The sequence below is a fragment of the Nitrospira sp. genome, from assembly GCA_015709715.1.
Lineage (GTDB): Bacteria > Nitrospirota > Nitrospiria > Nitrospirales > Nitrospiraceae > Nitrospira_A.
Map to the genome: position 1 here is coordinate 1,199,311 of CP054184.1, position 461,373 is coordinate 1,660,683.

Genomic DNA, 461,373 nt, shown 5'->3' on the forward strand with positions numbered 1-461,373 from the left:
GTAAGTCCCAGTAGAAATCGCAGGAAGAGAAAGGCGAGCGGAGGGATTTGTTCAAGGGCGGCCTTCGTCGCTGGAAACGTGGCCCCCCACACGACGGTGGTGAGGAGCAGCGCAAGTTGAGGCATGGTCGAACAGGATTCGGTCAGTGTGGCACGGCCAGCGACCGTTCCGGCATCACCGTCGGCGCAGGGCGTTGATCACCGCCTACGGTTTGCAGAGCACGCACTTTCGCTGGTCGGTGGTGCCGGCCTGTTCCATCGCCGCCAAGGCCCGTTCCTTGTCGGGGTAATCGAACCATCCGCCCTCCCAAAAATCGCTGCTCGACACGATGGAGGGCACTTCCGCGCAGCGATCTCGATGGAGCGTCACTCGATCGATCCCCCGTGCGATATGAATCCAATAGCTCATGATTCCTGTCCCGTTCCCCGTTGCACCCTTTCGTGGGCACCCTACCACGCGGCGCGACGAAAGGGCAATGCACGCACGCGCCGACGCCTGCGGCAGTCCCGCAATAATCACCGTTCAGTTGTGGGATGAAATCAGAGAATTGCGCTAAGGCAGGAGCTGCCACTCATCCTTCTCGATCACGGTCTTGACACCGGTCTCGAGCTTCTTGACATCGTCCTTGTCGAACAGGCGCATATACCGCTCGATGCGATCCGGGTCATCGATGCGCTCTTCTTGCATGATCCCGCCGGAAGCCTTGTACCGCCGAATTAACATTGGCATCTCAATCCATCCTCCAATTGTGACTCGCGTTTCCACGCCAAGATTCGGTACAATAGTGCAAAGTCACTCGCAGGGTCAAGCGCTTCCACCGTAGAAGTCCTGGGTCTTTCAAGGAGTCGGCCATGCCGGTTTACGAATATCGCTGCGACCATTGTTCACACCAGTTCGAGGCCACTCAATCCATGCATGCGCGGCCGGAGGACACGGTCTGCCCGCAGTGTACCGGCATGGGCGCGACACGTATGCTCTCGTCCTTTGCCTCCCAGGTCAAAGGTTCTCACAAGACCGGGTACGAGGAACAGAAGGCCTACAGCATGTTGAACGAGCGCATGCATCGGTTTTCCAAGCTGCCGCCGGCCATGGGGAAACGGGTGCCCGTGACGCCTGAGATGATGTCGGGAGCCGATGCGGCTCCCCCCCCCGGAAACAACGAATCGTGATCACCGCCGGCACGGATCCCGGACGGTGAGCCCATTCACTCACCCTTCCACGCAGGGACCTGAACCGACGCGGCGAAGGAGCGACAGGGAGTCTCGTCGAGCATGGATAGTCGAATCAGCCTGTATGTCGGTCTGCTGCTGTTATGCCTGGTGAACGGACCGGCCTGGGCTGAAGTCGCAGGCTCGTTGGTGATTGCCGGCAACGGTCCCGAGCAGACGGTGATTGAGTCCCTCGCCCGCGCATTTGAAAAGGCCAACCCCCGGGCCTATGTCGATATCCTGTGGGACGACAACTCCAAGCCAGTCGAGATGGTCAAGGGCAAACAGGCCCAGATTGCCGTGACCGGCACCCCGGAAGAGGGCCTGCGCGCCTTGCAAATCGGATGGGACGGCATCGCCATCATGGTGCACCGCTCGAACTTCACCAAGGAAGTCACCTCGCAGGAAGTCGGCGAATTGTTCTCCGGCAAATTCAAGTTTTGGGCGGACTTGGGCGGGCCTGACACAAAAATCCTCCTGATCGACCGGCCGCGGAATCAAAACAACCGCGACGCCTTCGAGCAGCAACTAGGCATCACCGGCAAGATTCCGGAAGGCACAAAGGTCATCCCGAAAGACGAGAAGGTCATCAAAACCATCGCCGGGACCCTTCCGCCCCTCTCCGCCGTGGCCTATCTGTCGCTCGGTCAGGCCTTGGAAGCCGTCGCCTCCGGCGTGCCGGTTCGCCTCTTGCCCGTCGATAAGGCGGAGCCGGAAACCCCGACCGTGAAAGACGGACGGTATCCGCTCCGGCGACCGGTGCTGCTCCTCTCGAGCATGGAGCCGAACCAGTTGGTCGAAGCATTTGCACAGTTTGCGCTGACGGACGAGGGCCAGAAGATCATCGGCGAATCCTATACTCCGCTCCCAAAGCCATCATCTCCATAAAAGGAGGCATTCATGCGCGCCATTCTTACGGCGGTCCTTGGCACCGCAATGCTTAGTGGAAGCATCCTGTCACTTTCCATCTTGGCCCATGCCCAGGAAGGGGCAATGGTCGAGGGAGCCGGATTTACCATGTTCGGCACCGAATCGATCAAGGGCTCGGACGCGTCCAAATTGGAGAAGGATCCGGTTTGCGACCGCACGAAACGCCCCTCGATCGCCAAGGTGGAGCCGGATGAGGCGAAGCCCGGCGAGAAGGTCACGATCAAAGGGGAAAATTTCGGCACCAAGGAATGTTTCCACGGCGTCACCTTCAGCGCCGCCTCCAGGGAAAAGATCGACTATCAGTTCGTGAACGACAGCACCATCGAAGCGGTGGTGCCGGAAGCTAAGGCCGGCATGTCCTTCATCATTGTCGTGGCGGGCGGAGGTAGCGCCCAGTCCAAACCCCTCCTCATTAAGGAAAAATAGGGCCGTTCCGGCAGGAGGCCGCGGCCTTCTGCCGGGTTCCACCAGCCTGCGGTTTTCCCCTTCCCTCGTCTCGACAACTCTCTTGATCCTGTGCTAGGTTACGCGATCTTTTTGGAGGCGAATCAGAGGTGAGCTACGGCTCCGCCCCTCGCTCGATCCCGTCATGTTCCGGAAGATTCTCGTTGCCAATCGTGGCGAAATCGCCATGCGCATCATTCGCGGGTGTCGCGAACTCAACATCGCGACGGCGGCGATCTATTCCGAAGCGGACTCCTCCGGCATCTACGTCAAGAAGGCCGATGAGTCCTACCTCGTAGGGCCCGGCCCCGTCAAAGGCTTCCTTGACGGGAAGCAGATCGTGGAGATCGCCAAGCGCATCGGCGCGGACGCGATTCATCCCGGCTACGGCTTCCTGTCGGAAAACGCCAAATTCGCCCAGCTCTGCCAAGCGTCTGGCATCACCTTTATCGGACCGTCCCCTGAGGCCATCAACCTCATGGGCAGCAAGGTCAAGGCGCGCGAGATCGCTCGGCAGGCCGGCGTTCCGATCGTGCCCGGCACCGAAGGCGGCATCACGGATATCGAGGAAGCCCTCGCCTTTGCGCACCAGACCAATTACCCGGTCATGATCAAGGCCAGCGCCGGCGGGGGAGGCCGCGGGCTCCGCGTCGTGCGATCCGATCAAGAATTGCGCGACAACATGGCGGTGGCCTCGCGCGAGGCGCAGGCAGCCTTCGGCGACGGCAGCGTCTTTCTCGAAAAATACATCGAGCGCCCCCATCACATCGAGTTCCAAATTCTAGGCGACAAACACGGCAACATCATCCATCTGGGTGAGCGCGATTGCTCCATCCAACGACGCCATCAAAAATTGATCGAAATCGCCCCCTCACTGGTCCTGACGCCAAAACTCCGGGCTGAGATGGGTGAAGCGGCCATCGCCATCGCCAAGGCCGTTCAATACGACAATGCCGGCACGGTCGAGTTCCTGCTGGACCACGAAGGCCAGTTCTACTTCATCGAAATGAACCCTCGGCTGCAAGTCGAGCATACGGTCACCGAGCAGATCACGGCCATCGACATCGTGCGCAATCAAATTTCCATCGCAGCCGGCAAGCCCCTGGAAATTCGCCAGAAGGATGTCACCTTGCAGGGCCATGCCATCCAATGCCGGATCAACGCCGAGGATCCCCGGAACAATTTCATGCCCTGCACCGGCACCGTGACGGCCTATCTGTCACCCGGCGGCATCGGCGTTCGGATCGACGGGGCGGTTTACCGCGATTACACGATTCCTCCCTATTACGACGCGCTGCTGGCAAAATTGACCGTTCGCGGGCGCACCTGGGAGGAAACCGTCAGCCGCATGCGCCGTTCGTTGGAAGAATACGTCCTGCGCGGCGTGAAGACGACGATTCCGTTCATGAAGAACATCATGGTGGAACAGGATTTTCAGGCCGGCCGATTCGACACGTCCTACTTGGACACCCATCCGGACCTGTATCAATACGAAGAATCCGAGGAGCCCGAGGACCTGGTGCTGGCGATCTCCGCTGCGATCGCCGCCTACGAAGGGCTCTAGGCTCCGACTGCCGGACAGCAACCCCTCAACCCTCAGACAGAAGCGGATCCGCCGCCAGAGGCCGTCAGTATGGCAACGAAGAAGACGAAGAAAGTCGCCCCCAAGAAAACGCAATCCAAAAAAACTCCCGCGTCCGGTTCACGAGCGGCCGCGCGTCCCGTCGTAAAGGCACAGACGGCCGCGTCCGAGCTGCACCTGAAACCGGCACCGGGCAAGAAACTCCTGCTGACGGAAGTGGCGTTGCGCGATGGGCACCAATGCCTCCTCGCCACCCGCATGCGCACCGAGGACATGCTGCCGATTGCGCAGAAGCTCGACAGCGTCGGCTTCTGGTCGCTGGAAGTCTGGGGCGGCGCCACCTTCGACACCTGCCTCCGCTTCTTGAAAGAAGATCCCTGGGAGCGACTCCGCGCCCTGCGCCAGGCCATGCCGAATACGAAGCTCCAGATGCTGTTGCGTGGTCAAAACCTCGTCGGCTACCGACATTACGCCGACGACGTGCTGGACAAGTTCATCGAACGATCGGCGGCCAACGGCATCGATGTCTTTCGCATTTTCGACGCGCTCAACGACGTACGCAACCTGGAGCGCGCCATCCGTGAGGTGAAGGCCTGTGAGAAACATGTGGAGGCCGCCATCTCCTACACCACCAGTCCCGTCCACCATCTGGATGGGTTCGTCAAGATGGGGAAACGGCTGGAGGACCTCGGCACCGACACCATCTGTATCAAGGATATGGCCGGCCTGTTGGCTCCGATGGACGCCTACCTACTGGTCAAGAAGTTGAAAGCGGCCGTGCGCGTTCCGATCCATCTCCATTCGCACTACACCTCGGGCATGGGAACCATGTCCGCGCTGATGGCAGTCATGGGCGGCGTGGACATGCTCGATACCTCCATCTCCCCCCTCGCAGGCGGCGCCTCGCATCCTCCGACGGAGTCGATCATCTCGGCCCTCCGGGGGACCCCGTACGACACGCAGCTCGACCTGCGCGACCTGCAACCCATCGCCGAACACTTCCGCAACGTTCGACGGAAATACCGGCAGTTCGAAAGCGACTTCACCGGCGTGGATGCAGAAATCCTCACGTCGCAGATTCCCGGCGGCATGTTGTCAAACCTGGCGGCTCAGTTGGCCGAACAGAATGCACTCGACCGCATGAAAGAGGTGATGGACGAAATTCCCCGCGTCCGCAAAGACATGGGATACCCTCCGCTGGTCACGCCGACCAGCCAAATCGTCGGCACCCAGGCGACGCTGAACGTGCTGACCGGCGAGCAGGGCGAGCGCTACAAAGTCATCACCACCGAAACGAAGAATTACTTCCTGGGCCTCTACGGTCGCGCACCAGGACCGGTCGACAAGGAAATCATGGCGCGGGCCATCGGAGATGAGGAACCGGTCAAGGGCCGGCCGGCCGATCGGTTGGAGCCGGAGTTCGAGAAACTTCGGCAGGAAATGCCGGAAACGGCGCGGACGCCCGAGGATCAGTTGTCGTTCGCCCTCTTCCCGGCCATCGCGAGGGATTTCTTCGAGGCGCGGGAGCGCGGCGAACTGCAACCTGAGCCATTGGAACCGACCGACACCAAAGGACCGGCAGTCGCGCACGACCTCCGACTCGCACCGGCCGAGTTCAACATCACAGTGCACGGCGAAACCTACCATGTGGTGGTCTCCGGCTCAGGCCGCAAGACCGATGGTCGGAAACCCTACTACATCCGCGTAAACGACCGGCTGCAGGAAGTGTCGTTGGAGCCACTCCAAGAAGTGCTCACCGGAGTGCCGGAAACGCCTGAACCAGGGAGCACGGCCAAACCCAAACGTCCACGGCCGACGAAGCCGGGCGACGTGGCGCCGCCCATGCCCGGCCGTGTCGTAAAGGTGCTCATTTCCGAGGGCAGCCAGGTCAAAACCGGCGATCCGCTCCTGATCATCGAAGCGATGAAGATGGAAAGTCAGGTGCCCGCCCCGATGGACGGACGAGTGACCGCCATCCTGGTCGCGGAAGGCGACAACGTTAAGACCGACGAAACCGTCATTCAACTGGAGTAACCGGTGCGGCTCGCGGTGCCGCTTGCTCGTCTCTCGGGCACCATCCTCGGCTGCCTGCTCATCTGGTGCCTCACAGGGATCCTGATGACCGGCTGTGCAGCAGCTCCCGATATCCCCCCCTGGTTCGACGCCATCCACCGTCTACCGGTTAAGACCGCCACGGTCGGCGGCCACCGCCTTGCCTACCTCGATCACGGCGATGGCCCCCCGCTCATACTCCTGCACGGATACGGCGGGTCCATGTGGCAATGGGAATACCAGCAGGGCCCGCTGGCCGAACGATTCCGCATCATCACCCCAGACCTGCTCGGATCGGGCTTTTCAGACAAGCCTGAGCTGGACTATCGCCCCGATGTCCTGATCGAGTCCGTCCGTGGACTGATGGATGCCCTCGGCCTTCGACAGGCTACGCTGATCGGCAACTCGATGGGCGGCGGCGTCGCCATCGGCATGGCCCTCACGCATCCCGAGCATGTCGACCGGCTGATCCTGATCGACGGTCTACCCGACCGTGTGCGCGAACGCCTCTCCAGCCCGCTGATGAAGCGGGCCGTGAACACACGTATGCCCCTATGGCTCGCTCGTCTGGGCACCACCCTGTTCGGCAGCCGCACGGTGGATGCCGTGCTGAAGGAAATCGTCTACAACCAGAACTTGCTGACGCAAACCGTCCTGGACCGATCCAACCGAAATCGGCAACGGGGTAACGTCCTCGGCCCGCTGTTTTCACTGCGGGACCAACTGCCCCTGTGGGAGAACCAGTTCGCTCGGCGGCTCGGCGACATCCGACAGCCGACCCTCGTCCTCTGGGGCGAACAGGACCGATTGTTCCCACCGCAGGTGGGACGCGATCTGCAGGCGGCCATCCCGAATGCCCGGTTCGTCCTCATTCCCAACGCCGGGCACATCCCACAATGGGAACAACCGCAGGCGGTCAATCGAGAGATCACCGAATTCCTGCAACCTTGACAGAGTATCCGCTCGGCCATAGAGTGACAGAGCGGCTCAGTACCTTTTCTCATCCTGATAGAGAGGCCCCATGATGTCGACGACCATTCCTTCATTTCGTATTGCGATACAGGCGGGTCTTGTGATGGTGCTCACCCTCGGGCTCAGCGCTTGCGGCAACGTTCCGCTTCCCGGCCACCGAGACTTTTCCTACAAAGAGTTGCCGGTCGCCGACGGGAGCGCCAAGGCCGGCGAAGGCCACAATATCCTGTTCCAGGGTAAGCCGTTGATGCTCTCCGGCATGGGCGTCCAGGTCGGAGACCAGGTACGAGACGTGAAACTGGTCCAGACCGACCTCTCCCTGCTCAACATCAACGAAACCAAGGGCAAGGGCAAGGTCCGTATCATCAGCGTCGTCCCGTCCCTCGACACCAAGGTCTGCGAGCAGCAGACCCATTATCTCAGCGAAAAGAACAAGGGCCTCGACCGCATGGTGGAACTCATCACCGTCAGCATCGACACCCCCTTCGCCCAAAAGCGATTTGCGGAGGAGGCCAAGATCGGCAACGTGACGTTCCTCTCGGATTTTCGCGGAGCCGATTTCGGCAAGGCCCATGGGCTCTTGCTCAAGGATCTGCACATCCTCAGTCGGGCCATTCTGGTGGTGGACAAGGACAACAAGGTCCGGTATCTCCAAATCACCCCGGAGTTGGGGCAACTGCCTGACATGGAGGAAGCCTTTCGGTTTGCGCGCTCGCTGGTGACGGCGAGCTGAGGCGGCATGGCGCACTTCGATCTCCTGGTCATCGGTACGGGTCCTGCCGGTCAGAAGGCCGCCATCCAAGCGGCCAAGCTGGGCAAGCGAGTCGGCATCGTCGAACGGAAACAGGTCGTCGGCGGCGTCTGCACCAATACCGGCACCATTCCCAGCAAATCCCTCCGCGAAGCCGTACTCTACCTCTCCGGCTTCCACCAACGCGGCCTGTACGGCGCCAGCTATCGCGTCAAGCAGGACATCACGATGGAAGACCTCACCTTCCGGGCCAACCACGTGATCCGCCGAGAAATCGAAATCATTCAGAATCAAATGGCTCGCAACAACGTCGAGATGTTTTTCGGCGAAGCGAGCTTCGTGGATCCACACCGGCTCCGCATCACCATGCCGGACGACCGCGTCGAACACACGGCTGACTTCATCGTCGTCGCCTGCGGCACCATCCCCGCCCGTCCCGACCACATCGTGTTCGACGACCGCACGATCATCGACACCGACGGCATGCTCGGGCTCACGCAGTTGCCCAAGTCCATCACGATCATCGGCGGCGGCGTGATCGGAACGGAATATGCCTCCATCCTCGCCACCATGGGGATCCACGTCACCCTCATCGAACGCCGGCCTCGCCTGCTGGAGTTCGTCGACCAGGAGATCATCGAAGCGCTGCAATACCACATGCGCGGCATCGGCGTGACCCTGCGATTCAACGAAGAGGTGGTGTCGGTTGAAACCCAACCGTCAGGACAGGTCATCGTACGGCTGAAGAGCGGAAAGGAGATCGGCGCCACAACCGTGCTCTACTCGGTCGGTCGAATCGGGGCCAGCGCCACGCTCAACCTCGAAGCCGTGGGGTTGACGGCGGATGCCCGCGGACGGCTGGGCGTCAACGAGCACTATCAAACCGCCGTGCCGCATATTTACGCGGCGGGCGACATTATTGGCTTTCCTGCGTTGGCCTCCACCTCCATGCAGCAGGGTCGCCACGCCGCCTGCCATGCGTTCGGCATACCCTTTTCGACACAATCGGAATTGATGCCCTACGGTATTTATTCCATCCCGGAAATCTCCATGGTGGGTCGGAACGAGGATGAGTTGACTAAGAACGGCATCCCCTATGCCGTCGGCATCGCTCGGTATCGCGAAATCGCACGCGGCCAACTCATCGGCGACGAGATCGGCATGCTGAAACTGCTGTTCCATAACAAAACGCGGGAGTTGCTCGGCGTCCACGCCATCGGCGACGGCGCGACCGAACTCATTCACATCGGCCAGACCGTCATGGCCTACCACGGCCAGATCGATTACTTCGTGGACACCGTCTTCAACTATCCCACCCTCGCGGAATGTTATCGCGTGGCCGCGCTGGACGGCATCAATCAACTGCCGCGTCCCTGGGCGCCGAGGGCGTGACGCGTCGCACGCATGAAGGAGGACAGGCATGTCGTTTTCGAATCATCTTCGAAAGTTGGCTCAACCCGTGTGGGACGCCCAGCTGACGCACCCCTTCGTCGTGGCCTTGGGGAAGGGCACCCTGCCCGAACGCAAATTCCGCTACTACATTCTGCAAGACGCTCGTTTCCTCGGTGACCTCGCCAAGGTCTTCGCTGCCGGGGCATTGCGCGCACCGGACTCCGAATCGGCCCTCCGTTTCGCCAAGCTGGCCGAAGAAACCATTACCGTCGAACGCAGCCTGCACGAAAATTACGGCAAGCGCTGGAACCTGTCCGCCCAGGCCATGCTCAACGAGCCGATGGCCCCCACCAACTACGCTTACACCCGCCACATGCTCGCCGTGGCCCAAGGGGGCACCGCCACCGAAATCGCGGTGGTCGCCCTGCCCTGTGCCTGGATCTATTGCGTGGTCGGCAAACACCTGCTCCAAGACGGTCCACCCTCGACCAAACATCCCTACCGCGCCTGGCTGCTACTCTACGCTTCTCCGGAATTCGAAGCCGTGCAGGAATGGATGCGCGCCAAGGTGGACGCCTGGGCCCGCGTGGCGGGCTATGAGGAAAAGAAAAGGATGGAACAGGCCTTCATCGTCAGCTCGAAATACGAGTGGATGTTTTGGGAGATGGCCTGGAATGAGGAGAAGTGGCCGGTGTAAGGGGCAAGAAAACAGGTGGCAGGCCTGCCCCCTTGCTCGCGCAACGCGCGGCCTCGGAAGGCCCTCGTTGAACGCGGGTAGTATGGTTCCTCCCTGCTCACAGCAATCTATCTATAGCCCATCACGCAGGAAGTGGGAACACTTAACTCGCTTTCGGATAGCGGTACGGTTCCTCGTAGGGTTCGGGCTCCTGTTCAGGCGCCGACTCGTCCATCATCGTCGTAATTTCGTCCTCCTCCACCACCGTCGCCCAAACTGCGATCACGAGTACGAGAATTGTTAAGCCGAGAAGAAAGAAAACAGGCATGGTGACCTCCTGTGTTCCTGGTGGTCCTCCTTTCATGCTAGTCCCGGTGGAGACTCGCCGACTACCCGGTAGATCCCTAGGTGGAGCCTGGCCATTTCCATGACCGACCGTGCCTCATCAGCCACCGTCCTGACGCCACGTGAAGTCGGCCTGCATCTCGGCGGCTTACTGCTGGTGATGGGACTCCTGGCGCTCTGGTACTGGCTTTCGACCGGTGCGCGCGCCGTCCCAAGCCTCATTGAAATGCTCGGCGATGACGATCCGTCGACAAGGGTGGCGGCGGCAGAGCAACTGGGCCACATCGGCCAGGCAGCCCAGGCCGCTGCGCCGGCGCTGTCGGCTCAAGCCACCAGAGACGTGAACCAACATGCCAACACGACGGCGGCCGCCGCCCTGAAGTCCATCGACCTAACCACGGCGCGACACGTCATGACTCATTTCAGTTCCAGGTTGCAGGATCAGGATGCTCAGCAGCGCCGGACCGCCGCGGCAGTGCTCGGCAGCCTCGGGCCGGTCGCACAGCCGGCCGTACCCGCCCTGTTGACGGCGGCGCACGATCCCGATGACCTTGTTCGGCGGAACGCGCTGGCGGCCCTCGGAAGCATCGGCATTCCCGCCCCTCTCATCACGGCGGCCTTAGTGGAAGGCCTGCACGATGCCTCCTCCATCGTGCGGCATGGAGCCGTCTCCCAGTTTGCCTTTATGGTTCCGGTGCCGGAGGAGGCAGCATCCGCTCTGACGGCAGTGCTCACTAGCGGCGATCCCACATTAGCGACCCTTGCCGGTCGAGCCATCGAACGGTCCAAACAGGACCCCTCTCCAGCGCGAGCCCTCGCCATGATGATTCAGTATCGAACGGCGCGCGAGTACGCGCTGCACCAGCTCGCGCAACTCGGCCCGGCGGCCCATGAGGCCCTCTCGGCCGTGCTTCCGTTGCTTGAGGACGACCAGCCGTTCATTCGATACCTGGCAGCCCAGACGATCCATGCAATGGGACCTGCCGCGCAGTCCGCCACCACCGTTCTGCAGCGGCATCGCGAAGACCGTGACCCAGTGGTGCAGGCGAGCATCGCAGAGGCCTTGGCGGCGATCGATCCGTCACCAACCTCTCCAGGACAGGCAGCACAGGGACTCAGCCGATGACCACCACGCCCCCAATTTCACCCTGGCTGGCCCGTCTGACCCGTACAGGCTTTTGGGCTGCCGTGCTCGGCGGACTTCTTCTCCCCTGGGGCATCATGCTAGGTGTGGACTATCTGGTGCGCGGGGTACCCTGGCTTCAGTCCTGGTACACCTTCACGCTGCACCTGTTCGCACCGGGCTACAATCTGTTTCTAGTCGGCCTGCTGACGGCCGTCCCCTTTATCGCACTCGCCCTGACGATCCTGTTGCACCTGGGCAAGGCCCCGATTGTACCGGCGCATATTCCTCGACAACGGGCCTATGGGATCGCCTGTGCGAGCGTGGTTATGGTGGCCCTAGCCACCTGGACCCATATCGAAGTCCTCGTCCATCCGGATGCGCAGGGGGCCCTGGCGTATTTCTTCCTCCCCGTCTGGCTCCTGTGTGCCCTCCCGGTCGGCTATGCGTTGGGGCGACTGGCCGCACGATGGCTGGTGCCAGGGAGCGCTGAGTGACCTCCGTCACCGCTGCCCAGGCCCAGGCTGGACAGCATCGGCGACGTGGGTATAATGTGACGCTGATGCGTCTCGCCAAGAGCCCGTACCAATGACACGCCTGTTCTGGTTGATCGCACTCCTGTCCTACTGCGACGTATCCGCCTGGGCCGCCTCCAAGTATGAGGACAGCCTCAAGGAGTTGGCGGAAGGAGTGGCGGCCGAAGCCATCAAACTCAAGAAAGATCGCCTCGCGGTGCTGGATTTCGTCGATGAGAAGGGTGCGGTCACGCCGATCGGCCGGTTTTTGGCGGAGGAATTGGCAACGCATTTGCTCGTCGCCGGAGAGTTGAAGATCGTCGACCATAACCTCCTGCTCGCGACCATGCACAAACACGCGCTGACCGCATTGGAGGCATCGCAGGCCAAGGCGGCCAAGAAAGTGGCCAAGGCGCTGCGTGCCGATCTGTTTGTCACCGGCAGTTACCGCGAGTTGCCCGAGGGGATGCAAGTGACCACCAAGCTGATCGGGCCCTATACCGTAGCCCCAGTCGGGGCGGCCAGAGCCACCGTCCCCAAGGCTGGCCCGCTGTCGGCCCTCCTGAAGCAGGCGGCCCAACCGCCGGATCCCGCCACGCAGCCGAAACCGATCATTCCCACGATTCCGGTGTTGCGGGCGAGCAAAAACGAGATCTATTCGATCAACATCATCGACATCACCCAGCGGGACGGTTCCATCGCACTCGATCTGGTATTTGAAAACCGCTCCGCTCGTCCTGTAAAAATCCTCTGTCAGCTTCAAGACACCTATTTGCAGGACGAACAGGGGACACAGTGGATGCTGGACGTTGCCCATCAACGTGAAGGACTCTGTACCAGAGGGATGGAAATCCTCCCTCGGCAGCAACAGCGCGCGAACTTGGTCTTTCCCATGCAAGACAAATCCGTCCAGGGGACCGTCTCGCTGCATTATCGGGAAGCCTCACCTCGGCAGGACCGCATCCTCACCTTGGACGGCCTGACCGTCACAGTCGCGCCTGCCTCAGAACCGGAGCCGACGGCCACGCAGGACCCCACGCCCCCCGCACCCTAAATTCATCGCTTCGGAACCATTTGCACAGGGAACAGCCAATGATCAAACAAGTCTTGACGATAGCGGGCTCAGATTCGGGCGGCGGAGCAGGGATTCAAGCCGACATCAAGGCCCTGTCGGCCAACGGCGTGTACGCCATGTCCGTGATCACAGCTCTCACGGCTCAAAACACGGAAGAAGTGATTGATGTCTTCGAAGTTCCTCCCGCGAGTGTGGCGGCGCAGCTGGATGCGATTTTCGATGATTTTGACGTGGCGGCGGTCAAAACTGGAATGTTGTCGTCGGCCGAGATCATTCGCACGGTGGTACGGCTGCTCAAACCGCAGCAGGTCACCAACCTCGTGGTAGACCCGGTGATGGTCGCCAAGGGCGGGCAGGCCCTGCTGAAGCCCGAGGCCGTCGATGTCATGAAGAAGGACCTGTTCCCACTGGCCCTGCTGGTCACACCGAATATCCACGAGGCCCAGCAGCTCTCCGGTATCGAAATTACGTCCCTGGCCGACGCCCGACGTGCCGCCAAAGTGATTCATCAATTCGGCTGCGCCCATGTGCTCATCAAGGGCGGGCACTTACCGACCGATCGCGCCACCGACCTCCTCTATGACGGCCGCTTCTTCAATGTCTTCAAGGGGGAGTTCATCGACACCCCGCATACCCATGGCACCGGCTGCACCTACGCGTCGGCGATTGCAGCCCATCTGGCGCGCGGGAAGACCATAGCCGATGCGGTCCAAACCGCCAAGACGTACCTGACCGAGGCCATCAGACATAGTCTGGCCATCGGACATGGGAAAGGACCAACCAACCATTTCTTTTTTCTGAATCAGGGTTAGTCGCCTATGGCTCGCATCCTTGGATCACCGCTTTCACTTCTTCTGGCCGGATGGATCTGGCTGCTCTTATCGACCTTACTGGGCTGGGCCACCTTTCTCGGCATCGTGCGCGGGGCTCCGCTGCCCTATGGGTTTCGCCTGTTGCACGTGCACGGCGCGCTGGTCGGGGGTCTGCTGCAGCTGCTCCTGGGGTTGGCTCTGACGGTGGTCGAGTTGTCCGGCCCCGATTCGAAACGACCCAAACAACCCGGACTGTTCCTGGGCTTGAACCTCGCCGTCCTGGCCTTGGCCGTCGGGACGTGGCTGCGCCAACCGAACCTGACCCTGCCGGCCGGCCTCGGGCTTCTATTCCTGTTCGCACCCGTCACCCGGCGGTTGTTTCTCGCCCTCGCCACACGTCCGGACCGTACTCCACTGGTCACCTTCTTTTTCGGATTTGCATGTGCGGGCCTGTTCGGCAGTCTGGTCTTAGGAGAATTGCTCGCCGGGGGCTGGGTTCCCATTGAACATGGCAGACTCCGTTTAGGTCATATCCATGGGAGCTTGCTGATCTTTTTCACACTCGCGGTCGTCGGCTCCCTGCAATTGGCGCTGCCCGCCTTATTGCATCAGCCGCTCTACAGTGCGCGCCTGGGCCAGGTGGCACTCCTCCTCTTACCGGCTTGTGTGGCAGGACTGCTCACGGGGTTTCTGCTGTCCTCCATCCCCATCCAGCTGGTGGCCGGCGGCTTTCTCGTGGCCACCTTGGCCCTCTATGCGGCGAACCTGTTCCTCACCTGGAAACAAGCCGGTCAGCCGGGCTCGGCCGGAAGTGATCACCTCATGACGGCAGTCTTCTTCCTCCTCCTTTTCACGATCCTGGGCATCGCCGTGGGGATCAATTCGCTGTGGACGCCACCGGCCATGCCCTATGGCACACTCCATCTGGTCGCCTATACGCACAGCGGATTCTTGGGCCTGTTCGTCCAAGCGATGGTCGGTGCGCTCTCTTATGCCTTGCCCGCCCTGCTGGCCGCGCAGCGGGTAGTTAGCCACAAGAAGCGGTCGGTCTACCACGAACGCCTGGCTCACACCATGGATCGCTGGCGGGCCGTGCAGGTCGCCGGCCTGAGCTTCGGCACTTTGGGGTTGGTGCTGGTGGCGTCGGTCATTTGGAATGTCCCTCTCTCATCGCCCTGGGTTCAAAGCCTCACCTGGATCAGCTTGAGCCTGTTATTGGGCCACATAACGTTGGTCACGATGAAAATCGTCCAGGTGGTGGGAACCTATCCGACGAGCGAACGAGACCACAAGGGTGCCTGACGATGGAACAGCTCCTTTCATTTCAAGACCGGCTCGGCCACCGCATCGCCGCGGTGCTCGCCACACCGGATCGACCGACGGATCGCGTCGCCCTGCTCTGCCATGGATTTCTGTCCCATAAGAATAGCAGCAGCAATCTCGCCCTCACTCAGCGTCTCACGAGCCGCGGGGTTGCAACGTTTCGATTCGACTGTTTCGGTCACGGGGACAGCGAAGGCCCCTTCGCGAAACTGACCACCACGACAGGAGTCGGGCAAACAGGCTCCGCGTTGGACTATCTGGTCAACCGCGGGTACCGGCGGCTGGCCCTCGTCGGCTCCAGTTTCGGCGGCCTTCTATCGATTCTCGCGACCGCCGAATGGATGACCAGACATCGCTCGCAGCCGGACTCTGTTCCTCCGCTCGCCTGCCTTGCGCTGAAGTGTCCGGTCGTCGATTTCGGCGAAGAACTGCTGCTGGAGTTGGGCGAGCAGGGGCTTCAGCAATGGAAAGCCACCAACAGCATTCCCGACCTCCATGGAGGCCCCCGGCGTATTCCGCTCGACTTTGCCTTTTATGAAGACTGCCTGCAACGCATCGCCTATGAACCGGCCCGCACCATCACCACGCCGACCCTGATCGCCCAAGGGGACGCGGATGAATATGTCCCGCTCCATCAAAGCCGTCGACTCCTCGATGCCCTCGCGGGCATCAAACGATTGGAGATCTTGCCCGGTGCCGATCATCGGTTTACACGAGAGACCGACTTCGAACGCATGTTGACCCTGCTGACCGACTGGGTCATTCACCATTCCTCCTCCTAACCGCAGGGTTCTTCCTGCACCCCGCGCCCCAAGTTGTGCACTCAGTGCCAGAATGAACGCAGCCGGCTATCCCTGATGAGTTGAAATAGCCGTCTCACGCGGGTTTCTGTCGCTCATTGCTCACATGCGATCTGGCATACCGGTTGCTCTCCTCCTTGCCTGCGTTTTTTCTGGAGGAAGTACCATGAAAACTCCTACAAGCTTGTTCATGTTCAGCATTGCTGGTTGTATCAGTATCACGCTGACGCCGATCGGCATGGTCTCTTCTGCCCATGCCGCTGATGCCACAACCACCAGTCTGAGCCTGTTGCAACAGCCGGCGCTCGCCGATGCCGTGGCCAAAGCCACCGCCGCCGGCACCACCGCCGTCCTTCCGACTCCGGCTGCTTTGGCCCTTGTGGCGCAAAAGGGTCAGACCGCCGTTGGAACCATCACCCTGCACAAGGGCGGCACCGACCGGCACACCTACTACCTCAGTACCAATCAATCCTGGGTCTGGATGAATCCGCCCTACGGCAGCACCCAGACCATCACGACCGAAGTCGATCAATTGGTCATCACGGCCCAGACGGCCAACCTTCCCATCGGGACCCATAGTGCCGTCGTCTACGTCGTCGACTCCGGACCGAACAACTTTACGAACATGCTGCGCGTCCCGGTCACCCTGACGGTCACCGCCGCCCAGCAGGCCACAGCGCCGCCCCCGCCGCCGGCTTCGCCGCCCCCTGCGCCCGTGACTCCGCCCCCGGCTCCCGTGGTTCCCCAGCCGACCCCGGTGGCCGTGACACCCCCGCCGCCGACCCCGGTGGCCCCGCCGCCGGCACCTCCGATCACTTCGACGGGAATTGCGTCAAACCCGATGGCCTTGGCCTTGACGGCCCCCAAAGGCCAAACCGCCATGGGCACTCTGACATTACGCAAGGGCGGAACGGCGCAGCATTCCTATTACTTGAGCACCAATCAATCCTGGGTCTGGATGAATCCGCCCTACGGCAGCACCCAGACCATCACGACCGAAGTCGATCAATTGGTCATCACGGCCCAGACGGCCAACCTTCCCATCGGGACCCATAGTGCCGTCGTCTATATCGTTGAATCGGGGCCGAACAACTTTTCAAACATGCTGCGCGTCCCGGTCACCCTGACGGTCACCGCCGCCCAGCAGGCCGCAGCGCCGCCCCCGCCGCCGGCTTCACCGCCTCCTGCGCCCGTGACTCCGCCCCCGGCTCCCGTGGTTCCCCAGCCGACCCCGGTGGCCGTGACACCCCCGCCGCCGACCCCGGTGGCCCCGCCACCGGCACCGCCGGCACCTCAACCCAGCGTGTCGTCGCCGATCCAGGCCACCCCGACCGCGCTCGCCCTGACCAGCGCCAAAAATGTCGGGACCATCTCGCTGAAGAAGTCCGGGACGGCTCAGCATTCCTACCTGATCAGCGCCAGCCAGTCATGGATTTGGATGAATCCCCCCTATGGCAGCACCCAAACCATCACAACCGAAACGGACAGCATCACCGTCACGGCCTATACGGCAAGCCTTCCGGCTGGGACCCATTCCGGTGTCATCTACATCGTGGAATCGGGGCCGAACGGATTCACCAACACCCTGCGCATCCCTGTCACCGTCACGGTAAGCTCCACTCAGACAGCGGATAACAACCCGACGGCACCCAGCCAACCAACGGCTACGACTCCCCCGCCGCCACCGCCAAGCCCAACGGCGCCTCCTCCGGTCGCCAACGCCCCGGGGACGACGACTCCGCGGACAGCTACGGCCACGGTGAGTTGGAACGCCAACAGCGAGCAGGACTTGGCCGGGTATCGTGTCTATGTCGGGACACGATCCGGCAGCTATAACTTCGCCGGTCCCTTCGAAGTCACAAAGGGGACGAGCTTCACGGTGCCGAACCTGCCGGTAGGGACGACCTACTTCTTCGCCGTCTCGGCATTCGACAAATCGGGTAATGAAAGCGCGAAATCCGTCGAGGTCAGTAAGAGCCTGTTCTAAGCCGCAACCTGCGACGGGATGATCGAGAGGCCGTAAGCCGGTGCGCCCCTGGCGCCGGCTTACGGTAAAGCGGACGGAGAGACCGACCTCGCACAGCGAAACCCCGTATAACTGTTCCGAGTGTCCGGTGGAAGTTTAAACCGGCCATAGGTGAGCAAGTACTTCGGCAGATCCGACCACGACCCGCCACGCAAGACCCGAAAGGATCCCGCCTCCGGCCCGGTTGGATTGTTGGAAGGGCTGACTTCATAGTAGTTCACGCCATACCAGTCCGCCACCCATTCGGCGACATTCCCCGCCATGTGCGAGAGCCCATAGGGGCTGAGCCCTTCGGCGAGTCGCTGCACCGAGACCAACACCTGGTTGTAGCTGAACCTGGCGCCGAGCCCAAAATTGGCCAGCTCCGCCGTCGGCATACGGTTCCCCCAGGGAAACAGGCGGCCATCGGTCCCGCGCGCAGCCTTCTCCCACTCCGCTTCCGTCGGGAGACGAGCCCCGCGCCAACGGCAGTATGCCTCCGCATCAAACCAGGTCACACCGACCACCGGGCGATCTCCATGCGTAGCAAGATCCACCTCCTGCCATTGCCAAGGGGCCGGACGTCTCTCTGCCGACAGGAATGTCGCATAGTGCGCCGTCGTTACTTCATCACGATCGATGGCGTACCGGTCCAGCCAGACTCGATGCTGCGGTCGTTCATCCTCCAACGATTCCGTTCCGCTGCTTCCCATCAGAAATTCCCCCTCTGGAACCATGACCATAGGAGTGTCCCGGCGGAGCAGCACCTCGGGGGTTCCGTGCGGTTTCCGAAGTTGCCCCAGCTGTGCATGCACGGGCTCGTTTGTCGAGGGCCAACGCAGAGGGAGCAGCAGGAACAGGCCGACCAACAGCATCGCGCGTTTGGCGATCACGGGATGATGCCACCCACGACCCAATGTCGGTCATCCGGCACGTCGATGAGCAGCCGGGACAGGTTCATGTGCGCCAACTGGCCGGCGACTTCATCTTCGGTAAACGCGGCCAGCAGCGAGTGGTAAAAATCGCGCTGCAGGATGGGGTCTTCATCGGCGGTATATTGCTGGACGATGGCCCGAGCCGCCTCGGGGGATTCCGGACGTAACAGATCCATGACCAGGATACAGGCTCCGGGTTTGGCCAATTGCCTGAGACGCACCCAGAACTGCAACGGATTCGGAAGGTGATGGAGCAGGCTGTTGGAGAGGAGCACATCCGCCGCCTCCGGCAGCTGCAAAGTTTGGAGCCGCTCGCAACAGAGCGCGATACGATGGGTCAAACCTGCCTCCGCCACCGCTCTCGCCGCGAGGTCCAGCATGGGCCGGCTGGCATCCACCGCCGTCACCCGCGCGTCGGGAAAGGCGCGGGCAAAGCGTATCGGAATGTCGGCCGGCCCACAGCCCAAGTCCACGGCATGGCCGCCGCTCCAGTCTGGAAAGTATTCTCGAAACCGGTTGACAAACCCTTGATTCTCTTCCGCGAAATCGGCCTGGGCGTAGGCGCGGGCCTGGTCCGCATCATCCATCAATTCCGCTTCAAGTTCTCGCTTCATCTCCGGCCTCACCATCATGTCGCCTATTCACGCGTACCCGGTCACCAGTCTGAACCACTCTTTCGGTCGACACCCGCGCATAAAGCCGACTCCAGCCCGGATACCCTTCCTGTGCTATGCGAGCATACATTCCGTCGCGAAACCATCGGGCATTCAACGGCACGGTCCCGCCCTCCATGGTATTTTCGATTTCGCTGCCGATCATCCCGGAGCCCGTCGACCGTAATCACCGCAGAGGCCACGGCCTGCTTCGGCACGCCTCCGTTCGAGATGCTGGTTTGATACAGGTAGGGAATCGGCGACTGAGTCGACCCGGCCCTCAAGAGCAGAATCCCCCTTCGCAGCCTTCCATGGCAACCGCTTCCAGCGCGACCCATCCGTCCCGCTCGCGAGCCCCTTTGACGTACACGCCGAAAGCCGCGTAAGCGGATTCGATCTCGTTGCGCTGCTCACTCAGCAACCCGGACAGCAGGAGCCTCGCCCCCCCGGTCGCCAAGCCGCACAATGGCCCGCGGCAATCCAACAGGGTTTGGCGATCCAAGTTGGCCAAAACGAGCGTGGGTTCGAGCGCCGAAGCGGCGGCGTCCGACCCTACATCGCCCACCGACAGCGTGAGCCGTCCGTCGAACCCGTTGACCTCGGCATACTCACGCGCACAGTCGATCGCCGTCGGATCATTGTCCACGCCCACCGCCTGCGCCGCCCCTAGACGCAGAGCCACCATCGCCAAGATCCCGCTGCCGGTTCCCATATCCAAAACGCGATCGTGGGGCCTGACTACCTCCTGCAGCCAGGCAATCAGCAGCTGCGTCGTCGCATGGTGCCCAGTCCCGAAGGCCTGTTTGGGATCGATGGTCAAGGTCACGTCATCATCTTGAGGCAGCACGGATTTCCAGCTCGGTCTGATGACCACACGCCCGATCCTGACCGGCTCCACCAGCCGCGCCCATTGCTCGTTCCAATCCCGGTCTGCCAGTCGTCCGATGCGGATGGCCTTCTCCGCATGATCATGCCCCAGCTGCGCCAACGCCTGTCGGAGCCGCATCCACGTCTCCGGCCCGCAGGATGCCGCTGGCCAATAGAGATGGACAACCTCGCCCTCTTGCCAGGCCCCGGTGACGGCCGGGTCATTCAACAGGCCGAGCACTTCTCCGGCATCCATCGACGTCCGCACGTCGACTTGCACCCACTCGGTTTCGGACACTGTCTCGCCTCGCTTGGTGGTTGACCTCATCTCAGACTCCCAGTATCGTCAGCGGTACCATGTCCAGCCTCGACCACACACGCACCCGCGCGCGGGAGAACAGCTTGCAACGAGTCGTCCGCCGCGCGGAGCGAATGGAACTCCGGGGCCGCCGCACCAGCGAACGGTTCACCTTTTGGCGTCTCACGATCGTTGCCGTCGGCCTGTTCCTGCCGATCCTGCTCCACAAACTGGGCTGGACCGTCACCGGCAACGCCATGCTGGGGTTCTTCTTCTCTGGGTTCCTCGTTGTGGCCTGGTATCATAACAGGCTCGAAGAACGCTTGCATCGGTTAGGGCGCTGGATGGCGCTGAAGCGCACACACCTCGCGCGTATGCAACTGGCCTGGTCCGCCATTCCCCTTCCGGTCTCGGTGCCGGATCGACATGGTTATGCCCGAGACCTCGATTTGGCCGGCCCCCATTCCCTTCTCCATTTGATCGACCAAACCATCTCGTCCCAGGGCCGCGAACGGCTGGCCTCATGGCTGTTCGACCAGCCTTCGACCGTTGCCGGATGGACTGCACGCCGGCAGCTCATCCGCGACCTCACCCCTCTCATCCTATTGCGGGATCGATTGTCGGTGGAAGCCCAAACGATCGATGAAGCCGATATCGACGGGCGCCGTTTGCTTTCCATTCTCAAGACCGAAGTGGGCCATCCCAGCTTGCTGCCGCTCTTGCTGACTGAAGCCACGTTGGCCCTTGCGACGGCGGGGTTGCTGCTTGCCGATCTCCTGTTCGGCATCGGTGACTACTGGTTGCTGTCGTTCATTCTGTACGCCATCGTATTTCTGAGCGTCCGGGGTCGTTCCGAGGAAATATTCGACCACGCGCAGGCTCTTCATCGGCAACTGGAGCGGCTCAGCGCCGTGCTGGGGTCTCTTGAACGGCGCGCGTGGCGACCGGCTTCGCGATTGGCCGAACTCTGTGCGCCGCTGGTCCAACAACGGACCAGCCCCTCGCGCTCGCTGAAGCAGGCGGCTTCGATCATGAACCGACTGAGCGCGCGCGCCCATCCCCTGGTGCACTATCTCATCAACGCCGTCGGCCCCTGGGACCTGTACCACACCTATCGGCTCCATCAATTACAAGACCGTATCGCCGCCGTCGCGCCCCTGTGGTTCGAAACGCTGGCCGAATTGGACGCCGCCGCCTCGTTGGCCGCCTTTGCTTGGCTCCATCCTGACTATCCTTGGCCCACCCTGCACGGCCCTGAAGCCGCAGCCAACGGCGATGCACCGATGTTAAAGGCTCAAGGGCTGGCCCATCCCCTCATCCCCTCCGGGGTGCGTGTCGCGAACGACCTGCACCTCCAGGGCCGCGGGCGGATTCTCTTGGTGACGGGCTCCAACATGTCCGGCAAGAGCACCTTTCTCCGCACCATCGGCATCAACACCTGTCTGGCGCAGACCGGCGCGCCGGTCTGCGCCCGCGACTTCCATTGGTCGTTGGTCCGCCTCGGCAGCTGCATCCGCGTGGACGATTCTCTGGATGGCGGCTTGTCGTTCTTTTACGCCGAGGTGAAGCGACTCAAGACCATCTTGAACAGCGCGCAAGACCGGCAGGGCCCGCCCGTGCTGTGGCTGATCGACGAGGTCTTCAAGGGGACGAACAACCGCGAGCGGCTCATCGGGGGACGCGCCCTCATCACCGCGCTGGCTGGAAGCAACGGCTTCGGTCTGGTCACCACGCATGACTTGGAGTTGGCCGAACTGGATCAGCGGCTCGCGACAGTGACCAACGTGCACTTCCAAGAGACCATCGCCGAACAGACCCTGCAATTCGACTACCGCCTCCGTCCTGGCCCTTGCCCCACGACGAATGCTCTGCGCATCATGGCGTTGGAAGGCCTGCCGGTCGAATCCCCTGCTCCGCCGACGCCGCGCAACAGGTGAGGAAACATTGCATCGTTTCGTCTCTTTCGGCAGACTGAGGCGTCGTCCCCTCTAACCCGGGAGTCGCCCATCGAGCCGCATTTCGCATCTCCACCGAACACCCGATTTCCGCTCCGCGGGCTCTTGATTGCGCAGTTCTGCGGGGCCTTCAACGACAACGCATGGAAGTTCATGGTCGCGCTGCTGGGCATTCGCGCCGTCGCCTCCCAGCTGGCTCCCGGACCGGAACTCGAGACCGCTTCGCAGGCCCAAACCACACTCGCGATGGTGGTCTTCACCTTACCGCTCATCCTGACTTCTCTCATCGCCGGCCTGTTCGCCGACCGCCTCAGCAAACGCACCGTCATCCTCACGATGAAGGTGATGGAGGTGCTCCTCATGGTCGGAGCCACCTTCGCCCTGTTGACCCACCCGACTGGAGGATTCTGGGCGCTCGCGGTCCTCGCCGGCATGGGCGTGCACAGCGCCATCTTCAGCCCGGCCAAGTACGGCATCCTCCCGGAGTTGCTTCCCCACGAACGGCTGGCGCAGGGGAACAGTGTCCTCGAGCTCTGGACGTTCCTGGCGATCCTCACTGGCACGACGGCCGGCGGGTTTCTGCTGGCTGGAGCCGGGGACCGGCCCTGGATCGCGCCTGCTGTGCTGGGGCTGCTGGCCACGGTCGGACTGGCGGCAGCGTTGTCGATCCCGACGGTTCCTCCCGCCCGCGCGGCCGGTGGCCTCTTCGATACCTTGCGAGGCGCCTGGTCGTCGTTACGTGCGGATCGTCTGCTGCGACTGGCCATCATCGGGGCCGTCTTCTTCTGGACCATCGCCAGTCTCGTCGTGCAAAACGTGCTGGTCTATGCGAAGGCCGTGCTCGGCCTCTCCGACGCCCTGGCCACCGTTCCCTCCGCCCTGATCTCCGTCGGGATCGGTCTGGGTGCCCTGGTGGTCGGTCGCCTCTCGCGCGCGAGGGTGGAATACGGCTTGGTCCCCCTGGGAGCCGCCGGGGTGGCGTTCTTCCTGCTGGTGCTCGGATGGTGGCGGCCGCCCTTCAGCGGCACGCTCGCGGTGATGATCCTGCTGGGCATGGCCAGCGCATTGATCTTCATCCCGATCAATGCCCTCGTCCAATGGCTGGCTCCGCACGACCGGCGCGGCTCGGTCATCGCTCTGGAGAATATCTGTGTGTTCACGGGCATTCTCCTGGGCTCGTTGAGCGGCGGCATGCTGGCCCACGCCGGTCTCTCCACCAGCGGCATCTTCCTGGCTACGGCTTTCGGCACGACGGTCGGCACCTTCTGGGCGCTCTGGCTCATGCCGGAAACCTTCCTTCGGCTCGTGTTGGTACTGTTCACCAATACGCTTTATCGCCTGCGCATCATCGGACACGAACACGTCCCGATGACGGGCGGTGCGCTCCTGGTCCCCAACCACATTTCCTTTATCGACGGTTTTCTGCTGATCGCCAGTCTGGACCGCCCCATCCGGTTCATCGTCGACGCCCAGTACGTCGAGCATCCCTTCTTCAAACCCTTCATGCGGGCCCTGCAGGTTATTCCGATCTCGTCGCATGGCGGCCCGCGCGTTATCCTCAAGGCCCTGCGCGAAGCGGGGAACGCGTTGGATGCGGGGGAACTGGTCTGCATCTTCCCCGAAGGCCAAATCACCCGCACCGGCAATCTGTTGCCCTTTCGCCGCGGCTTCGAGCGGATCGTCAAGGGACGGACCGTACCGATCGTCCCGGTTCACCTGGACCGTGTCTGGGGCAGCATCTTCAGCTTTGTGGGCGGCCGCTTCTTGACCAAATGGCCGGAGCGGATTCCCTACCCCGTCACCGTGTCGTTCGGTACGCCGATTCCCGCCGAGACGCCGGCCCACGAACTTCGCCGCCTCGTGCTGGAACTCGGCGAAAGGGCCTGGCACGTGCGGAAGCCGGACCGGCGTCCCTTGCACCGCGCGTTCATCCACAGTATGCGCCGACACCCCTTCCGTCTGGTGATGGCCGATGCCACGAAGCCACGCGTGACCTGCCTGCAGGCCTTGATCGGTGCCATCGCCCTCGCGCGTGTCTTGAAAACCCATTGGGAGAACCAGGCGAACGTCGGCTTGCTGCTGCCTCCCACGGTGGCAGGCGGATTGGTCAACGTCGCCGCGACGCTGGCGGGCCGGACCAGCGTGAACCTCAACTACACCGTCGGGAAGGCCGGCTTGGAATCGGCGGTCCGGCAGGCGCAACTCCAAACGATCGTCACCAGTCGCAAATTCGTCGAGAAGGCCAAGCTGGACCTCCCCGAGGGCCCCACAATGCTCTGGTTGGAAGACCTCGCCGCCACCATCGGCGGGCCGCAGAAGGCCCTGGCCGCGCTGCTCACCCTATTGGCGCCGGTTCGTCTGATCGAATCGGCTTGCGGGCAACAGCGCCGCGTGACGATGGATGACCTCGCCACCATCATTTTCAGCAGCGGCAGCACCGGGGAGCCGAAGGGCGTCATGCTGTCGCACTACAGTCTCGACGCGAATGTGCAGGGGGTCTCACAGGTGTTGCCGCTCGACGCGCAAGACCGCATTCTCGGCATCCTGCCGCTGTTTCATTCCTTCGGCTACCTGGTGTTTTGGTATGTAGTGCTGAACGGCGCCGCCATCGTGTTCCATCCGTCGCCGCTCGACGTGGCGGCCATCGGCGAACTCTGCGCCACCCATCGCCTCACGTTCCTCGTCAGCACGCCGACGTTCCTGCAACTCTACCAACGCCGCTGCACGCCGGAGCAATTCAGCACGCTGCGTGTGGTGCTCACCGGGGCAGAGAAACTCCCGCTCCGCCTCAGTCAATCCTTCGAGGATCGTTTCGGCATCAGGCCCATCGAAGGGTACGGCGTCACGGAATGCGCCCCGGTCATCGCGGTCAACTGTCCCGACTTCCGCGCCTCCGGCTTCTACCAGCCGGCTTCCCGCCGAGGAACCGTGGGGCGGCCGCTGCCGGGCGTCTCCGTCCGCATCGTCGATCCCGACAGCTTCGCCGTCCTGCCGCCCGGCACAGCCGGCATGTTGCTCGTGAAGGGGCCGAACGTCATGGATGGGTATCTGGGCCGCGCAGATCTCACGGCACAGGCCATCCACGACGGCTGGTACATTACCGGCGACATTGCAATGCTCGACGAAGACGGCTTCCTCACCATCACTGATCGCCTCTCGCGGTTCTCGAAGATCGGCGGCGAGATGGTCCCGCACCGACGCGTGGAAGAGGCCCTTCAACATGCCTCGGGCGAGGAGTTGCAGATCTGTGCCGTGACGGGCGTACCCGACGAGAGAAAAGGGGAGCAGCTGGCCGTGCTCCATACCCTTTCCGACGAAGTGATTCCGCACCTCCTAGCCAAGGCGGCCGCTGACGGACTGCCCAATCTCTTCCTCCCCGCACGCAGCCACTGCATCAAGGTGGAGGCGCTGCCGGTGCTGGGCACGGGCAAACTCGATTTGCGAGCGCTGAAACGTATCGCAATGGAACGGTTGGGGCTCACGCCATGAGGAGCCTATGATCGGTGACGCCCCGTCGCCCGCTCCGCTGATCGACTGCCACGTACACCTGGCGGCCCTGCCGGAAGGCGACAACGGGTGCTTCATTTCGCCGAAGCTCCTGAACAGTCCGCTCTTTCGATTTCTCCTGTGGAAACACGACCTCTCGCCGGCCCATCCCCGTGAAGCCAACCTGACCTACGTCGAACACCTGGTCGCCGAGCTGCGGGCCTCCCGCCATGTGCAGAAGGCCGTCCTCCTCGGCATGGACGGTTTCTACGACCAGGCCGGCCTGCTCAATCGGCAACAGACCGAGTTTCTCATCAGCAACGAGTATGTCTTCAAAACCGTGCAGGCCCATCCCGACCTGTTTCTCGCCGGCCCCTCCATCAACCCACAACGGGAGGATGCCGTCGACGAGGTCCATCGTTGCGCCGACGCCGGCGGGGTGCTCGTCAAGGTCTTGCCCAATGCCCAACACTTCAATCCCGCCGACGCGAAATATACGCCCTTCTATCGCGCGCTGGCCGAACGGCGATTACCGCTCCTGAGCCATGTCGGGTTTGAGTTCAGCTTGATCGGGAAGGATCAATCGGTCGGTGAGCCGGATCGCCTCCGTACCGCCCTCGACGAAGGCGTCACGGTGATCGCCGCCCATGCCTGCAGCTACGGCCTCATGCTCTATGAAAAGTTTCTCCCCACCTTTCAAGATCTCGCGCGCCGCTACCCCAACTTCTACGCGGATATCTCAGCCCTGACCCTGCCCAACCGGATGCGCATGTTGCTCTACCTACGCCGCCACCCCGAACTGCAGGCGCGGCTCCTGTTCGGCACCGACTACCCCCTCTCGGTCCTGCACCTGGCAGCTTGGGGCCGCGTGGGGATTCGCGCATTGACCAAGATGATCCGCACCAAGAACCGGTTCGACCGCCAAGTCGAAGTCTGCCGCGGGCTCGGTGTGAGGTTTCAGTCTCTGGGTGAGGTGGTAAGACTGCCGTAAAACTGGGCTCTCCCCCAGGCTGAATCCCTGTTCGACTATGGTATAGTTCGCGCGTACGTTACCCGCTCACTCCGAAAGGAGCTTCACCATGGCCAGGCCTCCGCGTCGCACCATTGTCATCCTGAGTGGATTCTCCGGCTTCCTGCTGCTCTCGGCCTGCACCCTCAAGGGCACGACGCAGCAAATCACCGATACGACCGGCAATATCACGGCGTCCACATCCGGACGCACTTGGTGGAACGAAGACGGTCTGTTGAAGCAAGAGCACAAGATCGCCGCCTTCACGACCTACAACGCGCAGAACCTGGAACAGGATGCCGCCCGCGGACAGGGAGAGTATCTCGCCTCGCTCGACAGCCTCATGGGGAGACCCGCCGATCCCGCACTCGGACGGCTGGCCCAAGACTCGTTCACGCAGTGGAGCCGGTCTGGCAGCGCCTCGACCGACGACCTCGTCCGTCGGGTGCAGGCCGCGCGCCACTAGCCGCAACAGAACCACAGAGGAGTCCAGGCTCGACATGACCGCCGCCGACCAGGCCGCAACAATCCAGCGTATCTTTCATCCCACGGATTTTTCCGAGGACAGCCACGTTGCGTTTGCCCATGCGCTGAAACTCGCGTTGATTCACCGCGCCGAGTTGACGATCATGCACGTCGATCCGACGGTCGCGCCGGAGGGGTTCGAAGACTTTCCGCGCGTCCGTCCGACGCTGACGCAGTGGGGCGTGCTGCCGGAAAACAGCTCGAAAGCCGACGTGGCAAATCTGGGGCTCGGCATCAGAAAGATTCGCGCGCTGGCGGCCGATGCCAAACAGGCCATCGTTCACCACCTCACCGCTTCGCCGACCGACCTCATGGTGCTGGCCACTCACCAGCACGAAGGATTCGCCCGCTGGCTGCACCATCCGGTGGCGGAACCGGTCTCACGCGAAATGCAGGTGGCCACGCTGTTCGTCCCCTCCCACGTCGGAGGGTTTGTCGACCGGGCGACAGGCAAGACCTCCCTCCACCGCATGCTGCTGCCCATCTCCACCGATCCGCCTTCACAGCCGGCGGTCGATGCGGCCGGCAAGCTGGCCACACAGCTGGGGACGCCACCGATCACGTTGACGCTGGTCCATGCCGGAGAAGAAGACATCGATGGGCTGCACCTGCCGCAGAACGATAGCTGGACCTGGACTCAACTGTTCGGCAAGGGAGACCCGGTCGAGTGGATCCTGGCCGCGGGAGCGGAGTTTGACGTGGACGTGATCGTGATGGTGACGAAGGGGCAGGACAGCGTGTTGGACCTGTTGCGTGGCAGCACGACCGAACGGATCTTGCGGGGAGCGCGCGCTCCGGTGTTGGCCATTCCGGCTCCGCAGGTCTGACGCGACGCTCGTCCGTCTACGATTCCAACCGATCGAGCCTAGCCACCTTCGCCTCCTGGCGGACCGTCCCCTCCCGCCCGATCAGCGTGCGCAGGACCACGCCGTCTTGATAGACGAGAAAGTTCGTCGGCACCGCCGGCACGCGCGGCCCCGGCAGGATCACGCCAGCCAGATTCAGCGGATCGGCGGCGGACAACTTGATCTCCTGTTGCGCCCCGACTCCGCCCCGTTTCTTCAGCGCGCGAAGCGATTCGAGCGCCTCCGGGAGCGCAAACTGCTCGCCCGTAAAACCGCTGACGAACCGACCTCCCCTCACCTCGCCCGTAAGTTCGAGCCGTCGGTAACAGACCAACAGATCGCGCCAGGAGGACAGGATCGACTCGCGCGCCAGCAGGTCGCGAAAAACCACGCCGTACCGTTGTAGGAGGCGGCGGGCCAGCACCTCCGTGGCGGCCCGTGCTGCCTCCGGCGCATCACGCCCCGTGCGTAACAGCGACCATCGCCCTCCGACATGCCGCGGGCGGCGGCTCCGATCGCGCCCTTCGGCACGGCGCCGCTTGGGGTCGATCAGCGAGCGCAGGTTGTCGAATCCATCGGCAGTCACCAGACCGGCCGCCACCAATTCCCAGACTCCATCTTCCACTTCGGCGGGCAGCAGCCGCGTGCTGTGGAGCAATTCGCTGAAGAAGCTGGCCCCGCGCTCCTGGAGACAACGGCGAACGGCCTGCGCCGTCGGGCTCAGCCGAGCAGCCAGGTCCAACCGCTCCATGCCGTCTCCGGCGGCAACCAGAAACACCGGCGCATCCTCGCGAGCAAAGAGGCTGACCGGCGCCACCCTCGTCGGGATGACCCGCCGCCCTGAAATGGGACTCAATTCCTGCACCAATCGCGGATGGGGCGTCAATCGCCCCCACATCACCGCGCCGCCCAGACAAAGCCGATCCAACCATTCCGGTTCATACTTCGACAGGCGTAACCGAAGGATCTGCGATTCCCAAGCTGACGCGGCCGCCTCGAACCCTCCGAGTTGCTTTACCACTTCCAACAACCCCGCCTCGCCATGCAAACGCGAACCAGGCGCGACATGCTGCCATTGGAAGAGAAAACGCATGAATTCCGCCGCGGAAACCGGTTCGATTTCCTTTCGCAACCGCCCGATGGTCAACCGATGGATTCTGGCCAGCACGCGCCGGTGGCACCACTCGGGCGATCCCCCTTCGGCCTGCCCGGGCTTGAACCGGCCTCGCAGCACATGGCCCTGAGCCTCCAGCCGCAAGAAGGCTCCCTCCACATCGTCTTGGGACAGGTGCAGGACACGAGACAATTCCAGCGCCGTCGTCGGACCGATGCTCTCCATCCAACCTAACACCACCCGGTCGAGTACCTCCTCTCGCTCCAATGTCGCTGGGGAAGGCGGCGATCCCCGTCCGGATTCCAGCCTGGCATCGGGAAACAACAGGCCGGCATACGAGGCCGATTCAGCCGCCAACCATCCCAGGCGCTGTTTGTCACGCCATAATGTGACCACCCGGCCGGCAGCCGCAAGTTCCGGCACCCAGTGCTCCCCCTCAGGCACACGCGCGCAGGGCAACCACCCCAACGACAACAGCGCATCGTGGAATTCCTCGGCGTCCCGCACCACCGGCCAGGATTCCTCGACCACCTGATCGATCGCCGATTGATCCAATGCCCCCATCTGCCCGGCCAACTCCGGCGGCAAGGTGCGTCGCATCTCCACCGCGCGCGCCCGTCGCTCTTCCAACGGCGCGTCATCGAGAAAGGCATAGGGGTTGGCGTTCAGAATCTCATGACAGAAAGCCGAGGGCATCGGCGTATCGACGGCCAGGCAGGTGATCGCGCCCGATTCGATCCGTTCGAGCACCGCCGCGAGCCCGTCCAGATCCATCGCTTCGGTCAGGCAATCTCGGATGGTCTCTTGCGCGAGCGGATGGTCGGGAATCTGCCTCACGGTCCGCTCACCCTGAAAATTGTCCTGGCAGGCGATGGCGTCGGGAAAGACGGCGGACAGGAGATCCTCCGCCCGCATCCGTTGGATCTGCGGCGGCACCCGTTTGCCGCTCACGAACCGCAGCAATGCCAAGGCCCGCGTGGCATTCCACCGCCACCGGGTCATGAACATCGGCGCCTGGAGCACAGCCTGGGTCAAGACCTCGCGCAGGGTCTTGGGATTCAGGAACGCAAAGACCGTGTCGAGGGGGAAGCTGTGTTTTTCGCCCAAGGAGAGCACGATACCTTCGTCGGTCGCCGCCGCCTGCAGTTCGAAATCGAAGGTCACGCAGAAGCGTTTGCGCAGGGCCAGGCCCCAGGCGCGATTCACCCGCCCGCCGAATGGGGCATGGAGGACCAGTTGCATACCGCCGCTCTCATCGAAAAACCGCTCCGCCACGATGGTCTGCTGGGTCGGCACGGCGCCGAGGACGCTCTTGCCCGCCAGAATGTATTCCACGGCCTGCTGCGCGCCGCGCTGGTCCAGGCCGCATTCCTGCATGAGCCAATGGACCGGCAAGGCGGAAGGGGCTTGACTCGTCTGGGCGACAACCAGCCGGTGGTCAATGTCCGCCCTGAGGCGAGCCACCTCGCTGGAAAGATCCGCCGTTCGCGCCGGTGCCTCGCCCCGCCAAAAGGGAATGGTCGGCGGCGCGCCCTGCGCATCCTCCACTCGCATTTTCCCGCTCTCGACCCCGCGGATCCGCCAGGAGGTATTGCCGAGCAGGATGATGTCGCCCGCCAAGCTCTCGACGGCAAAGTCTTCATCGACCGACCCCACCACGGTTCCCTCCGGCTCGGCAATGACGGCATAGTTGGCCGTGTCGGGAATCGCCCCGCCGGACGTGATGGCGGTGAGCCGAGCCCCGCGGCGCCCGCGGATACGACGGTTGATGCGGTCATGGTGAAGAAACGCACGGCTGCGGCCGCGGCTGGTCGCGAAACCTTCGGCCAACATGGTGAGCACCGCGTCGAAGGCGTGGCGCGTGAGGGACCGGTAAGGCATCGCTCGACGACAGAGGTTGAACAGCTCGTCTTCGTCCCAGGGTTGGGTGGCGGCCGCCGCGACGATCTGTTGAGCCAACACGTCCAACGGAGCCGGCGGCACCTCGATCCGATCCAATACCCCGGCCCGGATGGCTCGGATCAAGGCCGCACATTCCAGCAGCTCATCCCGCGTCGTGACGAACAGGCGCCCCTTCGGCACGGCGTGGATCCAATGGCCCGCCCGTCCGATCCGCTGCAGCCCGGTGGCGATCGAGCGGGGGGAGCCGATCTGACAGACCAGATCGACCGTCCCCACGTCGATGCCCAGTTCCAGCGACGCCGTAGCGACCACCACTCGAAGCGCCCCCTTCTTCAGCCGGTCTTCCGCCGAGAGGCGGATCTCCCGCGAGAGACTGCCATGGTGCGCCGCCACCACGCCTTCCCCCAGGTGGCGCAGCCGCTCTTCTAAATAATGGGAGACCCGCTCCGCCAAGCGGCGCGTGTTCACGAACACCAGCGTGGACCGATGGCCCTCGACGAGCGCGGCCAAGCGGTCGTAGACATCGCTCCAGATCGCATTCGTCGCCACGGCGCCGAGTTCGTCCTTCGGCACTTCGACCGCCACGTCCATGTCGCGTCGATGCCCCACGTCGATGATCGCCCCCCCTTGCGGCGTAACCGGAAGGGGGCGCGGCTCGCTCTCCGCCGAAGACGGCGACCGTTCGCCCACCAGAAATTGCGCCACCAGGCCGATCGGCCGTTGCGTGGCTGAAAGCCCAATACGCTGTACCGGCGCCACGGTCAGCGCCGCCACCCGTTCCAAAGACAGGGCCAGGTGGGCCCCGCGCTTATTGGGAGCGACGGCATGGATTTCGTCCACGATGACTGTCCGTACCGTCTTGAGCATGGCGCGGCTCTTGTCGGCCGTGAGGAGGATGAAGAGCGACTCCGGCGTGGTGATCAGGATATGCGGTGGACGTCGCAACATCTGCTGCCGCTCCGCCATTGGCGTATCCCCGGTGCGCACCATGACCCGCAACTCGGGCATCAACAACCCGGCCGCGAGGGCCGCCTGTCCGATTTCATTGAGCGGCTGCTGCAGATTTTTTTGGACGTCGTTGCTGAGGGCCTTCAGCGGGGACACGTAGAGGATATGCGTCTCGTCCCGCAGCTCACGGGCCACCGCCTGGCGGAACAGGCGATCGATGCAGGCGAGAAAAGCCGCAAGGGTCTTCCCTGAACCGGTCGGCGCGGCCAGCAAGACCTCTCGCCCCGATTGGATGACGGGCCAGGCTTGCAGCTGCACCTCGGTCGCACGAACGAATCGCCGTGTGAACCAGTCGACGATGAGGGGATGGAATGGGAGCGCGGACATCGTGGCTCATCGTAGCACAGGCGATGAGGGCCGCGTGGCGCTCAATGACCGTAGGCTTTGAGGATGTCGTACGACACCTGGCACTCGCTGCAATAGTTGCTCGCAAACCGGACCTTGGATGCGGGCACGACGTGTTGCGCTAGGTAACTGGGCAAGTCCACCCATCGCCCTATACCGCTCGCTGAGGCTCCGTCGTCGCGAACCCGCCGGCACAATCCACACATCGGTACGACCCGCACCATCGTCAGTCTCCTCTTGCGCGAAGCCCCCCTCGAGAAGCCTGTTATTGCCCCCGTTCACGCTGAATCTGGTCCCACAGAGATTCCGGACAACAGACCCGCTCCCCGCCCAATACACGGCCGAGATAATGGCCTAGATCCACCGTGAGTTGCTTCACGAGGTACCCTTTGGCACCCACGTCGAAGGCCGCATGGGCATAGGCGAAATCTTCATGGGAGGTAAAGAACACCACCTTGCAGTCCGGCCGGGCCTCCTGCAATCGGCGGGCGATCGCCAAGCCATCGAGAAAGGAGAGAGAAAAGTCCAGCACGACCAGGTCCGGAGCCTGTTCCTTCGCGACAGCCACCAGCCCTTCCCCATCGGTCAGTGCCCCAACCACGTCGAATTGGGACTCCAGGAGAATCTCCCAAAAGGCCAACATGGCCTTGGACGAGTCACCGACCAACACACGGGGAACGGGCATGAATCCTTCCTCTTGTCCTACGCGTTAGCGCTTAGAATGGGCGCCGTATGGTAGGCAAGTGAAGGATAAACCACACGCGTACATTTTACAGCCAAAACAGGAAAACTTTACCAGCTCAAAGACTAGCAAGATGACGGCCGACCAGGAGGTCAGACCTCCGCCTGCCGGATCAGGTCTGACCGGTCAGGCCCTGCGCCAGCGCGTACTTCACCAACTCAACGGTGGTATGAAGATTCAGCTGCTCCATGATCTGGCCCTTGTGAAACTCCACAGTTCGCGGGGAAATCTTCAGCCTCGCCGCAATGTCCTTGACGGTGTGGCCTTCGGCCAGGAGCTGTAACACCTCACGCTGACGAGTGGTCAGTTCGGGTCCTGTAGGAGTGGCGCCTTCGATGCCCCGCAGCATGCCTTCCACCACTTCCTTCGTCACCAGGGGAGTGACATAGAAATTACCGCTTTGCACGGCCCGTAACGCCTGCCCCAACTCTTCCCCCACGCAACGCTTGAGTAAGTAGGCCGAGGCGCCGGCTTCAAAGGCCGCCCGGACGTAGGCCGGGTCGGCATGCATCGTAATGAAGAGGATCTTCACCTGAGGATATTTCACCTTGAGGACACGGGCGGCATCGATCCCGTTGAGCACCGGCATCGAGATGTCGAGGGTCACGATATCGGGCTTCAATTGCGGCACCGCTTCGAGCAACGAACGGCCGTCTCCCACGGTTCCTACCAACTCGCATTCATCGTCCAGCAAGCGGCGAAACCCTTCCAACACCAGCGTGTGATCATCGGCCAGCAGCACACGGGGGCGGGTCATGTCGCCACCCGCATCAAAGGAACATGCATGGTCACCGTCGTCCCCTTTCCTTGCGCGGACGCTACCTCACAGGAGCCCTGTACGGCCAGCAGCCGTTCGCGCATGTTCAACAATCCCAACCCGCCCTCGGCCTGCTCGACGACGGCAGGATCGAACCCCTTGCCGTCGTCCCGCACGACCAGAACGAGACCGTCATCTTCAATCGTGACCTCCACCTCAACCCTGGTCGCCCTGGCATGGCGCGCGATGTTGGACAGACATTCCTGCGCCACGCGGTAGAGCGCCGTCTCCGCGGTCTTGTCGAGCGGCTGATCCAACGGTTGATGGACGAATAACGCCTTGACGCCGGTACGACTGGAAAAATCGTCCAAGAGGCGCTGCAGCGCAGCCTTGAGGCCCAGGTCATCGAGAATGGAGGGATGAAACCGATAGGCCATGTACCGCACGTCGTCCGACAACGCCTCGACGCTTCTCAGCACCGACCGGACGCCCTCCTGCGTCTCCATGGAGAGCGGCGCGACCTGACGTTCGATCGCTTGCAGATCCATCATGAGCAAGGCCAGCCGCTGATTGACATCGTCGTGCAGGTCCCGCGCGATCCGCCGCCGTTCCTCCTCCTGCGCCGTCAAGATCCGCCCGGTCAAGGTATGCAATTGCTCCTCGCTGCGTTTCAGCGCTTGACGACTGGCATCCAGATCCGCGGTCCGTTCTTCCACCCGCTGCTCAAGCCGCTCGTTGACCTCTTTCAGTAGGCCTTCGCTCCGACGATGTTGATAAACAAAAGCCACCGGTGCCCAAATACCGAACAGGCTGAACAGGTGGTTGCCCCACTCAAACCACATGGGAACTCCCTGCACGCGCGGGCTGAAGGGCACGACGACGAGTGTGAGGGCTGAACAGGCGCTCGCCGTGAGAACCGGCAACCACCGGTACCGGGTGAGGGCGGACAACAACACCACCACGCTGTAGAGGATGCCGTTCGCGACGCCGAGGGGCATGAACAGGTCCAGCGCGAAGAACCCCGCAGCCAAGAAGCCTGCGACCGCTATCACGAATGCCTGCCGCCCGGAGAGCGGTGTCTCAGCCGATGCCGCATACTCCCTGCCTGCCTCGCTCCCCTGTCGATCGAGAGACGCCATTGGGCCGCGATTCTAGCATGGGGCTCTCGCCGGAGACCAGAACCGGCAGCGCGTGGGGATCCGCAAACCACAACCGATTCAGGTATGATGCCCGATCATGGCGTCTCACCCCCTCATCATCCTCGGGTTCGGCTATACGGCACAGTGGATCTATCGCTTCGCTCTGGAACAATCCCTGACAGTCTTCGCAACCAGCCGCCTGCCTGACCTGCACCTCTCTCAAGTCGAGCCGACGGCACGTCTGCGGTTCGATTTGTCGGATGAGGCGACTTGGGGAAATCTCCCTCTGGAGGCCGATTGGATTTGGACCTTCCCGGCCGCCCCGCTGAAACTGGTACAGGCCTTTGCCCGACATTGCTGCCATCCCTCGCAGCGCCTCGTGGTCCTTGGCAGCACGTCTGCCTACGACCTCGACCGTGACCGCACAGCCTGGCCTCCTCCCTGGCTCGATGAAACTGCGCCCATCAACCGGACATTGCCTCGGGTGCAAGGGGAAGAGTATCTCCGGAACGAACATGGCGCGACCATCCTGCGCGTCGCGGGCATCTACGGACCGGGGCGCAATCCTGTGGACTGGATCGAGCAGGGACGCGTCGGCCCGACGAAGAAATTCGTCAACCTGATCCATGTCGAAGACCTGGCCAAGCTATCTCTGCTGAGCCTGCGCGAAGGTCTGCAGGGAGACACCTACAATGTCAGTGATGGGCAGCCTCGTCAGTGGTCGGACATCTGCGCAGAGGTGGCGCGCCGATGGCGGATCGTCAGCCCGCGTGACCGCCGGGAGGACGAAGCCGGCAAACGGATCAGCCACGAGAAGGTCCTGGCCCGCTTCCGCTATCGGCTGCAATATCCCGACCTGCTCGCAGCGTTAGAGGGGCTGCAACGGTCGTCCGTCTCCGTTCGAGAGCCGGTGCCCCGACACATTCCGACCCACACCGGCTGATGCCGCCATGGCCGACAATCGTCGTGAAAGCGCGACACCCGCCACCCGTTGACCTTCCGCCGTCCAGTGGGTGTCGTCCGGGATGTAGGTCAAGACGCCCGCCGCGGCAGCCTCCCGAAGCCCCGGCGTCAGATCCAGGAATTCGATCTCCGGCGAAACCTGCCGCACCATGGCGCGCAACTCATCCGGCAGGTCGTTCAGCGGCCACTGCTGCATTTCGGGAGTGAGAGGAGAAAAATTAGGCAGGTCACGATGCACTCGGTAGCTGACCGGAGCAAACGTCACCACGAACCGGATCCCCTTTTCTCGGCAGAGTTGATAGGCCTCGGCGAGAATGGCCCGCAACCGATTGAGGCGGAGACGATCCGTGGGTTTGAGCGGAGCAGGCTTCTCCCAGAAAAACAATTCGGTCGGCTGACCTTGTACCGGCTGAAAGGACCCGCGGTACCGCTCGTACGTCCGGTGCGGCACGCACCCACGCACGACGGTCCTCGACAGCAGCAGGAGATTGCGCGTCAACGAACGCATCCAATAGTTCTCATGCGCGACCCAGCCCTCCCCCGGAAGAAGGTCCGCAGCCTCCTCGTCCTCCTCCGGAGCCAACTGCAGCAGGTCGTTGCCCTCGAAATAGACCCATACAATGGTGTGCGGCTGCATCGGTAACGCATAACGTTTCAGCACGATCAATTCCTGCTCCGGCCCATACCCGCTCATCCCCAGGTTTGCAATGGGGCGCTGAAGATCCTGCTCCAGCCTGGTCGTCAGGAGGGCCGATGTCGGCAGCATGGGGGACTCGACATACGAATCCCCGATGACCACCACATCGGCACGGTCAAGATCCTCCTCGTTGCGAAACCCGCGGTGGTCGTAACGCAGATCGAACGCTTGCGACGGATGGGGCGGAAGGCAGAGCGCCTCGCCGATGTTGCCGCGCACGAACAACCCCTCCTCGCGATAGTGCGGTTGGCGGCGGTACGTCAGCTCAGGATCGCGAATGAAACCCGGCCGCTCGAACCAAGCGCGCCCCGTCGTCCCCAAGAGGGCTTGATAGTCGACCAGCCCCATCACACCCCCTAGCTCGGCGACAGCCAGCATGGTCACCCCCACGCCGGTCATCAAGACGAAACGGCCCCTGATCTCCTGACGCGGCAGATCCGACAATAACGCATACAGGCCCCAGGCCAGCAAATAGCCGCCGACCACGTTATCGAGGAGGTGCCCAAGGCTGGTGATGCCAGTCCACCAGAGCAGCAGATAACCGGCGGCGAAGATGGCCGCCGTGACGATCGCCGCCTTGTCTTTCATCACGATCTTACTCACGATGTGTCCAGTAATACTGGACAAGCGAGGTGATGTCAATCGACCTGCTTGCGCCCCAGCATCGTGGCTCCTTGAGACTCTGTTCCCAAAATGGTACATAGGCATCGGAGGCCCTCATGCCGAAGAAGGTCGCCAAATCGGCCGCGCAGTCCCACGACCGACAGGGAATCCATGTCGGGGTCATCCTCCGACGGCTCCGGAAAAGCCGGCAGCTGTCGGTGCGCACATTGGCCGACAAATGCGGCTTCTCTCCGAGCTTTATTTCGCAGGTGGAACTCCGACAAGCCTCTCCGTCCATCGCGTCGACCGAACGGATCGCCGCGGCCCTCGGTGTCACCCTGGGAGAGTTTTTTCAGACCGCCACCCCGTCATTGCCGGACGTGATTCGAGCGGACGCCAGGCCGGTCGTCCAGAGCGAGTGGTCTCGGGCGAAGATCGAGGCCCTCGGTCCGATCAGCGACAGCAGTCAACTCGAACCGATGATGATTACGTTGCAGCCCGGGGGAGCCAGCGGGTCACGCCCCTACAGCCGGGAGGCGGAACAGTTGGCGGTCATGATTCAAGGGAGCCTCGAATTGACCTGCGAGGATCAGGTGCATGCATTGAAACGGGGAGACGCCGCGCACATTCCCGCCGGGAGCCGTCATTGCTGGCGCAACCGTCACCGAACCCCTGCCCAAATTCTCATCGTCACCGTGCGACCACGCCGTTAAGGCTCAGGGTCGCAACAGGGTCAACAGGCTGAGACAGACGAGCAGGTTGTTGACGGCATGCCCCAGGATGCCCGGCCAGAGGCTTCCGGTCCGTTCATAAGCCCAGGCCCAAACCAGCCCGCTCCACAGCACACTGAGGAACCCGATCAGGCCATAGCCGTGGGCCACGGCGAACAACAGCGCGCTCATGGCAGCGGCGGACCACCAGACAAAGCGGCGGCGCAGGACGGCGAACAAGAGTCCGCGAAAGGCCAGTTCTTCGAACAGCGGGGCAAACAGCACGTATTCCGACAGACTGACGAGCAACGTCGAGGGCGCGCCCCAGGCCAGATCGGCATCGAACCATTCCGTCCAATGACCGACCAGCTGGAACGGTTCAGCGATCCTCCCCAGCACCCACTCCCCGACCAACCCAGCGGCGGCCACGACCATCAGCACGAGTCCTACGTGAGGCAGCCGGCGGGCCTGGAGTCGGAGACCCAATCCGGAGGCGAAGGTTTGACGTTGAGGCCGAAACAGGTGGACATAGGCCAACGCCAGCAAGGGCAGGTTCGATAGCGGAACGGCCAACACCCGTAGCGAAGCGATATCCCCGGCAGTGAAGAGAACGGTCAAGGTGATGAGCGCCCCGATGGCGCCGCCGCGCAGCAAGACGGCCATTCCAAGCCCACCGGCCCAGAGCGGCGGGAGGGTGGCCGCCCCCACGCGAAAACGGTCCGCCGGCCTCCCCCGTCGCAGCCACTGGAGAAAGAGGCCCAGGCCCGTCACCATCAAGCCCACCTCAGCCCAGGCCAACAGCCGCGAGCGAGTGACCAACCTCGCCACCCGTTTCTGCGCCGCTCCCTCGATGGTCGCAAGTAACGGCCCATCCCCGGCGCGCTGGGCGAGCCGGCCGGCGAGCCGAGCGTAGAACCATCCCGAGATGGGCCATTCCGCCATGTGTGCCTGGAGTTCCAGCGCCGTCGATCGCCCCCCCGGCCCACCCCAATAGGCCGCTTCCAGACATTGCGCGAACAACCTGTAGGGATCTCCCTGTCTCTGCCATCGGCCGGCCTTCAATCGGACCTCCTGTAGAGAGCCAGACTCCGCTTCCAAAACCGCCAAGTGGAGGTCGACGAAGGGATCGGGGGACTCGTCCGCCAGTTCGCGATACCATTCGATGGCCTGCTCGCGGTCGTGGGCCCCGCTGCCCATCACGAGCGCATACAATCCCTGCTCCCAGGGAGGAAGGGCCTTGATCCCCGCCTCCACCTCCATGAGCCGACCGACCATCAGTTGGAGTGCCCGCTCGGCCTGCGGGACTCGATCGAGCCGCGGAATCGTGACCGACAGCCAGGCCAACAGGGCCAGTGAGGCACAGAGAATGGCTCCTGACAGCCACGTCACGCCCCTGTAAAATCCTGGATCGTAGGGATACGGAGGTGGTGGGGTACCGACAGAGGAGGGCGGGGTGACCGCAGCCTCGACAGGCGACAGGGTCGGCGTCTTAGTTTCCATGGAACGTTCGGGCCCTCACGAGCGCTGGAGTATACCATCGGCATACCGGCGGCGAAATTGCGCTCCGTCACGCACGGCCGCAATCCGGCCACAGCAGACCCATGGCTGAAACCCCGGTTGTTTCGCTATACTACGGCTCCCGAACGAGGCCCGTGACGTTCGCCACTGATGATGACTCCCGGCACCCATTACGAAGATTTCACGCCCCCGTCGCGCCTCCTGCTGGGCCCTGGCCCGAGCCTGGTACACCAGCGTGTCCTGACCGCCCTGTCTCAACCGCTGATCGGCCATTTGGATCCCCTGTTCCTGAAGATGATGAACGAGGTTCAGACGCTGCTCCGCGACACATTTCGCACCAAGAATGAGTTCACCGTCGCCCTGTCAGGCACGGGCTCGTCCGGAATGGAGGCGGTCGTCGCCAACCTGATCGAACCGGGTGATCGCGCGCTGGTCGGGCTGAACGGCCTATTCGGTTCCCGCTTGGCCGCCATGGTCGAACGGGCCGGCGGCACACCTGTGCCCATCGAAGCCCCGTGGGGGACGCCCATTTCCGTCGACCGTCTGGCAGAACACCTCAGTCGTTCGGCGCCCGTGAAGGCGGTCTTGCTCGTCCATGCCGAAACCTCCACCGGTGCCTGGCAGCCTCTCGATGGGGTGGCGGCCCTCTGTCGCAGCCACGACGCGTTGCTGATCGTCGATGCGGTGACCTCGCTCGGCGGGGTGCCGGTCGAAGTGGATGCCTGGGGGGTCGATGCCTGCTACAGCGGCACGCAGAAGTGCCTGAGCTGTCCTCCCGGCTTGGCTCCGCTCACACTCAGTCCGCGCGCGGTCGCGGCGCTCCGTGCCCGGCGCACTCCCTGCCGGAGTTGGTATCTGGATCTCTCTTTGATCGCCGACTATTGGGCCGACGAGCGGCGCACCTATCACCATACCGCGCCTATATCGATGCTCTACGCACTCCGTGAGGCGTTACGGATCGTGCATGAGGAGGGACTTCCGAAACGGTTTGCTCGTCACCAACAGGCGAGCCATGCCTTGCTGGCAGGCCTGGAGACCTTGGGGCTCCACCCCCTTCCCCCGGCCGACCATCGACTCCCCATGCTCAATTGCGTGACGCTGCCCGATCACGTCGAGGATGCGGTCGTACGAACCCAGCTGCTCACGGACTACGGCATTGAAATCGGCGGAGGCTTGGGGCCCCTGCGCGGGCGGGTCTGGCGAATCGGGCTCATGGGCGAATCGTGCCGGCAAGCCCATGTGTTGACCCTGTTGCGCGCACTGGAAGAGATTTTCGTAGGCCGCGGATGGCTGTCCCGTCCAGGCCAAGCCGTGCAGGCAGCCCTTAACATTTACAGTCGTTCCTAGAGGTCGGCGAGGAGGCAGGTATGAGTCGAGGCGGTTTATGGATCGTGGCAGCGGGAGTGGCCGGCTTTTGCGCTGCCGTCACCTATTGGGTCATTGCGCTGGCCCTGGCCGAATCACGCAAAGCGGATATGGTGTCTCCGGAACGCGTCACGACCTTCATCCATGCCGTGTTGGAGGCCAACCGGGCCAACTACACTCAGAACGTCGTCGACAAGTTACATGACCAAGGCGTGGTGGAGGCCTTGGAGCATTGGAAAGAGGAGAAGGGGCTGCCGCTCCCAGCCCAGTTTTTGTTGGAGTCCGGCCGCTTAGTCGCACAGAAGGGGATGAAGCTGAGCTTCCGTCTGGCCAGCCTCACCCCCATCTACGTCTGGAACGGACCGAACAGCGAATTCGAGCGGCGCGGGCTTGAAGCAGTCATGAATGCCCCGGGAAAACCCTTCACGGGGTTTTTTCAACAGGCCGGCGTGCGTTATTTCCAGGGGATCTATGCCGACCGCGCGGTTTCCGAAAGTTGCGTCTCTTGTCACAACGGCCACGTCAACAGCCCTCGGCGCGACTATAAGCTGAACGACATCATGGGGGGCGTGATTATCACTATACCCATCAGCGAGGCGCCATGACGATCGCCATTCGCCGGCTCCGGATTCTTGACGGCCTCGGTCACCGCCTCGAACGAGGGACCCTGGTGATCGAGGGATCGCATCTTGTCGCGGTCGGACCGGACCGGGAGGTGCGTCTGCCACGCGGAACGACACGGATCGACGGCGGCGGACTCACCGTCCTGCCGGGGCTCATCGATTGCCATGTGCATTTTTGCCTGGGAGCGGAAGCGGATGTCGTCGCCGCAGTGGAACGCGAATCCTCGGCTCTTACCCTGCTCAAGGCTGCCGACCTGGCGCGCCGGACGCTGCAGGCAGGCTTCACGACAGTCCGGGACGTCGGGTTTCGCGACCACGCGGTCTTCGCGCTCAAACAGGCCATCGGCTCCGGCATGACTCCGGGCCCCAGGATCCTGGCCGCCGGCTTGGCGATCTGCATGCCTGGCGGGCATGCTCGATTCATCGGCCGGGAGGCCGCCGGGATCGAGGCCGTTCGTGCTGCGGTGCAGGATCAGCTGGCCGCAGGGGCCGAGGTCATCAAGCTGATCGCTTCAGGGGGGGTACTGACGCCGGGCACGTCCCCCGATGAGGCCCAAATGACCGTCGAGGAACTGACGGCGGCCGTGGAAATCGCCGTGGCCCATGGACGCCACGTGGCAGCCCACGCCCATGGGGCGAGCGGAATGAAGAATGCCCTCCGCGCCGGGGTCCATTCCATCGAACATGCGACCCTCATGGACGACGAGGCCGCAGCCTTGATGATGCAACGCGGGGTCTTCATGGTCCCCACCCTGTCCGCTTTGGCCACGACCGCGGCCTGTCCGGCCGGTTGCGGCATTCCGGACAGCGCCCGCGCCAAGGCCAAGAACATGGTTCGCCGGCACGAGAAGAGTTTTCGCGCCGCCGCCTCGCGAGGAGTGCCCATCGCCCTTGGCACGGACGCGGGGACGCCCTTCAATTACCATGGAGACAACGCCCAGGAACTGGAACGCATGGTCGCGTTGAGCATGACGCCCATGGAGGCGATCACGGCTGCGACCTCGGCAGCCGCTCGACTACTGAGGCTGGACCGGGAAATCGGAACCATTGCGGCGGGCATGCAGGCGGATCTACTGTTCGTCGAGGGAAACCCGCTCAGGCAGATCGGCTTGTTGAGGAGGAAAGACCGCATCGCGGGCGTGATGCAGCAAGGGACGTTCGTGTTTGGTCCGCTGGCAGCCGCCGCGCCTTATCGACGTTCGTAGAGGAGCTCGGCCGCCGCCGTAAACCCCTTCAACCGTCCTTTGCGGAAGGCTTCGTCGAGCCGTCCCCGGAGCGTCCGCAGGCCGCCTTCATCACCGCGCGCCACCACCGACTGCGCCGCCATCATCTGCAGAGCCACTTCGAGCAACCGCTGCTTGCGCTGCTCCATCTCGGGCGTCACGAACTCCTCGATGATTTCCGAGGCTCGCTCCTCGATGATCGGGACCTTGAAAGAATCGTAGCCCTGCTGCGCCACCGTCCGCTCCCGAATCACCGCCAACTCAGCCCTGATCCGCGGCAACATCGTCATCAGGACGGCGAAGACTTCTTTCCGCCCCTCGTCGAACAGCTTCTTCTCCATTTCATCGAGGATGGCGGCCGGATCGACCGTCTCGCTCCGCGGCTCGTCTCCCCAATGCAAGCGGTCGTAGGTGCGTCGACGTTCCGGATCGCCGAGCACCTCATAGGCGGAGTTGATCTCGCGGATCTTGTCTTGAGCCTTCTGATCGTCGGGGTTCCGATCCGGGTGGTGCTGGAACACCAGCTTGCGGTAGGCTTTTTTGATCTCATCGTCGGAGACGTCGCGGGACAGGCCGAGGACGCGGTAGTAATCGACTCGCGGCATAGTGGCGGCGACTATACCACGTCCGCCGACGGCCCTTCACCTTGACATGAATGCCGCCGCGCCGTAGCCTGGCGCGGCATGGTGAGGCCAGATGGGAGGAGCAACGCATGACGTGGACGGCAGGCATCACCCGCTACCAATGGCTGGTGTTGTTTGTCGCCTGGCTCGGTTGGGTGTTCGATGCCATGGACGCCACGATCTACGCCATCGTCCTTCATCCGGCGCTACAAGACCTCTTGCAAGCGGGCGCGACCGGCAGCCCGGTCAGCGACGAACAGATCGGGTGGTACGGCGGCATCGTCTTTTCGATCTTCCTGGTGGGCTGGGCAATCGGCGGAATCGGATTCGGCCTCGCGGCCGATTACTTCGGCCGGACCACCACTCTGGTCGCCACGATCTTGATGTACGCCGTCTTCACCGGGATGGCGGCGTTGTCCCAGGAGTGGTGGCACCTCGCGCTCTCCCGATTCTTGACCGCCCTCGGCATCGGCGGCGAATGGGCGGCAGGTGCGGCCATCGTGGCCGAAACCTGGCCTGAGGACGCCCGAGCGAAGGCCGCCGGCATTCTGCAATCGGCCTGGGGCGGAGGCTTTTTCCTCGCCGCCGCCCTCAATTTGTGGATGAAGGACTCCGGCTGGCGGGCCTTGTTTCTCGTCGGCGTGCTCCCGGCCTTCGTCGCCCTCTTCGTCCGTTGGTGGGTAAAGGAGCCGGATCGCTGGATCCAAGCTCATGACCGTGAGTCGCGTTCAGCCCAGACGGCCTTCAGGCACCTGAAAGAATTGTTTCAGCCTGCGCTCCGACGGGGCACCCTGGTCGGCTCGACCCTCGCCTTCGTCGCGGTGTTCGGTTTGTGGGGAGCGACCAACTGGGCCCCCACCTTGGTCCGTGCCATGCCCGACCTCCAAGGACAGGACCGGGCCGAGATGACCACGAGCGTGAGTTATGCCATCATGGCGCTGAATCTTGGAGCCATGGCCGGGTATCTGGGATTCGGTCCGCTGGCAGAGCGGCTCGGCCGGCGTCTCGTGTTCGCCCTGATGTGTGTGGGCAGCCTGGTCATGTTGCCGGCCACCTATTTTGTGCCGCACAGTTTTCCGGAAGTGCTGCTGCTCCTCCCGGTCCTGGGATTTTTCAACAACGGCATCTTCAGCGGTTTTCCGATTTATCTCCCTGAACTATACCCGACACGGCTGCGGGCGACCGGCGCGGGCTTCTGTTTCAACGTCGGACGGGTCCTGGCGTCGGCCGCTCCCTTCGTGACCGGCTGGCTCGTCACCACACTGGGCTCCTTCAACCGGGCCGCCGGCACGATCGCCTTGATCTACGTACTGGGGTTGCTCGTGCTGCCCTTCGCGCCGGAGACCAGAGGTAAACCGTTGCCGGAGTGAGCTGCGGCAACCCCGAACCCGAGCACCATGACCGATTCGCCGCCTGACGATCTGCCCCGCTTTCTGCCGCTCGGTGACCAGGCCCTCACGGTCGAATTCGGCCGGACCCTCGACCGTCGCACGAATGAGCTGGTCCTGGCCTTCGTTGCCGCAGCGGAAAAGGCGTGTCTCCCCGGTGTCATCGAAATCGTGCCGACCGCTCGTTCCGCGACCCTCTACTTCAATCCGCTTGTGGCCGATGTGGACCGTCTGCAGGAATACCTTCGCCGGTTGGTCGAGCAGTCTCAGGCCCGTCCACGGCGATCACCCCGCCGTCACACTATTCCCGTGTGGTACGGCGATGAGGCTGGACCGGACCTGCTCGACCTGGCGCAATCCGTCGACCTGACAGCCGACGCCGTCATCGCCTTGCACGCCTCGGTGACCTATCGAGTCTTCATGTTGGGCTTCAGCCCTGGATTTCCCTATTTGGGCAGGGTCCCGGACCGCATCGCCGTTCCTCGACTGGCGACGCCTCGCACCCGCGTCGAAGCCGGCTCCGTGGGCATTGCCGGCCCTCAAACGGGGATCTATCCGCAAAGCAGCCCGGGCGGCTGGCGCATCATCGGCCGCACACCGGTTCGGCTCTTTGCGCTGGACAGGCCTCACCCCTTTCTCTTGGCCCCAGGAGATCGGGTCCGCTTCGTACCCATCGGGAAGGAGGAGTTCACCAGCCTGAACGGTCCCACGCCATGACGACGCACCGAACCATCGATGTGAATTGTGACTTGGGAGAGGGGCGCACGCCGGGCGAGCGACACCTGGAAACGCAGCTCATGGATATCGTCACCTCAGTGAACGTGGCCTGCGGAGTCCATGCGGGGTCGGCAGCGGTGATGCGGCAAACCGTACGGCTGGCCCATGCGCGCGGCCTGGCGATCGGAGCCCATCCGGGATTGGCGGACCGCGAACACAAAGGCCGGCGGGAACAGGCGCTTTCTCCCGACTTCGCACGCGAACTGGTCGCCGCGCAGGTGAGCGATCTCTTGGCCATTTGTCGCACGGAGGGGGCTCGACTCACCCACGTCAAACCACACGGCGCCCTGTACAACATGGCCGCCGGAGATCCTGCGCTCGCCGACGCAGTGGCCGCGGGCATCGCCCAGATCGGCCCGCAGCTGGTCTTGATCGGCTTGGCAGGGTCCCAACTGTTACGGGCAGGACGAGCTGCGGGAGTGACGGTAGCAGCCGAAGGGTTCGCCGATCGAGCCTACCGACCGGATGGGCAGCTCGTTGCACGGCACCTTGCCGGCGCCCTGATCGAGGAGGAAACGGCGGTCGTCTCCCGCGCCCGCTCTCTCATCCTCCATGGGACCATCCAGGCGATCGACGGCTCGTTGTTGCAGATGCACATCGACACGCTCTGTCTACACAGTGACACCGCCGGCGCCGTCAGACTGGCCTTCGCCCTGCGCAAGATGCTGAAACAGGAAGGCATCACGGTACAGCGACTCCCCCATGCCGGCTAACAACCCCATCATCCACGTCCTACGCCCGGGCCTGTTGACCACGGTCCAAGACCTTGGCCGATTCGGCTACCAACGGTTCGGCGTGTCGGTGAGCGGCGCGATGGACCGTTGGGCCCTGGCCGTGGGCAATCGGCTGGTCGGCAACCCCGATCACACCGCAGGCCTGGAAATCACCCTGCAAGGCCCGGAGCTGCTCTTCGAGCAGACGCTCGCCATCGCCATCACCGGAGCAGATCTCTCTCCCACCTGCGACGGCCATCCCCTCCCCCTGTGGACCCGGCTCACCCTGCCGGCTGGAAGCCGCCTGCAATTTGGGCGGCGGCGTCACGGCGCGCGCGCGTACCTGACGGTGAGAGGCGGCATTGAAAGTCCGCTCATGTTGGGCAGCCGGTCGACCCATCTGCGGAGTGGTCTCGGCGGTCCGGCCGGCCGCGCCCTACAGAAATGGGACCGGCTGATGGTGGGGAAGGCAGGAAAGCGACTCGGTTCACTCGAAGGGCAATCGCTGCCGGACTTCCTTCGCCCGTCGTACTCCACCGCCCCGACCCTGCGGGTCATCCCAGGCCCGCAGGCTGAGTGTTTTCCGCCGGAAACCTTTCGGTTGCTGGCCGAGCAGCCCTATCGAATCACCGCTGACTCCGATCGCATGGGGTATCGCTTGCAGGGACAGGCCTTGCCCCCTCGCGACCCCACGGATATCGTCTCCGACGCGGTCACCTGTGGGGCGATCCAGGTTCCGGCCGATCAGCAACCGATTTTGCTCATGGCGGACTGCCAACCGACCGGCGGATACGCAAAGCTGGCCACGCTGGCCGGCATCGACCGCTCGCTCGCCGCACAAGTCCTTCCCGGCGATCATCTCTCCTTTGTTGTCATCCGGGCCCACGAAGCCATCGTCCTTGCGCGCGCGGCCCATGCGAAGCTGGACCGACTGCTTCCCGCTCACAACACACCGGGCGGCCTCGCATGGTTCTAAGTGAGAAAGCGACAGGTTTGAGGCCAAGTCCTTGACATGGTCGCGAAGAGACTTATGATGAAACCATGAGCACAACAAGCGCCCCACGACAGATGACCTACGATGAAAAAAAGGCGGCCGAAGCCGCCTTCACGGGCCGTCCGTTCAACCCGCAATGGTCGGATGCGGCCCGACTTGTCTATGATGGCATTGTCGCTGCGATGGACAGGCAGGCTCGAGTCGCCGATCATACGAACGACTTCGAGCCGGTAGGACCAGCGGCGTAACCGGGCCGGTTGCAGTCAGTTCCCCGAAGAGGGCGGATCTTCCGTCGGAGGCCCTTCTGCCCGGCCTCTGAAAGAAGCGCCCTCATCCCCCTCTGCCCTTCGTCTTCCGCTCAGCGAGGAACCGCTTGACCCAGTTGCGTTCCTCCTCCTCATTCGAGACCTCGCCATCCAGCTTCGCATCGGTCAGTCGAGCCAGGATGGTCCGATACTCCGGTCCCGGCTTGAGTCCCAAAACCTTCAACTCCTTGCCTCCGAGCGTGGGCTTCACCAGGCGATAGGCCGTGAGATAGGACGCGATCCGACGCCTGGCCCATTCCGCCTTATTCTTCCCCATCAAGAACAGAAGGGTTTCATCGGACAATCCCTCCAGCAATCGAACCGTGCCCGATGGACGAAGCGGGGCGCGCCGGTTCAGCTGCCGACTGATCTGTTGAGTGGAAAACCGCGCCGAAGTAAGAGCCGCTCGCTCTCCTTCCGTAAAGGGGAACCGCTCCAAGACCTCCCGCACCGCCTGATCGGGCAACATTTCGACCAACGCCATCGCATAGACCAGCCACCGGTCGATCGGCCGATCCAGACAGGAAAACCGGTGCCAGTCCAACGCCGATTCAATGTCGGCGAGGCGGCGATCCAAGCGGCCGGACCATTCGAGTTTCGGATGGACGAATCGGAGCAATTCCAAGTCCGCAAGGCGGCGAACCGCATGTCGCGGCGTCCGTTCCGAAAAGAGCAGACGCAGCTCGTCCAAGAGCCGCTGTCCGGACAGTCGATGGAACAACTCCATTTTCACCGCGCCTTTGATCAACGCGAGCGTTTCCTTGCTCAGGTGAAATCCGAAGCGCAGTTCGAATCGAATCGCCCGAAAGACTCGCGTGGGATCCTCGACAAAACTCAAACTGTGCAGGACACGGATGATGCGTTCCTTCAAATCACGCTGGCCGCCGTAGAAGTCGATGAGCTGGCCGAATGCTTTCGGGTTGAGGCGCATCGCCAACGTGTTGATCGTAAAATCACGACGGTACAGGTCTTTCTTGATGGAACTTTGCTCGACCGTCGGCAAGGCCGTCGGGTACTCGTAATACTCCGTGCGGGCGGTCGCAATATCGAGCTTGAAGCGGTCCGGGAATACCACCACTGCCGTGCCGAACCGCTCGTGCACCCGCACGCGACCGTTGCGTTCCGTCGCCAGGGCACGGGCGAAAGCAATGCCGTCACCTTCCACCACCAAATCGATGTCGAGATTGTCGATCCCCAGCAAGAGGTCGCGCACGAACCCGCCCACCGCATAGGCTGTGCAGCCGAGGCGGTCGGCCAATTCCCCGGCCTCCTGCAGCAGATGCAACACGTGGTGCGGGATCCGTTCCCGCAACAATCCGGCCACATCGCGCCGCCGCACACCGCTCAGCGACTCGAGGGCCATCAGCGACTTGGGTTTGCTGCGCGCGGAGGCAAGCACATCCTCGTGCAGACTCCGGAGTAAATCGGTCCGCGTAATCACTCCGACCGCCTTCCCACCCGACAACACGGGAACGAATCGTTGGTTGAATTCGATCATGCGACCTTCGATTTCGTGGAAGGGCGTGTCCGGCTGGGCGCAATACTGATCGCCCCGCGCGAGGTCTTCGAGCCGTTGTTCCCCTAGGCGATGGAACAGCGCCTTCTGGACGATCTCGCGCGAGATGAGGCCGGCATATCGATCCTTGGCGTCGAGGACCGGCAAGACGTTGACACCATACTTGGTCATTCGCCGTTCCGCCTCGACCACCGACGCGTCCACGGAAATCGAAATCACCGGCTTCGTCATCACATCGGCCGCCACCATCGTGGGACGATAGCGTTGCGTGAGCAGCGCCGTCAGTTGCTGCTGCACCTCGACCAACGTCCGTCCCTTGATACTCGCCGCGGCAGCCGCGGCATGTCCGCCCCCGCCGAATTCCCGCGCAATCCAGGCGACGTCGATTTCCGGACGCCGACTCCGTCCGATGACCTGCACCTTATCGTCCATCGCAATGGCGACGATGACGGCGTCCAACCCTTGCAATTCCGCGAGCCGTTGCGCCGCTTCCGCCAGATCTCCTTGGTATCGATCATAGGCGCTGATCGCGACCAGAATTTTCCTTCCTTCCAGGTAATAGATTTCCCCCGACTGCAGCAAATCATTCAGGAGAGCGATTAGATCAGGATCCAAAGGGTGACGGAGGGTTTCCGCCACGACCGTGAGGTCGGCTCCGGCTCGCAGGACAAACGCTGCGGCCTCAAGATCGCGCGGCGTCGTCGAGGGGTAAGCCAGCGACCCCGTTTCTTCGTAGAGTCCAAGCGCCAGCACCGTGGCCTCGAAGGAGGTCAGGGCCACCTGATCCGCTTTCAGCCGTTCGACGAGGATGGTCGTGGTCGCACCGACGGCCTGGAGCTGCCGATGCACCGTCCCTCGCCACAGCGAGGATGTCGAGCCATCGCTCTCGTCCGTCCCGTGGTGGTCGTAGATGATGACTTCCAGGTCCACTCGTGACGCCAGCTCGCGAAAGGGCCCGAGCCGTTCCGGTTCCTGCACATCCACCAGAATCAGCCGTCGGATCTGATCCGGGGCCACGTCCCTGAGCTTGGTCATGCCCAGGTCGTGGCTGGCGAGAAAGTGTCGCACCGCTTCCTGCGCGCCGCCGGGCAACACCAATAACGCGCCTGGATACAGCTTGCGCGCGCCGACCATGGAGGCAAGGCCGTCGAAATCTGCATTCAGGTGGGTCGTGATGACGTCCATGCCGCATTCTAACAGCATTGTCCGGACGATTCAGGGCGGCTGCCGAGCGATTCTGCCGTCTACACAACCATGCCGCCTCCCGGTCCCGGAAGACGGCATGTGATGGCTGGTGTTGGCCGGACCAGATGTTATCGCTGCTGCCGGTCGTGCTTTTGTCGGGCAATGTGGCGTGATGCCCGATCTTGCGCATGGTTGAGTTTCGTCCGCTCCCGTCTCGTCATGACGCCGTCCGACTTGGCTCGATCCTCCATTCGATTGATGTGCTCCTGCTGAGCATTCAGACGCCTGGCTTCGCGTTCGTTCAACTGTCCGCCGGCAATTCCCTGGTCGATGCGCTGCTCTTGATTGGCCTGCCGCTGATCGATGCCGGGCGTATTTGCTTGCGCGAATACCGATGAGGCAAGACACATCGACAACCCAACGACTCCCCAGATCACCTGCTTCATACATCCTCCTGTGGGTGGGTGGAAGGCACGACCGTTGTTGGCTTTCACAACGTACAGGGGAGGATGGTGGTTGACAACGAAACGGCAGGTTTCGGACGCCTCTCTCGTCAACTCGACTAGGGGGCTGGTTTCGCTGCCTGCAGAAAGACGATGTCGCCGTAATAGGCCACGGCCCGCTCCTGCGTGTTGTCCGTGTCCGTCATAATGGCGATACCGTTGATGGCCGGAGGATCTTCTCCGAATGCCAGCCGGTAGTCTTCATACACGTTGCGTTCTTCTTCGACCCATGCTCCGACTTTCGTGCTGCCGCTTTCGACCACGATCATCTTCGCGAAGTCGGTAAAGGCATTGTCCACCAGCGTACCCACGGGACTCTTTCCATCCCAAATGTAGTTGAGCGCCGCGATGGGAATGGCGCCGAATAGGGCTTGCCCGGCCAGATACTTCAGTTTCTTTCCCAGACTAACCCGATCAGGCTCATAGGCAAACGTCACATAGAGTCTGGCAGGATAATCGTCCCCGGCTTTCCGCCGCACATCACCCTTCTCCAGCACGTTGCCGACCCGCCACCGCCACCGCAGGATCGGATAGGCGCGCGGATCGATCGTCACTTCCCTGATCAACCCTGAAGCAGACGACTCGCTGACCGCCTTGACCACCGAAATGCCGTCATCCTTGACCAGCGAATAAACCGTGTGCCGTGCGATCTTGTTGAAAGTGAGCGGCTTCCACCCATCCGGCACCACCGTGCCTGCACCGGCAGCGGAAAAGCGTCCCACTTCCAGCACAGTCGGCTCTTCCGCCGACGCGACAGATGCGCTGACCAGGCAGAAGCAGAGCGACCGCAGCAGAAGGTTCATCGTTTGTCAGCGCCTCATCCACGCAAACAGCTTGATCAGGCGAGCCTTCGTCTGCGGCGTGAAATGTGCTTTTCGCCAGAGATTCACGACCTTTTTGTTCACGTCCGCCTGTGTGGGATAGGGGTGGATGGTAGCCGCAATCGTCTTGACCCCGACCCCGGCCTTCATCAACACCGAAAATTCGTTAATAAGGTCTCCCGCATGCGCGGCGACGATCGTCGCGCCGAGAATCTTGTCGGTGCCCTTTTGAATGTGGATCCGCGCGAAGCCATCCTCTTGACCGTCCAAAATGGCGCGGTCTACTTCGCCAAGCTGATACGTATAGGTCTCCACTTCCAGCCCCTGCCGCTTCGCATCCGCCTCATACAGACCCACGTGCGCAACTTCCGGACTCGTGTAGGTACACCAGGGCATGATCAAGGAATCGGCCGACGCATAACCCAGTCCCAGCGGGTGGGGAAACAGCGCATTTTGGATCACGATCTGCGCCATGGCATCCGCGGCATGGGTGAATTTAAAGCGCGAGCAGACATCCCCTGCGGCATAAATCGTGGGATTCGTAGTCTGTAATCGACTGTTGACCGTCACGCCGGCGCCATCGAACTCGACCCCGACCGTATCCAGTCCCAGTCCTTCAACGTTTGGCCTGCGGCCCACCCCGACGAAAATGTTGTCCACCGTCACATCATAGCGTTGATCGTGTGACTCCAGCCTAAGTCTTGTACCTGCGCCCCCCTTCTCAACCGTGAGGCCCTTGCCGCAACACAGGATCCGAACGCCGTCCCGCGCCAAGACTTGCTGAACGACCTCGGCCGCATCCCGATCCTCATTGGGCATGATGCCGTGCATCGCTTCAACCAGGGTGACCTGGCTGCCGAAGCGCGCAAAGGCCTGGGCCAATTCGCACCCGATCGGGCCGGCCCCGATGATGCCGATGCGCGAAGGCAATTCGGTGAGCGAAAAGACCGTGTCATTGGTCAGATATCCGGTCTGGTGCAGGCCTGGTATGTCAGGGACGGACGCACGCGCCCCTGTGCAGATCGCCGCCTTCGTAAAAGACAGTACCCGATTTCCCGAAGGTCCCTCCACTTGAACGGTCCGTTCGCCGCTGAACCGTGCGTTGCCGAAATACACATCCACCCCGAGCGAGCGATATCGATGTGCCGAATCGGTATGGCTGATCCTGGCGCGTATTTGCCGCATGCGAGCCATGGCCGCGCCGAAGTCATACCGCACACCTGCTGGCACGTGAACCCCGAAATGAGCCGCATCCCGCACCGCAGCCCAGGCGTTGGCCGCTCGAATGAGCCCCTTGGACGGCACGCAACCGACGTTCAAACAGTCTCCGCCCATCAGGTGCCGTTCGATGAGCGCGACCTTAGCGCCGAGACCGGCCGCCACCACCGCCGTCACCAGCCCGGCGGTTCCGGCTCCGATCACGACGATGTTGTAGCGCTCGTTCGGCTCAGGGTTCTGCCAATCGGGGGGATGAACGTTCTCCTCCAGCTTGCGGTTGTGCTCGTCGTTCGGGAGCAGACGTGACTCAGGTTCTCGATTCATGGCAGGCATCACTTTCTAGGTCAGCGTGCTCACACCGAAGGCCTGACATACTGCTTGTAGAGTACCGGAACCAACGCCAGCGCCCCCAACAACGTGAACGCCGTCAAGACATTCGGGGAGGCAATTTCCCGCAACGAGTTGATGGTGCCTAGTTGGCGCCCCGCGTAGGCGAACACGAAACTTCCAGGGATGATTCCCAAAGAAGTGGCCGCCATGTAGGTGCCAATGGAAACGCGTGTCAGTCCCGACACCATATTCACGAGGAAAAAGGGAAATAGGGGAATCAACCGTAAGGTCATCAAGTAGTTAAACGCATTTTTGGCGAACCCCTCTTGAATGGGCGCCAGTCGGACGCCGAATTTACGCTCGACCCAATCTCGCAACAGATAGCGGGCTGCAAGAAACGCGAGCGTCGCCCCGAGCGTCGCCCCGACATTCACATAGAGCGTTCCCAGCAGACTGCCGAATAGAAACCCTCCCGCCAGCGTCATGATCGTCCCGCCGGGAAGGGACAAGCCGACGACGGCGCAATAGGCCACCACAAACAACGCGACCGCGCCCACATAATTCGCCTCCGTAAAGGCGAGCAGGCGATCCCGGTTGGCCTTCAGTCCCTCCAGCGACAGGTACTGGCCGAGATCCAGGTACAAGAACGCGGCGATACCGAGTGCCACTGCGCCGGCCAACACAAATTTGCCAAATCCATGACGCTTCAACCCATCATGCTTCACAGTGGCGGGAGATTCGAGGGTCGTAGCCATGGCGCGTGCGCGTATCATGGTGACTCCTTGTCCCTCTGTCAATCCAGGCCGTTCACACCGGCCGGGGACTGGATGGAACAGACGAGAGCCCGGAGACGAGGCTCAAGGAGGAATGTCGTCCCGCCGAAAGTTCTATTGCCGTGACGGCCCCAATGGAAGTATTGTCGGACTTCTCAACCACCGATCGAATGGCTGGGTGCTTCCATGACGACCACTCCGAACCAGCGACATCCCGTACCGCCCGGCGAGGCAAAGAGGCTTCCTGTGTGGATGCGCCCCTGCCCACATTGTTTCTCGATCCTTCGGAAAGAATCGCCCGAAGAAACATGGCGTTGCGGCTGCGGCTGGCAAATTGATTGAAGTGCTAGAATAAGGCGTAGGGGGGTGAGATAATGGGACCTCTCTCGGTGCACGATATGAAAGGCGGATTTTTTCTCATTGCCAGTTTCCTCCTCCTGGCGACGATCTGCGCGGTGGCCGCATTAGGCACGTTGATGCGTCCCCAGCGTTGGTGTGAACGCGAGACCAGGCTGCACGTCTGATCGCGCCACACAACGCTCCCGGGAAGGCCGTGACGATGAGGCGAGCCTCCACCGCCGGACGTCCCGCGCACTTCCACGGTTCCTCTCCGTTCTCATGCGCTCTCACCTGTGTCGCCCCACAGCCGGATGGACTTTCCCTGTTGCGGCAGGACCTTGTCATCGAAGGGGCTCTTCGCCTACTCTGTCGTATCGGAGGTCCGCGATGGAACGAAACGACCGTCTCGTGAGAAGCAAGGAAAACCGGGCGAAAGCTCGACGTGGTGGCGAGGAGCGTGAAGTGTTCTATGAGGGAGACTGCCGCCTCCCTCCAGGACAACACCTCGTTGAAAACTGGCCCGTCCTGGACCTTGGCTACAAACCGGATATTTCCCTCTCCGACTGGACGCTGACGATCAGCGGCGCGGTCGCCAATCCTATCATCTGGGCTTGGGCTGACTTTCTGGCCCAGCCGCAATTCCGGGATACGTCGGACTTCCACTGCGTCACATCCTGGAGCCGTTATGACAACGAATGGGAAGGTGTCAGTTTCAAGCAGGTCATGGAGGTCGTCAGGCCCCACCCGGTCGCCCGATTCGTGCTCTTCAAGTCCTATGACGACTACACCACTAACCTTCCGCTAGAGGCTTGTGACGACGACGACGTGTTGCTGACATACAAATGGAACGGCAAGCCTCTCACTAGGGACCACGGGGGGCCGGTGCGCATGATCGTCCCCAAACGGTATGCGTGGAAAGGTGCCAAGTGGATTAAAGAGATCACTTTCGCCGAGCGGGATGAAAAAGGCTTTTGGGAAGTACGAGGCTATTCCAACAGCGCCCTCCCCTGGGACAACGATCGCTATGGATGATCAGGTGTCCGCGTGACCCCTCGCGGTGACGCCCACAGGGTCCGACAGGTCGACATCTGGCCGTTGGATGTCCCCATCACAGATCCCTTCGCCGTGGCGACGGGAACGCGGTCGATGGCCGAGAACGTCATCGTCCGGATCACCTTACGAGACGGCACCCAGGGATTCGGGGAAGCCGCGCCGTTTCCCGAAGTCGGAGACGAGAACCGTGATTCCTGTCTCACGGCCATTCGGAAAGTAGCCCCGTTGCTGCTCGGCGAACCGGTCGCTTCCTTTCAGCGCCTGTCAGACCGGTTCCGCGAACAGACCCTCGCCCATCCTGCCGCCCGTTGCGCACTAGAGACGGCCCTCCTCGACGCTCATTGCCGCTCACACGGGATTCCTCTCTGGGAACTCTGGGGCGGGGCCGATGTCCGGCCTCGGGAAACCGACATCACGATTCCCATCTGCAGCCTGGAGAAGACCCTGCACCTCGCGCGAGGCTGGTATGCGAAGGGTTTCCGCCTGCTGAAGATGAAGGTCGGGCAGGACGTGGATCAAGATATCCGGCGGCTGGAAGCCGTGCACCAAGCCCTCCCCGGCCTCGCGTTCATCGGCGATGGGAATCAAGGGTTCTCTCGGGAAGAATGTCTGTCGTTCGTCGCTGGCGTGAAACAATTCGGCGGGCGCCTCGTCCTCCTGGAACAACCGGTCGTACGCGACGACCTTGAAGGCTTGCACGCAATCCGGCACCTGACGGGAATTCCCGTGGCCGCCGACGAGTCCGTGCGCTCGCTTGCCGAGGCCCAACGTGTGGCGGACGCCCAGGCAGCCGACTATATCAACATCAAAATCATGAAAACCGGGGTTTTGGAGGCCTGCCGTATCGCCCGATTCTCCCGATCCGTCGGGTTGCAACTCATGGTGGGGGGCATGGTCGAAACCCGTCTGGCCATGGCCTGCTCCTTCAGCTTGGTCCTCGGTCTGGGTGGATTCGATGTCCTCGACCTAGACACACCACTGCTCCTCTCCATGGATCCGGTGGTCGGAGGGTACCGCTATCAAGGGCCCACCCTTCAGCCCTGGCACGACCCAGGGCTGGGAATGCAGCTCTTCCCTCCCGAACCTTGCATTACCATCACCTCATGAACTGACTCGTTCTGCCTCATCGGTCGCTGCACGTTTCCGAAAATCTTTTGCCGTTTCCCTCCTTTTCTGAAAAATTGATCTCAAACAGGTTGGCTCCACTTGTGAGGGATTCCATGAAATCGATGCCCCCATCACCGCGTCCCGCGACCATGTGTGCACGCACCATTCGCCGGGCAACCATCGGATGCCTGGTCGGCGGCACCGCATTGATCCTCAGTGCATGTGTCTCTCAGCACACCTACAGCCAAGTCAAACAACAGGCGAACGCGCAGGCTGACGAGCTGACGGAGGCGCAAACGGCGATTCAGGAGCTTGAGCGCGAACGGGACCGCCTCCATGCGACCAACCGGCGAGAGGAGTTGGCGCTGGCGAAGCTCAAACAGGAAATCAAGGAAGTCCAGGTTTCGTACGAGGACATCCACAAGGCCAATCAAGCCAAGCTGGAAACCCTACGGCTCAACATCGCAAACCTGAGAGCCCGATACCAGACGATGCTGAGGGAAATCAACCAGACCAAGCAGCTCGAGCGCCGCCTGGAAGCCGTGACAGCCCGCTACGAGCAAGAAATGGCCAAACAGCCTGCCGCGCAGGCAGTCATCCCGACTTCCGGGACAGAGGGACACCAGGATCTCGACCTGGTTGCCGTCATCACGCCACAACCGTCGCAGATACAGCTCTCAACCTCCGCCGCCGGCTCAACCAGTCAAGCCGGAGAGGCGGCCGAAGCTCCGGGGAATTCCTCGCCAGGGCCAGCCCTGGCACCTCAACTCCAGCCTCCGACAGCCTCCGCTACCTCGCCGGCAACCGCAGCCGCGAAACCGCCGCTCGCCGCGGCCGGACCCAAGCCGGTATCCCCTGCAGCAGCCCACGCTCCGGCGCAGGAAGAATCGTGGTTCTCCAACTTCACCGGTTGGCTCACCTCACTGCTCGATTGGCTCTGGGTCTGAGAGAAGATCGTTCCCTCTCGTAAGTCTCGCGGTTTCCTCCTGGCTCTCCAGGCAGTCAAGAGGGAACCACCGACCTACCCCTGCCCCTCCCCCTCGCACTTCTTGCAGTTCAAATAGGTACCGAGAAAGGATCGCCGCCCCTCCTCCGTCAACACCCACGGACGACTCGTCATCGGCGGCTGATGGCGCACGTGTTGACCGTGACCACATTGAAGATCGGCCACCCAATGGCCCTCGTCATCCTGATGATAGCCCACAATGGCTTGTTGCATGACGGCCCCTTGCCTTCTGAAATGATCGTCGAAGCCCGTGCCGAAGCATGGACAGGCTGTGCAGACCATGCTTGAACATTGACACTCGGCGGTTTTCCGGCCTCCCGAGGACTATGTTACACTCCGACCCCACGAGAGCGTAACATGTTCGGCAGGAGGACGAGAATGGCGAAGGCGGACTATCGAATCGGGATTGTCGGCGTGGGCCGAATGGGGGCCAACATGGCTCGGCGACTCCACGACCTCCATTACAACGTCGTGGCTCTTTACGACGTGCTGGCACAGCAGGCGACCACGTTGGCAGAGGAGCTCGGCTGCGAGGCGGTTCCGACGCCGGCGCGCGTGGTAGAACTCGCCAACACGGTCCTCACCGTCGTTTCCGACGACAGGGCGATGCAGAACATCTATGCACCAGCACAACCGGACAGCCTGTTGCTCCACGCCGGCAATCGACTATTCATCAACTGCGCGACCTTGTCTCCCACCCTCCACCTCGAGGTCCAGCGTCTCGTGGAACAACAGGGAGGGCAAAGCCTCGAAACCTGCATGGCCGGCAGCGTCACCCAAGCCCGCCAAGGCACGTTGTACCTGATGTGCGGCGGGCGGGCAGATGTCTTCGAACGGGCCCAGCCGCTGCTGCAGGACCTCAGCGCCCAACTACGGTATATCGGACCAGCCGGGGAAGCGGCCAAGGTGAAGGCCCTCGTCAATATGGTCATGAACGCCAATACCGCCGCCCTCGCTGAGGGGCTGGGCCTGGGATCGGCGCTGGGATTGGACCTGACGATGCTGCGCGAAGTGTTTTCGCAAACCGGCGCCAACTCCCGGGTGCTTGAGACCGACGGCGAGGACATGCAGAGCCGAAGTCATGACTGCTATTTCTCCGCCGCCCATGCGGCCAAAGACTCCGGGATCGCCCTGTCCCTGGCGCATGAGGTCGGATTGGAGCTCCCCCTCGCCAAGGCCGCCTATCACCAATACGCGCGGCTGGTGAGCCTCGGAAAGGGGGAATTGGACAAATCCGCCGTGGCCGAGCTGACGTTCAAGGAACGACTCAGCGGATAGACCAGGCATCGAAGGCGCTCCTCAGCGTATATCGAAGGGCCGCTCTGCGCGAGCGGAAGCCGGCAGATACCGCCATCGCTTTTCATGATCGACATCGAACGAGCCCAAGAACGTCGCGCCTGGCTCCAACGATCGAAACTCCACCAAGCGAATCACGCAGGCTTCGGACTCGATCACCCTCGCATCGTACTGGCCAAGCACGAGCAGACTACCGGAGGGATGGTGATAGAGATTCCTCCTCCCGACATACCCGGTATCGGGAAACAGTTCCACCGTGGCCGGACAGCCGGATGGTCGTTCGATGTGAAGGATCAGCCGAAAGCGGGCAAGAAAGGGATGGGTGGCCAGACGGGTGACAGTCAGCCGATAGCCGGCCGCGGGCAGATCGACCACGGCGGGCTCGGGCTTGTCACTATTGCAGCCCGTAAGGAGTAGAGCCAGACCGATCACCAGCCGCCCCGGCTCCCTCACCCCCCTCACTTGGCGCCGGGAACCTTCGAAGCGGCGCCGATCGCGTCAAGTCCGGCTTCGGCGCACGCATCGTCCAGATGCGCACCCGGCGCACCTCCCACTCCGATCGCGCCGACCGTTTCACCGGCAATTTCGATCGGCAAGCCGCCGCCGACCATCAAGATGCTCTCGTTCATCTCGCGCAAGGCCTGTAAGGCCGGTTGTTTGGCGATCATCTCCGCCAGATCCGTGGTCGGGCGGCGGAGACTGGCAGCGGTGTAGGCTTTCTTTCGACTACTGTCGACCGTATGCGGGCCGGCTCCGTCCGCGCGCAGCATAGCGCGCAGCACCCCGGCGCGATCGACCACAGATGCGCTCACGCGGTATCCATCCTTCTTGCAAAAGTCGACGGCCGCCTGCGCGGCCTTGCCGGCTAACACCACAGGGAGCACGGATTCCTTCGGCAAATCCTCAGCCGCGCCTGCCACGCCTTGCGCCACGCCGGCCATCAACAAGAACCCGACTCCCATCTGAATGCCCTTGTGCATCACATCCTCCCTTGCGTGAAACGATTGTGAATAGTGCCCACGCCCCGTTCGATGCATGGCAAACGGCGAGCCTACGGCGACAGGAGTGTTCTGTCAATGCTTGACCCGGAGATTTGCAACCAGGCAGTTTGGGCAGAGAGCAAGACGAAACAAGAGCGAGGGTGAGAAACGCGCCGAGATGATGTGGGTTAGTACGTGGAAATCGGATGAATGGCGGGGCTCATTGGACCGGGACGTTGCAGCTCTTCGATCCACACCTTGGCCTGGGCGACGTAGAATGTGTAGTCCGTCTCCGGGTACCCAGCTACGACGGAATACAGGAGTTGCTCCGCCTCTTGTTCGCGCCCGGCAATGACGCTGGTGCGCGCCGCCTGCAGGGTACAGGAGGCAGCCATGGCCTTGGGATCCACAGTGGTTCGAACCGGCTGGCGCATCACGAACCGATCGAGCGACTTCAGTAGATCGGAAGAAGGGTTGAGGGAAACATCAGCCGACTGCCGTAACTGCTTGGCGGCAGAGAGGACCGTCTCGACATCCGGACTGGTCTGACAGTGCCGATAGAGTTCCCACAAGGACATGACGGAAGCCGAGCGTGTTCCGACCCCCTTCTCGGCTGGTGCGAGCACCTGGCATCCCGCCATAAGGAGCGCACAGGCTACCACGCCCGCCTTCCATGGCATCAGGCGAATGATCATGCCTATCCTTACCCAAACGCTTCCGCCACTGTCAAGATTCCGAACCGGCGATCAGAGGAAAATCTCGACCGGAGTCGTCATTGCTTAGCGCGCGATATCTTCGATGAGTGCGCGCAACGGTTCTGCCACCGACCAGGCCTGTGCGAAACAACCGCGAGGGAGATGAGGGGCTTGGCCATCGAAGATTTCCGATACCTGGCCGATGCAAGCTTCGTCCAGATGCGCCTCCAAGCCCGCGAGAAATTCGCGCGCCTCCCGCCGCGCCGCCGGCTCGCCGCCATGCTTCCTGACCCAGGCCGTCACGAAGGGACCCAGCAGAAACGGCCAGACCGTTCCTTGATGGTACGCTCCGTCCCGTTCCGCGACGGTTCCCACATAGACGGGACAGAACCGAATATCCTCCGGCGCAAGCGTACGAAGCCCCACCGGGGTCAGGAGGCGTTCCTTTAAGACTTGCAACACCTGCAGCGCCTGTGAGCCGGGCACCAACTCATCATCCAGCGCCAGGGCGTAGACCTGGTTCGGGCGGAGCGAGGCATCGTCACCGGTCGGTCCATCCACGACATCAAACAGGTATCGCCCCGCCGGATACCAGAAGCGCGCACGGAACGACTCGACCGCTCGCCGGCGATCTTGTCGACAGCGCTCCGCATAGGCCGGCTCACCGCACTGGTCCGCCCACGACGCCGCAATGGCCAGGGCTCGCACCCACAGAGCCTGAACCTCGACCGGCTTTCCGTGCCTCGGCGTCACGACCCACTCGCCCACCTTGACATCCATCCACGTCAATTGGACGCCGTCGATGCCGCCGGTCACCAGCCCATCGTCATCGACGCGAATACCGTATCGAGTTCCGCACCGATACCCCTCGACAATCTGCTTGATCGCAGGCCAAGCCACCTTGCGAATCCCGTCGAAGTCACGACTGTAGTGCAGGTACCGATCCACCGCATGGACGAACCAGAGCGACGCATCGATGCTGTTATAGTCCGGCGCGCCGCCCTCCGTGAACCGATTCGGCACCATGCCCTGCGACAGCTCCGACGCGAAGGCCTCGATAACCTGCCGAGCAATGTCATATCGCCCCGTAACCAGGCAGAGGCCCGGCAAGGCAATGCACGCATCGCGCCCCCAATCGGCAAACCAGGGATATCCCGCCATCACGGTATGCCCCGTCCCACGCCGGCTTAGGAACGCTTCCGTCGCTTCCCACAATCTCCGCACCAGGGGATCTTCCGTCGGTCTGGAACGGGCGCGGCCTTCCCGACGACGACCCTCTGCGGTCAAGCTCAGAGCGACATCCACCGCAGCATTCGCCTCGGTCGTCAACACCAGCTCAGCCGATTTTCCAAGTCCGAGCGTAAATTGCCATTCACCCGGCGACCACCAATCCTCGACATGATCGAGTCCCCGCTCCCGCTCGATCGGATACTCCACCTGGCGATACCAATAGGGCTCGTGACGATACGTACCGTTGTGGAGGGCTTGCACGGCCGGCAGGGTTCGATAGGGCTGCCAGGTCACCCGCCCTTCGCTCATTTCGGCCGCCGGGCGCAGGTGGACGTTTTCCTGGTGCAAGGCGTGAAAATCGCGGCCTGAGAGCATCGGCCGCACGCGCAGCACGATCGCAGCCGTGGACGGCGCGTCCAGACTCCATCGCACGATGACCAGATCCCGTCCCGGAAGACAACAGATCTCGCGCCGCAGAGTGATCCCCGCGACGTGATACCGCCAGGTCGGCCAGGGAACGGGCGAAAACGCGTCACAATACCGAAACCCTTCCGGATCAACGGCGCCGCGATACAGATTCGTCGAGAGGGCTATGGACTGTCCGTCCAGATCGACCCGTTCTTCAAGGTGATTCACCAAGACCACGCGATCGAGCGGCGGATTCCTGGCCACCAACAGCAGGGCGTGGTACCTCCGGCTGTTCGCCCCGGCGACGGTCCCGCTGGCGTACCCACCCAGCCCGTTGGTCTCCAACCATTCGAGACTCACGGCACGATCGAGGTCTTGGCAGGTTCTGGTGTCGACCGTCACGGTCATTCCCCCGACTGTTGAATGAGCTTGGCGACGAGTCCCGTCCAGCCGGTTTGATGCGAGGCTCCGATGCCCGCCCCGTTGTCGCCATGGAAATATTCGTAAAACAGAATCACGTCTCGCCAATGCGGATCGCGTTGGAACCGCTCCGTTCCGCCGTAGACCGGCCGCCGCCCGTCCGGTCCGCGAAGAAAGATGTGCGTCAGGCGACGCGACAGTTCTGCGGCCACTTGCGCGAGATTCAGCTTGCGCCCCGAACCGGTCGGATATTCGACGAGGAAAGCATCCCCCAGAAAATAGTGGAACTTCTGCAGGGACTCGATGAGGAGATAGTTCACGGGAAACCACACGGGCCCGCGCCAATTGGAATTGCCGCCGAACAGCCCGTTCGTCGATTCCGCCGGCTGGTACTCGACGCGATGGTGAAACCCCATCGCCGAAAAGACATAGGGATGGTCGTGGTGGTGGCGGGACAGAGCCCGCACGCCATAGGGCGACAGGAACTCCTGCTCGTTCAGCAGGTAGTGCAGCACGCGCATCAGCCGATGGCGGTTGACAAGCGATAGGAAGCGGCGCACCTCGCCGTCCTGCGACTGGGTCTCGATATGTTGACCGAAATCCTGACGGTTCTCGATGAACCATTGCATCCGATGCTTGAACCGCGGCAGCCGGTCGATCAATTCGGAGTTGAGGGTCTCCACCGCAAAGAGCGGAATGAGCCCGACCATCGATCGAAGTTTCATGGGAAACGTTTTGCCATCCGGCAGGTGCAACACATCGTAAAAGAATCCGTCTTCTTTGTTCCAGAGTTCGATCTTCTCGCCGCCGATATTGTTCATCGCCCGACAGATGTAGACGAAATGCTCGAAGAACTTGCTCGCGACATCTTCGTAGGCGCGATCCTCACGCGCCAATTCCAGCGCAATCGTCAACATGTTGAGACAGTACATCCCCATCCAACTGGTGGCATCCGACTGTTCGATGTGGCCTCCGGTCGGAAGCGGTTTGCTCCGATCGAACACGCCGATATTGTCCAGCCCTAAAAATCCGCCTTGGAAGATATTCTTCCCCTCGGCATCCTTACGGTTCACCCACCAGGTGAAGTTGAGCAGGAGCTTGTGGAACACCCGTTCCAGAAAGATACGATCTCCCACGCCCTTCCGCTTCTTTTCGATTTTGTAGACCCGCCACGTCGCCCAGGCATGCACCGGCGGGTTCACGTCTCCCAACGCCCATTCATAGGCGGGAATTTGGCCGTTGGGATGCATGTACCACTCCCGCAACATCAGGACGAGCTGATCCTTGGCAAATCGGGAATCGACCAGCGCAAGGGGCAGGCAATGAAAGGCCAGATCCCAAGCCGCATACCAGGGATACTCCCATTTATCCGGCATGGAAATGACGTCGGCGTTATAGAGATGCATCCACTCGCTGTTTCGGCCACGTAGGCGTTCCGGCGGCGGCTCCGGTCCGGCCGGGTCCCCCTTAAGCCAGCGATCGACTTCATAGTGATAAAACTGTTTGGTCCAGAGCAACCCGGCAAAGGCCTGGCGCTGCACCAGTCGCGCGTCATCCGAGACATTCGGAGCAGCGAGGCCCGCATAAAATTCATCCGCCTCGCGCATACGGCTCGCAAAGACTTCTTCGAAGGGCCCGAGATCCGGCGCCGCCTCGCCGGTTTCGTTGGTGAACCGTAGTCGAAGCGTCACCGCCTGGCCTGGTTCCACCATCAGCCGATAGAGGGCTGCCGCCTTCGATCCGACCTGCTCGGGATTGACCGCGCGCTGGTCGCCATGGACGATATAGTCGTTGATGCCGTCCTTCACATACGAAGCCCCGTCGGCATCGCCGTAGAGGCGGCGAGTGTTCGTCTCGTTTTCGGTAAATAACAACGGCGGAGCCCCATCGCACAACAGCCGCCGCCGGCCGTAATAGTCATGATCGAACTCGACGGTGCTGACGGAGGCGGTAGACGGCCCCTGTCGCATTCGCGGGCGTCGGACATCCAGCCCCCAGGACCAGGTGTTGCGAAACCAGAGTGTCGGGAGCACCGTCAAATCGGCTGGGTCCGGACCACGGTTAGCGATCGTGATCCGCCAGAGCAGGTCTTCCGGCGTCGCCTTGGCATATTCCACGAACACATCGAAATATCGGTCCCCCTCGAACACCCCCGTGTCGAGCAGTTCGAACTCCGAATCGGTCCGACCGCGCCGTTGATTTTCCGCGACCAACCGACTGTAGGGAAATGCCGCTTGAGGATATTTGTAGAGACACTTCATGTAGGAATGCGTCGGCGTGGAGTCGAGGTAGAAATAGTACTCCTTGACATCCTCCCCATGATTGCCTTCATTGCCGGTCAGACCGAACAGCCGTTCCTTCAGGATGGGGTCGCGTCCATTCCAAAGCGCTAACGCCAGACAGATGAATTGATGGCGATCGCAGAGGCCGGCCAATCCATCCTCGTTCCATCGATAGGCCTTGGATCGAGCATGGTCGTGCGGCACGGCCTCCCACGCTGTCCCGAAGGGGCTGTAGTCTTCACGAACCGTTCCCCAGGCCCGTTCGCTGAGATAGGGCCCCCACCGCTTCCAGTGTCGCTTGCGTTGGTCATCCTCGGCCAGCCGCCGTTGCTCGGCCGGCTGGTCCATCTGTGCCTCGTCCTTCGTTTCTCCCGACATCACGCAGGGCCCTCTCATGCCAAGATGCATCGTCCGAGCATGCGCAGCATGCTCCGGGCACGGGAAAGATGCAACTGCAATCCCCGTCGGAAGCTGGAGGTCGGTAGAGTCTATTCGGTCAGAGGACGGTCACGAGGACCGGGAGTATTGAGGGGCTACGGGAGGGAAGTGGAGAGCCGTGGCCTAGGACCACACGACGCTCTCCTGATTCATCAGGTAGTCGATGACTTCGATGCTGTCACGCAACTGGAGTTGGGCTCGCTCGGACATCGGCAGGATCGCGCCGACGAGCTTGCCCGATTCCACCTCGGACAGGTTGGGAATTCCGTCATTGCTTCGCTTTTCGAGTTCGGATCGATAACTGGCCACTTGGTGCCTCCAATCTCTTGTCGGCTGCGTTAAAGCAATTCTTAAGCCAGGACGAGTATCCGTGAGATCCTGCGTAGGGAAAAGCATAGCACAGGCCTCGTAGGGAACTGGGAAAGCGAGGTAACCGCTCAATTTGTGACTGGTTTCACGAGATCGCTAGTGGGATTCCGCGAGGGGCGGAAGGGCGCCGAGATAGGAAAACCCGCCGATCTTCACTAGCGTCGTGTCAGGACGCAGTCGAAAGTCGTCGCGGGCAACGTCAACGAACCGTGGATCCACCGTCAAATCGGAATCGGGCTTGAGTTCGGGGGCCGCTTGGTGCGGCGTTCCGGGACGGAGATAGTCGGATTCCTTGTTCTGCATCGCATTGTAGGACAGGGTCACCCGGCTTGCGGGCCCCACCACGAAACCGTAGGTGTTGTAACTGACGATGTTTCCCGAAGCCTCGTTTTGAGAGGTCCCCAGGAAGGCGGCGCCGCCGCCGTTCTTCACGAGGGTATTGCCGACCAAGACCGCCCGGGACAGGTCGTTCACGATCACGGCCTCGAAGAGGCTCCGCGTGATGACATTGCGTTCCAATCGCACGGCAGACTTTCCCGCTATGCTGACCCCATGGTCGTTGTCGTGGATCAGATTTCCCCGCAACAGGGCCTGCGAATTCGCGAATTGTACCCCCGTAGTCTCGCTGCCGCCGATGACACAATCTTCGATGCGCACCTCCTCGACCTGTTGGGTGAACAACATGCCCTTCACCCGCACATGATGGAGAAAGATCCCGCGCCCATTGAAGATCCCCATGGCATGACCACCGTGCTCGTTGATGGTCATCCCGGCAATCTCGACGTCGGTGGCGCCGTAAGGCCACTTGCCGACATGAAAGACCCCCACGCGTTCGCGCCCCACGATCGTGACCTGATCCATTCCGGCCCCGATCAGTCGAATCTGTTCCTTGCTATGGATGGTCACGTCCTCGGCATAGGCACCGGGCTTGACGAGAATCGTGTCGCCCTTCTTCGCAGCATCCACCGCCTCCTGAATGGATCGATACTGCCCTGACCCGTCCAAGGCGACCACCAACTCTCGCGACTCCGCCGGAAGCGCAGTCTCCGCCCACAGGGCGGCTGGTCCGGCCAGGCCGATGGCAAGGCAGAAGGCGACGAGTGTGAGGAGGCTTCGCATGATGCTGATGGTCATACAGCCGGATGCGGCGAGAAGTCAATCAGCCGAGATTGCGGCCTCCTGTGCTCCATGGTATCGTCGCGCCCCATGATCCTCGTGGGCCTCACCGGCGGCGTCGCAACGGGCAAGAGCACTGTGGCCAAGATGTTTGCACGCTGCGGGGCCCGGACCATTGATGCGGACGCCTTGGCACGGCTCGTCGTGGAACCGGGCAAACCGGCTTGGCGCGCCATCCTCGCCGCCTTCGGCCGGCAAGTGCTCAACGACGATCGCACGCTCGACCGCGCAGCCCTCGGCGAGATCGTGTTTCGTAACCGAGTCAAACTGCGCCGTCTGGAACGCATCATTCACCCCCGCGTCGCCCGCGCGCAGGCGCAGCTCACCGCCGCCATCGCACGCGCGACCCCCAATGCGGTCATCGTGTACGAAGTCCCGCTCCTGTTCGAAGCAGGCGTCGACCGACGAGTCGACCGCACCGTCGTCGTCACGGCGGACCGCGAGACTCAGATCGTCCGACTCAAGCGCCGCAACGGCTTTACGCGCGCGGAAGCCCTGCGCCGGATCAGAAGCCAACTGCCGATGCGGCAGAAGATTGCCGCCGCCGACTATGTGTTGGACGGCACCACGCCTCGTTCCCGCCTATTTACGCAAGTGAAACGGCTGTATCGCGAATTGCAGCGGCTCGCGTGATCGCCGCTTTTCCCTCGCGGCTGCGGTGTGTTAGCATCCGCCCATGCGACAGGTCGTCATCATCGGGTCCGGCCCGGCCGGACTCACCGCCGCCATCTACAGTGCCCGGGCCAATCTGTCCCCTCTGCTCATCGAGGGCTGGCAGTCCGGCGGCCAATTGACGACCACGACCGAGGTCGAGAATTATCCCGGTTTCTCCAAGGGCATCATGGGTCCCGAGCTGATGAAGGAGATGCGGGCCCAGGCTGAGCGGTTCGGCACGGAGTTCTTGACGGGCGATGTGTCGCGAGTCGACCTCTCGCAACGCCCATTCCATTTGGTCGTGGACGAGGAACAGCGGATCGACACCGAGACCTTGATCGTCGCCACCGGGGCCTCGGCCATTCGCTTGGGACTGCCGAATGAGTCCCGCTTGACCGGGTATGGGGTCTCCACCTGTGCCACCTGCGACGGATATTTCTTTCGTAACAAGGACGTCGTGGTCGTCGGCGGCGGCGACAGCGCCTTGGAGGAAGCGCTCTTCCTCACTAAGTTCGCCAGGACCGTGACGGTGGTTCATCGGCGCGATAAGTTACGGGCCTCCAAAATCATGCAAGAGCGGGCCATGGGCCATGAGAAGATCACCTTCGCATGGAACTCGGTGGTCGAAGACATTCTCGGCCAGGATCATGTCACCGGGGTCCGCCTGAAGAACGTGGTCACCGGCGCCTCGTCCGACCTCGCCGGTTCCGCCCTCTTCGTTGCCATCGGCCACCGTCCCAATACCGACCTCTTCAAGGACCAGCTCGACATGGACGAGAAGGGCTACCTGCGAACCATAGCAGGAACCGCCACGAGCCGTCCGGGCGTCTTTGCCGCAGGCGACGTTCAGGACAGAACATACCGCCAGGCCATCACGGCGGCGGGCACGGGCTGCATGGCGGCGATCGATGCCGAGCGGTTCCTGGAATCACTGCCGCATCACGGCTAAATCCTCCTGAGGATGCTCAAACCGATCGTCCGACAGGCCGGATAACATCATGTATTGCGCGATCGTCCACTACCACGAACTGGCCCTCAAGGGGCGCAACCGTGACTTTTTCGAGCAACGGCTGGTCCGCAATCTGCGCTTGGCCCTTCGAGATCTGACGCTCCGACAGATCCAAGCCATGCAAGGCCGCATCCGCATCACGATTCCCAAGGACGTCGATCCAGCTCAGGTCGCCGATCGGTTACGCAGAGTCTGCGGCCTGTCGAACTTCCTCCTGACGGAATCAGTCCCACTCGATTTGGCCTCTCCGAACCTCACCCCGCTGAAGGAGGCGGCGGTCAGGCAACTGGCCCAGGAGACGTTTCAGTCGTTTCGAGTCACGGCCAAACGAGCCGACAAACGCCTTCCCCTGACCTCGATGGACGTTGAACGCGAGATCGGCGCCCACGTCTGCGCGGTAACGGGAAAACCCGTCAAACTCAAACAGCCGGACCTCACCCTGCATGTCGAACTGTTGACCAGGGAGGCGCACGTCGGCGCCCGAAAGATCAACGGACCAGGCGGCATGCCGGTGGGAACGAGCGGGAAGGTCGCCTGCCTGATTTCAGGCGGAATCGATTCACCGGTTGCGGCCTACCGGATGATCAAGCGGGGCTGCAAGGCCGTCTTCGTCCACTTTTCGGGCCGCCCGTTGGTCAGCCGCGCGTCGGAGGAGAAGGTGCAGGAACTGGTGCAATTGCTGACGACCTATCAGTACCATGCGCGCCTCTTCGTAGTGCCGTTCGGCGAAATCCAACGCGAGATCGTCGCCCAGGCGCCCTCCCCGTTTCGCGTCGTGCTCTATCGGCGGCTCATGGTGCGGATTACGGAAGAGCTGGCCAGGCGGGAAGGCTGTTGGGCCCTGGTCACCGGTGACAGCCTCGGCCAGGTCGCCTCGCAGACCTCGGAAAACCTGTCCGTCATCGAGGCCGCCGCGGAATTGCCGATCTTGCGGCCCCTCATCGGCATGGACAAAATCGAAATCACCGAGCAAGCCCAGCAGCTCGGCACCTTCACCACGTCGATCGAACCGGATCAGGATTGCTGCAAACTCTTCGTGCCGCTCCACCCCAGCACCAGGACCAGGCTGGATGATGTGTTGCGCATCGAACGAGGATTGGAGATCGGTACGTTGGTCAAGCAGGGGATCGAGCGGGCAGAGCAGTCCGAGTTCACTTTTCCTGCATGAGGCGGTCCAACGCCCGTTGCCGCACCAGGCGAAAATGGGCGTTCAGCTCGCGCTCCATCGCGACGGCGACCACCCAATCGGGCACGATGGTCTGGACCTCGACGAGCAACTCGAAATCGGCCCTCGTCTGGGTTCCATCGCCGGCCCCCTCCAACTTCCACTTCCGATGGTAGCGCTTGAAATCGCCGCCCTTCAGGTCCGTCACCAGCCCACCCCCGGGCAGGGGGTGCGACTCGCACAGCAATCGATGCTCGCCCGGCAACAGCGCATGGGAGATGTAGAGGTCGGTGAGCACTCGCCCGTCTTTTTCTTCCAGGTGGGCCAACCGCATCTGGGTCTCGAAGAGCTCAGGCCACTTGCGGTACTCCGCCAGGATGGAATGGATGACCGCGGGACTCCCCGGGAAAAGGAGGGTGGCCTTGGCTCGAACGCCGCCCTGAGGATCAGGCTGCACCACGAGCGCCCTGAGCAAATGCTCAGACCCGATTTCTCCGGCCAAGGCCGAACCGCCCGACAACGACAGGGCCGCAGCCAGGCCGAGGCAGAGAACTGTATGGACAGAAACCAGACGCCACATGGGAAATGGGTACGTATCCGTCACGCGAGTGGACCCTTAAATTATACTGATCACGGCGCCCTAGTGCGAGGCTGGAAATCAGCCGACGCGCCGGACTGCCGGGACGGGAACGATCGCGCGGCGCGCCCCATCACGCCGGTTCGCGACCGTCGGTGGGACTGTGTTACCATGCCCGACCACCGGAGGAGAGCCGATCCATGCACCGATTTCAACTGAGGCGAGTTCCCGTTCTGCTGATCACCGCCCTGATCGCTTGCACCATTCCCGCGCTTGCCTTGGCGCAAGCCCCGACCGATTCGTCCGCCACCACGGAACAGTCCTGTAGCTTCGGTATGGCCAAGGGTGAGCCCACCCAGCGCTGCCTCGTGCCGATCCCTGACGGCTGCGTAATCGCAAAATTCCCGGGAACCAACAAGCCTTGGACGACCGTATCGAAAGCGGGCCGCACGTACTGCAAATTCGACGAGAAGGCCACGGACTGGAAAACGCGGATCACCGGCCAATGCGGCAAATGCGATTCTCCCCACTGCACCGGACAATTCATGGTGCGCTTCGACTGCTCCAAACCATAATGGCCGCAGACGCCCTGACGGAACACATCAAACAGGCGGCCCTCGACCTCGGGTTCTCCGTCGTCGGCATCAGCACCTTCCTCTCCGGCCATTCAACGCAAGACTCTGCGCCAAACCGGGAACTCCTTCCGGACCAGCTGGGCGCTCGCCTGCGTGAATGGCTTCGACGCGGATACCAGGCCACCATGGCCTGGATGGCCAGGGATCCCGACCGTCGGACGAATCCCAGCCATGTGCTGCCGGGCTGCCGTTCGATCATCTCCGTCGGCATGAACTACTACACGGCCCGCCAGGCCGACGAACGTCCGGGAAACGGACGCATCGCGCGGTACGCCTGGGGCAGGGACTATCACCGTATCCTGGGCGACCGGTTGGATCGGTTCGTCGAACACATCGACCGACTCGCCCCGGGAAGCCGTCATCGCGCCTACGTGGATACCGGCCCGGTGATGGAAAAGGCCTGGGCTCAGCAAGCGGGCTTGGGCTGGATCGGGAAACACTCGAACCTCGTCTCGCCTCGATTCGGGTCGTGGCTTCTCCTCGGTGAAATCCTCACGACGCTGGAACTCACGCCGGATGAGCCCGGCACGGACCTCTGCGGCACCTGCACCCTCTGTATCCAAGCCTGCCCCACCGGGGCGATCACGGAACCCTATGTCGTGGATGCGGGCCGCTGCATTTCTTACCTCACAATCGAATTGCGCGGGAGCGATCCCCCCTTGCCGGACGACCTCCGTCGTGGCATCGGCAACAAAATTTTCGGCTGCGACGACTGCCTGGATGTCTGCCCCTATAACCTTCAAGCAGACCCGACGCAGGAACCCGGCTTTCAACCCAGCCCCTTGACTGCCGCCCCGTCGCTGGAAGCCCTGGCGCAGTTGGACGAACCGGCCTTCGCCGCCGCGTTTAGAGAAAGCCCCATCCGCCGAGCCAAGCACATCGGGTTTCAACGGAACCTGGCTTGGGCCATGGCCAATCAACAGCGGCGATCCGAGTCCGTCGCCTCCGACGACAGGCCCTGACCACCCCACTGTTCCTCTCGCGGGGTTAGTGATAGGCTACGGACCACGGCACCATGCAGGCACCCACCCTTCTGATCGTCGAAGATGAAGAACGGATGCGTCGGCTGTTCGAGCTGGTGCTGAAGCCGGCCGGCTACAACCTCCTCTTCGCCTCATCCGGCGGCGAAGCGATTCACCTCATTCAAGAGCAGGGCACCATCGACCTGATCATCACGGACCTCCAACTCGGCGGATTGTCCGGCATGGATGTGTTGGAGGCGGCACGCCAACACCTGCCGGACGTGCCGGTCCTCATCGTCACCGGCTATGGGACCGTGAAGTCGGCGGTCGAGGCCATGCAGAAGGGCGCCTACGACTACATCTCCAAACCAGTGGATAACGATGAGCTGAAGATCCTCATCGCACGGGCGCTCCAAGTCCGCCGCCTCTCCCGCGACAACCGGACCCTGCGGGCCGGCCTGCAGGAACAGTTCGGGTTCGACCGCATCGTCGGCGTCTCCAAAGAAATGGAACTCGTCAAACGCCTGGCCCAGGAGGTCGCGCAGACCGATGCGACCGTCCTCATCACCGGCGAAAGCGGTACGGGCAAGGACCTGCTCGCGCGCGCCATTCATCTCGCCGGCCCGCGCGCCCAAGGGCCGATGGTGGCGGTCAACTGCGCCGGGATTCCCGAACACCTGATGGAATCGGAACTGTTCGGGTACGAAAAGGGCGCCTTCACCGACGCGAAGAAATCCAAGCCGGGCCGTTTTCAACTCGCCGACCACGGGACGCTCTTCCTAGATGAAATCGGAGAAATGAGTCTGACGGCACAGGCCAAACTCCTCCGTGTGCTGGAACAGCATGTCGTGGAGCCGCTCGGAGCCGTGCGAAGCCAGGCCGTGAACATCCGGGTCATTGCCGCCACCAACCAGGAACTGCCGGAACTCATCAAGGCTGGGCGATTCCGCCTGGATCTCTACTATCGGCTAAACGTGTACCAGCTCAGAATCCCCGCCTTGCGGGAACGGCCGGAGGACATCGAGCCGATCCTGACCCAATTCCTGGAGCGGGCCCGAAAGGAACGCGGCTGCCGCATCAAGGGGGTCACGCCGGAGGCACTCACCCGGCTGAAACAGTATCCCTGGCCCGGCAACGTCCGCGAACTCCACAATGTCGTGGAATGGCTGACCATCACCTGCAAAGAGGGATCGGTGACGATGGACCACCTGCCGGTCTCGTTGAACAAGCCCCAGCCTTATCAGGCCGCTCAGACGGCCGAACCGCCCTCTCTACTCGCGCTGGGCCTGTCGGTGGAAGAGGTCGAGAAGGCCATGTTGGTCGAGGCCCTGGAAAAAACGGGCGGGAACATCTCTGAAGCCAGCCGCCTGCTGAAGATCACCCGCAACACGCTGCGCTACCGCATGGCGAAGTACAACCTTTCACAGCCCTAGGCTGATGCGCCGGATAGGACGAACCGGAGGGCTCCAACGAAAATTTCTCCTCGCGCTGCTGATCGTCGGCCTCATCCCCGGCATCGTCGCGCTGGTCGCCACCTACCGATCCAGTACCGCCAGTCTCAAACAGGCGATCGGCGAGGGCTTTCAGGAAATCGCGCGCTCGACCGCCATCCGCCTTGCCTCGGCGGTGGATACGGAAATCGACCGCGTCGTCCGCTTGGCGCTGGCCCCGCTGCCGGTGCAACGATCGGTCATGCTGGCCGACCAGCGGACCGCCCCACTCCCAGAGGCCGCCGAGAGCGTTCGTTATCTCCGTGAATGGGCCCGGGAATCGAAGCACCTCCTACGGGTGACCCTCACCGATCGCCTGGGCCGAGTTGTAGCCTCGACAGACCCACACCTCACCCCAAACCAGGCCTCCCAGACTTGGTGGCAGGAAACCATGCAGGCATCACGGGGGCAGGCCTTCGTCGGCACCCTTGCCTTCGATGCCGACGCGAACGACATGGTCTTCGAGGTCGCCGTGCCCATCCTTGCGGACGCCCAGGAGAATCCCATCGGCGCGATCGGTCTGGTCGTCAGGCGCACCCTCCTCACCGAGATGATCCTGCCGATCCACATCGGCGACAGCGGTCACGGCATGTTGCTCGACACACAAGGCACCCCCTTGATCTGCCCGGTCCTCCCCCCGACCGCCCACTTGATTCCGCCGGCCTTGATGAACCGCCTCACCACTGACCGTCCGTCGTGGTTGGTCGCAGAGGACGACGGGCATGGAGGCCACCAGGCCATCGTGGGCGCCGCCCCGGTGCAGTTCACTCACCAGCTGACTGCCGGCAGCCTCGGCGGCGGACGCTGGTTCGCGTTCATCAGGCAGGCGCCGGAGGAAACCTATGCGCCGGTCTATTCGCTGCTGCTCACCGTGGGCCTGATCGGATTCGGGCTGGTGGTCGGCCTGTCCGCGTTAGGGTTCGTGGTCAGCGCCCGCATCGTCAAGCCGATCACCGCCCTCCAGCGCGAGGCGGAAACGCTCCGACAGACCCTGACCCTGCCGGCTCCCTCGGACGAACCGCGGGGCCACGGCCTCCCCACATTAGCAATGGAGTTTCGCACCGGAGACGAGCTGGAAGATCTGGCGGAAAGTTTCATCGCCATGCGGCAGAGGCTAGAAGCGAATCTGGAGACGATCAAAACTCAGCAGCACGAACTCATCCGCCAGGAGAAGCTGGCCTCCGTCGGACAACTCTTGGCTGCCTTGGCCCACGATCTCAGAAATCCCCTCGGCATCATCCGCAGCAGCGCCCAGGTGGTGCTCGATAGGCCGCAGGAGGAGGCCATTCGTCAGGAAATGGTGCGCTACATCATCGATGAAGTCGACAAGCTCTCCCAACGGCTGCACGACTTCCTGCGTTATGCCAGGCAAAAGCCGCCCGACCTGCGACTGTGCCGGCCCGACGAAGTGATGCGCGACGCGTTACGCCAGTGGGACGCGCTGGGTGGCCATGGGCGGATCACGGTGGAACGCCGGTTCGAGAGGTCCCTCCCGTCGATTCAAGTCGATCCCGAACAGATCAAAGAAGCCGTGGTCAATCTCCTGATCAATGCAGGGGAGGCGATGCCGGATGGGGGCACGCTGACCATCACGACGGGCCTGGTCGAAGGCGGTATGGTCGAGCTGCAGGTGGCGGACAACGGAGGCGGGATCGCGCCCGAGCACCTGACCCGCATTTTCGAGCCCTTCTTCACGACGAAGGACTACGGCACGGGACTAGGGCTGACGAACGTGAAGCGATTGGTCGAAGACAACGGGGGGACCTTGGAGATCACCAGCACCCTAGGTCAGGGAACGGCCTGCAGGCTTCGCTTTCGCCCCGCCGCTGCCCAAACCCCCGCTTGAGGAGATTACACTCGCTTGGTCATGCGGGCGAATCGCTCCTGCAGCACCAGCCCGGTGGCGGCCAGGCGTTTGTTGCGAATCGTCTCTCGCACGGCCTCGATCCGCGCCGAAAAGTTGGGATGGGTCTTGAAGAAGGCTTGGTCGTCGCCCTTGAGATCCCGCAGGCGAGATAACAGGCCGATGTACGCCTCCGCGTCATACCCGACCCTGGTCGCGAAGACCTCTCCGACCCGATCGGCATCTGTCTCCTTGTCCTGGTCCAGGCCCTCATCGAGGAGTTTCTTGACTGCGCCGTCGATCACGCCCTTGAACGCGGCGGGATTATTCGTCGCATAGGCCAGCCCCGCTTCGGTGACGCCGGCGAGTCGTTTGCTGCGCTGGATCACATCGAGAATGTGTTTCTCGCTCACGTGGGCAATCTCATGGCCCAAAACCGCGGCGAGTTCCGCTTCATCACGAATCTGGCGCAGGAGCCCCCGCGTCACGAAGATATACCCGGCCGGCGCAGCGAACGCGTTGATCGAATCATGGTTGAGAATGGCGACCCGATAGGGGATGTCGGGCCGGTCCGACGTGTTGGCCACCGCCCTCGCTACGAGGTTGACGTACCGGACCAGTTCCGGTTGGTCGACCACGCCGCCGTACCGCGCGACCACCTGCAGTGCCATTGCCTGCCCGATGGACGACTCCTCTTCATACCCGATCGGCAGGAGACTCCCGACGACGTTGCCCGCCCCGTGGATGACCCCGGCCAGCCGCGGATTGCCTGATTGGCGCGCGACATCTTCCGCTGCACGCTGCACCTCCGCGCAACTGCCGAGCGTGACGGCCAGGACGAGCAGCCCTGCCAGCAGACTCCTGTCACTTCGCATATTCACCGAGCCCTCCCTCCCGCATGAAGTCTTCAACCTCTTGGTCCGACAGGTGATAGGCCGTCATCCGGTCCACGGCTTCCCGATCCTTGGCGGAAATCCCGGCTCGATCCGCATAACTCTCCGAGGCCTTATCCAGCCCCCGCACGCCGGCGGAAGCGGTCGTCTGCGACGCCTCCCCGCCCCTCATGCTCTGACCGAGCTTGGCCAAGGTGTCGCTCTTGCCGGCGGGTTTCACGGCCCCGGTCTTGTTGGCGAAGATCCAACCACGTGTGCCTGACGAGGTCTTCACGTCCAGCCAGGTCCCGTCGCGTCCGACGACCTCCAAAGCCTCGCCGAACTTCACCGTGCCCACGACCGCATCCAGAGAGGTTTTTCCTGCCCGGAGTTGCACGGTCTTGGCCTGCACATAGACCGTTTCCGCGAAGGCCTCGGGACCCCACAGGAATAGGCCGATTCCTAAGACCACCCCCAACCAGCGCAGCGACCGTCCTCTGTTCACCATGGCCTCCCGTTGCCCTTCACTTCGATGTCAGTTCGTAGACCCCGTCCCAATCTGAAGGCGGGGGTGTCTCCCGGTAATGGGTCGCCCGTTCCAGATAAACTCGCGACGGCCCATCCGCCTCGTCAAGAGCGAGAGCCTCGGCAAACCTGGCGCAAGCAGTCGAGAACTCGCGTGCCTTGTAGACCGCCAACCCCTGCCGGTAGAACTCGACGACGCGAGCCCTGTGCTGATCCAACTGCCCCTTCCTCGCAAGCAGTTCGAACACCACCACCGGCTCGTGCTTGCCCTTCACTCGTAACAGATCGATCTCGCGCACTTCAACGTCGTTCTTGGCCAGTTCCGCCGTCCGTTGCCCGATGAGGATCCGGACCCCATAAAACTTGCCCGCCCCTTCCAGACGAGATGCCAAATTCACGGCATCGCCGGTCACGGTATATTCCATCCGCTCCTGGGAGCCCATGTTGCCGACGATGCAGGGTCCGGAATTGATGCCGATGCGGGCGGCGATCGCCGGAAGCCCCTCCTGTGCCCACTGCTCTCGCAGACGAGTCAGTTCGGCCTGGCAATCGAGTGCCGCAAAACAGGCCAGCGAGGCATGGCGCGGGTCCGTCAAGGGCGCGCCGAAGAGGGCCATGATGCCGTCGCCTAGGTACTTGTTCACGTTTCCGCGATGGCCGTTCTTGATGATGGTCGTCATCGCCGAAAGGTAGCGATTGAGCAGCGCCACGAGCTCTTCGGGCGACAGCTGCTCAGAGATGGTGGTGAAGCCCACGATGTCGGAGAAGAAGATCGAGATCTCCTTCTGTTCACCGCCGAGCTTGATGGCCTCGGGATGGCGCATGATCTCTTCCACCACCTCGGCGGACATGTACTTGTCGAAGGCGGCGCGCATAAGCCGACGTTGCCTCCCCTCGGTGACATATTCCACCGTCGCCGCCGCGCCGAACGTGACCGCCAAGGCCACTTCGGGAAATACCAGATCCAGCCAGCGTCCATGGCCGGCGAACGCATGGACGGCCAGGCCATAATAGGCCAGGGCCAGCGCCAGCGTGACGCCGAATTTCACCGGATAGGACCGCGGCAGCATGAAGGCTCCGGCGGAGGTGACACAGAGGACGAGCAACGTGAGGAACGAGAACCACGCAGGGGCCGAACTGAGCGCCCGGCCATGCAGCAGATTGTCCAGGGCCGCCATATGGATCAACACGCCGGGCGTGGCGGACGAGAAGGGCGTCACGCGCAGGTCGTACAGACCGGCCGCCGTGCCCGCGATGAAGATCACCTTATCCTTGAACAGGGTCGGATCGAGCGACGGTCGTTCACCCCGCTGCTGTTGTGCAAAGGCCTGGAGGACCCGGCCGACCGAATACTTCCCCACGTGATAGGTCTGCTCTAAAGGGCCGTGCCAGTCGAGCAGCATCGTGCCGTCCGGCTCCAGCGGGACGCTCCGCGGGCCGATCTGCAGGCGGTCCTCTTCAAGCACCACTTGCTCCGTGCCCAGCAGATGCCGCGCGACCGCCAAGGACAAATGCGGCATCGCCTTGCCGTTCACCAACCCCAACAGGGGAATGCGCCTGGTCGGACCGTCCGCATCGGCGGAGAGGTTGATCACCCCTAAGCCGCGGGCCTGTTGCGCCAGAAGGGGAATCGGCGTCTTCACCCCTGCCTCATGGGGAACGGCCGCCCCCTCTCGGTCTCCCCTCCTCGCGACCGGCACTGTCACCCGGCTCAGCAGATCCGGCGGCAGAGAAGACGGCTCCGCTTGAAAGAGCATCGGCAGGAAGACGTTGCCGGCGGCCGCGAGGTCATCGGCGAAACTGTGGTCGTATTCCTCGGCATTCTCGTCGGGTTCGAAGAACATCACGTCGAACACCACGGCCTTGGCGCCGGCTTCTTTCAGGTACCGCACGACGAAGCCGTGCCGATCGCGAGGCCAGGGCCATCGTCCGAAGGCTTCGAGACTCGACTCATCGATGGCCAGCAACAGGAGGCTGGAATCCGCCTTGGCAGGATCGGCGTACCGCCGCACGAGATGGTCCAACGCCTTGTGTTCCGCCACTTCGAGCCACCGCGTCAGGCGCAGCCCGCCCATCAGGACGAAGACCGCCACCCCCACCGCGAGGGCCGACAGGATTTTCTTGTTGCGAGGGGAGAGGGCCATTCGGGCCGTATGGTACTGGAGAAGAGCAAGGAGAAAAAGGGGGAGCCTGGGACCTGTCTGGTTACGGTCCGTCCGTGGCGCAGCGGAACCCGAGCGTCGGCCCCCAGTAAGTCATTTCATCCCAACCGCGGTGACTCACCCGGAGTTCGAGCGGACGCTCCATCCAACTGCCGCCTCGTAACACGCGGAAACTCCCACGTAGGGGCCCCTGGGGATCGCGCGAGGGCGAGGTGCGGTAAAAGTCTTCCGCATACCAGTCCTTCACCCATTCGGACACCAGCCCGACCATCCCGGCGGCGCCGTAGGGTGAGATGGCCGTCGAGGCGGGCTGGGCGGCCCCGTTGGCCACTATTTTCGGCTCGGCCAATTTGACCCGATGCATCTGGATGACCTCGTCGCTGTTCCCCCAGGGATACCGTCGCCCATCCGTGCCGCGTGCAGCCTTCTCCCATTCCGCCTCGGTGGGCAGTCGTTTGCCCACCCACTGGCAGTACGTCCAGGCCTGAGTCCAAGTGACGTTGGTGACAGGATGGTAGCCCAGCTGCGGATCGTCGAATGCATCACGCACTTTCGGTGGCTGGCAGCCCCCCTTGTCCACACAATGACGATACTCGCCGTTCGTGAGGCCATGGGCATCGATCCAAAAGGCGCTCAGAAACAGGCGGTGCAGCGGGCGGGCATCGGGAGGGCCCTCCTCCGACCCCATCAGGAACTCGCCCGCGGGAATCAGGACCATGCCGGCCGGGATAGTCGCACCTTGCTCTTGCAGCCGTGCCAGTTCCGCCTGTTGCGCTGCCTGCAGTTGGGCAGTCACTCGCGCGATCGCCTCCTCGGTTTGGACGGGCTGGGACTCCGGTGGGCGCGTCGGCAAGACCGGCGCGTGGGTCACGGTCGGCAGGCCACTGCGTGGGCTCTCTTGCGACGGCGGGGGCGGGGGCGCGACCGCCCCTTCCGACATCCGCACCGTTTCGATGCGCACGGAAACCCGCGCCAACTCGGTGACCAAGTCCGAGGAATCGCGTCGCTTGCGCTTAGCGCGTCCGATGGAGGAAAAATCGAAGTCCGGAATGTTGGCCAACAGCGGCGTGGCGTAACTGATCGGCACCGCGAAGGCCATTCCCTCGGGGACGATCCCCGACGGATGGGTAAATTTCGTGGTCAGGATCCCCACCACCTCCCCTCGCCGGTTGAACAGCGGGCCCCCACTGTTGCCGGGATTCACCGCCGCATCCACCTGGAACACCCGCTGCACCCCCTTCGTGCGCACGGCGGCGACATGGCCGCGCGTGACGGTGATCTCGCGCAACCCGAACTGGAAGCCGACCGCAATCACGTCCTGGTCCAGCTTGACCCCGCCGGCATACCCCAGCAGCGCTTCCGAGAGGCCCACCGTCTCCACTTTCAAGAGGGCAAGATCATGTTCCACATCGACGCTCACCACCAAGGCCGGTGCGCGAAACTCGCCGGATGTGACGACGGTGATCCGTTTCGCGTGGGCGATGACATGGTGCGCCGTCAGGACATACCCGTCATGGTGGACGATCACGCCGCTTCCGGCCGGTTTCTCGGCGTGGAAGGGTTGGCGTTCCGTGGCTCCGACCGCTCCGGCGGTCGCGCAGAGAAGCGTCACCAGCAACAAGACGACGGTCATGGCACCACCGGTAAGACCACACTGATCGCCCCAGCATTCTGCCCCAATACCAGGCCTTCACGAGGATAGCCTGTACGATCGCGCTCGCCTTTCGGCTGTCCGTGGCAATCCAGACAATGCCTGGTCGCATAGAGCGGGAACATCAACCGTAGCGCCGCGCCGGCGGCGGCGATCTCGCTGATCACCTGTTCCCGTGGGTAGGCCGCATCGGCAAAGGCCTCCAAGGCCACCTGTTCGTACGCATCAGGACGATTGGCAGGATTTCGCGGAACCAGCGCCGTCTGTTTCAGCCGTACCCCGGTCTTGGCCGTGAACCGGGCCGCCACCCGCTCCCCGAATACCGCGGGGATGAATCCCTTATAACCGGCCCCGCTCCGATTGAGGTTCGCCTGGGCGTCTTCGACGACCTGCTTGCTCACGGCGACCAGTTCCTTGAGCAAACGCCGGCTTCGGGGCGAGAGGGTGCCGGTCTCGACCTCACGCAGATCAACCCCGCTACGGCCCCGGAACATGTCGATCAATTGGCGCTCGAACACGTCCGACGTGAACCCCTTGTCACCCTTGGCGGGATCGTCCAAGAGGGTCTGATTGTCGTTCACGACCGCCCGGCCGGAATCGAGCAAAATCGCCAGCAGCCGGGCCGTCCGTTCCAACTCTAGGATGGTTTGAAAAGGGAGCGATGCGCGAGAAGCGGGCGGGGGATCGGTCGCTCGGGTCGGGAGCACCACGAGCAATCCCATTCCCGCGGCAAGACCAGCTAGCATCCACGGTAGAGCACGTCGCATGGGCCGCCCCCACTGCGTCGGCCTTAGGCCCCGGCGCCGCGCGCCGCGTCGTCCTTCGACGTGCACGGCGCGCCCGGGAAAATGGTAGGACGCCCCTCCGGTGAAGTCAAGCGCTCGACAGCCGTTACCGATGGGACTGGATGTCGATCATCACATTGTCCCCATCCAACTCCAGCGTGACCGGCATGCCTTCTTGAAAGACCGACAACTTGCTCCCCGCCAAGGCATCGATCTCGAACCGCTCCGGTCCATCCGGTGTCGAAATGAGGATTTCTCCCCAGAACGGATCGGCATAGGCGATGCACCCGGCCACGACCTTATGGTGCTCAAACTGCTCGCCCCCAGGCTTGGCCGCATCCAGCAGTACGTTGCCGGAATCGACCAGCAGCCAGACCGCATCACCGATATGGGCATCATGCAGACCGACCCGATCGGCCTTGTTCGGGCTGATCGTACGAGGCTGCAAGCCATAAGGTGTTTTCACGAACAGGACGCCGCTTTCGATCTTCGTGATGTGGCCGCTGAGCGCCGACCGCGTCCCGATCATGGGATTGTCGGAAAAGTCCGCCCACGCCGCAGACAGGGGCCACAGCAATCCCAGCGTCCCCACGAGCATACATGCATTCCACTTCATGGTCACCTCCTTGCGCGCCGATCTCGGCAAGACCTGCCGGCCGCTCAATACCCCGCCTCGCTCCCTGCCCCTGTGGCCGGAGGCACGTTGATGCCGTACTCTTGGATCGGCGTGACCATCAAGGCGAAGTTGAACAGTTCATCGGCCGCGACATCATGGATGCCCTGGTCCCGCGTGCGGAGCATGCGAAACCACGCGCCCATCTCTTTCTTGACCGTCTTATTGTCTCCTCGTCCCAGCGCGGCCCTGACCGTGTCGAGCCGCTGACTATAGGCGTCCCAATGGGCGCCGGGATAATTGGTTTTGTAGAAATTAAGAGAACTATCAATCTCATCGACCCACGTCGCCTGCGCCGATGAGAGCCCGGCCGAGAAGCCGAGCGCGAGGCAGAGACCGAAACCCGCAACCCAATATCTAGCGAACCCTGTGTGCCTTGTCATGATGCGCCTCCTTGACGGCGGACCGACCGGCGCGGGCTCAGAAGGACATCGCTGACTGGCGGTCCGACTCCCGAGCGTTCTCCGCATCCGTCGCATCCGGCGTCTTCAACAGCATGGTGCCATCCGAAGATGAGCCGGTACCCGATTCCGGCGCCATCATCGGACGATCGAGCCCCTTCTCAAGATCAGCGATCGCCGGTTCGTTGGTGGTCACGCCGCCCTCAGGAATCGCCCCCATGGGGGTATCCGGCAAGCCGATCAACTGATCCGGATGAATCACTTGAGCCTCCGCGAGCGACCCCATGGCCACCGCCACGACGAATGCGCCGGCCAACACAACCATCAATCCTTTCTTCACATCGTTGTACATGACTGCCTCCTCTTCTCGAGGTGGTCCGCGTTACCACGTTCCTGCGCAGGAACGATTCACCGTACCGGAGAAAGTCGGATGGGACCATTGCCTGCCGGGTGGATTTTGACTCACCCCTTCGGGTGAGGAAGAAGGGAAGGCACGCGAGGGGTCAACCGTGTCCCAGGTAAGTGAGCACGGCCTCGACGCGCCCGCTCACGTTCAACTTTTGATAGATGTGGTGCAGGTGGGTTTTCACCGTGTCGAGCGACACGCAGAGCTGATCGGCAATGTCTTTGTTGCTGCGACCGGCCGCCGCACAGGCCAGAATTTCCTGTTCTCGATCGGTCAACAGCACCAGAGCGCTCGCGCCCGGCGCCTCCTGCCGGCCGGCCAGCGCCACGGCCTTCTTGGCAAACCCGTCCGGCATGAAGGCCGATCGGACCGGCTCACCCCTGTGGGTCGCGCGGATGATGCGGAGAAATTCCTGATGGTCGGCGTCCTTCAAGATGTAGCCGCAGGCTCTCGCCTGCACGGCCGCCACGATGCGCGCATCGTCGTCATGCACCGACAACATCAGCACCTTGCTCTCCGGCACACAACTGCCGATCAACTTGGTCGCGGTGATGCCGTCCAGCCGTGGCATGTCGACGTCCATCAGCACAATGTTCGGACGATGCGCCACCGCCAGGTCGAAGGCCTGTCGGCCGTCCATCGCCTCGGCCACGACGCTCAGATCCCGTTCGCGCTCCAAGAGCAGGCGCAAACTCTGCCGAAACAGCCGCTGGTCTTCGGCAATCAGGATCGTGATAGGCATGGCTGCTCCTGGGTCACCGGCAGTGTCACTGTAAAGATCGCTCCACCCTCTGGGCGGTTACTCGCCCGGATGAGCCCACCGTGGGCCTCGACCACCAAACGGCAGAAATGCAGGCCGAGACCTCGTCCGATGCGATAGTCCTGTCCATCCTTCTTCCGGAAGAACAGTTCGAACAGATGCGACAAGTCCTCGGGAGCGATCCCCGGCCCATCGTCTTCCACGGAGAACGTCACCATCGAGGCGCGACCGCCCTCATGGTCGAGCCCGCCGACTCCGGAAGGGGCATTCTGTCGGAGCGTGATCGTGATCGTGCCCTGGGGAGGCGAGTACTTCAACGCGTTGTGGATCACATTGATCAACACCCGCTGCAGCCTGCGCCCGTCGCCCACGATGCGCACCTCTTCCGCAGGCATCTGAACGGAGAACCGCACTTGTTGCGCCTCGGCCTCGGGGCGGAACAGATGGGTCACGTCTTTGAGCACGCGACTCAGGGAGACGGAGGACGTGCTGAGCGGCAGGCCGGCATAACTTTCCTGGTACACGTCCAACATGTCGTTGATCATCCCTAGCAGCAGATCGGTGGTGAACCGCAAATCCTCCAGGCAACGTCGGGGCAGGTCCTGGGCCATCTCGGGTCGGCCTCCGAGCCACTCCAAGGTTTTCTTGATCCCCGCCAATGGATTCCGGATGTCATGGGCGAACATCGAGGCGAACTGGCTCAACGACGCCAAGCGTTCGGATCGCACCAGCTGGCGCTCGAGCTGCTGCTGCTCCGTGAGATCGCTGAGCTGCACCATGATCGAATCGATACGGCCGGCCTTCATCAGCGGCACGACGTCCACTTCCATCGTCAACTCACCGGCAGGCGTCGGCACCCGCATGGTACCGGCCGGCACCTCGTCACCCGTCTTGCGGACCCGTTCCAGCGCTGCCGACAGGCGAAGCCGATCGGGATCGGTCACCAGCTCGGTGAGCGGATGCTCCATCACAGCCGCCCGAGGCTGCCCCAGCGTCAGTTCGCCTCGGCGGTTCATATCGCGAATGTGTCCGTGAGGGTCGAGGAGGATCTTCGTATCGACCGAGTGATTCCACAAGAGACGATACAGTTCTTCGGAGGCGGCCAAATCCACATTGGCCTGCTCCAACCGACGGACATACTGTGCCTCGGCCTGGGACGCAAACGCGAGCCGTCGGGCCAAATCGTCGAAGCTCGCGGCCAACGCGTCGATCTCCACGATTCCCGATGGCGAGGTACCTGCGTCGACGGGGAGCGAGGAGGGCGTTCGCCCGGCTCCCAGCGAATCCATGCGCCTGATCAGCGCCGTGACCGGCCGAACGATACGCCTGGCGAGTCCCCAGCGAAGCCAGGCAATGAAGCCGATCGTTCCGATCCAGAACAGCGTCAGTTTCTCAACCAGCCCGCGAAGCGGGGCAAAGGTTTCCTCCGGATCCTGTTGCATCAAGACGTACCACGCCTGGGCCTGGGCCACGGACTTGGGCAAGGTGATAGGGGCCACTCCGATGATGCCTTCCCCTCCTCCGTGAGAATCCTCGCGCACGGGCAGCCAGCGTGGTCCTGCCGACGCGCCCTTCTGCATGGTTATCGCCGGAACCGCTTGGTGTCGCGTGGGTGGGAGGAGCGAACAGGCCAGCACCCTGCCCTCCTCGTCCACCACCATCATGTGACCGGTTTGCCCGATGCGGGTCGAGAGGATGGAGGAGAGGATGCGGTCCGTGCCGATGATGACCTTCAAGGCGCCCCTGACTGGTTCACCCGGCCTGCCGATCGGAACGGCAACCTCCCAATGCCCATGGCCCTCTCCATCGATCGTGAGGGGACCGGCCCAGGCCCGGGCCTCGGCGAAGAGGATCGGCCACCACGGCTGGTGCCGATAATGGTTGCGCGTCTGCTCGGTATCTTGGCCGCCGACAAGTTGTCCGTCCGCCCGCACGAGGGCGAACGAGTGAAAGTAGGGGTGGCGACCGTCTCGCCACTGCTCGAAGGGCAAGAACCCTTGAGTCCGTCCTATGCCCGCAAGCGACGCATGCAGCTCGGGCAGGACGCTAAAGCGCTCGATCCACTCAACTTCCTTCCCGAGCCACAGGGAGGTTTTTTCCGCGCTTTGCCTAGCCAGTTCCTGAAAGGTCAGCCCCACGCTGGATCGCAGCGACTGGGTCGCATGCCAATAGGCCGCCGCAAGACCGATCGTGCCGGAGACGATTCCGACGGAGAGGATGGAAAAGGTAAGTACCCGGGGAAGGCTGACCCGCTGACTCATGACGGCACCGCCGTGGAAGGAACAGCGAGGCGTTACCTCAGTAGCATACAAAGAAATGGGGGAAGGAACCTAGGGGGTGATCCGAAGCCACATTCGATGGCGCTCCGCCGAGCAATGCAACATATCGTTGTGGCGCGGATGGATCAGTGCAATATTTGGCCGAGCGCATCAGAAAACAGCCTGGCGGCCGTTCATCGCAGCTCCACCACGGTGACTCCGTCACCGCCTTCGGTTCGGTCACCGGACCGGAAGGTCACGATGTACGGCGAGGTCTTCAAGTACTCGCGCAAGGCGGCCTTCAGCCGTCCCGTCCCGTGGCCATGGATGATGCGCACCAGAGGGCATCCTGCCAAGACGGCCCGGTCCAACCCAGCCACGACGACATCCAACGCATCGTCAGCCGGCAGCCCCCGCACATCGAACGATTCCTGCGGCTCGTCGGACGAGAGGGCCTGGCCACGCCGGGACGGGGCCGCCCCACCCGTGCCCGACGCCTGACGGACGGTGGTCGGCCGCTGTGCCAAGCCCGACAGGCTCGCCACATTGGCCAGGATCTCCCCCTCGCCGACCTTCACACGCACGCGTTTTTTTCCTTGTGGGCTTTCCAGCAGACTGCCCGTCACGCCTAACCCCATGACCTCCACTGCATCTCCCACGGTCAACTCGGACAGCGGCACGGGGGACTCTTCCGTACCCGCGTCGCGCCGAACTTCTTGCTCCAACTCGGTTAGCCGAGCCTTGGTTTCCTTGGCTTTTAGCAACTTCTGTTCGCGCTTCAGCTCGTCGATGGTGGCCTGCACGGTCGCCCGCGCGCGCTGAAACTCCTGCGAGAGCTTTTTCTTGAGCCCCTGCCGCTCGTCCCGTTCCGACTCCTGCAGGAGAGCCAGGCGCTCCTTCGCTTCGCGCTCCGCCTGTTTTGCCGCTTGCCTGGCCGCTGCCGCTGCGGCCAGGTCTTCATGTAGTCGCCGTTGCTTGTCCTGCAAGTCGTTCAGCAGCGTCTCCAAGACGCGACTATCTCCCTGGAGGCGCGCGCGGGCATCCTGCAACAGTGCCTGGTCCATCCCGAGCCGTCCGGCGATTTCGATGGCCGCCGATCCGCCCGGCTGGCCGGAAATCAGCCGGTAGGTCGGCGCCAAACTGTCCAAATTGAACTCCACGCTGGCATTGGCGAATCCGGGCTGTTCCTGCGCCAGCCCCTTCAAGAGGCTGTAGTGGGTCGTGGCTACCACCTTCACCCCTGCGGCGGCGAGGCGACACAAGAGAGCGCTGGCCAAGGCTGCCCCTTCCGCCGGATCGGTCGAGGTGACCGGTTCGTCGAGGAGCACTAGGGCCCGGCTCGGAGGCTCGCCCTCGGTGCCAGGTGCGACGGCGGTTCCTCCGGACACCTCTGCCAACAGCTGCACCATTTGCGTGATGTGGGCCGAGAAACTGGACAGGTCCCGCGACAGGTCCTGGGCATCCCCGATGTCGGCATAGACCGAGGGAAAGATCGCCATCTCGGAATCCGCCGCGCAGGGCAAGTGCAGCCCGCATCGCGCCATAAGGGCGAACAATCCCAACAGCTTCAACACCACGGTTTTGCCGCCGGTGTTGGGACCAGAGATGATCAGCACGCGCACCGTCTCGTCGAGGACCACATCATTGGGAACGACCTGTTCCTTGGTCAAGGCCAGCAGCGGATGCCGCGCCTGCTTGAGGACAACCCGCCCCTCGTCGTTGAGGCGAGACGCCGTGGCGTTCAGGTGATGCCCCAGGGCCGCTTTGGCGGCGATGGCATCCAGACGACCCAGCAGGGTCACGCAGTCAGTCAGACCTTCCTCGTGCGGGGCGACCAAGGCGGACAGTTCGCGCAGGATCCTCCGAACCTCCCGTTCGACATCCAAGTCCACCACCTTGATGGAGTTGTTCAACTCGACGAGTTCGCGAGGTTCCACAAACACGGTCGCACCGCTGGAGGACACATCGTGCACGATGCCGGGGACCTTGCCCTGCATCTCAGCCTTGATCGGGACCACGTACCGCCCTTCGCGCTGCGCAAAATATCGTTCCTGCAGCACTTCCTCGTAGCGCCGGGAGTGCAGGATTTGGTCGAGCCGGTGGCGCATGTGCTGTTTGAGTTCATTGGCCCGCTGCAGGAATCGGTGCAGCTCGGGGCTCGCCGACTCCCGCATCGATCCGTCCGGATCGATGGCCGCATGGAGCGCAGTCCTGAGCGCGCGATACTGTCCGGCCGGACCGAATCCGTCGACCAGGGCACCGATGGCAGGCGCATCGGCCTGGTGGCGCAACAGATAACGCTGCACCTCGTCCATCAGATCCAGCACCAGGCCGATGTCACGCAGTTCCAGAACCTCTAGGCAGGCTCCCTTCGCTGCCCGATGCACCAGCCCGATCACGTTGGGAAACCTCAGGGCGGGAAACGGATCGAGTCCGGCACGCAACCGCACCATGTCGGAGGTTTCTTGCCCTCGGGCGACCGCCTCGCCCAGGCTCTGCTCCAACAGCAGGGTTCGGCAATGCTCCATCCCGACCGTCGAATGTGCATGGGAGGCCAAGAGGTCGAGAAGCTTGCCCCATTCCAGCAGCTTCGCCGCTTCCCGTTGCAGTGATTCAGATTGCATGCAAGCCTGACTCTACCCGACCGTTTGGCGCGCAAACAAGCGGCCCTCAGCGCCCGGAACTACCCCACCATTCAGCCACCGTACGCGCCGCGGCCTTCTTTTTGTGTGCTTGACACGCCGAGAGACGGTCAGTACTATCGCCGCAGATTTGCTCTGTTCAACCCGTTCATTTTTGAGGATTTCGCCCCATGACCACACGTATCGGCATCAATGGATTCGGACGCATCGGTCGGAACGTGCTTCGTGCTTCCCTGGGAGATCCCAGCCTCGAATTTGTCGCCATCAACGACCTCACCGATGCCAAAACACTCGCCTATTTGCTGAAGTACGATTCGGTCCATGGGACGCTGCAGGCCACCGTCGAGGCCAAGGACGATCAATTGATCATCGATGGCCGCGCCATCAAAGTCTTGGCCGTCAAGGATCCGAAAGAACTTCCCTGGAAGGCCTTGGGGGTCGACATCGTCGTAGAATCGACCGGTCGCTTCACCGATCGAGAAGGCGCGGGAAAACACCTCTCGGCCGGCGCCAAGACCGTGATCATTTCAGCTCCGGCGAAAGATCCGGACGCGACAGTGGTCTTGGGGGTGAACGAACAGGTGTATGACGCCAAGACCCATCACATCGTCTCCAACGCCTCGTGCACCACTAATTGCTTGGCCCCGGTGGCCAAGGTGCTCCTGGAGAATTTCGGCATCAAGCACGGGGTGATGACCACGATCCATTCGTATACCAACGACCAGCAGCTCCTCGACCTTCCTCACAAGGACCTTCGCCGTGCACGCGCCGCCGGCATGTCCATGATCCCGACGAGCACCGGCGCTGCCAAGGCACTGCATTTGGTGATTCCTCAACTGAAGGGGAAGCTGGACGGGTTGGCAATTCGTGTTCCGACCCCGAACGTCTCGTTGGTCGACCTCACGGTAGAAACCGAGAAAGATTGCGATGTCGTGGGCGTGAATGCCGCGTTCAGGAAGGCTGCCGAAGGCCCCATGAAGGATATTCTGGCCTATTCGGAAGCCCCTATCGTTTCCATCGACCAGAAGGGGGACCCCCACTCGGCCACGGTGGATGCCCCCTTGACCGCCGTCATCGACAAGCGTCTCGTGAAAGTGACCGCCTGGTATGACAATGAGTGGGGCTACTCCTGCCGCGTACGGGACTTGATCAAATTCATCGTCGCCAAGACATCGTAACCCACCCCGCCACGCACGCCGCTAGGCACTGGGGGCGCAGCGGTGTGCCTGGATCATCACCATTGTAGAGGATCTGCCATGAACCTTCGAAAGCAAATCATCGAGGATGTTCAGCTTCGCGGCAAGCGCGTCATCATCCGTGCCGACTACAACGTCCCGCTCGATGATTCGTTGCAGATCACGGATGACACCAGGATCCGCTCGACCTTGCCGACGATCAATCGCGCCGTCGATGAAGGGGCGCGGGTGATACTCTGTTCGCATCTCGGCAGGCCCAAGGGAAAATTCGACCCCAAGTACAGCTTGGCACCGGTCGCGAAACGGTTGCAGCGGCTCCTAGGCAAGGAAGTGATCTTTGCGCCGGATTGCATCGGTTCGGTCGTAGAAAGCCTGGTGGCAAGGATGAAACCCGGCGATGTGATGTTGCTGGAGAACCTCCGTTTCCATGCGGAGGAAGAAAAGAACGACGACGCGTTTTCCAAAGCGCTTGCCTCCCTCGCCGACGTGTACATCAATGACGCCTTCGGAGCGGCGCACCGCGCCCATGCGTCGACGGTCGGCATCACGAAGTTCATTCCCGAGGCGGCTGCCGGTTATCTGTTGCGGAAAGAGATCGAATACCTTGAGGGCGCCGTCGAAAACCCGGTTCGCCCCTTCGTCGCGATTCTCGGCGGCGCCAAAGTCTCAGGCAAAATCGGGGTCATCGAGAATCTCGGGAAAAAGGTCGACAAGGTCATCATCGGCGGCGGCATGGCCTTCACCTTTCTGAAGGCGATGGGGCTCGAAATCGGTCTGTCGCTCGTGGAAAACGACATGCTCGATTTTGCCAAGGGCGTCCAGGATCACGCCTTCTCCAGCGGAGTGAAGTTTTACCTGCCCGTCGACTGTGTCGTCGCAGCCGGTCGGGAGCCTGGAGCCGAGACGAAGATCGTCCCCGTACAGGAGATTCCGAAAGGTTGGTACGGGTTGGACATCGGCCCCGCATCGGTCAAATTGTTCTCCGAGGCGGTCCAGGACGCTAAAACCATTCTGTGGAACGGGCCGATGGGCATGTTTGAAGTCGATGCGTTTGCCAGGGGAACACTGGCCATGGCCCACGCAGTCGCGAATGCCTATGCCTTGACCATCGTCGGCGGAGGAGAAACCGCCCTCGCCGTGCACCGCGCCGGGGAATCAGAAAGCATCTCCTTCATTTCGACCGGCGGCGGAGCGGCGTTGGAATTGTTGGAAGGCAAGACGCTCCCCGGTCTCGCAGCCCTCCCCAATCGCCAGCCCTAACCGAACTATCGGAGCCCGTCCAGCCGATCCGAGGATTTGTGAGAACACGTTTCATCGTCGGTAATTGGAAGATGCATAAGACCGCCTCCGAGGCGAAGGTCTTTATCGGCCAACTGGCCCAAGCGATTCCCCCCTTGGGCAACCTGCAAATCGGGCTCGCGCCGCCGTTCACGGCTCTTCAGGCCGTTCGTGAGGCCTTGGGGAGTTCGCCGCAATTTCTGCTCGGCGCACAGAATCTTCATTGGGAAGACAAGGGCGCTTTTACGGGAGAGGTTTCGGGAGCGATGCTCGCCGATCTCGATTGCCGATTCGTTCTCATCGGTCATTCTGAGCGGCGTCAATACTTCGGAGAGTCGGACGGCTGGATCAACAAAAAGGTTCTCGCCGCGCTCCGGCACGGCATCATGCCGATTCTCTGTGTGGGTGAAACACTCCAGGAGCGCGATTCCGGCCAGACCGATGCGATCATCCAGCGGCAACTTCGAGCCGCACTGAACGGTGTCGAGGACAGCGCCGTTGCCTCCCTCACGATTGCATACGAACCGGTGTGGGCTATTGGCACGGGCCGCGCCGCCTCCCCGGACCAAGCCGCTCCCGTCCATCGCCTCATTCGGCGCACACTCAACGACCTGAGTCGCTCGAACGCGGGAGAACGGGTCCGGGTTCTCTACGGTGGCAGCGTCACCCCCGACAATATCGCCGAGTTTCTTGCTTCGGAAGAAATCGATGGCGGGTTAGTCGGCGGGGCTTGTCTGGACCCTGTCCGATTTGCTACACTCCTGACCGTCGCTCTCGGGTATAAGCCCACTGCGAACTGAATCAAACACCATGTACACATTACTCGTCATCGTTCATGTCATCGTGTGTTTGCTGATGATCGGAGCCATTCTGCTACAGTCCGGCAAGGGCGCTGAAATCGGCGCCGCCTTCGGCGGCTCGAGCCAGACGGTGTTTGGCAGCCGGGGTCCGGCCAACTTCCTGAGCAAGTTCACGGTCATCACAGCTTTCGTGTTCATGTTTACCTCCCTTACCTTGGCCATCCTCGCGAAAGACCGTACTTTTTCTTCTACGGTCATCGACCTCAATAAGAAGCCCGCGGAAACGGCTCCCGCCCCCACTACCTCCGGGGATGCCGCTAAACCGTCACCTGGGGAATCCCACCCCGGCGGAGAAGGCTCGCACTAGGTTCGCCTCCCCACATTCAGCTCACGGTGATATCCAGGGCTTGGCCTGATGGATTTGTCTATGGGTTGAGGGGAAACACTCGGCTGGAATAATCAGCGTAATCGGGAAAGTTGCGGCCTGTTAGACGGAAGTCAGCCAATGACGGTGGGTGGCATCTTCCCCGTGAACGATCGCAAAAAAATCCTTTTGAAGAGCCTGTGTGATAGGTCCAGGCTTTCCGTTTCCGATCCGTCGACGATCAATTTCGGTCACAGGGGTCAGTTCCGCGGCTGTTCCGGTCACAAACACTTCGTCCGCCACATACATTTCGTCCCGGGTAAACCGCTCTTCAACGACCGGAATATTGCGCTCCTTCGCCAGCTGCAAAATCGAGTTTCGAGTAATCCCTTCCAGGATCGAGGTCAGCGGAGTGGTCTTCAACATACCGCGCCGAACGATAAACACGTTTTCCCCGGTCCCCTCGGCTACGTATCCTTCAGGGTCCAACATGATGGCCTCGTCGTACCCGTCAGCCTTCACCTCACGCTTGGCCAGAATCGAATTGACATAGTAGCCGGAGATTTTCCCTCGGGTCATCGAGACGTTAACATGGTGGCGTGTGAAGGAAGACACCCTCGCGCGAATGCCCTTGGAGAGGGCCTCGTCTCCCAAATAAGTGCCCCATTTCCATGCGGCAATGCTCACCTTGATGGGATTCTCCCCAGGATAAAGCCCCATCGCACCGTATCCGATATACACGAGAGGCCTGATATAGCAGGCCTCCAGACGATTCACTCGCACCGTTTCGACGATGGCCTCGGTGATCTGCTTGCGATCATAAGGCATCTCCATCAAGCCGATATGCGCGGACTCAAAGAGGCGATCCACATGTTCGGGAAGCCGGAAAATAGCGGATCCGTTCTTCCCCTTGTAGCATCGGATCCCCTCAAACGCCGCGAGGCCGTAATGGAGCGAGTGAGTGAGCACATGGACCTGCGCATCGGCCCACGCGACAAACTGTCCGTCCATCCATATTTTTTCACTGGTTTGCAACATGCGCGGGATAATAGCAGCGCCCTACAACGACCGTCAAGGCAGCGGCGCGCACGGACCTACGCACCCCGAGCCTTGACACTCTCTTCGCGGCTATGATACAGACTCACGTTCTGCTGACGAGGAGAAAGAGACACATGTACGCTATTATCGAGACCGGTGGAAAACAGTATCGGGTGGAAGCGGGGACGGTGTTGCAGGTAGAGTCGCTTCCCGGTGAAGTCGGACATACCGTACAGATCGACAAGGTACGGTTGCTCAATGGTGAAAACGGATTGGTCGTCGGCCATCCGCTCGTCGCCGGTGCCAGCATCACCGCGGAGATCATCCGCCAGGGGCGGACACGATCCATCACCATCTTCAAAAAGAAACGTCGCAAAAATTATCGCCGCACCAGAGGCCACCGGCAAGGGTTCACGCAGCTGCGGGTCACTGAAATCGCCGCGAAGTAACGGCGCAAAGGAGAATTCGCCATGGCAACAAACAAAGGCGGCGGATCCACTAGGAACGGCCGCGACAGTAACCCACAATACCTTGGCGTCAAGGCCTACGGCGGAGAGACTGTCAAGGCAGGCTCTATCATCGTCCGGCAGCGCGGCACCAAGTTCTTTCCCGGTTTTAATGTGGGATTGGGACGCGATCACACGCTGTTTGCCTGCGTGAACGGCGTCGTGAAATTCGAAGGCGGACGTGGTCGCCAAAAAGTGAGCGTCTACCCCTCGACAACCAAGTCCTGACCTGCCCTCGGCAGACCTCGTCGCCATCACGGGCTTGTCCCCCTCCTTTCCCTAACCTCCCCAAGGATCGGCGGATAGGATATACTGCTGCGTCCAAGGCACCCTGCCGGCAGGGTGAGGGTTTGCATGTCTACATTCGTCGACCAGGCACATATCTTCGTCAAAGGCGGTCAAGGCGGCAATGGCGTCTGTAGCTTTCGTCGGGAGAAGTACGTCCCACGTGGGGGCCCTGACGGTGGAGACGGCGGTAATGGCGGGCGGGTGATTGCGAAAGCCACAACCCGCCTCAGCACCCTGCTTGACCTGAGGTACCAGAAACACTACACCGCTGAAAACGGCCAACCAGGCGGCGGCAGCCGCTGCCATGGCCGAACGGGCGACGATGTGGTCATTCTCGTGCCGGTTGGGACCATGATCTTCGACGACGACACGCAGGAACTTCTCGCCGACCTGACCAGCGACGGTGAAACCTGCGTCATCGCACAAGGGGGTCTCGGTGGACGAGGCAATTCCCACTTTGCCACTTCCACAAACCGCGTGCCGATCCATTTTGAACCGGGCACTCCCGGCGAGGAACGGTCGCTTCGGCTCGAACTGAAATTGCTGGCCGACGTCGGACTGGTCGGGTATCCCAATGCCGGCAAGTCGACCCTGATCGCAGCTGTGTCGTCGGCGCGGCCCAAGATCGCCGATTATCCCTTCACCACCTTGACGCCCAATCTGGCGGTCGTGCGATGGAACGAGGAGCAGAGCTTCGTCATTGCAGATATTCCAGGCATCATCGAGGGAGCGCATGAAGGCAAGGGCTTGGGCTTTCAGTTTCTTCGCCATGTCGAACGCACCAGCCTGTTGGTGCATGTCATCGACATTTCCGAATGGACTCCTGACGATCCGGTAACCAGTTTGGACATCATGCGGCATGAACTCACCGCCTACAATGACACTCTCGCCGCCAGACCGTTTGCCGTCGTGGGAACGAAACTCGACATCGCCGGCACAGGCGAACGACTGAAACGATTGCGGGCGCATTGTCGGCGTCGCGCGATCCCCTTTTTCTCCATTTCGGCTGCTACCCGAGAGGGACTCGACAAATTTGTTCAGTACCTGGGCCAGCAAGTGGAGCGCCTGCGGAACACCCCGTGCGAGACGAACTCCTAAGGCAAGCCAGACGCATTGTCATCAAGATCGGGAGCAGCCTGGTCGCCTCGCGCGAACAGGGGCTCAGCGCGGAACGCATCGAGCGCTTGGCCGGTGAGATCGCCGAGGTACGGGCTCAAGGCCGGGAAGTATTGGTCGTCTCATCCGGCGCGGTCGTCTCAGGTATCAAGAAGCTCGCGCTTCGTGAATATCCCAAGAGTTTGCCGATCAAACAGGCCGCCGCCGCCGTCGGACAGAGCCACCTGATGTGGGCGTATGAGAAGGCCTTCGAGCGGTTGCATCTCGGCGTCGCCCAAATCCTGCTCACCCATGGAGACTTGGCCGATCGGCGGCGATTCCTCAACGCCCGGCACACCCTCACCACCCTGATCAAGTTCGGCGTCGTTCCCATCATCAACGAAAACGACACCGTGGCCGTGGAGGAAATCCGAGTGGGAGATAACGATACCCTGGCGGCCCAAGTGGCGCATTTAGTCGATGCCGATTTGCTCGTCATCCTCTCGGACGTCGACGGCCTGTTCACCGCCGATCCCAGAAAAGACCCGACCGCCACGTTGATTCCGCTGATTCCGGAGATCACCCCGGAGATCGAGCAGCGGGCCGGTCTGTCCTCAACCTTCGAAGGGACCGGCGGAATGGCCACAAAGGTGCGGGCAGCGAAGAAGGTCGGTGAATATGGCGTCGCGACGCTCATCTTGAACGGCACACAGCCGCGCCTATTCCCGAAGGTGTTCGCCGGTGAGCCAGGCGGGAGCCTGTTCGTGGCCCGCGAACGACGGATGAACAGCCGCAAACATTGGATCGCCTTTACCCTCCGGCCACGGGGTCAGGTTCAACTCGACCGGGGCGCAGTGGAAGCATTGTCCCGGAAGGGCAAAAGCCTCCTGGCGTCGGGCATCAGGGATATCGTGGGACAGTTTGAGGCAGGAGATCCCGTCACCTGCCTGACGCCGGACGGGAAGGAATTCGCCAAGGGCCTGGTCAATTTTTCGTCGGCCATCCTCGCCCGCATTAAGGGGCTCAAAACTGCGGACATTCAGAAAATCCCGGGCCTCCAAGAATACGAAGAGGTCATTCATCGGGATAACCTGGTTGTGCTCTAACGCCGTCTGACACACATGCGTCTGGGACTCTTGGGCGGTAGCTTCAATCCAATCCATTGGTGTCACCTTTCCATTGCGCAAGCCACCCGAGAGGTGCTCGACCTGGACCAGATCCTCTTCATCCCCGCCGGTGCCCCCCCGCACAAGCAACCCGGTTCTCTTGCCCCCGCCGCCCACCGGTACGAAATGGTCCGTTTGGCCATTCAGGACGTTCCCCATTTTGGACTGAGTGATCTCGAAATCCGGCGCGAAGGCAAATCCTACTCGATCGATACCATTCGAGCCATCCAGCGCCACTATGGAGCCGATACCGCGCTGTTTTTCATCATCGGACTCGATGCCTTCTTGGATCTGCCCTCGTGGAAAGAAGCTCAGACGCTGCTCGAAACCTGTCACTTTGTAGTCATCTCACGCCCCTCCACCGCCTTTTGCAGCTTAGCCGCTATCCCGCTGTTTCGGAGCATCCCGGAAGCGCTGCTACGCGACCTCGACGCCGGCATCCGAGACCGGGCCGACGTCCCCATTCCCGATGGGCACACGCTCACCTTTCTCCGCCTCCCTCCCTGCGACATCTCCGCGTCCGAGATCAGACGACGCCTACAAGCGGGAGAGTCGCTGGCAAATTTGTTGCCCACCCCTGTCGAATCCTATATACTTCGCGAGGGTTTATACAGGGAGGCCGGCGATCGCACTCGAAGCAAAGGCTAAGGCTCTCGCAATCGCGAGCGCCATCTTGGACAAGAAAGCCACCGATGTTCTCATCCTGCATATCGCCAAACTGACCTCTGTCGCCGACTACTTGGTCATCGGGTCCGGAGAGTCAGAACGTCAAGCTCGGGCTATCGCCGACCACGTGAGCGACCTGTTGACCGAGCAAGGCGAGGCCCCCCTCAGTGTGGAAGGCGCATCACGAGCCCAATGGATCGTGATGGACTTCGGTGACGTCGTGGTACATGTCTTTCAAAAGGACATTCGTGAACATTACGCCCTCGAACGGCTATGGGGCGATGCCGGACAGGTCCGATTGCCGGAGGAGCGCGTCGTAAAGCCTCCCCGCGCCCGGCGGACTGCCACTCGTCCGGCTCGTACCAGGAAACGGGTCTAGAATGTTCCGCCTGCTCTCGACCATCTTCCTCGTCAGCCTCGGCATCTTTCTCTACAGTTACTTCCGTGAGCTCAATCCTGGAACCGTGGCCATTCGAACCAGCCCGGACGCGCTGTTTGAATTGAGCCCCGTGACGTTGGTGCTCCTCTCCATAGCGCTGGGTGCCGTCCTGGTCACGCTGATTGTGACGATCAAGGAAACCTCCCACGTTTTCATGAACTGGAGGACGAACCGGCTGGTCCGGCGCAAAGAGAAAGTCGACGCGCTGCACCGAGACGGGACCCACGCCTTTATGTCGAAACGCACAGCCGATGCCGTACGCTTATTCGAACGAGCGCTGGTCATCGATCCCAACCGGACAGACTCCCTTTTGTGGCTTGGCAACATCTATCGCTCGGAGAGCAACTTTACCGAGGCCATCCGCCTGCACCAGCAGGCCCATCGCATCGAGGAACGAAACGTCGAAATCTTGCTCGAATTGGCCAAAGATTTGGAAGGGGCGCGACGGTATGAGGACGCACTGCAAACCCTCCAGGACATCCTGCGCCTCGAACCCGATAACCTCATGGCCCTGATCAGGAAACGTGACCTCTACATTCGACTCGAGAAATGGAGCGATGCCCTGGAGATTCAGCACCGCCTGGCCAAAGCCCATCTCCCGGAAAGTGAACGGCGGACGGAGGCCAACCTCCTGCTGGGATGCACGTATGAGGTCGGGCGGCAGCTCTTGGAACGGGGGCATCCCGACAAGGCCCGTCGCTATTTTCGTGGCGCCATCAAAAAAGATCGCACGTTTTTGCCGGCGTACATCGGACTGGGAGAAATTCTCGTCCGGGAAGGCAAAACCAAGAACGCCGTCGAGATCCTGAAGAAGATCTACGCCAAGACCCGCAGTGTCATCATCCTCCACCGGCTGGAGGAATTGTTCCTTGAACTCGGAGAGCCGGATGAGATCATTCGGGTCTACCAAGAGGCTCTGCAGCAGGACCCCCATAACACCGTCATTCAGTTTTATCTTGGTAAGCTATATTACCGCCTGGAAATGGTGGATGAGGCCTACGACATTCTGTCCACGCTCGACAGCACCCACGAACAACTGGTGGACTACCACAAGATCATGGCGAACCTGTACCTGCGCAAGCAGCACATGGATGAAGCCGTAGGTGAACTCAAGAAGGCCTTGGGCTTCCGAAAACGCGTCGTGGTTCCCTATCTCTGCACTCAATGCCATCATGAAATCGCCGAGTGGTCCGGACGTTGCCGACGCTGTGGACGCTGGAACACCTATGTAGCCTTGCCCTGGCTCGACGCCAACAAGCCCGAAGCTGAACGAGACGGGTCAACCGCTAGAATCCGTGCCGTGCCTTATCAGGGCATTGCATCTCCTTTTGAAACCGTGTAGGGTTTTCCCGCCGTTTTTATCTATCGCCAAGCTCGCATGCTGCCCTTCGCCGTACCAGATGGGAGCAGTCGTTTGTCTTTTTGAGGAGTTGCGTGCATGACTGATTTCAAGATCTTAGCCGACAAAGCGTTGCGTGACGAAGCTCTCAGCCGGGAGGAAAGCCTTTCCGTCCTCCAAGCTCCGGATTCGCGGTTACTGGAACTCCTCCAGGCTGCCTTCCAGGTCCGCGAGCGCTATTTCGGCAAGACCGTCCGACTGCAAATGCTGCTCAATGCCAAAAGCGGCGCCTGTCAGGAGGACTGCCACTATTGTTCCCAGTCTGCCGTCTCGACGGCCCCGATTGAACGATATGGCTTACTCCCCCTGGAAAACATGCTGACGGGCGCGCGCCGGGCAGCCGCGGCCAAGGCTCAACGCTACTGCATCGTCATCAGCGGACGCAGCCCGCTCGATCGCGAAGTGGCCGACATCGCCACCGCTGTCCGTACCATCAAACAGCAGGTTCCCATTCAGATTTGCTGCTCTCTCGGCCTGCTGAACGAACGCCAAGCGAAGGATTTAAAGGCTGCCGGTGTCGACCGGATCAATCACAATTTGAACACCAGCGAAGCGTATCACCCCTCCATCTGTACGACCCACACCTTCCAGGATCGACTGGCCACCCTCCAGCATGCGCGGACGGCCGGACTGGAAATCTGCTCCGGCGGCATCGTCGGTATGGGGGAGCGCGACGAGGATCTCGTCGACTTGGCCCTAGCGCTGCGAGCCGTGAAGCCGGAATCCATCCCGCTCAACACCTTGCACCCTGCGTCAGGGACGCCGTTGGAGCACTGTGATACCCTCACTCCGCAGCGCTGCCTGAAAGCCCTCTGTCTCTTCCGTTTCCTCAACCCACGGACGGAAATCCGCATTGCCGGTGGCCGCGAGCGTAATCTGCGCAGCCTCCAGCCCCTCGCGCTGTACCCGGCGGACTCGGTCTTCGTTGATGGGTACCTCACGACACCGGGCCAGCCGGCTGCTGAGGTCTGGCGGATGATCGAGGATCTCGGATTCGAAATTGAGGCAGACCATCAGCCGGCCGCTCCCTCCTCGGTGGAGGCTCCGCAGCCTGCGGTTCAGCTTCATTCGTAACGCAAGCCGTCGATGAGCGGCTGCCTGGCCGCCCAGCGTGCCGGCCACAGCCCCGCCACGAGGGCTGCGGCCAAGGCCATGAGGGCTATCTCTGCGGTCAGCCCGAACGGCCACGAGAGCTGAATCGTCCAACCAAACGACTGCCGATTGATCACACGGATCAGGATCCACGCCAGGGCGAACCCTCCAACGAGCCCCATCGCGGTCCCCAACAAACCCAAATAGCCGGCCTCCCACAAAATCAACGCGGTAACCTGCCCTGGACTGCCGCCGATAGCCTGCAGCGTCGCCAGCTCTCGACGTCGCTCTACCACCGAGGTTACGAGGGTGTTGACAATGCCAAGCATGGCGATAATCACCGCTATCGCCTCTAAGACATAGGTGAGGGCGAAGGTCCGATCGAAAATCCGTAGGATCTCGCGGCGCAGTTCGGCATTGCTGAGCACGATCGGAGCAAACGCCGAGTGGGGGACACGGGCCAAGGTCTCCTCAAGGGCGCCCCGAGCTTGTTCCAGATCCGAACCGGGGTTGGTATAGACAGGAAACACTGTCACCGCCGTATCCTTCCACCATCGATGGTAGAGCGCCCTGTCCATGACGATCTTACCCCCATCGGTTGCATAGTCGAAAAATACTCCTAAGACCGTCACCATCTGTTCCCCAGCCGGAGTCATGACGGACAGGCGGTCTTCCGTGGTCACCCTCAAGGCATTGGCCAGCACCTCTGAGACAATGACCCCATCACCGGCTGCGGCACGACGCAAAATCGTCGAGGGGTCGCCGTCTATAAAGAGATATCTGCTTCGTGCGGCGTGGAGGGCCAGATCCCTTGACACCAGGGCGATCGAACGTCCCTGAATTTCAATCCGAACGTCTCGGTAGGTGTCCACGGCGGACACATGCTCCGTCTCGGCGAGCCGCGCCTGCCACGCAAAAGGTAGGGTGGTCCCCTCTGCCCCCTCCTGCCCCACATGGGGCCAGCCGGCCGGCGCCACGATGAAATCAGCCATGACTGTCTGATTGATCCAGATTTCCACGGTTGCGCGAAAGCTCCGAATCATCACCATCACACCGACCATGATCGCCACCCCCACCAGAAAGGCGGAGACGGTCACCGCATTGCGCCCGATTCCCCTCACGGTTTGCTCACGGGCGATATGGCGAATGGCTCCTCCCAGATTGGGAGCAGCATCCCCACCCCCCAGTCGGCGAGTCCGACACACTTGCTGGATCAATACCGGTACCAGACAAGACAAGCCCGCCAAGATACAGAATGTTGCCAGGTATCCGAACACCGGAACGCCGCCGATCGGTTCCAGGAATAGGGAGCCGGCTGCGATCAGGAGAAGCAGCAACCCTGCCTTCGTCATCGCGGTAACGCGCACATGTTGCGCCACGTCATAGGCACCCTGGGCCAGGGCGGCCACGACGACCGTCCGACCGGCATCCAGGCTGGGGCCAAGCGCCCCGCACAGAGACACAACACTGCCGATCAACAACGCTTCCTGTAACAGCGAAGCAGCTGCGGCCAACCCTTGCCACACCTGGGGCACAGTCCCCAGCGGAACGTAAAGGTCCTGAATGGTCCTCCCAACCAACCCCACGAGCACATGGCCCAGAGCCAAACCTAACCCACCACCGATCGCGCCTCCTGCCAATCCGAGCAGGCCCGCTTCAGCCAGGAAGAGTCCCGCGACCATGGCTTCAGACATCCCGATTGCTCGCAAAATCCCTACCTCGCGGCGCCGTTGCGCCACGGCAAAGGCGATCGTGTTGTATATCAGGAAGGTGCCCACTAACAGCCCCACCATGCTGAGCACCGACAGGTTCATTTGAAACGCCCGAACCATGGCCTCGACCTGCCGGCTGCGCTGAATCGGGCGACGAACAGTGACTGCCGGCGGGGCAACCTGCCTCACTGCCTCGGCAACCGCTTCGACAGAGACCGCTTTATCCGTGATCACATCGATCCGGTCTAAACGACCGATCAGGTCGAAAGTTCGCTGAGCGACTGCAATGTCCATCACGGCGATCCGATCCCACGCGGACAGAGCCCCGACGGGCCTGTTCATGATCGCCGCTACGGACAGGGTCAGCTCACGGTTCCCGTGGTCGACAAGGATCTGCTGGCCCACCTTCACCCCCAGCTCCAGGGCAAGAGCGTGCCCCAGCAGCAGCCCCTCGGGAGCGAAGAGCTCCCCCAGCCCATCCGTTTCGTCATCTATGCTCGATAGCGTCGCGGGAATGCGGCCCTGCCTCGTCCCTAGTTCCTCCAGTAGATCCAGTCCAAGCACGGTCAAGGATCGGATGCGGCCATCCGACTGCACCGTACGCACACTCACCTCCAAGACCGGCCGCGTCGACTCGACTCCGGCAACTTCTCGGACTCGTCGGATGAAGCGCTCATCCATCCCCCCTGCCCCGCCCGATACTTGAAGCGTGACGGGACCCGCCACGGTCAGGACCGACTCCTCGAACGAACGCAGCACGTTCACATTGGCGGTCTGAACGGCAACCGTCGCGGCGACCCCCAACCCAACTCCAAGGATCGTAAGCAGGGTCCGACCACGATGGGTAGTGACATGGATCCATCCGAGACGAAAGAACACAAAGATCCAAGTAACTGGTACACTTCTCATGAGACAGCTAGCTGACCGAGTGGTGTAGTAATTGTTTTTACAGATTTACCCAGGTATGCTAGGATTACTAACAGTAGAATTTGGGACACAATCTCATGGCAACACGCAAACGAGTTCGGTCCAAGAAAGTTAGCGGATCCCGAAAGTCCCTCTCCCCGACCAAGCCCGCACGCACCGCGCAACCAGCCCGGACGACGAAGCCGAGCGGAAAACGGTCAGATGGGTTAACCCCCCGTCAGAAGGAAATTCTGAAACTGGTTTCGCAGGGTTACACGAACCGCGACATTGCAGGCCGGCTGGAGATCAGCGTGCGCACAGTGGAAGTGCACCGCTTCAATTTGATGCGGCGGTTGAAGGTTCGAAATGTAGCCCAGTTGCTCCGCCAGGCATTGCAACACGGCTTTCTCCCGAAAAACTTCGCATTCAAGTAACGGGTCCCAGAGTGGGGAACTCGTCGACTCAGAGTTCTCTGAGTTTTCCCCGACAGGCCTCAAGCGACACGAACTCTCTGCTCGTCAGTTCGTGAACCAGCTCTTTTTCCAATCGGTCGAACACAGCCACGCCTTCTTCAACCAACGCGGTTCCGACTTGAACCGCTGAGGCCCCACAGAGCACATGTTCGAAGGCATCGACGCCCCGAACCACGCCACCGGTCCCAATGATGGGAATCCGCCCGTCCAGTAGTTTCCAGAAAGCCCTTACATTGGCCAATGCGACAGGTTTGATCATAGCCCCACCCAAGCCGCCGAAGCCGCCTTTTGGCTTGATCACCGGTGTTTGTCGTTGCGGGTCGATGACCAATCCGTTCCCGACTGAGTTGATGAGGTTCAAGTAATCCACGCCGCAGCGCCGAATCACATCCGCCATCACCGCATGGTGGGCGGGGTCGAAGTACGGAGGCAGCTTCACCCCCATGGGCACTGAAATCAAGGGGCGAACGCGCCGGAGCAGCCGCTCGGAGTCGACCGGATCATAGGCAATCTGTGGTTTTCCGGGAATATTCGGGCAGGAGAGGTTGACTTCAATCAGGTCCGGTCTCGCCTGATCAATGGCGCGCGCCATGGTCAGGAAATCATCTTCACACAGTCCCGCAATACTGGCAATCACCGGCTTCCCGAACCGAGCCAATTCGGGGATGAGGTCTGCGTAGGCGCGATAGCCAAGATTGGGCAACCCCATGGAGTTGATGGACCCGCCGGGAAACCCATAATACCGCGGTTCGGGATTGCCCCCACGCGGTTCCAGCGTCATGGACTTCGTCACGATCGCCCCTGCCTGCGAGCGGCCGAGGGCCAAGAGTTCTTCGCGCGTGACGCATAGCGCGCCGGAGGCATTCATGAAACAGGTCGGAAATTTCACTCCCGCAATCGTGACGCTGAGATCCATTCTGCTCCTTTCGGTCTGACATCCGGTGTGGTGCGGTTCACCAGTCGGCCGTCCCGCATGTGCCAGATATAATCCGCAGCAGCCGCCGCGGCTTCGCTATGGGTCACCAGGAGAACCGACTGTCCGAATCGCTCAGGCAGGGCACGAAAGAGTGCCACAATCTCGGCGCCCTGAGTTGAGTCGAGATTGCCGGTCGGTTCATCCGCTAGGATCAGTCGGGGACGATGCACGATTGCGCGCGCGATGGCCACACGCTGCTGCTCCCCTCCCGACAGTTCGCTGGGCCGGTGTCGACGGCGGGTCTCCATCCCCACACTCTGCAGCACCTCGTCTACACGGGACATCACGTGCCTTCCCTGATCGCCGTTCAGCAGCAGCGGAAGGCTCACATTCTCCTCAACCGTCAAGCCTGGGATAAGATGAAACGCCTGAAACACGATCCCGATGAATTCACGCCGAAGACGAGTCCACTCGGCTGCTCCGGCCTGGGTCATCGGCCGGTCTCCAATCGCAATGGTACCGGCAGTCGGATGATCCAATCCCCCAATGAGATTGAGCAACGTGCTTTTTCCACATCCGCTCGGCCCGACGAAGGCACAGAACTCCCCTTCGCCGATATCCAACGTCACATTGTGCAGCGCTCGCACCACCGAGGAGCCATGGCGATATTCCTTCGTCAGGTTTTGGACGCGCGCCACCCGTTGCGGAGAATCGTGCATGACGGCGTATAACACAGCCACGGCTCCCCTACAACCTTGACAGATCAGGGGGGTTTTCCGTACAAGACGAAGGGCATCGTTAACGGAGGGTCCGCATCGTGGCCTTGATGTTCGATCTCATTCGACGGGCTTCCCGCTTGCTCCTCCCCTCGGATTGCACGACCTGTGGACAGGCGCTTTCGAGCGACCCTACGCCGTTCTTCTGTCGAGACTGTTGGGCCCACATTCGGCCGATTCAGGGTCCTGGTTGCTCCCGATGCCGGCGCCCATTTGCATCCGAAGTCGCGACGGTATTTAGCCCAACCCACGAATGCCATGACTGCCGAACCCGACTCCCTCGCTATACCCGGGTGTGGGCCCCCTATGCCTACCGATCGCCATTACGGGAGGCCATCGCTCTGTTCAAATATCATCGAAAAGTTGCCTTGGCCCGCTCACTCGGCATACTCCTGATCCAAGCCCTGCCGGCACAGCTGGAGACCGATCTGATTATGCCGATCCCGCTCCATCCGAACAGGCTGCGTGAAAGAGAATTCAACCAATCCCTTCTCCTCGCGGATTACGTCAGCCCCATCCTGCAACGACCGGTATCCTATCGAAACTTGGTGCGGGTCGTCGATACCAATCCGCAGACTACCCTTTCCCGCTCCGCTCGACTCCGCAACCTCCGGAAGGCCTTCGCCCTCAAGAATCCCGGTGAAGTGCGTGGGCGCATTATTTTACTCGTTGATGACGTGTTCACCACAGGAACCACCGCCGACGAATGCGCGAGCGTCTTGCTCAATGCGCAGGCACGCGAAGTCAAAGTCCTCACCTTGGCACGGTCGATCGATGGCGATCTCTTTCAGGACGCGAACCCTCTGCCGATGATTCCCACTGCCCACCTGGAAGGAAGAGCCTAACCATGCCGATCTACGAGTATCGCTGTCGGCAATGCAAGCGACGCACAACACGTCTCGTGTTGAGTCTCAGCAATCCACCGCAACTTTCCTGCGACTACTGTCACAGCCCCGCCTTGGAACGAATCATGTCTCGTTTCGCCTCCCCCAAATCCGAAGAAGCTCGACTCGAAGCCCTTGCCGATCCCGGCAATCTGGCGGGGCTGGACGAGAGCGACCCGCAAAGCATGGCGCGCTTCATGAAAAAAATGGGGAAAGAAATGGGAGAAGACCTGGGCGACGACTTTGAAGGGGCACTGGAAGGGGAAGAGCTCCCTCCATCAACAATGGACAGTGGTGACATCGATTGACAAGCAATGTCATGAATATTCACTTGACAGGATTGCCTTGGTCTCCTACCATCGCTCCGAGAATGGATAGGCAGCAGGTTTCTATGGCTCCGTTTTTTTCACAGCTGTGTGCCCATGACCACCGACCACAAGAACGAGCTGCTCACGGTGGCGGAAACCTGCCGTTATCTGAAGATCAGCCCCCGTACGCTCTATCGCTATATTCAGGAGCGCCAACTCCCCGGTTTCAAGCTGGGAAAGGAGTGGCGGTTCGCACGGACCGATTTGGAGCGATGGCTCCGCGAACGGATGGGGCCGCCCTCGCAGCCATGATCGGAGAACGACGCTGATGTTCGCAGGGGAATATCTCTGCAAAGTTGATGAGAAGGGACGATTTTCGATTCCCTCGCCGCTTCGTGAGCACCTCGAGGCGGAGGGCAACCAGGTGATGTTCCTGAGAAATGCCGAACAGTCACTCTGGCTCTATTCCGCCAAGGAATGGCAAAAGGTCTTGGAACGAACCAAAACGACTCTAGATGAGGATCAGAGCCGCCTCTTCATGCATTTCGTGGTGTCAGAAGCCGGCATGTCGGAAATCGACAAAGCGGGCCGTGTCCTCATCCCCGGCAAACTCCGCAAACTGGTGCCGGTCGACGATGATCAAGAAATCATCCTGGTTGGGTTGTATCACCGCCTGGAGGTTTGGAATCCAGCTGAATGGCGACGGTACATCTCCAAGACGGAAGACCGTTACGAACAGAACATGGCGAAGATTCTTAATCTTCTCTGACGGGCCACCTTGCGCCGCCTACCTCTCTCTCGACGGGGTCCCCTTCCGATTCGCGCCACTTCTTTCCGAACAGCGTCTGGCAAGCCGGTTGGGGTGCCCAAGACTTCCGTGTCACCTAGGTCCGTTGTTCCCCCTGAGGTCTCGCCCCCCTCGTATCCGACCAATAGGACGGATGGCTCGCAGGTCACGGCGGACGCCATCCGGTTGATTCTCCCCATTCCACCCAGCGTGAACCATCAATACGCCACCGTTAATGGTCGCCGGCTCCTCTCGGCAAAAGGACGGGCGTTCAAAGCACTGGTTGGACAACAAACTCTCGTTACACTTGCCCAATCGGCCCATCGTGCTACGCTAACGCGTGCCCTCCACCACGCCGATCTGGCGCTGTCGATTCACTTCTTTTTTGCGTCTCCGCTCCGCCGCGACACGGATGGAGGACTCAAGATCGCACAAGACGCCCTTTGTGAAGCATTGGGAGTGAACGACAACCGGGTGGTGGAAACCCATCTCTACAAACATCAGGATCGCGACCAGCCGCGCATGGAGATACGCTTGTCTGTCATCTCCTCTGATTCACAGCAAATGCAACATACCGGCAACCTGGTCAGGATCCTCTCTGGTGATCCCGCAGGCTCGGAGCAGGCCTCGCGCCGTTGAGCGGGACTCCACGGGCGAACCCGCGTCTTCGCAACACGAGAGAGCATGGCGAACCGACCGATTACCATCGATCAACTCCAGACAGGTATGTTCGTCGTCAAACTGGACGTAGCTTGGTTCCGCTCGCCATTCTTTCGGCATTCCTTCTTGATTCGGACGACCGAGCAAATCGACAAATTACGACGGGCAGGCGTCAAGCGATTGCAGATCGACCCGGCACGGGGCCTGGACCTCTCGGACCGCCCAGCGGCACCTTTGCCGCCTCCGCCGGGATCACTCGCCCACCTCGCAAAGACTCCCACCGAGGGTCGGACGGAGGTACGGTCGCTCGCGATGATGGCCGAGGAGCTGCAAGCCGCCCGGGCCGCCCGCGATCAACTCCAACGCTCGGTGCAATCGACGTTTTCACGGATTGCGGAAACCGGCGCCGTGGACTCGGAAGATGCCAAGCATCGGGTCCACGAGATCAGCGCGGTCGCTCAAACCCTGACCACACACGCCCTCTTCATCGCCCTCAGCCAGGGTCGGAACGAACATGAACCGCTCAGTCAACATGCCCTGGCTACCTGCAGTTTTTCGATGATCCTGGCCCATGCGGCGGCGTACGATCTCCTGTCCATATTGGATTTAGCCACAGGAGCCTTGCTGCACGACATCGGTCTCTTGCAGACGCCGGCGGCGATTCTTCGGCGGGTCGCCGCCACCTCCGCCATCCTGTCCGAACAAGAACAAAAAACTTACGAAGGGCACGCGCGTGCGGGGGCCATTATGCTGGAGCGCCAAGGAGGGTTTACACCGGTCGTCGAACAGATCGTGGCGGAGCACCATGCCTATTTGAACGGAACCGGATTTCCCGCCGAAACCCGCGGCGCCTTCACCTCCCCGATGACCCGCATCGTCATGGTGGCGGATCGCTACGATGAATTGCTCGCCGGTTTCGGGGGCGCCTCTCCCTTGACGCCTCACCAATCCCTTCAGCGGCTTTACCAGGAGGGGCAGGATGGGCGATACGACGTATCCTTGATCTCCCTCTTCGTCAAGACGATGGGAATCTATCCCGTCTATAGCTTCGTCGAACTGACCACCGGTGAGCGGGCCATCGTCAGTGTCATCAACACGAAGAAATTGCACCAGCCCATCATCACCGTCACGCATGATCCGGTAGGCGAACCCTATGTCGTCCCGCTGGTGCTCGACCTTGCCAATCAGGATGCGCAGGCACCGGCCCGAGGCATTCGATCCGTCCTCGGAACCGTCCCCGAAGGATTCGAGCGCGCGGCTCCATAGCCCGCGCCCTCTCCTCACGGGTCATGTCTTCCCCGTCCGATTACTCGTACCGCAAGGCATCGATGGGGTTCAGGCGGGCAGCTTTATTGGCAGGATACAGTCCGAAAAAGAGACCGACGACCAGCGAAAAAAAGCAGGCCCCGGCAATCACATCCAACGAGATGATCGTGGGCCAGCCGGCAATCGCCGTTGTCAGGGAGGCTCCGACGACCCCGACGATTACCCCGAGCAGCCCCCCGAGCAGACTCAACGTGACTGCTTCAATTAAGAATTGCGCCACGATGTGCCCCCGCTTAGCGCCCACCGCCATCCGCACACCGATTTCCTTGGTCCGCTCCGTCACCGACACCAGCAAAATGTTCATGATGCCGATTCCGCCGACCACCAGCGACACCGAGGCGATCGCGAACAGCATGGCCGTGAGCGTCCGGCTCGTTCCTTCCTGGACCTTCCCGATGTCGACCTGCGTACGGATCGTGAAATCGTCCCCCTGATCAGGTTGCAGCCGATGCCGTGCCCGCAGAATCTCACGAATGTGTTCGACGGCCTCGGGTAGGTCGGTGTTGTATTCCGTAGCGGCAAACAGCGCACCCACCGATCCCAAGAACTGACTGCCGAAGACCTTCCGTTCCGCAGTGGTGAAGGGAATGAAGATCACGTCGTCTTGGTCGGCCCCCTGCGCCGATTGCCCCTTAGGCGCCAACACCCCGATGACTTGGAACGGCACGTTCCTGATGCGGACGGTGGCGCCGATTACCTCCTCTCCAGGATCAAAGAGATTCTCCAAGGTGGTTTGGCCGATCAACGCCACCCGAGCCGCGCTATCCAAATCCGCCTGTGCAAAGGGTCCGCCGCTGGTGAACGTCCAGTCCCGAATCGTGAGATAACTGGGCGAGATGCCGTTCACAGGACCGTTCCAATTGCGGTTCCCATTGACGATCTGCATGACATCTCGCTTGGCCCATCCGGTGTCGGATAAGAGCGGGCTCCGTTTCTTCAAATCCAGTGCATCACTCACCGTCAGCGTGACCGCACCTCCTTGTCCGCCCCGCACCCCTCCGACGGTCGTGGCCCCGGGCATGACGATGATGACATTCGTTCCCATGCTGGCGACCTGCGCTTGAACGGCCGCCCGGGCTCCCTGTCCGATGCTCACCATGGCAATGACCGCACCCACGCCGATCACGATGCCCAGCATGGTCAGACCGGCGCGCAATCGGTTGCGGCTGACAATCCGCAACGCCGTAAGGATGGTCAACCACAAGAAAGCGGCCATCGGAGGTCCTAGGAAGTGACGGATAGGTGAGGCATACGCTGCACATCCTGCACGATCTGCCCGTCTTTCATGACGAGTTCTCGGGACGCGTATGCGGCGATATCCGATTCGTGCGTCACCAGGATGATGGTAATCCCATCTTCGCAATTCAATCGTTCGAGAATACCCATGATTTCCCGGCTGGAGGACGTATCCAAATTCCCGGTGGGTTCGTCGGCAAAGAGGATCGACGGGGATCCGACCAGCGCCCGAGCAATGGCCACGCGCTGCTGTTGTCCGCCCGACAGCTGGGTGGGATAGTGCTGCTCGCGGCCGGCCAAGCCCACTCGTTCGAGGGCGGCGGCCGCCTGTCGACGCTGCTCCCTGATGGGCAGGCCCCGATAGAAAAGAGGCAGCTGCGCGTTTTCCAATGCACTGGTTCGCGGAATGAGGTTGAAGTTCTGAAAGACGAAGCCGATCCGCCGATTCCTCAGTTCCGCCAATAGATCGGGCTTGGCCGTGGCGACATCCAACCCGTCCAGCCGATACCGGCCTCGTGTGGGTTGATCCAGGCATCCCAGAATGTTCATGAGGGTCGACTTCCCCGATCCGGAGGTCCCCATGATGGCGACAAACTCTCTTCGATCAATAGCCAGATTCACCCCTTGCAGGGCCCGCACCTCGACATCGCCGACCCGATAAATCTTCCACAGATCCTCACACAGGATCAGTGGAGTGGAACCATTGCCGCCGCTGGTCAGGCCCGCCCGAGAATCACCGGAACCGTGGGTCACGCCATCCGCCTCCACTTAGAGTCCCCGATCCCGTCGCGATCCCCGTTGTCCGCCTCCGAATCCCGGCGGTAGTTCGGCTCCCTTCCGCTCACCGCGCTGGGCATCGAGCCCAATCACCACCGCATCCCCCTCATTGAGATCGGGAGTGACCACCTCCGCGTAGGCTCCGTCCGAAATCCCCACCTCCACCGTGACCGCCTCCAATTCCTGATCGACGCCCTGCCTCCAGAGCACGCGCCGGCGCCCCATCGAGGCCGGAGGTGTGTTCCCGCCGCTCTTCGCCTGGGTGGGAGGCGTGAACCGCAGAGCGGCCGTCGGCACCTTGAGCGCCTGATCCCGTTTCGCGACCACAATCGATACATTGGCCGTCATGCCCGGCTTGAGTCGAAACCCGGGATTCTCGCATTCCACCACCACGTCGTATGTCACCACGTTCTGCACGTTGATCGGCGCATTCCGCACTTGGCGCACGCGGCCATGAAAGACTTCGCCAGGATAGGCATCCACCGTAAAGGACGCGTCCTTTCCTTCAGCCACGCCACCGATGTCGGCTTCACTGACGTTGGTATCCACCTGCATCTTGGTAACCTTCTCGGCGATCAGAAACAAGGTGGGGATGGAAAAGCTCGCCGAAATTCGTTGGCCGACCTCCACCTGTCGAGAAATCACCACCCCATCGACGGGAGAGCGGATGACGGTATATTTCAAATCCAGTTCGGCGGCCTGGAGCATCGCCTCCGCTTGTTTGACCGCCGCTTGAGTTACCTTCACTTGGGCCACGGCGCCTTCATAAGCGGTCAGGGCGACGTCAACCTCGTTTTGGGAAACGAACTGCTGTCCGATCAGCGCCTTGGCGCGATCAAGTTCTCGCCGCTTCTGAGCCTGTTCGATCTGAGCCTTGTCGAACGCCGCTTTGGTGTTGGCCAAACTCGCCGCAGCCTGGTCACGTCTAGCTTGGTAGGGGAAGGGATCAATGCGAGCCACGACCTGACCGGCCTTGACGCTCGAATTGAAGTCGGCGTGAAGACTCTCGATCATACCGGACACCTGGCTGCCGACCTGAATCGTGGTAATGGGATTGATCGTCCCGGTGGCCGTCACAAGCGAGATCAGGGTTCCCCGCTCCACCGGCACGGTGCGGTATCGAACCGGCGGCTTTCGCTCACCGTTGAAAAATACGTAGCCGGCGATGGCCAGACCAATGGCCAGCACTCCGACGATCACAGTCACTCGTCGTACCATGCGGCGATGTTCCCTTGGGCAATGCCGGCATTCTAGCAGGAAAAGAGAGGACGATTCAGCCGACAGGACCAGGCCCCGAGCGAGACGCGCGGTAAACGACGAAGGCCGTTTGCCTGTCCAGGCAAACGGCCTTCTGATCCACAGATCTCGGTGATACAGGTGTCAGCGTCTATGGACTGACGGTAATGCGATCCTTAATTTCGTCGAACAGATCCTTTGTCACCACGTTCTTGGCAACCAGTTCGCCTTTGACCTTATAGGGACGATTGCCCACGATCCGCTCCGCCACATCCTGGGTAATCCCCAGGGACAGCACCAGGTCGGCCGAAGACACCTTATTGATATTCAGCAACGACGTCCTGGCCGCATCGGCAGGCGGCTGAGGCGAGACGCCCACCAAGCCGGAGGCCCCGGATGCCGACGACGATGGCGCGACGGCCGGCGACAGCGAACGGGCGCGCTCTTTCATCTCTTTTTGATAGCGGGCCACCAACGACTTCAACTGTTCATTGTGGCGTCGGGCTTCTTCATATTCCTGCTTGACGCTCCGATTCTGCGCCGTCAACTGCTTGACCTTGTCTTCCAGTTCCTTGGTGCGCAACTCAATGGTGTCGCGCTCTTTGTCACGACCATGTTCGATCCGCTGCAATTCATCGCGCGCGATCTGGCTTTCCGACCCGATCTTCGCGTTGAGGTCTTTGAGCGTCTTGACCTGCTGTTCCAATGCATTCTTCTGAGCGCGGGCACGTTCGAGCTCGCTTTTAGCCGCATCGGCATCGGCCAGCGCCTCATGATATTTCCTTTCGGACACACACCCGCTGACGGCCACCGCACTGAGAAGCGCGACCCCCGCCATCCACACCTGCCTCATGCGATCCTCCCCCTGTTCGGCCACAACCGACTAGAAGTCTGTTCTGTTGTTGTGTGTATGCCAACCTCCCCGCTTTGTCAACAAGTTTGCCGATTGGACGGTGAAGGGCGCCGCCCGCGCCGCGAACGCACGAACAGGCCCTCCGCTTGACTGCCGAAGGACAGTTTGGGAATATGCAGGCACACGTCCGCGCGACTACGCAACCAACCACGACGCCACCTGCAGCCTACTATCCACCTATGATGAACTGGGGCCCGGAGCTCGCCGTCATTCTCGGCATCATCGAGGGACTCACCGAGTTCCTCCCCGTCTCTTCGACCGGACATCTGATCCTAGTCGGGCACGCCCTCGGATTCACGGGAGACATCGCGTCGAACGTGGAGATCTCGATCCAGCTCGGCTCGATTCTGGCCATCATTGCCTATGAACGCACCAAACTCGGCGCCCTCGTCGCAAATACAATACGGGAGCAACGGGATTTCCGCTCGCTCGTAACAAGCGGCGGCAGCTCCTGGCAATCGGTGCTGCAGAAATCGCTGCAGAGTCACCCCAACCTGTGGTTCGTCATCGGCTTGGGTCTGGCCTTTTTGCCCGCCGCCCTCGTCGGTTTTCTGGCCCACAAAACCATCAAGGCCTACCTGTTCACACCGACCACCGTCGCCGCGTCGCTGATTCTTGGTGGCCTCATCATCTTGGCGGTCGAACGGTTGCAAGATCGCGCCCATACCAAGGAACTCCTTCAGGTCACCCCGCGGTCGGCGCTCTGGATCGGAATCGCCCAATGCGCCTCCTTGATTCCCGGCATGTCCCGCTCCGGTTCGACCATCGTCGGCGGCCTCCTTGCGGGCCTGGATCGACGCGTCGCGACCGAATACTCCTTTTTCTTGGCGCTCCCGACCATGATCATCGCGACGATCTATCAAATGCTGAAATCCCAAACCGTCTTTTCACAGGCTGATTATGTGGCGCTGGCCCTCGGCTTGATCGTGTCGTTTGTGGTCGCCTGGGCCGTCATCGCCGCCTTTCTGACCTTCGTTCAGCGGCACAGCCTGCGCGTGTTCGCGTATTACCGGATGGTGCTGGGCGTTGTCGTTCTCCTGGTGGTGCACTGATCGATTATCGGAAGGAGTCCGTCTCATGGGAAATGCGCTGGACACTGTCCACGTGTACGACACGTGGGTCACTGGCAGAAAAGGCAAGATCCATTTCGATGTCATGACCACCAGCCAGGAGCTGGCCCTGACGCTCGCGAAGCAGCACTTGGTCGAGATCGGGGAGCCGGATGCCCCCATCACCGTGAAGCAATGCCGCTTCTGTCACAGCGAACCCTTGGCGATGTTTAGCCAGGCTCAGCAGAAGCAGTTTCGTGAGAAGGGAGGGTTCATCCTGCCTTTGCCGGCCTAGGTTCGGAGGCCGGAGAATCAGGAGGAGGGAGGATGCTCCGTCAACACCGGCGCCTCCTCAGGGTGTTTCTCCAATGCAAAGTGGAGGATCAGAAAGACCACCCCGACGGTGATGGCCGAGTCGGCCACATTAAAGGCGGGCCAGTGATACCCGTTGATATAGAAGTCCAGAAAGTCGATCACCTCGCCGTAGCGTAGTCGATCCATCAGGTTGCCGATCGCGCCCCCCAGAATCCCCGCGACGCTGAGTTGTCCCATCCAATCGTCTTTCGGCATCCGCGCCAGGATCGTTCCCAGAAGCCCCAGCGCGAACACCGAGGTCACCCCGAAGAAGACGAACCGAAACGAACTGCTGCTGGACGACAGAAATCCGAAGGCGGCGCCGGGATTTCGAATGTAGGTGATGTTGAAGAAATTCTGGATGACGGGAATGGACTCATGGAGACGCATATTCTCCATGACGGACACCTTCGTGACTTGATCCACCACCACGATGATGAGACTCAAGAGACCCAGCAGAAAGTATCGCACGGATGGGCTCAACGTACCGCCTCCACACAACGATCGCACAGGGTCGGATGGTCGGCAAAGCTCCCCACTGCAGGCCGATAGTTCCAGCAACGTTCGCACTTTTCCCCGGTCGCCTTCTCCACCCTGATGCTGAAATCAGGGGAGAGCGGAGGATGATGAACGGACCGCAATTCGACATCCGACACGATAAAGACCGATGAGAGATCCTGCTGGTACTGCTTCAGAAACTCATATCGCTCGGAATTCGCCTCGATCACCACCCGCGCTTCCAGCGGAGCCCCGATCACTTTGTCGCGGCGTTTCACTTCCAGGGCCGCCTGGACTGCCGTTCGCACATCCAAGAGGCGCTCCCACCTCTCAGCCAACACTGAGTCGCTCCAGCGGGCATCGGCCTCGGGGAATAGAGCTAGATGCACACTATCCGCCTTCGATTCCGCACGCACCACCTCCGGCAACATTCGCCAGATTTCATCGGCGGTAAAACTCAAGACCGGTGCCATGAGCTTCGTCAGCGCGACGAGAATATCGAACAATACCGTTTGCGAGGCGCGCCGCATGGGGGAATCTTTGCGGAAGGTGTAGAGCCGATCTTTCAGGATATCGAGGTACACGGCACTCAGGTCCACCGAGCAGAAATTGTTCAATGCGTGGAAGATCGCGTGGAACTCGAACTCGTCGTAACTCTTCCGCACGCGCGGGATCAGCTCGCCGAGGCGCATGAGGGCCCACCGGTCCAGTTCAGGCAACTCCTCGAACGGCACCCGGTGCTGCCCCGGATCGAAATCGTACAGATTGCTCAAGAGAAACCGGCAGGTATTGCGGATCTTGCGATAGGCTTCGATCAAGTGGTTCAGGATCTCTTGGGAGATCCGCAGATCTTCGCGATAATCTTGCGCCGACACCCAGAGACGGAGGATCTCGGCGCCCGATTGCTTGATCACATCCTGCGGCGCCACGACGTTGCCCGCCGACTTCGACATCTTGCGCCCGGCTCCGTCCAGCACGAACCCATGCGTGAGCACCGCCTCGTAGGGGGCTCGGTGATCGGTGATCACACCTGCCAGTAACGCGCTGTGAAACCAGCCGCGATGCTGGTCGGAGCCTTCGAGATACAGGTTGGCCGGCCACCATTGCCGCGATTTGAGAACGGCGGCATAACTCACGCCGGATTCGAACCACACGTCCAGAATGTCTCGCTCCTTCTCGAATTCCGTTCCGCCGCATGCATCGCAGCTGGTCCCAACGGGGAGTAAGGAGTCGGCTCGATTGGCGAACCAGTAGTCAGTCCCGTGCTGTTCGATCAGGTCCGCCACATGGTCGATCACCCCGGGATCGGCCATGACCTTGCCGCACTTCACGCAGGTGAACCCAGGGATCGGCGTGCCCCAGACTCGTTGGCGCGACAGGCACCAATCGGGCCGGTTCTCGATCATCCCCTTGATCCGGTCGCGGCCGTAGGCCGGGATCCAGCGGACCCGCTCAATCTCCGCCAGCGCCTCTTTCCGCAACTCGTTGGTCTCCATCGACACGAACCACTGTTCGGTCGCGCGGAAGATCACCGGCTGCTTGCAACGCCAGCAGTGCGGATAGGAATGCTTCAGCGTCCCATGGCCCAGCAACCGGCCGTTCTCTTTCAGGCGCTCGACGATCTTCGGATTGGCCTTGAACACATGCTGGCCGGCAAAGTCCGGAACAGCCGCGGTGAATTTCCCGCCGTCGTCCACCGGAGCCAGAATCTCCAACCGTTCTCCGACGCTGGCCTTGGCATTGTGGTCCAACACCAGGAGATAGTCTTCCATCCCGTGCCCCGGCGCGATATGGACACAGCCCGTGCCTTGGTCCAAGGTTACAAAGTCGCCCAGTAGAATCGGCGAGAGGCCGGTGGTGAGCGGGCGCTGGGTTTCCAGCCCCTCGAACCCTTCGCCTCCTTTTTTGACCGCCACGACCTGGTAGCCGGAAAGATCACAGGCCTTGGCGACGGACTCCACCAGCTTCTCGGCCATGATCAGCAACTCATGCCCAAGCTGTACGAAGGCATAGTCGATGTCGGCATGGAGACAGACCGCTTGGTTGGCCGGTAATGTCCAGGGCGTCGTGGTCCAAATCAGGACCGCAACGGTCTGCACATCGTTCGGAAACGAGGGACCGCCGAATCGCTTACTCAAGATGGTCGGGGGGCTCGCGAGGGGAAACTTCACATACACCGACGGCGAGGTATGGTCGTCGTACTCGACCTCCGCCTCGGCCAAGGCCGTCTGGTCGTGCGTGCACCAAAGAACCGGCTTGAGTCCCTTGTAGACCCCGCCTCGCTCCACGAAACGGCCGAACTCCCGGAGAATCGTCGCCTCATACCGAGGATTAAGCGTGAGATACGGCTGCTGCCAGTCCCCCAACACGCCCAACCGCTGAAACTCTTCTCGTTGGATCGCCACGTACTTCTCGGCATATTCTTTACAGAGTTTGCGAATCGCCAAGGCATCCAAGTCCCGCTTCTTGTCACCAAGCTCCTTTAAGACCTGGTGTTCGATGGGCAGGCCATGGCAATCCCAACCCGGCACGTAGGGGACCTGATACCCCGACATCGTCTTCGATTTGACGATGATGTCTTTCAGAATTTTGTTCAATGCGTGGCCGATGTGAATGCGCCCGTTCGCATAGGGCGGCCCATCATGCAAGATGTAGGGCTCACACCCCCGGCGCGCTTCCTGAATCCGCTCGTATAGCCGTTCCGCCGCCCAGCGGGCGAGCATCTCCGGCTCCCGCTGCGGGAGGTTGGCCTTCATGGGAAAGTCGGTTTTGGGTAAATTCAGGGTCGCTTTATAGTCCATGGTTTTCTATCGACGCGAGGCGTCACATGCTCCGGAAGTAGGCGTAAAGAGAGGACTATACCGAATCGAGGCGAGAGGAACCAGTGCTTTGTTTGTCCCTAACTGAGCGCCATCATGCGGTCCAACGCCACCTTCGCCCACCGCTTCTCATCGTCCGGGACCACGATGTGATTCACCACATGGCCTTCGGCGAGATTCTCCATGGCCCAACATAAATGCGGCGCATCGATGCGAAACATGGTGGCGCATTGGCAGACGGTCGAGGAGAGAAAGAACACCTTCCTATCGGTCAATTCATGCTTCAGACGGTTCACCAGATTCAGTTCCGTGCCCACCGCCCAGGCAGTGCCGGGAGGGGCTGCGGTGACGGTGCGGATGATGAATTCGGTCGAGCCGACCAAGTCGGCCTTGTTGACCACGTCTTCGTGGCACTCCGGATGGACGATGACCGTAATCCCAGGGTGTTGCTTACGGAAGTACTCGACGTGCGAGGGCTGGAACATTTGATGGACACTGCAGTGCCCCTTCCACAGGATGAGTTTCGCCCGCTTGATCGCCTCGACGGAATTGCCGCCGCGCGGCATATACGGATCCCACACGATCATCTGGTCGCGAGGGATGCCCATCTTATTGGCGGTATTCCGCCCCAGATGTTCGTCGGGGAAAAACAGGATCTTCTCGCGCCGCGCCCAGCACCACTCGATCACCGCCCGCGCGTTCGACGAGGTACAGGTAATGCCGCCATGTTCGCCGCAAAAGGCCTTCAAGACCGCGGCAGAATTCACGTACACCGCAGGCATCACCTGCTCTTCAACCGGAATCACCCGCCCCAACGTATCCCAGCAGGCCTCCACCTGTTCGATCGCCGCCATGTCGGCCATGGAACAGCCGGCGGCCATGTCGGGCAGAATCACGGTTTGGTTCGAGCGACTCAAGATGTCGGCGGTCTCCGCCATGAAATGGACCCCGCAAAACACGACATAGGGCCGGTCGGACCGCTGCTCCGCCAGTTGCGCCAGCTTCAACGAGTCGCCGCGGAATTCGGCATGTTGAATCACCTCATCCCGCTGGTAATTGTGCCCGAGAATCATCACGCGGTCGCCCAGCGTCCGTTTCGCCGCGCGAGTTCGCTCACATAGATCTTCCGCGGGCAGCGATTGATACTCGGTGACAGGGCGAGGAAGCGTGGCGACCGTTTTCACCTGAAGCCTTTCGGTTGGATGTAAAACACTATACCAGAAGCGAACTTATGTAGCCTAATTCTACGACAGCCCTTCTCGCACAATCAATGAACGAAGCCCGGAGCAAAGGGCCCAGGCACGAAGCCCTTGTGGACCGCCGCCTGATTCGCCCTGGGTCTTCCGACAGATTGACTTCGCCTCCTGGGCTCGGTACCATCACCCCCGACAGCTAGGGGTGCCATCCGGCTGAGAGTCCGACCCTGTCGGACGACCCTCAGAACCTGACCTGGGTAATACCAGCGTAGGGAAGCGACCGATCGACTGGCTTCGTGATCGCTTCAAGCCGCACCCAAGCTGGATGCGGCTTTTTTTATTTGCCGTCAGGCCCTCACCCCCGACGTGATGAAAGGATTGCTGCCATGAGCGACACCCATACACCCAACGGCTCGAGCAACGGTCACGGTTCCAAGCCTTCGACCGCACACCTCACCACCACTCCATTCGCCGCCTCGCGCAAGGTCTATGTGACCGGTTCGCTGCCCGGGGTGCGGGTGCCGATGCGCGAAATCAGCCTGACCGCCACACGCCAGGCCAACGGGGGCGACCAAGTCGCCAACCAGCCGGTGACGGTTTATGACACATCCGGCCCCTATACCGACCCGAACATTCGTATCGACGTGCGCACCGGGCTGCCGCCCGTGCGACGGACCTGGATCGAGAGCCGTCAGGATACCGAAGAACTCCCGCAGGTCACCTCGCTCTTCGGCCGTCAACGCGCGGCCGATCCCTCGTTGGCCGGCCTGCGCTTCGGTCACATCCGGAAGCCGTTGCGCGCCAAACCAGGCCGAAACGTCAGCCAGATGCACTATGCGAAGCAGGGCATCATCACGCCGGAAATGGAATTCATCGCCATCCGAGAAAATCAGTCTCGCGAGCAAGCCCGGGAGATCATGACGGCCAAGAACGGCTACGGCGGCGGCGTGGTTCAGCATCCCGGACAGGCCTGGGGCGCCGGCATTCCCCACACCATTACCCCCGAATTCGTGCGCGACGAGGTGGCCCGCGGGCGCGCCATCATCCCTGCGAACATCAACCATCCAGAAAGCGAACCGATGATCATCGGTCGCAATTTCCTGGTGAAGATCAACAGCAATATCGGCAACAGCGCCGTGGCTTCTTCGATCGAAGAAGAGGTGGAGAAGATGATCTGGTCGATCCGCTGGGGCGCGGATACGGTCATGGATCTCTCGACGGGCAAGAACATCCACGAGACGCGGGAATGGATCATCCGCAACTCGCCCGTGCCCATCGGCACCGTGCCGATTTACCAGGCGCTGGAAAAGGTGGGCGGCAAGGCCGAGGACCTCACGTGGGACATCTTCCGCGACACCTTGATCGAGCAGGCTGAACAGGGCGTGGACTACTTCACCATCCACGCCGGTGTGCTCCTGCGCTACGTGCCGTTGACGGCAAAACGCATGACCGGCATCGTCTCACGCGGCGGTTCGATCCATGCGAAATGGTGCCTGGCGCACCATGAGGAAAACTTCGCCTATACGCACTTCGAAGAGATCTGCGAGATCATGAAGGCCTACGACGTATCCTTCAGCCTGGGGGACGGGCTACGTCCCGGCTCGATCGCGGACGCCAACGATGAAGCCCAGTTCGCCGAGTTGGAGACGTTGGGAGAACTCACCAAGATCGCCTGGCGGCACGACGTGCAGGTGATGATCGAAGGGCCTGGTCACGTGCCCATGCACCTGATTCAGGAGAACATGGAAAAGCAGTTGAAGGAATGCCAAGAGGCCCCCTTTTATACGCTGGGGCCGCTGACCACGGACATTGCGCCGGGCTACGACCACATCACCTCCGGCATCGGGGCTGCCATGATCGGCTGGTATGGCTGCGCCATGCTCTGTTACGTGACGCCGAAGGAACATCTGGGCTTGCCGACCAAGGAGGACGTCAAGGTCGGCGTGGTGACCTACAAAATCGCCGCCCATGCCGCCGACCTGGCCAAGGGCCATCCGGGAGCCCAAGTCCGTGATAACGCCCTCTCAAAAGCGCGCTTCGAGTTTCGCTGGGAGGATCAATTCAACCTCTCGCTCGACCCGGAAACCGCCCGCTCCTTCCACGATGCCACGTTGCCGGACAATGCCGCGAAGGTCGCTCATTTCTGCAGCATGTGCGGACCGCACTTCTGTTCGATGAAGATCACCCAGGATGTGCGCGACTACGCCGTCCAGAAGCAGCTGGAGGAGCAACAGGCCATCCAGATCGGCATGAAGGAAAAGTCCGAAGAGTTCAAGAATGCCGGTTCCGAGATTTATCTGTAAGCAGCCTCCGAAGGGGAAGAGAGCATGGGGAAACCAAGACCGGCACCGTTACGGGAGCGTGACATCACCCGCCATATCGCGCGGGAATACTATAAAGAATTCGATCAACTCATTGAGAGCGACGTCATCATCGTCGGCGCCGGCCCGTCCGGGTTGATCTGTGCCCACGATTTGGGCCGAATGGGATTTCGTACGCTGGTGCTGGAACAAAGTTTGGCGCTCGGCGGTGGGTTCTGGTCCGGCGGCTACCTGATGAACAAGGCCACCATTTGCGCCCCGGCCCATAAAATCCTGAAAGAGATCGGCGTGCCTTGCAAGCAGATCAAGGAATGTCCCGGCATGTACATGGTGGATCCCCCGCATGCTACCGGAGCCCTGATTGCCGCCGCCTATGACGCCGGAGCCAAGATCATGAACCTGACGCGGGTGGTCGACTTGATCTTGCGCCGGGAAGGGGTCCTCGAAGGCGTGGTCGTCAACAGCACCACGGCGGAGATGGCCGGCCACGATATCATCCATGTCGATCCGATCGCGCTGGAGAGTAAAATCGTGGTCGACGCGACGGGCCATGACGCCATCGTCGTCAACCTGCTCCACAAGCGCGGCCTGTACCAGCAGGTGCCGGGCAACGGAGCCATGTGGGTGGCCCGCTCGGAAGAAGAAATCATGGATCGCACCGGTGAAGTTTCGCCGAATTGCTTCGTCATCGGACTGGCCGTCGCCGCCGTCTTCGGCACGCCCCGCATGGGCCCGGCCTTCGGCTCCATGCTCCTATCGGGGCGCTACGGCGCCGAGTTGATTCACAAGAAATTACGGCAGAAGTAGCGCACATGGATGTTCAAGATTTTTTAGTGCAGGGCGAAGGCAGCGACGAAGACAAGCGCGAAGCCTGGCAACTGTTCCAGCAGGCCTACGAACAGCAGATGAAGGGACAGTTGGAGGAGGCTGTCGCACTGTACAAACAGTCGCTGGAACGGCACCAAACCGCCGAAGCCTATACCTTCCTCGGCTGGACCTACAGTTTCATGGGCAAGCTGGATGAGGCGATCGAGGAGTGCCATAAGGCCATTTCCTGCGACCCGGATTTTGGAAACCCCTACAACGACATCGGGGCCTACCTGATCGAGAAGGGCGACCTGGATGAAGCCATTCCCTGGTTTCAAAAGGCCATGCAAGCTAGGCGATACGAAAGCCCCGCGTTCCCCCATCTGAACCTGGGCCGCGTGTATGAGCGTCAGGGCAAATGGACCGAGGCTATCGACTGTTACAAACAGGCCCTCGTGCTGAATCCGGAGTACAGCCTAGCCAAGAAGGCCCTGGGACGACTGATCAGTTCACTCAATTGACCCGGAGCAACAGGCACACATGAGCGGGACCGTCCTCGTCGCCGTAACCGACATTTTCTTCTACACCAAGGTGCGGGACGCCCTGCGGCCGCAGGGATACACCTTGGAGCGGATCCGAAGCCAGGAGCAGGTGGCCGAAACACTCGCCTCTACGCAGCCGGACGCCATGATCTTGAACATGAACGACCTTGTCATCGACGCCTTTGCGGCGCTGCACACCGTGAGAACCTCGTCTCTCACGCCGGGACTTCCCGTCCTCGCCTTCGCCAACCATGAGGAAGTGGACACCTGGAACCGTGCCAAGGAGTTGGGGGTCACCAAGATCGTCTCGCGCAATGAGTTTTCAGCTCGCACGAAGGAACTCGTCGAAGAAATCACGAGGATCGCATCATGAAGCAATCGCGCCTTCATCCCATTCATGCACAGCTCGGCGCCACATTCGAAGCAATCGCAGGCTGGGAGATCCCGGCACATTATGGAGATTGGCGCACGGAATATCAGGCGGTCCGCACCGCCGTCGGCCTGGCGGACCTCTCCCCTCGTGGGAAGGTGCGCGTGACCGGCGAGGATCGCGTGAAATGGCTGCAAGGGATCATCAGCAACGATATTCTCCCGCTGCAGCCTGGCCAAGGCCGCTATTCGAGCTTCCTGACACACAAGGGGAAAATGATCACCTACTTCCGCTGCTATCTCCAGACGGACGCGGTGTGGCTGGAAGACGTCGGCGAAATCGGCGACCACACCTTCACCGCCCTGCGTAAGTTTCTTCTGTACGGCACCAAGGCCAAGATGGAAAACTGCGGAGAGAGCTGGGGGTTGCTGTTGGTCAGCGGTCCCAACGCGGCGCGCACCGTACAAGCCGCCTTCGGTGTAGACTGTCGCGATCTCCTGCCGCTTCATTTTGTCGCCGCGCAGATCGGGGGACAACCTGCACTGGTCATCCGAACAGAGGAAACCGGTGAAGTCGACCTGGAACTGTTGCTCCCGTCCGAGGGGCTGCTGGCGGCATGGAATGCCCTCATGGAAGCAGGAGCTGCCTTTGGGATCAAACCCACCGGCGGTCAAGCGAGAGAAGCCCTCCGCATGGAAGCCGGCCTTCCGAAGGCCGGGCCGGATCTCAACGAGGAAATCGTTCCGCCGGAAGCCAATCTGGAAGGCAAGGCTTTCAGCTTGAACAAGGGTTGCTACCCCGGACAAGAGGTGGTGGCCCGCATGGACACCTACGGCAATGTGCGCCGGCATCTCGTCGGGCTGCTCCTCCACGATGCCACCGTCCCGACAAGAGGAGCCAAGCTCTTCAGCGGCGACCGCGAAGTGGGTTGGGTCAGCAGCGCGACCTTCTCACCGCATCAGAACGCCGTTCTGGCATTCGGCTTCCCTCTGCGGGATTTCTCCGCGCCGGACACGGCGCTTACGGTGGAGATCGACGGCAAGAAGCACGACGCGACGGTGAAGGCGCTGCCCCTCTACCGCCGCGCGTAACAAGGGTGGGACGTTATTTTTCAGGGTTTCTGACCGCCGTCACGGCCGCCGCAAAGCCTAGCAAGCTAGCCCGTTCATCGTCATCCAACGCCAACAGAAGATGCGTCTCTTCCGCATGCATGAGGCGCAGGCTCAGGAACGGCTCCTCGCGACGCTTCTCGCGGTTGTCCCACATGGCATCGATCAGCTGCACCTTGTCCAACTGCCCCACTGAGACGATGTCGTAGCGAAAATAGCTGTCGCCGATGACCATGTCGAATAACACGTTGCCGGCGGTCAACAGCAGCAGATTGAACCGCCCCTGATCTTCGTACCCCTCCGGCAAAAATTTGTTGATATGGCAACGGGCCACCTTCCGATCACCCAATGCCGCCCGGATCTTGAGCTGAAGCGCGTCGTAATCGATTTGGAGCGCCCGCTCGTCCGGACTCGTCGCCGCCACCGCCGCATCCTTCGTCCGCTCGAATATGTCATCCGCCGATAACAACCCTGCCATGATGCTTTCTCCTTCGTTACAACAACGGCCCGTTCGCTTGCTCAGGGGGCGCGTCTGGCCCGTAGCGCCCGAACCACCCCGACCACCCCGATCCCAGCCCATACGAATTCCAGCAGGACGAATCCCACCCGGCGATCTTCGATCGCCACAATCCCCAATAACAGCGATCCCACGATGTTCAGCGCCAAGTAGCCCGCATCCAACTCGCGCCACACACCGGCTTGAATGAGCGCGTAGGCCGCCAAGACCATGACGGCTCCCACTACCGATATGACCTGCATCAGCATGCTGGTGATCGACGCGCTCCGGACAGAGGCCGCCAAGGAACGCGGTACCGTACCCGGCCCATCCTCATGATTGCAAGCGGAATTTCCCCCGACGGACAGGCGGATGCAGGGTTCTGCGCGCGATCGGAAGGGAAGTGCCTACGCGGGCCGTCCATTGCATTTACGGCCTCGGCTCCGGCATACTTTGCCCCATTACAGAGGGAGGATGAGTATGAGCGGTCAGGGTTGTTTGATTGGCGGGTGTCAGGGAAAGGTCTACGCTCCCGCGGGTACGCAGTCGATTTGTAAGGACCACTTTCTCAATTTCCTGACCTGGCGTCGACGCCGTGGACCGCAGATGTTCCGCAAGTACGCCGCCATGACCATGGAAGAACGGGACCAGGTCGCAGCGGAGTGGCAACAGACCTTGAACACCAAAGAGTTGCCGACTCCCCTCTCGGCACTCTAGTTGCGGCGCGCCCCTAGTGTTTGCCGTCGTGAGCTTCCAGAATCCTCCCCTCCAACGCCACCTTCAGAAGCTGCGCCGTATTCGAAACCCGTAGTTTCTTCATCATGTTGGACCGATGGGCTTCCGCCGTCTTGATGCTGATGCTCAAGTGTTGGGCAATGCTTCGATTGGTGTGTCCGCCCCAGATCAGCTGCAGAATTTCCCGTTCACGCGGTGTGAGATCTTCCGGTCGACGCCTGACCGACAACGTGCCCCGCACCTCCACCTCTTGACCCTGTCGCTTCGCCGCGGCGGTCGAGTTCGTTCCTCGCCGTCCCGTCGAACTCCTCCCGCCTCTCTTGTCTGCCACCATGCCGTCTCTCCTTCATGCATGCCCAGTTTCACGCCTCGCCCTGTCCAATGGAGCCGCGCATGCGCCCGACTCCCCACTGTCCTCCGGCAAACTCCCCAGGGGGTTCGCCCTACGAGGCCAACTATTCAAACTTCAGGCCTTATCGCCGTATAGGACGGTGGCCTACAAGATCAATCAGTTATCACCTCACAGGGAAAAGAGACGAATGGAAAAACCTGTGTCAGGAGCAGGATGAGTTGTGCCAACCCTGTGCCATGACACAGTAAGATGGCGCAGGACGATGTTACGGGTGCCTACTCCGAACAGGCACGGACGGTGAGAGGACGTAGCGATGTAAGGAAGGTTGTTGGGATAGCGGGTGAATCCCTTTGGGCGCCCAGCTCAGCCTTAGGCGCGCGCGACAAGGACGACTTCAGCCCATCACAGGGCTACCGTGGTGATGGATCATCAGCCACTCGTCGCCGATGCGTTCGAACAGATTGGTCGCCAAAACCCGGCTCTCCACGGGCTTGTCTCCCTGGCGACTGGTGAGATTTTCGGTGCAGATCACCCACCCGAGATCGCCCGCGACCTGCACCTGCACGTCGGTCAGCTCAAACTTCATGGAGAAGGTGTTGTTGAAGATCAACACCCAGGAATCACGCACGGCCGGCCAATCACTCCGCAGACTCCAGCCAGGATGGATACAGGTGACGTATTCGAGGTGTGCCCACACCTTATCCATCTGAAGCATGTCCAGACTTTCAAAGGCGGCATAAAAGGCGAGATTCGCACGGGTAATTTCTTCGATTCGTTGCTCGATCACCATCGCCTCCGATGGTGCGGCATTGTACTGCAAACACCATCGTCGGCGCGAGTGCGATTTACAGAACGGCGGGGGTGGATCCGCGGGGAGCTGCGAGGCGGCGGGAGTGCACACTCCCGCCTGATGCAGGTCGCCGCGAATCCCGTCAGCTCGCATGGGTGGCGAGCAACCCCTCTTCCAGCGCCGTCTTCAACAACTGGGCGATATTGGAGACGCGCAGCTTCTTCATCATATTGGCACGATGCGCCTCGGCCGTCTTGATGCTGATCTGCAGCCGTTCCGCGATGACGCGGTTCGTCATGCCGGCCCACACCATCTGGAGGATCTCGCGCTCGCGCGGAGTCAGCTCCTCCGGCCGCCGCTTGACGGCGACCGGCTTCACCTGCACTTGGCTCAGGCTCACGGATAATCCCGGCTGGCTCGCCGCGCGATTGCGAAAACCCTGCTCATTGTCCTCGTTCCACATCATGCCCGCACTCCTTACCTCTGATGAATCCCGCCTCACCGCTCGGGGTTCGGCAGCGCGGGGGTCATGCTCCGGAGGTCTTGCAGATATCCCAACACCGCTTCGATGGCGCGGGCCCGTTCCCGCCAAGTGCCTTGCGACAATCCCGCAAGATCCACCCAATATCCATCCACCTTTTCCCTGACCACCAATCGATCATACGGTCCATGGGCCGAGGGCTGGATGCTCAGAAGAAATTCCCGATCGGTCCCATTCGATAACAGGAACCCTTTGACGTCCATGCTACGCCTCCTGCCGACGGTATCCAACGCCGATCTCGGTCACCCCGTCTTCACACGCTCACGCCCCTTGGTGATATCAAAGATCGTGCCATTCGATCGGGAAGCGAGACGATGTTTGAAAATCAAGGCAGTTGGCGATCGCACGGCGCAAACCACGGGGACTCGTCGTCAAACTCATGGCAGGAAGTGTTGTGTCACACCTGTGCCATCGTTTCCCCCCTGTCACGATCGGCACAGGCGATGGAGAGAACCGTAAGCGAGAACCCGTCTCGGTCAGGTTAGGGGCTCGAGTGGTTGGTCGCTGATCGAATCGGCCGGGTCGAAGATGTCGTACTCGGCCAACCGCCGATAGAAAGTCCGGCGGCTCATGCCCAGCAATCGGGCGGCTTCGGACCGGTTTCCGCCCGTTTGTCGAAGCGCCCCCATCATGCGAGTTCGTTCATCTTGTCGCTGCAGTGGAATAAACGCGGTCCCGGTCGCAGGGTTGCGAATCTCCGCCGGCAAATCCTCGACCATCAGGACCGAGCCTTTGCAATGGATCATGGCCGATTCCACCGCACTCTTGAGTTCACGGACATTGCCGGGCCAGGCGTAGGTCACCAACACCTGCAACGCCTCCTGGCTGACCTGATGGACCGGCTTCTCCATCACCGACCGGAATTGCCCCAGGAATGCATGCACCAAATAAGGAATGTCGTCCGGTCGCTCCCGTAGGGGCGTGAGGTGCAGGCGGGCCACCTTGATGCGATACAGCAGATCCTTCCGGAAGGTTCCCTGCTCCATATCCTCCAGCAGATTGTGGTGGGTGGCGGCCAGCACCCGTACATCGACCTTCCGCGGCCTCGACTCCCCTAAGCGTGTCACCTCTCGCTCCTGCAACACCCGAAGCAGGCTGGTTTGGACCGCGAAGGAAATATCGCCGATTTCATCCAGAAAGATGGTCCCGCCCTCGGCTGCCTCGAAGACCCCTTGCTGGTTGTCGATCGCCCCCGTAAAGGCGCCCTTCTTGTGGCCGAAGAGTTGGCTGCCGAGGATCGAGTCAGTAAATCCCGCACAGTTCACGGCCAGGAAGGGCTGGGACGCTCGTCGACTGGAGAGGTGAATCGCCCGTGCCACCAGTTCCTTGCCGGTGCCCGTCTCCCCCTCGATCAACACCGTGGCATCCACTGCCGCAACCCTCTGAATGTCTGCATAGAGGGCCATCATCGCCTGACTCCGGCCGATCAAGTCGTGGAACTTACCCTGATCAGCCAGTTGAGACTGCAGGACCTGCGCGTGGTCCTCCGCGGCAAACCGACGCCGAACGTTTTCGACCCACTGTTCGGCGATCGTCAGCCGCAACTTCAGAAACTCGATTCCGACCGGCTTGACCAAGTAGTCGTTGACGCCGGCCTGGAGTGCCGCGCGCAGGGACTCCGGTGAATCGTGCGCGGTGATCATCACGATGACGCAACGTTCGCCGCCGGAGCTGGACCGTATGTTCTGGCACAATTGGAGACCGTCGATATGGCTGCCGCGCAATTCCCAGTCGAGCAGCACCAGTTCATGGGGCCGATGGGCGAAGGCCTCCCATGCCGAATCGCCGTCGGCGCAGGCCGTCACGTCATGGCCGCGCGCCTGGATCACCTGCTCGAACAGCCGGCGGATATCGATATGGTCTTCCACCAGAAGCACGCGCATATGACGCTCACCGCACTAGATAAACACGACCTGCAGCCGGTCCAGATAACGAGTCAAGGAGTCGATCGTCGCCTGGATTTCAGCCCCGTTCCCATGCAACGCCGCGGCCTCCAACGTATGCCCAAAGACGCTGATGGCCATCAAGCCGTAGGTCCCTCCCGCTCCCTTGATACCGTGACCGATGGCACGGATCTGCTCGAAGTCTTGAACGGCCAACGCCTCCGCGAGTTGCGAGAGGTCTTGCCGTCGATGCGCGAGAAATCCCGGCATGAGACTTTCAAACTCCGCGCTGACCTGTAAGACCACCGGTTCGGCATGGAACTCTGCGTTGAATCGGCCTGCCAGAGAGGCCGTCTGCGCATAGAGCTGAATCGCTTCCAACAGCCGCGCCTTGCGGATCGGCTTCGTCAAGTGCGCCGTGCAGCCGGCGGACAGGCTCCGCTGAATCTCCCCCTGCAAGGCATTGGCCGTCAACGCGAGAATCGGAACCGGAGGACGACCCTGCGCACGTTCCCAAGCCCTAATGGCCTTGGTGGCGCTGTACCCATCCAGGACCGGCATTTGGATATCCATGAGCACCAGATCATAGGCCCCCCGTGTGAACATCTCAACCGCCACCTGGCCGTTCGGCGCCGTGTCCACCCGATGGGGCGTGGATCGGAAATAAAACTCGATCATACGGCGGTTGTCGACGAAGTCTTCGGCCAACAGGAGGCGTAACCCGCCCGCACCGTTCGCGGAAGCCCCGGTCTGCGGCGACCGCGACTCCGCCTCATACTCCGGGGCCTTGCCGATCGCCGCCATCATCCCGTTGAAGAGATCGGAACGCCGGAACGGCTTCGTGAGATACCGCACGATTCCACTCTCGCGGGCCCGCATCTGATCGCCCGCCCGCCGCTCCGAAGTCAACATGATGATCGCCGGGGCCGCGAATCCTGGTGTCCGGGCGATGGTATCGGCCACCTGCCATCCGCTCATCTTCGGCATCCGCACGTCCAAAATCACCAGCCGGTAGGGCATGCCCGCCTGAGCGGCCCGCGACAGCTCCATCAACGCCTCCTCGCCGCCGGGCGCTTCCGCGGCGGGAATTCCCCAGCCCATCAGGGTCTCGCGAACGATCAGGCGATTCGTCGCGTTGTCGTCGACGATCAAGGTGCGCAACCCCGCGAGCTGTTCCCATTGCGCGGGCGGAGTCGAGCCGGACGGTTGGGCCGGAACCGCGAACTTGGCGGTCAGCCGAAAGGTGCTTCCCTTGCTCACCTCGCTCGCGACCTCGATCTTGCCGCCCATCCGTTCGATCAGTCGCCGGGAAATCGTCAAGCCGAGACCCGTCCCGCTGTATTGTCGCGTGATCGACGAATCGACTTGGGTGAAGCGCTCGAAAATGGCGTGCAATTTCTCCGGCGGAATCCCGATGCCCGTATCCCGAATAGTGAAGAGGAGATGGCCCGGCCCGTCGTCGTCGGGATTGCGCTCCACCCGCAACACGACTTCGCCTTCTTCCGTGAACTTCACGGCATTGCCCAACAGATTGAGCAGAACCTGCCGTAAGCGGTTGGGGTCGCCTATCAGCGAGGTCGGCACATCCGGCTGAATCTGGTAGGCCAACTCCAGATCCTTTTCCATGGCGCGCACGGCGACCAGCTCGGCGGCCCGCTGGACCAGATCGTTCAGATCGAATTCGACGAGGTCCAAATCGAGATGCCCGGCCTCGATTTTCGACAGGTCGAGCACATCGTTGATCAAGCTCAGCAGGTTGCTGCCGGCATCGCGGAAGATCTCGACATATTCCCGTTGATCCTCGCTGAGCGGCGTCTCCAGCAGCAGGTCGGCCATGCCGACGATGGCGTTCATCGGCGTGCGAATCTCGTGGCTCATCGTCGCCAGAAAATCGCTTTTGGCCCGATTGGCGGCTTCGGCCGCTTCTTTGGCCATCGTCAAGGCGGCTTCGGCTTCTTGACGCTGTTTCGCTTCGTAGGCCAGGGTCACCAGGTTGCCTATCGAGGTGGCAAATTGTGTTTCTTCGGGACTCCATTCCCGCGCGTCCCCGCCCCGCTCGTGGCAGACGACGCCCGCCAGTTGACCGCCGAAAAAGATGGGCACATCCAGGAGCGAAGTGATTTCCAACTCCCGCAAGTACGGCAGGAGCAGTTCGCGGGTTCTCGGATCGCGCACGGCATCGTGCGCATCGACGACCTGCTCCTGCAGCAGTTCCGCCAGATATCGCGGATACTGCGCCACGTAGAGGCGCTGCCCTGTGGAGTGCCGCCCAGGCCCGCGTTCATATAACTCGGCGCAGTCCAACGTCTCCCCACTCCGATCCAACAGCCAGACGCTGGCCCGATCCGCCGCCAAAACCTTGGCCGAGGTTTCCATCAATTCTTCCAAGGCCGCCTGCCAGTCTCCGGACCCGATGTGCTCGCTCTTCGTGAGGCGCATCAAGGCGTCCTGGTGCGCCTGCAATACCGCCTGGCTACGCGACAGGGCCGCCTCCGCTTCCTTGCGGCGTGTAATGTCCAGCACCAGCGTCAGCAGACAATCCTCATGTCGTAGAGAGACGGGTTCGACGTTGAATAGTCCGTGCCGGACCTCGCCGCTTTTGGTGCGGAATTCTTTTTCCAGGTTGCGCAGGAAGCCGTCGCGCCGAAGCAGATCCGCCAACTGCCGGCGATCCTCGGGATTCACCCAAATCCCGACATCCAATGAAGACAACCCGACCAGTTCTTCGCGCTGGAAGCCCGAGATACGCATGAAGGCTTCATTCACATCCAGCACACGTCCGTCTTCCAACCGGCTGATCGCCATTCCCGCCGGACTGGCATGAAACGCTTTGGAGAACTGCTCTTCGCTTTCCTGCAGCGCCAGTTCCACCTGTTTCCGTTCCGTGGTGTCGCGGGCCACCACCTGAAACCCGGTGACCTTCTCCCCCTCCAGCAACAGTTGCGCATGTTGCCCCAGCCAGACCTCGCGCCCATCCTTGGTCACGACCGGCACCTCGTACACCGAACGAGGTTTGCGCCGTACGAACTGCCGGCCATAGAAACGTTCGGCCCGTGACCGCCAGTGCGGCTGCACGATCTCGAGATAGTGCCGCCCCAGCAATTCCTCGGGCAGATACCCCAAGACCCGCAGGGATGTGGGGTTGCAGTAGACGAACCGTCCGTCGGCATCGGTGCGATAGATGATATCGCCCACATGCTCCACCAACCGACGGTACCGCTCCTCGCTGTCTCGCAACGCTTCTTCTGCCTGTTTTCGCGCCGTCACATCTAAATGGATGCCGCTCATCCGCGCCATGCGCCCCTGCTCATCGCGCACGCCGCCACCGAAGGCGGCGATCCAGCGATAGGACCCATCAGCATGGAGGAGACGGTGGTCGAGGCGATATTGTTTGCTCTGTCCGTCCCGATGGAGGGCTACGGCAGCCAATGCCCGCGCCCGATCATCCGGATGAAGACGAGACGCCCAGGCGGCAATGGTCGGCTCGATCTCGTGAGCGGCACAGCCGAGTTGGCCTTTCCAACGAGGAGAATAAAAGGCAGCCCCCGTCGTGAGCTCCCACTCCCAGACTCCGACATGCGCCCCTTCCGCCGCCAGTTCGAATCGTTCCTGGCTTTCGCGCAAGGCCGTTTCCACCCGTTTCTGTTCGGACAACTGCAAAGTCAGTCGCTCGTTGGCCGCAATCAGGCTCCTCGTCTGCTCGGAGACCTGCTCTTCCAAGCGGCTATTCGCCACCCGCAAGGCAACCTCCGTCTTCTGCTGTCGAGAGAGCAGGCCGGTGGCCCCCCACACCATCGCCACGCCAAGGAGACGGTTGACGAGGGCCACTCCAGGCTCGACGCCCTGAGGAGACCCGAGAAACCCGACCGCCATCAACAGGGTCACCGACGATGCATACCCCACCAGAACCTTGGGCTTAGCCTGTAACGCCGTCATCCAGAGCGGCAGGAGGTAGAGGAGCCAGACAGCATGGCCTAAGGGCGTCGCCCAATCCAGTGCAAAGACCACCGTGGTCACTAACAGGATCGCAGTACACCACATCGACTTGCGTCCTTCCTTTCTCGCCCGCCAAGCGATCCGACTGGATTCCCGACACGCTGCCGACAGAATAGGCCCGCGCCGAAAACCGGTAAAGTAGGCCAATCGGCCCTAGGCGGCTCTAGCGCCAGCCTCGTTCCTGTCCGTCCTACGGGCAGAAACCTGGGTCTGCTCAGATGAAATGAGGAAAATAGGAGGATCGAGAGAACTTTTCAACCATGGAGCCAAAGAACGATGGGAAGCCGGACCTAGACTATCCTTTGGAGGTTCCAGCTATGATCGACAAACATGCCCTTCCCGCGCCATCCTTCGTGAGGATACATTCTGCCGGTTCCATAATAATCTCCGTCCAGCACTTGGAGTTCAGCCGCATACTGGACCCAATCCTGCGTCAGCGTATGACTCTCTATCGCCACATGCAGGAAATATCGCCCTCCACACAGCGGCAGGTGAGGTACGTGGAAGTCCACGTATCCGCGGCCTTCAAGCGTGAGGGGCGCACGATCGACGAGATCGGTAGAGAGAATACAGACCGTACGCTCATCCCGATTCACCACTACCATCACGCGCATATCATTGAAAGTCTTCTGAACGTGGCAAGCATAGTGCACCCGCACCACGAGATGTTGGCCCGAGAACGCAGGCTGGACCGGCTCTAATTTCTCATTATGAAATGTAATCGCTTGGACCATCAGTTCGTGATGGGTATAACGGTCCTTCCGGTCGGCCAGCGACACCTCGCTTCCAGCGAATGCCTCGCTCATGTACTGCTCAATCACCTGCTGCGGAGGCCCGTCTCCGACAATGGCCCCCTGCCGCAGGAGCAGCGCCCGCTGACACAAGTTGGCCACAACCGGCAAATCGTGACTGACCAGGATGACAGTGCGCCCATCCCGCCGCGCCTCGTCCATCTTGCCGAGGCATTTCTTTTGAAATGCGCCGTCGCCGACCGACAACACTTCGTCTACGATCAAAATTTCCGGATCGAGATGGGCGGCCACGGAAAATGCCAACCGTACGTACATGCCGCTCGAGTATCGCTTCACCGGCGTATCGATAAACTGCTGCGTCCCAGAAAACTCCACGATCGCTTCGAGCCGGCGATCGGTCTCGCTCTTCCGCATCCCCAACATCGCGGCGTTCAGGTAGATGTTCTCACGTCCGGTAAGTTCCGCATGAAAGCCAGTCCCTACTTCCAATAGAGAGGTCACGCGCCCATAAATGTCCACTTCGCCGGCCGTCGGTTCCGTAATCCGCGAGAGAACCTTCAACAACGTGCTCTTGCCCGCTCCATTGTGGCCGATAATACCCAGAACTTCCCCTTCAGCCACCTCAAACGAGACGTCGTGCAGCGCCTGGAAGGTACGGTGGCCGGTTGGTTCCCTTCTGGTTGCCCCCGCCAGAGAACGGCAGAGATGCACGAGCTGATCTCGCAAGGTATCGTGGCGGACGCCAGCGATGGCATATTGCTTCGTCAACCCACGCACCGAAATCGCCACGTCACCCATCAGATCACATCCGCGAAGGTTCGTTCCATCCGCTTGAAGTAGACCACACCGCTTACAAAGAGCACTACCACGATGCCGATGCTGGGTAGAATGGTCGCCAAGTCAGGAGGGCGTTGCCCCAGGAGCGTCCATCGGAACCCCTCCACGATACCCACTACAGGATTTAAGCTGTACCACACCCGCCACCGGTCAGGGATCAAACTCACTGGGTAGACCACCGGCGAGGCGAACATCCAGAACTGCACAAAGAACGGAATGATATGCCCCACGTCGCGGAACTTCACGTGCAACGCTGAGAACCAGAGGCTGACCGCCAATGTGGCGAGCAACGCAATGAGCACAAAAAGGGGAAACAGAACGATCTGCCACCCTGGCATCACCCCGAACCAGAGCATCAGCGGAACCATCAGGACCAGTGCGCACAGCAGATCGACCGCCGGTGTCGCGGCGGCGGCCAACGGGATGATCAGCCGAGGGAAATAGACCTTGCTGATGAGATGCGACTCTCCGACCAAGCTCGTCCCGCTACGGCTCGTCGCCTGGGCAATGAAGTTCCAGGGGAGCAACCCGGCATAGGCAAATAACGGATACGGCACCCCTTCCGAGGGCAACTTGGCGAGGTAACTGAAAATGGCCGTAAATAGAAGCATCGAAATGAGCGGCTGAAACACTGCCCATCCAGCCCCGATGACCGCCTGCTTGTAACGCACCTTGGTATCCCGCCAAATCAGAAACACCAGCAACTCCCGATACTGCCAGATGGCTTGAAGATCCAAATGGAACAACCCTCGACTCGGACGGATGCGAACCGTCGGCGTGCGAGGTTCCTTGTGGAGCTCGCCCATCGGCACGAGGCGGCTGCCTGCTGCTGCAGGTTCTAAACGATTCATGGACATGTCATGATTTTAAGAGATAAGGTTCCCAAAACCCGCGATCATACCTCGGCCAGGCATGACACCCGAAAGGGAGGCGCTGTTGATTCAACGTGAAACAGGCCCGTGGCGCAACCTCGAAAGCGAACCTCAGCCCCACGTCGAAAGGCGCGACCCTGAAGTCCGGGTAGTACCGCACGGCCTCGTCAGCCCAGAAATGGTCCTCATTCCTGGTTCCGTCCGGACGAAGATGCCATTGCCGCACCTCTCGCGAAACTCCATTGAAGTGCTTGATGTGCTTGAACCACTTCCTCGGGAGATGCCACCATTGCGCGTATACGGGCTTTCCCGCCGTGATTCGTTGCCAATAGATCTCGGGGTCGATCCAGTACCGATCGGAGGATAACACCTTGAGAAAACTCGACACCTTCCTGAGCGAGAACCCGCCGTTTCCGACACGCTGAGTGCCCACCCAAGGACTGTCGTCACACTGCATCCAGGGAGCGCCGATGTAATCGAGGTCGGTTGCACACCACTCCGCCAGTTGATCTGAGAAGACCAAAGCATCGAGCTGATAGATCAACAGGTACCGGTATGCCCGGAAGGTTTCATAGAACATCGGCGAGAGCATCAGTTTGGCATTGGCGATGGCGCTCCCGAAATACGTATCGGCAAATCGCTGGATGTGGAAACCAGGCCGCGCGATCCTCAGACTCTGGGGAACCACAAGGAACTTGTCGTACGCTCCAAGAAAATGCTCCACGTGACGGAAAGAAATCTCCTCGTCCGCCGTGAACTCGGCCCGGCTATAGCCCGGAACCACGACCGCCACGGAAGGTCGGCCCTGAAGAGATTCGGTTTTCATGCGTTCCACCTTCAAGCCCTTACCGCCGACTTCTTGAACCAAAAGGTGCGTCTGGGAGCGCCGGAAGCAAGCAACTCCGGAACAGTCACAAATCGATATCGCCCACTCAACCGGTCTAACACGGTCTCCAATGCCTGGAGCATCGCACGGCGATCGGGCCAGGCCCGATGCTCTGGATCGGTCTCATGCGCAGCCACGCCCTTGTCAAACAAGGTGTCATGCAACAACACGATGGCTCCCGGCTCGACCATTTCCAACAGATAGCGACTCAGCACGGCGGGGTCCGACTCGTGCCAATCTCCGCTGTTCACGCTCCACCCAACGACTTCATAGCCCATCAACCCCGCCTCTATGCGAGCGAGTACCGTCTGCTCGCCGTAAGGAGGCCGAAAGAGCCTGGTCTGCATGGGCCGAAGCGCATGCGCAGCATCCCGCAGTTGCCGACGCCGCTCTCGACTCGAGAGCCCGGGCAAGGCCCGATGATCCCATGAGTGACTACCAATCGCATGACCGGCAGCCACGATCCGGTGGACTAGATCGGGATGGGACGCCGCGGCCTGCCCGACCAAAAAAAACGTCCCTCGTGCCTTGTACTTTTCGAGGAGGGCCAGGACCAAGGGCGTCTGCTCAGGATCAGGGCCATCATCGAACGTGAGGGCAGCAACGGATTCATGGGTCACCACGTGGGTGACGCTCCCCAATACTTTCCTCACGGCTGCGGAGATCACCGTTCGGGGATTCATGCGACCTGCCTTCCTCTACTCAGCCATGACGGGAGGCGCCCCGAAGCGAATGCTCCCCTTGAGCAAGCCCATCAGCCGCCCCACCCGCCACGCCAGCAAGGTCTTCCCCTCGGCGGTGCGCATCAATTCCGGGATTCGTCTCATGACGCATCGCCAAGACTGTAGGTAAGCGCGCCACCGCCACAATTCCCACGCCGGCGGAGCACCGTACTTTTTGTACAAATACACTTCATATTCTGCATACCGAGATGCTTGGGTATACACTCCGCCTGAAGTAGCTCGCAGACGACAATGGAGCACGGCACTGGGCACGAACTCCAACGGCTTCGCCTGTTGCTGAAGCCGCATACAGTAATCGATGTCTTCGCACACGAGGATGGACTCGTCAAATCCCCCGATCGCATGATGGAGTGACCGTTTGACCCCGAGCGTTCCCGCGCCGGCGTGCGGGAATGGCAAGAAGCTGAACCGCTGCAGTCCGTCAACTTGTGTCCGGTCCCTGGCAGCTCGAGCCGAGAGAGAATTGAGCCTCTCAAAATCGAGGCGGGATGCGACGAAATCATGATCTCGCAAGGCGGATTCCATCGCCACAGCCCACCCCTGGGCCGGAAGGTCATCGGCATCACAAAAAAGAAGGCTTTCCCCGGCGGCGGCATAAGCACCGACGTTTCTCGCATGGGAAGCACCACGACGCGCCGCCGCTTGAACGACTTTCAAACAAGGGATGCGCCCTCGGTAACGCTCAATTCGTTTGAGCGTCTCATCGGTCGACCCATTGTCGGCCAGGATGATTTCCCATTCGCCGGGCCAGACCTGCTCGCACAGCGCCTGCAAGAGATCCTCGATCGTCTGCGCAGCATTCAAACAGGGGACGATCACGCTCAGTTTCATACGAGGCCTGCTTCCAACACGTTCCGCCTGTCGCGAATCAGCGAGCACTCTTGGAGACGGCTTGCTCCGTTTCTCTGATATCCGGCGGCAAGAGCGCCAGCCGACAGGCCTGAGCGAAACGCCCGCGTCGCACCCAGCGGCTGGGGTCGTACAATAGCGCGCTCAACGCCACCACCTTGGCCATCCGTGGTGAGCCACCCCGAAGGCTCACAGCCGTCGCGATCAACAAATCTCCCAAGAGCCGCCGCATACGAAATCCCAGCGCCCACGTTTTTCCAGAGAGTTCTCGTGCAATCTCTCTCCAGAACATCCTGACAGCGGCGACTGGATGGGGAGATGCAGCCGCGAGCGCCCCAGACACCCGATTCAACCATTCGATGACAGCCGGCTCTTCCAGCAGCCACGGAGCCTCCCGGAGAGATCGGAGCAGATGGTCATGGGTGGGTTTCAATCCTCCACCGGACCACCATCGCTGATGGGCGATGCTGGCACAGACCGCAGCACGCGCCTTTCGCCTTACCCGATTCGCCTCGGCCGTATCGGGGAGTTTTTTAAGAGCCTTCTCGACAATCGCCGGCAACTGCTGCTCATTGGTGCCATCGGCAATCGTGCTGTACCATAAACCTTGCTGGGAATACCTTCCTCGAGCCACCGGTCCCCCTGACAGGAACATCCAAGGAGTCAGCGCGGCAATTCGGAGCGCCATGTCATAGTGCTCCATGCCGGCCTTTGTCTCATCAAAAAAACCCGCGCGCTCAAATAGGTCCCGTCGAACCAACCAAGTGGGCGGATGCAGGAAATCATCCGTTCTCGTCACGAATTCTTCGAACACCTGCCCGGAAGGTCCCCACTCGGGCCACAATAGCAGCGGAACCTCGCCACCCGTTACGACACTTTGCCCATATACCACACCGATTTCAGGGTGCGCTTCCAAGATTGGCACCTGTATCATCAACTTGTGCGTGAGGAACTCATCATCGTCGTCCAGCAACGCCACATATTTTCCCCGCGCGCGCCTGATCCCGGCGTTGCGGGCGCCCGAGGCTCCGCTGTTTTTTGCCAGGCGGATGTACTGCACCTGAGGAAACTCCGCTACCACGAGCGCCGTGTCATCTGGAGAGCAGTCGTCCACGACGATGATTTCCACATCGAACCACTCGCCGGCCTTTTCCTGCGCCAATGCCGAGCGAATGGCGTTCCTGAGGAGCGATGCGCGCTTGTACGTAGGTATGACGATGCTTACCAGCGGGCGGGCCGGAATGGCGTCGGCCATCGCCCCATCGGGTTCGACCTCTGTCACTCGCTCACGCATACCATGCTCCACGCAGTACCCTCCTCTCAATCCCGCCAATACCCAAGCGGTCGGTTTTCATTGTTTGCGGAAGAAGGCTGAGACACCGTCGGCAGGGAATCACTCCCCAGTTGAATCCACCCTGGGCGGTAGGACGCTTGCAGCACGGCCGTCAACGCTCGTTGGACGGCAAGGCCATCATAAAAAGAGGCATCCACGTGAGGGTTAAGTTTGCCTCGGATACAGGCATCCACGAAGCTGTGCATCATGACGGGAAGGCAATGCGGTTTGCCGTCCGATGCAGGGTCCGGCAACGACAAGTTTTTCCACTCTGTCTGACCGGGAGTCGACACTTTCAGCGTATCCACCGATCCTCTACTCAGTGAGGCCCTCAGTGCACCCTCCCGTCCAATCACTTCGATAAACGCTTTGTCTCCGAGAGTGGGTGTGGCGCGGCTGGCAAACCATTGCCCACGCAGAGCGTTCTCGCAGATGAACCACCCACCGGCGATATCATCTGTCTCAACATCTGTGAGTCGTCCTGTCAGGCGGTCGACTCCCTCACGCGGGATCAAGGTCGTGAACCCCGTCACCGCTTCAATGGGGTCCAACACGAAATTAACTAAGTCGAACAAGTGAGATCCGACGTCGTAAAGCACTCCGGCTCCCGCCCAACTCAGCTTCTCTCGAAAACCGATCAGAGAATCCGGATGAAGACCTTGCCACGAATCGAACTCGATGCGCACGTAATGCGGCTGCCCAACATCACCCTGGCGGAGTCGACGTCGCAGCTCTTGAACGCCGTAGAGATAGCGGAATGTAAACGCAACCTGGTGGACCCTCTCAGTCGCCTCGGCCGCACGAACCATATCGAGGGCTTCCCCGACACTGATGCCCAGCGGCTTTTCACACAGCACATGTTTTCCGGCAGCGAGCGCAGCCTTCGCTTGACGTGCATGAAACACGTTGGGAGTCGCGATAGTCACGGCATCGATATCGGCTCGCGCGCACAACATCTCATAATCTGTGGTGGTCTCAGGCACGTTCAGTCGGCCGGCCATGGCCTGCGTGCGGTCATGATCGCGCCCGCAGAGCATCACCACCTCTGCTTGCGGATGAGATTGCAAGCCGGGGACGTGACAGGTTTCGGCAAACGCTCCGGTTCCGATCACGCCGATACGTAGTTTCTTCATGTAGGACGACGGATGCGATTCGACCCTTGCGTATGCCAGCCGGCCCGCCATGGAGCGATGCCCCTGCACGGACAGGCCTATCTCTCATCACTGACGGGAGCTGTCGAATGTGGAACGCCTTGGAGGATCGCACGTGATCCCGTGAGGGGAAAATAAGGAATACCCTGAGAAGTCGCTCAATCACACCTGAGGAAGTCGGGAGGGGCAGAGGATGGGGGCGAAACGGATAAACATCACAACAGCATGTAATAACTCATGAATCTGTCCGCACGAGTCCGGTTCTGATCGCCAGGCGAACCAGGCCCGGGACGTCGTGGATCTCCAGTCGCTCCATCAACTGTGCCCGGTGGGTCTCAACCGTCTTGACGCTCAGGTCGAGGCGTTGCGCAATCTGCTTAGTTGACCAGCCCTCCGCGATGAGTTGGAGTATCTCGCGCTGGCGCCCAGTCAGACGACCCAGGGGCCCGAGTTGTGAATCGTCCTGCCGGCGATACGCATCCAAGGTAAATTTGACGACAGAGGGGGTCAAATAGGTCTCGCCTCGGCAGACTGTCTTGATGGCCAGTTCAAGTTCGGCACGATCGGCATCTTTAAGCAGGTACCCTGCGGCGCCGGCACGAAGCGCTTCTTTGAGATATTCTTCGTTCGTGTACATCGACAGCATCAGCACCCGCGTTTGCGGGCACTCCTGCCGCATCCGGATCGTGGCCTCAAGCCCGTTCATCTCCGGCATGGCGATATCCATCAGCACCACCTCCGGTTCGCGTTCCTTTGCGATTCTCAAGGCGTCACGCCCATTGCTGACTTCATCGATCACCTGGATACCGTCCAACTTTTCCAACAAGGCGCGGAACCCGGCCCGTACCAGGGTATGATCGTCCGCCAGCAGCACCCTCACTTTTTTCATGTTGGAGCATTCTCCCCGAGCCGTGGTTCTGGTTTGGTCGGGAACAGGGCTCGGATTTCAGTCCCCTCACCTGGTGTGGAGTGGACTGCAAACTCCCCTCCGGCAAGACGGACCCGTTCTTCCATACCGGATAACCCGATGCTGGTTCCCGCATGCGCCCTATTGCGAATGTCTTGTAGGTCGAACCCAATTCCTCCGTCACGTATCACCAGCACCACCTCACGGGTCCCGAATTCCAGGCGCACCTCTACCCATTCGGCCCGGGAATGACGAGCCACATTGGTCAGTGCCTCTTGAGCCAATCGAAAGCAAGCGATTTCGATCTCAGGGGAGGGCCTGGTCACCGCACCCTCGGCGCTGAATCGCAGTTCCCAACCGGCCCGCTCGGCCTGTCTTCCGGCGTACCACCGGAGTGCGGGAACCAGCCCCAACTCATCCAATAAGGACGGCCGCAGATCCAAGGCCAGGCTTCGAACCCTTTGCAGCACTTGGGCAAGGATTTCCAGGCTGTCCGCAATTTGTTCCTCAACGTGCTCACAATTCGGTAGGGTACGCAGTTCGCGCAAATTCAACTTCATGGCCGTTAGCGCCTGACCGATTTCATCGTGTAGATCTCTGGCGATCGCGCGCCGTTCTGACTCTTGAATTTCCATCAACCGACGGGAGAGGACACGCAACCGTTCATTCGCCTCACTGAGCGCAGCGGTCCGTTCGTCCACGCGACGTTCGAGTTCCTCATGCGCCACCTTCAGCGCCTCCTGCGCCCGTTTCTGTTCCGTAATGTCCGTATTTAGTTCCAAGCTGCCGGTGGGTCGCCCCTGCGAATCCCGAAGCAAGGTCCAGCGGCTTGACACCGTAATCGTCCGGCCATCGCGCGTGGTATGGATGAGTTCCCCGGTCCAGAACCCGCCCTCGAGAAACAGCTGTTTGATCTCCTCCAACGGGCGCGGAAATCGAGTCCGCAGAAAGTGATGGATATAGGCCCCCAGCGCCGCCTCCGCTGTCCATCCATAGAGCCGGACGGCTCCATCGTTCCAATAGGTAATGGTATCGCGATCCAGATCCCGCACGAGAATCGCATCGTTGGCCAAGTGAAGAAGTTCGGCTTGGTGCCGTAGCAATTCTTCCGCACCCACCTGTTTGTCTTTGTCCCGCACGACGAGGCAATAGCCGATCACATTTCCCGATGTATCCGGCACCGGACACACCGTGAGGAGCACGGGACGTCGATGACCATCACGGTGTACGTAGATCCACTCTTCCTGAGAGACCTGACCGATCCTCGCTCTTGCCACAATGGCGTCAAACCGATCCGCAATCAGGGCCTCGGCCTGAAGAACGCCCGCGTCCATACGCCCCGCCAATTCGGCAGGATCATGAAACAAGGTAGGCGTCAGTTGACCGATCACGGCATCCGCCGCGATGTCCAACAATCTCTCGGCGGCGGGATTGAGACTTGTGATCACACCATCCGGCGCGGTCGTAATCACGGCTGGTTGGGTATCTTCGACACCGCTCAGCTCGACCACTTCAGCCTCCGCTCGCAACTCTACTTTCCGGCCCGTTCTTACCCAGAGTGGCAGGATAATTGGATGATACTACAGCCATCTCAACGAAGCGATGAGACGACCAGGAGTGGCGATGGCCGGAGAGAGCCCTTGTGTGCTTTAGACGAGACATCGGCTGCCGTAGGTGCTACTCCGCCTGTTGCAGGCGACTCGATTGCCGGCCGACCAGCCAGACGCCGGCCAATATCAACACGATACCGGCGATTTCCCGCAGGCCGATCGCCTCGCCGAGCACGAGGGCCGACAGCAGCAGCGCTGAGACTGGAATGAGGTTCACGAAAATGCCCGCTCGAGAGGGGCCGACCCCCTTCACCCCATACAACCAGGCCTGCTGGCCCAGCGCCGTCGCAAACACGATCAGGTAGAGCAGGGCCAGCCAACCGGAGAGCGGCACGGAGTCGGCTCCGCTGACCGACAGTTTCTGATCCGTCCATAACAGCGGAATCTGCAAGAGGAGAGACACCAGCAGGGTCGTCCAGTTCACCGTCAGCGGAGAAAGCCGCTCCATGACTTCGCGCCCGCCGATGGAATAGAGGGCCCAGCTGACCAGTCCCAGCAGCACCAGCGTGCCACCGAGCCAGGGATTGGCTCCGGCCGGAAGGTTTCCCCCCAGACCGGAGACCAGGGCAACACCGGCAAAAGACACCGTACAGCCGGCCGCTACGGTCCTGAAGGGGATGTCGCGCACCAACAGCGAGGAAAGTAGGGCCGTGATCGCCGGACTCGCGCCGATAATGACACCGGCCGTCGAGGCGCCGATATATCGCAGACCGAACAACGTGCAGAGGTGGTTGCCCAGCACGCCCAGGCCCAGAAGGGACAAGAGTTTCACATCACGAACAGTCAGTCGGGCGCGATGCCCCTCGGTCAGCCACCAGAGGGGAATCAAAATCGCCAAGGCACCCGCGCCCCGCAGCACGGAGGTCTCCACCGCCGAAAAGGCCCCCAGCGCCATTTTCTGGCCCACGATGGAACCGCCCCAGACTAAGGCCGATGTAGTGAGCGCGGCATAGGCGGCAGCCGCCGTCGGCTTCTCCATGGACTCGATCCTTCGTCGATCGTTCCGCAAAGGACTTGCCGCGACCGTCACGGCGCCGCCTGAGGCGGCGGTTTCGGCGTGATGACCCAGAGGCCATCCCGAATCGTCGCCATCACGGCGGTAACCCCTGCATCCTCTCTGACAACACGATTCAATTCCTGGATCGCGGCGGTTCGGTCGTCGGGCGGCGGATCGAGCAACACGTCCCCTCCCCACAAGACATTGTCGATGAGAATGAGGCCACGCGGCGACAGCAGTTCCCTCGCAAGGCGGTAATAGTTCACATAGTTCACCTTATCCGCGTCGATAAAGATCAGGTCACACGGCCCGTCCAACGCTGCCATGGTCTCAAGGGCCGGCCCCATACGCACCTCGATCTTCTGTCCGTGGGGCGATTGCGCAAAGTAGCGCCGCGCGACCGCCGCCGCTTCCTGATCGATCTCGCACGTCACCACGCGCCCATCGTCGGCCAATGCCTCGGCGAAACACAGGGCGCTGTAGCCGGTGAACATTCCGATCTCCAACACCCGTCTCGCCTGTACCACGCGCGTCATCATATGGAGAAAGGCCCCTTCCAGCGGCCCTACGAGCATGCGGGCATACTCCATAGTACGCTCGGTCTCTTCGCGCAGGGCCCGGCGCGCCGGGGATTCCGGCAAGGAATGGGCGGCAGCATAAGCGTCGATCTTCTCGGCAATGAGATCAGTCATCGGTTTCACTCGGCGTGAGAGTTGTGCGACAATCCGCAAGACCGCGCGATCATACCATGGACACATCAGCAGAAGGAGCAAGAAGGTGCAGACACTGGCGGCGCTGGAACCACTGACGACCCGATTGTTGGAAATCCGACGCATTCAAAGCGCCGCGTCCGTACTGTCGTGGGACCAGGAAACCTATATGCCCGCAGGAGGGGGAGCCGCTCGTGCCGAGCAGATCGCGGTGCTGGAAGGCCTTGCCCATCGCCAGCTCGTGTCACCGGACACCCACGCCTTGCTCGCGCAATGGGTCGATCCCGCCACCGGCGAGGCCGGTGATACGTGGGATGAGCCCTCCCGCGCCCTGTTGCGTGAGGCCTGGCGCGATGTCAGTCGGGCGAGGAAACTCCCGTCCGAGTTCGTCATGAGATTGAGCCGAGCCTCGTCTCTCGCCCAACAGGCCTGGATCACAGCCCGCGCGGAGAATCGCTTCGCGCACTTTCTCCCTCATCTCATCTCCCTTGTCGGCCTCAAACGGGAAGAAGCGGAGTATCTGGGGTACCGCGCGTCGCCCTACGACGCCCTGCTCGACCTCTACGAGCCCGGCGCCACCATCGCGCAGATCACGCCTCTGTTTGCGCAACTGCGGGCCAAGCTCGTTCCGCTCCTCCAGCGCATCCAAGGCAGCGGGGTCACGATCGACGAGGGCTGTCTGCACCAAAGCTTCGACCCGGCACGGCAATTGGAATTCGGTCGGCTGGTGCTGGTGGCCATGGGGTACGATTTCGAGCGCGGCCGCCTCGATCAGTCGGCGCACCCCTTCACGACGTCACTCCACCCAACCGATGTGCGCGTCACGACACGGGTCTTCGAGAAGGATCTCCCCTCCTGCCTGTTCAGCTGCATTCACGAGGGGGGGCATGGTTTGTACGACCAAGGGCTGGATCCGCGCTATTACGGGACACCGCTGGGTGAATCGGTGTCGTTGGGATTTCACGAGAGCCAGTCGCGCCTGTGGGAAAATTGCGTCGGCCGCTCACGCCCGTTCTGGCGTTGCTTCTATCCCCTGCTTCAACAGACGTTTCCTCAGCAGCTCTCGAATGTCTCTCCGGATCGGTTTTACGCGGCGATCAATCGTGTCACGCCGTCGTTGATCCGCGTTGAAGCCGATGAACTGACCTACAACCTGCACATTATGCTACGGGTGGAGATCGAGCAACCCTTGATCGAAGGGAAGGTGCAGGCCGAAGACTTGCCGGAACTGTGGCGGGAGAAAATGCGAGACTACCTGGGCGTGGTGCCGGAACGCGACGCCGAGGGGGTCCTGCAGGACGTCCACTGGTCGATGGGGGCCTTCGGCTATTTTCCGACCTATACGTTGGGCAATCTCTACTCGGTACAATTTTACGAACAGGCCAAACAGGAGATCCCTCAACTGGAGGAGGACGTGGCGGCCGGCCATCTCCTCCCGCTCCGCCGGTGGCTCGAACAGAAAATTCACCGCTGGGGACGGATGTTCACGCCGGACCACCTCGCACGACGGGTGACTGGCAGCAGCGTGACGCCGGAACCGTTCCTGCGCTACCTGGAAACCAAATACGGCGAGATCTATCGCCTCTGAACCGCCCCTCCCCTCGGGAGGTTTCCCTTCTTCGGCCTTCCGGCTCTCGATGGCCCAGCCCAGCAACTAGGGCCACACCAGGTCTTTTCAGCTCTATGGCCGCGAGCAGCACTCGTGATACTTCTCACTAGGGAACGTCTGATTAATTCGCGTTTCCACGAAGCAATCTGTTTCTCGGTGGATCAAGACGGGCCATCAGCTGGGAACCCGCTGGTCCGAGAGCGCCTTTCTCGGATTCCTCCGCCGTCAGGCGGCCCGCGCCCCGTTCGCACCCCCGTCCGCTAGGCTGCCGCCAGCAAGTGCCGGCGTGCTACATACAGATTCGCCAAGCCGCAACTGATAGACAACCAGTGCGCATTCTTCGCGAGCCCCCGGTACCGCACTTTGGCCCACCCGAAGATCCGCTTGATCACCAAGAACACATGCTCGACTTTGGCACGAACCTTCGACTTCGTCCGATTGCGGGCCCGCTCCGTCTCGCTCAAGGGCCGATGGCGATGGGCTTTCGTCTGGACGAAGCTCTTGGCATGGGGAGCATGGTGCTGAATCATGTCGCGTTGCCCGCTATAGGCGGCATCGCCCCATACTCGTGTCTCCTGTCCATGCAGCAACTCCGGCAACACCTGGCTGTCATGGACATTCGCCGCCGTGGCCGCCACTGAGTGAACCAGCTTCGTCCGGCTGTCCACTCCAATATGCGCCTTCATGCCGAAATACCACTGGTTCCCCTTCTTGGTCTGATGCATCTCCGGATCTCGCTCTTTCTGGCGATTCTTCGTCGAACTGGGCGCATTGATGATCGTGGCATCCACGATCGTGCCCCGGCTGACCTTCAGCCCGTGGGCAGCCAGATACGCGCCGATCCGCGCAAAGAGCTGTGCGCCCAAGTGGTGGGCTTCCAGCAGATGCCGAAACTTACAGATGGTGGTTTCATCCGGTACGGGCTCGCGGCCCAGATCAATCCCCACGAACTGCCGCATGGCGTGTGAGTCGTACAGCGCTTCCTCCACCGCCGGGTCCGACAGGTTAAACCACTGTTGCAGACAATGGAGGCGCAACATGCGTTCGACACCCACGGGCGGACGCCCTGGGCCCTCGGCCTTGGGGTAGACCGGCTCGATCGCCGCTACCAATTCCGCCCATGGAACAACCTGGTTCATCTCGTTGAGAAACTGCTCCCGGCGGGTGGGCTTGCGATACTGTTCAAACGAGACTTCGGCAAACGTCTGTTGCTGCATGGGGCACGCCTCCAGTTCAGTGCTGCGCTACCCTTAGCACATCATGCAAAGAGAATAAATCAGACCTTCCCTAGGATGAAAATAGGAGTTTCGTCGTAGTTTCTTATCCGGGAATGAGAGCTGGAGGCGCACCGACGGGGGAACGTGCCAAACAAGCGTCGCATGCGCCACGCGGCATGAGGAGATGTGCGAATATGGATGCATTCTCGGAGAGTGCTCCCGAACAAGCCGACCTGCGGATCCTGTTGGTGGACGATCATGCCCTGCTCCGCCGAGGGCTGCAGGAGTTCCTGCGAGAGTTCTTGGTCGAACAGGGGTTGACGCCCTTCATCGCAGAAACCAGCACGGCCCACGACGCTCTTGACCTGGTGCGCCAAGCCCCATGGGAACTCGTCGTCCTTGACCTGAACCTTCCCGATATGCCCGGACTGGAAATCGTGCGCATCATCAAATCGGTCCAACCAACCCTACCCGTGCTGGTCTTGAGCATTTATGCGGAAGAACATTACGCCGCCCGAGCCATGCGAGCCGGGGCGCTGGGGTACCTCACAAAGGATACGGGGCCCGATCAGCTACGCGCAGCGGTCGCGCGCATCCTGAAAGGAGAACCTCAGAGCGCTCCCCAACCGATGACCTACCCCGCCCGTCAGGCCCCGGCCCGAACCTCGGTCTGTACGCTCACACTTCCGACGGCGCTTTCGGATCGGGAATTGGAGATCCTGCAGTGGATCGCCCAGGGGCAACGCCTCACCCACATCGCAGACCAGCTCAACCTGAGTATCAAGACCGTCAGCACGTATCGCACCAGATTACTGACCAAATTAGGGATGAGAACCACCGCGGACTTGATACGGTATGCGCTCGATCAGCACCTGGTATGACACACCAACCCCTGGAGAGGCACGGCACCGCCGATTCCACACCATTGCTCGACAGCCCGACCAAGAGCCGCCCGTCGGAGAATCATGGCTAACGTCTTAGTCATCAATGCCGACTCGAATTTGAAGCGACTCGTAAAACTCGCCTTACCCGGCATAGAACACTTTATTCGACACAGCACCTCCTTGCAGACGGCACAGCCCCACGCTCAGGCCTCTCCGCCGGAACTCGTCATCGCCCGCTACCAGGCTTCCGATGATCAGGGACCGGAAGGGCTGGAAGATCTGCGCCACAGTTTCCCGACTGCGCGCATAATCATCACCGCGGCATTGCACGACCCGACGCTGGAAGGGGAAAAATTCCAGCGCGTCGTGCGCGACCTGCGCATTGAGTATTGCTTGATAGAACCCCTGAAAACCGGATCGATCGTACAAACGATACAAGCGGCGCTCGCCCTCCCGCGGCGCTCCTGACACCACTGCTTCCGCCAACATGGTCGAACCATCGGGCCGACAGCACCTCCGGCAGCGCTCCTGCTTCCACCAGGACACAAGCACGATATAATACGTCCTCGCCGAATTATGCCATGTCACGGCTTCCAATGGTGCAGACCTTGAGTCCCATCCTCACAGCCTTACAGCTGCCGGCCTCACTTTGCCGACAATGGCGCCAGGGGCTGCCTATCATCTTGACGGTGGGGACGGCGATGCTTGAGCGGGTGGTCGTGCCCGAATGGTGGTCCCCTACTTTCTACCTGATTCCGCTCGGGCTCAGTTTCCGGAATCGGGACCGGCGGATCGCCCTGGCCTGCGCCACACTGGTATCCGGAACTCCCTTGCTCGACTTCTGGGGTTCTGCAGCCGAGCAGGACACAACCCTCAACACTCACCATGCCGGAGTTGTCCTTGCCGCATGGGTCCTCGCGCTGGGTACGCCCTCTCGTCGGCGGGACCGGCCACCTCACCCCATCGAGCCACGGCTCGACGAATCGGGAACAGACTGCCCCGCTACGGATGTTGAATCTCCGCGAGGCCGACAGCTCGAACAGGAATTGCAACTTGCAAGGGAGCGGCTCCGCGCCCTCTCTCATCAGCTCATCGACATACAGGAGGCCGAACGCCGGGAGTTGGCGCACAACCTCCACGACGAGTTCGGACAGATCTTAACCGCCCTTAAAATGGATTTGAACGGGATCCGGAAAAAACTGGCCGGGGCCCCAACGGACCCCCTCTCTCCCGCATTGGCGCCGAGAGTCCATTCCGCCATACGCCTGACGGAGCAAGCCATCGACACCTGCCGCAAGACCGCCATGGGCCTGCGTCCCAGTCTGTTGGACGACTTGGGCTTGGTCGCTGCCATTCGATGGCTTGCCTATGATCTGGAAGAGCGTAGCGAGATCGTGTGCGAAGTCGAAGCCGAACCGGAATCTGAGACCTGGCTGTTCGATGAACGGATTGCCATCGGACTGTACCGCATTGTGCAAGAACTCCTCACCAACGTGGCCCGTCATGCCCACGCCTCCCATGTGCGCGTGAAGATTGTGCGCAGTCAAGACGCGGTCACCTTGCGAGTGGAAGACAATGGGGTCGGCATCCCCGATGATTCGGTGCAAAAGGGACGCGGCTTCGGGCTCCGTGGCCTCCAGGAGCGCACCGCCCTGCTCAACGGCTCGCTGATCGTTCGAGCCGAAGCCGGCGGCGGAACGCTCGCCATGGTCCGCATCCCCCTGCCCGCGACGGCTCAGACCGCGCCCTGTACCACGGGCACGAACCGAAAGCTGAGTGTATGAACATTCTGTTGGTAGACGACCATGCCGTGGTCCGCAAAGGACTTCGGCAGGTCTTGGCCGAGGAGCTGTCGGGCCCGTCCTTCGGTGAAGTCGGGTCGGCGGCCGGCCTTCAGCAAGCCCTGCACGGTCGCACGTGGGACCTGGTGATCCTCGATCTAAACCTGCCGGACCGACATGGCCTCGAAGTTCTGAAGGACCTCAAGACTCGACACCCGGCGCTTCCCGTCCTGGTCTTCAGTCTCTACCCCGAGGCCCATTACGCCACCCGTGCCATCAAGGCCGGTGCTGCCGGCTACCTCTCGAAAGACAGTGCCCCGGAAGACTTGGCCGCCGCCGTCGAAAAGGTGCTGTCCGGAGGGAAATTCGTGACTTCTGCGCTTGGCGAGCAGTTGGCACACGAGCTGGGCCGTCCAGCCTCGACCGCTTCCTTTAAGCCGTCGGATCGAGAATTGCAGATCCTTCGCCTGATTGCCGAAGGGCATACGCTGGCCGAGATTGCCGACCGGCTGGCCCTCAGCGCCAAGACGGTCAGCACCTACCGGAGCCGACTCCTCGACAAACTGCGGTTGCGCACCACGGCCGACTTGATCCGATATGCCATCGAGAGCCGCCTCATCGGGTGATTCGCATCCGGACCGAAGGATTCATCATTCAGGTCGTTTCTGTACGAATAAGGATGACGCCAGAACGCGCTTTTCCCCGATAGGACCAACCCACGCCAATTGATATAACGATAGGCTGAATCAAGACCGGCAGATCCCACATCGTGATCTGCCACAGTGATCATTCTTTCATCACCTTAACCACGAATGCCTATGTCCAAGCCTCCTCGTCGACTCAAATCAGCACCTCGAAAGGTGCTCGCGGCTCCCCTGGTGCCCACGCAGCGGCCGATCGAGCTGACCAAACGCGAACAAACCATTCTCAACCACGTCTGGCTGGGGGCGCAGAACCAAACCATCGCCGGCGAGTTGCATATCAGCGTGCGCACGGTGGAAGCACACCGGGCCATGATCATGCGGAAATTCGGCGTGACGAACGTCGCGCAGCTGCTCCGATCGGCCTTACTGGGAGGGTTCCTGCAATTGCGCTAGCGTGCGGCGAGCCGGCCGATCGGGGCCATCTCAATAGCCCATCGCTCGATTGAGCTTCGTGAGGACAGGCGCGGGCAGGGTGAACTCCGCCGCGACCTCGATTCTGGCCGGCACCAGCAAGGTCGTGTGAAACACGATGTCGCGGATAGGGATCTTCAATTCCGGCTGTTGCGGCGTACTGAGTTCGACCGATTCGACGGACTGCGTGATGGTTGTCACGTCCTGCGGTCCGTAGGTCGTCACGACTGCCTGCACGAGATCTCGCACCTTTTCGTTGGTCTCATTCCCGTCAATCGCCCTTGTCAAGAGCGGTAAGACCTCTTCGCGAGCCTGATCGGACAACGTAAAGTTCTCAATCCGCTCTCGGCGGCGGAGCGACGTGAGATCGTTATCGAGATCCTTGCTGAACGTGCCGTAGGCGAAACGGAAAAATTCGAAGTGAAACCCCTTCAGCCCCTTCCCGAACAGTTGGAGTTCGCACAGGAAGCAGAGCTGTTGCAGCTTGACATCGCTCAAGAGTCCGAACGGCTCGGTAAGCGACAGCACATAGAGCAGCAGCGCACGATCCACAGCGATTTCATGAGGCTTCCGCACAACGTTTCCTCCGCGCCCCGACGCAAACCGTTGGACTATAGCCAGGCCCCTTTCCATTCGTCAATCGACCACCGGATGTTTTTGACCAGACTGCCCTCTTGACCCTCGACAGCGCTTTCGTTTTTAATGTCGGCTTCTTCGGCATATCGAACGTCATGAATAAAGCGACGAAAGAAATGGAGGTGCTTCGGCAGCACCTGGCGAAGCATCAGCTCAAGTTGACGCGCCAGCGTGAGCTCATTCTCACGGCGTTTCTCCGGCAAGAACACGTCACGGCGGAGGCCATGTACCATCAGTTGGCCAAAAAAGATCCCCACCTCGGGCTCGCCACGATTTACCGCACGTTGAACTTGTTTTGCGACGCCGGCATCGCTCAGGCCCGCCATTTCGGTTCGCAGACGCAGTACGACAATATCTCCCATAAGGGGCATCACGACCATCTGATCTGTACCGGTTGCGGCACCATCGTGGAGTTTGAGAACTGCGAGATCGAGCGATTGCAGGAGGAGGTCGCTACGAAAAACGGCTTCGTCATCCAGACCCATCGCCTCGAGCTGTACGGCCTCTGCTCGCGTTGCCGCCATTGACGGGCCGCGCCCGTTCCAGTTATCATTCATCAATCTTGAGACGGCTTATCAATTTCAACGAGGACGCCGTGCCGGCCGTCCTTTAACCTGGAGGCACGCCGCATGGCTTCATGTCCCCGCATCGCCCTCGCTTCGCTCCTGTCATTCGGCATCCTGCTCGCCTCATTCTTCCCGATCCCATCCGTGGGCGCGGCCGAGAAGCTGGTGGTCTATTCCGGGCGGGCTGAACGGCTGATCAAGCCCGTGCTGGACGAATTCCAGGCCAAGAGCGGCATCCAGGTGGAATTGCTGTCATCGGGAACGACTGAACTGGTCAATCGGCTCCAGGCTGAAGGCGACAATACGCCGGCCGATGTCTTCCTCACGAACGATGCAGGCAGCCTGGAACATGCGCGGGAACTCAAATTGCTCCGGCCGATGAACATGCGGGAAGTCGAACGCGCCATCCCTCCTCAGTTCCGAGCTCCGGACAACAGTTGGATCGGCCTCTCGGGACGATTTTGGGTCGTGGTCTACAACACGAATCTCGTCAAGCCATCGCAGGTGACTTCACTCCTCGATTTGGCCCAGCCTCAGTGGAAGGACAAGATTGCCATCCCGAATTCCGGCAGTGAATATCTGCAGGCGGGGGTCTCCGTCATCAAGGCCACATTCGGCGACGAACGAACCAAACAGTTCCTTCAGGGCCTCAAGACGAACGCCGGTGGACAGGTCTACCAGAAGAGTTCGCAGATCGTCGACGCGGTGGCCAAGGGCCAAGTGGCGATGGGCATTGTGAACCACTACTATATCTACCGGCACCTCACGACGCAGCCTGGCGCCCCGATCGCCGCGCTCATGACGGACCAGCAGGAAGGCGGGATGGGTGCCATCATGAATGTGGCGGGAATCGGCGTGACCCGCGCGTCAAAGCGTGTCGACGGCGCCAAACTCCTCATTGAGTTCTTGGTCGCCCAGGCCGGACAAAAACTGTTCGCCGACCTCGACAAGGAATACCCACTGCACCCGGAGGTGAAAGCCGATCCCGCGCTGGTTGACCGACACAGCTTCCGCGCAGCCATGGTACCCCTCGCCCGGCTGGCCGAACTGCGGGAGCCCACCCTTACCCTGATCGAACAAGTCGGCCTCCGCTGACCGATCGTGTTGGCACCATGGCGGCCACCAGGCTTCAGATCCCAGCGCCGTTGCAGTGGGTCACCGTGCTCACCGCCGCATTCCTGGTGCTGCCTACGTTCTACATCGTTTACGTCGCACTGACGGCGGCACCGACGGTATGGAGCAGACTCTGGTCCACTCGCATCCCTGAACTCCTTTGGAACACGCTGTCGCTCGCCTCCGCGGTGGCGGCTCTCACGTTTATCCTGGGCGTATCCCTGGCTTGGATCATGGTCCGTTGCGAGTTCCCTGGCCGAGCCTTTTGGGAATGGGCCCTCGTGCTCCCGCTCGCCATGCCGACCTATGTGTTGGCCTATGTCTATGCGCACCTCCTGGGCATGGGAGGGCCGGCGGAACAATGGTGGCAAACCCTCTTGGGACCGGACGCCCGGCTCCTGTCGCCACAAAGTTTCACCGGGGTGACCCTCATCATGACGCTGGATACCTTTCCCTTCGTGTACCTCCTAGCGAGAGGCGCCCTGCTGAACCTCAACGTCTCCTTCGAGGAAGTGGCCCGTGCGTGCGGCGTGTCTCCCTGGGTGACGCTGCGCCGGGTGACGCTGCCGCTGATCCGTCCGGCCATCGCAGCAGGGCTGGCGCTCGTCATTCTGTATGTCATCTCGGATTTCGGCGCCGTCTCGCTGCTTCGATATCAAACCTTGACCTATGCCGTCTATCAACAAATGACCGGCCGTTATGACCACACCGCCGCCAGCATTCTCAGCTTGCTGCTCCTTGTGATGGCCATCCTGTTCCTCGTTACCGAGCGATGGTTCCGCCGACGAAGCCGCTTCTACCAAACCTCCGGTCGATTTCGGAACCCGACCCGGAGCCGCGGAGGGTTCCTCCGAACGACCGCGATCGTCGCCTATGTCACCCTGGTCTTCGGCGCCTCCTTCGGAGTTCCGGCTTACATGCTGATCCAGTGGAGCATCACGGCAATTGCTCAAGGGGCTCTCGACGCGCGCTTCATGGGATTCATCTGGAACAGCAGTCTTCTCTCGGCATTGGCCGCGGCAGGCGCCGTCGTGATCGGGCTCCCCCTGGCCTACCTGGCCAGCCGGCGCCCTTCCCCGCTGAATATCGCGTGCCTGCAAGCCGCCTATGCGGGATATGCCCTTCCAGGACCCGTTGCTGCACTGGCGGTCTTGATCCTCTTCACACACTTTGTCCCGGCCCTCTATGGATCGGTGGTCGTCCTGCTCGTCGCCTACGTCCTACACTTCCTTCCCGTCGGCCTGCAATCCATGGAGCCGGCCCTGCAACAGGTGACGCCCAACGTGGAGGAAGTCGCGCGCACGCTGGGGTGCACAACACGCCGAACCATCCGGCGAGTCACCCTTCCTCTCGTGCAAAACGGATTTATCGCCGCCTGGGTGCTGATGTTCTTGCAAACGATGAAGGAACTGCCCGCAACCCTGCTGTTACGGCCGGTTGGATTTGATACACTGGCAATTCGTGTCTGGCTTGAAGCCAGCGAGGAATACTATCAATTGGCCGCCCCGTCCGCCCTGTTGATCGTACTCCTGAGTTTGCCGGCACTGATGCTGCTGGTTTCCCGGGATTGGCGAGGACAACGACGGGAGAGCGCCACGTGACCCCTGTGCACGAATTGCAACCGAACAGGCCTCAATCGGCGATCATCTCCGCGCCTGCAGATGGTATGAACTCGGAACCGGGCCGATCACCCGTCCTGGAGCTGCGCGACGTTGCCTGCGCCTACGAACCGGGTAAGCCTGCGGTCGAACATATCTCCTTCTCGGCTGAGCAAGGGGAAATTGTCTGCCTTTTAGGCCCTTCCGGCTGTGGGAAAACGACCATTCTGCGCGCCATCGCCGGATTTGAACCGATCATGGCCGGCAACATTATACTCTCCGGACGGATCGTCTCCACGCGAGAGTCCCTGCTTCCTACCGAGCAGCGGCAGATCGGCATGGTGTTCCAAGAGTACGCACTGTTTCCGCACCTACGCGTCGACAAGAATATCGCGTTCGGTCTGAGCCACTTGCCACGAGACCAACAACAGGCGATCGTGCAGGAGCTGCTTCAATTGGTTGGGTTGCGCGGACTGGAGCACCGATACCCACATGAACTGTCGGGCGGCCAACAGCAACGGGTCGCGTTGGCTCGGGCACTGGCTCCACGCCCTGTCCTCTTGCTGCTCGACGAACCCTTCAGCAATCTGGACCCCGACATGGCTGGGCGCATGCGCCGGGATCTCCACGAGCTGCTCCGCACTACCAAGACAACGGCTGTTCTGGTGACCCACGACCATGAAGAAGCCTTTGCCATGGCCAATCGCGTGGCGGTGCTCAATCGCGGAAAGTTGGAACAGTTCGATACGCCTGAGGCGGTGTACCACACGCCGACCAGCGCGTTCGTCGCCGATTTTGTCGGCCAAGCCGACTTTATTCCCGGCCTCGTGCGGCAGGAGGCAGTTGAAACCGAGATCGGCGAATTCCCCAATACTCAGCACCTGCCGACCGGCACCAAGGTGGTGGTGATGATTCGTCCGGATGACCTGCACATCGTTCCGACCAAGGGCGCCGATGCCCATATCCTGTCTCGGCAGTTCAAAGGGTCGGAGAACCTCTACACCATTCAGCTCCGCTCAGGGCAGATCGTCCACAGCAGCGAATCCTCCTTGAGCGTGTTTCAAGTCGGTACTGCAGTCGCGTTGCGCATGGTCGCCACCCATACGGTGCTCTTCGTACAGGATCCGTAAGCCGACGAGCAGCCGTTGTTTTCAGGAGGCGTGGCGTACAGAACAGGCGGTTGGGTTGGCCCGACGAATCGACAGGAGGCTCAACAGTGGAGCGGTGGAGGAGCGAGGTATGGATGTACTAAAAAATGCAGTTGAATATGGAATCATCGGCCTGCTGATCTCACTCAGCATCTGGTCGGTGGCGGTGGCGATCGAACGATGGCTTTATTACCGTCGTGTCGACTTGTCTCAATTCACAGATGTGCAGACCTTTGAGATGGCTCTAACCAAGCGGTTGGTGATCATCGGCACCGTGGCGGCCAATGCTCCCTATATCGGCTTGCTGGGAACCGTCCTCGGGATTATGATGACCTTTCATACGATGGGCACATCAGGCACCATGGCCGTCAACACGATCATGATCGGCCTGAGTCTCGCGCTGAAGGCAACGGCGGTCGGTCTTTTGGTGGCCATCCCCTGCGTGGTGATGAACAACGTGCTGCGCCGCCGCGTGGCGGAACTGCTCACGACGTACAGGACGCGACATGGAGCGTGAAGTCAACCAAATCAACGTGATCCCGCTGGTGGACGTCATGCTGGTCCTGCTCGTCATCGTCCTCACGACCGCCACGTTCATCAGCACCGGCCAAATCCCGGTGAATTTGGCCAAGGCCAAGGAAGCGGGCGACCACAAGGACGTTCCCATCGTGGTCACGCTGACCTCGAACGGGGACCTGTTTCTAAATGATAAACCTGTCCCTGCCGAGGGGCTGAAGCCGCTTCTCCTTCCACATCCACGGGAATCGCCGGTCGTCGTCCGAGCGGACAAAGTTACTTTGCTGGAGCGGTTCGTCTCGATCGTGGATGAAATCCGAGGGCTCGGTTTTCAATCGGTCAGCTTGGAGGTCGTACGATCGTGATCGCCCGCCAGGGCACCCTCTTCTCCCCTGGCACCCGTTTTCAGGTGAGCGGGTGGATCGCCTCGCTCTGCCTCCACAGCGCAGTGCTGTTTCTCGCGGGCCTCCTTGCAGCCAGGATGAGCCTGGCCCCACCGGCATCGGATTTTCGCTGGGACGTGTCAGTCCGGGAAGCGCAGAGCCGGCCCTTACCATCCCCCCAACCTTCATCTGCAGTCCCATCTACAGTTCATTCACGAGCAGCTGTTCCGCCTGCCCACAGGGAAAAGACTCCTGTTGCTCCAGCCACTCCTGCCCCGTCTCCGCCTCAGGCAGCAACGCTGACGCCTGAGGCGGCACCGGTGGATTTCCGTGCAATCGTGCCCAGCCTGCAAGACCCGGAGCCTGAAGCCTCCCGGCAGTTGGCCGAACCGCTCACCCCTCTGCCGCCGACCGAGATCTCAACGCAGACAACGGAACCAGACGTCAGGCTCCTCTTGGAGCAGGCTCCCACAACACTGCCTGTCGAGCAAGCGCCTCCCCTCTCCGAATCGATTCAGACAGAGCGTGTGCCCGCACCCAACCCGCTTTCCGACGATACTGCGACTCCTGATGCGGACTCGAAGCAAGAACCAGAGCCTACGCAGGTGGCCTTAGCTCCCACTTCACCATCGCCAAACTCCGTTGTGACGAAACCGGATCTCTCCTGGCTGCAAGATACCCTCATGCGTCGGATTGAGAGCTTTATCCAATACCCTGCCGAGGCCCGCTTGAATCATATGGAGGGGCGGGTACTCGTACGACTGGTAATCGAAGGGACCGGGCACATCGTTTCAGTAGCTATCGCCAAGAGTTCCGGCTACCCCGTTCTGGACCAGGCGGCGCTGGACACGCTTCGACGGGCATCGCCGATTCTGTTGTCTCAGCCGCTCCCCAAATCTTCCGTGACGATTCAAATCCCACTCAGATATCGACTCGACCGCTGACTCCGGGGCGTCACCCTCGACAGGAGCGTTGCTGCCAATCGCGCAGTACGCCCTGTTTGTCGAACGTCAAGACATAGGAGCGACACATGCCGCCGTGGGCCTGCCCGCTGAACCCGGCGGTTCCACTACCCCGCTCAAAATAGGTCCAGATTTCCCCGCCATCAGGTGCGGGCTCCACCTTGTGTGGGCTTCCGTGGCGCTTGCCGACCATGTCGCGTGTGGCCTCATTGACGCTCCGCTGAAAATATTTGGAGTCCGGTGCGCAGGCAGACAACCCCATTACGCCGGATAAGAATAGACCGAGCCAGACTCCGCACCAAAGGCTCTCGCGCCGGCTCTTCCACCCAAACTCCGCACGTGCCGGCCCACGTCCACTGTCATTCGCGTTGCTCATTGATTCTGACCTTTCCTCGGAGAGCGGAAGACACCCACACCGTCCCCTCTCGATCCACAATGACGGCCCCAACTCCCGGTAGCCGATCGACGATCTCCAATCCCTTCCTCGGTCCCAGGACAAAAATTCCGGTATCCAATCCATCTGCCATCGTTCCGTCGTGCGCCACGACCGTAACGCTTTGACAGTCCCGGGCAGGCTGTAACGTCGAGGGGTCCAAAATATGGTGGTACCGCACCCCATCCCGCTCAAAATAGCGCTCATAATCACCCGCAGTGGAAATAGCCTCATCCGCGAGGTCGACATAGGCCAGCACCTCTCCTTCGCGACGAGGATGCCTGATGGCAAAAGGGAAGGCCGCGCCGCCGGGAAGCCGACCGAACGTCTTCATGTCACCGGAGAGCGCGACCACTCCCGCGGTAGCTCCGACTCGCTGCATGGCGATGACCGCCCTATCCGCCGCAAACCCTTTGCCGATTCCGCCTACATCTACCTGCATACCGGTCCGAGCCAGAAACACCGTCCCACGATCCCGATCCAGGTGCAAAGCCGCCAGATCCGTGAGCGGGCGAATCACCGACAGCTCCGAATCAGTCGGAATCTGCTGACGATCCAGCACACTCCACGCCTGTACGGCAGGTCCGACCACAATATTGAACCGCCCCTCGGTCAGCCGCGCGATTTCCAGCGATGCAGCCAGTACGTCCATTGTCTCGGGGGCGACCGTCACCGACGCATGTCCCGCAGCCTCATTGACGCGCGACAGCTCACTCGTGGGAATCCAGGTGCTGAGCAATTGCTCCAGGCGATGGATCTCCTGAAATCCTGCCGTGGCCGCATCGTAGGCCGTTTGCCGATCGGCTGCCACCGAGGTGATCGTCACCAGCGTACCCATGTGCATCTGCGTACGTTTGATCAACACGGGCTGTCCCAGGGGGCCGCCCCCTATGCAGCCGGTGACCCCGAACAGCATGACCATCATCCACCCCGCAACTGCTGCACCATACGCTCTGGACATGGCCTGCCTCCTACCATAGATGGCGTTGAAAATACTTCGGGTATCGTGGATAGGGCAATACCTCGTAGAGACGAGTTTCCACTTCGCCAGGGACCGGAACGGTTGTCGAGACGGCGGCCCCCACGAATGCCGGATATCGTGCTTCAATGTGACGCATTGCTTCAGCTCTTCCCTCATTCTCGACCACCATTGAGATGAGGACTTTTCGGCCATACCGAGGAGACTCCACCCCAAATCGCCACCTGCCGACATACAACACGGTCTCCTCCCCTATGGTAAAGAGGGAGCCGACTTGCGCGATGGACAGAAACGGTCCTTCACTGATCTGCACCCTCGTCACCTCATAGGTCCCTGGAGGAAGAAACCATGCAAAGTCTTTGGCTTGAGCTTCGACTTCAAGCCGATACCGTGCGCCGGCTTGCTGATGTTGCAGCTCGAGCCAGCGAATCTCCGGTTCGAATTTTCGAGCCCGCTCTCCCGTGATGGCAACTACCGCCTCTCCGACCACCAGAACCATCCGTTCGCCGTCGACCTGGGGCGCTATCGTCAGGTCTGTGGCACAGCCTCCAAGGGTAAGAAGGGGGAGCAGTATGATGAGGCCCCCTAAAGCAATGAGACCATGGCACGTCTTCCGCCTGTCCGGACAGGGATAAGGGCTAGGCGCTGGGTTTTAGCCATAGATCAAAAAATGAGGTGCCTCGGGCTTGACATTTTCTCCTCCAACGAGATACTAATAATCGTTCTCAAAATCATCCACGAAAGTGACCGCCCCTTACGATGTCCACCAATACGTCAGCGTTTTCTCCCTGCCAGAACAGCGAGACCCGCTGCGAATGCGGGCAGTTGATCGCCAAAGTCCGTGGCCAGGGATTGGAACTGAAATGCAAGCGCTGCAAACGCATCGTCATCATTCCCTTCACCTCAATCGAAGGCTGGGGCACCGTGGCCCTATGACGTACCGTATGAAAGGAGGCTTCATCACCACCAACAACCCTGGGCAGCAATCTTACACCGTCGTTTTCCTCACAGACCAGAGACCTTTGAGTCCCGAGTCCAATGTCAACCTTTACTCGTGGATGGAGGATCCCCATGAAGTTGCGGGCAATCCTCGGGGCTCTCGTCTTGGCCAGCCTGCCGACACTGCCGGCGCTGGCGGAAAACATGACCCCGGAGGAAATTAAAAAGTTGGTCGATGAAGCCGTTGAGAAACGCTTGAAAGAACACGAGCAGCGTGAAGGTGGGGTGCCGACCGGACCGGAAAGCGCCGCCGGATCCCCCCAATATCCGGTGGCCACCGGCCCGATTACTGACATTCGGGTCGAACGGCAGGGCGAAGAGAAGATTCCGTTGGGGTTCGGCTCAACGGGATCAGGCAAACTCATTTATGCCAAGCCCTTCCTAAGCGCCCCGAAAGCCACCGTCGGGGGATACGCCGACGTCATGTACAACTCTTTGTCGCGCCAGAATCTCGACAATCCGAGTCGCAATTCATTCGGCCAGCAACGACTGGTGCCGTTCATCTACGCCGACATTACGGATCACATCAAATTCGCGACTGAAATCGAGATTGAACGCGGTGGCTCAAACGCTCCGCAGAGCGGCGATGGGTCCATGCAAATCGAATTCGCTCAATTGGACTATTTGATCGACGAAGCGATCAACCTTCGGGCCGGTATCCTGCTCATGCCGGTCGGCAAGTTCAACTTGCTCCATGATTCCCCTCTGAACGACTTGGTCGATCGCCCCATGGTGTCTCGTATCGTTATCCCCAGCACCTGGTTCGAGGCCGGCGCGGGCATCTATGGAACGCTCTATCCTTCTTCACGCTCCAAGTTGGACTATGAAGTCTATGCCGTCAACGGCATGAGCCAGACTGCGGGAGGCATCACGGATGCGGGCGTGCGGAGCGCCCGCGGCAGCGTCTCCCGAGATCGAGACGACAGTAAAGCCGTCGTCGGGCGCGTAGCGTTCAGCCCGATTCTCGGCATCGAAGTCGCGGGATCTGGCTACCACGGCCAGTACAAACCGGCTGCCGGGGCGGTGGGAGCCGGCTACATCGATGTGTTCGCCGTCGACTGGACCTTGCAACGTGGCCCGTTTGAATTAATCGGTGAGTCAGCCTGGACGCGCATCAGCAACAACAACGCCACCGGGGTCGCAGGGAGCGGCATCGGACCGGCTGGCATGCACGGTTATTATGTGCAGGGGAACTATCACTTCATGCCGGAGTTTCTGAAGAAGTGGGCTCCAAGCCACTTCACAGACGCATCGACTTTTACGGCGGTCGTGCGGTGGGAGCATGTCGACACCGATACCGACGACCGTACGCGAACCGCCGTCAACACGGTGGGGAACCGCCGCGAACTGGAGCGGCTGACGCTCGGGTTGAACTTCCGGCCGATCGAAGACACCGTCTTCAAGTTCGACTGGCAGTTTAACACGCAAAAGGGTGCTCAGGGCCTCGTCAATGCGGGAGATCTGGGCACGGCCAATAGTCCGATGAACGGCAACGGGTTCCTGATTCAAGCAGCAACCTATTTCTAGGCACCACCTGTCCGCCTCTCCCAGCATGAAGAGGGGCGGACAGGGCACACATGACGATATGACACACTTCCTGCGACGCTTCAGTTTGCTCCTCGTTCCCGGCCTGCTGGCGGGCTGCACGACGTTCGGCGATGTTCAAGAACGATTCGCCGTCTGCAGTTACGACCATGCCTGGGATGCGGCTCTGGATGCCGTGAAAGATCGTGCCGTGACCAAAAAGGACAAAGAGGATGGCCTGATCGAAACCGGCTGGCTCGAGATTCCCATGCCCGGCCGCACCTTTGGCGCACTTCAACGAGAGATGGGCGAAAGCAAAGACCGGTCTAGACTCATCATGACCGTCAAACGTCTCGATGATGTCGCAAAAGTCAGCTTCTCCGAAGAACGTCAGCGCTGGGCCTTCCGGGGTGGCTCCCGGCTGTTTGGTTGGACTGCCACGAACTCCTCCGACGAGGTATTGGCCGAGGTGAATTCACGGTTGAGCAAGAAACTGAAGGAACACGGATGCGTACTTACATCAACATAATGGCGCTGGCGACTCTCGGGTGGATCTGTGCGTTGGGCAACAGTTTCGCGGCTGAGCGCGTTTGGGATAGCGAGCTGCGACGCTACATTACCGACGACGACTTTAAGTATGAAGAATTCATGACGGAAGACGAAGCGGTCAAGCGCATTCTTCCCAAGTCCCAACGCATCCGCAAAGAAACTATCCGGTTGCCGCAAGACAAGAAAAGCCTCATCGAACAACGCATCGGGTGGAAGTTTCCGGAGGAATCCTTTGATCTCTACATCGGGGAGACCGGAGACAGGGTGGACGGCTATGCCATGGTGCACAACACGATCGGCAAGTACAAGCCGATGACCTACATGGTCGGGGTCGACCCTTTGGGTTCGTGCACCGATGTCGAGCTACTGATCTTCCGCGATGCCAAGGGGAGTGAAGTCGGCAAGAAACGCTTCAATTCGCAGTATGAGGGAAAGGCCGTGACGGATCCTATCCGGATCAACAAAGACATCATCAACATCAGCGGCGCCACGATGTCGGTCCGGTCGATGAATGCCGGAGTGAAGCGTGTTCTGGTATTGGTCGATGAGTTTTATCTGAAACCGGCAGGACTCGGAAGCGAGACGGTCACGGCGCGCAAAGAAGGGAAAGGCTTTTTCGGTTCTTGGTTCGGGAATTAAGGCGAACACGGCATAGGCATGAGAAACTTCAATGCCCGATTTCGCCTCCGCGATTCGGATCGCCACATCAGGCTTCTCTACACGCAGTTCCTGTTTTTGATGCTGGTGGGGTTTCTCTTTTCATTTTTCTGGGCGCATAGCATGACCGGCCTCAGCCCTCAAGGCATTGCCGACCACTACCGCGGATCCGATGCCACATTTGGCGAGCCGATGTCCTTCCGGGAATTGGCGGAAGTGACACATTTTCATCTTTTCACGATGCCGGTCGTGTTCATGATCCTTGTCCACGTTCTCTACCTGACCAGTGCCAGCCACGCCACGCAAGTATGGCTGACTTGGCTGTCGTTCGGCGGAGTCGCATTAGATCTCCTGTCGCCCTGGCTCATCAGCTACGTCTCCCCGGTCTTTGTTCTCACGATGCTCGCCGGCGACACCCTGATGATGCTGAGTTTTCTTGCCATGATGGCGATCCCCCTCTACGAAATGTGGATCTTGAAACAGCCCCTCATGGCCGGCAAACGCAAAGAGGATTCGTAAGCCAGGTTGCATGTTCCAGCCTCCAGCACAGGCCCGTCCGTTCAAAAAGAGAACGGACGGGCCTGTGCCGAGAGGTGTTTCCCACAATCACAGCGTCAGCCGTTGATTTGCTCCGACAAGTAGGCAGGCGCCCCCACTTGCTTGATCGTGCGCAGCTGCGTTTCAAACCAATCGATATGCTCTTCGGTATCGATCACCATATGCTCAAGCAAGTGACGCGTCGTAAAGTCACCCACCTTCGTACAGTGTGTAATCGCCTCTCGCAACAATTCGGCGTCTTCCATTTCAAACCGCAGATCCGCCTCCAACAATTCAGCCACAGTCTTTCCGGCCGCAATCGCCTCCACAGTATCAACTTTAGGCGTCCCTTCCAGATAGAGTATATGGTCGATCAGGCCTGAAGAGTGCCCCACCTCTTCTTGTGCGAGATGCTGAAAATGTTCGTGGAGCCGGTGATACCCCCAGTTCTTGCACAATGCCGCATGGAGCAAATACTGATGTACCGCCGTGAGTTCCGCAATGAGCACCTTCTCCAGGTACCCCAGCACACCCTGTTTGGCTTTCATGGTCTCTCCGTCCCTCAGATGAAATGATCAGCGGGTTATTAGCTTTCCTTTTTGATTTGCTCAGCCAAGTAGTTCTCCAGCCCCACCTGCTTGATGGTTTCCATCTGGGTTTCAATCCAGTCGATATGCTGATCCACGTCCTTGACCATATCTTCCAGCATATGGCGAGTCGTAAAGTCCCCCACCTTAGTGCAATGCACCACGCCGTCGCTCAAGAGCGAGAGCATCTCCTGTTCGGCCTTCAGATCCGCCTTGAGCTGTTCCGGTACCGTCTCGCCGACATGCACGGTATTCATGCGTTGTAGGTTCGGCACGCCTTCGAGATAGAGGATGTGTTCGACCAATTCCTCGGCATCCTTCATCTCGTCAAAGGAGCGCTGTCTGACGTGATGATGTAACCGGTCATACCCCCAATTCGCACACATCTTCGCATGGACGAAATATTGATTAATGGCGGTAAGATCCGCCGTCAGAATTTTGTTCAAAATCTCGATGACACCCTGCTTGGCCTTCATGACCCCCTCCTTTCGAATAGCATGTACTCACCACTGTATGTGTATGAGGATTGCTCCGCTCTTGTCAAGCCATAAAATACGTATATTTGACTACCATTCTCAAATTCGCTGAGAACGGATCTCATTGTCGCCTCTGCAATAGGCGCACGGGCCGGAGTGGTGCATCGGGCATCAGAGGATCAGGCGGCTGAACGGGCCGACAGAACAGCGGGACGAAGAAAGAAACCGAGACCAACGGCATCACCCGGCTTCGCGATACCCACAGTCTTCATTGCGGCACTGCACGCTACGCCCGGCTTGCTTGCTGATTTTTTCTATAAGGAATGGCGCCTGACAAGCGGGACAAGGTTTGTTGATCGGCCGATCCCACAGAGCATATTCACACTGAGGATACCGGCTGCAAGAATAGAAATTTCGCCCCTTCTTCGTACGCTTCTGGACGAGATCTCCGTCGCATCCCGGCTGAGGACATTTGACCCCCAACGCGATGGGCTTTGTCGTTTTACACTCCGGATAGGCGGAACACGCGAGAAACTTGCCGAACCGCCCCGTTTTCACCACCATGGGGCTGGAGCATTTTTCACATTTCTCGTCTGTTGTTTCTTCCAGCTTCGGAACAATCTTGATCGTTCCGTCGGCAAGCCGTTCAAAATTCTGAGTATTCTTACAGGGCGGGTCGTCCTTGTAGCCCGGGCAGGCCAGGAATTTTCCGTTTCGGCCCCACTTGATCTCCAACATGCGACCGCACTTTTCACAAGGAATATTGGTCGGCGGCTCTACCGCATCTTTGGGACCGGGAATGTTTTGGGCCAATTCCATATCTTTAGTGAAGGGGGCATAAAACTCCCGCACCGCCGCAACCCACGGCTTGGTTCCTTCCTCCACCTCATCCAACTGCTCTTCCATGTGGGAAGTGAATTCCGTATCCAGCAGATCCGGAAAACCCTTCAGCAAGAAATCATTGACGGTCCGTCCGGTTTCGGTGGGCAGGAATCGGCCCTCCACCTTCTCGACGTACTTTCTATCCTGGATGGTGGAAATGATCGAGGCATAAGTCGATGGCCGCCCGATCCCTTTCTCTTCCAACTCTCGGACGAGCAATGCTTCGTTATATCGCGGGGGCGGCTGGGTGAAGTGCTGCTTTGACATCAACCCGGCCACGGTCTGCCCTTCCTGCATCACCAACCGCACCCCCTCCCCCTCGTTGAGTACCGGGAGACGTCGTTCGGAATCATCCTCGGTCTCTTGATCACTCTTAGGCTTTTGCGAGGGGGCTTCTTTGTCGGTACCCTCCAGGTAGACAGCCGTGTGCCCGGCGAACTTGACGACCGTCCCGGTGGCACGAAACACATATCGTTCAGCGGTATTGAGCGGCGTCGAATCTACCCGCGTCACATCGAGAATCGCCGGCACCATCTGAGAGGCGATGAACCGATTCCAAATAAGTTTGTACAGCTGGTATTGATCGTGATCCAGAAATTGCCTGATCGACTCAGGCTCGCGCCCCGCTGAAGTCGGCCGAATGGCTTCGTGTGCTTCTTGAGCCGCCTTTTGGGTCTTGTACACATTGGGAGTGGCGGGAAGATACTCTGCCCCAAACCGTTCCCGGATGACAGTTCGGGCGTCTTCCATTGCTTCCTGGGAAATACGCGGAGAGTCCGTTCTCATATACGTAATCAAACCCGTCGGGCCTTCAGCCCCGACCTCCACGCCCTCATATAACTGCTGCGCGAGGGTCATGGTTTTCTTCGGGGTATAATGCAATTTGCGGGCGGCTTCCTGTTGGAGCCGACTGGTGATAAACGGAGCGACGGGGTTTCTTTTTTTCTCCTTGCGTTCGACTGACTGCACGACGAAGGATTTGCCTTGGATTTCGTTAAGAACTCGCTGCGCCTGTTCTCCCGTCGAAATTTCCGCGTCCCGCCCATCAATGGAATGTAGTTTCGCCTCGAACGGGGGAGGGCTGTTCCCCGCGAGCAGTGCCGTGACCGACCAGTATTCTTCCGTTCGGAACGCTTCGCGTTCCTTTTCACGGTCACAGATCAATCGCACGGCCACGGACTGCACACGTCCCATGCTGAGGCCTCGACGAACTTTCTTCCACAGCAACTGGCTGCCCTGATACCCCACGATACGATCAAGCACCCGGCGAGCCTGCTGGGCCTGGACCAGCTTCATATCGATGTCGCCCGGGGATTGCAAGGCGCGTTTGACGGCCGATTCAGTAATCTCGTTAAACAGCACACGAAAGACCTTGCCGTCCTTTCTCTTCCCCTTTCCATGCAGTTCCTGCGCGATATGCCACGCGATCGCTTCGCCCTCACGATCAGGGTCAGGAGCCAAGAATACCCTGTCGACCTCTTGCGCCTTCTTTTTGATATCCGCCAGAACTTTTGACTTTCCCTTGATCGTCACGTACTGCGGCTCGAAATCGTGTTCAAGGTCCACGCCCAGCTTGCTCGTCGGGAGATCTTTGACGTGCCCCACCGAGGCCATGACCGAATAACCTCGCCCAAGATACTTGGTAATCGTTCGCGCCTTGGTCGGAGACTCCACGATGATCAGCGATTTAGCCATGACCCTCCATATCGGTTCCCATCTCCGGTCCTATCCACACTCGCATCGACCCACTATAACAAATATCCGTTCTCTGTCAGCATCAGTCTCCATGGCGAGGCCCACCGAGACGAATGTATTCATTACCCGGTAGCTGGCGAAGGCAGTGCCTCAACTCCAACGATAACAATACCGCCGCCACCTGCGCGGCATCGAGCCCGCTCCGTCGGATCACCTCGTCCACGGAGCAGGGCAAATCGCTGAGGGCATCATACACCAGCCTCTCTTCGTTTCCCAAATGAAACGCCGCCTGTGCCGCCTCGATACTCGTCCGTTCCTCGAGCCGCCGGCGAAACGCGGCATCCAGTTGGGGCAACAACTCGTCCACCACGTCTTGCGCACATTCGATCAATCGCGCACCATCACGGATGAGGCGGTTCGAACCACGGCAATTCTCCGCCTTCACAAACCCCGGCACTGCGAAGACTTCTCGCCCCTGTTCCGCCGCAAGCCTCGCCGTGATCAAGGAACCGCTTTCGAGACTCGCTTCCGTAACGATCACACCGAATGCCAACCCACTGATAATGCGATTGCGGCGGGGAAAATGATGTGCTTGCGGCGCGGCGCCGAGCGGAAGCTCGGAGATCACGGCCCCCTGCTGCTCGATCGCCGCGCGGAGGCGCCGATGCTCTGTCGGATAGGTCCGGTCCAATCCACAGCCCATCACCGCGAGGGTCCGGCCCTTTGCGGCAAGCGCACCTCGATGAGCCGCGCCGTCCACGCCGCGGGCCAAGCCGCTCACGATCGTAAACCCCATTGCAGCCAAATCGTGCGCCAGTTCCTCGGCCACCACCCGTCCGACGGCACTCACCGTTCTGCTTCCAACGATCGCGATCGCGTGCTGGTCGCCGTCCGTCAGCGCCCCTTGCACATAGAGGAGCGGCGGCGGATCGGGGATGGTCCGCAATCGTGAGGGGTATTCGGGATCGCAATACGTGAGCACTCGCACACGACCGGCCTGCAACTGCATCAATTCGTCATCGATGTCGTGCAACACCGACGATTCAACCCCTCGTCGAATGGCCTCAATAAGAGGCGGGCGGCATCCGAGTTCTTCAAGGTCTGGAGGCGAGGCCCGAAGGACCGCCTCAGGTGTACCACATGCCTGGACCAGCTTGAGCAGGAGCGTATCTCCCACACCGGGAACGGCGCGCAGCAGCAGCCACGGACGAAGAGGGTGATCAGCCACCATTGCCTTACCTCATCCCAGTCGTTCAGGCGACGACGTCGGCGTTGTCGGGGGACTGTCTCTCGCGGCGAGGAGAACCCGGCCGACCCAACCGGTCGACGGGTTTGACCGTACTACATCACAACCAAGTCAAATTGTTCCAAATGCAATCGATCATCCGCGGTGACCAGGATTTTGGCCCCGTAGCGATGCTCCAGTTCATCGAGCCCAGCCTGTTCCTGTTCCTGCATGAGCTGCGCCACCGTAGGATGGGCTCCCACCACGACGCGTTGCTGCTCGATTTCTTGTCCCAGCCGACGCACCTCGCGAAAAATCTCATAGGCCACCGTCATCGGCGACTTGGTATACCCACGCCCGTCGCAATAGTGACAGGGTTCGGACAGCGAGCGAAGCAGGTCCTCGCGGACACGTTCACGGGAAATTTCGATCAAGCCGAGATCGGACACGCGCGAGATTCTGGTTCGTGCCTTATCGGCGGACATGGCATCGACCAGCGCATGGTACACTTTGTCCCGGTTCTTCTCCCGCTCCATGTCGATGAAGTCCACGATGATGATGCCGCCGATACCGCGCAACTTCACCTGGTACGCAATTTCGCGCGCCGCTTCCAGATTATTGCGAAGGATTGTTTCTTCCTGGTCGCGTTTTCCGACAAATCGACCCGTATTGACGTCGATGACCGTCATCGCCTCGGTATGATCGATCACCAGATATCCGCCTGACTTCAGCCAGACTTTCCTGCTCATCGCGCGCGCGATTTCCTGCTCTACCCCGAGGTGATCGAACAGACTCTCTTCTTTGTCGTAGAAATGAATCCGGGAGGTCTGCTCCGGAGAAAACCGTTGCACAAAATTCTTGATGGCGTTGTATTCTTCCCGCGAATCGATCAGCAGCCGATCCACTCGCCGGCTGAAGAGATCGCGCACGACACGAAAGCTCAGACTCAAATCACTGTGCAAGAGGCTCGGAGCCGGCTGCTGGTCACGCTTGGTCAGGATGTCCTGCCAGAGGACATGAAGGAATTCGACATCGGAGCGTAACTCCTCTTCTTTCACGCCCTCGCTGACCGTCCTGACGATGTAGCCGAAGCCGGGACGCCGCGCCCGCTTCATGATCTCTTTCAACCGCGCCCGCTCCTCGTCACGTGGGATGCGTCGGGATACGCCGATGTGTTCCACCGTCGGCATGAATACCAAATACCGTCCCGGCAGTGAGACATAGGTCGTCACGCGCGAACCTTTGGTGCCGATCGGCCCTTTGGAGATTTGCACCATCACTTCCTGGCCTTCCGAGAGCAGTTCTTCGATGGGCTTGGACGACTGGCGTTTCGGCTTAGGAACTTCGGACTCCTTGCCGTCCTCATCATCCCCTTCCACGAGAGTGTCCCCGGTCTCCAGATCCAACGAAAGGTCCGACACATGCATGAACGCGGCCTTTTCGAGCCCGATGTCGATGAAGGCTGCCTGCATGCCGGGCAATACCTTTGCAACGCGTCCTTTGTAAATGTTTCCGACAAAATCCTGATCTTTGGCACGATCCCCATACAGATCGGTCACTACACCGTTATCAAGAACCGCGACACGGGTTTCTTCCCGCGCGATACTGATAGCTATTTCAACACCCATACAAACTCCTTTGCACTCAGTTCAATCGGATGGAGACACACGCGGATCGAATATCCGGGTCTTTCTAATCTTCTCCTGCTCCGTGGTTGATCCGATTTGATTGGTTATTCCACATCCTCTTGATGCCTGTCCAGGCACCGCCTAATAGAAGAGGCTGAGCCGTCGCCGCTTGACGTTCAACAAGAGGCCCAAAGATGCCATGGTCATGATCGTCGCGCTCCCCCCATAACTTACCAACGGAAGCGGAATGCCGACGATGGGAAACATCCCCGCGGTCATTCCAATATTGACCACCATGCAGAAGCACAACATCGCGATGATCCCTGCCGCCAACAGAGCCCCAAGCGTGTCCTTCGCACGCGCGGCAATTTCCAGAGAGACCCAGATCAACGCCACAAAGAGCGCCAGGAGCACCAAGACGCCGAGAAACCCCCACTCTTCGGCATAGACGGCAAAGACAAAATCCGTATGACCTTCCGGAAGAAATTTCAGCTGACTTTGCGTGCCACCGTAGAGTCCCTTGCCGGACAACTCCCCCGAGCCGATGGCAATGCGAGACTGCAACGCATGGTAGCCCTTTCCACCCGGATCATAATCAGGATCGACGAAGGCCATGACACGTTGTCGTTGGTAGTCATGCAATGACGCCCACACCATTTCCCAGACGAACGGGAACAACATGACCGACAACAGCAGAATGATGCCCAGCGCTTTCGAGCGCACGCCGACCATCAACAACATGGCGGCATAGACCGCCAGGAAGCTCAACCCGCTGCCCAAATCCGGCTGTTTGAGGATGAGGAGCAATCCCGGCAGCACAATGAGGCCCGGCAAAACCACCCGCTGCATCCACCCCACCCGAGGCACCCGGGAGTAATAATTGGCCAGAACCAACACCAACACCAGTTTAGCGAACTCGGAAGGCTGGAAGGCAAACGGCCCGATCGGAATCCAGCGCTGGGCGCCTCGGCTGGACTTCCCCATCACCAAGACCACCGCCAACAAGATCAGAATCACCGCATAGGTCGGATAGGCTAGGCGGGCGATCTTGTGATAATCCGACAAATACATCACCAGAAACGCCACAGTCCCGAGGAGAATCCACACGAGTTGCTTGAGATAGAAGGGAAAGGCGGTGTCCTGGGAATGGGTCACACTGTAGATCGAAACCACCCCAACCGACAGGATGACGACAATCAGCCCGATGAAACGGAGGTCGAAACTATCTAACCCACGACTGTCTATCATCCGATCGATCATCACGTCCTTGATCGCCCACCGGCTCCTGAAGTCGACGCCTTCGGAGCATGACCGCTCACCGATTGCTTCAGGAGTTCGGGATACGCCTTCACGTACGCTTCGATCACGTCCTTGGCCAGAGGCGCCGCTGCCGACCCGCCATGGCCCATGTGTTCAGCCAGCACGGCCACGGCAATCCGAGGGGCGTCCACGGGAGCGAAGGCTACGAACCAGGCATGGTCTCGGAGTTTTTTCGGGATATCCTTCTCCGGTCCCGTCCGCAATGCCGCCGTCTGCGCCGTTCCCGTCTTGCCGGCGATGGTTACCAAGGGCGATTTGGCCCGCGTGGCGGTTCCCTTCGCCACCACGTCCGCCAAGGCATCCTTGATCAAGGCCAGAGTAGCGGGTTTCACCGCAACTTTTCCGCGCACGGTGGGAGCAAACTCCTCGCGTTCGCCGGTTGCTCGGTTCATCACCGCCTGCACCAGACGCGGCCGGACCGAGACTCCGTCGTTCGCGACCGTGCCGATGACGCTAGCCATTTGCAGAGGTGTCACGGTGACATATCCCTGGCCGATCGCCGCGGAAATGGTCTCGCCGGGATACCAGGGCTGATTTCTCGCCTTCTGCTTCCAGGCCGTCGAGGGAACGATTCCAACCCGCTCGGACGGTAACTCCACCCCCGTTTCCTGCCCAAGGCCAAACTGCTTCGCATATTCGGCGATGGTGTCGATCCCCATGCGCTGGCCGACTGTATAAAAATACACGTCGCAAGAGTGGATGAGCGCCTCATTCATATCGACCGCACCGTGGCCGCCGGCCTTCCAGTCACGAAACAGGCGATTCCCGAATTGATACCCGCCGTTGCAGCGGACCGTGGTCGACGGAGTGACGGTGTTGGTTTCAAGCGCCGCCGCGGCCATGACCACCTTGAAGGTCGAACCCGGCGGATATTGCCCCTGCGTCGCGCGATTGTTCAACGGACGCCCTTCATTCTGCACGATTTCAACCCACTGTTTGTTGGACAGTTCCTTCGACAGGACATTCGGATCAAACCCCGGCCGGCTCGCCATCGCCAAAATATCGCCGTTCGTAGGATCCAGCGCGACGATGGCACCGGATTCCTCTCCAAGAAGGTCTTCGGCAATTTTTTGCAGGCGGATATCCAGCGTCAGATACAGGTCATCGCCGGCGATCGGTTTCTCCGAAACCACCGCGCGTTTTTCATGGCCCAATGCGTCTACCTCGACACTTTTCTGCCCCGATCGCCCTCGTACCCGGCGATCGAAGGCCTTTTCGACGCCGTATTGCCCAACGATGCTTCCTTGGTGCAGATCCGAGAAGTCCGGCTTCTCAAGCTGATCCGCAGACACTTCTCCGACGTACCCCAGCACATGCGAAGCCACCGCCCCTCCGGGGTAATTCCGCTGGGACTCGACCTGGATCATGACACCGGGTAAATCCAGACGGTGAGATTCGATCAACGTCGCCTCCCTCAGCGTCAATCGATCCTTGATCTTACGAGGTTGCAGCTTCCCCCCCTTGCCGGTCGACAGCTTTTTCTGAATCAGCTCCGAGTCTAAATTCAGGAGGGAGGCTAACTGAGCCACCAACCCTGGACGGTCTTTGACGTCCTCCAACGTGACGTATAACGCAAAGCTCGGCACGTTGTTGGCCAACAGCACGCCGTTACGGTCGAAAATTAATCCGCGGGCCGGTTCCAATACCACCGATCGGGTTCGGTTGTTTTCTGAGAGGTCTCGATAATAGGGCCCCTCGCGGATCTGCAGATGCCAGAGACGGAGGGCGAGCAGGGCCATGACCAGCAACAGCCCCACGCGGAGGATGACCAGCCGACGTTGAAGGTCTAGGAGATCGGAATCGTTGAATCCTATCGATGCCATATCCTCAGTTCACGCCCCGGTAGGCGGTGTTCCGTGATCAGAGCGCTCCATCCGTGACCATGCGATCATCCGACCACTGCTGCCGGAACAGGAGATACAAAAGAACACCGATTCCCGCATCGAACGCGGCCTGCAGCACGATCGTCGACCGCACTCCGATCCAGAGTTCCTCCGGGCTGGAAGGTGCTAGGGAAGAGAGAAACACAGCGCTGGAGAGACAGGAGAGCACCGCCAATCCCACGGCCAAGACCGCAGGAGTCAAATGGGCCATGTGACGCCCGGCCAGACCGGCGAGAAAACCTGCGCCCCCCTTCGTCACGACGTTGACCCAAAGGTCCCCAGCCGAAAACATGTCTTGCGAATAGCCCAAGAGCAACCCGAGCAGCAGCCCGTCAAGCTCTCCACCGAGAAAGCCGACGAGGCAGGCCGCCACCAACCCGAGATCGGGGCGGACGCCGAAGAAGCTCACGTAATGCAGCAGCGTTGCCTGGATCGGCGCAATGACCACCACGAGCCCCGCATACAAGAAAAGCTTCACGACTTTTTGCGGTCTCCTTGAATCTCCTGCAGAAGTTTTTGCGCAGCCTCGGCATTCTCATAAGGTGCGGTAATGATGAGCACCTCTTCCACTTTTGACAGGTCAACCTCGGGCTCCAATTCGGCTGTTTGGAACAGATCTCCTTCCGACTTTTCCACCTGCATCAGCGTCCCAACCATCAACCCTCGTGGAAACACGCCGGTCAGCCCCGACGTCACCACGTGATCACCGGCCTGGACTCTCGACAAGAGCGGAATGTACTTCAGCCGCGCGCGTCCATGGCTGGTCCCTTCGACGATGCCTTCATCGCGTGTCCGCTGCACCAGCCCGGCGACGGCATTGTTGGGATCGGTGACAAGGAGAACGACCGATGACCTCGCGTTGGTCTTGACGATCCGTCCCACGACTCCGGCTGGGGTCACCACCCCCATCTCCGGGCGTATCCCGTCACTCTCTCCCTTGTCGAGAATCATCCCTCGGTACCAGTTGGTCGCATCCCGCCCAATCACTCGGGCGGCTACCGTCTGCGAGGACAATTGCTGTTTGAAGGCCAGTAACGTCTCATACCGTTGGGTAGCCGATAGAGATTCCCGCAATTGAGTGTTCTGCCCCTTGAGTAATTCGACCTCCCGGCGAAGTTGCCGATTTTCCTCACGCATGCCCTGGAGGGCGACATACCCATCCCAGGTTTCGGACAGGCCGTGATCGACGGAAGAGAAAATGGACAAAGGGAAAGTCAATACCTGGCCGAGCGGCCCACCCACGTATTGCAGCACTCGTTGACTTTGGCTAGGAAGGAGAAGCAGCGTCGCGAGCAAGACGGCGAACAAAACGATGGCAAGACGTCTGGTGCCGTATGTTGAGCGTGATAGTGCCATCCCCACTCAGGGTGGAACTCATCGAGCCGTGCTGCACTGCGACATGACCGACACCTTGCGAAGGAGGTCCAACTCGTCCAGAATCTTTCCGACCCCCAACACGACCGACGTCAACGGGTCGTCGACCGTAATGATCGGAAGATTCGTTTCCTCACGGAACCGAGTATCCATCCCTTTCAACAAAGACCCGCCGCCTGTCAGCACAATTCCGCGATCGATGATGTCTCCAGCCAATTCAGGGGGCGTATTTTCCAACGCCACCTTGATGGCATTCACGATCGTTCCGATAGGTTCCTGCAGCGCTTCCCTGACCTCAGCATCGTCCACCACCAAGGTGCGAGGAATGCCAGAGATCAGATCGCGCCCTTTGATCATCATCGTCTTCCGCTCCTCGAAGGGATAGGCCGATCCGATCTCGAACTTGATTCGCTCAGCCATATGTTCGCCGATGAGGAGGTTATATTTCTTCTTGATGTAGTTCATGATGGCATCGTCCATGCGATCACCGGCCACCTTGACCGATTCGCTGTATACGATGCCGCCGAGCGAGATGACGGCAATATCCGTCGTGCCGCCGCCGATATCCACCACCATGTTCCCGGACGGTTCCGTGATCGGTAGACCGGCACCGATGGCAGCCGCCACCGGCTCCTCAATAAGGTAGACCTCCCGCGCACCGGCCAGTTCAGCCGAATCACGCACCGCACGCTGTTCGACTTGCGTAATACGCGAGGGGACCCCGATGATGATCCGGGGTCGCACGAACGCCGTCCGATTGTGCGCCTTCTGAATGAAGTGACTCAGCATGGCCTCCGCCTTCTCGAAATCGGCAATAACGCCTTCCTTCATCGGGCGTACGGCCACAATGTTGCCGGGTGTCCGGCCGAGCATCCGTTTCGCGTCTGTGCCGACCGCCATGACGCGCTCGGTTTTTTTCTCGACAGCCACGACAGAGGGCTCGTTCAGCACGATCCCTTTTCCATGGACATACACGAGGGTTGTCGCCGTCCCCAAGTCGATCGCCAGATCGTTGGAGAACCACCCGAACATGTCGCTCATGAAGCTCACTAGGACTCTCCCTTCAGGCGTTGTACGCAGGTATCCACGTCCCGCATCCCTCAGTCCCAAACTTCCAATTGCCCGCTTTCGAGCACCTGGGTTTTCGCGATCTCGTCGCCCAGTCGCAGTCCCCGCTCGTTGCCGATCACCAGAAGCGCCTCAAGTGTGAGAACCGCTCCCCATCCGATCCAGCCGATATAAGGAATCTCCAGTACCAATTGGGCAAGTCCACAAGGTAGGTTGCGGATGATCGACTCTCGAAATCCGGCCGGATCGCGTGTGCGTGGCACGATGGTCTGCAGCCCGATCAGCCGCTTGCCGACGCTCCGGCCGCCTCCGAATCCATCGGCTAACAACAGATACGCAAGACCAGCAAGAACACCAATGGGCGGGACCAATCGACTCGCCGCAGCGACAATCAAAAAGTCTATTCCCTTGGCAATGACTCGGTTCAGCACCTGGGCCTTCGGATAGATGCCCAGTTCCATCGGGCTGCGCCTGGCTTCCTCCGCCGCCAATGGAGTCTCCCCAATTGATCGTCACTATAACAAATCTGTCCGGCGCGCACAAACAAAGTCGTAATCTGTTCGGCCTTGTCCGCAACAAACGTTCGCCCCTTGCCTTTGTCGTCATCGCCTGAGTAGAATCCGCGAAACCGGGCCGACAAGAGGCAAGATCCAGATGATTAAACTGCTCCGTGAGGCTGCTCACGACTATCCGTGGTTCCTTAAATCCATCATGGGCGTGCTCGCGCTTGCCTTCATCATCACCATGGGGTGGTGGGGATTCGGAGAGCAGGGGGGCAACGTCATCGCCTCCGTCGGAGACCAGACGATCCCGCTGGATGAGTTTCGCCGTGCCTACGAGAATACCTACCGGTTCTACAAGGATAGAGGACAAAACGAGATCAAGGACGAGCAGCTCAAGCAGTTCGTTTTGGATCAACTCATCGAAAACCGCATGTGGCTGCAGGTGGCAAAAGAGATGGGCCTGACGGTCTCCGATGAGGACTTGCGGAAAGCGATCATGCAGCGCACCGAGTTTCAGCGCAACGGGAGTTTCGACCCCGATGCCTATCGCAGGCTGCTGGCCGCAAACCGGTTGACGCCCTCCTCGTTCGAGGCAATGGAAGCCAAGGACATTCTCACGAACAAAGCCCGCCTAGTCATCATGGATGCAGTGGCCCTGACACCCGCCGAGGCCTCGGAAGCGCAAGCCCTGGTGGCGCGAGAAGCCGCCACCGATCCTGCCAAGACCGAGGCCGCCAAGGAACGCATTTTCCAGAGCTTCCTCTTCCAAAAGCAACAGCGCGCCCTGATGGCCTATGCGGAATCGCTTAAGACCAAGGTGCCCATCAAGGTCCACAAAGAGTTGATGTAGTGTCGGCCCATCCCGTCCCGATCAACATCGCATCTCCATAACTATAGAACCGGTACCGTTGCGAGACCGCCTCGGCATAGGCGGCACGCAACCGTTCCACGCCGACGAACGCCGACACCAACATCAACAGCGTGGTGCGAGGCAGATGAAAGTTCGTCACCAGCGCATCGACGACCCGAAATTCGTAGCCGGGCGTGATGAACAATTCGGCCGCCCCTTGAAACGCCTCCAGCCCCCGCTCGCCCAGAGCCGCCGTTTCCAGGGCGCGGACCACCGTGGTACCCACGGCCACCACACGATTCCCCCGTTCGCGCGCGAGCCTGATTTGCTCCACGGTGCGAATCGGCACATCCACCCGCTCAGCGAGCATGCGATGCTCTTCAATGCGCTCGCTCTGGACACCTCGAAAGGTACCAGGCCCGACATGTAGGGTCACCTGCGCCAGTTCGATTCCCTGTCCCCTCAACGTTTGTACCAACTCGCGAGTGAAATGGAGCCCGGCCGTTGGAGCTGCTATTGCCCCTTCATTGCGGGCAAAGACGGTCTGATACCACTGGAGGTCGTCCTGAGTCGGCATACGCTTGATATAAGGCGGCAGCGGCATGGTTCCGATGGCCTGCATAAGGTCGTAAGCACGGGCCCCTTCGTTCAGCCGCAACGTGGTTCTCGCATGGCTCCGTTCCACGATCGTCCCGCAATCACTATTGGAAAACGTGAGTACGGTGCCTGGTTTCCAACGGCCTTTAATCAGAATCTCCCACAGCCCTCCCCCTAGATCCGCCACGAACAGCAGGTCGCAGAACTTGCCGTTCGCACCTGCCCGAACCGGCACTCGTGCCTGCATCACTTTTGTGTCGTTCACTACGAGAAGATCGCCCCGTCGCAGCAACAGCGAAAGATCCGCGACATGTCGGTGCAGACGTGCACCCGTGCTCCGCTCCATCACCAACAACCGCGCTCGATCGCGCGGCGTGACGGGATGGTCGGCGACCAAGGTGGGATCGAAGGGAAAGTCGAACTCGCTCAGCAACATCACGGAGCCGGAAGCGTCGGCGGAGCCAGCACCTGCGTGGATGCGACCTGGTGCAGTTCCGTACCGGGATAATAATACTGCAAGATGCTGTCGTACGAATACCCAAGTTCGGCGAGTTCTTTCGCCCCCCATTGGCAGAGACCCACCGCATGCCCGGCGCCGTAGCCGGTAAAGACCACCTCGGCGCCCATCGACTCGACTTCAAACTGAGTGCTGGGAATGACCGTATAGCCGACCGCCTTGCGCAAATCTTCCCCACGCAGCACTGTCTCTCCATTCGAGTGCAGAATCCTCAAACGAGCCACTCGCCCGGCCCGGCTATACAGAATGGGCGTGATGGTCGCAACCGTGCCGATGGAAAATCCCTGACGACGGAGGCTCTGTTCAAGCTGCTCAACCTTGACGTTGGCTTTCCATTGGTAGTAGGGCGAGTCGAGATCGAAGGGGCACTCCACCCCCTTGAGATAGGGCAAATCCTTGTTAGCCCAGACGTTCACGGCATCTTCGGTCGGCCCGGCAGCCGTCGATGAAAAGGCGGCATAGATAGGTGCCCGTTGGTAGGTGACAACGATGCCTCGAGTGGATTCCACGGCTTCTTCGACACGGCGGTCCACGCCGGAACGCCCACGGTAGACCTGGTCTTGCGTCGTCGCGACGACATCGTACTCCCGTCCGCCGCTCAGCATCTTGTTATAGAGGGCATAGGTTCTGGCCGCGACCGCCTGCACCTTTAACATCTCCGGATGCCAGGCCGAGTTCACCTCGGAAGGCACCACTCCCTTCACATACTCTTCCAAATCGAGCTGGTTGACGACGGACAACAGCCGCCCCTTATGCAGAATGCGCAGGGCTCCGCTGACCGACAGCTCGGCCCCTTGTGCCGAACCGGTGAAGCCGCCGTTTCCGCTCCGCTGCCCTTCTTCCTTACTCATCTTCAACGAGAGCTGGCTCATGACGGGTCGGATAAGAATGTATCCGCCCGACAGGTGGCGCCCGTTGACCTCCAATCCTTCCTTACGCGCCGACACCTGCAGGGGCGGGTGCAGCACTTTCGTGTCTCCGGTTTCGGTGATCACAGCCACATCGCCCTCTGAGCGCACCGTCAAGAGCGCGACATCCTGTCCTACCAGAACACGAATGGATTCGGCGCGGGCGGGATCGGCAGCAGCGACAACCCCGAGCACCAAGGCAGAGCCAGCCAACACACCTGTCATGACGGATCGAATCAGCGCCGAAACAGCCATGAGAGGATGGAAAACAGAAAACTCAACAAGATACTGAGTATGAGACTGGTTGCAAGTGGAATGTAGACGCTGAATTGGTCCCGTTTGAACGAGAGATCACCGGGCAACTTCCCGAACCAACCGAGCAACGAACCGAGGCCCACCCACTTATCCGCAAGGGTGAGCAACACCCCGACGGCTGCCAAGGCCAAGCCCAAGACCACGAACCATCGGCCGACATCGCTCCACATGGACATGGTTCATTGTATCAAACATTCGGCGATCTGAATCGCGTTCAGAGCGGCGCCCTTCCGAAGGTTGTCGCTGACCACCCACAGGTTCAACCCGTTGGTGATCGACTCGTCTTCCCGCACACGGCCGACGTATACCTCATCTTTGCCTGACACGTCGAAGGGCATGGGGTACAACTTCTTCAGCGGATCATCGTACACGATGACACCTGGCATCTCCGCCAAGGCGGCTCGCGCATCGTTCGCTTTGAGCGGCCGCTCCAGTTCGACGTTAATCGCCTCGGAATGACATCGGAGCACCGGCACACGCACGGTGGTCGCCGTCACCCTCAAGGAGGGCAGGTCCAAGATTTTTCTGGTCTCGCGGACGATCTTGACCTCTTCAGAACAGTCGCCCCCCTCACCGAATGAGCCGATTTGAGGCAGCAGGTTGAAGGCGATCTGATAGGGATAGACCTGAACCTTGACGTCTTGAAAGGAGATCAGAGCCTTCGTCTGATCGATCAGTTCGTCCATGGCCGCCGCTCCGGTACCGGAGACGGACTGAAAGGTCGTGACGACCACGCGCTTGAGTCCTGCCGCATCCGCCAACGGCTTGAGCGCCATGACCAGCGGAGTCGTCGTGCAGTTGGGAATCGCAACAATCCCCCGTTTCATGGTACCTAACGCCGCCGCGTTCACCTCGGGCACCACCAAGGGCACATCGGGATCCATGCGGAAGACCCCGCTGTCGTCGATCACCGCAATGCCGGCCGCTCCCAGCCGAACTCCATACTCCCGGCTGATTGCATCGGTTGCAGAGATGAACGCGATGTCCACTCCGTCGAACGACGAAGACTCCGTCAATTCCTCAACCTTGTACTCCTTCTCTTGGCACGTCAGCACTTCCCCCGCCGAGCGCTTCGACGCGAAGAGTCGCAGTCCTTCGATGGGGAACTTGCGTTCTTCCAGGATCTCAAGGCTTTCTTTCCCCACTGCCCCGGTTGCGCCGAGCACGGCCACCGTATAGGCCTTTTTCTTCTTCAACATGATACCGTCCTCACTCGGTTGGGCTCAGGACCCTGATGCGGTGATTGAAGGTGTCCGCAATATATACAGTCCCCCGCTCGTCCACCGCCACTCCGAATGGATAACTCAGACTGCCGGCGAGAGCATCCCCTCCATCACCACCGTACTGTGCGGCCCCGGCTCCAGTCAGACGAATGATGGTCTTAGTCCCAGAGTCCCACCGGCGGATCAAATGGCTGTCGGAGTCCGTAATATACAAAGCGCCATCACGACCGGCGGCAATCCCCGCGGGTCTGGACAGGCTGGCAGAAATCGGCTCATCCGGTCCTTGATATCGATAGATGCCGCCGTCGCCGGCCACGGTTGCAATCCGACCGGTCGAGGGATCGATGGATCGAATGCGGCTATTGAACGTATCAGCCACATACAACATGCCGTCCACGCCCACTGCCAACCCACTCGGCCCGGCCAGACTGGCCTGCACCGCCGCAATCTCGTCTCCATTGTATCCAGCCACGCCGTCGCCGGCGATGGTGCTGATGAAACCGGTCGCCAACTCCACCTTGCGCACTCGATTGTTGCTCTGATCGGCAATGTACAGGGCTCCGCCTTCCACCGCGACGCCGGTCGGCTCATTGAGGGCCGCCTGCACCGCCAGCCCACCGTCCCCCGAAAAGCGAGCCTGTCCGGTACCCGCCACTGTAGCAATGAGACCGCTTGACGCATCAACCTTCCGGACGCGATGGTGCATCGTGTCCGCGATGTATAGATTCCCCACCTCATCCACGGCGACCGCACTGGGAAAATTCAACTTTGCGCACACCGCCGGCCCACCGTCGCCCAACTCTTGCTCGACGGCCAACCGTCCGCCGGTCACATATCGCACGGTCCCGCTGAGATCAGTCACCTGCGTATACGCCTTGGTGGAATCGCCTGAGGGTTCGGCAAACGGGTCGTCGTCTGCGGAGTCCACAAGCTCCTCAGCATGTAGGGACCGGGACACCAAGGCCTTCTCCGACGAAGCACGCCCTGCGACCGTCGTGATGGTTCCCGTAATCCGATCGACTCGACGCACCAGGTGATTTTCGGAATCGGCGATGTAGAGGTTGCCGAAGCGATCGAGACAGAGGCCCTTGGGTTCATTCAACGAAGCCGAGCGGGCCGTCCCTCCGTCCCCGGCATACCCGGGTTCGCCGTTGCCGGCCACCGTCTCAATCGTCAGAGGGTGCACTGCATGAGTCATGGCGGTCTAGGACTCGAGACTACGCACGATGGCATCACCCATCTCGGCAGTGCTCACTAACTTCATGCCGTCCGCATGGATGTCCTTCGTCCGAATTCCCTGATCCAAGGTCTTGACGATCGCCTGCTCGATGGCTTCGGCTTCTTTCTCCAACTGGAACGCATAGGACAGCATCATCGCCGCGGAGGCGATGGTGGCGATCGGATTGGCGATATTTTTCCCGGCAATGTCCGGCGCGCTTCCGTGAATCGGCTCGAAGAGGCCGACCTTCGCCCCCAGACTGGCGGAGGGTAACATACCGATGGAGCCCGTGAGCATCGCCGCTTCGTCACTGAGGATGTCGCCGAAGATGTTATTACACAACAATACGTCGAACTGCTTCGGGTTACGGACGAGCTGCATGGCACAGTTGTCGACATAAATGTGACTCAAGGCCACGTCAGTATAGTCTTTCTGCACCTCGGTCACGACTTTCCGCCAGAGTTCGGAGGACTCGAGCACGTTGGCCTTGTCGACCGATGTCACTTTCTTCCGCCGCTTGCGCGCCGCTTCGAAGGCCACTACCGCGATCCGCCGGATCTCATCCGTCGTATACACCTCGGTGTTGAACCCGCGCTCTCCGCCGTTCGGCAGTTTTTCGATTCCCTTGGGTTTGCCGAAGTAAATGCCGCCCGTCAATTCACGGATCACGAGCATGTCGATCCCCTCGATGACCTCGCGGCGCAACGTGGAGGCATCGGCCAGCATCGGATACAACTTGGCAGGCCGCAAGTTGGCATAGAGTCCCAGTTGCTCGCGGAGCCCCAGAAGGGCCCGTTCCGGACGCAGGCTGTATTCCAAGCCTTCCCATTTCGGTCCACCCACGGCGCCCAACAACACGGCGTCACTTTGCTTGGCCAACGACAAGGTGTCCTGCGGCAACGGAACACCGACCTTATCGATGGCATGGCCACCGACATCCCCGGAGGCAAATTCGAAGTGATGCCCGAATCGTTCCGCCACGGCCTTCAATACCTTGACGGCTTCCGGCACAATCTCCCGGCCGACCCCGTCGCCCGCCAAGACTGCAATTCTCGCTTTCACCTGTATAGCTCCTCTCGACTAATCGACGATCGTCTCACAGTCCGGCGTCCAAGCCGGATCCACGAGACACAAGAATTCAATCGGGCCCGTGCCGGTGTTGACCAGTGACTGGTTTGCCCCAGGCGGCACATAGACCACCGAGCCCGGCTCTACCGCGGTCTGCTCTCCATCGATCTTCATCACCCCACGGCCAGCAATGACGTAATACACCTCCGAAAACTCCAGCCGATGTCGGAGCGACTGCCGCCCAGGATCCAGACACCCGTGGGCCATGCTATAGCCCAGCTTGAGGGGCGCCTTGTTCGGATGCAACAACTCCCGCAGCCGCGTATGGTCGCCAGCCAGGAATTCCGGACATTCTCGAAGATGGGTATGGAACATCTGTCTTCACCGCACCAGAGCAGAGGACTGTACCCCGCAGGTCAGGATCAAATCAAGCCGACCTTCTGCTCCCCTTCAGCCTGCTTCGCGGCCAAATAGGCCAACTTGTTCAGGGCATTGAGATAGGCCCGCGTAGCCGCCGTGATGATATCCGTGTCGGCGCCATGTCCGGACACCGTCCGCCCGTCTTCCTCCAGGCGCACGGAGACCTCTCCCTGTGCGTCGGTTCCGCCAGTGATGGCATTGACGCCAAACATCAGCAGCTTGCTCCTGGTTTGGGTCATGGCTGCAATCGTCCGATAGACGGCATCCACAGGACCGTCACCGGTCCCGCTTTGGGTCACCTGCTTGCCGTCGATCTCCAGTTCGACCGTGGCTTTAGGCACCATATTGGTGCCGCTTTCAACGTGGAACGACTTCAACAGCACACGCTCCGACATCTTGGCCACTTCTTCCGAGACGATCACCTCCAGGTCTTCCTCATAGATCTCTTTCTTCTGATCTGCCAACCGCTTGAAACGCTCGAAGGCATGGTTCATCTCTTCTTCGGTCAGCTTATAGCCCAATTCTTCCAACCGCTGACGGAACGCATGGCGCCCCGACAACTTGCCCATGACCAACTTGTTCTGTTCGAGCCCGATCGATTCCGGACGCATGATCTCGTAGGTGGTTTTATCCTTGAGCAACCCGTCTTGGTGAATGCCCGACGTGTGGGCGAAGGCGTTCGCGCCGACGATAGCCTTGTTCGGCTGAATGACCATGCCGGTAATCTTACTGACGAGGCGGCTGGTCTTCGAAATCTCTTCGGTGACGACCCGCGTATCGGCGCCATACCAATCCTTGCGCGTCCGCAGCCCCATCACGATCTCTTCCAGCGACGTATTGCCCGCCCGTTCGCCGATGCCGTTGATCGTGCATTCCACTTGACCGGCTCCGGCCATCACCGCCGCCAGGCTGTTGGCGACAGCAACTCCCAAGTCGTTATGGCAATGAACCGAGATGACCGCTTGGTGACTGTTCGACACGCGGTCCTTGATCCGTTTGATCAGCGCGCCGAATTCCTGCGGCACCGCATACCCCACGGTGTCGGGAATATTGACCGTCTCGGCCCCCGCAGCGATGACCGCCTCGATGACTTCACAGAGATACGTCGGATCCGATCGGCTGGCGTCCATGGGTGAGAACTCCACGTCCTCGACATAACTCCGAGCCAACTCCACCATTTCCACCGCCCGTTTCTTGGCCTCCTCACGGGTCATGCGAAACTGGTGTTTGAGATGGATATCCGACGTAGACAGGAAGGTGTGGATACGCACTTTCGGCGCCCCCTTCAGCGCCTCGTAGGCCCGGGTAATGTCTTCCGGCCTGGCTCGCGCCAGGCTACAGACCACCGGACCTTCCACTTCCTGGGCAATCCGGCGTACCGCCTCGAAATCTCCGGGTGAACTGTACGCGAATCCCGCCTCGATGATATCCACGCCGAGGCGTGCCAGTTGCTTGGCGATCATGAGTTTCTCCTCGACGTTCATACTCGCCCCCGGCGATTGTTCCCCGTCCCGCAACGTCGTATCGAATATTCTGATCATCCTGGTCATGGCTCACCTCCTCTGTCCTGCAGGTTACTCGAACAGGTTCTCCAACACGGCCTCAGACGGAAAAAACACCGGATCCTGCCAATAAAAAAGCCTCCGCCCCGAGACAGGGACGAAGGCCTTTCGGAACTTCGTGGTACCACCCTGATTCAGCAGTCGATGAAAGCGCGCTTCCATCCGACCGCCCTTGATTCTGTCCGTCACGTGGACGACTCGGAACCCACTACAACCTCTGCAGGTTTCGCAGGTCCAGCTCGGAGGCGAGTTCAGCGAATGACCGGCTGGTTCACACCACCCACCAGCTCTCTCGATTCGGTCACGATCGCCTACTACTCCTCGTCAGTGCTGTTGTCACTCTTTGGAATCCAACACGGGTACATCGGGCTTGGCCCCCTGCTTGCTGGCCCCCTTCATCACCACCGCCCATAAACGCGCGGCTGGCCCAGACAGGGCGTACCCCGCAAAGATGACGAACACCATCACCTGCGGCCAGGCGGCGATCATCATCAACGCCAGGATGCCCCACACCAGGTAGGTGAAGTGGTCGCCGCGCCGGAACTTCAGGTCTTTGAAGCTGCGGTACTTGATCGTGCTCACCATAAGGAAGGCCAGCGCGAACGTGATCACCAGAATCAGGAGCGGCTTGACCTCTGCTCCCATTTGCGTGATGTGGAGATCGAATATGACCAACGAGGCGATCACCCCTGCCGCCGCAGGGATGGCGAGACCAGTAAAATATTTACTGTCGGCCGTGCTCACGGTGGCGTTGAATCGGGCCAATCGTACAGCCCCCATGGCGACGTAAGCGAACATCACCGCGACGCCGAACATCCCCTGCCCGCTGAGCGCATAGGAATAGATCAACACCCCCGGTGCGACTCCAAACGACACCACATCCGACAGCGAATCGTACTCGATGCCGAACTGGCCCGTGCTGTTGGTCAATCGGGCCAATTTGCCGTCCAGCATGTCGAAGACCATGCCGCCCAAAATCGCAATGGCGGCGGCCAAATGCTGGCCGTTGAACACCGACAGGATCGCGAACACGCCGCAAAACAGGTTGCCCGTCGTGCATAAATTGGGGATAAGGTACATCGCCTGACGCCGTCGGTTTCCCTTGGCAAACGAGGCTCGCACGCCCGATGCTTTCATCGAAGTTCTCCCAGAATGGATTCTCCGCCCTTAACCCGATCCCCCACTGCGACTCGGATGCTCGACCCCAGCGGCAAAAACGTATCCATCCTCGACCCAAACCGGATCAACCCGTAGCGCTCACCCCGCTCCACACGATCACCCTCTCCCACCCAACACACGATGCGACGGGCGATCAACCCGGCAACCTGCACACACAAGACCTTGGCTCCGGATTCCGCCTTCAACATGACGGCATTCTGTTCATTGTGCAAAGTCGCCTCGGGCTTACTCGCCACGAGAAACTGCCCGGGCTGGTAGCTGACGCCTTCCACAATGCCCGCACAGGGCATCCGGTTCACATGGACGTCGAACACATTCAGAAACACCGTAACCCGAATGCTCTTTTCCTTCAAGTAGCGAGGCTCAAACTCCTCCTCGATTGCGATCACCTTGCCGTCTCCAGGCGACACCACCATGTTGGGCTGCTGCGGAATCGTCCGGCTGGGATTCCGAAAAAACCACGCCGTAAACAGCGTGAACCCACCGGCCACCAACGCCGGGATGGGCCAGCCGACTCCTCCGAAAAGCAACGCCAAACCGCCCAGTCCTCCGACAAACGGCCAGCCTTCCTTAACGATCGGAATCCCTACCGCATGATCAGCCATACCACTCCGCGCCCACGACAAACCCTCTATATGCGGTGTTGCCCTTGGGTGTCAGTTCTTGTTCTTGTCGACGAGCTGATCCTTCTTCAACCATGGCATCATCGCACGCAATCTGGAGCCAACCTCCTCGATCGGATGCCCCTCACCCCTTTTGAGCAACGCATTGTAGACAGGGCGGTTGGCTTGATTCTCCAACACCCATTCTTTGGCGAATTGGCCGCTCTGGATCTCCCCAAGAATCTTCTTCATTTCTTGCTTGGTCTGCTCGGTCACCACACGAGGGCCGCGGGTGATGTCGCCGTACTTCGCCGTCGTGCTGATGGAATAACGCATGTTGGCGATGCCGCCCTGGTAGATTAGGTCCACGATTAACTTCACTTCGTGCAAACATTCAAAATAGGCCATCTCCGGGGAATAGCCCGCTTCGACCAGGGTTTCGAACCCGGCTTGGATCAGGGATGTCAGGCCTCCGCACAATACCGCTTGCTCACCGAATAGATCGGTTTCCGTCTCTTCCCTGAAATTGGTCTCAATCACTCCGGCACGCCCGCCGCCGACCGCACTCGCGTAAGCCAACCCGACCTGGCGCGTGTCTCCGCTGGGATCTTGATGGACGGCGAGCAGACACGGGACGCCGCTGCCTTTCGTATACTCGGATCGAACCAAATGACCGGGACCTTTCGGCGCCACCATGAACACATTGACGTTCGCCGGCGGCACGATCTGCCCAAAGTGGATGTTGAACCCATGGCCGAATGCCAAATAGGAGCCGGGCTTCAAGTTCGGAGCGATCTCCTGTCGGTAGATCGCCGCCTGCGCCTCATCCGGCGCCAGGATCATGATCACGTCGGAGGCCTTCACCGCGTCGTCGACCGGCATGACCTTCAACCCGCTGGCTTCCGCCTTTTTCCAGGAGTTCCCTTCCCGCAGGCCGACGACGACGCTGGCGCCGCTCTCTTTGAGATTCAGCGAGTGGGCATGGCCTTGGCTGCCATACCCAATCACAGCCACCTTCTTGCCCCGAATGAGTTGCAGATCCGCATCCTTGTCGTAATAAATCTTCATACATTACTCCTGAAAGTTCGTGGTGCCCATGGATGGAACGCGACGGTCGTGAACAGAGGTGTGCGCGCTACTCGCGAGCGACTTTTTTCGGTTGGCTGGCCGCCGGCCTGATGGCCTCGCGCGCAATCGCCACACGACCCGTCCGAATCAATTCCTTGATGCCGAGCGGTTGCAGCAAATTGATGATGGCCTCGATTTTCTTCGGGTCCCCCGTCACCTCGATGGTGTAGGTCGACGGCGTCGAGTCGATCACGTTGGCCCGGAAAATGTCGGCGATCCTGAGCGCCTCCGCCCGGTCTTCCGACTTGGTATGAACCTTGATCAAGGCCGTCTCCCGAGAGACGAACTCACTTTCATTGAGGTCCACGACCTTGATGACATCGATCAACTTGTTCAGCTGCTTGACGATCTGTTCCACAATGCGATCGTCACCGGACGTCACGATCGTCATCTGGGACATCGAGGGATCGAGAGTCGGCGCCACGGAAAGGCTTTCGATGTTGAACCCGCGCCCGCTGAACAATCCCGCCACGCGGGACAATACCCCGAATTTATTCTCGACTGTGACTGAAATAATGTGTTCCATCGACCTCGACGAACTGGGTCCTCTCAGCACGTCCAATGCACTGCAGAGGCTCAGCCCTCTCTCCCTATGCTGTCAGAATCGTGTCCTTGTCTTCATTGCTGCCGGTGCCGACCGCCCCGGCCTGCTTCTTCTTGAGTTCCGGCGGATCTTCCAGGATCATTTCGTGATTGCACCCACCGGCCGGAATCATCGGATAACAATTCTCGTAGGGATAGGTCGGCACATCCACGACGACCGGCTTGTCGCTCTCGATCGCCGCCTTGAGGACACCATCCAAGTCGTTCAGGGAATTGGCGCGTAACCCCACCGCGCCATAGGCCTCGGCCAGCTTCACAAAGTCCGGCGTCGTATCGAGATAACTGGAGGCGTACCGACCTTCATAGAACAGGTCCTGCCACTGCCGAACCATGCCGTGGAAACGGTTGTTCAGGATAACGATTTTGACCGGCAGCTTCGAGACCATGGCCGTCGCCATTTCCTGCATGTTCATTTGCACGCTCCCGTCGCCGGCCACGCACAACACCAACCGGTTCCGAAAGGCCGCCTGGGCTCCCATCGCGGCGGGAAACCCGAACCCCATCGTGCCGAGACCACCGGACGTGAGCCAGCGATTCGGCTTCGCCAGCTTGAAGTACTGGGCCGTCCACATCTGATGTTGCCCCACATCCGTCGACACGATCGGATCCCGATCCTTCGTCAGCTCGTACAACCGCTTGATCACATGTTGCGGCTTGATGGCCCCCTCCGGCTCTTGGTGATAGCTGAGGGGGTGCGCCTGCTGCCATTCTCGGATTTGGTCCCACCAGGGTTTCCGAAGCCCGCTCTGATCACCGTTCACGGTTGCTTTCAAAATCTGATTCAAGTCCCGCAATACGGCCTTACAGTCACCCACGATCGGAATATCGACGTGGATATTCTTGCGGATCGACGTCGGGTCGATATCGATATGGATGACCTTGGCGTGTGGACAGAATTCAGAGACCTTGCCGGTCACGCGATCATCGAATCGCGCCCCCACGGCGATCACGAGGTCGGAATAGTGCATCGCCATGTTGGCGCTGTAGGTTCCGTGCATGCCCAACATGCCCAGCGACAGCGGATGTTCGCCGGGGAATGCGCCTAAGCCCATCAGCGTCATGTCGACGGGGATCTGCGTCATCTCCGCCAGTTCAAGCAATTCCTTGGAGGCGCCTGAAAACACCACTCCTCCCCCCACGTAGAGGATCGGCTTCTTCGCCTTGACAATGGCTTCCGCAGCTTGCTTGATCTGCCATTTATTACCCTCATACGTCGGATTGTATCCACGGATGGACACGGAGTTGGGATAGGTAAACTCCGTCTTGGCCATGGACACATCCTTGGGAATATCCACCAAGACCGGCCCAGGACGGCCGGTGGTGGCGATATAGAAGGCTTCCTTGATCGTGGTGGCAAGATCGTTCACGTCCTTCACGAGGAAGTTGTACTTCGTACAGGGCCGGCTGAGGCCGATGTTGTCCGCCTCCTGGAACGCATCGTTGCCGATCAGACTGGTCGACACCTGTCCGCTGAAGCAGACCAGAGGAACGGAGTCCATATAGGCATCGGCCAGCGCGGTGATCACGTTCGTCATGCCTGGTCCCGAGGTCACCAAACAGACCCCGGCTTTCCCGGTTGCCTTGGCATAGCCCTCGGCCATGTGACCGGCACCCTGCTCATGCCTGGTCAGAATAACTTCGATCTCATTCTGCTGATGGAGCATGTCAAAGATCTTCAGCACGACGCCGCCCGGCAAGGCGAAGATCGTCTTCACACCCTCCCGCTTCAGGCATTCGATAAAGATTTCCGACCCTGTCAACTTCATATCACCCTCCCCTCCACCTCGGTTGGCGAAGGACATGATGCCTCACCGGAGAATAATCTTCTCTTCCTGCCTCGTCTCCGAGACACAGGTTGATACGATCTTACTGAAAAAACAATGGGTAAGATGGCGGATGGTATCACCAGATCTCAAGAGAGGTCAATAGAGCACACCAGAGAGCCTGGATCTCACCTAGTAGCCAACGACCGAGGCATGGTAAGAAGGGCGCCATGGCTCAGACACGCGTCACGATCCTCTCCCGCCGAGAATGCCATCTCTGCCGAGTAGCACACCGGATCGCCCGACAACTGCAGGAGGACCTCTCCTTCGACCTGAAGGAGGTGAATGTGGACGATGATCCGCAGTTAGTCTCGCGCTATGGGAACCGAGTGCCGGTACTGCTCATCGATGACCGGGAGGCCCTTGCGGGAAGGTTGACGGGCGGCGAGTTGCGCGCCGCCATCAAAAGGGCGCGTTGGAGGAACCCTATAAGCCGGATTCTGTCCCGTGTGAAACTTGCGCTCGCACGGGGGTGATCATTTCTCTGGGACTCGAGTTGCCCCGAGCCTCAAGCAACCTACCCGGGAACCTCGGCCGGGCCGGCCTTTCTGCTGAGCCCTGACGGGCGCCGCAGGCGTCCCCCTATTTGGTCTTGCTCCGGACGACGCTTACCGTGCCGTTGATGTCGCCATCACCGCGGTAGGCTCTTACCCCACCGTTTCACCCTTACCTGAGCCGGCAGGAGGACCAAGGTCGCTCGCGCCGGCCATCGGCGGTCTGTTCTCTGTGGTGCTGGTGTCGGATCACTCCGCCTGGACGTTATCCAGCGTCCTTGCCCTTGGAGTCCGGACTTTCCTCCCATCGAGCAGACTCGACGAGCGACCACCCGTGCTCCCCCAGCGCGCCTTCACAGTATAGAGTTCATAAGCCGCGCGATTCAAGCCACGGGCCCCGACGCAGGATGAGCGACGTCGCACAGTCTGCACGGAGCACAACCGCACCTCTCTCCCTGTCGCTCCGAGCCGGCTAGCACATGCTCGGAATATCCCGCGCCAATTACATCCCATAGCCGCCTCGTTAGTCATTCGGCTCAGCCTGGTTCTTGCACAGCCCGCCATGATTCGTCCACACGCCGTCTGTGCCTCCAGGCACCCGGCTGACCAACAGAGAGGAGGACTGGCACCCACAAACCCGTTCCCCGACGACCTTCAGGCCAGAGACCATCCAGAGTCCCGAGTCATTCCATTCACATCTTGAGAGCAGGAGAATGATGATGCGGACTCTGATCTTACTCTGGATATTTTTGCTAAGCTCCACAATCGTGCCGAGCGCCTTCGCAGACGATGGCAGCGTCGAAACACGCATGCGAAAATTGGAGCAACGGTTACAGGAACTCGAACAGCATAATCGCCAGCTTCAGCGATCTCACTCGCCGGAAGCCGAGGCACCCGAGCCGGCCCCTTCGCCGGATTCCTCCGGTCCGCCGACTGGAACGATCCTTCCGGACATCGCACGAGACTCGCGGCAGAAAAAACAAGCACCGCTTTCCTTCAGCACGGCCGGTTCCGGCACCATGATCTACGCCAAACCGTTCGTTACCGCCCCCAAAGCCTTCGTCGGCGGATACTTCGATCTTCAATACCGCAATCACCGAAAAGACGTGATCGACAACGGCGCCGGGTCTCCCGGCAGCAATCCCGGTATCGGCGCCACGAACAGTTCGTTCGACCAGCAACGCTTCGTTCCCTTCATCTATGCGGATATCACCGAGCATGTGAAATTCGCGTCCGAACTTGAAATCGAGCACGGCATACGTGAAGGAACCGAAACGGAGGTCAGCCTGGAGTTCGCCCACGTCGACTATCTGTTTCAGGAGCCGATCAACCTGCGCGCGGGCATCATTCTCTTACCCGTCGGCAAGTTCAACCTCCTGCACGATTCCCCGCTGAACGACCTGACTGATCGCCCGCTGGTCAACCAATTCATCATCCCGACGACCATGTCCGAGGCCGGCGCCGGCTTCTACGGCACGGTGTATCCAGGCCGCTATTCCAAGATGGATTATGAGTTCTATGTCACTCAAGGGCCGAATGGGTACCAACCGGACGGATCGTCCAGGATCGGAGAGGCCAGTGGACTGAAGAACTCCCGGCAGCGCAAATCCTTGACGGATGACGGGTTCGACAACAACCGCGGCAAGGCTGTGGTCGGGCGAGTCGCCTACAGTCCGATGTTAGGGGTCGAAATCGCAGGGTCCGGATACCACGGCACCTACGATCCGGAGAGCAAGCGGTCGCTGTCGATCTTCGTACTCGATTGGACGCTGCAACGAGGCCCCTTTGAACTGATCGGCGAAGCCGCGTGGGCCTATGCGAAGAACAACTCCCGGAATCTGGACGGCACTCCGGCCGTCGATCCCGACACAGGACGCCTGCGGCCGCAGCGGATGAATGGGTACTACATCCAGGGGAATTATCATTTTATGCCGGAGATGTTGCGGCGGATGTTGCCGCAACGTTTTTCGGAGGGATCGACCCTGACGGCGGTAGTCCGGTGGGACAAGATCAACACCAACCGGGATGCCATCGGCGGATTCGGCGACCTTGAACAACTGAGCCTTGGACTGAACTTCCGCCCGATCGAGGATACGGTGTTCAAGGTGTCATATCAATTCGGCATGCGAGCCTTCAACCCCAATACCAGCCAGCGGGTCCACGACAATGCGCTGGTGTTATCGGCTGCGACCTACTTCTAGGTTGATCGGGGCCTCCGCCGAGGCGCAGGCCCCGGTTCCCCATGGAGCCACACAGACCTGCCGTCCCTCGTTGCGAAGGCTGAGGAGTCAGCGCAGCTGCGGCAACTCGCTGTTCGGCGCCGGCGGTTTGGATTGGTAGATCGGAAGGGCTTCGGCCATCCACTCTTCGAGTTGCTGAATTCTCGTGTCGTGACTGGGATGCGTTGAGAGGAATTCCGAGGTGCCTTTTCCTCCCGAGAGTTCACCCATACGCGTCCAGAGCTGAATCGACTCCCTGGGATCATACCCTGCCTCTGCCGCCAGCAGTACCCCGACGTAATCAGCTTCCGACTCATGCTTACGGCTGAACGGCAGCAGCACCCCGACTTGCGCACCGACCCCGAGCGCAGCCATGGCGCCTTGCGTCAGAACCGGGTTAGTCCCACTCACCCCGAGCGCGATGCCGATCGCTTGAAGCGTGGTCTGCGCCAAAGTGTTCTGACTCATGCGTTCGCCTCCGTGCCGAGCCAAGGCATGCACGACCTCATGGCCCATCACGGCCGCCAAGCCCGCTTCCGTTTTCGCCACAGGGAAAATCCCCGTGTAGACGGCGATCTTCCCTCCCGGCAGCGCAAAGGCGTTCATGGTCTTATCATCCTTGATGACGGTCACTTCCCACTCGAATTGGTTGGCCATCTCACTGTATTTGGATCGCTTCGCCGCCTCGATCACTCGCGCCGCAACCCGCCTCACCGGTTCGATTTCACGGGGATCGGTCGACTGCTTCATCTTGGGATCGCTCTTCACCTGCGCATACGCTTGCGCCCCCATTTGCGTTTCCTGCGACATCGGCATCATCATCAGCTGCCAACGTCCGGTGTAGGGATTGGTTTGACAACCGGTCGTCGTGAGCAGGACGGCCCCCCCCATCATCAGCCAGAAGACGGACGAACGCTTCACTGTCGCCCCCTGCGTCACACGCTCCCCGTGGTACGTCATGCCATGCACCTCCGCAAATTGACCGCCCTTGCGGGCTTTGCTAGATTACCGCGCCACCTTTCTGGTTTCCACATGGGAGTTTCACCGAGTGCCCGCCGCTCCAGACCTGTCCGCTCTCAACCGCATCGGAATCGACGAATCCGGCAAGGGCGATTATTTCGGTCCATTGGTCATCGCCGCCGTCTTCGTGACAGGCGACACCCGTCGAGACCTCGCGCTCATGCAGGTCCGCGACAGCAAGAAGATCTCCGATGGCCGGATTCTGGAGATGGCACCCGACATTCGGTTACTCTGCCCGCACAGCATCGTGGCCATCGGCCCCCAGCGCTACAATGAACTCTATGCCAAGATTCGGAATTTGAATCGCCTGTTGGCCTGGGGCCACGCCCGCGCGCTCGAAAACCTCCTTCAACAGGTGCAATGCGACCTGGCCATTGCCGACCAATTCGGCGACGAGCGCCTGATCCTGAACGCCCTTCAGGAGAAAGGGAAGCAGATACGCTTGGTGCAGCAGCCGAAGGCCGAAGCCGACATCGCCGTTGCGGCTGCTTCGGTTTTGGCCCGAGCAGAATTCCTTCTTCGCCTGCAGCGCCTTTCACAAGAGTTGAACACGACCCTGCCCAAGGGCGCGTCCCCCGCAGTGGAACTTGCCGGGAAAATGGTAGTGAAGAAGTATGGGCAGGAGCGACTCGGAACCGTGGCGAAATTACACTTTAAGACGACCAGACAAGTGCTGGGAGAGACTTAGACCGATTCGCCGACTTCGAAGTTCTGCGCCTGCTCCCGTTCCGCAGGAGCCTTGACTTCAGCCATGGGCTCGCCGTCCCAATAGAGCATACGATAACAATAAGGGCAGGCATAGGCATCTTCGGCACGTTTGACTTGAGAGACGAGTTGCGGCGGCAAGTGCAAGCGGCAGCCCTGACAAATGCCGTCCTTGAGTTGGGCCAGCGCCTGATCCTTCCTCGTGGCCTTCAACTTGTCGTATCTGGCCAGCAAGGCCTTGTCGACCTTCCCGGACAACTCCTGCTGCTGAGCTTCCAGCGAAGCCAATTCGGCCGCAAGCGTACGGTCCAGTTCGTCGAGTGCGGCCTTCTCCTTTGCAAAAGCCCCTTCGGCCTGGCCCAACTGAGACTTGGCCTCGGCACTCACCTTTTGAGCCTGCTCGACCTGCTCCATTACCAGAAGAATCCGCTCCTCGATTTCGCCTTTCTTCTTATTTGCCAATTCGACTTCGAACAGGTGGGCCTGATACTCCTGGTTCGTCTTCAACTGAGCGGCCCGGTCCCTCATCTTGGCGATCCGGTCCTCATGGGCTTCGAGATCCTTCTCCTGACTACGGCGCTCTTTGGTCAGGCTGTCGATAGACGCGGAGGCCTCTTGCAGCAACCGCCTCGCGTCGCGGACCGGAGCTTCGACGCTGTCGAGCCGCCCGGGAATCTTCCGTCGTCGCTCCTTGAGATCGGCGATACGGAGATCGAGTTTCTGCAGCTCAATGAGAGGAAGCAGCTGTGGATTCAACGGTACTCCTTGTACGATGCGTCAGGACCTCGTCGCGCGACAGGTCTCGCCCTGATCGCCCGGCCCAGGTTGGTGGGCCCACTAGGACTTGAACCTAGGACCAGCTGATTATGAGTCAGCCGCTCTAACCACCTGAGCTATGGGCCCGGTCCCATGACCTGAGCAAATTCTAGGCCCTCGGCCGCGGCAGAGTCAAACCGCGGTAAAACGAAATCTGTTACAAACTCTCCACGAAGCTGCGCAGCTTCTTGCTTCGACTCGGATGTCGGAGCTTGCGCAACGCCTTGGCTTCGATCTGCCGGATCCGCTCGCGGGTCACTTCGAAATCCTGGCCGACCTCTTCCAACGTGTGGTCCGTCGCCTCTCCGATGCCGAAGCGTTTGCGCAGCACCTTCTCTTCGCGAGGGGTCAGGGTTTCGAGCGCCCCGTTGATTTGACGCTGCAAGTCGTACCGGATGGCTGCCTCCAGCGGCGACACCGCCTTCTTGTCTTCGATGAAGTCGCCCAGGTGGCTGTCTTCCTCCTCGCCGATGGGCGTCTCGAGCGAAATCGGCTCACGCGCAATCTTCAGGATCTTTCGAACCTTGTCCAGCGGCAAATCCATCCGCTCGGCAATCTCCTCCGGCGTCGGTTCGCGCCCGAGCTTCTGCACCAGATGGCGCGAGGTCCGGATGAGCTTATTGATCGTCTCGATCATATGCACGGGAATTCGGATGGTACGCGCCTGGTCGGCGATGGCCCGGGTAATGGCCTGCCTGATCCACCAGGTCGCGTAGGTGCTGAACTTGTAGCCGCGCTTATATTCGAATTTGTCCACCGCCTTCATCAGGCCGATGTTGCCCTCTTGGATCAGGTCCAGGAATTGGAGCCCGCGGTTCGTGTATTTTTTCGCAATGCTCACCACCAATCGCAGATTCGCCTCGACCAGCTCGGCCTTGCCGCGCTTGACCTTCTCTTCCGCCACATCGAGATGCTTGACCGCATCCTTGATTTCGTCCGCGGAGATCAGCGCCTCTTCGGTCTCCAGTTGGCGGATCCGCCCCTTGGCAGACTGATAATGCTTCTTGATGTCCTGCAAGACCTCTTCCGACAGGCCGGTTCTCCGCTTGACGGCCAGAAAGTCCTTGTGCGTACGGCACAACCGTCGCAACAATTCGGCCCCCGCCTCGCCCCCGACGCCCAAACGACGCTGACAACTCGTCACTTCCCGCTCGGCGGTCCGAAACTGCAGATTGAGATCGCGAACCCGCTGCGTCATCCGATCTTTCAGGACCCCATGGAGATTTACCGACTCCATCTTGTCGACGACCTGTCCGCGCACCGTATCGATCTGCTTGCGCAGTTTCTTCTGCTTCTCAGGATCCCCCCCGACCTGGCGAGCCTTGTCGTAGAGGTCCTTGAGCGTAGCCGAAACCTTGCGGACGGCATTCAAGGAGTCCAGGGTCTTGAGTCGCAGTTCTTCGTAATCTTTCTCGACGGCTTCTTCTTCGAAGTCTTCTTCGGTCTCCACTACCGGCACGATTTCCCGCACATCGATCTTGCCGTTCTTCAGCTGGTCTCGGAGGTTCAGGACAAACTCCAGCGTCATCGGTAGCCCATACACGACGGTGGCGATGTCCTTTTTACCCTCTTCGATGCGCTTGGCGATTTCGATCTCCCCCTCGCGGCTGAGGAGCGCCACACTACCCATCTCCTTCAAGTAGAGCCTGACCGGATCATCGGTCCGGCTGAGCGCGCCGGGGGTGAGGTCGATCTCTTTTTCGTTCTCCTCGAGCGCTTCGCCCTCTTCGCTTTCTTCAATGACGTCTTCTCCGTCGGCGGCCTTCGGTGCACGCTCCGTGTCCGCAGACTCCACGATCTCAATGTCCATTTCTCCGAACATCGTCATGATCGTGCTGAATTGGTCCGACGACACAACATCCGCCGGCAACGTACTGTTGAGATCGTCGTACGTGAGAAAGCCCTTCTCTTTGCCAAGATTGATGAGCTTCTTCACCTCGCCGAGCAACTCTTGTTTCGGCATACTCACTCCTTCACCGCAGACATCAGCACAGCCGGCGGGGCGCCGGCTTTCTGCATCCGCATCTCGTTGATCTGTTGATTCAGGCGTCGCACATCGTCCTCACGCCGTTCGCGTTCAGCCGCCTTCAATTCTTGAATCAAGACGCCGAGAGCCCGTTCGCGCCCCCGGCGTTCCAAAGTATCCAAGCAGCCGGCAATGTGGGCCGGCACGTCGTCATAGTGTTGTTCGAGCATCGAGAGTTCCGTCGCCAGAGGCGCGCAATCCGCATCTTCGAGCACGTCGTCGAGGAACGCTCGCACCGACAGTCGACCATCACGCTCGAGATGGCGAAACGCACATTCCACGAGTCGACGATAGGCCGGAACGGAAAAGGCATCCGGGGACAACTTGCGGAGGTCCGCAGGGGTGAGGCACCCCTGAATCAGCAGATGTACCAAATCCCGCTCCTCGGGCTGTCCTTTGGGTTTCGAGGGGAGCGCCGGCGCGGGCCCAGAGCCCCGCACTGCCCCTCCGCGCGGTTCCAAGGCGGCCAGCGTCGGGTAGCGATCGATCAGGCGTTGCTGGTTCAACCCCAATCGCTCGGCGACCAGTCGAATGCGTTCCTCTCGTTCGATGGGATGCGCGCTCTTGTGAAGGATGCGCAACACCGCATCCACGGCCCGGATCCGATCTTCGACCGTGCCGGACTCAGCCGACCGGAGACTGTGCTCGACGGCAAAGTCCAAGAGACTGGGCGCCGTCCGATGTAACGCGGCAAAGCCCTCGGCGCCGAATCGCCGGACATACGTATCGGGATCGTCCCCTTCGGGCAATGAGACCACTTTCACAGCCATACCGCTATTGACGAAAAGGTCCAACGTCCGCAACGCGGCCCGCACCCCCGCTTGATCCGGGTCGAACAGCAGCACCACATTCGAGGCAAATCGCCGAATCACGGCGATGTGGTCCGCCGTCAACGCAGTGCCCAAGGTCGCCGCCACATGGCGGATTCCGGCCTGGTGCAGCGCGATGGCATCAAAATAGCCTTCGACTACCACGAGGGCCTGCTCGCGCGCCGCTGCTTCACGCGCGGCATCCAACGCAAACAGCGTATGGCCTTTTTTAAACAGCGGCGTCTCGGGAGAATTCAAATACTTGGGCATTCCCTCTCCCAGGATTCGCCCCCCGAATGCCACCACCCGCTTCCGCAGATCGACGATCGGAAACATCACCCGAGAGCGAAACCGATCGTATTGCCCGGAGACCGATCGCTTTGGATCCCTCCCTTGATCCCGGGGCACCGCCAACCCCGCAGCAATAAGGTCGCCCGGTGAAAATCCTTCCTTGAGCATGGACTTCGTGAGCCCATCCCAATCGGCCGGGGCGTACCCAAGGTGAAACTGCTCGACCGTCTCGGGCCGGATACCTCGTTTATCCAGATAGGCTCTGGCTTGAGCACCTCCCGGACCGTCCGCCAGCATGCGCCGGTACCAGTCCGCAGCTGCACTGTTCAAACGTTCTAACCGCCCCAGTTGGGAGCGCTCTTGGGGAGAGGGACCGCCGCTGGACTCCGGCACCTCCACCCCTGCCTTCCGGCCGAGATCCCGTACGACTTCCGGAAATCCTGCCCCGGTCAATTTCATCAGAAACGTAAACACGTTGCCCCCAGCGCCGCACCCGAAGCAATGGAAGATCTGTCTCGAAGAACTGACCGTAAAGGAGGGTGATTTTTCTTGGTGAAATGGACACAACCCTTTGAGGTTTTGACCGGTCCTGGTGAGTGCCACATGCTGCCTTACGATCTCGGCGATGTCGATACGCTCTTTGATCCGACTGATGACATCGTCCGAAATGAGGCCTCGGCCCACGGTGGTCCTCCCGACGACCCACAGGAACCCACCCCGCGGGTGGCGCAGGTGGCATACATACGCGCAAAATGAAAATTGACCGTTTAGCCTACCAAACGGCTCTCAGAAGTGTCAATCAATGCAGTCCGGCTTCGGTTCAACCAGGAGGCCAGGCCATATTGCGCCCGCCCAGCACGTGCAGGTGCAAGTGAAAGACCGTTTGGCCGGCATTGGCTCCGGTATTCGTAACGATGCGATACCCGGATTCGGCAAGCCCCTTCATGCGCGCGACCTTGACACAGGCTAACAACAGTTGACCCAGCAGGGTCTGATCCGAATCCTGGCAGTCCTGAACGGCCGCCACATGACGTTTGGGGATCACCAGTGTGTGGACCGGAGCTTGGGGATTGATATCTTCAAAGGCCAGCGCCACTTCGTCTTGGAACAAAATTTTCGCCGGGATGCTCCCTTCGACGATGCAGCAGAAAATGCAACTATTCACCCCCTCCTCCTTCCGGTGAAGGTCGTAACCCGGTTTTGCCGAAACGCGCTCCCAATTCACGGTAGACGTCGCTCAGCGTCACATCGTGATATCCGAGGACCAGCAGAGTGTGAAACAGGAGGTCGGCCGTCTCGTAAATGATTTCCTCCCGCTTCTGATTCTTGGCGGCAATGATGACCTCACCCGCCTCCTCCGCGACCTTTTTCAGAATCCGGTCCGGGCCGCCCGCCAATAATTTCGACACATACGATCCTGGCTGAGGCGACGATTTGCGCGCCAGGATGGTTTGATAGATGCGCTCAAGAATCCCTCCCGCCGCGTCCTGCGTCTTTTCGCCTCCGGCCTTCCCCGCGTCGGTCATGCGTACGAAGAAACAGGCGCGTTCTCCGGTATGACAGGTGGGACCGACCGGCTCCGCCTTGATCAGCACGGTATCACGATCACAATCCACGAACAGATCCTTCACCCGCAGAAAATGCCCGGAGGTTTCTCCCTTTTCCCACAATTTTCCCCGGGAGCGACTCCAAAAGTGGACGGACTTGGTGGCCAGCGTCTTCGCGATGGCTTCGTGATTCATGTACCCAAGCATCAAGACGGTGCCATCGAGCCAGTCCTGAACCACCGCCGGCACCAACCCCTGGGCATCCAACTTCATGTCGTGCTCGTCGTTCGTCATGCCTGTTGCTCCGCCGGCACCGGCGCCAACCGCACCGGCACGCCGCGTTTATGCAGATAGGCTTTTGCTTGCTGAATCGTGTAGGTTCGGTAATGGAAAATCGACGCTGCCAGCACGGCGTCGGCCTTACCCTGCACCAGCCCTTCGTACAAATGCTCCAATGTCCCCACCCCGCCGGAAGCGATCACCGGAATGGACAGTCGCTCCGATGCCGCCGCCGTCAAGGCCAGGTCATACCCATTTTGGCGACCGTCCTGGTCCATGCTGGTCAGCAGAATTTCTCCGGCGCCGTACGTCTCCATTCGCTGTGCCCACTCCACCGCATCCAAACCGGTGGCCTTGCGTCCTCCATGAGTGAACACCTCCCAATGGTCGCCCCGTTCGGATCGTTTTGCATCGATGGCCACCACGATGCACTGGGTGCCGAACCGGCGCGCCGCTTCCTGAACGAATTCCGGCTGTTGCACTGCGGTCGTATTGATGCTGACCTTATCGGCCCCGGCATTGAGTAGGGCTCGAATGTCGTCCGGTGTCCGCACCCCGCCCCCCACGGTCAGCGGCATGAAGACCTTCGCGGCGGTTTGCTCCACCACTTCCAGGATCGTCTTGCGATTCTCGTGGGAAGCGGTGATGTCCAAAAAGCACAATTCGTCGGCCCCTTCGCGATCATAGATCGTCGCTACCTCGACAGGATCGCCGGCATCCCGCAGGTTGACGAAACTCACCCCCTTGACGACCCGGCCGTCTTTCACATCCAAACAAGGAATGATGCGCTTTGTCAGCATTGGTGGCGGGACTCTTTCCTTCCGGCCTCAACTCCGGCGCAACGACGCCAGCGCCTCGCGGTAGTCCAGTTTGCCGTCATAGAGGGCCTTGCCGACGATGGCGCCTTCCACCCGAGGCCCGAGCGCCCGTACGGCTTGCAGATCCTCTACCCGCGTAATCCCGCCGGAGGCGATCACCGGAAATGCCGAAAGTTCGACCACCTGTCGGAGAGCAGGCAGGTTGGGTCCGCTCAACATGCCGTCCCGAGCGATGTCGGTGTAGATGACGGCGCCCAACTCGTGGTCGGCCAGCTCTTTGAGCAAATCGACCGCCTGGGTTTGAGAGACGCTGGTCCATCCCTTGACGGCGACCAAGCCATCACGCGCATCAAGGCCCAGCACAATCCGCCGGGGAAACTCGCGGCAGGCTTGCGCCAGGAACGCGGGGTCCGTCAGCGCAGCCGTCCCGAGCACCACCCGCGCCACTCCAGCCTGCAGGTACCGACGCACGGTGTCGAGGGTCCGAATGCCGCCGCCGACTTGCACCTTCACGTTCACCGTTTGCAATACCGCTTCGATTTGAGGCAAATTTTTCGGCCGGCCGTCCACCGCGCCGTTCAAATCCACCACGTGTATTAAATCGGCACCCTGGTGCTGCCACCGTTGTGCAACTGACGGCACGTCGTCCGAGTAGACGGTCTCGGCGGCCATATCGCCCTGTCTGAGCCGCACACATCGACCATCTTTTAAATCAATCGCTGGAATTACCCGCATGAACCCACCCCTATTGCCATGAACCCCCGCATGTCAGTCGACCCGGCCAAAGGGAAACGCCTCCGCCAATTCACTGGCTCCATATGCCGCCAGTTCGTCTGCGGTCACGAACATGCCGTACCGCTGAACGAATCCTCGAAAATCCTCAGTCATCGGACGCTGCTTTTCGTAATAGTTCCCTTCCCACAATACCAGCCCATCGGGAGCCACCAGTTTGACCTCGAATCCGACGGCAGCCGGGGGATCGGCACCCAGTCGGCTGCCGACCCGCTCCTGATACAGGAGAACTTTTCCGATCAAGGCTGCGTCCGCCGTCAAACGTTGCGCGATCTTCTGGGGAGACGGCGGTTCCCCTCCCCCTTCTTTGGCCAACTCGCGAGCCGCACCCACGGCCTCAGAGGGAGACAGGAATTGAAGCTCGGATCGGCTCTTGAGTTTGCGCCACATAAGTTCCGTGACCTTCTCTCCGGCCGACGGTGGCACCAAGTGAGTCGGGCGCTCGACGGCCTGATCGGTCGGCAGCGGCACCGCCACAGACATATGAGTTCGCCGCCCACCGGCAGGAATGGGAAAGGAGGGCCCCACGGATTCCACCACCTGCGGAGTCGCCAGGGTTTCGAAGGGCACCATCGCGATGGTGCGGACCTGATACCGGTTCAGCTGTGACGAGGTTTTGGTCGTCACCTTCGCCCCGCTGCACCCCGACAAGACCAGACAGGCCAACGAAAGAAACCCGACACGAGCCCACCACGCGCTCACGTCCAGGCTCCGAAATTTTTCACGAGCTGAAGACCGACCGCCTGACTCTTTTCCGGGTGAAACTGGCAGGCCACGACATTATCCTTCCACACGGCGGAGGCGAAGGGCCGCCCATAGTCAGTCAGCGCCGCCACCACAGCGGAATCGGTCGGCTCAACATAGTAGGAGTGGACGAAATAACAATGGCTTCCGGACGCCACCCCCTCGAAGATCGGCGCAGGCCGCAGGAAGCGGACTTCGTTCCAGCCCATATGCGGCACTTTCAACGCCGGATCCAGGGCAAACCGCTTCACGCGGCCGGGGATGATATCCAACCCCTTATGAATGCCGAATTCCTCACTTTCCGTGAACAACAGCTGTAACCCCAGGCAGATGCCCAAGAAGGGTTTGCCGGACCGGACGGCGGCCTGGATCGGTCCGATCAAGTCGTACCGGTCGAGATTCGCCATGCAATCGCCGAATGCCCCGACCCCCGGCAACACCACGTGATCGGCATCGGCAATTACTCGCGCCTCGCGCGTCACAACCGCCTGATGGCCGACGGCCTCGAACGCCTTCTGGACGCTGCGCAAGTTTCCCATTCCGTAGTCGATGATTGCGATCATGATTGCGTTGGAAGCCGGCCTGGAGAATCTCGGAGCCGTCGTCGAGGTTGAAGACCGTTTCCCTTACGAGCAAGGGCTGTGGTCAGAGACTTCCCTTCGTCGAGAGCACCGCGCCGGATAGCCGTTCCTCAACCATAGTGGCCTGATCCAGAGCCTTGGCCAGCGCCTTGAAGATGGCCTCCATGATGTGGTGGGGATTGCGTCCGTATTGGAGATTGACGTGGAGATTCAGGCCGCCGTGCGTCACGAAGGCTTGAAAAAAATCTTCGAACAGGCCGAGATCGAAGGACTTGATCTTTCGATCGGGCAAGCTGACGTTATACACGAGATAGGGCCGCCCGCTGAGGTCGACCGTCACGTGCGCCAAGGTCTCATCCAATGGGACGGATGCGAACCCAAACCGCTTGATCCCGGCTTTTTCTCCCAACGCCTGATGCAGCGCCTGCCCCATGACGATCCCGACGTCCTCAACCGTATGGTGTTCATCGATATCCACGTCGCCTGTGGCCTTCACCGAGAGATCGAAAAAGCCGTGTTTCGCCAACAGATCCAGCATGTGATCGAAAAACCGGATCGAGGTATCAACCTTCCCCTGCCCGCTGCCGTCCAGCGCCCATTCGACCCGGACATCCGTCTCCTTGGTGGCCCTATGGAGAGTTGCTCTGCGCGCTGCTGTCCCTGATGATTTCATACGAACCTGCTCTGCGCCGACTTGGCATGCGCATCGAACCCTTCGATATGTGCCAGCCGGACAATATGATCTTTGGCTTTGGTCAGCTCTTCCTTCGTATAATGCACGATGTTGCTTACCTTGACATAGTCCCCGACGGAGAGCGGCGAGAAAAATCGTGCGGTGGCGCCGGTCGGCAACACATGGTTCGGGCCGGCGACATAGTCGGCCACGGCTGGCGGCGTATATCGACCGAGGAACAGGGCCCCCGCATGGCGCACGCGCTCCAGATAGTCGAAAGGCCGGTCGACGGACAGCGTCAAATGCTCGGGAGCGATGGCATTGGCAACGTCGATCGCCTCGTCCATGGTCGGCACGACGAACGCCACGAAATGTCGCGCGATCGATTTCGCAGCGATTTTTTCGCGTTGCAACCCCTTTAATTGGGTGTGAAGCAGCCGCACCACCTCGCGAGCCAGCTCGGCGGACGTGGTCACGAGATAGACCTGCGCCTCTTCGTCATGTTCCGCCTCGCAGAGCAAATCCGCCGCCACGTGGGCCGGTTTGGCACCCCCATCAGCCACCACCAGCAGCTCGCTGGGCCCTGCGACCATATCGATGCCAACCGTGCCGTAAAGGAGGCGTTTCGCGCTGGCAACGTACATGTTGCCGGGACCGACGATCTTATCCACCTTCGCGATGGTCTTCGTGCCGAACGCCATCGCCCCAATCGCTTGCACGCCCCCGACCCGATAGATTTCGTCGACACCGGCGATATCCGCAGCGACCAGTAGGTAGGGATTGATGGCTCCCTTCGGCGTGGGCGTACACATGACGATGCGCCGCACCCCCGCAACCTTCGCGGGAATGGCGCACATCAGGACCGACGAGGGATAGACCGCCTTGCCGCCCGGAACGTACACGCCCACGGCGTCCAGCGGAGTGACCAGCTGCCCCAGCGTGGCGGTGCGCTCCTGGTACATCCAGGTCTTGGTTCGTTGCCGTTCATGAAATTGCCGCACACGCTCGGCGGCATAGCGGAGGGCGTCACCTTCGTCCTTGCGGATGTGGTAATAGGCCTCCTTGACCTCCTCAGCCGGCACACGCAGCTGATCGAGCGTGAGCGTGAGACGATCAAACTTCTTGGTATACCGCAGCACCGCTCGGTCGCCGCCGCGCTCGACGGCTTGGAGAATCGTCCGGACGTTCTTCTCGACCGTGCCGTGCTGGGATCGCGACCGGGTCACGATCTTCTGCAGCGCTTTGGCAAAACCTCGATCTGTGCTGGCGATAATAGCCATGGCTTCATACCGCTTCCCGAACCACTGCCTCGATGGCGAGCCGTACGGCCCTCGGGGGATCAGCTCCTCGTTCCCGATTCGGACTTTTCCGCGTTCGCCACCGCTTCCCGCAACTGCGCAATCAACGCCGTCAACGGCTCATGTTTCAACTTCATGCTGGCCCGATTCACGATCAGGCGGGCGGTAGACTGCGTAATCACCTCGATCTCCGCCAGATCATGCGCCCGCAGGGTACTGCCTGTTTCGACGAGGTCGACGATGCGATCGGCTAGCCCGACGATCGGCGCCAGTTCAATCGACCCATACAACTTCACGATCTCAACCGGTACGCCGCGCTGGTTGAAGTATCGTTCGGTCACTCGGGGATACTTCGTGGCGACTCGAATCTTGGAGGACCATCGATCCGGCGACGCCTGCCCCTGCAAAGCGGCGACGGAGATTCTACACGCTCCGACCTTCAAATCCAACGGCTCATAGACGTCGCTGTCCTGCTCCAGGAGCACGTCTTTTCCGACGACGCCGACATCGGCGGCCCCGTGTTCGACGTAGGTCGGCACATCGGTCGGGCGGACGATCAGGAACGTCGCCGGCCGAGTCGAGCAGGCAAATACCAGCTTGCGACTGTCACTCGACAGCCCATCACAGCCATACCCGGCCCGCTTCATGAGCTGGAGCACCGGCCCCAGCAATTTCCCCTTGGACAACGCGATCGTCAGCCCTTGCGCCGGCTCCTGCCGCACTGCCTTCCGTTTCACCGCGTCACTTCCCCTTTCTCCGTTCCACGCTGGCCCCAAGGGCACACAACTTCTCTTCGAGCCGCTCATAGCCCCGATCGAGATGGTAGACGCGCGAGACCTCGGTGGTCCCTCGGGCCGCCAACCCAGCGACGATGAGCCCCGCGCTGGCCCGAAGGTCAGAGGCCATCACCGGAGCACCCGTTAACCACTCCTTTCCCGTGATCACCGCTCGGTTTCCCTCGACGCGAATGTCGGCTCCCATTCGGCGCAGTTCCTCCACATGCATAAAGCGACTTTCGAAAATGGTTTCCGTGACCACGCTGGTTCCCTCGGCCACCGCCATGAGCGCCACAAACTGCGCCTGCATGTCTGTGGGAAAACCCGGGTGCGGGCAGGTCCGAACATTGGTCCCCTTGAGACGGCCGGTCACCTTGAGACGCACTAGATCCTGCTCTTCGGTCAACTCGACACCGCTCTCTCGCAGCTTGATCAGGAGCGGTTCCATGTGATCTGGACGACAGCGTTCCACCACGATCTCACCGCCGGTGATCGCGCCGGCCACAAGATAGGTCCCCGCTTCGATCCGATCGGGAATCACCGCATGCTCGGCGCCGTGCAACTCAGACACGCCTTCGATCGTAATCATGTCGGTGCCTGCTCCGGCGATACGCGCCCCGCGCTTGATCAGAAACGTGGCCAAGTCGGCGATCTCGGGTTCTTTGGCGGCATTCTCCAACACCGTCGTGCCGTCGGCCAACACTGCTGCCATCATCAAATTTTCCGTCCCGGTCACGCTGGGAGTGTCGAAGTAGATTCGGCTGCCTCGTAATCGCCGCGCGGTGGCCTTGATGTACCCATGCTCGATTTCGACCGTCGCCCCCATTTTCTCCAGACCGGCCAAGTGGAAATTCACCGGTCGAGACCCAATGGCGCATCCGCCGGGCAGGGAAACCTTGGCCTCTCCCAGACGGGCAACCAGCGGTCCCAACACCAGGACCGATGCGCGCATGGTCCGAACCAGATCGTAAGGTGCTTCCGTGGAGGCCGGGGCTTGAGCCGACACGACAGTCTGGCCGTCTTCATGGGTCACGGTAACACCCAGCATTCCCAACAGTTTCCCCATCGTCAGCACATCGACGACCTGCGGCATGTTCGACAGGACGCACTCGCCCCCGCCCAAGATCGTCGAAGCCAGTATCGGGAGGGCCGCGTTCTTCGCCCCACTGGTGCGCACCGTTCCTCGCAGAGGCGTGCCGCCTTGAATGATGATTTGGTCCATCGACGTTAACTCAGAGTCCCCGCACGCGAGACGGGCCATCGTCTCTCAGTGCAAAACACACGACTCGCTCAATCCCCGCGTCATCCCGCAAACAGTCGTACAGCCGGAAGGATCCCAGCTCTTCGGCTTCTCGACTGATTGCGGGAGCCTGCCCCAGGCCGATCTCCATCAACAGCAGCCCTCCGGGTTTCAGGCAAGCCGGAGCCTCCCGCAGCAATCGACGGTGGACCTCCATCCCATCAGGCCCCCCAGCCAACGCCAGACGCGGTTCGAATTGACGGACTTCCGGCTGAAGCGTTGCCCAGTCGGTTTCGGCGATGTATGGAGGGTTCGAGAGGATCACATCGACCTGCAGCTCAGGCCCTCGTTCTTGTAGTGGCCCGAGCAGATCCCCGCAGAGGCATTCGATGTGCGCCTCGACCCCATGGTGCGCCATGTTATGTCGCGCCACCGCCAACGCCTCGGGCGACAGGTCGATCGCCAGGACTCGGGCTCCAGGCAATGCCGCAGCAACCGACACCGCCAGACACCCGGAACCGGTCCCTACATCCACGATAGTCGCCGTAGGGTTGTCGCAGCATCGTCGAACGGCTTCCTCCACCAGCAGCGCACTTTCCGGACGAGGGATCAGGACGGATGGGCCGACAAAAAATTCTCGCCCACAGAACTCCTGCGTCCCCAAGAGGTATTGCAACGGCTCGCGTTCCGCGCGCCTCGTGACCAGCCTCCCTACTGCCTCCCAGTCCGACGGCGTCACGTCACGTTCCGGCTCAAGTCTGGCCACGAGCGGAGAGAGACGGAGCACCTCCCGAAGCAGCCACCCGGCTTCCAACGAAGGCTGTTCGATTCCTGCGCCTTTCAAACGATGTTCGCTTTCGGTGAGCAACCGTCCAACGGTGCGAAGATCCGACATCGCGTCGTCCTGCTGCACAGCGGCGTTCATGACTCCATGGTCGCCAAGTGTTCGTAGTGTGCGCGCAACGCTTGGACGATTTCCTCGAGGTCGCCCGCCAAGACTTGGTCGAGCTTGTGCACCGTCAAGCCGATGCGATGGTCGGTGACGCGGTTTTGCGGGAAATTGTAGGTGCGGATCTTCTCGCTGCGGTCCCCGGTTCCGACCTGGGCTTTGCGATTTTGCGCGATCTCGGCCTCTTGTTTCTCTCGTTCGGCTTCCACGATCCGTGCCCGCAAGGTCCGCATGGCTTTCGTCCGGTTTTTGAGCTGCGACCGTTCATCCTGGCAGCTGACGACCACGCCGGTCGGGATGTGTGTGATGCGCACTGCGGAGTAGGTCGTATTCACGCTCTGCCCACCGGCTCCGGAGGAACAGAAAGTATCGATGCGTAGATCCTTGGGGTCGATGTGCACGTCAACCTCGTCCACCTCCGGCATCACCGCCACGGTGACGGTGGAGGTGTGGATCCTGCCGCTGGCCTCCGTGGCGGGCACACGTTGCACTCGATGGACGCCGCTCTCATAGCGCAGGCGCCCATAGGCGCCCTTCCCCTCCAGCAGCGCAATCACCTCCCGATACCCACCGATACCGGTTTCAGAAGCATCCACCACCTCGAGGCGCAACCGATGCCGTTCCGCATACTTGAGGTACATACGAAACAGATCTCCGGCGAAGAGCGCCGCTTCATCGCCGCCCGTTCCAGCCCGGATCTCCAGAAAGACGTTCTTCTCATCCCTCGGATCTTTCGGAGTCAGAAATTCCTTGGCACGCGCCTCGAGATCCTGCACTTGCTGCTTGAGCTGCTCGCTTTCCTCGGCGAACAATTGCTTCATGTCTGCTCCCGCCGTAACATCTTGGAGCATGGCCGAGACTTCATCGAGCTGCTTCTTAGCCTCGCAGTAGGCCGTGAATTGCAGGGCGGGTTCCTCGAGTTCCGTCCGTTCCTTGTTCAACTTGTGCAACATTGTCGGTTGATTGAGGATGGACGGATCCATCAGCTGATCGGTCAATTCCCGATACCGGGCAGCCATCCCTTCCCACTTTTTTACCAGCAGCTCTTCCATCCCTACCCGCTCCGCGACATCACCGCGAGTCAAAAAACAAAAGACCCTGCCCCAAAACGAAGCAGGGTCTCCATGTTGCTCTGGCCTGAAGCCTACTTGTCTTTCTTGGCGTACTTCTTCTTGAACCGCTCAACCCGTCCTTCGGTATCGACAATCTTTTGAGTGCCGGTGAAGAAAGGATGACAGGCTGCACAGATGTCAACTTTGATATCTCCGATCGTCGATCTCGTCTTGAACGAATTGCCACAGGCACAATGCACGGTCGCTTCACGATACACCGGATGAATTCCCTTTTGCATACGCACTCCTTCGCGCCCTTGAGTCAGTGATTCGCGCCTTCGCCCAGTCAGGGTGCCCGACTTTACACCGGACCGCCCCGGGCTGGCAAGCCGAGGGTTACCGATTCATGGATTGCAGAAACTCCTGATTGGTCTTGGTGCCGCTGATCTTGTCCATGAGGAATTCCATAGCCTCCATGGTCCCCAAGGGGCTCAACACCTTGCGCAGGATCCACATTTTGTTCAAGCGATCGCGATCGACCAGCAACTCCTCCTTGCGGGTGCCGGATTGGCTGATGTCGATGGCCGGGAAGATTCGCTTGTCGGCCAAACGACGGTCCAGATGAACTTCCATGTTACCGGTTCCCTTGAATTCCTCGAAGATGACGTCGTCCATTCGGCTTCCCGTATCGATCAAGGCCGTGGCCATGATGGTCAGGCTTCCGCCGTTTTCGATATTACGCGCCGCACCGAAAAACCGTTTTGGCCGTTGCAACGCGTTGGAGTCCAACCCGCCCGACAGGACCTTTCCGCTCGGGGGTGCGATGGTATTGTAGGCCCGAGCCAAGCGGGTGATGCTGTCGAGCAGGATCACGACGTCTTTCTTATGTTCCACGAGGCGCTTGGCCTTCTCCAAAACCATTTCCGCGACTTGCGCATGTCGCTGGGCCGGCTCGTCGAAGGTGGAGCTGATGACCTCGGCCTTGACCTGGCGCTGCCAATCCGTCACTTCTTCAGGACGCTCGTCGATAAGCAGCACGATCAGGGTGACTTCCTTGTGATTCTTCAGGATCGCGCGGGCGATGGCTTGCAAGAGCATGGTTTTACCGGTACGTGGAGCCGCCACGATCAGGCCCCGCTGGCCCTTACCGATCGGCGTCGTGAGATCCATGACCCGGGTGCAATATTCCTCTCGGTCGAACTCGAGGTTCAGCCGCTCCTCGGGATAGAGAGGGGTCAGGTTGTCGAACAGGATCTTGTCTCTGGCGACCTCGGGATCTTCGTAGTTGACCTTCTCGACCTTCAGTAAGGCGAAATACCGCTCACTCTCCTTCGGCGGCCGGATCTGCCCCGAGACGATGTCGCCCGTCCGTAAATTGAACCGACGGATCTGAGAGGGTGAAATGTAAATATCGTCGGGGCCAGGCAGATAGTTGGAGTCCGGTGCGCGGAGGAACCCAAAGCCGTCCGGCAGCGTTTCCAGCACTCCCTCGCCGAAGACCACACCATTTTTCTCGGTCTGCGCCTGGAGGATGGCAAAGATGAGCTCCTGCTTCCGCAGGTTCGCCGCTCCTTCAATTTTAAGATCTCGCGCGACCTCGTTCAGATCAGCGATGGTCTTCTGCTTGAGCTCCGCCAGATGCATAACTTCCCCTTTAACCTGTGCCATACCTCTCCTATCGGGCTTTCAACCCGATAGCTCCCCGTGAGAAAGCTGATTTAGTGCTCATGAACGAATCCACAGAAGTGATATCTAGTACTCAACCTGCTGGATATTGATGGCAGGATAATTCGATGTAGGCGTTGTCGATTTAGTTTACGCGGAAATAACGATGAGCCACTGTTGCACGACCGATGCTGAAACTACCCGGATTTTTTATTGAGATGGGTCTCGGAAGCTGGCACTAAAGAAGATGAAACGTTTCCAGAATTGCGAAGTTGTTGTGATCATAGCGTCTGCCCCTGAATAATGTCAACAGATTTAGCCGACGGAACCGACCTTCTCTTCATTCGCATGATCGATGGGGGCCGGAGGTTGCAGGCCAGGGATCGATATGCTACACATCGGCCCGCAGTTTTTGAACGATGGCAAAACCCGACCACGACGCACCGGATCGAATTTTCACCTTGGCGGAAGCCAATGAACTGCTTCCTCAGCTCGTCGACCGCTTCGCCGTCATTCGCCGCGCCAAAACAGTCATCACATCCACCAAGGATGAGATTGGGAAAGCCAGTGCTCGAGCGGCTTTCGGCGGAGGCAGTCTCGCCGGACCTTCTTATATCAGGGCCCTCCATGAAATCAGCGGAAGCCTGCAGACCATCCACGAATTGGGCGTGGTGATCAAGGATGTCGACTTGGGCCTCTGCGATTTTCCGGCCATGCTGGGAGGGCGCATGGTCTACCTCTGCTGGAAACTGGGCGAAGACCACATCGAATGGTGGCATGAAGTTTCCTCAGGCTTCAAGGATCGCCGCCCACTGGATGACACCACTCCTTAATCATCTCCATTTTCAGACACACGCCGATGAAATTTGTGATACTGGGTTTTGACGGGCCGGATGGCCAAGCAAAGCGCAAGATCCATCGCCCAGCCCACCTGGCCGGCTTGGAATCCCTCCGTCAAGCCGGAAAACTCCACTTGGCCGGCCCCTTCATCGACCAGATCGGCAGCCTGGTGATCATCGAAGCGGATTCTTTTGGTGAGGCCAAACAGATAGCAGATGCCGATCCCTATACCATTCATGGCGTTTTCGAGCGGGTGGAAATTCATCCCTTCCAACAAGTCCTACCGCCCACCGGATCTTCGTAACTGAACGGATCCCGTCGCCCTTCAGCCCAACGCTTTTTACTTGCCGCACACAGACGGATCCCGCTCGCAACTCGGATTGACAACACGAAAGATTGCCACCTATAATGCGCACTTACGAGATTTTGATTGGGTCGGACCACTCTAGTTCAAAAGGCCTAACCGCCTTTTCCTCTGCTGGCCCTAAATTTCCTCACGGTGGGCCTTCTGCCAAGTTGCAGGGGGGTATTGAAAAAGCATAGAGTAGCCGAGCCTTGCGTTAACAAAGGACATATTTTTTTGAACGCCATAACCCCCAAACAAGAGAGTATGTTGGAATGACTCAGTATCGCGTGTTACCAGGTCCGGAGCATTTCCTCCCGCCGGCTGCGGCTTCCATGGGAGTCTACCTACCCAACCCCGGCGAGGCCCATATCAACGGCGTCATCGTTCCTGAGGAAAAAGCCTACGAAGAGGCGGCTCGCCAATTTCTCATGGCCAAAGTCCCCACCATCTTCCCTGGTCCGCTGGTACTCTGGGCCTGGAATGAAAAGGCAGCCAAGAAAGCCGCGGCGATCAGGAAGCTCTACGAAACGCTGAAAGAATGCGTGCAGCCGGGGCAAAAACCGATGCTGATTCCCATGCCCGACTATCGCCCCAAGTACCCCAAGATCAATCCCGAGATCGAAATCAATCCCAACCATCCCAACCTGACCATCTGGCACAACAAGATCGATTGCTGCATGTTCATCGGAGTGCACTGTCACCAAGCGAACTTGTCGCTCAAGATCATCCGCGGTGGAACCTCCTGTTACACGATCGCTATGTGTGCCCAGGCGGGGCATGAGGACGCGATGCTCTCGTTCAGAGATACCTCCGTAGAGAAAATCATGACGCTGGCCGATTGGGTGCGAAAGCTCAAAGGCACGGTGCAACCACGGCTGACAGCAGCCAAGACCGGCGCTTCGAACTGACCTTCGAAGCCCAGATAACGCTAGAAAGGAGGCCGAGGCCATGGCGGAAACAAAATCCTACATCGGGACCCAAAATAAAAAAGGCCAGACGTATACAGACCCCTGGGTGATGATGAACGATGCGCCGCGTAAGCCGTCGTTCTATACGGGCAGCGAGGTCATCAAGGAAGCCATCCGTCGGGCAAGTTGCGACGTGATGATTGCCTATCCCATCACGCCGCAGAGCGAAGCCGCCGCCTTGATCGGCGAATTGTTTGCCGAAGGCTACATCGGAGACTATTTCAGGGGTGAAAGCGAATTCGCCGTCATGTCCCAATGCGCGGGTGCGGCATTCGGTGGAGCGCGCGTGTTTACAACGACCGCCGGTCCCGGCACTATGCGCGCCATGGAAAACTTTCCCATGTGGGCAGGCGCTCGGCTTCCCATTCAAATGATCGTCACCTGCCGCGGCATCAATTCCCCGTTGTCGATTCAACCCGATACACTGGAGATTGCTTATCTCCTGAACACCGGCATGCTGGTCTGGCATGCGGAAACGGCCCAAGACTTCTTCGATTGGATCCTGAAGGGCTACATGGTCTCCGAAGAGCCTGATGTTCACCTCCCGCTGGCGCTCTGTTGCGACGGCTTCTTCGTGACCCACACAAAGGACGTGGTGAACCTCACCCCGACCGAAATGTGCTTACCGCCCTACGATCCCTATCGTTCACCGGTACCCTGTATGGATATGGAATGCCCGCCCGTCCGTATGATGCGGGATCCGTTCGTCATGAAAAGCAACTATATCAGCTATGCCACCCACGCCAGCTGGCAGCAGGAGGTGTGGGCCGCCGTGGAGCGTTCGCGCAAGCACACGATCCATTGGCTGAATGGGCTAATCGACGTTGAAAATGCCGACGCCGAGATCATGATTGTGGCGTCCGGCACCGCTGTGTCGCAGGGACGCGAAGCCATTCGCCTTCTGGAGGATGAGGGCGTCCGTTGCGGCTTGGTGAAGGTCAAGACCCTGCGGCCATGGCCGGGCGAGGAAATCCGCGAAGCCACCAAGAACGCGAAGCACATCTTCGTACCGGAGTTCAACGTCACCGGATGGTTGGCCAAGGAGATCAAAGCCACAATTCCCAACAGCGATCGTATTCACGCCGGACCGCATGTCTGCGGCGGCATGACGATGCCACCGGAAATTATCGTGTCCGAGATCAAGACCGCCTTGGGCATGCGTTCGGAATCGCTGGCCGGACGAGGCAGCTGAGACCAGCAGTGAACCGACGTCACCCATTTATCTGACAGACGAGCCGCGAGGAGGCGTATATGAGCAAAGAGCGAATCAAGATTTCGCCGGACCTATATGACATCATGCCATCCGACTATCAGGACCTGGTCCAGAGCGCCACGTACGGCAAAGAGGATCGAGGCTGGAAGGATATCGGAACCGCCAAGGAATTGATCGAGCAGCATTCTCTCTGCGCCGGCTGCCCTGAGTCGATGGCTTTCCGCTATATCTTGGCCTCCCTGCCGAATCCGGAAGATACCGTGATGGTGGGGTCAACCGGCTGCACCAGCCTCGTATTTCCGATGGTGGCCGTGCATAACATCCACTCACTGTTCGGCAATCAGAACGCCATTGCTTCAGGGTTGAAGCGGGCCCTGTCGGTCCGATTCCCCGATCGCGTCAAGGACGTCGTGGTGTTGGCCGGTGACGGCGCTACGGTGGATATCGGGCTTGATATGACTTTGCAGGCCTGGTTCCGCCAGGAGAAGTTCACCACGATTTGCTTCGATAACGAACTGTATGCCAATACCGGCGGCCAGGAAAGCGGCCTCATGCAGAAGGGTTTCGTCGCCAAGATGGCCCCGGTCGGCAAGCTCTTCGACAAGGTTCGGCTCCCTGAAATCGCCCGCGAGTCAGGCTGTCACTATGTGGTTAATTGCACGGTGAGCAAGCCCTCCCTCGTGGAGAAGGTGATTCGAAACTCGGTGCTGATTGCCCGAGAAATCGGACCAACCTACATTCAGCTCTACACGCCCTGCATTTTGGAGATCGGCAAAAACAGCATGGAAGGTCTCCAGGAAATGCGCGACTCCGAAAAGCCGACTGAACGGTTCGCCTATAAAGAGTATGTCAGCGAACCGGCCAAGCAGTTCCTGGCCGAGTTGGCCGCAAAAGACAAAGAACGAAAAGCGGCGGCCAAGCAGTTGGCCGGCAAAGCGTAACGAATCGGAGGTCGTTCATGATCAAGAAAAGACTCAACATCCGCATGTCCGGATTGGGCGGACAGGGTGCCGTCACTGCAGCGCACGTCATGGCGATGGCCGCAAACCGGGACGGGAAGTTTTCCATCTCCAACCCGTTCTTCGGCGCTGAAAAGCGTATGGCTCCTGCCGAGAGCTACTGCCGTATCGGCATCGAGCGCATCTACGATCGCGGCGAGTTGGTGTTCCCGGACGTCATCGAAGTCTTCCATCCCCAGGTCATTACCATGGGGAAGAGCTACACCATGCCGTTCTATTCAGGCATTAAGGAGGGCGGCGTGGTCATCATCAATTCCGCCCAGAACCTCCTGTCCGATGAGGACATCGAGCGTCTGAAAGATTTGAATGTCGCCGTGTTCTACATTGCCGGAACAGAATTGGCGATCGAAATCGCCGGGACGGAACTCTCGACCAATATGACGATGATCGGCTCCGTAGCCGGTATTACCAAATGCGTCTCGATGGAAGCCCTCGACGGTGCGTTACAAGAACGCTTCGGCAAGAAGTTCGTGGCTTCCGGAGGTACGGCCTCCCTGGACGAGGCCATCAAGAAAAAATTCGCCAAGAAAGAAATGCTGTTGCAAAAGAATTTGGCAACGGTCAAGCGGGCCTATGAAATCGCCGGGGAATGGGCGGACAAGAATAACGTTGAGTTGAGAGTGGGCAACCCCGCGGTTGCAGCATAAGGGCAAGAAAAGGAAGTCAGCCACATGTATAACGTTGCGCAAGTCATCGACGAGAAATGCACCGCGAAGAAGGGGTGCCGCCTCTGCATCATGTATTGTCCGGAGGCCAACTGTTTGGATCTCAATACAACCAAGATGGTCGCGCAGGTCAACATTGACCGATGCAAAGGCTGCGAGCTCTGCGTCGTGGTCTGCAACGCCGCAAAACATGAGGCCATCGTCATGCAGGCCGTGAGTGCGACCGGTGAATTGATCAATCGGAAAGGCGAATCTGCCGCTTTGGGGCAAGCCTACCAAGGATAGACCGAGCCAGTCAGGTCCTTCAGAAAACCCCATGGCAATCTCGCCGTGGGGTTTTTTGTTGGAGACCCGCTGGAGGAGGGATCACGTGGAACAGGAAGATAATTTACTTGATGAACTGCTTCGAGAAATCGCGGGGCTCCTCAACGAATATCCGAAAGTCATCGAACGGCGCGCAGCGACTATTCACACCGAAGGCAAGGACCCGGAATTGGCGCAGAAACTGTTCAAGGCTGCGGACACCATGCGCGACAGCGGGAATCTCTACCTCACATGGGCCAAGCATTTCGCCGCGCTGGCAGACGGGAGCACCGACGCCTCATCGGATGAGGACGAGACCGAGGACTTTGACGTCTAAAAAATCTTTCCTCTTCGCGCTTCGGTTTTGTTACAATGCGGCGTTTCACAAATGCCCCATCATTCCCCGGTAGCTCAGTTGGTAGAGCAGCCGGCTGTTAACCGGCTGGTCGCAGGTTCGAGTCCTGCCCGGGGAGCCAATCTAGACCAAAACTGGGCACTCCACTCTCTGGGGTGCCCTTTTTAGTTTCTCCGACCATCTTAGCAAGCGCCGCATAGCTCCCCCTCATCACAAGCTGCTTATCGAGACACCGGATCTCCTCGACGAGAAGCTTGAGATACTTCTTGCTGAAGCCCCGATCCTTTTCAATCAATCGCTTCCGTAGAATCTTGGTGAAGGCCTGCACCCTCTTCTCTCCCAAGGCATCCAGTGGCATTTGCTTGAGCCTTCGAAGCCCGGCTATTTCAGTCAAAAGTGCCTGCCGTTGCGCCTGCAGTTTATTCGCTCGGTCGGTCAACGTCGAATCCATTGGGAGGAAACCCTTCTCAACCGCTTCATAGAGCTGATTGCTGCTCTGCTGAACGCGCTCTAGCTCTTTGGTAAGCAGCTTGACCTTGCCATCCTGGTCGGTTTGCGATTGACGCAGACGTTTTCTCAGTCCTTCCAACATTGTATGGACGCGTGAGGGAGTAAAGACCCGATCCGCCAAGGATGACAGGACCATCCGATCAACCAACTCTGTGGGGAGGTTTTCGCTCGTGCAGGTGTCCTTTCCTTTGAGAATCCGGCTTGAACACTTGTAATAGCGATACTTCCCACCTTTGCCCGTTGCGAGCGTCATCCCGGCCCCACAAGCCCCACATTTGAGCAGCCCCGTGAGAAGCGTAGGGCAATTGACGACCCGCGGCGGAACCTTCTCAGGGGAGCGCGATTCCAACTTCTCCTTCACAGCCAAGAATAGCTCCTGGCTCACAATGGGATCGACCTTGACCGGTACCCATTCCTGCCGAGGCTTCATCCGCCGAACAGCGCCGCCCCGCTTTTCGTATTTATTGAAATAGTGTTCCCCGATATAGGCGCGATTGGTCAACACCTCATAGATGCGCCCCTTCGTCCACTGACGGCCTCGAATGAGGATGCCCTGCGCATTCAATCGGGAAGCTATTCCGTAGAGACCAAGCTCTTGACCTCGCTCCCCATGCAGATACCAGCGGAAAATTTGATTGACCGCGACTGACTCGCTCTCTTCCACGACCAACTGCCGTTTCCTGCCCTTATTGCCAGGAAGTTGTACTTCCACCGTTCGATAGCCGACCGGAGGACGCGAGCCGTTGAAGAACCCCTGCCTGGCGTTCTCGCGCATAGCCCGCAGGGTATGTTTCCCGTTCTCCTTACTCTGGTACTCGTCGAACACGCTGAAGATCCGCCGAATCATCTCGCCGGAAGGATCATCGCTGGTCTGCTGCGTAATCGACAGCACCCGAACCTCATACCGTTTCAACTTGCGTTCATAGAGACCAAATTCGAGGGAATCCCGAAAGAATCGGGAGAGGCTATGTACGACAATAGCTTCAAAAGGAGAAGGAGAGACGCAGGCGTCGGTGATCATTCGCTGGAACACCGGTCGCCTGTCATCCGTGGCGGAGGCTCCCGATTCGACATATTCGGCGCCAACCGTATGGCCGCCAGCCTGGCACCAGGCCCGCATCTGGCCAAGTTGGTCCGGAATCGACAGATCCTTGTCCGCCTGCCTGGTCGTCGAGACCCGCGCGTATAACGCCACAATCATGGCCTCACTCCTCTTCCTCTTGGTTCAATACCATCGCTTGGATTAGTTCACCGAGAGACGCTTCAATCAATGCGAGCTCGGCATCGGTCACAGCGGTCAATTCAAGGTCAAAACGGACTGTTACCTGATTTCGTTGAATCTCATGGGACACGCATGGGCCACCACCTTCCGTGCATCATGTATTCCGGCCCAATCCATTCCGTTCCTCAGCCCCTATTTGACACTCTAAACGTTCCAACTCCCCTTCCAACCCATTCCGTCCGAATTCATTCAGCACCACCGTCCGAAACGCCTGAAACTGGCTTGACGGTAATGAGGCCTGAGCCACCAGCAGCACGTGCGTCACATGGCCGTGTACCAGTTTGAGGACCTCCGCCTTTCTCACCATTCCCCCAATTCAATCGCCTTCATGCGCTTGCGCACATCGGCCTTCCAGCTCAGTGGATCAAAGAGACGATGCAGCCGCTCGCCAAGAAGCTGATAGGCATCTTCTTCCGTCATCATTTCCTGTTCTTGTTTCACACAGGAGACCGCCGCCATCCGCTTCAGGTAGCCATAGATGCTAATCGTGAGCCGCATGAGCCGTTCATCGAGTACCAGCTCCTTGCCGTCAAGGTGCTTGGTTTCCAGCAGATGTAGAGCCGCAATCCGCTGCTGGAGATCAATCCACAGAGGATGCAGAGGCCACCTCGACCGATTACTGTCCTCCGTCCGAATCCTCAACGTATCGTGGCTTTCCGCTAAAAAGTGCAGCAACGCCCCTTGCCGCTCCAGCAAATCCACAAATGTTCGAATCGAGAACCCTTTCAGCAGTGCCTTCCTGACCTGCCATTCGATCCGCCACACATGCTCATCTTGGCCCCACAACTCGTGAAACCACACCTTGGCGCTTTGTTGCCGGATTTCCGCGATCTTGTCGTAGACTCGGAGCACCACATCTCCCTTGCCCAAGGTGAAGGTCTGCACGCTCCCATTTTCCCGATGCTGGCTGTCTTTATCCGACAGGCTCACGAAAGAATCTGCGTCAAAGTCTCGCGCCGCCAGCGAGTAGTCGAAGCAGAAATCCACCCGCGAAAGGCTTTCAGGCTGCTGCATCTCACAGCCTACCGATGTGGCCCAGGCCAAAAACTTATCGTGGAGGGTTGCAGCCGATTGTCGCCACAAGGCTTGGCTTCGATAGGTCACAAAACAGGAGGGATTGTTAAACTCGCCTAGTTCAATTTTGAAGTCTTCGTTAGACAGCACAAAGGGATATCCAGAACTGCTGCCGTAGGGGTAAATGAAAAAATCGGTATCCCCAAGCGTCACGGCCCGAGGCTCACGGCTCTTGCCCATCCGCAGCTGTTCCTTGACGACCGCAAGTGTCCTGAAATCGAGGTGCTTAGGGGAGGGTGGCGACAGATAGTAGGCACACTGCACCGTATCGATGCCGTGCAGTAGCAGTTTATATGTCCCTTGTTCCGTGATCATGGATCTTCAGGATTCGGCAAGGGCTCAAGGCGAAGCTCTTGCTCCTCTACTCTCACCGTGATTCCTTTTGTTTTATCCAACGTCAGTCCAAGAGGGCCGTTCAATGCCATAACTTTATCCATGAGCGGAACCAGGTTGACCGTGATAAAGAGATCCCCTCCCATGGACTCAACGTGGGCAATACGAACGAAATAAATCGCCGCATTTTTGCGTTCGATGGAGGTATAGCCGACATCTTTTTCGAGGTCGCTGTGTACCCAGTAGGGCTGGCGATAGATCCAGGAGGGAAGAGCTTGATAGAACCACCACTGTATGGCTCCTCCTTCAAAGACCTCGTTCGGGTTCGCTTTCTTCACGCCTCGCAGCCGCGCAATATCGATCCCTACGTCCCGAAGGCGTTTATAGAAGGCAAGGTTCCAAATGTCGAACATGGAGAAGAGCCGCCATTTTCCGAAGCGTTCGTCTCCTCGGCCTGATCCCAGCCCCTGATAAAGCTGATCCAAGATGCCCCCCCGGTCCCAATCCAACAGCACCTTTCGCGAGACCCCGATGCAGGCCTCAACATCGCCTGACGTATAGCGTCGCTGGCGGAGATACTCCATGAGAATGTCCCAATTGCGCGGGAGGCCGACGATATCGGGCATCTCCAGCTGGGGAAGCGATGGCTCGCGAACCTTTCGTTTATTCATGGCCATATCGTTACCATTACGTTACGTTTAAAGTCAAGCAGGAGCGCCGAGGGGTAGATCAGGAACCTAATCGATTGAATAGAAATAGAACGGGGGGAGTCTTACGACACCCCCCTACCCCAAGATGCGCCCGCGTGGCCGCCGGCAGAGAACTACAAACGAGCGTGTGACTCGGGGAAAATGGGTACAATGTTTGGTTACCTGCGAGACCAAGCGGACGGTGGTTGCTGACAATCGAAGAGCCTAGCCCATGTCGGTTAGATGGTGTATAAGGCAGTGGAAGAGCATGAGGATGACGCTTGCTACATAGGCATAGAGTTACCACCGAGGTCCTCAATTGTGCATAAGCTCTACTATTTTAGACTCATTTCACCCCTAAGCTAGCTACCACAAATGCCACTTCTTGAGATTCGATTCGTGTCTCGCAATGGATTCAAGCTTCGTGAGGCAGCCACCATTTTGGCTGATGCCTCAGTGAAAGTAATCCCTCTTGAGATCAGACTTGATGAACTGCAAACCGAGGATACTAAGCAACTCGTCAAAGACAAAACGATGAAAGCCTTTAAGCAAGTTGGAAGGCCGTTGTTTGTTGAACACACAGGCCTTTACCTCAATCATCTTAATGGCCTACCAGGCGGCTTAACCCAGGTATTCTGGGACACCTTGAAGGCTGACAGATTTGCCGAATTATTCGGGACCTCCCCAGAGCGCGGGGTGACTGCTAAAACAATAATAGGCTACACAAATGCCAAACAGTTTTTTATGTTTGAAGGGGAAGTAAGCGGGCATATTTCGGAAACGCCGAAGGGGTCTAGGGATTTTCAGTGGGACTGCATTTTTGTACCTAAAGGATTCACTGAAACCTTTGCCGAAATGGGCGAAAGAAAAAACGAGATCTCCATGCGCCGAATAGCCATGGATAAGTTCGCCAAATTCTTGAAGGACCTTGGCCATACATGATATCCGAACTCGCTCAAGCAATAAGAGAGCAGAAAGTAATCTTATTCGTAGGTGCGGGAATATCTCAAAACCTCGGATTACCATCCTTTTCCGAACTCGTCGAACATCTGGCCCAGGAACTAGGATATGACCCTGAGATTTTCTCCACGCATGGGGATTACCTAGCGCTGACCGAATACTACAAACTAGAAAAAGGAACGATAGGGCCACTCAGGAGCTGGATTGATAGAACATGGAATACAGGTATTGATATAAGAAAGTCCGAAATACATAAATTGATAGTAGATCTGGGATTTCCCATCATTTATACGACTAACTACGACACCTGGTTGGAGCAGGCATATACTCTGTATGAAAAAGAGTTCGTTAAAATTGTAAATGTCGGCGATTTACCCAAGATCAAAGCTCAGGTTACCCAAATCATAAAATTTCACGGAGACCCCGAGGACGATCCTTCCATTGTTCTCACAGAATCGAATTATTTTAGTCGCTTAGATTTTGAATCTCCGCTCGATTTGAAACTGCGGTGCGATATCCTCGGGAAATCAATACTCTTCATCGGATACAGTCTCTCTGATATCAACATCCGATACATGCTCTACAAACTCAATCAGCAATGGCAACGATTTGTAGGCTATACGGATATTCGACCAAAATCTTTCGTCTTTCTCACTCGTCCCAATCCGGTTCAGGAAAGAGTGCTTTGCAGTCGAGGAATTCACGCCATAGTTTCTGATGTCGATGACCCTAGGACCGGCCTGACCGATTTCCTTCAGAGACTTTTACATGTATCTCTCGGGAGGAATGTTTAGTGGCCAGCTCCCCTTACTCTCCCGAAGAAAAATTTATGCGTCTTGCTATTGCAGAAGCGCTGGCTGCCCAAAAAGGTGGTGACTATGCGATTGGTGCTGTAGTTGTCCTAAATGGATCAGTTCTCGCATCATCAGGGAACAGAATTAAAATTGAATGTGATCCTACTCAGCACGCTGAAGTGGCTGCAATCCGTTTAGCCTGCGCCTCATTGCGCACTAGACATCTCGAGGGCGCTATCCTCTACACGACCGCAGAACCATGCCCAATGTGTGCTTCGGCCGCAATTTGGGCACGAATGTCGGGCATCATCTCTGGAAGTACCATTTCGGACATGGCTGAGTTCAGGGAAAAGTTCGGGACTACTGAATGGACATGGCGCACCGTCGATCTTGCCGCACGGGCTATATTGGACCAAGGCGATCCGAAACTCTTTTTAGTAGAAGGCTTCCTGCGGAATGAATGCAGATCCTTGTTTCATGACTAAGTTTTGATCTTATGTGGTTTAACTAAACAAGCCGAATCTTGCGAGAACAGAACATGTCTTTGCCCTTAAAGGAGTCTAGGGCCGTCCGTGAGCTAGCTGAATCGCTCTACGATTTTCTTCCCGGCTCTGGTAGTGCGGCATGGAGAGGGCATGTGTCATTTAGGAGTGTGGCAGAGAAGGTAGGTGTCGGCGACTTTTGGCAGTCTGGGAGCAAACTGCCCATGTTGATTGCACTATTTGAAAGGACTCTTGAGTTTCGGAGAGGGCATTTTGAACCTCTGGTTATTGAAATTGTTCGAGCTGGCTTGACCTATCGACAGAAGAACGACAAGCCGCTGACTCCCGAGGATATTCAAAAACTCAACGGACTAATACTAGAAGTGGGGTTCAAGTTCCCCGACTTGTGGGATCAAGGCTTCTTAGAATCACTCCGTGCCAATGGCACTACCCGAGCAACGGAACACATCCAGCGCGAGCAAAGTTTCGAAAAATTGCGTGAGAATCAGAGAAATCGGCGAAGCATCGAACTCGAGAACTTGAAAAGTGAGTTTCTAAAGCTGCACAAAAGTGAATATCGCCAGCAAGCCGGACTTCAGCTGGAGAGAGTGCTGAACAGACTTTTTGCCTGCCATGATCTCGCACCAAGGGAACCATTCAGAGTTGTTGGAGAACAAATCGACGGCTCATTCGAACTCGATCACGAAATATATCTCTTAGAGGCCAAGTGGCAGCAAAGCCCAAGCCCAGCAGCTGATCTGTACGTCTTCCGTGAAAAGGTTGAAGGCAAGTCGAAGTTTACGCGTGGTCTATTCTTATCAGTTAATGGTGTAAGCAAAGAAGCCCAAGACGCAATCACAAGGGGGAAGCAACCCAATTTCTTCATTACTGACGGATACGATGTAATGATGCTACTCCAAGATAACATGGAACTTTCATCATTCCTGCGGAAACGGCATCGGTTGCTAGCTGAAGAAGGACGAGTGTGCGTTCAATTCCATGAATTGTCTAGGTAGATTGTAATCTGACTACGCTTAGAATATTCCTCATGACTGTGGATTCGGGTTATGCATTATGAGAATTTTCAGGCATTTCCTTTTGCCCAGATTCAGGCACAAGGGTGTCTCCCTAGCTGACGCCCTCTCAGGTATTCATAGCCCCCCGTGTTACTGAGACGGGGGCTGTTCCGCCCGTCCGGCTCTCGCCGGATCGGGCGGCTTCACCCGAGTCAGAGTTAACGTGAGCTTCAAATCATCTTTTAACCCTAACTCCCCTATCAGCTCTGCAGTATTCCACTCCCTAAATCGAGACTACAATCCTTCTCACATAGCAAAAGAAGCAATATTGACAAGTCAGGGTTGCTTTGTAAAAATGCCGCGCTTTCCTAAGATAAGCGATTAAGCGTATGCGCCCTTACCTGAGAGACTAATAAATTACCCTCTTCTAATCGAGAAATTGATTCGGGGACAAAGAACACCGAAGAGCCAACTTATTATCAACCTGAGAGAAGACAGACATGAATTCTCACTCCAAACGCCAGGGAATGACACTACTTAGAAGCTGCCAATCTAGTCACAAGGCCTCCATAATTATCATTTCGGCGCTTCTCATTTCGGTCGCTGGCTGCAGTGGACTATACACTCAGCCGAAACCCATTTCGTCGGGAGAAGCAGTTTCTGGTTATACCTATGTCCCAATAGATCCCACGAAAGTCGGCATTGATCCAGGTGACTGTAGTATGACCCTTCGTGATATAGAAACTAAGGCGGACAACTCCGCACCTAAAAAGCTGAAGTTGCTCGACTTGTTGCCCGACAATGCAGTCCGGTTAAGCATGGAAATGTCCGATGCGAAAGGTAATGTGACGTACGGCGTCTCGAAGGTGGGATCAACCGGAGCGGCATATAAATTAACTGCAGACTATGTAAATTCTGACACTGTGAATCAAAGTGTTTGGGTTCGCCGAACAGTATTAGTTAATTCCAAAAACGTTCATTACGACGACAAGGGAAAGATCGAAAAACAAGTAGAGGAAACCAGCCGCAGGCCCATATCAGTTTCACAGGGTGGGGCAAAGATGTTGAGTTTAAACGGAAGCAGTGAAGAGCGTGTAATTGAAGGCTCGGAAGGCTTTGAGGTAAAGAGCTTCTTGAATCCACCGAATAGAGAGGAACGCAAAGGCTTGGAATTGGATAAATACGAAGAGTTCAACGTTCCCATCTATGTTGGAATAGGGCTCAGAATAGTCGCAGAAGGTATCTCACTGTCAGGGGATGCAAACATCTCTGGCATAGGCGTGGTCGGCGCTGAAGCTCAGGCTAATCGGTTACTGGGCTCACTTACCGTGCAAACGTTGGGTGTGAACAGTCAAGCAGTAGCCTCTGCGCTTCCTGTTCATAGCGAACTGAGCAGAACCACGGCTGAGAACGCTTTTGTCGCTATCGGATCAATTAAGGCGTTACTGCACCAACAAGAGACGATTAAAACTCCTAGAGTAGTGGGCCTTTACCTTCCATTTCCAGGCGGCAAACCACTCGTCAATGCGTTAATCTCCGAACTATCCAGAAATCCGGTGAAATGGTGCCCAAGTGGTTTCGCTTTGGCAAATGCGGCACACCACTAACATCCGTCTGACAGTCATACAGCAAAGGTGACCCGACATATCCATTGCCCAGTTTCACTAGAAGCGGGGAGCCAACCTTTACGCTCTTGCGAACTCGTTCCCACCTCGGCAAGTTCAAAGATATTAAAGACAAGCTTGTCGGGGTGGACGATGATATCCCGCACCAAACACCGCAACACTTCCATCTTCTCCTTCGGAAGCAAAGCCCCGAAGATCTTCTGAAAATTCTGCAGGTTGCGCAGCACAACCTCTGAATCATATTCCCTGGCCGTATGCTCCTGGATCTGCCGTTGCACGGCCTGATACTGAGTTTCTAGGCTGTGCTGTTCTTGCTGCTGCCGGCGCATCTCGTCTTCAAGGCGCTGCACGGACACAGTCCCCTGCCCTACCCCTCGAACTAATCGATCTATTTCGCGTTCCAGCCGGTTCAGGCTCGCCTTCAGTCGAATGGCCTCCCGTTCCAACGGTCGCACTTGCTCCTTTTGGTCCCGATTCAGCTCCTCGACCGTCACTTTTACCCACTCCGCTTGCTGACTCAAGGTTGATAGATATTCAACCACCTGATTTTCTACCGCGTCGGCATTCAGAGCCTTGATGGTGCAGAGGCCGTTATTGTGCTGCATGGTCTTCGTGCAGCGATAGTAGGCAATCCGGTTAATCGATTGATCCTTGCGGCGCTTCTGCGTGTAATGAGGGCTCATAAACGACTGGCAGACACTGCATCTGAGCAATCCCTTGAGGAGAAATGTCCGTTGGATCTTGGTCACCGCTCGGCCATGATCGCGAGGGAGCGATTGAACCTTGTGATATAGCCCCTCCTCAATCAACGCTTCGTGTTCCCCCTGGAATAGTTGGTCGTTAAACTGCGTCCGCCCGCAATACACGGGATTCGCCAGGATATAGGCCAGCGTCATCTTTCCCCACTGCTTCCCGCTCCTCGAAAGCCAGCCTCTGCGATGGAGTTCGGCCCGAAGTCGGGTCAGTGATGGGTCTTGGGCAAACTGCTGAAACATGAATTGCACGCAGGCGGCTTCCTCGGGATGCCTGACGAGGCGCTTATCTTCGTTGCGATAGCCAAACGGAACGATTCCACCATTCCACAGGCCTTTCGTGGCCCGTTGCTGCATCTTGTCTCGGGTACGATCCGCCGTCATTTCCCGCTCAAATTGGGCAAAGTCGAGGAGAATGTTTCTGAGCAGTCGTCCCATCGGATGGTGCGTATCAAGACTTTGGGTAATCGACACGAACTTCGCGCCGTGGCGGTCGAATAAATCCATCAGGACATGGAAATCTTTCACGGATCTGGTTAATCGATCAATTTTGTACGCCAGCACGCAGGATATCCGTCCAGTGCGAATATCTTGCAGCATCTCTTTCAGCGCCGGTCGATTCATCGTGTCTGCCGAGAAACCAGCGTCTTCATAGACTCGATGAATGACGTATTGATCCTGGCTCTTGCAGTAGGCCTCAAGCTTTTCGCGCTGAGTTTCGAGGGAACTGTATTCGGTATCGGCCTGATTTCGCGTCGAGACGCGCGTATAGAGCCCGCAAATGGTCGGGACGGGGGTAGCTGCCATTATGCCGTTCCTTTCTCTTGTAGGGCCAAGCAGGCGCGTTCCATCCAGTTCGCCAGGCGGATGCGCTGGTGATACCACGCCACATAGCCAATCACACGCAGGGCGCGCCAAGCCATTTCTCGATTATTGAGCACATACAGAAAGACTTCTCGTTCAAGTCGCTCCTTCGGTAAGGACCCCATCAGCCAGACAAGGGCGAAGGCATCAGCCTCGATGTCTCGGTGATCATTCGGAGTGAGCACGGCTGATTCGTCCGTATCTTTCATGTCGGGAAGATGCAAATGGACATGCCCCAATTCGTGGGCAATGACAAATTGTCGATTCAGAGGACTGAGGCCACGGCGAGTCACAATGATGACTTGGCCATCGTCTCTGGTCGTTATACCTTCAATCTTGGGGCTGAACGTGGTTTCAAGCAACTCGACGCCCTGTTGGGCCGCAGCATCTTCTTGATTGTGGAAAGGGAGAGTGTGGCAGTGGGGATAGATAGCTTGGAGTTTCTGAATAAAGCGTTCCGGTCGTCGCAACCATTGGATGAATGAGTGGAGCAGACCGGATACCGTCTTCATCGCCGAAATCTCCTCTTTCGTTGCTGGACAATCACCGCTTTTAACTGCTTCATCGCCTCCTTCAGTTCTGCGGTCGACACGGCTTGGTGAGCGCTCAAGAGGGCCGGAAGCAACAAATCCGGCACCCGCTTCGCCTCCACAAGCAGCCGTTCCGGCGGATCGATGCGCAGGACCTCGGCCAGTCTCAGAATCATCTCATCGTCTGGCGGGAGTCCCCGTTCGCCAGATAACAAACGAGAGAGATATGCCGGGGAAATCCCCGTTTCGGCGGCCACAGTCCGGAGACTGAGATTGACCTCTTCCATTCGCTTTTTGACCAGCAGGCGAAAACCTTGCGGGGCTTGGGGATTCTCTCGATTGAGCTCTGGAGTATTCATAGGGGCAGTCTATAGCTGAATTGTTGCTATACAGTCAACACAAAATCTTCCTAGCATCTTGACCATTAGGCAACGAGCCCCTATAGTGCGCTTCACGGAGGCTGCACATGATTAAAAATCACCTGAAAGAATGGCGGGCGCGACAAGCGCAGCGCGGCATTTCCAAGGCTACCCTGGCACGTAGGATACGCGTCAACCGTTCCTACGTGACCAAACTGGAGCAGGGCAAGGCGGTCCCGAGTCTGCAGGTCGCCTTGCAACTCGCCGAGTACTTCGGCTGCACCGTCGATCAACTGTTCGAGTTACACGATGAAACGACGCTCGAGCTTACCCATGACGATATGTTGCCCAATGGGCATTCTGATGAAGATTGAAGTCCATTTCATCCCACTCAATTCACACGCACGCGAAGAGCGCAGTGAGATGGCTCCGCTTCTTTGGACAGAATCTTTCAGTTCATAAGTGGTGCCGGGCGGTGTACGCCTACGCGGCCGTAGGCCGTGCAGGCACGCTCTCCCAGTACACGCGATCGGGCGTGCGTCCGTCAAGCGCGCGATGCGGCCTGAGCTGATTATAGAAGGTCAGATACCGTACCATCCCGTCCTGGGCGTCTCGGACGGTCTCGTACGCGTGCAGATAGACCTCTTCGTATTTGAGGCTCCGCCACAGCCGTTCGACAAACACATTGTCCCGCCACCGTCCCGTCCCATCCATACTGATCTGGATACCCTGGTCTTTGAGAAACCCGGTGAATTCCTGGCTGGTGAACTGGCAGCCTTGATCCGTGTTGAAGATCTCGGGTGTGCCATACCGGGTGACTGCCTCCCGTACCGCCTCCACGCAGAAGTCTGTGGTCAACGTGTTGGACAGCCGCCACGCCAACACCCGGCGACTGGCCCAATCGAGAATCGCGCATAAATACACGAAGCCACGCCGCATCGGAATGTACGTGATATCAGACGCCCACACATGATTCGGCCGCGTGATCGTCAGCTGACGCAGCAGATAGGGATAAATCCGATGGGCAGGATGCCGCTGGCTGGTCCTCGGCTTCCGATAGATCGCCGCGATGCCCATCCGTCGCATCAGCGTCGCGACCTGTCGTCTCCCAATGGCATGGCCCTCCTGCCGTAACAAATCCCGCAGCATGCGAGCGCCAGCAAACGGATACTGCAGATGGAGCTCGTCGATCCGGCGCATGAGTGCCAGCGTCGCGGCGGAGACAGGCTTCGATTGGTAGTACGCGGTCGACCGGGCCAGCTGCAGCACCTGGCATTGTCGCCCGATCGGTAATGGATGGGTGCGATCACTCATCGCTTTGCGCTCAGCAAGCCCGCCTTGGTGAGCGCGCCTTCTAAAAAATCATTCTCGAGGGTCAGTTGCCCGATCTTGGCATGCAGGGTCTTGAGATCCGGCGCCTCCGACGGCGGTTTTGAGCCGCCAAACACATCCGCCGCCCGAGCCAGCAGCTGTTGCTTCCATTCGGTGATCTGGGTGGGATGGACCCTGAACTGCTCGGCCAACTCGGCCACCGTCTTGTCACCTTTGACTGCGGCCAAGGCCACCTGGGCCTTAAAGGTCGCTCCGTGGTTCCGTCTCGTCCTCTTCATTACCTCGCTCCTTTGTGTCGCCACCTCGCGGTGGCTTTGCTGAAGCCAGGCTACCACTGATCACACTGTCCGAATTTCCGGAGCCCCCTCTCAGCTCACGCCTGCAGGCGCTTCTGCTCCAGGGTGCGCGACGACTCACGACCTTACCTGCAGGTACTTCTACGATTCCCAAGGATTCGGCTCTCCCGACTCTCGCTCTACCTTCAGTATCTCAGGAGACCTTTCATGGCTGAGGCCTATTCATCCAGATTTGAATCAGCCCCTCAAGACCCTCAATCAGGCGGGCGTCCTATCAGAGCGGAATGGTCACGCAAACAAAAGCGTGGGTATCAGCGAGTTCGTTCGCTGTTGTGGTTTTGGGAGGCCCATCACTTTCAGGTGTTATGGGTCACCCTGTCTACCGCAGAAGGCGGTCAAGCCGACAAGTTGACCTATCACCACAAGCAACTGCGCCAGCGGATCGAGCGACAGCTCGGCTTTCGGGGCTTGGAGTATTACCAAGTACGCACGGAAGAAGGTCACGGGGTGCTGCATATCTTTTGGGCTTGGCGAGTCCCCGATGGTGAACGCGCCCGCCGCTTCTGGATCTCGCAAGAATGGCTGTCTGCGCAATGGCAAAGCCTCCACGGGGCTCCGGTGGTCTGGATCAAGGCCTACCAGCCAGGGCATCGCTCCAGGAACCGTCTGAGTCGATATGTCATCAGCCAATATGTTCAGGATCAATCGGGCTACGTGAACATGTGCTGGTCGTGGAAACGGTCGCTTGGTTTCCCTATGAGCACCCTGTGGGAAGACATGCGCAATCAATGGTCGAGCAGGAATGCCTTTCGCCGAATTCGAGGAGAAATCGAAATTCCTCGCGTGGTGCTCTTCAAAACCTGGGAGGACCTGCTCGCAGGGCATGCCATCTGGTTCGACGGATTCATTCTGCAACTCGTTTTGGGGAAAGGCCTCACCTTTTCTAAAGCATGACTGCTCATGGCTGTGCTCGGAAAGTTGATTCCCTGTTTGGGCCTACCTGCTGTGGACGCCCTGGCCTCATCTATGATCGCGCCAGAAAGGGCTGGCTCTGTGCGGCACACAGCCACGAACGCTTGTGCGAGTTCTGTCAGTCTGAACTGGTGTGGGGGCGCATCTGTTACCAGGGTGACGGCGTGGCCAGAGAAATCCTACTGTGCTACGCCTGCGCTGGCCTCACTTTTCGCAATTCCCGCCACTAAACACCCCTACCCTTCAGTCTCACCCAATAGGCCCTTTCACGCCCTGAGTCTTCCAGGGGGTGATAGGGCCTCGATTGAACGGCAGCTATCCAATGATGACGGCAATGCGTCAGCTTGGCCGTCCCCTTGGGGAGTCTTCTAAAAGCGCCATGACCGAGATAAGGACTTACGGAACCACGGGGATTATTCGAAGAAGAACACGGCCAACGAGGCCGCCCGGCCGTTCCGGACCAATGGACCGGACGGCCGGGGGGATCGGGGGCGCAGCCCCCGCTTCACTTGATCTATATGGTCATAGTAGGACAGACGCTACGAAGATGTTCTATGCGCGGGATAGGGATATCGCTACCCAAAGAGGAGTGCTTCTATTTGAGTTAGTAACGGAGAATTGCAGATCTGTCGATTTATTTTGCCCATTGGCGTATCTTTCTCTACCGCCAGCATAAGGCACAACTTTATAACATGGGTCGGGATGTTTTGAGTCAAAAAATGTAGCCTAAGGTTTTACTTAGGCAAGGGAGTATTGGAACCATGCCGCGTCCCTTCTTTAGTTACTCCTACCAACAACTTGAAGATCTCTATAAAAAAGAGACTTCAAATATCGAAGTACTAACTCTTCTCAAGGAAGAACTTACCTTTCGAAGCACCGCCAAGGCAAAAAGACTTTTTGAAACTGTAGAATGCAAACTCAGGGCTTTAATCCACCCTACGCCTTCAACAGAACCCACCTTCATCCCATCGGTTGAAAGTCAGTCAAGTCTCTCCGATGATCTCAATAGACCCGGGAACGAGGCTCACTCCGACGGGTCGGAGCAAAGTTGGCCAATTCCTGAACATGAGATAAACACACAGGCAGAAAACCTTAGAATTCCCGATGATCTCGAGCGCCCAAAAGTGTTTAGCAAAATTCGTCCTCCTGGGACACAGGGATTACCGGATGCTTATGAGAGAAAGAAATCACAAGATATTAGCCTAGATCTTCCGAAAGATGCGGACCTCGTTGACATATATAGAGCTGCCCTTAGCGCACTCATCCTAGAAATCAAGAAGTCTGGCTCGGGCCAAAAACGCTATGAGCTCGAAAATGGGGTGAGAGTAGAAGCTGTTAATCATGAGACTCTTTATGCGTTTCCCTTCGTTGATGAGGCTGAGATATTTGAAGACGCTCAGGTTTCAATTGAAATACAAGGGCAGAGAATTGAGGGATGCATTGTTTCCTTAGAGGCAGGCGCTATTCGTCTATCAATCTGCGGAGACTTTGGCAGTCAAATTAAACGTGCCGTGCTGTTAATTGATGCAACAGCGTTATTAGAAGCATTAAAGGAAAAGCTCGAGAAGGTTAAAAACGGACAAATAAATATTAACAGAAATCTCTCCAATGCAGCCGTAGGCTTCGGTCAACCTCCTCAGAATCCTCCTGTAATTCCACCTCACCTGCTCTCAAACCAACTTAAACTCAAAGAAAAACAATTTGCGTCCTACCTTCAAGCTTTAACTGACTCGGTAACACGCATTTGGGGACCGCCAGGAAGCGGAAAGACCACTACCCTTGGTTCTATCGTGCACGCTGTTTTTAAAGCAGGGAAACGAGTGCTCATCTGCTCCAACACAAACAAAGCAGTAGACCAAGTGTTACGCCGAGTCTGCCAAGAATTGGAATCAGATCACGCGGCGCTTGATGAAGGACGTGTCGTCCGCGTCGGTCGGATTGCAGATGAGGAACTCAAAAAACAATACGCAGATAAAATAACGGTGGAAGGTATTGTTGGTCGACGATCCATTCAACTGGGACAGCGCAAAACAGAAATAGAAGCTTCCATCAGAAGGATTGATGCGCGCACGGAAAACGCGCGGCGCATACTAGAACTCTTTGCAAAGCTTGATGCTGCACGAATTAACGCCGAAGATCTGCAGGGGAAGAATAATAAAGCAAATAAAGACCTGCAGGACATTGAAGATAGTCTTAGTCGTCGTGACGAGTTGATTAGTAAGTTATTTGAAGAAAGAGAGAAGCGAAAACGGTCACGCTTTGTGATTTTTCAGCGAAGCTTAGAGGCGATTGGTCACGATATCGCTATTGGAGAGCTTGAACGAGACAGACTTTTCGAAAGGATTAAAGAGAACAGGACTTCTGCTGAAGCAATAAATCAAAATTTAATAATTGCTCAACGGGAACTCGGTCATTGTATATCCGCCGTCATGGGCTACGACCGGAACCTGGTTCAGCGAGAGATTTCTGAAGCGGATAAACTCCGCGATCCACTGGTTCAGGAATTAGGAGAAATCGAAACTAAGATAGCTAATATCCGTGCCTCCGTCATAAAGGATGCAAAAATCTTAGGTGCGACCTGTACTAAGGCGAGCCTTTCGTCAAAGGAACTCGGTCAGTTCGACTTAGTTTTAATAGATGAAGTATCGATGATCATGCCGCCGATGATTTATTTCGTAGCAGGACTTTCACAAGAGCGGGTAATTGTATGTGGGGATCCCAGACAAATTCCTCCAATCGTACCAACACAACAACAAGCGATCTTCGATGTGCTCGGACATGATGTGTTAGAAGGCCGAGAAAAGGATGCTGAAACAGCGAAGCTGAATATTCAGTACAGAATGGATAGGGTTATATGTGACTTAATCTCCGGACAAATGTACAACGATATGGGAGGCTTGAGAACGGGCGATGAGCCCCCTGCTTACTCTTCCTTAGCTCCTCCTTACCCTTTCGATAATGCTCTTACTATCATCGATACGTCAGAACTCTGGCCTTTCGAAAGCGTTACAGCTTTTCGTTCCCGTTTTAACTTAATGCATGCCCTTCTTGCGAGGAACTTGGTATGGCATCTGAATAAATCTGGATGTATAGACGAGCAAAAGAAGTGCATTGGAGTCTGTACGCCGTATGCGGCCCAAGCTAAATTGATCCAAAAACTTCTCGACGGAGAACATTTAGGCAACACAATCACGGCTGGCACGGTACACCGCTACCAAGGCGATGAAGCTCCTTTAATGGTTTTAGACGTACCAGAGAGCCATGGTGGAGCGTGGAACTTAGGTCAATTTGTTCAAGGAGTGGCACCTTACCAGATTGGTGCCAGACTTCTTAACGTCGCGGTCACTCGAGCTAAGTCGCATCTTGTTGTGATTGCAAATCTGACATATTTAGATAAGCACCTGCCCAGTTCTTCGCTCCTGAGATCCATATTGTACGATATGCAAAGAAATGGAAGGGTAGTGGCTGGTCGTATATTACTCGAATTGCGTCCAATACACAGTGACCTAGAGGGTCTTATCGGAAATATCCCTCTTGACCTACAAGCCGAAACTCTTGGCCTGTTTGATGAAAAGACTTTCGATCCGGCCGTAAAAGTCGACTTTATGGCAGCGAAGAACTCAATTGTGATTTTTTCGGGTTTCGTAACTCCACGAAGAGTGGCCGAATATGGGGACTTATTCCGGTTAAAGACCGCAGCGGGCGTGAAAATTCGATGCGTCACCCGTCCACCTCATTTGAATGGCAGTATATTCCCTGCAGCAGGTAAAGAGGCGCTAGATACTTTGGAAGGTGTTGGATGTATTGTCGATTGCCGGTCAAGGATTCACCAAAAAGTCATTTTAATAGACGACAGTATTGTTTGGCACGGTTCGCTAAACGCTCTTAGCCATGCACATTCCACAGAAGAAAGTATGACTCGATGCGTTAATACAGGTCTTGCAAAGGCTCTCAGTGCCTCAATGGCAAAAGTACGCTGTTCTGACGACAAGGCTGCAAGGTCAGTCTCACAGGCGGAAAATCCTCGATGTAAGATTTGCGGATCGCGGACTGTTTATGCTGAAGGACGGTATGGACCGTACTTTTACTGCGAAAATCGACGGGAAGGGGATGGATGCGACTGGTCTGTTAATGTAACCGCCTTTCAGAGGGACAGAACTTCCCCTTCAGGCGGTGAGAAGTCAGGAAACACGCGATCCCAGAAAGGTCCACCTTGCCCCAAATGTGGTGGGCAAACTTTTTTGAGGTCAGGAAGTTGGGGCACATTCTATGGGTGTGAGCACTTCCCTGTTTGTGACGGGCTAGTTAAGGAGAAAAAATCGCCTAAGAAGACTAAAAGAGCTAGGAAGAACTGATTGTCCCACCTTGATACTCTCTGGTTGAGATCGCTGCTTCTGGTGCTATGCCAAAAGGGAATTACCCTTGAATCAGTGCAACAATCTGCTTTTGCTCCAATGATAATCGGGCCCGCAGCTTAACAGGAAACAATTCTAGACATATGGAATTGAAGCGTGCGACTAGAATAAGGGCCGTGGAGCCAATCTAGACCAAAACTGGGCACTCCGCTCTCTGGGGTGCCCTTTTTAGTTTCTCCAACCATCTTGGCAAGCGCTGCATAGCTCCCTTTCATCACAAGCTGTTTATCGAGACACCGGATCTCATCGACGAGAAGCTTGAGATAGTGCTTACTGAAGGAGCGGTCTTTCTCGATTAACCGTTCGCGCAAGACCGTGATAAAGGCCTGCACCTTCTTCTCTCCAAGGGCATCCACAGGCATTTGCTTCAGCCGTCGAAGCCCCGCTATTTCGAGCAATAAGGCCTGCCGCTGAGCCTGTATTTTGTTGGCCCGAGCGGTCAACGTCTCGTCCATCGGTAACAAACCTTTCTCTACCGCCTCGTAGAGCTGATTACTTCTGTACTGCAGGCTTTCGACTTCCTTGGTCAACTGCTTCAGTTTTCCCTCATAATCGGTTTGGGACCGCCTCAAACGCTTCCCAAGCCCTTCCAACACGGCTTGGACTCGTGAGGGCGTAAAGACCTTGTCTGCCAGTGAGGTCAGGACAAGCCGATCAACCAGCTCAGTGGGGAGGTTTTCACTTGCGCAGGTGTCTTTCCCCTTGAGAATGCGACTTGAACACTTGTAATAGCGATACTTCCCGCCTTTGCCGGTTGCCAGCGTCATCCCGGCCCCACAAACCCCGCATTTCAGTAACCCAGTAAGAAGCGTAGGGCAATTGACGACCCGTGGCGGAACCTTCTCAGGGGATCGGGATTCCAACTTCTCTTTCACGGCCAAGAACAGCTCCTGGTTCACAATGGGTTCGACTTTGACCGGCACCCATTCCTCCCGTGGCTTCATCCGCCGAACATCCCTGCCTCGCTTTTCGTATTTATTGAAATAGTGCTCACCGATATAGGCTCGGTTGGTCAAAACCTCATAGATACGGCCCTTGGTCCATTGCCGCCCCCGAATCAGCACACCCTGCTCATTCAAACGCGCCGCCACCCCATACAACCCAAGCTCCCGGCCTCGATCTCCGTGCAGGTACCAGTGAAAGATCCGGTTCACCACGAGCGCTTCACTTTCCTCGACTTCTAATCGCTTTTTCTTTCCCTTGTTGCCGGGAAGTTCTACCTCGACCGTGTGGTAGCCCACCGGTGGACGCGAACCATTGAAGAAACCCTGCCTGGCGTTCTCACGCATAGCCCGCAGCGTATGCTTGCCATTTTCTCTACTCGCATATTGATCGAACACACTAATCATCTGGCGCATCATCTCCCCGGATGGGTCGTCGCTGGTCTGCTGCGTGATGGACTGCACGGATACCCCATATTTTTTCAGCTTCCGTTCATACATCCCAAAGTCGATTGCATCCCTGAAGAAGCGAGAGAAGCTGTGCACCACAATGGCCTCAAAAGGGGAAGGTTTTACACACACTTCACCAATCATGCGCTGAAAGACCGGGCGCCGGTCGTCTGTGGCCGACGCGCCAGGCTCCACATATTCCGCACCCACCGTATGGCCGCCAGTCTGGCACCAAGCCCGCATCTGATTGAGTTGGTCTGGAATAGAGAGATCTTTCTCCGCCTGTTTACTCGTCGAAACCCGTGCATAGAGCGCGACAATCATGGCCTTACCCTTCTTCCTCTTGGTTCGCTAACAGTGCAGGAATCAGCTCGCCAAGGGACGCTTCAATCAGCTCCACCTCGGCATCGGTCACGTCGATCAAATCCACGTCGAAACGTACCGTAATGTTGTTCGGTTTAACCTCATGGGACACGCATGGGCCACCGCCTTTCGTGCATCATGTATTCCGGCCCATTCCGTTCCGTTCCTCAGCCCCTAGTTGATACTCCAACCGCTCCAACTCCCCTTCCAACCCATTCCGTCCGAATTCATTGAGCACCACCGTCCGAAAGGCTTGAAACTGGCTTGACGGCAACGAGGCTTGGGCCACAAGCAACACATGCGTCACATGACCGTGAACCAGCTTGAGGACCTCCGCCTTTCTCACCATTCCCCCAACTCGATGGCCTTCATGCGCTTGCGCACATCGGCCTTCCAGCTCAGTGGATCAAACAGACGATGCAACCGCTCTCCAAGAAGCTCATAGGCCTCTTCTTCCGTCATCATTTCCTGTTCTTGTTTCACACAGGAAACTGCCGCCATCCGCTTCAGGTAACCATAGATGCTGATCGTGAGCCTCATGAGCCGTTCATCGAGGACCAGCTCTTTGCCGTCAAGGTGTTTAGTTTCCAGCATGTGCAAGGCAGCAATCCGCTGCTGGAGATCAATCCACAGAGGATGCAACGGCCACCTGGACCGATTGCTGTCCTCCGTCCGAATTCTCAACGTATCGTGGCTTTCAGCTAAAAAGTGCAGCAAGGCCCCTTGCCGCTCCTGCAGATCCACAAACGTTCGAATCGAGAACCCTTTCAGCAGCGCTTTCCTGACCTGCCATTCGATCCGCCAAACATGCTCATCCTGGCCCCACAACTCATGAAACCAGACCTTGGCGCTTTGCTGCCGGATTTCCGCAATCTTGTCATAGACCCGGAGCACCACATCGCCTTTGCCTAACGTGAAGGTCTGAACGGTCCCGTTCTCCCGATGCTGGCTGTCCTTATCGGACAGGCTCACGAACGAATCCGCGTCAAAGTCCCGCTCGGCCAAGGAATAGTCAAAGCAGAAATCCACCCGAGAAAGGCTTTCGGGCTGCTGCATTTCACAACCAACCGACGTAGTCCAAGCCACAAACTTGTCATGGAGGGTTGAAGCCGATTGCCGCCACAGGGCTTGGCTTCGATAGGTCACGAAACAGGAGGGATTGTTGAACTCTCCCAGTTCTATCTTGAAATCCTCATTCGAGAGCACGAATGGAAAACCTGAGCTGCTGCCATACGGATGGATGAAAAACTCGGTATCTCCAAGCATCACGGCCCGAGGTTCCCGGCTCTTATTCATCCGAAGCTGTTCCTTGATCACAGCGAGTGCTCGGAAATCGAGGAATTGCGGGAGCGGCGGCGTAAGATAATAGGCGCATTGCACCGTATCGATGCCATGCAGGAGAAGTGTATATGCCCCCTGTTCCGAGATCATGACTTCTCAGGCTTCGGCAAAGGCTCTAGACGAAGCTCATGCGCCTCTACTCGCACCGTGATTCCTTTTATTTTGTCCAGCGTCAGTCGAAGAGGGCCGTTCAATGCCATGACCTTATCCATGAGCGGAACCAGGTTCACCGTAATAAAGAGATCCCCTCCCATCGACTCGACGTGGGCAATGCGAACGAAATAAATCGCAGCGGTTTTTCGTTCGATCGAGGTATAGCTGACATCCTTTTCGAGGTCGCTATATACCCAATACGGCTGGCGATAGATCCAAGAAGGCAGGGCCTGATAAAACCACCACTGAATAATGCCCCCTTCGAACACCTCATTTGGGTTTGCCTTCTTCACCCCGCGCAACCGTGCAATATCAATCCCCACATCTCTGAGTCGTTTATAGAAGGCCAGGTTCCAAATATCGAAAATGGAGAAGAGCCGCCACTTGCCGAACCGTTCATCCCCTCGGCCTGAACCGAGGCCCTGATAGAGCTGGTCCATAATGCCTGCCCCATCCCAATCCTTGAGGACCTTGCGAGACACCCCGATGCAGGTCTCGACATCGCCGGACGTGTACCGTCGCTGGCGAAGATACTCGATGAGGATGTCCCAGTTGCGTGGTAAGCCGACGATATCGGGCATTTCCAGTTGTGGAATCGAAGAGTCATGAGCATTTCGTTTATTCATGGTCATATCGTTACCATGAAGTTACATAATGAGTCAAGCAGCGCTGGTGGGGATGGTTCGGATAGGAGGCTCATTAATTGGCTGGAAAAAGAATGGGGGGAGTCTGGCGACACCCCCCTGCCCCCAAGATGCGCCCGCGTGACCGCCGGCGTGAATCAAGAGATACAACTATATCCGAGAATCACCTATTCGGCTCTGCGTGTCTGAGTCCCAATTCTTTCTCAACCGCTTCCATATCGTGAATGTAGTATGCCAGGTCGGCGCACTGGCTGTTAAACCTCGAAACCGTTGCATTCATCTTCTCTACCTTCGTGTTTACGCGAGCAAGAGCCTCCGGTATTGTCGCGTTATATTCTGCCAAAGCTGAATTATATTGCCGGACAAGTTTGTTATGGGATTCGACAGATTCCTGTCTGTATGCGTCAACGGCAGCATCACTTTCTGCAACTTCCTTTGCCAAGACCTCCAGCTCGTTGGTCGCTGTATTAAGAGGAAGAGATTCTTGATCAATAACACGTGACATCACGTTGATGTCATTCTCATGTATCAAGCACTGGCGTAACTGCTCACGCGTTAGCACAGGACCAGAATATGGCACTCCCTGCCGCAAGCCTCGACCACGGAAGCGTCCACGAGCTTTTACCCAATACCGACCATCCTCCTGAGCATAAGATAGCCCAAATTTCGCACCCATTTTTGCTTCAGCCTTTAACACAGCCATGAGAGCTGCTAATAGGAAAGAAGAAAAAAGGACTGTGCACAGATACAAAGAAGGCCTCGACTGAGAACCCATGGTATCCTCAAAATTAGACTATTTACACTCAATCGCAAGAGTGTGTTGCGGGGCAGCCAATATTCCACCTCTTGTTGGAACAGCAACGGTACCTGAGGCACGGTCGATAATGTTGTACCCGCTATTACAAACTTCTCCAGCCTTCTTATAACAATCGTCCAACGTACGGCCCAGTCCACTACACTTCATTGAGTAAGCAGGTTTCCCATTCGGGCCTCTGAATTCTTGCGGGTTAACGGATGCACACGATGCCATCAGTAAAATCAACCCAATGAACAGAATTCTCATCGCAGGCCTCCCACATGAGTGAAAAATCTCGACCGCGCTTCTAGCATTAGGATGACTGAATCAGTTTTACGATTAGCTCATAGAAAGGCACCATCCCCTAATTGCCACCCTGATCATGTCGCCTAGTTCGGAAAACGATAACAGTATTTCTGGCTTCAATGGGTGATCCAACAAGGACTGCGTCAAGTTCCCATGTACGACCGTCACGCTTCAGCCGATTGAGGCAATTGTCTGCTTCCGCCTCGATCCTTTCCACATCGTGATTGCCCACGATATCTTCGATTGTGATTTCCCTGTAGCTATAATCATAGGTCTTTTTCTTCGCGGCCCAAACTGTGGGTTCAACATACAAACTTTTCGGAATTTTCATGGCACCTCATTGTGTTCAGGTCCGCTTGCTGACAAACGCCGTACATTAATATTGAGCCCTGTACCTTAGCAATCGTAAAGCTTCCACACTCTAGACGTACTCACTTGAGGTACAAATCCCAATGTTCACGATTGCACAATGATCGTGCCAAGCAATATGCTGTGGGGGAAATACTATATCCTCGCAAAGGCTCCTCAGAATTGGGTGATATTAAGGCTAATTTTCTCCTCAGTATCTATAGCCCCCCGTGTTACTGAGACGGGGGCCATTCCGCCCGTCCGGCTGTCGCCGGATCGGGCGGCTACGCCAAGGTACATTGCACGGATCTCAACGCCTGTAAGGCCTATACGACACGGGAGAATCCATGGAAGATGATCCACCCATCGCAATGTTTAAGCTTGGAGAAAAAGAGCACATGGCCCAGCTTCTGAATGAGGGGCATGTGTTCATGAGGCCACTGCTTGACTTCAGAGCCGTCGAAAATAGCCTGCCACGATTGGACCCTAACGAGGGATTGGGCTATTCCATGGCTTCAGAGGGAGCCACTCTCAGCATGCAGCACGAAGGGGAATGGCGCACGATAGGTAGACTAACTGGCCCAATTCGGGCAGATGATCGAAAACTTGAAAAAGCCAATGTCTACTGTCTCCATACGCCACGACCAACCGACTATGGAAGGTTATTAGGACTCGACCGCTTAGGCTTCGGAGATTCTTACGTCCTGTTCTGGGACGCGAATGAATTTCTTCGACGACTGACCCAGGCAATAATCAAGGTTGGTCTTCAGCCACATTATGCAGTCGTGAAGTATGTCGATAAAAACAGCTATGCAGGTCCAATGGGGGCATTCAGGAAATTCTCTCATTACTCGACTCAAAAGGAACTACGAGTCGTGGCACTGCCTGGAACAGGACTTCCACTGTCTTTATATCTTGGCAATCTTGCTGATATTGCGATAATGGGCCTGGCTAACGAGCGCCTTATGTTGGATACAAACGCGCCTACCACTGAGTCAGCTTAACCCAGTCTCGTTGACCAGGCCAAGCGATCGAAAACATGAATCGATGGGAGTCATTTCTTGACCGTCACACGAACAAGACAGCTCCATTGCTCATGTTTGTCGTGTTCGGGGAGCCAATCCCTCCTTGCACACTTCCCTTGTTTGATTTCCTCTAGGTTTCTCGCTCCCGCCTCAGTTATGCTGACCGCATGACCGACATGCCGCCCTTCACCGCACCATGGTGGTTGCGAAATGCGCACGGCATGACCATTCTCCCGAAATTCTGGCCTCGCACCCGCGTCGATCCCTTCAGACCCGTCGAACGACGCCTCTTCACCGTGGCACCCGGAACGCAAATCCTCGGATACTGCCACTGGCAATCCGATCGCGTCGCCGCACCGACGATGGTGCTCTTGCACGGGCTGGAAGGCTCCAGCGAATCCCATTACATGCTGGGTCTGACCGATAAGGGCTGGGCTGCGGGGCTGAACATCGTCCGGCTCAATCAGCGAACTTGCGGCGGGTCGGAAGCGCTCTCTCCCACCCTCTACAACAGCGGGCTCAGTCACGATTTCCGCGCCGCTCTTGAGGAACTGAGCAAGCAAGATGGCCTGGACCAACTCTGGTTTGTCGGCTATTCCATGGGAGGGAATCTGGCACTCAAAATGGCCGGTGAAGCGGGCAGCGCACTTCCCTCGCTTTGCGGCCTCATTGCCGTCAGCCCCAATATCGATCCCACGGTCTGCGTGCAAGCCCTCGAACAGCCGGCCAACCGCCTCTACCACGAGTATTTCGTTCGAGGGCTGAAGGCCCGCCTTGCGCGAAAAGCCGCGCTTTCGCCCGGTCGCTGGGATATCTCCGCCCTCGCCGGAATTCGGACGATACGTGCCTTTGATGACCTATACACCGCGCCGGATGGCGGCTACGAAGGCGTAGCGGATTATTATGACCGCTCGGGGGCCCGCCACGTGCTCGACGGCATCCATGTCCCCACCACGATTTTCTCGGCCATGGATGATCCCTTCATCCCCATCTCCATGTTCGAAGCGGCATCGATCCGCCACAACCCTTGGATAAGGCTGTGCCTCACAAACCATGGCGGCCACTGCGGATTTCTTCAGCGGGATCGGGTCGGAGAGGATCGTTTTTGGGTGGAAAACCGAATCGTGGAGTTGATCGTGAATGGCTCCGCGACGCGCTAGTGGGAAGAGCCCTTGATGACGGGTGAGGACTGCCCGAATTGGTCCTCCAATCCAATCTGCGGCCTGGCCAGAAATGCCCCCGCCAGTTTCCTGCCGTCATCGTAGACCGGCGCTGCGGTCCGCCACTCCGCCACAGGCGGATTCACAGGGAGGCTGACCAGGAACTTGGTTCCGTGACCGACCTCGCTGGTCACTTCAAAATACCCGCCGTGCTCCTGGACGATTTGATGGGCGATGGTCAGGCCCAGCCCCGTGCCTTCCCGTTCACCGCTTTCATGCTTGGTGGTGTAGAACGGATCGAAAATGTGCTCCAAGTCTCGAGGTTCGATGCCCGGTCCGCTGTCCTCCACTTCGATTTGCACCCACGGCTCGTTGGTCGGTTTGGCCAATCGACGCGTGCGCACGGACAGCGTACCGCCATGGCCTACACCGATCGCCTCGACGGCATTGATGAAAAGATTCAACAATACTTGTTTGATCTGCTGCCGATCCAACTTCACATAGGGAAGATCAGGGACGAGATCCTTGGTGATCGTAATGGCTTTGCTGCTCGCCTTGACTTCGATGAAGTACAGGCAGGAGGAGACCACATCGTTGAGATTTTCTTGGGTAAACTTCGGGGTCATGTAGCGGGCATAGTCCAAAATTTCATGCACCAGCCGCTCGATCCGCTCCACGTCCTCACACACCACCTGGCTGAACTGTTCCATGAATTCCACGTCGTCCCGCCGATCGGGAGCCAACTGCACGAACGTCTTGATCGAGGTCAGCGGGTTGCGAATCTCGTGCGCAAATCCTCCGGCCATGGTTTCCAGGGATCGTAAGCGGTCCGTGCGCCGCATCAACAGCTGGGATCGGCGCAGGTCTTCATACAGCAACGCATTGTCGATCGCGATCGACGCGTGTTGGGCCAACGTTTTGAGCAGGCCCAATTCCTCCGTGGAGTACATGCTGTGGTTGGACCGTCGGCCGAGATTGCAGAACCCCACCAAGCGCTCCTTACTCACCAGCGGAATACAGACCTCGGATTCGAGGCCTTTCAACGTATCCAGTAATCGAAGATGCTCGGGAGCCGTCCTATCGTATTCGATTTCCTCACGCACCAACGCCGTCTCCGTCCGCAACAAAGTCTTCGGAAACTCGCCGTCCATCTTGATGGACGGGATCGCGGATTCGCGGCTCATGAATCCGTATGACGCGGCCAAACTGTACAGTCCCTGCTCCTTGTCAAGCACGTAGACCGACGCCGTCTTGATGTTCATCACGCGCGCCAGAGTCTGCACGATCTCCTTGGTGAGCGACTTGAGTTCGAGGATCGCCACCAGCGACTTCGAGAACTGCACCAACGTGTCGTAGGCATCGTACCGCTCACGGAACAGCGTCTGTCCGATTGCTCGCTCGACCCCCTTCTGCAAGTTCGCCAAGCCGCTCGAGACAATCACGAATAATGCAAACAACACCCCGGCCAAGAGGTAATGGAAGGTTCCGGTAAAGAAGCGGATGACGAGCAGAATCACCAGGTAAGCGGGAATCAACCCCATGAGCTTGATGGAGAGCACGACCTTGGGTCGGCTCGGCACGAACGACACATCCATCAATTCGTATTTGGCGATCGCGTAGGCCACCACCGTGACCGACAGCCCGGCCAATAAGTAGCCCAGCGGGTACCAGCCTATGCCGTAACTCTGCAAAAAATCGAGCGATGCCGTGACCCCCAGCAGAAAGGCCGCAAAGGTGTACTTGAGCTGCGCGCCCAGAAGAGGCGAAGAGCCGGCATGGAGGCGATACCCTTGATACAGGCGGTAGAGCGTGCCGCAGCCTCCGGCCAACGCATACATCACCAGCAGCGGGTGCAGCACCCCCGCCTTCGGATATCGTCCCCAGTAGTAGACATACTGACCGTCGAACACATACGAGGTGAACAGCAGCCCGAAGAAGAGACCACCGACGGCATAGTTCCACCCGATCAGTCGGTCATGAGCGGCCACGCCGACCAGGTTTTGCGCAAAGTGATACGTCAACGGGGGCAAGCAGACGACACCGGCATAGATCACCCGCATCCACAAGAGCGCCTCGTCCTCGCGGGAGGCGGAGAACAACATGAAGCAACCGAACAGCCACAGGCAGCCGGCCGCGCCGATCCCGCTGAAGATGACATTCGACATCGAACGCGGATTATTGCTGAGCACCCACAACCCGCAGATGAGGAACAGGGTCCCCGCCAATAAGGGTGGGGTCGAGTGGGCCGTTGCCCGATTGCTGAGCACCGCGCCGATGGAAGTCGCCACGACGATGATGGCCAAGACGATGGCATACCCCAACCCCTTGTTCAGCACTACGCTGATGTTCATCAACCGGTATCGGACGATCGTATAGGCCATCAAGGCCGTATACACGGTGATGAGCACCGTGCCGTAGGGCAAGAGATGAATGTCGTACCAGAGTGGAAAGTTGGTGGCCCCTCCCACGTACCCGATGATGCTCGCAGCGAGCATGTAGGCATACTGGTGCCGCCTGATCCCAATGGCATCCCGCAACGCGACGCCGACGAGGGAGGTGGCATAGATGACGTACCAAGCGAAATACAGGAGGAAGGGATGGAAGAAGGGCCCGGGAATGGGCCAAAACGCAAACGCCATGGCGGGGCGAACGCCGGCCACGAACCAGGGCGTCACATCAGTCAGCAACAGGCCCGCCGCGATGGCATACCCAACCCGCAGGGTTTTGGCGTGGCGTCCCGCGATGTCAAGGAAGGTGACCGTATGGTGGAAATACAAAACCGGGATGAGGATGGCGCCGGCCATCGCCAGGCGAAGGAGCGTGACGGCTGACTCTCTCGACTCGCTGAGCTGCCACCCGCAATAGAACACGCTCCAGATGGCGATGCTGAGGCAATAGAGGCCGTAGATGCGATTGCGCGGCGCGGAGGGATCCCGGAAGAACACGAACAGCCCGAGGCCCATGGCGGCCAGCGCATTGACCAATGCGCTTAGCGCAAGGATCTTCATGGCATCCACTCCGGCATGGCACCCTCCATCGGATCAGGCCGCAAGCGGCATACTCGCCAGGTCTTTTTCCGCCACGGCGAGCAACGCCTGATTCCCGAACGTCGAATAGACGCGGGGATGAGCGACGCCCGCGGCGCGCAGCAGTCCTTCCAATTCGGCCTGGTGGAGGAAATGAAACACGCCTTCCCCCTCGCGCGCCTTGATCTTACCAGAATTGTCGAGGAGTCGACGACCTTCCTCCACTTGATCCGCCGTCCGAGCCGTCTCCACGAAGTTGCGATAGATGGCCGACAAATCGGCATAGGGCTTCAGGTTGGAGATGACCAGACGGCCGTTCGGAGCCAGGACACGTAGGTATTCGCGCAAGGTGAACAGGGGGTCGCGCACGTACCCGATCACCAGATTGCAGATGACCCGATCAAAGGAATGATCGGGGAACGGCAACGGCGACTCCAGATCGGCACGGCAGACCTGCATCGACATCGGGACAAAGGTCCGGAACCGTGTCCGGAATTGCTCCTGCAAGGCCTCCTGTACCTGCGCGAAATTCTTCGTCGCCTGCGACAGTGCGGCCGGAACAAAGTCCAGCCCCACGTAATCCGGGACCTGCGCATCCTTGCGCGCGGCGTAGCGTTGCCGAAACGCCTGGTTGAGTTGCAGGAACACGCCGAAGTTGCCGTTACCGCACCCGGCATCCAAGATTCGCTCACCCTGCCGGCAGTCACCCATCAAACGATACACCTGGTCCATCAGGCTCCAGAAATCCGCCACGTTGGGAATCGTGTGGAAGTTGTTCAAGTAGTCTCTCCAGAACTCCACATGTTCCGACTTGGCAATCGGGCGACGGCTCTTTCCACGTTCACGTTCAACCCGGTTCTGCAAGCTGATTTCCCGATGCGAGGGTTCGACTACCGCCGCCTCGTCGTGGTTCGGCCACAATTCCTGCCGGCAGCTCTCGGCGATCTGCCGATATACCGCCCGTGCCTTGCGGGGACTTTCCTGAATTCGATGGAGCGCGCCCGGGACAACATACGAATGACGCAGCTGGGGCCCGATCGCTTGCTCCACCGCTTGGATAGAAGCTGGATCGACCCAGGCATCGTGCTCCGCATGGAAGAGCACAACGGGAACGCCCACACGAGCCCCGTCGGTTTGCGTCGTGGCCAAATCGGCATACTGCCCTTCGACGGCCTGCGCCAACCAACGATCTGCATCGATCGTCAGCCCGAGGATGTTCACCACGCCTTTCCGGACACCCGCGAGATGCTCCCCGATCAAGTCCTCCTGATGAACAGCCTGCAACGTATGACGCACGTCCATAATGCCGTTGATCAACAGCAACAACTTGACGCGTGACGATCGCCCCGTCACTTTCAACGCCACTCGCCCGGCCAAACTCGTGGCCACCAGGCCGATCGGACGGCCCGGCCATCGGGTCGCCACGTGATGCAACACGGTCTCCAAGTCGATTTCCATATCCTGGAGGCGGAACTGTGTGACGACGCCGTCGCTTTCGCCCACATGATTCACGTTGTCGTACCGCACGACCTCGAACCCGTTGCCCGCCAGATAGTACGCGAGGGGCACGTAATCCCGCTTGCTCTCGCCATACCCCGGCGCCAGCACCACAATGGGCGCTGCCGTATCGTCAGACAGACGGGAGCGATCATGGCACAAGGCGATTCGTTCTCCTGTCTGGCGCGTGCATTCTCCGAACACCGTGATGACCGAGGGGGCATCGGATTTTATCGGCGTTGCCCCGTCGAGCGTCTGGACACAGAGTTGCTGGAGCAGGGCTTCGGTCTCCCGCTCTACCGACAAAAACCGCACCCCGGCCAACATCGTCCGTCCCCGGCTGCCCATCGTCGTGGAGCCGGACGCCTGAGATTCCGGACGCGCCCACACCACTTGCCCCTCCACGGTACAGGTCCCGCCGCGGATCGGAACGACCGACCTGCGTTCGTTCGTCGCACCGGGCCGCTGCCAACGCAACAAGACCTTGGTCCCCATCAAATCGTCCTCGCTCGGCACCAGCACACAGGCTCCGGTCGGTGTCACATCTTTCACTGAGATGCCGGAGATACTCCGCCTGTCCTCCCCATCCCGGAACGTCATCTCTCCACCCACGTCCAACCGCACCCGCCGATGCCGTCTCCGCTCGATTCGAGCAGGCGCCGTCTCGGCCTCGGATACAGGCCCGCGCACCGCCACGACGCGATGCGCCGACTCCACCAGGACCTCTTCATTGTCTTGCGCCACCAAGGCGGCGAGGAGGCGCAGTTCCTTCGAGCGCACGCGACCTTCGCTCAGAAATCCTCCCAGAACCTCCTCGTCCGACGGACTCATGCGCACGAATCGGATGGCCAGTGTAGTCCCGGCCTTCTCGAGTGGCGACCCAGACCGACCAGTCCGAATCCCGCAGACCACGCCCAGACTCTCAAGCCGAACGGCGTCCGACTGAAAGCTCAGCCGGACCTGCTGATTCAGTTCGGCCGGCACATCTTGTGTCACCACGAGAGACAGTCCGCCGCGGCTGATGCTCTTGGTCACGCCTTTCCAGGCCAAGTCTTGAAATCTCAGCGTGGTGGAGAGCTGAACGTCCAATCGAGGCGATGCCCGTCGCTCATCAAGAGAACAGGACCACGCATCTCCGCTTTTTTTCCGCTCAGGCGCCGCCTGCTGCTGAATGACCGCCTCCGCACCCGGTTTAACTGAAGAGATGCGCCCGCTGATGGCTAGGATATCGCTCGACATAGATTCCCTCCCACAGGCTTGAGTGCTGCCGTGTCCACAACGTATGTCGGATCTCGATGTTGCGGCGTGATCCCCGCCGGCTCCATCCGGGAGCCGCACGCGAGGCTGCGCTCTTGCAAGGCACAAACTGTTCCGGTTGGGATGAGGAGAACTTGAGTGGTCGCAGGGGAAGGGGCAGGGCACACACGGCCTCAAGCGAGAGCCCACTGCAGACTGTCCGATATCTACAAAATCCGAAGCTAATTCTATGGAATACTGCGTAATTGTCAACTCAAACGTATAAGATTTGGCATCTTACTTAAAAAAACACCCTTAGAAGATTTCTGCAGCACATCCCGCCCTTCTGATCAAGGCCATTCGGCCCTTCCGTTGGTCCGATCCGAGTCAGAACGATGACGGTCGTCATCATCATGACGACAACGGATACCTATAAATGTCGACTCCTCGCGTGATCTCCATTCCCCACTCACCCTTAAGACGTTTAACCTCGGAGAAGATCCTACAGCGTTTCCACATGCCGCCTAGCGCCGATTGCTTTGCCCTGCACATTGTGATACCCAGGGGCATCCGATAAGACGTTCCCCATACCCTTTCATGCAATTGGCAGATCTTCGCTTCCGAGAGACGCTCCCAATCTTCGTCGCAGCGGGACTGATCCTTGGCTGTCAGAGCGCGCCGCCCGTGACGGAAGGATACCCTCATCAACTGTCCCTGCAGGAAAAGACAAGAGCGGAGGTCTTGGCCTGCGCAGGCCCCCCGCTCCAAGAACGGCAAGAGGGCGGAGCGACAGTGCTCCGGTATTACCGAGAAGCCCCGCTGCTCGAAGAGTCTATGGTCTCCTCCAAGACCAGTCGCCCCACTGTCCACCATGGCTGTTGGGCGACCGTCGTATTGCGAGAGGAACGCGTGGAAGGGGTTCACTATCGATTTGTCCCCTCGTCGGTCGACGCCTCCAATGACTGCGAAGCCATCTTCGCCCGTTGTCCGGAATGATCACGCACAGCCGGCCAGGCCGATCCATGCTCCTCCGGCTCCTGTGCCTCGGTTGCCTGTCTTGCGCATCCCTGTGGCCCGAGGCAGCCTTCGCGCTGGAAAAGTACGGACGGCCTCTGCCTTCCATGCAGGAAACAGATTATGACAACCATGAAGCCCGCGAGGAGGAGGAAACCCTGTTCGGCGGCTACCTCCTGACGGGTGCCTTCGTCAAAAATCCCACCTTTGCGGCCCGGCCGGACAACAGCGGCTTGGTCGGCATGCGCCACATGTTGCACCTCGAAACCGACCTGTATAAACAGTACCTGACCTTTTACACCGATCAGAATTTCTTCTCCGACCGCACCAACGGCTGGATCACCCTCTCGGAATGGGATGCCACCTTCGCCCTGACCGGCGTGCTCGATCGGTTCAATTGGCGCATCCAGTATGAGCGGGACGCGCCCCTGGATCGCAGCGGACTCATACAGGCCTACGCGGATGCGTTGGTGACCGCTCGATTTCAAGCGACACAGGATGCCGCCTGGTGGCGGCGCCTGTTTCCCGGACAAAATCTCACGGCCTATGCCGGCGGCGGCTGGCTATTCCACAACAGCAGCTACTTCGCACGCCCCAACAATACGGGCCGCGCTCTCTTTCGCTATGTCGCGCATGCCGATGTGGATCTGTACAAGAACCGCATCGTCCTCTACGGCGACATGAATTTCTTTACCGACCGCGAGGCGAGCAATACTCTCAACCCCACCGAGCTGGACTGGATCGTCGGGGTCGCGCTCCGATGGGAGGATACCGAACTGGCGGTGTACCGAGAAGAAGATCGGCCGTTGGATCGATCGGGCCTGGTGCAGAAATACTATGCCGTGCAATTACGGTTCGCGTTCGATGTGCCGAAACGCGCGCTGGAGCGGATGGGGTTCAAACGGTAGGGAAGGCCTATCGGCTCGAGAGGTGACTGCGGACTTCCTGAACGTACGTCTTGAAGGGATCGGCCATGAAAAACGGCTCTGCGCCGCGCAGCTTGAAATTGGACCAATTGATCATATAGTCGAAGGACAACCGATCCTCCGGATCAGCACTTTCATCCAAGCCCGCACCCCGAGGCTCCGACGCCAGCAGGTGCCGCACCAACTCGCCACGACCGAATGCCCGGGTGTTGCGCGGGGGGTGGTCTTGGGCCAAGTCCACGACCTTGTCGGTCGTCAAGCGAAGGCTCCGTCCCTCCGCCTCCAACCCGTAACACAACCCCCGCTCCGGATGCAGGTTGTGATACTCCAGATCCAAGCTCTTCAGCATCGAATCGTCCCATCCCACCTGCTCAGCCTCGCGATAGGTCTCGAGCAGCCACAGTTTAGAGGCCCAGTCGATCCGGCCGACCAGCGCCGCGTAGTCGCCGCGGAGATCATGGAGCACGGCTTCCCATTGTTCCAGCACCCAGTCGGTCTCTTCATCCTGTCCCTGGCAGTGCCGTTGCGCCGCCGCCAAAAACTGCTCCTGAATATCCAGCGCGGAGATCGACTGCCCCGATTCCAACCGCACCATCCATCGGCGATCGAGGTCTCGCGAAATCTCCTGCAAGGTCTCCACCGGCTCGTCCAGCCCCAAACCGCGCGGTGCTTCTCCGGCCTCGATCAACTGCAGCACCAGGCCGGTGGTCCCCATTTTGAGCGCCGTCGCGTACTCGGCCATATTGGAATCGCCGCAGAGCAGGTGGATACGACGAAACTGATTGGGGTCCGCCAAGGGTTCGTCTCGGGTATTGACGATGGCCCGGTTGTGCTGCACCCACTCGAAAAAATCGTTCACGATGTGATCCGCCCGCTGCGAAATCTGGAAGGGGACGAAGGACCGATCCGGCGCGTCCCGCAGTCCGGGGCGATGCAAGATGAGTCCGCCGACTTGGACCCATTCGTTGGGGTCACTCGCGCAGCCGATGCGACCGGCCCCCGTGAAGATCTGACGTGTCACCAAAAAGGTCACCAGCGGGGCGAGCCCACGCCGAGAAAACGGAAAGCGGCGCGAGACCAGATAGTTCTCGTGCGAGCCGAAGGTCGCGTCGGTTTCATGATCGATGTTGTTCTTGATGATGGAGACGGTTTCGTCCAACCCCAGCGCCGACACGGCATGTTGAATGATACGGTCGCCGGCGCGATCCGCCGCCACCAAATCCGTCAGGGTGGTGCATTCCGGGGACGCATACTCGAGATGTCCCATGTCGAGGTACAGACGTCCGGCATTCGTCAGGAACCCCCCGTTGCCGGGCGGTTCATCATGCCCGCGATGGTGTAGGTCGACCACCCCTCGGCGCTCGCCGTAGAAAATATGGTCGCGAATGCGCTGCGCCACCCAGGAGGGCGAATGGTCCGGTCGATCCTGGTTGACCAACAGCCCGTACTCGGTTTCGAGGCCGAAGATTCGGTTCAGCATCTCAAGCCGGGGTGGTGCTTGTGAGTTCCGACGGGAGTAGCCCCGTCAATTCATCGGGACGAAGCGTGCGATAGGTGGAGGAACCCGGAGCGCCGCGCTCCAGGACCACACACTCAAGGGAACGGCCGGCCAAGGTCTTCCGAAGGTGGGCAACCAACGCAGCCCGGTCCGGCTCCGCCTCGGACTCGGCTTGGCCCGTCGAGTCCACAGCGCTCGGACCTTGGTCCGTCGAGGGGTCGGCTGCGACCTGCGCCAGGGCCCCGACTGCCCACGTACACAGCGCCGTCTCCAGCGCTTGGGACAAGCCGACCTGCTCGCGATGCCGCCCCTGCAGGTACCGCCCCATCTTACCCAGCACGGCTTGGTTGGCCGCCAACAGGGCCCATCGGCGACTCTCCTCGAAGGTGCCGTCGTAATTGATCGTCAAAAACGCATCCCGCTCCGGCTTGAGGCCGAGTTCGGCGAGCAGAATCTTCACGATGAAGGGCGCCTTATAGATTTCTTCGAAGGCCTGCTTGATCGCCGGCGCCAGGCCGTACTTCATCAACCGCGCGCCCGTAACATCGGACGGAGAACGGTTGAACCCTTCCACATGCGCCATCTCCAGCAGCGAGAATCGCAACTTCTCCAAATCGGCGGGGTGTCCCATACCGCCGAGCGCGATGCGGTCGTAAATTTCGTAGAGCTTCGGCGTGCCCTTGCTCACGGTCGTCAGCAGGATGCCGCCCTCATACGCGAGGGCCACCACGGGACTGCCCTGCTTGAACTGTTCATCGAGATAGGTACGCCGGTTGCCGACGGCCTCCACCCAGCGATAGGGTTCCTCATACATGGTGCGGTTTCCTCACGAGCCTCACAAGATGATCCATTGTCGGCCGGACACTCAACGCTACACCCGGCGAGACACTTCCGCTTCGTACAATCGCTTCAAGTCCGTCCCGGGCACGGTCCGGACGCCGGCGGCTGTAATCGTCTTCACCACCGGATACAGATCCAACTCGCGATTCACTCCCCCGGTCGCCGAGTCGAATTCCGCCGCGCTGGCTAACAGTCGCAACGCCTGGACCGTCGCTTCTTCTTCCGGCAGCGCCCCCAGCGGCCGTGGCCCCCAGGTGTTGATGTAGTGCAAAATCCCACGGATCGTCGGCGAGCCGGAGCCGGACACGGCATACTCCACGCCCTCGAACTCCGCCCCGAGGATGTCGTAAAAGTAAATCTTTGCCGCCCCCTGGTCATGGTCATAGCCGGCAAACACCGGCACCACGGCTCCCGTTCCCGCGAGGGCCGCGGCGACATTCTCCTTGAGCAATTTGGAGACGGCGCGCAGCTTCCCCTCGAAACTCAGTTCCTGCAGCTGTGTCCGGCGGTAGTACTTGAACGAATGTTCCAGTACCCGCACCATTTCGTAGGCCGTCGCCGGGACTCCCGCAATGGCCATCACACTATAGCGATCGATCTCCAACACCTTGTCGGTGCGGTCGTACATGACCATATTGCCGGCCGTCGCGCGACGATCTCCCGCCACCAAGACCCCGTCCCGATACTTGAACGCCAGGATCGTGGTGGCGGTGGGGATATCCAGGCCGCTTGCGGCCGCGGCGGGATTCCCGAACTGATAGCCTTGCTCCCTCAGCAGCTGATAAAAATCTCCTTGCATCCCCATGTTACTCTCCGGTCCGTTGTCGATACCGTTCCGCCTGCTTCGGATCGACCTTGCGCATCCGCTTCAACAAATTGTCCTTCTCCGGCGAACCAGTCTCCGGCCGCCTGGGTCCGCCGCCTTCCTCAGACGGCCCTAACGGCCTGGGCATAGGATCGCCAGGACCTTCGCGACGTTCCGGCATCTGTATCGTATTCATGATGACGTATCCTTTCATCTCTTCCATGCATCCAGGGCCTGGGCCGGCGTGGCGGCTGTTTCCAGCAGCCTGGCGCAGGCCTGCACCGCGTCCGGCTCGAACAAATCACCCATGTCCAGCTGACGTCCCCGCATCCCGCCGGCAAACCGCACCGACTCCCATTGCATGCCCGTGATCTGATCGGAAAATCGCCTCACGCAAATCCCTCGCAGACCGCCGCGCGTATCCGCAGGCCCTGCGCTCAAGGCGTCGACGACGTCACGTTCGGTGGTCATGCGCCACACCTTGCCATCCGCCTCGAGCCCCAGAAAGAGCCCCCGTTCCGGATTCATGTTGTGATATTCCAAATCCAAGCTGGCGAGCCAGGGGTCGCCCCACCCGATCCGCTCCTCCTGCATGAAAGTGTCGAGCAACCACTGTTTCGTGACCCAATCCAGTTTTCCCACCAATTGAGCGCGATCCTCTGTCAGCAGCCGAAGGCACTGCTGCCATTCGCGCAAGACCCAGGCGGCATCCGGGTCGGCGCCGTCGTCGAACCGGCTGGCCGCGTTCCAATACTCCGCCAGGATCTCCAGCCCCGAGAGGGACCGGCCGTCTTTACACCGTACGGTGGCCTTCAAGTCCGGATCGCGGGACAGCTGTTTGATGGCCACGACCGGCTGTTCCAATTCCAACTCCGGCTCATGACCGCGTTGCAGCAGGTCCAAGACCAGCCTGGTCGTCCCGACCTTCAGCGCGGTGGCATACTCGCAGAGGTTGGCGTCGCCCAGGATCAGATGCAGGCGCCGATACTTCGTCCGATCGGCATGGGGTTCGTCGCGGGTATTCAAGATGGGCCGGTCGTGCATGGTATCCACGCCCAGCTCTGCTTCCATGAAATCCGCCCGCTGGGAAATCTGGAACGGGCCAGGCACGAACCCCGCTTCTTGCGCTTCCGTCCCGACCTTCCCCGACCCCGCCAGCAACTGACGGCTGACCAGAAACGGAAGCAGGCCGCTCACCAAGCGAGGGAACGGCAGTGCCCGCGGCACGAGGTAATTGTCATGACACCCGTAACTATGGCCATGAAAGTCGGTGTTGTTCTTATAGAGCTGGACGTAGGCCCCGCCGAGCATACGGTTGCGACGTTCGGCCGCCCGCTGCACCAGCCGTTCTCCTGCCCGGTCTTGCGCCAGCAAATCCTTGAGGGTGCGGCATTCGGGCGTGGCATATTCCGGATGGGTGTGGTCGTTGTAAAAGCGCGCCCCGTTGGGCAGGACAAGATCGCTCTTCATCTCGTGAAAGGAAAAGGGGCGGTGCGCGTCGACCTTGGCGAACTCGTCTTCCTCCTTGTCCTGCTGCAGACCCGAGACGCGAAACCCGCGAGCATCCTCGTGGGGATCTTCCCCGGCATAGTCCCATCGACGCTCGAACCGCCCGGTCAGATGCGCCCGGACCAGTTCCATCGATTCCTCGACCGGATCCACCGCATCGAGATCCTCGCGCGTAATGCCGTATTCGGTTTCAAGCCCGAACAGATGCATGGGGATTCGCATCAAATGATCTGATTGACCAACCGTTCTTCGCTCTGCCGCCCACGCCGGAACGAGGAGACCCCGACGACCTGATCCGGATGATGATCGAGGAGCTTCAGCCATTCCTCGGCCGCGTCGTCCGGCGGCAACATCTCGCCCTGGCGGTATTCCTCCTGCACCGCATCCAAGAGATCCTGGAGCCGCAGGCCGTCGTGTTCGGCGTTGCCGGGTTGCGCCACCGCCCGTTCGATGGCCTGTTCCTTGGCCCGCTGCACGATGGAGGACAGGATGGCGCCGCTGACCAGATCGCCGCGATAGAGCACCCTGTTCTGGCCGTTTCGCAGGCGAATCGCCAAGACACGGTTTTGATCCGTCCGCGCAAAGAGACTGTCCACGACTTGTTCGATCACCACCTGCCGCGCAGCCTCAGGATCGTCACCGTGACGATTCACCAGCGCCCGTTCAAGCGGCAGGGTAGACGTCAGGTAGACGCGCAGAATCTCCCTGGCCGCCTCGCGGGTCGGGCGGGCGACCTTGATCTTCCGGTCGATGCGACCGGGCCTGAGGATCGCCGGATCGATCAGATCCGGACGATTGGACGCCAGAATGATCACCACGTCTTGCAGGGACTCGATCCCATCCATCTCGGCGCAGAACATCGGCACGAGCGTATTGTTGATGTTGAAGGAGCGCATTGCGCGCCTGGTGCCCAGCACGGACTCCGCTTCATCGATAAAAATGAAGGGCAGCGCCCCTTCTTTGCGCCGGGCCCGCGCTTTGGCGAAGAGGTCGCGCACGATCCGCTCGGACTCTCCCAACCACATGTTCAGAATTTCCGGTCCCTTGATGTGCAGGAAGGCGCCACTGGTGACGGGCGGATTCGTTCCCGTTGCTCCGCCGGCCGGCTGGTCCTTCAAGTCCCGCATGAGTTGCGACAGGCTGGACGCAGCCGCCTGACCGATCAAGGTCTTCCCGCAGCCGGGCGGGCCGTAGAGTAAAAATCCTTTGGGTTGGGAAAATTGATACTTCTTGAAGGTCTCGGTGTGGAGCAGCGGATATTCGATGGCTTTCCTGATCGCCTCGATCGCCTCCTCCTGCCCACCGATCTGCGCCCAGGTCACGGTCGGCACCTCATCGAGGAGGTGGGCCTTGGCCTGACGGTTTTCGAACTTTTCGATGGCGATGCGGTGGGTCGGATCGATGCGCACGTCGTCGCCGGGCTTCAGTTCCGCACCCTGCAGATCGGTCGATCGCTGCAGAATGAGCGCTTGACGCCCCATGTCCTGCTCGAAGCGAATACGTCCGTCCGGCAAGACCTCCGCCACCTTCAACACCGGCCCATTACGGTCGTAGCCGAGGGTTTTGATGACCGCATAGGCTTCGTTCACCAAAATCTGGGTGCCGATTTTCAGGTCATCCGCTGCCACACGGGGGTCGATGTTGGCGTAATACTCGGCCCCTCCGACCACGATGCGGGCCAAGCCTTCCGCCGGCACTTCCACCAACAGACCCACTCGGTTGGCCGGGGCGGTCAGTTTCGCGACCACTTCGGTCAGTTTCTTGAATTCCGTCTCACGCCGGTCCTGCGCGACCGACTGGGCCAACACCACATGCCGGAGCTTGTAAAGAAGTTTCTGCCGCGGATCGCCGTCGGGAAAGGCGGCCAAACAGGCGTCGATCAGTTCGATCGGGTCGGTCGAGGCCGACTCGGCCCGGCCTGCCGATGGAGCGCCCCCTGCTTGTGAATCGTTGGTGGGTCGATGGTCGCTCATAACGCTTCCTCCGGATGGACCGACTTCGGTCATCCTAACATAGAGTCCACCGGCTACGCCGCCATCGGAATCTCCGGCTGACTCAATTCACCGCCTGCAACGTCACAGGCACTTGCTGCCGTCGATTGCCGCGCTGATATTCCAGCATGACCTGATCGCCGACCTTGTGTTGCTCCATGATGTCCATGAGATCGTCGACGGTCTCGACCGGCTTTCCGTCCACGGCGACGATGATATCCCCCAGTTCGATGCGACCGCCAAAGGTTTCGCGCGCCCCGCGGAGTCCGATCCGCTCGGCCACGCTGCCTCGTCCGATCTTCCCGATGATGACCCCCTTCACGCCCCAGCGCCGCGCCATGGCATCGGGTACCAGAGAAACGCCCAACCCAGGCCGGATGAGTTTCCCGTGCTTGATCAATTCGGGCACGATGCGAATGACCGTGTCCACCGGCACTGCGAACCCGATCCCGGCGAATGCGCCGCTCGGACTCATGATTTGGGTATTCACGCCGATCAGCCGCCCCGCGCTGTCCAACAGCGGCCCGCCGGAATTACCGGGATTGATCGCGGCATCGGTTTGAATGACGCCCTCGATCGTCCGATTGCTCATCGACTTGATCGTCCGGCCCAGCGCGCTGACCACGCCGGTGGTCAAGGTATGGTCCAGACCGAAGGGATTACCGATCGCCAAGACCTTCTGGCCGACCCGCAGGCTGTGCGAACTTCCGATGGTCACCGGCTGCAAGGCCGATTCAGGCGCCTGAATTTGCAGCACGGCCAAGTCATGGTCCGGATCGGCACCGACGACTTTGGCCTTGAGGTCGGTCCGATCGGCCAGGGTCACGGTCACGGAGTCCGCTCCGTAGATGACATGGTAATTGGTGACGATGTGCCCCTGCTTGCTCCACACGAACCCCGTCCCGGACCCCTGCGGCACTTCGAACAGATTGAACGACCAGGGATCCCGCTGGATCGCGGTGTTGGCGATGAACACGACCGACTTCGTCGCGCGATCGAAGACGGCGATCGTCGCCTGCTCCTCCTGGCTCAATTCGGTCGCCAGAAAAACCGGCGGCGCCATAGCGCCCTGCGCTCCGTCATAGGCGCCGAGCGGCGAAGCGGACACAACCCCCGCGGCGAGCATCGCCGTCACTCCCCAACCCAGCCATTGTCGGGGCCCCCTTGTCCTCACAGAGCTGCCCGGCATAGGTCACTCACCGATCGCCTGCAGGACGAGGTCTCTCGTCCGCGGCCTGGTATCGAAATCCAACAGTACGAGTTGCTGCCAGGTCCCCAGCGTCATGGCGCCGTCGTTGAACGGAATCGTGAGGGAATGGCCTTGCAGTTGGCCTCGAAGGTGGCTATGGCCGTTATCTTCCCCGGCGTTGAGGCGATTGTGCTGCCACTGCGGATCGGCAGGAACCAGCCGCTCCCACAGCGTCTTCATATCGGCCCGAATGCCGGGCTCGTCCTCGATGATCAACACGCTCGCCGTCGTGTGTTTGACGAAGAGCGTCAGGATGCCGGCCCGCAGCCCGGTTTGATCGAGGGCATCCTGCACCAGTCCGGTGATGTTTTCCACTCGACTCTCGCCCTGCATCGACACCCGCAGGGGCACGCTCCTAACCGCCATGAGATTGCTCCCGTCCGACCCCTCGCAAGAGTGACCGGTCTCGCCTGGAAAGGCGCCGGCCCTGAGCCTGCTCCAGCACTCGATCGAACGCGCCTCCAGCCGCAAGCGATCGAAGCGCGTCGAGCACCGCAACGCTCACCACACCCTCCCGCTGCAACGACGCGAGGTAGTCGAACGCCTCCATGAGACTTTCACGTGACCGCACATAATAGTCGCGCCCGCGCCGCCGGTTGCTATAGGCCTCGAACTGCTCGCAGGCCACGAGGATCTCCGCCAATTGCCGCACCCAGGGCTTGGCGCCCTCCAGCTTCTCAGGGTAGTAGTAGTACAACATGATGCGGCCCATCCAGGGTTCCCACGCAACCCCGAGATCCTGAAGCCGCGGCTTCACGTTCCGTAAGCGTCTGGTCAACCGCCGCGCATACCCAAGCCGCATCTCAACCTGCTCGCAGGCCCAGTCGTCGACGAGCACGCCTGCCGCCTCCAAGGAGCCTCGATACCGCGACAAGAACGCCTCTGTCTCACGGCCGTACTTGGTCTCGGGATACCGCGCCCGCCATTCTCGCGGCCTGGTGGGGATCGATTGTGCGCGGGCCCACGACCAAATCCGGCTGAAGAGGGCTCGATCCAACCCGGCGCGCCCCAGATCGTGCAGCACACAGGCGATTTGATACTGCCTGACGCGCTCGACCGGATGGCCCAACCGCTCGGCCACGGCCGCGCACATGCGGGCAGTGCGGACCGCGTGCGGACCGTCGTACCCCTTGATGATACGATCGGGGCGGCGGGGATCGGGATAGTCATACAGCCGCAGCAGGGCCGAAGTCAGGGGGCGGGACAACAGCAGTGGCGCATCGCGCTGGCGTCTGGTGGACATGCAAGGTTGACGAACCGCAACCGATGGGCGATCGGCGCGCAGAATATCGTCCAGGAAAAGAGGGTGTCAAGCGGCGGAGGCCCCGCAAAGGATTTCCTCGCGCGGACCGTCCGGCTTTGTTATTCTGGCGAGGCGTGCGAACCGGAACGTAGGAGGTAGACATGGACGTGACTGGCTGCGTGCAGCGACTGGCGACGGCAGGTCTATGCCTGGTGCTGGCAAGCCTGCAGACGCCTGCACCCGCCGTCGCGGCGGATACCCTGTCCGACCTCACCGGCAAGGTCTCCCCTGTCGTGACCCTCCGCTCCCGTGACAACTTTTCCAGCGAATATCGGTACGACGTGACGGTCCGCAACAACTCCGCCGATCTGTTCGTGGCCGATTCGCTGATCGTCGTCCTCGATCGCATCACCAACATCGCAGGCGAGGATCATGAGAACCTGACCAATGAATCGTTGCTGAGCCGAATGGAAATCCTGGGCCAAGACGGCACGACCGACGACGGCAAGCCGTTCTTCCGCATTCCATCCGGTTCCGGGCCGGATCTGGTGCCGCATAGCGAGAGCCTGCCCGCCAGTGTCCGCATCCGTAATCGAGATTACGTCGCCGTCTTCACGCCGTCCTTTCGCGTCATGGGGGTCAAACGCGAACCGCCGAAGCCGAAAAACGCCGCCGGCTCCGCAGCCGCCGCGCAACCGCCCGGCAGCGCCACCCTCGACAAACTCATCCAGCTGTTGATCAAGAAGGGCACCATCACGCCGGAAGAAGGCCGCGCACTCCAGCGACCATGACGACCATTCCATGCAAGGCCTGCGCAGGCACCTGGCCCCAAACCGACCACTTCATCGCAGAGGCCGGACTGACGAGGGCCTACCTCCACGACGATCAGTTCTTTCGCGGCTGGACCGTGCTGGTGCTGAAACGCCACGCCACAGAACTCTTTCACCTGTCGCAAGGAGAACGGACGGGATTGATGGAAGAGGTGGCGCGGGCGGCCGAAACCTTGGCCCGCGAGCTCGGAGCGATCAAGATCAACTATGAACTGCTCGGCAACCAGCTGCCCCATATCCACTGGCACCTGATACCCCGCCTGGCCCAGGACCCCGCACCGCTGGAACCGGTGTGGCGAGTGGTGCATGAGCCGGTCTCGCTGCCATCGGACCAGCTCGCCGCCCTGTGCGGGCGGCTCCGTCGGGTGTGGCCCCCCTCCTGATCGCATCGCACCGTGACTGTCTCCTCTCCATCGGCTCTGTCCTCACCTCCGCCCCGCACGTTCGTTCGCACGCTCATGAGAACCCTGCCGTTCTATATTTGCATGTCATTGGCCTGCGTCGGCGGAGCGGGGCTCTACTACGCGACTCAGACCTCCGGCCATGGAACGTGGCTACAGGTGGGAAGTTGGGGGCTCGCGGCGGCATGCCTGCTCCTCGCGTTAGGCGGAGGCGTCCTCGCTGGAATGGTACGCACCGCCGAGCTGACCGTCGAACAGATCGAGCAGAGCCTGCGCGGCTGGCTACACAACCTTCCGGAAATCAGGAATTCGCCCGGCTCCGGTGGACGCACCCTCGCCGCAACCAGGGAAGAGTACGAGGCCCTCCTCCATCGCCTCATTTCTCAGACCGGCGAACGCTTCCGTCTCCCTCGTTGGCTCGAACGGCTGCTGCGCTCCATTCTGCAAGGGGTCGTGGTCGATCGCTTCATGACCTCCTGCCAGCAGCGTGGATTGACCCAGGTGCCGCCGCAAGAGTTTCGCAACTGGCTGTTGGCCGAAGGGGTCGGTCTTGGATTTCTGCTGCTGCAAGACCAACTGTCCTGGTGGCGCTATGTGGTCATCGGCCTGTTGTTGTTGCTTGCGGCCCTGCCGTTGACCCTTGCCCTGTTCACGACCTGACTCAGCCCTCGTGGAATTTTTCCTCGCTCCCCGTGTATATATGTCAGTCTTTCACTCTGGAGGTTCGTCAGCGCCTATGTCTCCGCAACCCCTTGTCCTGGCAGGATGGCTCCCGCTCATACTCGCCGCGGTCCTGTTCCAGCCCGCACCGGTCACAGCGCAGGAATCCACCGTGCCGGCCCCTTCGACCGAGGCTGCGAGCCAAGCCCCTTCGGCCCCCGAAGAATCTCCCGCTGCGGCAGAGAGCCCAACACCTCCCCCTCCGCCGCCGTCTCCTACCCAGACCGAGGAGGCAGAAGCCGTCCGCGTCGAACCGTTGCCGGCAGAATCGGCAAGCCCACCACCTCCTCCGCCGCCACCAGCGTTGACCCTGCTGGAAACCCTGAGCCAAACCCGCAAGACGGTCCATACCGAACCCGATGCCCAAGAACCGCGTCTGGCCTTGGGCCGAACCCTGTTTCAACTGGGTGATACCGATGCGGCGATCGACGAGTTTCGCACGGCCCTCCGGTTCCATCCCTCGGTCGCCCAGGCCCACATGGATTTGGGAACGGCCCTCATGGCCAAGCAGGACTGGCGCAACGCCATGACGGAATTCCAGGAGGCCGTCCGCCTGGATGCGACCCTCGTGCAGGCCCACTACAGCATGGGCACCATCCACTACACGCGCGGCAATGTCGCCCAAGCCATCAAGGCCTATCAGGAGGCGCTGAAGCTCAAGCCGGACTTTGCCGAAGCGCATTATCGTCTGGGCTTGGTGCTCAAAATGGCGGGCAAGGAGAAAGAGGCGGCCCAGGAGTTGGAAACCGCTGCACTGGCCGGGATCGCCAAGGCACAGTATTTTCTCGGCAACGCCTATCGTTCCGGACAGGGCGCGGACAAGAATCTGACCATGGCCGTCACCTGGTGGTCGCGCGCCTTCGATCAGGGCTTGCCGGAAGCGGCGCAGGCCCTCACGCAACTCCGCCGCATCGCCGTGGTAAAGGGCAACCTGCAGACGAAACAGTCCAAGGCGGCGGCGGAAGCGTTCAAGGAATATTGCGATCAAATTTGGCTGGACTTTCCCGATCTCGATCGAGCCCAGACGCCGGAGACCGTCGGCACCACCCTCCTGCGGCAGGGACGCACCGCCGAAGCCCTACCCGTGCTGCTGCGGGAAGCCTACGCGTTGAACGACAGTGCGCACGCGACGCTTGTCCGCCTGTACGAACAGGGGCTCGACGACCAGCTCCCACCCCATGGGCAATGGATCATGAGTTATCTGGAATCCACGGCGGCCGATGGTTCGGTCGCATCCCGCACGGCCCTGGCCCGCATCTATGCCAAGGGCCTTGGGCTGGCGGCGGACCTCGCGAAGGCCAAGAGCTACCTGAAGGGCCTTCCGCGAGATGAGGTGAAACGCATTCTGGACGAGGCCGCGCCGGACGCTCCCAAACCGTAATCTCGGAGCCCATGCCTATTGCCGCTCGCCTGTTCGTCAGGACCGTTTGGCTGCAAGCCGCGGTCATGGCCTTCGCCTCGAGCGGGCTCGCGGGGCTTCTCTGGTCGTTCGCTCCCCTCACCTACACGGCCCTGGAATGGGGTCCCTACGATACCTGGTTGCAGGTTCGCCGTCAGCCGGCTGCCGGTCCGGATGTGCTCCTCGTGGTGCGCGACGCGGCGAGCGACCGCCAATTGGGCGGCGGTGTCTGGGACCGGAGCCTGTCCGCGCGACTGATCATCGCGCTCCATGATGCCGGCGCCTCGGCCATCGGCCTCGACATTCCTCTCAATCTTCCGAGCCCGCCCCACCAGGGTGGCGCAGTGAGCGATGCGCTCCTGATCGAAGCGGTCAAGACCGCCGGGATGGTCGCCTATCCGGCCTTGCAGATCCCCATGCCGGATCAGGACCCCAGCCTAACACCCGACCCCACCAGCCTCGTGATTCCAGGCAAGAGCATCATCACCCCCTCGGCCGATCCGGATCACGTCGTGCGACGGGCTCGGCTCCTCTACCGTGAGGAAGGCGGCGACCTGCCGGCCCTGGGCCTCAGGCTGGCCGCCTTGCGGAATCCAACGGCATTCACGCGCCCGGAGGAGAAGCTTCCGTTGGATGGACAGGGTCGCCTGCTCATCGACTTTGTCGGACCGCACCCCACCACAGCCTTCCATACCGTCGCCGTTCACGACCTCCTTCGTTTGGTCGAACAGAAGGATGCGGAAGGGCTGGCCGCGTTGGCGAACGGAAAGGTGATCTTTCTGTTCACCCAACCGCGCTCGCAGGCGGACTCCCTCACCCCGTCCGGCGACATGGTCTCCGACCTGCTGCTCCAGGCGCACCTCTTCCACACCCTCATCTCCGAGAAGTGGATCAGGGAGCTGTCGCCGCTTCAACGGTGGGTGATCACGCTCTTCCTGAGCGGCTGCATCGCCTGGCTGGTCCTGCGCCGGCCCGATTGGCGGGGCTTGCTGTCGGGGGCTGCCGCCCTCTGGATGTATCTGACGTCCAGCCTGGCCCTGCTGGCCGGCAGCCACTGGGTGTTTCCGTTCATCATACCCGTCACGGCAGCGGTGCTCGTCCTCGTTGCGGCGAACCTACTCGCGCAGGTGATGGCCGGCCGCCGTGTGGCGCTGCTGGAACAGGATATGTTGCAGATTCAACAGGACCTGATCTCCGTCAGGGAGGCCCTTGTGTATCGCGAGACGGCCGTGGAAACGCTGGAGGAAGATTTGGAGACGGCCCAGGCCAGTATCTCCCAGTCGGTCTCCAAGGAAGCCGAGTCGGCCAAGTGTGCCGCCGAATTGCAGGCAAAAGTCGCCGAAGCCCAGACGCAGGAGGCCGCCACACGCCGGCGGATGGAGGAACTCCAACGACAGCTGCAGAATCTGCAGGCCGCCACGCTCACCTCCGCGCCGCTGGGTAATGCCGAGCAGGAATCCCTGCGCCGAGAATGTGCCCAGCTGGGCATCATCACCGGCACGCCGGCCCTGCTGGCGATGTTTCGCGACCTGAAGAAAGGCGCGCGCTCCACCGTCACCATGCTCATCACCGGCGAGCCCGGAACGGGCAAGGAGTTGTTCGCCCGCGCCGTCCACCGCCTCAGCCCTCGCTCCGCCAAGCCCTTCGTCGCAGTCAACATGGCGGCTATCTCGCCCGAACTTTTCGAAAGTGAACTGTTCGGCCACGTACGCGGGAGCTTCACCGGCGCCTTGACGGATCGGAAGGGGTATTTCGAACTGGCACATCAAGGCACGATCTTCCTGGACGAAATCGGCGACTTGCGGCTCGATCATCAAAGCAAGCTGCTGCGTGTGCTCCAAGAGCGCACCTTCTATCGAGTCGGCGCGACCACCCCCACCACGGTCGATGTGCGCATCGTGGCCGCAACGAACAAAGACCTGCAGCTCGGCGTATCCGAAGGTTGGTTCCGTGAAGATCTCTATTTCCGGTTGAAGGGCCTGGTCCTCCATCTGCCGCCGCTCCGCGAGCGGCCCGACGACATCGCCGCTCTGGCCGGCGCCTGTCTGCAGGAAGCGAAGGCCCAGGGCGCCCCGGCCACACTGTCTCTTTCCGGCGAAGCCGTGGAGGCCTTGAGGCAGCATCCCTGGCAGGGGAACGTGCGTGAATTACGCCACTGTTTGGAACAGGCGGTGGCCTTGCGGGAAGGTCCCGTGCTCGGGGTGGGTGACCTCCGATTGGACGTCGGCACAACGCGGCTGCAACCAGGCCCCGTGCTACCCGATCCGGCAGGCGATCTCGCCGTGTTACAGCAGCTGCGACAGCAACGATTCGACATGCAGGCGACGGCCAAGGCTTTGGGGTGGGATCGCAGCACGGTGACGCAGCGCCTCAAGGGGCTCTGTTTCCAGGCGCTCGTGGAGGCAGGAGGCGATCAAGCCAAGGCTGCCTCAGCCCTGGCCGGTGATCCTTCGCTCCAACGCGCCGTCGAACTCAAACTGATGGACTACCATGGGCACCTCCTGAACACCATCGCCCCATTCACCACCGTCGAGGACGCCCTCCGCGATTGCCGACGACGGTTCAAAAACCTTCCCGAGCGGCACTTCAAATTCGTGGAGGTGCTGGTGCGGGGGGAATTCCATATGCGGGGCTGGCCCCGCATGCCCCGCTGATCCCCGCATGAGCAGCCATCCCCGCGCAACGCCTCATTTCTCCTAACTCGTTGTCTCCCTTAGCGTTTGCTCCGTCCTGCCGCCGCGCCATGCCTGGTCTTTGGCTTGCTCTACGCACCGCCCGACTGCGGCACGGCCAGAAAGGAGGTGAGCGTACGCCGCCGGCCCAGTCGCGCATGACGCAAGAGCAGGAGACATCATGAACCACTGGGCCGGTGATCCGGCCCCGTCACACAAGGAGCAGAGACCATGCACAAGACCCCGACAGCCACCGTCAGCGCCGGCCCCGTCTCGCCCAAGATCATGGGACCGGATCGAGACCTTCGCGAAACCTATATCCTGAGCGGTTTGGTGTTATTCGTCGCCCTCGTCGTTGCCGGATTCTGGTACTACTCCCAGACGGACGAAGCCGCCCATAATTCCCACCAAGCCGACCAGCTGGAAAGCAGCCAGGTCTCCGAAGCCCTCAAGAGCTCCGGAACCGCCATCCCAGTCGCGGCAGCAATGCCCGCCACCCCCGTCGAAGCGGCGCCGCTGGCGACCCGCAGCCTCGATATCCTGCACGACGACATCACCTTCGAGGTCGGTCGAAAGGGACTGACCGACGATGCCAAGGCCACCCTTCAACGCCATGCAGAGTTCCTGAAAAACGAGCCTGATTGGGGTGTCTTGCTCCAGGGCTATACGGATCTGCAGGGGTCGCGGGCCTTCAACCAGATCCTCGGCATGAAACGGGCGGAGACGGTCAAGCAACAGTTGATCGCCTTGGGCGTGTCGGAGCACGCCATCCGCACCGTGAGTCTGGGAGAGGAGGGTGCCTTATGCATCGACGGCAGCGACCTCTGCCGGCGGATGAATCGCCGAGTGCACCTTGAGATGAGGAACGTGGGGCGGGAGCACCTCGCGGTCGCGCCCATCGCAGCTGTGCCGGTTGTGGAGGCTGCCCAAGACGACTCCACGGAGACGAGCAGGCCGGAGGATGGGTCTGTGATGGAAACCGGTTCGTCAACGGACAGCGCCGAATAACGGAGCCGACGAGCCCGCGCGGAGCAACTCTCCGCGCGGGTCCCGCCGCGCAACCTCCCCAACATCGAACCAACGAGGTCCCATGTTCAGACGAACCGGCGCCGCGCTCTTCTTTCTATTACCCATGGTTCTTTCCAGTGCCTGGTCCATGGCTCAGGCTTACGGGGGAACGCTCCTGTACCGTTCCGCTGAAGCGGGGCGCTTTACGCCGAGCCCCTCCGTCCAGACCGAGGTCCACATCAACGTCACCGGGATCGTCGCCCGCACGTCGGTCAGGCAAAAGTTCGTGAACCCCAGCGACAAGCAAGGCGACTGGACCGAGGCCACCTATGTCTTTCCGCTCCCCGACGGCGCAGCCGTCGACCACCTCCGCATGGTCGTCGGTGAGCGCGTGATCGAGGGCCAGATCAAGGAACGGGGCGAAGCCAAAACTTTCTACCAGCAGGCCAAGCAACAGGGACAACGCGCGAGCTTGCTGGAACAGGAGCGCTCCAACATCTTCACAACCAGCGTAGCGAACATCGGTCCCGGCGAACGGATCACGGTCGAGATCCAATATCAGGAGACGCTGCGGTTCGACGGCGGCCGCTTTCAATTGCGCTTCCCCATGGTTGTCGGCCCTCGATATATTCCCGGCGTTCCCGTCACCGTAGAGGGCCAAGGACGTCAGGGCACCGGCACCTCGGCCGATACCGATCGCGTGCCGGATGCCTCGCGCCTCACGCCGCCGGTCCTGCCGCCGAAGCAGGGCTTGATCAACCCCGTGAGCCTGTCGATCACCCTGCTACCGGGTTTTCCGCTCGGGGCGGTCGCATCGCCTTCCCATGAGATCATCGATCTTGCCGACGGGGACGGGCGGCACCACATTGCGCTGAAAGAAGGAACTGCGCCGGCAGACCGCGATTTCCTACTCATCTGGCGTCCCGCGGAGGGCGCAACCCCGACGGCAACGATCCTGAGCGAACAGCGGGACGGCGAGACCTATGCCCTGATGCTGGTGATGCCGCCCGCGCAGCCCCAGAGCGGCGCGCCTCTGCCGCGCGATGTGACCTTCGTCATCGACACGTCCGGGTCGATGGCCGGCACCTCCATCGAGCAGGCGAAGGTCGCCCTCGCGCAGGCCCCACGCCGCCTCTTCACGATCGGCATCGGGTCCGCCCCCAACAGCCACTTGATGCGAAAGGCCGCCCAGTTCGGCTACGGGACCTTCACTGCAATCGTCAGCCTCACAGAGGGCAAGGAGCGGCTCGACGATCTGTTCAGGAAATTGGAACGTCCGCTCTGGACGCACTTGTCGCTGGATCACTCCGGCTGGGAGGAGCAGGAGTCCTACCCGCCCCGCCTTCCGGACTTGTATGACGGAGAACCGCTGATGCTTGCCGTCAAGGCACGGACCATTCCGACGCAACTGAGCCTGCAGGGACGGATGGGCGAGCGACGCTGGTCTCTCCCGGTCACCACTGCGCGCGCCGAGCCGACGTCCGGCTTGTCGGTCCTCTGGGCCAGGGAGAAGATCGCCTCGTTGATGGATGACAAGGTCATGGGAACCCCGGAGGAGGACATTCGCCGGGCTGTGCTGGCAGTGCCCTCGCCCACCACCTCGTGAGCGCCTACAGCAGTCTGGTTGCGGTGGACGTGACGCCTGCAAAGCCGATCGACACCACGCTCACCTCCCGTATCTTGGCTACCAACTTGCCTGACGGGCAGGAGTATCGCGCCATCTTCGGCCTCCCCAGCACTGCCACCGACGGACGGCTCCGCCTCCTGATCGGATGCTCGAGCCTGGCCCTCGCTTGTCTCGGCTGGATGCTCCTGCGACGTTGCACGACATGAGCCCCTTCCATTCGAGACGGACGCTCTGCCGAGCATTACTGATCTGCCCGCTGGCGATGGGGCTCTGGCAGGGGTCGCAAGGCCTGTGGATCCATGCGAAGGCGTGGCTCGCCCAGATCCTCCTGGAGCGGGCCTGGTCGCGCACGTTGGCGGGAGAAGAACGGCCACAACCATGGCCTTGGGCCGACACCTGGCCGGTCGGACGGTTGCTCATGCCAGCACATGCTGTCGATCTCATCGTCCTCGCCGAGGCGTCGGGCCGGACCCTGGCCTTCGGGCCGGGGCACGTGAGTTCGACAGCGTCACCCGGCGCGCCCGGCACCATGCTGCTGACCGGCCACCGGGACACGCACTTTCGTTTCTTACAGGAGGTGACCGTGGGCGAACGACTGGAGGTGGTGGGGCGAGACGGGCGGCGTGATTACTATAGGGTCACGGACCGCCGCTGATGGATGCGCGGCATGACGCCATTCGACTGGAGCACGATCGCCGGGAACTGGTGCTAGTCACCTGTTTTCCGTTCGACGCGACCAGACCGGGCGGGCCCTTGCAGTATGTGGTGAGGGCGGAAGCGCTGCCCTGACAAGACGGGAGCGGGCGACGGTGATTATCCTGCCGCCCGTTGATCGTAGGAATCGTCCGGTTCGGCCAGATGCATCCGTCGATTATCGCGCCGGGCCGACTCCTCACTCATTGAGGGAACCAGGTGCAGTCGGCGGACATCGGCCACCAGCCACCGTGCAGCGGCCAACAACGCCCAGAGGAGCAACGCACCGGCGAGATAATGAGAGAGCAACAGCTTCTGCCAAACCCCCACCGACGCACCCTCCGCCCAAGGAAAGATGACGGGCGGCGACGCCAGGAGTATGGCCAGCCCCACCAGGGTGGGCCAAGGGCCAGCCTGCGGCATGGGCAAGCGGTTACCCACGTACAGTGAGAGCGGCAACAGCAGGAGCAGGTAATAGTGTGTCCAGGAGATGGGGCTGATGATCAAGGCCAGGCACAGGACCATCGACAGGTCCACATACATCGTCTCACGTGGACGGACCCCAGGATGGCGCAGGAACAGCACGGCGGAAACAGCCAGCAACAGCAGCGTGGCGGCGCGGCCGATCGTCTTGATGTCCGACGAAACCGGCACGACTTTCCAATCATAGAGGGCGGCGCCGTCCTGCAGACGCAACAACAGGCCCTCCACGGATTGAACGTTGAAGGCCGTCAGCCCCTGCTTGGAAAAAGGTTGGATCACTTCACGATACCAGTCGGCATGACTGGCCCAGCCCGCATACCCCAATGAGGCGCACGATAGGGCCGCAACCGTGGCCCCATACCCCCACACCACCTGCCAGCGGCGCGTTCCGAAAAAATATACGCCGAAGAGCAGCAACGGCAGTTTGATGACGGCCGCCAACGCAAACCACAGGCCTGCGCTTCGCTCCCAGCCTCGATCCAGACAGACCACGCCGGCAACCAACAGCAACAGCGCACAGTGCGTCAGGTTGCCTTCCTTCAGACTGTAAATGAGCGGTCCGTTCAGCGCGAACAACGAGAGGATCGCCCAGCGCCGCGCCCTGGTGCGTTCCGCAATCGACCAGAGCAAGCCCAGACTGAGAACCAGACAGGTCAGGGAGAAGCCGAGGAACAGCCATTGCGCATGGCGCAGGGTCAAGATCGAAAAGGGGGTGAAGAGGAACGCCACGATCGGGATGTTGACGAAGCCACAGACCGGCGTATCCCAGCAGCGCTGAAAGAGACGCGGCAGGTCCTCCAACACCAAGCGACCGGCCGGATAGTAGGCGACCGTGAAATCGGAGAAGGGCACCGTCGGTTCGGACGACCTCCACATCCACAGGGCGAGCGCACCGATTCCGGCCCCCACGACGAAACGGAGCGTGGGACGAGCGTCGCCTTGTCGGAAGGCATACCTCCACAGCAGGCCCAGCATGGCGGCAGTCGCATAGAATGTGAGGTAGTAGAGCACAGCCGTTCGACGTTATCGGCAACCAGCCCGAGAAACCTAACCAACACGCACCAGCACGACGCCCCTTCTCCCGCTTCAGTCCGAAGCCGGATCATCCGATCACGCGTGCACCATGGTCTTCGACGGCAATACCGCACGGCCCCTTCCTCTTCCGGAGCCGGATGACTCGGTCGACCTGCGCGAGCCGCTAGAATCGCCGGCGCCGGCCCCCCCGCCGGACCCTGCATCCCTGACGGCAGCCGACTGGCTCATCTCGGCCATCTTGGTACTCGCCGTCGGCACCGCCTCAGCCGCCCTTGCCGGGACGATGCCCTCGTTTCTCCTCCACTCGATGGATTTCTGGTTCGAAGCCGATACGATCCGCGAAGTGTCCAATATGATCTCCCGCACCGACGACCACTCCCGCACGTCGGTGCATCCCCTGTTTTCGCTCCTGACCTTCACACCCGTGTTCCTCATTCGGCAGGCGCTGGCCCTCCCGCCGCTGCAGGCAGCCCTGTACGTAACGGGGGTGATCGGCGGCGCCTGGAGCGCAACCCTCTATCTGCTGTTACGGCTCCTGGGCTGCCCTCGGCTCGATGCCGGCCTCTTCACCTTGCTCGGGCTCTCCAGCGCATCGGCTTTCTTCTGGCTCCCCGTGCCCAACTCCTGTACGTGGGGATCCTGGTCGATCATGATTGCCCTGACCGTGCTGCTCCTCGCCGAGCAGCGTCGAGTCGGAGCCTCCCTCTATGTCGCAGCGAGCGCCTTGAGCCTCAGCATCACCGTCACCAACTGGGCGAGCGGCCTCCTGTCGACCGTGGCGCGCTGGCCGCTGAAGCAGGCGATCCAACTCTCCATCAACGCCTTCTGCCTGGTCGTGCTGCTCTGGGGCGCGCAGAAGTTGTTCTTTCCCTCGGCGGAGTTTTTCATCGGGAGCCGCAAAGAGGCCAACTGGATCAACCATCCGCAGTCGGGACAGATGCACCACATCGCGTCGTCGTTCGCTTTCCACACGGTGGTCGCGCCGGCCGTGCGACTGATGGATGACGATGGGTACATCCAATACGGCGACGATTCGTTCCGTCTGTCGCAGCGCCTTGCCTTTCAGTTTTCCACGCCGGGGTCCGGGGGTCCGCTCGGCTTGGCGGCGGTCGGCCTCTGGTCCGCGCTGCTCCTCACCGGCCTGTGGGGGCTCGTCACATGGAACCATCACCTCCGCTTCCGACTGGTACTGACGGCCATGTTGCTATTCGAACTTGCCCTCCATATGGTCTATGGCGAAGAGACCTTTACGTACAGCATGAATTTCCTTCCGTTGCTCCTCTCCCTGACCGCCCTCGGGGCGTTCGGGCGCCGACGCCCCTGGGTCCTCGCGGTTGCCGGGCTGCTGATTCTTTGCGGAGGCATCAACAACTGGCAGCAGTTCCGTCAGTCGGTCGCCATGGCCTCGCAGTTCACGCCGCAACGCGAAGCCATGCTCGACCGGATGCAGAAGGACCCCGACCGCCCGTGGCCGCGGTCCGTGGGACATATCCTCTTGGCCGTCCCAGGGTCTCCTGAAGCCGAGCACGCCTATCATGAGCCGGGCGGAGACTTCAGTCCGCAGGCGCCCAGCTTCGGGGTCTCGTTGTGGCTCTGCGATGCCGAAGATCGCCCGGTGGTCACCAGCCAGACGCTGCCGATGAGCAAGATTCAACAAACGTTCGAGCCTTCCGACCAGTCCCCTGTCCCCGCCATCAGGACGTACACCCCCTATTACGACGCCACCTGGTCGCGTCTCGACGCCACACATTGGGAACTCCGCCTGAAACACCACAGTCCCTATAAGCCCGCGATCCTCCTGCGGAGCGTGGGCCCGGCCGGCGGACCGGTCACCGCGCTCAGCCGCGACGGTGACGAGGTGACCATCAACCGCCGCTGGGTCGTGCGCGTGACGCCGTCTCCTACCGGCATCAGCCTGGGTGAGGAGAATGACGCCGGCGGCCTGACCGCCCGCTCTTCCGCCGCTGCTTGGAGCGGAGACTCCGGCTGGGGCTATGCCCGCTTGACGTTGGCGCCCACTGCCGACACACCGGACCAGGAATATCGACTGCTGCTGACGGACCTTCGGATCCCCATCGACATGCGCCGATACTACAAACCGTCGTCTCCCTCGCTGCAGGTCGAGGTTCCAGATCCGCGCTTTCGCGCGTCCATGGAAGCACAACGATTCCATCTCATGATGGGGTTGGTCGGCGGAGAGACCAGGCCCGGCGATCCGACCTTCTTCGTACGCGCTTGGCAGCGAGAGGGTTCGTACATTACGGCCGCCCTTGCGCGAGTCGGCGATCCCAACGTCGGCTGGGTGCTTTCCCGCTTCCTGGCCATCCATGACTTCGCCGGAGGTGCGGGACCAGAAGCCGACGCGCCGGGACTGGCCATTTGGGCGTTGACCACAGCCGCCGCCTATCTGGGTGATACGCAGCACGACCGGTGGCTCTGGCCGCACATTCAGCGGAAAGCCTCGCACATCGAAGCCATGAGGACCGCCACCCATCCGATCCTGGAGCCCTTCACCGTGCCTTCACCCTACGATCTGCAACACGGTCAGCAGGCGAGAACGGCTATGCTCGCGCAGCCTTCGCGCGACGGCGTCATCGTCGGCCGGGTGGGAATGGATTGGCCGACGCAGTATGTCAATGCCGTGAGTCATCATGGTTTGACCGCGGCCGCCGACTTTGCGGCCCGCCTCGGTAAGCGACGGGAGGCGGCACGCTGGCGGGCGGAGGCGAGGGCACTGCAGGAGAGCTGGATGAGTCACTTGTCGACAATCCACCCACGAACCGTCCTGGCCCCGATCAGCCGGCCGCTCTCCCTCTATCCGCTCGCGGCCTATCGCCCCACCCTTGCGGACTCCGGACCGGCTGCGACCTTGGCCCAGGCGCATCGCCTCCTACGATCGGGCCGACCGGATGCGGTATGGTCATTACTGGATCACCTGTGGCAACAGCAGGCGTCGCCGGGACTGTACACGTGGGACAGGTCACGACCGGCGACACCCGACGTGGCGGATGGATGGCAATATCTGCGCGGCTGGCACAGGCAGGATGTTGTCTCGCCGGATTATGAAACGGCCGCGCTGCTCCTGTTGCTGCAACAGGACATGCTGGCCTCTGTCGATGACAGTGCCGAAGACGCCCCGGTCGTCATCGGCGCAGGGGTGCCTGCAGCCTGGCTGCGTCATCCGCTGTCCGTATCGGGACTGGCGCTGCCGGGCGGGTCGGCCGACTGGCGGTGGGACGGCAAGACGATGACCGTCACCCTCCATGGACCGGCGCGCAAGGTCGCATTGGGCGCTGCTTTTCCCCCCCGCACGGCGCTCACCATCATCCAGACTGCTTCCGTCGAGTGATCGCTCCTTTCCCGCTCGTTCTCCCGTCGCCATACCTATTCGCCTCGAATGAGCCTGGCTCAACTCACTCCGTTTCTGCTATGGTCACGGAAGACTCCGGCATCTCCTCCATTACGCGGACGCTCCATGGCCTACCACCCCATCGAGGATTACGGCATCATCGGCAACATGCGCACGACGGCGTTGGTGGGGCGCCACGGCAGCATTGATTGGTTGTGTTTTCCGCATTTCGATTCCCCGAGCGTGTTTGCCGCGATCCTCGACGACAAGAAGGGCGGCCGCTTCAGCATCACCCCCGTGGGCAATGAGATCACCACCAAGCAGTTCTATTGGCCCGACAGCAATGTCTTGATCACGCGGTTTCTGTCGAGCGAAGGCGTGGGCGAGATCGAGGACTTCATGCCGGTCGGCGGAACCGGGCCGGACCTCTTTCATCAACTGATCAGACGCATCAAGGTGGTGCGCGGCCGCATGACCTTCCGGTTGGAGTGTCATCCGGCCTTTGATTACGCGCGCAGGTCGCACGAGACCCATCTGCACTCGGAGGGAGCCGTCTTTTCGACCCCTCCCCTCACATTGGGACTTGCGACCACCTTGCCGCTGAAACAGGACGAACGGGGCGTCTTCTGTGAGTTCACGCTTCGCCGCGGAGAACATGCCGTCTGCGTGCTCCGGGAGATCGAACAGGGAGCACGCTGCGGAGCCACGCTGCCCGACGATCACGCGCAGCGCGCCTTCGAAACCACCGTGCAGTTCTGGCATGACTGGATCTCCCACAGCCGCTACACGGGCCGCTGGCGGGAGATGATCGCCCGCTCCGCGCTTGCGCTCAAGCTCATGACGTTCGAGCCCACCGGCGCCATCATCGCCTCCCCGACCTGCAGCCTGCCGGAAGAAATCGGTGGGGTGCGCAACTGGGACTATCGGTATACGTGGATCCGGGATTCGGCCTTCACGCTCTACGGGCTCATTCGCATCGGCTTTACGCGCGAGGCGACGGCGTTCATGGAATGGTTGGATGCGCGCGCCAGAAACGATCGGCCCGAGCCGGGCCCGCTGCAGATCGTCTATGGCATCGACGGGCGAACCGACCTGACCGAATACAGGCTCGACCATTTGGACGGCTACAAAGGGTCACGGCCGGTTCGAATCGGCAACGGCGCCCATCAACACCTACAGTTGGACATTTACGGAGAGCTGCTGGACTCCGTCTACCTTTACAATAAGTACGTCAATCCGATCTCGTACCACCACTGGTCCCACATCCGGCACTCGCTCGATTGGTTGTGCGAGAACTGGACCCGCGAGGACGAGGGCATTTGGGAGGTGCGCGGCGGACGCCGGCACTTCGTCTATTCCAAACTCATGTGCTGGGTCGCCTTCGACCGCGGACTGCGGCTCGCGCAGAAACGATCCTTCCCGGCCGACCACCTGAAGTGGCTGACCATGCGCGACCGAGTGTACGAAGAGATCATGACCAAGGGATGGGACGAGTCACGCGGCACCTTCGTGCAATCGTACGGCAGCGATTCGCTGGATGCCTCCAACCTGATCATGCCGCTGGTCCATTTTCTCTCCCCGTCCGATCCGAGAATGCGCCGCATGTTGGATGCGATCAACCGGCCGCCCGACGAAGGTGGTTTGGTCTCCGACGGGTTAGTGCACCGGTATGACGCCGCAACCGGAGCCGACGGGCTGGACGGCACAGAGGGGACCTTCAACATGTGCAGCTTTTGGCTCGTGGAAGCGTTGACGCGCCTCGGACGGACGGATCGGCGGAAGTTGGATGAGGCACAACTCCTGTTCGAACGGATGCTCGGATACGCCAACCACCTGGGCCTCTATGCGGAAGAAACGGGCAACAGCGGCGAGGCCTTGGGCAATTTCCCGCAAGCCTTTACCCATCTCGCGCTGATCAGCGCCGCCTTCAATCTTGACCGGGCGCTGGACGGGGCCTAGCCGGCTGGCCGACATCCCCCCGGCTGCACCCGTTCCTGTCCGCGGTGCAGCAATTGATACAACACGGGCAATACGAAGAGAATCAGCACCGCGGAGGTCAACATACCGCCCACCACCACCCTGGCCAACGGCTGCTGCGATTGCGCACCGATCCCGCCGACGACCGCCGCGGGCAGGAGTCCGATCGCAGCGGCGAGTGACGTCATCAGGACCGGACGCATGCGGACTTCCGCGCTCTTCATGATCGCCTGATGCAGTTCATAGCCTTCCTCCCGCATGCTCTGCATGCGGCTGACGAGGATCAAGGCGCCTTGTACTGCCACCCCAAACAGCGAGATGAACCCCACCGCCGCAGAAATGCTGAAGTTCGTTCCCGTGGCCAAGAGGGCCCACACGCCACCGACTAACGAAAACGGCACGGCAGCCAGCACCAACAGCGCATTGCGCACATTGTTCAGGACGAGGTACACCAAGAACAGGATGATCGCAAGGGTCATCGGCACGATTTTGGACAGCCGCGCCTTCTCCTCCTGCAATTGATCGAACTCACCGTGCCATTCGATCCGATACCCCTGGGGAAATGTGACCTGCTGCGCGATACGCTCCTGCGCCTCTCGCACCGTACTCTCCAAGTCGCGCCCGCGAACGCTGAACTTGATGGGGATGTACCGTTCGTTGTTCTCGCGGTAGACGATGAACGCGCCGGTCTGTTCCGTGATGGAGGCCAACTGCTTGAGCGGAATCCTCGCGCCCTCCTGTGTGCTGACCACGATATTGCCGATCGACTCCAGATCACGGCGAAACTCGGGCAGAAACCGCACGACCAAATCGAACCAGCGTTCTCCCTCGTAGACTTGTGTGACGGCCTGGCCCCCGATCGCCGCCTGCACCACCGCGTTGACGTCGCCGACCTTCAGTCCGTACCGCGCACACTCATCCCGATTGACCTCGATGACGAGATTCGGCTGCCCCAAGAGATGCAGCACCCCTAGGTCTTTGACCCCGCGAACCTCCTGCATGACCTGCTCGATCCGCTTGGCCAGTTGCTCCAGGGTTTGAAGGTCGCTTCCGTATAACTTCACGGCATTCTCCCCCTTCACCCCCGACATGGCCTCCTGCACGTTATCCTGGATAGCCTGCGAAAAATTGAAGGTGACGCCGGGGATGCCCGCCAGCCGTCGTTCGATCTGGTCGATCAGCGTTTTCTTGTTTGGCACCTCGGAACGCCATTGCTTGAACGGTTTCAACGTGACGAGAAATTCCGCATTGAAGAAACTCGTGGGGTCCGTCCCATCATCCGGACGCCCCAACTGCGAAGCCGCACTGATGACCTCCGGAAACTGACGGAAGACCGCTCGGATATCCGTCACCAGATGCGCGGCCTCTTCGAAGGAAATATCGACAGGGAACGTCGTGCGCATCCAGATATTGCCTTCTTCCAGCGCCGGCATGAATTCACCGCCGATGAGGGGCACCGCCGCGATCGCCGAGAGGAGGAATAGGAGCGCGATGCCGATCACGAGCCATTCATGACGCAATCCCCACCCCAGCAGCGCAAGATACCGGCGCTTGATCCACTCCACCACGGCGGTGTCGCGTTCGCTGATCGGGCCCGTCAGTAGCAAGGAGCACAGCACCGGCGCCAGGGTGAACGCCATCAACAGTGCGCCGCTCAGGGCGAATCCATAGGTCAGCGACATCGGCGCGAACACCTTCCCCGGCACCCCGGTCATCGTGAACAGCGGCAGGAAAGCCACGACGATGATCGTCGTGGCGAAAAAGATCGGTCGCCCCACCTCCCGCGCCGCCCGCATGATCTGCAGCGATACCATGTTCTCCTGACGCGTCCCATGTGCGAGGTGGTAGAAGATGCTTTCCACCATGATCAGGGTGGAGTCGACGATGATGCCGAAATCGACCGCGCCGAGCGAAATCAAGTTCGCCGACTGTCCGCCGAGCACCATCATGCCGAATGTGAAGAGCAAGGCCACCGGCACAGTCAAGGCCACAATGAGCGCAGTCCTGAAATGGCCTAAAAACAGGTAGAGAATGACCGACACGAGCAGCACGCCTGCGATCAAGATATCGACGACCGTTTCGATGGTCGTGTGGATCAGCACCGTTCGATCGTAGAACGTTTTCACCGCGACCCCAGGCGTGAGTTTGCGAGCATTGAGTTCCTCAACCTTGGCATGGACCTTGTCGAGCACCTCAAGCGCCTTGGCCCCCCGCTGCAATAACACGACGCCCTCCACAACATCGTCCCGGTCGTCGATGCCGACCTTGCCCAACCGAACCCTCGACCCGATGCTGGTCTTCCCAAGATTGCGGATGAACACCGGCGTGCCTTCCTTCTCGGTCACCACCGTGCTGGAAATATCATTGAGCGTCTTAATCAGCCCCATGCCGCGGATGTTGAAACTTTGCGCTCCCATCGTCAGATAGTTGCCTCCGACATCCGTATTGCTCTTCGCCAAGCTATCCATCACCTGGTCGAGCGTCACGTTGTAGCTCATGAGCTGTCCAGGGTCTAACTCGACGTGGTATTCCTTGGTCGTGCCGCCGTAGGTGCTTACGTCGATCACGCCGGGCACGCGTTTGAATTCCCGACGAAGTTGCCAGTCTTGAATCGTCTTCAGGTCCGTGAGGGACGTCTGGGGTCCCGTCAGTTCATACCGATAGATTTCCGCGATGGCGGACCAGGGCGAGATGGTGGGTTGGACGTTCTGGGGCAGAGTGGTGAGCTGCAGGCGGTTTAGGATCTCCTGACGATCCTTGAAGTAGTCGGTGCCGAATTCGAAATAGACCTTGATGTCGCTCAATCCGAAAATCGACAGGGAACGAATCTCCGCCAGGCCCGGCATGCCTTGCAGCGCAATTTCGATGGGCAGCGTGATTGCCCGCTCCATCTGTTCGCCGGACCAACCGGGATACTGCGTGATCACTTCGATCATGGGCGGCGAAGGATCCGGATAGGCGACGACATCCAGAATGTGGAAGGCATACAATCCGCCGAACAGCATCGCCAATCCGGCCAGACAGACGATCAGCCGCTGCGCCAGCGCCAAACGCACCAACCGTTCAATCATAAGAACCCTTCCTGTGGCCTCACGAATAACCACGCATGAAACGGCATCCGACCGCAGCGCTGCTCCGCCTTCGTAAGAAGGACGAGCAACAGCGGAATCAAGGACTGAAAGGAAGGATCTTAAATTCGAAGGATGGAAAGTTTGGCCAACAACCGATCGGTCAGCGGAACCGCAGCGTTGGTCTGGAAGGGGTGCGCAGCGACGCACGAAAGCTGGAACGCAGCCATCGGGTCAAGGGTGTCGGACTCAAGGCGCGGAGCGCAAGGATCGTCCCGCAGTTCATCAAGGTCCGGCTCGATGGCCTGTTGCAAATCGGCCAACGGGCTGAGCATGTCGTCCTGCAGGTCGAGCAGGTCGGCCCATGAAAGACCGACCACCACTACCCACGCCAGGACCAGCATGAAGACTTTAGATCCGAAGCGGCAACAGAGACGAAACGGATGCTGGTTCATGATGGAGCCGAAGCCTCGCCCAACCTTGACCGACTACACGCCGCCAGGGTAGCACAGCCCGGCGGCACCAACAAGAAGGGCAAGCCTCCCTGTGCGGGCGACATGCGTGCGCCGCGTGCGAAACCGCTCAACGAACGGATCTTTGTGCCTATGCTCACCGCCCCCACCGCGAACGAGTATGCCGCACAGCCCTTGTTCTTTCATGAGATTCGTCGGAAGAATTTGAGGCCATCAGCCCTTGTTCGCTCGGCATTCATCTTGCGGTACGTTTGGGCAGGCACGCATCGCAGAAATATGAAGGAGGTTGGCAGTGAACATCACGGTGATTACCATGGTCATAACGATGCTTCTATTGCCGACCGTGAGTGAGGCACGATGCCGAACGGTGGGGGAGAGCGCCAGCCTCGGAAGCGAATACGGAACCTTCCCGCTCTACCCGGCGGAACGGATGGTGGAGGCGGGCCAAAAACGGGACAGCGTCCTCCTTCAGTGGGCTGGATACGGGATCGGGATTCCGCTCTTCGTCGTGGCCATGCCGTTCGCCATGGTGGGAGCCGGCGTCGGAGCCCTGTCCCATCCTTGGACGAAATGTCTGGAGAGCGAGGGCCGACTGCCGATGACCGACACGCGGTAGGAGACATTTTGGTCGAGAAGAATGGGCAGGCGGTCAGGCACGCGGAATCACTTTCTCTTCGTCGATCACATCGTTGTTGGTCAGTTCGGGATACGCCTCAATGATCCCAGCCATGGTATAGCCACCGGCCACCATGCCGAGAATGTTCTTCACCATAATGCGGGTGCCTCGAATCGTGGGCTTTCCGCCGCAGATTTGGGGGTCGATAATGATGCGGTCATCCATCGGGCAAATTCCTGAGTAACCGGCTAGTCGGCCTAGGCTAGGAGGTTCCGAATATCCTGTCAAGATAGGCCGCTCAGTCCAAGTAATAGGAACCAAAAGCGGGACGTCGGTAAGCGGGAGGGCGATTGCCACTCGCCGAGCAAAGATACTTTCGACAAAAAAACCAGACGGTTACACTGGCAGAATTGAGGGGTGAGAGCAGCGGTGTCGCAAACCGCCAACAGGTTGATTCGTCGGAGAAATTTGTGGAGCCGGCGAGTGGAATCGAACCACCGACCTGCGGTTTACGAAACAGGCCAGGACAATTTCTGAAACGCTCGGTGTATCAAATGGTTTCCCCGTTTTAACTGTGAAAACAGGTGTTTGCGTTCATTCTACTGATTCGATGGATTCGAGGGGTATAGGTGGGTTTTGAAACTTTTTAGCACAAATTTAGCACAGCAACCCTGCTTCCTTCCTGAACATCCTCAGGCAGCAACCAGGCCCCGATGCGGCAAAGATTAAAATTTAGATAAGCCGTTTAGGGGTTGCTGTTACTGCGAAGAAACCTTGGCAGCGTTTTTGGCACGGACTTCTTGCAGCTCCTTCTTCTCCAGGGCAGCACTTTCAATAAGCATGTCTCTGGCTATGCGAAGAATCGCCTTTTGCTCCCTTTCATCATCGATACCGGAGAGATCGGCCGTTACAATTTGCCGATGGGGAAATCCCAAAGAGATTTCGCGAAAGCGCTTCACACTAACTCGTTGGTTCACTGGATGCGTTTCATCAACCTGGAAATTTATGGGACGTTCAGTGACAATTAGAGCCAGGCTTTCCTGCCAATTGTCTAATTCATCGCAAAACTCTCTTAGCCAAGCCTGATTAAGCGGAATTGGCTCCAATGAATAATTTGAAATTGTTTCATAGATGACCGATGCCTCTATTCCATCGATGTCTTCGACCGGCAAATAGACGAGGCTACAATCACGTGTTTTATATTCACCATGATTCGATCCATAGCCAACAGCTCCAAAAATTTCCTTAAGAAGAACTTCAGCACGCGACCAAAATGCAGCCTTCATTGCCGCTTGTCGTGACTCATATTGTAAGGCCGTAAGGATCGAATGCCACCCGCTATCAATCGAGTCACGACAATCTGCATACAAGAGCCCGCGCACCTCTGGAGGCAAATTTGCGTCATCGATTACTATAGGGATAACTCGACAAAAGCCCTTTATCATACGGTCGGTAGCAAGGTTTAGCTCATAAGCAAGCCATCTGGAACTGATTGAGGATGCTGACACAATGACGAGTACGACACGCGCTTCTTCGAGTGCTCTACTGATGCTTTGAGTCAAGGGATCACCTACAATTAGTGCCCGCTCATCCAGCCAAACTTGAAATCCGTTCGCTTCAATTCGATCAGCCAGTGACCTGACGAAAGGTTTATCTGCAGCAGTATGTGAGATGAACACTTTCCCGAGACCTTGACTCATTATTGGCTCCAGAAGTCTAACGTGATATGCCGATTGACCTAATTCATCGCCTGGAAGTTTCGGCTGGGATCTCCGAGTCGATGCACTAAAATAAGCCTTTACTGACTCATTGAACAGTAATTCCTTCTCGTCTTTGCAAGGGCTTTCGCTAGGTTTGCTTGTTGCAAGACGTCGCCATAGGTTTGGCCATGCTGAGGATACATAGCGATGCCAATTGATACTGTCATATTTTCGCTATTTCCCTGCACTTGAAAAGAAGTTCTTTCAAATGCCGAGCGCAGCTTTTCTGCAAAATTATTGGCTTCATCTCTGTCAACATTAGGCAGTATCACGAGAAATTCTTCTCCGCCATGCCTATACGCTCCACCACGATGATGAGATAACTGCATGATGAGCTTCATGGCACCCGGAAGAAGAGTTTCATCTACACGAGTTTCTGTGTACTTAGTGTTAAATTGCTTAAAGTGATCAATGTCAATAAAAAGGACCGCGACTTTTGCATCAGCGCCCAAATCAGTGACCCACAATTCAAAATCCACTTTTGCCTGTGCCGCACTCAAAAGTATTTTAAATTTCTGCTCAAGTTCCTTGAGCGGACCAGTCACCGCGATCTGAGTTCTTGCTTTATCTGATATCAAATCAATTTGAAGGTTTACTTTGCTGATAGCAATGGCGCGTTTTTGAAAGAGATCTCCTTCATATTGAGCCCTTTGTTCATTGGGGAGAGAACCATACTGATCAATTTCTTGCTTGCACCAGCTGTCTGTCACCCAAGATCGGACCAATTCTTTCAAATCGTCGCTTAAGGTCTCAGCAAACGGCAGCCCGTGACCGCTCGCAAGAAGTTGGTTTATGGATTCTAATGCCTGTTCAATTCGTCTGGACATAGTGAACATGGCCCGTTCGTGATGAAGCGAGATTGTAGCCTGAGGTGTCACAAATCCCCTTCTTGCCAAATCCGCACTGCGCTTAGAAAATTGCGAGCGTGCTTCCAGTGCAATTTCTTCCTTTTTAATGTTCATCATTTGCGAGAATCGATCTGTGAACGAGACAGGGAGCATGTCTACCTCGCTTCGGTGATTAGTGCTGGAATTTGTACTTTTTGTATTCCGTGAAGAGCACCTAACTACTGCCGCGTTCGATGCAGCTCCACAAACATTATTCTAGCGGATCAAATGGCGACATTTTGGTTGGAAATGAGAAGTCTGAAAGCTGAAGGGAATAATCAGCGATTAAATCCCAACACGAGACTCATTGATTAGGAGAACGACGCCAAACAGAACGCTCAAATGGTGGATGGGAGGCCTTGAAGTGGCGATTGCAGTAAGTGCTGTCCTTCGTGAAGAAGAGCATCCGAGCCATGAGGTATGGTCACCAGACAAAGGGACGCTCATTCCGGTTTGGATACTCCAAACGCCTCGTATGCACTGTTCCTGAGGTCATTGTCGCATGCGGCATATTCGTCCAAAATCTCTATAATTCGATCTACTTGCTTTGCGGAATGTTTAGGTAACTGCAGGACTTCCTGCAATTCAGCTGGGGTCAAATGGTCGTCCAAGTAGAGATATGGGTCAAGCCCTCTTGACAGAACCTGGCGCATCATTTCCCGCCAGAAACAATGCGAATCTATTGCGTTCACGAATGTGATATATCGACGGTATTCGCGTAGATCCTCTTCACGGTTTTTTGCGATGGTATCACGGAACCATTCCTGGAATTTTGCGGTTCGCATCGCGTAGTCTTCAAACAACGACCGAATGTCGATGCCATTAGGATGAGCCTTAATATATTCCCTAGCTGGAGAGGTCCATCTTTTGGATTCCAGAAGTTTAGCCGCGTCAAGGCGAAACTCCGTACGTACTGGTTGGTCGCGTGCCCACTTTCTGTTCCAGTTAACAGGGGCAACCTTGCCGTGATTCGTATAATCACGCAGGTTCACTATAAATATGTGCTCATTAGCCTGAAAGGTTTCAGCCAGTTTGTTCCCATATTGAGCTGCAATATTGCATTCTTCGCGGATGATCTGCGAAAGATCGATTAAGGCTTTGGCCGCGCTCGCAGCTGTATAGAGCTCCTTTTCCACCTTAAGCACGAGCTCATCAAACTTCTTCCTCTCTGGCCTCCCAAACAGTTCACCTGCATCCGCCTCTTGTTTGAATTTCTCAATAGAATTAAATAGGTCTTGTACGGAAGTTTTGAAAATGCCAAAGGATTTTTCGAGGCTGGATATCCATTTATGCACGGCATAGCCTGGATGTTCGTTAATTGCCTCTCGGACGGACGTGAAGCTCTTAAAGTATTCCCTCCTGATAAGCTCATTACTCCAAGGAAGTGGTCCAAGTCGGTATGATTTTATTTCGTTGGACTGCTCTTTGGGCAATAGATAGGGACGGATCGTGTGAATTATTTCGATAACGGTGCGTGCATCCACTATGATCTGAGGATGAAGAATCATGGGAGAGCATTCATTCAGAGAATGAGCGTAAGCGATTGCAATCTGTCCGATGCTCTCCTGCGCCTCGCATAACGCCAGGACCTGACCAAACTCTCGCCTTGCGGTGGCTGTATTGATTTGCAATTGAAGCTCATTGTAACGATCCGCGTTACGGGAACTGATAACAAAAGGTGGGATGTAGGGAGGAACCCTATGCGCTAATGCATCCCGGAAGTTCTTCGCGTAGGTTTTGTGCCAGCCAGCGATTGCTTCAGAGTTCACATAATTGCGGACTTCATCAGGAAGTGCCTTTTTTGTTTCCTGCTTGAAAAGTCCTACATGATCAGCCTTAAGTCCTAGTTTATTCTCCAACGCATAAACCCACGCAAGGTTGTCCGGTATACCGTGAGTATGTATCAAGAAAGCATGAAGATTTATTGCAAGGTCACTTTGTTCGTCGTGGCTGAGTAGCTCAGTCCTGTCTACTGGATGGAGCGAGAAAATATTCTCCATGCTCCTTTGAATGATCCCAAGTCGCCGGCAAACTCCTTGCGTTAGATATTCCTGGGCCTTTTCCACTTTGAGAATGGGCGCCAGATTTGCTGGTAGATCGACCACCAAGTCTTGCAGATTGCTCTGAACTTCTGCATAGGCTCTTCGTATCTCTGCCACCTTATCTGCCGAGTATTTCATCAGGCTCCAACCAAAAAGCGTTTAGGCAACACTCATTCACTAGTGATGCCGTTTGGATACAAGACAAGGATGTTATCGTCGATAGTCTGCACGGTCAACGGAACATTGCCCCTACAACGGGTTATTCACCACCTAGGATCTAACATGCAAGCTTTCCACCTGGCGGTCCACCACCTTATTCAGACTCGCGTCTACTAGATCCCTCAACTGTCTTGTCGTCCGTCGATGCTATTCTAACTAGCTGCAGCGTGGACGGCCATTAGATCCCTTCATGTTAGTTGATAAAATATTTTTTACTCTCGTCCCCAAACGAGTCATGTTGGCAACTTCACGATCAAGTGCAATTCCTCCCCGGAGCGAATTGCCGCTCTGAGCGCACGAAAGCGCTCATACGCCTCCATATGCCTACTTCCCTTCTTGTTGTCACTGTCCGAGAATCTGTCCTCTGCTGTCCCCTCGTGACCTCTAGTGACCTCTTCCGGGGCCTTGGCTTTGTTCCGGGAATTCGCCTAGGGTGAGACGAACTAGAGCAGGGCTCACATGGAGGGAATGATGTCCAAGTCGGAGCGCGTCACACAGCAACACCGTCATCCGTGGCCTGGAGGCGAAGCCGGTCCGCGCTGCATGCCGACAGGCTGCGGGGCGGAGCGGAATGGCCCCCGTCTTGGTAACACGGGGGCGCTACCTACAGCGCTCATTACAGGAGTTCGATAGGTTCCATGGATTCTAGCTTCACCCTCACCATCGACTGGCTGGCGTTTACGGTCCTGGCCAGCAATCCCCAAGAGACTATGAAGGTGCTTGGCGGGGACTGGAGTAAGGCCAAGGGCGGCTTCCGAGGCTATCCCTTGTCCTGGATGCGGGTGGACGGGCTGCGCGGCGTCGGCAAACTGGGCACGAATGCGCCTCGGCGTCCGAATGAAATCCATGTGGATCTGTCGGGCGGCCTCGCGTCCGCCCTGACACGGGATCAGATCCGAACTCTGTTGCAATGGGTACATAAGCAGCAAGGGCACGTCACGCGCATTGATTGCGCGCTCGATGACCGAGCGGGCACGGTCTCGGTCAGCACGATTCGAGAGGCCGTTGCTGCCGGGCAATGTGTGACTCGTGCCGCTCAGATGCGGCATATCGTCTCGAACCTGACGCATGGGACCGGAGCGACGACCGGGGAGACAATGTACTTCGGCAGTCCGCAGAGTCAGACCCTGTTGCGCATCTATGACAAACGGCTCGAACTCCAAAGCAAGGGGCAGGACAACTACCAGGACTATGGGACACGGTGGGAACTAGAGCTCAAGAAAGATCGGGCCGAACAGTGTGCCCGAGCATTGGCCACGTTAGACGAAGCCGATTGGAAGGAGTTGGTCATCGGCTTACTGCGATCATATGTGGACTTCCGGCAGATCCCGAAGGATGCCGAGGATGAAGAACGCTACCGCGCTCCAGTCTTGGAGTGGTACGCCCTCCTGACAGAGGGATTTCAGAAAGGGCGATTGGCCCAGGAGAAGCAGGTGCAGACCCTGCAGAACGTAAAACGATGGGTGAGTGACACCCTGACGCCGATGTTGGCGGTCATTTGTGCCACCCCTGGAGGGGAAGAATGGCTACTAAACGAAATTGTCAGGGGCATTGCTCGGTGGAAAGACCGACACCGCAATTTGCTCAAGCAATCACCCAATCGGTTTCACCGGTCTGCCGGCGGTCACGCGGGCAGCCCATGTTAGGGGGACTGGGGGTGTCGCGAGACTCCCCCGGTGTATCTGCACATGCTCACCGTCAAAGAACTCTCCGCTTGGCTCAACATCAAAGAATCCACGCTCTACCTCTGGGTTTCAAAGAATAAAATCCCTTGCCGTCGCATTCATGGCCTCGTCCGCTTCGAACCTGAGGCGATCCAGACCTGGCTGGACAGCTTTTCCCACGCCTCCCCCCAAAAGCCTCCTCGGTCTTCCCGGCAGAGCTCTGAGGACGTAGACCACCTGATTGCGGCCGCCAAACATGCCGCCTATACTTCCCGCCACGGGGAAACCATCACACCGAGCCCACGCACGAAGGAGGAGCAGCATGGGGCTCGTTAAACGGAACAATATTTGGTGGATGTCATTTACGTATGAAGGGCGGCAAGTGCGGCGATCGACCGAAACCTCGGATAAGAAGCTGGCCGAAGCCATCCTGAGCAAGATCCGAGTGCAGATTGTCGAGGGGAAATATTTCGAAAAGCCGAAAGAAGATCCCTACACCTTTTCCCAGTTAATGGACCGGTATCTGAAGGATCATGCGAGTCGGCGGGCCCACTACCGGCGCTATGTGAACATGGTGACGAATGTGAAAGCCTTCTTCGGCAATCCGAAACTTTCGCTGATTACGCCGAAGACCATCGTGGCCTTCAAAGCCAAGCGCTATGCCGATGGAGTCATGCCGGCCACCATTAATCGAGAGCTCGCCATGCTGAAAAAGGCCTTCAATCTGGCCTGCCGCGAATGGGAATGGGCCAAGGACAATCCGGTCTGCCGGGTGTCGATGGAGAAAGAGCAAAACTCCCGGGACCGCTGGCTGACCGAACAAGAGGAAGCACGGCTGCTGATGGCTGCGCCTGCATGGATTCGAGAAGTCGTCACCTTCGCCGTCAATACCGGCATGCGCCGGGGAGAAATTCTGGCTCTTACATGGGCGGGAGTAGACTTTTCCCGACGAACCGTGACGGTGTTCAAGTCCAAGAACGGGGAACGGCGGACGATTCCCGTCAACCAAACCGTACTGGAACTGCTCTCTCACAAATATGAGCAGAGCCGTGGGCTACGGGGAATTGAAACCCGGGTTGTGTTCTGCAGCGAAGCCAGTACCGAGTTGGATGGCAGCAACCTTCGACGAGGTTTTACGGCGGCCTTGAAGGCGGCACAGATTGAGGATCTTCATTTCCACGATCTGCGCCATACCTTTGCCACACGGCTGGTCCAAGCCGGGGTCGACTTGTACAAAGTCCAGCGGCTGCTCGGGCACAAATCTCCGAGCATGACCCAACGCTATGCGCATCACTATCCGGAAAGTTTGCGGGATGGGGTGGAGATTTTGGACCGGGGAAAGACGTTTAGCACAAATTTAGCACAGCGACCATTTGCGCCAACGGCGGCAATGTAAGTGCTTGATAAATGGAGCCGGCGAGTGGAATCGAACCACCGACCTGCGGTTTACGAAACCGCTGCTCTGCCAACTGAGCTACGCCGGCTTGCGGATCAGATGAAGGTCGACTGCGGAGCGCAATCTTACTCAGGGGACCGAAGCACTGTCAACGATGGAATCGGTCTTGTCACGATCCAGATCGAAAACGCGCATGAGACCGCAAGTGCTCAAATAGAATCTGAGCCTTGACCTCCTCCCCTTCCGGGAATAGGTGGCAATTGTCCTGAAACCATTCGTCCCGAAACCGCTCCTGCGGAGGGATGATGAAAGGCACCGCATGTCTCTCGGCGATGTCCTGCATTACGCGATAGTTCTTCGCAAGACCCTCCACGAGGGCGTCTTCGTACCCTCGAAACGCCGCCGCCCTCGTGCTCAGATATTGTTTTCGCGCCTGTAAGAATCCGAAGAGCACCACATCAGAACCGGCAGCCTTGCTGGCGGCGACCAGCATATCCAGGTTTCTCTGAAACCCTTCCGGTGCCTGCGTCCGGACACGCCGAAGCGCCGTCTGGGGATCCACATCCCAAAAGGGTTCTGTGACAACTACGGACCCGACCGGCTCCAGCCAGCGCGCGTATAGGTACTTGGCCGTGTTGCTCCAAGCGAGAAGCGTCCTTTCGCCCGGCCGAGGCACAGTTCCCGCCCCGTGCTGACGGAAATGGGAGTATTCGGGCGTGTAATCCGAAAAAAACAGCGGCATGACGTCGTTGCCACCGCCATGATAGAGCACGATGTCTGGTTGGAGAAAGCGGTGGCGGAACATGTAGCCGGCCAACGCTTCCGCGCTCGTGCCGTAGTTGAGTCCGGCATTCACGACCTGAACCTTTCGGCTCGTCATGGCCTGGAGCTTGGCTTCCAGGCGAGCCACCCAGGTGTCGGCAGGGTTCTTGATGAACGGCCACATGAACGTGGTCGATCCGCCCAACACGAGAATTCGGACGGTATTAGGCGGCTTGTCGACCGTAAATTCTTCGTTCCGATACCCGAGCGAGTTGGTCTGCACGTAACCGTCAGCCGCCAGATTGGGTGTATGGGTATAGAGCAGGTAGGGATGCGGCAGGAGTGAAGCGGCCTCGTTGCCTACGGCAGTCGATCCGGCCGCGGCAGGGCGCTCCAAATAGAGATCGATCGTCCGTTTTCCATTGGCAAATGGGAGCCGCTCATACAGATAACCTGTGATCCCCTCGAGCAATACGAGCGAGAGACCGCTGCTCACGAAAAGAAGCAGGACCGGGAACACCACCCGGTTCCGACCAGTCTGCCCCGCTCGGCCTGACCGCATCACCATCCTCCGACAGTCTGGAGAACCGGATACGTGTTCGTCCGCCCACTTGTGATTTCGATGGCCTCTTCAGCGCTCCCGCACCTTACTCAGGGGAAGGCTGTGCAGAAGGGAGTCCTGACCGTTGGTCGGCAGGCAAAGGACGGATTGGGCATTGCCGGACTGGGCCTTCGTCACCGCACCGACCTGTCCTTGCACATAGTCGCAGAGCTCTCCCGTCGAGACCGTCCCGTTCTTGTCCCGGTCAGCAGGCCCTCGAAGCCCCTTCAGCAGGAAATAGGTAAACACTCCATGCTGTCCCGGCTGATAGGCCTGCGCCTCCTGCAACGCGCCATTGCCCACCATGACCATGCTCCCTTGGTGGTCGCCAGCCCCCTCTTGCTGGGGCCAGCGAGGGACCGGTGGTTTGGAAGGGTCGGCGCCTCGGGAGGGTTCGAGCGAGAGATCGAGCATCAGAACGGCCTGTTTGACCGGCGCACGGGCCAAGCCCCGCTGAAGACGCGCTAACGAAAAGGCTCGAGCCGACGAGCCGGCGGTGCCGTCATAGGTCAATACCGAAACGATGCCTGTCTCTTGCTCTACCACGGCCCGCCCCGAGACGTATACATAGGCCGTCTGGTGCGCGCCGCCCTGTTTGGGCAACCACTGCTCGAAGAGTTCGGCGAGATCGTCCTTGAGCCCCTGCTCGTCCGTGACGACCTTTACCTTGGTGGCGGGAATGCCCAGCAGGGTTCGAAAATAGCCTCCCATCACTTCGGCATCGTGCGCCGCAAATTTCACCGGCGGAACCGTGCTGTCTCTGAAGGCACCGATGCCGATGGCAATCCCGACAGCCGACGGGTGCAAGGATTTCCCATTCGACTTCGGCAGCTGATCCACATCGACCGAGAGGACTTCCGCCGCGTCGCTTCGATCGGGACGGACGGCAATGAAAAATTTCTTGGCCGAGGGTAACTCGACATTGGCTGAGGCACGCAAGGTACAGATCAATTCCGCCTGCTCCGGTTCGGACACGGCTCCGACCTTGCCGTCGACGGCCACCCGGCGAATCTCGCCGGGCTGCAGCGGCCCCACGACGATCGGCGCCTTGATTCCGCCGGTGATGGCCGCATGGCCGGCGAGATCGATTTCCACCCCCTCGGCCACGGCTGATCCCTCGTTCTTCACTTCGAATTCGACCGTGAACGGCTCCTGCTGCTCCAGGATATGGTTCTGGTTGTCGTCCCGAAGAATCGTCCGGAACGAGAGTTTGGTCGAAACCGCCGCCGCAGCAGGCGTCTCGTTCGCAGTGGCGGCAGGAGGTGCGACAATGGCGGGCGGCGTGTTCCTCACCGGTTCCGATAAAGGCACTGCTGCAGGCTCGCTGGTCGCGGCGGCCCCCTCGGCCGTCGATTTGGCACTATAGGGGCGCCCGGCTTTCTTCATCTCGGCCTGCTCGCGGATCCTGGTCGATGTGCCGAGTTGTTGGGCCATCCCCTCCACGAGAATACGTATCGTGTCTTCTGCCACTCGATCGAGCCCCGTCAGGTCGCAACTGTCGGCATGGGCCTCTACTTCGCCCGCCGATGAACTTTGGAGCTTTTTACGGTGGAGTACCGTACCGTGAGTTTCCGTGTAGGAGAAGTCGAGTCCCAGGGTGAGCGTCGCAGGGTAGGTCTTGTTGGCTTTTCGGGGGACAAAGAGATTCGTCTCGCGCAACCCCAAGACAGCCTCCACCACCCCGTCCGGCGGCCCACCTTCGGCTCCTTCGAACGATACACGCTCGAACACCTGGCTCATCCGTTTCCGGATTTCCCGCTCCAATGGTTCGGCGATGGGAAGTGCGACCGGTCGCCCGCAGGCATTGCGGTACTCGACTGCGGCCTGCCTAATCGTGTCATCCAACCGGACGTGGACGGTCAAGGGGAGGTTGTAGGCAGTCGAGACCCCGCTTCGCTGTCCGAAGAACTGACAACCTCCCGTGGTCGCCAGCAGCACGAGCACAGCCGACCATAACCAAGTGGCGTTGCGGAGCATAGTCCCCTTATACCCAATCTGTTTGCGACATAACAACCGACAGGGCCCCTGCCGTTGACACCCAAGGCTTGCTTCGTTATGGTCCCGGCGTGACCGTGCACGAATCCGCACCTGATCGCCCATCCCCATCTTGGTCCTGGTCCGCCGTCGCCGACCTGATCCGCCTCCGCAATCAATCGGGGACCTGGTTGCTGATGCTGCCAAGTTTATGGGCGCTATTCTTAGCGAATCACGGCTTCCCCCCACCGTTCCTGTTGATCGTCTTCGCGCTCGGCTCATTCACGATGCGCAGCCTGGGCGTCGTGTTCAACGATCTGGCCGATCGGCGATTCGATCGACAGGTTGCCCGCACGAGGACGCGCCCCTTGGCCGCAGGACGGCTCACCCCACGTCAGGCTCTGTTTGTCGCCGTCGGACTCACGCTGATCGCCGCAGGCCTCGTGATGTTGCTTCCTGTCTTGACGATTCTGCTCAGCCCGATCGCCCTGTTTCTCGCCGCAACCTATCCCTTCAGCAAACGCTGGATTCACACCCCTCAAGCCGTGCTCGGCATCGCGTTCGGCTGGGGAGCCATCATGGCCTGGAGCGCCTCCCGCGAGACGATCGAGGCGCCGGCTTGGTGGCTGTTCGCCGCCACCATCTGTTGGGCGGTGGCCTATGACACCATTTATGCCTTACAGGATATCGAGGATGACCGCCGGATCGGAGTGAAATCCTCGGCGATTTTCTTCGGGCAAGCCGTCCCCTTAGCGGTCGGCCTGTGCTTCGTGGGGATGGTGAGTTGCTTGATCATGGCCGGCGCCACGGCCGGCCTGGGGGCGGGATACTATGTGACCCTAAGCGTGGTCACGGCATTTTTTGTGTGGCAGGTCTTGGAGTTGCGAGGCGCTCCAATTCCGCAGAGAGCCTTCGCCTTGTTCCAACAACATGTCTATGCCGGCGCGATCATTCTGCTCGGCATCTGGATCGGTGCCTGAGTCCTTGCCGATCGCGCTTAATCGCCGACCTTGTCCAAGGGCTTCTCCGGCTTGGGCGCCTTCAACGTCTTCAGATACATCACGACGGCCTTGGCATCGGTATCGTTCAAGCCTAGGCTAGGCATCCGCGTATCGGACTTCATAGCTTGCGGGTTGCGGAGCCATCGATAGACCCACGTGGGGTTGAGACGGACACCGGCTCGATCGAGTGCCGGCCCCACCTTGCCACCTTCGTCGGCGATCTTGTGGCAGCCGTTACAGCCGTATTTCGTCACATAGAGCTGCTTGCCCACCTCGGCCAACTTCGCCGCGGCATCCGGCTTCATGGTGAGATCGGGTCGAGCGATATTCACCCCCTTGCCGGGTCTGGTGGTGAAGTTTGCCAGCGCAGCCGTCGCCTGGTCCAACTCCTTCTTGGCCTGCCCCATCGCCTGCATCTCTTTGGCGTAGGCATTGTCATCGACATCCACGCCCTTCTTATCCGCCTCATCGCTGGCTTTCTTTTCGGCTTCCTGGGCGACGCGCTCGGCTTCTTTGAAATTTTGCTCCGCGGTTTGAGCCGCCGCCTGCAATTCCTTCTTGCGCCCTTCGACGTTGAATTCCAACTTCCTCCCGTGCAGCGACCGCACGTAGCCGACGATGCTCCAGATTTCTTCTTCGGAAAGGGTGTACTTGAACGTCGGCATGGTCGGTACGGCGAACTCATCATCGCCGATCTTGTCTCCGTTCGGCGCGGTATCCTTCATATCGCGGGAGATGGTGTTGAAGATTTCTTCGTCCTTGAACGTCCCCATTTCATCTTTATTGGAGAGGTCTTTGGGCTTGGGATCGGACATGGAGGACCAGTTGAAGCCTTCGTTCTGCTTCCCATGTTCCCCATGGCAATGCATGCAGTAGTGCGCATAGAGCTTTTGGCCCTTGGCAGATTGCTCGTTCTGGAACATAGAGCAACCACCCGCTCCGACCAGGCCCAGGAGCCCGGCGATCCCTGCCACCGTTCCAATGACGCGTATGCTTCGCCACGCCCTCATGCTCACGACCCTTTCTTTAAACGTCTCACGAGCGCCATCTCGAATCCCAGCGCGATGCCCACCGCGAGTACTGCGTACATGTATGGCGAATAGTCCGGTGGTGCGTCTGCCCGGAAGTACCACCAGGACGAAATTGCTTTTTCGGAGCCCTTTTCCTTCGGCTGTCCGCTTTCGAGCTTCTTGCCGTCCCATACGGCAAAGGCGATGCTCGTGAAGTCACCCGGCTTGATCTGCGTGTCCTCCGCGGCGAATTCCGTCTGGAGCGGCCTGGAGAAGACGACCTTCCAGGTTCCCCCCTGGTAGACCCCCTTGGCCGTCACAGCCTGGTGGCTGTGGGGCTTCAACGTGCCGAAACCCTTGGCACCCATCTCGACGCCCTTGCCATCCTTGTTCTTCCAGTACCAAATGTTGACCGGGCCGCCTTCGACCTGGAACATCGGCTGGCCATGGGCAAAGTGCGCCTTGGTGTCGCCGACCATGAATTCGAGGGCCGCTGCGTCATCGGGGTCTTCCGTGGGGTCTTGGTATTCCACCATGATCGCGACGTTGTTGCCGTCATGCAGCCCACGGACCTTGACCGACTTGGCCGTCACCTCAGTGATGCGGACCGGCCAATGGACTTGAGGGGACAGGGGGAATTCCGCCGCAGGCGCGGTTGCCCACGCCGCAGCCGTGGGGTCATCTGCCGGGAGGGTGCCCTTCACCAGCGCAGCCCGCACCGCCACACTCTGTTGGCTAAAGGCTGTCGGCAGCTCGACGGTCAGGCATAACCCGACCACGCTCACCGCCGCCACCCACCACTTTGTTCCTGGTCTCCTCACTCGTGCCATACGTTCCCCTTAATTGCTCGACAGTCTCGGATGGGAGGAATTACTCCGACTCGTCCCACGTGCGCGGCTTCTGGCCGGCCCCGTCGTATTCGCCCATGATGACCTTCCAGATGTCTTCATCGGACATCTCAAGTTCCCAACGCGGCATGGCCGACTTCCAGGGCATGCCTTCGACAGGCAACCCGATACCACCCTTCTTGATCCGCCAGAACAGATAACTTTCCTGCAACATGGCAATGGTGGTTGGGTCTTTGAAGTTCGCCGGAGGAGGCGTAAAGGCGGCAGCGGCAAATCCCTTTCCGTCGAAGTTCCCATGGCAGGGAGCGCAACGTGAGGCATAGAGCCCCTTGCCGTACATGATGTTCTCGGGGGTCTTCGGCACGGGATTCGAGAGGCCGGTGTATTCGCCGGGAGGCGCCGGGTGAATGGTGCGGTTTTCAGCCGGCGGCGCATCGCTGGAGGCGGTGCTGCCGTAGGTCTGCCAGCCGACCAACAGAGGAAAGAGGGCCAAGACGAGATAACGGGCGCCGCTCAGGGCCCCGCCGCCTTCCCCGGTCAGGAAACCCAGGATCGGTTGGAAGAAGGCATCCTTCGATTCTCCGCTCAACGTGGCGAAAATCACGATGCCCGATACCACCAACATCAGATAGAGGAAGATCAAGCTCGCCGGCAACGGCGCGCTATGGGGTAAGATCGGAACGATGAACTTCAGAAACAGATAAATGCAGACCGTGAGTATGATCGGTCTGACGAATACGCCTCCCATACCTTCCTCCTCTGCTACACCGACAATAACTTATCGCGCCTGTGCCACGGCAACGGTTCCGGCATCGGCTGCCTTCACGGGCGCCGGGGTGGCACGGGGAAGATCCAATTCCGACGGACTCACGCTGATCGGTTCGCCGCTCATCTGCTGCAAGAAGGCGATCACGGAGAGGATCTCATTCTTGGAGAGGCCGATCGGGTTTTTGTTGATATAGGGCATCCGCGCCGGATACTCCTTAGGAACCCCTTCATGACGATAGTCTAGGTACAGGTAGGCCTGCGGCTCGGTCAGGCTTTCGTATATGAACTCCTTGGAGAGCTTGGCGCCGATCCCCTTGAGATCCGGGCAACGTGCCGATTCGCTCGGCCCGATGGAGTGACAGAGCGCACATTGGCCCTTGCTGAAGAAGATTTTCTGCCCGATCGAGGCCATGTCGGTCGGTGTCTTGATGTCCGCGATGTTGATGCTTTCTTCCGCCGGCGGCAATGAGGCCATTTGCGGAACCGCCAAGGCAACCAGCGCGAAGAGACCAAGCACAATCGCGACAAAACCGATGACGCGTAGGAACTGTGCCTTGATGAACAGCAGGATCACCGTTCCCAGGCCGACCACGCAGAGACCGATTAGCTGCAGTTTGACAACTTCACTCATAAGTCCTCAATAAAGGCTATTGATCAGCAATGACTTCAGTGCACGGTGCACATACGCTTTCTTACGCCGGCCGCTTCGGTTCAGTGGCTTCGCTCGTCGCTGCATCCAGCGCCTGGGATCCGCCGGCCATCACAGGAATACCACCGGGTTCAGCCTGAGTCTTCGCGCCGGCTGCGGCCTTGGCCTTATCGCCCATTGTGGCCACCCAGAAGATGAACGCCACCAACAGACAGAAGAGGAACGTGTTGAGCGCCATCAGGGCAGCGGCATACCCAAGCGCCGGTGAAAACGCATATTGCGACGAATCGCGCATCACGCCATACACATGCCAGTGCACCCGCGAAGAAGAACGGGCATATCCCATCAAGGTCATCAGCAAGATGACCATGACCGCGTTCAAGACCAGCGAATACCCGGCTCGCGGCGGCATCCGTCCCCAGACCATTTCGGTCGTCGTTTTTGCGCTCTTCAACAACAGGGCTGTGAGTGGAGTAATGGTCAGCATCACGAAGATCACGATGCCCACTTGAGATGTCGAGAAGTAGTTGATTCGAATGATGGCCGGGACAAAGTACCCCCAGACACCAAGGACAATGACCGCGAGTCCAGCAAGCACGAGGACGGCTCCCATCACCGACTTGGCGACCTTGGCCCATCCGGCCGTATCTTCCTTGCCGGCGCGCCAGTACATGATGAAACTCATGAACGTGACGAGGACCATGAGGTTCGACACCGTCATCTTGGCCGACATGACGCCGAACACGCCGAGGAGCGGATGGTGCGTCCCGCCCATCTTTTGCGCCTCTTCGAGGCTGGCCACGAGGGAGTGTGGCGTCATCCACACGGCAAGACACAAGAGCAGGATAATCAACATGGCCATGATCGGCTTACGGTACTGGCCTTCCGATCCCGGTATGCGATGGGTGATGCCCATCCAGAAATAGTAGTTCGACCCCAGGAAAAGCACACCGATCAACATGGCCTGAAGAATGAACAACCACGACAGGAAGCCGCCCATGAGCGTGATGCCCATCTGCTGGTTGTACTGATAGATTTCGCGCATGAGCCAGTAGCCCGCAAAAGGCAGCGGCAGCAGGCCGAAGACGCCGATGAAGTTGCCGACGTACCCCATCCAGTCGTAATGATAGCGTTCTTCCTGCCCCTTAGCCGACAGGTACCGGATGCCGGCGTAGGCGCCGCAGATGTACCCGCCCAACACCACGTTGGCGATCAATCGGTGGATGTTCACCGGCCACCATGTGGGGTTCCAGGTTGCAGCCCAGGCCCGCTCAAAGTCGGTGCCCTCGGCGATCACGACCGGGCTTGCCTGGAAGGTCGCCCAGGAGTTGGGCACGATCATGATGAAGAATGCGAAGACGTTCAGGAGGAAGCCGAGGAAAATATGAAACTTCTTCCCGTTCCCCTCGGCCATGGCATCCCAGCCGTACCAATAGAGGTAGAGAGTCGCGGTTTCCACGAGAAAGAGGGCGCAATAGACCAGGAACGAAGGGAAAAAGATGTCCGTCAAGTAGGCCATCAACTTCGGATAGAAGCCGATGAGCAAGAACAGGAGGATGCCGCCGAACAAGGCAGTGGTGGCATAGGAGGATGTCAGGAGTTTCGTGAACTCCTTTGCCAATTTGTCATAGCGCTTGTCGCCTGATTTCCAGCCCACCACTTCGCAGAGCCAGGCAAAAATCGGTACGCCGAGCACGAACCCGGCCAATAACAGGTGAAGCTGCGCAATGATCCAGACGAGGTTGCGGCTACCGATATACGGAAGATCGCGATAGGCCGTCGGCGCCTGCACCCCGGATTCTTGCGCAAAGAGCAGATCAGGAATCCCGGCGAGCCCCAGGAAAGCCGCACAACCGGCCAGTACGGCTAATTGCCCCGCAACCCGGCCCCCCACGTGCGTGCCCGTCCGACTCTGGTGCCTCATTGTTTCCACCTCGTAATTCGCCATGATGTCACTTGCCCCCACCCGCTGATTTCCCTGCACCTGCCGCCGCAGGTTTCGCCTCAGTCTTAGGAGCCCCTTCCTTGACACCGGCTTTGTCTTTTCCACCCTTCCCCTGATCTTTCGGTTCTTCCGCGGCTTTTTGCTCCAACGCCGCAATCTTCAGTTCCGCATCTTTCAGGGACTTCTCGCCCTTCGAGAGAGACTTGTGCGCGTCGAATGGCGCAGCGGCTTTCACTTCGGCCGGCTTACAGCACTCGTGCGGATGGGGCGTCGAAACCGGCAGCACCGCCCAGAACAGCATGCTCAAGACGGCACCGGCGCCGGTAAAGGCGGTGAGCATGAGACTTTGATCGGCGGGTACCCGAATCATGTCCCACCGAGAAATCAGACCTTGATAATTTTCGCTCGCCGGTTGTGCGTCACGAGCCCGGCCCTCGACGAGTTTCCCGAGGATGGTAAAGCCGATGTACATCAAAACCAGCAGCGTCACGAGCGACACGCTGCCCCACGCGGTAAATTCCAGCCCGATACGTTCAGCCACAGGAAGGTGCTTCAGCAGCTCAATGTCCAAAATCGACTGGGTTACTGAGCGGGCCACATCCGTCACACCTCCCTGGATCAGCCAGAGAAGCGGGAGATACAGTGCCCCCGCGACGACGAAACGCACCCAGAGGGACACACCGAGTGAGCCAGGCGGTTCCAAGCGCAGTTGCTCAAGGAACACCGTCCTGGCGACCAATCCCAGCGACCAGATATCGACGGGAATCGACAATACGAACAGCAGCGGCAGGCCAACCCCTTCGCCGAAGTGGAAACCAAGCCCACCCGAAATGATGAAAAAGGCCAGAAAGCTGACCGGGCTCATGAGGAAAATCAAGAACGTGATGCCGAGCTTGTTTTCCAGATGAATGGACCCCATCGCCATCAACAACATGGCAAAGGCCATTTTGATTGGCAGGGCCGTCCAGGCAGCCGACCAAAGAACGCTGAGCCCTAACTTGAATGGCGCCATCGATGCTCGAGCAGTCATGTACCCAACAGCCTCCGCCTATTCGAGAAACTCGCGGTTGATGATTGCCGCTACCGTGAAAATCAGCATCGTAGCCATCACCACGATCCAGCTGATCAACGCGATCGGTCGCTTGAAGATATTCCGCTCAGGGTCGCGATCGATGAACGGCAGTGCCGCCAACAACGCCATGAACGCCCCCGGCAGGGCGATGGCGCCGAGGAACTGCCCGAATTCACCTGCGAACACCTTCAGACGCAGCAGCTGGAAAAGGAACAGGAAGTACCATTCCGGCTCGGGATGGTAGTCGCCAGGATCGGGAGTCGCTTCTTCGAGCAGGACGATCGGCTCCCAGAAGGCCAGACTACAGATGGTGAGAAACACCACCACCATGCCGACGATGTCCTTCCAAATTTGACGTGGAAAAAAGTAGTCCGTCTTGGCCTTGATCTCTTCCACACTTCCACGGAAGGGACCCGCCGGTCCCGCCTTGCGGAACAGGAATAAGTGAAGGCCTGCCAACCCCATGAGAGCTGCAGGCAACACCATGACGTGGATGACAAAGAATCGGCTGAGTGTCATCTGTCCAGGGGTCGGACCGCCTTTGAGGAAGCGAGCCATGAAATCACCCAGGACCGGCGTCTTGTCCATGATTTCGACGCCGACGGTCGTCGCCCAATAGGCGCGCTGGTCCCATGGCAAGAGATAGCCGGTGAAGCCGAAGCCCATCACGATGCCGAAGAGCGCCAGACCGACCAACCAGATGAGTTCCCGTGGCTTCTTATAGGCGCCCCACAGAAAGACCTGCGACATGTGGGCGAACACGCAGACCACCATCGCGGTCGAGCCCCAGAAATGGTAGCTCAAGAGGAACCAGCCATAATCCACGTTGTGGATGATGTATTGCGTACTGGCATAGGCGTGGTCGGCCGTCGGCACGTAATAGAACATCAGCAAGATGCCGGTGATAGCCTGCATGATGAAAATAAAGAGCAGGACAGAGCCAAAGACATAGGCCCAACGCGACCCGCCGGGGACGGGTTCGTTGAGCATCTTGGCCTGCAAGGTCTTCAGCCCGACACGTTCGTCAACGAAGTCGAAGACCTTTTCAATCACTGAGGGCTGCGTGGTTGTCGGCTGCGTAGTCGTTTCCATTAGACAATCCGAACCTGGGCCTTCGTGCCCGCCTTAAATTCCATGTCGATGATTGCAATGTCGCCGGTTGCGGTAACTTTGATCGGCAGGGGGTCTAATGCACGGGGCGCCGGCCCATCCAACACTTTGCCGGCTGCGTCATAAATACTGAGGTGGCAGGGACAGAGGAACACCTGACCGAGCGTCTTGTGTGTTCGCCACTTGAAGCCACATCCGAGGTGCGGACACTTACCGGAATAGGCAACGTACGGGACATCTTTCTTGTTGGTCCAGACGTGCTTCCCGTCGGCGTCACGAAACTCCATGTCCTTGCCTTGATAGACGCTTTCCAAGACCTTCGGAGTCGCCTTCAACACCCAAATGTTTTTATCGATTTCCTGTTCGGGCATATAGGCTTCTTTGACCTTGCGCTTATACTTGTACTGGACACCCACGTCCTCTTGCTTGATCTTGGACGCGTTCCCGATCGTCAGCCACCCGTTATCGAAGGGGGCATACATGGGCTTCATGAGGTAGCGCAAGACGGGAAAAGCCAGCGGAAAGCCGATGAGGAACCCGATCGCATGCGTAAAATTGGCAAAGAAGGTGCGCCGCTTGACGCTCCGCTCCAGCTCGGGAAACGGCACCAGGACTTCGCCCGGCGTGACGTGGATACGCTCTTCGAGATGCGCGATTTCCACCTCATGCGTTGTGACATAGTCTTCGCGCTTGAAGGCCGGCAGGGCCGCGTATTCGGCCCCGGTGCAGCGAAGCGTCACGAGATCTTCGGTCACGCTCTGCACCTGCCCGATCGGAACCTGGCGCTCGATCACGCCCACCCCATCCCCGCCGACGACAATATGGCTGACCTCGTGGGAGAGCGGGTCCATAATGACCCGTCGCACCTCCCCGACGTCACTATCCGCGCTACGAACCTTGGATTTAAGTTTCGGCTGCATGGTGCTCACTTCATCTTGATCGGCTTCGGCGTGTTCACCGAAGTGTTCTTGTAGCCGCCCAGCCACGTCGCCAACGCCTGCACGTCGGACGGCTCCATCAGGTCCTTATACTTGTCCGGCATCTTGCCCTTCTCGTACTCCTGATCGAAACCTTCGGCCTTATAGCTCTTAGGGTCGAGGATCTTTCGGGCGATTTCTTCGACCGACATTAAATTGCCGATATTATCCAATTCAGGCCCGCGCTTCTTGCCGCCTTCGCCATTGAGCTTGTGGCAGTTGTAACACTCCTGGAGCTGCCACTGCTCCTCACCCAGCTTGGCAATATCACCGGAGGCCGCAGCCGTCGTGGCCGTTGGGGCACTGCCCCCACCTGCCTTTTGGTCGGCCGGAGCCTGCGCGGCACCAAGCGCTTGCAGACGAGCGGTCAACTCCTTCGCCTTCTCATCCAGCGCCTTGGCCCGTTGCAACAATACGTCGACCTTGCCGGCCTCATATTGCTCACGCTTCGGCTTCAGGATCTTATCGATCTTGCCCTTTTCATCTTCGGGATCGTACTGCGGCCACATCGACCCGCCGGCGATATAGGCCACGGAGAGAATCGCGTAAAACACCAACAATGCTCCGACGGCCTTCCCGCCGCTGAACGGTTTCAGGCTCGGAAGGTCCAGAATAATGAAGACGATGGCGCCGAGCATGGCATAACCGAAAAACAGCGCTTGAAAGACAAACGGAAAACCCAACGCGTTGGTGGCGCCGAACAGGATGCCGCCGACCACGAGTCCGACTATCGACTTTTTAATCACGTTTCCCATGAGTGCCCTCGTTTAACTCCCGTCCAGTGAGTGACCGATCTACTTGGCCCCTGCCGGAACAGGGCTCGTCTCGTGCGCATGGCCCTTCGAATCCGACGGGCGCAACGTTACGATGATGGCGAAACTGACCACCGCGTAAAACACGATCGTAATGCCGGTAATCCACCAGGCCGAATAGGACAGAGTCGGCGTGAAGGATTCGGCCGTGAAGTCCGGGAGCAGGTTGTACGTGTGGAAGTACTTCCGCAACAGGGACCGCACCGCGCCCATCAACCCCATGGTCCAGATGGCGCTGAACGCCAGGAAGACCAGGACGAACTGAGAGGCGAAGTCGATCTTGCCCCACACGATCGTCCCTTGGGACACCGCGCGGTTATAGATGACGTAGTTCACGACCGTCACGAACACCAACGTAAAGGCCGCGGAGTTTTTGGCCGGCATCAATGCGAGAAAGTTCCAATCGGACGGCAATTCCAACTCGGCCACCAACTTCGCGCCGGTCGGCACGAATCCGTGCGGCGTCATCCAAATGGCATTTCCCACGACCACCATCAAGAACCCGATCTTGATGACCGTGCTCGATGAGACCGTCACGGGGATGAATCGCCCCAAGATCACCGGCGCCAATAACAGAGGCAACAGGAAGGCCAGAGAAGTCGGGTCCGGCACGGGGTAATCCGTGAGTACCTTCGTCATCACGATGGGCAGCAGCACCATCACCAGAGGAGCGATGATCGTCATCCGAACCTTTTCGACGCCCTCGATCCGCTTCATGCTCAGCCAGATATAGTAATTGCTGGCCAAGAAAATGAGGCCGATCATGGCGCCCTGCATTTCGAAGAACATCGAAAGCTGGTCGGCCATCATGTAGGGACAGATGGAAGCGTCGTAGTCACACAACTCATAGGCGAGGAGATAGCCCATGAACGGCAGGAACAAGAGGGCGCCGACACCGATCATATTGCCGACAAACCCCATCCAGTCGTAATAGGCACGTTCCTCATCCTTCTTCGCTCCCATAAACATGTAGGCGGCGATGAGACCGGCCACAAACCCGCCGAACGTCACGTTCCCGACCAACCGGTGCAGGTTGAGCGGCATCCAGCTATAGTTGAATACTTTATCGAGAAGGGACGCGCTCGCCAAAAATTCGGCTGGAGAAATCCCCTCGGCCTTCACCGGCGTATTCATAAAGGAGGTCGGGGCGTCGATGACAAACAGCGTGATCGACCCGATGAGATTCAGCAGCACGCCGAGCGCGATGTGCCGCGCCTTCTTCTCACCCTTCCACGCATCCCACGTGTAAAAGTACATGTAGAGAACGATGGTTTCGCCGATGAACAACAGCGGATACACCACGGCAAAAATCAAAAAGAAATGATTGATCAGCCAGGTCGTAAACTGCGGATAGGTAGCCAACAGCACGAAAATAAACAATCCGCCCGTCAGCGCGGTCATACTATAGAGGATGACCGTGACCTTCGTGACCTCCTTCGCGAGGCGGTCGTAGCGGGGATCCTGCTTGCGATACCCCAACCACTCTGAGATCACCACGAAAATCGGAGCCCCCAGGATGAATCCCGCAAAGAGGATATGGAGCTGAGCGACGATCCATACCGCCGTGCGATTCCCGGTGTACGGGAATTCCACGGGTGGCGCACTGGGAGCCTGCGCATAGGCCACGCCTCCCCATACCGCCACAAGCGCGAACAGAACGAACAAACAGCGCTGCCAGATTTTCATGATGTCTCGCCGCTCCTCCTCATTCCAGCCGATTGACCCGCCACTGGCCCAGAGCCCAACATGAACTACTTCACCTGATCAGCGGCAACCCACTCTTTCTTGTTGGGATCCCAACCCTTACCCGACAACCCGAAGGTCCGCTCAAAGGCCAGAATCTTCCAACGGTCTTCCTCGGACAACTTGCTCTTCCAGGGCTTCATCTTCGTGTTGGGCACGCCTTCCGAGATCCGCCAGAACCAGACTGAGTCCGAGTACATTTTCATCCGATCGGCGTTACGGAAGTCGCGAGCACCGGCCTTGACGGGCTTGCCGTCCTTGCCGTGGCAGCTGGCACAGTTCACGTCGGGATTCTTCCCGCCGATATACAGCTCGCGCCCCTCTTCGACGATCTTCGGATCGGTCCACCAACCGGCAGGCATGTGCTTGTCTGCATATTCAGCCGGTGCAGGCGGCGGCGGAACAATCGGGCCTTCACCACCCCCTTCACCTCCACCGCATGCAGCGGCAGCCAGACTCAGTCCCATAATGCCGAATGCAAACGCCCATCTCTTCATGCCTACCTGTTTCATAGACGATCCCCCACTCCTTTCTTCCTATCGAAACCTGAGAGGCTTCGACACCGATTGCCTTCGACAGAAAAAAACGCTTTCCTGAAGCCCCAAAAACAGCCTCAGTGAAAGCGTCAAGACTCAGAACACAACGAGGTCACGATTGGACTTCCCCGCCTACGTCAATGATTCGATCCGGCGAGGAACAATGCCCCACGGACCGTGCCCTATTTCTGCCGCTTCCCCTGCCCCTTCCTTCGCCGTTGCTCTTCGCGCATCCGCTTGCGTGAGATCTTTAGCCCAATCAATCCCAGAATAGCAACAGCCGCAGCGCCCAGTCCGTAGAACAACCACCGCGGAGGACCGAGATCGCTCTCGCACCCACTTCCGAAATCGACGCGAAGCTTCCGTTCGGACTCCAAGTCGTTTGGGTCGAACTGGATCTTAAAGTTTTGTTGCTCTCCGCCGGCTTCGACTAACAGCGGATCGCCAAGGTTATCGTTGTGCAAATGCAGGGTGACTTTGTAGTACCCGTCGTCGTCCGTTGTCACGGTCTGACCAACCGTCACACGCGTATCCTTGACGAGCACTTCGGTCTTCGTGCTTGGCCTGCCGTCCTTGCCGCACACAAACCCTTCGACCATAAATCGATGGTCGGCGGCATGGCTCGCGAACAATAGGGACGGAAACAACGCCGCCCCGATCAGGCTCCACCGACCAACTTGGCGCCATGCGGAGCGACTCACCATCGCCTCTTGCCCCACATACGCCGGCTCTCCGTCCGTATCAGCTGCGGCCTCACTCCCACCCTGCTGAAGACCATGCTCTGAGAGGCCTCACCAACACGAACTGCACCCAAATTTGAGGCCGATCCTTCTAGCACAGCCCCCCCTCTTTGTCAACAAAAGGATAGGGTCAAACGGCTGGAGGCTGGGGGCTGAAGACCGCATGAATCAAGGCAGTGGAGGCGCACATGAACGTGGCGCCGCGAGGAGAACAGAGGGGAATGATCGAAGAGACGGCAAAACAGAATCGCCGTACTACAAATGCCCGCGCGCACGCGCTTCCGCCGCCACACGATCGGCCTCGCGTCGGCGTTCAGAATCTTTCTTGGCCACCCAGATCTCCCAAGATTTTCCGTTCGCCGTATCCGCGCCGGTAAACGCGATGGCCGCCACCTCGGAATAGGGGATCGTCATCGTGCCGCTGCTCGTAGCCGGGAACAATTCGATCGACGGTTGCGGACCGGTGGCCGTGCGGTTGTACAGGTAGCCGGTGACGCGGTCGCCGCTCCTCAACTCCACGGTGACATCGCCCCGATAATCGAAGGCCAACTCCACGGCCTCCTTGAGTTCCTCGAGCGATGCAGGGCGAAACACGCGGCCTTCCAAACTTCCCGGCTCAGGCGCATGGTACTTGGCGTCAGTCATAGGCGACTCTTGTATGGTAGTGGTGGTGATGGCCGATGAGCGGCTCGACCGTCCTTCCGGTCGAGCCGCACGGTTGCGGGGGTTGGGGCCGTCGCCCCTCGTCATCGTGCATTCGGCAGCAGCGTGATTTTCACCGTTTTGGTGAATCCCGACAGCGAGCCGAAGGTATCCTCGACGGCCGACGCTTCATAACCGCAATGCACCATGCAGTCGGCGCATTTTTCGTGGCGCCCGGTGCCGTACGCGTCCCAATCCGTCGTCTCCATCAATTCATGAAAACTGGAGGCATACCCTTCCTGCAACAGATAACAGGGCCGCTGCCAACCGAACACGTTGTAGGTCGGGTTCCCCCAAGGGGTGCACTGATATTCCCGCTTCCCCATCAGGAACTCCAAGAACAACGGCGACTGATTGAATTGCCAGCCGCGCTTCCGGTTGCTCAGGATCTTGGAGAACAACTCGGTGGTGCGACTGCGTTTGAGAAAATGTTGCTGGTCCGGAGCCTTCTGGTAACTGTATCCCGGTGAAATCATCATGCCTTCGACACCGAGCGCCATCATTTCGTCGAAGAACTTCCTGACCCGCTCCGGATTGGCATCATCGAACAGCGTGGTGTTTGTCGTGACCCGATGTCCGCGCTTCAACGCGGCCTTGATCGCCTTGACCGCCACGTCGTAGACCCCGTCGCGGCAGACAGCCAGGTCATGTTCGTCCCGCAGGCCGTCCATGTGCACGCTGAAGGTCAGCAACTTCGACGGCTGGTATTCGTCGAGCTTCCGTTCCAATAGGATCGCATTCGTGCAGAGATAGACGTACCGACCTTGAGCCACAAGCCCACGGACGATCTCCGGCATCTCGGGATGAATCAAGGGTTCTCCGCCGGGAATGCTGATGATGGGCGCGCCGCACTCCTCGGCCGCCGCCCAACATTGAGCCGGCGTCAGTCGCTTATCCAGCACGTGGTCCGGATACTGGATCTTGCCGCACCCCGCACAGGCGAGGTTGCAACGAAAGAGCGGCTCCAGCATCAAGACCAACGGATACCGCTTGACCCCTCGCAGCTTCTGCGTCAGGACGTACTTCGTGACTGTATACATCTGGGAGACTGGAACAGCCATCCCTTTCTCCTCTGTAAGTGTGTATGGTAGTCGGCCGAGACGTTCGGCCTAATGTCAGAATTTGCAAGGCGGCATTCTAGCATCGCCTTTTTGAAATCGTCAATTTAGGAAGAGGGGATTCACCGCAGACGGGTACGGCGCGAACGCGCCTCCAGCGCATAGGCCAGCAGGAGGGCCACGCAACCACCGACCAGACCGGCCACCGCCGTATTGAACAGGATCCGCGGCTTGATCGGCTTGTCTCCCGGTACGGGCGGATCCAACACTTGCACCGTCGGCGTATCGCGCGCTTCAGTGATCTTGGCTTGCTCGTACTGCGAGGTCAGGAGGGCATAGAGCGTTTCCTGCACCTTCAGTTCCCGGAGCAAGCGCCCATACTGCAGCGCCAGATCCGGCACCGTCACCATCGCGGGATGGAGTCGGCTCCCAGGCAGTTGCCCCTTCCCTCCCTTTCCGGATTCCAAGAGGCCGAGCTGATGCTTGAGCTCCTCAATGCTCGAACGGACGCGAGCCAGCTCGGGATTGTCCGGCGAGAGGTAGGTCCCCATCACCTGCAACTGCACCTCCTGCGCGGTTATTTGTCCCTGAATCATGGCAGCAGCCTCGATCATGGCCTTGGACTGGGCCTCGACCGCCACCGCCTTGTTCTTGGTCTGAAAGTCGCGGAGGGCCTCTTCGGTCTTCACCAAGCCCGTCTGCGTCTCCGCCAGACGGCGCTCGATGAATTCGCGATTGTGGCCGGCCTTACTGACATTCAAGGTGCGATTCAAGCGATCTAGGTTGGCCACGAAGAAAGCGGCCATGTCCGCGGCCCGTTTCGGATCGGCATCCTCCACCGTAACCTTGATGACCTTTTCCTTCGCGAGGACGATGTGCGCCCGCTCCGCCAGCTTGAGCCGGGCATCATGCATCGTGGGTTCGCCGTACACTTCCAGCAAATTGAACTTGGTGATGACCTCATCGGCCATGACCCGCGACTTGAGAATGGCCAGGAACACATCGTTCGGCGTGGTCGGCATCGCCGGGAGGCCCATGCCCAGGTTCTGGGCCATGTTGCCGGCGGCGCCCGTCGCGGTCAACAGGGCGGCGAGGTTCCCACCCTCCTTGGAATCCAGTTGCGGCAGCAGCGTCGCCGTCGATTCATAGGCCTTCGGCAGCACCAGCAGGCTGATCGCGAAGGCACCCAAGAGCGAAACCAGCAAGATCGCAACGATCAAGCCCCGTCGAGCGGCAAGCAGCGACCAAAGGTCGAGAGGCGCGGCCCTCTCCTGGCCAGGCATCGTCGATCCATTTCCCCGCGTGGGAGTCAGGACGACTTCCGGTGGTTCCATGACCCGGTTCATGACTGAGTCACGTCCTCCCTATCGACCGACGACGGCAATCCCCGCTGCGGTCAAGGCGACACTCCCGATGATGCTGGCCACCGTCTGCCACAGCGCCAATTGCGGCGTCCGCGCCTCGATCTTCTGCGGCACGACGATCGTGTCGCCGGCCCGCACGTCCTTCACCGCCAGGTAGACCGAATCGGTCGTCCCGTTCGCCCGCATCACATACATCTCTTTCCGATTCGCGTCCTCCGTCAGCCCCCCGGCCTGCCGCAGGTAGTCGTCCAGGCTCAAGTTCGGCCGGTGGACGACGGTGCTGGGATTCTTCACCGACCCGATGATGCTGACCGTTTGCGACGGCGTCGGCATCGTGATGCGATCCCGCGCTTCGAGAATGATGTCGTCTTCGGACCCCTCGAGTTGCTCGATCGATTCCATGCGGATGACGACACGGCCCAATTCCAAACGGGAAGCCGCCGCCTCCAGCTGTTGCAGGCGCAACGAGAGGACTTGTTGTTCGGCCAATCCACCCGGTCCGGCCAAGGCGGCGGCAGGCCCCACGCCCGTCGCCCCGGCCGCCACGCCTGCCGATTGGGCCGTCAACCGCTGACGCTCCGAGGCTACGAATCGCTCTAACTCCGCCTGCTGCCGCAACTTGACCGATTCCCGCGTGAGCACCAGGCCGGCGGGAAAGGCATTCGGCGTCACGCCCCCGGCCCGCTTGAGCACCGAACTCAATCGCTCCCCCATCATGATCGTGAAGTAGCCCGGCCGTTTGACCTCCCCTTCCACCAGCACCAAATTCGGCGGCCGCTGTTGCGTGGCCACGACGACTTGGTCGAGCCGCTGCAGCAGATGGTTCTCCGCGTCGTTGCCTTCCAATAGAGCTTTGGGGCTGAACTGAATCACCCTGGTCTGATAGGTCACCGGATCGGTCCGCACGATTTCGGCTCGGTCCGCATAGGCATCCATGGTCAATTGATCGTGGATGAGCAGGTCCTTCACCTTCATGCCGGGACGGTACTCATAGGGCCCAGGACTCTTCACCGCCCCGACGAGACTCACGACATTGGTGATCTGCGTCGGGAGAATGCCGATGCGCACATAGTCGCCGTCCAAAATGATGGGGTCGCCACCGGCCACGCCCGGGCGGCTCTTTTCGTGTCCCTGCGAGGCCAACGCTCCGACCAGATCCACATCCACCATGATCCGGCCCCGTTCCGGATCGAGCCGAAACAGGTGGCAACGCTGCCGATCGGACAGCGGCGTCAATCCTCCGGCCAGGTCGAGCAGTTCCGTCAGCCGCACGCCCGGTTTCACTTCATAGATGGCCGGCCGCTTGATCGACCCGCTGACCGCCACCACGGGGCCCAGCGGCGGAACCAGGACCACGTCGCCCGACTGCAGGCGTTGATCCGACCGCCGGTCGCCGCGCAGGAAAAAGTCGTAGAGGTCAAGTTCCGCCACCGTGGCGCCGTCCCGCAACACCTTCACCTGACGCAACGAACCCGAACGGGCGGGACCACAGGCGGCATACAGGGCATTGGACGTGGTCGCCAACGCACTCATTTCATAGGCGCCAGGCCGAATGACCTCTCCTACCACGAAGACCTTGATCGTGCGGATGCGCGCCATCGACACGTGCAGCTCAAACCGCTTCAGCAGGTTGCCGAGCCTGGCCCGAATCGTTCGTTCCGCCTGCGAAAACGTCTGCCCGCCCACCGGAATCGCGCCGACCTGTGGGATGACGATCATGCCGTCGCGCTCCACCGGGACGATGAAACTCCGGTTGAAATTGGGATCGGGGACATTCCAGATGTGGACGGCCAGGGAGTCCTGCGGGCCGACGACGAAATCCGGGCCGACCGGAATATCCTGCACCGGCGAGAAGGTATTCGCCTGGGCATCGAAGAAGTCATAGCCAAACTGCCGCAGCCGGCTCTTGACCCCGTGCAACACTGAAAATTCCGCGAAGGCCTCCTCGACGCTGAAATCCTGTTGACGCAACAGCTCGGCTGTAAACGCCTTCTTCTCCGGCAAGGGACGGCCACCGCCGGGCTGAAGGCCCGGCTGGCCGGCGGGCTGAGGAGGCGTTTGTCCCGGCTGTGTCGGCACACCGGGCACCATGCCCTGCCCGAACGGCAACTGCGCTACGCCTTTTTTCTCGCGCTCGGTCTGCACCTGATATTCGATGCTGAGCTTCTCCTTGTCCGCCTGGATCTTCTCCTGGCGGCGATCCCGCTCTTCCTGCTCCTGCTTCATCCGTTGTTCGATGGAACTGGGGAGGAGACTGCTCGGCTCCACCGGCCAATAGTCGTTGAGGTTGGGCACCGTGCCTTTGGAGGTGAGGTCCGGCGGCAGCGGCAGCGGACAGGGAGTTTGCGCCGGGACGATCGGCTGCAGGGCCGTCGGGTTCGTCACGATCGCTTGCCCCAGCGTGCCTCCTATACCGGGTGCGAGAAACCCTCCCGGCGTCATGCCCGGCACGGCGGTTCCAGGAGGCAGGGTTTGCATCAGCCCCGGAGGCGCGGTCTGCGGAGTAAGGTTCTGCGCGAGCAGTGAGGGCGGCAACACCATGGATGCGATCAGGACCCACACTAGACCCCGTACCCATCGACCCGGCAATGGGCGAGGATGCCGACGCGGACGAAACACAACCGGCTGTGCCATACCTTCACACACCCCCTGCGCAAGACGACGCGCTATGCGCGCCATCGGCCGAGCCGGTAGCCTAGAACTGCACGGCCAGAGAAGTCCAGAACAAATGGTTCGAGGTCTCCACTCCGGCAGCGAAGGTTTCCGCGAACGGCGTGATGGCGGAAATCTGGCCCGGATTCTTCAATCGTTGAAAGGTGTACCCCACCGTGAACTGCGTCCGGCTGGAATACCACCAGGTCAGGTCGAGGGCGGCTTCTCGCTTTCGTTCATGGATGGGTTGCCCGCGGTCCCGTTCCTGAATGTTGAAATTCGCCCCCAGCTGGAGGACGTCCGTCAGGTAGCGGGTGGAGCGCACGAAGAAATCGATCCCGTCGGTCCCCATGTGATGGCCGAGCGGGAGCCCGCGATGCCGCATGCCGCTGGTATAGGGCGAATTGTTGTACCAGACCTGCCGCAATTCGGGGTGCCGCCGCCGCCCGAAATCCGTGTCGGCGTATTCGACACGCAGGTCCAGCGTATCGCCCGCGAACACCTGCGGAATGTAGAGGCCGCCCAAGAACGCCGCCCGGCTCGGAACCGGTAATTGCGACCATTTGTCTTCCGTGCCGATCTCTCCGTACAGCTGCAGCCCGGCGGGAAAGGGCACGAGGTAGGGCACTCGCGGAATGCGTAGCCGAAAATCAGCCATGGCCTGCTCGTTCACATCCCGATCGCCGGTTTGATTGGGTTCCGAAAGATAGGCATCGACCACCACGCCGGGGAAGGACTGGTCCCGCCCGCGCCCGCCGAATTGCGTCAGCCGAGTCAGCCCGAATTCCAGCCAGGGGGCCGGCAGGTAACTGATGCGCAAGCCAAACACCCGCGCACGTGAAAAATCTCGATTGCGCTCCAATTGCGCGAGAAACGAGTTGACCTTCCAGTCGCCCAGCCCGCGCAAGAACCCCGGCAGCTGAAACGGCCGCTCGGTGCCCAGCTTGATCATGTCCATCGGGAAGGCATGGTCGGTCAGCAGCAGGGACCCATGGTACCCAGGCCCCCACCACTGCGTTCCACGCCCCGCCTCCAGCGCGATATTGGCATAGCTCAGTTTGAGGCTGAACTCGCGGAGATAGAAGTTGTCGCTGTTGTTGGTGGCGCCGATGCCCAACAGATGGCGGTTGCTGATGAACTTGGGCTGCACCATGAGGGCCGCCCAGTCGTTCACCTCCACCCAGCCGCGCGCGTCGGTCTGGTTCTGGATTCCGTTGACGTAGTATTCGCCTCCACGATTTTCGCGGAACCGAACCGTCTGGCCGCCGCCGATCGATGAGACATTCACCTCGGTCTGCGTCCGCAGTCCGTAGCGAAACGTTTCACGCCCTTCCAAGCCCCGGCCCCGCACGACACCCAATCTGATCAGTTCGGGCCGAAATTCCACCGCCAACCGTTCGAGCAGGGGTTCCGCGACCGCCTCGCGACCGTCGATCGCCACCTGATCGGCACGCACGCGTTCGATCGCACGGGCCACATACTCCGCCGCCTGCCTCCGGCTGTAGGGCTTGGCGCCGATCAAGGCACGGTCGATGACGTTCAGCGCGATCAACCGTTCGATCGCCTCATAGGCCCAATGATGGAGGGGAAGGTTGCTGGAGGCGAGGGCGGCGCCGCCCCACAGCAACCAGCAGACGAGGACACAGGAACAGACAAGGGCCGACGGGCTCGGACGGCACACCAGCCGTTACCCCTGTCCGGGCGAACCGGTTGGGGACAGGCCGGCGGCAAGCATGCGGGGAGCAGCGGATTCGCCGGTACTATCAGGCTGGTTGCCGCTCCCCGCCGGCAGGCCATGGCGACCGGAAGCGGAATCCGACGGATGGTAGGAGGGGAGGATATGGCAGAGCGTTGCCAGCAGGTCCGCCACGGTCCCCTCCGCAGCCGCCTGTTCGAGCCGAGCCAAGAGGGCGGGCAGGAGGGAGGCATCAGGCGCGCGGGCCAACCGCACACAGAGCACTTTCGGCACGGCCGTGGCCTCCAGCCGCTCGGCTTGGCCCACCAGCTCTTCGACCAATTTCTCGCCCGGTCTCCGTCCGAGAAAGGTCAGGGCAATCTCGCGGTCGGGGACGAATCCCGAGAGTCGAATCAGGTTGCGCGCCATGTCCACCACGCTGATCTGTTCGCCCATGTCGAGGACGAAGACCTCGCCGCCCCGCGCCAACCGCGCCGCATGCAACACGAGGTGCACCGCCTCCCCGATCAACATGAAGTACCGGCGCATGCCGGGATCGGTGATCGTCACAGGGCCACCGGCTCGAATCTGCTCCAGGAACAGCGGAAGGGCGCTGCCGTTGCTGCCCAAGACATTGCCGAAGCGCACGCTGGCGAAAATGGTCTGCGACGAACGGCTCAACTCCTGCAGCAGCAGTTCCGCCACCGCCTTGCTGGCGCCCATGACGCTTACCGGATTCACGGCCTTGTCGGTGGAGATGAGGATGAAACGCTCGACCCCATGCCGGTGGGCCGCCTCTGCCACGATCCTGGTGCCGGTCACATTGTTGCGGACCGCTTCACAGGGGTTGACCTCCATCAGCGACACATGTTTATGCGCCGCGGCGTGGAAGACCAGGGTCGGGCCGTACTCGGCGAACAGCCAACTCATCTGGCCCATGTCTGTGATGTCGCCGACGACAGGCACGACGACATCATGGCCCGCCGCCCGAAGTTCGCGCGCGACGGCAAACAGGCCGTTTTCATATCGATCGAGCAACACCAGGACGGAGGGAGACAGGCGCGCCACCTGCCGACAGAGTTCGGCGCCGATTGACCCGCCCGCGCCGGTTACCAGCACCCGTTGCCCCTGCACCGACTGCTGGAGCGGTTCCGGATCCAGATCCACGGGGGCCCGATCCAACAGATCTTCGATGGAGAGGTTGCGAATCTGGCTGACCTCCACGTGGCAACGGAGCAGGTCGCGCAGATTGGGCAGCGTCTGAATGGGCAGACGGAACGGTTCCAAGGCCTGCACCACTGCGCGTACCGTCGCGGGGGCGGCGCTGGGTATGGCGACGAGGACGCTGGTCGGTTCTTCCTCGGCGAGGATGCGCGGGAGGTCGGCCCTGGTTCCCAAGACCGGCACGCCATGGATGTGATGGCCGATCTTGGCGGGGTTGTCGTCGATGAACCCGATGGGGCAATAACCGTAGGACGGGCTGTTCCGCATCTCGCGTACGATCATCGCGCCCGCGTCGCCCGCACCCACGACCAGTACCCGATTCCGACCCTTGCCGATCCAGGGAAACTCCCGCATCACGCGAGGCGCCACGCGCATACCGGTTTGCAGGCAGAGGAGCACCAGCGCGTCGACCACGAACACCGATGCCGGATAGGCCGCGATGCCCAACCCGAACCGGACCACCCCCGCAAAAACCGCCGTGCTGGCCGCGATGCCGAGGACCAGGTTCCGTATGTCCCACAAGCTTGTGTAGCGCCACAGCCCGTCATAGAGTCGGAACCGATAGAAGGCGAGGGCACGGATCACCAACAACCACGGCAACCAGGTTACGAGGAGATTCCATTGCTCGGCAGGAATGTCCTCGTCGAACCGCAGCACGAAAGCCAACCAATTGGACAGGGCCGCGAGCCCAAGATGGGTGACGAACAGCAGGAATCGCCGCTGGCCCGTCGTCAATGGTCTACCGAACAACGCGAGCATGATGGTGTGAAGATACCTTGTCTCGAACCGGCGAATCCAGCCCTAGGGGTCACCAGGGAGCGAGCCTAGGCCTGGTTCATCAGCGGGGGCGGCAGAGGGCAAACAAGACTTTGTAGTCGGTGACGGGCCGGCGGGAGTCGATCGAAACCGGCGGACAATAGGGTGCGAGTCCGTCCTCGACCGCGGAGGGGAAGGAGACCAATTCGCCCAGGAACAATCGTTTCAGCAACCGTTTCCCGCGCATGGTGGAAGGAATCAGATGCAGGACCACGGCCGTCCGCTTGAGCCAGGACACCATTGTCGCTTTCGGGCCTGGGCTCTCGGTCGAAAAGGCCCCCAGCAGTTCTGTTCGAAAACCGGCCGCTTCCGCCAACGAGGCCAACCGCCCGGCCGACAGGTACTGGCGGCTCTGGGGGCTGGGGTTGAAGTCGCTCCATTCCGGGTTCACGCTGCAGAGGATCAGCAGCCCGTTCGGCGCCAACACGCGCCGACAATCCTGGAGCATCTGCAAGGGCCGCTCGAAATAGTACACGGCTTCGTAACAGAGGATCACATCCTGTGAGGCTGCATGGAAGGGCAAGGCGTCGGCATCTAACTGAACCAGGGAGCGCCGGAGGGTGCCCGAACGCCGGGCGCGCACGAGCAAGTCCCAGGTCAGGTCGCCGCCGACCACCTGGTCAGCCTGCCTCGCGAGGTACTCCAGGCCGACCCCTTCCCCGCAGGCCACCTCCAACACCCGTTTACCACGGCAGTAGTCCAGGGCGAAGCGGTACCGGGTATAGACCATCGCCAACGCTTCGCGCGTGACCCGGTCTCCCGGCTTTTCCGTGACGGCACTGTAATTCGATCCGCTCACGCGTGCGAGGAGAAGAATGAACGCAGGCAGGCGACAGTCGCGTCCACCTGTTGCTCCGTGGTCTCCGCGCTCATGGGAAGGGAAAGCACTTCCCGGCAGATGGCCGAGGTTTCGGGGACATCCGGGGCTGCCAGCCCCAGCCCTCGGTGTTCCCACATGGGTTTCGGCCAGTGGACCAAGGTTTCGACGCCCTGGTCCCTCAAATAGGCCCGCAATCGGTCACGTACGTTCGTGCGCACGACATAGTTTTGGTAGATGTCGAGTTGCCGGCTCTGGTCGAAATGCGGCAGGCGAAGCGACGGGATGCCGGACAGACCTTGGCGATAGAGGTCGGCAATGTGCCGCCGATGCGCGATCCACTCAGGCAGGTACCGCAACTTCACGTCCAACACGGCGGCCTGTACATTATCAAGCAACGCGGTCTGCCCGTGGTAATGGTATTCGCCCGTGTCCCGATCCTCGCCGTTGTAGCGCAGGAGTGTAGCCATCCGCGCCAGGTCTGGGTCGTCGGTCGTGATGGCCCCGCCGTCCCCGAACCCGCCCAGAACCTTGAACGGATAAAAGCTAAAACAACCGGCCCGGCCCTGGCTGCCCGCCCGCTTACCGTCGAACGTCGCCCCGAGGGCCTGAGCCGCGTCCTCGATCACCGCCAACCCATGCTTGTCCGCCACTGCGAGGATTCGCTCCATGTCGCAGACGCGGCCGTTGAGATGGACCGGCAGCAGGGCCTTCGTCTTGGGAGTGATGGCTCGTTCGAGCAGGTCGACGTTCATGTTGTAGTCAGACCCCACGTCGATCAACACTGGCTGCGCGCCGCAATGGACGATGGCCGACACGGTCGCGACGAAGGTGTGGGCGACCGTGATGACCTCGTCGCCGGGACCGACCCCGGCCCCCAGCAGCGCAAAATACAACGCGTGGTAGCCGCTGTTCACACCCACGGCATATTTGACCCCCACGAAGTCCGCCAGGTGGGCTTCAAAGTCCTTCAGCTGCCGCCGATTGACCAAATCGCCGTTGGCCAAACACTCGGTGATGGCGCGGTCGATCTCCGGCTTGAGCTTGGCGTAATGTCCGCGGGGGTCGATGAAGGGAACGGAATAGGCCATAGGGTGCAATGGGACCGCCTTACAGCAGCACCTTCTCCACAGTCGCGATGATGTCCTCGGCCCCGACATAGTAGGCCCGTTCCAATGGAGCGGAGGTGGGCGCCGGCACGTCAGGCAGGCACACGCGGCCGATCGGGGCCTTGAGCGCATGGAACAGGTCGCCGGCGACCGACGCCGCAATGTCGGCCGCGATGCCTCCGCTCATCCAGGCCGCATCGGCAATGACGAGGCGGCCGGTCTTGCCCACGGACGAATACAGCAGGTTCCGGTCCCATGGTTTGATGGTGCGCAGATCGATCAATTCCACGTCGATGTCCCGTTCCGCCAGCTGCTCCACGGCCTTGGCCGCCTCCGCCGCCATGTACGAAGTCGCGACCAGCGTCACATCCTTCCCAGGCCGTCGGATCGCCGCCGCCCCGATCGGCACTTCATAGAGGCCCTCGGGCACGTCTCCTTCCTGTTCGTATAGCCACCGGTCGTCGATGTAGAGCACCGGGTTGCCGTCACGCACCGCCGCGATGAGCAGCCCCTTGGCGTCATGGGGCGTGGCCGGCATCACGACCTTCAAGCCGGGCACATGCGCAAACAGGGCCTGCAAGGCTTGCGAATGTTGCGCGCCCTGCTCGCCCCCTCGATTGATCACTGACCGGATGACGACCGGCACGTTCACCTGCCCGCCGAACAGGTAGGACCAATTCGCCGCCTGGTTCACGATGGGATCCACCGCGAGCAACATGAAATCCATCCGTGCATGGAACACGATCGGGCGCATGCCGACAATGGCCGCGCCGATGGCGGCTCCGGTCGTCGCATTCTCGGAGACCGGACAATCGAACACCCGCTCACGCCCGAACTCCTTGTCCAAATCCTGCAAACTCGTCCCGGCGTACCAGGGATTCCACACCCCTTGGCCGCAGACGAATACACGCGGGTCCTGCCGCAGCAGATCGGCGTGCGCCTCTCGAATCGCCTGAGCATAGGTGCGTCGACGCATGGAGTCCTTTCTATCGTCGCGTGGCATAGATATGTCTGAAAAGATCGCTGTCGTCCGGCAGAGGGGACGTGCGTGCAAAGTCGACGGCGGCCTCGACCTCGCGCTGGATGGCAGCGCACCACCCCGCCAACTCCTGCTCGGAGCGGCCTTCTTCCAGCAACACCCGCGTCAGCCGCGCGATGGGATCCTTCGGTAACCATTCGTCGAGTTCGGCCCGCCGATGTGCGCCGACCTCCAAATCCCACGCGGGCCCGACGTGGCCGCGCCACCGATAGGTTCGGCATTCCAGGAACGTCGGGCCCTCACCGGCCCGCGCCCGTGTCACGGCCGTTCGCGCCGCCTCGAAGACGGCGCAGGCATCGTTCCCATCGATGCACAGGCCGGGAATGCCGTAGGGCTGGGCCATCTCCGCAAGGTTGTCCTTTAGTCGCCGTTCCTTCAACGCCATGTGCGTCGAGTAGAAATTATTCTCGCAGACGAAGAGCACCGGCAGGTGGTAGAAGGCCGCCAGATTGAGCGACTCAGCGCAATGGCCCTCCTCCGTCGCGCCGTCGCCGAAAAAGGCGACGGCCACCTGATGGTCCCGGCGCAGCCGCGATGCCAACCCCGCGCCGACCGCCAGGGGAATCGTGGCCCCGACCAAGGGCACCGTGCCGAACAGACCGACCGTCGGCGCCGCCAGGTGCATGGAGCCACCGCGACCCTTGCTGCAGCCCGTCACCTTGCCGAAAATCTCCGCCATCATCGCCGGGAGGTCTCCGCCCTTGGCCAGATAATGCCCGTGCGAGCGGTGGCCGCCCCACACCGTATCTTCACGGTCCAACGCCGCGCAGACACCTGTCGCGATGGCTTCTTGACCGATGGAGAGGTGACAGGGCGTCTTGATTTCCTTGGCCGCGACCAAGTCGCCGATGCGCTCCTCCACGGCGCGAATCAGCGACATCATCCGCCAGAGCGAAGGCCGCAACGTTTCGTTTCCTGCCTGCATGGAGCTGTTCACCGTTTATCCTTTCACCGCTGCCGAAAGCGGCAGGCTCGCCCTCCGCCGTCCGACCAGCGCCGCCAACGTAGACCATAAAATCTGCAGGTCCGTCATGAAACTGCGCTGTCGGACATATTCCAACTGCAGGCGAATCTTCTCAGGCCGGATCAACTCCAGATAGGTCCGTTCCGGATCGGGGCTCCCGACGAGCAAGGCACCTTCATCGATATTCCACAAGCTCGCCCAGTCCGTCAACCCAGGGCGGACTGAGAGGATCGCCCGCTCCTCGTCCGAATACAGCGCGACGTACTGCGGCACTTCCGGTCGCGGCCCGACCAGACTCATCTCACCGCGGCACACATTGATCAACTGCGGCAGTTCGTCCAGCTTGTGGCGCCGGAGCCAACGCCCGATCGGCGTCACGCGTGGATCGTCGGCCGCCGTCGAAGGACCGCCCAGGGTCTCAGCCCGCTCCACCATCGTGCGGAACTTGAACATGCCGAAAGGCTGCCCCTCCAGTCCGATGCGGCGCCCGCGGTAGAACACACTTCCACCGTCTCCCAGCTTGATGGCCAGCGCCACCGCCAGCAACAGGGGACTCAGGAACACCAGGGCCCAGGAGGCCAAGACCACATCGAACCAGCGCTTCAACAAGAATGCCTTCCTTTCCCCGACAACCTCAGGACTCCACGGCCGAGACGGATCCGTTACTCCCGACCTTCAGCCGCTTCCAGAACGACGGCAGCCCCACGAGACGCGCGAGTCCCCACAGCGATCCCAGCCCATACCCCACATGCAAGGTCGCAAACACCAACGGCATGACGAAGAGACGGGAGACGGACCGTTCCCTCAGGGCCACCCGCAGCGAGACCGCCAGGCTCACCACACCATAAGCGTTCAGGATCACCACCGTCCCCCACCGCCAGACCTCTCCCACCAGACCGAGCAACGTGGTCGCCAGCAGCGCCGTCACGAACAGGAGCGGGATCAGATGCCGAAGCGTGATGGGCATGCCCTCGCTGTAGGCGAAGGGCAGGATCGCCCAGACCCCGTTGTTCCAATTCTGCCGCCAAAAGGAACGCAGCGTAGAGCGGGCAAAATAGAGGCTCCGGATTTCCGGCACCAAGAGCATGCGGCCGCCGGCCTTGCGAAGCCGCAGGCTGAAGTCCATATCCTGCCCTCGCATCAGCTCCTCGTTGAAGGGTCCGGTCGGCACCTGTTCACCGGTCCGCCTAGAACCGATCACTCGCTCGAAGGCCGATCGCCGATAACAGCCGCAGAACACCGTGTCCACCCACATCGGTGCAGCTACATGGATACGAAAATACGAATTGCCGACCCCGAAGGGATGCCCGAGCGCCGACGCAATCGCCGCCCCCATCCAGCCGCCGGATGCCGGCACCGTCTCCATGACGCCGCAGACCACGTCGGCGCCGGACTCCTCCAACGCCTCCACGCAGCGACGGATGTATCCCGGCTCCAGGCAGGCATGGGCATCCACCCGCAGGATCGGATCGCCCTGCGCGGCGCGGATGCCCAGATTCATCGCCTTGGGCGTCGTCTTGCCTGGATTGTCGATCAGGCGAAGAGCAGCATGCGGACCCGCCATCCGCTGCAGGATCGCGCGCGTGCCGTCATCGCTCATCCCATCGATCACCACCAGTTCCAGCCGATCGAGCGGATAGCCGTTCTCCAGCACCGACGTGAGACAACGCTCGATGAACCCCGCCTCATTGCGGCAGGGCACGAGCACGGTCACGAAAGGTTGTGGTGTGTCTGCTGTCATCGTATCGGCTTCGGGGCTGACGCTCGGCCTTCGACCGGCGGCGGCAAGGGAACGAACAATCGCACGAACAGGCCGGGTCGATAGGACGCCGCCATGACGACCAGCGTCGGAATCAGGAGTGCCTCGATCACCAACCCCTTGTACCCTTCGAGCCCCGCCCGGATGAGCGGAGGGATATAGGCCACGAATCCCCAGGGTGCGAGGACCCCAAACACATATTGCCAACGCGACCGCAACGGGCGCCCATAAGTGACCGCCACATACGCATTGAAACAACGGCTCCAGACCCAGCCCCAACAGACCGCGCCGACCAGCAACCCCGGCAGCCCGAAATTCAAGTACCAGCCGGTCGCGTGGTGGATGCTGAACCCCTGCTCCCCCACCCCTTCGGGGATACCGACCGTGGCGGCATAGTGCGAATAGATGTCGCCCGGCCGGTCCGGCCAGAAAATGCGCGGGACCACCGAGGCGGCAAGGGACATCAGACTCGACCCGTAGGTGAACGGCGAATGAAACGCCAGCACTCCGTACAGGGACATGTGCGCGCCGAAGGCCTCGTTGCTGGCGCGGATCTCGGGCACCCACTGCGTCGCTTCCCACCAGTCGATCCCCTCCCACAGGTCCATGATGGGAAAGGCGCGCAAAAAATCCACCAGGGCGATGCCGACAAACAACAGCCCCCCGCCCACCGTCGCGACGCCCCATCGCAAGGCCTTGGCATTGGCCAGGTAGAACAGCCCGCCGAGGATCAAACCTGAGAAGAGTTCGTTCTTGTTGCCCAGGATCGTCACGTAGAGAAACATCCCGCCGAACAGAATCAGGTAGCCGAGGCCTGTCGCAAGTGAGGCCTCGCCCGTGAGCCAGCGACCGTCCCGGCCCGTCAGCCAGACCGCCGCGCCGACGGCCAGCGAAAACAACGCCACGCGATTCAGCACTTGATGGAGCGTGAAGAGCGGCACCATTTCGCCCAGCCCTCCACGCGTGGCCGCATACCCCGATTTTCCCAGCAACATGGCCGTCGCCAACTGGTCCTTCACGATCAAGAAGCTGCCGACCGCGGCGAGCGCCGCAATCACCAGCATTCGCGCGTGCGAAATCCAGAGTGCCGGCCGCACCGGTTCCTCCCTCGACGGTGCGCTTGCCACCCCCGCCAGCAACGTCAGCTCGATCACCAGGACAAAGGCCGCATACAGGAGCAGGGTCCAAAGATAGGGCTCGTTCAATTCGATCGGAAAGACCTTCCCATAGAGGTACTGATGGGACGTCACCTCGTCCGCGCCCAACCCGTCGGCCACGATCGCCCAACCGCCGTGCAGCGACCAGAAATAGAGGAACAGAATGCCCAGCGGAAACGAAAGGCTGCCGGTGCGCCGGTAAAGCAACGCACCCAAGGCGGCGACGGCGGCGGCGGCAACGATGAGCAACAGGTAAAACTCCATGCCGACCTCTAGGATGAACGGGCCCGTTTCCTGATGAGCCAGCGATCCACGACCAGATACTCCAGCCCCGAGCGCAGCAACACCTCCACCGCATCGCAGGCGCCGGTCACGATCGGGGAGCCATGCAGGTTGAACGAGGTGTTCAACAGCACATACCGGCCGGTCTTGCGCCCAAAGGCCTCGATGAGGGCGTAAAACGATGGGTTGAGGTCCTTCCACACCGTCTGCATCCGCGCCGTCTGGTCGGCGGAATGGACGGCGGCCGCCAAGTCCGCCCGGCGCTCCGTGCTGTCGAACGCATGCATCATGTGCGGGCTGAGCCTCGGCTTCGGCAGGGAAGTGGGTACACGGACATAGTCCTCGGCTCGTTCGCCCAGGACCGCCGGCGCAAAGGGCATCCAGAAGTCACGCTGCTTAATCATCCGGTTGATGTGGGCCACCACGGCTGGCCGGCTCGGATCGGCCAGGATGGATCGGTTCCCCAAGGCCCGCGCGCCGAACTCCATCCGGCCTGCGCAGCGCGCCACAATGTGGCCCTCCGCCAATAACTTCGCCGTTCTGACCTCAGGCTCGTCGAGGGCCTCCATCTCGATGTCCTCGCCGTACTTCGCCCGCGCCTCCGCAAGGTCGAGCCCAGCCTCCGGCCCCAGATACAGATCGTCGAAGCGAATGTCGGTGATCGCCCCGCCCCGTTGCACATGACATTGCCAGACCGCGCCGAACGGCAGCGTTTCATCGCCACAGGAAGGGAATACATCGAAGTAATCGAGAGCCGGCAACGCAGCGATGCGCTGGTTGGCCTTCACGTTCATGAAGACGCCGCCAGCGGCCAGCACCTTGCGCACCCCGGTCCGTTCCATGGCAGCCGCGACCCAGCGGCACAGCAGGTCCTCGGTGAACCGTTGCAACCCAGCGGCGACCACATCGAATCGAACGGCACGCAAGTCATGCATCAGCCGCGGCAGGATCGAGCCGGTCCGTTCAGGCACGCGGCGCCTGAATCGCAAGGGATTCCCAGGATCCAGATCCAGATACCGGGCAAAGATATCCGCCACCTCACGGCCCCGCTCCTCGTCGGCATAGGGAGCCAACCCCATCACTTTGTATTCATGTTCGTGCGGACGCATGCCCAGCAGGTACGTCACCGACGCATAGAGGTTGCCCAACGAATGGCCGGTCGGCGTGGCGGCCAGGAGGCGCATCGTTCCCTGTTCAGCCAGATACACATGGGCACAGGCATCGTCGCCGCCGCCGTCCAGCGTCAGCACCAGATGCGGCTCTTCCCAGTTTTTCCGGAGGGCGTAATAGGCAGAGGCCGCATGGTTGGCATGGTGATGGAATCGGCTGACCGGTACGCCGTCCAGGCCGCAACGCGCCAGCTCCCGTTCGACTGCCGGATTCGTCCGGGCGGTCCGCCGCGCCACCTGCCGGCTACTTCCCCAGTCTTCGATCGGACCAGGAAACATCCCCGCTAGGCGAGCAATAGCGGAGGATATTTCACCAGCCCGTATTAGTTCAGACCATGAACGTGCACGTATCGCATAGTAATTCAATAAGCATTTTCGACTTTCGCCTATAACGCTACCTAGATTGCTAAAGCACACACGATCTATTGACCGCGCATCCAGTCCATATGTCTTCAAGCAGTACTGAACTGCCTGCATGGGGAATCCAATCGAGCCTTTCTCGCGGGTCAATCGTTCCTCCTGAATCGCGAAGAAGACTTTCCCATCCCGGCATAACACGACCGATGCATCAATGCATTCATTGATGCCGAGGATCAACATGCCGCCCCGCCTCTCACCAGCCGGGTCAACACCTCTCGATACAAGGCCACCGTCTGCTCCGCGATGCGCACCTGCGCCACCGGCATCGCCGCCGTCCGGCCGTTGGAACGAGACCGCCGCCTGAGCACTTCGCACAGTCCCTGCGCCAGCGCCGAGGGGCTCCGCTCCGCGATAACGGACGGCGTCACTCCCAGCAGCCGCTCCCGCACATCGCCCACATCGACCGACACAACGGGAAGGTTGCAGGCCAGAGCCTCTTGCACGATGGTCGGCGACCCCTCCCAATCGCTGGTGAGCAGCAGACAGTCCGCGCCGTTCATCATGGCAACCACCCGGCGCTGGGGAACGAACCCATCCAGCCGCACGACGGTGATCCGACCGCACAGGCGCTCTGCTTCGAGCACCGCCGCCTGCGCGAGGTCCTCACGCTTCACCATCGGAGAGAGCCCCGCATTGAACAGCACGATCCGCTCCTCCTGGCTCCAGCCCAGTTCCCGCCTCGCCTCCGCCTGCGGGTGCGGCTGGAACAGCTCGATGTCCACACCCGAAGGCAAGACCAGCGCACGCTCCCGTCCCCACCAGAGACGCCGCTTCAGTTGTTCGCTGACGCAGATGAGGCCCGCTGCCCGCCTTGCAGCCAGGTGCGAAAGCAGCCGCCCGGCGAGCGAGCGCAGCCAGGGATCACTCGGCGCGGGATTCAGGTCGCTCCCGCGAAAGGTCACGACCATCGGCACGTTCGCCGCCACAGTCGCGAAGAAAGCTGTCATGGTGCCGTATTGCGCATGGAGCAGGTCGGGGCGAAACGAGGCAATCACGTCCCGCAGCCGGCTCGCATCGCGTCGCAACCCGGAGAGATCCGTGCGCGACTCCAGGCAAAAGGCCTCCGCGGCCACCCCCAACGTCCCCATCGCCTCGACCTGCTTCTTGGCAAAAATCATGGCCGAGCCCTCCGGTCGGCCGGGAAACAGGTAGAGCACCCGTAGCGCCGAGACCGACGCACAGGCTGCTCGGCCTTCATCCTGCCGCAGATCGGTCACTGTCGCCATCACCGTCATCAGTGCACCTGCGATTCCATCGTTATCGAACCTGTCCGAACAACGTGCGATAGACGGCCGACTGTTCCACGGCTCGGGCGAAGACGGCATGGCCCTCCCCGTTCCAATGGTTGTCATCGGGAAATTCGAACCGTTGATGCCGTTGCGCGTAGTCGGCCATGAACCGAGGCTGAAGGTCGATGACCTCGAAACCTTTCGCGGTCGCCTGCGTCATCAAATGTCGGCGCATCACGGCCGCATAACTGTCCTCCGCCGCGGTCAACACTGCGGGTTCGTAGAGTTCCGGCCTGATCCCATCCAGCACCAGCACGATGCGTGACGGTGCCAGCCCTGACCATTCCGGCAGCCGTCCTAAAAAGGCTTCGACCGCGCGATCGGAATCGGCCACCCGCTCCGGCGTGGCCTCCGCCGCCGTGTTGCCGATAAAACGCGGCGCGCTCAGCGCCGACTGTCCGGGCCGGTAGGCGAACCGCTTCCAGACCTCGCGAATCTCCAAGTTCACGTAGAGGTACATCCCGAGCGATGACCCGGCCAAGAGATCCCGCCACCAGGGCACCGGGCGATCAAGGCGAATCAACTCCAGGCTGCCATTAGCCTGTTCGGCGAAGTAATGTAGCCCCGGCTCGCGCTTGTACTTACGCAGGCTTTCGTCGAAATCATTGCCGACAATCACCACCACCAACCCGTCGGGATGAAAGGTGTCTCGCACGTACCGAGCATAGGCCAGGTATTGGGCGAGCGACGAGCCGGACGTACCAAAGCCGTATACACGACCGCCAGCTCCCACCGCTTGGCTCAGCCTCGCCACGCCAGTCTGGGGGAAGGGCACCATCACCGCCTCCACGAAACTGTCTCCGATGACGGCCAACAGCGGTGTCTTGGCCGCCGGATCGTAGTCGTGATCATTCACGAACCCGTAGTTGTTGGTCCGGACGCGGTTCACGATCGAGAAGTTCCAGCCGCGCGAATAGACCGATTCGCGGTGGGGCGTGAACCGGAAGACCGGATTCTGCTCGTCCACCGAGAGGCCACGGAGTCCCTCGTTCACCGGCAACCAGCGGAACAACAGCTCCAGCAACAACAGCAGCAGGGTCAGCGACAGCGCCGCCGACGCGAGCGCCAAAGTCCATCGCCGCGGGCGTTCACCGGACTTGACCATTACGACGTTCGACCCGACGAACCGGCCACTAAGAGGCCTGGCACCGACCCGGCCTCATTCGCCCGCAGCCGGGCTGCCACCCGTCGCGCGAGGGCCGCCCCCAAGAACAGGCTGGACAAGACGTACTGGAGGCTGATCGCCGCGGCCAGGCCGATGAGCCCACCAGCGAGAAACCCCAGCCCCTTAAGCGCCAAGCCTCCGGTAGCCGTCAGGATCTCCACCCGCGCCGGAAGGCCGGTTTCGCCCTCGGCATAAAAGGCGTTCACCAACAGATGGTTGATGCCGCCGAACAGCAACACGCCGGAACCGGCGAGCAGCAGGGTCCTGAACGTCGCGAGGGTCTCGCTCCACAGATCAAAAGACTGCGCGAGAGTCACTGCGCTCAGCAATGTCGCCAATGCGGTCAGTCCAGCTGTGCCCATCCACCAGAGGCGCGTACGGCAGAGCCGTGCAAACTCACTCCACGCACCGCGCCCGGCCAAGGCCGACAGGGTCGGCACCACCGGGGTCACCACGCCTTGGTTGAAGATGCGCACCAGCGCAGCCAAAACTCGCCAGGTAAGGTCGAACAGCACCAGGCTACCTGCCGCGAGGAACGAGGTGAGGAACCGATCGACCACGAACCCGGTACGGACATAGGCGGCACTGAACAGCAGCGGCCGCAGCCTTGCCCACAATTCACGCCACAACGACGAATCGAGGGAACGCGACTCAGATGGCCCTGCCGCCAAGCCCTTCACCAGCAACAGCGCCGGACCACACCACAAGAACACCTGGACCCAGGCGGCCAACCTGACGCCGACTTGCTGAAGGCCAAGTACCAGCAGGCCCCAGCCTACCAACGAACTGAGCACCAACGAACCGGCCGGCCAGAGAAAACGATTGCCTGCATGGGAGAGCGCGGCCAGCACGGTGAAGGAGGCGGCGCCGATCAGGCCCACCAGCTGAATGCGCGTCAACTCGACGGTCAGGGTGCGCGTCTGTTCCGAGAACCCCGGCACGAGCAGCGAGACCAACAGCGGCGCGGCGACGACGATCACGAGCATCAGCAGAGCGGAGAGTGCTGTGATCCCCAGGACGAGCGGCCGGACCACCCCACGACGGTCGGCTTCATGCCTGGCCGACAACAGCGGCACCAGCACGCAGGACAGAGGATCCATCACTGCCACGACGAACAACTGCAGCAGGGTGGCGCCCGCATAGAGGGCGTCGGTTTCCGGCCCCGCCCCCAAACGGGCGATCGTATACCACTGGATGCCGAACGACAGGAGCAGCTGCATCGCGGTGAGCGTCGACAGGGTCATGCCGAGGCCGATGCCCTGCCCGCTCCGCTCTGCCTGCTCCGTCCGCCGTTCCCCTGCCATGTCCGGTACCCTTGGTCACGAACGCCCACGATTGCGCCTTTACCGCCTCCAAGTCAAGGCAGCATCCTCCCTGCTTCGTCGTTGACGGATCGCCTCAGGCGCTCTTATGATCGGCTCCCATTGTGCGGCAGTCCATTCTTGTCACATGGCGGCTGGGCCTCGTCCTGTTCGGGTGCCTGCAGCCGGGCCTCCCGGCGGGCGCGGCCTCCGCGGAAGCCCCTCCCTCATCGCCGCCGCCCGAGCATGTGCTCGACCTGAGACTCGAAACCACGACCTTCCTGCTCAACCTGGAAAAACAGGGCCTGGAAGACAATACCTTCACTAACGGCCTGGGACGCGACACCACGCTCATGGGCAACCTGGTGAACCTGTACGTTCAGAAACGCCTGCTCCCCTCGCTCACGCTGGACCTCGGCCTCTTCGCCAATATGCCATTCGGGCACGACACCGAGATTTCGCAGCTGCGCCCCATCGTGCGTCTGCAATACCAACCGAGCAACGAAGTCACAGCCATTCTCGGCACGCTGGCGGGCCCCCACCGCGATTTTCACGACGCGGTCTTCGACAACGCTAACCGCTTCGTCCGCCCGCTGGAACAGGGCGCGCAGATGAAGGTCAACAGCAAGCATTACCGGCAGGATCTGTTCATCAACTGGGAGCAGGCGTTTCGAGGCTCCTCCACCAACCGCTACGATGTGGGCTACGCGGGCCAGCTCCTGGCCGGGCCCTTCCGCGTCAACGGCCAAGCCCATTGGGTCCACAACGGCCAGGCGCTGCTGAAGCTGGATCGTTCCTTCAACACGGCTGAGACCCTCGTGACCGCCGTGGGCCCGGAGCTGGTCCTCGAACCCTCGACCTATTTTCCGGCCTTGGCCTGGTGGAGACAGCTGGGCGTTCGCGCCACCTACCTGAATTCGCTCAACGAGCCGCTGCACGGCGGCCCGACCGTCCGCGGACGGGGCTATGAATTGAGCGTCTGGCTCGACCTGGCCGGTTGGCGGCCGTCGGTTTCCTTCTGGCGAGGGCGGCAGTTCTTGAGCCAACAGGGCGATCCGGAATATGCAGCGAGCAACTTCCCCGAGTTCAGCCTATCGAAGATCTTCGTGCTCGGCCCCTCCGCTTCGATCGAGTTCGGCATGCAGGCCAGGCGGATCAGGGCCTTCTTCACGGAGGACGGCATCACCTATCAGAACCGCGACACCTTCAAGTGGGTAAACCAGCAATACCTGCTCTTCAATTGGAATTGGGACACGGCCGATGGGCGCTTCTTCCGCGACCTCTTCCCGGCGAGCACGCCACGGTCGGTTCAGGAAACAGCCGCAGCGGAAGAGCCACGCTTCACGGCCAAGCTCGATGCGCTCACGTACGTCTACCACATCAATTATTCCGGCCTCGACCAAGTGGGTGGGCGACCGGTCTCGAACAGCACCTTCGCGGGACAATACCTCGCGCCCGTCTTGCGCTACAGCCCGTCACGGCGATTGAACCTGGACATCGGCTTCTTCGCGGGCCTCCCGGTCGCGGATACCCAGCGGTTTCACACGGTGCAGCCGATTCTCTCGGCGGAATACGAACTGTGGCCCGCCGTCTCGCTCGTGGCCGGTACCATCAAGCGGAACCACCCCTTCGTGGACGCGTTGTTCGACGACGCCCGGCTCTTCTCGCGCCCCGTCGAGCAGGGCTTCCAGCTGCTGGTGGACCGCGAGCATTACCAACAGGACCTGTTCATCAACTGGTATCAACTCGAAACCTTCCAGAAGGCGGAGCGGTTCGACGTGGGCTATTCGGGCCGCGTGAAAGCCGGTTGGTTCTCCTTCAACGGCCAGGTCTATTGGATCCACAGCGGCGGCGCCCAGTATTCCGAATCGCGGACGTTCTTCGGCGCCGGGCTGCCGCGGGACCGGCCGGCCTCGAACAATTTCCTCACCGCCGTGGGGCCGCAATTCACCTTCCAACCCAGCCGGTACTGGCCCGGCCTGTCCTGGTTTCGCGAGGTCGACGTGATGGCGCTCTACCTCACGAGCCAAAACGAACCCACGCAGGCGGGCTCGCCCATCGTGCGGGGACGCGGGTATCAGCTGACCGCCGGAGTGAATCTGGACGGCTGGCGCCCCTACGTCACCCTGTGGCGCGGCGAGGGGTTCGTCAACGAACAGGGCGATCCCGCCTACTACGCAGGACACTTCACCGAGTTCGGCTTGCTGAAGGATGTGCCGCTGCCCGCCGGATTGTCTCTCCGCCTGGGCGGGTTCGGCCGCATCATGCAGGATCGCCTGACCCACACCGAATACCTGCTGTTGAACTGGTCGTGGGATGAATCGCCCTGGCGTGGATTCTGTTTGCGTCCGACCCTCTTGCATCGCGGCGAGTCGACCTGCAGCGGATCTTGAGACACACTTCTCTCTTGCCAGTCCGAACCAAGCCCGTTACAGTAGCGACCGTAAGACGTTCAGAACAGTGATTCCGGAGGAGGATGGGCGTGGTGAAGGTTCAGAAGTGGCTCGTTGCCGCGATCGTGTCAGCCCTCTTGTGGGGCGCGTCCGCTACCGCCCACGCCGAAAACTATGTCGCCTTCGCCATCGGACCGAACCTGGCGACACTCGACACCACCGACGTCGGCAAACTCGACTTGAGCAACAACCTGGCCTACGGCGCCAAATTCGGCCACTACTTCGATGACCGCGGGTTCAACTGGTTCGGCCTCGAAGTGGACATGTACCGGTCCTCGCCCGATATCAAGGCCCAGAGCCTCCCCCGGCAGGATACGAACCTCCGCCTCTCGGGACCGATCCCCGGCAGCAGCTTCACGGTCCATTCGCTGGCGTTCAACGCCCTCGTGCGGGTCACGGGCTATCAATACAAGGTCGAGCCCTATGCCGGCCTCGGCATCGGCCTCAACATGGGCAACGTGTCCGACGGCAATTTCAGGCCGGAAGCATCGTTCGCTCCGAGCTTCAACGTGTTGGCCGGCATCAAGTACTACGTCACGCCGAAGATCGCTCCCTTCATCGAATACAAATACAACTTCGCCCACTTCAGCTTCAGCCGCACCGAAGTCACCGCCGACTACCGCGCCAACCTCTTCATGTTCGGCGTCGCCTTCCATTTCGGCCGCTAAGTCGCGCGGCGCTGGAATCCAGCCGCACAGGCAGAGTACTCTTGGGAGCGAGTCAAGACTTGGGCCCTCCTCACCAGAGGGGTTCCCTACCTCGGCAGGCCATACTTTTGGGAGCAGTATTAGACCCGCAAAAGGATTCCTAGTGCAAAGCGCTGTTACTTGGCCCGATGGTAAATCTTTTGCCTTCACCATTTTCGACGACACCGACGACGCTCGGTTGCCAGAGATCAAGCTGGTTTACGACTTTCTCGCAGACATTGGGATAAGAAGTACTAAGAGCATATGGCCCATTAGAGGAGAAGGAATCCCCTTAATAGGCGGCTCAACGTGCGAGGAACCAGACTACCTTGATTGGGCCCTCAGCCTTCAACAATCTGGATTTGAGATTGCTCTTCATAACGTGACCTACCACACTTCATCCCGCATGAACACGATCCATGGTATCAATAGATTTGGGGAATTGTTCGGGCATGATCCCCATACTTTGGCTAATCATGCCGGATGCGATGAGAGCATCTATTGGGGCAATGCGCGCCTGTCTGGTTGGCGAGAAACACTTTATAATGTTCTTTTACTCAACCGCCATAAGGATCTCTTTCAGGGGCACATCGAAAGCAGTCCTCTGTTTTGGGGAGATATCTGCAAGGCACGGATCCGATATGTACGGAATTTTGTTTTTGGTGGGATGAATACGCTCAAGAGTTGCCCGTTCATGCCGTACTATGATCCACTTCGCCCCTATGTAAATGGTTGGTTCGCCTCCTCTGAGGGACCGTCTGCCGAGTCATTTAATGGGACGATCTCCGAATCAGCTCAGGATCAATTGGCTGCTGAAGGTGGAGCCTGCATAATGTATACACACCTAGCGCGTGGGTTTTCTGCTAATGGCCAGCTGAACCCTCGATTCAGGCTGCTGATGGAACGTCTCAGCCGCATGAATGGCTGGTTTGTCCCAGTCAAACAACTCCTTGACCATTTACGAAACAGACCGACCATTCACACCATTACCATGGAGCAAAGGGCGCTCTTGGAACGACGCTGGATCCTACACAGGATTCGCACCTTCGGCTCAACATGATTCCAGGAAGTTACTACCGCGGATGCAGAAGATCCGTGCCGAGGTCCTTTGAAATACCGGATCACACACTTTTCAAGCGACGATGTGTCGGCAGTTAAGGCCTTCAATCGACGGCTGGCCCGCAGCACCACAGCACCGCGCTTTCCTGAAAGTCCAATTCCAACTTGGCTACCATCAAAAGCCAACTCCTCTCTTCATCAGGAGCACTACCTCGTTCATGGCGAAAGCGGTGTCCATGGCGGATACATCCTCAAGCTTCAAAACTTCATGCTGCATAGCAAACTCACTCGAATTGGATATTTCTCCCTCCCAATCTCTGAAGGAATCATCGATTCCTCGCACGCTATTGTAGGAATGCTCACAGTCAAAGATGCGCTCCGCCGCTCACCACTCCTATTTGGGCTTGGTATGGGAGGTGTCGATCAACCGATTGCCAAACTTTTAAAACATCTAAAATTTAATTTGACGCCATGCCCTTTTCTTTTCCGGGTTAACCATCCATACCGCTTTCTCCGCAACATAACATTCTTGCGCAAAACGCTACCAAGTAAGGCTTTACTGGATGCACTTGCATTCACAGGGCTGGGCTGGACAGCGTTACAAACAATTCAGCGGTTTAAAGACTTTCGAGTGGCGTCTAGCAACCTAACCAAGGTCGAAAGAATCCATGAGTTTGACTCGTGGTGTAATGATTTGTGGGAGAGGGCCTATGAGAGCTATTCGCTAATCGCGGTCCGCGATCAGGAAGTCCTTCAGACTCTCTACCCCTCGAACGATACCAGCTTCATCAAGCTAAGAGTCAGTTACAACGATACTGTCATAGGCTGGGCAGTCCTACGCAACACATCAATGAAAAATCATAGGCAGTTTGGAAACATGCAGGTTGGGTCGATAGTGGATGTCCTTGCGATTCCCGGCCAGGAAGGACCAGTCGTTCGGCAGGCAACAGAGTTTCTGCAACAGGCGGGCTCTGACCTGCTAATATCGAACCAACTACACCAGTTCTGGATCCGGGCGTTCCGAAAGAACGGCTACCTACAAGGACCTTCGAACTACATGCTCGCTGTTTCGCCCCAGCTAACATCGCTCTTGTCACCATTTGATGAAACACGTTCTCACATTCACATGACTAGAGGTGATGGGGATGGGCCAATCCACCTCTAATGATATCGCCACAATTTTTTCATCATCACAATAGTCGGATTTCGATAGTGTCGAAGAATTGTCCTATGCATAACAGACACGAAATCGCACACCTCCTAGATCAGGCGATAAAACAGGTTTTGGGCGATAAGGGCATAACCGCCAAGATTACCCCCGACAGCCCCATTGATAGTACCCTGGGGCTCGATTCACTAGACTGGGCAGCAGTGGCAGTTCACATGGAAGACCAGACGGGGCTTGATCCTTTTTCGGAAGGGTTCATCGGAAAATTAGCTACCGTGAATGATCTCATTGACCTCTACGTGCAGACAGCCTCTAACCACCCTCCCATTCAGTAGCAACTGTCGTCTCTGTGATTGCACAACACTTAAAAGATGGCCTCGCAAAAAATGGGCAACGCCTCTTCTTGATTTACGGCGACTACCAAGTTACCTACAGGGAGCTTGCAGATAGGGCTGAGTCACTGGCGCAACAACTTTGTCATTTAACAGGCAAACAAGTTGGCTTACGGACCTCTCCGCCCATCACATTCATTCCAACCATACTCGCACTCGACCTAGTAGCGGCCAATGCGTTTCTCTTGGGAACTCGCACCTCCGATGAAATTAACCGACTGAGCAGTAGGTTTTCTTTTGAGCACATCCTGGATGTTTCATCATTCGAGGGAAAGCAGGTCAGCGAAGCAGTATGGTCGTCAGTACTGACTTCCAAGCCGCAGGCCACCGATTCAGGACCATCTGCTGATAGAGGCGTTACGATACTCACGTCAGGGACAACAGGACTACCAAAAGCTTCCCGACACACGTGGGCCAACCTATGCAAGCCGGTTCGCACCAGGGCCGTCTATGCAAACACCCGCTGGCTGTGTTTATACCCTTTGCACCTTTACGCTGGGCTTCAAGTCTTTTTACAGGCCTTTATGAACTGGGCAACCCTCGTCATCCCCTCAAGCATGACCCCTCCCGAAATCGCATCGCTGCTATCCCGTCAAGACATACACTATGCCTCGGGAACACCGTCCTTTTGGAGACAGATCCTTTATTTTTCGGGTTCACATTGTTTGGGCCCAAGTGGTCCCCTGCAAATCACCTTAGGAGGCGAGGTCGCTCCACAAGGTTTGCTCGATCAGTTGAGATGCGTATTTCCTCACACGCGCATCGTGCACATTTATGCTTGTACTGAAATGGGAAGGCTTTTTTCCGTGACGGATGGGAAGGAAGGATTCCCTTTGCAATACTTGGATGATCCGCCTGAGCTAGGGGTCCAATTGAAAATTGTCGATGGGCAACTTCTAGTCACTAGCCAAACTCCGATGAGGGGCTACATCGGATCGGAGGCAACCACGCCGAGCACATCTACATATTTCCCCACTGGAGACTTGGTGAAAATCGCCGGAGACCGAGTTCTTTTTCGAGGTCGAATCAATGAGATCGTCAACGTTGGGGGAACGAAAGTCTCCCCCTTAGAAGTCGAGTCGGTTATTAGAAATGTCCCTGGAGTCTCCCAAGTCCGAGTCTACTCAAAGCCCAACTCCCTTACCGGCCACATTCTTGCCGTCGACATCGTTCCCATCCCCCAATATTCCCAAGAACAAATCCGGCTTGCCATTCAACAAACCAGCCGAATGCACCTCCAGCCATTCCAAATCCCCCGAATCATAAACTTTGTGGACCGGATTAAAATAAATCCAGCGTTCAAAATGCCCAGGACGGAATCTGAGTCATGAACTCTCAAAAAGTTGTGCTCGTAAGCGGCGGAATGCGAGGGCTCGGACTTGCCACCGTAGAGCAACTACTGATGAGTGGCTATCGCGTCGCAACGTTCAGTCGGACACCATCTGGAGCGATCACGGAACTTACCAATAAGTTTGGAGATCAGCTGTGGGCTTCGAGTGGAGACCTATCCGACCCAGCAGGCCTCGACAATATAGTACGCTCCGTGGAGCATGAATTCGGGCCAATTTGGGGACTGGTGAATAATGCCGGTGTTGCAGTAGAAGGGGTCCTGCCAAGCACGGCCCCACAGCGTATCGAGGACATCGTTAGTATCAACCTTACTGGAACCCTGTTACTAACACGTTTAGTGCTTCGCCGAATGATCCTTCGTCGACAGGGCAGCATTGTGAACATCTCCTCAATCATTGGCATACGAGGCTATGCAGGCCTCGCAGCCTATTCGGCAACAAAAGCCGCCCTTGACGGCATGTCACGCGCACTAGCACGGGAAATGGGTCCTCGAAGGATACGTGTAAACTCCGTTGCACCGGGCTATTTAGAAACAGACATGACCCATACCTTGAACTCCACCCAACTCACTCAGATAATTCGACGAACACCGCTGGGTCGACTCGGACGCGTCAGAGACGTCGTACCCGTGATCCTATTCTTGCTCTCCCCTAAGGCTGAATTCATCACCGGTCAAACCCTAGTTGTAGACGGTGGGCTCACATGCTAATTAAGCAACAAATATGCCTATCGCAGGCTCAGTCGTGACTCTGCGCCAACAGCCGTACTAGTGGGCCTAAAGATCCTATTGAGATGTCAGAACGGGCTCCTTCGTCCGGGCCAATCGCGAGTGGGTAGGAACCCGTGGTAAATACGACCAGCTACTGCCACCTCACGGTCGATCTGGAAGATTACAAACATGCCACCATGTTGGACATGGGGCTGCCGCCGCGCACCAACCCCGAGCAGGCCTGGCGTGGGTTGACCAGGATCTTCTCCGCCCTGCAGTCCACCAGCGGCGATCCGCACGTCACCCTCTTCACCACCGGACAGGTCGCGCGGGATCAGCCGGATCTGGTCGGCGAGATGGTCCGGTGCGGCCATGAGATCGCTTGCCACGGCGATCAACATGAGGACCTATTCACGCTCGACCGCAAGGATTTTTTTCGCAGCCTGCAACGGGCTAAGGCAGCGCTCGAAGAAGCCTCGGGCCAAACCGTCCTGGGTTTCAGAGCGCCCAACTTTTCGCTCGACGACCGGTCGCCTTGGGCCTTCAACACATTGAGCGAAATGGGATTTGCCTATGATTCCAGCCTCGTGACGGACCGACCGCGAACCGGCCACGAACAGTACGATTGCCTGCCGCTCGCCGAACGCCGCCTGTTCGAATTTCCCCTCTACCGGCGGCGGGTTGGTCCGCGCCACGGCATCCGCGTCATCGGCGGCACCTATTTCCGACTCTTGCCTCTCCCCGTGATCCTGCATCTGATGGACGAGGCGGTAGGCAAGGGATTCGTCCCGCTGGTGTATTTGCACGCCGCCGATGCGGACGATCGACCGAGCCCGGTCCGCTGGCGTGAGATGCAGGGACTGCCCACCCTAAGCAAAAGCCGGTGGGTCATCCATCAGAGACAATGGACCTGGGGCACCAGGGCAGTGGCCGAGAAGCTGCAAGCCGTACTCGAACGGTTTCCCAACCTGGGCCCCTTGCGCAAGGCCCTCCCCCAATCCGTGACGGCGTAACCATGTACATTCTCGGCTTGGCCACCATGGGTGAAAGCGCCGCCGCCCTGCTCAAGGACGGCATGCTGGTCGCCGCGGTGGAGGAAGAACGGTTCACCCGCGTCAAACATGAGGGCTGTTTTCCTATCCGCGCGATCGCCTTCTGCCTGGCCCAAGCGGGCATCACGCTGGCTGAAGTGGACCATGTGGCGGTCTATTGGCAACCGTTCCGCGTGGGCGTCCGGGCCAAGGCCCTGCTGACGACGGCCCTCACCCATCCGACCGCCTTCGCCGGCAAGGTGAGTCGAGTCTTCGAAGAGCTCTCGCTCGCCGGCGGCGGACAGGCCTCGTCCAGTCAAGGCAGTTGGGCGGAACTCTTCCTGGTGCGTCGTCTCCTCGCGCGGCACTTCGGGCCTTCACGGGCCAAGATCCATTACCTCGACCACCATCGTTGCCACATGGCCAGCGCATTCTTCGCGTCCCCCTTCGACGAGGCGACCGTCATGGTGTTCGACGGCGCAGGCGAAGAGGCCGCCACCACCCTGGCGGTCGGCTCGGGTACGACGTTGCGGGTGCTGAAGTCGATCCCTTGGCCCCATTCACTCGGCCATTTCTATTCGGCCATAACCGGCTTTCTGGGCTTCACAATGCTGGACGGCGAATACAAAATGATGGGCCTAGCCCCCTACGGCAAGCCGGAGTACCTGCCCTTCATCCGCCGCAACCTGCTCGTGACGGACAGGCCCGGCTCCTACCGCCTGAACCATGCCCTGCTCGATTATCACGCCGCGCTCCGGGGGCGGTTTTCGCCCGCCCTCAGGAGGATCTTCGGCGATCCCAGACAGGGCGATGAGGCTCCTTTCACGGAACGGGACCAACAGCTCGCCGCGAGCGCCCAAGCGGCGTTCGAAGAAGTGGTCTTCGATTTGGCCTCGTGGGCCTTCGAGGAAGGCGGCCGGCGAAGCCACCTCGCCTTGGCCGGAGGCTGCGGGCTGAACTGCTCCGCGAACGGTCGCTTGCTGCGTGAAGGCCCCTTCAAGCAGATCTACGTCCCGCCCGCTCCGCATGACGCTGGTTGCGCGGTCGGCGCGACCCTGCTGCTCTATCACGAGACGTTGGGGCAGCCGCGACGGTTCACCATGACCCACGCCGCCTATGGACCGGCCTATGACGATCACGCGATTGGCCAGACGCTGCGTGCGGCCGGTCTCCACATGCAGCCGATCGCCGATGAAGAGACGCTGCTCGGAAAAACGGTGGAGGTGCTGACGGGCGGCGGCGTGGTGGGCTGGTTTCAAGGGGCGATGGAGTTCGGCCCACGCGCGTTGGGCTCACGATCGTTCCTGGCCGATCCGCGCCGGGACCGAATTCGCGATACCCTCAATGCGAAGATCAAGAAGCGGGAACTCTTCCGACCGTTCGCGCCCTCGGTGAAGGAGGAAGCGACAGCAGACTATTTCGAGGTGACGCAGCCGAGCCCGTTCATGAACCTAGCCCTGCCGGTCCGGCAGGACAAACGCGCCGTCATTCCCGCCGTCACCCACATCGACGGCTCAGCCAGGATTCAAACCGTCAGCCGCACCGATCAGCCGCGTTATTGGCGGCTGCTCGACCGGTTCGAACGGGCAACCGGCGTCCCAATCTTGCTGAACACGTCATTCAATATTCAAGAGCCGATCGTTTGCACACCGGAGCAGGCGCTGGCCACGTTCAACACAAGCGGCGTCGATGCGCTGGTGATAGGGAATTATTTTGTTGAGAGGGGAGGGGGGACACATAAAGCTATGTACGGCACCTAAACAACTACAGGACCGTAGGTGAAACAAATCGAATGACGGCTACTCCACGTTATGCTGTCCCACTAGCGAGCTGTATTGCCACGGGGACAACAGTACAGAGAAAAGTCCTCCCCATAACCGCGTGGATCGTAAAAGATGCAAAAGTCAGTTGAGTACGCGGGCACCTGATCGAGTGGTTTATCCTCGCGATCATACGTGATCGTCCCAATGTAATAAAACCACTTTTCTTTCAAAGTAATGGCTCTTGCGTCCTCTGTGGAAACAAAGAACGTACCCGTAACATCTAATGTCGAATCCCCGTTCCCTGGAAATAATACTCGCGGACCGTCCGTCCAAGGCTGTTCTTTCTGTTCTGTATTCGAGCACTCGACAAATGCAGGTGGTACATCGGGTGGCTTAGTAGAAACGCACCAACGGGCCTTGAGAACCGTACCGATTGCTGGGGAGTTTCCGGTGTTTCTCACCGCAATATAACCTCTCAACTTCTCCTTTCCCTTAAGGTGAGTAAAGACATCTGGCCGTTTGGGTTTGCAGGTCCCATCGTATCTATACTCAGACTCAGGCATGAGGCACATGCCGAGAGAACCTGGATTCCCAAGTAATGTTGAGATGACAACCCATGGGCGTTGCATCCATTCCGTCGATCGAAATGACGCTTGACTCACCCTGAGAGTTTCTTGTGTAGTCGCAAAAAATGGCCTGGTTGTGCAGGTACTGGTGGTATGAAAACAGAGCTATGAAACAACCTGGAATGACCGGAAGAAAAGCCAGCATAACTCTGAACCATGGTCTATCACTAAGCGGTGGCTTCCTTAAATCATCCTGCCTGGCGACCTCGATCGGCTTGCTCTCTTTCACGCTTCGACCTGACGCACTCGCTACTTCCTGCTCAAGGTTGAATTATCAATACCCATGGCCACCTAAGAACGGATTTTCAGAAAGTACGACGACCAATTCCCTTGGTATATAGACGATTCGTTAGTCTTTGCTCTCGATCTGAAGTGGGAGCGACGAGATGGATGATCGAGGACGCAAAAATGCCAAAGCCACAGTGTACCATGATGCGGTGAGAGATTGAGGATCTTTGCCTTTTCGGCTTCCTCTATGGGTGACAGCTAGCTGTTACGCGTAGCTCGGAGTGGTTAACAGGCAGTGGAAGGGTTTATCCCGTCGCCCGGAGCAATCGAGTTGGCTCCGGGTCGAGCAAGCTTACGAAGAGTGAATCACTGGAGGGTTCTCCTCGACGGCGACATTGGGGAGAGGCTTCGCCTAAATAGCCGCCGGTACGCACGAAGTGCGGGTTGGAGGCGCCGGGCGGGTTCGAACCGCCGCATCGCAGTTTTGCAGCTTGCCCGAGCGCTCTATGACGGACGAAGACCAACAGAGAGTGGTAGATACAAACAATCAAGCAGATCAATGACTTATGGCATTTTGACTGCGCCCTACTGAGACTGACTAGGACTCCGAACCGGGAGCAAAATCGGGAGTGGAACCGGGAGTAAAACCGGGATCAGGGTTTGTACCTGTTTATATAGACTAGGACCGTATCCCTTTGGCGCCTCAATTTGCATTACAACGTATCGTCAACGCTTAACGTCTAACGATGCTCCGGATGTATACGATGTTCATTCGCTGAGAAACTGATCGACATGCTCAATCAAAGCTTTGAGGTCTGGAATCCGCGCTGGAAGGGTGAGGTAGAGCGTCTCATAACTCAAAGTGTTAAGGGTAAGAGAGGTGTTTGCTTTTTTCTTATCATACGAGATATTTGCTAGACTGTATATCCGCTTAAGATCCTCGGCTGGTCGGTCCCGCAATTCCAGATTGTCGTGACTAGGATCGAAACCAAACTGCGTTCTAATCCTAGGAATAGTCAGTTCGGCATTCAATCTTTCGAAATGCGTGTATTCAGACATAAACCATGCTTCGATCTCCATTATCCCCAGGACAAACAAGACCTGTACCGGTACTGTCTTCAGCTTATAATTGAGGCCACTCCTAAGTTTTGGTATTTCGCTATGTGAAAAATCCGGGTAGACATCTCGGATCCCAATTATGAAACCGAAGCCAGCGTCTACCAGTTTGTCGTAATTGTCTCGAATGTCAGATTTGACGCGATTATCTGCACCGCAATCCACGAGCACCGCGAAATAACGATTATTCACCCCATTTGAAGTCTCAAGGGTAGTAATTTTACGAGCGCCGGATTGTCCGCCTCCGACAGCACGCCGCTTGGTAATGGTCACCCTCTTCCGCCCTGCTATTTCTTCAATCAAACGTTCGGCGAAGAGTTGTTCGGTTTGCCCTTCGACGAATATCGCAATCTTAGTCACTTGCGTTCGCCTCGCCAGCCTCACCGACAAAATCTACAGCAAGAAAATCAAAATTGTTCAGCCCGGTGAACTTAAAATCATCAAATATTTTCTTTGAGTTTCGATAATTATAGACTCTGCAATCCCCCCCTTCTCGACGTAGAAGCGACCAAGACTCTAAAGGCACTGCATTCATTATAAAACGGTCATTTGTCGCCATAATGAGTTGAACGGAAGTGTGGGTAGCCTTTTCAATCAACAATTTAATTAGCTGGCAGGATCTATCGAAATCCAATCCTTCCCCAATATCATCCACGAGAATACAACTTGGGCGGCTATCCATAACTGCATAATTCAGATGAATGATCATAGACAGAACCCTAAACATACCTTGGGACATTTCGTGCTGATAAATCATTGGTAGGAGAGTTCGCTCCTTTACGTACAATGCCACCATCTCCCCCTGGATTTGTATTTCCGGAGCTACCTGAATAGATAGTGGTGGCGCCAACCCAACGTCCTCGATCTCGTAACCAACGGTCGCCATGTCTTTAATAATGTTTTGTTTAAATGGCTGGCCAAGTTTCGTATACCCTCTCCTATAGACTCCTGCTACCTGATTGGGATCCTTGGGGTTGAAACTGATTGGGGCTCCTTCCTTCACGATCAGCGCTAAGTGATCCTTCCCCATGGATGTTCCAAAGGCAAAAAATCTCAAGTCATTCCCCCACTGAAACAGACTCTCAAAATACGGATGTTGAATTGAATCCCTTCGAGCCGCGGAAGCTAACCGATTGGGAGGAGTCTGAAACTCAATCCACTTATTTTCTTTTACAGCATAAATTTTACCTATACCCTCGGCCCCTCGTTCTAGAAACTTTTTCCCGTCAATAGCAAATTCCTCACTTGTCACAATTTGGTCTGAATATTTCAGTGAATAGGTCAATAATTTATGGCCATCTTCGAAAACAACCTCGTAATCACCCGAAATATATTTTAGTGGGCTATCTTGAGATAGAAGACCGGCTAGGCCATTGATCACGTTAAGAGTTCTAGTCTTTCCACTAGCGTTCTTTCCTACTAATAAATTTATCTCGTCAAAGGTGAGACCATTAACCCTCCAGGTGTTTGGCCTCCCCTCATGCTGGGAGTAACGCAGAGATTTAAGCTTCATAGTGGTAAGCCTGCCTTGCAGTGAGAGTTGAACGCTCTACTCTTGGGTTTATCCTAAAGACTGGCGTTTTCCTGGGGAAGATTGAGTGCCGGAGAATTCTACTACCTTTCCGACTGAATGCCTATCATAGACTAGGGTTGCGCACACCTAAACCCTCGACAAAGCTGAGAGCTGATATGTCACCAATGCACAGAATGAGTTTCGTCCTACTTTGACCATATAGATCAAGTGAAGCGGGGGCTGCGCCCCCGATCCCCCCCGGCCGTCCGGTCCAGTGGTCCGGAACGGCCGGGCGGCCTCGTTGGGCGGAGTCTTTGCGTTCCTAATCTCCTCATAGTTTCAGTATTCCTCTTGTCTGCTCTGTCTTTGTAAGCAACGATCCAACAGAATAGCGGCCAAGCTGACGCATCGCCGTCACCACTTGAAAATAACCCTGCATTTCCTCCCTCTCACCCCCTGAGAAGCCAACAGGTGGTGACAGGGTGGGGCCATATAGAGCCTATAACTAAGTATTAGAAGTAAAGATTTGTGAGTACCAGCATAGAAGTGACCACCTGTTCCCAGGTGGTCACCGTGTTCTGGAACGCGCGAGCGAATAGACTAGCGACTGAGAATATCGAGGATTTCATCCAATGGTCGAATGGTCCCCAACAGGAGAGGATCACCGAAACGCCTATTATGACGGTTCTCCTTGACCTTGAGCAATCCAGTCACAAGATTGTTGAAATCATCCAGCTTGGATGTTTCAAAGTAGGTAATAAAATCCCAATCATCCAACCCGCTGGAGTGATAGAGCTTCCGTTTCACCGTCTTCAAGTATGCGACCGTCGCATCCGTGTGTTCCTTCATCAGGCCTGTTCGGGTGTCTTGTCCAGAAATCCACCATTCTGCGTCCTTGCGTATAGGAACCACTATAACGTATGGGCTGCCCTGAGGTGGCGGTGTCTTCAACTCCCCCTTCAGTTCTTCTGGGAAGCTAGGGACATAATTTAGGGTTTTGGTGATGCCATTGAAGGTGTCAGTATTTTTCATATCCATCCCCATAGTGGTCCCCATGAGGTCTAACAAGAAGTTCTGATTATGAACCATCTCTTTCGAGTGAATCCTGACAAGTACATCAGCTCTCTCAGACAGACCACGAAGCAAATGCGTATCGACTATTAACTTATCGGCGTGCTTTTCGAACACCTTTTTCATTTCGGAGGCCGCCTTGACACGCGCTTCATGATCCATCTGCCACCAGTGCTCCCCCATCTTGAACACAGCAAACGTTGCGTAGACACCAGGATCCTTTAAGAGCTTGTCGTGATCCATGGCCGCCTCACTCACTACAGACAACATGGGAAGGAAGCATAATAGAAGCGCAACCATCGAAATCTGCCTGATTCTCTTCATAAGTCCGTTCTCCTTTTCGGTTAAAAGGGCTGGTACAACCCAATGCATGGTCAAGCATAGCCCTGCCCCTTTACATCGATCTCACGAAATTGTCACATTTTTATCACGCCTGATGTGGCGAGCGGCCCGTAACGGTCGAGAACAATAGAGACTAGAAGTGCACGGTGGGCAGTTCAAAGCTGATGATGGTTCCGATGTTTGGTGTACTCTCCGCTCGAATTGTACTTCCATGTAGCTCTAGAATTCGCTTAGTAATGGCCAGCCCGAGCCCAGCTCCTCCAGGCTGATTTTGTCGATTCGCCCTATAAAAACGATCAAAAATATAAGGCAAGTCGTGATCAGCGATACCACAGCCAGTATCAGAAATTCGTATCATAACCGAGCCGGATTCGTGGCTTAACGAAATCGCAATGGTCCCTCCGCTCGGTGTATAGCGAGTAGCATTATTGATTATGTTTTCTAGCGCCCGCTCGATGAGGCCGATATCAGCCTCCACAAATGGCAGATCATCTGTAAAACTGCTCTTTAAGGCTATCCCCCTATTTGCGACGGTGAGTTGAAACTTTTGACACACATCCTGGACAAGCTCGGCTAACGAAAATTGTTCGCATTGAATGCGAGCTTCACGCGAATCTAAGCGAGCCAATTCAAAGAGTTCCCCCACAAGCTCCCTAAGCCGTTGGCTTTGCTTGAGGGCAACGTCGAGAAACGTCCGGTATTCCTCTCGTGTAAGCGTCCCTTCTTTCATCAGTAACGTTTCCAGATACCCATGCAAGGATGCCAGGGGGGTACGCAAATCATGGGACACATTGGCCACCAACTCACGCCGAAGGATGTCCGTCTGCTTCAAAGTGGCCACTTGCTGAAGAATTCGTTCTACCATCCCATTGAATGTGGACCGGAGCCGATCAATTTCATCACTATTCCGCTCAGGAATAAAATCCTGAGGATGCAGCACGAGCGCCTCTGAAAAATCGCTCTTTGCGAACGTTTCCATCGTCGATGCTAGTTTGGTTAGCCTTCTGGTGAGCATGTTGAATAGAAAGAGGCCGCCCAAAAGAGCGAACAGTAAGCCGGTAAGTGCTGCCCAGAGACTCAGCCGGAAGATATAGCTCCGATTCAGCATATCGGCGACGGAGTCATACTCCTCTCCGCCAAGAACAATGTACAGATATCCTGTTGGTTGTCCGTGTAAGGGTATGGCTGAAACAGAAAAGACCTTCTGTCGAGTCGCATCACGGGGATCGTCACCAAGAATAGGAAATGCGTCCGCCTCGGTGAGAAAACGATGTATTGGTTCTAACGAGACAGCCGAGCGCTTGACCTTCTCAGTGGGAGCGGAGAAGTTGACTATGCCCCCATTCTCATCAAGCAAGTACATCTCAATGCTCGGATTGATAACCATAAGTAGGTGAAACAGTTCTTTCAGAGCGTACGGACTCACCTCTCCTTGGCTGCTTAGTAACTGGTCAGTAACAATGTTTCTGGCCAGAGCACGGTTCAGCTTCTGATTCACTTCTTGCTGATACATGCGCGTCGTGAAGACCATTAGGAGGGTGTATAGAACCCCAACCGCACAAAACAGGAAGAGCAACACAAGGGCGAGTTTGCCGTAAAGTGACCGCGACATGGTCAGTCCTTTAAGCCGGATCCTTCTAGTTCACAGAATTTGTATCCGACGCCCCACACAGTCAGAATAAAGTCGGGCTTGGCCGAATCCTTTTCAATCTTGGCGCGCAATCTGTTGATATGGGAATTTACCGTGTGTTCATAGCCGTCGTGACCGTAGCCCCAGACCGAATCGAGAAGCTGACTGCGCGTATAAACTCTGCCTGGATGGGATGCAAACTGCAGGAGCAAATCGAACTCTTTGGCCGTGAGATCCCTCAAGCTGCCTCTCACTGTGACCTTCCGTTTTTCAACATCGATGAAGAGGCCCTTTGCGCGGATAGTTTTCTGAACGTCCTGCGTCTTATCTCTAAATGCTTCAGAACGGCGGAAGAGGGCCTTTACACGTGCGAGCAGTTCTCGAACACTAAATGGTTTAGTAACATAGTCGTCAGCACCAACTTCCAGCCCAAGGACCCTGTCTATTTCTGAGGATTTCGCAGTCAACATGAGGATGGGTGTATAGGTGGGGAGCGATCGAAGCTGCCGACATATCTCTAACCCGTCGATGCCAGGCAGCATCACGTCAAGAATAATAAGGTCATATCTCTTCGAGAGCACACATTGAAGGCCATCCTCTCCGGTTTTGGCGATCTCTACGGCATATGCGGTGTCGGTCAGGTGCATCTCCAAGAGCCGACCAATATCTAAGTCGTCTTCTACGACAAGAATTTGTTTAGCCATGAAAACCATATATTCGAGGCAGCAGGAATGCCTTTAGCATAGCGTCCGTCACAAATTCATCACAGCCATAGTTTATAGACCGAACTGAAGAAAGCCGGGCATGCTGAGGAAATGTCCGCTTTCAATGCCAAGGCCTGGTTTAATCGCGCGAATATTCCATGTGTCGGTAGCCGAGAATTTTAAGAAGCGAGACTACGAGTGGTCAGCCCCGCACAGTCGATACAGAGCCAGATTTCGCATGTGACGTCATGCTCCCTATAATAAAACCGCACCCACGACCGTTCAAATTGGCAGAACTCACACAGCCGTTCCTTCGTATGCTCAGGACAGAGCCAAGCTTTGCGCGCCCGGTCATAGGTGGTCGCTTCCCGTCCGCAACAGGCTGGACCGAACAGACTCGGCAGCTTCAGATCACATCGATGCCAGATCATCCTCACACCTCCTGATAGACGAGTCCCTTCCCAAGCACCAGTTGCAAAATCGTGCCGCTGAACCAAATGGGATGGCCCGAGAGCAGATCCTCCCAGGTCTTGATGAACACGATCCGCGGGATCTCAATCTCGCCTCTGATCCGGCGATAGGCGTTCCGGGTGGACCATTGGTGCCGCATCTCTTCCCACAGTCGGCTAATTGGGAACCCGAGGGAGCGCTTCCAGGACCAGCACATATTCACGTAGCCGCATTGATCCTGGACATATTGGCTGATGACGTACCGGCTGAGTCGATTGCGGGACCGATGACTCGGCTGATAGGCCTTGATCCAGACCACCGGAGCCCCGTGGAGAGCTTGCCACTGGGACGAGAGCCATTCCTGGGAGACCCAGAACCTTCGGGCACGTTCCCCATCCGGCACCCGCCAGGCCCAGAAGATATGAAGCACGCCATGCCCCTCTTCCGTCCGGACCTGGTAATACTCCAACCCCTGAAATCCCAGCTGGCGTTCAATCCGCTGGCGCAGCTGCTTGTGGTGATAGGTCAGCTTTTCCGCATCCCCGCCTTCTGCCGTGGAGAGCGTCACCCAGAGGACTTGGAACTGGTGGCACTCCCAGAACCACAAGAGCGACCGCACCCGGTGGTAGCCTCGTTTCTGTTTCCTCGTCCATTCCCCGGCGACGGGCTCCCGCCGGAACTCCTTCCAGCGGCTCATCGGGCAGCCTCCGCTTGAGGAATGGCCGGCCTCAGGCCGGCAGCGAGAATCCGTTCCAATTCCTCAATGGGAATCCGCACGGCACGCACGGACGGCTTCACATAGGCAATCTGCCGTTTCAGGATGTATTTCCTGATCGTGCTTTCTTTGAGTCCTAAGCGTTCGGCCGCTTCTCGAATGGTGATCAATTTTGTACTCGGGACCATCGGGCACCTCCTTGGTAATGAGCGAATCATTAGTGTTATGCCTTGTATACGTGATGCATAACGTGTCTTGACACGCATTACCATTGACGAGGTACACTTCCCAAGAGTTTTCAGTCCGAAAGTGGCTCGTTCACCTCCAGTTTTTTCGTATGAAATGGGATGGAGTAATGAAGCTGCCGAAGCCAGCTACAGAAGGAGAGGTCAGATGAACATAGACCGAGCCGCAATCTTTGAGCAGTTCTACGGCGAGATGAAGAAGGCCAGAGAGCGGATTCTCACCACAGCAGACGGCGAAGTCGGCTGGCTCTTGAAGTTTGTCCAGACCGACCTAGAAGCGCTCACGCCAAGTGAATGGATGGTTCTGGCTTTCGAGGTAGCCAGCTTTGTGGATGACGTCGCGAATCGCCATGGGGAAGAAATCGCGACGGAAGGAGGATGGAGCGTCCAATCTATCCCAGGAGAGAAGTTTCGTGGCACTATTCCAAGCCGCGCAGAGGCCAAAGAGATTCAGACCATGGTCCTCCGCAGCTTAGAGAACTTATGGAAAAAGGCAGTGGCTGCCTTCACGTTTCCCCAATTCACGATCATTGTCACGTTGCCGGGCGCGGACCATGAACGCAAAGGGAGTGTGTTTGTTGCCACAAAGCGAAAAGTGAAGGAGTTTGAATATCGGTTCGCCCATTTATTGGTCGACTATTCCGGGCGAATTCGGCGTTGTCCAGAATGCCAACGGATTTACCTCGCCATTCGATTTGATCAAACCTACTGCGGTCCTCGGTGCCAGACACGAGTGGCCACTCGGAAATGGCGAGAGAAACATCTACCGAAGAAACAAAAAGCCTCTGGAGATACGACTAGCACGAAGGCCGATTCGGCCAGAAAAGGGCGAAAGGGAGGGTCCGATGGCAAGGCGAAACGGTAAAGACCGTGGAGTGGTGTTTAAACAAGGCGGTTGGTGGGTTCGCCTGTATGTGAATGGCCGGGAGAAATGGTTCCGGGCGGACTCCAAGAGCCAAGCCAAGACGCTGTACGGTCGGTTGCGGTCCGAGGCGCGCGAGAATCGCTATTTTCCCGAGAAGTATGCCGTTTCCAAAGAGTTGACCCTCCGAGCATGGATTGCGCGGTATCTGGAAGGAGTGACCTCGCCAGGTCTTCGGAATGTGCATCGCTATGGAAAGTTCTGGTCGAAGCTCCTAGGGCGGAAGCTTTTGACCGAGATTACCGCCGACGACTTACGGCATATCCAAGCCAAAATGAAGCACAAGGGCACACGCACCGCCCGAACGATTAATCGCTACTTTGGAGCCCTACGACGTATCCTGAACTTGGCGATTGCCGATGGTCTGCTTTCCGCCAATCCCATCAAAGGCGTGAAGTTCTTTTCCGAGCCTGGTGGGCGGCTTCGCTTCCTGAGTGATAAGGAAATCTCCAGCCTCCGGGATACCTTGCCTCCGGAGCACTGGTTGATTGTGGCCTTTGCACTCGAAACAGGCCTACGCCTGACCGAGCAGTTTCATTCCCGCTGGGACTGCCTGAACACGGAACAGGGCATCTTGACCATTCCATTGAGTAAGTCAGGCAAGACCCGCCACGTCATTCTGACGGATGCCGCGCTGGACATCGTCAAGGGTCTCACCTCCTGGATGCACAGCCCCTTTCTTTTCCCGAGTCCCCTCACCTCCGCACAACCGATGCAGGGGCGAAACTTTGTGGTGAAGATCTATGAACCTGCCTTGAAACGAGCAAAAATCGAAGGAGTGACCTGGCACACCCTCCGGCATACCTTCGCGTCTCGGGCTGTGATGGCAGGAGTCGATATCCGGACCGTCCAGGAATTGATGGGCCATTCCACGATCACCATGACCATGCGCTATGCGCATCTCTCCCCGGCTCATTTACGCACAGCAGTGAATCGAGCGAGTTTGGGGGCAATTGCCGCGAAAAGTGCGAGTGGAACCGGGAGTAAAACCGGGAGTAGCGATAATCAGCGGGTTGAACAGGGTCCGGTCAGAATCACCGAACCCTCTGAGATATTTACAGGAATGGTTGGAGGCGCCGGGCGGGTTCGAACCGCCGCATCGCAGTTTTGCAGACTGCTCCCTTAGCCACTTGGGTACGGCGCCACGGGGGGTGATTATAGAAGGCGACGAGGGAGGAACACAACCGGCAAAACGGCCCTAACAAGGCCTTTGCGGGTCTTACAGCCGCTCGAAATGCTTGGATTACGGCTTCGAGGGCAACAGGGGGATGTCGCGGACGATGGTGGAATGCTCATCCGGCGCGTGGCCGATGGGCTCCCATCCGGCCTCGCTATGGCCGTTGCCCGCCGCAGGCTCCGCTCCTCCGGCCTCGGCTTCCTTTTCCTTGGCCAGAAGTTCGACCTCGTGAATCAGGGTGTCCATGAGTTCTTCCATGGGCACCTTACGCATCAGCTTGCCCTTCTTGAAGAGAATGCCCTTGCCCTCTCCCCCGGCAATGCCGATGTCGGCCTCCTTGCCTTCACCGATGCCGTTTACGACGCAGCCCAGCACCGAGACGTTGAGTGGCGTCTTGATATGGCCGAGTTTCTTTTCCAATTCGTTGGCCATGCGCACCACGTCGATTTCCACGCGGCCGCAGGTAGGGCAGGCGATTACGTTGATGCCCCGATGCCGCAGCTCCAGCGACTTGAGGATTTCGAAGCCGACTTTCACCTCTTCCACCGGATCGGCGGCGAGCGAAACGCGCAGCGTGTCGCCGATGCCTTGCGAGAGCAACCAACCTAGACCGATGGCGGACTTGACCGCGCCGGTCATGGCGGTGCCGGCTTCGGTGATGCCGATGTGCAGGGGATAGTTGGATTGCGTGGAGAAGAGATAGTAGGCGTCAATGGCGTGGTGCACATCGGAGGCCTTGAGCGAGACCTTCATGTTGGTGAAGCCCTCGTCCTCCAGGGCATGCACGGCATTCAACGCCGATTCCGACAGGGCTTCCGGTGACGGCCAGCCATACTTGTCGAGCAGCGGCCGTTCGAGCGAGCCGCCGTTGACGCCCACGCGGAGCGGAACCCCGCGCTCGTTGACCGCCTTGATCACCTCCTGCACCTTCCACCAGGCCCCGATATTGCCGGGATTGATGCGGACGCAGTCGACCACTGGGGCGGCCTTGAGCGCCAAACGATGGTCGAAGTGGATATCGGCGATCAAGGGCACGGTCATCGCCGCTTTGATCTGCGGCAAGGCCGCTGCGGCCTCGTCGTCCGGGACCGCTACGCGAATGACTTCGCAGCCCACTTCTTCGAGCTGGCGAATCTGCGCCACGGTGGCTTTCACGTCGCGCGTGTCGGTGGAGCACATGGACTGGACCGAGATCGGGGCGTCGCCGCCGATCTTCAGGGAGCCCACTTTGATCTGTCTGGTCTTCTTCCGCGTGATGTGCATGGTCGTCGGCTCGTCGATTGGGCTTAGCTGCCCTGCTCGTCTCCGTGCGGCAAACTCCCCACGAGCGAGGCCAACCGAGCTGCCTCGTCGCTCGCTACCGCTGCGCCGAGCAACGCCTTGACACGGGTGTAGATGCCGTCTGCCGTGAGACCATACCGCTCACGCAGGAGATCCTGCGGCCCCTGCTCGATGTACCAGTCGGGCAGGCCGACGATCTTGGTGCGTAGGTGCGAGACACCTTCGTCGGAGAGCACTTCCAGGACCGACGAGCCGAAGCCGCCCATCTTGCAACCCTCTTCGACCGTGACCAAGTAACGCACGTTCTTCGCCGTCTTCACGATCAATTCGGTATCCAATGGCTTGGCGAAGCGGGCATTGATGACGGCGGTGGAAATGCCTTCCTGCGCCAATCGCTCGGCTGCCTGCACCGCAGGCCACACCGCCACGCCGATCGCGACGATAGCCACGTCGGTGCCTTCGCGCATGAGTTCGCCCTTGCCGATCGGCAGGACTTGGGGTTCGGGATCCATCGCCACACCGAGGCTCACGCCGCGGGCATACCGCACGGAGGCTGGCCCGTCGTAACTGGTGCAGGTCTTCACCAGATGTTGCAGTTCATTTTCATCCTTGGGCGCCGTCACCACCATGTTGGGCACATGGCGCAGGAACGCGAAGTCGAACGCGCCGTGGTGCGTGGTGCCGTCTTCTGCCACCAGCCCGCCGCGATCGATGCAGAATGTGACCGGCAGATTTTGCGTGGCGACATCGTGCACGACTTGGTCGTAGGCCCGCTGCAGGAATGTGGAATAGAGGGCAACCACCGGCTTCATGCCCTGTGCCGCCAATCCCGCGGCGAAGGTCACGGCATGTTGCTCGGCGATGCCGACATCGTAGATGCGATCGGGGAAGGCTTTCTCGAAGGCGTTGAGGCCCGTGCCTTCGCACATGGCCGCGGTGATGGCCACGATGCGCTTGTCTTGCTTGGCCACCTTGATGAGGGCATCGACGGCCAAGCTGGTGTAACTGGGACGCGCGGCCTTCTTGGCCGGCACACCAGTTTCGCGCACGAAGGGTGGGCAGGCATGGAACCACACCGGGTTCTCCATCGCAGGCTCGTAGCCTAAGCCCTTCTTGGTAATCACATGGAGCAACACCGGCCCCTTCATCTTCAACACGTTTTCCAGGGTCGGGAGCAGGTGCTCGAAGTTATGCCCGTCGATCGGGCCGACGTACTGGAAGCCCAACTCCTCGAAGAGCAAGCCCGGCAGGATCGCGCCCTTGGCCAATTCCTCGGCCCGTCGGGCGATCTTTTGCATCTCCGCCCCGATGTGGGGAATCTTCCGCAACAGCTGGCCGGTTTCCTCCCGCATGCGCGCGTAGAACTCGCCGGTGAAGGTGCGGTTGAGGTAGGCCGAGATGGCGCCCACGTTGCGCGAGATGGACATTTGGTTGTCGTTGAGGACGACCAGGAAATCCTTGTTGGTGCCACCGGCATGGTGCAACCCTTCCAAGGTCATCCCGGCCGTCATGGCGCCGTCCCCGACGACGCACACGACCTTATGGTGCTGCTGTTGCTGTTCACGCGCTTCCACCATGCCGAAGGCGGCGGAGACGCCGGTGCCCGCATGGCCCGCGTTGAACGTATCGTAGGCGCTTTCCTCACGTTTGCAGAACCCGCTCAGCCCCCCGTATTGGCGAAGGGTATGGAATTGCTCGCGGCGGCCGGTGAGGAGCTTGTGGGTATAGGCTTGGTTGCTGGTGTCCCAGACGATCTTGTCTTTCGGTGTGTCCAAGAGATACTGCAACGCCACCGTCAATTCGACCACGCCCAAGTTGGAGGCGAGATGGCCTCCGACGTTCGAAACTACCGAGATGATTTGTTCGCGGATCTCCTGACACAACTCCGGAAACTGTTCAGGGGACAGTCGTTTCAAATCAACCGGGCTGTGGATATTTTTGAGCAATGACATTGCACAATCTCCTTGTCAAAGCATGACAATTGGACGCACGTATTCGTTCGTTGGGAAATAGTCGTTTCGAGAAGGTTGCGACGAAGCAGCGAAAGAAGTTTCGTACAAGTCGGCACATCCTCACATATGCGACAGGCCGTGTCAAGATTCACGTGTCGCTAGGAGGGCCGTTCGGCCCTAGTCAGGATCGGAAGCGATAGGTGAAGAGGGTCGAGGCGGTGAAGTCCGCGGCGCTTCCGGTGATGAAATCCAAATTCTCCACCCCGTACAGTTGCCAGATGAGCTGCGGCAAAATGCGATAACTCACCCCGATGACCGACTCGGTTACGCCCTTGTCCAGCACCCGCGTGCCCGTCCCATGAAACGGCGGCGAATAATAATCGAACTGGGCCGTGAACGAGAGATTGTCCGACCAAAGATACTCCACGGCGACCAGCCCGGTCATCACCGGCTGCACGCCCAGGCCGGCGATCTTGCCCGTGGGGAAAATCCCGTTCACGTTCGCATAGACGATCCAGTTGGCGGCGAAGGTCTTTTGGACAGCCACCCCGATGCCGACATCGGGATGGCCACTCCCAAACACTTCCCCCGTATCGCCCGTCGGCGCCTTGACTCCCAGCCGCACCGCCAAGGCCGGCAGACTACTGCTTTCCCGTAGCAGCTGATACTTGCTGTAAAACGAAATGTCTCCCAGCCCGGTCGCCCCCTCGTTCCCCTGGAAGATCGTCCTCTGTCGATTGCTGATGTTGAAGGCATAGCCGGTGTCCCGCAGGGCCGTTCGCGCCGGCGCCTCTCCGGTGGTCGCGCGCTCCACTCCCAAGATAGCCCCCTCCATGAAGCCACGATACCGGTGCAACACCGGCACTTCTGCGCCCAGTTCCAGCCGATCCGTCAACCCATACCGCAAAAACAGGCCGGAGCGCAGCGTCTCGAACTTCATGGAGACTTCGGCCTGCTCTTCGCTGTCTCTGGCGATGCTGGCGGTGTTGGCCAGTTCGAGGCGCACATCGAAGTCGCCCTTGCGCAGCACCGTGGCCTGCTCGCCCGGCATGGCCAGGACCAATTGCGCCAGCGCCTGGAAATTCCGTACGGGGAAGGGACCGAAACCTTCGGCTCCCAGGGAAGGGGCCGCGGCGCAGAGGGGCGCGAGCGCGACGAGCACCCATAGAAGCCGCCAGTTCGCTCTGGGCGTCACGTGGTCCATCACCCACTAATAGGGGAAATCCAATCCTGCGAACACTGCTCCACCCTCACGGCTATAGCCATAGTCGACCCGGCCGACGACGTTGGGCCGTACGATCGCTCGAAACCCTAACCCCGGCGTCATCCGATAGTCTTGAAAGCTCACATCCTTGAATGAATTGAACACCTGCCCCGTATCGAGGAAGGGGGCCACTTCGAAATCCGCCGTCACCCCCGCGAGCTTGGTCCGCAGCACATGGATGCGTTCCTCGATGCTGAAGGCAATCAGGTGTTTGTCGATGTACCGGTCCTGGCCGAATCCGCGCAGGTTGTTTTGACCGCCCAAGGACGACTGCTCGAAAAACGGCACCTCCGACCCGAGCGTAGCCTGCAGGTCGGCGCGCACGACCAGGATGGCGCGTTTCGATTCGCTGGGAAACAGCTTCTTGACCTCGATTTCGTACCGCGAAAAGACCGGATGGTCGCCGCTCCGCAAATTCTGGTTCAGTTCGGCGTAGGCGGTGATGGCGACGCCATCGGTCGGGGTGATCAAACTGTCGCGGGTGTCGTAATAGAAGGAAGCGCGGTGCCCGATGATGATCGATTCTCCATGGATTCCCTCGACGGTCGGAAACTGGTCGACCGAAAAGGGCAAATCCGTCGCGCCCCGTTGAAGCCGTACCTGCCGCACACGTTGCCCCACGGAAATTTGGGTCACCTCGTTTGCGTAGAGCCCCAGGCGCCAGTAGGCGCGGGCTTCGCGGGCCGTGTAGTTCGACTCATCGTTCTGCACGGTGGTTTGTCCCAGGCCGAAGAAGCGGGAGGTGGCGTTCTTGAAGAACGTGCCGCCGAAGTTGAGGAAATACTGCCCGTTGCCGAAGGCCGGATCGACATAATCCAGAAGCACCTTCCGCTCGATCCGTTCGGTCAGCGAGGCGATGAACCGGAGCTGCCGCCCTCCCGGCTCATACTTGAAGAAGTTGAAGACGCCCCTGGTGCCCACGATGGAATTCTGAATCAACATCGGGGCCATCAGGTATTTCAACTCGCCGTCCGGATCGGCGATCAGGATCGGGACAATGAGGCCGGCGTCGTTGCCGTCGTTCTTGGTGGTGGCCACCGAGGGGACGGGAAAAATCTGCGTGTCGGCGCGCAGATCGAGAGGGGCAAGCAGGGCAAAGAGCCCGGCCAGCGCCAGGAGAATCGGACTGGCAAACCAATAGTCACACCGCATGACACTCGCCGGCAGAGGTCCCGCGCCTCGACAGGCTACGGGCCCTTGATCTTTTCGGATTTCTTGCGGAGTTGGTCGACGAGGTCGGAATACGAGGAGGTGTGGAGGATCTTCGTAAACTGATCGCGGTAATTCTTGACCAGACTGACGCCGTCGACCACTACGTCGTACACGCGCCAATCGTTATTTTTGTTCAACAGCCGATAGTCCATCGGGATTTCGGTCTTTGCCGACAAAACCTTGGTGCGCACCTCCGCATATTCCTTCTCCGTCCGCTCGTTGATGTACTGCACCCGTTCGCCGGAGTAGCCCTCCACCCGATCGGCATAAGTATTGGTCAACAGCGTTCGGAACAGCTCGACGAACTCCTGGCGCTCCTTATCCGACAACTGATTCCACTGCACGCCCAGCGAGCGATGAGACATTTCGGAATAATCGAACCGCGCCGCCACCACCTTCTCCAACAGCTGCCGGCGATCTTCCTGCTTGGCTGGAGCCTTCAGTTCCTTATCGTTCAGAATCCTGAGCACCTCGTCGATCGTGGACTTGATTGAATCGGTCGCCGCCCCCGCGAGCGCGGACGGCACCCCACCCACCACTATCTGTAGCGCCAGCAGCGCCACCATGATCATCCATCGCATTCCTTGCATGCCCCACCTCTCCCTTGAGTGGCAGACTACTTCACCTGGCCGTGTACATACTGGCTGACGAGTTCTTCGAGATCAAGTCCGGATTCGGTATCGCGGATCTTGTCGCCTGGTTTCAGCTCATCGCCGCCGCCGCCGACCGATAGGGCCAGATACTTGTCTCCAATGATGCCGCGCGTCTTGATGGAGGCGATCGTGTCCGAATACAACTTCACGCCGTCTTGGATCGAGAGCGTCACCACGGCACGGTCGCTGTTCAGTCCGATCCCGCGCACCCGCCCGACTTCGACACCGGCGATCTCCACCGAGGCTCCGGCCTTGAGCCCGGAGGCCGACGTAAACTCCGCCTGCACGGCGTAGTTGTTGCCCCCGATCACTTCCAGTTTGCCCAACTTGATGGAGAGGTACCCGAGACAGGCCAGGCCCACCAGCACGAAGACCCCGACCAGCAATTCGACTTTCGCGCGCTCCATACCTGCTCCTCTCAGAGGGACGATACCGTTGCGCCTTTCACGGTGACGGTCCCTCCGACGAAAATAAATTCCCGAATCTCCTGATCCTTCGTCTTCACGAACTCGCTGGACGGCGCCATCTCGGCGATCCGCCCCTGCTTCAACATGGCGACATAGTCGGAGATGCCGAAAATCTCGGGGATCTCGTGGCTGACCATGATGGCGGTGAAGCCGAACTGCTGTTGCATCGACACGATCAGGTCATGGATCGCCTTGGCCATCAAGGGGTCAAGTCCGGTCGTCGGCTCGTCGAACAGGATGATCTCCGGCTCCATGACCAAGGCGCGCGCCAATCCCGCCCGCTTCCGCATGCCGCCGCTGAGTTCCGCAGGAAACTTATGACCCATGCCGGCCAATCCCACCTGCGACAGTTTTTCGTCGACCCGTCGCGTCACCGCCTCCCCCTTCAGCCTCAGTTTCTCACGCAACGGGAAGGCCACATTTTCGAACACCGTCATCGAATCGAACAGCGCCGCCCCCTGAAACAGCATGGCAAACTTCTTCCGCACCTCATTGAGGGGCTTGCCCTTGAGGCGTGAAATGTCCGTTCCATCGATCAAGACCTGACCGCGATCCGGCTGCATCAGGCCGATGATGTGTTTGAGCAGCACGCTTTTCCCCTCGCCGCTGCGGCCGATGATAGTCGTCAACTTACCTGCGGGGACCTCCAGATTCACCCCCCGCAACACCGACTGGCCGCCCAGCGTCTTTTCCACTCCCACCAGTTGAATCATGACACCACGTCGAGGAAGCCCGCGCTCCGTGTTTACAGCAATACCGAGGTCAGGAAATAGTCCCACACGAGAATCAGCACCGCCGATAACACTACCGCTTCCGTCGTCGCCGTCCCCAGCCCTTCAGCGCTGTGCTTCGTATGGAACCCCTTGTAACAGCAGACCCAGCTGATCAGAAGCCCGAAACTGATGGATTTCAAAATGCCGCCGTACACATCTTTCCATTCCACGGCGGACTCGATCGAACTCCAATAGGCCCCTTCGTTCCCGTTGAGCAATTGGACACCGACCACATAGCCCCCGTAGATGCCGACGACGTCGAACAACGCGACGAGGAGCGGCACCGCCACGATGCCGGCGACCAGCTTGGGACCGATCAAGTACTGCAGGGGATTCACCGCCATGGTGTCGAGGGCGTCGATCTGTTCCGTGATCCGCATGATGCCGATCTCCGCCGTCATAGCCGATCCCGCGCGCGCCGTCACCATGAGAGCGGCCAGCACGGGCCCCAACTCCCGAATGATGCTGAGCGCCACGGCCGACCCCAACACGGCTTCAGAACCGAACTTGCGCAAGGTGTAATACCCTTGCAGGCCCAACACCATGCCTGTAAACACCGCCGTGAGCACGACGACGAAGGTGGATTTGTACCCGATGAAATTGAGCTGCTTGATGATCTGATAGATCCGAAAGGGCGGGCGCGTCAGCCAGGCCATGGACGACAGGACGAACAACATCATCCGCCCCATTTCCTCGGTGAGGTTGAGCGTGTAGCGGCCGATGCGGGTGATGGCTTCCACTCCCTCTGCTCCTCTCCTCCGACTCCTTGCAGCAGCTAACCGGTCCCTCGCCGGTCAGGCGATGCCGTCGGCTGCAGCGAGTTGGGCGAAGGCACGAAATACCGCGGTGAGCTGCTCGCCGGCCAGGCGGCTCTGCACGCGCAGCCGATTCAGTCCGAGCAGGCTCGTCGGGTGAGCCAGGCAGGCGGCGATTCCCTTGACCCACTCAGATGGCCTGAGAAACAGGTTGAAGTCAAGCGGAAGATCCTCATCCACCAAATCCGACACGGTGCGCACGATCGCAAAAGGAATCTTCCATCGTGAGGCCACCAGGGCGAGGGCCGCGCTTTCCATGTCGAGTCCGATTGCGCCCTGGGCGACGGCCAGACGTTTCTTGTCCTCGGCCCGGCAAATGACTCGGCCGACCGAGACGAACCGTCCGACCTGAGCACTGAGCTGCTGAGTCGCCAAGGCACGCTGCGCCCACGCCACCAGGCCGGCATCTGCGGCATAGGCAGCGCCACCGGCCCCTGGGTCATCATCCGTCACCACGTCCCTACCAACCAGCACGTCGCCGATGCGGGCCTGTCGCATCGCCCCGGCAAACCCCGTCGACCAGACTGCGGCGAACTCCTGCGCCGACAGGGCGACCTGCGCACTCTGCGTTGCCCGTTCCGGACCGACTCCCATCGGGATGATCCACCACTCGGTGGAGCCGCATCGCGCCACAACGCAGCGGAGGCTTCCCAGCGCCAGGCTCTGATTGCCTGGAAAGGCCTGGCCAACGGCATTCATCTCCCATCTGGTGGCCACGAACACACCGATCGCGGTCACGTGGGTTCCTCGGGAATGATGGCAAGGAATGTCGGAGGGAAGGGACGCACACCGTCAACGCGGCGACCGGAATTGTCCTGAGTGGTAGGCTTGCAAGCGCAATTCTTCCGCCCTCGTGGTGCCACGAGTCTTCAGGTTGCGATACATCGCCAAGGCCCAGAGAGGGAAGTACTGGCAGTACCAGTGATACCGGAGATAGAAGACGCGCGGGAAACCCGTTCCGGTATGGCGTACTTCTTCCCACGATCCATCTTTGCGCTGGTTCCGAATGAGATAGTGAATGCCGCGGGCCAAGCTGAATGAATCGGTCACACCACCCGCCATCAAGGCCAATAGGGCCCAGGCCGTCTGCGAGGGCGTGCTCTCGCCGCGCCCGCTCTGTGAGAGATCGGCGTACGAGAGGCAGGATTCTCCCCAGCCCCCGTCCGGATTCTGTTTGGATTCCAGCCAGGCCACCGCTCGACGAATAGAGGGAGACGACACATCTTCACCGATGGCGCGCAACCCCGACAACACCGACCAGGTGCCGTAGATGTAGTTGACGCCCCAGCGGCCGTACCAGCTGCCATCCGCCTCCTGATCCTTCTTCAAGAAGGCCAGGGCCGAGGCCACGGAGGGATGGGTCCAGTCATAGCCCAAGGTCGCCAGCATCTCCAGGCAGCGTCCCGCCAAATCGGCCGTGCTGGGATCCAGCAGCGCGCGGTGGTCGGCGAAGGGGATGTAATTGAAGACGATGCGATTGTTGTCGACATCGTAGGCGCCCCATCCGCCGTCGGACCCCTGCATGGACACAACCCAACGGTATCCGCGACACATCGCTTGATACTGACGCGCCTCATCCGGCAGGCGCACTTTGGCGAGAGCCATCAGGACCACGGCCGAGTCGTCCACGTCGGGATACAATTCGTTCTCGAACTGGAAGTACCAGCCACCCGGTTCCGCGCCTGGGGAGGAAATGATCCAGTCTCCCACGGTTTTGGTTTGTTTCGACAGCAACCACTCGCCGGCCTTCTGCAGGACCGGATGGTCGGAAGGCATACCGGCCTCCACCAGCGCATTGATGAGCAACGCCGTATCCCAAATGGGCGAGTGGCAGGGCTGCAGATGCATGGCGTCGACACTCTGGCCGTTCTCCTGCACCCGATCGTGGATTTCGAGCTCTTCGATTTCCTGCATCGCCTTGACCACCAGCGGATCGTCGTTGGCATACCCGAGACAATTCAACGCCACGACGGAATTCGCCATGGCGGGATAAATCGCACCGAGGCCGCCGCTTCCCTTCATGTGGTCGAGCATCCAGGATTCGGCGCGCTTGAGTGCCTGTTGCCTGAGCCACTCCACCGGGGAACGGTCATAGATCTTGAGCAACCCGTCCAGAGTGATGAAGAAGTTCTTGGCTGTGAACCAGGTGCGATCCTTCTTGAACGGAGGGAACGCGCTGTAATCGATCTGGTCCAGCGGCTCCTTGTACAGCTCGTCGATGCCTTGCTCCTTGGGAATTCGGCACAGCGGCCGCTTGGCAAAGATGATCAACAGCGGAATGACGACCGCGCGTGACCAATAAGAAATCGCGTAGATGCTGAAGTAGAACCGCTTGGGCAGGAGCATGATCTCGGGCGGCATGCTAGGGACACCGCGCCAGTCGTACTGCCCAAAGAGCGCCAAGGCGATCTTCGTAAACACGTTCGCCGCGGTCACGCCCCCCATGTCGAGGATGCACTTTCGCGCCGCCTCCATGAAGGGCTCGTTCGGCGAGACTCCGCTGAGCTTCAAGGCGAAGTAAGCTTTCACCGAGGCGCTGATATCGGCCGGGCCACCGTGATAAATGGGCCAGCCCCCGCTCGGCAGTTGGGCGGACTTGAAGTACCGCACCGCCTTCTGCTCACGCTCGGGATCGACGCAATTCATGAACCGCCGCAGCATGAGGTACTCGGAGGTGAGGGTCGTGTCGGCTTCCAGTTCGGCCACCCAGTACCCTTCGGTCGCGTTCTGGCGCGCGAGGAACCAGGTTTGGCTCTTGCGCAGCGCTTCCTCCAAGGCTTCGAGCTGACCGCTCGGATGGGACGGCGCCCGCTTCGACGAGCTATCGACCGCCACTGAACCGTTGGATTTCCCGCCGACGAGGCGCAAGACGGGTTCCGAGGCAAAATCACGGGCAGCCCTGATCCGACTGGGCACCTGCACCAGCAGACCATCAGAGAGACGATTGAAGAAACTCTTCAGAAGTCGCATAGCGTTGTGCCGTGAATCAGACAGAGACGGCGGGATCGATAGTCGAGACGGTTCCATCAATCAAACAGACAAAGGTCGCATAAAGCCGCAGGATATCAGCACTCACCGTTAGCGGAGTTGTATAACAAACTCATTAAGTGCAGTCAAGGGAACGACAGGACAGGCAGCCGGCGTCAGACCGGCTGCAGATCCGCCAACTTCACCGAAATCAACGTCGACACACCCGGTTCCTGCATCGTGACGCCGAACAATGAATCGGCCATGGCCATCGTCCGCTTATTGTGCGTAATGACCAGGAACTGCGCCGAAGTCGAGAGACTGCGCAGCACCGCCGTGAACCGTCCGATGTTCTCTTCGTCGAGCGGCGCGTCGATTTCGTCCAAAATGCAGAACGGCGTCGGACGAATCAGAAAGCTCGCGATCAAGAGCGCCATCGCCGTCAACGTCTTCTCCCCGCCGGACAACATGGTGATGCTCTTCAGCCGCTTGCCCGGCGGCTGCGCGACGATCTCCACGCCGGGCTCCCGCCCCCCGGCCTCCTCCGTCTCCCCTTCCGGCGGCTCTTCGATGAGCTGCAGCTCGGCGCGACCGCCCGGGAAGAATTGGGTGAAGACCTCGCGAAACTTCTCCTGCAGTTCATTGAAGGTCTCGACGAACATGTCCTTGGTCGTCCGGTTGATCCGCTGGATGATCTCCTTGAGCGAAGCGATGGAAGTCGAGAGGTCCTGCTCCTGGGTCGTCAAGAACTGATACCGCTCCTCCAGTTCGCGATGTTCATCGATGGCGGCTAGGTTGATGGCACCCATGCGATCCAACCGCTCGCGGATCTTTTGGATCTGTTCCCGTAATTGCGGCGTCTCCAACAACGTCGGCGAGACTTGGGGCGCCTCGTCCTCTCCTGCCGCCTGACCGTCTCCCGCTGCGACAAGCAGCGAAGCAGGATCTAATTGATAGGTGCCGACCAAGGTGCTTTCGATCGTCGAGAGCTGGGTCTTGACCTCTGCCTTTCGGATCTCCGCCGCCATGCGCCGATCGTGCAGAGCGGACAGCCGCTGCCGAACCGCCGCCAATGCCTCTTCCACCGCATGGAGCCCGGCCATTTCCTGAGCCTGTTGTTCCTGCGTAGCCACCAACTCCGCCTTGATTCCGTCGACCTCGGCCCCCAGCTCTCGGCACAGGGCCTCCTGCCGAGTCTGTTCCTCCCGGCTCTCTTCGATCGACTGGACCAACCCGGCCACCTGTTCCTCCAATTCCCGGCTTCGCTGATGCGCCGTTTCAAGCCGCTGCGTGAAGCGTGCGACATCGTTCGCACTGTGCGCCCGACGCCCGCGCATCCCCTCGAGCGCCAAGCGGACCTCAGTCAGCCGCTGCTGGACGGTCATGCTTTGGGTTTCGATCGTCTGCAGTCGTTCGCGCAAGCGGGCCAGCCCCACCTCTTGCCCGTTTTTTTCCGCCACCCATTGCGCGAGCTGAGCCTGACTGGAACGCAGTTCCTCCTCCAACTTCGCCTGCTCTGCCACCGTCTGTTGGAGTTCCTCGCCCAGGCGACCCACACGACGGTGCAACTCACCGCACTGTCGTTCCACCCCGGCATCGTCCTTCTGGAGGGAGAGTTCCAGCATTTCCGCTTCGCGAATGGCCCGCGCAAGCCGTTGCTCGTCATCACGCACCACGCCCAATTCGAGCGACGCGTCCTCACGGGCCGCCCTGGCTTGCTCGAGCGCCTCCACCGCCTGAGTTCGGCGCGCTTCCAACTCGAGCACTTCCCGTCGCCGCTGCAACAACCCCGCCCCGATCCCGCCCCCCCCGCCAGTCATGACACCGGCGGCGTCCAGAGTTTCGCCGGAGAGCGTGACGAAGGTCGGTCCAGGAACAGCCGCGCCCTGCTGCTCTTGCCAGAGCGAGAGGGCCACGGCCAAGGAGTCGACGATCACGATGCCGTCGAACAGATACCGGAGCGCCGTCTCCGACTCGCCGGTCGCCCTGATTAAGTCCACCGCCCGTCCCACCACCCCGGGACGCCCCTCCAGCGCCGGCCACCATGTGGTCGAGGCTGCAGGGGAGGCCTCGGATGTCCAACGCAAGTGCTGAGGCAGGAACGAGCCCCGTCCCAAGTCTTTTCCCTTGAGAAACTCCACCGCGCGGAAGCCCTCGGCCGGCGTATCCACCAACCACCCGTGCACACGGTCGCCGAGAATCGTCTCGACGGCACGATCGAGGCCGGGCGGAATCACCAGCCACTCAGCCAGCGCTTCATGCACGCCCTCGCAGGCCTTCAAGGCAGTGCCGTCCTCCTCTCCCTCCTTGCCGTACCCCATCTCCTCGCGCACCACCGCCTGCAGCGTCCCCAAGCGAGACTCGACACCGGCCACCTCTTCGGAAAAACGGACGACGTCGCGATCGAGCCCGGCAATGCGGGTCCCGAGCGCGTCGATCCGCTCGGTCGCCGTCTGACGCTCGGCCATCAGCTCGCCGATCTGCCGGCCGGCCTCCTCGCGTTGCGCGCTCAGGAGTTGCCGCTGTTCATTCAAGCCGGCCACCTGCTGGGCCACAGCTTCCCGCTCCTGCGCCACCCGCTCGGCCCGAGCGGCGGCTTCCTGCCCCCGCACCGTCACCTGAGTGAGGCTTTGCTCGGTGTTGGCCGCCAACACGGCGAGATTCAACACATCACGCCGGGCGCGTTCTTCTTCCGCCACGGCAGCGGCACGTTGGCCGGCCAGCGTCTTGGCTTCAGCGTCGGCCTGCTGGAACTGCCCCTCCTGCGCCGCAATGTCGCCTTCCAACTGGAGCAGCAAGCCGCGAAGTTCCTCGATCTCGGCCTGTGCCTGCTCCTGCTCCCCCACGAGCCGATCCATCTCCTGCCCAGCCTGCGTCCGTTGCCGCTCGAACAGTTCCGTCCGATTCCGCTCCACCTCCGCCGCCGTCAGGGCCTGAGACTGCCGCTGCTCCGTAGCCGCCAACCGGTCACGCACCCGCGCCATCACCTCCGCCGCTTCGGTCATACGTAGCCGAATGGCTTCCTGTTCGGTATCCAGGCGAGCCTGTTCGGTGATCTGTTCCGTTTCCTGAGCCTCCACCTCGCCCGCCTCGCGTTCGACGGCCTCCAAGTCCGCACGCATCGTCCGATAGTCGCGTGACAGCAACTCGATCTCGAGCCCGCGCACTTCCTGTTGGAGGGTCTGGTATGTTCGGGCCTGCCGCGCCTGCCGCTCCAGCGAGTTCAGCTGCTTTTTCACCTCGGCCACAATGTCCCGCACACGCAGCAGGTTCTGCTGTGTGGACTCCAACTTTCGAAGCGCCTCGCTTTTCTGCTTCTTGTACCGCACGATGCCGGCGGTTTCCTCGATCAGCTCGCGCCGATCTTGCGGAGATGCCTGCAGGATCTGCTCGATCCGGCCCTGCTCGATCACCGTGTGCCCCTTCGACCCGGCTCTGGTCTCGATCAAAACATTCCGAATGTCCTTGAGTCGACAGGGGGTCTTGTTGATGAGGTATTCACTGTCGCCGTTGCGGTAGAGCCGTCGCGTAATCATCAATTCCTGATACTCACCCAGCTGGCTGGGCAAGCCGGAGATCGAGTCCAACCGCAACTCTCCCAACCCCCCGATGATCAGGGAGACCTCCACTAGGCCCAGAGGCTTCCGAAGTTCAGTGCCGTTGAAGATCACGTCTTCCATCCGCTCACTGCGCAGTGTTTTCGTGCTCTGTTCGCCCAGCACCCAGAGAATGGAATCGACCACGTTGCTTTTGCCGCTGCCGTTCGGGCCGACGATGGCCGTGATGCCTTTGGGAAATTGAATTTTCGCCTCTGCAAACGACTTGAAGCCGAGCATTTCCAATGACTTCAGATACACCGGCGACCTCCAGACAAGGGGGTGAGAGGGGCGTCATCGCCCGCGCGAAATCGCAGACCTTCTATCACAGCGATTCCGGCAAATCAAAACCAAAATACCCGATGTAGTAGGACAACTGGAAGCATCCCCCAAGATATGGAGGATTTTGACAGGATCTACGTAGGTGCAACGGACGGAGCAGCCGCGTCAGTTCGCTGGCGCAGCGACGCGTGAAGCTGATTCGATAGTCACCAACTCCTTCGGCAGCAGGAATTCGACGTCTTCTTCAATCACGGTCAGCTCTTCGACCTCTTTCGACGACCCCAACGTCTTCAGGTAGGCCACCACCTCGGTTACCAAGACTTCCGGCGCCGACGCCCCAGCGGAAATGCCGACGGCCTTGGCATCTTTCAACCACGCCGGGTCAATGTCCGACGCGGCATCGATGAGGTAGGAGGGAATTCCGCAATGTTCGCCGAGTTCCCGAAGGCGGTTCGAGTTGGAGCTGTTGGGCGACCCGATCACGAGAATGACATCGACCAGCTTGGAGAGGGCCTTGACGGCATTTTGCCGATTCTGGGTGGCGTAACAAATATCTTCCTGGTGCGGCCCCTTGATGTTCGGAAACCGTTGATGCAGCGCCTCGACGATGTCACGGCACTCATCGACGCTGAGCGTCGTCTGCGTGACATAGGAGAGGTTTTGCGTATCCTCGACATGCAGCTTTTCGACGTCTTCGACCGACGAGACCAAATGGAACTTGTCGGGAATCTGCCCCAAGGTGCCGATCACCTCCGGATGTCCCGCATGGCCGATGAGGATCAGTTCATACCCCTGGGTGTAGTCGCGATTGACCTCGTTGTGCACCTTGATGACGAGAGGGCAGGTCGCGTCGATGACGTGGAGCCGGCGGCTCTGCGCTTCCTGCCAGACGGACTTCGCCACGCCGTGCGCGCTGAAAATCACGACCGATCCCTCTGGCACCTCATTCAACTCCTCCACGAACACCGCGCCCTTTTGCCGGAGCGAATTGACGACGTGGCGGCTATGGACGATTTCATGGCGCACGTAGATGGGAGCGCCGTACTTTTTCAACGAGAGGTCGACGATATCGATCGCGCGGTCAACGCCTGCGCAAAATCCGCGTGGATTCGCTAAATAGATCTTCATGGTTGGTCCGTTTCCCTTCATCGCCCTTCAACCGCAACCATTGCCACGGACAGGGGCATCCACCTTTCCGTCGCTCACCTTACGTCAGACCCGCCCGCTCCGTCAACACTTCGGTCCCCACCTGTCTCGCCCATCGCTTGAGACGACAGGCCTATTATGGGAGAATCCCGCCATGTCGACAGGCAACCACAAGAAAATACTGATCGTGGAAGACGAGAAGGACATTCTCCAACTCGTGAAACTCTACCTCGAAAAAGAAGGTTATCGGACGGTCTCGGCGATGACGGGAACCGAAGGCCTCCGCCAAGTCAAGGCCGAGCACCCCGACCTCATCATCCTTGATCTCATGCTGCCCGAAATGGACGGGCTGGAGGTCTGCAAGCGCATCCGCCTGAATCAGGACACCGCTCTCCTGCCCATTCTCATGCTGACCGCCAAGGCCGAAGAGTCCGACACGGTGATCGGTTTGGAACTCGGCGCAGACGATTACGTCACGAAACCCTTCAGCCCCAAAGCGCTGGTAGCCCGGGTGAAGGCGTTGCTCCGCAGGCTCGAATGGAACGCAGCCCATCCCCACACGCACTATCAATACGGCCCCCTGACCGTCGACCTCTCGCGCCATGAAGTTCGCCTGAACGGGCAAGAAGTCACCCTCACGGCCAAGGAGTTCGGGCTGTTGGAGCATCTGCTGCGCAATCTCGGGCGCGTGCTCACGCGCGACGTGCTGCTCAACGCGGTGTGGGGGTATGACTATTACGGCACCACCCGCACGGTCGATGTTCACGTGCGTCGGCTGAAGCAGAAGATCCCGCTTCTGAACGACGCCATCGTGTCGATCAAGTCTCTCGGATACAAGCTTCGCGAATCCGACATGCCTGCATGAACCTCGGCATCCGCTGGAAAGTCACTCTCGGCACCCTGGCCGCCGTCCTTGCCGGCTTGCTCCTTGCCGGTTGGCTGGTCGTTCGTTCGATCGAACAGACGGAGATGAGTCGGATCGCGGACATGCTTGAGGTCCGCGGCGCGCTCGCCGCTATGTCCCTCCGACCGCTGTTCACCTTCCCTGGCCAGGCTGTCCCCTCGTCCCTGCTCCACAACACCGTGATGGAACTGAGCCGACAGGCGAGGGTCCGGATCACCATCATTCGGCAGGACGGCACCGTTTTGGCCGATAGTGCGGTCTCTCCTGAGGGTCTCGCGGACATCGATAACCATCTGTCTCGTCCGGAAGTGTCGATGGCGTTGGCAGCCGGCCTCGGGACGGACATTCGAGCCAGCCAGACGACGGGCGAACGGACTTATTATGTGGCGCTGCTACTGGTGCCGCCGGCCGCCAAACAGGCCGGCACGCCGGTTGTCCGACTCGGATTGCCGCTCACCTCGATAGATGAACGGGTCCGGTACGTTCAAGGCAACTTGGCCGCCGCATTCGGGGCGGCCTTTCTCGTCGCCATGGCGCTGAGCCTGTGGGTCTCGCGCAACCTGACGAAACCACTGTCGGATATGGCCGCCGCCGCCCGCCGGCTGGCCGGCGGCACGCTCGGCGGCAGGCTGGCCGTCTCATCGACGGACGAGGTCGGCCTCCTGGCGGAGACCCTCAATCAGATGACCGAACAGCTGGAGTTGAAGATCAAGGAAGTGTCCGACGATCGTGCGCAACTCCTGGCGATGTTGATCGCCATGGTGGAAGGCGTAATGGTCTTGGACTATCGCGGGACGGTCGTACAGGTCAATCCGGCACTCGAACGAATGTTCTCCCTGGGGCTGACGGAATCACGCGGGCGCCACTATGCCGACCTCATCCGACACGAAGGCCTGAATGCCCTCGTGTCGTCCGTGCTTCAGACCCGCACGGGCCAAGGCGGTGAAATCACCCTGTCGCCGAGCGGCCGCTGTCTGCGCGTGGAGGCCTCGATCGCCGGCGGGAGTCAGGAACACGAGGCCTGCGCAGTCTTCGTCTTCCACGACATCACGGAGCTGCGGCGGCTGGAAAAGATCCGCAAGGACTTCGTGGCCAACGTGTCGCACGAACTCCGCACCCCGCTGACTTCGATCAAGGGTTACGTGGAGGCGCTGTTGGACGGCGGGAAAGACGACCCGGAGACGGCCACGGGCTTTCTGGAAATCATCATGCGGCAGAGCAATCGGCTCAACCTCATTCTGGACGACCTCCTCCAGCTCTCCCAGATCGAATCCGGTCAGGTGTTGTTCCGGCACGAACCGGTGGAACTGCGCGCACTGTTGGAACGGACCCTGGCCGTGATTAAACCCCTAGCCGACAAAAAGCGGCACAGGCTCGAGCTATCGCTGCCCAAGGACCCGGTCCTCGTCCTGGGCGATGAGGAGCGGCTGGTACAGGTGTTCATCAACCTGCTGGAAAATGCGGTCAAGTACACGCCCGACGACGGCCGCATTGCCATCACGCTCCATTCGGCGCCTCAAGGCACCGTCACAGCGGAGCACTCGATGGTCGAGGTCGTGGTAGCGGACTCAGGGATCGGCATTCCGGAGGGAGACCGCCCTCGCGTGTTCGAACGGTTCTACCGTGTGGACAAGGCCCGTTCGCGTGAGCTGGGGGGCACCGGCCTGGGGCTTGCCATCGTGAAACACATTGTAGAGGCGCATCACGGACAGGTGTGGGTGGAGGGAAACGATCCCAGAGGCAGCCGATTCGTCGTGCGGCTTCCGTTGTCGCGCGAATTGTTTACGCCGCCTTCGACAAGATCAGGTAGCACACCACCGCGAGCAGGGCAGCACCCGGCAGCGTGAACAGCCAGGCGGAGAGAATCCGCCGCGTCACGCCCCAACGGACCGCCGACAGTCGTTTGACCGCCCCGACGCCCATCACCGTAGAGGTAATGGTGTGCGTGGTACTGACCGGAAGGCCGAAATGCGCGGTCGCCAGCAACACGATCGCCGCGCCGGTCTCGGCGGCAAACCCATGGACCGGCTCCAGCTTCACGATGCGCATGCCCAAGGTTCGCACGATGCGCCAGCCCCCGACCGCCGTCCCAAGCCCCATCGCCACGGCGCAGGATCCGATCACCCAGGTGGGGACCTCCGCCGTCTGCAACACGCCGGACGACACCAACGCCAAGGTGATGATGCCCATGGCTTTCTGCGCGTCATTGGCGCCATGGCTGAAGGCCATGAAGCTGGCGGAGATCAACTGCATCCGTGAAAACAATCGCAGGGCGATCGCCCGCGGCACGCGAAAAAAAATCCAGCTCAGGATGACCATCAGGACGAGGCCGATCGCGAAGCCGAAGAACGGAGACAACACCATGGCTTCCAGCACGGCCCGCAGTCCGGAAAACTTCACGGCCGCCGTCCCGCCGTGCGCCAAGGCCGCACCGACCAAACCGCCGATCAGGGCATGCGAAGAGCTGGTGGGAAGCCCCAGCATCAACGTCATGAAATTCCATACGATCGCACCGGCCAACGCCGAGGCCACCACCACCTGAGTGACCGACTGGGGATCGACGATACCCGTGCCGACCATTTTGGCCACCGCCGTCGACATGAACGCTCCGGCGACGTTGAGTACTCCCGCCACGAGTACGGCCGTCGTCGGACTCACCACGCGGGTGGAAACCACCGTCGCAATGGCATTGGCGCTGTCATGCCAGCCGTTCGAAAAGTCGAAGAGTAGGGCCAGTACGACGACGATCAACAACAGCCCGCTCAATTCAGCCATGGATGCCGATTCCTACCGTTGAGATGATTCGAAAGTGCGGTCGTTCGACCGGCCGGAGGCGCTCAGGTATGTTTGAGGGCGATCCGCTCCAGAATGTTGGCCACGTCTTCGCAGCGATCGGTCCCCGCTTCGAAATTCTCGTAGATCTCTTTCCACTTGATCACCGCGATGGGATCGGTTTCCTTTTCAAACAGGGCGGAAATGGCATCACGCGAAATTCGATCGGCTTCATTTTCAAGGCTGTTCACCCGCACGCTGCATTCCGTGACGGTGGGGTGCGATTTCCCCAGCAGATCGACCGTCGCCCCCACTTCCACTGCCGCTTGATACAACACATTGGCTAGCTTGATCGCCGCTTCGGTCGGCGCCGTCACCTTGTAGAGCACGAATCGGTCGGCAATGGCTTCGACGACGTCCAAGATGTCATCGAGCGCGCTGGCTAGGTCGTGGATGTCTTCACGATCGATGGGCGTAATGAAGGTTTGATTCAATTTCCGCGCAATCTCATGGGTGATGCCGTCACCGATGTGTTCGACTTCTTTGATGCGCTCGGCCTTCTCAACCGGATTGCGGAAATCCTCCGTCATATCCTTCAGCAAACGACTGCCCTCGATCATATTGTGCGCCGCGTTCTTGAAGAGATCGAAAAAGGCTTCTTCACGAGGAATGAGACCGAACATAACGTCCTTTCTACTCGAACACGGTCACCATCGAACCACACCGGTCGCCCACGTAAGTCCCCCGCCGAACGCCCCCATGAGGAGGACATCCCCGGCACCGAGGCGCCCTGCGCGCACGGCATCGTCCAAGGCGATGGGTAACGAAGCCGACGAGGTATTGCCGTAGCGATCGATGACCGAATGGACCGCCGACGCCGACAACGCGAGCCGCCGTTGAAGATGCTCCAAGATCCTGGCGTTGGCCTGGTGGGCCACGACGAGTTTCAGGTCTGCGACTGTCAGCCCGAATTCCTTCAATAACTCCGTGATGGCGTGCGTCAGACGACGCACCGCCGAACGGAACACCGCACTCCCTTTCATGCGCAACTGATGATCGCCGGCCTGAAGCCGATCGGTTGACAGGGGCATACGCGAGCCTCCGGCCTGGATCTTGATGAGGTCGTGGCCCGCACCGTCCGCGTAGAGACGCAGCCCCAGGATTCCGGAAGCGTCCGGCCGGGAGTCGTCGTTTCGCCGGAGGACGACCGCCCCGGCCCCATCGCCAAACAGGATGGCGGTTTCTTTGTCCCTGAGGTCAAGCGACCGCGACTTCACTTCCGAGGCGACAACCAGGCAGGAGGCAACTTGTCCGGCTCGAATCATGGCATCAGCCATAGACAACCCATAGAGAAACCCAGAGCAGGAGGCCGATAGGTCGAAGGCGAGCACTCCCTTGGCAGCCAGCGCTCGCTGAACATGACAGGCCGTGGAGGGAAACACGCTGTCCGGGGAGGTGGTTGAAACGAGGATGGCCTCCAGAGAACTCGGCGCGATGCCGGCAGCTTCACAGGCTTTGAGGGCTGCCGCCACGGCCAAATCGGACGATGCCTCGGCCGGCGCCGCCCAATGCCTGGTCCGGATCCCGGTCAGAGCCTCGATCTTGGCCTGGCCGAGCCCGAGCGGAGCCCCCACCTCTTCATTCTCGACGATCCGAACTGGCACACAAGAACCAGTCCCGACGATGCGACTACGCGTCACGGACTTCCCACCGATCTCCTAAGGTTTCACGGCCCTTGCTGTCGATCACTGTATCCTCGCGCGGTGCGGCGAGATTATAGGTCCCACGCCCGGGAGGGTCAACCGTTTCGTCAATGAATCCGTTGCTTTTCCCCTATCGATCTGCTAGAAAAATTGTGGATTTACGTTTCATCCACCCATCTGCACGAGGAGTCGCTGAATGCCGCTGCATTCAAGGGGGTTGTATGTGTCGGTTGGAATTCTGTTGGCTGTCGTCTCTCTAACCGGAGGTTGCGCCAGCAAATCGGCAACAACCGCCCAAGGGAAGCCAGTCAGCGGCACGGATGAACAGATCTTCCTCGGCGATACCATCGAAAAGAACTACGATCCGAATGTCATCATGAAGCGGGGCGAGGCTTTTTTTGAGAAGGAAGAGTTCGCCGAGGCGATCGTCGAGTACCAGCATTTCCTCGAACTGCACCGATCCCATCAGCTGGCTGTATATGCCCAATTTCGGCTGGGAGAAAGCCACCTCCGAATGGCCAAGTCCATTGACCGTGATCCTGAACCGATTCAAAAGGCCATTGCAGCATTCGAGAAATTGCGCAAGGAGTTTCCAGGCAGCAAATACGAAGGGCAAGTCCTCCAGCGCTTGGAAGATTGCCATGATTGGCTAGCTCAAACCCACCTGTTCGTCGGACACTTCTACTTCCGGCGCGCCTCGTACCTGGCCGCCGCACACCGATTCGATCAAATCATGAAGGACTATCCGGACAAGAAGGTAGCCCCCGAGGCCCTCTACCAACTCGCCTTGACCTATCGCGAGTTGGGGGCAGATGACTGGGCGGCAGAAAAACTTCGCCTCTTGGCGGAAAAATACCCGAATAGCGACTTCGTCGGCGATGGCCGCCGATTGTTGGCTAAATTGGAGAAGAAGCCGGCGACGACCCCGCCCACGTCCGTAGCAGCCGCCACTGAGCCGGCTCCTCAGCTTGCTCCGGGACTGTTGGCCTCTGCCTCCGGCATCAAGGCTGCCTCGGCTCCGAACCTCTCGACGTTACGGAGCACTCCAAATCTTTCACTGCGCCAGTCCTTCGTTTCTTGCCGCCTAGGCGCCTGGTGCTGACCTGCCCTTCTCCTACTCACCGACCTTACCGCAGGTACAAGGCTTCTAAGAGCAAGTCATTGACCGACGCCTTTACCCGCTGTTTCGCCTCCACCAGGAACTGTTCGGCGGATATTCGGCCTTGCAATACCTCAAAATAGTACTGCACGACATCTCGATAGCGGCGCAAGAGTTTGAACCCGAGGCGTGGAAAGGCGTAGAGGACCCGGGCAATCCTGGCAGTGATCCGAAAATCGGGAAGGATCTCCCGCCCCACCGCCTGCTGGTAGGCTTGGAGCGCCGCACCGACATCCTGCGGATGAGCGAGAATCGACCTGGCAGCTAACTCGCCGGAGCACACCGCATAATAGATGCCCTCTCCGAACAGCGGATCGACGAGGTGTCCTGCATCCCCGACTAGGAGCGCACGGCCATTCGTCAGCTGGATCATCCCTCCGCCCTCTCCCTCCGAGAAAGCAGGGATCGGATGGCCCGCCGGACGAGGCACCGTCCGTCCATTGAGCCCCTGCGCCATCTGGACAAATCGGTCAAACGTCTGATGCAAACCGGTTGATTTTCGACGAAACTCCCCCACTCCCACAGACAACCGCCCCTGCTTGGGGAAAATCCAGCCATATCCTTGCCGCGCCGCGCCGACATCGACCAAAATCGTGGCAGGACCAGGGAAATGCGGGTCTGCCCCGATGGGTACTTCACTCTCCACCGCCGGCACACGATGTACTGCGCGGTCGGGAAACAGATTCCGCGCCACCACGCTGTTGGCACCGTCCGCGCCGATGACGATTCGACCGCGACAACGGCCACGCGCGGTGAGGATCTCGACACCGTCGACGTCCTGCCGAAGCCCGGTCACCCCCTCACCGGTCTCGATATCCGCCCCACTCTTCACAGCTTCTTGGAGCAGCCAGTGGTCGAAGCGATCACGCATCACCATGTAGGCAATCGGCTGCGATGATTCGAGCAGCAGCGGCTCTTGCCCACAGTAGACAAACTGCACGCCGGTGACGGTCTGTTCGATCACCGAGCGGAAGCCCGGATCCAGGACCCGCTCGATCCGCGCCGACAGCCCGCCGCCGCAGACCTTGTAGCGCGGGTGCCGCTCCCTGTCGATCCCCAGCACGGTCAATCCACCTCGACTCAGCACCGCTGCGGCGGCGGCCCCGGCAGGCCCCATTCCCACGATCACCACATCGTATGTCTTGTCCATATCCCTGATCCCATGATCCGCCCATCACAATTGGGTTAGGCGCCGATTGTAATCGAGTCACGGCACGTTCGCACGCGTCTGTGTAGCGGACGTACCGCGGGAGGAATGAATCGAGGCGAGGCTACTGACCGAGATACCAGCCGATACCGTACCGCTCCAGGAAACTCGTCACCATCGTGAGTGAATTGGCATAAATCATCACGCCCACCACGATCAGCAAGACACCGCTGACGGTCGAGACTCCCCAGAGATACGCGCGCACTTCCTTGAAATAACCGAGGAACCGATCGACCCCCAGGGCCGTGAGGAACAGCGGGAGGGCCAGTCCTAACGAATAGCAGGTCAATAGAATAACCCCACTCAGCAAGGATTCGGTGGTGCTGGCGTAGAGCAGGATGGTGCCGAGCACCGGTCCCACGCACGGCGTCCACCCGGCCGCAAAGGCGACCCCAATCAAAAACGACCCGAGAAGGCCGGCGGGACGGTTCCGAAACTGGTAGCGATGCTCCATCTTCAGGAAGTTCAAATTCAATACGCCCAACAGATAGAGGCCGAAGACGATAACGACGATGCCTCCGAAGCGTCGCAGGTGCTCCTGATAGGTCATCAGGGCCTGCCCCAGCAAACTGGCGGATGCGCCGAACGCCACGAACACAGCTGAAAACCCTGCAATAAAGAGCAGAGAGTTCACCACGATGGCCTTCCGGAACTTGCTGCGTTCCGACACATCGGTCAGCTGTTCGATCGAGAGGCCCGTGATATAGGAAATGTAGGACGGCACGAGCGGCAGCACACAGGGAGAGACGAAGGACAGCAGGCCGGCGGAAAAGGCCGCAACCAGCGAGATCGATTGCACCGATTCGGTCATGCCTAGGACCCTTGTAACAGTGATTCGACGAGACGCCGGCCTTCCGGCGTATTCCAATCTCGCGCGCCTGGAATGCGGTTGCGGATAATACCCTTGCGATCGATAAGAAACGTCATCGGTAAAGTACGTGCTCCATACCGCAGGCCGATGCGGAAGTCGGCGTCATGCAGTACGGGGAAGGTGAACCCGACCTCCTGCTGAAAGGGTCGCGTGACCGCTGCCCCTTGAGCATCGGTCGACACCGCGAGGATCTCGAAATCTTTCCTGCTGAATGACCGGTACAGACGCTCCATCGCCGGCATCTCGATCTTACAGGGCCCGCACCAAGTGGCCCAAAAGTTTAACAGCACGACCTTTCCGCGAAATTGGTCCAGCGTGACATTGAACCCTTGCGAGTCTTTCAGGAGGAAGTTCGGAGCTTCTTCGTTCAGCTGAGGAATGCGGTCGGCAACGAGCAACGGCGCGGCCTCAGGGCTGCGGATATCGTCGGCTTCGACGCCCAAGGGCCCGGCACCCGCCCACCCAAGACACAAGACCGGGATTAAGAACCAACGGTTCATCGTGCCCTCTAGAGCGCGGAACCATCCTGCGAAGGAGTCAACCGGGCAGCTTTCTCGCCCGGCTTCAAGAGCTGCGTCAAGACCTTGAGATTGTCCAAGCGCGTCCAATCCCGGGGCCCGATCACCTTTTCGCGGAGGATACCTTGTTGATCGATGATGTAGGTTTCCGGGACGCCCATCAATTTATACCGTTTATCCGTCTGCCCCCACGAATCCACGAGCACGGGAAAGGTGAGGCTCAACCCCTTCACAAACGGCGGGATATCTTTCTTGGTGGTCACCCGATCGATGCTGACGGCCAGGATCACCAATCCATCCTTCTCGAAGTTCTTGTAGAGCACCTCCATGGAAGGCATCTCCTCACGGCACGGCTTGCACCACGTCGCCCAAAAATTCAAGAACACAACCTTACCGCGGTAATCAGAGAGCCGTTGATGCTTGTCGTTCAAATCAGGCAACTCGAAATCCGGCGCCTCTTTTCCCACGACCAGCGGTTCGTACTTCGAACTTTGGAGCCACACCACCAGGAACATCACACCGAGGATGGCGGCAGCAGCGAGCACGACGATCGTGCGGGACGGACCGGTCCGGGAGGGCGAAACGACGGATTGCTGGGTGGATTGATCGGCCATGGGTTATGCGTAGGCGTGTAAGCCGGACAGCAAGAAGTTCACGCCCCAGAAGCAAAAAATGACCATCAGAAATCCAAAGATGGCATACACCGCAGCCTTATGCCCTTCCCACCCTCGTGTCATGCGGGCATGGATATAAGCACCATAGATCAACCACACAATCAAAGACCAGGTTTCCTTCGGGTCCCAGCTCCAGTAGCCGCCCCAGGCATAGTTCGCCCACATGGCGCCGAGAATGATGCCGAAGGCGAGTAGCGGAAAGCCCAACATAATGGCCTTATAGCCCAGCTCATCAATCGTCTCTAGGTCCGGGAAGGCCGCATAAAACCTGGATTGACTGCCCCGATTGATGGCTCGCTCCTTGAACAAGTACATCAGACCCAAACCACCCGCCATGGCAAACGCAGCATAACTGGTCAACGTCACTGACACATGGATGTAGATCCAATAGCTGTTCAGTGCCGGCACGAGCGGCTCGGCGGTCTGGTAGCGATAGGGCAGGAGTGAGGCCGCTCCCATCGCGATGAACCCAATGCCGACGACGAAGGCCCCGACGGCCTTGATCCTGTAGCGAAACTCCAACAGCACATATCCCAGGATGATCGCCCAGGACACGTAGGCCATGGCTTCGAACTGGTTGGACCAGGGTGCAAATGTGCCTGAGTGCTGCATGCGTTCGAATGCGCGCGTGACTAAAGCCAGCGTATTCAAGAGCCATCCGAACACGGTCACTAACGTGGCCACCTGACCCAATTGGGTCGCCCAAGCCCCGTCACGCTCTTCGAGGTTCTCGATGGGATGGCCGGCTGCCGCAAGCTGCATAGTCGGTCGCTTCGCGAACAAATACCCGACGTACAGCCCGAGCGCCGCCAGGTACAACCAGAAGGTCATATCGAAAAGAAACAATGAACGCATCATACGGACCTCCGTCTATCGTAGGTGACAGCGCGACCGAACAACTCAGCCCCGATCGCGGCTGCAACAGCTTAAGAGAGGGGTTTCGCCTGGATCTTCTCGGTCAATTTCCTAAATTCTTTGTCGAAGTCGATCTGACTCTTGTGCGTCGTCCCACCCACATACACCCTGACGCCCATTTCATCAGGAACCACCTTTGCCCACAGGCGGCGGTGATAAATAAGCGACGATAAGGTCATACCTACGACCAGCATCGTACAGCCCACCCACACCATGTTGATGCCGGGATTCCTCGCAATCTGCAGCCCAGTGAACTTTTTGGGTTGGTACCCGATGAATTCGAATTGGTAGGCAGAATCCTTGATCTCGAAGAGGTCGGGATAGTGATAGAAGACCCAGGGCGTCGACTGAACCGTGTTTCGCTCGTCGACCGCCAACCGAATGGCCGGATTCGAATGTTCGGCGGTCTTAGAGAAGACCTTTTTTTCCGTCGAATTAAAGGCGAAATCAGCCACAAAATCCGTCATTTTCACTTTTAACGGCAATCCCTCGATGGTCTTTTCCTTGTTCCATTCGAGATCCACCGTCGCCACCACTTTGTCGTTTGCCTTCTCTTTGATGTTCAACCGCGCAACCTCGATCTGATCCCACGCATCCCCATAACTCGACTGGTAGAACCAGATCCCTTTATACACGAGCGGATCATTGACCGTAATCGTCTTAGTAATCGTCGGCGTGCCTTGATCGATGACTGTCAGGGTACTGTTGTACGACTTGACGGATCCGTTTTCGTGGTAATCGATCCAGAACTTATCCACACGGAGGTCAAAATTCCCTCGTGGAATGTGGTATGTCTGCCCTTCCAGGCACACCCCAAATTCCTGGAAACCGTAATAACTCCCGATCAATCCACCTAAGACAATGACGGTCGCACTAAGGTGAGCAACGTGGGCACCGACCCGCCCCATGATCCCTTTCGTGGCATACACCGTGACCTCGCCTGGATCACTCTTCGCGAGCACACGATACCCCTTTTCGCCGAACAACTTCACCAACCGTTCTGCAACCGGTTCGGTGGACTCACTGACCGACAGCACCGTCTGGTTCCTCAGGCCTTGAATGAACGCCCGCGACACGCTGACCTTATCCTGGCGCATGGAACGCCAGACACCGGGAAAGCGCTTATAGAAACAGGTCAGCGAATTCACACAGAGGAGGCCGAGCAAACCGGTGAACCACCAGGTGTGGTAGACGTCGGTGAAGCCGAGTCGAAGGAACCATCGGTAGGCTTCTTCGCCATACTCCTGAACATAGGTTTCCGCCCGTTCACCCTGCTGAATAACCGTCCCAATCGTGGCGGTCATAGCCAGGGCAATGAACAGAAACATCGCGAGCTTAATCGACGCAAAAAACTCTACGATTTCGCGGGAAAACTCTTCCCAACCCAGGCGGGAAGCAGAGGGGCTTGGTACAGGCTGTTCTGACACGACGTCGGGCTTACCGTCCATACACCACACACACCTACCTGCTCTGAACCGGCCTTCGTGCAGACTCCATCATCATACCCGATGGGTCGCGACGTATGGGATCTGAGGCCAAGGAAGGCCGCTACCCGAGGTTGGATTGGCCGGAGCAGAGCGTTTCTATAAATAAAGAACGGGCCAAATACGCGAAAAGTAAGCTATCTTACAAGTGGTTTTGAAGGACTGTCAAGCAATGCCACCGTGCGCTGAGACTGAGCATTGAATCGCTCGAAGTGGTGGACAAATATAGGCCGGTCAGCTACTATTGCTTCAGTTTTCTGCGGAGTTATTCACCACCCTGAACATAGCGTCTTCCAGGTTGGGGCGTCAGACCCAGGAAACTCAACCGCCGAAACCTCGATTCACATCAACTCCAGGGGGAACAATGAGACACAACTACCTCTTTACGTCTGAATCGGTCACCGAGGGTCATCCGGATAAGATTGCGGATCAAATTTCAGACGGAATCTTGGACGCCATTATCGCCCAAGACAAGTTTTCGCGGGTGGCTTGCGAAACGATCCTTACGACCGGCATCGCATTCGTTGCCGGAGAAATTTCCACCAAAGCCTACGTGGAAATCCCTGACATTATCCGAGATGTCATCAAGGACGTGGGGTACACCGATGCCTCCTGGGGTTTTGACTCGAATACCTGCTCGGTGCTTACCTCGATCCACCAGCAATCCAGCGACATCGCCATGGGAGTTGATTCCGGCGGCGCCGGTGATCAAGGCTTAATGTTCGGATACGCCACAAACGAAACCGCGGAGCTGATGCCGACGCCGATCGTGCTGGCGCACCGTTTGACCAGGCGCTTGGCGGAGGTCCGCAAGAAGAAAATTCTCAAATGGGTCCGTCCGGACGGGAAATCCCAGGTCACCGTCGAGTATAAGGACGGAAAACCCTTCCGGATCGATACCATCGTCGTGTCCACTCAGCATAGTCCCGACGTCACCAATAAACAGATCGAGAAGGACCTGATGGAACATGTCATCCGCCCGGTCATGCCCAAAGGGTTGTACGACCCCGCGAGCGTGAAGCACCACATCAATCCGACCGGCCGGTTCGTCGTCGGCGGCCCGATGGGCGACACCGGCTTGACCGGCCGCAAAATCATCGTCGACACATACGGCGGACACGGCAGCCATGGCGGTGGAGCCTTTTCCGGCAAGGATCCCTCGAAGGTCGACCGCTCGGCTTCCTACATGGCCCGCTATATCGCCAAGAACATCGTGGCCGCCGGCTTGGCCTCAAAGTGCGAGGTGCAATTAGCCTATGCGATCGGTGTGGCAGATCCTGTGTCTGTCCTTGTCGATACCAAGGACACCGAACAGGTGGCACCTGAAATCCTCGACAAGTTGGTACGAAAACATTTCCCGATGACCCCCCGCGGGATCATCGACCACTTGAAACTGCGCCGCCCCATTTTCCGCAAGACGGCAGCCTATGGCCATTTCGGCCGCAACGAGCCGGAATTTACCTGGGAAAAGACCGATAAGGCGAAAGCTCTACGCAAGGACGCCAACCGATAGCCTTCGACGGTTCGTCACACCAGCCAAGGGGCGGGTCTCAAGCCCGCCCCTTTTTTCTGCAGTTTAAAATCAGTCATGACACAGGAGGAGACAACAGTGGACCACGACGTGAAAGACCTCGGCTTAGCAGATCAGGGGAAATTGAAAATCGAATGGGCGGAAGCCACCATGCCCGTGCTTCGACTCATTCGCAAACGGTTTGAGCGCGAGCAACCGCTGAAGGGTATCCGGGTGACCGCATGCCTACACGTAACGACCGAGACCGCCAATCTCATGAAAACGCTCAAGGCCGGTGGGGCCGACGTCCGACTGTGCGCCTCGAACCCTCTCAGCACTCAGGACGACGTGGCCGCCGCGCTGGTGCGCCACGAAAACATTCCGACCTTTGCGATCAAGGGCGAAGATAACAAGACCTACTATCGTCATATCGAGTCAGCCATCGGACATAAACCGCACATCTCCATGGACGACGGCGCCGACGTGGTCTCACACCTCCACTCCAAGCGCAAAGATCTGCTTCGCACTGTCATCGGCGGAACGGAGGAAACGACGACCGGCGTCATCCGGCTCCGGAGCATGGCCGAGAAAAAGGTCCTGAAATTCCCGGTCATCTCGGTCAACGACGCCGATACCAAACATATGTTCGATAACCGCTACGGCACCGGCCAGAGCACCATGGACGGTATCGTTCGCGCGACCAACCGCCTGGTTTGCGGATCAACGGTTGTGGTTGCCGGTTACGGCTGGTGCGGACGCGGCATTGCAATGCGAGCCCGCGGGATGGGAGCGGATGTCATCGTCACGGAAATCGACCCCTTGAAAGGCCTTGAGGCTGTCATGGACGGATTCAGGGTCATGCCGATGGAACAGGCGGCGCCGGTCGGAGACTTCTTTGTGACTGTGACCGGCAATCTGAAAGTCATTCGCGGGGAACACTTCGCCGCAATGAAAGACGGCGCCATCGTCTGCAACTCCGGCCACTTCAATGTTGAGTTGGACATCCCGGCGCTGGAAAAACTCAGCAAGAAAAAGCTGGCCGTCCGCACAGGAGTCGATCAGTACACTCTGACCAACGGTCGCCGTGTCAGCCTGCTCGGTGAAGGCCGTCTCGTGAACCTCGCGACCGCCGAAGGACACCCCTCCAGCGTGATGGACATGAGTTTCGCCAATCAAGCGTTGGGAGCGGAATTCATCGTGAAGAACCACAAGAGGCTGGAGAAGAAGGTATATCCGGTTCCACCCGACATCGACAAAGAAATCGCCAGGCTGAAATTAGCCGGCATGGGCGTCTTCATCGACAAGCTGACCAAGGAGCAGGTCAAATATCTCGCATCGTGGGAGATGGGCACATAAGGATTTCTATGCTCCGGCGGGGTTGCCATGTGGGCAGCCCTGCCGGCAACCCTTCAGCCACCGTCAGCCCCATCCTATTTTCCGTTCCCCCTTCTTCTCCTCATCGCAGCGACACTTCCATCAGAGCAACGACCTGCAGCGCGTTCTGCGGGAACATCCGGCTCATCAACGCACATCCACCATCGGCAGCTCGCGCGCCCCTTCCGCCTCCTGCTGGATTCGCCGCCGCTCCGCTTTTGATTCTTCGACGACACTGTGCAGCAATTCGTCGCTCAGCTGAGTTAACTGCGCAGCCGCGTCTTTCATTTCGGCATGCTCAACAGCCCTGGACAACACCTCCGCTTTCGTCGCCCCCTTCTTTTGTCCCAAGAACGGTTTGAGGATAAGGTAAGCGACATCGCGGAACGGCATATACCGGAGGAACCGCCGTAACAATTTGAAAGTCTGCACCGGATAGCGAGTAAGTTTGTAGAGGAAGAGTTGTTTTAGTCCCTCTTGCCGAACCTTGTTGATCACTTCCCCGGGCAAACAGGTGGGATCTATCTCCGAACACTTGAAGTACTTGTACCAGTCCTTGGCATCACTCACGAGACCGCGCTTCAAGTATTCCTGCCAGAGGGGCGTACCTCGGTACACGCAGAGCCGATTAAACCCAAAGGTGTCCAATGGGAGCTTCGACGCGAAGTCGAATGTCTTCTGCATGTCCTCGACCGTTTCGTCCGGATTCCCTACCGTAAAGAAACCGTGGACGATCTCGATTCCCGCCCGCTTGGCATTACGGACTGCCGTTTCGACCTCCTCAAGCGTTTGTTCCTTTTGGAGCCGATCCAGGATCTTCTGGCTTCCGCTTTCGATGCCGAACATGACGGTTCGACAGTGTGCCTGCGCCATGGCAGGGAAGAGGTGTTGTGCAACAGAATCAACCCGTCCCTCAATCCCCCATTGGATCGACAATTTAGCGGCCGTGATTCCCTTGCAAATGGCTTCAATTCGTTTGGGCTGCAACAGGAAATGGTCGTCGACAAAATACACGGATCCATAGCCGTTCGCTTCCAGATGCTTCAGTTCGTCGACGACGTGCTGCGGGCTGCGCGCACGCCATTTGCCTTCATTGAAAATCGGGATATCACAAAACACGCAGGGCCAAGGACATCCGCGCGATGTCTGCATGGTCGTGAATCGTTCCATGGACAGCACGGCCGGTACATCCAACGGCATGGATTCCACAAAGTCCAGTTCCAAACTCTCCCGATCGGGGAATGGCCACTGATCGAGGTGGCGCTCAATCGAACGGTTGGGATTGTTGATGACCCGTCCGTCCTTGGCCCAGGTCAGTCCTCCGACCGCGTCCGGATCGTCCAGATGGTCAAGCAGGTCTAAGAGCAGTTGCTCGCCGTCCCCACGGCAGACAAAATTCACTTCCGGACATTGCAGCTTCACCAATCCTGCATTGAGCGTTGCAAAGACTCCGCCGAACGCCAACTTCACCTGACTATCAGTCGCTCGAATGTGACGAGCCAGGATCTTGGCGTAGGGATAACTAGTGGTGCTGAGAAAGCTCAAGCCGACCAATGCCGGTTTCCGACGCGTGATCTCCTGAATGATGAACTCGTTCGGTGTGTCGGGATTGGCCTGGTCGAACATCACACACTCATGTCCTGCCTGCTTCAACACGGAAGACAGGGACATGATGCCGATAGGCGGGAAGCCCATGACCCGAATGCGCCCATTCTTCGCCCGCGTTTTGGCTGGCAGGGCGTAGAACTGCGGGTCGCGCACATGAATGAGAAAGACAAGCATGGGGGCATCCTTTCCTGCCGGCGGTGACCGGGGTTTGATTTCGCGTCACCATACTGTGAGCCAGCTGAAGCGCCTAGGGCCATTCGGCTCTCATCGCGTCGCACAGTAACACGTCTCTAGCCAGGGGGAAAGGAAAGATTGGGTCGCCTAAGGTGCAATGTGGCACTCGATCAAAACGCAAAGAGGGCGTCGGATGAACTCCGACACCCTCTTTCCTTTGAAGCGTAAGTGAATGTCAGCGTCCGAGTGCCGTCTTCACCGCATGGCCGATCTCGGCGGGGTTCTTCACCACACGCACACCCGCAGCCTCCAGGACCTTCATCTTCTCGTTGGCGGTCCCTTTGCCGCCGGAAATGATCGCCCCCGCATGGCCCATGCGACGACCGGGGGGTGCCGTGATCCCGGCGATGAAGCTGATCACCGGCTTCTTGACATGCTGCTTGATATATTCCGCAGCCTTTTCTTCGGCATCACCACCGATTTCACCGATCATCACAACGGCCTGAGTTTCCGGATCCTTTTCAAACAACGGCAAGACATCCACAAAACCGGTTCCGTTGACAGGATCGCCGCCGATTCCCACGCACGTGGTCTCCCCCAAACCGAGGGTGGACAATTGATGGACGGCCTCGTACGTCAAGGTGCCGCTGCGTGAGACGACTCCCACGACCCCGCGCTTGTGAATGAACCCAGGCATAATGCCGATTTTGGCCTCGTCCACCGTGATCACTCCTGGACAATTCGGACCGATCAGCCTCACATCCCGGCCACGGAGCGCACGTTTCACCTTGACCATATCGTTGACAGGAATACCTTCCGTGATACAGATAATGAGCTTGATACCCGCGTCGGCAGCCTCCAGAATCGCATCACCGGCAAACGGCGGCGGCACAAAGATCAGCGAGGTGTCGCACTCCGTTTTCTTCACGGCTTCGACCACGGTATTGAACACGGGAATGCCTTCGACCTCCTGCCCGGCCTTCCCCGGCGTCACCCCTGCGACCATCTTCGTGCCGTAGGCCTTGCACTGCGTCGCATGGAACGAGCCTTCCTTGCCCGTGATCCCCTGCACCACCACCCGCGTGTTCTTATTGACGAGAATGCTCATGATTTTCCTTTTGGAGTCTCTAAATAAAAGTGAAGAGTTCTTCCAAACGATTCTTCAACCTGATGATGTCTTCCCACCTCTGAGTTTCCAATACGAATTCTCCACTGTCCTTTTTCACACGAAAATCTCCTGTATCCCTGAACCTTTTAACACGATCAAGTTCTTTTAGGGGAATCACGATTGTTCGTTTAGCTGATTCCCAGACCTGCACAAGGACACACGTGATAGCGCTGCCATCATGGCCCACCTTCTCAAGCCTCGAAAGCCTCTCTCTGAGAGGCGGTTCGAATCGATTCCAAGCTTGGTCAGAGTATTCCCTCTTCGGATCAGGAACGAAGACCATCCCAAGGATCGCTCGCTTGTTTCCTTTGTCAGCGATTCCAAAGAAGATTCTTTTTCTCGGCTGTACGAAGCTGTTTAAATCCCATCCATCCTTAGCTTGGGAAACGAATTCGAGTCCTCTTTCCTCAGATAACTTCTTAATTTCCCCGAGAACATTTCTGTAATATCGGTCCTCGGGGGGTGAGCATTGATAGAACTTCTCCGAGTTCCATTCATTTCCCCATTTGCGGCGTCAGGCTGCCGAGAGCTACCTTGCTGAAGGAGCAGGGCCCCACCGAGGCTCGGCCGAGAGGAAAGCGGAAACTGACCGAGTCCAAGAGGGAATTTCCGAAGGCTTCCACTCGGCCGAGCCCGGAAGGGTCGCTCCGAGAGGCAGAAAGCGATCGGCAGCCTGACGCCGTTTCTCTACGCTGCCTTGCCGGTCATCTTCACAATTTTCTGCGCGGCATCCCACAGATCGTCGGCCACATCCAGCTTTAACCCAGATTGTTGGAGGAGCGACCGGCCTTCTTCGGCATTGGTACCCTGCAACCGCACGACCAGAGGGACAGCAATGTGCACTTCTTGGGCCGCTTCGATCACGCCGTGCGCAATGCGTTCGCAACGGACGATGCCGCCGAAGATGTTGATAAAGATTCCTTTGACGTTCGGATCTTTCAAGAGAATGCGAAAACCTGCCGCCACGGTCTCCTTGGTCGCCCCACCGCCGACATCCAGAAAGTTTGCCGGTTCGCTTCCGGCCAGCTTGATGACGTCCATGGTCGCCATCGCTAAACCCGCACCATTGACCATGCAACCGATGTTGCCGTCAAGTTTCACATAGTTGAGATTGTTGGCCGTAGCCTCGATTTCCAAGGGATCTTCTTCGTTGAGATCGCGCATCTTTTGCACGTCCTCATGCTTGAAGATTCCGTTGTCGTCGAAAGAAACCTTCCCGTCCAAGGCCACCAAGGTCTTCTCGTTGGTAATGATCAACGGATTGATCTCGACGAGCGCGGCATTCTTTTCCATGAAGAGTCGGTAGAGGTTGCCGAGCATCTGTACAAAGGGATTGATGACGGCTGGTTCCATTTGCTGAAGGCCCAAGGCAAAAGCCACGTTCCGGCCGTTGTGCCCTTGAAAGCCCACGGCAGGGTCAATTGCCTCCTTGATGATCTTTTCCGGCGTCTTGGCCGCCACCTCTTCGATTTCCATCCCACCCTCGGTGCTAGCGATGAAGGTAGGCCATCCTGTGTCACGATCCACTAGGAGGCTCAAGTACAACTCCTTGGCAATATTGGCACCTTCTTCCAGCAGCAAACGATAGACGGTTCGGCCTTTTGGTCCGGTCTGGTGGGTAACCAAGGTTTTGCCGATCAATTCTTTGGCCAAGCCGGCCACTGCAGCCTTGTCCTTGGTGATCTTGACGCCGCCTGCCTTGCCACGCCCTCCGGCATGAATTTGCGCCTTGACGACGAATACGGGAGTGTTCAATTGGGTCGCCCATTCGGTCGCCGCTTCGGGAGAGGTGATTTCCTTTCCGCGCGGCACCGGCACGCCGAATTGCGCGAACAATGACTTGGCCTGAAACTCATGAACGTTCATGCTTTACCTCATTCAAAAGGACTGCGGCGGGGACGGTTCTCACTGCGCGCGTCCAACGAGCACCGCCCATGATTTACAAGTTCGATTAACCTTGTGTGCCGCGTTGCGCGAGTACAAGACATGCCTTCGTCGTAATCCTAGCCCACTTTCCTCGTATACGCCGGCAGCACCATCGGCGAGATGACCCCACTCGGATTGCCATGCTGTTTCGCCTCGGCGCGAAACCGTGACAGGTGCTGAAGCGTGAGTTGACCCTGGGTCATGGACTGCGCACGGGACGCGGCCGTGAGGCCGGAGCGTTTGCCGAAGACCATCAGATCCAAGAGGGAATTCCCCATGAGACGGTTCCGCCCATGCAATCCTCCGGAGGCTTCTCCGGCCACGAAGAGGTTTTTCACATTGGTCTCGGAATTGATATCGATCTTCACCCCACCGTTCTGGTAGTGCAGCGTCGGATAGATCAGCACCGGATCCTTGCTGATATCGATGCCGAACCGTTCGAACTGCAGCATCATGGCGGGGAAGTGCTTCTCCACCGTACCGGGGCCGTGTTCGGCATCCAACAACGGGGTGTCCAACCAGACTCCCACCCGTCCGGACATCGTACGGATCCCCCGCCCTTCCTCGCACTCACGAATGATGGACGACGACACCACGTCACGGGTATCGAGTTCATTCACGAAGCGCTCCCCCCTGGCGTTGACCAAGTGGCCGCCCTCCGACCGAATCCCCTCCGTCACCAGCGCGCCGATCAGCTGTTCCGGATAGACCGCCCCGGAGGGGTGGTACTGGAAGGTATCGATGTGGGCCAACTTCGCGCCCATTCGATAGGAGAGACAGAGACCGTCGCCGGTCGCGCCATAGTGGTTGCTGGTGGGGAACCCTTGAATGTGCAGGCGGCCGATGCCGCCGGTAGCCAAAATGACGGACTTCGCGGCTACCACGACATAACGGTGATTGTCGAGGTCTTTGAAAATGGCGCCGCTGCAGGCCCCGTGGTCATTGCTCAACAACTCCACCGCGGCGCAGAATTCCAGCAGCTGGATTTTCTGATTGATCACCTCGTCTTTCAACACCCGCATGATCTCAAGCCCCGTGTAGTCGGAGCAGGTGACGAGTCGAGGTTTGGAACTGCCGCCGCCCTTTTTCACATGCAGGTTCCCGTCCGACTGGCGGTCAAACAACACGCCTAGCTCAATCAGCCACTTCGCGATCGACGGCCCTTCCTCGACCATCACCTTGAGCAGGTCATGGTCATTCTGCATATGGCCGCCCTTCAACGTGTCGAGGAAATGGGTGACTGGAGAATCCTCCGGGGCCACGGAGATTTGCATCCCACCCTGAGCCATAACGCTGTTGGAATCCCCCAACCGAAGTTTGGTGGCCAAGATGACCTTGGCACCGGCCGCATGGGCGTGCAGAGCGGCGGCACAACCGGCACCGCCGCCGCCGATGACCAAGACATCCGTCTGATAGTGCGGCGTGAGATCCGTGTCCTCAGAGAGAGGGCTGTCGCCCTCCAAAAGGGTCGCCAGCTCAATGGCCGTCTGCTCTCCCGCGTTCGGCCCAAACCGCAGGGGTCGGTAGGCGCTTTTGCGAAAATCCGGATGGTACTTTTCGATCAGGGCATCCCGTTCGGCCGGCGCAAACTTCTGAATCGTCTGCTTCCGTCTCGCATCCCGAGTGCGGTGAACGATCTGCTGTAATGCGTGAATGTCCATGGTCTTGCTTTCAGCTCACGGCCTTGAGCGAAATACGCGTTGAAGATGGTGAAGCAGGCGTCGTGGCACCGTGATTCATTTCACGGTCGCACAGTGATCGGCCAGTTCCTTTTCGTTCATGGAAAGCACCTTCTTCCACTCATCGTTGAAGCGGCCCTCTTGAATCTCCTTGATCCGGGTATCCAGTCCTTGAGGCTTGTCTGTGAAATGAGCCCCTTGCGCACGGCTCACATAGAGCGCAACGAGATTGGGCGCGATGTCGGCGATGCAGACGGGTGTGCACATACCGCACATCACACAGTCCATGAACATTTCGGAGACACTCTTGAAATCACCGAAGACCGCTTTCCAGACACCTTCACGCACATCGATCTTCTGAGGGCAGGCTTCCGTGCACGCATTGCAGTTCCGGCAGAGCGGCGCTTCGGGATAGAGATTAAACAGGTCTTGCTTGGGGTCTTTGAGAGATTGAATCTCGTAGGTCGCCTTACGCGCGGGGAAAGGGGGCATCATGGTGAAGGACATCCCGTCCTGCACGGCCATTTGACAGGCGAGGCAGGTCCGCACCTTCGGATCATCCTTCGTGCGGTAATAGGTGGCACAGGCGCCGCAGAAGCCGCCCAGGCAACCGGCGCCCCGCACGACATCTTGCCCCGTGTACCACAAGGCCTTGATCACGGTAATGCCTTCCGGCACTTCGTATTTCTTCCCCGAGATTTCGATCGACACCATACGTGGCGTCATCACCTCGGGTTGATCAATCACATTGGTATCTTCTTGTGCCATAGCGCTCTTACCCTCGCTCTCGAAAGAGCAATCCATCCGGCCCGCCGGCTGCCGCCGAGTTGACGACGGTGCGGGGCAGTCCACCACTTGGACCACCCCGCTCAGTCAGTGACGACACCCTTAGGCGATGGCGTCGATGATGCTGTTCAAGGTCGCGCTCGGACGCATTGCTTTGGCGGCCTTGGCATCGTCCGGGTGATAGTACCCGCCGACGTCCTGCGGCTTGCCCTGCGCGGCCAACAATTCCTGGTCGATCTTCTTCTCGTTGTCACTCAAGTCCTTCGCGATCTTTGTAAACCGCTCGGCGATCTTCTTATCCGCGGTCTGCGCGGCCAACGCCTGCGCCCAGTAGAGCGCGAGGTAGAAGTGGCTGCCGCGGTTGTCGATCTCGCCGACCTTGCGCGCGGGGGACTTGTTGCTCTCCAGGAACTTCGCGTTGGCCTGATCCAGCGTGTCCGCCAAGATCTTGGCCACCGGATTGTTCCCCACCTTCGCCAAATGTTCGAGCGACGCGGCCAACGCGAGAAATTCACCGAGCGAATCCCACCGCAGGTAGCCTTCCTGCTCGAACTGCTGCACGTGCTTGGGCGCCGATCCTCCCGCGCCGGTCTCGAACAATCCGCCGCCGTTCAGCAGCGGGACGATCGAGAGCATCTTGGCGCTGGTGCCGATTTCGAGGATCGGGAACAGGTCCGTGAGATAGTCGCGGAGCACGTTGCCGGTGACGGAGATCGTGTCCTTGCCTTCCTTCATCCGTTCGATGGAGTAGCGGCAGGCATCGGCCGGCGACATGATCTTGATTTCGAGGCCGGTCGTATCGTACTTCGGCAGGTAGGCGTTGACCTTCTTGATCAGCTCGGCATCATGGGCCCGGTCCTTGTTCAACCAGAACACCGCCGGAGCGCCGGTCGCACGGGCGCGCGTGACGGCCAGCTTGACCCAGTCCTGAATCGGGGCGTCCTTCACCTGGCAGGCGCGCCAGATGTCGCCCTCTTCCACCTGATGTTGGTGCAAGACCGTGCCGTTCGCATCGACGATGCGGATGGTGCCGTTGCCCGGCGCCTTGAAGGTCTTGTCGTGGGAGCCGTACTCTTCCGCCGCCTGCGCCATCAATCCGACGTTCGGGATGGTGCCCATCGTGCGGGGATCGAACTGGCCCTTCTGCTTACAGAACTCGACGACTTCGTGGTAGACCGGCGCGTAGCTGGCGTCGGGGATCACGCATTTCACATCGGCCAGCTTGCCGTCCGGGCCCCACATCTTTCCGCCGTCGCGGATGACAGGAGGCATGGAGGCGTCGATGATGATGTCGCTCGGCACATGGAGGTTGGTGATGCCCTTGTCGCTGTTCACCATCGCCATCGGCGGGCGCTTCCGATACACCGCCTGGATGTCGGCTTCGATCGCCTTGCGCTGATCGTCCGGCAGGGACTTGATCTTCGCATACACGTCGCCGAGCCCATTGTCCGGATCGACGCCCAGCTTCTTGAACGTCTCGGCATACTTTTCAAACACGTCCTTATAAAACACCGTCACGGCATGGCCGAAGATCTTCGGGTCCGAGACCTTCATCATGGTGGCCTTCATGTGGAGCGACCACAACATACCCTTGGCCTTCGCATCTTCGATTTGCTCTTCTAGGAACTTCCGCAACGCTTTGACGCTCATGAACGTCGCGTCAAGCACTTCACCAGCCTGCAGGGCGATTTTCTCCTTCAGCACGGTGGTCTTGCCGTCCGCACCGACGAATTCGATCTTCGCGGTCGTGGCAGCTGGAATCGTGACGGACTTCTCATTCGAACGGAAATCTCCGCTCTTCATGTGTGACACGTGGGTCTTGGAGTCGGCACTCCAGGGCGACATCTTATGCGGGTGCTTCCGGGCATAGGCCTTGACGGAGAGCGGCGCACGACGATCCGAGTTCCCTTCGCGAAGAACCGGATTCACCGCACTGCCTTTGACTTTGTCGTAGCGGGCCTTGATGTCCTTTTCTTTTTCGTCCTTCGGATTCTCCGGATAGTCTGGCAGCTTGTAGCCCTGGGCCTGCAGTTCCTTGATCGTGGCCACCAGCTGCGGAATCGAGGCGCTGATGTTCGGCAGCTTGATGATGTTGGCTTCCGGCGTCTTGGCCATTTCACCCAGCTCAGCCAAGGCATCATGTTGCTTCTGTTCCGGTGTCAAATATTCCGGAAAGACCGCAATGACGCGTCCGGCCAATGAAATATCCCGCAATTCCACCGTGACACCCGCCGCCTTCGTGAAGGCGTTGATGATGGGGAGGAACGAATAGGTCGCCAACATCGGCGCTTCGTCGGTCTTCGTATAGATGATTTTGTCTGCCTTCGCCATGGTCGTCTCCCTCTCTCCTTTATGGATTAGTTCAGCGCATTCAACGCCGAACCGGCCTTGAACCAGGTGATCTGCTGCGCGGTCATGCTATGGTTCGTCTGAATCTTCACATCGCCGCCCGCCTTATGGATCACCACTGTCACGGGCTTTCCCGGCGCAAGATTCGCCAAATCAACCACGCTGATCCGATCGTTTTGCTCGATCTTGTCGTAGTCCTTGGGATCGGCGAACGTGAGCGGGAGGATGCCCTGCTTCTTCAAATTGGTTTCATGGATGCGCGCGAAGCTCTTGGTGATGACGGCCCGCACGTTCAAGAACCTCGGCGACATGGCGGCATGTTCCCGACTGCTGCCTTCGCCATAGTTTTCGTCACCGACCACGATAGACCCGATTCCCTTCGCTTTATAGGCGCGGGCGATTTGCGCGATGGTCTGGTTGGCTTCGCCAGTCAACACGTTCGTTCCCTTGCCGGGCTCCGACGAAAAGGCGTTGTTGGCGCCAAGGAACATATTGTCGCTGATCTTATCCAGATGCCCCCGATACTTGAGCCAGGGTCCAGCGGGAGAAATGTGGTCCGTCGTGGTCTTGCCTTTAGTCTTGATCAAGAGCGGCAATTTTTCGAAATCCTTGCCGTCCCACTTCGGGAACGGCTGCAGGAGCTGGAGCCGCTCGCTGGTCGGTGGGATATCGACCGTGAGATTCGACCCGTCCTCTGCCGGTGCCACATAACCCTCTTCTCCTTTTGCGAAACCCTTCGCCGGCAATTCCTCGCCGACCGGCGGCTGCAGCTTGAATTCCCTCCCGTCCGCGCCCTTCACCGTCTGATTGACCGGATCAAAGCCCAGGTCGCCCGTAATGGCATAGGCCGTGACGACTTCCGGACTGGCAAGGAACGAGAGGGTCTCACTGATACCGTCGTTGCGGCCGGGGAAATTGCGATTGAAGGAGCTGACGATGGAGTCTGCCCGGCCCTTGACTCCGTCCGCGCGCTTCCACTGTCCGATGCAAGGACCGCAGGAATTGGAGAGGACCGTTCCGCCCAGCTGCTCAAAGGTATCCAGGAAGCCGTCTCGCTTCATGGTGTGATAGATCCGCTCGGAGCCCGGAGAAATCAGGAAGGAAGCCTTTGCCTTCAAGCCCGCCTTCAACGCCTGCTGGGCTACATGGGCGGAACGGCTGATGTCTTCGTACGACGAGTTCGTACAGCTGCCGATCAACGCCGCCTTCAGCTCGACCGGATAACCCTTCTCTTGCGCTTCCGCCTTCAATTTTGAAATCGGTCGCGCCAAATCAGGGGTATGGGGACCAACCACGTGCGGTTCCAGCTTGGAGAGATCGATCTCGACGATCTGGTCGTAGTATTTTTCCGGCGATTGTGCAACCTCTGGGTCAGCCACCAGCAGATCTTTATGCGCCTGGGCAAAGCTTGCCAAATCGGCCCGATCGGTAATCTTCATGTATGCCACCATCTTCTCGTCGAACGGGAAGACGGAAGTCGTGGCGCCCAATTCTGCGCCCATGTTACAAATCGTGCCCTTGCCGGTCGCGCTGATCGTGTCCGCACCCGGGCCGAAATATTCCACGATCTTGTTGGTCCCACCCTTTACCGTGAGCAGACCGCACAAATAAAGGATCACGTCCTTGGGTGAGGCCCAGCCGCTCAACTTTCCGGTCAACCGTACGCCGATCAACTTAGGATGGAGCACTTCCCACGGGAGGCCAGCCATGACTTCCCCGGCATCTGCACCGCCAACGCCGATCGCTAGTCCGCCCAAACCACCACCATTCGGGGTGTGCGAGTCGGTTCCGATGATCAGACACCCGGGGAATGCGTAATTCTCCAGCACGACTTGGTGGATAATGCCGGCGCCCGGTTTCCAGAAGCCGATGCCGTACTTTTTCGCGGCGGAGGCCAGAAAATTATAGACTTCTTTGTTCTCGTCGAGCGCACGGAGCAGGTCCTTTTGGGATCCCATTTCGGCACGGATCAAGTGATCACAGTGGATCGTGCTCGGCACCGCCGCCTTTTTCTTGTTGGCTTGCATGAATTGCAGCACGGCCATCTGGGCGGTGGCATCCTGCATGGCCACGCGATCCGGGCGGAGAGCCAACATGGCCTTGCCTCGCTCCCAGTTTTGACTGTCAAAGTTGTCCGCGTGCGAAACAAGAATCTTCTCGGCGAGCGTCAGACCCCGACCGAACTTCTTTCTCGCCTTGGCGAACACGTCGGGCATTTTGGCATAGAGGTTCTTTGCAAGATCCATCGACATGGTTTATCTCCGTCTTGGAATAAATGCCTCGCCGCCGCTCGCAACCCGTAGGAAGAATACGTCATCACAACCGGCAGGCGACGCGTCAGAGTCCTCGTTACTTCAGCGGCGGCACTTCGCGACGCTTGGGCGCCGCATAATTGACCAAATAATCGAACAGCCGAATCAAACGGCTCTCCTGGCGTTTCTGGTCGACCCAATGTCCGATCAACCCGATAGTGCGCGAGAGGATAAAGAACCCGTTCAGGCTGTCCACCGGGAATCCGATATCCACGAGCACCGCAGCCATCGTCCCATCGACGTTCAGAATCAGGTTATCCTTCTTGGCTGCCGTGACCTTCTCGACCTCCAACGCGAAGTCGAGGCACGGGGTCTTGATGTTCAGGCTCTTCACGTACCCGACCAGCTCTTTCACACGCTTGTCCGGATTACGCAGGCTCTTCACACGATGGCCGATACCCGGCACCGGGCCGTGATTTTTCTTCATGTAGGCCAGGAATTCATCCACCGACATCTTATTATCGACGGCATACTTGAAGAACCGCCCGGCATCCGTCACCGCTCCCCCGAAGCGCGGGCCGATCATGATCAACCCGGCGGCCACAGCCTGAGAAAGCCCGATTCCCGCACAGGCCGCAAGAATCGTGGCATAGGCGCCGCTGACGCAAGGGCCATGGTCGGCCGATAGCATCATGATGCGCTTGATGATCTCAGCCTCCTGTTTGGAAATCAGACGCTTGTCCCACAACAAGCCGATCACGTGGGGGATTTCATAACCTTTATTGATCAATTCTGAGGCAGGATACCCGTCGTAACAGGGTTCATCACCCCTGTCATCGCTGATCGTGGTGCGGATCAACGGCGCAACCATCACCTCGTCTGCCTTCATCGCCTCTTCTACCGTCTTCGGCAACTTGGGCAAGGAAGCCGGCTCCACCGGCGCCTTCACCTGACCGGACTTGAGCAACTCTTCGTAGGTCTCCTTGATCGCCGGACCCAGCGCGCCGAAGGTGGCCGGCACAATGGCACCGGCTTTTTTCAGCGCATCCGACTTCGAACGCGCCGAGCCTTCACCCTTCATGCCTTCCTTCGCGCCCGCATGGCCGAACTTCATCCCCTTGGGCAGGCTTTCTTGACAGAAGCCGGACACGACGCCGATCAACTTGACCCGTCGCTTCTTGGCGCCGTACCACTCTGCCGCGCGCTCCTCCAGATCGCCGCCCATTTCACCGACGATCACAACCGCCTTCGTCTGCAGGTCGTTTTCAAACATTTCGAGATAGCTGACATAGTCGGTCCCGGGGTATGCATCACCGCCGATACCGATGGCCGTGGTAATACCGTCGGCGAACTGCGAACAGATCCAAATGATTTCATTTGAGAGACCGCCGGACTTGGTAATGACGCCGAAGGACCCCTCTCGATAGAGTTTCGAGAGTACCAAGTTGTCGAACGCACCGCCGATGACGCCCAAACGGCAGGCGCCGGCCGAAATAATGCCGATGGAGGATGGCCCGTTGAAGACCTTTCCGAGCTTGCGTGCATGGGCCCCGAGCAGCTTGGCGTCTTTCTCCGGCACGCCTTCGGTGATCATGGAGACGACCTTAATGTGCGGATCGTCCAGAGCTTCCATCCCGCCCTTCATCGCACGATCGGCTCCGATGTAGACCAGGCTGGTATTGATCGAGGGGTGATGCTTCGTCGCTTCGGCAATAGTCTTGTAAACGGGAATGGCAATGAGGCCGCTGCCATAGGGGATTTCGTTCGTCTTGCCCGCGTCCGGCGGATAGACAAAGGCTTCGACATTCAGTGGTCGCTTGATCAGATAACAGAATTCGGCCATGCGCCGTGCGGCATTGACACCGGCCTGCCCGCCTTGAATCACGACGCGGGTGTCCTTGTTTGCCAGAATACTCATCGGGCTCTCCCCTTATTTTGCATTGTCGCAGTTCGTATGGTTGATCGCGGCGGGCTACCCCTTCGATTGGACCGCCTTATCCACAATATCCGTCAAGGGCGTGTTCCGATCGAACACATGGATGTCGAACCCTTCGTCTTTCAGCGCGCGCATGGCATCCAGACCTTCTTTCTCCCGCGGCCCACCTCGACGCACCCAAATTTTGACGCCCTTCAGCTTCCCGTCGGCCTTCGCCTTCCGGAATCCATTGATGATGCCCCCGAACGTCTTCTTCACGTCGGTGAAGTTGGCGATGGCGCCACCGACGATGATGTTCTTGATGCCCGGCAGCGAACAGACTTTCTCCGTGAGGACTTCGACGGCCCAATCCGGCGGATCGCCCGAGTACTCGGCATAGTTGGCAAGCTTCCCTCCCCGAGCCACCACCGCATCGGAATAATAGACGCTGGCACCGCCGCCCGCCGGCAGCATCGCAGTATCTCCACCGGGGATCTCGATGAATTTGACCGAGCCCTTGATTTTGCTGTCGACTGCCATGACTTCCAGTTCGTCCTTCGAATAGGCGCGGCCAAATTCTGCGGCGAAGGAGAAACTCCAGTCGGGGTGACGAAATTTGGCATCGCCGTCCAACAGCGTCACGGCATCCAATGCCACTAGTTCACCGTCGCTCTCGCGCAGCACGACGGGATTTACTTCCAGATATTGGGCATCTTCGCTGTCGAAGCAAGTGAACATCTTTCCGGCAAACTCAGCCATCTTCTTGGCAAGTGCCCCACTGAAACCCGCTTCCCCGGCCACTTTGTTCAGCTGGTCAGGCGTCGGGGCCTGGCCGACATCGAGCGTCAAGCGCTTCACCCGATCCCAGTTCGATTCGACCTCGATGCCGCCACAGTTCGCAACAAGCACTTCAGCCCCTTCGCGGGTCGACTTCACCGCACAATAGTATTCTTCCTTGTGCGGGATCATTTCCGACACAATCACCTGCGACACGGTGATGCTCCCGACCTGACGGCCGATCATCTCCTTCACTGCGGCCTCTGCGCCCTTCAGATCGAGATCGATCTTCACTAGGCCGAGCTTAAACCGTGAGCCCAGTGCTTCATGGGCCTTTGCGACCAACTTCGACTTCTTCAGCCAGTCATTGACTTGGCCCAGCTTGGCCAATTCCTCAGCAGACGTGACTACTGCATAGTTGGGGACGTTGATCCCCCACTTCTTCATCAGTCCCATGCCGGGACCTTCAAGCACTTTCGCCATGGTGGACGACTCCTTGAATATGTGAGCGGGCAGAGAAAAGGACCGCCAGAGTACCGAAATCTAGGGTTTAGCTCAATCCGCCAAAGGGCCTACATTTCGAGATCAGAAGTCCTACCACAAGGGGCACCGAAGATTCATCACCCTAACTCCTTGAAACAACTGTTAATGCAGACCACCCACGTCTTATCTTGTTCCCCGCAAGGTTCGGCCTTTTCCCGCAGACCGGCGACATCTCCGCTGGCACATCGGACAGTAAAACGAACTGCGTTCGCCGACGGCTCGCTGTATGACGGATCCACAGACATTCGGACAGGGTTGTCCTGCCTTGGCATACACTAAATGTTTCCGCTTGTACTGGCCTTCACGACCATCAGGCGCAAAATAGTCGCGTACACTTGATCCTCCCAACGCGATCGCTTCGCGCAACACCTCGCCCATGGTCCGGTACAGCAGCATGATCGCATCATCTCGCAGTCGATTCGCCGCCTGGTCGGGATGAAGTTTGGCGCGGAAGAGAATCTCGTTCGCATAGATGTTGCCGATTCCTGCAATCACCTGTTGGTGCATCAAGAGGGGTTTCAGTCGCCTACGCGTGGTCTCGAGAATTTGGCGGAAGGCTTCATACCCGATTGCCAAGGGATCCGGACCGAAACGGCGCATGAGATACTGATCGAGCCCCTCCCGATCGAGCAGCGATAGGCGTCCAAACCGCCTAGGGTTCCAGTATCGCAGCTCCGATTCCGCGCATCCCTCCAGGGACAGAACGAAATGAACATGTTGCGGCGAATGAACCGGCACCGATTGAAACAATAACAGCCCCGTCATCCCAAGTTCCGCCACCAAAAACCGTGGCTGCCCATTACGAGTCAGGGTCAGGATAACGCTCTTGCCCTTACGCTCAATAGCCGTAATGCGAGCCTGCCGGTACCATTCCAGGGTAGAGAGCCCTTCCCTGACAATGTCCCCACGACCGATCCAGCAGTCCCGCACGGTGGCGCCAAGCACACGTTCACGCAAGAGACGCGCGGCAACCTCGGCTTCCGGCAATTCAGGCATGGCTGACCAATTTGGGGATAGGGAAACGGCAACGAATGGGAAGATTACGCCACGATCGTGCAGGGAATTGCAACAGCTACGCCGACCACGCGGAGCAGTTGGCGCTAGCGGATCCGGCGAGCGAGCTGGACGCCCTGGATCACTTCCTCCAGACGAGGCAACGGCATGCCTCCAGGACGACGGGTCAGAACCAGCTTGAGGGAATCGGCATAGGCCATCCCTTCGACGCAACAGAGGTAGGCAATGATGACCGAGACCGATCGACCCATCCCGGCACGGCAACAAACCAGGACCCGATTCTCCCCAACATGGGACTCGATCCACGCCACCGCCTCGGCCAAGGCCTGGATCGTCGGCTCCCCAAATTCTTTCATCGGGACCTTGGCATAATGCACCCGAGATGGCACGGTGATGTTCTGCTCCTCCGCCACCATGAGGACTGCTCCGACTTGCGGTGGAGGATTGGTCGCGTCCTGGGCGTTCCCGACGAGTAATCGTCTGTTAATGAGATGCATGGGTACCTAACTATAGGCAGTCCCGATTGTTGGTCAAGACTTCCCGCCGGCCCGGCAGTTGAAGATCACCACGTCGATGCGTATACTGCCCTCACCATTCGAGGAAATTCCTGTGGCTCATCTTTCGATCGAGGACGTTGAAAAGCGCCTATCCGCCGTCACCTGCGCTGTCTGCAAGACAAACCGCTTCGGAATCGACCGACGGACCCTGCAGGCGGACGGTGAATGCCGTGGAGTCTGCCTGCAATGCCGGTATAACTTTCCCGTCTATACGGACATGGAATTTTATCTTCGGACACAACCGGATGTGCAATATCGACTCAAGGAAATATCATGCCCCCATTGCCGGCATCGGGGTGTCCGGTTAGACTTTCGTGCAACATTGTCGGTCCGGGAGGCGGTCTACTTCGTCACCTGTTCCGCATGCAACGCCGAGTTTCCTGAGCGATCTTCGCTTGAGGCCTTTGAATAACGCAGTCCGAATTGGTGTATACTGAACTTATGGCTGATAGACCACAACCAGACTCCTCGTCACCCGCAGGCTCTCTCCCGGCCGACCAGGGGAACAAACCTCGGAAGGAAATCCCCCTGATCTCCGTCCCGAATGACCGCGACATGATCGCCAACGAAATGGCGGAGCTTTTCGATGAAGATCGTGTCACGCATCAACACGGAAGTTCAGAGCCGGAGTCGGATTAACCGGCCTCAGGCCGGCCGAACAATCTCCGCTGTTCCGGAGAGTGGAATTCGGCCCACTGTTCCAGGCTTTCCCTTGCGATTTTTGCGAGAGATCTCGCTCACCCGCACGATGGCTCCACGATGCCACTCGTCGAACGGAGCATTGCTGGAAGAGCGCTCCCGATCCAGGCGGCCGATTTCCACCCGTCCCCCCTCGTCGCACCACCACACGCGTCGCTCCCCTTTCATCACCCGAAGTTCGCTCACCACCCTGTGGAGTTCGGGACTCCATGGCACCAAGGTCTTTCCATCTTTGCGAAGAATGAGGTAGGAAAATTTCAGCGCGTCCTTGATGAAGCCGACGACTCGGTCCATCTGTTGGATCCAAATCGGCCTGATCCATGGTCGCTCCTCATGACACCAATCGTCATCTTTGCCCAAAGCAGGGCAAGAGCGGGCATGCAGACAAGGGCTGTAAAGGGTGGCTTGCCCCTGACTCAGAAGGGTATCCCTCACGCCATGGAGGCTTCGAGAAACTGTCCGAAGGGCCGGCTCAATGATCATGAGCGTACCTTCCGGAGAAAGCAGAGTCAGCAGATTGCCGACGAGCTGGGCACGCCGCTCTTGAGCATCTGGCCGATCGCAATAGATCTCTGACAGCAAGTTCTGGACGACGATCAGATCGTATGGCCGCCGACTGTTTCCTTCCAGCAAATCGCGTGGCAACCCTTTTTCGATGTTGCATTCGTAGAGATGGAGAATCGGCGCAGCGGTCACTCCCTCGCCGGCGCGGTAATTCCTCAGGAGCTGACCACACAGTCGGAGGGCCTTGGATGAACAATCGACTCCCGTGGCTTCAAATGCTTGAGTTCCTCCAGCTTCATGACGTCGCACCCAGTCCAGTATACCCAACAAGCCAGTCCCTGGCCCGCAGCCCACATCGAGCACTCGAAAGGGCCTCTCGTTTCCCCCGACGCCCAGCACCGGAGCTGATTCATTCAGAAGCAGTTGCACCTTGGCGAGATTGACCGGCAAAAAATAAGTGAGATACCCGGCACGAAGCGTGGGATCGTCCAGGTAGGGAGGCCCCTCACGCAATCCTTCTCGCGTGAACATGAGCGAAAGTCGAGAGACCGCTTCGGCGATGGAGCGTGGAATGCTGGAGTCCGGCGTGCGGAGGTCAAATCCGCTCACCGTCGACAGGGTATCAAGGACTGGTCGGGAGATTTCATAGGACCGGGGCATGCAACCTGTTGACCCCTCAAAAGAAGCTAGAGTATCTTACCTGAAGAAAGGAAACAATCATGAATGACGCCATCCTGCAGGCCTATCGAGAGATCGAGATGGCCATGGAACGGTATACCATCCTGCTGGACGAGCATGTACGCACCCTCGAAACGGCACAGCCCAAGGATTCGGTAAAACTGGAGCGCATGACCCACGGTGCCAAGGCGATGCGTGATAGCAGCATCATTTTCCTGTCCTACGCCAAATTCATCGCCCACGGCATGCCGGAAAGCCCGGATATGATCGAAGAGGACCTGCAGGGTTAGCTACTCGCATAGCCCGCACCTTTGCAGTTGGTGACAGGACACCCCAACCGCTTCTCAAATGAAAAGAGCCTGCCTTTTTACAGGCAGGCTCTTTCACTTTCAGGCGACCACGCAGTACTTAGATGCTGCGCATAAAATGTCCCATCGCCTCATGGTCTGCGCCGGTCGCACCCATGACTTGAGACATCGCGACGTTGGTAGACTTTTTCCCGGTCACGCCGGACTCCACTTCGTCGACGATCAATTCCACCGGCATGGATTGCCCACCATAGACCCGAGGCCCGCCGATGATCTTCGCGTTGGAATAGCCGTAAATCGCCGTAGCGACTTCTTTCGCCAGCCACCCGACGTAATTGAATTCGGGCACGACAATGAGCTTCGCCTTCCCACATAGTTGTCGCAGTTCTTGAGTCGGAAATGGGCGCAGGGAGCGAATCTTGATAAGACCGACCTTGAGGCCCTTCTCTGCGCACAACCGAACTGCCTCACGAGATTGCGCGGCAGCGCTGCCCGAAGCCACGATGATAACCTCGGCATCTTCGACGTTTTCAGGCGTCAGCAGCCCCCCCAAATACTTGTTGATGTATTTCCTGGAACGTTCGACTGCAGCCCACACTTCCTGCTGCCACACAGCATGGATGTTGTAGGCCATGAAGTTGGACTTCTGAACCGGGGCATCGCGGGATAAGCGAGCGGGCGGATTCTCTGCATCGAGCACCGGCACGGCACCCCGCCAGGGTTCCCGAGGCGGCAATTTGATGCTACGATCCTGCATCCGCACATACCCACGGGCATGAGTCACAAAGAACCCGTCGCAGCAGACGCCGACCGGTAACGTCACGTCGTTCTTTTCACTGATCGTGAACCCGGCCATAGTGAAATCAAACATGTCCTGTTGATTCTCAGCATGGAAGACGATCATGCCGCAATTCAGCAGATAGGAGACTTCGATATTGTCCGGTTGAATGGCCAAGGGCGCATTGACGACGCGGCAGGTGAACATCGCCACGACGGGCAGGCGATGACCAGGCCATGAGGCAATCCCTTCGAGGCCGCGAAGCGTCCCAGGCCCAGCCGTTGCCGTGTAGCAACGCACACCTGCGCGGGATCCACCGGCAATCGCCGCCATCACACCGACCTCTTCCTCTCCTCGGTAGTATTCCTTCACATACCCTTCACCGTACAGAACGCCGACCAACTGCATGGTCTCGCTCTGAGGCGTGATGGGATAGGCGATGGCAAGGTCGACGTTGGAGCGTCGAATCGCTTCTTTCGCTGCTTCGCTGCCCGTAATAAATTCCTTCGTCCGCGGGGCTTCCAGGAACATGTATTCCGGCGTGACGACCTGTTGCTTCTTGGCTTCCGCATGCGGATCCTTCTTCACCTCGACCTTCGGAGCCACGCTCGTGGTAGGGTCGCCCTGCGGATTGGTCTTTTGCGTTTCACTCATGGTTACACCTCTATGGCTATATCGCCCTCTGCCTCTCGGTCCTATCCTTCCCGCTTCATTTGCTCGGCTGTATGGCCGAAGGCGCTTGCGCTACCGGCGCCGGCCGCAGAAGGCATGAAGGTGAGGGGATTGGTGTGAGTCTTGCCACCGTGAACTTTCGACTGCGTACCGGTGAACCGGACGTTCTCGCCGCCCTCCGGGAGCTTGATGCCCATTTCTTCACGAACTTTCTTAAAGATCTGAGCCACCTTTCTCAACTTCAACGTATCCGAATCACGGATGGTCAGCATCGCATCTTCGTGCCCCTGTTCCGCACAGATTGCCATGGTACAGCAATTCGTCCCTGCCCGAATCATCTTCAAAGTCAGATTCGCATAGTGGCAATGGACTCCGATGAAAATGCAGGCTTCGATCTTATTACCCCAGATGGTGAGATTGGGGTGGTTGGGGTTAATCACCTCTTCGGGGTCGATCTTCGGGTACTTCGGCCGATAGTCCGGCATCGGAATGATCATGACTTCAGGAATTTGAGCGGCGATTTCCAAGACGGCCTTCGCCTTCTCCACCGCGTGGTCGTTCCATGCCCACAGGACAAGAGGCCCGGGGAAGATCGTTGCATTGGGACTCGTCAACATCTTTCGAGCCATTTCCTCGATGACCACATCCTCGTTCGTCTCCAACAAACCGTAGTACAGACCCTGCCCTGGATCCGGCAATGCCACTCCCAATTGAGCAGCAGACGGCGGATGGAATCCAGCCGGTCCCGGCACGATGATGCGCGCTCTCGTATCTTGCGTCGTTCCCACCCCGTTTCCCCTTTCGTCCTCTCACCCAACTACTGGGCTGGCCAACACGGCCGTCGTGCTCTTTTCACCATAGGTGATGTTGTCTGTCAGTGCCGCTTTCGGAAGCTGGTCGATCATGATCATCTTAATGGCATTGTTCTTCGCCATATTGTCACAGACCCACACGCATTGCGCACATCCCTTGCATCGATCGACGGCTACATAAGCGGAGCCGTACTTAAAGCCTTTGTCCTTCCCCATTTCATCGCTGTAGAGAATGGTGTTGGCCTCGGGGCAATACTGCGTGCACAGCTTGCAACTCTTCGCGGCGCAAATTTCAACATTGATATCGGCTACGAGATACATGGACGCTCCTTCTGTATCGCCTATTTTGCGGCGGCCGCTGCCACCGGCTCTTCCGCACGTTTCACTTCCGGAGAAGCCCAGCCATGATCGACAGCGTAGTTCCACCCCGCCCGCATGACGGCGACGTTCTTCTCAATCAATTCCTGCTTCTTCTTGAACTTCCGCTCGACGACGCTATCCAACGCCGCAGTACCGCCGGACACCACGAATCCCTTCCCGAGAAACCGATCCTTCACGGCTTGCTCCAAGCCGGCCATGTTCGTCAAACCGGTGATCGCTCCGATGCAACCCATGAGCGCCATGTTGGTGGCGAGATCCATACCGGCAACCTCGAGCGAGATCTTGGTCGCAGGGAAATAATAAAGCTTGGCACGACGCTCTTCCAACTCACGAGCCTGATCCTTGTGCAGTTTCATCGGGCCATCGTTGTTGATCAACGCGATACCATCTTCCTTCAAGCCGAAGTAGAACGGCATCGTATAGGATTTCCCATGCGTGATCACCTGAGGATGGAAAATGATAATGATATGCGGAAAGGTGATCTCTCCGATTTCATAAATCGGTTCGTCTGAGACCCGCACGTAGCTCTCAACCGGGGCCATCCGCTTTTCCGATCCGTAGAACGGCACAATCGTGCTTTCTCCGCCCGCATTGATCACCGCCGTGCTCAGAATGTGTGAGCCGGTAACCACGCCCTGGCCTCCCACGCCGGCCATGCGGATGTTAAATCGTTTCGCCATGCTCGATCCTCCTTGGGAAAATCCGCCTTATGCCTTGGGAAGGCTTTGAGCCTGCGCCGCCGGCTTTTGGAGAAACTCTTTGTAGCCGTACCGCTCAGTCAGATACTGCTTCGCTTCGTCGCTGATGTATTCCGTAAACTGATAGCGATCATTTTCGACGTTCTTGGCATCTTCCATGACCTTGTCAGTCGGAATGGCATATTCGATGTTGCAGGATGTATAGGCCTGAATGTAAGTCGAGCCGACCTCTCGTGCGATCAACACAGCCTTCTTAATCACGCTCTCAACCCGGCGAGGGTTGTTTGGCACGACTGAGGCCACGTAGGCGCATCCGGCAACCTTAGCCATCTGCAACATGTCCATCTTTTCGAACTTCTTCCCCAGGGGGGCCATCTTCAGAACCGCGCCTCGGTTCGTCATGCCACTCTCCTGGCCTCCGGTATTCCCGTAAACTTCATTGTCCAGCATAATGGTCGTGAAGCGTTCCTTGCGGAACCAGGAGTGCAAGACCTGCTGGAAACCGATATCCGCCGTGCCACCGTCCCCGGCCATCACCACCACATCCTTAGGCTTATCACCGAACCTCAGTCGCAAGCCGCGGGAGAGTCCGCTTGCCACACCGTTCTGGTCACCATAATTGCCGTACACAAAGGGAATTGCGGCCTGTGAAATTGCCAATCGCCCGCAACCGGCAGTGCCCACGGTAATCGTATCCTCAGGGTTGGGGAATGCGATCATTGCCAGGCGGATGAAGAGGGTCATGGCACAGCCGGCGCACATGGGGTGCTCTTCGAGCACTTCCTTGAAAGACCCCATCTGCGAAACCGAGACCTTCTTGCCGAATGGGCCATGCTCCACCATATCGCGATATTCTTTTGGCATGAACTTTTCAAAGCCATTTGAAAACTTGACGTAATCAAGGCTCATAAGGATTCCCTCCCTTTATTCGCTTCCGACCTTTTACACAATGGACGGTCAGTCGGACGCAGATTAATTCGACACCGGTTCTTCGTTTGGCTTCTGAATGCTGTTCCTGGTTCAGTGTGAGGATTGGTTTCATCTGGCCGCATTCCGCCGCCGAGTGTAACAAAGGGCGAAAAAACCTGTCAATCGGAAGGCCTACCCAGAACGCGACTAAGATTTACCATTCCTGCGTAACAGCAAGTCTATAAAAGGCTGTGAAAGTATTGCAACTTTGCAGAAGGCCCAACGCGAACGAAAGAAGGCCTAGCAGCACGGGGGACCGCTAGGCCGTTGGCCCTAAATGGGTTAACACAGCTCTCCAAGCAAAACTAATGTGGTGGAGAGGTACGCTATTCAGTTGCAGTTCAACCAAGAAGCAGGTAAACATGGTCGCTTACCACGCTTGGATGTAAGCTGAACTTATGCCGCTGCGCGTTATAGTGCCTGGTGAGGAACAAGGCGACCAGCATGTGGGGGGAGTCCATAAACGTCCCCCGATCCCCGACGGCTCACTGAAGGCGGAATGTCCGAAGTTCATGAGTCACGGCCCCTGCGGAGGGGTCCGTAAAGGTGGGTTCTGCGAGGTCTATCCGGATATGGCTTGCCCCTGGGTGACGCTCTACAACAAGCTCAACGAACTTGGCCAACTGGAATGGATGAAGCAGGTGTGATCACGCGCGCCGGGAGTGAAGGGTGAAGGGGAGAGCACCAAAACGCCGATCGATGAAGGCGACACGTCTGGGGTATAACGAGCGGCACGCGAAAAGCGGTATCACCACTCCCTTGCCTGAGATCGAAACATTTCCCAATCAATACAAAGGCTACGAGATCACCATCGAAATCCCCGAGTACACTGCCATCTGCCCCAAAACCAATTTGCCCGACTTCGGAGCCATTACCCTCAAGTACCAACCGGACAAACACTGCCTTGAGTTGAAAGCGCTCAAGATGTACATCCACGCCTACCGAAACGTCGGCATCTTTTATGAGAATGCCGTCAATCGCATTCTGCAGGACATCGTTAAGGCCTGTCGCCCGATATGGGCCACGGTGACCGGTGAATTCGCCGCCCGTGGCGGCCTCCGCAGCATCGTCGAAGCCACCTATCCTCCGACTAAGCGTCTCTCGTCCTAGGCCTGTTCCTCAGTCGGTCCCCCGTCTCGAACCGGCACCCTCTTAAGTCTCGCCCAAAATCCACCGACACCAGACCGTCGACGTGCGGCACCGGCACGGAGAATGGGCTTCCTCTGTACAACACGAACGCATCGCAGGCCGAAAAAAGGACGTCGCGTTGTTCAGGCACCCCATGCGATCGGGCCTCGTTCGGGCAGCCGCGACCTTTCTCCTGGCGCCGACAGCCATCGAACTCGTGCCGATCCGAACTGCCGAAGCCATCCCGGCCTTCGCAAGGAAATACGCCTTGAATTGTACGGCCTGCCATACGGCTCCCCCGCGGCTCAACGCCTATAGGGAGGCCAACCATACCGGCATCCGCCTGCGCGGCAATGTATTGCGACACTACAACTTCTCGCGGCAGGACCCACCGGGCGCAGAGCCGGGTACGGTTCAAACCAAGAGCGAACTGGGATTCCCGGAAGCGTCCAGCCTCCTTCGTCAGATTCTCTTGAACCTGATCAGTAATGCCATCAAGTTCACACAGACAGGTGACGTGGCGGTCACCCTTGAGCAATGTTCCCGCAAGCCGTCTGAGGTCCACCTCAAGTTTCGTATTCGAGACACAGGAATCGGTATCTCTCAAGAGGCGCAGGCTCGTCTGTTTCAAGCCTTTTCTCAGGCTGACGGCTCGACGACGAGGCGGTTCGGCGGCACAGGCCTCGGCCTCGCGATCATCAAGCAACTGGCCCATCTCATGGAGGGAGAGGTCGGAGTGGAGAGCAGTCCCGGTCAGGGGTCTACTTTCTGGTTCACGGTTCGGCTCGCCACACAACTCATGGAGAGCAGCCGACTGCAAGGCATCCCCCTCGTGGCACTCAGCTCCGTCGAGCAATCCCCGGTCGACAGTCCCACTGCGGCCATGGAAGACAACCTCACTCGATCGGAACGGTCCGTGGCATGAGCGACGGAACGGGGTGGCACCCATGGCCGTGATCGCAGACATCTGGCGGCGGACCCTTCGACGCCTCAGCGGTACCCCCTGCGACGACGAGCAGACGGAACATTTCCTGAACTCGGTCGTCGAGAACCTTCCCATCATGGTCTTCGTCAAAGAGACTGAACAGTTGCGATTCACACGCTGGAACCGAGCGGCGGAGGAAGTCATAGGGCTCAGCCGAGGAGTCGTGCTGGGCAAGAACGACTACGACCTTTTTCCCGAAGACCAGGCGGAGGCCTTCACGAAGACGGATCGCGAGGTCCTTCGCCACGGGCAGTTCCACATCCTATCGGAGCCCATCCGGACGCCGCACCGAGGTCAGCGGCTGTTACGCACCAGGAAGTTGCCCATCTTCGATCGCCACGGACATCCTCGGTTCCTTTTGGGCATGGCGGAGGACATCACCAACCAACACCTGCAGGAGATGCATCTGCACGAAAGCGAGGCGCAAAACCGGGAGCTGTTCGAATCGTCGCGCGACGCCATCATGATCCTCTCGCCCCCCGACTGGCGGTTTCAGGCTTGTAATCCGGCCACCGTGGCCATGTTCGGCGCACGCGACGCGCAGCACTTCACCTCGCTCGGCCCCTGGGACGTCTCGCCGACGGTCCAACCGGACGGCGTCGCCTCAGCAGTCAAGGCACCTCAGATGATCGAACGTGCCATGCGGGAGGGCTCGCACTTCTTCGAGTGGAGGCATCGAAAACTCGACGGCCCGGAATTTCCGGCTACGGTGCTCCTCACCCGTATCAGTTTGAAGGGTCAGCCCGCGCTCCAAGCGACGGTTCGCGATATCACCGAGCAGAAACGCGCCGAGGCCGAACTGCATGCCTCCCTGCTCTTTCAGAAGACCCTTCTCGACAATGCCGGCCACGCCATTATTTCCTGCAAGTCCGACGGACTCATCCAAACCTTCAATCCGGCGGCTGAAGCCCTGCTGGGCTATCGCGCGGAAGAGCTGATCGGGCAACAGTCTCCCGCCCTCTTCCATGAACGGGAAGAAGTCGTGGCCCGCGCCCGTCAGTTCTCTGAAGAATTGGGCACGACCATCGAGCCCGGCTTCGACGTCTTTATCGCGAAGTGCCGCTACAACCTCCCGAACGAACACGAGTGGACCTATATCCGTCGGGACGGATCACGCCTGACGGTGTTACTGAGCGTGACAGCCCTGCGCGAGCCGAACGGTCGCGTGACCGGCTACCTCGGCATCGCGTCGGACATTACGCTCTTGAAGCAGGCAGCCTGCGAATTGTTGAAGGCGAAAGAAGCCGCCGAAGCGGCCAATATTGCGAAGTCACAATTTCTCGCCAATATGAGCCATGAGATCCGCACTCCGATGAACGGAGTGCTCGACATGACGGAGTTGCTGCAAACGACCGCCCTCTCCCCCAAACAGCGGTCCCTGGTCGACACCGTTCACCGTTCCGGCATAGCGCTGCTGGAGGTCATCAACGACATCCTCGATTTCTCAAAGGTCGAAGCCGGCAAGCTCGAGCTGGAACGTGTGGAGTTTAAGCTGAGGCAAACGATCGAGGAAGCCGTCGAACTGTTCTCCGGACCGGCCGGACGGAAGGGATTGGAATTGACCTGCTTCGTTCCCGCGGACATCCCGGACGCGGTCATCGGCGACCCCTTACGTCTCCGCCAGATCGTCCTGAACCTCATCGGCAATGCCGTCAAATTCACGTCGCAAGGGGAGATCGCCGTGACGTTTCAACTTGTCGAGCGGCATGAGGCCACGGTCATCCTCCGGGGCGAGGTGCGCGATACAGGAGTCGGGATTCCAGAGACAGCCCAGGCTCGACTCTTTACCGCCTTTACGCAGGCGGATGGATCGACCACCCGCCGATTCGGGGGAACCGGTCTGGGACTGGCGATCGTGAAGCAGCTGGTTCACTTGATGGGCGGCGAGGTCGGGCTGGTCAGCAGGCCCGACCAAGGAACAACATTCTGGTTCACCGTCACGATGGGGCTTGCCGGCGGCACCGCCCTCCCGCATGTGAATGAACGCAGCCTCGGGGACCGCCATATCTTGATCGTGGATGATAACCCCACGAACCTCCAGATCCTCGAGAACCACCTGCACAACTGTGGTGTCGGCGTCACTTCGGCCGGTTCAGCGCAAGAGGCGCTGGAACGGTTGAACGGCCTCCGGGGGAGAGGCCGTTCAATCGACATGGCCATTGTGGACCTTCAGATGCCGGATCAGGGCGGGATCGACCTGGCGCGTACCATTCGGCAAGATCCAGCCTGGCGCGCGCTGTTGCTGGTCGCCTTGAGTTCGATCGACCATTTCACCGACGACAAACACGACCGCCACCGCCTCTTCGATGGCTGGCTGCGCAAGCCGGTCCGCTCATCCCTGCTCATCGACTGCCTGACACAGTTGTTCAGCCGACGCCTTGAGACGAACCCGGAGCCGCCGGTCAAGGCGTCCTCTCCACCCCGGCGATTCGACGTCCATGTCCTCCTGGTCGAAGACAACCCCGTCAACCGTCAGGTGGCCTCCAACATGCTGGAACTGCTGGGCTGCACCGTCACGAATGCCGAACATGGCCGGCTTGCCGTGGAAGCGGCGGCGGCTCGGAGGTTCGATGTAATCCTCATGGATTGTCAGATGCCTGAGATGGATGGCTTTACCGCCACCGGCCTGATTCGAGAACGGGAACAGTCCACCGCGCCGTCGTCCCGCGTGCCCATCATTGCCCTGACCGCCAATGCGCTGGAAGGAGACCGCGCCCATTGCCTGGCAGTGGGCATGGACGATTACCTGTCCAAACCCTTCACTCTCCCCCAGCTCCGGAACGTCCTTGCCAAATGGTGTGTTCCTGGGAGCACCCCATCCGATGCACCGCCGCCTGCGGCTTCGAACACGACAACTCCTCACGTCCTGGATCAGAGCGCCTGGTAAGACATTCTCGCTCTGCAACGGCCTGGGCGCCCCGATATCTTGGCTCGAGTGCTGAACGAGTACTTAAAAGACTCGCGAGTCCTTGTTGGGCGGATTCGTGAGGCCGTGGAACACAGCGACCCGAAAGCTCTCTACGAAGCCGCCCATCGACTCAAGTCCAGCAGCGCGCAGCTGGGAGCCCTCGCAACTGCGGCCGGTTGCGCCAAGTTGGAAACACTGGGACGAGAAGCCCATCTGGAGACGGCGCCCGCTCTTGTGCAGGAGCTGGTCCTTGGGCATCAGTCCACCTGCCAGGCGATCGAAATGGAACTCCGCGCACGCACCGGCCACTAATTCCTTGCCTCCGCCCATCCTGCAGGGTACCCTGGGCCCCATGGCCACCTATGCCATCGGCGACCTCCAGGGTTGTTACCATTCTCTGCGGGCCTTGACCGACCTCATCGGCTTCATCCCAACGAGAGATCGCCTCTGGTTCGTCGGCGACTTGGTCAATCGAGGACCTGATTCGCTGGAAGTCTTGCGTTATATCAAGGGCCTCGGTCAATCCGCTGTGGCTGTATTGGGTAATCACGATCTGTTTCTCCTGGCCGTTGCATCCGGGGCGGCCAGTCTCCGTCCGAAGGACACCCTTTCCCAAGTCCTTGAGGCACCGGATCGCAATGATCTCATGGTCTGGTTGCAGCAACGCCCGCTGCTCCATCACGAGGGAGAATATGTGCTCGTCCATGCGGGACTGCTCCCGCAATGGACCGTCGAGGAAGCCAGACAACTGGCGGATGAAGCCACGGCGGCGCTGCGCGGCGAACGCTGTGATTCGCTCCTTCGAGCCTTGCACCCGAGCGGACACCTGCAATGGGATCCGAGCCTGACTGGTCCCGTCCGTGTTGCCGCTATCGCCAAGGCCCTGACCAGGCTCCGCACCTGCTCGGATCACGGCATCATGGAATCGACCTTTTCTGGCCCTCCGGAACTGACACCGGCCGGCTACCATCCGTGGTTCCAAATCGCGTCCCGGCGCCATGATGGATGCACCGTAGTCTGCGGCCACTGGGCTGCCCTCGGCCTACGAATCCAGACGAACCTCTTGGCCCTCGACAGCGGCTGTGTATATGGCCGACAGCTGACCGCCGTCCGTCTGGAAGACCGACAGGTGTTTCAAGTCGCGAGTGTCGAGACCCGCAGCCGTGAGTGATCCTGAGGACGCTTAGTGGTAGCTTTCGGTGTCGGAGGGGAACTTTCCTTGCTCCACCTCTTCTTTGTATCGCCGAAGGGCCTGCAGGGCCTCCGCCTTGAGGTGGGCATAGGGTTTAACGAATTTCGGGACGAACTCGTCGAAGAGACCGAGCAAGTCATATAACACGAGGACCTGCCCGTCGCAGTGGGGACCGGCGCCGATGCCGATCGTGGGAATGGTGAGGGCCTCGGTCAGAGTCTTGGCCAACTCGACGGGAATCGCTTCCAGGACGATTCCGAACGCTCCCGCCGCCTCCAGGGCCTGAGCATCTTCAAGCAACTGCCGAGCACGATCATCGCCCTTGCCCTGGACTCGGTATCCGCCATACTGATGGACGGACTGCGGCGTCATGCCTAGATGCCCCATGACCGGAATGCCGACCTTCGTCATCGCCGTCACGCGATCCACGACGGTCGCCCCGCCTTCCAGCTTCACGGCCGTCGCCCCCGCCTGGAGAAAGCGACCGGCGTTACGAAGGGCATCGTCGAGACTTGCCTGATAGGACATGAAGGGCATGTCACCAATGACCAAGGCCCGCTGCGCCGCTCCCGCGACGAGTTTGGTGTGATAGAGCATGTCCTCCATCGTCACGCCGAGCGTATTGGCCTGACCCTGCACCACGATGCCGAGGGAATCCCCCACCAAGATCGTCTCGATGCCGGCCTGCTCCACAATCCGGGCAAAGAGTGCATCATAGGCCGTGACGACGGTGATCTTTCGTTTCTCCCGTTTGCATGTGAGCAACTCGGGAATCGTCATCACCCCAACTCCGCCTTGGCCAGGATCTCCGGCAACCGATCGGTCGCCTTGATGGCCATGATATGGACTCCGTCGCAGAAGGACCGGACGGCCTTGATGGTTCGCACGGCAATCTCGACACCGGCATCCAATGCATGTTTGTCTCCCGCGGCACGCAACTCGTCGATCATCGTCTGGGGCACACACACGCCCGGAATGTTGGCGTTCATGAATTCCGCCATCTTAGCGTTCCGCAGGAGGAGGATTCCGGCGAGCACCTTGACCTTAAAGGGGCGCACCGCCTCCATAAAGGTTTTGAATTGGTCCGGTTGATAGATCGCTTGCGTCTGGAAGAACTCCGCCCCCGCCCGGACCTTCACTTCGAACTTCACCAGCATCGGCCCGACCGGATCGGCTTCGGGCGTGACAGCGCCCCCGATCGTGAAGGCGGTGGCTCCATCCAGCTTGTTGCCCGCGTAATCCCGGCCTTGATTCAAGCCCTGCACCAGCTGCATGACTTGCACGGAATCGAGATCGTAGACCGGCTTGGCCTCCTTATGGTCGCCGACCGTCGGATAGTCACCGGTCAAGCAGAGGATGTTGCGGATCCCAAGAATGTGCGCCCCCATCAGGTCGGACTGCATGGCAATGCGATTGCGGTCCCGGCAGGTCAACTGCATGACCGGGTCATGTCCCATCTCATACAGGACGCGGCAGACCGGCATGGACCCGGCCCGCACGATCGCCGCGGTATTGTCGGTGACGTTCACGCCGTGGACGCGGCCGAGCAGTGCCTTGGCGCTCTCGACCACATGCGTCAGGTTTGTGCCCTTCGGCGGATTATATTCCACCGTTACGGCAAACTGCCCCTGCGCCAAGACGTCTTTCAGGCGACGCGGCTCTCGATTCATCCGGTTCTCCTATTGCATTCCTGCCATTCTCTTAGCAGATTCCACCGTGTTGTCGAGCAACATCGCAATCGTCATCGGGCCGACGCCGCCTGGTACGGGACTGATCCATCCCGCCTTCTGGCTGACTCCCTCGAAGTCCACATCGCCGACCACCTTCCCGTCCGGCAGGCGATTGGTGCCGACATCGATCACCAGGGCGCCCTCCCGGACCATGTCCGCCGTGACGAACTTCGGTTTGCCGATGGCCACGAGCAAGAGCTCCGCCTCCCGGCAGACCGCCGCCAGATCCTTGGTCTTGGAGTGGCAGATCGTGACGGTGGCATTACGATGGAGCAGCATCAGTGCAAGCGGTTTGCCGACGATGTTGCTGCGTCCCAACACGACGGCCCGCTTGCCTTCGATCGACACCCCGGTGGACTCGATCATCTTGATGACACCCTTGGGTGTGCAGGCCTCGAAAATCGGGCTGCCTTCGACCAACCGACCGAAGTTGTAGGGGTGAAATCCATCGGCATCCTTCTGCGCCGAGACGGCGTCGAGAATCACCTTGCTGTCGATGTGTTTCGGAAGCGGCAGCTGGACGAGAATCCCGTGGATCTTGGGATCGGCATTCTTTTGCGAAATCAGCGCCAACAGATCCGACTGACTCGTATTGGCGGGGAGCTTGGAATCGTCGATATAGATCCCGGCCGCATCACAGGCCTTCTGTTTGCTCTTCACGTATAGATGCGACGCAGGGTCATCTCCCACCAAGATGGTCGCCAACCCCGGTTTCATGCCCGTCTTGGCCAACACGGCCGCCGACTCCCGAGCCAACCGTTCACGAACTTGTTGCGCCAACGCTTTTCCGTCGATGATTCGAGCTGCCACAATATCCTCCCTGGCCTGACAAATGGCGAAAAGTGACGGCACCATAGCAGGCAATTTTTCATCAAGTCAACGCTGGATGGCCGCGACCCTACGCCGGCTTGTGCCGTTCCTTGACAGTCTTCGGGCCCCTTGGCTACCATGCAGTCACACAATCCTCGGATCATACCTCCATTGATGATTTCCAACCGGCGCCTCACACAAGTTTTGCAAGCGGCAGCTGTCCACCTTCGTCTCGGTATCAGGCTGTCGGCCGCGCTCGTCTTGACCGCGGCCTTGCATGGAACCCCAGCCTGGGCCCTGCAGGTCAGCGGCTTGGAATCTCCACATAGCTTTTTGGCCGACCCCGCCTCCAATTCATATTTCATTTCCAACATCAACGGAGAGCCGGAGGCCCGCGACAACAACGGCTTCATCACCAAACTGAGCGACGACGGCCGCATCACCGCCTTCAAGTTCATCGAGGGCGGGCGCGGCGATGTCACCTTGCACGCTCCCAAGGGCATGACGGTAGTGGATCAGGTCTTGTACGTCGCGGACTTGGATACGCTCCGCGCCTTCGACAAGACGACCGGCAAACCCCTCGCCGCGTTACGGCTCCCCGCTGCCGCGACAGCCGGCCAGCCCCAATCGCTGGTGGACGTGGCCTCGGACGGCCAAGGGCACCTGTACCTCGCCGATCAGCTCGGCAACGCCATTTATCGGGCGGACCTCACACCGACCCTGACCATCTCGACCTATGTGTCGGGCTCCCATTTGGCCGGCCCGTCCGGCGTCGCCGTCAACCCGAAGACCGGACATCTCGCCGTCGTCAGTTGGAATACGGGAAAGATTTTCGACATCACGCCGGAGGGGGCCCTGACGGAACTGGTGTCCAACGGGTTTTTCACGGCCCGATTCCAGAACCTGAGCGGCGTAGATTTCGATCGCTGGGGCAGCATGTATGTCTCCGACGCCACGAAAGGGAAGATCTGGCGAATGACCCCGAACCACAAGTTCCAAGTCATCGCGGAGTACCTTCCGTCGCCCTCGGACCTCGGCATCGACCGCGTCAACCACCTCATCCTGGTTCCCTACCAGGATTCGAACGCCGCCGAAGTCAACGGGCTGGAAAGCCCGACCGCGTCCTCCGGCGAGCGAACCAAACGCACCTTGGCGGACTATGGGTTTGTCGAGCCGCTGAAAGCCGACAAAGAGGGACCACCGCGCAAATGAGCCAGTGCCTCTATTGTCATCAGCATAAAGGGAAACGTGCGTGCCCGGCGCTCAGCGGGTTGATTTGTAGCCCCTGTTGCGGCGAACACCGTCTGACCCGAATCTCCTGTCCTCCTGATTGCACCTATCTGGACAGCGGCAGCGAATACCAGCAAAAACGTCTCGGCGAACAGTTCGCCCCGGTCCGGCGCGAACTCTATCGTCAGCTCACGGTCGCCGGCGGCGAGAAAGCCGCCGCGCTCTTCAACCTGATCGAAGTGGTCACCTTCGGGTATTTCCATGACCGGCGTGACGGACAGGATGCCGAAGTCATCGCGGCCATCCAGGCGTTGCGACGTACCTTGAGCCCGTTGCACGTCCCCTCTGCGCCCATGCCGGTCTTTGCCGAGCGGCTCAAGAAGGAATACGACACCTTCGCCAAGCAACAGCCCCAGCAGATCGCCGATTCCGGCACCGCTCCAGACATGTTGGACCGCGCCTTGGCCATCATCACGGAGTTTTCCGGTCAGGACTTCCAGTCCCGGCGGTTCTTGCATGGCTTGATCGGCTATGTGAAGACCTTCCATCCGGAAATCGCCGAACATCTGGCCAAGCAGCAGGAAGGCGGGAGGATTGTCCTGCCAGGACAACTGCCCCCCATGCCACAAGAGCCGTCCCACATCCACGGCCCCGGCTGCCAACACCATCACCACTAATCCGCTCCCTCACGCCCAACGTCCTTCAGTCCCTCTCCCATTCTACCGATACAGCGTTGGAGGGCTTCGTGGCCCATCCTGTTCTATCTGACGCCATCGGACCAGCTCAATCGAAAGACATGTCAGGCTGACGCGTGATCGCCCCGCATGCTCGGCGCCGACGGATGCGATGCACCGCGACGGGCCCTCTCTTGACCGCGCAGCGATGTGACGGTTCGACACCATCACAGGAGGCCTCATGAAACTTGTTACCGCCTGTCTCTCGTCGAGCGCTCAGTGGGATGGGAGTTCGTTTTCCGCACTCGACTCCCCTCAAACCCTGTTGTTGTTGTTCGGCGCTTCAGATTTGATTGATCAACCGGACACCATCCGGAACGTGCTGGCCGCCTGTCCCCAGAGTCAGGTCATCGGCTGCTCGACCAGCGGGGAAATCCATGGGACGCACATCATCGACAACCATCTGGTGGCTGCAGCCGTACGATTCGAGCACTCGCAGCTCAGGACTGCCCGGGCAACTGTCTCCGGCCCTGCAGAGTCCTATGCGGCCGGTTCGGCTGTCGCCGCCCAACTCCAAGGCCCGTCGCTGAAGGCCGTCTTCGTCCTCTCCGACGGGCTCTCGGTCAATGGGAGCGAACTCGTCAAGGGGATGAACGACGTGCTGAAGGGATCGGCCGTCATCACCGGAGGCCTCGCCGGCGATGGAGCCCGATTCAAGCGCACCTGGGTCATCATGGATCGGACGCCGCAGAGCGGCTACGTCACCGCCGTCGGCTTTTACGGCGATCGGCTCACAGTCGGCCATGGCTCCAAGGGCGGGTGGGACAAGTTCGGGCCGGAGCGGCGGGTGACGAAATCAGCCGGCAACGTGCTGTACGAGCTGGATGGACGTCCTGCGCTCGAGCTGTACAAGGAATATTTGGCCGAGCGCGCCGCCGGACTCCCGGCGACCGCCCTCTTGTTCCCCCTCGCCCTGCGGGCCGCGAAGGACGACGAGAAGAGCCTGGTCCGCACAGTCCTGGGCGTTGATGAAGCCACCCACTCGTTGACCTTCGCCGGCGACATTCCACAAGGGGCGCTGGCGCAGTTGATGCGTGCCAATTTCGACCGTTTGGTGGCAGGCGCCTCCGAGGCGGCCTCGCTGACCCACCGGAGCCAGACCAGCCCCTACGCTTCGGGCCCGACTCTGGCCGTTGCGATCAGCTGTGTCGGTCGGCGGCTGGTGCTGGGAGAGCGAACCGAAGAGGAAACGGAAGCCGCCTTGGACATGCTTCCTCAAGGCAGTCAACAGATCGGCTTCTACTCATACGGAGAAATCTCCCCCTACAGCGGCGGGCCCTGCGATCTCCATAACCAGACCATGACTCTGACGACGTTGGCCGAAGCCTGACCTCCCATGCATCACCTCCTCACGCGGCAGTTAAAGCGGATCGGCCTGCTGTCTGATACGATCCCCTCTTCCCTCGAGGCCTGGCAGAAATTTCTTGAACGGGTCAGCCAGAGTTACGTGGAATCGGATCAGGGGTATGAGCTGCTCGAGCGCTCCCTGGCGCTCTCCTCGCAGGAAATGCAGGCGCTGAACGAACAGTTGCGCCGCACCTCCGAGACCCAGCTGGCCGACGAACGGGATAAGCTCCACACCGTCATCCGCTCCGTGGGGGATGGACTCTGCGTGGTCGATCAGAACTGGAAAATCCAACTTCTGAACCCGGAGGGCCAACGGCTCTGGGCCGTACGTGAAGAAGAAGTCGTGGGTCGCTCACTCGACCACATCATCACCCTGACCTCGCAACAGGACGGTCGAGAGCACAACGTCATGGATGCGATTTTTCAGGAAACCACAGCGGGTCGAGCCGTGCGCAGCGACGACGGCCAGCTCACCACCACGACCGGGCGCTCCTTTCCCGTGTCCTATGTGCTGGCTCCGATCGTCCGGGACTCTCGTTCGGCAGGCGCCGTGCTGGTCTTCCGCGATACGACCGACCGCAAACGAGCCGAGGAAGCCCTTCGCACCAGCGAAGAACGGTTGGCCGTCACGGTCCAGGGAGCGGCGGTCGGCATTTGGGATTGGGACCTGAAAACCAACCAGATGTACTTCTCTCCACAGTGGAAGCAACAACTGGGTTATCTCGATGCCGAGTTGCGCAATGAGGCCGAAGAATGGAAATCCCGCATCCATATCGAGGATCAACCGGAGGTCTTAGCGGTGGTGACCGACTGCTGGGACGGCAGGCGCGATCAATTCGAGATCGAACACCGTGTCCGGTACCGCGACGGCTCATACCGGTGGATCCTCTCCCGCGGCAGCGTCATCCGTGATGCATTCGGCGTCACCGCCAGAATGGTCGGCATTCACATCGATACGACGGACCGAAAACGCATCGAGGAAGATTTGCGGACCGCCAAGGAAGCGGCGGAGGCCGCCAGCAAGGCTAAAAGCGAATTTCTCGCCAATATGAGTCACGAAATCCGAACGCCGATGAATGGCGTCCTAGGCACCACGGAACTCCTGCTCACTACCGATCTCACCGACAAACAACGCCGGTTGGCCTCGACCGTCCACCGTTCCGGCAAAACACTCCTGGCCATCGTCAATGACATTCTGGACTTCTCCAAAATCGAAGCCGGCAAACTGGAATTGGAGACGGTGGATTTCGATCTTTCGCAACTCTTGAATGAAGCCCTGGAACTGTTCAGCGAGTCGGCCAGGCGCAAACACCTCCGTCTGACGCAGCACATCGCGGCAGCAGTCCCTCTCTATCTCAAGGGAGATCCGGTACGGTTGCGCCAAATTATCCTGAATCTCCTCAGCAACGCGATCAAATTTACGGAGATAGGGGGCATCTCCGTAACGACCGACGTCCTGTCCGACTCCGGCACGGACGTGGTGCTCCGGCTGGCGGTCATCGACAGCGGCATCGGCATCCCCCTGTCGGCCCAGACCCGCATCTTCGACGCATTCGCCCAAGCCGACGGCTCGACCACCCGTCGGTACGGCGGCACCGGGCTCGGTCTGTCGATCGTCAAACAGTTGATCGCCCTCATGGGCGGCGCGATCAGTTTGGAGAGCACCCCTGGTGTCGGATCGACCTTCACATTCACGATCCGACTCCACCGGCAGGACCCCTCGGCGGCACTGATAAAAGGATTCAGCCCGCAGCTGTCGCTATCCTCGCACGATCTGATAGTACTCGAACGGTCTCCTGCCTCCACGCCTCAATCCCCTTCCACGAGGAATGCAGAAGTCGCAGGGCGCATCCTTCTCGTGGAAGACAATCCGGTCAACCAGGAAGTCGCCTGCGGGATGCTGGAATTGTTGGGGTACCAGACCAGAGTGGTGGAAAATGGAAGACACGCCGTCGCCGCCGCAGCCGAAGGCGAAATGGACGTGATCCTGATGGATTGCCAAATGCCCGAGATGGATGGACTCACCGCAACCGGTGAAATCCGTCGGCAGGCCGCTGCCGCCGGTCGCCGACGCATCCCGATCATCGCGCTCACCGCCCATGCCATGCAGGGGGATCGCGACCAATGCCTTGCCGCCGGCATGGACGATTACCTAACGAAACCCTTTACCGAACGCCAACTCCGCGAGGTCCTCTCCAAGTGGGTCCGCAGGGCTGCGTCGGCCGAACCACCCGGCACACCGGTCTCTGTCGCTCAGCTGCAGGGGGTGGCAGGCCAACCCACCACGTCGCATGAAGAGATATCGCCCGCTCTCGACCTGAAGGCGCTGGATAGCATTCGCGCTCTCCAAAGGCCCAATCGGCCGAATGTGTTGGCCTCCGTCTTGCGGAAATACCTGGATAACTCCCGGGAAAGCGTCGAAGCCCTGCGAGCCGCCATCCGGTCCGGGGATCCGGCGGCAGTCCAGGCGATCGCCCATCGACTCAAGTCCAGCAGCGCACAGTTGGGAGCACTGGCCGTTGCTGCCCGGTGCAAGGAATTGGAACAGATCGGCATACGTAAGGATCTCGTCGACGCGGACCGGGTCTTCGAACAGCTCCAGTCTGAGTACGTCACAGTCTGCACCACGTTTCGGAACGAAATCGCAAAGGGGGATCCCTCATGAACCCGCAACTCCCTGGTCCGTCGCCGGTGGCCCTCATCGCGGATGATGACATCATCATTCGGATGTTTGCCCGAGAGGCCTTGGAACAGGCAGGGTGGACGGTCGAAGAAGCGGACAACGGGCGCGAAGGCCTCGACGCGTTTCAACGTCTCCAACCGGACGTGGTGTTGCTCGACGTGATGATGCCTGAAATGGACGGCTTCGCCGCCTGCGCAGCCCTACGCCAGCTACCAGCGGGACGCCATACGCCGATCCTCATCATGACGGGACTGGATGATTTTGACTCCATCACCAAGGCCTATGAGGCAGGCGCCACCGACTTCATCATCAAACCACTGAATGCCCTCCTGCTCACCCATCGCGTGCGGTACATGGTTCGAGCCAACCAAGTCTTGCAAGCACTTCTGTCGTCGCAAGCCAAGCTGGCACAGGCCCGCGACGCGGCCCTCGAAGGCGCCCGGCTGAAATCCGAATTCCTCGCGACGATGAGTCATGAGATCCGCACCCCGATGAACGGGGTCCTCGGCATGACGGACTGGCTGCTGGAGACCGACTTGACCACTGAACAAAAAGAATGCGCGGAAACCATCCGCTCTTCGGGCGAGGCGCTCATGGTCATCCTCAACGATATCCTCGACCTGTCGAAGATAGATTCCGGCAAGCTGACGTTGGAACTGATGGATTTTGAGCTGCCGGCATTCGTCAATCGCGTCCTCGCCCTGTTTCGGGAACGTGCTCAACGGAAGGGACTGGAGCTGACCTCGCGCATCGCAGAGGGCTCGCCGATGACCTTGCACGGAGATCCGACTCGCCTGCAACAGGTCCTCAGCAACCTGGTGAACAACGCGATCAAATTCAGCGAGCACGGCACCATTACGATTCTCGTTGAGCCGGCCGAACCCACCCCGGAACAGCGGTTTGAGTTGTCCGTCGAAACCTCGGAGGCTGCGTCCCCGACCCATCTCACCAATGTTCAATTTTCGGTGGAAGATCAGGGGATCGGCATTTCCTCAGGTGCCATGGCCAAATTGTTTCAGCCTTTCGTTCAGGCCGACGGATCCACCACGCGGAAATACGGTGGAACCGGATTGGGTCTGGCCATCTGCAAACAATTGGTCGAGCTGATGGGCGGACATATTGGAGCCGCTAGTAAACCAGGAACCGGATCGGTGTTTCGGTTTACCGTTCCCCTTCAACCGTCACCTCCCACGACCACCGCTGACAAGCAGGCCGCCTAAGCCGAACGGCCCGGTGCTTCCAGCTCCACCAAGTTGCGCAATCGACCCTCTCTAGCCGTATCTTTTTAGATACGGACTAGAAGCCATTTCGATACGGTCCTCCCCGTAGAGACTCCACATCCAGATCCTATCCAATTGAAATATCATTGAATCAAGCCGGGTTTAAACTTTGCTTTACTTCATGGTGACACCCGGTGTATACAAGCTCGCTGGTAAGGGATCATCGTCGCAACGATCCTTTCTCACATCTGCGAGGCGAATCCGTTACATCGGCATTGTAGGGCATCGCATACAGCGGTCAAAGGACAGAGCTGTGCATCGTTTGACATTCGACATCGAAGAGCATTTCCAAGTTGCGCGGTTTGATTCACCGATACGCCGTCGGCATTGGGATTCTTTCGAGAGCCGCGTGGCATCGAACACCTGCAAGCTGTTGGACCTGCTCGACCGGCACCAGACACGGGCCACGTTTTTTGTGTTGGCCTGGGTCGCGGAACGGCATCCCGGACTCATCAAACAAATCGCCGACTGCGGGCATGAAATCGCCTCTCACGGGTACGGCCATGAATTGGTGACGGCGCAGACCCCCGAATTGTTTCGCGCGGATGTCCAGAAAGCCAAACGTATCCTGGAGGATCTGACCGGAACGCCTGTGCAAGGCTATCGAGCTCCAGGGTTTACCATCACCCGCGAAACGCCCTGGGCCCTGCCGATTTTGGTAGAGGAGGGGCACACCTACGATTCCAGCCTCGTGCCCATACAACACAATCACTGCGGCCTACCCGACGCCATGCCATGGCAGCACCTTCGGGAAACGACTTCCGGGCCCATTTGGGAAGTGCCGCCGACTACCATCAATCTGGGCGGCATACGAGTTCCTATTGCCGGCGGGAGTTATTTCCGACTGTTGCCCTTTCCGTTGCTGGCTCTGCTGTATCGACGCCTCCATAGAAAAGGCCGCCCTCTGGTGCTCTACTTTCACGCCTGGGATCTGGATCCGTTTCAGCCCAGAATGGAAGGTCCGCTCCTCTCACAGCTCTTCCACTATATGAATCTCGAAAAGGTGGAACCCCGGCTTTCTTCCTTGCTGGAGACATTCCGATTCGGGCCGATTGCGGGGCAGGTGGACGGTTCGGGCATCCTGCCGCACAGTTCCGCGTTTGTCCCGGCCATCCCTCCCGCCGAGATCGCCCAAGACCTCGCGTAGCCCCCTTGATCCGCCGTTACCCCTCACTCCACTGATGGGCTTCTTTTCACCGCCTCTCGCTTCACTCTGGGATTGCAGTGTGCCTTCGGTTTGAGTAGGGTAGAGCCCGCACGGAGTTCTTTATGGTCATCCTCTATCGCGCCGGCTACGGCAAATCTTACTGGTACAGGCATCTTGGCTGGATACTTCCCTGTCTACTGGTCTGGCCCGCCGCAACCTTCGCCCAGACGGTCGAAGACACGGTGCAGTTCATCAGTGACATGACCAATACTCACGGGTTTGTGCGAGGCCTGAGCTGTCGCAGCCCCAAGGCCGGCAAACCGACCAAGATGACCGAGGTGTACACCGTCATCCCCACCGGCACGAAGCTGGGGCACATTGAACTCAATCACGGCCACGACGAGATCAACACCGGCGCAACCAATTTCGATCTCCATGATATCGAGTCCGTCGACTATCAAGGGCAGGACAACCGGGAGAACTCCTTGATCCTGTACGGTGTACGTTTTACCTGTAAGGGCCCCGGCCCTTGTATCACCAAGCTCAGCTTCTGCACCGGGCCAATCCCCCAACTGGAAGCGCAGTTTCCTGAGGACACCCTCCTCTTCCGATCCGCCTCCAATGCCGAACGCGTCACCAAGGCCTTCTCCCACCTCTTGACACTCGTACGCGCGCAACAGTCTACCCAACCCTTTTGACACCTGGACGACAGGCACGAGGAGGCGTACGCCCGCGCGTCATGGTTCAGTGCAGGGGGAGATGCCGCTCGCGGCGGCGGGAGATCACGGAGCGCCTACTGCAAGGGCTGTGACTGTGAGCGGGTGCGTGCAACGGGCCAGAGTCGGTCCGACCGACTCCGGCCCGGCGAGAGAGCGGTTACTCGGAAATCGTGACGGTCATCTCGACTCGGTCGATCGGATTGTCGCACGGGCCTTTATCGGGTGGATTCGGCGCACCGGTCTGGCAGAGCACCCGGGGAACCCCCACGATCTTGTCCGCCACGCCGATCCCCTTCACCACTTCGCCGAAGATCGTATATTTTCGATCGAGGAATCGCGAGTCTTCGACCACGATGAAAAACTGTGAGCCAGCGCTGTCCGGATCCTGGGCCCGCGCCATGGAGACCATACCCCGCTTGTGCGCGAGATCGCTGAACTCCGCCTTCACGTTGTGGCCCGGCCCGCCCTGCCCATAGGCGCCTTTTTTCAGCGAGTCCTTCGTGTTCGGGTCCCCACCCTGAATCATGAATCCAGGAATGACCCGATGAAAGACCGTGCCGTTATAAAAGCCGGATTTCGCCAGCTGAATGAAGTTGTCGACATGTTTCGGCGCCACATCGGGGAAGAACTTAATTTCCATCTCGCCGAACTTCGTCTTAATGATCGCCCGCACGTTCTTGGCGTCGACCAGCGGCCTTCCTACGGCCTCAGGATCAGCCGCGAAACCGACCCCGGAGAGCCCCGACGCCATGAACAAACCGGTTCCCGCCACAACCCCCAACCATCTCGCCCATCGAGCCTGTGCCATCATGCCTCCTTCCTTTGCCGTTCAGCGGGCGGCGTCACAGGCCGTCAGCTGTTCCAGCGCTTGCTTCGCCGCCATCTGCTCAGCTTCCTTTTTACTATGCCCCTGCCCCGTCCCTCTCAGCGTCCCTTGGATGGTCAACGCGACCTCGAACACCTTCTCATGATCCGGGCCGGATTCCCGAACGGTCTCATAGCGCGGCAGCACATCGAACCGCTTCTGACAAATCTCCTGCAGATGCGTCTTATAGTCGCCCATCCCCGGCTTGGCATGGTAGGCGCGGACGGCCAGCAGTTCCTCTTCCAGTACCCGCAGCGTAAAGGACCGACTCGCATCAAGTCCACCGTCCAGATAGACCGCCGCGATCAACGCTTCGAGAGCATCCGCGAGCAGGGAATGCTTTTCCCGGCCCTTCGACAGTTCCTCACCCTTCCCCAAACGAAGCAGGCGACCCAAATTCATGCGCTGCGCCGCCTTGGCCAGAGAGGTTTCGCTGACTAATTGGGCTTTGAGTTTCGACAGCGCACCCTCGCTGCTGTCCGGAAATTCCGCCGCGAGATACTCGCTCATGATGAGCGACAGCACGGCATCGCCGAGAAACTCCAGCCGTTCGTTTTGCCGCCGATCCTTTCCGCGTCGCTCGTTCGAATAGGATTTGTGGGTCAGGGCTTCTTCCAGGAGGCGCGGCCGGCGGAACTGATAGCCGAGGAGGCGCTGGACCGTCTCAATTGACGTTGCCGGCGTCATAACCCATGACTCGTGCGAGGAAGGGAATTACGACTCACATTTGCGGAACAGCAGACAGGCGTTCACCCCGCCGAAGCCGAATGAGTTGGACAACACGACCTTCGGATTGGCCGGACGAGCCTGATTCGGCACATAGTCGAGATCGCAGGCAGGATCCGGGTGCTCGAGGTTGATGGTTGGAGGCAGAATTCCATGGTACAGCGCCAGAATACTGAACACGGCCTCGATGCCGCCGGCTGCGCCCAGCAAATGCCCCGTCATGGATTTCGTCGAACTGACGGGAATGCGATAGGCCTGCTCACCGAATACCTGCTTGATGGCCTTGGTCTCGATGGCATCCGCCATGGTCGAGGTGCCATGAGCGTTGATGTAGCCGACATCCGACGTGGTAACCGTCGCATCTTTCAGCGCCATTTCCATGCAACGAACGGCACCCTCGCCCTCTTCGGGCGGAGCCGTGATGTGGTAGGCATCGCTGTTCATCGCATACCCGATCAGTTCCGCATACATCCGGGCTCCGCGCCGCTTGGCATGTTCGAGTTCTTCCAGCACGACCACGCCCGCCCCTTCGCCCAACACGAAGCCGTCCCGGTCTTTGTCGAACGGCCGACTGGCCTTCGTCGGCGCATCGTTCCTGAATGACAGGGCCTTGGCCGATGCGAACCCGGCCACGCCCAGCGGAGTAATGGCCGCTTCCGCCCCACCGGCGATCATCACATCCGCGTCACCGCGCTGAATGAGCCGATACGCGTCGCCGATGCAATGATTCCCGGTCGCGCAAGCCGTGACGGCGCAGGAATTCGGCCCCTTCGCCCCCAGCCTGATTGCGACCTGGCCGGAAGCCAAATTGATGATGGTCATGGGAATAAAAAACGGCGAGACCCGACCGGGGCCTTTCTCCTTGAGCACATCATGGTAGTGCTCGATCGAGCCCAAGCCACCGATGCCGGAGCCGATATATACGCCGACCTTCGTCGCCTCCTCAGGCTCCACCTTCAGTGCCGCATCATCCACCGCCAGTTGGCTCGCCGCCACGGCGTAATGAATGAACGTGTCCATCTTCTTGATTTCTTTTTTTTCGATAAACTGAGCCGGGTCGAAATCCTTGACCTCTCCGGCGATCTGCGCATCATAGGCGGAGGGATCGAATCGTGTAATGCGACCGATTCCTGACTCCCCGGCACACAGGGCCTTCCAGGTCTTTTCCGTACCGGTTCCCAGGGGCGTCACCAGCCCTAGGCCGGTGACCACGACACGTCTGGTGGGTCGATCGTGCATACCGCTGCGTCCTGCTATGCCTTTTCCTTAATATATTCCAACGCCTTCCCGACGGTCAGGATCTTTTCGGCGTCTTCATCGGGAATCTCGATTTCGAACTCTTCTTCGAGCGCCATGACCAACTCAACCGTATCAAGCGAATCCGCGCCCAAATCTTCGACGAAATGCGCTTCAGGCGTCACTTCCTCTTCTTCGACCCCCAACTGCTCGGCGATAATCTTCTTCACCCGTTCATCTACTGTTGCCATTGACTTCCCCACCTCCTTCCCCATGCAAGCCTCCTCCTTCACTCCAAGACCGGCGTCACTGCCGAATCACCGGCCTCGCCCTTCCATTTGTACTTACTTATACCATGAGCATGCCACCGTTCACGTGCAAGACCTGCCCGGTGATGTATGACGCGGCATCCGATACCAGAAAGCGGACCGCGGCGGCGATATCCGCAGGGAGGCCCAGCCGCCCCAAGGGGATCTGCTTCTGCAACGTCTCCTTCACCTCGGCTGGCAAACCTTGCGTCATCGCCGTGTCAATAAACCCCGGCGCGACCGCATTGACCGTGACCGCACGGCTCGCATACTCCCGCGCCACCGTCTTGGTAAATCCGATCACCGCCGCCTTCGATGCGGCGTAATTGGCCTGCCCCACATTGCCCATCGCCCCCACGATCGAGGCAATATTCACGATGCGCCCGTATCGTTGCTTGGTCATCGGCTGCAACACCGCCTTGGTGCAATGGAAGGTGCCGTTGAGATTGACCTGCAGCACCAGATTCCAATCCTCTTCCTTCATCCGCAACAACAACCCGTCACGGGTGATGCCGGCGTTATTCACCAGAATATCGATCTTGCCCCATTCTTTCATGACCTGATCGGCCATAGCCTTGGCATCGTTAAAGTCAGCGACGTTTACCTTGACATTCAGCGCCTTCCGGCCGAGTGTCCGGATGGCTGCCACCGCTTCTTCCGACCGTCCGGGATCCAGATCGGCCACCGCGATGTCGGCCCCGTCTTCGGCCAAGGCTTCCGCGATCGCCCGTCCGATTCCCTGGGCCCCGCCGGTCACAATAGCAACTTTTCCCTGTAATGACATCAGTCTGTTTCCCTGTTTATCTCCGGAGCCTTACACGCCACTCGGTGCACCCAAGGCCGCGCACGTGGTCTCTAATGACTTGGGATCGTGCACGTTCAACGTGGTCGCCGTGGGGACGATGCGCTTCACCAGCCCGGTCAACACCGTCCCTGGTCCCACTTCCACGAATGTCGTGACGCCCAACCGCACCATCGCCTGCACCGACTCTTCCCATCGAACCGATGACGGCAATTGCCGAACCAACGAAGCCCTGATCTCGTCGGCGCGTTGCAGCGCGACGGCCTCGGCATTGTTCACCAACGGCACGGTCAAATCCCGCCAAGTCACCCCGCCGAATTCCGCCGCTAATCGATCCGCCGCGCCCTGCATGAGCGGCGTATGGACGGGCACACTGACCGGCAAGGGAATGGCCTTTTTACAGCCCTTGTCCTTGGCGATCTCGATCGCCCGCTCGACGGCAGCCTTTTCGCCGGCAATCACCACCTGCCCGGGAGAATTGAAGTTCGCCGCCGCAACAACCCCCACAGAGGCCGCATCCTGGCACACCGTTTTGACCACTTCGGCGGAAAGGCCCAGCAGGGCGGCAACCAGTCCGGTTCCGGGCGGCACGGCTTCGGCCATATATCGCCCCCGCTTCTGCACCAGCGCCACGACATCGCGGAACGACAATCCACCCGCCGCATAGACCGCCGAGTATTCGCCCAAACTGTGACCGGCCACTGTGATGGGCCGCACCCCGGACGGCTCCAAGGCTTTGAGCGCCGCCGCACTGCTGACCAGCAAGGCCGGCTGCGTATTTTCAGTTAGATTCAGTCGCTCTGCCGGCCCCTCGAAACAGAGTTGCGCGACATCGTATCCAAGGACCACGGAGGCTTCTTCGTAAACCGCCCGCACCGCACGAGACGCATCGTACAATCCCCGCCCCATCCCGACCGATTGGGATCCCTGACCGGGAAAGAGAAATCCTATGCCTGCCGTCGTCATAGCCGCGTAAGGTATCGTAGAAACCAGGCTCAAAGTCAACGGGAAAAAGCTGCGGACGTGCGAGGCGCCCGGCGCTGTTCGGTCACCAGCGAATGAGGGCCGACGCCCAGGTCAACCCGGCCCCGAACGCGCCCAGCATCACCAACTGCCCATTCTGAACACGCCCATCCCGCACTGCTTCATCCAGGGCAATGGGAATCGACGCCGCCGAGGTGTTACCATAACGATCCATGTTCAGCACGACCTTGTCCAGCGGTAGGCCCAGGCGCTCGGTCACGGCCTTGATGATCCGCAGATTCGCCTGGTGGGGAACGTAGAGGTCCAGATCGTCGACCGAGAGCTGATGGGCCGCCAGCGTCTCGCGCGCCACTTCCTCCAAGGTGCGCACCGCCACCTTGAAGGTTTCATTGCCCTTCATTTTGATGTACTGCGCGCGCTCAGTGAGCACCTGCTCCGACGGCGGAATCCTGGTCCCACAACCCGGCACCACGATCAGGTCGCAGAGGCTGCCGTCCGAATGCAGATGGGTGGACAACACGCCGCGCTCACCCTCCTCTGCGCTCACCACGGCGGCCCCGGCGCCGTCCCCGAAGAGAATACAGGTGTTACGATCCGTCCAATCGGTGATCGCGGACATTACCTCAGAGCCCACCACTAAGACATGGCGCATGCCGGTCCGCACATAGGCGTCGGCCACTCCCAGCGCATACACGAAACCGCAGCAGGCTGCCGAGAGGTCGCACGCTGCCGCGCGTCTCGCATCCAATCGATGTTGCAGCAAACAGGCCGTCGAGGGCAGCGGCAGATCTCCCGTACAGGTCGCCAGGAGGATCATGTCGAGATCACCGGCCGACAGACCCGCCGCTTTTAATGCGCGTTCCGCCGCAATTAGCCCCAAATCCGAACAGGCCTGCCCCTTGGCCGCAATGCGCCGTTCGCGAATCCCCGTGCGCTCACGGATCCACTCATCGGAGGTTGCAACCAGTTGCTCCAGCTCGGCATTGGTCATCACCCGCTCGGGAACGTAGGATCCGGTCCCGGTAATGCGTGCCCGCCTCACGCCTGCATCCCCTCCGCGCGCTCATCCCGATGCCGCGCCAGGCTCTCTTCGATGTCACGTTGAATCAATTCGTCCAGGCGAGTCTCCGCCAACCCCTTGGCGCGGCGGATGGCATTCTTGATCGCCTTGGCCGAGGAGCGTCCGTGGCAGATCATGGTCGTCCCATTCACACCGAGCAACGGTGCGCCGCCGAATTCAGCGTAGTCGATTTTGCGTTTGAGATTCAGCAGCGGCCGAGCAATGAGCGGATAGGCCAGCCGTCCCAACCATGAGCCTGACAGCTCCTTCATCAGCAACTTCTTGATCACCTCGGCCACGCCTTCGGAAATCTTCAGCGCGACGTTCCCGATGAAGCCGTCGCAGACCACGACATCGGCACTGCCGCTATAAACGTCGCGTCCTTCGATGTTGCCGATGAAATTGAGCGGGCTCGCTTTCAGCAACTTAAACGCTTCCTTGGTTACCTCGTTGCCTTTCGTGTCCTCCTCGCCGATGCTCAAGAGGCCGACTCGCGGATTCGGCTTGGCGTACAGGTGCTTGGCGAACTCGTTCCCCATCAGCGCAAACTGTTCAAGGTGCTGCGCCGAGCAGTCGACGTTGGCGCCGACGTCCAGCATGACGGCACTGCCGGTGAGGGTCGGCAACATCGTCGCAATGGCGGGACGCTCCACCCCCTTGGTCAGACCCAAGACAAAAAACGCCGCGACCATGCTCGCGCCCGTATTCCCAGGACTGACGACCGCATCGGCCTGCCCCGCCTTCACCAGTTCTGTGGCAACCCAAATGGAAGAATCTCGTTTCTTTCGCGCCACCGTAGCGGGCGACTCATGCATTTCCACCACCTGCGGCGCATGGCGGATCGTGATGCGCGGGTCCGAACAGTTGAGCTTGCGGCAGGCGGCAGTCAGTTCATCCTCTTTGCCGACGAGAATGATGCCGACTCCCAATTCCTGCGCCGCCTGCATGGCGCCTTCAATGACCGGGGCCGGCCCATGGTCTCCGCCCATCGCATCGACGGCAATTTTCATGTGCGGTCAACGGTCCACGAGTAGAGAGGTGACGCGTGCAGAGACACCCTGTCGGCCAAGACCTGAATAGGCCTCACGCATGACATGGCGTCGAATCGTGATCACAGCGGGCGATTGTACCGAATCACGCGTGAAAAGAACACGCCGTCAGGATTCTTCGACGACGATGACGGCCTTGCCCTTGTATGTCCCGCAATTCAGGCAGGTGTAGTGCGGCAGCTTCAGTTCGTGACACTGGGGACAGACCGAGAAGCCCGGCGGAACCAGCCTGGTTTTCGCCGTCCGCCGCATATCCCGACGGGACCGTGAATGTTTATGTTTCGGATTTGCCATAACGACTCCTTCACCAACGGGCCTCTGACCCGGTTAACGATCTACGCCGTGCCGCTGTCTTTCCGGCGCTCCCGCACAACACGAAACGGGCTCGGCCCCTGCTCAGGGGGGCAGCCGCAACGACGCTCATTGAGATTCTGCCCGCACCGTGGACAGAGCCCCAAACAGTTTTCCTGACAGAGCGGCTGCATCGGCGCAGCCAGAATGATCTGCTCTCGCAACATCGGCACGAGATCGAGGTGCTCGCCTTGGTAGTGATACAGCTCGTCCTCATCTTCCGACTCTTCGACCGGCTGCGCCGGTTGAGGGCCTCGCCTGCTCCCTCGTCGCCCCTGCCCCTGAGCCGCAGGTTTGGCGACCGCAAGCGGTTGTTTTTTGAGGAATTCCGCATAGACGGACACGAACAGCGGATCGGCATACTCAGCCAGACAACGCACACATTGCCGGAGAGCCGTCCCCTCTACCGTGCCGGTCACAATGATGGGACCGTCCGCCTGAACGACCTCTAGATGAATCGCGAGCAGGCCTCGAAACTTTTCCTCTGATTCCTGCAAATCCAGCTGCAGTCCGGTCGCGGTGCAGTCGAGCGTGAGACCTTCCGGTGTGATGTCGACAATCGCAGGCCTGAGCCTATCCATGGACAGAGTCCCTATCTCGAACACCGTTTCCCTTAACCGGGACCCTACGGCAAACCGGCTGCCTGATTCACAACTCAGCAAGGCCCCGCTCCTCGCCTATCGCTCTTCCGCAAAGCTGACCAAGGCGATATGGCGGGCCCGCTTCACAGCCATTGTCAGGACGCGCTGATGTTGCAGACAATTCCCTGAAATGCGACGCGGCACGATCCGTCCGCGCTCCGTCAGAAAATTCCGCAACAAACCGACATCTTTGAAGTCGATCGGCGCCTTGTCCACACAAAACCGGCAAGGTTTTCGGCGCTGAAAAAACCGCCCGCCCCCGCCACTTCGTTCTGCTCGTTCCATGCTTGCCTCCGTCTGCTAATACTGTTCGTCGTCGTACGAATGTTCCTCGTGCGGAGCCGCGCTGTCCCCTCCGGCCTCGCCTCGTTTGGGGAGAAAGGTCACGCTCTGCGCCACCACTTCGTGCTTACTGCGTTTCTGGCCGTCTTCGGTCTCCCACCGACGCTGTTGAAGACGTCCGTCGACAATGACCCCATTGCCCTTGCTGAGATACTGCCCGCAATGTTCCGCCTGTTTGCCGAACACGACGATGTCGATAAAGCAGACCTCTTCCTTGAGATCATCACCCTGCTTAAAGCGACGGCTGGTCGCCAGGCCGAAACTTGCGACCGGCGTGCCGCTGGGCGTGTACCGCAGCTCAGGGTTGCGGGTCAGGTTCCCGATGAGGATGACTTTATTGAACCCCGCCAACGGTCGCTCCTTGTGGCGCCGTCACCGACGCTCCTCGCGGCGGAGCCGGTTCCTGCTCCAACCGAACCGTGAGAAACTTGATGATCGAATCTTCCAAGCGGTACGCGCGCTCCAGTTCACCGACCACCGTACCGGCTCCTTGAAAGTAGAAGTAGACGTAGGTCCCCTTCCGCTCGCGCTTGATTTCGTACGCCAACTTTTTCCGGCCCCAATTCTCGGCCCGTTGGAGCGATGCGCCGTTCTTCGTGACGACGCCTTTCATTTTTTCAATCAGCGCGGACGTGTCTTCGTCGCTGAGGGACGGACGAATAATGAACAGAGACTCGTAGAGCTCCATGCAGCTGCCTCCTGGACAAAGGCCCCCATTCAAGGACGGGAGCGAGGTGTAGGCTTGCCGGCCTACCCGGCAAGAACACAAGACGGTAGCACAGCGTTTTTCACTCTGTCAACAATCCGGGGGTCTGCCGTCGGCAGGTTACGCTTAGTACTTTTTCTTGAATTGTGGGGGCGCGTTCGCCGGTGGCGTAGGTCTCGGTCCGTGGATAGCCGGCCCGCCTCCTGAAGGCCCTCGCCACCCGCCGAACCCACGATAGCCGCCGTACCAGCCATACCCGAGCGGGCCGTAAGGGTACCCGTAGTAACCCAACGGTGGTCCCCAGTAGCCGGGACCATAGCCGATTCCATAACCGGGCCCATATCCAGGGCCGGGCCAATAGGAATAGGACAGCGAGTCTGCATATCCCGGGTCCAAGGCGAACTCGCTTCGCGCCAGCCGCTCCGTTTGATGAACCGATTCGGCACAGCCGGTGATCACCCCGACACAACAGAGCCACACCGTGCAGCTGAGCAGCCGCGGCAGGAGTCGCTGTTCGGTGTGCGCCCACAGCCCAGTGTTCCGTCCCGGTAGCCAGCCGAGCATGGTCCGTCCTCGTTAAAAGTGATACGACAGGCCCACAAACAGTTGATGCGCGCGATAGGTGGCATCAAATCCCCCCACCGGCCCGAATGCGCCGCCGAACCGCAAGGTGGAGTCGGTGTACTTGTACTCCGTGAACAACGCCACCTTCGGTGCGACAAATGCGCGAATGCCCGCGAGCACGTCCCCCCCGACCGAAACTTGTGTGTCACGCTCAGTGGTGGTAGACCGACCGAGTCGTGCCACGAGAAGCGCCGGACCGCCGCCGATATAGGGCTGCCAGGTCATCCCAGGATAACGCACGACCACATGCGCACCGATTCCTGTCACCGTCAGATGGATGCCGGGTATGTCATCGAGGTTCTTGATGTGCGGGGCACTGTGTGACACATCGAGCTCGAGTCCGAACAGCCCGTGGTTGGGATACACCCCGACCTTTCCACCGAATGCCGGACTGGTTTTGAGATTGTAATTGGGGGAATCCAAGCCCGCGAGGCTGCCGGTCCCCCTGACATTGCGAAGGGGATCGGCGAAGTTCGCGCCGAACTGACCGGCGACGTACCATTCGGCGCTTGTCTCCGAAGGGAGAACCGTGAGCGCCAGGCCCATCCCCGCGACCAGGACAATGAAGACGAAATGATTCCACACCATGGTTCCCTCTCCATGGGCGAGGCCTGTCAAGATCATACCAGGCATGGTGCACCATGATCTGGACAACTTTCACGGGCCCACAGGTGGAAAGTCCAATGGTCGGAAGGGTACAAGGAGCGGGTGAGCGACGGCGTGCCGCTACGGTTGATTACGAGCAGAAGGGTTAAAGACTCGATACAATAGTATCCCGCCGACAACCGCAATCGCCAAGCCTACCAGCACCTGGGTGCCGAAGCTCAACGGTCCGACCACCCATTCAGCTAGACGAGGCAGTGCAACGGTGGAAAGTACGACGAACAACAACGCGATCAGATGGGCCCACAAATAGATCGGTTCGCCTGGTTTACGCATGGGTGCGTTTCGTCTCTTCGAGGTGTTTCCTGAGATAGGGCATGAAGGGTGTGCCACCCGTGCCGACTGCAGTGGGATTGCCGGCGTGGGATTGCTGTTGACGGAAAATGTACCGCTCCGCATACCCGAGATGGGTTTCACGGAACTGGGCAAGCAGGTCTACGCAGGCGCAGAAAGCCTTCCACAATTCCGGATGGGTGGATCGGCGGTCATCGGCATACCCACACAGGAGCGGCCTGTGCTGAGTATCCACACGCTGTTCGAGCGCTTCGATAAACGCACGGTGACGAGGCGGCATGTAGTCCCGCATTTCCATCAGGTATTGCGTCAGAGGGTCCTCCGCATGACTCACACCGAGCCCTGCATCCAGGGCGGGGACAATCGAACTTTGTGAGCCGGTCTCTCCGCGAAATTGCTGCGGGCGCCCTCCGTAGGCCGACACGTGCTCATACACCAAGCCCTCCGGCAGCGTCGGATTGTTTTTCCAACCATGAATGAAGGGTCGCACGCGACTGTAATAGATGTAGGGATCGCAGCGCTCGGGCATTCGCAACAAGGTCTCGCACATGGCCTCTTGGGCAGCCGCCAAGCCACGCAGCCCCTTCAGGACTCCATCCGGGTGGTCTTCCAGCGCGGCATTCTGCGCGTCGACCAGGCCCTTCAGGCCAGGACCCGCCTCCGCTTCGATCTCCACGTGCACGAGGACGAACCATTCTTCATCGAGCCCGCCCAGAAAATTTTGCACCAAGGCGAGATTGCCCAATTCGATCGGCCGATTTGGATCGAGACGGCGCCAATTGTGCAAAGCATACGACGCGTAAGACAAGACGGGCGGACGCCCGAGCTGCTGTGCCACCGCATACCAGGGAAGGGCCAGACTCTCAGGTAACTGCGTAGCGGGATGGTCCGGGTCCTCCCACACATAGGCATGGCTGACAAAGGACAGGGTGCGCATCGCAGCACGAAAGGCATCGAGGCCCCAGTCATCCGCGACCGGTCCCATCATCGCCTGCCGGTCATGAATCAGACGTCGCACTTGCCGCGCGGCAAGATACTTAGGAAGTTCCGCTCCCAGTTCATTCAATACGGCTTCATCGGGAAGTCGATCGAGGGGGTCGGTGATCGGAAGGAACCCGCGTTCCGGAGACAGGTCAAACGCGGCAAGCGACAGTGGTTGGGGCTTCTGGGCGGTCATGACACCTCCCCGTTGCTGCGACCTCACTCATTGTACCCTATACAGACCCACAACGATCCAACGGCAGGAGCGAACGGCACCCCTCTCCGTCACTGACATGGCTCATTCGGCTTCGGCCCGCCTTCCGGCTTGTCCCGCACATTGAACTGATTCATCGCGGTGGCAACATCCCGATTCACGAGCAATTCCAGCGCATCGACGGCCCGAGCCAAACAGGGTTCGTACACAGCCATTTCGTTCGCGGAAACCGGCTCCAGCACGTAATCCGCCGAGTCCTGCCGAGGCGCCGGACGGCCGATGCCGATCTTGACGCGTACGAACTGCGGCGTACCCAGGGCCTCGACAATGGATTTAATGCCGTTGTGGCCGCCGCTCCCGCCACCCTGCCTGATCCGAAGCCGGCCGGGCTCCATGTCGAGGTCGTCATGCACGACGACCAGCGCCTCGGGCGTCAAGCCAAGTTCGCGAAGGAGGCCTTTCAGGGGAGGACCGGTGACATTCATCCAATCGAGCATTCCGGCAAGCTCGACCAGTTTGGAACCGGCGCGACCCGAGCCTCGCTGGGCCGCGCCCTTCCTGATGAGGCGAATCGACCAACGCGCCGCCGCCCGTTCGACGACCCAACACCCGATGTTGTGGCGGGTCGCCGCATACTGAGGGCCGGGGTTGCCCAAACCGACGATGAGGTGCAACGCAGCTACTTCTTCTTTTCCGGCTCTTTCTTCTCAGCACCCTTGGCCGCGGCCCCGGCCTTGGCTTCACCGGCTTTGCCCGCCTCGGCCGTGCCCTCCGCCGCCGCCTTGCCCTTAGCCGCAACCTCCGGTTCCTTGGCGCCTTCGGCACCGGGAGCACCGGCCGTCAGCAAGGCTTCGAGCTTCGCATCGGTGATCGGGGCGGCAACGCTCACGATCATATGATCAGGGTCATCCAGGAAGCGAACCCCTTCGGCCTGCTTGACATCCTTGAGATGGATGCCTTGATTGATTTGCAATTGCGACGCGTCGACCTCGATGAAATCCGGCAGCGCAGACGGCAAACACTCGACATGCAGCTCGCGCAATACGTGGTGCAAGACGCCGCCTTCTTTCAGTCCGAGCGGTTGCCCACCGGTCAGGTGCACGGGGACCTTCACCCGGATGGGCTTGTCCATCGACACCTCGAAGAAGTCCGCGTGTAACACCTTGCCGAGGATCGGATCTACTTGATATTCCCGCAACAGCGCCGTACGTTTGGCCTTGCCGGCGGCTCCGTCGATGGTAATGCTGATCAACGCCGTGGACCCAGCCTGCGACCGGATGATCTTCACCAATTCCTCAGGCTTGACCGAGAGCAGGAGACACTCTCCTTGCCCATACAGCACCGCGGGAACCCTGCCGGCTCGTCGCAGCTGACGCGCGGGTCCCTTGCCTCCACCTTGTCTGCTCTCAACCGTCAAATCGAATTTCATCGTACTCCTCCTCGACCCGTCGCTCGACGCGAACGGCCTACACGAATAACGAACTCACCGATTCATCTTCATGAATGCGCCTGATGGCTTCCCCTAGGAGAGGCGCCACCGACAGCACCTTGATCTTCGGACACTTCTGCTCTTTCCCACGCAACGGAATGGAATCGGTGATCAACACTTCCACAAGGCAGGATTGTTGGAGGCGCTCCAACGCCGGCCCCGACAGCACCCCATGCGTACATCCCGCCCAGACCTCGCGCGCCCCCTTTTCAAAACAGGCCTGCGCGCCCTGCACGATGGTCCCCGCCGTATCGATCATGTCGTCCAGCAGGAGGGCGCTCTTGCCTTGTACATCCCCGATAATGTTCATCACCTGCGCTTGATTCGGCCCTTCCCGACGTTTGTCGATGATGGCCAGATTGGCCTGCAACCGTTTGGCAAACGCCCTGGCTCGCTCCACTCCCCCGGCATCCGGTGAGACCACGACCAGATCACTGATCCGGCGTTTTGTGATGTAATCCATCAAGACGGGCAAGGCATAGAGGTTATCCACGGGAATATTGAAGAAACCTTGGATCTGGCTGGCATGGAGGTCCATGGTCAGCACTCGGTCCGCGCCGGCGGTCGTAATGATGTCCGCCACCAACTTGGCCGAGATCGGCACGCGCGGTTGATCCTTGCGATCCTGCCGGGCATAGCCGAAATACGGAATCACCGCCGTGATGCGGTTAGCCGAAGAGCGTTTCAACGCATCGATCATGATCAGCATTTCCATGATCGAGTCGTTGACCGGTGAGCAGCAGGACTGAACGACAAACACATCGGCTCCGCGCACGTTCTCTTCGACGCGGATGCGGATCTCGCCGTCGCTGAACGAGGAAACGGTCGCCGCCCCCATAGGCCGTCCGAGATAACTGCAGATAGCCTGCGCAAGCGCAGGATTGGCGCTGCCCGAGAAGAGCTTGAGTTCCCTGTTCATTCCACCCCTTCGATCCGGTACGTGGCAACGCCGAATATTGTAACGATTCGAGTCGAGTTCGTATAAAGCGGTGGGCACGGACGGGACGTTCGATCCCGCTGACCTCTTGGACTGTCAGGACATGAGGACGCCTACCGAAGCACAGCACATTAGCGAAAACGTCTGGAAGTTGTCAACCGCGCGGCAGCGGACGTCTCGTCAGACCACCACCGCAGCACCGCCCCCCTCCACCACCGTTAACCGTGCGCATGATCAGGCCGGCGAAAGAACCGGCGCACCCGCGGTTGGGACCGCAACGGCTTTCATTTGCCCTTCCTCTACGAACAAGGCCGCAGCCCTCTCCGCCACAGTCTGCTCGCGGAAGACGCCGAACATGGTCGCGCCGCTTCCAGACAGGAGCGCCACCTCGGCGCCGGCATCGAGCAGTCGGCGTTTGATGTCGGCCAATACCGGGTGGCGAGCAAAGACCGGCGTTTCAAAATCGTTTTCTGCAGCTTGCGTAACCTCGCTCCAGTCCATCTCCGATTGAACGTCCAGATGCCGATGGGCCCCTGACAGCGGGCGCACGGCGGCGCGGGTCGACACCAGTTGTTGGTAGGCCCACTTGGTCTCGACCGGAAAGCCTGGGTTGACCAAGGTGATCCAGCGTCGGCCGAGCAGCCGCACGGGGCGCACATGCTCGCCCCGCCCGGTCACGCAGGCGGTCGGCGCCACGAAAAAGAATGGAACATCGCTGCCCAGCCGTTGGCCGATCGCGGCCATCTGCTCGCCCGACCAACTAAGCCCCAGCAGCTTGGCCAGTCCCAAGATCGTGGCGGCGGCATCACTGCTACCGCCTCCCAGCCCCGCGCCGAGGGGTATCCGTTTCGTCAGCGTGATCGACACCTCCGCCGACTGCCCGGCCCGTTCCAATACCAATTGCGCCGCCCGATACACCAGATTGCTCTGGTCGGATGCCAGTTGGGCATGATCACAGCGCAGGTCGATTCGGACTGGTCGGTCAGGCGTAACGGTGAGACGCAATTCATCCTCAAGCCCGACCGTCTGCATCAACGACCAAATGTCGTGGAATCCGTCGGAGCGACGCTCCAGTACCCGAAGGATCAAATTGACTTTGGCGGGGGTCAGAACACGTAAACTGGTACCGTTCACTCGCGGCTATCTGGGGCGGCGCTAATCCCGGCCTCCTTTGATCTCGTATTTCTCGAGGCGGTATCGGAATGAGCGGGTATTCAAGCGCAGGAGTCGCGCAGCCCGCTTCTTCACCCACTGGCTGCGTTCGAGTGCTTTCAAGAGCAAGTCTTTCTCGATCGAATCAATGAGCCGCTCCAGGTCCAAACCATCCTCCGGCAAATCCGAAGGCAGGACTTGCTGGGTACTGACCGATTTATGGAGCCAGCCTCGAATATCCGCTTCCGTCACCGACGATCCCGTCGTGAAGGCCACGACGCGTTCGATCACGTTCTCCAATTCACGAACGTTGCCTCGCCATTCATGCGCCAACAGCACGCGCATGGCCTCCTGGTTCATCGTCGGCACTGGTTTACCACTTTCCTTGGCAAATTTCTCCAAGAAATGTTGGGTCAGGAGAGGGATGTCGCTGGTGCGCATGCGCAGCGGGGGGAGCTTAATGGGAATGACATCCAATCGGTAATAGAGGTCTTCCCGAAAGGACCCTTCGGCCACGGCCTTCTCCAAATCCCGGTTGGTCGCCGCGATGATCCGCACGTCAACCTTCATATCCTGCGTGCCTCCGACGCGCCGGAATTCGCGCTCCTGAATCACGCGCAGCAACTTCACTTGGATCGGAAGCGTCGTATCGCCGATTTCATCGAGGAAGATGGTGCCGCCGTTGGCGACCTCGAAGAGCCCGGCTTTGTTGGAAATGGCTCCGGTGAACGACCCCTTCATGTGGCCGAACAACTCGCTCTCCAGCAATGTTTCGGGGACGGCGCTGCAATTGACGGTCACAAAGGGCATGGACGAGCGCACGCTGTTGTAGTGGATGGCACGAGCCACCAATTCCTTTCCCGTTCCGCTCTCCCCCCCGATGAGCACGTTGCTTTTGGAGTCGGCCACCTTCTTGATGATGTCATAGACCCGCTGCATCGGCTCGCTTTGCCCGATGATTTGAGAGAACGACGATTGGCTCGCCAGTTCCCGCTTGAGCAACATATTCTCCGTCGACAACCGTCGACGCTCGATCGCATTGCGAACGATCAGTTGCACCTCGTCGACCTGAAACGGCTTGGTCAGGTAATCGTAGGCCCCCTGCTTCATGGCTTCGACCGCCGAGTCCGCCGACGCGAAGGCGGTGATCATCAGCACCACCGTCTCCGGAGAAGCGGCCTTCACAGCCTTGAGCACCTCTAACCCACCCACCCTCGGCATCCGGAGGTCCGTGATCACGAGGTCGAAGATTTCCTTCTGAACCTGGGCGATCGCCTCGTCGCCGTCGGAGGCGGTCGTCACAGCATACCCCGCGCGCTTCAGCATGATGCTCAAGACGTCCCGTAACCCCTGCTCATCATCGACGACTAGAATCTTTTCCACACTTCCCTTCCTTCATGCCACAGCCGCGCACCGGTTTCTGGCGATTGCGGGAGACACACCACAAATCGCGTTCCCTTGCCCACTTCGCTCTCCACCTTCGTCCATCCCCCGTGCAGGTCCACGATGCGATGCACCTGAGCGAGTCCTAGCCCAGAACCTTCTTTTTTCGTGGTAAAAAACGGCAGAAAAATCTTGTCGAAGTTCTGTTTTGGGATGCCTTCTCCTTCATCCTGGAATGCGATTTCGATCACGTTGGTCCGGCACTCACCGAGTTCCACTCGTCGCACCCCCGTGCTGATCGTCAGGACTCCTCCGGCTGGCATGGCGTCGAATGCGTTGACGGCGAGGTTCCAGAATACTTGCTTCAGTTGATTCTGATCGACCGGCGCCGTGAGGGTTCCGAGAGCCGCGGTGAAAGCAATCGTCATGTTCCTGCGCGATCGAGCTTCATGTTGAATCAGATCCAATGTCTCAGCAAGGACTTTGTTCAAATCTTGCTCCGTGAGATGCAAGGCCGGAGGGCGCGCATACTGCAGAAACTCAGTGATGATGTTGTCGAGCCGTTTGCCCTCTCGAATCGCAATATCCATAAGCCTCTGGCTGGTCTCATCCGAGCCGACGTCATGCCGCAGCATCTGCATGGCTCCGACCAGCGCCCCCAATGGATTGCGAATTTCATGCGCCATCCCCGCCGACATTTCTCCGAGGTTGGCCAACCACTCTTTCCGGCGCATTTCTTCTTCCAGATACCGAATTTGAGTCAGATCTTTGAACACGCCAACCAGGCCGCGCTGCATCCCCTGCTCCTGCAGCGGAGAGACGGTCATACCTAACACCAAGCGGCTGCCGTCTGCCCGCCGGCATTCCACCTCGAATCGAGCCGGGGCCGTGACAACTTCCTCCGCGCCCGCTTCTCCCGGTCGGCAGTGGAACACCTCGCGCCAGGATCGTCCCTGCACCTCAGGAAACGTATAGCCGGTAACTTCATGGGCCGCCGGATTGAAGGAGGTAATGCGTCCGACCTCGTCCGTCGCGAATACTCCGCTGCTGATACTTCGGACGATATTTTCGTGAAAAAGCTGGAGCCGGGTGAGCCCTTGTTCTTTTTCTCGCAGGGATTGATCGGCCAACCGCAGCTGGTCGGCCAAGATACCGCTCAGGAAGCCGACCATCAGAAACGCAAGTCCATAGGTCCCAATGCTCTGCAACGCTTCAGGCCCACTTAACTTACCCGGCGGCAGCCACCCATCGGAGTTGAGCACACCAAAGCATTGAATCCCTGCCATCGCTCCGAACAACAGCGCGCAGCCGGCGCCGGTGACCAATCCGACACGACGTTGCGGCACCAGACTCGCCACTGTCACCGTGACGACATAGAGGACGGCGAACGGGCTCTCAATCCCCCCGGTTCTCGCAACGAGGATGGTCTCCAGCAGGAAATCCATCGCCACCTGAGCCCAGGTGAAGACGGTCAAGGCACGCGGAGCCGTCAGATATCGCAACAGCAGGGCGCTGACGATCGTGAGTGCATAGGTCACGACGATCAACGCGGAGAAGGTCGGCACCAATTCTCCGCGCGTAGCCTGAAAGACCAGGGACAAGCCAAGCAGCAGCGTCACCACAAGGACGCGCAGGCCCAGCAACCAATGCAGCCGCGTTCTTAACTCCAACATAGCGTGGACTCGCGGGGATTGTGAAAGCTGATCGAATGAGAGGCCTTGCGTAACGAAAGAGGAGACGCTTCACAGAGGCTGCTATGCGAGGGGCTGACGGGGACACGCATGGGGGCATCCTGCCCTGATAGAGGTGCGGTGCGGGTCCGCCGAAAGAACACCGCACCGCGGCGACGCCACGTCGCTACTGAATGGCTTGCGCCATCGTGAAGATCGGAAGGTACATCGCAATGACGATAAATCCGATGATGGTGCCTAACACCACCATCATGATCGGTTCGAGCAGTGAGGTGAGGGCCGCGACGGCCTGGTCCACTTCATCTTCATAGAAGTCGGCGATCTTGCCCAACATGGCATCCAACGCCCCCGTCGATTCCCCGACGGCGATCATGTGCGTGACCATTTTGGGAAACACATTGCCTTTGGCCAGCGGTTCGGAAATGGTTTTTCCACCGCTGATGCTGACCCGGGCGTTCATAAGCGCTTCCTCGATCACTTTGTTGCCGGAGGTCTTGGCGCAAATACTCAGGCCTTCCAGCAACGGCACGCCACTCGTAATCAGCGTGCCGAGAGTACGCGTAAATTTGGCCACGGACGCCTTCCTGATCAAATCCCCGACAATGGGGAACTTCAACAACAGCCGATCGATGACGACGCGGCCATTGGTCGTGCCGTAATACCGTTTGACGGCATACATGGTGGCGAACAACGCCCCGGCCATCATGTACCAGTAACTCTGAAAGAAATTGCTGATATCGATGACCAGCTGCGTCGGGCCCGGCAATCCGATTTTCCCGCCCGACATTTCCGAGAACATCTTGGCGAAAATCGGGATCACCCACACCATCAACACGCTGATGACGATGATGGCGACGCCGACAATGGCGCTCGGATACACCATAGCGGACTTGATCTGCCCTTTGAGCTTCATCGCTTTCTCGATGTGCTTGGCCAAACGGGTCAGAATCGTATCCAGCAGACCACCGACTTCACCGGCGTGAATCATATTGACGTACAGATCATCAAACACTTTGGGGTGTTTCTTCAGGGCATCGGAGAAGGTCGACCCCGCTTCCACGCTGTTCTTTACATCCGCTACCGTTTCTCGCAGGACCTTGTTCTCCGACTGAGTGGAGAGGATATCGAGGCATTGGATGAGCGGAAGCCCTGCGTTAATCATGGTGCCGAACTGGCGGGTGAACACCACAAGGTCTTTATCGGTGAGGCCGCTCCCGATGCTGAGGTTCAGTTTCCCGCCCTTCCCGGATTTTTCTTCCAGGCTGGTGACTACGACCTGTTGTTTACGCAGCTGATCGACCGCTTCGTCTCTCGTCTTGGCGGTCAGCTCGCCTTTTTTGACCGCACCCTGGCGGTTTCGTCCAACGTAGGCAAATGTAGCCATGGCCTTGGTTCCACTCCTGTGACGGCGGGCCGCAACACACACGACGGATGCGGGAAACTACGTTTGAAGTCTATAAGACCCCCCACAACCTGTCAAACAAATGCGGCGAAGCGGAGGCGAGCGTCGAGCAGTCTGAGACGCGTCAGCCGCTCAATTCTGACTGGAGCTGATGCGGAGATAGCCGCGCGAGAGGTAATGCAGGCCGGAGAGTAGGGTCACTCCGCCCATGAGATAGAGAAGCGGATCCAAGGATGCCAAGTCATACTTGCGTGAAGCGAAGAACACGACGGCAACCAGGGTCGTCAGTTGCACCAGCGTCGTGCCTTTCCCAAGTACCGTCGGTGAGATGTCCACCTGTGTATTGGTGAAATGGGCGACCGCCGCGCCCAACATCAGCATCAAGTCACGACTGGCCACCAAGATCGTCACCCAGAGCGGCACCAAGTGCATCACAGACAGGGTAATGAAGCCGGTTGTGAGCATGAGTTTGTCGGCCAAGGGATCCAGCACCTCACCGAGTTTGGTGCGTTGATTGGCCACGCGCGCGATCGTCCCGTCCAGGGCGTCGGTCAGGCCGGCGATAAAGAGAGTGGCGAGGGCATAGTCGAATTGTTCATAGTTGAGGAGCCCCACGTACACCGGGATCAGGAGGATGCGGAGGATGGTCAAACTGTTGGGGACATTCATGTTCATCAGAATCGATGGCGCCGGAGGTCCTCGCCGCTCACGCCCGTCGCTGAGGCAAGAAGCGCGCATCATAGAAAGCACCGCCCCCCTTGTCAACGACGGTTGCACTCCGGTAGACAGCTCCCTATAATCTGCCTCCTTGATAGGGTACCAACAGGACTTGACCGACGGAGGATCGTATGAGTGCGCTGCCCCTCCTTTTTAGAAAAGAGGGTTTGGTTGAACGCCATCAAATCGAAGGCATCGATCCGAGCGATCGCTACTTCAATCGGGCGATCCAGGTAAGCCGGGTGTCTTCCGGTTATACAGGGAAGGTGATGTACGAGGCCTTGGTCGTCGAGGGAACCGTGCATCCCACCATCGGCGCTGCGGTGAAATCAGTCGTTGAGAAACTGCAAGGCCTGGGATTCGTCCGGATGCGCACGCGCCCGAACTTCAAGGGCGCCCGCTATCTGGCCGAAAAAGAGACCTGGACCGACTACCCCGACCAGTCTTCCTAACGCCCCACGCATTCCTGATAAACCAAATCGTGAATCTTCGGGCGAAATGCGCGGATGCTTTCGTTTCGCCTCGTCGGGTGCACACGGTTCGAAAGCAGGACCACTTCCAGTTCCTGGATGGGATCGATCCAAATCGACGTGCCGGTATATCCGAGATGGCCGAACGAGTCGGAAGAAAAGAGGGCTCCGGCCGAGGACGACCCCGATGGGGTGTCCCAGCCCAATGCCCAACTGGAACCGAGAGTGACCTGCTGCCGCTGGGTGAAGACTCGTACCCACTTCGGATCCAACCAGGTCCCATGACCGCGGTAACCATCCATCCAAGCCTGCACAATCGCCAAGACTGACCGAGCAGTTCCGAATAGTCCCGCATGCCCTGCGACACCGCCCAACGCAAAGGCATTTTCATCGTGCACTTCCCCGCAGAGGGTGCGCCCGCGCCAGGCGTCCACCTCGGTTGCGGCGATCCTCCGCGGCGGCCCTGACGATGGCTTGTCGAGCACAGCGCTCCCTCGAGGCAGATAACTCAACGCTTCGGCATGGAACGGTTCAAAGATCTGTTCCTGACACCAACGGTCTAGCGGTTGCCTCGTCACCCGCTCCACCGCCAACCCCAACAGGATGAACCCGAGGTCGCTATACAAGCTGCGTGTCGTCGGCTCGTAGATAAGCTCTTCAGCCCCGATGTACCCGAGCACAGCTTGCCGTGCCGCAGCGGTTCCGATGAGCCCAGGGTGCGTGCTTTCTGCCTCTGCGATCCGTTCGAAATAGGGGCGCCAGCCGGGAAGACCCGAACTATGTGTGAGCAACTGGCGGATCGTCGCCGAACCGCAAGGGCGGCCGACGAGTTCAGGAAGAATCTTCTGAATAGGGTCCCCGAGCGCAACCTCTCCCCGCTGCACAAGGAGCAGCAACGCCGTCGTCGTGGCAAGCACCTTGGTGAGCGACGCCAGGTCATACCAGGTCTCCGTCGTCACCGGCTCGCCGAGCGGTTGCACGAATAACCGGCCTACCGCCGCTTCATAGACTAATCGGCCGCGCAGCCGAACCGCCAAGACCGCACCAGGGAAGGTGCCGTCATCGACGGCTCCTTGTAGGGCCGCGTGAATCACATCGGAATGTGTCATGAGGAGTGGTCGACGTGGTACTGGTGCCCTGTGACCGGTCACCACGGCGAAAGGACAGACGCGCGAGGACAGCGACGAGAAACAGTCAACGGGTGGAACTGGACTCGCCGGCCAATTTCCCCTCGATCGCCGTCGAGTCCGGTTGATACGCCTCGCTCTCTTCCACCTCCAGCATCCGCTCGAAGGAACGCAAGGTCGCGCGGAAACGTTCCACCAGCATCAGCCGTTGCTTCTGCAGATCGGCCAAGCCCCGCTGCATGTCGGACAAACTCACGCGCGCCTGCCGAACAATCTCACTGGCCTTCAGCTCCGCTTCCTTCACGATCAACTCGGACTCTCGTTGCGCAGAACGCTTCACCTCTTCCGCCAACGATTGCGCCGACACCAGCGTACTCGACAGCGTGGCTTCGGTGCGCCGCAAGTCCGCGACCTGCTGTTCGGTGGCGGTCACCTTGTCCCGCAGCATACTGTTCTCGCGATTCAAATTTTCCACCGTCAAGGCCAGTTCTTCCAGAAACCGATTGACCTCATCACGGTCATAGCCGCGGAACTTGACCTGAAAGGACATCTGCTGAATATCGATGGGGGTGATTTTCATGCGACACCTCTTCCCCGAGGGTTAATGCATGCGCACGGCGATATCCCGTAGGGATTGAACCACGGCATACTGCAGAAAGACAAGGATCAGAATCGCGATCATCGGCGACAGGTCGATCCCCATCCGCCACCCCAACAGCCGGCGAATCGGAGACAAGACCGGCTCGGTCGCGCGTTCCAGAAACTGGACGATCGGATTCCAGGGGTCCGGGTTCACCCAGGAAATCAAGGCGCGTGCGATGATGACCCACATATAGAGCCACAGCACCGTATCCAAGACCGTCGCCACCCCCTGCAACACATTGCCCATCACAAACATGAGCGTCCCAACTCCTGTGATCGGTTCGTCGCCGCCTCAACCGCGGCCATCAAACATCCCCGCAAGCCCCCCGCCTCCAACGCATGCAACCCGGCTATCGTCGTGCCGCCCGGCGAGGCCACCTGATCCTTCAAACAGGCCGGGTGCTCCCCTCGATCCAACAACATGCGCGCCGCCCCCAATACGGTTTGGGCGGCAAGCAGTTGCGCTGTTGCCCGAGGCAGTCCCATCTTGACACCTCCGTCCGCCAAGGCCTCGATGGCGACGAATACATAGGCCGGCCCGCTTCCGCTCAGACCGGTCACGGCATCCATCAACCGCTCCTCCACCGAAACCACCGCTCCCACGGCCTCAAAGAGAGTCCGCGCAGCCGTCACATCCTCGGCTTGAAGATCGGCTGAATAGGCCAAGGCCGTCACACCAGCACGGACCAAGGCCGGCGTATTCGGCATGGCCCGCACGATGCCTCGCGCATCCGCAGCCCGCTCGCGAATCCAGGCGGTCGTCACACCGGCCGCAATCGACACGACCAGCTTTCCGCTAAGCTCGTTACCCACCCCACCAAGGACCGCAGGCATCGCCTGCGGTTTGACGGCGAGCACCACCAGATCCGCGTCGCTCACGGCAGATCGGTTGTCGTCGAGGGCCTTGATTCCAAACCGCGCGGCCAGCCGATCGCGACGTGCCGCCACAGGATCCGTCGCCGTCAGCATAACGGCCTCCGCTCCACCCGCCGCCAACAGACCACCGATCAGTGCTTCGGCCATCTGTCCTCCGCCTAGGAACACCACCCGCTTCGGCAACATCACCCTAGGTTCCCCGTTCTCCGAATATCGCCGTTCCGATCCTGACGTATGTGGCGCCCTCTTCGATCGCCACCGGGTAATCATGCGACATCCCCATCGACAGGTCCTGCATATTAATGTTCGGCAAGCCTGGCGCTGTCAATGACTGCGATAACTCCCGCAGCCGGCGAAAATACGGTCGGGCCTCTTCGGCCGTCGCGGTAGGAGGCGGAATGGCCATCAACCCTCGAATCTCCAAATGCTCCAGGCCGCTCAAGGCCTTCAACGAAGCAATCAAGGCAACGGGATCGAATCCACCCTTGCTGGCCTCTCCGCCGAGGTTCACTTCCAGAAGCACCCGTTGTCGCAGGCCCGCATCACCCGCCCGGCGATTGATTTCTTCCGCCAACTCCAGGCTATCGACCGATTGGATCGTGTCGAAACGGCCGACCACTGACTTGACTTTGCGACGCTGCAAGGTGCCGATAAAATGCCAGCACACGCCCGGCCTCCCGAGCGCCTCGATTTTTGGCAGGGCCTCCTGAAGGCGATTTTCTCCCAGATGCCGCACTCCAGCGTCGACCGCTTCACGCACTCGTTCCACGGACACAGTTTTGGTAGCCGCCATCAATCGAATGCTGTCGGGTGAGCGGCCGGCCCGAGCCGCGGCACGACGAATCTCCTCCAGCACGGCCCGTACGCGAACCACTATGGTGTCGCTATTGTCATCCATCCCGGCAACGGGGGTCACCGCCCAGGCACAAGCGCAATGCCGCTGACCATGGTATCCCTCACCACGCCCTCGCGGCGATAACTAAAAAACAAGTCGGGATGGCAAATGGTGCACGCATTGACCGTCGCGATTCGCTCCTCCACCAGGCCGTGCGCTAAGGCTTGCCGACGCACGAAGGCCCGCAGGTCGAGATGGGCCTTCTCGGTCCCCACCGGTGTGACAACCGACCGCCAGTCAGAAAACACCTCCCGGAGCCTGGCCAGCACCGGAGCATCCACCTCGTAACAGCAGGAACCGGCGGACGGGCCGATCGCCATGCGAATGTGCTCGGGCGTGGCACCGAAACGTTCCACCAACAACGCGACAGTCCGAGGCACGATGCCGGCCATCGCGCCGCGCCAGCCGGCATGCACCGCCGCCACGACCCGCCGCGCCGGATCATGCAACAACACCGGCACACAGTCGGCTGTCCGGACCGCCACGACCACACCGGGTTGATCGGTCACCAGCGCGTCCCACCCGCCGTCGAAGGACACGCCCTCACCGAGAGGCTGGTCGACCACCAACGCATCCGTGCCGTGCACCTGCTTGACGGACAACATGACCGTCGCTCCCGCCGGCTGGCGACGCGATCGAATCGGAGAGGGACGACCCGGCATGACGTTCAGAGCCGAACGCCGGGTCCCAAAGAAATGCTCCACTCCGTCGTCGCCATCGGCAAACGACGGAACCGTGATGACATCGGCCAGCATGGCGCTCCCCCGTTCGATTGGGCTCCAGAGAGACTCTAGTCGGCCTGTTTCCGTAGAAACGTCGGCACGTCCCACTCGTCATCGCCGACCACCGCAACTCGGTCGGTCACATCACGCGACTCACCCATCCGCCGCAAGAAGGTCGGACGATCGAGGTCCTTTGGCGGGCGATCGGCCCCTACCGCCTGTACGCCTGTCAGCACCTGTTGGGCCGGACGCGCAGCCGCAGCGCGGGCTGCGGCACGTTCTGGATTGACCGGCCGCACCGCCGACTGCTCCTCTCGCTCAAATCCCGTGGCAATGACCGTCACGATCAGATCGTCGCCGATTTCCGGGTTGATCACCTGACCGACGATGATGTTGGCTTCCGAATCCGCTGCCCGTTGCACGATCGAAGCAGCTTCCTCTACCTCGTGCAAGGACATGTTCGGACCCCCGGTAATATTCAGCAGCACGCCGCGCGCGCCTTCCACACTGCCCTCTTCCAGCAACGGACTGCAAATGGCTTTTTGCGCCGCCTCCTGCGCTCGATTGCCGCCCCGCGCGATGCCCATTCCCATCACCGCTCGTCCCGTATGGGCCATGATGGTGCGCACGTCCGCGAAATCGACGTTCACCAAACCGGTGGTGGTGATCACGTCGGCGATGCCTTGAATGGCTTGGCGGAGGACGTCATCCGCCACTTTGAACGCATCCAGCAACGGCGTGGCCTTGTCCACAATCCCCAAGAGCCGCTGATTCGGAATGATCAGCAGCGTATCGACGTGGCGACCGAGGTCACGAATGCCCTCTTCAGCATGACTCATCCGGCGATGCCCCTCGTACTGAAAGGGCTTCGTCACCACCGCGACGGTGAGGATCCCCAACTCTCGCGCAATGCTGGCCACGATCGGCGCGGCGCCCGTGCCCGTCCCGCCTCCCATGCCGGCGGTCACGAACACCATATCGGCTCCCACGAGGCTCTCCCGGATCTGGTCCTTGCTTTCCAGGGCGGCATCCCGGCCCACCTCCGGCTTCGCGCCGGCTCCCAGCCCGCGTGTCCGCTCCGGCCCGATTTGAATTTTGTAGGCGGCCTGAGAGCGCTCCAGCGCCTGCACGTCCGTATTGGCGGCCACGAAATCGACCCGGCACAAGCCTCCGGTAATCATCGTATTAACGGCGTTACACCCGGCCCCTCCGACACCGATCACCTTGATCCGAACGGGTGACTGAGGCTCCTCCTGGAATGAAAACATCGTGGCACCTCCCTTGCCGATGGTGCGGACGCGGCCTGATGCCGCCCGCGAACGTTAGAAGAACTCGAACATCCACGATCGCATGCGATCGAACACTTTTCCCAACCCCTTGCCGTGCCGCATCCCGGCGGCTTCCAGATTGTCGATGTGTTGGCGGGCATGGAGGAGCAGACCGACGCCCGTGGCATGCATGGGATTGCTCACGATGTCGCGCAGGCCGCCGATGCCCGTCGGCACCCCGCGCCTAGCCGGCAGATTGAGCCCCTTTTCCGCCGCATCCGGCATTCCGTCCAACAGGGACGTGCCGCCTGTGATCACCACGCCCGCACCCAACATGCCTTCGTATCCGGCCCGGACGATTTCCCGCTTCACCAGGTCGAACATTTCCTCCACGCGCGGCTCCAGGATCTCCGCGATGTCGCGCCGCGTAAACTGGCGCGGCGGCCGATCACCGACCGACGGCACCTCCACGGTTTGATGGCCATGCACCAAGTCGGTGCGCGCAATGCCATGTTGCACCTTGATCTTTTCCGCGTCCGTCTGCGAAGTCAGCAAGCCGATCGCCAAATCCTTGGTCAGATTTTGCCCGCCGATGGGGAGCACCGCCGTATGTCGGATGCTGCCGTCCAAGAAGATCGCCAGATCGGTCGTGCCTCCGCCGAGGTCGACCATCGCCACCCCCAGTTCGCGCTCCTCCGCGCTGAGGACAGCCTCGCTCGACGCCAGCGGCTGGAGGATGATATCCACTACATCGAGGCCCGCGCGGTTCACGCTTTTGATGATGTTCTGCGCCGAGGTGACGGCCCCGGTGATGACATGCACATTCACTTCCAAGCGGTTACCCGACATGCCCAGGGGTTCGCGGACCCCTTCCTGGTCGTCGACCATAAACTCGCGCGGCAGGACGTGCAGGATGCGGCGTTCGTGCGGGATCACCGCCAGGGTTCTGGCGCTCTCGATGGCCCGGCTGATGTCGTCCCGCGTCACTTCCTGTTTCTTCAGCGCCACCACGCCTTTCAAGTTCTCGCCGGAGATGTGGCTGCCGGCAATGCCAGTGTAGACCGAATTGATCTGCACCGCCGCCATCAACTCCGCCTCCTCGACCGCCTTCTTAATGGACTCGACCGTACTCTCGATATTGACCACGACGCCTTTGCGCAGTCCCCGAGATGGGCAGGAGCCGACGCCGATGATATTGAGGGGCCCTTCATCCGGCACTTCGGCAACGATCGCGCAAATCTTCGTCGTCCCGATATCCAGTCCCACCAGAATATGATCCCGCTTCGACACTCGGCTCACCCCCTTCCCCGGACGATGACGCGGTCGGCAAAGCGGAGATCGATCTCACTCGCCCTCGCGCCCTCGCCGTCAAAGGCCACGTCACGCAATGCGGGCCGCATTTTCAAGAACCGGCTCCATTGCTGATCCATTGATGCCTCACTGAGCTGAAACGTCACGCCCTGAACCGATACGACCAAGTTATGTAGATTGCTCACATTGATGTCCGGCCGCCCCCCGGTCGTTTGGCCGACCATCTTGGCGAGGGCCGCCCCCACCTTGACCGCCCGGCGCTCCTCCGAGCGGCCCTGCGCCAGCCCCTTGCCGTCGACGCCGGAGAGAATCGGCAGGTTGGGATCGTCAGTCGAGCCCAGATGCGCCAACAGATACCCCTCTGCATCCGCAAGCAGATTCTCCGGCAGGGTCCGGACCACCACCGCAGGAGTCCGCTCGACGACCTCGATATGAATTTCGTGCAGGGGCTTCAGTGACACGGTGGCATCCTTGATCCACGGGTGGCCCTTCAGTCGCTCGGCAAGCCATGTGGGATTGATGGAATACAACGCCGTATCCGCCCTCAGGGCCAGACGGCTCAGCACTTCCTTCCGGTTCACATGCTGCAAGCCGCTGACGGTGACGGAGCGCACCAAAAACCATTCCCTGGTCAAGGGGCCGATTTCGCGAGCCAGGACAAAGAGCCCCGAGCAGCCGCCTACCAACACAGTCACCGTCGCGAGCACACGCAGCGAGATCAGCAGTCCTCGGCCGACCCGCGACCAATAACTCCCCTTGTTTACCGAATCGGCCGAGAAGGACTCCGCCCGCGAGTTGGCCCGGGGATTGATGGAGTCGCGTCGTCTTGTACGCCAGCGCAGGCCCATGCTACCTCACGGCTCGGAATGCCCCGACGCCAGCCCGCTGCAGGGCGGACTGGAGAATGCGTTCCACCAATGCGTCATAGGAAATATTCGCCTGCTTCGCCGCCATCGGCAACAAACTCGTCTCCGTCATGCCCGGCACCGTGTTGATCTCCAACACGTAGGGTTTGCTCTTGGGCGTGATGCGGAAATCGACACGCGCGGCGCCCCGACAGCCCAACGCGCGATAGGTTTCGCCGGCCAGTTTGCGGATTTCTCGGCTGACAGCGGCGGGCAGCGGCGCCGGACAGAGGTATTGCGTTCGGCCCTTTTCGTACTTGGCCGAAAAATCATAGAACCCCTCCGGGGCGACGATCTCGACGGCAGGCAAGGCTGTCACCGTTCCCCCATCACCGCCCAACAGCGAGACCGTCACTTCATGGCCGGGAATGAAGGTCTCGACCATGGCCTCCTCTTCATAACGATGGGCCAGACGCAAGGCCTCTTTCCATTGAGTGGCTTTACGAACGATCGTGACCCCAATCGTGGACCCCTGACTCGGCGGTTTCACTACCACCGGCAGTTGGAGTCTGGCCTCCGACAAGACGCGCGCCAGGCTGGGGTTCTTGCCGCGCACCACCACCGTCCCGCGAGGCACCGGAATCCCGTGCGATGCCAGCTCCACCTTCGTCACCACCTTATGCATACCAATGGCACTGGGCCGTACGCCGGAGCCAGTATAGGGAATGCCGATCGTCTCCAAAAACCCCTGGATGGCGCCGTCTTCCCCTCCGGGGCCGTGCAACGCCAGAAATGCGATCTCGATGAGTTGTTCCTGCAACGTCTGGTAGAGAGACGGACCGACATCGATAGCGACGGCATCGTACCCGCTCCGCACGAGCGACCGGTACACGGCTTCTCCGGTTTTCAACGACACCTCGCGCTCGGACGACTGTCCTCCCATCAAGACGCCGATTTTTGAACGAGTCAACAGGTTGCGTTCACTCACAGCCACACCATGTCCTTCCTGACACCCCCTCAGGCCTGACCAACCACTTTCAACTCCAACTCCAACGTCACGCCGGACGCCTTTTTCACCGCGTGACGCACCTTGCGGATCAAGGTCAACACCTCCGCCGCCTGCGCTTGGCCCAGGTTGACCATGAAGTTGGCATGTTTCTCGGACACCTGCGCATCGCCGACCCGCGCGCCCTTAAGGCCTGCCGCTTCGATGAGACGACCGGCTGAATCCTTCGGCGGATTCTTGAAGACGCAACCCGCGCTCGGCATCGTCAACGGTTGCGTCTCCTTGCGATACTGCAAGTAATCTTTGACCGTCCGCTCGATCACATCGTGATCTCCCGGCCGTAGCTGCAGCCAGACGCCCGCCACGATTCCGCGCGGTACATGCGCCCGTCGATAGCTAAACGGAATGTCGACAGCGGCAATATCCTTCACGTGCCCCCGCGGATCGACGAGCCGGACCGCCTTCACCGCCTGCCTCATTTCTCCCAATCTCGTACCGGCATTCATCACGACACAGCCGGCGACCGTCCCGGGAATGCCGGCGCCCCATTCCAGCCCAGCCAGCGACCGACGGATCGCGTACCCGATCAAGGTCGGCATGCCGACGCCCCCTTCGGCATAAAGCACGTGGTCCGGCTCCTCCTTGATGTGCTTGAACCGAGCCAGACTGACGACCAGGCCGCGGATACCGCCATCCCGAACCAGCAGGTTGGTCCCGCCCACCACGAACAGCGGCGCCCTGGCCCGATGGGCTTGGGCCGTGAGCCGACAGAGGTCCTCGAGGTCGGCCGGTTCAACCAACACCTCCGCCGGTCCGCCGATGTGGAACGACGTGTAGTCCCGTAACGGCGCCTCATGGATGACCCTTCCCGTGACGCCCTCCAAGATCTGTCGCCACTCTTCCCTGCTCCGTTTCGCCGCCTGTTCACGGACTCTCCCTGTCACCGGATCGATCCTCGCCTAGCTCGCGGCCGGCAAGCGTTCGAGAATTGCCAAGCCGCTCTTCCAGATGTCTCCGGCACCGAGCGTGATCACAAGATCCCCGGCCTTGAGCGCCGGCAGCACCTGCTCCGCCAAGGACTCCTTCCGTTCGACAAACGTCGCCGAAGGATGGCCCCCCGCGCGGACGGCCTCCACCAGTTTTTCGCCGGATACGCCGGGAATCGGCTGTTCGCCCGCCGCGTAAATTTCCGTCATGAACAACAGGTCCGCCTGATCGAAGGCATGGGCGAATTCCTGCATCAAATCGCGCGAACGCGTATACCGATGCGGCTGGAAGAGGACGACCACCCGCCGATCCCACCCCTGCTTCGCTGCCGCAATCGTCGCCTTGACCTCCGTCGGATGGTGTCCGTAGTCATCGATCACCATGATGCCGGCCTTTTCGCCACGAAGATGGAAACGCCGTTCCACCCCGGTAAAGGCAGCGAGACCCTTGCGGATCAGGTCGACCGGGATGTCCAGCTCCACGCCGATGGCAATCGCGATCAAGGCGTTCGACACGTTGTGGATGCCCGGAATACCGAGCCGGAACGGCCCGAGGCTGCGCCCGCGGAAGAAGGCCCGAAATTCGGAGCCCCATTGCTTCAGGCTGATGTCGGTGGCGCGAAAATCGGGGACGTACCCTGCCTGCTCCTGCAGTCCGTAGGTCTGGTAGCGTTTGACCACACGCGGGAACAGATTCCGCAAACGTTCGTCGTCGGCGCAGAGGACGGCCAGTCCATAGAAGGGCACCTTGTTGATGAATTCCAAGAAGCCGTCGTTGAGCCGCTCCATGGTACCGTAATGTTCGAGATGCTCTCGGTCGATATTGGTCACCGCCACGATCGTCGGCGAGAGCCGCAAAAAGGAGCCATCGCTTTCATCGGCCTCGGCAATCAGCAAATCACCGCGCCCCAGTCGCGCATGGCTCCCCAGCGCATTGACCTTGCCCCCGATCACCATCGTGGGGTCCAAACCGCCCTGCGCCAAGACGGTGGCGACCATCGAGGTCGTCGTGGTCTTGCCGTGAGCACCCGCAATGGCCACGCCGAACTTCAAGCGCATGAGTTCCGCCAACATCTCGGCCCGGGGGATGACCGGAATCTGTTTGGCCTTGGCGGCCACGACTTCCGGATTCGTAGCGGACACCGCGGAGGAAATCACCACAACCTGGGCCTCGCCGATATTGGACTCATGATGGCCGGTGGCGATCCGCCCGCCCAGTTCTTCCAAACGACGCGTGGTTTCGGACTGGCTCAGATCGGACCCGCTGACTTTGTAGCCGAGCGTCAAGAGGACTTCGGCAATCCCGCTCATTCCAGCCCCGCCGATTCCTACCAGGTGAATATGTTGTGTCTTTCTGAACATCGCCGCCCACCTCAGCCCCTGTTCTCGAAATCTTGTCTGAATGCCGTTCCTGTCATCACGCGCTCCCTCCCGTTCCCGCCGATCATGGTGTACCACCGCTGGTCTCATGACGCCTCCTTATGAGGTCGTAACATTCACGCACAATCGTCTCTGCCGCATCGCTGCGCCGCATGTTCCAACTGCACCGGCTCATCGTGGCCAGCCGCTGCGGATCGCAAAGGATGTCGGTCACCGTTTGAGCCAAGGTCCCGCCGGTCAGCTCGCCTTGCGACAGCAACACCGCCCCGCCGGCTTGCACCATCACCTCCGCATTTCGCAGTTGATGGTTATAGATGGCCGTGGGCAGGGGAATAAGAATGGCCGGCGTTCCGGAGGCATTCAGCTCAGCAATGGTCATGGCGCCGGATCGCGAGATCACCAAGTCCGCTGCTTGGAGCGCAGTCGGCATGTCGAAGAGAAAGGGACTGATCTGCGCCGACAGGCCGGCCGCTTCATACGCCGCCTTCACGCGGGCGAGATCCGCCTCGCCGGTTTGATGGGTGATGGCGAGCGCCTGGTTCAAGGCCTTCAACCGTGGCAGGGCATCGATCACCGCGGAGTTAATCGCTTTTGCTCCTTGGCTGCCTCCGAAGATCAAGAGGCGCTTGGCAGCAGCAGTCTCCATCGTGCGGTGGTCCGGCTCATCCCTCTGCAGAAAATCCCGACGTACCGGCGTCCCGACCACTCGGGCCCTCCGGCGATCGAAAAATTGGAGGGTCGATTCGAAGGCCAGGAAAATCCGCTGCACCAGCGGCGCCACCGCCTTATTGGCCACGCCGGGATAGGCATTCGGTTCAAGAATGACCCCCGGAATTTTGCGTAAAAAGGCCGCCAGCAGCATCGCCGGACTCGTATAGCCGCCGACGCCGAACACGAGGTCGGCCCGCTGGGCCTTCAAGATCCCCAGCGATTGCCACAGACTCACCGGCACGGCCGCCAAGGCCTTGAGAATCTCCACGGGACTTTTCCCCATCAACGGCTTCGCGGCGATACAGTGCAACGGAAACCCTTCGTGCGCCAACACCTTACCCTCGATCCCACGTGTCGTGCCGACAAAGAGAATCTTGGTCGCGGGGTCGCGCTGGAGAAACTCCCTCGCCACGGCAATCGCCGGGTACAAATGCCCCCCCGTCCCTCCAGCGGCAATCACGATCGTCATACCGAGAGACCTCCGCGTTTGCGCGGGCTGCTTCCTGCGCTCCCGTCGCGCCCGCCATGCCGGTCCCGCGAAATGCTCAAGAGGATCCCGACCCCGACCAGATTGACGACCAAGGACGAACCGCCGTAGCTGACGAAGGGTAGCGTCAATCCCTTGGTCGGCAACAAACCCGTCGCGACACCGGCGTTGACCAGCGCTTGCAGGCCGATCAGCATCGTAATCCCCATCGCCAGGTACCGCCCGAAGGGTTGGCGCGCTCGACTGGCGATCTGAAACCCCTTGATGACGAAGAGACCGAAGAGCAACACGATCGTGACACTGCCGACCAGCCCCAACTCCTCCCCGATCAGCGCCAACACGAAGTCCGTATGCGCTTCCGGCAGAAAAAACAGCTTTTGTTTTCCTTCACCCAGTCCCACGCCGAACGGGCCGCCGCTGCCGAAGGCCAGAAAGGATTGCTGAATTTGGTATCCGGATCCGGTCGGGTCCCTGACCCCGCGCAGAAAGTCCATCACGCGCTGCCGCCGGTAACTGGACCCCAAAATCAAGGCCGCCACGGCCGGCACGGCACAGAGCGAGAGCAGGAGCAGATGCTTGATCCTCGCTCCAGCCAGGAAGAGCAGTGTGACCGCCACCAGGCCCATGACCACGACCGTGCCCAAATCCGGTTCCAGGAGGATCAGGCCGCTCAGCAGGGCAAGGACGATCAACGGCGGCAGGAGCCCGCGCGAAAAGTGTTCGAGTCGCTCTTGCTTCTTGCTCACATAGGCCGCGACATAGATGACGGCGATCAATTTGGTCAACTCGGCCGGCTGGACATTGAGCGTGCCCACATGCAACCACCGCCTGGCGCCCTTGCCCACCAACCCCAATGACGGTACCAATACCAACCCCAGCAGTACCGTGGCCAGACACAGGAGCGGAATCGCCGTCTTGCGCCAGAGAGTGTAGTCGATCTTCGAAACCAGGTGCATGATCAGCAGGCCTGCCCCGAGCCACACCACCTGCCACTTGAGGTAATACCACGAGTAGCCGAATTTTTTGGTCGCGACGACCGCACTCGCACTGAACACCATCACGAGTCCGATCAAGGCCAGGCTCAACGTGATTGCCAGCAAACCCGGATCGACCGGGACACGCGTGGGCTTCCGCTGCGTCGATGTCGGCCAGGGCAAGCTCAAGGTCCCGAGCGCTTTCTGTCCCATCGTTCAGCTGCTACTCCTCTAATCGTCTGATCGGCTCACGCCGGCAAGGCTTGCACCAAGGCTTTGAACTGCCGACCCCGGTCCTGATAATCGGCAAACATGTCGAAACTGGCGCAGGCCGGCGAGAGCAAGACCACCTCGCCGGGCTGCGCCGCCTGGGCAGCGTGCTCCACGGCGGCGCGGAGGGACGCTGCGTGGTAACAATGATCGAAATTCCCCATGGCGGCTTCAATGCGGCCGGCCGCCTCTCCGATCAGAATCAACCCTTTCACCCGCTCACGAATCAATCGTTCCAGTCGAGAAAAGTCCCCGCCCTTGTCGCGGCCACCCGCAATCAACCACATCGGCTGCTCGATCCCCTCCAAGGCCTTTAGGACGGCGTCCACATTAGTTCCCTTGGAGTCGTTCACGAACCGCACCCCTCGGCGCTCACGGACGAACTCAAGTGCATGCTCCAACCCGGGAAACGTGCGAAGAACGGCTCGAATGGCCTCCAACGAACAGCCGCAGAGCAGCCCATAGGTGACGGCGGCCATGACATTCTCCACATTATGGAGCCCGATCAGGCGCAGCTCGTGGCGGCGACACACGTCCTCGCGCGTGCCCCTCACCGTGGTAACGATCCGGTCTCCCTCCAGGGACGTGAGGCCTGTCACTCCTGCGACGTCTCCGGGATGTCTGGTAAATCCCAAGACGGTGCCTTTGGTCCCCCCCCGCAGGGCCGCCACGCGTGCATCGTCGAGGTTGAAAAGGGAATAGTCCCCGGCCTGTTGATGGGCGAAGATCCTGGCCTTCGCCGCAACGTAGGGCTCTACAGAGGGATACCGGTCCATATGATCGAGCGTGACATTCAAAATCGAGGCGATCCACGGATGGAACTGCTCCGTTGTTTCGAGCTGAAAACTGGAGACCTCCAAGACCACATAGTCATAGAGAGACTTCCCGACGGCCTTGGCCTCCACCGAAGCCAGCGCAGCCTCGCTGGCAGCCGTCCCAAGATTGCCGCCCACGAAGGTTCGCTTCCCGCTCTCCTGCAAAAATTTGCCGATCAACGTCACGGTGGTGCTCTTCCCGTTCGTGCCGGTCACCGCCACGATGGGCGCGCTCAGGAACCGGGAGGCCAGCTCCAACTCGCCGATCACCGGCACCGCGCGGGCGCGGACCCGCTCCAGCGCCTCAAGCTGAGTCGGCACGCCGGGACTGATCACGACCAGTTCGGCCCGGTCGAGCGACGATTCGTAGCCGCGCCCTACCGTTACAGCGATCTTGGTCCGATCCAACTGCGAAAGGACGGCCGCGAGTTCTTGCGGCTCCTTGCGGTCGGCCACCGTCACCTGAGCCCCCAACCGGTTCAGCAATTTCGCGGCCCCCACGCCGCTCCGCGCCAAACCCAACACGGCCACTCGTCGATTCCGAAGGTCCATCCCTATCCACCTATCGCAACTTGAGCGTGCTCAGGCTGAGCAAGGCCAAGAGGATCGCAATGATCCAGAGCCGCACCACCACCTTGGGCTCATCCCAGCCCTTCATCTCGAAATGGTGGTGAATCGGCGCCATATTGAAGATGCGTTTCCCGCGCAACTTGTACGAGCCCACCTGAAGAATCACCGACAACGCCTCGATCACGAACACCCCCCCGACCAACAGCAGCAGCAACTCATGTTTGCTGATCACCGCCACCGTCCCCAAGGCGGCGCCGAGCGGCAAGGAGCCCACGTCGCCCATGAACACCGAGGCCGGATAGGTGTTGAACCAGAGGAAGCCCAGACTGGAGCCCAGAATCGCTCCGGTGAAAATGGCGATTTCTCCCGCGCCCTCGATGTAGGGAATCAGCAGGTACTCGGCCATCACTCGGTTCCCGGTCACGTAGGCCACAATCGTATACGCCAGCGAGGCGATCATCACCGGTCCGATGGCGAGGCCGTCCAACCCGTCCGTCAAATTGACGGCGTTCGAACTGCCGACGATCACCAGGATGACAAAGACGATGTAAAACCAGCCCAGATCGGGCGTAAAGAACTTGAAAAAGGGGACGCTCAACTTGGTCGTATACCCCGGCAGGGTGTACAGAAACACGCCGATGCCCAGCGCCACCAGGAACTGACAGGCGAATTTCTGCCCTGCCGACAGCCCCTTGGATTGCCGCTTGATGAACTTCAGATAGTCGTCCGCGAACCCGACCGCCCCGAAGCCCACCGTGACCAGCAGCACCAGCCAGACATACCGATTGGTCACATCCGCCCAGAGGAGCGTCGACAAGACGACGGCGAAAATGATGAGGATGCCGCCCATGGTGGGGGTGCCGCTCTTCGCCAAATGTCGCTTGGGGCCGTCGTCGCGGATCTGCTGGCCGAGCTTGATCTCCTGCAACTTGCGGATGACCCATGGGGCCATCACGAAGGCGATCAAGAACGCCGTCACCGCTGCGTAGATGATCCTGAAGCTCTGGTAGCGAAAGACATTGAGGAAAGAAAACTGTGTGTGCAGCGGATATAGCCAGTTGTATAACATCCTTGGGCATCTTTGCCCGCCGTCCTTGGCGGGCGCTAAAGTTCTCTGATCCGGGACCCGCCGCCGGTCATGAGGCTTGCTTGGCCACCCGTCGCAGGCCGGTCAGCGCCTCCACCACCTGCTCCATCTGCATGCCCCGTGAAGCCTTCACCAACACCACATCCCCCTGTCTGACCATGGAGGACAGCGCTATACCGGCCGCAGCCGCGTCCGGCAATTCGAGAATCGCATCCGACGCCATCCCCCCCATCCGCGCCCCTTCAGCCAATTCGCGCCCCAACGGTCCACAGGCCAAGAGCCGGGTGATTCCCTGGCCGGCGATGAATGCGCCCACGTCCCGGTGCATGCGCGTACTTTTCGGCCCCAACTCCAACATGTCCCCCAATACGGCGATCGACCGCTTCCCTCGCCCCAGTTCTGCCAGGAGTTGGATCGCCGCCTTCATGGAAGCGGGGTTGGCGTTGTAACAATCATTGATCAGTTGGACCCCATGCGTGGCACTAATCTGAGACCGCATGGCGGCCGGTCGAAACTTTGCAAGTCCCGCCGCAATGGCCGTCCCCGAAAGTCCCAACACATAACCCACGGCTGCGGCAGCGAGCGCATTGCTCACATTGTGCGCGCCTTGCGTCCGAATGCGGACCTCCGGCTGGCGGCTCTTGCCCGGCAACACCAGCCCGAACAGGGTGCAGCCCTTGTCGTCCGACCGGACATTGACCGCCCGAACCTCCGCCCGCGGCGACCGTCCGAATGCGACGACCCGACACTGCGCCCGTGCGGCCAAATAGTCAAAGTACTCATCGTCGGCGTTCAGCACCACCGCCCCGTCCGGCGGAAGATGATCGAGCAGCTCGGCTTTGGCCTGCGCCGACCCTTCCATACTGCCGAAGAACTCCAGGTGATCCGGCCCGATGTTGGTGATCACCCCGATGGTCGGCTTGGCGATTTCACACAGCCGCGTCGTCTGTCCCTGCTGATCGACTCCCATCTCGATGACGGCAGCTTGATGGCGCGGCGCGAGTTGAAACAACGTCTGCGGTACACCGATGCGATTATTGAGATTGCCCTCCGTTTTGAGCGTCTTCCACCGTTGCGCCACGACTTGCGCCACCATTTCCTTCGTGGTCGTCTTGCCGTTGCTCCCTGTGATCGCCACGACGGGGATAGGAAAACGGCTCCGATAGTGAGACGCCAACCGCTGGAACGCCTCCAGAGTATCCCGCACCGCCAGAACAATCGGGGTCTCCTCCCGCTTGTTCCAAGGTGGCAGGGAATGCCCCTCCCGAACCACGGCGCAGATTGCGCCGTGAGCCAAGGCCTTCCCGACAAACACGTGTCCGTCGAATCGCTCTCCTTCCAAGGCCACGAACAGATCACCGGACCGGACAATTCGCGAATCGGTGATCACCCGGCGGATGCGCTGCTTGAATTGTTGCGGCTTCAACCCGGCAGGAAGCTTGGCGCTTAAGACCTCGCAGGTCTCTTCCAGCGTAAACAGCCCCGCCCCCCCACGGCTCCCAGGCTCACGCATGTGTCCCCCTAGCCACCGGACCGAAGCGCGCCGATCACATCGCGAGCGACCTCGCGATCGTCAAAATGGTGTTTCGTCGTCCCGACAATTTGGTAATCTTCATGGCCCTTGCCGGCGATCAGCACCATATCTCCCGGCCTTGCCTCACGAATGGCTTCCTCAATCGCCGCCCGGCGGTCTGCGACCATGCGATACCGGACGTGAGGTCGTTGGGCCAGGGCGTCCTTCACGCCGACTTCAACCTCTCGCAAGATCGCCGCCGGGTCTTCCGTGCGTGGATTGTCCGACGTCAGGACCACCACGTCACTATACTGCACGGCGACGCGCCCCATCTTGGGCCGTTTGGTGCGGTCCCGATCCCCGCCACAGCCAAAGACCGTAATGATCCGGCCTCTGCGCAACGCCTCCGCCGCCGTCAGCAGACGGACCAACGCATCCTCGGTGTGCGCATAATCCACCACCACGGTAAAGTCTTGCCCTGCTTCCACCCGTTCGAACCGACCGGGGACGTTGACAACCCTTTCCACCGCCGCCTGGACCTGGTCCAGCGTCATCCCTTCGTGCAGGACCACGCCGATTGCCGCCAAGAGGTTGTACACATTATGTTCCCCTACCAGCCGACTCCGGATGGAACAACTTCCCACTGGGCTTCGCAACGTGAAGGCCGTCCCGGAGGCGGACAGGCTCACGTCTTCCGCCCGCAGATCCGCCGCCTGGCGCAGGCCGTAGGTCCAGACCGGGACGGGGCAAGCCGCACAAATCCGCGATCCCCAGGGATCATCGGCATTTACGATCGCCCGCTTGCGATCCTTTCGGCTCCCGGCCTGGCCGAGTTCGACGAAGAGCCGAAGCTTGGCCTGAAAATAGCGTTCCATATCGAGGTGAAAATCAAGGTGATCCTGCGTCAGGTTGGTAAAGACCGCGACATCGAACTCCGCCCCGGTCGTTCGATCCAACGCCAACGCGTGCGAGGACACCTCCATCACGGCGCTATCCAATCCCGTCGCGACCATGCGGGCAAACAGTTTCTGCAACTCCAAGGCTCCCGGCGTGGTGTGCGAGGCGGGAAACGTCTCGTTGCCGATCACATACGCAACCGTGCCGATGAGGCCGACCCGCCGTCCCGCCGCTTCCAGCATGGTTTTTGCGACATAGGTCGTCGTCGTTTTGCCATTGGTTCCCGTCACACCGACCATGCGCAACGTCGCCGACGGGTCTCCGTAAAACCGGCTCCCCAGCAGGCCCAACGCCGCGCGCGAATCCTTCACCACGACGGCGGGAAGCGTGCCGACTTGGACCGAACGTTGGAGCAGGACTGCGCTCGCGCCTGTTTCCCGAGCCCGGTCTATGAACTCATGCCCATCGACTCGCTCACCTTTCACCGCGACAAACAGCGAACCAGGCTGCACGTTGCGGGAATCATCGGTCAGGCTCTCGATCGGCACTCGTTGATCGCCCAGGCGCTCAACCACTCCAAGACGCCCTGCGATGGGACCAATGAGTTCGTCCAGCGTCATGTCAGGATTCGATGCCCGCCATGGCCAACTTGATGGGCTCGTCCACCGCCACGCCGAGATAATTCAGGACCTGCTCGCCCACCCGTCGAAACACGGGCGCGGCCACGACTCCTCCCCAGCCTTCGCCGCGCGGCTCGTCGATCACCACAATCATGGCGAGCCGTGGATTCTCAGCCGGCACATACCCGACGAACGACCCCACGAGCAGAGTCGACGAATAGGCGCCGGTCCGAGGGTCAACTTTTTGCGCGGTCCCCGTCTTACCGGCCACTCGATAACCGGGAATCGCCGCTTTGGCGCCGGTCCCTTGCGTCACGACCCCCTCCAAGAGAGTCGTCAATGTCCTGGCCGTTTCCGTCGAGATCACCCGCCGCTTGGCTTGCGGCAGAGTCTGCGCAACAAGCTGCCCTTTCGCATTGCGAATCTCGGAGACGATGTGTGGCTTCATCAAGACACCGCCGTTGGCGATGGCCGAAATCGCGGTGACCATCTGCAGAGGCGTAACACCGACTTCCTGCCCCATCGAGATCGAAGCGACGGATCGCTTACCCCATTGCCGCGGACTGCGCAACAATCCTGATGCCTCGCCCGGCAAATCAATACCACTCTTTTCTCCAAATCCGAACTCTTTGAGATAATCGAACACCCGCCACTCACCCAGCGCCATCCCGACCTTCGCAGCGCCGATATTGCTCGACTTCTGGATCATTTGCGCAAAGGACATCCAGCCCATTTTTTCATGGTCGTGAATAACCGTATTGGCGATGGACAGGCGCCCGTTTTCGCCGTTAATCATGCTGTCCGGCGCCATCACCTTTTCTTCAAGCGCCGCAGCGGCAATTACGGTTTTCATGGTGGAGCCCGGTTCGTACGTATCTGTCAACGCCCGATTGCGCCAGCGGTCCGGAACCAGTGCGCCGACCGCGTTCGGATCGAACCGGGGACTGACCGCCATGGCCAACACCTCGCCGGTCTTCGGATCCATCACGATGATAGTCCCTGACTTGGCGTT

At 59.6% G+C, this 461,373-nt stretch carries 426 protein-coding genes, 4 tRNA genes, 1 other RNA gene, 7 pseudogenes, 1 riboswitch and 1 other annotated feature (2 of these 440 cut by a window edge); of the genes and pseudogenes, 162 read left to right on the forward strand and 276 right to left on the reverse strand.

Annotated elements, in window-relative coordinates; genetic code table 11:
- The 3 genes from HRU82_05695 to HRU82_05705 form a co-directional block, all read right to left on the reverse strand.
- A protein-coding gene (locus tag HRU82_05695; GenBank protein QOJ34471.1) for a DMT family transporter crosses the window boundary here: on the reverse strand, positions 1–125 show its beginning. The gene continues 715 nt to the left of window position 1, outside the view; the window shows 125 of its 840 coding nt (coding positions 1–125); the start codon lies at positions 123–125; its stop codon lies beyond the left edge, outside the window.
- A gap of 79 nt (positions 126–204) precedes the next feature.
- Entirely contained in the window at positions 205–408 is a 204-nt protein-coding gene (locus HRU82_05700; protein ID QOJ34472.1) for a hypothetical protein, read from the reverse strand.
- A gap of 144 nt (positions 409–552) precedes the next feature.
- Positions 553–729, reverse strand: coding sequence for a hypothetical protein (locus HRU82_05705; protein ID QOJ34473.1), 177 nt, complete (start codon positions 727–729; stop codon positions 553–555).
- Positions 730–851: 122 nt separating this feature from the next.
- On the opposite strand from HRU82_05705, the gene HRU82_05710 reads away from it, so the two are divergent.
- From HRU82_05710 to tenA, 9 genes are all read left to right on the forward strand, one after another.
- Entirely contained in the window at positions 852–1,169 is a 318-nt protein-coding gene (locus HRU82_05710) for a zinc ribbon domain-containing protein (GenBank protein ID QOJ34474.1), read from the forward strand.
- A gap of 102 nt (positions 1,170–1,271) precedes the next feature.
- The gene (locus tag HRU82_05715) at positions 1,272–2,096 is read left to right on the forward strand and encodes a substrate-binding domain-containing protein (GenBank protein ID QOJ34475.1); all 825 of its coding nucleotides are present in this window, start codon (positions 1,272–1,274) and stop codon (positions 2,094–2,096) included.
- A 12-nt stretch (positions 2,097–2,108) separates the two neighbouring features.
- Positions 2,109–2,564: an IPT/TIG domain-containing protein gene (locus HRU82_05720; protein ID QOJ34476.1), complete on the forward strand. Its 456-nt coding sequence runs from the start codon at positions 2,109–2,111 to the stop codon at positions 2,562–2,564.
- Between the two features lie 163 nt (positions 2,565–2,727).
- Positions 2,728–4,146, forward strand: coding sequence for an acetyl-CoA carboxylase biotin carboxylase subunit (gene accC, locus HRU82_05725; GenBank protein QOJ34477.1), 1,419 nt, complete (start codon positions 2,728–2,730; stop codon positions 4,144–4,146).
- A gap of 69 nt (positions 4,147–4,215) precedes the next feature.
- On the forward strand, positions 4,216–6,198 hold the full coding sequence (gene oadA, locus HRU82_05730; protein ID QOJ34478.1) for a sodium-extruding oxaloacetate decarboxylase subunit alpha: 1,983 nt from the start codon (positions 4,216–4,218) through the stop codon (positions 6,196–6,198).
- A gap of 3 nt (positions 6,199–6,201) precedes the next feature.
- Complete coding sequence (locus tag HRU82_05735) at positions 6,202–7,167, forward strand: alpha/beta hydrolase (GenBank protein QOJ34479.1); 966 nt, start codon at positions 6,202–6,204, stop codon at positions 7,165–7,167.
- Positions 7,168–7,237: 70 nt separating this feature from the next.
- The gene (gene tpx / locus HRU82_05740) at positions 7,238–7,921 is read left to right on the forward strand and encodes a thiol peroxidase (protein QOJ34480.1); all 684 of its coding nucleotides are present in this window, start codon (positions 7,238–7,240) and stop codon (positions 7,919–7,921) included.
- Between the two features lie 6 nt (positions 7,922–7,927).
- Positions 7,928–9,331: a Si-specific NAD(P)(+) transhydrogenase gene (sthA, locus tag HRU82_05745; GenBank protein QOJ34481.1), complete on the forward strand. Its 1,404-nt coding sequence runs from the start codon at positions 7,928–7,930 to the stop codon at positions 9,329–9,331.
- 28 nt (positions 9,332–9,359) lie between these two features.
- Complete coding sequence (gene tenA, locus HRU82_05750; GenBank protein QOJ34482.1) at positions 9,360–10,028, forward strand: thiaminase II; 669 nt, start codon at positions 9,360–9,362, stop codon at positions 10,026–10,028.
- 142 nt (positions 10,029–10,170) lie between these two features.
- On the opposite strand, the gene HRU82_05755 is transcribed toward tenA, so the two are convergent.
- Positions 10,171–10,335 carry a hypothetical protein gene (locus tag HRU82_05755; protein QOJ34483.1) on the reverse strand — a complete coding sequence of 55 codons (165 nt, stop codon included), beginning with the start codon at positions 10,333–10,335 and terminating at the stop codon, positions 10,171–10,173.
- Positions 10,336–10,434: 99 nt separating this feature from the next.
- Here HRU82_05755 and HRU82_05760 point away from each other — a divergent pair, with 99 nt between their 5' ends.
- The 7 genes from HRU82_05760 to HRU82_05790 all read left to right on the forward strand — a co-directional run bounded on the left by HRU82_05760 (position 10,435) and on the right by HRU82_05790 (position 17,987).
- The gene (locus tag HRU82_05760) at positions 10,435–11,478 is read left to right on the forward strand and encodes a HEAT repeat domain-containing protein (protein ID QOJ34484.1); all 1,044 of its coding nucleotides are present in this window, start codon (positions 10,435–10,437) and stop codon (positions 11,476–11,478) included.
- Entirely contained in the window at positions 11,475–11,972 is a 498-nt protein-coding gene (locus HRU82_05765) for a hypothetical protein (GenBank protein ID QOJ34485.1), read from the forward strand. The genes HRU82_05760 and HRU82_05765 overlap by 4 nt, the downstream gene beginning before the upstream one ends.
- 91 nt (positions 11,973–12,063) lie before the next feature.
- A complete protein-coding gene (locus HRU82_05770) occupies positions 12,064–13,044 on the forward strand; it encodes a hypothetical protein (GenBank protein ID QOJ34486.1) in 981 nt (326 codons plus the stop codon).
- A gap of 38 nt (positions 13,045–13,082) precedes the next feature.
- Complete coding sequence (gene thiD, locus HRU82_05775) at positions 13,083–13,877, forward strand: bifunctional hydroxymethylpyrimidine kinase/phosphomethylpyrimidine kinase (GenBank protein QOJ34487.1); 795 nt, start codon at positions 13,083–13,085, stop codon at positions 13,875–13,877.
- Positions 13,878–13,883: 6 nt separating this feature from the next.
- Complete coding sequence (locus HRU82_05780) at positions 13,884–15,179, forward strand: hypothetical protein (protein ID QOJ34488.1); 1,296 nt, start codon at positions 13,884–13,886, stop codon at positions 15,177–15,179.
- Positions 15,180–15,181: 2 nt separating this feature from the next.
- On the forward strand, positions 15,182–15,982 hold the full coding sequence (locus tag HRU82_05785) for an alpha/beta fold hydrolase (protein ID QOJ34489.1): 801 nt from the start codon (positions 15,182–15,184) through the stop codon (positions 15,980–15,982).
- Between the two features lie 184 nt (positions 15,983–16,166).
- Positions 16,167–17,987: a hypothetical protein gene (locus HRU82_05790; protein QOJ34490.1), complete on the forward strand. Its 1,821-nt coding sequence runs from the start codon at positions 16,167–16,169 to the stop codon at positions 17,985–17,987.
- A gap of 59 nt (positions 17,988–18,046) precedes the next feature.
- On the opposite strand, the gene HRU82_05795 is transcribed toward HRU82_05790, so the two are convergent.
- From HRU82_05795 to HRU82_05805, 3 genes are all read right to left on the reverse strand, one after another.
- Positions 18,047–18,898: a formylglycine-generating enzyme family protein gene (locus HRU82_05795; GenBank protein ID QOJ34491.1), complete on the reverse strand. Its 852-nt coding sequence runs from the start codon at positions 18,896–18,898 to the stop codon at positions 18,047–18,049.
- Complete coding sequence (locus HRU82_05800) at positions 18,895–19,554, reverse strand: methyltransferase domain-containing protein (GenBank protein ID QOJ34492.1); 660 nt, start codon at positions 19,552–19,554, stop codon at positions 18,895–18,897. The genes HRU82_05795 and HRU82_05800 overlap by 4 nt, the downstream gene beginning before the upstream one ends.
- A gap of 319 nt (positions 19,555–19,873) precedes the next feature.
- Complete coding sequence (locus HRU82_05805; protein ID QOJ34493.1) at positions 19,874–20,788, reverse strand: 50S ribosomal protein L11 methyltransferase; 915 nt, start codon at positions 20,786–20,788, stop codon at positions 19,874–19,876.
- Between the two features lie 29 nt (positions 20,789–20,817).
- Between HRU82_05805 and HRU82_05810 the strand changes: the two genes are divergently transcribed.
- From HRU82_05810 to HRU82_05830, 5 genes are all read left to right on the forward strand, one after another.
- Positions 20,818–22,695 carry a hypothetical protein gene (locus HRU82_05810; protein QOJ34494.1) on the forward strand — a complete coding sequence of 626 codons (1,878 nt, stop codon included), beginning with the start codon at positions 20,818–20,820 and terminating at the stop codon, positions 22,693–22,695.
- Positions 22,696–22,764: 69 nt separating this feature from the next.
- On the forward strand, positions 22,765–26,202 hold the full coding sequence (locus tag HRU82_05815; GenBank protein ID QOJ37120.1) for an MFS transporter: 3,438 nt from the start codon (positions 22,765–22,767) through the stop codon (positions 26,200–26,202).
- 7 nt (positions 26,203–26,209) lie between these two features.
- A complete protein-coding gene (locus tag HRU82_05820) occupies positions 26,210–27,190 on the forward strand; it encodes an amidohydrolase family protein (protein ID QOJ34495.1) in 981 nt (326 codons plus the stop codon).
- A gap of 88 nt (positions 27,191–27,278) precedes the next feature.
- Positions 27,279–27,674, forward strand: a complete 396-nt coding sequence (locus HRU82_05825) for a DUF3015 family protein (GenBank protein ID QOJ34496.1) — start codon at positions 27,279–27,281, stop codon at positions 27,672–27,674.
- Positions 27,675–27,708: 34 nt separating this feature from the next.
- Positions 27,709–28,560, forward strand: coding sequence for a universal stress protein (locus tag HRU82_05830; protein QOJ34497.1), 852 nt, complete (start codon positions 27,709–27,711; stop codon positions 28,558–28,560).
- A 16-nt stretch (positions 28,561–28,576) separates the two neighbouring features.
- Here the strand turns inward: HRU82_05830 and HRU82_05835 are convergent, their stop codons facing one another.
- The 4 genes from HRU82_05835 to HRU82_05850 form a co-directional block, all read right to left on the reverse strand.
- Complete coding sequence (locus HRU82_05835; protein ID QOJ34498.1) at positions 28,577–32,929, reverse strand: DEAD/DEAH box helicase; 4,353 nt, start codon at positions 32,927–32,929, stop codon at positions 28,577–28,579.
- A gap of 283 nt (positions 32,930–33,212) precedes the next feature.
- Complete coding sequence (locus HRU82_05840) at positions 33,213–33,632, reverse strand: response regulator transcription factor (GenBank protein ID QOJ34499.1); 420 nt, start codon at positions 33,630–33,632, stop codon at positions 33,213–33,215.
- Positions 33,633–33,801: 169 nt separating this feature from the next.
- Positions 33,802–34,446, reverse strand: a complete 645-nt coding sequence (locus HRU82_05845; GenBank protein QOJ34500.1) for a response regulator transcription factor — start codon at positions 34,444–34,446, stop codon at positions 33,802–33,804.
- Positions 34,443–35,585 carry a sensor histidine kinase gene (locus HRU82_05850; protein QOJ34501.1) on the reverse strand — a complete coding sequence of 381 codons (1,143 nt, stop codon included), beginning with the start codon at positions 35,583–35,585 and terminating at the stop codon, positions 34,443–34,445. The genes HRU82_05845 and HRU82_05850 overlap by 4 nt, the downstream gene beginning before the upstream one ends.
- 97 nt (positions 35,586–35,682) lie before the next feature.
- Here HRU82_05850 and HRU82_05855 point away from each other — a divergent pair, with 97 nt between their 5' ends.
- On the forward strand, positions 35,683–36,528 hold the full coding sequence (locus tag HRU82_05855; protein QOJ34502.1) for a hypothetical protein: 846 nt from the start codon (positions 35,683–35,685) through the stop codon (positions 36,526–36,528).
- On the opposite strand, the gene HRU82_05860 is transcribed toward HRU82_05855, so the two are convergent.
- The gene (locus HRU82_05860) at positions 36,454–37,848 is read right to left on the reverse strand and encodes a hypothetical protein (protein QOJ34503.1); all 1,395 of its coding nucleotides are present in this window, start codon (positions 37,846–37,848) and stop codon (positions 36,454–36,456) included. The genes HRU82_05855 and HRU82_05860 overlap by 75 nt on opposite strands.
- A 116-nt stretch (positions 37,849–37,964) precedes the next feature.
- Here HRU82_05860 and HRU82_05865 point away from each other — a divergent pair, with 116 nt between their 5' ends.
- A complete protein-coding gene (locus tag HRU82_05865) occupies positions 37,965–38,561 on the forward strand; it encodes a cupin domain-containing protein (GenBank protein ID QOJ34504.1) in 597 nt (198 codons plus the stop codon).
- A 3-nt stretch (positions 38,562–38,564) separates the two neighbouring features.
- Here HRU82_05865 and HRU82_05870 read toward each other — a convergent pair whose 3' ends face one another.
- Complete coding sequence (locus HRU82_05870; protein ID QOJ34505.1) at positions 38,565–40,058, reverse strand: CPBP family intramembrane metalloprotease; 1,494 nt, start codon at positions 40,056–40,058, stop codon at positions 38,565–38,567.
- 171 nt (positions 40,059–40,229) lie between these two features.
- Between HRU82_05870 and HRU82_05875 the strand changes: the two genes are divergently transcribed.
- From HRU82_05875 to HRU82_05885, 3 genes are read left to right on the forward strand one after another with little or no spacing between them, the layout of a single operon-like run.
- Positions 40,230–41,423, forward strand: a complete 1,194-nt coding sequence (locus HRU82_05875; protein QOJ37121.1) for an alanine--glyoxylate aminotransferase family protein — start codon at positions 40,230–40,232, stop codon at positions 41,421–41,423.
- A 20-nt stretch (positions 41,424–41,443) separates the two neighbouring features.
- Positions 41,444–42,046 carry a DUF3365 domain-containing protein gene (locus HRU82_05880; GenBank protein QOJ34506.1) on the forward strand — a complete coding sequence of 201 codons (603 nt, stop codon included), beginning with the start codon at positions 41,444–41,446 and terminating at the stop codon, positions 42,044–42,046.
- On the forward strand, positions 42,043–43,269 hold the full coding sequence (locus HRU82_05885) for an amidohydrolase family protein (protein QOJ34507.1): 1,227 nt from the start codon (positions 42,043–42,045) through the stop codon (positions 43,267–43,269). Before HRU82_05880 ends, HRU82_05885 begins: the two co-directional genes overlap by 4 nt.
- On the opposite strand, the gene HRU82_05890 is transcribed toward HRU82_05885, so the two are convergent.
- Positions 43,254–43,892 (reverse strand): DnaJ domain-containing protein, encoded by a 639-nt coding sequence (locus HRU82_05890; GenBank protein ID QOJ34508.1) that lies wholly within the window; start codon positions 43,890–43,892, stop codon positions 43,254–43,256. The genes HRU82_05885 and HRU82_05890 overlap by 16 nt on opposite strands.
- Positions 43,893–43,999: 107 nt before the next feature.
- Between HRU82_05890 and HRU82_05895 the strand changes: the two genes are divergently transcribed.
- From HRU82_05895 to HRU82_05915, 5 genes are all read left to right on the forward strand, one after another.
- On the forward strand, positions 44,000–45,280 hold the full coding sequence (locus tag HRU82_05895) for an MFS transporter (GenBank protein QOJ34509.1): 1,281 nt from the start codon (positions 44,000–44,002) through the stop codon (positions 45,278–45,280).
- A 27-nt stretch (positions 45,281–45,307) separates the two neighbouring features.
- Positions 45,308–46,015, forward strand: coding sequence for a 5-oxoprolinase subunit PxpB (gene pxpB / locus HRU82_05900; protein QOJ34510.1), 708 nt, complete (start codon positions 45,308–45,310; stop codon positions 46,013–46,015).
- Positions 46,012–46,788 (forward strand): LamB/YcsF family protein, encoded by a 777-nt coding sequence (locus HRU82_05905; protein QOJ34511.1) that lies wholly within the window; start codon positions 46,012–46,014, stop codon positions 46,786–46,788. The genes pxpB and HRU82_05905 overlap by 4 nt, the downstream gene beginning before the upstream one ends.
- The gene (locus tag HRU82_05910) at positions 46,778–47,764 is read left to right on the forward strand and encodes a biotin-dependent carboxyltransferase (GenBank protein QOJ34512.1); all 987 of its coding nucleotides are present in this window, start codon (positions 46,778–46,780) and stop codon (positions 47,762–47,764) included. Before HRU82_05905 ends, HRU82_05910 begins: the two co-directional genes overlap by 11 nt.
- A gap of 65 nt (positions 47,765–47,829) precedes the next feature.
- On the forward strand, positions 47,830–48,030 hold the full coding sequence (locus HRU82_05915) for a hypothetical protein (protein ID QOJ34513.1): 201 nt from the start codon (positions 47,830–47,832) through the stop codon (positions 48,028–48,030).
- A gap of 82 nt (positions 48,031–48,112) precedes the next feature.
- Here HRU82_05915 and HRU82_05920 read toward each other — a convergent pair whose 3' ends face one another.
- From HRU82_05920 to HRU82_05940, 5 genes are all read right to left on the reverse strand, one after another.
- A complete protein-coding gene (locus HRU82_05920) occupies positions 48,113–50,788 on the reverse strand; it encodes a CBS domain-containing protein (protein QOJ34514.1) in 2,676 nt (891 codons plus the stop codon).
- A 128-nt stretch (positions 50,789–50,916) separates the two neighbouring features.
- Positions 50,917–51,234 carry a hypothetical protein gene (locus tag HRU82_05925; GenBank protein ID QOJ34515.1) on the reverse strand — a complete coding sequence of 106 codons (318 nt, stop codon included), beginning with the start codon at positions 51,232–51,234 and terminating at the stop codon, positions 50,917–50,919.
- 116 nt (positions 51,235–51,350) lie between these two features.
- Positions 51,351–52,094 (reverse strand): DUF3047 domain-containing protein, encoded by a 744-nt coding sequence (locus HRU82_05930; GenBank protein QOJ34516.1) that lies wholly within the window; start codon positions 52,092–52,094, stop codon positions 51,351–51,353.
- 6 nt (positions 52,095–52,100) lie between these two features.
- Complete coding sequence (locus tag HRU82_05935) at positions 52,101–53,654, reverse strand: mercuric reductase (GenBank protein QOJ34517.1); 1,554 nt, start codon at positions 53,652–53,654, stop codon at positions 52,101–52,103.
- Between the two features lie 29 nt (positions 53,655–53,683).
- On the reverse strand, positions 53,684–54,433 hold the full coding sequence (locus HRU82_05940) for a TVP38/TMEM64 family protein (protein QOJ34518.1): 750 nt from the start codon (positions 54,431–54,433) through the stop codon (positions 53,684–53,686).
- 374 nt (positions 54,434–54,807) lie between these two features.
- Here HRU82_05940 and HRU82_05945 point away from each other — a divergent pair, with 374 nt between their 5' ends.
- The 4 genes and pseudogenes from HRU82_05945 to HRU82_05960 all read left to right on the forward strand — a co-directional run bounded on the left by HRU82_05945 (position 54,808) and on the right by HRU82_05960 (position 57,879).
- Positions 54,808–54,957 carry a hypothetical protein gene (locus HRU82_05945; GenBank protein ID QOJ34519.1) on the forward strand — a complete coding sequence of 50 codons (150 nt, stop codon included), beginning with the start codon at positions 54,808–54,810 and terminating at the stop codon, positions 54,955–54,957.
- A gap of 202 nt (positions 54,958–55,159) precedes the next feature.
- Complete coding sequence (locus HRU82_05950) at positions 55,160–55,804, forward strand: sulfite oxidase-like oxidoreductase (protein ID QOJ34520.1); 645 nt, start codon at positions 55,160–55,162, stop codon at positions 55,802–55,804.
- A gap of 39 nt (positions 55,805–55,843) precedes the next feature.
- Positions 55,844–56,932: pseudogene (locus tag HRU82_05955) on the forward strand (dipeptide epimerase).
- Positions 56,933–57,054: 122 nt separating this feature from the next.
- Positions 57,055–57,879, forward strand: a complete 825-nt coding sequence (locus HRU82_05960; protein ID QOJ34521.1) for a hypothetical protein — start codon at positions 57,055–57,057, stop codon at positions 57,877–57,879.
- A 74-nt stretch (positions 57,880–57,953) separates the two neighbouring features.
- Here HRU82_05960 and HRU82_05965 read toward each other — a convergent pair whose 3' ends face one another.
- Entirely contained in the window at positions 57,954–58,151 is a 198-nt protein-coding gene (locus HRU82_05965) for a DUF3565 domain-containing protein (GenBank protein QOJ34522.1), read from the reverse strand.
- A gap of 165 nt (positions 58,152–58,316) precedes the next feature.
- Here HRU82_05965 and HRU82_05970 point away from each other — a divergent pair, with 165 nt between their 5' ends.
- Positions 58,317–59,216: an NAD(P)-dependent oxidoreductase gene (locus tag HRU82_05970; GenBank protein ID QOJ34523.1), complete on the forward strand. Its 900-nt coding sequence runs from the start codon at positions 58,317–58,319 to the stop codon at positions 59,214–59,216.
- A gap of 21 nt (positions 59,217–59,237) precedes the next feature.
- On the opposite strand, the gene HRU82_05975 is transcribed toward HRU82_05970, so the two are convergent.
- The 7 genes from HRU82_05975 to HRU82_06005 form a co-directional block, all read right to left on the reverse strand.
- Positions 59,238–59,609 (reverse strand): hypothetical protein, encoded by a 372-nt coding sequence (locus HRU82_05975; GenBank protein QOJ34524.1) that lies wholly within the window; start codon positions 59,607–59,609, stop codon positions 59,238–59,240.
- Between the two features lie 83 nt (positions 59,610–59,692).
- The gene (locus HRU82_05980) at positions 59,693–60,196 is read right to left on the reverse strand and encodes a heme-binding protein (GenBank protein ID QOJ37122.1); all 504 of its coding nucleotides are present in this window, start codon (positions 60,194–60,196) and stop codon (positions 59,693–59,695) included.
- Positions 60,197–60,402: 206 nt separating this feature from the next.
- Positions 60,403–60,909, reverse strand: a complete 507-nt coding sequence (locus HRU82_05985; protein ID QOJ34525.1) for a hypothetical protein — start codon at positions 60,907–60,909, stop codon at positions 60,403–60,405.
- An 84-nt stretch (positions 60,910–60,993) separates the two neighbouring features.
- Positions 60,994–62,955 carry a glycogen debranching enzyme N-terminal domain-containing protein gene (locus HRU82_05990; protein ID QOJ34526.1) on the reverse strand — a complete coding sequence of 654 codons (1,962 nt, stop codon included), beginning with the start codon at positions 62,953–62,955 and terminating at the stop codon, positions 60,994–60,996.
- Positions 62,952–65,597 (reverse strand): glucosidase, encoded by a 2,646-nt coding sequence (locus HRU82_05995; GenBank protein QOJ37123.1) that lies wholly within the window; start codon positions 65,595–65,597, stop codon positions 62,952–62,954. The genes HRU82_05990 and HRU82_05995 overlap by 4 nt, the downstream gene beginning before the upstream one ends.
- Positions 65,598–65,810: 213 nt before the next feature.
- Entirely contained in the window at positions 65,811–65,996 is a 186-nt protein-coding gene (locus tag HRU82_06000) for a hypothetical protein (GenBank protein ID QOJ34527.1), read from the reverse strand.
- Positions 65,997–66,152: 156 nt separating this feature from the next.
- Positions 66,153–67,190 (reverse strand): right-handed parallel beta-helix repeat-containing protein, encoded by a 1,038-nt coding sequence (locus HRU82_06005; GenBank protein QOJ34528.1) that lies wholly within the window; start codon positions 67,188–67,190, stop codon positions 66,153–66,155.
- A 72-nt stretch (positions 67,191–67,262) separates the two neighbouring features.
- On the opposite strand from HRU82_06005, the gene HRU82_06010 reads away from it, so the two are divergent.
- Genes HRU82_06010 through thiI form a run of 3 tightly spaced genes read left to right on the forward strand, consistent with a single transcriptional unit; the run spans position 67,263 to position 70,063 of the window.
- On the forward strand, positions 67,263–67,865 hold the full coding sequence (locus tag HRU82_06010; GenBank protein QOJ37124.1) for a dephospho-CoA kinase: 603 nt from the start codon (positions 67,263–67,265) through the stop codon (positions 67,863–67,865).
- 43 nt (positions 67,866–67,908) lie between these two features.
- Positions 67,909–68,835, forward strand: coding sequence for a thioredoxin-disulfide reductase (gene trxB / locus HRU82_06015; GenBank protein ID QOJ34529.1), 927 nt, complete (start codon positions 67,909–67,911; stop codon positions 68,833–68,835).
- Between the two features lie 49 nt (positions 68,836–68,884).
- A complete protein-coding gene (gene thiI / locus HRU82_06020; GenBank protein ID QOJ34530.1) occupies positions 68,885–70,063 on the forward strand; it encodes a tRNA 4-thiouridine(8) synthase ThiI in 1,179 nt (392 codons plus the stop codon).
- Here thiI and HRU82_06025 read toward each other — a convergent pair.
- Positions 70,047–70,640, reverse strand: coding sequence for a hypothetical protein (locus HRU82_06025; protein ID QOJ34531.1), 594 nt, complete (start codon positions 70,638–70,640; stop codon positions 70,047–70,049). The genes thiI and HRU82_06025 overlap by 17 nt on opposite strands.
- A gap of 197 nt (positions 70,641–70,837) precedes the next feature.
- Here HRU82_06025 and HRU82_06030 point away from each other — a divergent pair, with 197 nt between their 5' ends.
- The 4 genes from HRU82_06030 to HRU82_06045 are packed head-to-tail and all read left to right on the forward strand — an operon-like array spanning position 70,838 to position 75,570.
- The gene (locus tag HRU82_06030) at positions 70,838–71,212 is read left to right on the forward strand and encodes a hypothetical protein (GenBank protein QOJ34532.1); all 375 of its coding nucleotides are present in this window, start codon (positions 70,838–70,840) and stop codon (positions 71,210–71,212) included.
- Positions 71,212–72,234 (forward strand): tRNA epoxyqueuosine(34) reductase QueG, encoded by a 1,023-nt coding sequence (gene queG / locus HRU82_06035; protein QOJ34533.1) that lies wholly within the window; start codon positions 71,212–71,214, stop codon positions 72,232–72,234. Before HRU82_06030 ends, queG begins: the two co-directional genes overlap by 1 nt.
- 53 nt (positions 72,235–72,287) lie before the next feature.
- The gene (locus HRU82_06040; protein ID QOJ34534.1) at positions 72,288–73,667 is read left to right on the forward strand and encodes a sigma-54-dependent Fis family transcriptional regulator; all 1,380 of its coding nucleotides are present in this window, start codon (positions 72,288–72,290) and stop codon (positions 73,665–73,667) included.
- A 4-nt stretch (positions 73,668–73,671) separates the two neighbouring features.
- Positions 73,672–75,570, forward strand: a complete 1,899-nt coding sequence (locus tag HRU82_06045; protein ID QOJ34535.1) for a HAMP domain-containing protein — start codon at positions 73,672–73,674, stop codon at positions 75,568–75,570.
- Between the two features lie 5 nt (positions 75,571–75,575).
- On the opposite strand, the gene HRU82_06050 is transcribed toward HRU82_06045, so the two are convergent.
- From HRU82_06050 to HRU82_06100, 11 genes are all read right to left on the reverse strand, one after another.
- The gene (locus HRU82_06050; protein QOJ34536.1) at positions 75,576–76,448 is read right to left on the reverse strand and encodes a M48 family metalloprotease; all 873 of its coding nucleotides are present in this window, start codon (positions 76,446–76,448) and stop codon (positions 75,576–75,578) included.
- Positions 76,432–76,947 carry an SH3 domain-containing protein gene (locus HRU82_06055; protein QOJ34537.1) on the reverse strand — a complete coding sequence of 172 codons (516 nt, stop codon included), beginning with the start codon at positions 76,945–76,947 and terminating at the stop codon, positions 76,432–76,434. The genes HRU82_06050 and HRU82_06055 overlap by 17 nt, the downstream gene beginning before the upstream one ends.
- A 16-nt stretch (positions 76,948–76,963) precedes the next feature.
- Entirely contained in the window at positions 76,964–79,108 is a 2,145-nt protein-coding gene (locus HRU82_06060; GenBank protein QOJ34538.1) for an adenylate/guanylate cyclase domain-containing protein, read from the reverse strand.
- Between the two features lie 61 nt (positions 79,109–79,169).
- Positions 79,170–80,759 carry an SUMF1/EgtB/PvdO family nonheme iron enzyme gene (locus tag HRU82_06065; protein QOJ34539.1) on the reverse strand — a complete coding sequence of 530 codons (1,590 nt, stop codon included), beginning with the start codon at positions 80,757–80,759 and terminating at the stop codon, positions 79,170–79,172.
- Complete coding sequence (locus HRU82_06070; GenBank protein QOJ34540.1) at positions 80,756–81,544, reverse strand: DUF3365 domain-containing protein; 789 nt, start codon at positions 81,542–81,544, stop codon at positions 80,756–80,758. Before HRU82_06070 ends, HRU82_06065 begins: the two co-directional genes overlap by 4 nt.
- 124 nt (positions 81,545–81,668) lie before the next feature.
- Positions 81,669–82,178: a hypothetical protein gene (locus HRU82_06075; GenBank protein ID QOJ34541.1), complete on the reverse strand. Its 510-nt coding sequence runs from the start codon at positions 82,176–82,178 to the stop codon at positions 81,669–81,671.
- Positions 82,179–82,222: 44 nt separating this feature from the next.
- A complete protein-coding gene (locus tag HRU82_06080) occupies positions 82,223–82,618 on the reverse strand; it encodes a DNA-binding protein (GenBank protein ID QOJ34542.1) in 396 nt (131 codons plus the stop codon).
- Between the two features lie 37 nt (positions 82,619–82,655).
- Complete coding sequence (locus tag HRU82_06085) at positions 82,656–82,988, reverse strand: hypothetical protein (GenBank protein QOJ34543.1); 333 nt, start codon at positions 82,986–82,988, stop codon at positions 82,656–82,658.
- Positions 82,989–83,139: 151 nt separating this feature from the next.
- Positions 83,140–83,784, reverse strand: a complete 645-nt coding sequence (locus HRU82_06090) for a response regulator transcription factor (protein ID QOJ34544.1) — start codon at positions 83,782–83,784, stop codon at positions 83,140–83,142.
- Positions 83,766–86,063 (reverse strand): PAS domain S-box protein, encoded by a 2,298-nt coding sequence (locus tag HRU82_06095; protein ID QOJ34545.1) that lies wholly within the window; start codon positions 86,061–86,063, stop codon positions 83,766–83,768. Before HRU82_06095 ends, HRU82_06090 begins: the two co-directional genes overlap by 19 nt.
- A 191-nt stretch (positions 86,064–86,254) precedes the next feature.
- Positions 86,255–88,684, reverse strand: a complete 2,430-nt coding sequence (locus HRU82_06100; protein QOJ34546.1) for a Smr/MutS family protein — start codon at positions 88,682–88,684, stop codon at positions 86,255–86,257.
- A gap of 188 nt (positions 88,685–88,872) precedes the next feature.
- Between HRU82_06100 and gap the strand changes: the two genes are divergently transcribed.
- The 4 genes from gap to secG all read left to right on the forward strand — a co-directional run bounded on the left by gap (position 88,873) and on the right by secG (position 92,343).
- Positions 88,873–89,880: a type I glyceraldehyde-3-phosphate dehydrogenase gene (gap, locus tag HRU82_06105; GenBank protein ID QOJ34547.1), complete on the forward strand. Its 1,008-nt coding sequence runs from the start codon at positions 88,873–88,875 to the stop codon at positions 89,878–89,880.
- A 78-nt stretch (positions 89,881–89,958) separates the two neighbouring features.
- Positions 89,959–91,158 carry a phosphoglycerate kinase gene (locus tag HRU82_06110; protein ID QOJ34548.1) on the forward strand — a complete coding sequence of 400 codons (1,200 nt, stop codon included), beginning with the start codon at positions 89,959–89,961 and terminating at the stop codon, positions 91,156–91,158.
- Positions 91,159–91,196: 38 nt separating this feature from the next.
- Complete coding sequence (locus HRU82_06115; protein ID QOJ34549.1) at positions 91,197–91,976, forward strand: triose-phosphate isomerase; 780 nt, start codon at positions 91,197–91,199, stop codon at positions 91,974–91,976.
- A 10-nt stretch (positions 91,977–91,986) separates the two neighbouring features.
- Positions 91,987–92,343 (forward strand): preprotein translocase subunit SecG, encoded by a 357-nt coding sequence (gene secG / locus HRU82_06120; protein QOJ34550.1) that lies wholly within the window; start codon positions 91,987–91,989, stop codon positions 92,341–92,343.
- A gap of 120 nt (positions 92,344–92,463) precedes the next feature.
- Here secG and HRU82_06125 read toward each other — a convergent pair whose 3' ends face one another.
- Complete coding sequence (locus HRU82_06125) at positions 92,464–93,378, reverse strand: branched-chain amino acid transaminase (protein ID QOJ34551.1); 915 nt, start codon at positions 93,376–93,378, stop codon at positions 92,464–92,466.
- Positions 93,379–93,512: 134 nt separating this feature from the next.
- Between HRU82_06125 and rplU the strand changes: the two genes are divergently transcribed.
- The 8 genes from rplU (at position 93,513) to bioB (ending at position 100,011) form a co-directional block, all read left to right on the forward strand.
- On the forward strand, positions 93,513–93,827 hold the full coding sequence (rplU, locus tag HRU82_06130; GenBank protein ID QOJ34552.1) for a 50S ribosomal protein L21: 315 nt from the start codon (positions 93,513–93,515) through the stop codon (positions 93,825–93,827).
- Positions 93,828–93,848: 21 nt separating this feature from the next.
- Complete coding sequence (gene rpmA, locus HRU82_06135; GenBank protein QOJ34553.1) at positions 93,849–94,112, forward strand: 50S ribosomal protein L27; 264 nt, start codon at positions 93,849–93,851, stop codon at positions 94,110–94,112.
- Between the two features lie 126 nt (positions 94,113–94,238).
- Positions 94,239–95,270, forward strand: a complete 1,032-nt coding sequence (gene obgE, locus HRU82_06140) for a GTPase ObgE (protein QOJ34554.1) — start codon at positions 94,239–94,241, stop codon at positions 95,268–95,270.
- Complete coding sequence (gene proB, locus HRU82_06145; protein QOJ34555.1) at positions 95,252–96,373, forward strand: glutamate 5-kinase; 1,122 nt, start codon at positions 95,252–95,254, stop codon at positions 96,371–96,373. Before obgE ends, proB begins: the two co-directional genes overlap by 19 nt.
- 15 nt (positions 96,374–96,388) lie before the next feature.
- Complete coding sequence (gene nadD / locus HRU82_06150) at positions 96,389–97,081, forward strand: nicotinate (nicotinamide) nucleotide adenylyltransferase (protein QOJ34556.1); 693 nt, start codon at positions 96,389–96,391, stop codon at positions 97,079–97,081.
- Positions 97,059–97,478: a ribosome silencing factor gene (gene rsfS, locus HRU82_06155; GenBank protein ID QOJ37125.1), complete on the forward strand. Its 420-nt coding sequence runs from the start codon at positions 97,059–97,061 to the stop codon at positions 97,476–97,478. Before nadD ends, rsfS begins: the two co-directional genes overlap by 23 nt.
- A gap of 1 nt (position 97,479) precedes the next feature.
- Positions 97,480–98,880 (forward strand): tetratricopeptide repeat protein, encoded by a 1,401-nt coding sequence (locus HRU82_06160; protein ID QOJ34557.1) that lies wholly within the window; start codon positions 97,480–97,482, stop codon positions 98,878–98,880.
- 96 nt (positions 98,881–98,976) lie between these two features.
- Positions 98,977–100,011 (forward strand): biotin synthase BioB, encoded by a 1,035-nt coding sequence (gene bioB, locus HRU82_06165; protein QOJ34558.1) that lies wholly within the window; start codon positions 98,977–98,979, stop codon positions 100,009–100,011.
- On the opposite strand, the gene HRU82_06170 is transcribed toward bioB, so the two are convergent.
- The gene (locus tag HRU82_06170) at positions 100,002–102,650 is read right to left on the reverse strand and encodes an ABC transporter permease (protein QOJ34559.1); all 2,649 of its coding nucleotides are present in this window, start codon (positions 102,648–102,650) and stop codon (positions 100,002–100,004) included. The genes bioB and HRU82_06170 overlap by 10 nt on opposite strands.
- Positions 102,651–102,745: 95 nt before the next feature.
- Between HRU82_06170 and HRU82_06175 the strand changes: the two genes are divergently transcribed.
- A complete protein-coding gene (locus tag HRU82_06175; GenBank protein ID QOJ34560.1) occupies positions 102,746–103,081 on the forward strand; it encodes a response regulator transcription factor in 336 nt (111 codons plus the stop codon).
- Between the two features lie 28 nt (positions 103,082–103,109).
- Here the strand turns inward: HRU82_06175 and HRU82_06180 are convergent, their stop codons facing one another.
- Positions 103,110–104,036 (reverse strand): dihydroorotate oxidase, encoded by a 927-nt coding sequence (locus HRU82_06180; GenBank protein ID QOJ34561.1) that lies wholly within the window; start codon positions 104,034–104,036, stop codon positions 103,110–103,112.
- Entirely contained in the window at positions 104,006–104,776 is a 771-nt protein-coding gene (locus HRU82_06185; GenBank protein QOJ34562.1) for an ABC transporter ATP-binding protein, read from the reverse strand. The genes HRU82_06180 and HRU82_06185 overlap by 31 nt, the downstream gene beginning before the upstream one ends.
- Positions 104,777–105,180: 404 nt before the next feature.
- Between HRU82_06185 and HRU82_06190 the strand changes: the two genes are divergently transcribed.
- The 6 genes from HRU82_06190 (at position 105,181) to HRU82_06215 (ending at position 108,717) form a co-directional block, all read left to right on the forward strand.
- Positions 105,181–105,657, forward strand: coding sequence for a ComF family protein (locus HRU82_06190; protein QOJ34563.1), 477 nt, complete (start codon positions 105,181–105,183; stop codon positions 105,655–105,657).
- Positions 105,658–105,659: 2 nt separating this feature from the next.
- Complete coding sequence (locus HRU82_06195; GenBank protein ID QOJ34564.1) at positions 105,660–106,004, forward strand: zinc ribbon domain-containing protein; 345 nt, start codon at positions 105,660–105,662, stop codon at positions 106,002–106,004.
- 114 nt (positions 106,005–106,118) lie between these two features.
- A complete protein-coding gene (locus tag HRU82_06200) occupies positions 106,119–106,316 on the forward strand; it encodes a helix-turn-helix domain-containing protein (protein ID QOJ34565.1) in 198 nt (65 codons plus the stop codon).
- Positions 106,317–106,332: 16 nt separating this feature from the next.
- Entirely contained in the window at positions 106,333–106,773 is a 441-nt protein-coding gene (locus HRU82_06205; GenBank protein ID QOJ34566.1) for a hypothetical protein, read from the forward strand.
- Between the two features lie 198 nt (positions 106,774–106,971).
- The gene (locus HRU82_06210; GenBank protein QOJ37126.1) at positions 106,972–107,430 is read left to right on the forward strand and encodes a RusA family crossover junction endodeoxyribonuclease; all 459 of its coding nucleotides are present in this window, start codon (positions 106,972–106,974) and stop codon (positions 107,428–107,430) included.
- 45 nt (positions 107,431–107,475) lie between these two features.
- Positions 107,476–108,717 (forward strand): DUF3391 domain-containing protein, encoded by a 1,242-nt coding sequence (locus HRU82_06215; GenBank protein QOJ34567.1) that lies wholly within the window; start codon positions 107,476–107,478, stop codon positions 108,715–108,717.
- 40 nt (positions 108,718–108,757) lie between these two features.
- On the opposite strand, the gene HRU82_06220 is transcribed toward HRU82_06215, so the two are convergent.
- The 4 genes from HRU82_06220 to HRU82_06235 form a co-directional block, all read right to left on the reverse strand.
- Complete coding sequence (locus HRU82_06220) at positions 108,758–109,993, reverse strand: ABC transporter permease (protein QOJ34568.1); 1,236 nt, start codon at positions 109,991–109,993, stop codon at positions 108,758–108,760.
- Between the two features lie 8 nt (positions 109,994–110,001).
- Positions 110,002–110,733 (reverse strand): ABC transporter ATP-binding protein, encoded by a 732-nt coding sequence (locus HRU82_06225; GenBank protein QOJ37127.1) that lies wholly within the window; start codon positions 110,731–110,733, stop codon positions 110,002–110,004.
- A gap of 48 nt (positions 110,734–110,781) precedes the next feature.
- On the reverse strand, positions 110,782–112,008 hold the full coding sequence (locus tag HRU82_06230; GenBank protein QOJ34569.1) for an efflux RND transporter periplasmic adaptor subunit: 1,227 nt from the start codon (positions 112,006–112,008) through the stop codon (positions 110,782–110,784).
- Between the two features lie 169 nt (positions 112,009–112,177).
- Complete coding sequence (locus HRU82_06235; GenBank protein ID QOJ34570.1) at positions 112,178–112,879, reverse strand: hypothetical protein; 702 nt, start codon at positions 112,877–112,879, stop codon at positions 112,178–112,180.
- 242 nt (positions 112,880–113,121) lie between these two features.
- On the opposite strand from HRU82_06235, the gene HRU82_06240 reads away from it, so the two are divergent.
- Both HRU82_06240 and HRU82_06245 read left to right on the forward strand, forming a co-directional pair.
- Complete coding sequence (locus HRU82_06240; GenBank protein QOJ37128.1) at positions 113,122–113,991, forward strand: undecaprenyl-diphosphate phosphatase; 870 nt, start codon at positions 113,122–113,124, stop codon at positions 113,989–113,991.
- A gap of 25 nt (positions 113,992–114,016) precedes the next feature.
- On the forward strand, positions 114,017–114,283 hold the full coding sequence (locus tag HRU82_06245; protein QOJ34571.1) for a DUF2024 family protein: 267 nt from the start codon (positions 114,017–114,019) through the stop codon (positions 114,281–114,283).
- Positions 114,284–114,300: 17 nt separating this feature from the next.
- Here HRU82_06245 and HRU82_06250 read toward each other — a convergent pair whose 3' ends face one another.
- The 3 genes from HRU82_06250 to nadA form a co-directional block, all read right to left on the reverse strand.
- Positions 114,301–114,825 carry a lipoprotein signal peptidase gene (locus HRU82_06250; protein ID QOJ34572.1) on the reverse strand — a complete coding sequence of 175 codons (525 nt, stop codon included), beginning with the start codon at positions 114,823–114,825 and terminating at the stop codon, positions 114,301–114,303.
- Positions 114,822–117,641, reverse strand: coding sequence for an isoleucine--tRNA ligase (gene ileS, locus HRU82_06255; GenBank protein QOJ34573.1), 2,820 nt, complete (start codon positions 117,639–117,641; stop codon positions 114,822–114,824). The genes HRU82_06250 and ileS overlap by 4 nt, the downstream gene beginning before the upstream one ends.
- A 98-nt stretch (positions 117,642–117,739) precedes the next feature.
- Positions 117,740–118,843, reverse strand: coding sequence for a quinolinate synthase NadA (nadA, locus tag HRU82_06260; GenBank protein QOJ34574.1), 1,104 nt, complete (start codon positions 118,841–118,843; stop codon positions 117,740–117,742).
- A 200-nt stretch (positions 118,844–119,043) separates the two neighbouring features.
- Positions 119,044–119,147, forward strand: a riboswitch (TPP riboswitch).
- Positions 119,148–119,241: 94 nt separating this feature from the next.
- Here nadA and thiC point away from each other — a divergent pair.
- Genes thiC through HRU82_06285 form a run of 5 tightly spaced genes read left to right on the forward strand, consistent with a single transcriptional unit; the run spans position 119,242 to position 123,986 of the window.
- Complete coding sequence (thiC, locus tag HRU82_06265) at positions 119,242–121,158, forward strand: phosphomethylpyrimidine synthase ThiC (GenBank protein QOJ34575.1); 1,917 nt, start codon at positions 119,242–119,244, stop codon at positions 121,156–121,158.
- A 24-nt stretch (positions 121,159–121,182) separates the two neighbouring features.
- Positions 121,183–121,983 (forward strand): thiazole biosynthesis protein, encoded by an 801-nt coding sequence (locus tag HRU82_06270; protein ID QOJ34576.1) that lies wholly within the window; start codon positions 121,183–121,185, stop codon positions 121,981–121,983.
- Positions 121,984–121,988: 5 nt separating this feature from the next.
- Positions 121,989–122,504, forward strand: a complete 516-nt coding sequence (locus tag HRU82_06275) for a tetratricopeptide repeat protein (protein QOJ34577.1) — start codon at positions 121,989–121,991, stop codon at positions 122,502–122,504.
- 19 nt (positions 122,505–122,523) lie between these two features.
- A complete protein-coding gene (locus HRU82_06280) occupies positions 122,524–122,898 on the forward strand; it encodes a histidine kinase (GenBank protein QOJ34578.1) in 375 nt (124 codons plus the stop codon).
- Complete coding sequence (locus HRU82_06285) at positions 122,895–123,986, forward strand: aminomethyl transferase family protein (protein ID QOJ34579.1); 1,092 nt, start codon at positions 122,895–122,897, stop codon at positions 123,984–123,986. Before HRU82_06280 ends, HRU82_06285 begins: the two co-directional genes overlap by 4 nt.
- A 13-nt stretch (positions 123,987–123,999) precedes the next feature.
- On the opposite strand, the gene HRU82_06290 is transcribed toward HRU82_06285, so the two are convergent.
- Positions 124,000–124,482: a hypothetical protein gene (locus HRU82_06290; GenBank protein ID QOJ34580.1), complete on the reverse strand. Its 483-nt coding sequence runs from the start codon at positions 124,480–124,482 to the stop codon at positions 124,000–124,002.
- A 41-nt stretch (positions 124,483–124,523) separates the two neighbouring features.
- Positions 124,524–124,769 carry a hypothetical protein gene (locus HRU82_06295; GenBank protein QOJ34581.1) on the reverse strand — a complete coding sequence of 82 codons (246 nt, stop codon included), beginning with the start codon at positions 124,767–124,769 and terminating at the stop codon, positions 124,524–124,526.
- A 211-nt stretch (positions 124,770–124,980) separates the two neighbouring features.
- On the opposite strand from HRU82_06295, the gene HRU82_06300 reads away from it, so the two are divergent.
- On the forward strand, positions 124,981–125,217 hold the full coding sequence (locus HRU82_06300) for a hypothetical protein (GenBank protein ID QOJ34582.1): 237 nt from the start codon (positions 124,981–124,983) through the stop codon (positions 125,215–125,217).
- A 13-nt stretch (positions 125,218–125,230) separates the two neighbouring features.
- Here the strand turns inward: HRU82_06300 and HRU82_06305 are convergent, their stop codons facing one another.
- The 17 genes from HRU82_06305 to HRU82_06385 all read right to left on the reverse strand — a co-directional run bounded on the left by HRU82_06305 (position 125,231) and on the right by HRU82_06385 (position 144,492).
- Entirely contained in the window at positions 125,231–125,569 is a 339-nt protein-coding gene (locus HRU82_06305) for a hypothetical protein (GenBank protein ID QOJ34583.1), read from the reverse strand.
- 412 nt (positions 125,570–125,981) lie between these two features.
- The gene (locus tag HRU82_06310) at positions 125,982–126,374 is read right to left on the reverse strand and encodes a nuclear transport factor 2 family protein (GenBank protein QOJ37129.1); all 393 of its coding nucleotides are present in this window, start codon (positions 126,372–126,374) and stop codon (positions 125,982–125,984) included.
- Positions 126,375–126,519: 145 nt separating this feature from the next.
- Complete coding sequence (locus HRU82_06315) at positions 126,520–126,843, reverse strand: hypothetical protein (protein ID QOJ34584.1); 324 nt, start codon at positions 126,841–126,843, stop codon at positions 126,520–126,522.
- Between the two features lie 32 nt (positions 126,844–126,875).
- On the reverse strand, positions 126,876–127,121 hold the full coding sequence (locus HRU82_06320; GenBank protein QOJ34585.1) for a hypothetical protein: 246 nt from the start codon (positions 127,119–127,121) through the stop codon (positions 126,876–126,878).
- 273 nt (positions 127,122–127,394) lie between these two features.
- Positions 127,395–128,801 (reverse strand): sigma-54-dependent Fis family transcriptional regulator, encoded by a 1,407-nt coding sequence (locus HRU82_06325; protein QOJ34586.1) that lies wholly within the window; start codon positions 128,799–128,801, stop codon positions 127,395–127,397.
- Positions 128,802–128,816: 15 nt separating this feature from the next.
- Positions 128,817–132,842 (reverse strand): PAS domain S-box protein, encoded by a 4,026-nt coding sequence (locus HRU82_06330; protein QOJ34587.1) that lies wholly within the window; start codon positions 132,840–132,842, stop codon positions 128,817–128,819.
- Between the two features lie 245 nt (positions 132,843–133,087).
- Positions 133,088–134,347, reverse strand: a complete 1,260-nt coding sequence (locus tag HRU82_06335; GenBank protein ID QOJ34588.1) for an ABC transporter ATP-binding protein — start codon at positions 134,345–134,347, stop codon at positions 133,088–133,090.
- Positions 134,347–135,192 (reverse strand): ABC transporter permease, encoded by an 846-nt coding sequence (locus HRU82_06340; GenBank protein ID QOJ37130.1) that lies wholly within the window; start codon positions 135,190–135,192, stop codon positions 134,347–134,349. Before HRU82_06340 ends, HRU82_06335 begins: the two co-directional genes overlap by 1 nt.
- 52 nt (positions 135,193–135,244) lie before the next feature.
- Positions 135,245–136,084: a hypothetical protein gene (locus HRU82_06345; protein ID QOJ34589.1), complete on the reverse strand. Its 840-nt coding sequence runs from the start codon at positions 136,082–136,084 to the stop codon at positions 135,245–135,247.
- An 11-nt stretch (positions 136,085–136,095) separates the two neighbouring features.
- A complete protein-coding gene (locus HRU82_06350) occupies positions 136,096–136,827 on the reverse strand; it encodes a polysaccharide deacetylase family protein (GenBank protein ID QOJ34590.1) in 732 nt (243 codons plus the stop codon).
- Between the two features lie 15 nt (positions 136,828–136,842).
- Entirely contained in the window at positions 136,843–137,718 is an 876-nt protein-coding gene (locus tag HRU82_06355; protein QOJ34591.1) for a glycosyltransferase family 2 protein, read from the reverse strand.
- Positions 137,719–137,755: 37 nt separating this feature from the next.
- Positions 137,756–139,030 (reverse strand): glycosyltransferase family 2 protein, encoded by a 1,275-nt coding sequence (locus tag HRU82_06360; GenBank protein ID QOJ34592.1) that lies wholly within the window; start codon positions 139,028–139,030, stop codon positions 137,756–137,758.
- Positions 139,031–139,056: 26 nt separating this feature from the next.
- A complete protein-coding gene (locus HRU82_06365; GenBank protein ID QOJ34593.1) occupies positions 139,057–140,202 on the reverse strand; it encodes a Gfo/Idh/MocA family oxidoreductase in 1,146 nt (381 codons plus the stop codon).
- A 253-nt stretch (positions 140,203–140,455) separates the two neighbouring features.
- Positions 140,456–141,109, reverse strand: a complete 654-nt coding sequence (locus HRU82_06370) for a response regulator transcription factor (protein ID QOJ34594.1) — start codon at positions 141,107–141,109, stop codon at positions 140,456–140,458.
- Positions 141,106–142,638 carry a PAS domain-containing protein gene (locus HRU82_06375; GenBank protein QOJ34595.1) on the reverse strand — a complete coding sequence of 511 codons (1,533 nt, stop codon included), beginning with the start codon at positions 142,636–142,638 and terminating at the stop codon, positions 141,106–141,108. Before HRU82_06375 ends, HRU82_06370 begins: the two co-directional genes overlap by 4 nt.
- Before the next feature lie 166 nt (positions 142,639–142,804).
- Positions 142,805–143,716 carry a DMT family transporter gene (locus tag HRU82_06380; GenBank protein ID QOJ34596.1) on the reverse strand — a complete coding sequence of 304 codons (912 nt, stop codon included), beginning with the start codon at positions 143,714–143,716 and terminating at the stop codon, positions 142,805–142,807.
- A 47-nt stretch (positions 143,717–143,763) separates the two neighbouring features.
- Positions 143,764–144,492, reverse strand: coding sequence for a class I SAM-dependent methyltransferase (locus HRU82_06385; protein ID QOJ34597.1), 729 nt, complete (start codon positions 144,490–144,492; stop codon positions 143,764–143,766).
- On the opposite strand from HRU82_06385, the gene HRU82_06390 reads away from it, so the two are divergent.
- Complete coding sequence (locus tag HRU82_06390) at positions 144,413–146,032, forward strand: carboxypeptidase M32 (GenBank protein ID QOJ34598.1); 1,620 nt, start codon at positions 144,413–144,415, stop codon at positions 146,030–146,032. The two genes, HRU82_06385 and HRU82_06390, sit on opposite strands and share 80 nt — an antisense overlap.
- 281 nt (positions 146,033–146,313) lie before the next feature.
- On the opposite strand, the gene HRU82_06395 is transcribed toward HRU82_06390, so the two are convergent.
- Positions 146,314–147,270, reverse strand: a complete 957-nt coding sequence (locus HRU82_06395) for an IS5 family transposase (protein ID QOJ34599.1) — start codon at positions 147,268–147,270, stop codon at positions 146,314–146,316.
- A 194-nt stretch (positions 147,271–147,464) separates the two neighbouring features.
- Here HRU82_06395 and HRU82_06400 point away from each other — a divergent pair, with 194 nt between their 5' ends.
- The 5 genes from HRU82_06400 to HRU82_06420 all read left to right on the forward strand — a co-directional run bounded on the left by HRU82_06400 (position 147,465) and on the right by HRU82_06420 (position 151,032).
- Positions 147,465–148,151, forward strand: coding sequence for a response regulator transcription factor (locus tag HRU82_06400; GenBank protein ID QOJ34600.1), 687 nt, complete (start codon positions 147,465–147,467; stop codon positions 148,149–148,151).
- Positions 148,152–148,235: 84 nt separating this feature from the next.
- Positions 148,236–148,622, forward strand: a complete 387-nt coding sequence (locus tag HRU82_06405; GenBank protein QOJ34601.1) for a response regulator transcription factor — start codon at positions 148,236–148,238, stop codon at positions 148,620–148,622.
- 113 nt (positions 148,623–148,735) lie between these two features.
- Positions 148,736–149,938 (forward strand): sensor histidine kinase, encoded by a 1,203-nt coding sequence (locus HRU82_06410; GenBank protein ID QOJ34602.1) that lies wholly within the window; start codon positions 148,736–148,738, stop codon positions 149,936–149,938.
- Positions 149,935–150,561 carry a response regulator transcription factor gene (locus HRU82_06415; GenBank protein QOJ34603.1) on the forward strand — a complete coding sequence of 209 codons (627 nt, stop codon included), beginning with the start codon at positions 149,935–149,937 and terminating at the stop codon, positions 150,559–150,561. Before HRU82_06410 ends, HRU82_06415 begins: the two co-directional genes overlap by 4 nt.
- 186 nt (positions 150,562–150,747) lie before the next feature.
- Entirely contained in the window at positions 150,748–151,032 is a 285-nt protein-coding gene (locus HRU82_06420; protein QOJ34604.1) for a hypothetical protein, read from the forward strand.
- Between the two features lie 30 nt (positions 151,033–151,062).
- Here the strand turns inward: HRU82_06420 and HRU82_06425 are convergent, their stop codons facing one another.
- Entirely contained in the window at positions 151,063–151,626 is a 564-nt protein-coding gene (locus tag HRU82_06425) for a hypothetical protein (protein ID QOJ34605.1), read from the reverse strand.
- Positions 151,627–151,781: 155 nt separating this feature from the next.
- Between HRU82_06425 and HRU82_06430 the strand changes: the two genes are divergently transcribed.
- The 7 genes from HRU82_06430 (at position 151,782) to HRU82_06460 (ending at position 157,954) form a co-directional block, all read left to right on the forward strand.
- Entirely contained in the window at positions 151,782–152,213 is a 432-nt protein-coding gene (locus tag HRU82_06430; GenBank protein QOJ34606.1) for a transcriptional repressor, read from the forward strand.
- Positions 152,214–152,387: 174 nt separating this feature from the next.
- Positions 152,388–153,347: an extracellular solute-binding protein gene (locus HRU82_06435; GenBank protein ID QOJ37131.1), complete on the forward strand. Its 960-nt coding sequence runs from the start codon at positions 152,388–152,390 to the stop codon at positions 153,345–153,347.
- A 17-nt stretch (positions 153,348–153,364) separates the two neighbouring features.
- Positions 153,365–154,966 (forward strand): iron ABC transporter permease, encoded by a 1,602-nt coding sequence (locus tag HRU82_06440; GenBank protein ID QOJ34607.1) that lies wholly within the window; start codon positions 153,365–153,367, stop codon positions 154,964–154,966.
- Positions 154,967–155,031: 65 nt separating this feature from the next.
- Positions 155,032–156,093 (forward strand): ABC transporter ATP-binding protein, encoded by a 1,062-nt coding sequence (locus tag HRU82_06445; protein QOJ34608.1) that lies wholly within the window; start codon positions 155,032–155,034, stop codon positions 156,091–156,093.
- A 109-nt stretch (positions 156,094–156,202) separates the two neighbouring features.
- Complete coding sequence (gene exbB / locus HRU82_06450; protein QOJ34609.1) at positions 156,203–156,628, forward strand: TonB-system energizer ExbB; 426 nt, start codon at positions 156,203–156,205, stop codon at positions 156,626–156,628.
- On the forward strand, positions 156,618–156,992 hold the full coding sequence (locus HRU82_06455; GenBank protein QOJ34610.1) for a biopolymer transporter ExbD: 375 nt from the start codon (positions 156,618–156,620) through the stop codon (positions 156,990–156,992). Before exbB ends, HRU82_06455 begins: the two co-directional genes overlap by 11 nt.
- A 662-nt stretch (positions 156,993–157,654) precedes the next feature.
- A complete protein-coding gene (locus HRU82_06460) occupies positions 157,655–157,954 on the forward strand; it encodes an energy transducer TonB (protein QOJ34611.1) in 300 nt (99 codons plus the stop codon).
- 10 nt (positions 157,955–157,964) lie between these two features.
- Here HRU82_06460 and HRU82_06465 read toward each other — a convergent pair whose 3' ends face one another.
- Positions 157,965–158,348, reverse strand: coding sequence for a hypothetical protein (locus tag HRU82_06465; protein QOJ34612.1), 384 nt, complete (start codon positions 158,346–158,348; stop codon positions 157,965–157,967).
- Positions 158,332–159,543 (reverse strand): FAD:protein FMN transferase, encoded by a 1,212-nt coding sequence (locus HRU82_06470; protein ID QOJ37132.1) that lies wholly within the window; start codon positions 159,541–159,543, stop codon positions 158,332–158,334. The genes HRU82_06465 and HRU82_06470 overlap by 17 nt, the downstream gene beginning before the upstream one ends.
- A 247-nt stretch (positions 159,544–159,790) precedes the next feature.
- Here HRU82_06470 and HRU82_06475 point away from each other — a divergent pair, with 247 nt between their 5' ends.
- The 6 genes from HRU82_06475 (at position 159,791) to HRU82_06500 (ending at position 163,632) form a co-directional block, all read left to right on the forward strand.
- Complete coding sequence (locus HRU82_06475; GenBank protein QOJ34613.1) at positions 159,791–159,973, forward strand: hypothetical protein; 183 nt, start codon at positions 159,791–159,793, stop codon at positions 159,971–159,973.
- 170 nt (positions 159,974–160,143) lie between these two features.
- Positions 160,144–160,320 carry a hypothetical protein gene (locus HRU82_06480; GenBank protein QOJ34614.1) on the forward strand — a complete coding sequence of 59 codons (177 nt, stop codon included), beginning with the start codon at positions 160,144–160,146 and terminating at the stop codon, positions 160,318–160,320.
- 135 nt (positions 160,321–160,455) lie between these two features.
- Positions 160,456–161,910, forward strand: a complete 1,455-nt coding sequence (locus HRU82_06485) for a hypothetical protein (GenBank protein QOJ34615.1) — start codon at positions 160,456–160,458, stop codon at positions 161,908–161,910.
- A gap of 58 nt (positions 161,911–161,968) precedes the next feature.
- The gene (locus HRU82_06490; GenBank protein ID QOJ34616.1) at positions 161,969–162,436 is read left to right on the forward strand and encodes a hypothetical protein; all 468 of its coding nucleotides are present in this window, start codon (positions 161,969–161,971) and stop codon (positions 162,434–162,436) included.
- Complete coding sequence (locus HRU82_06495) at positions 162,415–163,095, forward strand: FMN-binding protein (protein ID QOJ34617.1); 681 nt, start codon at positions 162,415–162,417, stop codon at positions 163,093–163,095. The genes HRU82_06490 and HRU82_06495 overlap by 22 nt, the downstream gene beginning before the upstream one ends.
- Positions 163,096–163,113: 18 nt before the next feature.
- Positions 163,114–163,632: a hypothetical protein gene (locus HRU82_06500; GenBank protein QOJ34618.1), complete on the forward strand. Its 519-nt coding sequence runs from the start codon at positions 163,114–163,116 to the stop codon at positions 163,630–163,632.
- A gap of 95 nt (positions 163,633–163,727) precedes the next feature.
- Here HRU82_06500 and bfr (HRU82_06505) read toward each other — a convergent pair whose 3' ends face one another.
- The 11 genes from bfr (HRU82_06505) to HRU82_06555 all read right to left on the reverse strand — a co-directional run bounded on the left by bfr (HRU82_06505) (position 163,728) and on the right by HRU82_06555 (position 176,249).
- Positions 163,728–164,198: a bacterioferritin gene (gene bfr, locus HRU82_06505; protein QOJ34619.1), complete on the reverse strand. Its 471-nt coding sequence runs from the start codon at positions 164,196–164,198 to the stop codon at positions 163,728–163,730.
- A 38-nt stretch (positions 164,199–164,236) separates the two neighbouring features.
- The gene (gene bfr / locus HRU82_06510; protein QOJ34620.1) at positions 164,237–164,713 is read right to left on the reverse strand and encodes a bacterioferritin; all 477 of its coding nucleotides are present in this window, start codon (positions 164,711–164,713) and stop codon (positions 164,237–164,239) included.
- Positions 164,714–164,953: 240 nt separating this feature from the next.
- Positions 164,954–167,290 (reverse strand): type I DNA topoisomerase, encoded by a 2,337-nt coding sequence (gene topA, locus HRU82_06515; GenBank protein ID QOJ34621.1) that lies wholly within the window; start codon positions 167,288–167,290, stop codon positions 164,954–164,956.
- An 82-nt stretch (positions 167,291–167,372) separates the two neighbouring features.
- Positions 167,373–168,518, reverse strand: a complete 1,146-nt coding sequence (gene dprA, locus HRU82_06520; protein ID QOJ37133.1) for a DNA-protecting protein DprA — start codon at positions 168,516–168,518, stop codon at positions 167,373–167,375.
- Positions 168,519–168,631: 113 nt separating this feature from the next.
- Positions 168,632–170,143 carry an Rne/Rng family ribonuclease gene (locus HRU82_06525; protein ID QOJ34622.1) on the reverse strand — a complete coding sequence of 504 codons (1,512 nt, stop codon included), beginning with the start codon at positions 170,141–170,143 and terminating at the stop codon, positions 168,632–168,634.
- 141 nt (positions 170,144–170,284) lie between these two features.
- Complete coding sequence (gene rodA, locus HRU82_06530) at positions 170,285–171,403, reverse strand: rod shape-determining protein RodA (protein ID QOJ34623.1); 1,119 nt, start codon at positions 171,401–171,403, stop codon at positions 170,285–170,287.
- Positions 171,403–173,286, reverse strand: coding sequence for a penicillin-binding protein 2 (mrdA, locus tag HRU82_06535; GenBank protein QOJ34624.1), 1,884 nt, complete (start codon positions 173,284–173,286; stop codon positions 171,403–171,405). Before mrdA ends, rodA begins: the two co-directional genes overlap by 1 nt.
- Before the next feature lie 37 nt (positions 173,287–173,323).
- Entirely contained in the window at positions 173,324–173,824 is a 501-nt protein-coding gene (locus HRU82_06540; GenBank protein QOJ34625.1) for a hypothetical protein, read from the reverse strand.
- Positions 173,821–174,702: a rod shape-determining protein MreC gene (gene mreC, locus HRU82_06545; GenBank protein ID QOJ34626.1), complete on the reverse strand. Its 882-nt coding sequence runs from the start codon at positions 174,700–174,702 to the stop codon at positions 173,821–173,823. Before mreC ends, HRU82_06540 begins: the two co-directional genes overlap by 4 nt.
- Before the next feature lie 18 nt (positions 174,703–174,720).
- Positions 174,721–175,752, reverse strand: a complete 1,032-nt coding sequence (locus tag HRU82_06550; protein ID QOJ37134.1) for a rod shape-determining protein — start codon at positions 175,750–175,752, stop codon at positions 174,721–174,723.
- Positions 175,753–175,820: 68 nt separating this feature from the next.
- Positions 175,821–176,249: an RDD family protein gene (locus tag HRU82_06555; GenBank protein QOJ34627.1), complete on the reverse strand. Its 429-nt coding sequence runs from the start codon at positions 176,247–176,249 to the stop codon at positions 175,821–175,823.
- A 193-nt stretch (positions 176,250–176,442) separates the two neighbouring features.
- On the opposite strand from HRU82_06555, the gene HRU82_06560 reads away from it, so the two are divergent.
- The gene (locus HRU82_06560) at positions 176,443–177,141 is read left to right on the forward strand and encodes a SurA N-terminal domain-containing protein (GenBank protein ID QOJ34628.1); all 699 of its coding nucleotides are present in this window, start codon (positions 176,443–176,445) and stop codon (positions 177,139–177,141) included.
- On the opposite strand, the gene queA is transcribed toward HRU82_06560, so the two are convergent.
- From queA to ilvB, 13 genes are all read right to left on the reverse strand, one after another.
- Positions 177,116–178,174, reverse strand: coding sequence for a tRNA preQ1(34) S-adenosylmethionine ribosyltransferase-isomerase QueA (gene queA, locus HRU82_06565; protein QOJ37135.1), 1,059 nt, complete (start codon positions 178,172–178,174; stop codon positions 177,116–177,118). The two genes, HRU82_06560 and queA, sit on opposite strands and share 26 nt — an antisense overlap.
- Positions 178,174–179,418 (reverse strand): SpoIID/LytB domain-containing protein, encoded by a 1,245-nt coding sequence (locus tag HRU82_06570; protein QOJ34629.1) that lies wholly within the window; start codon positions 179,416–179,418, stop codon positions 178,174–178,176. Before HRU82_06570 ends, queA begins: the two co-directional genes overlap by 1 nt.
- Positions 179,400–179,654 (reverse strand): DUF2905 domain-containing protein, encoded by a 255-nt coding sequence (locus HRU82_06575; protein QOJ34630.1) that lies wholly within the window; start codon positions 179,652–179,654, stop codon positions 179,400–179,402. The genes HRU82_06570 and HRU82_06575 overlap by 19 nt, the downstream gene beginning before the upstream one ends.
- Before the next feature lie 3 nt (positions 179,655–179,657).
- Complete coding sequence (locus tag HRU82_06580) at positions 179,658–180,677, reverse strand: aspartate-semialdehyde dehydrogenase (GenBank protein QOJ34631.1); 1,020 nt, start codon at positions 180,675–180,677, stop codon at positions 179,658–179,660.
- A gap of 10 nt (positions 180,678–180,687) precedes the next feature.
- A complete protein-coding gene (locus tag HRU82_06585) occupies positions 180,688–181,899 on the reverse strand; it encodes a hypothetical protein (GenBank protein ID QOJ34632.1) in 1,212 nt (403 codons plus the stop codon).
- Positions 181,900–181,905: 6 nt separating this feature from the next.
- A complete protein-coding gene (gene leuB, locus HRU82_06590) occupies positions 181,906–182,982 on the reverse strand; it encodes a 3-isopropylmalate dehydrogenase (GenBank protein QOJ34633.1) in 1,077 nt (358 codons plus the stop codon).
- Positions 182,983–183,000: 18 nt separating this feature from the next.
- Positions 183,001–183,363, reverse strand: coding sequence for a cupin domain-containing protein (locus HRU82_06595; protein ID QOJ34634.1), 363 nt, complete (start codon positions 183,361–183,363; stop codon positions 183,001–183,003).
- A gap of 47 nt (positions 183,364–183,410) precedes the next feature.
- Positions 183,411–184,958, reverse strand: a complete 1,548-nt coding sequence (locus HRU82_06600) for a 2-isopropylmalate synthase (GenBank protein QOJ34635.1) — start codon at positions 184,956–184,958, stop codon at positions 183,411–183,413.
- A gap of 102 nt (positions 184,959–185,060) precedes the next feature.
- Positions 185,061–185,307: a binding site (T-box leader), on the reverse strand.
- Entirely contained in the window at positions 185,307–186,107 is an 801-nt protein-coding gene (gene pssA / locus HRU82_06605) for a CDP-diacylglycerol--serine O-phosphatidyltransferase (GenBank protein ID QOJ34636.1), read from the reverse strand. It overlaps the preceding feature by 1 nt.
- Positions 186,104–186,754 (reverse strand): phosphatidylserine decarboxylase family protein, encoded by a 651-nt coding sequence (locus HRU82_06610; protein ID QOJ34637.1) that lies wholly within the window; start codon positions 186,752–186,754, stop codon positions 186,104–186,106. Before HRU82_06610 ends, pssA begins: the two co-directional genes overlap by 4 nt.
- A 51-nt stretch (positions 186,755–186,805) precedes the next feature.
- A complete protein-coding gene (ilvC, locus tag HRU82_06615; protein ID QOJ34638.1) occupies positions 186,806–187,819 on the reverse strand; it encodes a ketol-acid reductoisomerase in 1,014 nt (337 codons plus the stop codon).
- Positions 187,820–187,886: 67 nt separating this feature from the next.
- Entirely contained in the window at positions 187,887–188,405 is a 519-nt protein-coding gene (gene ilvN / locus HRU82_06620) for an acetolactate synthase small subunit (protein QOJ34639.1), read from the reverse strand.
- 64 nt (positions 188,406–188,469) lie between these two features.
- Positions 188,470–190,248: a biosynthetic-type acetolactate synthase large subunit gene (gene ilvB / locus HRU82_06625; GenBank protein ID QOJ34640.1), complete on the reverse strand. Its 1,779-nt coding sequence runs from the start codon at positions 190,246–190,248 to the stop codon at positions 188,470–188,472.
- Positions 190,249–190,475: 227 nt separating this feature from the next.
- On the opposite strand from ilvB, the pseudogene HRU82_06630 reads away from it, so the two are divergent.
- A pseudogene (locus HRU82_06630) lies at positions 190,476–190,709 on the forward strand (glutaredoxin family protein).
- A 9-nt stretch (positions 190,710–190,718) separates the two neighbouring features.
- Here the strand turns inward: HRU82_06630 and rnpB are convergent.
- Positions 190,719–191,143: RNase P RNA component class A (rnpB, locus tag HRU82_06635), an RNA gene on the reverse strand.
- A gap of 423 nt (positions 191,144–191,566) precedes the next feature.
- Here rnpB and HRU82_06640 point away from each other — a divergent pair.
- Complete coding sequence (locus tag HRU82_06640; protein ID QOJ34641.1) at positions 191,567–193,000, forward strand: hypothetical protein; 1,434 nt, start codon at positions 191,567–191,569, stop codon at positions 192,998–193,000.
- 87 nt (positions 193,001–193,087) lie between these two features.
- Here HRU82_06640 and HRU82_06645 read toward each other — a convergent pair whose 3' ends face one another.
- Positions 193,088–193,978: a M48 family metallopeptidase gene (locus tag HRU82_06645; GenBank protein ID QOJ34642.1), complete on the reverse strand. Its 891-nt coding sequence runs from the start codon at positions 193,976–193,978 to the stop codon at positions 193,088–193,090.
- An 88-nt stretch (positions 193,979–194,066) separates the two neighbouring features.
- Here HRU82_06645 and rnhC point away from each other — a divergent pair, with 88 nt between their 5' ends.
- A complete protein-coding gene (rnhC, locus tag HRU82_06650) occupies positions 194,067–194,726 on the forward strand; it encodes a ribonuclease HIII (protein QOJ34643.1) in 660 nt (219 codons plus the stop codon).
- Here rnhC and HRU82_06655 read toward each other — a convergent pair.
- The 18 genes from HRU82_06655 to rho all read right to left on the reverse strand — a co-directional run bounded on the left by HRU82_06655 (position 194,723) and on the right by rho (position 211,078).
- Positions 194,723–195,499 (reverse strand): hypothetical protein, encoded by a 777-nt coding sequence (locus HRU82_06655; protein ID QOJ34644.1) that lies wholly within the window; start codon positions 195,497–195,499, stop codon positions 194,723–194,725. The genes rnhC and HRU82_06655 overlap by 4 nt on opposite strands.
- 70 nt (positions 195,500–195,569) lie before the next feature.
- Positions 195,570–195,646, reverse strand: a tRNA-Ile gene (locus tag HRU82_06660).
- Positions 195,647–195,716: 70 nt separating this feature from the next.
- Positions 195,717–197,522, reverse strand: coding sequence for an RNA polymerase sigma factor RpoD (gene rpoD, locus HRU82_06665; GenBank protein QOJ34645.1), 1,806 nt, complete (start codon positions 197,520–197,522; stop codon positions 195,717–195,719).
- A gap of 2 nt (positions 197,523–197,524) precedes the next feature.
- Positions 197,525–199,369, reverse strand: a complete 1,845-nt coding sequence (locus HRU82_06670) for a DNA primase (GenBank protein ID QOJ34646.1) — start codon at positions 199,367–199,369, stop codon at positions 197,525–197,527.
- A 136-nt stretch (positions 199,370–199,505) separates the two neighbouring features.
- Complete coding sequence (locus tag HRU82_06675) at positions 199,506–199,850, reverse strand: histidine triad nucleotide-binding protein (protein ID QOJ34647.1); 345 nt, start codon at positions 199,848–199,850, stop codon at positions 199,506–199,508.
- Positions 199,843–200,505: a bifunctional phosphoribosyl-AMP cyclohydrolase/phosphoribosyl-ATP diphosphatase HisIE gene (locus tag HRU82_06680; protein QOJ37136.1), complete on the reverse strand. Its 663-nt coding sequence runs from the start codon at positions 200,503–200,505 to the stop codon at positions 199,843–199,845. Before HRU82_06680 ends, HRU82_06675 begins: the two co-directional genes overlap by 8 nt.
- Positions 200,506–200,522: 17 nt before the next feature.
- Positions 200,523–201,311, reverse strand: a complete 789-nt coding sequence (hisF, locus tag HRU82_06685) for an imidazole glycerol phosphate synthase subunit HisF (GenBank protein QOJ34648.1) — start codon at positions 201,309–201,311, stop codon at positions 200,523–200,525.
- A gap of 27 nt (positions 201,312–201,338) precedes the next feature.
- Complete coding sequence (hisA, locus tag HRU82_06690; protein QOJ34649.1) at positions 201,339–202,064, reverse strand: 1-(5-phosphoribosyl)-5-[(5-phosphoribosylamino)methylideneamino]imidazole-4-carboxamide isomerase; 726 nt, start codon at positions 202,062–202,064, stop codon at positions 201,339–201,341.
- 33 nt (positions 202,065–202,097) lie between these two features.
- Positions 202,098–202,823 (reverse strand): hypothetical protein, encoded by a 726-nt coding sequence (locus tag HRU82_06695; protein QOJ34650.1) that lies wholly within the window; start codon positions 202,821–202,823, stop codon positions 202,098–202,100.
- Positions 202,820–203,428, reverse strand: coding sequence for an imidazole glycerol phosphate synthase subunit HisH (gene hisH / locus HRU82_06700; protein ID QOJ34651.1), 609 nt, complete (start codon positions 203,426–203,428; stop codon positions 202,820–202,822). Before hisH ends, HRU82_06695 begins: the two co-directional genes overlap by 4 nt.
- An 82-nt stretch (positions 203,429–203,510) precedes the next feature.
- Positions 203,511–204,119 carry an imidazoleglycerol-phosphate dehydratase HisB gene (hisB, locus tag HRU82_06705; GenBank protein ID QOJ34652.1) on the reverse strand — a complete coding sequence of 203 codons (609 nt, stop codon included), beginning with the start codon at positions 204,117–204,119 and terminating at the stop codon, positions 203,511–203,513.
- On the reverse strand, positions 204,116–205,399 hold the full coding sequence (gene hisD / locus HRU82_06710) for a histidinol dehydrogenase (protein ID QOJ34653.1): 1,284 nt from the start codon (positions 205,397–205,399) through the stop codon (positions 204,116–204,118). Before hisD ends, hisB begins: the two co-directional genes overlap by 4 nt.
- Before the next feature lie 59 nt (positions 205,400–205,458).
- Positions 205,459–206,223: an ATP phosphoribosyltransferase gene (locus tag HRU82_06715; GenBank protein ID QOJ34654.1), complete on the reverse strand. Its 765-nt coding sequence runs from the start codon at positions 206,221–206,223 to the stop codon at positions 205,459–205,461.
- On the reverse strand, positions 206,159–207,415 hold the full coding sequence (gene murA, locus HRU82_06720; protein ID QOJ34655.1) for a UDP-N-acetylglucosamine 1-carboxyvinyltransferase: 1,257 nt from the start codon (positions 207,413–207,415) through the stop codon (positions 206,159–206,161). Before murA ends, HRU82_06715 begins: the two co-directional genes overlap by 65 nt.
- Positions 207,416–207,425: 10 nt before the next feature.
- A complete protein-coding gene (prmC, locus tag HRU82_06725) occupies positions 207,426–208,358 on the reverse strand; it encodes a peptide chain release factor N(5)-glutamine methyltransferase (GenBank protein ID QOJ34656.1) in 933 nt (310 codons plus the stop codon).
- Complete coding sequence (gene prfA / locus HRU82_06730; protein QOJ37137.1) at positions 208,355–209,422, reverse strand: peptide chain release factor 1; 1,068 nt, start codon at positions 209,420–209,422, stop codon at positions 208,355–208,357. Before prfA ends, prmC begins: the two co-directional genes overlap by 4 nt.
- Positions 209,423–209,526: 104 nt before the next feature.
- Positions 209,527–209,733 (reverse strand): 50S ribosomal protein L31, encoded by a 207-nt coding sequence (rpmE, locus tag HRU82_06735; protein ID QOJ34657.1) that lies wholly within the window; start codon positions 209,731–209,733, stop codon positions 209,527–209,529.
- Positions 209,734–209,830: 97 nt separating this feature from the next.
- Positions 209,831–211,078 carry a transcription termination factor Rho gene (gene rho / locus HRU82_06740; protein QOJ37138.1) on the reverse strand — a complete coding sequence of 416 codons (1,248 nt, stop codon included), beginning with the start codon at positions 211,076–211,078 and terminating at the stop codon, positions 209,831–209,833.
- A 440-nt stretch (positions 211,079–211,518) separates the two neighbouring features.
- Here rho and HRU82_06745 point away from each other — a divergent pair, with 440 nt between their 5' ends.
- The 9 genes from HRU82_06745 to HRU82_06785 all read left to right on the forward strand — a co-directional run bounded on the left by HRU82_06745 (position 211,519) and on the right by HRU82_06785 (position 216,929).
- Positions 211,519–211,932 carry a DUF2203 domain-containing protein gene (locus HRU82_06745; protein QOJ34658.1) on the forward strand — a complete coding sequence of 138 codons (414 nt, stop codon included), beginning with the start codon at positions 211,519–211,521 and terminating at the stop codon, positions 211,930–211,932.
- Between the two features lie 26 nt (positions 211,933–211,958).
- Positions 211,959–212,243 carry a hypothetical protein gene (locus tag HRU82_06750; GenBank protein QOJ34659.1) on the forward strand — a complete coding sequence of 95 codons (285 nt, stop codon included), beginning with the start codon at positions 211,959–211,961 and terminating at the stop codon, positions 212,241–212,243.
- Positions 212,244–212,557: 314 nt separating this feature from the next.
- Positions 212,558–213,193 carry a carbon monoxide dehydrogenase gene (locus HRU82_06755; protein ID QOJ34660.1) on the forward strand — a complete coding sequence of 212 codons (636 nt, stop codon included), beginning with the start codon at positions 212,558–212,560 and terminating at the stop codon, positions 213,191–213,193.
- Between the two features lie 40 nt (positions 213,194–213,233).
- Positions 213,234–214,445 (forward strand): ferredoxin oxidoreductase, encoded by a 1,212-nt coding sequence (locus HRU82_06760; GenBank protein QOJ34661.1) that lies wholly within the window; start codon positions 213,234–213,236, stop codon positions 214,443–214,445.
- 59 nt (positions 214,446–214,504) lie between these two features.
- Complete coding sequence (locus HRU82_06765) at positions 214,505–215,407, forward strand: ferredoxin oxidoreductase (protein QOJ34662.1); 903 nt, start codon at positions 214,505–214,507, stop codon at positions 215,405–215,407.
- 17 nt (positions 215,408–215,424) lie between these two features.
- Positions 215,425–216,132, forward strand: a complete 708-nt coding sequence (locus HRU82_06770) for a 2-oxoacid:acceptor oxidoreductase family protein (GenBank protein ID QOJ34663.1) — start codon at positions 215,425–215,427, stop codon at positions 216,130–216,132.
- Between the two features lie 24 nt (positions 216,133–216,156).
- Complete coding sequence (locus tag HRU82_06775) at positions 216,157–216,435, forward strand: pyruvate ferredoxin oxidoreductase (protein ID QOJ34664.1); 279 nt, start codon at positions 216,157–216,159, stop codon at positions 216,433–216,435.
- Between the two features lie 85 nt (positions 216,436–216,520).
- Positions 216,521–216,790, forward strand: a complete 270-nt coding sequence (locus HRU82_06780) for a hypothetical protein (protein QOJ34665.1) — start codon at positions 216,521–216,523, stop codon at positions 216,788–216,790.
- Positions 216,791–216,853: 63 nt separating this feature from the next.
- Positions 216,854–216,929, forward strand: a tRNA-Asn gene (locus tag HRU82_06785).
- On the opposite strand, the gene HRU82_06790 is transcribed toward HRU82_06785, so the two are convergent.
- The 4 genes and pseudogenes from HRU82_06790 to HRU82_06805 form a co-directional block, all read right to left on the reverse strand.
- Entirely contained in the window at positions 216,888–217,748 is an 861-nt protein-coding gene (locus HRU82_06790; GenBank protein QOJ37139.1) for a recombinase zinc beta ribbon domain-containing protein, read from the reverse strand. The two genes, HRU82_06785 and HRU82_06790, sit on opposite strands and share 42 nt — an antisense overlap.
- 321 nt (positions 217,749–218,069) lie before the next feature.
- Positions 218,070–218,519: pseudogene (locus tag HRU82_06795) on the reverse strand (recombinase family protein).
- A gap of 381 nt (positions 218,520–218,900) precedes the next feature.
- On the reverse strand, positions 218,901–219,989 hold the full coding sequence (locus HRU82_06800; GenBank protein ID QOJ34666.1) for a hypothetical protein: 1,089 nt from the start codon (positions 219,987–219,989) through the stop codon (positions 218,901–218,903).
- Positions 219,986–220,678: a hypothetical protein gene (locus HRU82_06805; GenBank protein ID QOJ34667.1), complete on the reverse strand. Its 693-nt coding sequence runs from the start codon at positions 220,676–220,678 to the stop codon at positions 219,986–219,988. The genes HRU82_06800 and HRU82_06805 overlap by 4 nt, the downstream gene beginning before the upstream one ends.
- A 393-nt stretch (positions 220,679–221,071) precedes the next feature.
- Here HRU82_06805 and HRU82_06810 point away from each other — a divergent pair, with 393 nt between their 5' ends.
- The 5 genes from HRU82_06810 (at position 221,072) to HRU82_06830 (ending at position 225,555) form a co-directional block, all read left to right on the forward strand.
- Positions 221,072–221,638: a non-canonical purine NTP pyrophosphatase gene (locus tag HRU82_06810; protein QOJ34668.1), complete on the forward strand. Its 567-nt coding sequence runs from the start codon at positions 221,072–221,074 to the stop codon at positions 221,636–221,638.
- Complete coding sequence (locus HRU82_06815; GenBank protein ID QOJ34669.1) at positions 221,635–222,450, forward strand: SIR2 family protein; 816 nt, start codon at positions 221,635–221,637, stop codon at positions 222,448–222,450. The genes HRU82_06810 and HRU82_06815 overlap by 4 nt, the downstream gene beginning before the upstream one ends.
- The gene (locus HRU82_06820) at positions 222,450–222,935 is read left to right on the forward strand and encodes a nucleoside deaminase (protein QOJ34670.1); all 486 of its coding nucleotides are present in this window, start codon (positions 222,450–222,452) and stop codon (positions 222,933–222,935) included. The genes HRU82_06815 and HRU82_06820 overlap by 1 nt, the downstream gene beginning before the upstream one ends.
- Positions 222,936–223,156: 221 nt before the next feature.
- The gene (locus HRU82_06825) at positions 223,157–223,948 is read left to right on the forward strand and encodes a hypothetical protein (GenBank protein QOJ34671.1); all 792 of its coding nucleotides are present in this window, start codon (positions 223,157–223,159) and stop codon (positions 223,946–223,948) included.
- Between the two features lie 722 nt (positions 223,949–224,670).
- Positions 224,671–225,555: a hypothetical protein gene (locus tag HRU82_06830; GenBank protein ID QOJ34672.1), complete on the forward strand. Its 885-nt coding sequence runs from the start codon at positions 224,671–224,673 to the stop codon at positions 225,553–225,555.
- Between the two features lie 14 nt (positions 225,556–225,569).
- On the opposite strand, the gene HRU82_06835 is transcribed toward HRU82_06830, so the two are convergent.
- Genes HRU82_06835 through HRU82_06845 form a run of 3 tightly spaced genes read right to left on the reverse strand, consistent with a single transcriptional unit; the run spans position 225,570 to position 228,078 of the window.
- Positions 225,570–227,243 (reverse strand): recombinase family protein, encoded by a 1,674-nt coding sequence (locus HRU82_06835; GenBank protein ID QOJ34673.1) that lies wholly within the window; start codon positions 227,241–227,243, stop codon positions 225,570–225,572.
- On the reverse strand, positions 227,132–227,701 hold the full coding sequence (locus HRU82_06840) for an ImmA/IrrE family metallo-endopeptidase (GenBank protein QOJ34674.1): 570 nt from the start codon (positions 227,699–227,701) through the stop codon (positions 227,132–227,134). Before HRU82_06840 ends, HRU82_06835 begins: the two co-directional genes overlap by 112 nt.
- On the reverse strand, positions 227,698–228,078 hold the full coding sequence (locus HRU82_06845; GenBank protein QOJ34675.1) for a helix-turn-helix transcriptional regulator: 381 nt from the start codon (positions 228,076–228,078) through the stop codon (positions 227,698–227,700). Before HRU82_06845 ends, HRU82_06840 begins: the two co-directional genes overlap by 4 nt.
- Positions 228,079–228,185: 107 nt before the next feature.
- Between HRU82_06845 and HRU82_06850 the strand changes: the two genes are divergently transcribed.
- Positions 228,186–228,452 carry a helix-turn-helix domain-containing protein gene (locus HRU82_06850; GenBank protein QOJ34676.1) on the forward strand — a complete coding sequence of 89 codons (267 nt, stop codon included), beginning with the start codon at positions 228,186–228,188 and terminating at the stop codon, positions 228,450–228,452.
- A gap of 109 nt (positions 228,453–228,561) precedes the next feature.
- On the opposite strand, the gene HRU82_06855 is transcribed toward HRU82_06850, so the two are convergent.
- A protein-coding gene (locus HRU82_06855) for an IS3 family transposase (protein ID QOJ34677.1) occupies positions 228,562–229,688 on the reverse strand; the annotation gives its coding sequence in 2 pieces (ribosomal slippage) (positions 228,562–229,433 and positions 229,433–229,688; 1,128 coding nt in all).
- Positions 229,689–229,913: 225 nt separating this feature from the next.
- On the opposite strand from HRU82_06855, the gene HRU82_06860 reads away from it, so the two are divergent.
- Both HRU82_06860 and HRU82_06865 read left to right on the forward strand, forming a co-directional pair.
- Positions 229,914–230,660 carry a hypothetical protein gene (locus HRU82_06860; protein ID QOJ34678.1) on the forward strand — a complete coding sequence of 249 codons (747 nt, stop codon included), beginning with the start codon at positions 229,914–229,916 and terminating at the stop codon, positions 230,658–230,660.
- 779 nt (positions 230,661–231,439) lie between these two features.
- Positions 231,440–235,033 (forward strand): AAA family ATPase, encoded by a 3,594-nt coding sequence (locus HRU82_06865; protein ID QOJ34679.1) that lies wholly within the window; start codon positions 231,440–231,442, stop codon positions 235,031–235,033.
- A 119-nt stretch (positions 235,034–235,152) separates the two neighbouring features.
- On the opposite strand, the gene HRU82_06870 is transcribed toward HRU82_06865, so the two are convergent.
- The 7 genes from HRU82_06870 to HRU82_06900 form a co-directional block, all read right to left on the reverse strand.
- Entirely contained in the window at positions 235,153–236,808 is a 1,656-nt protein-coding gene (locus HRU82_06870) for a recombinase family protein (GenBank protein QOJ34680.1), read from the reverse strand.
- A gap of 4 nt (positions 236,809–236,812) precedes the next feature.
- A complete protein-coding gene (locus HRU82_06875) occupies positions 236,813–236,959 on the reverse strand; it encodes a hypothetical protein (protein QOJ34681.1) in 147 nt (48 codons plus the stop codon).
- A gap of 24 nt (positions 236,960–236,983) precedes the next feature.
- Positions 236,984–237,196, reverse strand: a complete 213-nt coding sequence (locus HRU82_06880; protein ID QOJ34682.1) for a hypothetical protein — start codon at positions 237,194–237,196, stop codon at positions 236,984–236,986.
- Positions 237,190–238,278: a hypothetical protein gene (locus tag HRU82_06885; GenBank protein ID QOJ34683.1), complete on the reverse strand. Its 1,089-nt coding sequence runs from the start codon at positions 238,276–238,278 to the stop codon at positions 237,190–237,192. Before HRU82_06885 ends, HRU82_06880 begins: the two co-directional genes overlap by 7 nt.
- Complete coding sequence (locus HRU82_06890; protein ID QOJ34684.1) at positions 238,275–238,967, reverse strand: hypothetical protein; 693 nt, start codon at positions 238,965–238,967, stop codon at positions 238,275–238,277. The genes HRU82_06885 and HRU82_06890 overlap by 4 nt, the downstream gene beginning before the upstream one ends.
- 181 nt (positions 238,968–239,148) lie before the next feature.
- The gene (locus HRU82_06895) at positions 239,149–239,688 is read right to left on the reverse strand and encodes a hypothetical protein (protein ID QOJ34685.1); all 540 of its coding nucleotides are present in this window, start codon (positions 239,686–239,688) and stop codon (positions 239,149–239,151) included.
- Between the two features lie 457 nt (positions 239,689–240,145).
- Positions 240,146–240,418: a hypothetical protein gene (locus HRU82_06900; protein ID QOJ34686.1), complete on the reverse strand. Its 273-nt coding sequence runs from the start codon at positions 240,416–240,418 to the stop codon at positions 240,146–240,148.
- A gap of 364 nt (positions 240,419–240,782) precedes the next feature.
- Here HRU82_06900 and HRU82_06905 point away from each other — a divergent pair, with 364 nt between their 5' ends.
- The gene (locus HRU82_06905; GenBank protein ID QOJ34687.1) at positions 240,783–241,439 is read left to right on the forward strand and encodes a hypothetical protein; all 657 of its coding nucleotides are present in this window, start codon (positions 240,783–240,785) and stop codon (positions 241,437–241,439) included.
- A 188-nt stretch (positions 241,440–241,627) separates the two neighbouring features.
- Positions 241,628–242,620: an alpha/beta fold hydrolase gene (locus tag HRU82_06910; GenBank protein ID QOJ34688.1), complete on the forward strand. Its 993-nt coding sequence runs from the start codon at positions 241,628–241,630 to the stop codon at positions 242,618–242,620.
- Here the strand turns inward: HRU82_06910 and HRU82_06915 are convergent.
- Both HRU82_06915 and HRU82_06920 read right to left on the reverse strand, forming a co-directional pair.
- Positions 242,617–245,628 carry a GAF domain-containing protein gene (locus HRU82_06915; GenBank protein ID QOJ34689.1) on the reverse strand — a complete coding sequence of 1,004 codons (3,012 nt, stop codon included), beginning with the start codon at positions 245,626–245,628 and terminating at the stop codon, positions 242,617–242,619. The two genes, HRU82_06910 and HRU82_06915, sit on opposite strands and share 4 nt — an antisense overlap.
- Positions 245,629–245,661: 33 nt before the next feature.
- A complete protein-coding gene (locus tag HRU82_06920) occupies positions 245,662–248,382 on the reverse strand; it encodes an alpha/beta fold hydrolase (protein QOJ34690.1) in 2,721 nt (906 codons plus the stop codon).
- Between the two features lie 594 nt (positions 248,383–248,976).
- Here HRU82_06920 and HRU82_06925 point away from each other — a divergent pair.
- Complete coding sequence (locus tag HRU82_06925) at positions 248,977–249,375, forward strand: hypothetical protein (GenBank protein ID QOJ34691.1); 399 nt, start codon at positions 248,977–248,979, stop codon at positions 249,373–249,375.
- Between the two features lie 125 nt (positions 249,376–249,500).
- On the forward strand, positions 249,501–250,301 hold the full coding sequence (locus HRU82_06930; protein QOJ34692.1) for a hypothetical protein: 801 nt from the start codon (positions 249,501–249,503) through the stop codon (positions 250,299–250,301).
- Between the two features lie 7 nt (positions 250,302–250,308).
- On the opposite strand, the gene HRU82_06935 is transcribed toward HRU82_06930, so the two are convergent.
- The 9 genes from HRU82_06935 to HRU82_06975 all read right to left on the reverse strand — a co-directional run bounded on the left by HRU82_06935 (position 250,309) and on the right by HRU82_06975 (position 259,454).
- Positions 250,309–251,799, reverse strand: a complete 1,491-nt coding sequence (locus HRU82_06935) for a proteasome accessory factor PafA2 family protein (GenBank protein ID QOJ34693.1) — start codon at positions 251,797–251,799, stop codon at positions 250,309–250,311.
- A 1-nt stretch (position 251,800) separates the two neighbouring features.
- Positions 251,801–252,631, reverse strand: coding sequence for a proteasome subunit alpha (locus HRU82_06940; protein ID QOJ34694.1), 831 nt, complete (start codon positions 252,629–252,631; stop codon positions 251,801–251,803).
- 57 nt (positions 252,632–252,688) lie between these two features.
- Positions 252,689–253,462 (reverse strand): proteasome subunit alpha, encoded by a 774-nt coding sequence (locus HRU82_06945; GenBank protein QOJ34695.1) that lies wholly within the window; start codon positions 253,460–253,462, stop codon positions 252,689–252,691.
- A 1-nt stretch (position 253,463) separates the two neighbouring features.
- Positions 253,464–253,658 carry a ubiquitin-like protein UBact gene (locus HRU82_06950; protein ID QOJ34696.1) on the reverse strand — a complete coding sequence of 65 codons (195 nt, stop codon included), beginning with the start codon at positions 253,656–253,658 and terminating at the stop codon, positions 253,464–253,466.
- A gap of 14 nt (positions 253,659–253,672) precedes the next feature.
- Positions 253,673–255,181 (reverse strand): proteasome accessory factor PafA2 family protein, encoded by a 1,509-nt coding sequence (locus HRU82_06955; protein QOJ37140.1) that lies wholly within the window; start codon positions 255,179–255,181, stop codon positions 253,673–253,675.
- Positions 255,182–255,192: 11 nt separating this feature from the next.
- The gene (locus HRU82_06960) at positions 255,193–256,944 is read right to left on the reverse strand and encodes an AAA family ATPase (GenBank protein ID QOJ34697.1); all 1,752 of its coding nucleotides are present in this window, start codon (positions 256,942–256,944) and stop codon (positions 255,193–255,195) included.
- An 82-nt stretch (positions 256,945–257,026) separates the two neighbouring features.
- A complete protein-coding gene (locus HRU82_06965; protein ID QOJ34698.1) occupies positions 257,027–258,151 on the reverse strand; it encodes a trypsin-like peptidase domain-containing protein in 1,125 nt (374 codons plus the stop codon).
- 3 nt (positions 258,152–258,154) lie between these two features.
- On the reverse strand, positions 258,155–258,556 hold the full coding sequence (locus HRU82_06970; protein ID QOJ37141.1) for a YjbQ family protein: 402 nt from the start codon (positions 258,554–258,556) through the stop codon (positions 258,155–258,157).
- A gap of 10 nt (positions 258,557–258,566) precedes the next feature.
- Positions 258,567–259,454 (reverse strand): hypothetical protein, encoded by an 888-nt coding sequence (locus HRU82_06975; protein QOJ34699.1) that lies wholly within the window; start codon positions 259,452–259,454, stop codon positions 258,567–258,569.
- 161 nt (positions 259,455–259,615) lie between these two features.
- On the opposite strand from HRU82_06975, the gene HRU82_06980 reads away from it, so the two are divergent.
- The 9 genes and pseudogenes from HRU82_06980 (at position 259,616) to HRU82_07020 (ending at position 268,900) form a co-directional block, all read left to right on the forward strand.
- Positions 259,616–260,245 carry a hypothetical protein gene (locus HRU82_06980; GenBank protein QOJ34700.1) on the forward strand — a complete coding sequence of 210 codons (630 nt, stop codon included), beginning with the start codon at positions 259,616–259,618 and terminating at the stop codon, positions 260,243–260,245.
- The gene (locus HRU82_06985) at positions 260,242–260,667 is read left to right on the forward strand and encodes an HIT family protein (protein ID QOJ34701.1); all 426 of its coding nucleotides are present in this window, start codon (positions 260,242–260,244) and stop codon (positions 260,665–260,667) included. The genes HRU82_06980 and HRU82_06985 overlap by 4 nt, the downstream gene beginning before the upstream one ends.
- 75 nt (positions 260,668–260,742) lie before the next feature.
- Positions 260,743–261,345 carry a hypothetical protein gene (locus tag HRU82_06990; GenBank protein ID QOJ34702.1) on the forward strand — a complete coding sequence of 201 codons (603 nt, stop codon included), beginning with the start codon at positions 260,743–260,745 and terminating at the stop codon, positions 261,343–261,345.
- Between the two features lie 76 nt (positions 261,346–261,421).
- On the forward strand, positions 261,422–262,786 hold the full coding sequence (locus tag HRU82_06995) for a tetratricopeptide repeat protein (protein ID QOJ34703.1): 1,365 nt from the start codon (positions 261,422–261,424) through the stop codon (positions 262,784–262,786).
- Positions 262,787–262,797: 11 nt separating this feature from the next.
- On the forward strand, positions 262,798–265,458 hold the full coding sequence (locus tag HRU82_07000; protein QOJ34704.1) for a sigma 54-interacting transcriptional regulator: 2,661 nt from the start codon (positions 262,798–262,800) through the stop codon (positions 265,456–265,458).
- A gap of 249 nt (positions 265,459–265,707) precedes the next feature.
- Positions 265,708–266,484, forward strand: coding sequence for an OmpA family protein (locus HRU82_07005; GenBank protein QOJ34705.1), 777 nt, complete (start codon positions 265,708–265,710; stop codon positions 266,482–266,484).
- Positions 266,485–266,566: 82 nt separating this feature from the next.
- A complete protein-coding gene (locus HRU82_07010) occupies positions 266,567–268,090 on the forward strand; it encodes a hypothetical protein (protein ID QOJ34706.1) in 1,524 nt (507 codons plus the stop codon).
- Positions 268,087–268,317, forward strand: a complete 231-nt coding sequence (locus HRU82_07015; GenBank protein ID QOJ34707.1) for a hypothetical protein — start codon at positions 268,087–268,089, stop codon at positions 268,315–268,317. The genes HRU82_07010 and HRU82_07015 overlap by 4 nt, the downstream gene beginning before the upstream one ends.
- Positions 268,314–268,900: pseudogene (locus tag HRU82_07020) on the forward strand (class GN sortase). The gene HRU82_07015 and the pseudogene HRU82_07020 overlap by 4 nt, the downstream one beginning before the upstream one ends.
- Before the next feature lie 24 nt (positions 268,901–268,924).
- Here HRU82_07020 and HRU82_07025 read toward each other — a convergent pair.
- On the reverse strand, positions 268,925–270,262 hold the full coding sequence (locus HRU82_07025) for a DUF2029 domain-containing protein (protein ID QOJ34708.1): 1,338 nt from the start codon (positions 270,260–270,262) through the stop codon (positions 268,925–268,927).
- Between the two features lie 265 nt (positions 270,263–270,527).
- Between HRU82_07025 and HRU82_07030 the strand changes: the two genes are divergently transcribed.
- Positions 270,528–273,671, forward strand: a complete 3,144-nt coding sequence (locus HRU82_07030) for a hypothetical protein (protein ID QOJ37142.1) — start codon at positions 270,528–270,530, stop codon at positions 273,669–273,671.
- A 126-nt stretch (positions 273,672–273,797) separates the two neighbouring features.
- Positions 273,798–275,630, forward strand: a complete 1,833-nt coding sequence (locus tag HRU82_07035) for a glycoside hydrolase family 15 protein (protein QOJ34709.1) — start codon at positions 273,798–273,800, stop codon at positions 275,628–275,630.
- Here HRU82_07035 and HRU82_07040 read toward each other — a convergent pair.
- Together HRU82_07040 and HRU82_07045 are read right to left on the reverse strand one after the other, a co-directional pair.
- Entirely contained in the window at positions 275,627–278,719 is a 3,093-nt protein-coding gene (locus HRU82_07040) for an efflux RND transporter permease subunit (GenBank protein ID QOJ34710.1), read from the reverse strand. The two genes, HRU82_07035 and HRU82_07040, sit on opposite strands and share 4 nt — an antisense overlap.
- 119 nt (positions 278,720–278,838) lie before the next feature.
- Entirely contained in the window at positions 278,839–279,171 is a 333-nt protein-coding gene (locus HRU82_07045) for a hypothetical protein (GenBank protein ID QOJ34711.1), read from the reverse strand.
- A 310-nt stretch (positions 279,172–279,481) separates the two neighbouring features.
- Between HRU82_07045 and HRU82_07050 the strand changes: the two genes are divergently transcribed.
- Positions 279,482–279,805, forward strand: a complete 324-nt coding sequence (locus tag HRU82_07050; GenBank protein ID QOJ34712.1) for a hypothetical protein — start codon at positions 279,482–279,484, stop codon at positions 279,803–279,805.
- Positions 279,806–279,838: 33 nt separating this feature from the next.
- Here HRU82_07050 and HRU82_07055 read toward each other — a convergent pair whose 3' ends face one another.
- From HRU82_07055 to HRU82_07070, 4 genes are all read right to left on the reverse strand, one after another.
- Complete coding sequence (locus HRU82_07055; GenBank protein ID QOJ34713.1) at positions 279,839–280,030, reverse strand: DUF433 domain-containing protein; 192 nt, start codon at positions 280,028–280,030, stop codon at positions 279,839–279,841.
- A 533-nt stretch (positions 280,031–280,563) separates the two neighbouring features.
- The gene (locus HRU82_07060) at positions 280,564–281,505 is read right to left on the reverse strand and encodes a toll/interleukin-1 receptor domain-containing protein (protein QOJ34714.1); all 942 of its coding nucleotides are present in this window, start codon (positions 281,503–281,505) and stop codon (positions 280,564–280,566) included.
- A 98-nt stretch (positions 281,506–281,603) separates the two neighbouring features.
- Positions 281,604–282,530, reverse strand: coding sequence for a GGDEF domain-containing protein (locus HRU82_07065; protein QOJ34715.1), 927 nt, complete (start codon positions 282,528–282,530; stop codon positions 281,604–281,606).
- Between the two features lie 365 nt (positions 282,531–282,895).
- On the reverse strand, positions 282,896–284,632 hold the full coding sequence (locus HRU82_07070) for a hypothetical protein (protein ID QOJ34716.1): 1,737 nt from the start codon (positions 284,630–284,632) through the stop codon (positions 282,896–282,898).
- A gap of 719 nt (positions 284,633–285,351) precedes the next feature.
- Between HRU82_07070 and HRU82_07075 the strand changes: the two genes are divergently transcribed.
- From HRU82_07075 to HRU82_07085, 3 genes are read left to right on the forward strand one after another with little or no spacing between them, the layout of a single operon-like run.
- A complete protein-coding gene (locus HRU82_07075; protein ID QOJ34717.1) occupies positions 285,352–286,359 on the forward strand; it encodes a replication initiation factor domain-containing protein in 1,008 nt (335 codons plus the stop codon).
- Positions 286,360–286,389: 30 nt separating this feature from the next.
- Positions 286,390–286,713 carry a helix-turn-helix domain-containing protein gene (locus HRU82_07080; protein QOJ34718.1) on the forward strand — a complete coding sequence of 108 codons (324 nt, stop codon included), beginning with the start codon at positions 286,390–286,392 and terminating at the stop codon, positions 286,711–286,713.
- Positions 286,700–287,773: a tyrosine-type recombinase/integrase gene (locus HRU82_07085; protein ID QOJ34719.1), complete on the forward strand. Its 1,074-nt coding sequence runs from the start codon at positions 286,700–286,702 to the stop codon at positions 287,771–287,773. The genes HRU82_07080 and HRU82_07085 overlap by 14 nt, the downstream gene beginning before the upstream one ends.
- 12 nt (positions 287,774–287,785) lie before the next feature.
- Here HRU82_07085 and HRU82_07090 read toward each other — a convergent pair.
- The 3 genes from HRU82_07090 to HRU82_07100 form a co-directional block, all read right to left on the reverse strand.
- Positions 287,786–287,861 (reverse strand) — tRNA-Thr (locus tag HRU82_07090).
- Between the two features lie 81 nt (positions 287,862–287,942).
- A complete protein-coding gene (locus HRU82_07095; protein QOJ34720.1) occupies positions 287,943–289,097 on the reverse strand; it encodes a hypothetical protein in 1,155 nt (384 codons plus the stop codon).
- 69 nt (positions 289,098–289,166) lie between these two features.
- Positions 289,167–291,113 (reverse strand): hypothetical protein, encoded by a 1,947-nt coding sequence (locus HRU82_07100; GenBank protein QOJ34721.1) that lies wholly within the window; start codon positions 291,111–291,113, stop codon positions 289,167–289,169.
- An 89-nt stretch (positions 291,114–291,202) separates the two neighbouring features.
- On the opposite strand from HRU82_07100, the gene ubiA reads away from it, so the two are divergent.
- Positions 291,203–292,090 carry a 4-hydroxybenzoate octaprenyltransferase gene (gene ubiA / locus HRU82_07105; protein ID QOJ34722.1) on the forward strand — a complete coding sequence of 296 codons (888 nt, stop codon included), beginning with the start codon at positions 291,203–291,205 and terminating at the stop codon, positions 292,088–292,090.
- A gap of 17 nt (positions 292,091–292,107) precedes the next feature.
- Here the strand turns inward: ubiA and HRU82_07110 are convergent, their stop codons facing one another.
- From HRU82_07110 to HRU82_07250, 29 genes are all read right to left on the reverse strand, one after another.
- The gene (locus tag HRU82_07110) at positions 292,108–293,121 is read right to left on the reverse strand and encodes a c-type cytochrome (protein ID QOJ34723.1); all 1,014 of its coding nucleotides are present in this window, start codon (positions 293,119–293,121) and stop codon (positions 292,108–292,110) included.
- A 2-nt stretch (positions 293,122–293,123) separates the two neighbouring features.
- Positions 293,124–293,951, reverse strand: a complete 828-nt coding sequence (locus HRU82_07115) for a hypothetical protein (GenBank protein ID QOJ34724.1) — start codon at positions 293,949–293,951, stop codon at positions 293,124–293,126.
- A 40-nt stretch (positions 293,952–293,991) separates the two neighbouring features.
- Positions 293,992–294,717 (reverse strand): cytochrome c, encoded by a 726-nt coding sequence (locus HRU82_07120; GenBank protein ID QOJ34725.1) that lies wholly within the window; start codon positions 294,715–294,717, stop codon positions 293,992–293,994.
- Between the two features lie 30 nt (positions 294,718–294,747).
- Positions 294,748–295,368 (reverse strand): cytochrome c, encoded by a 621-nt coding sequence (locus HRU82_07125; protein QOJ34726.1) that lies wholly within the window; start codon positions 295,366–295,368, stop codon positions 294,748–294,750.
- A 61-nt stretch (positions 295,369–295,429) separates the two neighbouring features.
- Positions 295,430–297,310, reverse strand: coding sequence for a cytochrome ubiquinol oxidase subunit I (locus tag HRU82_07130; protein ID QOJ34727.1), 1,881 nt, complete (start codon positions 297,308–297,310; stop codon positions 295,430–295,432).
- Positions 297,311–297,338: 28 nt separating this feature from the next.
- Positions 297,339–298,361: a hypothetical protein gene (locus HRU82_07135; GenBank protein QOJ34728.1), complete on the reverse strand. Its 1,023-nt coding sequence runs from the start codon at positions 298,359–298,361 to the stop codon at positions 297,339–297,341.
- A gap of 18 nt (positions 298,362–298,379) precedes the next feature.
- The gene (locus HRU82_07140; GenBank protein ID QOJ34729.1) at positions 298,380–299,495 is read right to left on the reverse strand and encodes a cytochrome bc complex cytochrome b subunit; all 1,116 of its coding nucleotides are present in this window, start codon (positions 299,493–299,495) and stop codon (positions 298,380–298,382) included.
- Positions 299,495–300,433, reverse strand: coding sequence for a ubiquinol-cytochrome c reductase iron-sulfur subunit (locus HRU82_07145; GenBank protein QOJ34730.1), 939 nt, complete (start codon positions 300,431–300,433; stop codon positions 299,495–299,497). Before HRU82_07145 ends, HRU82_07140 begins: the two co-directional genes overlap by 1 nt.
- Positions 300,434–300,438: 5 nt before the next feature.
- Positions 300,439–301,245, reverse strand: coding sequence for a c-type cytochrome (locus HRU82_07150; protein ID QOJ34731.1), 807 nt, complete (start codon positions 301,243–301,245; stop codon positions 300,439–300,441).
- A 39-nt stretch (positions 301,246–301,284) separates the two neighbouring features.
- On the reverse strand, positions 301,285–302,988 hold the full coding sequence (locus tag HRU82_07155) for a cytochrome ubiquinol oxidase subunit I (GenBank protein QOJ34732.1): 1,704 nt from the start codon (positions 302,986–302,988) through the stop codon (positions 301,285–301,287).
- Between the two features lie 65 nt (positions 302,989–303,053).
- Positions 303,054–303,557 (reverse strand): cytochrome c, encoded by a 504-nt coding sequence (locus HRU82_07160; protein QOJ34733.1) that lies wholly within the window; start codon positions 303,555–303,557, stop codon positions 303,054–303,056.
- 206 nt (positions 303,558–303,763) lie between these two features.
- Positions 303,764–304,300, reverse strand: coding sequence for a hypothetical protein (locus HRU82_07165; protein ID QOJ34734.1), 537 nt, complete (start codon positions 304,298–304,300; stop codon positions 303,764–303,766).
- Between the two features lie 276 nt (positions 304,301–304,576).
- Positions 304,577–304,966, reverse strand: a complete 390-nt coding sequence (locus tag HRU82_07170; GenBank protein ID QOJ34735.1) for a hypothetical protein — start codon at positions 304,964–304,966, stop codon at positions 304,577–304,579.
- A 101-nt stretch (positions 304,967–305,067) separates the two neighbouring features.
- Positions 305,068–306,084 carry an adenosyl-hopene transferase HpnH gene (hpnH, locus tag HRU82_07175; GenBank protein ID QOJ34736.1) on the reverse strand — a complete coding sequence of 339 codons (1,017 nt, stop codon included), beginning with the start codon at positions 306,082–306,084 and terminating at the stop codon, positions 305,068–305,070.
- Between the two features lie 119 nt (positions 306,085–306,203).
- A complete protein-coding gene (locus HRU82_07180) occupies positions 306,204–307,427 on the reverse strand; it encodes a hypothetical protein (GenBank protein ID QOJ34737.1) in 1,224 nt (407 codons plus the stop codon).
- An 18-nt stretch (positions 307,428–307,445) separates the two neighbouring features.
- Positions 307,446–310,079 carry an SLBB domain-containing protein gene (locus HRU82_07185; protein ID QOJ34738.1) on the reverse strand — a complete coding sequence of 878 codons (2,634 nt, stop codon included), beginning with the start codon at positions 310,077–310,079 and terminating at the stop codon, positions 307,446–307,448.
- A 61-nt stretch (positions 310,080–310,140) separates the two neighbouring features.
- A complete protein-coding gene (locus tag HRU82_07190) occupies positions 310,141–311,778 on the reverse strand; it encodes a hypothetical protein (GenBank protein QOJ34739.1) in 1,638 nt (545 codons plus the stop codon).
- Positions 311,779–311,784: 6 nt separating this feature from the next.
- Positions 311,785–313,755 (reverse strand): polysaccharide biosynthesis protein, encoded by a 1,971-nt coding sequence (locus tag HRU82_07195; GenBank protein QOJ34740.1) that lies wholly within the window; start codon positions 313,753–313,755, stop codon positions 311,785–311,787.
- Positions 313,756–313,834: 79 nt separating this feature from the next.
- The gene (locus HRU82_07200) at positions 313,835–314,611 is read right to left on the reverse strand and encodes a class I SAM-dependent methyltransferase (protein QOJ34741.1); all 777 of its coding nucleotides are present in this window, start codon (positions 314,609–314,611) and stop codon (positions 313,835–313,837) included.
- On the reverse strand, positions 314,608–315,720 hold the full coding sequence (locus HRU82_07205; GenBank protein QOJ34742.1) for a DegT/DnrJ/EryC1/StrS family aminotransferase: 1,113 nt from the start codon (positions 315,718–315,720) through the stop codon (positions 314,608–314,610). The genes HRU82_07200 and HRU82_07205 overlap by 4 nt, the downstream gene beginning before the upstream one ends.
- A gap of 19 nt (positions 315,721–315,739) precedes the next feature.
- Positions 315,740–316,714 carry an alpha-ketoacid dehydrogenase subunit beta gene (locus HRU82_07210; GenBank protein QOJ34743.1) on the reverse strand — a complete coding sequence of 325 codons (975 nt, stop codon included), beginning with the start codon at positions 316,712–316,714 and terminating at the stop codon, positions 315,740–315,742.
- A 10-nt stretch (positions 316,715–316,724) separates the two neighbouring features.
- Positions 316,725–317,702 (reverse strand): thiamine pyrophosphate-dependent dehydrogenase E1 component subunit alpha, encoded by a 978-nt coding sequence (locus tag HRU82_07215; protein ID QOJ37143.1) that lies wholly within the window; start codon positions 317,700–317,702, stop codon positions 316,725–316,727.
- A 15-nt stretch (positions 317,703–317,717) separates the two neighbouring features.
- Positions 317,718–318,350: a sugar transferase gene (locus HRU82_07220; GenBank protein ID QOJ34744.1), complete on the reverse strand. Its 633-nt coding sequence runs from the start codon at positions 318,348–318,350 to the stop codon at positions 317,718–317,720.
- A gap of 25 nt (positions 318,351–318,375) precedes the next feature.
- Positions 318,376–319,482, reverse strand: coding sequence for a glycosyltransferase family 2 protein (locus tag HRU82_07225; protein ID QOJ34745.1), 1,107 nt, complete (start codon positions 319,480–319,482; stop codon positions 318,376–318,378).
- On the reverse strand, positions 319,479–320,921 hold the full coding sequence (locus HRU82_07230) for a hypothetical protein (protein ID QOJ34746.1): 1,443 nt from the start codon (positions 320,919–320,921) through the stop codon (positions 319,479–319,481). The genes HRU82_07225 and HRU82_07230 overlap by 4 nt, the downstream gene beginning before the upstream one ends.
- Before the next feature lie 8 nt (positions 320,922–320,929).
- Complete coding sequence (locus tag HRU82_07235) at positions 320,930–322,708, reverse strand: hypothetical protein (GenBank protein QOJ34747.1); 1,779 nt, start codon at positions 322,706–322,708, stop codon at positions 320,930–320,932.
- A complete protein-coding gene (locus tag HRU82_07240) occupies positions 322,702–323,763 on the reverse strand; it encodes a glycosyltransferase family 4 protein (protein ID QOJ34748.1) in 1,062 nt (353 codons plus the stop codon). The genes HRU82_07235 and HRU82_07240 overlap by 7 nt, the downstream gene beginning before the upstream one ends.
- A gap of 22 nt (positions 323,764–323,785) precedes the next feature.
- Positions 323,786–324,922 carry a hypothetical protein gene (locus HRU82_07245; protein QOJ34749.1) on the reverse strand — a complete coding sequence of 379 codons (1,137 nt, stop codon included), beginning with the start codon at positions 324,920–324,922 and terminating at the stop codon, positions 323,786–323,788.
- Positions 324,922–326,286: a hypothetical protein gene (locus tag HRU82_07250; protein QOJ34750.1), complete on the reverse strand. Its 1,365-nt coding sequence runs from the start codon at positions 326,284–326,286 to the stop codon at positions 324,922–324,924. The genes HRU82_07245 and HRU82_07250 overlap by 1 nt, the downstream gene beginning before the upstream one ends.
- A gap of 122 nt (positions 326,287–326,408) precedes the next feature.
- Here HRU82_07250 and HRU82_07255 point away from each other — a divergent pair, with 122 nt between their 5' ends.
- The 9 genes from HRU82_07255 (at position 326,409) to HRU82_07295 (ending at position 336,891) form a co-directional block, all read left to right on the forward strand.
- Complete coding sequence (locus HRU82_07255; GenBank protein QOJ34751.1) at positions 326,409–328,676, forward strand: hypothetical protein; 2,268 nt, start codon at positions 326,409–326,411, stop codon at positions 328,674–328,676.
- An 89-nt stretch (positions 328,677–328,765) separates the two neighbouring features.
- Positions 328,766–329,404 (forward strand): porin family protein, encoded by a 639-nt coding sequence (locus HRU82_07260; GenBank protein ID QOJ34752.1) that lies wholly within the window; start codon positions 328,766–328,768, stop codon positions 329,402–329,404.
- Positions 329,405–329,546: 142 nt separating this feature from the next.
- Positions 329,547–330,482 carry a hypothetical protein gene (locus tag HRU82_07265; protein QOJ34753.1) on the forward strand — a complete coding sequence of 312 codons (936 nt, stop codon included), beginning with the start codon at positions 329,547–329,549 and terminating at the stop codon, positions 330,480–330,482.
- Positions 330,483–330,566: 84 nt separating this feature from the next.
- Positions 330,567–331,646 carry a hypothetical protein gene (locus tag HRU82_07270; protein ID QOJ34754.1) on the forward strand — a complete coding sequence of 360 codons (1,080 nt, stop codon included), beginning with the start codon at positions 330,567–330,569 and terminating at the stop codon, positions 331,644–331,646.
- Between the two features lie 65 nt (positions 331,647–331,711).
- A complete protein-coding gene (locus HRU82_07275) occupies positions 331,712–331,984 on the forward strand; it encodes an acyl carrier protein (protein QOJ34755.1) in 273 nt (90 codons plus the stop codon).
- A 14-nt stretch (positions 331,985–331,998) separates the two neighbouring features.
- The gene (locus HRU82_07280; GenBank protein ID QOJ34756.1) at positions 331,999–333,372 is read left to right on the forward strand and encodes an acyl--CoA ligase; all 1,374 of its coding nucleotides are present in this window, start codon (positions 331,999–332,001) and stop codon (positions 333,370–333,372) included.
- The gene (locus HRU82_07285) at positions 333,369–334,100 is read left to right on the forward strand and encodes an SDR family oxidoreductase (GenBank protein ID QOJ34757.1); all 732 of its coding nucleotides are present in this window, start codon (positions 333,369–333,371) and stop codon (positions 334,098–334,100) included. Before HRU82_07280 ends, HRU82_07285 begins: the two co-directional genes overlap by 4 nt.
- A gap of 134 nt (positions 334,101–334,234) precedes the next feature.
- On the forward strand, positions 334,235–335,113 hold the full coding sequence (locus HRU82_07290; GenBank protein QOJ34758.1) for a polysaccharide deacetylase family protein: 879 nt from the start codon (positions 334,235–334,237) through the stop codon (positions 335,111–335,113).
- A 2-nt stretch (positions 335,114–335,115) separates the two neighbouring features.
- A complete protein-coding gene (locus HRU82_07295) occupies positions 335,116–336,891 on the forward strand; it encodes a carbamoyltransferase (protein ID QOJ34759.1) in 1,776 nt (591 codons plus the stop codon).
- Between the two features lie 1,625 nt (positions 336,892–338,516).
- On the opposite strand, the gene HRU82_07300 is transcribed toward HRU82_07295, so the two are convergent.
- The 8 genes from HRU82_07300 to HRU82_07335 form a co-directional block, all read right to left on the reverse strand.
- On the reverse strand, positions 338,517–339,224 hold the full coding sequence (locus HRU82_07300; protein ID QOJ34760.1) for a DUF4276 family protein: 708 nt from the start codon (positions 339,222–339,224) through the stop codon (positions 338,517–338,519).
- Positions 339,217–340,377 carry an AAA family ATPase gene (locus HRU82_07305; GenBank protein QOJ34761.1) on the reverse strand — a complete coding sequence of 387 codons (1,161 nt, stop codon included), beginning with the start codon at positions 340,375–340,377 and terminating at the stop codon, positions 339,217–339,219. The genes HRU82_07300 and HRU82_07305 overlap by 8 nt, the downstream gene beginning before the upstream one ends.
- A gap of 600 nt (positions 340,378–340,977) precedes the next feature.
- Positions 340,978–341,772 carry a chlorite dismutase family protein gene (locus HRU82_07310; protein QOJ34762.1) on the reverse strand — a complete coding sequence of 265 codons (795 nt, stop codon included), beginning with the start codon at positions 341,770–341,772 and terminating at the stop codon, positions 340,978–340,980.
- A 151-nt stretch (positions 341,773–341,923) separates the two neighbouring features.
- On the reverse strand, positions 341,924–343,402 hold the full coding sequence (locus HRU82_07315) for a HAMP domain-containing protein (GenBank protein QOJ34763.1): 1,479 nt from the start codon (positions 343,400–343,402) through the stop codon (positions 341,924–341,926).
- A 2-nt stretch (positions 343,403–343,404) separates the two neighbouring features.
- Positions 343,405–344,124, reverse strand: a complete 720-nt coding sequence (locus tag HRU82_07320) for a response regulator transcription factor (protein QOJ34764.1) — start codon at positions 344,122–344,124, stop codon at positions 343,405–343,407.
- Between the two features lie 179 nt (positions 344,125–344,303).
- Positions 344,304–344,555: a hypothetical protein gene (locus HRU82_07325; protein ID QOJ34765.1), complete on the reverse strand. Its 252-nt coding sequence runs from the start codon at positions 344,553–344,555 to the stop codon at positions 344,304–344,306.
- A 2-nt stretch (positions 344,556–344,557) separates the two neighbouring features.
- Entirely contained in the window at positions 344,558–345,271 is a 714-nt protein-coding gene (locus HRU82_07330; GenBank protein QOJ34766.1) for a hypothetical protein, read from the reverse strand.
- Entirely contained in the window at positions 345,268–345,477 is a 210-nt protein-coding gene (locus tag HRU82_07335; protein QOJ34767.1) for a helix-turn-helix domain-containing protein, read from the reverse strand. The genes HRU82_07330 and HRU82_07335 overlap by 4 nt, the downstream gene beginning before the upstream one ends.
- A gap of 205 nt (positions 345,478–345,682) precedes the next feature.
- Here HRU82_07335 and HRU82_07340 point away from each other — a divergent pair, with 205 nt between their 5' ends.
- Both HRU82_07340 and HRU82_07345 read left to right on the forward strand, forming a co-directional pair.
- Positions 345,683–346,399, forward strand: coding sequence for a hypothetical protein (locus HRU82_07340; GenBank protein QOJ34768.1), 717 nt, complete (start codon positions 345,683–345,685; stop codon positions 346,397–346,399).
- 331 nt (positions 346,400–346,730) lie between these two features.
- Positions 346,731–347,363 (forward strand): annotated as a pseudogene (locus tag HRU82_07345) (site-specific integrase).
- A 161-nt stretch (positions 347,364–347,524) separates the two neighbouring features.
- Here the strand turns inward: HRU82_07345 and HRU82_07350 are convergent.
- The 13 genes from HRU82_07350 to ispH all read right to left on the reverse strand — a co-directional run bounded on the left by HRU82_07350 (position 347,525) and on the right by ispH (position 364,023).
- Positions 347,525–347,600: transfer RNA gene (locus HRU82_07350), tRNA-Cys, on the reverse strand.
- Positions 347,601–347,699: 99 nt separating this feature from the next.
- A complete protein-coding gene (ispG, locus tag HRU82_07355) occupies positions 347,700–348,896 on the reverse strand; it encodes a flavodoxin-dependent (E)-4-hydroxy-3-methylbut-2-enyl-diphosphate synthase (protein QOJ34769.1) in 1,197 nt (398 codons plus the stop codon).
- 23 nt (positions 348,897–348,919) lie between these two features.
- Positions 348,920–350,866 (reverse strand): 1-deoxy-D-xylulose-5-phosphate synthase, encoded by a 1,947-nt coding sequence (locus HRU82_07360; protein QOJ34770.1) that lies wholly within the window; start codon positions 350,864–350,866, stop codon positions 348,920–348,922.
- 181 nt (positions 350,867–351,047) lie between these two features.
- The gene (locus tag HRU82_07365) at positions 351,048–352,061 is read right to left on the reverse strand and encodes a DUF3187 family protein (GenBank protein ID QOJ34771.1); all 1,014 of its coding nucleotides are present in this window, start codon (positions 352,059–352,061) and stop codon (positions 351,048–351,050) included.
- Between the two features lie 15 nt (positions 352,062–352,076).
- A complete protein-coding gene (locus tag HRU82_07370) occupies positions 352,077–353,282 on the reverse strand; it encodes a BamA/TamA family outer membrane protein (GenBank protein ID QOJ34772.1) in 1,206 nt (401 codons plus the stop codon).
- Positions 353,283–353,317: 35 nt separating this feature from the next.
- A complete protein-coding gene (locus HRU82_07375; GenBank protein QOJ34773.1) occupies positions 353,318–353,932 on the reverse strand; it encodes an ABC transporter substrate-binding protein in 615 nt (204 codons plus the stop codon).
- 26 nt (positions 353,933–353,958) lie between these two features.
- Positions 353,959–354,402, reverse strand: coding sequence for an outer membrane lipid asymmetry maintenance protein MlaD (mlaD, locus tag HRU82_07380; GenBank protein ID QOJ34774.1), 444 nt, complete (start codon positions 354,400–354,402; stop codon positions 353,959–353,961).
- Positions 354,403–354,413: 11 nt separating this feature from the next.
- Complete coding sequence (locus HRU82_07385; GenBank protein ID QOJ34775.1) at positions 354,414–355,175, reverse strand: ABC transporter ATP-binding protein; 762 nt, start codon at positions 355,173–355,175, stop codon at positions 354,414–354,416.
- Positions 355,176–355,207: 32 nt separating this feature from the next.
- Positions 355,208–355,924, reverse strand: coding sequence for an ABC transporter permease (locus HRU82_07390; GenBank protein ID QOJ37144.1), 717 nt, complete (start codon positions 355,922–355,924; stop codon positions 355,208–355,210).
- A gap of 105 nt (positions 355,925–356,029) precedes the next feature.
- Positions 356,030–356,788, reverse strand: a complete 759-nt coding sequence (locus HRU82_07395; protein ID QOJ34776.1) for a hypothetical protein — start codon at positions 356,786–356,788, stop codon at positions 356,030–356,032.
- 54 nt (positions 356,789–356,842) lie between these two features.
- On the reverse strand, positions 356,843–359,020 hold the full coding sequence (shc, locus tag HRU82_07400; protein ID QOJ34777.1) for a squalene--hopene cyclase: 2,178 nt from the start codon (positions 359,018–359,020) through the stop codon (positions 356,843–356,845).
- Between the two features lie 173 nt (positions 359,021–359,193).
- On the reverse strand, positions 359,194–362,874 hold the full coding sequence (smc, locus tag HRU82_07405; GenBank protein QOJ34778.1) for a chromosome segregation protein SMC: 3,681 nt from the start codon (positions 362,872–362,874) through the stop codon (positions 359,194–359,196).
- Between the two features lie 186 nt (positions 362,875–363,060).
- The gene (ispH, locus tag HRU82_07410) at positions 363,061–364,023 is read right to left on the reverse strand and encodes a 4-hydroxy-3-methylbut-2-enyl diphosphate reductase (protein QOJ34779.1); all 963 of its coding nucleotides are present in this window, start codon (positions 364,021–364,023) and stop codon (positions 363,061–363,063) included.
- A 172-nt stretch (positions 364,024–364,195) separates the two neighbouring features.
- Here ispH and HRU82_07415 point away from each other — a divergent pair, with 172 nt between their 5' ends.
- Both HRU82_07415 and HRU82_07420 read left to right on the forward strand, forming a co-directional pair.
- On the forward strand, positions 364,196–364,906 hold the full coding sequence (locus HRU82_07415; protein ID QOJ34780.1) for a response regulator transcription factor: 711 nt from the start codon (positions 364,196–364,198) through the stop codon (positions 364,904–364,906).
- The gene (locus HRU82_07420) at positions 364,903–366,792 is read left to right on the forward strand and encodes a HAMP domain-containing protein (protein ID QOJ34781.1); all 1,890 of its coding nucleotides are present in this window, start codon (positions 364,903–364,905) and stop codon (positions 366,790–366,792) included. Before HRU82_07415 ends, HRU82_07420 begins: the two co-directional genes overlap by 4 nt.
- Here the strand turns inward: HRU82_07420 and HRU82_07425 are convergent.
- From HRU82_07425 to HRU82_07435, 3 genes are all read right to left on the reverse strand, one after another.
- Entirely contained in the window at positions 366,728–367,720 is a 993-nt protein-coding gene (locus HRU82_07425) for an inorganic phosphate transporter (protein QOJ34782.1), read from the reverse strand. The two genes, HRU82_07420 and HRU82_07425, sit on opposite strands and share 65 nt — an antisense overlap.
- Before the next feature lie 62 nt (positions 367,721–367,782).
- On the reverse strand, positions 367,783–368,400 hold the full coding sequence (locus HRU82_07430) for a DUF47 domain-containing protein (protein QOJ34783.1): 618 nt from the start codon (positions 368,398–368,400) through the stop codon (positions 367,783–367,785).
- 24 nt (positions 368,401–368,424) lie between these two features.
- Positions 368,425–369,417, reverse strand: coding sequence for a beta-ketoacyl-ACP synthase 3 (locus HRU82_07435; GenBank protein QOJ34784.1), 993 nt, complete (start codon positions 369,415–369,417; stop codon positions 368,425–368,427).
- A gap of 199 nt (positions 369,418–369,616) precedes the next feature.
- On the opposite strand from HRU82_07435, the gene bamD reads away from it, so the two are divergent.
- Entirely contained in the window at positions 369,617–370,522 is a 906-nt protein-coding gene (bamD, locus tag HRU82_07440) for an outer membrane protein assembly factor BamD (GenBank protein ID QOJ34785.1), read from the forward strand.
- A 25-nt stretch (positions 370,523–370,547) separates the two neighbouring features.
- On the opposite strand, the gene HRU82_07445 is transcribed toward bamD, so the two are convergent.
- The 6 genes and pseudogenes from HRU82_07445 to HRU82_07470 all read right to left on the reverse strand — a co-directional run bounded on the left by HRU82_07445 (position 370,548) and on the right by HRU82_07470 (position 376,212).
- Positions 370,548–371,729, reverse strand: a complete 1,182-nt coding sequence (locus HRU82_07445) for a geranylgeranyl reductase family protein (protein QOJ34786.1) — start codon at positions 371,727–371,729, stop codon at positions 370,548–370,550.
- Positions 371,730–371,850: 121 nt separating this feature from the next.
- Entirely contained in the window at positions 371,851–372,597 is a 747-nt protein-coding gene (locus HRU82_07450; GenBank protein ID QOJ34787.1) for a cytochrome c biogenesis protein CcdA, read from the reverse strand.
- A 2-nt stretch (positions 372,598–372,599) separates the two neighbouring features.
- A pseudogene (locus tag HRU82_07455) lies at positions 372,600–373,058 on the reverse strand (TlpA family protein disulfide reductase).
- A gap of 107 nt (positions 373,059–373,165) precedes the next feature.
- The gene (locus HRU82_07460; GenBank protein ID QOJ34788.1) at positions 373,166–373,789 is read right to left on the reverse strand and encodes a TlpA family protein disulfide reductase; all 624 of its coding nucleotides are present in this window, start codon (positions 373,787–373,789) and stop codon (positions 373,166–373,168) included.
- A gap of 3 nt (positions 373,790–373,792) precedes the next feature.
- A complete protein-coding gene (gene ccsB, locus HRU82_07465; GenBank protein QOJ34789.1) occupies positions 373,793–374,707 on the reverse strand; it encodes a c-type cytochrome biogenesis protein CcsB in 915 nt (304 codons plus the stop codon).
- Between the two features lie 68 nt (positions 374,708–374,775).
- Positions 374,776–376,212, reverse strand: a complete 1,437-nt coding sequence (locus tag HRU82_07470; protein QOJ34790.1) for a cytochrome c biogenesis protein ResB — start codon at positions 376,210–376,212, stop codon at positions 374,776–374,778.
- 400 nt (positions 376,213–376,612) lie between these two features.
- Between HRU82_07470 and HRU82_07475 the strand changes: the two genes are divergently transcribed.
- Positions 376,613–377,761 carry a methionine adenosyltransferase gene (locus HRU82_07475; protein QOJ34791.1) on the forward strand — a complete coding sequence of 383 codons (1,149 nt, stop codon included), beginning with the start codon at positions 376,613–376,615 and terminating at the stop codon, positions 377,759–377,761.
- Between the two features lie 75 nt (positions 377,762–377,836).
- Complete coding sequence (locus HRU82_07480; protein QOJ34792.1) at positions 377,837–379,114, forward strand: adenosylhomocysteinase; 1,278 nt, start codon at positions 377,837–377,839, stop codon at positions 379,112–379,114.
- A gap of 165 nt (positions 379,115–379,279) precedes the next feature.
- Here HRU82_07480 and HRU82_07485 read toward each other — a convergent pair whose 3' ends face one another.
- From HRU82_07485 to HRU82_07535, 11 genes are all read right to left on the reverse strand, one after another.
- Complete coding sequence (locus tag HRU82_07485) at positions 379,280–380,914, reverse strand: B12-binding domain-containing radical SAM protein (protein QOJ34793.1); 1,635 nt, start codon at positions 380,912–380,914, stop codon at positions 379,280–379,282.
- A gap of 235 nt (positions 380,915–381,149) precedes the next feature.
- Positions 381,150–382,022, reverse strand: a complete 873-nt coding sequence (gene sucD / locus HRU82_07490) for a succinate--CoA ligase subunit alpha (protein QOJ34794.1) — start codon at positions 382,020–382,022, stop codon at positions 381,150–381,152.
- Positions 382,023–382,769: 747 nt separating this feature from the next.
- Positions 382,770–383,948: an ADP-forming succinate--CoA ligase subunit beta gene (gene sucC / locus HRU82_07495; GenBank protein ID QOJ34795.1), complete on the reverse strand. Its 1,179-nt coding sequence runs from the start codon at positions 383,946–383,948 to the stop codon at positions 382,770–382,772.
- 137 nt (positions 383,949–384,085) lie between these two features.
- Positions 384,086–385,669: an FAD-binding protein gene (locus tag HRU82_07500; protein ID QOJ34796.1), complete on the reverse strand. Its 1,584-nt coding sequence runs from the start codon at positions 385,667–385,669 to the stop codon at positions 384,086–384,088.
- 75 nt (positions 385,670–385,744) lie between these two features.
- The gene (locus tag HRU82_07505) at positions 385,745–386,455 is read right to left on the reverse strand and encodes a (2Fe-2S)-binding protein (protein QOJ34797.1); all 711 of its coding nucleotides are present in this window, start codon (positions 386,453–386,455) and stop codon (positions 385,745–385,747) included.
- 120 nt (positions 386,456–386,575) lie between these two features.
- Positions 386,576–388,804: an NADP-dependent isocitrate dehydrogenase gene (locus tag HRU82_07510; GenBank protein ID QOJ34798.1), complete on the reverse strand. Its 2,229-nt coding sequence runs from the start codon at positions 388,802–388,804 to the stop codon at positions 386,576–386,578.
- A gap of 26 nt (positions 388,805–388,830) precedes the next feature.
- Positions 388,831–391,074 carry an aconitate hydratase gene (locus HRU82_07515; GenBank protein QOJ34799.1) on the reverse strand — a complete coding sequence of 748 codons (2,244 nt, stop codon included), beginning with the start codon at positions 391,072–391,074 and terminating at the stop codon, positions 388,831–388,833.
- A 97-nt stretch (positions 391,075–391,171) separates the two neighbouring features.
- Positions 391,172–392,992: an ATP citrate lyase gene (locus HRU82_07520; protein QOJ34800.1), complete on the reverse strand. Its 1,821-nt coding sequence runs from the start codon at positions 392,990–392,992 to the stop codon at positions 391,172–391,174.
- A 54-nt stretch (positions 392,993–393,046) separates the two neighbouring features.
- Positions 393,047–394,249 (reverse strand): ATP citrate lyase, encoded by a 1,203-nt coding sequence (locus HRU82_07525; GenBank protein QOJ34801.1) that lies wholly within the window; start codon positions 394,247–394,249, stop codon positions 393,047–393,049.
- Between the two features lie 183 nt (positions 394,250–394,432).
- Complete coding sequence (gene mutM / locus HRU82_07530) at positions 394,433–395,305, reverse strand: DNA-formamidopyrimidine glycosylase (GenBank protein QOJ34802.1); 873 nt, start codon at positions 395,303–395,305, stop codon at positions 394,433–394,435.
- A gap of 104 nt (positions 395,306–395,409) precedes the next feature.
- A complete protein-coding gene (locus HRU82_07535) occupies positions 395,410–395,820 on the reverse strand; it encodes a dual specificity protein phosphatase family protein (protein QOJ34803.1) in 411 nt (136 codons plus the stop codon).
- Between the two features lie 112 nt (positions 395,821–395,932).
- Between HRU82_07535 and HRU82_07540 the strand changes: the two genes are divergently transcribed.
- Positions 395,933–396,292 carry a hypothetical protein gene (locus tag HRU82_07540; protein QOJ34804.1) on the forward strand — a complete coding sequence of 120 codons (360 nt, stop codon included), beginning with the start codon at positions 395,933–395,935 and terminating at the stop codon, positions 396,290–396,292.
- A gap of 233 nt (positions 396,293–396,525) precedes the next feature.
- Here the strand turns inward: HRU82_07540 and HRU82_07545 are convergent, their stop codons facing one another.
- Positions 396,526–397,692 carry a methyltransferase domain-containing protein gene (locus HRU82_07545; GenBank protein QOJ34805.1) on the reverse strand — a complete coding sequence of 389 codons (1,167 nt, stop codon included), beginning with the start codon at positions 397,690–397,692 and terminating at the stop codon, positions 396,526–396,528.
- 110 nt (positions 397,693–397,802) lie between these two features.
- Between HRU82_07545 and HRU82_07550 the strand changes: the two genes are divergently transcribed.
- Positions 397,803–398,051, forward strand: a complete 249-nt coding sequence (locus tag HRU82_07550; protein QOJ34806.1) for a hypothetical protein — start codon at positions 397,803–397,805, stop codon at positions 398,049–398,051.
- A gap of 118 nt (positions 398,052–398,169) precedes the next feature.
- On the opposite strand, the gene HRU82_07555 is transcribed toward HRU82_07550, so the two are convergent.
- From HRU82_07555 to HRU82_07575, 5 genes and pseudogenes are all read right to left on the reverse strand, one after another.
- The gene (locus tag HRU82_07555; protein ID QOJ34807.1) at positions 398,170–399,501 is read right to left on the reverse strand and encodes a ferredoxin oxidoreductase; all 1,332 of its coding nucleotides are present in this window, start codon (positions 399,499–399,501) and stop codon (positions 398,170–398,172) included.
- Positions 399,502–399,542: 41 nt separating this feature from the next.
- Positions 399,543–400,307 carry a 2-oxoglutarate:ferredoxin oxidoreductase gene (locus HRU82_07560; protein ID QOJ34808.1) on the reverse strand — a complete coding sequence of 255 codons (765 nt, stop codon included), beginning with the start codon at positions 400,305–400,307 and terminating at the stop codon, positions 399,543–399,545.
- 114 nt (positions 400,308–400,421) lie between these two features.
- A pseudogene (locus HRU82_07565) lies at positions 400,422–400,652 on the reverse strand (hypothetical protein).
- A 20-nt stretch (positions 400,653–400,672) separates the two neighbouring features.
- Positions 400,673–401,392 carry a 2-oxoacid:acceptor oxidoreductase family protein gene (locus HRU82_07570; GenBank protein ID QOJ34809.1) on the reverse strand — a complete coding sequence of 240 codons (720 nt, stop codon included), beginning with the start codon at positions 401,390–401,392 and terminating at the stop codon, positions 400,673–400,675.
- A 27-nt stretch (positions 401,393–401,419) separates the two neighbouring features.
- Complete coding sequence (locus HRU82_07575) at positions 401,420–402,319, reverse strand: ferredoxin oxidoreductase (GenBank protein ID QOJ34810.1); 900 nt, start codon at positions 402,317–402,319, stop codon at positions 401,420–401,422.
- 458 nt (positions 402,320–402,777) lie between these two features.
- Here HRU82_07575 and HRU82_07580 point away from each other — a divergent pair, with 458 nt between their 5' ends.
- The 6 genes from HRU82_07580 to HRU82_07605 all read left to right on the forward strand — a co-directional run bounded on the left by HRU82_07580 (position 402,778) and on the right by HRU82_07605 (position 408,571).
- Positions 402,778–403,026, forward strand: coding sequence for a methylenetetrahydrofolate reductase C-terminal domain-containing protein (locus tag HRU82_07580; protein ID QOJ34811.1), 249 nt, complete (start codon positions 402,778–402,780; stop codon positions 403,024–403,026).
- Between the two features lie 52 nt (positions 403,027–403,078).
- Positions 403,079–403,489, forward strand: coding sequence for an NADPH-dependent 7-cyano-7-deazaguanine reductase QueF (gene queF / locus HRU82_07585; protein QOJ34812.1), 411 nt, complete (start codon positions 403,079–403,081; stop codon positions 403,487–403,489).
- Between the two features lie 172 nt (positions 403,490–403,661).
- Positions 403,662–404,432, forward strand: coding sequence for a hypothetical protein (locus HRU82_07590; protein ID QOJ34813.1), 771 nt, complete (start codon positions 403,662–403,664; stop codon positions 404,430–404,432).
- A 22-nt stretch (positions 404,433–404,454) separates the two neighbouring features.
- The gene (locus HRU82_07595; GenBank protein QOJ34814.1) at positions 404,455–407,379 is read left to right on the forward strand and encodes a PAS domain S-box protein; all 2,925 of its coding nucleotides are present in this window, start codon (positions 404,455–404,457) and stop codon (positions 407,377–407,379) included.
- Positions 407,380–407,427: 48 nt separating this feature from the next.
- On the forward strand, positions 407,428–407,712 hold the full coding sequence (locus tag HRU82_07600; protein ID QOJ34815.1) for an Hpt domain-containing protein: 285 nt from the start codon (positions 407,428–407,430) through the stop codon (positions 407,710–407,712).
- A gap of 40 nt (positions 407,713–407,752) precedes the next feature.
- Positions 407,753–408,571: a symmetrical bis(5'-nucleosyl)-tetraphosphatase gene (locus HRU82_07605; GenBank protein QOJ34816.1), complete on the forward strand. Its 819-nt coding sequence runs from the start codon at positions 407,753–407,755 to the stop codon at positions 408,569–408,571.
- 12 nt (positions 408,572–408,583) lie between these two features.
- On the opposite strand, the gene panB is transcribed toward HRU82_07605, so the two are convergent.
- Genes panB through folD form a run of 3 tightly spaced genes read right to left on the reverse strand, consistent with a single transcriptional unit; the run spans position 408,584 to position 411,132 of the window.
- Positions 408,584–409,372, reverse strand: a complete 789-nt coding sequence (gene panB / locus HRU82_07610) for a 3-methyl-2-oxobutanoate hydroxymethyltransferase (protein QOJ34817.1) — start codon at positions 409,370–409,372, stop codon at positions 408,584–408,586.
- Positions 409,372–410,262 (reverse strand): methylenetetrahydrofolate reductase, encoded by an 891-nt coding sequence (locus HRU82_07615; GenBank protein QOJ34818.1) that lies wholly within the window; start codon positions 410,260–410,262, stop codon positions 409,372–409,374. Before HRU82_07615 ends, panB begins: the two co-directional genes overlap by 1 nt.
- Positions 410,263–410,271: 9 nt before the next feature.
- Complete coding sequence (folD, locus tag HRU82_07620; GenBank protein ID QOJ34819.1) at positions 410,272–411,132, reverse strand: bifunctional methylenetetrahydrofolate dehydrogenase/methenyltetrahydrofolate cyclohydrolase FolD; 861 nt, start codon at positions 411,130–411,132, stop codon at positions 410,272–410,274.
- A gap of 174 nt (positions 411,133–411,306) precedes the next feature.
- Between folD and HRU82_07625 the strand changes: the two genes are divergently transcribed.
- The 7 genes from HRU82_07625 to HRU82_07655 all read left to right on the forward strand — a co-directional run bounded on the left by HRU82_07625 (position 411,307) and on the right by HRU82_07655 (position 420,251).
- Positions 411,307–412,344, forward strand: coding sequence for a hypothetical protein (locus tag HRU82_07625; protein QOJ34820.1), 1,038 nt, complete (start codon positions 411,307–411,309; stop codon positions 412,342–412,344).
- Complete coding sequence (locus HRU82_07630; GenBank protein QOJ34821.1) at positions 412,341–413,039, forward strand: hypothetical protein; 699 nt, start codon at positions 412,341–412,343, stop codon at positions 413,037–413,039. Before HRU82_07625 ends, HRU82_07630 begins: the two co-directional genes overlap by 4 nt.
- 238 nt (positions 413,040–413,277) lie before the next feature.
- Positions 413,278–414,426: an FIST C-terminal domain-containing protein gene (locus HRU82_07635; protein ID QOJ34822.1), complete on the forward strand. Its 1,149-nt coding sequence runs from the start codon at positions 413,278–413,280 to the stop codon at positions 414,424–414,426.
- A 6-nt stretch (positions 414,427–414,432) separates the two neighbouring features.
- The gene (locus HRU82_07640) at positions 414,433–417,108 is read left to right on the forward strand and encodes a PAS domain S-box protein (GenBank protein QOJ34823.1); all 2,676 of its coding nucleotides are present in this window, start codon (positions 414,433–414,435) and stop codon (positions 417,106–417,108) included.
- Positions 417,105–418,346 (forward strand): response regulator, encoded by a 1,242-nt coding sequence (locus HRU82_07645; GenBank protein ID QOJ34824.1) that lies wholly within the window; start codon positions 417,105–417,107, stop codon positions 418,344–418,346. Before HRU82_07640 ends, HRU82_07645 begins: the two co-directional genes overlap by 4 nt.
- 313 nt (positions 418,347–418,659) lie before the next feature.
- Positions 418,660–419,553, forward strand: coding sequence for a DUF3473 domain-containing protein (locus HRU82_07650; GenBank protein ID QOJ34825.1), 894 nt, complete (start codon positions 418,660–418,662; stop codon positions 419,551–419,553).
- Between the two features lie 122 nt (positions 419,554–419,675).
- On the forward strand, positions 419,676–420,251 hold the full coding sequence (locus HRU82_07655; GenBank protein ID QOJ34826.1) for a hypothetical protein: 576 nt from the start codon (positions 419,676–419,678) through the stop codon (positions 420,249–420,251).
- Positions 420,252–420,429: 178 nt separating this feature from the next.
- Here the strand turns inward: HRU82_07655 and HRU82_07660 are convergent, their stop codons facing one another.
- From HRU82_07660 to HRU82_07780, 25 genes are all read right to left on the reverse strand, one after another.
- Positions 420,430–421,023, reverse strand: a complete 594-nt coding sequence (locus tag HRU82_07660; protein QOJ37145.1) for a peptidylprolyl isomerase — start codon at positions 421,021–421,023, stop codon at positions 420,430–420,432.
- A gap of 78 nt (positions 421,024–421,101) precedes the next feature.
- On the reverse strand, positions 421,102–421,824 hold the full coding sequence (gene rnc / locus HRU82_07665; GenBank protein QOJ34827.1) for a ribonuclease III: 723 nt from the start codon (positions 421,822–421,824) through the stop codon (positions 421,102–421,104).
- Positions 421,825–421,851: 27 nt separating this feature from the next.
- The gene (gene fabF / locus HRU82_07670) at positions 421,852–423,102 is read right to left on the reverse strand and encodes a beta-ketoacyl-ACP synthase II (protein QOJ34828.1); all 1,251 of its coding nucleotides are present in this window, start codon (positions 423,100–423,102) and stop codon (positions 421,852–421,854) included.
- 14 nt (positions 423,103–423,116) lie between these two features.
- The gene (gene acpP / locus HRU82_07675) at positions 423,117–423,350 is read right to left on the reverse strand and encodes an acyl carrier protein (protein QOJ34829.1); all 234 of its coding nucleotides are present in this window, start codon (positions 423,348–423,350) and stop codon (positions 423,117–423,119) included.
- Positions 423,351–423,447: 97 nt separating this feature from the next.
- Positions 423,448–424,191 carry a 3-oxoacyl-[acyl-carrier-protein] reductase gene (fabG, locus tag HRU82_07680; GenBank protein ID QOJ34830.1) on the reverse strand — a complete coding sequence of 248 codons (744 nt, stop codon included), beginning with the start codon at positions 424,189–424,191 and terminating at the stop codon, positions 423,448–423,450.
- A gap of 30 nt (positions 424,192–424,221) precedes the next feature.
- On the reverse strand, positions 424,222–425,175 hold the full coding sequence (gene fabD, locus HRU82_07685) for an ACP S-malonyltransferase (GenBank protein ID QOJ34831.1): 954 nt from the start codon (positions 425,173–425,175) through the stop codon (positions 424,222–424,224).
- Positions 425,176–425,257: 82 nt separating this feature from the next.
- Positions 425,258–426,235 (reverse strand): ketoacyl-ACP synthase III, encoded by a 978-nt coding sequence (locus HRU82_07690; GenBank protein ID QOJ34832.1) that lies wholly within the window; start codon positions 426,233–426,235, stop codon positions 425,258–425,260.
- Positions 426,232–427,263 (reverse strand): phosphate acyltransferase PlsX, encoded by a 1,032-nt coding sequence (gene plsX, locus HRU82_07695; GenBank protein ID QOJ34833.1) that lies wholly within the window; start codon positions 427,261–427,263, stop codon positions 426,232–426,234. Before plsX ends, HRU82_07690 begins: the two co-directional genes overlap by 4 nt.
- A gap of 147 nt (positions 427,264–427,410) precedes the next feature.
- The gene (rpmF, locus tag HRU82_07700; protein QOJ34834.1) at positions 427,411–427,596 is read right to left on the reverse strand and encodes a 50S ribosomal protein L32; all 186 of its coding nucleotides are present in this window, start codon (positions 427,594–427,596) and stop codon (positions 427,411–427,413) included.
- A 41-nt stretch (positions 427,597–427,637) separates the two neighbouring features.
- On the reverse strand, positions 427,638–428,234 hold the full coding sequence (locus tag HRU82_07705; protein ID QOJ34835.1) for a DUF177 domain-containing protein: 597 nt from the start codon (positions 428,232–428,234) through the stop codon (positions 427,638–427,640).
- Between the two features lie 96 nt (positions 428,235–428,330).
- Positions 428,331–428,579 (reverse strand): 30S ribosomal protein S18, encoded by a 249-nt coding sequence (locus HRU82_07710; GenBank protein QOJ34836.1) that lies wholly within the window; start codon positions 428,577–428,579, stop codon positions 428,331–428,333.
- Between the two features lie 15 nt (positions 428,580–428,594).
- Entirely contained in the window at positions 428,595–428,987 is a 393-nt protein-coding gene (locus tag HRU82_07715; protein QOJ34837.1) for a single-stranded DNA-binding protein, read from the reverse strand.
- Positions 428,971–429,324, reverse strand: coding sequence for a 30S ribosomal protein S6 (rpsF, locus tag HRU82_07720; GenBank protein QOJ34838.1), 354 nt, complete (start codon positions 429,322–429,324; stop codon positions 428,971–428,973). The genes HRU82_07715 and rpsF overlap by 17 nt, the downstream gene beginning before the upstream one ends.
- Before the next feature lie 144 nt (positions 429,325–429,468).
- Positions 429,469–429,906, reverse strand: a complete 438-nt coding sequence (locus HRU82_07725; GenBank protein ID QOJ34839.1) for a hypothetical protein — start codon at positions 429,904–429,906, stop codon at positions 429,469–429,471.
- A gap of 12 nt (positions 429,907–429,918) precedes the next feature.
- On the reverse strand, positions 429,919–430,590 hold the full coding sequence (locus HRU82_07730) for a porin family protein (protein ID QOJ34840.1): 672 nt from the start codon (positions 430,588–430,590) through the stop codon (positions 429,919–429,921).
- A 102-nt stretch (positions 430,591–430,692) separates the two neighbouring features.
- On the reverse strand, positions 430,693–430,905 hold the full coding sequence (locus HRU82_07735; GenBank protein ID QOJ34841.1) for a hypothetical protein: 213 nt from the start codon (positions 430,903–430,905) through the stop codon (positions 430,693–430,695).
- Positions 430,898–432,100 carry a hypothetical protein gene (locus HRU82_07740; protein ID QOJ34842.1) on the reverse strand — a complete coding sequence of 401 codons (1,203 nt, stop codon included), beginning with the start codon at positions 432,098–432,100 and terminating at the stop codon, positions 430,898–430,900. The genes HRU82_07735 and HRU82_07740 overlap by 8 nt, the downstream gene beginning before the upstream one ends.
- 89 nt (positions 432,101–432,189) lie before the next feature.
- Positions 432,190–432,792 carry an aminoacyl-tRNA hydrolase gene (locus tag HRU82_07745; protein QOJ34843.1) on the reverse strand — a complete coding sequence of 201 codons (603 nt, stop codon included), beginning with the start codon at positions 432,790–432,792 and terminating at the stop codon, positions 432,190–432,192.
- A gap of 5 nt (positions 432,793–432,797) precedes the next feature.
- A complete protein-coding gene (locus tag HRU82_07750; protein ID QOJ34844.1) occupies positions 432,798–433,547 on the reverse strand; it encodes a 50S ribosomal protein L25 in 750 nt (249 codons plus the stop codon).
- 37 nt (positions 433,548–433,584) lie between these two features.
- The gene (locus HRU82_07755; GenBank protein QOJ34845.1) at positions 433,585–434,526 is read right to left on the reverse strand and encodes a ribose-phosphate pyrophosphokinase; all 942 of its coding nucleotides are present in this window, start codon (positions 434,524–434,526) and stop codon (positions 433,585–433,587) included.
- Positions 434,527–434,778: 252 nt separating this feature from the next.
- A complete protein-coding gene (locus tag HRU82_07760; protein ID QOJ34846.1) occupies positions 434,779–435,678 on the reverse strand; it encodes a 4-(cytidine 5'-diphospho)-2-C-methyl-D-erythritol kinase in 900 nt (299 codons plus the stop codon).
- A 21-nt stretch (positions 435,679–435,699) separates the two neighbouring features.
- Positions 435,700–437,079: a sigma-54-dependent Fis family transcriptional regulator gene (locus tag HRU82_07765; GenBank protein ID QOJ34847.1), complete on the reverse strand. Its 1,380-nt coding sequence runs from the start codon at positions 437,077–437,079 to the stop codon at positions 435,700–435,702.
- Complete coding sequence (locus HRU82_07770) at positions 437,064–438,752, reverse strand: PAS domain S-box protein (GenBank protein ID QOJ34848.1); 1,689 nt, start codon at positions 438,750–438,752, stop codon at positions 437,064–437,066. The genes HRU82_07765 and HRU82_07770 overlap by 16 nt, the downstream gene beginning before the upstream one ends.
- Before the next feature lie 184 nt (positions 438,753–438,936).
- Positions 438,937–440,154: a type II secretion system F family protein gene (locus HRU82_07775; GenBank protein ID QOJ34849.1), complete on the reverse strand. Its 1,218-nt coding sequence runs from the start codon at positions 440,152–440,154 to the stop codon at positions 438,937–438,939.
- Between the two features lie 150 nt (positions 440,155–440,304).
- On the reverse strand, positions 440,305–440,847 hold the full coding sequence (locus HRU82_07780; protein QOJ34850.1) for a CDP-alcohol phosphatidyltransferase family protein: 543 nt from the start codon (positions 440,845–440,847) through the stop codon (positions 440,305–440,307).
- 173 nt (positions 440,848–441,020) lie between these two features.
- Here HRU82_07780 and HRU82_07785 point away from each other — a divergent pair, with 173 nt between their 5' ends.
- Positions 441,021–441,341, forward strand: coding sequence for a hypothetical protein (locus HRU82_07785; GenBank protein ID QOJ34851.1), 321 nt, complete (start codon positions 441,021–441,023; stop codon positions 441,339–441,341).
- Here the strand turns inward: HRU82_07785 and HRU82_07790 are convergent.
- The 19 genes from HRU82_07790 to HRU82_07880 all read right to left on the reverse strand — a co-directional run.
- Positions 441,338–442,468 (reverse strand): serine hydrolase, encoded by a 1,131-nt coding sequence (locus HRU82_07790; GenBank protein QOJ34852.1) that lies wholly within the window; start codon positions 442,466–442,468, stop codon positions 441,338–441,340. The two genes, HRU82_07785 and HRU82_07790, sit on opposite strands and share 4 nt — an antisense overlap.
- An 85-nt stretch (positions 442,469–442,553) precedes the next feature.
- The gene (locus tag HRU82_07795) at positions 442,554–443,066 is read right to left on the reverse strand and encodes a DivIVA domain-containing protein (protein QOJ34853.1); all 513 of its coding nucleotides are present in this window, start codon (positions 443,064–443,066) and stop codon (positions 442,554–442,556) included.
- A 21-nt stretch (positions 443,067–443,087) separates the two neighbouring features.
- Positions 443,088–443,384 (reverse strand): YggT family protein, encoded by a 297-nt coding sequence (locus tag HRU82_07800; GenBank protein ID QOJ34854.1) that lies wholly within the window; start codon positions 443,382–443,384, stop codon positions 443,088–443,090.
- On the reverse strand, positions 443,375–444,190 hold the full coding sequence (proC, locus tag HRU82_07805) for a pyrroline-5-carboxylate reductase (protein QOJ37146.1): 816 nt from the start codon (positions 444,188–444,190) through the stop codon (positions 443,375–443,377). Before proC ends, HRU82_07800 begins: the two co-directional genes overlap by 10 nt.
- Positions 444,191–444,194: 4 nt before the next feature.
- On the reverse strand, positions 444,195–444,902 hold the full coding sequence (locus HRU82_07810) for a YggS family pyridoxal phosphate-dependent enzyme (protein QOJ34855.1): 708 nt from the start codon (positions 444,900–444,902) through the stop codon (positions 444,195–444,197).
- 14 nt (positions 444,903–444,916) lie between these two features.
- Positions 444,917–445,654 (reverse strand): peptidoglycan editing factor PgeF, encoded by a 738-nt coding sequence (pgeF, locus tag HRU82_07815; GenBank protein QOJ34856.1) that lies wholly within the window; start codon positions 445,652–445,654, stop codon positions 444,917–444,919.
- 35 nt (positions 445,655–445,689) lie between these two features.
- Entirely contained in the window at positions 445,690–446,889 is a 1,200-nt protein-coding gene (gene ftsZ, locus HRU82_07820) for a cell division protein FtsZ (protein QOJ34857.1), read from the reverse strand.
- A gap of 54 nt (positions 446,890–446,943) precedes the next feature.
- A complete protein-coding gene (gene ftsA / locus HRU82_07825) occupies positions 446,944–448,188 on the reverse strand; it encodes a cell division protein FtsA (GenBank protein ID QOJ34858.1) in 1,245 nt (414 codons plus the stop codon).
- Positions 448,185–449,048 (reverse strand): FtsQ-type POTRA domain-containing protein, encoded by an 864-nt coding sequence (locus HRU82_07830; GenBank protein ID QOJ34859.1) that lies wholly within the window; start codon positions 449,046–449,048, stop codon positions 448,185–448,187. The genes ftsA and HRU82_07830 overlap by 4 nt, the downstream gene beginning before the upstream one ends.
- Position 449,049: 1 nt before the next feature.
- Positions 449,050–449,988: a D-alanine--D-alanine ligase gene (locus tag HRU82_07835; GenBank protein ID QOJ37147.1), complete on the reverse strand. Its 939-nt coding sequence runs from the start codon at positions 449,986–449,988 to the stop codon at positions 449,050–449,052.
- A 74-nt stretch (positions 449,989–450,062) separates the two neighbouring features.
- Positions 450,063–450,995, reverse strand: a complete 933-nt coding sequence (gene murB / locus HRU82_07840; GenBank protein ID QOJ34860.1) for a UDP-N-acetylmuramate dehydrogenase — start codon at positions 450,993–450,995, stop codon at positions 450,063–450,065.
- Positions 450,996–451,010: 15 nt separating this feature from the next.
- Complete coding sequence (locus HRU82_07845) at positions 451,011–452,399, reverse strand: UDP-N-acetylmuramate--L-alanine ligase (GenBank protein QOJ37148.1); 1,389 nt, start codon at positions 452,397–452,399, stop codon at positions 451,011–451,013.
- 82 nt (positions 452,400–452,481) lie between these two features.
- Complete coding sequence (gene murG / locus HRU82_07850) at positions 452,482–453,597, reverse strand: undecaprenyldiphospho-muramoylpentapeptide beta-N-acetylglucosaminyltransferase (GenBank protein QOJ34861.1); 1,116 nt, start codon at positions 453,595–453,597, stop codon at positions 452,482–452,484.
- Positions 453,594–454,802, reverse strand: coding sequence for a putative lipid II flippase FtsW (gene ftsW, locus HRU82_07855; protein ID QOJ34862.1), 1,209 nt, complete (start codon positions 454,800–454,802; stop codon positions 453,594–453,596). The genes murG and ftsW overlap by 4 nt, the downstream gene beginning before the upstream one ends.
- Positions 454,803–454,837: 35 nt before the next feature.
- Entirely contained in the window at positions 454,838–456,226 is a 1,389-nt protein-coding gene (gene murD, locus HRU82_07860; protein QOJ34863.1) for a UDP-N-acetylmuramoyl-L-alanine--D-glutamate ligase, read from the reverse strand.
- A gap of 10 nt (positions 456,227–456,236) precedes the next feature.
- Positions 456,237–457,313 (reverse strand): phospho-N-acetylmuramoyl-pentapeptide-transferase, encoded by a 1,077-nt coding sequence (locus tag HRU82_07865; protein ID QOJ34864.1) that lies wholly within the window; start codon positions 457,311–457,313, stop codon positions 456,237–456,239.
- Positions 457,314–457,380: 67 nt separating this feature from the next.
- Entirely contained in the window at positions 457,381–458,844 is a 1,464-nt protein-coding gene (locus tag HRU82_07870) for a UDP-N-acetylmuramoyl-tripeptide--D-alanyl-D-alanine ligase (GenBank protein ID QOJ34865.1), read from the reverse strand.
- A gap of 8 nt (positions 458,845–458,852) precedes the next feature.
- Positions 458,853–460,361 (reverse strand): UDP-N-acetylmuramoyl-L-alanyl-D-glutamate--2,6-diaminopimelate ligase, encoded by a 1,509-nt coding sequence (locus tag HRU82_07875; GenBank protein ID QOJ34866.1) that lies wholly within the window; start codon positions 460,359–460,361, stop codon positions 458,853–458,855.
- Between the two features lies 1 nt (position 460,362).
- On the reverse strand, positions 460,363–461,373 hold the 3' portion of the coding sequence (locus HRU82_07880; protein QOJ34867.1) for a penicillin-binding protein 2. 708 nt of this gene lie beyond the right edge of the window; the window shows 1,011 of its 1,719 coding nt (coding positions 709–1,719); the start codon falls outside the window, past its right edge; its stop codon occupies positions 460,363–460,365.

Coding starts and splice junctions, on each gene's coding strand:
- HRU82_07655 (QOJ34826.1), top strand. CDS start 419,676: ATGGTCATCCTCTATCGCGCCGGCTACGGCAAATCTTACTGGTACAGG.
- HRU82_06230 (QOJ34569.1), bottom strand. CDS start 112,008: ATGGTACGACGAGTGACTGTGATCGTCGGAGTGCTGGCCATTGGTCTG.
- HRU82_07625 (QOJ34820.1), top strand. CDS start 411,307: ATGATTTCCAACCGGCGCCTCACACAAGTTTTGCAAGCGGCAGCTGTC.
- mlaD (QOJ34774.1), bottom strand. CDS start 354,402: ATGGAGCGCGCGAAAGTCGAATTGCTGGTCGGGGTCTTCGTGCTGGTG.
- HRU82_06805 (QOJ34667.1), bottom strand. CDS start 220,678: ATGAATAAACGAAAGGTTCGCGAGCCATCGCTTCCCCAGCTGGAGATG.
- HRU82_06060 (QOJ34538.1), bottom strand. CDS start 79,108: ATGGCCCTCTCCCCTCGCAACAAGAAAATCCTGTCGGCCCTCGCGGTG.
- HRU82_07095 (QOJ34720.1), bottom strand. CDS start 289,097: ATGCGGTCAGGCCGAGCGGGGCAGACTGGTCGGAACCGGGTGGTGTTC.
- HRU82_06290 (QOJ34580.1), bottom strand. CDS start 124,482: ATGGCAGGGTTGTTATCGGCGGATGACATATTCGAGCGGACGAAGGAT.
- HRU82_05720 (QOJ34476.1), top strand. CDS start 2,109: ATGCGCGCCATTCTTACGGCGGTCCTTGGCACCGCAATGCTTAGTGGA.
- HRU82_07205 (QOJ34742.1), bottom strand. CDS start 315,720: ATGGCCTATTCCGTTCCCTTCATCGACCCCCGCGGACATTACGCCAAG.
- HRU82_06790 (QOJ37139.1), bottom strand. CDS start 217,748: ATGAAGCCTCGGCAGGAATGGGTACCGGTCAAGGTCGATCCCATTGTG.
- HRU82_05830 (QOJ34497.1), top strand. CDS start 27,709: ATGACCGCCGCCGACCAGGCCGCAACAATCCAGCGTATCTTTCATCCC.
- HRU82_06550 (QOJ37134.1), bottom strand. CDS start 175,752: ATGTTCGGGTGGTTCTCCAACGATCTGGCGATCGACTTGGGGACGGCG.
- hisH (QOJ34651.1), bottom strand. CDS start 203,428: ATGATCGCAATCATCGACTACGGAATGGGAAACTTGCGCAGCGTCCAG.
- HRU82_06765 (QOJ34662.1), top strand. CDS start 214,505: ATGAGCAAAGAGCGAATCAAGATTTCGCCGGACCTATATGACATCATG.
- HRU82_06350 (QOJ34590.1), bottom strand. CDS start 136,827: ATGAATCCCCGAACGGTGATCTCCGCAGCCGTGAGGAAAGTATTGGGG.
- HRU82_06950 (QOJ34696.1), bottom strand. CDS start 253,658: ATGAATACGATACAGATGCCGGAACGTCGCGAAGGTCCTGGCGATCCT.
- HRU82_07595 (QOJ34814.1), top strand. CDS start 404,455: ATGGCCGTGATCGCAGACATCTGGCGGCGGACCCTTCGACGCCTCAGC.
- ilvC (QOJ34638.1), bottom strand. CDS start 187,819: ATGAAGATTTATTACGACAAGGATGCGGATCTGCAACTCATTCGGGGC.
- HRU82_06245 (QOJ34571.1), top strand. CDS start 114,017: ATGGGAAATGCGCTGGACACTGTCCACGTGTACGACACGTGGGTCACT.
- HRU82_05845 (QOJ34500.1), bottom strand. CDS start 34,446: ATGACCCGCCCCCGTGTGCTGCTGGCCGATGATCACACGCTGGTGTTG.
- HRU82_06610 (QOJ34637.1), bottom strand. CDS start 186,754: ATGGCTGATCATGCGGTAGGGATTCCGATCGTTAAGGAAGGCTGGCCG.
- HRU82_07335 (QOJ34767.1), bottom strand. CDS start 345,477: ATGGTCCCGAGTACAAAATTGATCACCATTCGAGAAGCGGCCGAACGC.
- sucD (QOJ34794.1), bottom strand. CDS start 382,022: ATGAGCATTCTCGTCAATAAGAACACGCGGGTGGTGGTGCAGGGGATC.
- HRU82_07875 (QOJ34866.1), bottom strand. CDS start 460,361: ATGACGCTGGACGAACTCATTGGTCCCATCGCAGGGCGTCTTGGAGTG.
- HRU82_07615 (QOJ34818.1), bottom strand. CDS start 410,262: ATGAATCGAGAGCCGCGTCGCCTGAAAGACGTCTTGGCGCAGGGGCAG.
- HRU82_07215 (QOJ37143.1), bottom strand. CDS start 317,702: ATGCAGGCAGGAAACGAAACGTTGCGGCCTTCGCTCTGGCGGATGATG.
- HRU82_07575 (QOJ34810.1), bottom strand. CDS start 402,319: ATGAGCCTTGATTACGTCAAGTTTTCAAATGGCTTTGAAAAGTTCATG.
- HRU82_06325 (QOJ34586.1), bottom strand. CDS start 128,801: ATGCGCGTGCTTCTGGTGGAAGACCATATCGATATCCGCCGGCTGTTC.
- rpoD (QOJ34645.1), bottom strand. CDS start 197,522: ATGCCGAAACAAGAGTTGCTCGGCGAGGTGAAGAAGCTCATCAATCTT.
- HRU82_05945 (QOJ34519.1), top strand. CDS start 54,808: ATGGGACCTCTCTCGGTGCACGATATGAAAGGCGGATTTTTTCTCATT.
- proC (QOJ37146.1), bottom strand. CDS start 444,190: ATGTTGCCGAAGCGGGTGGTGTTCCTAGGCGGAGGACAGATGGCCGAA.
- mrdA (QOJ34624.1), bottom strand. CDS start 173,286: ATGGCATCGATAGGATTCAACGATTCCGATCTCCTAGACCTTCAACGT.
- HRU82_07055 (QOJ34713.1), bottom strand. CDS start 280,030: ATGGATGACCGCATCATTATCGACCCCCAAATCTGCGGCGGAAAGCCC.
- pssA (QOJ34636.1), bottom strand. CDS start 186,107: ATGAAAGCATCGGGCGTGCGAGCCTCGTTTGCCAAGGGAAACCGACGG.
- mutM (QOJ34802.1), bottom strand. CDS start 395,305: ATGCCTGAATTGCCGGAAGCCGAGGTTGCCGCGCGTCTCTTGCGTGAA.
- pgeF (QOJ34856.1), bottom strand. CDS start 445,654: ATGCTGGCCGATGTCATCACGGTTCCGTCGTTTGCCGATGGCGACGAC.
- HRU82_05925 (QOJ34515.1), bottom strand. CDS start 51,234: ATGAAGCAGGTGATCTGGGGAGTCGTTGGGTTGTCGATGTGTCTTGCC.
- HRU82_05905 (QOJ34511.1), top strand. CDS start 46,012: ATGACGACGCACCGAACCATCGATGTGAATTGTGACTTGGGAGAGGGG.
- rho (QOJ37138.1), bottom strand. CDS start 211,078: ATGCATCTGGCGGAGCTCAAGCAGAAGACCATCGCTGATCTGAACGAG.
- HRU82_07725 (QOJ34839.1), bottom strand. CDS start 429,906: ATGCTCGGCTGGCTACCGGGACGGAACACTGGGCTGTGGGCGCACACC.
- HRU82_06355 (QOJ34591.1), bottom strand. CDS start 137,718: ATGAAACTGAGCGTGATCGTCCCCTGTTTGAATGCTGCGCAGACGATC.
- hisD (QOJ34653.1), bottom strand. CDS start 205,399: ATGGCTATTATCGCCAGCACAGATCGAGGTTTTGCCAAAGCGCTGCAG.
- HRU82_07315 (QOJ34763.1), bottom strand. CDS start 343,402: ATGTCGCGGTCACTTTACGGCAAACTCGCCCTTGTGTTGCTCTTCCTG.
- HRU82_06800 (QOJ34666.1), bottom strand. CDS start 219,989: ATGATCACGGAACAAGGGACATATAAACTGCTACTGCACGGCATCGAT.
- bioB (QOJ34558.1), top strand. CDS start 98,977: ATGACTGATTTCAAGATCTTAGCCGACAAAGCGTTGCGTGACGAAGCT.
- HRU82_05935 (QOJ34517.1), bottom strand. CDS start 53,654: ATGAATCGAGAACCTGAGTCACGTCTGCTCCCGAACGACGAGCACAAC.
- HRU82_07790 (QOJ34852.1), bottom strand. CDS start 442,468: ATGACACATTCCGATGTGATTCACGCGGCCCTACAAGGAGCCGTCGAT.
- fabG (QOJ34830.1), bottom strand. CDS start 424,191: ATGTCATTACAGGGAAAAGTTGCTATTGTGACCGGCGGGGCCCAGGGA.
- HRU82_06075 (QOJ34541.1), bottom strand. CDS start 82,178: ATGAAGTGGAATGCATGTATGCTCGTGGGGACGCTGGGATTGCTGTGG.
- HRU82_06500 (QOJ34618.1), top strand. CDS start 163,114: ATGAGAAACTTCAATGCCCGATTTCGCCTCCGCGATTCGGATCGCCAC.
- HRU82_06645 (QOJ34642.1), bottom strand. CDS start 193,978: ATGACGTACCACGGGGAGCGTGTGACGCAGGGGGCGACAGTGAAGCGT.
- HRU82_06125 (QOJ34551.1), bottom strand. CDS start 93,378: ATGTTGCAAACCAGTGAAAAAATATGGATGGACGGACAGTTTGTCGCG.
- ilvB (QOJ34640.1), bottom strand. CDS start 190,248: ATGAAGTTGACAGGGTCGGAAATCTTTATCGAATGCCTGAAGCGGGAG.
- HRU82_06045 (QOJ34535.1), top strand. CDS start 73,672: ATGCGCCGGATAGGACGAACCGGAGGGCTCCAACGAAAATTTCTCCTC.
- HRU82_07660 (QOJ37145.1), bottom strand. CDS start 421,023: ATGGCGTCGGGGCTCTCCGGGGTCGGTTTCGCGGCTGATCCTGAGGCC.
- bamD (QOJ34785.1), top strand. CDS start 369,617: ATGCCGCTGCATTCAAGGGGGTTGTATGTGTCGGTTGGAATTCTGTTG.
- HRU82_07795 (QOJ34853.1), bottom strand. CDS start 443,066: ATGAAAATCACCCCCATCGATATTCAGCAGATGTCCTTTCAGGTCAAG.
- hisF (QOJ34648.1), bottom strand. CDS start 201,311: ATGCTGACAAAGCGCATCATTCCTTGTTTGGATGTGAAAGACGGCCGG.
- HRU82_06485 (QOJ34615.1), top strand. CDS start 160,456: ATGAAGTTGCGGGCAATCCTCGGGGCTCTCGTCTTGGCCAGCCTGCCG.
- shc (QOJ34777.1), bottom strand. CDS start 359,020: ATGCGACTTCTGAAGAGTTTCTTCAATCGTCTCTCTGATGGTCTGCTG.
- HRU82_07480 (QOJ34792.1), top strand. CDS start 377,837: ATGACACAGGAGGAGACAACAGTGGACCACGACGTGAAAGACCTCGGC.
- HRU82_06330 (QOJ34587.1), bottom strand. CDS start 132,842: ATGTGGTGTACTGCGATCCTGTTAGTGACCACGGTGGTCTTTGCACTG.
- HRU82_05820 (QOJ34495.1), top strand. CDS start 26,210: ATGATCGGTGACGCCCCGTCGCCCGCTCCGCTGATCGACTGCCACGTA.
- HRU82_06960 (QOJ34697.1), bottom strand. CDS start 256,944: ATGAGCGACCATCGACCCACCAACGATTCACAAGCAGGGGGCGCTCCA.
- HRU82_07135 (QOJ34728.1), bottom strand. CDS start 298,361: ATGACTGCTCGAGCATCGATGGCGCCATTCAAGTTAGGGCTCAGCGTT.
- thiD (QOJ34487.1), top strand. CDS start 13,083: ATGATCAAACAAGTCTTGACGATAGCGGGCTCAGATTCGGGCGGCGGA.
- HRU82_05800 (QOJ34492.1), bottom strand. CDS start 19,554: ATGAAGCGAGAACTTGAAGCGGAATTGATGGATGATGCGGACCAGGCC.
- HRU82_05980 (QOJ37122.1), bottom strand. CDS start 60,196: ATGGGAGTCGGGTTCTTGTTGATGGCCGGCGTGGCGCAAGGCGTGGCA.
- HRU82_07180 (QOJ34737.1), bottom strand. CDS start 307,427: ATGAACCGGGTCATGGAACCACCGGAAGTCGTCCTGACTCCCACGCGG.
- HRU82_06280 (QOJ34578.1), top strand. CDS start 122,524: ATGAGCGGGACCGTCCTCGTCGCCGTAACCGACATTTTCTTCTACACC.
- HRU82_07225 (QOJ34745.1), bottom strand. CDS start 319,482: ATGACAGCAGACACACCACAACCTTTCGTGACCGTGCTCGTGCCCTGC.
- HRU82_07510 (QOJ34798.1), bottom strand. CDS start 388,804: ATGGCGAAGGCAGACAAAATCATCTATACGAAGACCGACGAAGCGCCG.
- HRU82_05765 (QOJ34485.1), top strand. CDS start 11,475: ATGACCACCACGCCCCCAATTTCACCCTGGCTGGCCCGTCTGACCCGT.
- HRU82_06680 (QOJ37136.1), bottom strand. CDS start 200,505: ATGAAGTTGGATGCCCAGGGGTTGGTGCCGGCGGTGGTTCAGGACTGG.
- HRU82_07140 (QOJ34729.1), bottom strand. CDS start 299,495: ATGGAAACGACTACGCAGCCGACAACCACGCAGCCCTCAGTGATTGAA.
- hisA (QOJ34649.1), bottom strand. CDS start 202,064: ATGCGGGTAATTCCAGCGATTGATTTAAAAGATGGTCGATGTGTGCGG.
- obgE (QOJ34554.1), top strand. CDS start 94,239: ATGTCTACATTCGTCGACCAGGCACATATCTTCGTCAAAGGCGGTCAA.
- HRU82_06335 (QOJ34588.1), bottom strand. CDS start 134,347: ATGGGTGACGTGGCGATTTCGGTGCGTGGGTTGACGAAGCAATATGCC.
- queF (QOJ34812.1), top strand. CDS start 403,079: ATGAAGGCGACACGTCTGGGGTATAACGAGCGGCACGCGAAAAGCGGT.
- HRU82_07705 (QOJ34835.1), bottom strand. CDS start 428,234: ATGGATAGGCTCAGGCCTGCGATTGTCGACATCACACCGGAAGGTCTC.
- HRU82_06870 (QOJ34680.1), bottom strand. CDS start 236,808: ATGATTGTCGCGCTCTATGCACGGGTTTCGACGAGTAAACAGGCGGAG.
- HRU82_07125 (QOJ34726.1), bottom strand. CDS start 295,368: ATGAGTGAAGTTGTCAAACTGCAGCTAATCGGTCTCTGCGTGGTCGGC.
- HRU82_06410 (QOJ34602.1), top strand. CDS start 148,736: ATGTCACGGCTTCCAATGGTGCAGACCTTGAGTCCCATCCTCACAGCC.
- HRU82_07370 (QOJ34772.1), bottom strand. CDS start 353,282: ATGCGGTGTGACTATTGGTTTGCCAGTCCGATTCTCCTGGCGCTGGCC.
- HRU82_07240 (QOJ34748.1), bottom strand. CDS start 323,763: ATGACGGTGATGGCGACAGTGACCGATCTGCGGCAGGATGAAGGCCGA.
- HRU82_06880 (QOJ34682.1), bottom strand. CDS start 237,196: ATGGTGAGAAAGGCGGAGGTCCTCAAGCTGGTTCACGGTCATGTGACG.
- rnc (QOJ34827.1), bottom strand. CDS start 421,824: ATGACGCCGGCAACGTCAATTGAGACGGTCCAGCGCCTCCTCGGCTAT.
- HRU82_07645 (QOJ34824.1), top strand. CDS start 417,105: ATGAACCCGCAACTCCCTGGTCCGTCGCCGGTGGCCCTCATCGCGGAT.
- HRU82_07730 (QOJ34840.1), bottom strand. CDS start 430,590: ATGATCTTGACAGGCCTCGCCCATGGAGAGGGAACCATGGTGTGGAAT.
- thiC (QOJ34575.1), top strand. CDS start 119,242: ATGAGCGACACCCATACACCCAACGGCTCGAGCAACGGTCACGGTTCC.
- HRU82_06070 (QOJ34540.1), bottom strand. CDS start 81,544: ATGCGACGTGCTCTACCGTGGATGCTAGCTGGTCTTGCCGCGGGAATG.
- HRU82_06865 (QOJ34679.1), top strand. CDS start 231,440: ATGCCGCGTCCCTTCTTTAGTTACTCCTACCAACAACTTGAAGATCTC.
- rpmF (QOJ34834.1), bottom strand. CDS start 427,596: ATGGCAAATCCGAAACATAAACATTCACGGTCCCGTCGGGATATGCGG.
- HRU82_06160 (QOJ34557.1), top strand. CDS start 97,480: ATGTTCCGCCTGCTCTCGACCATCTTCCTCGTCAGCCTCGGCATCTTT.
- HRU82_06890 (QOJ34684.1), bottom strand. CDS start 238,967: ATGAATAAACGAAATGCTCATGACTCTTCGATTCCACAACTGGAAATG.
- HRU82_06295 (QOJ34581.1), bottom strand. CDS start 124,769: ATGCTGATGCAGGTCATATCGGTAGTGGGAGCCGTCATGGTCTTGGCG.
- sucC (QOJ34795.1), bottom strand. CDS start 383,948: ATGAACGTTCATGAGTTTCAGGCCAAGTCATTGTTCGCGCAATTCGGC.
- HRU82_07330 (QOJ34766.1), bottom strand. CDS start 345,271: ATGAGCCGCTGGAAGGAGTTCCGGCGGGAGCCCGTCGCCGGGGAATGG.
- HRU82_06475 (QOJ34613.1), top strand. CDS start 159,791: ATGTTGCAGCTCGAGCCAGCGAATCTCCGGTTCGAATTTTCGAGCCCG.
- HRU82_07785 (QOJ34851.1), top strand. CDS start 441,021: ATGAGTGCGCTGCCCCTCCTTTTTAGAAAAGAGGGTTTGGTTGAACGC.
- tpx (QOJ34480.1), top strand. CDS start 7,238: ATGATGTCGACGACCATTCCTTCATTTCGTATTGCGATACAGGCGGGT.
- HRU82_06860 (QOJ34678.1), top strand. CDS start 229,914: ATGGCTGAGGCCTATTCATCCAGATTTGAATCAGCCCCTCAAGACCCT.
- HRU82_05760 (QOJ34484.1), top strand. CDS start 10,435: ATGACCGACCGTGCCTCATCAGCCACCGTCCTGACGCCACGTGAAGTC.
- HRU82_06180 (QOJ34561.1), bottom strand. CDS start 104,036: ATGGATCTCAGCGTCACGATTGCGGGAGTGAAATTTCCGACCTGTTTC.
- HRU82_06555 (QOJ34627.1), bottom strand. CDS start 176,249: ATGGAACTGGGCATCTATCCGAAGGCCCAGGTGCTGAACCGAGTCATT.
- HRU82_06575 (QOJ34630.1), bottom strand. CDS start 179,654: ATGTCCATGTGGAGCGATGTCGGCCGATGGTTCGTGGTCTTGGGCTTG.
- HRU82_07460 (QOJ34788.1), bottom strand. CDS start 373,789: ATGGCCGATCAATCCACCCAGCAATCCGTCGTTTCGCCCTCCCGGACC.
- HRU82_07755 (QOJ34845.1), bottom strand. CDS start 434,526: ATGAACAGGGAACTCAAGCTCTTCTCGGGCAGCGCCAATCCTGCGCTT.
- HRU82_05990 (QOJ34526.1), bottom strand. CDS start 62,955: ATGACCGTGACGGTCGACACCAGAACCTGCCAAGACCTCGATCGTGCC.
- HRU82_05970 (QOJ34523.1), top strand. CDS start 58,317: ATGGCGAAGGCGGACTATCGAATCGGGATTGTCGGCGTGGGCCGAATG.
- HRU82_05780 (QOJ34488.1), top strand. CDS start 13,884: ATGGCTCGCATCCTTGGATCACCGCTTTCACTTCTTCTGGCCGGATGG.
- HRU82_07295 (QOJ34759.1), top strand. CDS start 335,116: ATGTACATTCTCGGCTTGGCCACCATGGGTGAAAGCGCCGCCGCCCTG.
- HRU82_07120 (QOJ34725.1), bottom strand. CDS start 294,717: ATGGGAGGCGTATTCGTCAGACCGATCATACTCACGGTCTGCATTTAT.
- HRU82_06600 (QOJ34635.1), bottom strand. CDS start 184,958: ATGACCAGGATGATCAGAATATTCGATACGACGTTGCGGGACGGGGAA.
- HRU82_07275 (QOJ34755.1), top strand. CDS start 331,712: ATGCATAACAGACACGAAATCGCACACCTCCTAGATCAGGCGATAAAA.
- HRU82_06025 (QOJ34531.1), bottom strand. CDS start 70,640: ATGTGGCGTCTGGTTTCTGTCCATACAGTTCTCTGCCTCGGCCTGGCT.
- HRU82_06810 (QOJ34668.1), top strand. CDS start 221,072: ATGCCACTTCTTGAGATTCGATTCGTGTCTCGCAATGGATTCAAGCTT.
- HRU82_05890 (QOJ34508.1), bottom strand. CDS start 43,892: ATGCCGCGAGTCGATTACTACCGCGTCCTCGGCCTGTCCCGCGACGTC.
- HRU82_06235 (QOJ34570.1), bottom strand. CDS start 112,879: ATGAGGCAGGTGTGGATGGCGGGGGTCGCGCTTCTCAGTGCGGTGGCC.
- HRU82_06905 (QOJ34687.1), top strand. CDS start 240,783: ATGGAAGATGATCCACCCATCGCAATGTTTAAGCTTGGAGAAAAAGAG.
- HRU82_07325 (QOJ34765.1), bottom strand. CDS start 344,555: ATGATCTGGCATCGATGTGATCTGAAGCTGCCGAGTCTGTTCGGTCCA.
- HRU82_06420 (QOJ34604.1), top strand. CDS start 150,748: ATGCCTATGTCCAAGCCTCCTCGTCGACTCAAATCAGCACCTCGAAAG.
- HRU82_06895 (QOJ34685.1), bottom strand. CDS start 239,688: ATGGCTGTGTTAAAGGCTGAAGCAAAAATGGGTGCGAAATTTGGGCTA.
- HRU82_06300 (QOJ34582.1), top strand. CDS start 124,981: ATGAGCGGTCAGGGTTGTTTGATTGGCGGGTGTCAGGGAAAGGTCTAC.
- HRU82_06965 (QOJ34698.1), bottom strand. CDS start 258,151: ATGCCGGGCAGCTCTGTGAGGACAAGGGGGCCCCGACAATGGCTGGGT.
- queG (QOJ34533.1), top strand. CDS start 71,212: ATGGCCGCAGACGCCCTGACGGAACACATCAAACAGGCGGCCCTCGAC.
- HRU82_06955 (QOJ37140.1), bottom strand. CDS start 255,181: ATGCATCTGTTCGGGCTTGAAACCGAATACGGCATTACGCGCGAGGAT.
- HRU82_07245 (QOJ34749.1), bottom strand. CDS start 324,922: ATGGTCAAGTCCGGTGAACGCCCGCGGCGATGGACTTTGGCGCTCGCG.
- HRU82_07285 (QOJ34757.1), top strand. CDS start 333,369: ATGAACTCTCAAAAAGTTGTGCTCGTAAGCGGCGGAATGCGAGGGCTC.
- topA (QOJ34621.1), bottom strand. CDS start 167,290: ATGGCTAAATCGCTGATCATCGTGGAGTCTCCGACCAAGGCGCGAACG.
- HRU82_06340 (QOJ37130.1), bottom strand. CDS start 135,192: ATGGGCGAGCTCCACAAGGAACCTCGCACGCCGACGGTTCGCATCCGT.
- HRU82_05895 (QOJ34509.1), top strand. CDS start 44,000: ATGACGTGGACGGCAGGCATCACCCGCTACCAATGGCTGGTGTTGTTT.
- HRU82_07780 (QOJ34850.1), bottom strand. CDS start 440,847: ATGAACATGAATGTCCCCAACAGTTTGACCATCCTCCGCATCCTCCTG.
- HRU82_07445 (QOJ34786.1), bottom strand. CDS start 371,729: ATGGACAAGACATACGATGTGGTGATCGTGGGAATGGGGCCTGCCGGG.
- HRU82_07525 (QOJ34801.1), bottom strand. CDS start 394,249: ATGGCGAAAGTGCTTGAAGGTCCCGGCATGGGACTGATGAAGAAGTGG.
- murA (QOJ34655.1), bottom strand. CDS start 207,415: ATGGACCAAATCATCATTCAAGGCGGCACGCCTCTGCGAGGAACGGTG.
- HRU82_05965 (QOJ34522.1), bottom strand. CDS start 58,151: ATGCAACAAGCCATTGTGGGCTATCATCAGGATGACGAGGGCCATTGG.
- HRU82_05930 (QOJ34516.1), bottom strand. CDS start 52,094: ATGAACCTTCTGCTGCGGTCGCTCTGCTTCTGCCTGGTCAGCGCATCT.
- HRU82_06760 (QOJ34661.1), top strand. CDS start 213,234: ATGGCGGAAACAAAATCCTACATCGGGACCCAAAATAAAAAAGGCCAG.
- plsX (QOJ34833.1), bottom strand. CDS start 427,263: ATGAAAATTGCCGTCGATGCGATGGGCGGAGACCATGGGCCGGCCCCG.
- HRU82_06445 (QOJ34608.1), top strand. CDS start 155,032: ATGAACTCGGAACCGGGCCGATCACCCGTCCTGGAGCTGCGCGACGTT.
- HRU82_07485 (QOJ34793.1), bottom strand. CDS start 380,914: ATGCTTGTCTTTCTCATTCATGTGCGCGACCCGCAGTTCTACGCCCTG.
- HRU82_07145 (QOJ34730.1), bottom strand. CDS start 300,433: ATGCAGCCGAAACTTAAATCCAAGGTTCGTAGCGCGGATAGTGACGTC.
- HRU82_06380 (QOJ34596.1), bottom strand. CDS start 143,716: ATGGAGAAGCCGACGGCGGCTGCCGCCTATGCCGCGCTCACTACATCG.
- HRU82_07520 (QOJ34800.1), bottom strand. CDS start 392,992: ATGAGTATTCTGGCAAACAAGGACACCCGCGTCGTGATTCAAGGCGGG.
- HRU82_06065 (QOJ34539.1), bottom strand. CDS start 80,759: ATGACCGTCGTCTTGTTGCTGGTGACGCTTCTCTGCGCGACCGCCGGA.
- HRU82_07235 (QOJ34747.1), bottom strand. CDS start 322,708: ATGTTGATCCTCGGCATCAATGAATGCATTGATGCATCGGTCGTGTTA.
- fabF (QOJ34828.1), bottom strand. CDS start 423,102: ATGCACGATCGACCCACCAGACGTGTCGTGGTCACCGGCCTAGGGCTG.
- HRU82_06845 (QOJ34675.1), bottom strand. CDS start 228,078: ATGAATACTCCAGAGCTCAATCGAGAGAATCCCCAAGCCCCGCAAGGT.
- HRU82_05705 (QOJ34473.1), bottom strand. CDS start 729: ATGCCAATGTTAATTCGGCGGTACAAGGCTTCCGGCGGGATCATGCAA.
- rplU (QOJ34552.1), top strand. CDS start 93,513: ATGTACGCTATTATCGAGACCGGTGGAAAACAGTATCGGGTGGAAGCG.
- HRU82_07010 (QOJ34706.1), top strand. CDS start 266,567: ATGTTCAGACGAACCGGCGCCGCGCTCTTCTTTCTATTACCCATGGTT.
- HRU82_06465 (QOJ34612.1), bottom strand. CDS start 158,348: ATGAGCAACGCGAATGACAGTGGACGTGGGCCGGCACGTGCGGAGTTT.
- HRU82_06100 (QOJ34546.1), bottom strand. CDS start 88,684: ATGCAATCTGAATCACTGCAACGGGAAGCGGCGAAGCTGCTGGAATGG.
- HRU82_07040 (QOJ34710.1), bottom strand. CDS start 278,719: ATGATTGAACGGTTGGTGCGTTTGGCGCTGGCGCAGCGGCTGATCGTC.
- HRU82_07475 (QOJ34791.1), top strand. CDS start 376,613: ATGAGACACAACTACCTCTTTACGTCTGAATCGGTCACCGAGGGTCAT.
- trxB (QOJ34529.1), top strand. CDS start 67,909: ATGCGACAGGTCGTCATCATCGGGTCCGGCCCGGCCGGACTCACCGCC.
- rpmA (QOJ34553.1), top strand. CDS start 93,849: ATGGCAACAAACAAAGGCGGCGGATCCACTAGGAACGGCCGCGACAGT.
- HRU82_06415 (QOJ34603.1), top strand. CDS start 149,935: ATGAACATTCTGTTGGTAGACGACCATGCCGTGGTCCGCAAAGGACTT.
- HRU82_06755 (QOJ34660.1), top strand. CDS start 212,558: ATGACTCAGTATCGCGTGTTACCAGGTCCGGAGCATTTCCTCCCGCCG.
- HRU82_05880 (QOJ34506.1), top strand. CDS start 41,444: ATGAGTCGAGGCGGTTTATGGATCGTGGCAGCGGGAGTGGCCGGCTTT.
- HRU82_07385 (QOJ34775.1), bottom strand. CDS start 355,175: ATGATTCAACTGGTGGGAGTGGAAAAGACGCTGGGCGGCCAGTCGGTG.
- HRU82_07185 (QOJ34738.1), bottom strand. CDS start 310,079: ATGGCACAGCCGGTTGTGTTTCGTCCGCGTCGGCATCCTCGCCCATTG.
- HRU82_07230 (QOJ34746.1), bottom strand. CDS start 320,921: ATGGAGTTTTACCTGTTGCTCATCGTTGCCGCCGCCGCCGTCGCCGCC.
- HRU82_05825 (QOJ34496.1), top strand. CDS start 27,279: ATGGCCAGGCCTCCGCGTCGCACCATTGTCATCCTGAGTGGATTCTCC.
- HRU82_07250 (QOJ34750.1), bottom strand. CDS start 326,286: ATGGCAGGGGAACGGCGGACGGAGCAGGCAGAGCGGAGCGGGCAGGGC.
- HRU82_05790 (QOJ34490.1), top strand. CDS start 16,167: ATGAAAACTCCTACAAGCTTGTTCATGTTCAGCATTGCTGGTTGTATC.
- HRU82_07060 (QOJ34714.1), bottom strand. CDS start 281,505: ATGAGTCAAGGTCTCGGGAAAGTGTTCATCTCACATACTGCTGCAGAT.
- HRU82_07425 (QOJ34782.1), bottom strand. CDS start 367,720: ATGGCTGAATTGAGCGGGCTGTTGTTGATCGTCGTCGTACTGGCCCTA.
- HRU82_07310 (QOJ34762.1), bottom strand. CDS start 341,772: ATGAAGAGAATCAGGCAGATTTCGATGGTTGCGCTTCTATTATGCTTC.
- HRU82_06270 (QOJ34576.1), top strand. CDS start 121,183: ATGGGGAAACCAAGACCGGCACCGTTACGGGAGCGTGACATCACCCGC.
- exbB (QOJ34609.1), top strand. CDS start 156,203: ATGGATGTACTAAAAAATGCAGTTGAATATGGAATCATCGGCCTGCTG.
- HRU82_06345 (QOJ34589.1), bottom strand. CDS start 136,084: ATGAAAACCGAATCTCTTCAGGGCCGACCTTCCGTGGCGGTCGTGGTT.
- HRU82_07005 (QOJ34705.1), top strand. CDS start 265,708: ATGCACAAGACCCCGACAGCCACCGTCAGCGCCGGCCCCGTCTCGCCC.
- HRU82_06360 (QOJ34592.1), bottom strand. CDS start 139,030: ATGCGTGAGCGAGTGACAGAGGTCGAACCCGATGGGGCGATGGCCGAC.
- HRU82_06395 (QOJ34599.1), bottom strand. CDS start 147,270: ATGCAGCAACAGACGTTTGCCGAAGTCTCGTTTGAACAGTATCGCAAG.
- queA (QOJ37135.1), bottom strand. CDS start 178,174: ATGTTGCTGAGCGAGTTCGACTTTCCCTTCGATCCCACCTTGGTCGCC.
- HRU82_05700 (QOJ34472.1), bottom strand. CDS start 408: ATGAGCTATTGGATTCATATCGCACGGGGGATCGATCGAGTGACGCTC.
- HRU82_07450 (QOJ34787.1), bottom strand. CDS start 372,597: ATGACCGAATCGGTGCAATCGATCTCGCTGGTTGCGGCCTTTTCCGCC.
- HRU82_07535 (QOJ34803.1), bottom strand. CDS start 395,820: ATGCATCTCATTAACAGACGATTACTCGTCGGGAACGCCCAGGACGCG.
- HRU82_07550 (QOJ34806.1), top strand. CDS start 397,803: ATGAATGACGCCATCCTGCAGGCCTATCGAGAGATCGAGATGGCCATG.
- pxpB (QOJ34510.1), top strand. CDS start 45,308: ATGACCGATTCGCCGCCTGACGATCTGCCCCGCTTTCTGCCGCTCGGT.
- HRU82_06885 (QOJ34683.1), bottom strand. CDS start 238,278: ATGATCTCGGAACAGGGGGCATATACACTTCTCCTGCATGGCATCGAT.
- HRU82_05850 (QOJ34501.1), bottom strand. CDS start 35,585: ATGGCGTCTCTCGATCGACAGGGGAGCGAGGCAGGCAGGGAGTATGCG.
- HRU82_07505 (QOJ34797.1), bottom strand. CDS start 386,455: ATGGCACAAGAAGATACCAATGTGATTGATCAACCCGAGGTGATGACG.
- HRU82_05710 (QOJ34474.1), top strand. CDS start 852: ATGCCGGTTTACGAATATCGCTGCGACCATTGTTCACACCAGTTCGAG.
- HRU82_06095 (QOJ34545.1), bottom strand. CDS start 86,063: ATGAGTCAGCGGGTCAGCCTTCCCCGGGTACTTACCTTTTCCATCCTC.
- HRU82_06715 (QOJ34654.1), bottom strand. CDS start 206,223: ATGAGCGGCTCGAAGAGAAGTTGTGTGCCCTTGGGGCCAGCGTGGAAC.
- HRU82_06945 (QOJ34695.1), bottom strand. CDS start 253,462: ATGGGGATGCAAGGAGATTTTTATCAGCTGCTGAGGGAGCAAGGCTAT.
- HRU82_07640 (QOJ34823.1), top strand. CDS start 414,433: ATGCATCACCTCCTCACGCGGCAGTTAAAGCGGATCGGCCTGCTGTCT.
- HRU82_06915 (QOJ34689.1), bottom strand. CDS start 245,628: ATGAAGATCCTTGCGCTAAGCGCATTGGTCAATGCGCTGGCCGCCATG.
- HRU82_07360 (QOJ34770.1), bottom strand. CDS start 350,866: ATGTCATTGCTCAAAAATATCCACAGCCCGGTTGATTTGAAACGACTG.
- HRU82_05770 (QOJ34486.1), top strand. CDS start 12,064: ATGACACGCCTGTTCTGGTTGATCGCACTCCTGTCCTACTGCGACGTA.
- ccsB (QOJ34789.1), bottom strand. CDS start 374,707: ATGATGCGTTCATTGTTTCTTTTCGATATGACCTTCTGGTTGTACCTG.
- HRU82_07845 (QOJ37148.1), bottom strand. CDS start 452,399: ATGTTCAGAAAGACACAACATATTCACCTGGTAGGAATCGGCGGGGCT.
- HRU82_05755 (QOJ34483.1), bottom strand. CDS start 10,335: ATGCCTGTTTTCTTTCTTCTCGGCTTAACAATTCTCGTACTCGTGATC.
- HRU82_07025 (QOJ34708.1), bottom strand. CDS start 270,262: ATGCTGGGCCTGCTGTGGAGGTATGCCTTCCGACAAGGCGACGCTCGT.
- ftsW (QOJ34862.1), bottom strand. CDS start 454,802: ATGGGACAGAAAGCGCTCGGGACCTTGAGCTTGCCCTGGCCGACATCG.
- HRU82_05715 (QOJ34475.1), top strand. CDS start 1,272: ATGGATAGTCGAATCAGCCTGTATGTCGGTCTGCTGCTGTTATGCCTG.
- HRU82_07115 (QOJ34724.1), bottom strand. CDS start 293,951: ATGGCACGAGTGAGGAGACCAGGAACAAAGTGGTGGGTGGCGGCGGTG.
- HRU82_06430 (QOJ34606.1), top strand. CDS start 151,782: ATGAATAAAGCGACGAAAGAAATGGAGGTGCTTCGGCAGCACCTGGCG.
- HRU82_07170 (QOJ34735.1), bottom strand. CDS start 304,966: ATGACTGACGCCAAGTACCATGCGCCTGAGCCGGGAAGTTTGGAAGGC.
- HRU82_06400 (QOJ34600.1), top strand. CDS start 147,465: ATGGATGCATTCTCGGAGAGTGCTCCCGAACAAGCCGACCTGCGGATC.
- HRU82_07320 (QOJ34764.1), bottom strand. CDS start 344,124: ATGGCTAAACAAATTCTTGTCGTAGAAGACGACTTAGATATTGGTCGG.
- rodA (QOJ34623.1), bottom strand. CDS start 171,403: ATGATCGATCGGATGATAGACAGTCGTGGGTTAGATAGTTTCGACCTC.
- HRU82_05995 (QOJ37123.1), bottom strand. CDS start 65,597: ATGGACCAGCCGGCCGAGCAACGGCGGCTGGCCGAGGATGACCAACGC.
- HRU82_06990 (QOJ34702.1), top strand. CDS start 260,743: ATGAGAACCCTGCCGTTCTATATTTGCATGTCATTGGCCTGCGTCGGC.
- HRU82_06275 (QOJ34577.1), top strand. CDS start 121,989: ATGGATGTTCAAGATTTTTTAGTGCAGGGCGAAGGCAGCGACGAAGAC.
- HRU82_05835 (QOJ34498.1), bottom strand. CDS start 32,929: ATGTCCGCGCTCCCATTCCATCCCCTCATCGTCGACTGGTTCACACGG.
- HRU82_07110 (QOJ34723.1), bottom strand. CDS start 293,121: ATGAGGGCGTGGCGAAGCATACGCGTCATTGGAACGGTGGCAGGGATC.
- HRU82_06110 (QOJ34548.1), top strand. CDS start 89,959: ATGAACCTTCGAAAGCAAATCATCGAGGATGTTCAGCTTCGCGGCAAG.
- HRU82_06495 (QOJ34617.1), top strand. CDS start 162,415: ATGCGTACTTACATCAACATAATGGCGCTGGCGACTCTCGGGTGGATC.
- HRU82_07195 (QOJ34740.1), bottom strand. CDS start 313,755: ATGCTCGCGTTGTTCGGTAGACCATTGACGACGGGCCAGCGGCGATTC.
- HRU82_07035 (QOJ34709.1), top strand. CDS start 273,798: ATGGCCTACCACCCCATCGAGGATTACGGCATCATCGGCAACATGCGC.
- HRU82_05910 (QOJ34512.1), top strand. CDS start 46,778: ATGCCGGCTAACAACCCCATCATCCACGTCCTACGCCCGGGCCTGTTG.
- HRU82_06215 (QOJ34567.1), top strand. CDS start 107,476: ATGGCGAACCGACCGATTACCATCGATCAACTCCAGACAGGTATGTTC.
- HRU82_06085 (QOJ34543.1), bottom strand. CDS start 82,988: ATGTACAACGATGTGAAGAAAGGATTGATGGTTGTGTTGGCCGGCGCA.
- HRU82_07470 (QOJ34790.1), bottom strand. CDS start 376,212: ATGGACGGTAAGCCCGACGTCGTGTCAGAACAGCCTGTACCAAGCCCC.
- HRU82_06900 (QOJ34686.1), bottom strand. CDS start 240,418: ATGAAAATTCCGAAAAGTTTGTATGTTGAACCCACAGTTTGGGCCGCG.
- bfr (QOJ34619.1), bottom strand. CDS start 164,198: ATGAAAGCCAAACAGGGTGTGCTGGGGTACCTGGAGAAGGTGCTCATT.
- HRU82_05960 (QOJ34521.1), top strand. CDS start 57,055: ATGCCCCCATCACCGCGTCCCGCGACCATGTGTGCACGCACCATTCGC.
- HRU82_06830 (QOJ34672.1), top strand. CDS start 224,671: ATGACCCTTCGTGATATAGAAACTAAGGCGGACAACTCCGCACCTAAA.
- HRU82_06585 (QOJ34632.1), bottom strand. CDS start 181,899: ATGACTCATGCAGTGCACCCTCTGACGATTGAGACGGTGGCCGGCAAC.
- HRU82_06850 (QOJ34676.1), top strand. CDS start 228,186: ATGATTAAAAATCACCTGAAAGAATGGCGGGCGCGACAAGCGCAGCGC.
- HRU82_06980 (QOJ34700.1), top strand. CDS start 259,616: ATGGACGTGACTGGCTGCGTGCAGCGACTGGCGACGGCAGGTCTATGC.
- rpsF (QOJ34838.1), bottom strand. CDS start 429,324: ATGGAGCTCTACGAGTCTCTGTTCATTATTCGTCCGTCCCTCAGCGAC.
- HRU82_06320 (QOJ34585.1), bottom strand. CDS start 127,121: ATGGACGTCAAAGGGTTCCTGTTATCGAATGGGACCGATCGGGAATTT.
- HRU82_07605 (QOJ34816.1), top strand. CDS start 407,753: ATGGCCACCTATGCCATCGGCGACCTCCAGGGTTGTTACCATTCTCTG.
- HRU82_06995 (QOJ34703.1), top strand. CDS start 261,422: ATGTCTCCGCAACCCCTTGTCCTGGCAGGATGGCTCCCGCTCATACTC.
- HRU82_06200 (QOJ34565.1), top strand. CDS start 106,119: ATGACCACCGACCACAAGAACGAGCTGCTCACGGTGGCGGAAACCTGC.
- HRU82_07000 (QOJ34704.1), top strand. CDS start 262,798: ATGCCTATTGCCGCTCGCCTGTTCGTCAGGACCGTTTGGCTGCAAGCC.
- HRU82_05985 (QOJ34525.1), bottom strand. CDS start 60,909: ATGATCATTCGCCTGATGCCATGGAAGGCGGGCGTGGTAGCCTGTGCG.
- HRU82_07835 (QOJ37147.1), bottom strand. CDS start 449,988: ATGGGAGGACAGTCGTCCGAGCGCGAGGTGTCGTTGAAAACCGGAGAA.
- HRU82_07305 (QOJ34761.1), bottom strand. CDS start 340,377: ATGAAGCTTAAATCTCTGCGTTACTCCCAGCATGAGGGGAGGCCAAAC.
- HRU82_07430 (QOJ34783.1), bottom strand. CDS start 368,400: ATGTTCGGTCTCATTCCTCGTGAAGAAGCCTTTTTCGATCTCTTCAAG.
- hisB (QOJ34652.1), bottom strand. CDS start 204,119: ATGAAATCATCAGGGACAGCAGCGCGCAGAGCAACTCTCCATAGGGCC.
- HRU82_06385 (QOJ34597.1), bottom strand. CDS start 144,492: ATGTGTCCATGGTATGATCGCGCGGTCTTGCGGATTGTCGCACAACTC.
- accC (QOJ34477.1), top strand. CDS start 2,728: ATGTTCCGGAAGATTCTCGTTGCCAATCGTGGCGAAATCGCCATGCGC.
- HRU82_07635 (QOJ34822.1), top strand. CDS start 413,278: ATGAAACTTGTTACCGCCTGTCTCTCGTCGAGCGCTCAGTGGGATGGG.
- HRU82_06815 (QOJ34669.1), top strand. CDS start 221,635: ATGATATCCGAACTCGCTCAAGCAATAAGAGAGCAGAAAGTAATCTTA.
- HRU82_06595 (QOJ34634.1), bottom strand. CDS start 183,363: ATGTTCCATACCCATCTTCGAGAATGTCCGGAATTCCTGGCTGGCGAC.
- HRU82_06195 (QOJ34564.1), top strand. CDS start 105,660: ATGCCGATCTACGAGTATCGCTGTCGGCAATGCAAGCGACGCACAACA.
- HRU82_05940 (QOJ34518.1), bottom strand. CDS start 54,433: ATGATACGCGCACGCGCCATGGCTACGACCCTCGAATCTCCCGCCACT.
- HRU82_06840 (QOJ34674.1), bottom strand. CDS start 227,701: ATGAAGACGGTATCCGGTCTGCTCCACTCATTCATCCAATGGTTGCGA.
- ispH (QOJ34779.1), bottom strand. CDS start 364,023: ATGAAGATCTATTTAGCGAATCCACGCGGATTTTGCGCAGGCGTTGAC.
- bfr (QOJ34620.1), bottom strand. CDS start 164,713: ATGAAGGCCAAGCAGGGTGTCATCGAGATTTTGAACAAAATTCTGACG.
- ftsZ (QOJ34857.1), bottom strand. CDS start 446,889: ATGTTTTCATTCCAGGAGGAGCCTCAGTCACCCGTTCGGATCAAGGTG.
- HRU82_07555 (QOJ34807.1), bottom strand. CDS start 399,501: ATGAGTGAAACGCAAAAGACCAATCCGCAGGGCGACCCTACCACGAGC.
- tenA (QOJ34482.1), top strand. CDS start 9,360: ATGTCGTTTTCGAATCATCTTCGAAAGTTGGCTCAACCCGTGTGGGAC.
- HRU82_06455 (QOJ34610.1), top strand. CDS start 156,618: ATGGAGCGTGAAGTCAACCAAATCAACGTGATCCCGCTGGTGGACGTC.
- HRU82_05915 (QOJ34513.1), top strand. CDS start 47,830: ATGAGCACAACAAGCGCCCCACGACAGATGACCTACGATGAAAAAAAG.
- HRU82_06920 (QOJ34690.1), bottom strand. CDS start 248,382: ATGTCGAGCGATATCCTAGCCATCAGCGGGCGCATCTCTTCAGTTAAA.
- HRU82_07775 (QOJ34849.1), bottom strand. CDS start 440,154: ATGGCTACATTTGCCTACGTTGGACGAAACCGCCAGGGTGCGGTCAAA.
- HRU82_06175 (QOJ34560.1), top strand. CDS start 102,746: ATGGCAACACGCAAACGAGTTCGGTCCAAGAAAGTTAGCGGATCCCGA.
- HRU82_06925 (QOJ34691.1), top strand. CDS start 248,977: ATGCAATTGGCAGATCTTCGCTTCCGAGAGACGCTCCCAATCTTCGTC.
- HRU82_07100 (QOJ34721.1), bottom strand. CDS start 291,113: ATGCTCCGCAACGCCACTTGGTTATGGTCGGCTGTGCTCGTGCTGCTG.
- HRU82_07865 (QOJ34864.1), bottom strand. CDS start 457,313: ATGTTATACAACTGGCTATATCCGCTGCACACACAGTTTTCTTTCCTC.
- HRU82_07810 (QOJ34855.1), bottom strand. CDS start 444,902: ATGGATGACAATAGCGACACCATAGTGGTTCGCGTACGGGCCGTGCTG.
- HRU82_05870 (QOJ34505.1), bottom strand. CDS start 40,058: ATGGAAACTAAGACGCCGACCCTGTCGCCTGTCGAGGCTGCGGTCACC.
- HRU82_06170 (QOJ34559.1), bottom strand. CDS start 102,650: ATGAGAAGTGTACCAGTTACTTGGATCTTTGTGTTCTTTCGTCTCGGA.
- HRU82_07375 (QOJ34773.1), bottom strand. CDS start 353,932: ATGCAAGGAATGCGATGGATGATCATGGTGGCGCTGCTGGCGCTACAG.
- rpmE (QOJ34657.1), bottom strand. CDS start 209,733: ATGCAAAAGGGAATTCATCCGGTGTATCGTGAAGCGACCGTGCATTGT.
- HRU82_06315 (QOJ34584.1), bottom strand. CDS start 126,843: ATGATGTGGAACGAGGACAATGAGCAGGGTTTTCGCAATCGCGCGGCG.
- HRU82_06910 (QOJ34688.1), top strand. CDS start 241,628: ATGACCGACATGCCGCCCTTCACCGCACCATGGTGGTTGCGAAATGCG.
- HRU82_05855 (QOJ34502.1), top strand. CDS start 35,683: ATGGCGTCTCACCCCCTCATCATCCTCGGGTTCGGCTATACGGCACAG.
- HRU82_07590 (QOJ34813.1), top strand. CDS start 403,662: ATGCGATCGGGCCTCGTTCGGGCAGCCGCGACCTTTCTCCTGGCGCCG.
- gap (QOJ34547.1), top strand. CDS start 88,873: ATGACCACACGTATCGGCATCAATGGATTCGGACGCATCGGTCGGAAC.
- HRU82_06240 (QOJ37128.1), top strand. CDS start 113,122: ATGAACTGGGGCCCGGAGCTCGCCGTCATTCTCGGCATCATCGAGGGA.
- HRU82_06090 (QOJ34544.1), bottom strand. CDS start 83,784: ATGCCTATCACGATCCTGATTGCCGAAGACCAGCGGCTGTTTCGGCAG.
- HRU82_06055 (QOJ34537.1), bottom strand. CDS start 76,947: ATGGTGAACAGAGGACGGTCGCTGCGCTGGTTGGGGGTGGTCTTAGGA.
- HRU82_06305 (QOJ34583.1), bottom strand. CDS start 125,569: ATGGTGGCAGACAAGAGAGGCGGGAGGAGTTCGACGGGACGGCGAGGA.
- murD (QOJ34863.1), bottom strand. CDS start 456,226: ATGGACCTTCGGAATCGACGAGTGGCCGTGTTGGGTTTGGCGCGGAGC.
- HRU82_05840 (QOJ34499.1), bottom strand. CDS start 33,632: ATGCCCGTTCCCCGTGTGTTGGTCGGTGACTCGTCCAAGGCCATGTTG.
- HRU82_07065 (QOJ34715.1), bottom strand. CDS start 282,530: ATGATGAACATTAAAAAGGAAGAAATTGCACTGGAAGCACGCTCGCAA.
- HRU82_06390 (QOJ34598.1), top strand. CDS start 144,413: ATGAGATCAGTCATCGGTTTCACTCGGCGTGAGAGTTGTGCGACAATC.
- oadA (QOJ34478.1), top strand. CDS start 4,216: ATGGCAACGAAGAAGACGAAGAAAGTCGCCCCCAAGAAAACGCAATCC.
- HRU82_06930 (QOJ34692.1), top strand. CDS start 249,501: ATGCAGGAAACAGATTATGACAACCATGAAGCCCGCGAGGAGGAGGAA.
- HRU82_07830 (QOJ34859.1), bottom strand. CDS start 449,048: ATGGGCCTGCGCTGGCGTACAAGACGACGCGACTCCATCAATCCCCGG.
- ilvN (QOJ34639.1), bottom strand. CDS start 188,405: ATGGAACACATTATTTCAGTCACAGTCGAGAATAAATTCGGGGTATTG.
- HRU82_05920 (QOJ34514.1), bottom strand. CDS start 50,788: ATGGACGTCATCACGACCCACCTGAATGCAGATTTCGACGGCCTTGCC.
- HRU82_07150 (QOJ34731.1), bottom strand. CDS start 301,245: ATGGGAAACGTGATTAAAAAGTCGATAGTCGGACTCGTGGTCGGCGGC.
- HRU82_06580 (QOJ34631.1), bottom strand. CDS start 180,677: ATGTTGAAGAAGAAAAAGGCCTATACGGTGGCCGTGCTCGGCGCAACC.
- HRU82_06365 (QOJ34593.1), bottom strand. CDS start 140,202: ATGAAGAAACTACGTATCGGCGTGATCGGAACCGGAGCGTTTGCCGAA.
- HRU82_06985 (QOJ34701.1), top strand. CDS start 260,242: ATGACGACCATTCCATGCAAGGCCTGCGCAGGCACCTGGCCCCAAACC.
- HRU82_07740 (QOJ34842.1), bottom strand. CDS start 432,100: ATGACCGCCCAGAAGCCCCAACCACTGTCGCTTGCCGCGTTTGACCTG.
- sthA (QOJ34481.1), top strand. CDS start 7,928: ATGGCGCACTTCGATCTCCTGGTCATCGGTACGGGTCCTGCCGGTCAG.
- ispG (QOJ34769.1), bottom strand. CDS start 348,896: ATGCACATCACGCGGAAGAAGACCAGACAGATCAAAGTGGGCTCCCTG.
- HRU82_06935 (QOJ34693.1), bottom strand. CDS start 251,799: ATGCTGAACCGAATCTTCGGCCTCGAAACCGAGTACGGGCTGTTGGTC.
- HRU82_06975 (QOJ34699.1), bottom strand. CDS start 259,454: ATGTCCACCAGACGCCAGCGCGATGCGCCACTGCTGTTGTCCCGCCCC.
- HRU82_07390 (QOJ37144.1), bottom strand. CDS start 355,924: ATGGGGCGGATGATGTTGTTCGTCCTGTCGTCCATGGCCTGGCTGACG.
- HRU82_06285 (QOJ34579.1), top strand. CDS start 122,895: ATGAAGCAATCGCGCCTTCATCCCATTCATGCACAGCTCGGCGCCACA.
- HRU82_05875 (QOJ37121.1), top strand. CDS start 40,230: ATGACTCCCGGCACCCATTACGAAGATTTCACGCCCCCGTCGCGCCTC.
- HRU82_06825 (QOJ34671.1), top strand. CDS start 223,157: ATGTTGATTGCACTATTTGAAAGGACTCTTGAGTTTCGGAGAGGGCAT.
- HRU82_05885 (QOJ34507.1), top strand. CDS start 42,043: ATGACGATCGCCATTCGCCGGCTCCGGATTCTTGACGGCCTCGGTCAC.
- HRU82_06470 (QOJ37132.1), bottom strand. CDS start 159,543: ATGAGGGAAGAGCTGAAGCAATGCGTCACATTGAAGCACGATATCCGG.
- hpnH (QOJ34736.1), bottom strand. CDS start 306,084: ATGGCTGTTCCAGTCTCCCAGATGTATACAGTCACGAAGTACGTCCTG.
- HRU82_06030 (QOJ34532.1), top strand. CDS start 70,838: ATGCACCGATTTCAACTGAGGCGAGTTCCCGTTCTGCTGATCACCGCC.
- HRU82_06775 (QOJ34664.1), top strand. CDS start 216,157: ATGTATAACGTTGCGCAAGTCATCGACGAGAAATGCACCGCGAAGAAG.
- thiI (QOJ34530.1), top strand. CDS start 68,885: ATGTATTGCGCGATCGTCCACTACCACGAACTGGCCCTCAAGGGGCGC.
- HRU82_07750 (QOJ34844.1), bottom strand. CDS start 433,547: ATGAAATTCGATTTGACGGTTGAGAGCAGACAAGGTGGAGGCAAGGGA.
- HRU82_06745 (QOJ34658.1), top strand. CDS start 211,519: ATGGCAAAACCCGACCACGACGCACCGGATCGAATTTTCACCTTGGCG.
- HRU82_06940 (QOJ34694.1), bottom strand. CDS start 252,631: ATGTATGAGGAACCCTATCGCTGGGTGGAGGCCGTCGGCAACCGGCGT.
- mreC (QOJ34626.1), bottom strand. CDS start 174,702: ATGGCACTATCACGCTCAACATACGGCACCAGACGTCTTGCCATCGTT.
- fabD (QOJ34831.1), bottom strand. CDS start 425,175: ATGACGACGGCAGGCATAGGATTTCTCTTTCCCGGTCAGGGATCCCAA.
- HRU82_05950 (QOJ34520.1), top strand. CDS start 55,160: ATGGAACGAAACGACCGTCTCGTGAGAAGCAAGGAAAACCGGGCGAAA.
- HRU82_07210 (QOJ34743.1), bottom strand. CDS start 316,714: ATGCGTCGACGCACCTATGCTCAGGCGATTCGAGAGGCGCACGCCGAT.
- HRU82_06490 (QOJ34616.1), top strand. CDS start 161,969: ATGACACACTTCCTGCGACGCTTCAGTTTGCTCCTCGTTCCCGGCCTG.
- HRU82_07340 (QOJ34768.1), top strand. CDS start 345,683: ATGAACATAGACCGAGCCGCAATCTTTGAGCAGTTCTACGGCGAGATG.
- HRU82_06560 (QOJ34628.1), top strand. CDS start 176,443: ATGATTAAACTGCTCCGTGAGGCTGCTCACGACTATCCGTGGTTCCTT.
- HRU82_07770 (QOJ34848.1), bottom strand. CDS start 438,752: ATGTTGGAGTTAAGAACGCGGCTGCATTGGTTGCTGGGCCTGCGCGTC.
- HRU82_05810 (QOJ34494.1), top strand. CDS start 20,818: ATGTCCAGCCTCGACCACACACGCACCCGCGCGCGGGAGAACAGCTTG.
- murG (QOJ34861.1), bottom strand. CDS start 453,597: ATGACGATCGTGATTGCCGCTGGAGGGACGGGGGGGCATTTGTACCCG.
- HRU82_07070 (QOJ34716.1), bottom strand. CDS start 284,632: ATGAAATACTCGGCAGATAAGGTGGCAGAGATACGAAGAGCCTATGCA.
- HRU82_07515 (QOJ34799.1), bottom strand. CDS start 391,074: ATGTCGATGGATCTTGCAAAGAACCTCTATGCCAAAATGCCCGACGTG.
- HRU82_07800 (QOJ34854.1), bottom strand. CDS start 443,384: ATGTTTGTGATGGGCAATGTGTTGCAGGGGGTGGCGACGGTCTTGGAT.
- HRU82_06220 (QOJ34568.1), bottom strand. CDS start 109,993: ATGGCCGCTTTCTTGTGGTTGACCATCCTTACGGCGTTGCGGATTGTC.
- HRU82_07570 (QOJ34809.1), bottom strand. CDS start 401,392: ATGGCGAAACGATTTAACATCCGCATGGCCGGCGTGGGAGGCCAGGGC.
- HRU82_06570 (QOJ34629.1), bottom strand. CDS start 179,418: ATGGCTGTTTCGGCGCTGATTCGATCCGTCATGACAGGTGTGTTGGCT.
- HRU82_06480 (QOJ34614.1), top strand. CDS start 160,144: ATGTCCACCAATACGTCAGCGTTTTCTCCCTGCCAGAACAGCGAGACC.
- prmC (QOJ34656.1), bottom strand. CDS start 208,358: ATGAACGCCGCTGTGCAGCAGGACGACGCGATGTCGGATCTTCGCACC.
- HRU82_07870 (QOJ34865.1), bottom strand. CDS start 458,844: ATGCGTGAGCCTGGGAGCCGTGGGGGGGCGGGGCTGTTTACGCTGGAA.
- HRU82_07085 (QOJ34719.1), top strand. CDS start 286,700: ATGGGGCTCGTTAAACGGAACAATATTTGGTGGATGTCATTTACGTAT.
- HRU82_07155 (QOJ34732.1), bottom strand. CDS start 302,988: ATGAAAATCTGGCAGCGCTGTTTGTTCGTTCTGTTCGCGCTTGTGGCG.
- HRU82_06370 (QOJ34594.1), bottom strand. CDS start 141,109: ATGAAAAAAGTGAGGGTGCTGCTGGCGGACGATCATACCCTGGTACGG.
- HRU82_05865 (QOJ34504.1), top strand. CDS start 37,965: ATGCCGAAGAAGGTCGCCAAATCGGCCGCGCAGTCCCACGACCGACAG.
- HRU82_06205 (QOJ34566.1), top strand. CDS start 106,333: ATGTTCGCAGGGGAATATCTCTGCAAAGTTGATGAGAAGGGACGATTT.
- HRU82_07580 (QOJ34811.1), top strand. CDS start 402,778: ATGCCGCTGCGCGTTATAGTGCCTGGTGAGGAACAAGGCGACCAGCAT.
- ileS (QOJ34573.1), bottom strand. CDS start 117,641: ATGGACTATAAAGCGACCCTGAATTTACCCAAAACCGACTTTCCCATG.
- HRU82_06010 (QOJ37124.1), top strand. CDS start 67,263: ATGATCCTCGTGGGCCTCACCGGCGGCGTCGCAACGGGCAAGAGCACT.
- acpP (QOJ34829.1), bottom strand. CDS start 423,350: ATGGCAACAGTAGATGAACGGGTGAAGAAGATTATCGCCGAGCAGTTG.
- HRU82_06040 (QOJ34534.1), top strand. CDS start 72,288: ATGCAGGCACCCACCCTTCTGATCGTCGAAGATGAAGAACGGATGCGT.
- HRU82_06005 (QOJ34528.1), bottom strand. CDS start 67,190: ATGACCATCAGCATCATGCGAAGCCTCCTCACACTCGTCGCCTTCTGC.
- HRU82_07160 (QOJ34733.1), bottom strand. CDS start 303,557: ATGAAACAGGTAGGCATGAAGAGATGGGCGTTTGCATTCGGCATTATG.
- HRU82_07500 (QOJ34796.1), bottom strand. CDS start 385,669: ATGGACATTCACGCATTACAGCAGATCGTTCACCGCACTCGGGATGCG.
- HRU82_06440 (QOJ34607.1), top strand. CDS start 153,365: ATGGCGGCCACCAGGCTTCAGATCCCAGCGCCGTTGCAGTGGGTCACC.
- HRU82_06080 (QOJ34542.1), bottom strand. CDS start 82,618: ATGACAAGGCACACAGGGTTCGCTAGATATTGGGTTGCGGGTTTCGGT.
- HRU82_07420 (QOJ34781.1), top strand. CDS start 364,903: ATGAACCTCGGCATCCGCTGGAAAGTCACTCTCGGCACCCTGGCCGCC.
- HRU82_06750 (QOJ34659.1), top strand. CDS start 211,959: ATGAAATTTGTGATACTGGGTTTTGACGGGCCGGATGGCCAAGCAAAG.
- HRU82_06405 (QOJ34601.1), top strand. CDS start 148,236: ATGGCTAACGTCTTAGTCATCAATGCCGACTCGAATTTGAAGCGACTC.
- HRU82_07710 (QOJ34836.1), bottom strand. CDS start 428,579: ATGGAACGAGCAGAACGAAGTGGCGGGGGCGGGCGGTTTTTTCAGCGC.
- HRU82_06770 (QOJ34663.1), top strand. CDS start 215,425: ATGATCAAGAAAAGACTCAACATCCGCATGTCCGGATTGGGCGGACAG.
- HRU82_07415 (QOJ34780.1), top strand. CDS start 364,196: ATGTCGACAGGCAACCACAAGAAAATACTGATCGTGGAAGACGAGAAG.
- HRU82_05805 (QOJ34493.1), bottom strand. CDS start 20,788: ATGAGGTCAACCACCAAGCGAGGCGAGACAGTGTCCGAAACCGAGTGG.
- panB (QOJ34817.1), bottom strand. CDS start 409,372: ATGACGATTCCCGAGTTGCTCACATGCAAACGGGAGAAACGAAAGATC.
- HRU82_05785 (QOJ34489.1), top strand. CDS start 15,182: ATGGAACAGCTCCTTTCATTTCAAGACCGGCTCGGCCACCGCATCGCC.
- nadD (QOJ34556.1), top strand. CDS start 96,389: ATGCGTCTGGGACTCTTGGGCGGTAGCTTCAATCCAATCCATTGGTGT.
- HRU82_07630 (QOJ34821.1), top strand. CDS start 412,341: ATGAGCCAGTGCCTCTATTGTCATCAGCATAAAGGGAAACGTGCGTGC.
- HRU82_07045 (QOJ34711.1), bottom strand. CDS start 279,171: ATGAACCAGCATCCGTTTCGTCTCTGTTGCCGCTTCGGATCTAAAGTC.
- HRU82_07075 (QOJ34717.1), top strand. CDS start 285,352: ATGGATTCTAGCTTCACCCTCACCATCGACTGGCTGGCGTTTACGGTC.
- HRU82_07735 (QOJ34841.1), bottom strand. CDS start 430,905: ATGCGTAAACCAGGCGAACCGATCTATTTGTGGGCCCATCTGATCGCG.
- HRU82_06525 (QOJ34622.1), bottom strand. CDS start 170,143: ATGGGTGTTGAAATAGCTATCAGTATCGCGCGGGAAGAAACCCGTGTC.
- secG (QOJ34550.1), top strand. CDS start 91,987: ATGTACACATTACTCGTCATCGTTCATGTCATCGTGTGTTTGCTGATG.
- HRU82_07130 (QOJ34727.1), bottom strand. CDS start 297,310: ATGAGGCACCAGAGTCGGACGGGCACGCACGTGGGGGGCCGGGTTGCG.